This window comes from Streptomyces sp. NPDC047886, from assembly GCF_043204435.1.
Taxonomy (GTDB): Bacteria; Actinomycetota; Actinomycetes; order Streptomycetales; family Streptomycetaceae; genus Streptomyces.
Window position 1 is genome coordinate 230,141 of record NZ_JBIDCF010000003.1, and the last position, 454,409, is coordinate 684,549.

397 protein-coding genes, 8 tRNA genes, 11 pseudogenes and 2 riboswitches (2 of these 418 running past the window's edge) are annotated in these 454,409 nt (G+C 71.9%); of the genes and pseudogenes, 216 read left to right on the forward strand and 200 right to left on the reverse strand.

Annotation, left to right across the window (positions count from 1 at the left end):
• From ACGF5U_RS12580 to ACGF5U_RS12600, 5 genes are all read right to left on the reverse strand, one after another.
• Window positions 1-487, reverse strand: partial view of an ATP-binding protein gene (locus ACGF5U_RS12580; RefSeq protein ID WP_392710038.1) — the 5' portion only. It extends 941 nt beyond the left edge of the window; the window shows 487 of its 1,428 coding nt (coding positions 1-487); its start codon is at window positions 485-487; its stop codon lies beyond the left edge, outside the window.
• Window positions 488-492: 5 nt separating this feature from the next.
• A complete protein-coding gene (gene cseB / locus ACGF5U_RS12585) occupies window positions 493-1,176 on the reverse strand; it encodes a two-component system response regulator CseB (RefSeq protein ID WP_392710039.1) in 684 nt (227 codons plus the stop codon).
• 151 nt (window positions 1,177-1,327) lie between these two features.
• Window positions 1,328-1,510 carry a hypothetical protein gene (locus ACGF5U_RS12590; protein ID WP_392710040.1) on the reverse strand — a complete coding sequence of 61 codons (183 nt, stop codon included), beginning with the start codon at window positions 1,508-1,510 and terminating at the stop codon, window positions 1,328-1,330.
• Between the two features lie 105 nt (window positions 1,511-1,615).
• Window positions 1,616-2,536 carry an RNA polymerase sigma-70 factor gene (locus ACGF5U_RS12595; protein WP_392710041.1) on the reverse strand — a complete coding sequence of 307 codons (921 nt, stop codon included), beginning with the start codon at window positions 2,534-2,536 and terminating at the stop codon, window positions 1,616-1,618.
• Window positions 2,537-2,685: 149 nt separating this feature from the next.
• On the reverse strand, window positions 2,686-3,876 hold the full coding sequence (locus ACGF5U_RS12600; RefSeq protein ID WP_392710042.1) for an NAD(P)/FAD-dependent oxidoreductase: 1,191 nt from the start codon (window positions 3,874-3,876) through the stop codon (window positions 2,686-2,688).
• A gap of 230 nt (window positions 3,877-4,106) precedes the next feature.
• Here ACGF5U_RS12600 and ACGF5U_RS12605 point away from each other — a divergent pair, with 230 nt between their 5' ends.
• The 10 genes from ACGF5U_RS12605 to ACGF5U_RS12650 all read left to right on the forward strand — a co-directional run bounded on the left by ACGF5U_RS12605 (window position 4,107) and on the right by ACGF5U_RS12650 (window position 17,981).
• Window positions 4,107-5,168: a flavin-containing monooxygenase gene (locus ACGF5U_RS12605; protein ID WP_392710043.1), complete on the forward strand. Its 1,062-nt coding sequence runs from the start codon at window positions 4,107-4,109 to the stop codon at window positions 5,166-5,168.
• 157 nt (window positions 5,169-5,325) lie between these two features.
• Window positions 5,326-5,976 carry a choice-of-anchor M domain-containing protein gene (locus ACGF5U_RS12610; RefSeq protein WP_392710044.1) on the forward strand — a complete coding sequence of 217 codons (651 nt, stop codon included), beginning with the start codon at window positions 5,326-5,328 and terminating at the stop codon, window positions 5,974-5,976.
• A gap of 116 nt (window positions 5,977-6,092) precedes the next feature.
• Entirely contained in the window at window positions 6,093-7,250 is a 1,158-nt protein-coding gene (locus ACGF5U_RS12615) for a choice-of-anchor M domain-containing protein (protein WP_392710045.1), read from the forward strand.
• A complete protein-coding gene (locus ACGF5U_RS12620) occupies window positions 7,247-8,884 on the forward strand; it encodes a metal ABC transporter solute-binding protein, Zn/Mn family (RefSeq protein ID WP_392710047.1) in 1,638 nt (545 codons plus the stop codon). The genes ACGF5U_RS12615 and ACGF5U_RS12620 overlap by 4 nt, the downstream gene beginning before the upstream one ends.
• Before the next feature lie 5 nt (window positions 8,885-8,889).
• Window positions 8,890-10,611, forward strand: coding sequence for a choice-of-anchor M domain-containing protein (locus tag ACGF5U_RS12625; RefSeq protein WP_392710048.1), 1,722 nt, complete (start codon window positions 8,890-8,892; stop codon window positions 10,609-10,611).
• Window positions 10,608-11,336, forward strand: coding sequence for an anchored repeat-type ABC transporter ATP-binding subunit (locus tag ACGF5U_RS12630; RefSeq protein WP_392710050.1), 729 nt, complete (start codon window positions 10,608-10,610; stop codon window positions 11,334-11,336). The genes ACGF5U_RS12625 and ACGF5U_RS12630 overlap by 4 nt, the downstream gene beginning before the upstream one ends.
• A complete protein-coding gene (locus ACGF5U_RS12635) occupies window positions 11,333-12,283 on the forward strand; it encodes an anchored repeat-type ABC transporter permease subunit (RefSeq protein WP_392710051.1) in 951 nt (316 codons plus the stop codon). The genes ACGF5U_RS12630 and ACGF5U_RS12635 overlap by 4 nt, the downstream gene beginning before the upstream one ends.
• A 474-nt stretch (window positions 12,284-12,757) precedes the next feature.
• Entirely contained in the window at window positions 12,758-14,233 is a 1,476-nt protein-coding gene (locus ACGF5U_RS12640) for a rhodanese-like domain-containing protein (protein ID WP_392710053.1), read from the forward strand.
• Window positions 14,230-15,657, forward strand: a complete 1,428-nt coding sequence (locus tag ACGF5U_RS12645) for an MFS transporter (protein ID WP_392710054.1) — start codon at window positions 14,230-14,232, stop codon at window positions 15,655-15,657. The genes ACGF5U_RS12640 and ACGF5U_RS12645 overlap by 4 nt, the downstream gene beginning before the upstream one ends.
• Before the next feature lie 143 nt (window positions 15,658-15,800).
• A complete protein-coding gene (locus ACGF5U_RS12650; protein ID WP_392710055.1) occupies window positions 15,801-17,981 on the forward strand; it encodes a restriction endonuclease in 2,181 nt (726 codons plus the stop codon).
• A gap of 95 nt (window positions 17,982-18,076) precedes the next feature.
• On the opposite strand, the gene map is transcribed toward ACGF5U_RS12650, so the two are convergent.
• Window positions 18,077-18,844 (reverse strand): type I methionyl aminopeptidase, encoded by a 768-nt coding sequence (gene map, locus ACGF5U_RS12655; protein WP_392710057.1) that lies wholly within the window; start codon window positions 18,842-18,844, stop codon window positions 18,077-18,079.
• 194 nt (window positions 18,845-19,038) lie between these two features.
• On the opposite strand from map, the gene ACGF5U_RS12660 reads away from it, so the two are divergent.
• Window positions 19,039-19,323 (forward strand): helix-turn-helix domain-containing protein, encoded by a 285-nt coding sequence (locus tag ACGF5U_RS12660; protein ID WP_392710059.1) that lies wholly within the window; start codon window positions 19,039-19,041, stop codon window positions 19,321-19,323.
• Window positions 19,324-19,368: 45 nt separating this feature from the next.
• Here ACGF5U_RS12660 and ACGF5U_RS12665 read toward each other — a convergent pair whose 3' ends face one another.
• From ACGF5U_RS12665 to ACGF5U_RS12675, 3 genes are all read right to left on the reverse strand, one after another.
• Window positions 19,369-21,021 (reverse strand): FAD-dependent oxidoreductase, encoded by a 1,653-nt coding sequence (locus ACGF5U_RS12665; RefSeq protein ID WP_392710060.1) that lies wholly within the window; start codon window positions 21,019-21,021, stop codon window positions 19,369-19,371.
• A 345-nt stretch (window positions 21,022-21,366) separates the two neighbouring features.
• Window positions 21,367-22,110, reverse strand: coding sequence for an anti-sigma factor domain-containing protein (locus ACGF5U_RS12670; protein ID WP_392710062.1), 744 nt, complete (start codon window positions 22,108-22,110; stop codon window positions 21,367-21,369).
• Window positions 22,107-22,694 carry a sigma-70 family RNA polymerase sigma factor gene (locus ACGF5U_RS12675; protein ID WP_392710063.1) on the reverse strand — a complete coding sequence of 196 codons (588 nt, stop codon included), beginning with the start codon at window positions 22,692-22,694 and terminating at the stop codon, window positions 22,107-22,109. Before ACGF5U_RS12675 ends, ACGF5U_RS12670 begins: the two co-directional genes overlap by 4 nt.
• Before the next feature lie 241 nt (window positions 22,695-22,935).
• Here ACGF5U_RS12675 and ACGF5U_RS12680 point away from each other — a divergent pair, with 241 nt between their 5' ends.
• From ACGF5U_RS12680 to ACGF5U_RS12710, 7 genes and pseudogenes are all read left to right on the forward strand, one after another.
• The gene (locus tag ACGF5U_RS12680; RefSeq protein WP_392818381.1) at window positions 22,936-23,550 is read left to right on the forward strand and encodes an ATP-binding protein; all 615 of its coding nucleotides are present in this window, start codon (window positions 22,936-22,938) and stop codon (window positions 23,548-23,550) included.
• Between the two features lie 87 nt (window positions 23,551-23,637).
• Window positions 23,638-24,891, forward strand: coding sequence for an NAD(P)/FAD-dependent oxidoreductase (locus ACGF5U_RS12685; RefSeq protein WP_392710066.1), 1,254 nt, complete (start codon window positions 23,638-23,640; stop codon window positions 24,889-24,891).
• A 53-nt stretch (window positions 24,892-24,944) separates the two neighbouring features.
• Entirely contained in the window at window positions 24,945-25,835 is an 891-nt protein-coding gene (locus ACGF5U_RS12690; protein ID WP_392710640.1) for a DUF1365 domain-containing protein, read from the forward strand.
• A gap of 80 nt (window positions 25,836-25,915) precedes the next feature.
• Entirely contained in the window at window positions 25,916-27,475 is a 1,560-nt protein-coding gene (locus ACGF5U_RS12695) for a class I SAM-dependent methyltransferase (protein ID WP_392710643.1), read from the forward strand.
• Window positions 27,472-28,749 (forward strand): annotated as a pseudogene (locus ACGF5U_RS12700) (class I SAM-dependent methyltransferase); the annotation flags it as partial. The gene ACGF5U_RS12695 and the pseudogene ACGF5U_RS12700, both read left to right, overlap by 4 nt.
• Window positions 28,750-29,084: 335 nt before the next feature.
• Window positions 29,085-29,924 (forward strand): DUF1295 domain-containing protein, encoded by an 840-nt coding sequence (locus tag ACGF5U_RS12705; RefSeq protein ID WP_392710067.1) that lies wholly within the window; start codon window positions 29,085-29,087, stop codon window positions 29,922-29,924.
• 71 nt (window positions 29,925-29,995) lie between these two features.
• Window positions 29,996-30,607, forward strand: a complete 612-nt coding sequence (locus tag ACGF5U_RS12710; protein WP_392710645.1) for an alpha/beta hydrolase — start codon at window positions 29,996-29,998, stop codon at window positions 30,605-30,607.
• A 64-nt stretch (window positions 30,608-30,671) separates the two neighbouring features.
• Here the strand turns inward: ACGF5U_RS12710 and ACGF5U_RS12715 are convergent, their stop codons facing one another.
• From ACGF5U_RS12715 to ACGF5U_RS12725, 3 genes are read right to left on the reverse strand one after another with little or no spacing between them, the layout of a single operon-like run.
• A complete protein-coding gene (locus ACGF5U_RS12715) occupies window positions 30,672-31,046 on the reverse strand; it encodes a DUF6907 domain-containing protein (protein ID WP_392710069.1) in 375 nt (124 codons plus the stop codon).
• Complete coding sequence (locus ACGF5U_RS12720) at window positions 31,043-31,225, reverse strand: hypothetical protein (protein WP_392710071.1); 183 nt, start codon at window positions 31,223-31,225, stop codon at window positions 31,043-31,045. Before ACGF5U_RS12720 ends, ACGF5U_RS12715 begins: the two co-directional genes overlap by 4 nt.
• Entirely contained in the window at window positions 31,222-31,476 is a 255-nt protein-coding gene (locus tag ACGF5U_RS12725; protein ID WP_392710072.1) for a hypothetical protein, read from the reverse strand. The genes ACGF5U_RS12720 and ACGF5U_RS12725 overlap by 4 nt, the downstream gene beginning before the upstream one ends.
• Window positions 31,477-31,627: 151 nt before the next feature.
• Between ACGF5U_RS12725 and ACGF5U_RS12730 the strand changes: the two genes are divergently transcribed.
• Window positions 31,628-31,894 carry a GntR family transcriptional regulator gene (locus ACGF5U_RS12730; protein WP_392710074.1) on the forward strand — a complete coding sequence of 89 codons (267 nt, stop codon included), beginning with the start codon at window positions 31,628-31,630 and terminating at the stop codon, window positions 31,892-31,894.
• A 6-nt stretch (window positions 31,895-31,900) separates the two neighbouring features.
• Here the strand turns inward: ACGF5U_RS12730 and ACGF5U_RS12735 are convergent, their stop codons facing one another.
• Window positions 31,901-32,116, reverse strand: coding sequence for a hypothetical protein (locus ACGF5U_RS12735; protein WP_392710076.1), 216 nt, complete (start codon window positions 32,114-32,116; stop codon window positions 31,901-31,903).
• 181 nt (window positions 32,117-32,297) lie between these two features.
• On the opposite strand from ACGF5U_RS12735, the gene ACGF5U_RS12740 reads away from it, so the two are divergent.
• Together ACGF5U_RS12740 and ACGF5U_RS12745 are read left to right on the forward strand one after the other, a co-directional pair.
• Entirely contained in the window at window positions 32,298-33,626 is a 1,329-nt protein-coding gene (locus tag ACGF5U_RS12740) for a hypothetical protein (RefSeq protein ID WP_392710078.1), read from the forward strand.
• Window positions 33,627-33,876: 250 nt separating this feature from the next.
• Window positions 33,877-34,617: a hypothetical protein gene (locus ACGF5U_RS12745; RefSeq protein WP_392710079.1), complete on the forward strand. Its 741-nt coding sequence runs from the start codon at window positions 33,877-33,879 to the stop codon at window positions 34,615-34,617.
• Here the strand turns inward: ACGF5U_RS12745 and ACGF5U_RS12750 are convergent.
• Complete coding sequence (locus ACGF5U_RS12750) at window positions 34,595-35,005, reverse strand: hypothetical protein (RefSeq protein ID WP_392710080.1); 411 nt, start codon at window positions 35,003-35,005, stop codon at window positions 34,595-34,597. The genes ACGF5U_RS12745 and ACGF5U_RS12750 overlap by 23 nt on opposite strands.
• Window positions 35,006-35,115: 110 nt before the next feature.
• On the opposite strand from ACGF5U_RS12750, the gene ACGF5U_RS12755 reads away from it, so the two are divergent.
• Complete coding sequence (locus ACGF5U_RS12755; protein ID WP_392710081.1) at window positions 35,116-35,508, forward strand: hypothetical protein; 393 nt, start codon at window positions 35,116-35,118, stop codon at window positions 35,506-35,508.
• A 21-nt stretch (window positions 35,509-35,529) separates the two neighbouring features.
• Here the strand turns inward: ACGF5U_RS12755 and ACGF5U_RS12760 are convergent, their stop codons facing one another.
• The 16 genes and pseudogenes from ACGF5U_RS12760 to ACGF5U_RS12835 form a co-directional block, all read right to left on the reverse strand.
• On the reverse strand, window positions 35,530-35,751 hold the full coding sequence (locus tag ACGF5U_RS12760) for a hypothetical protein (protein WP_392710083.1): 222 nt from the start codon (window positions 35,749-35,751) through the stop codon (window positions 35,530-35,532).
• A 78-nt stretch (window positions 35,752-35,829) separates the two neighbouring features.
• Window positions 35,830-36,135 carry a hypothetical protein gene (locus tag ACGF5U_RS12765; RefSeq protein ID WP_392710085.1) on the reverse strand — a complete coding sequence of 102 codons (306 nt, stop codon included), beginning with the start codon at window positions 36,133-36,135 and terminating at the stop codon, window positions 35,830-35,832.
• Between the two features lie 138 nt (window positions 36,136-36,273).
• Window positions 36,274-36,531 carry an immunity 49 family protein gene (locus ACGF5U_RS12770; protein WP_392710087.1) on the reverse strand — a complete coding sequence of 86 codons (258 nt, stop codon included), beginning with the start codon at window positions 36,529-36,531 and terminating at the stop codon, window positions 36,274-36,276.
• Between the two features lie 37 nt (window positions 36,532-36,568).
• Window positions 36,569-37,087 (reverse strand): annotated as a pseudogene (locus tag ACGF5U_RS12775) (Imm49 family immunity protein); the annotation flags it as partial.
• Window positions 37,088-37,218: 131 nt separating this feature from the next.
• Entirely contained in the window at window positions 37,219-38,031 is an 813-nt protein-coding gene (locus ACGF5U_RS12780) for an immunity 49 family protein (RefSeq protein WP_392710089.1), read from the reverse strand.
• 72 nt (window positions 38,032-38,103) lie between these two features.
• On the reverse strand, window positions 38,104-38,244 hold the full coding sequence (locus ACGF5U_RS12785; RefSeq protein WP_392710090.1) for a hypothetical protein: 141 nt from the start codon (window positions 38,242-38,244) through the stop codon (window positions 38,104-38,106).
• Window positions 38,245-38,397: 153 nt separating this feature from the next.
• Window positions 38,398-39,255: an immunity 49 family protein gene (locus ACGF5U_RS12790; protein WP_392710092.1), complete on the reverse strand. Its 858-nt coding sequence runs from the start codon at window positions 39,253-39,255 to the stop codon at window positions 38,398-38,400.
• A gap of 16 nt (window positions 39,256-39,271) precedes the next feature.
• A complete protein-coding gene (locus ACGF5U_RS12795) occupies window positions 39,272-42,292 on the reverse strand; it encodes a hypothetical protein (RefSeq protein ID WP_392710094.1) in 3,021 nt (1,006 codons plus the stop codon).
• Window positions 42,289-42,714, reverse strand: a complete 426-nt coding sequence (locus ACGF5U_RS12800) for a DUF6507 family protein (protein WP_392710096.1) — start codon at window positions 42,712-42,714, stop codon at window positions 42,289-42,291. The genes ACGF5U_RS12795 and ACGF5U_RS12800 overlap by 4 nt, the downstream gene beginning before the upstream one ends.
• 165 nt (window positions 42,715-42,879) lie before the next feature.
• The gene (locus ACGF5U_RS12805) at window positions 42,880-43,191 is read right to left on the reverse strand and encodes a pore-forming ESAT-6 family protein (RefSeq protein ID WP_392710097.1); all 312 of its coding nucleotides are present in this window, start codon (window positions 43,189-43,191) and stop codon (window positions 42,880-42,882) included.
• 28 nt (window positions 43,192-43,219) lie between these two features.
• The gene (locus tag ACGF5U_RS12810) at window positions 43,220-43,552 is read right to left on the reverse strand and encodes a hypothetical protein (protein ID WP_392710099.1); all 333 of its coding nucleotides are present in this window, start codon (window positions 43,550-43,552) and stop codon (window positions 43,220-43,222) included.
• Window positions 43,553-43,669: 117 nt separating this feature from the next.
• Entirely contained in the window at window positions 43,670-45,112 is a 1,443-nt protein-coding gene (locus ACGF5U_RS12815) for a DUF6177 family protein (protein ID WP_392710100.1), read from the reverse strand.
• Window positions 45,113-45,465: 353 nt separating this feature from the next.
• Window positions 45,466-49,497, reverse strand: coding sequence for a type VII secretion protein EccCa (gene eccCa / locus ACGF5U_RS12820; protein WP_392710102.1), 4,032 nt, complete (start codon window positions 49,495-49,497; stop codon window positions 45,466-45,468).
• Between the two features lie 94 nt (window positions 49,498-49,591).
• Window positions 49,592-50,884, reverse strand: coding sequence for a MinD/ParA family protein (locus tag ACGF5U_RS12825; protein WP_392710103.1), 1,293 nt, complete (start codon window positions 50,882-50,884; stop codon window positions 49,592-49,594).
• 28 nt (window positions 50,885-50,912) lie between these two features.
• Window positions 50,913-52,268, reverse strand: a complete 1,356-nt coding sequence (gene eccD / locus ACGF5U_RS12830; protein WP_392710105.1) for a type VII secretion integral membrane protein EccD — start codon at window positions 52,266-52,268, stop codon at window positions 50,913-50,915.
• A 117-nt stretch (window positions 52,269-52,385) separates the two neighbouring features.
• Window positions 52,386-52,667 carry a hypothetical protein gene (locus tag ACGF5U_RS12835; RefSeq protein WP_392710107.1) on the reverse strand — a complete coding sequence of 94 codons (282 nt, stop codon included), beginning with the start codon at window positions 52,665-52,667 and terminating at the stop codon, window positions 52,386-52,388.
• Between the two features lie 468 nt (window positions 52,668-53,135).
• Between ACGF5U_RS12835 and ACGF5U_RS12840 the strand changes: the two genes are divergently transcribed.
• The 8 genes from ACGF5U_RS12840 to ACGF5U_RS12875 all read left to right on the forward strand — a co-directional run bounded on the left by ACGF5U_RS12840 (window position 53,136) and on the right by ACGF5U_RS12875 (window position 60,623).
• Window positions 53,136-54,215: a tetratricopeptide repeat protein gene (locus ACGF5U_RS12840; protein WP_392710646.1), complete on the forward strand. Its 1,080-nt coding sequence runs from the start codon at window positions 53,136-53,138 to the stop codon at window positions 54,213-54,215.
• Window positions 54,212-55,285 carry a polyprenyl synthetase family protein gene (locus ACGF5U_RS12845; RefSeq protein ID WP_392710108.1) on the forward strand — a complete coding sequence of 358 codons (1,074 nt, stop codon included), beginning with the start codon at window positions 54,212-54,214 and terminating at the stop codon, window positions 55,283-55,285. Before ACGF5U_RS12840 ends, ACGF5U_RS12845 begins: the two co-directional genes overlap by 4 nt.
• Before the next feature lie 85 nt (window positions 55,286-55,370).
• Window positions 55,371-55,688, forward strand: a complete 318-nt coding sequence (locus ACGF5U_RS12850) for a hypothetical protein (protein WP_392710110.1) — start codon at window positions 55,371-55,373, stop codon at window positions 55,686-55,688.
• Window positions 55,689-56,004: 316 nt separating this feature from the next.
• A complete protein-coding gene (locus tag ACGF5U_RS12855; protein WP_392710112.1) occupies window positions 56,005-56,376 on the forward strand; it encodes a luciferase family protein in 372 nt (123 codons plus the stop codon).
• A gap of 320 nt (window positions 56,377-56,696) precedes the next feature.
• Window positions 56,697-56,900, forward strand: a complete 204-nt coding sequence (locus ACGF5U_RS12860) for a cold-shock protein (protein ID WP_392710647.1) — start codon at window positions 56,697-56,699, stop codon at window positions 56,898-56,900.
• A gap of 211 nt (window positions 56,901-57,111) precedes the next feature.
• A complete protein-coding gene (locus ACGF5U_RS12865) occupies window positions 57,112-58,569 on the forward strand; it encodes a PucR family transcriptional regulator (protein WP_392710114.1) in 1,458 nt (485 codons plus the stop codon).
• Window positions 58,570-58,713: 144 nt separating this feature from the next.
• Window positions 58,714-58,941 (forward strand): DUF485 domain-containing protein, encoded by a 228-nt coding sequence (locus ACGF5U_RS12870; protein ID WP_392710115.1) that lies wholly within the window; start codon window positions 58,714-58,716, stop codon window positions 58,939-58,941.
• Window positions 58,938-60,623, forward strand: coding sequence for a cation acetate symporter (locus ACGF5U_RS12875; RefSeq protein WP_392710117.1), 1,686 nt, complete (start codon window positions 58,938-58,940; stop codon window positions 60,621-60,623). The genes ACGF5U_RS12870 and ACGF5U_RS12875 overlap by 4 nt, the downstream gene beginning before the upstream one ends.
• A 49-nt stretch (window positions 60,624-60,672) precedes the next feature.
• On the opposite strand, the gene ACGF5U_RS12880 is transcribed toward ACGF5U_RS12875, so the two are convergent.
• From ACGF5U_RS12880 to ACGF5U_RS12895, 4 genes are all read right to left on the reverse strand, one after another.
• On the reverse strand, window positions 60,673-62,208 hold the full coding sequence (locus tag ACGF5U_RS12880) for a DEAD/DEAH box helicase (protein ID WP_392710118.1): 1,536 nt from the start codon (window positions 62,206-62,208) through the stop codon (window positions 60,673-60,675).
• Window positions 62,209-62,353: 145 nt separating this feature from the next.
• Window positions 62,354-62,557: a cold-shock protein gene (locus tag ACGF5U_RS12885; RefSeq protein ID WP_015607926.1), complete on the reverse strand. Its 204-nt coding sequence runs from the start codon at window positions 62,555-62,557 to the stop codon at window positions 62,354-62,356.
• 295 nt (window positions 62,558-62,852) lie between these two features.
• Window positions 62,853-62,927, reverse strand: coding sequence for a 50S ribosomal protein bL37 (locus ACGF5U_RS12890; protein WP_099048249.1), 75 nt, complete (start codon window positions 62,925-62,927; stop codon window positions 62,853-62,855).
• Window positions 62,928-63,059: 132 nt separating this feature from the next.
• The gene (locus ACGF5U_RS12895) at window positions 63,060-64,562 is read right to left on the reverse strand and encodes a SulP family inorganic anion transporter (RefSeq protein ID WP_392710120.1); all 1,503 of its coding nucleotides are present in this window, start codon (window positions 64,560-64,562) and stop codon (window positions 63,060-63,062) included.
• A gap of 391 nt (window positions 64,563-64,953) precedes the next feature.
• Here ACGF5U_RS12895 and ACGF5U_RS12900 point away from each other — a divergent pair, with 391 nt between their 5' ends.
• Window positions 64,954-65,373 carry a MerR family transcriptional regulator gene (locus tag ACGF5U_RS12900; protein WP_392710122.1) on the forward strand — a complete coding sequence of 140 codons (420 nt, stop codon included), beginning with the start codon at window positions 64,954-64,956 and terminating at the stop codon, window positions 65,371-65,373.
• 192 nt (window positions 65,374-65,565) lie between these two features.
• Here ACGF5U_RS12900 and ACGF5U_RS12905 read toward each other — a convergent pair whose 3' ends face one another.
• Both ACGF5U_RS12905 and ACGF5U_RS12910 read right to left on the reverse strand, forming a co-directional pair.
• A complete protein-coding gene (locus ACGF5U_RS12905) occupies window positions 65,566-66,498 on the reverse strand; it encodes an RICIN domain-containing protein (protein WP_392710123.1) in 933 nt (310 codons plus the stop codon).
• Window positions 66,499-66,531: 33 nt separating this feature from the next.
• Complete coding sequence (locus tag ACGF5U_RS12910) at window positions 66,532-66,843, reverse strand: hypothetical protein (RefSeq protein ID WP_392710124.1); 312 nt, start codon at window positions 66,841-66,843, stop codon at window positions 66,532-66,534.
• Between the two features lie 131 nt (window positions 66,844-66,974).
• On the opposite strand from ACGF5U_RS12910, the gene ACGF5U_RS12915 reads away from it, so the two are divergent.
• The gene (locus ACGF5U_RS12915) at window positions 66,975-67,340 is read left to right on the forward strand and encodes a PH domain-containing protein (RefSeq protein ID WP_392710125.1); all 366 of its coding nucleotides are present in this window, start codon (window positions 66,975-66,977) and stop codon (window positions 67,338-67,340) included.
• A 52-nt stretch (window positions 67,341-67,392) separates the two neighbouring features.
• On the opposite strand, the gene ACGF5U_RS12920 is transcribed toward ACGF5U_RS12915, so the two are convergent.
• Window positions 67,393-68,739: a UDP-glucose dehydrogenase family protein gene (locus ACGF5U_RS12920; RefSeq protein ID WP_392710126.1), complete on the reverse strand. Its 1,347-nt coding sequence runs from the start codon at window positions 68,737-68,739 to the stop codon at window positions 67,393-67,395.
• Window positions 68,740-68,874: 135 nt separating this feature from the next.
• Entirely contained in the window at window positions 68,875-71,688 is a 2,814-nt protein-coding gene (locus ACGF5U_RS12925; RefSeq protein ID WP_392710128.1) for an AMP-binding protein, read from the reverse strand.
• Between the two features lie 240 nt (window positions 71,689-71,928).
• On the opposite strand from ACGF5U_RS12925, the gene ACGF5U_RS12930 reads away from it, so the two are divergent.
• From ACGF5U_RS12930 to ACGF5U_RS12940, 3 genes are read left to right on the forward strand one after another with little or no spacing between them, the layout of a single operon-like run.
• Entirely contained in the window at window positions 71,929-72,945 is a 1,017-nt protein-coding gene (locus ACGF5U_RS12930; RefSeq protein WP_392710129.1) for an iron ABC transporter substrate-binding protein, read from the forward strand.
• 35 nt (window positions 72,946-72,980) lie between these two features.
• A complete protein-coding gene (locus ACGF5U_RS12935) occupies window positions 72,981-74,612 on the forward strand; it encodes an ABC transporter permease (RefSeq protein ID WP_392710131.1) in 1,632 nt (543 codons plus the stop codon).
• Window positions 74,609-75,667, forward strand: a complete 1,059-nt coding sequence (locus ACGF5U_RS12940; RefSeq protein ID WP_392710133.1) for an ABC transporter ATP-binding protein — start codon at window positions 74,609-74,611, stop codon at window positions 75,665-75,667. The genes ACGF5U_RS12935 and ACGF5U_RS12940 overlap by 4 nt, the downstream gene beginning before the upstream one ends.
• 95 nt (window positions 75,668-75,762) lie before the next feature.
• Here the strand turns inward: ACGF5U_RS12940 and ACGF5U_RS12945 are convergent, their stop codons facing one another.
• From ACGF5U_RS12945 to ACGF5U_RS12970, 6 genes and pseudogenes are all read right to left on the reverse strand, one after another.
• Window positions 75,763-77,259: a vanadium-dependent haloperoxidase gene (locus ACGF5U_RS12945; protein ID WP_392710134.1), complete on the reverse strand. Its 1,497-nt coding sequence runs from the start codon at window positions 77,257-77,259 to the stop codon at window positions 75,763-75,765.
• A 629-nt stretch (window positions 77,260-77,888) separates the two neighbouring features.
• The gene (locus ACGF5U_RS12950) at window positions 77,889-78,188 is read right to left on the reverse strand and encodes a hypothetical protein (protein WP_392710684.1); all 300 of its coding nucleotides are present in this window, start codon (window positions 78,186-78,188) and stop codon (window positions 77,889-77,891) included.
• Between the two features lie 52 nt (window positions 78,189-78,240).
• Window positions 78,241-78,552 (reverse strand): annotated as a pseudogene (locus tag ACGF5U_RS12955) (divalent metal cation transporter); the annotation flags it as partial.
• Complete coding sequence (locus ACGF5U_RS12960) at window positions 78,549-78,692, reverse strand: hypothetical protein (protein ID WP_392710135.1); 144 nt, start codon at window positions 78,690-78,692, stop codon at window positions 78,549-78,551. The pseudogene ACGF5U_RS12955 and the gene ACGF5U_RS12960, both read right to left, overlap by 4 nt.
• Before the next feature lie 64 nt (window positions 78,693-78,756).
• Window positions 78,757-79,269: a flavodoxin domain-containing protein gene (locus ACGF5U_RS12965; protein ID WP_392710137.1), complete on the reverse strand. Its 513-nt coding sequence runs from the start codon at window positions 79,267-79,269 to the stop codon at window positions 78,757-78,759.
• Between the two features lie 154 nt (window positions 79,270-79,423).
• Complete coding sequence (locus ACGF5U_RS12970; protein ID WP_392710138.1) at window positions 79,424-80,047, reverse strand: TetR/AcrR family transcriptional regulator; 624 nt, start codon at window positions 80,045-80,047, stop codon at window positions 79,424-79,426.
• Between the two features lie 175 nt (window positions 80,048-80,222).
• Between ACGF5U_RS12970 and ACGF5U_RS12975 the strand changes: the two genes are divergently transcribed.
• Window positions 80,223-80,873 carry a peroxiredoxin-like family protein gene (locus ACGF5U_RS12975; RefSeq protein ID WP_392710139.1) on the forward strand — a complete coding sequence of 217 codons (651 nt, stop codon included), beginning with the start codon at window positions 80,223-80,225 and terminating at the stop codon, window positions 80,871-80,873.
• A 101-nt stretch (window positions 80,874-80,974) separates the two neighbouring features.
• Here ACGF5U_RS12975 and ACGF5U_RS12980 read toward each other — a convergent pair whose 3' ends face one another.
• The 6 genes from ACGF5U_RS12980 to htpX all read right to left on the reverse strand — a co-directional run bounded on the left by ACGF5U_RS12980 (window position 80,975) and on the right by htpX (window position 86,677).
• A complete protein-coding gene (locus tag ACGF5U_RS12980) occupies window positions 80,975-81,670 on the reverse strand; it encodes an ester cyclase (protein WP_392710141.1) in 696 nt (231 codons plus the stop codon).
• Between the two features lie 148 nt (window positions 81,671-81,818).
• Window positions 81,819-82,625: a VOC family protein gene (locus ACGF5U_RS12985; protein WP_392710142.1), complete on the reverse strand. Its 807-nt coding sequence runs from the start codon at window positions 82,623-82,625 to the stop codon at window positions 81,819-81,821.
• 133 nt (window positions 82,626-82,758) lie between these two features.
• The gene (locus tag ACGF5U_RS12990; RefSeq protein ID WP_392710143.1) at window positions 82,759-83,478 is read right to left on the reverse strand and encodes a potassium channel family protein; all 720 of its coding nucleotides are present in this window, start codon (window positions 83,476-83,478) and stop codon (window positions 82,759-82,761) included.
• A complete protein-coding gene (locus ACGF5U_RS12995; RefSeq protein WP_392710145.1) occupies window positions 83,471-84,844 on the reverse strand; it encodes a TrkH family potassium uptake protein in 1,374 nt (457 codons plus the stop codon). The genes ACGF5U_RS12990 and ACGF5U_RS12995 overlap by 8 nt, the downstream gene beginning before the upstream one ends.
• 239 nt (window positions 84,845-85,083) lie before the next feature.
• Complete coding sequence (locus ACGF5U_RS13000) at window positions 85,084-85,716, reverse strand: hypothetical protein (RefSeq protein WP_392710146.1); 633 nt, start codon at window positions 85,714-85,716, stop codon at window positions 85,084-85,086.
• Between the two features lie 34 nt (window positions 85,717-85,750).
• Window positions 85,751-86,677, reverse strand: coding sequence for a zinc metalloprotease HtpX (htpX, locus tag ACGF5U_RS13005; protein ID WP_392710148.1), 927 nt, complete (start codon window positions 86,675-86,677; stop codon window positions 85,751-85,753).
• A 508-nt stretch (window positions 86,678-87,185) separates the two neighbouring features.
• Here htpX and ACGF5U_RS13010 point away from each other — a divergent pair.
• The 4 genes from ACGF5U_RS13010 (at window position 87,186) to ACGF5U_RS13025 (ending at window position 90,309) form a co-directional block, all read left to right on the forward strand.
• Complete coding sequence (locus ACGF5U_RS13010) at window positions 87,186-87,632, forward strand: hypothetical protein (RefSeq protein WP_392710149.1); 447 nt, start codon at window positions 87,186-87,188, stop codon at window positions 87,630-87,632.
• A gap of 78 nt (window positions 87,633-87,710) precedes the next feature.
• Window positions 87,711-88,259 carry a toxin gene (locus tag ACGF5U_RS13015; RefSeq protein ID WP_392710649.1) on the forward strand — a complete coding sequence of 183 codons (549 nt, stop codon included), beginning with the start codon at window positions 87,711-87,713 and terminating at the stop codon, window positions 88,257-88,259.
• A 116-nt stretch (window positions 88,260-88,375) separates the two neighbouring features.
• Window positions 88,376-89,602: an MAB_1171c family putative transporter gene (locus ACGF5U_RS13020; protein ID WP_392710151.1), complete on the forward strand. Its 1,227-nt coding sequence runs from the start codon at window positions 88,376-88,378 to the stop codon at window positions 89,600-89,602.
• The gene (locus tag ACGF5U_RS13025; protein WP_392710153.1) at window positions 89,599-90,309 is read left to right on the forward strand and encodes a hypothetical protein; all 711 of its coding nucleotides are present in this window, start codon (window positions 89,599-89,601) and stop codon (window positions 90,307-90,309) included. Before ACGF5U_RS13020 ends, ACGF5U_RS13025 begins: the two co-directional genes overlap by 4 nt.
• Window positions 90,310-90,604: 295 nt before the next feature.
• Here the strand turns inward: ACGF5U_RS13025 and crcB (ACGF5U_RS13030) are convergent, their stop codons facing one another.
• Genes crcB (ACGF5U_RS13030) through crcB (ACGF5U_RS13040) form a run of 3 tightly spaced genes read right to left on the reverse strand, consistent with a single transcriptional unit; the run spans window position 90,605 to window position 91,730 of the window.
• Window positions 90,605-90,967 (reverse strand): fluoride efflux transporter CrcB, encoded by a 363-nt coding sequence (gene crcB / locus ACGF5U_RS13030; RefSeq protein WP_392710154.1) that lies wholly within the window; start codon window positions 90,965-90,967, stop codon window positions 90,605-90,607.
• Complete coding sequence (locus tag ACGF5U_RS13035) at window positions 90,964-91,320, reverse strand: DUF190 domain-containing protein (RefSeq protein ID WP_392710156.1); 357 nt, start codon at window positions 91,318-91,320, stop codon at window positions 90,964-90,966. Before ACGF5U_RS13035 ends, crcB (ACGF5U_RS13030) begins: the two co-directional genes overlap by 4 nt.
• The gene (gene crcB, locus ACGF5U_RS13040; protein WP_392710158.1) at window positions 91,317-91,730 is read right to left on the reverse strand and encodes a fluoride efflux transporter CrcB; all 414 of its coding nucleotides are present in this window, start codon (window positions 91,728-91,730) and stop codon (window positions 91,317-91,319) included. The genes ACGF5U_RS13035 and crcB (ACGF5U_RS13040) overlap by 4 nt, the downstream gene beginning before the upstream one ends.
• A gap of 158 nt (window positions 91,731-91,888) precedes the next feature.
• Between crcB (ACGF5U_RS13040) and ACGF5U_RS13045 the strand changes: the two genes are divergently transcribed.
• Window positions 91,889-92,293 (forward strand): four-helix bundle copper-binding protein, encoded by a 405-nt coding sequence (locus ACGF5U_RS13045; RefSeq protein ID WP_392710160.1) that lies wholly within the window; start codon window positions 91,889-91,891, stop codon window positions 92,291-92,293.
• Between the two features lie 108 nt (window positions 92,294-92,401).
• Here the strand turns inward: ACGF5U_RS13045 and ACGF5U_RS13050 are convergent, their stop codons facing one another.
• Entirely contained in the window at window positions 92,402-92,788 is a 387-nt protein-coding gene (locus tag ACGF5U_RS13050) for an SsgA family sporulation/cell division regulator (RefSeq protein ID WP_392710162.1), read from the reverse strand.
• Window positions 92,789-92,990: 202 nt separating this feature from the next.
• Here ACGF5U_RS13050 and ACGF5U_RS13055 point away from each other — a divergent pair, with 202 nt between their 5' ends.
• Complete coding sequence (locus ACGF5U_RS13055) at window positions 92,991-93,323, forward strand: DUF6401 family natural product biosynthesis protein (protein ID WP_392710164.1); 333 nt, start codon at window positions 92,991-92,993, stop codon at window positions 93,321-93,323.
• A gap of 55 nt (window positions 93,324-93,378) precedes the next feature.
• On the opposite strand, the gene ACGF5U_RS13060 is transcribed toward ACGF5U_RS13055, so the two are convergent.
• The gene (locus tag ACGF5U_RS13060; protein ID WP_392710166.1) at window positions 93,379-94,227 is read right to left on the reverse strand and encodes a hypothetical protein; all 849 of its coding nucleotides are present in this window, start codon (window positions 94,225-94,227) and stop codon (window positions 93,379-93,381) included.
• 594 nt (window positions 94,228-94,821) lie between these two features.
• Between ACGF5U_RS13060 and ACGF5U_RS13065 the strand changes: the two genes are divergently transcribed.
• Window positions 94,822-96,126, forward strand: coding sequence for a D-alanyl-D-alanine carboxypeptidase family protein (locus tag ACGF5U_RS13065; RefSeq protein ID WP_392710168.1), 1,305 nt, complete (start codon window positions 94,822-94,824; stop codon window positions 96,124-96,126).
• Between the two features lie 36 nt (window positions 96,127-96,162).
• Here the strand turns inward: ACGF5U_RS13065 and ACGF5U_RS13070 are convergent, their stop codons facing one another.
• Window positions 96,163-96,567 carry a VOC family protein gene (locus ACGF5U_RS13070; protein WP_392710170.1) on the reverse strand — a complete coding sequence of 135 codons (405 nt, stop codon included), beginning with the start codon at window positions 96,565-96,567 and terminating at the stop codon, window positions 96,163-96,165.
• 138 nt (window positions 96,568-96,705) lie between these two features.
• Here ACGF5U_RS13070 and ACGF5U_RS13075 point away from each other — a divergent pair, with 138 nt between their 5' ends.
• Window positions 96,706-97,662 (forward strand): nucleoside hydrolase, encoded by a 957-nt coding sequence (locus ACGF5U_RS13075; RefSeq protein WP_392710172.1) that lies wholly within the window; start codon window positions 96,706-96,708, stop codon window positions 97,660-97,662.
• A gap of 17 nt (window positions 97,663-97,679) precedes the next feature.
• On the opposite strand, the gene ACGF5U_RS13080 is transcribed toward ACGF5U_RS13075, so the two are convergent.
• Together ACGF5U_RS13080 and ACGF5U_RS13085 are read right to left on the reverse strand one after the other, a co-directional pair.
• Complete coding sequence (locus tag ACGF5U_RS13080) at window positions 97,680-98,864, reverse strand: DUF418 domain-containing protein (protein WP_392710651.1); 1,185 nt, start codon at window positions 98,862-98,864, stop codon at window positions 97,680-97,682.
• A gap of 107 nt (window positions 98,865-98,971) precedes the next feature.
• Window positions 98,972-100,741, reverse strand: coding sequence for an alpha/beta hydrolase (locus ACGF5U_RS13085; RefSeq protein ID WP_392710174.1), 1,770 nt, complete (start codon window positions 100,739-100,741; stop codon window positions 98,972-98,974).
• A 104-nt stretch (window positions 100,742-100,845) separates the two neighbouring features.
• Here ACGF5U_RS13085 and ACGF5U_RS13090 point away from each other — a divergent pair, with 104 nt between their 5' ends.
• The gene (locus ACGF5U_RS13090; RefSeq protein ID WP_392710176.1) at window positions 100,846-101,025 is read left to right on the forward strand and encodes a hypothetical protein; all 180 of its coding nucleotides are present in this window, start codon (window positions 100,846-100,848) and stop codon (window positions 101,023-101,025) included.
• A gap of 12 nt (window positions 101,026-101,037) precedes the next feature.
• Here ACGF5U_RS13090 and ACGF5U_RS13095 read toward each other — a convergent pair whose 3' ends face one another.
• Together ACGF5U_RS13095 and cobN are read right to left on the reverse strand one after the other, a co-directional pair.
• Window positions 101,038-101,913 (reverse strand): NAD(P)H-binding protein, encoded by an 876-nt coding sequence (locus tag ACGF5U_RS13095; protein ID WP_392710178.1) that lies wholly within the window; start codon window positions 101,911-101,913, stop codon window positions 101,038-101,040.
• A 422-nt stretch (window positions 101,914-102,335) separates the two neighbouring features.
• Complete coding sequence (cobN, locus tag ACGF5U_RS13100) at window positions 102,336-105,947, reverse strand: cobaltochelatase subunit CobN (RefSeq protein WP_392710180.1); 3,612 nt, start codon at window positions 105,945-105,947, stop codon at window positions 102,336-102,338.
• 38 nt (window positions 105,948-105,985) lie between these two features.
• A riboswitch (cobalamin riboswitch) is annotated at window positions 105,986-106,115 on the reverse strand.
• 129 nt (window positions 106,116-106,244) lie between these two features.
• Here cobN and ACGF5U_RS13105 point away from each other — a divergent pair.
• From ACGF5U_RS13105 to ACGF5U_RS13115, 3 genes are all read left to right on the forward strand, one after another.
• Entirely contained in the window at window positions 106,245-107,558 is a 1,314-nt protein-coding gene (locus tag ACGF5U_RS13105; RefSeq protein ID WP_392710182.1) for a cobalamin biosynthesis protein CobG, read from the forward strand.
• Between the two features lie 71 nt (window positions 107,559-107,629).
• A complete protein-coding gene (locus ACGF5U_RS13110; RefSeq protein WP_392710184.1) occupies window positions 107,630-108,271 on the forward strand; it encodes a precorrin-8X methylmutase in 642 nt (213 codons plus the stop codon).
• A complete protein-coding gene (locus ACGF5U_RS13115; protein WP_392710185.1) occupies window positions 108,268-109,782 on the forward strand; it encodes a precorrin-2 C(20)-methyltransferase in 1,515 nt (504 codons plus the stop codon). The genes ACGF5U_RS13110 and ACGF5U_RS13115 overlap by 4 nt, the downstream gene beginning before the upstream one ends.
• 87 nt (window positions 109,783-109,869) lie before the next feature.
• On the opposite strand, the gene ACGF5U_RS13120 is transcribed toward ACGF5U_RS13115, so the two are convergent.
• Window positions 109,870-110,550 (reverse strand): hypothetical protein, encoded by a 681-nt coding sequence (locus tag ACGF5U_RS13120; protein ID WP_392710187.1) that lies wholly within the window; start codon window positions 110,548-110,550, stop codon window positions 109,870-109,872.
• A 236-nt stretch (window positions 110,551-110,786) separates the two neighbouring features.
• Between ACGF5U_RS13120 and ACGF5U_RS13125 the strand changes: the two genes are divergently transcribed.
• The gene (locus ACGF5U_RS13125; protein WP_392710189.1) at window positions 110,787-111,320 is read left to right on the forward strand and encodes a GNAT family N-acetyltransferase; all 534 of its coding nucleotides are present in this window, start codon (window positions 110,787-110,789) and stop codon (window positions 111,318-111,320) included.
• A gap of 12 nt (window positions 111,321-111,332) precedes the next feature.
• Window positions 111,333-112,121: an aminotransferase class IV family protein gene (locus ACGF5U_RS13130; protein ID WP_392710190.1), complete on the forward strand. Its 789-nt coding sequence runs from the start codon at window positions 111,333-111,335 to the stop codon at window positions 112,119-112,121.
• Between the two features lie 24 nt (window positions 112,122-112,145).
• Here the strand turns inward: ACGF5U_RS13130 and ACGF5U_RS13135 are convergent, their stop codons facing one another.
• Entirely contained in the window at window positions 112,146-112,529 is a 384-nt protein-coding gene (locus tag ACGF5U_RS13135; protein ID WP_392710192.1) for a hypothetical protein, read from the reverse strand.
• A gap of 198 nt (window positions 112,530-112,727) precedes the next feature.
• Complete coding sequence (locus ACGF5U_RS13140) at window positions 112,728-113,474, reverse strand: cobalt-precorrin-6A reductase (protein WP_392710194.1); 747 nt, start codon at window positions 113,472-113,474, stop codon at window positions 112,728-112,730.
• A gap of 12 nt (window positions 113,475-113,486) precedes the next feature.
• On the opposite strand from ACGF5U_RS13140, the gene ACGF5U_RS13145 reads away from it, so the two are divergent.
• Window positions 113,487-114,728, forward strand: a complete 1,242-nt coding sequence (locus ACGF5U_RS13145) for a cobalt-precorrin-5B (C(1))-methyltransferase (protein WP_392710196.1) — start codon at window positions 113,487-113,489, stop codon at window positions 114,726-114,728.
• A gap of 96 nt (window positions 114,729-114,824) precedes the next feature.
• Here ACGF5U_RS13145 and ACGF5U_RS13150 read toward each other — a convergent pair whose 3' ends face one another.
• The gene (locus ACGF5U_RS13150) at window positions 114,825-115,304 is read right to left on the reverse strand and encodes a MarR family winged helix-turn-helix transcriptional regulator (protein WP_392710198.1); all 480 of its coding nucleotides are present in this window, start codon (window positions 115,302-115,304) and stop codon (window positions 114,825-114,827) included.
• A gap of 60 nt (window positions 115,305-115,364) precedes the next feature.
• Between ACGF5U_RS13150 and pip the strand changes: the two genes are divergently transcribed.
• The 5 genes and pseudogenes from pip (at window position 115,365) to ACGF5U_RS13175 (ending at window position 120,279) form a co-directional block, all read left to right on the forward strand.
• Window positions 115,365-116,327, forward strand: coding sequence for a prolyl aminopeptidase (pip, locus tag ACGF5U_RS13155; RefSeq protein ID WP_392710200.1), 963 nt, complete (start codon window positions 115,365-115,367; stop codon window positions 116,325-116,327).
• Between the two features lie 119 nt (window positions 116,328-116,446).
• Window positions 116,447-117,025 (forward strand): annotated as a pseudogene (locus ACGF5U_RS13160) (HhH-GPD-type base excision DNA repair protein); the annotation flags it as partial.
• 348 nt (window positions 117,026-117,373) lie between these two features.
• On the forward strand, window positions 117,374-118,912 hold the full coding sequence (locus tag ACGF5U_RS13165; RefSeq protein WP_392710652.1) for a M28 family metallopeptidase: 1,539 nt from the start codon (window positions 117,374-117,376) through the stop codon (window positions 118,910-118,912).
• A gap of 345 nt (window positions 118,913-119,257) precedes the next feature.
• Entirely contained in the window at window positions 119,258-119,554 is a 297-nt protein-coding gene (locus tag ACGF5U_RS13170) for a type II toxin-antitoxin system VapB family antitoxin (protein ID WP_003999914.1), read from the forward strand.
• An 86-nt stretch (window positions 119,555-119,640) separates the two neighbouring features.
• Window positions 119,641-120,279 (forward strand): LytR C-terminal domain-containing protein, encoded by a 639-nt coding sequence (locus ACGF5U_RS13175; protein WP_392710202.1) that lies wholly within the window; start codon window positions 119,641-119,643, stop codon window positions 120,277-120,279.
• A 271-nt stretch (window positions 120,280-120,550) separates the two neighbouring features.
• Here ACGF5U_RS13175 and upp read toward each other — a convergent pair whose 3' ends face one another.
• Window positions 120,551-121,186 carry a uracil phosphoribosyltransferase gene (upp, locus tag ACGF5U_RS13180; protein ID WP_392710204.1) on the reverse strand — a complete coding sequence of 212 codons (636 nt, stop codon included), beginning with the start codon at window positions 121,184-121,186 and terminating at the stop codon, window positions 120,551-120,553.
• A gap of 86 nt (window positions 121,187-121,272) precedes the next feature.
• Between upp and ACGF5U_RS13185 the strand changes: the two genes are divergently transcribed.
• From ACGF5U_RS13185 to ACGF5U_RS13225, 9 genes are all read left to right on the forward strand, one after another.
• A complete protein-coding gene (locus ACGF5U_RS13185; RefSeq protein WP_392710206.1) occupies window positions 121,273-121,524 on the forward strand; it encodes a hypothetical protein in 252 nt (83 codons plus the stop codon).
• 203 nt (window positions 121,525-121,727) lie between these two features.
• Window positions 121,728-122,255: a hypothetical protein gene (locus ACGF5U_RS13190; RefSeq protein ID WP_392710207.1), complete on the forward strand. Its 528-nt coding sequence runs from the start codon at window positions 121,728-121,730 to the stop codon at window positions 122,253-122,255.
• A gap of 203 nt (window positions 122,256-122,458) precedes the next feature.
• Window positions 122,459-122,887 carry a tRNA adenosine(34) deaminase TadA gene (tadA, locus tag ACGF5U_RS13195; RefSeq protein ID WP_392710653.1) on the forward strand — a complete coding sequence of 143 codons (429 nt, stop codon included), beginning with the start codon at window positions 122,459-122,461 and terminating at the stop codon, window positions 122,885-122,887.
• A 102-nt stretch (window positions 122,888-122,989) separates the two neighbouring features.
• Window positions 122,990-123,074: transfer RNA gene (locus ACGF5U_RS13200), tRNA-Ser, on the forward strand.
• 428 nt (window positions 123,075-123,502) lie between these two features.
• Window positions 123,503-123,667, forward strand: a complete 165-nt coding sequence (locus tag ACGF5U_RS13205) for a hypothetical protein (protein WP_392710209.1) — start codon at window positions 123,503-123,505, stop codon at window positions 123,665-123,667.
• Window positions 123,668-123,675: 8 nt separating this feature from the next.
• Window positions 123,676-123,969: a Dabb family protein gene (locus ACGF5U_RS13210; RefSeq protein WP_392710211.1), complete on the forward strand. Its 294-nt coding sequence runs from the start codon at window positions 123,676-123,678 to the stop codon at window positions 123,967-123,969.
• A gap of 651 nt (window positions 123,970-124,620) precedes the next feature.
• On the forward strand, window positions 124,621-125,421 hold the full coding sequence (locus ACGF5U_RS13215) for an RNA polymerase sigma factor SigF (protein ID WP_392710654.1): 801 nt from the start codon (window positions 124,621-124,623) through the stop codon (window positions 125,419-125,421).
• 234 nt (window positions 125,422-125,655) lie between these two features.
• Window positions 125,656-126,513 (forward strand): RNA polymerase sigma factor SigF, encoded by an 858-nt coding sequence (locus ACGF5U_RS13220; protein ID WP_392710212.1) that lies wholly within the window; start codon window positions 125,656-125,658, stop codon window positions 126,511-126,513.
• Between the two features lie 45 nt (window positions 126,514-126,558).
• Window positions 126,559-127,332 carry a hypothetical protein gene (locus tag ACGF5U_RS13225; protein WP_392710214.1) on the forward strand — a complete coding sequence of 258 codons (774 nt, stop codon included), beginning with the start codon at window positions 126,559-126,561 and terminating at the stop codon, window positions 127,330-127,332.
• 8 nt (window positions 127,333-127,340) lie between these two features.
• Here ACGF5U_RS13225 and ACGF5U_RS13230 read toward each other — a convergent pair whose 3' ends face one another.
• The gene (locus ACGF5U_RS13230; RefSeq protein ID WP_392710215.1) at window positions 127,341-127,562 is read right to left on the reverse strand and encodes a hypothetical protein; all 222 of its coding nucleotides are present in this window, start codon (window positions 127,560-127,562) and stop codon (window positions 127,341-127,343) included.
• 453 nt (window positions 127,563-128,015) lie between these two features.
• On the opposite strand from ACGF5U_RS13230, the gene ACGF5U_RS13235 reads away from it, so the two are divergent.
• From ACGF5U_RS13235 to ACGF5U_RS13245, 3 genes are all read left to right on the forward strand, one after another.
• The gene (locus ACGF5U_RS13235) at window positions 128,016-128,492 is read left to right on the forward strand and encodes a MarR family winged helix-turn-helix transcriptional regulator (RefSeq protein ID WP_392710217.1); all 477 of its coding nucleotides are present in this window, start codon (window positions 128,016-128,018) and stop codon (window positions 128,490-128,492) included.
• A 9-nt stretch (window positions 128,493-128,501) separates the two neighbouring features.
• A complete protein-coding gene (locus ACGF5U_RS13240) occupies window positions 128,502-130,100 on the forward strand; it encodes an MDR family MFS transporter (protein ID WP_392710218.1) in 1,599 nt (532 codons plus the stop codon).
• Between the two features lie 481 nt (window positions 130,101-130,581).
• On the forward strand, window positions 130,582-132,588 hold the full coding sequence (locus ACGF5U_RS13245; RefSeq protein ID WP_392710219.1) for a fibronectin type III domain-containing protein: 2,007 nt from the start codon (window positions 130,582-130,584) through the stop codon (window positions 132,586-132,588).
• Window positions 132,589-132,850: 262 nt separating this feature from the next.
• Here the strand turns inward: ACGF5U_RS13245 and ACGF5U_RS13250 are convergent, their stop codons facing one another.
• The 4 genes from ACGF5U_RS13250 to ACGF5U_RS13265 form a co-directional block, all read right to left on the reverse strand.
• A complete protein-coding gene (locus ACGF5U_RS13250) occupies window positions 132,851-133,624 on the reverse strand; it encodes a response regulator transcription factor (RefSeq protein ID WP_392710220.1) in 774 nt (257 codons plus the stop codon).
• A gap of 10 nt (window positions 133,625-133,634) precedes the next feature.
• Entirely contained in the window at window positions 133,635-134,666 is a 1,032-nt protein-coding gene (locus ACGF5U_RS13255; RefSeq protein ID WP_392710222.1) for an amidohydrolase family protein, read from the reverse strand.
• Entirely contained in the window at window positions 134,623-134,982 is a 360-nt protein-coding gene (locus ACGF5U_RS13260) for an antibiotic biosynthesis monooxygenase family protein (RefSeq protein WP_392710223.1), read from the reverse strand. The genes ACGF5U_RS13255 and ACGF5U_RS13260 overlap by 44 nt, the downstream gene beginning before the upstream one ends.
• A gap of 239 nt (window positions 134,983-135,221) precedes the next feature.
• Window positions 135,222-136,082, reverse strand: a complete 861-nt coding sequence (locus ACGF5U_RS13265) for a DUF2797 domain-containing protein (RefSeq protein ID WP_392710224.1) — start codon at window positions 136,080-136,082, stop codon at window positions 135,222-135,224.
• 490 nt (window positions 136,083-136,572) lie between these two features.
• Here ACGF5U_RS13265 and ACGF5U_RS13270 point away from each other — a divergent pair, with 490 nt between their 5' ends.
• The 3 genes and pseudogenes from ACGF5U_RS13270 to ACGF5U_RS13280 all read left to right on the forward strand — a co-directional run.
• The gene (locus ACGF5U_RS13270; RefSeq protein WP_392710226.1) at window positions 136,573-137,550 is read left to right on the forward strand and encodes an SGNH/GDSL hydrolase family protein; all 978 of its coding nucleotides are present in this window, start codon (window positions 136,573-136,575) and stop codon (window positions 137,548-137,550) included.
• A gap of 438 nt (window positions 137,551-137,988) precedes the next feature.
• Window positions 137,989-138,615: a hypothetical protein gene (locus tag ACGF5U_RS13275; protein WP_392710656.1), complete on the forward strand. Its 627-nt coding sequence runs from the start codon at window positions 137,989-137,991 to the stop codon at window positions 138,613-138,615.
• A 212-nt stretch (window positions 138,616-138,827) separates the two neighbouring features.
• A pseudogene (locus ACGF5U_RS13280) lies at window positions 138,828-139,001 on the forward strand (site-specific integrase); the annotation flags it as partial.
• A 153-nt stretch (window positions 139,002-139,154) separates the two neighbouring features.
• Here the strand turns inward: ACGF5U_RS13280 and ACGF5U_RS13285 are convergent.
• A tRNA-Arg gene (locus ACGF5U_RS13285) sits at window positions 139,155-139,227 on the reverse strand.
• A gap of 205 nt (window positions 139,228-139,432) precedes the next feature.
• Window positions 139,433-139,523, reverse strand: a tRNA-Ser gene (locus ACGF5U_RS13290).
• A 207-nt stretch (window positions 139,524-139,730) separates the two neighbouring features.
• On the opposite strand from ACGF5U_RS13290, the gene ACGF5U_RS13295 reads away from it, so the two are divergent.
• Both ACGF5U_RS13295 and ACGF5U_RS13300 read left to right on the forward strand, forming a co-directional pair.
• Window positions 139,731-140,174: an SSI family serine proteinase inhibitor gene (locus ACGF5U_RS13295; protein ID WP_392710228.1), complete on the forward strand. Its 444-nt coding sequence runs from the start codon at window positions 139,731-139,733 to the stop codon at window positions 140,172-140,174.
• Window positions 140,175-140,393: 219 nt separating this feature from the next.
• Window positions 140,394-144,704, forward strand: a complete 4,311-nt coding sequence (locus ACGF5U_RS13300; protein ID WP_392710230.1) for a PAS domain-containing protein — start codon at window positions 140,394-140,396, stop codon at window positions 144,702-144,704.
• 158 nt (window positions 144,705-144,862) lie between these two features.
• On the opposite strand, the gene ACGF5U_RS13305 is transcribed toward ACGF5U_RS13300, so the two are convergent.
• The 6 genes and pseudogenes from ACGF5U_RS13305 to ACGF5U_RS13330 all read right to left on the reverse strand — a co-directional run bounded on the left by ACGF5U_RS13305 (window position 144,863) and on the right by ACGF5U_RS13330 (window position 150,739).
• The gene (locus tag ACGF5U_RS13305; protein ID WP_392710231.1) at window positions 144,863-146,515 is read right to left on the reverse strand and encodes a long-chain fatty acid--CoA ligase; all 1,653 of its coding nucleotides are present in this window, start codon (window positions 146,513-146,515) and stop codon (window positions 144,863-144,865) included.
• 203 nt (window positions 146,516-146,718) lie between these two features.
• Window positions 146,719-147,273 (reverse strand): SigE family RNA polymerase sigma factor, encoded by a 555-nt coding sequence (locus ACGF5U_RS13310; protein ID WP_392710233.1) that lies wholly within the window; start codon window positions 147,271-147,273, stop codon window positions 146,719-146,721.
• A 300-nt stretch (window positions 147,274-147,573) separates the two neighbouring features.
• Window positions 147,574-148,743 carry a lipid-transfer protein gene (locus tag ACGF5U_RS13315; protein ID WP_392710235.1) on the reverse strand — a complete coding sequence of 390 codons (1,170 nt, stop codon included), beginning with the start codon at window positions 148,741-148,743 and terminating at the stop codon, window positions 147,574-147,576.
• Window positions 148,740-149,111 carry a MaoC/PaaZ C-terminal domain-containing protein gene (locus ACGF5U_RS13320; protein ID WP_392710657.1) on the reverse strand — a complete coding sequence of 124 codons (372 nt, stop codon included), beginning with the start codon at window positions 149,109-149,111 and terminating at the stop codon, window positions 148,740-148,742. Before ACGF5U_RS13320 ends, ACGF5U_RS13315 begins: the two co-directional genes overlap by 4 nt.
• A gap of 36 nt (window positions 149,112-149,147) precedes the next feature.
• A pseudogene (locus tag ACGF5U_RS13325) lies at window positions 149,148-150,242 on the reverse strand (bifunctional MaoC family dehydratase N-terminal/OB-fold nucleic acid binding domain-containing protein); the annotation flags it as partial.
• A gap of 191 nt (window positions 150,243-150,433) precedes the next feature.
• Entirely contained in the window at window positions 150,434-150,739 is a 306-nt protein-coding gene (locus ACGF5U_RS13330) for a hypothetical protein (RefSeq protein WP_392710236.1), read from the reverse strand.
• Window positions 150,740-151,182: 443 nt separating this feature from the next.
• Here ACGF5U_RS13330 and ACGF5U_RS13335 point away from each other — a divergent pair, with 443 nt between their 5' ends.
• Window positions 151,183-152,247 carry a bifunctional DNA primase/polymerase gene (locus tag ACGF5U_RS13335; protein ID WP_392710238.1) on the forward strand — a complete coding sequence of 355 codons (1,065 nt, stop codon included), beginning with the start codon at window positions 151,183-151,185 and terminating at the stop codon, window positions 152,245-152,247.
• On the opposite strand, the gene ACGF5U_RS13340 is transcribed toward ACGF5U_RS13335, so the two are convergent.
• Window positions 152,244-153,068, reverse strand: coding sequence for a DUF817 domain-containing protein (locus ACGF5U_RS13340; RefSeq protein ID WP_392710240.1), 825 nt, complete (start codon window positions 153,066-153,068; stop codon window positions 152,244-152,246). The two genes, ACGF5U_RS13335 and ACGF5U_RS13340, sit on opposite strands and share 4 nt — an antisense overlap.
• Before the next feature lie 410 nt (window positions 153,069-153,478).
• Here ACGF5U_RS13340 and ACGF5U_RS13345 point away from each other — a divergent pair, with 410 nt between their 5' ends.
• A complete protein-coding gene (locus ACGF5U_RS13345; protein WP_392710241.1) occupies window positions 153,479-153,931 on the forward strand; it encodes a hypothetical protein in 453 nt (150 codons plus the stop codon).
• Window positions 153,932-154,112: 181 nt separating this feature from the next.
• The gene (locus ACGF5U_RS13350; RefSeq protein WP_392710243.1) at window positions 154,113-155,069 is read left to right on the forward strand and encodes a hypothetical protein; all 957 of its coding nucleotides are present in this window, start codon (window positions 154,113-154,115) and stop codon (window positions 155,067-155,069) included.
• Window positions 155,070-155,129: 60 nt separating this feature from the next.
• Here the strand turns inward: ACGF5U_RS13350 and ACGF5U_RS13355 are convergent.
• Window positions 155,130-155,204, reverse strand: a tRNA-Trp gene (locus ACGF5U_RS13355).
• A gap of 282 nt (window positions 155,205-155,486) precedes the next feature.
• On the opposite strand from ACGF5U_RS13355, the gene ACGF5U_RS13360 reads away from it, so the two are divergent.
• Together ACGF5U_RS13360 and ACGF5U_RS13365 are read left to right on the forward strand one after the other, a co-directional pair.
• Complete coding sequence (locus tag ACGF5U_RS13360; RefSeq protein ID WP_392710245.1) at window positions 155,487-156,143, forward strand: RNA polymerase sigma factor; 657 nt, start codon at window positions 155,487-155,489, stop codon at window positions 156,141-156,143.
• Window positions 156,140-157,306: a CU044_5270 family protein gene (locus ACGF5U_RS13365; RefSeq protein WP_392710247.1), complete on the forward strand. Its 1,167-nt coding sequence runs from the start codon at window positions 156,140-156,142 to the stop codon at window positions 157,304-157,306. Before ACGF5U_RS13360 ends, ACGF5U_RS13365 begins: the two co-directional genes overlap by 4 nt.
• A 192-nt stretch (window positions 157,307-157,498) precedes the next feature.
• Here the strand turns inward: ACGF5U_RS13365 and ACGF5U_RS13370 are convergent, their stop codons facing one another.
• Window positions 157,499-158,485: a LysR substrate-binding domain-containing protein gene (locus tag ACGF5U_RS13370; protein WP_392710249.1), complete on the reverse strand. Its 987-nt coding sequence runs from the start codon at window positions 158,483-158,485 to the stop codon at window positions 157,499-157,501.
• A 71-nt stretch (window positions 158,486-158,556) separates the two neighbouring features.
• Here ACGF5U_RS13370 and ACGF5U_RS13375 point away from each other — a divergent pair, with 71 nt between their 5' ends.
• On the forward strand, window positions 158,557-159,537 hold the full coding sequence (locus ACGF5U_RS13375) for a dihydrodipicolinate synthase family protein (protein ID WP_392710251.1): 981 nt from the start codon (window positions 158,557-158,559) through the stop codon (window positions 159,535-159,537).
• A gap of 74 nt (window positions 159,538-159,611) precedes the next feature.
• Here ACGF5U_RS13375 and ACGF5U_RS13380 read toward each other — a convergent pair.
• Window positions 159,612-159,701, reverse strand: a tRNA-Ser gene (locus ACGF5U_RS13380).
• A gap of 107 nt (window positions 159,702-159,808) precedes the next feature.
• On the opposite strand from ACGF5U_RS13380, the gene ACGF5U_RS13385 reads away from it, so the two are divergent.
• The 3 genes from ACGF5U_RS13385 to ACGF5U_RS13395 all read left to right on the forward strand — a co-directional run bounded on the left by ACGF5U_RS13385 (window position 159,809) and on the right by ACGF5U_RS13395 (window position 163,456).
• Complete coding sequence (locus ACGF5U_RS13385) at window positions 159,809-161,533, forward strand: DUF3987 domain-containing protein (protein ID WP_392710253.1); 1,725 nt, start codon at window positions 159,809-159,811, stop codon at window positions 161,531-161,533.
• Window positions 161,534-161,849: 316 nt separating this feature from the next.
• Window positions 161,850-162,041, forward strand: a complete 192-nt coding sequence (locus ACGF5U_RS13390) for a helix-turn-helix transcriptional regulator (RefSeq protein WP_392710658.1) — start codon at window positions 161,850-161,852, stop codon at window positions 162,039-162,041.
• On the forward strand, window positions 162,035-163,456 hold the full coding sequence (locus tag ACGF5U_RS13395; protein ID WP_392710255.1) for a tyrosine-type recombinase/integrase: 1,422 nt from the start codon (window positions 162,035-162,037) through the stop codon (window positions 163,454-163,456). Before ACGF5U_RS13390 ends, ACGF5U_RS13395 begins: the two co-directional genes overlap by 7 nt.
• Before the next feature lie 1,537 nt (window positions 163,457-164,993).
• Here the strand turns inward: ACGF5U_RS13395 and ACGF5U_RS13400 are convergent.
• The 6 genes and pseudogenes from ACGF5U_RS13400 to ACGF5U_RS13425 form a co-directional block, all read right to left on the reverse strand.
• Window positions 164,994-171,177: pseudogene (locus ACGF5U_RS13400) on the reverse strand (DNRLRE domain-containing protein).
• 684 nt (window positions 171,178-171,861) lie between these two features.
• Window positions 171,862-173,166, reverse strand: a complete 1,305-nt coding sequence (locus ACGF5U_RS13405) for a DUF4241 domain-containing protein (protein ID WP_392710257.1) — start codon at window positions 173,164-173,166, stop codon at window positions 171,862-171,864.
• 554 nt (window positions 173,167-173,720) lie between these two features.
• The gene (locus ACGF5U_RS13410) at window positions 173,721-174,275 is read right to left on the reverse strand and encodes a transposase family protein (RefSeq protein ID WP_392710259.1); all 555 of its coding nucleotides are present in this window, start codon (window positions 174,273-174,275) and stop codon (window positions 173,721-173,723) included.
• Between the two features lie 309 nt (window positions 174,276-174,584).
• Entirely contained in the window at window positions 174,585-175,043 is a 459-nt protein-coding gene (locus ACGF5U_RS13415) for a hypothetical protein (protein ID WP_392710261.1), read from the reverse strand.
• Window positions 175,044-175,313: 270 nt separating this feature from the next.
• Window positions 175,314-175,895 (reverse strand): dihydrofolate reductase family protein, encoded by a 582-nt coding sequence (locus tag ACGF5U_RS13420; protein WP_392710263.1) that lies wholly within the window; start codon window positions 175,893-175,895, stop codon window positions 175,314-175,316.
• A 65-nt stretch (window positions 175,896-175,960) separates the two neighbouring features.
• On the reverse strand, window positions 175,961-176,824 hold the full coding sequence (locus ACGF5U_RS13425) for a helix-turn-helix domain-containing protein (RefSeq protein ID WP_392710660.1): 864 nt from the start codon (window positions 176,822-176,824) through the stop codon (window positions 175,961-175,963).
• Between the two features lie 39 nt (window positions 176,825-176,863).
• Between ACGF5U_RS13425 and ACGF5U_RS13430 the strand changes: the two genes are divergently transcribed.
• From ACGF5U_RS13430 to ACGF5U_RS13445, 4 genes are all read left to right on the forward strand, one after another.
• Complete coding sequence (locus ACGF5U_RS13430; RefSeq protein WP_392710685.1) at window positions 176,864-176,989, forward strand: hypothetical protein; 126 nt, start codon at window positions 176,864-176,866, stop codon at window positions 176,987-176,989.
• Window positions 176,990-177,050: 61 nt separating this feature from the next.
• Window positions 177,051-177,467 (forward strand): DUF4259 domain-containing protein, encoded by a 417-nt coding sequence (locus ACGF5U_RS13435; RefSeq protein ID WP_392710265.1) that lies wholly within the window; start codon window positions 177,051-177,053, stop codon window positions 177,465-177,467.
• Window positions 177,468-177,729: 262 nt separating this feature from the next.
• Window positions 177,730-178,545, forward strand: a complete 816-nt coding sequence (locus ACGF5U_RS13440; RefSeq protein WP_392710266.1) for an alpha/beta fold hydrolase — start codon at window positions 177,730-177,732, stop codon at window positions 178,543-178,545.
• A 174-nt stretch (window positions 178,546-178,719) separates the two neighbouring features.
• Window positions 178,720-179,349 (forward strand): hypothetical protein, encoded by a 630-nt coding sequence (locus tag ACGF5U_RS13445; RefSeq protein WP_392710268.1) that lies wholly within the window; start codon window positions 178,720-178,722, stop codon window positions 179,347-179,349.
• A 210-nt stretch (window positions 179,350-179,559) separates the two neighbouring features.
• Here the strand turns inward: ACGF5U_RS13445 and ACGF5U_RS13450 are convergent, their stop codons facing one another.
• The 3 genes from ACGF5U_RS13450 to ACGF5U_RS13460 form a co-directional block, all read right to left on the reverse strand.
• Window positions 179,560-180,636 carry a S1C family serine protease gene (locus tag ACGF5U_RS13450; protein WP_392710270.1) on the reverse strand — a complete coding sequence of 359 codons (1,077 nt, stop codon included), beginning with the start codon at window positions 180,634-180,636 and terminating at the stop codon, window positions 179,560-179,562.
• Window positions 180,637-180,886: 250 nt separating this feature from the next.
• Window positions 180,887-181,174 carry an SCO0607 family lipoprotein gene (locus ACGF5U_RS13455; protein ID WP_392710272.1) on the reverse strand — a complete coding sequence of 96 codons (288 nt, stop codon included), beginning with the start codon at window positions 181,172-181,174 and terminating at the stop codon, window positions 180,887-180,889.
• A 241-nt stretch (window positions 181,175-181,415) separates the two neighbouring features.
• Window positions 181,416-183,182, reverse strand: coding sequence for a trypsin-like peptidase domain-containing protein (locus tag ACGF5U_RS13460; RefSeq protein WP_392710274.1), 1,767 nt, complete (start codon window positions 183,180-183,182; stop codon window positions 181,416-181,418).
• Between the two features lie 208 nt (window positions 183,183-183,390).
• Between ACGF5U_RS13460 and ACGF5U_RS13465 the strand changes: the two genes are divergently transcribed.
• The 3 genes and pseudogenes from ACGF5U_RS13465 to ACGF5U_RS13475 all read left to right on the forward strand — a co-directional run bounded on the left by ACGF5U_RS13465 (window position 183,391) and on the right by ACGF5U_RS13475 (window position 186,309).
• Window positions 183,391-184,194: a glycerophosphodiester phosphodiesterase gene (locus ACGF5U_RS13465; protein ID WP_392710276.1), complete on the forward strand. Its 804-nt coding sequence runs from the start codon at window positions 183,391-183,393 to the stop codon at window positions 184,192-184,194.
• A gap of 59 nt (window positions 184,195-184,253) precedes the next feature.
• Window positions 184,254-184,796 (forward strand): annotated as a pseudogene (locus ACGF5U_RS13470) (ATP-binding protein); the annotation flags it as partial.
• Window positions 184,797-185,340: 544 nt separating this feature from the next.
• The gene (locus ACGF5U_RS13475; RefSeq protein ID WP_392710278.1) at window positions 185,341-186,309 is read left to right on the forward strand and encodes a DUF5926 family protein; all 969 of its coding nucleotides are present in this window, start codon (window positions 185,341-185,343) and stop codon (window positions 186,307-186,309) included.
• Window positions 186,310-186,671: 362 nt separating this feature from the next.
• Here ACGF5U_RS13475 and ACGF5U_RS13480 read toward each other — a convergent pair whose 3' ends face one another.
• Together ACGF5U_RS13480 and ACGF5U_RS13485 are read right to left on the reverse strand one after the other, a co-directional pair.
• The gene (locus tag ACGF5U_RS13480; RefSeq protein WP_392710279.1) at window positions 186,672-187,274 is read right to left on the reverse strand and encodes a hypothetical protein; all 603 of its coding nucleotides are present in this window, start codon (window positions 187,272-187,274) and stop codon (window positions 186,672-186,674) included.
• A 307-nt stretch (window positions 187,275-187,581) separates the two neighbouring features.
• Window positions 187,582-188,265, reverse strand: a complete 684-nt coding sequence (locus ACGF5U_RS13485) for a bifunctional DNA primase/polymerase (RefSeq protein ID WP_392710280.1) — start codon at window positions 188,263-188,265, stop codon at window positions 187,582-187,584.
• A 712-nt stretch (window positions 188,266-188,977) separates the two neighbouring features.
• Between ACGF5U_RS13485 and ACGF5U_RS13490 the strand changes: the two genes are divergently transcribed.
• Together ACGF5U_RS13490 and ACGF5U_RS13495 are read left to right on the forward strand one after the other, a co-directional pair.
• Window positions 188,978-190,531 carry a PP2C family protein-serine/threonine phosphatase gene (locus tag ACGF5U_RS13490; protein WP_392710281.1) on the forward strand — a complete coding sequence of 518 codons (1,554 nt, stop codon included), beginning with the start codon at window positions 188,978-188,980 and terminating at the stop codon, window positions 190,529-190,531.
• A 96-nt stretch (window positions 190,532-190,627) separates the two neighbouring features.
• On the forward strand, window positions 190,628-192,154 hold the full coding sequence (locus ACGF5U_RS13495; RefSeq protein ID WP_392710283.1) for an aminopeptidase P family protein: 1,527 nt from the start codon (window positions 190,628-190,630) through the stop codon (window positions 192,152-192,154).
• Window positions 192,155-192,225: 71 nt separating this feature from the next.
• On the opposite strand, the gene ACGF5U_RS13500 is transcribed toward ACGF5U_RS13495, so the two are convergent.
• Complete coding sequence (locus ACGF5U_RS13500) at window positions 192,226-192,690, reverse strand: ATP-binding protein (protein ID WP_392710285.1); 465 nt, start codon at window positions 192,688-192,690, stop codon at window positions 192,226-192,228.
• 215 nt (window positions 192,691-192,905) lie between these two features.
• Between ACGF5U_RS13500 and ACGF5U_RS13505 the strand changes: the two genes are divergently transcribed.
• From ACGF5U_RS13505 to ACGF5U_RS13545, 9 genes are all read left to right on the forward strand, one after another.
• On the forward strand, window positions 192,906-193,697 hold the full coding sequence (locus tag ACGF5U_RS13505; RefSeq protein WP_392710286.1) for a hypothetical protein: 792 nt from the start codon (window positions 192,906-192,908) through the stop codon (window positions 193,695-193,697).
• 190 nt (window positions 193,698-193,887) lie between these two features.
• Window positions 193,888-194,646: a YcnI family protein gene (locus tag ACGF5U_RS13510; RefSeq protein WP_392710288.1), complete on the forward strand. Its 759-nt coding sequence runs from the start codon at window positions 193,888-193,890 to the stop codon at window positions 194,644-194,646.
• A 51-nt stretch (window positions 194,647-194,697) separates the two neighbouring features.
• Window positions 194,698-195,396 carry an SCO family protein gene (locus tag ACGF5U_RS13515; RefSeq protein WP_392710290.1) on the forward strand — a complete coding sequence of 233 codons (699 nt, stop codon included), beginning with the start codon at window positions 194,698-194,700 and terminating at the stop codon, window positions 195,394-195,396.
• 107 nt (window positions 195,397-195,503) lie between these two features.
• A complete protein-coding gene (locus ACGF5U_RS13520) occupies window positions 195,504-195,950 on the forward strand; it encodes a copper chaperone PCu(A)C (protein WP_392710661.1) in 447 nt (148 codons plus the stop codon).
• A 29-nt stretch (window positions 195,951-195,979) separates the two neighbouring features.
• Window positions 195,980-197,995, forward strand: coding sequence for a copper resistance protein CopC (locus ACGF5U_RS13525; RefSeq protein ID WP_392710292.1), 2,016 nt, complete (start codon window positions 195,980-195,982; stop codon window positions 197,993-197,995).
• A gap of 5 nt (window positions 197,996-198,000) precedes the next feature.
• Complete coding sequence (gene efeB, locus ACGF5U_RS13530) at window positions 198,001-199,275, forward strand: iron uptake transporter deferrochelatase/peroxidase subunit (protein ID WP_392710294.1); 1,275 nt, start codon at window positions 198,001-198,003, stop codon at window positions 199,273-199,275.
• Window positions 199,276-199,343: 68 nt separating this feature from the next.
• Complete coding sequence (pheA, locus tag ACGF5U_RS13535) at window positions 199,344-200,279, forward strand: prephenate dehydratase (protein WP_392710296.1); 936 nt, start codon at window positions 199,344-199,346, stop codon at window positions 200,277-200,279.
• A gap of 793 nt (window positions 200,280-201,072) precedes the next feature.
• On the forward strand, window positions 201,073-202,350 hold the full coding sequence (gene serS / locus ACGF5U_RS13540) for a serine--tRNA ligase (protein ID WP_392710298.1): 1,278 nt from the start codon (window positions 201,073-201,075) through the stop codon (window positions 202,348-202,350).
• Entirely contained in the window at window positions 202,347-203,153 is an 807-nt protein-coding gene (locus tag ACGF5U_RS13545) for an HAD family hydrolase (protein ID WP_392710300.1), read from the forward strand. The genes serS and ACGF5U_RS13545 overlap by 4 nt, the downstream gene beginning before the upstream one ends.
• Window positions 203,154-203,634: 481 nt before the next feature.
• Here ACGF5U_RS13545 and lpdA read toward each other — a convergent pair whose 3' ends face one another.
• The 5 genes from lpdA to ACGF5U_RS13570 form a co-directional block, all read right to left on the reverse strand.
• Window positions 203,635-205,038, reverse strand: coding sequence for a dihydrolipoyl dehydrogenase (gene lpdA / locus ACGF5U_RS13550; RefSeq protein ID WP_392710301.1), 1,404 nt, complete (start codon window positions 205,036-205,038; stop codon window positions 203,635-203,637).
• Between the two features lie 115 nt (window positions 205,039-205,153).
• A complete protein-coding gene (locus ACGF5U_RS13555) occupies window positions 205,154-205,876 on the reverse strand; it encodes an ABC transporter permease (RefSeq protein ID WP_392710303.1) in 723 nt (240 codons plus the stop codon).
• Window positions 205,877-205,892: 16 nt separating this feature from the next.
• Window positions 205,893-206,804, reverse strand: a complete 912-nt coding sequence (locus ACGF5U_RS13560) for an ABC transporter ATP-binding protein (RefSeq protein WP_392710305.1) — start codon at window positions 206,802-206,804, stop codon at window positions 205,893-205,895.
• Window positions 206,801-207,727: an ABC transporter permease gene (locus tag ACGF5U_RS13565; protein WP_392710306.1), complete on the reverse strand. Its 927-nt coding sequence runs from the start codon at window positions 207,725-207,727 to the stop codon at window positions 206,801-206,803. Before ACGF5U_RS13565 ends, ACGF5U_RS13560 begins: the two co-directional genes overlap by 4 nt.
• On the reverse strand, window positions 207,724-208,677 hold the full coding sequence (locus ACGF5U_RS13570) for an ABC transporter ATP-binding protein (protein WP_392710663.1): 954 nt from the start codon (window positions 208,675-208,677) through the stop codon (window positions 207,724-207,726). Before ACGF5U_RS13570 ends, ACGF5U_RS13565 begins: the two co-directional genes overlap by 4 nt.
• 414 nt (window positions 208,678-209,091) lie before the next feature.
• Here ACGF5U_RS13570 and ACGF5U_RS13575 point away from each other — a divergent pair, with 414 nt between their 5' ends.
• The 3 genes from ACGF5U_RS13575 (at window position 209,092) to ACGF5U_RS13585 (ending at window position 212,896) form a co-directional block, all read left to right on the forward strand.
• Window positions 209,092-209,979: a M24 family metallopeptidase gene (locus ACGF5U_RS13575; RefSeq protein WP_392710307.1), complete on the forward strand. Its 888-nt coding sequence runs from the start codon at window positions 209,092-209,094 to the stop codon at window positions 209,977-209,979.
• Entirely contained in the window at window positions 209,979-211,754 is a 1,776-nt protein-coding gene (locus ACGF5U_RS13580; RefSeq protein WP_392710308.1) for an SDR family oxidoreductase, read from the forward strand. Before ACGF5U_RS13575 ends, ACGF5U_RS13580 begins: the two co-directional genes overlap by 1 nt.
• A gap of 158 nt (window positions 211,755-211,912) precedes the next feature.
• Window positions 211,913-212,896 (forward strand): MerR family transcriptional regulator, encoded by a 984-nt coding sequence (locus ACGF5U_RS13585; protein ID WP_392710310.1) that lies wholly within the window; start codon window positions 211,913-211,915, stop codon window positions 212,894-212,896.
• Between the two features lie 172 nt (window positions 212,897-213,068).
• Here ACGF5U_RS13585 and ACGF5U_RS13590 read toward each other — a convergent pair whose 3' ends face one another.
• The 4 genes from ACGF5U_RS13590 to ACGF5U_RS13605 all read right to left on the reverse strand — a co-directional run bounded on the left by ACGF5U_RS13590 (window position 213,069) and on the right by ACGF5U_RS13605 (window position 217,670).
• Entirely contained in the window at window positions 213,069-213,701 is a 633-nt protein-coding gene (locus ACGF5U_RS13590; RefSeq protein ID WP_392710312.1) for a CGNR zinc finger domain-containing protein, read from the reverse strand.
• 362 nt (window positions 213,702-214,063) lie between these two features.
• Entirely contained in the window at window positions 214,064-215,719 is a 1,656-nt protein-coding gene (locus ACGF5U_RS13595) for an AMP-binding protein (protein ID WP_392710313.1), read from the reverse strand.
• A complete protein-coding gene (locus ACGF5U_RS13600; RefSeq protein WP_392710314.1) occupies window positions 215,716-216,519 on the reverse strand; it encodes a class I SAM-dependent methyltransferase in 804 nt (267 codons plus the stop codon). Before ACGF5U_RS13600 ends, ACGF5U_RS13595 begins: the two co-directional genes overlap by 4 nt.
• 140 nt (window positions 216,520-216,659) lie before the next feature.
• Window positions 216,660-217,670 carry a helix-turn-helix domain-containing protein gene (locus ACGF5U_RS13605; protein WP_392710316.1) on the reverse strand — a complete coding sequence of 337 codons (1,011 nt, stop codon included), beginning with the start codon at window positions 217,668-217,670 and terminating at the stop codon, window positions 216,660-216,662.
• Between the two features lie 314 nt (window positions 217,671-217,984).
• Between ACGF5U_RS13605 and gap the strand changes: the two genes are divergently transcribed.
• The 3 genes from gap to hisC (ACGF5U_RS13620) are packed head-to-tail and all read left to right on the forward strand — an operon-like array spanning window position 217,985 to window position 220,997.
• The gene (gene gap / locus ACGF5U_RS13610) at window positions 217,985-218,995 is read left to right on the forward strand and encodes a type I glyceraldehyde-3-phosphate dehydrogenase (RefSeq protein WP_392710317.1); all 1,011 of its coding nucleotides are present in this window, start codon (window positions 217,985-217,987) and stop codon (window positions 218,993-218,995) included.
• Window positions 218,992-219,927 (forward strand): pyridoxamine 5'-phosphate oxidase family protein, encoded by a 936-nt coding sequence (locus ACGF5U_RS13615; protein WP_392710319.1) that lies wholly within the window; start codon window positions 218,992-218,994, stop codon window positions 219,925-219,927. The genes gap and ACGF5U_RS13615 overlap by 4 nt, the downstream gene beginning before the upstream one ends.
• Window positions 219,927-220,997 carry a histidinol-phosphate transaminase gene (gene hisC, locus ACGF5U_RS13620; RefSeq protein WP_392710320.1) on the forward strand — a complete coding sequence of 357 codons (1,071 nt, stop codon included), beginning with the start codon at window positions 219,927-219,929 and terminating at the stop codon, window positions 220,995-220,997. Before ACGF5U_RS13615 ends, hisC (ACGF5U_RS13620) begins: the two co-directional genes overlap by 1 nt.
• 245 nt (window positions 220,998-221,242) lie before the next feature.
• Here hisC (ACGF5U_RS13620) and aroA read toward each other — a convergent pair whose 3' ends face one another.
• The 17 genes from aroA to ACGF5U_RS13705 all read right to left on the reverse strand — a co-directional run bounded on the left by aroA (window position 221,243) and on the right by ACGF5U_RS13705 (window position 241,000).
• Window positions 221,243-222,541 carry a 3-phosphoshikimate 1-carboxyvinyltransferase gene (gene aroA, locus ACGF5U_RS13625; RefSeq protein ID WP_392710322.1) on the reverse strand — a complete coding sequence of 433 codons (1,299 nt, stop codon included), beginning with the start codon at window positions 222,539-222,541 and terminating at the stop codon, window positions 221,243-221,245.
• Complete coding sequence (gene tkt, locus ACGF5U_RS13630) at window positions 222,538-224,805, reverse strand: transketolase (RefSeq protein WP_392710323.1); 2,268 nt, start codon at window positions 224,803-224,805, stop codon at window positions 222,538-222,540. Before tkt ends, aroA begins: the two co-directional genes overlap by 4 nt.
• A 52-nt stretch (window positions 224,806-224,857) precedes the next feature.
• Complete coding sequence (locus ACGF5U_RS13635) at window positions 224,858-226,141, reverse strand: transposase (RefSeq protein WP_392710324.1); 1,284 nt, start codon at window positions 226,139-226,141, stop codon at window positions 224,858-224,860.
• Window positions 226,142-226,168: 27 nt separating this feature from the next.
• Window positions 226,169-227,305: a prephenate dehydrogenase gene (locus ACGF5U_RS13640; RefSeq protein ID WP_392710665.1), complete on the reverse strand. Its 1,137-nt coding sequence runs from the start codon at window positions 227,303-227,305 to the stop codon at window positions 226,169-226,171.
• The gene (gene aroH / locus ACGF5U_RS13645) at window positions 227,305-227,694 is read right to left on the reverse strand and encodes a chorismate mutase (RefSeq protein ID WP_392710326.1); all 390 of its coding nucleotides are present in this window, start codon (window positions 227,692-227,694) and stop codon (window positions 227,305-227,307) included. Before aroH ends, ACGF5U_RS13640 begins: the two co-directional genes overlap by 1 nt.
• Before the next feature lie 138 nt (window positions 227,695-227,832).
• A complete protein-coding gene (locus tag ACGF5U_RS13650; RefSeq protein WP_392710328.1) occupies window positions 227,833-229,230 on the reverse strand; it encodes a class II 3-deoxy-7-phosphoheptulonate synthase in 1,398 nt (465 codons plus the stop codon).
• 79 nt (window positions 229,231-229,309) lie between these two features.
• Window positions 229,310-230,596: a multidrug effflux MFS transporter gene (locus tag ACGF5U_RS13655; RefSeq protein ID WP_392710330.1), complete on the reverse strand. Its 1,287-nt coding sequence runs from the start codon at window positions 230,594-230,596 to the stop codon at window positions 229,310-229,312.
• 377 nt (window positions 230,597-230,973) lie between these two features.
• A complete protein-coding gene (locus ACGF5U_RS13660; RefSeq protein WP_392710331.1) occupies window positions 230,974-231,618 on the reverse strand; it encodes an NAD(P)-dependent oxidoreductase in 645 nt (214 codons plus the stop codon).
• 47 nt (window positions 231,619-231,665) lie between these two features.
• Window positions 231,666-232,478, reverse strand: coding sequence for a class II aldolase/adducin family protein (locus tag ACGF5U_RS13665; protein ID WP_392710333.1), 813 nt, complete (start codon window positions 232,476-232,478; stop codon window positions 231,666-231,668).
• A 37-nt stretch (window positions 232,479-232,515) separates the two neighbouring features.
• Complete coding sequence (locus ACGF5U_RS13670) at window positions 232,516-234,051, reverse strand: FAD/NAD(P)-binding protein (RefSeq protein WP_392710334.1); 1,536 nt, start codon at window positions 234,049-234,051, stop codon at window positions 232,516-232,518.
• A gap of 74 nt (window positions 234,052-234,125) precedes the next feature.
• Window positions 234,126-235,184 (reverse strand): hypothetical protein, encoded by a 1,059-nt coding sequence (locus tag ACGF5U_RS13675; RefSeq protein WP_392710335.1) that lies wholly within the window; start codon window positions 235,182-235,184, stop codon window positions 234,126-234,128.
• Window positions 235,185-235,186: 2 nt separating this feature from the next.
• Entirely contained in the window at window positions 235,187-235,684 is a 498-nt protein-coding gene (locus ACGF5U_RS13680) for a flavin reductase family protein (protein WP_392710336.1), read from the reverse strand.
• A 98-nt stretch (window positions 235,685-235,782) separates the two neighbouring features.
• Window positions 235,783-237,321: a 4-hydroxyphenylacetate 3-hydroxylase family protein gene (locus tag ACGF5U_RS13685; protein ID WP_392710337.1), complete on the reverse strand. Its 1,539-nt coding sequence runs from the start codon at window positions 237,319-237,321 to the stop codon at window positions 235,783-235,785.
• Between the two features lie 224 nt (window positions 237,322-237,545).
• Window positions 237,546-237,863 carry a LysR family transcriptional regulator gene (locus ACGF5U_RS13690; RefSeq protein ID WP_392710339.1) on the reverse strand — a complete coding sequence of 106 codons (318 nt, stop codon included), beginning with the start codon at window positions 237,861-237,863 and terminating at the stop codon, window positions 237,546-237,548.
• A 28-nt stretch (window positions 237,864-237,891) separates the two neighbouring features.
• Complete coding sequence (locus ACGF5U_RS13695; protein ID WP_392710340.1) at window positions 237,892-238,341, reverse strand: hypothetical protein; 450 nt, start codon at window positions 238,339-238,341, stop codon at window positions 237,892-237,894.
• Window positions 238,338-240,020: a class I adenylate-forming enzyme family protein gene (locus ACGF5U_RS13700; RefSeq protein ID WP_392710342.1), complete on the reverse strand. Its 1,683-nt coding sequence runs from the start codon at window positions 240,018-240,020 to the stop codon at window positions 238,338-238,340. The genes ACGF5U_RS13695 and ACGF5U_RS13700 overlap by 4 nt, the downstream gene beginning before the upstream one ends.
• Window positions 240,021-240,289: 269 nt before the next feature.
• On the reverse strand, window positions 240,290-241,000 hold the full coding sequence (locus ACGF5U_RS13705) for a ScbR family autoregulator-binding transcription factor (RefSeq protein ID WP_392710344.1): 711 nt from the start codon (window positions 240,998-241,000) through the stop codon (window positions 240,290-240,292).
• 261 nt (window positions 241,001-241,261) lie between these two features.
• Here ACGF5U_RS13705 and ACGF5U_RS13710 point away from each other — a divergent pair, with 261 nt between their 5' ends.
• The 6 genes from ACGF5U_RS13710 (at window position 241,262) to ACGF5U_RS13735 (ending at window position 247,391) form a co-directional block, all read left to right on the forward strand.
• Window positions 241,262-242,200, forward strand: a complete 939-nt coding sequence (locus ACGF5U_RS13710; RefSeq protein WP_392710345.1) for a ScbA/BarX family gamma-butyrolactone biosynthesis protein — start codon at window positions 241,262-241,264, stop codon at window positions 242,198-242,200.
• A 786-nt stretch (window positions 242,201-242,986) separates the two neighbouring features.
• A complete protein-coding gene (locus tag ACGF5U_RS13715) occupies window positions 242,987-244,144 on the forward strand; it encodes a cytochrome P450 (protein WP_392710347.1) in 1,158 nt (385 codons plus the stop codon).
• On the forward strand, window positions 244,141-245,226 hold the full coding sequence (locus ACGF5U_RS13720) for an NAD-dependent epimerase/dehydratase family protein (protein ID WP_392710348.1): 1,086 nt from the start codon (window positions 244,141-244,143) through the stop codon (window positions 245,224-245,226). Before ACGF5U_RS13715 ends, ACGF5U_RS13720 begins: the two co-directional genes overlap by 4 nt.
• Window positions 245,227-245,455: 229 nt before the next feature.
• Window positions 245,456-246,259, forward strand: a complete 804-nt coding sequence (locus tag ACGF5U_RS13725; RefSeq protein WP_392710350.1) for an SDR family NAD(P)-dependent oxidoreductase — start codon at window positions 245,456-245,458, stop codon at window positions 246,257-246,259.
• Window positions 246,260-246,335: 76 nt separating this feature from the next.
• Window positions 246,336-246,893, forward strand: a complete 558-nt coding sequence (locus tag ACGF5U_RS13730; protein ID WP_392710351.1) for an RNA 2'-phosphotransferase — start codon at window positions 246,336-246,338, stop codon at window positions 246,891-246,893.
• Between the two features lie 36 nt (window positions 246,894-246,929).
• Window positions 246,930-247,391 carry a hypothetical protein gene (locus ACGF5U_RS13735; protein ID WP_392710352.1) on the forward strand — a complete coding sequence of 154 codons (462 nt, stop codon included), beginning with the start codon at window positions 246,930-246,932 and terminating at the stop codon, window positions 247,389-247,391.
• A 124-nt stretch (window positions 247,392-247,515) separates the two neighbouring features.
• Here ACGF5U_RS13735 and ACGF5U_RS13740 read toward each other — a convergent pair whose 3' ends face one another.
• On the reverse strand, window positions 247,516-248,409 hold the full coding sequence (locus ACGF5U_RS13740) for an LLM class flavin-dependent oxidoreductase (RefSeq protein ID WP_392710354.1): 894 nt from the start codon (window positions 248,407-248,409) through the stop codon (window positions 247,516-247,518).
• Window positions 248,410-248,542: 133 nt separating this feature from the next.
• On the opposite strand from ACGF5U_RS13740, the gene ACGF5U_RS13745 reads away from it, so the two are divergent.
• The 3 genes from ACGF5U_RS13745 (at window position 248,543) to ACGF5U_RS13755 (ending at window position 250,446) form a co-directional block, all read left to right on the forward strand.
• Window positions 248,543-248,803: a hypothetical protein gene (locus tag ACGF5U_RS13745; protein WP_392710355.1), complete on the forward strand. Its 261-nt coding sequence runs from the start codon at window positions 248,543-248,545 to the stop codon at window positions 248,801-248,803.
• Between the two features lie 372 nt (window positions 248,804-249,175).
• Complete coding sequence (locus ACGF5U_RS13750) at window positions 249,176-250,057, forward strand: hypothetical protein (protein WP_392710357.1); 882 nt, start codon at window positions 249,176-249,178, stop codon at window positions 250,055-250,057.
• Window positions 250,054-250,446, forward strand: a complete 393-nt coding sequence (locus tag ACGF5U_RS13755; RefSeq protein WP_392710359.1) for a PIN domain-containing protein — start codon at window positions 250,054-250,056, stop codon at window positions 250,444-250,446. The genes ACGF5U_RS13750 and ACGF5U_RS13755 overlap by 4 nt, the downstream gene beginning before the upstream one ends.
• A 326-nt stretch (window positions 250,447-250,772) precedes the next feature.
• Here ACGF5U_RS13755 and ACGF5U_RS13760 read toward each other — a convergent pair.
• Window positions 250,773-250,961: pseudogene (locus ACGF5U_RS13760) on the reverse strand (LLM class flavin-dependent oxidoreductase); the annotation flags it as partial.
• Window positions 250,962-251,219: 258 nt separating this feature from the next.
• On the opposite strand from ACGF5U_RS13760, the gene ACGF5U_RS13765 reads away from it, so the two are divergent.
• Window positions 251,220-252,194: a Cof-type HAD-IIB family hydrolase gene (locus tag ACGF5U_RS13765; protein WP_392710360.1), complete on the forward strand. Its 975-nt coding sequence runs from the start codon at window positions 251,220-251,222 to the stop codon at window positions 252,192-252,194.
• Between the two features lie 169 nt (window positions 252,195-252,363).
• Here ACGF5U_RS13765 and ACGF5U_RS13770 read toward each other — a convergent pair whose 3' ends face one another.
• The 5 genes from ACGF5U_RS13770 to ACGF5U_RS13790 all read right to left on the reverse strand — a co-directional run bounded on the left by ACGF5U_RS13770 (window position 252,364) and on the right by ACGF5U_RS13790 (window position 261,651).
• Window positions 252,364-253,467 (reverse strand): peptidoglycan DD-metalloendopeptidase family protein, encoded by a 1,104-nt coding sequence (locus tag ACGF5U_RS13770; RefSeq protein ID WP_392710362.1) that lies wholly within the window; start codon window positions 253,465-253,467, stop codon window positions 252,364-252,366.
• Window positions 253,468-253,644: 177 nt separating this feature from the next.
• Entirely contained in the window at window positions 253,645-255,219 is a 1,575-nt protein-coding gene (locus ACGF5U_RS13775) for a GAF domain-containing sensor histidine kinase (protein ID WP_392710363.1), read from the reverse strand.
• A 78-nt stretch (window positions 255,220-255,297) separates the two neighbouring features.
• Window positions 255,298-259,062 carry a thiol reductant ABC exporter subunit CydD gene (cydD, locus tag ACGF5U_RS13780; protein WP_392710365.1) on the reverse strand — a complete coding sequence of 1,255 codons (3,765 nt, stop codon included), beginning with the start codon at window positions 259,060-259,062 and terminating at the stop codon, window positions 255,298-255,300.
• A 60-nt stretch (window positions 259,063-259,122) separates the two neighbouring features.
• Window positions 259,123-260,127, reverse strand: a complete 1,005-nt coding sequence (gene cydB, locus ACGF5U_RS13785; RefSeq protein WP_392710366.1) for a cytochrome d ubiquinol oxidase subunit II — start codon at window positions 260,125-260,127, stop codon at window positions 259,123-259,125.
• 18 nt (window positions 260,128-260,145) lie between these two features.
• Entirely contained in the window at window positions 260,146-261,651 is a 1,506-nt protein-coding gene (locus tag ACGF5U_RS13790) for a cytochrome ubiquinol oxidase subunit I (RefSeq protein ID WP_392710367.1), read from the reverse strand.
• 235 nt (window positions 261,652-261,886) lie between these two features.
• Here ACGF5U_RS13790 and ACGF5U_RS13795 point away from each other — a divergent pair, with 235 nt between their 5' ends.
• Window positions 261,887-262,261: a cyclophilin-like fold protein gene (locus tag ACGF5U_RS13795; protein ID WP_392710369.1), complete on the forward strand. Its 375-nt coding sequence runs from the start codon at window positions 261,887-261,889 to the stop codon at window positions 262,259-262,261.
• 182 nt (window positions 262,262-262,443) lie between these two features.
• On the opposite strand, the gene hisC (ACGF5U_RS13800) is transcribed toward ACGF5U_RS13795, so the two are convergent.
• On the reverse strand, window positions 262,444-263,526 hold the full coding sequence (gene hisC, locus ACGF5U_RS13800; protein ID WP_392710370.1) for a histidinol-phosphate transaminase: 1,083 nt from the start codon (window positions 263,524-263,526) through the stop codon (window positions 262,444-262,446).
• Window positions 263,527-264,019: 493 nt separating this feature from the next.
• On the opposite strand from hisC (ACGF5U_RS13800), the gene ACGF5U_RS13805 reads away from it, so the two are divergent.
• The 3 genes from ACGF5U_RS13805 (at window position 264,020) to ACGF5U_RS13815 (ending at window position 267,517) form a co-directional block, all read left to right on the forward strand.
• Window positions 264,020-265,135 (forward strand): LacI family DNA-binding transcriptional regulator, encoded by a 1,116-nt coding sequence (locus ACGF5U_RS13805; RefSeq protein WP_392710372.1) that lies wholly within the window; start codon window positions 264,020-264,022, stop codon window positions 265,133-265,135.
• A gap of 227 nt (window positions 265,136-265,362) precedes the next feature.
• The gene (locus ACGF5U_RS13810) at window positions 265,363-266,523 is read left to right on the forward strand and encodes a metallophosphoesterase (protein WP_392710374.1); all 1,161 of its coding nucleotides are present in this window, start codon (window positions 265,363-265,365) and stop codon (window positions 266,521-266,523) included.
• Between the two features lie 148 nt (window positions 266,524-266,671).
• On the forward strand, window positions 266,672-267,517 hold the full coding sequence (locus ACGF5U_RS13815) for a hypothetical protein (RefSeq protein WP_392710376.1): 846 nt from the start codon (window positions 266,672-266,674) through the stop codon (window positions 267,515-267,517).
• 78 nt (window positions 267,518-267,595) lie between these two features.
• Here the strand turns inward: ACGF5U_RS13815 and ACGF5U_RS13820 are convergent, their stop codons facing one another.
• The 3 genes from ACGF5U_RS13820 to thiC all read right to left on the reverse strand — a co-directional run bounded on the left by ACGF5U_RS13820 (window position 267,596) and on the right by thiC (window position 271,712).
• Window positions 267,596-267,952, reverse strand: coding sequence for a DUF805 domain-containing protein (locus ACGF5U_RS13820; RefSeq protein ID WP_392710377.1), 357 nt, complete (start codon window positions 267,950-267,952; stop codon window positions 267,596-267,598).
• Window positions 267,953-268,160: 208 nt separating this feature from the next.
• The gene (locus ACGF5U_RS13825) at window positions 268,161-269,582 is read right to left on the reverse strand and encodes a VWA domain-containing protein (RefSeq protein ID WP_392710379.1); all 1,422 of its coding nucleotides are present in this window, start codon (window positions 269,580-269,582) and stop codon (window positions 268,161-268,163) included.
• 321 nt (window positions 269,583-269,903) lie between these two features.
• A complete protein-coding gene (thiC, locus tag ACGF5U_RS13830) occupies window positions 269,904-271,712 on the reverse strand; it encodes a phosphomethylpyrimidine synthase ThiC (RefSeq protein WP_392710381.1) in 1,809 nt (602 codons plus the stop codon).
• A riboswitch (TPP riboswitch) is annotated at window positions 271,706-271,840 on the reverse strand. Its footprint overlaps the gene before it by 7 nt.
• A 71-nt stretch (window positions 271,841-271,911) precedes the next feature.
• Here thiC and ACGF5U_RS13835 point away from each other — a divergent pair.
• Window positions 271,912-273,291: a YibE/F family protein gene (locus ACGF5U_RS13835; protein ID WP_392710383.1), complete on the forward strand. Its 1,380-nt coding sequence runs from the start codon at window positions 271,912-271,914 to the stop codon at window positions 273,289-273,291.
• Between the two features lie 104 nt (window positions 273,292-273,395).
• On the opposite strand, the gene ACGF5U_RS13840 is transcribed toward ACGF5U_RS13835, so the two are convergent.
• The 4 genes from ACGF5U_RS13840 to ACGF5U_RS13855 form a co-directional block, all read right to left on the reverse strand.
• On the reverse strand, window positions 273,396-273,830 hold the full coding sequence (locus ACGF5U_RS13840; protein WP_392710666.1) for an SsgA family sporulation/cell division regulator: 435 nt from the start codon (window positions 273,828-273,830) through the stop codon (window positions 273,396-273,398).
• A 155-nt stretch (window positions 273,831-273,985) separates the two neighbouring features.
• A complete protein-coding gene (locus tag ACGF5U_RS13845; protein WP_392710667.1) occupies window positions 273,986-274,723 on the reverse strand; it encodes an IclR family transcriptional regulator in 738 nt (245 codons plus the stop codon).
• A 299-nt stretch (window positions 274,724-275,022) separates the two neighbouring features.
• Window positions 275,023-275,253, reverse strand: coding sequence for a DUF5326 family protein (locus ACGF5U_RS13850; protein ID WP_392710384.1), 231 nt, complete (start codon window positions 275,251-275,253; stop codon window positions 275,023-275,025).
• Window positions 275,254-275,397: 144 nt separating this feature from the next.
• Window positions 275,398-275,715, reverse strand: a complete 318-nt coding sequence (locus ACGF5U_RS13855; protein WP_392710386.1) for a cupin domain-containing protein — start codon at window positions 275,713-275,715, stop codon at window positions 275,398-275,400.
• Window positions 275,716-275,765: 50 nt separating this feature from the next.
• Between ACGF5U_RS13855 and ACGF5U_RS13860 the strand changes: the two genes are divergently transcribed.
• From ACGF5U_RS13860 to ACGF5U_RS13875, 4 genes are all read left to right on the forward strand, one after another.
• Window positions 275,766-276,146 carry a phage holin family protein gene (locus ACGF5U_RS13860; RefSeq protein WP_392710387.1) on the forward strand — a complete coding sequence of 127 codons (381 nt, stop codon included), beginning with the start codon at window positions 275,766-275,768 and terminating at the stop codon, window positions 276,144-276,146.
• The gene (locus ACGF5U_RS13865; RefSeq protein WP_392710389.1) at window positions 276,146-277,279 is read left to right on the forward strand and encodes a cystathionine gamma-lyase; all 1,134 of its coding nucleotides are present in this window, start codon (window positions 276,146-276,148) and stop codon (window positions 277,277-277,279) included. Before ACGF5U_RS13860 ends, ACGF5U_RS13865 begins: the two co-directional genes overlap by 1 nt.
• Before the next feature lie 291 nt (window positions 277,280-277,570).
• The gene (locus tag ACGF5U_RS13870) at window positions 277,571-278,467 is read left to right on the forward strand and encodes a LysR family transcriptional regulator (protein WP_392710391.1); all 897 of its coding nucleotides are present in this window, start codon (window positions 277,571-277,573) and stop codon (window positions 278,465-278,467) included.
• 61 nt (window positions 278,468-278,528) lie between these two features.
• Entirely contained in the window at window positions 278,529-279,008 is a 480-nt protein-coding gene (locus ACGF5U_RS13875) for an NUDIX domain-containing protein (RefSeq protein WP_392710393.1), read from the forward strand.
• Window positions 279,009-279,050: 42 nt separating this feature from the next.
• On the opposite strand, the gene ACGF5U_RS13880 is transcribed toward ACGF5U_RS13875, so the two are convergent.
• Both ACGF5U_RS13880 and ACGF5U_RS13885 read right to left on the reverse strand, forming a co-directional pair.
• Window positions 279,051-280,640 (reverse strand): globin domain-containing protein, encoded by a 1,590-nt coding sequence (locus tag ACGF5U_RS13880; protein ID WP_392710394.1) that lies wholly within the window; start codon window positions 280,638-280,640, stop codon window positions 279,051-279,053.
• 405 nt (window positions 280,641-281,045) lie between these two features.
• A pseudogene (locus tag ACGF5U_RS13885) lies at window positions 281,046-281,528 on the reverse strand (MFS transporter); the annotation flags it as partial.
• 128 nt (window positions 281,529-281,656) lie between these two features.
• Between ACGF5U_RS13885 and ACGF5U_RS13890 the strand changes: the two are divergent.
• Window positions 281,657-282,109 carry a GNAT family N-acetyltransferase gene (locus ACGF5U_RS13890; RefSeq protein ID WP_392710395.1) on the forward strand — a complete coding sequence of 151 codons (453 nt, stop codon included), beginning with the start codon at window positions 281,657-281,659 and terminating at the stop codon, window positions 282,107-282,109.
• An 18-nt stretch (window positions 282,110-282,127) separates the two neighbouring features.
• Here the strand turns inward: ACGF5U_RS13890 and ACGF5U_RS13895 are convergent, their stop codons facing one another.
• Entirely contained in the window at window positions 282,128-283,510 is a 1,383-nt protein-coding gene (locus ACGF5U_RS13895) for a serine hydrolase domain-containing protein (protein ID WP_392710397.1), read from the reverse strand.
• Between the two features lie 87 nt (window positions 283,511-283,597).
• Between ACGF5U_RS13895 and ACGF5U_RS13900 the strand changes: the two genes are divergently transcribed.
• The gene (locus tag ACGF5U_RS13900; RefSeq protein WP_392710398.1) at window positions 283,598-284,401 is read left to right on the forward strand and encodes an alpha/beta fold hydrolase; all 804 of its coding nucleotides are present in this window, start codon (window positions 283,598-283,600) and stop codon (window positions 284,399-284,401) included.
• A gap of 23 nt (window positions 284,402-284,424) precedes the next feature.
• Here ACGF5U_RS13900 and dnaB read toward each other — a convergent pair whose 3' ends face one another.
• Complete coding sequence (gene dnaB, locus ACGF5U_RS13905) at window positions 284,425-285,894, reverse strand: replicative DNA helicase (protein ID WP_392710669.1); 1,470 nt, start codon at window positions 285,892-285,894, stop codon at window positions 284,425-284,427.
• A gap of 442 nt (window positions 285,895-286,336) precedes the next feature.
• Here dnaB and ACGF5U_RS13910 point away from each other — a divergent pair, with 442 nt between their 5' ends.
• On the forward strand, window positions 286,337-287,674 hold the full coding sequence (locus ACGF5U_RS13910; protein ID WP_392710399.1) for an MATE family efflux transporter: 1,338 nt from the start codon (window positions 286,337-286,339) through the stop codon (window positions 287,672-287,674).
• A gap of 180 nt (window positions 287,675-287,854) precedes the next feature.
• On the opposite strand, the gene rplI is transcribed toward ACGF5U_RS13910, so the two are convergent.
• The 4 genes from rplI to rpsF form a co-directional block, all read right to left on the reverse strand.
• Window positions 287,855-288,301 (reverse strand): 50S ribosomal protein L9, encoded by a 447-nt coding sequence (gene rplI / locus ACGF5U_RS13915; RefSeq protein WP_392710401.1) that lies wholly within the window; start codon window positions 288,299-288,301, stop codon window positions 287,855-287,857.
• Window positions 288,302-288,319: 18 nt separating this feature from the next.
• Entirely contained in the window at window positions 288,320-288,556 is a 237-nt protein-coding gene (rpsR, locus tag ACGF5U_RS13920) for a 30S ribosomal protein S18 (RefSeq protein ID WP_005315025.1), read from the reverse strand.
• 70 nt (window positions 288,557-288,626) lie between these two features.
• The gene (locus tag ACGF5U_RS13925; protein WP_392710403.1) at window positions 288,627-289,208 is read right to left on the reverse strand and encodes a single-stranded DNA-binding protein; all 582 of its coding nucleotides are present in this window, start codon (window positions 289,206-289,208) and stop codon (window positions 288,627-288,629) included.
• Window positions 289,209-289,278: 70 nt separating this feature from the next.
• Window positions 289,279-289,569, reverse strand: coding sequence for a 30S ribosomal protein S6 (gene rpsF, locus ACGF5U_RS13930; RefSeq protein WP_004950685.1), 291 nt, complete (start codon window positions 289,567-289,569; stop codon window positions 289,279-289,281).
• Window positions 289,570-289,842: 273 nt separating this feature from the next.
• On the opposite strand from rpsF, the gene ACGF5U_RS13935 reads away from it, so the two are divergent.
• From ACGF5U_RS13935 to ACGF5U_RS13945, 3 genes are all read left to right on the forward strand, one after another.
• Window positions 289,843-290,157 (forward strand): hypothetical protein, encoded by a 315-nt coding sequence (locus ACGF5U_RS13935; RefSeq protein WP_392710404.1) that lies wholly within the window; start codon window positions 289,843-289,845, stop codon window positions 290,155-290,157.
• A gap of 110 nt (window positions 290,158-290,267) precedes the next feature.
• Complete coding sequence (locus ACGF5U_RS13940) at window positions 290,268-291,386, forward strand: lipid II:glycine glycyltransferase FemX (RefSeq protein ID WP_392710405.1); 1,119 nt, start codon at window positions 290,268-290,270, stop codon at window positions 291,384-291,386.
• 94 nt (window positions 291,387-291,480) lie between these two features.
• Complete coding sequence (locus ACGF5U_RS13945; RefSeq protein ID WP_392710407.1) at window positions 291,481-292,512, forward strand: alanine racemase; 1,032 nt, start codon at window positions 291,481-291,483, stop codon at window positions 292,510-292,512.
• A 37-nt stretch (window positions 292,513-292,549) separates the two neighbouring features.
• On the opposite strand, the gene ACGF5U_RS13950 is transcribed toward ACGF5U_RS13945, so the two are convergent.
• Window positions 292,550-294,040, reverse strand: a complete 1,491-nt coding sequence (locus ACGF5U_RS13950) for a glycosyltransferase family 87 protein (protein ID WP_392710409.1) — start codon at window positions 294,038-294,040, stop codon at window positions 292,550-292,552.
• A gap of 122 nt (window positions 294,041-294,162) precedes the next feature.
• Window positions 294,163-296,877, reverse strand: a complete 2,715-nt coding sequence (locus ACGF5U_RS13955) for a transglycosylase domain-containing protein (protein WP_392710410.1) — start codon at window positions 296,875-296,877, stop codon at window positions 294,163-294,165.
• Between the two features lie 385 nt (window positions 296,878-297,262).
• Here ACGF5U_RS13955 and ACGF5U_RS13960 point away from each other — a divergent pair, with 385 nt between their 5' ends.
• From ACGF5U_RS13960 to ACGF5U_RS13970, 3 genes are all read left to right on the forward strand, one after another.
• Window positions 297,263-297,955 (forward strand): helix-turn-helix transcriptional regulator, encoded by a 693-nt coding sequence (locus tag ACGF5U_RS13960; protein ID WP_392710412.1) that lies wholly within the window; start codon window positions 297,263-297,265, stop codon window positions 297,953-297,955.
• Between the two features lie 50 nt (window positions 297,956-298,005).
• Window positions 298,006-299,088, forward strand: a complete 1,083-nt coding sequence (locus tag ACGF5U_RS13965) for an inositol-3-phosphate synthase (protein ID WP_392710413.1) — start codon at window positions 298,006-298,008, stop codon at window positions 299,086-299,088.
• A gap of 70 nt (window positions 299,089-299,158) precedes the next feature.
• Window positions 299,159-300,427 (forward strand): MFS transporter, encoded by a 1,269-nt coding sequence (locus ACGF5U_RS13970; RefSeq protein WP_392710414.1) that lies wholly within the window; start codon window positions 299,159-299,161, stop codon window positions 300,425-300,427.
• Between the two features lie 88 nt (window positions 300,428-300,515).
• Here ACGF5U_RS13970 and ACGF5U_RS13975 read toward each other — a convergent pair whose 3' ends face one another.
• Window positions 300,516-301,982: a CCA tRNA nucleotidyltransferase gene (locus tag ACGF5U_RS13975; protein WP_392710415.1), complete on the reverse strand. Its 1,467-nt coding sequence runs from the start codon at window positions 301,980-301,982 to the stop codon at window positions 300,516-300,518.
• Window positions 301,983-302,229: 247 nt separating this feature from the next.
• Between ACGF5U_RS13975 and ACGF5U_RS13980 the strand changes: the two genes are divergently transcribed.
• The 7 genes from ACGF5U_RS13980 (at window position 302,230) to trxA (ending at window position 311,759) form a co-directional block, all read left to right on the forward strand.
• Window positions 302,230-304,527 carry a DUF6049 family protein gene (locus tag ACGF5U_RS13980; protein WP_392710416.1) on the forward strand — a complete coding sequence of 766 codons (2,298 nt, stop codon included), beginning with the start codon at window positions 302,230-302,232 and terminating at the stop codon, window positions 304,525-304,527.
• A gap of 45 nt (window positions 304,528-304,572) precedes the next feature.
• Window positions 304,573-306,774, forward strand: coding sequence for a murein biosynthesis integral membrane protein MurJ (murJ, locus tag ACGF5U_RS13985; RefSeq protein ID WP_392710418.1), 2,202 nt, complete (start codon window positions 304,573-304,575; stop codon window positions 306,772-306,774).
• Between the two features lie 118 nt (window positions 306,775-306,892).
• Window positions 306,893-308,596 carry a protein kinase family protein gene (locus tag ACGF5U_RS13990; protein ID WP_392710419.1) on the forward strand — a complete coding sequence of 568 codons (1,704 nt, stop codon included), beginning with the start codon at window positions 306,893-306,895 and terminating at the stop codon, window positions 308,594-308,596.
• Between the two features lie 11 nt (window positions 308,597-308,607).
• Window positions 308,608-309,330, forward strand: a complete 723-nt coding sequence (gene sigM / locus ACGF5U_RS13995; protein WP_392710421.1) for an RNA polymerase sigma factor SigM — start codon at window positions 308,608-308,610, stop codon at window positions 309,328-309,330.
• On the forward strand, window positions 309,327-310,259 hold the full coding sequence (locus tag ACGF5U_RS14000) for a hypothetical protein (protein WP_392710422.1): 933 nt from the start codon (window positions 309,327-309,329) through the stop codon (window positions 310,257-310,259). Before sigM ends, ACGF5U_RS14000 begins: the two co-directional genes overlap by 4 nt.
• A 136-nt stretch (window positions 310,260-310,395) precedes the next feature.
• Window positions 310,396-311,370: a thioredoxin-disulfide reductase gene (gene trxB / locus ACGF5U_RS14005; RefSeq protein WP_392710424.1), complete on the forward strand. Its 975-nt coding sequence runs from the start codon at window positions 310,396-310,398 to the stop codon at window positions 311,368-311,370.
• A gap of 41 nt (window positions 311,371-311,411) precedes the next feature.
• Window positions 311,412-311,759: a thioredoxin gene (gene trxA, locus ACGF5U_RS14010; RefSeq protein ID WP_392710426.1), complete on the forward strand. Its 348-nt coding sequence runs from the start codon at window positions 311,412-311,414 to the stop codon at window positions 311,757-311,759.
• Between the two features lie 174 nt (window positions 311,760-311,933).
• Here the strand turns inward: trxA and ACGF5U_RS14015 are convergent, their stop codons facing one another.
• The 9 genes from ACGF5U_RS14015 to rpmH form a co-directional block, all read right to left on the reverse strand.
• Window positions 311,934-312,551, reverse strand: coding sequence for a GNAT family N-acetyltransferase (locus tag ACGF5U_RS14015; protein ID WP_392710428.1), 618 nt, complete (start codon window positions 312,549-312,551; stop codon window positions 311,934-311,936).
• A 320-nt stretch (window positions 312,552-312,871) separates the two neighbouring features.
• On the reverse strand, window positions 312,872-313,972 hold the full coding sequence (locus ACGF5U_RS14020) for a ParB/RepB/Spo0J family partition protein (RefSeq protein WP_392710430.1): 1,101 nt from the start codon (window positions 313,970-313,972) through the stop codon (window positions 312,872-312,874).
• Window positions 313,969-315,045, reverse strand: coding sequence for a ParA family protein (locus tag ACGF5U_RS14025; RefSeq protein WP_392710432.1), 1,077 nt, complete (start codon window positions 315,043-315,045; stop codon window positions 313,969-313,971). Before ACGF5U_RS14025 ends, ACGF5U_RS14020 begins: the two co-directional genes overlap by 4 nt.
• A gap of 247 nt (window positions 315,046-315,292) precedes the next feature.
• Window positions 315,293-316,000: a 16S rRNA (guanine(527)-N(7))-methyltransferase RsmG gene (rsmG, locus tag ACGF5U_RS14030; RefSeq protein ID WP_392710433.1), complete on the reverse strand. Its 708-nt coding sequence runs from the start codon at window positions 315,998-316,000 to the stop codon at window positions 315,293-315,295.
• 100 nt (window positions 316,001-316,100) lie between these two features.
• The gene (locus ACGF5U_RS14035) at window positions 316,101-316,610 is read right to left on the reverse strand and encodes a protein jag (protein WP_392710435.1); all 510 of its coding nucleotides are present in this window, start codon (window positions 316,608-316,610) and stop codon (window positions 316,101-316,103) included.
• 14 nt (window positions 316,611-316,624) lie between these two features.
• Window positions 316,625-317,857, reverse strand: a complete 1,233-nt coding sequence (gene yidC / locus ACGF5U_RS14040; protein ID WP_392710436.1) for a membrane protein insertase YidC — start codon at window positions 317,855-317,857, stop codon at window positions 316,625-316,627.
• Between the two features lie 3 nt (window positions 317,858-317,860).
• Window positions 317,861-318,187: a membrane protein insertion efficiency factor YidD gene (gene yidD, locus ACGF5U_RS14045; RefSeq protein ID WP_392710437.1), complete on the reverse strand. Its 327-nt coding sequence runs from the start codon at window positions 318,185-318,187 to the stop codon at window positions 317,861-317,863.
• On the reverse strand, window positions 318,184-318,555 hold the full coding sequence (rnpA, locus tag ACGF5U_RS14050; RefSeq protein WP_392710439.1) for a ribonuclease P protein component: 372 nt from the start codon (window positions 318,553-318,555) through the stop codon (window positions 318,184-318,186). Before rnpA ends, yidD begins: the two co-directional genes overlap by 4 nt.
• A gap of 18 nt (window positions 318,556-318,573) precedes the next feature.
• Complete coding sequence (gene rpmH / locus ACGF5U_RS14055) at window positions 318,574-318,711, reverse strand: 50S ribosomal protein L34 (protein WP_018846094.1); 138 nt, start codon at window positions 318,709-318,711, stop codon at window positions 318,574-318,576.
• Between the two features lie 360 nt (window positions 318,712-319,071).
• On the opposite strand from rpmH, the gene dnaA reads away from it, so the two are divergent.
• The 11 genes from dnaA (at window position 319,072) to ACGF5U_RS14110 (ending at window position 334,274) form a co-directional block, all read left to right on the forward strand.
• A complete protein-coding gene (dnaA, locus tag ACGF5U_RS14060; RefSeq protein ID WP_392710441.1) occupies window positions 319,072-320,856 on the forward strand; it encodes a chromosomal replication initiator protein DnaA in 1,785 nt (594 codons plus the stop codon).
• Between the two features lie 982 nt (window positions 320,857-321,838).
• Entirely contained in the window at window positions 321,839-322,969 is a 1,131-nt protein-coding gene (gene dnaN, locus ACGF5U_RS14065) for a DNA polymerase III subunit beta (RefSeq protein WP_392710443.1), read from the forward strand.
• 238 nt (window positions 322,970-323,207) lie between these two features.
• Window positions 323,208-324,086 (forward strand): phosphogluconate dehydrogenase (NAD(+)-dependent, decarboxylating), encoded by an 879-nt coding sequence (gnd, locus tag ACGF5U_RS14070; RefSeq protein ID WP_392710444.1) that lies wholly within the window; start codon window positions 323,208-323,210, stop codon window positions 324,084-324,086.
• Between the two features lie 57 nt (window positions 324,087-324,143).
• Window positions 324,144-325,355 (forward strand): DNA replication/repair protein RecF, encoded by a 1,212-nt coding sequence (recF, locus tag ACGF5U_RS14075; RefSeq protein WP_392710445.1) that lies wholly within the window; start codon window positions 324,144-324,146, stop codon window positions 325,353-325,355.
• Window positions 325,352-325,900, forward strand: a complete 549-nt coding sequence (locus ACGF5U_RS14080) for a DUF721 domain-containing protein (protein WP_392710446.1) — start codon at window positions 325,352-325,354, stop codon at window positions 325,898-325,900. The genes recF and ACGF5U_RS14080 overlap by 4 nt, the downstream gene beginning before the upstream one ends.
• A gap of 600 nt (window positions 325,901-326,500) precedes the next feature.
• Window positions 326,501-328,591, forward strand: a complete 2,091-nt coding sequence (gene gyrB / locus ACGF5U_RS14085; protein ID WP_392710671.1) for a DNA topoisomerase (ATP-hydrolyzing) subunit B — start codon at window positions 326,501-326,503, stop codon at window positions 328,589-328,591.
• Window positions 328,592-328,632: 41 nt separating this feature from the next.
• Entirely contained in the window at window positions 328,633-331,266 is a 2,634-nt protein-coding gene (gene gyrA, locus ACGF5U_RS14090) for a DNA gyrase subunit A (protein WP_392710448.1), read from the forward strand.
• Between the two features lie 87 nt (window positions 331,267-331,353).
• Window positions 331,354-331,920: a DUF3566 domain-containing protein gene (locus ACGF5U_RS14095; protein WP_392710450.1), complete on the forward strand. Its 567-nt coding sequence runs from the start codon at window positions 331,354-331,356 to the stop codon at window positions 331,918-331,920.
• A gap of 59 nt (window positions 331,921-331,979) precedes the next feature.
• A tRNA-Ile gene (locus ACGF5U_RS14100) sits at window positions 331,980-332,053 on the forward strand.
• Window positions 332,054-332,244: 191 nt separating this feature from the next.
• Entirely contained in the window at window positions 332,245-332,379 is a 135-nt protein-coding gene (locus ACGF5U_RS14105) for a DLW-39 family protein (RefSeq protein ID WP_003958712.1), read from the forward strand.
• Window positions 332,380-332,894: 515 nt separating this feature from the next.
• Window positions 332,895-334,274, forward strand: a complete 1,380-nt coding sequence (locus ACGF5U_RS14110; protein ID WP_392710452.1) for a hypothetical protein — start codon at window positions 332,895-332,897, stop codon at window positions 334,272-334,274.
• Between the two features lie 74 nt (window positions 334,275-334,348).
• Here the strand turns inward: ACGF5U_RS14110 and ACGF5U_RS14115 are convergent, their stop codons facing one another.
• Together ACGF5U_RS14115 and ACGF5U_RS14120 are read right to left on the reverse strand one after the other, a co-directional pair.
• Window positions 334,349-335,902, reverse strand: coding sequence for a protein kinase (locus tag ACGF5U_RS14115; protein WP_392710453.1), 1,554 nt, complete (start codon window positions 335,900-335,902; stop codon window positions 334,349-334,351).
• A gap of 158 nt (window positions 335,903-336,060) precedes the next feature.
• Window positions 336,061-336,609, reverse strand: coding sequence for a helix-turn-helix domain-containing protein (locus ACGF5U_RS14120; protein ID WP_392710454.1), 549 nt, complete (start codon window positions 336,607-336,609; stop codon window positions 336,061-336,063).
• Between the two features lie 138 nt (window positions 336,610-336,747).
• Here ACGF5U_RS14120 and ACGF5U_RS14125 point away from each other — a divergent pair.
• The 4 genes from ACGF5U_RS14125 to ACGF5U_RS14140 all read left to right on the forward strand — a co-directional run bounded on the left by ACGF5U_RS14125 (window position 336,748) and on the right by ACGF5U_RS14140 (window position 341,409).
• Window positions 336,748-336,820 (forward strand) — tRNA-Ala (locus ACGF5U_RS14125).
• 689 nt (window positions 336,821-337,509) lie between these two features.
• Window positions 337,510-339,648: a glucose PTS transporter subunit IIA gene (locus ACGF5U_RS14130; RefSeq protein WP_392710455.1), complete on the forward strand. Its 2,139-nt coding sequence runs from the start codon at window positions 337,510-337,512 to the stop codon at window positions 339,646-339,648.
• A 284-nt stretch (window positions 339,649-339,932) separates the two neighbouring features.
• Window positions 339,933-340,784, forward strand: a complete 852-nt coding sequence (locus ACGF5U_RS14135; RefSeq protein WP_392710456.1) for a PRD domain-containing protein — start codon at window positions 339,933-339,935, stop codon at window positions 340,782-340,784.
• Window positions 340,785-341,022: 238 nt separating this feature from the next.
• The gene (locus ACGF5U_RS14140) at window positions 341,023-341,409 is read left to right on the forward strand and encodes a DUF6344 domain-containing protein (RefSeq protein ID WP_392710457.1); all 387 of its coding nucleotides are present in this window, start codon (window positions 341,023-341,025) and stop codon (window positions 341,407-341,409) included.
• Window positions 341,410-341,654: 245 nt separating this feature from the next.
• Here ACGF5U_RS14140 and ACGF5U_RS14145 read toward each other — a convergent pair whose 3' ends face one another.
• Window positions 341,655-342,359 (reverse strand): DUF5324 family protein, encoded by a 705-nt coding sequence (locus ACGF5U_RS14145; RefSeq protein WP_392710458.1) that lies wholly within the window; start codon window positions 342,357-342,359, stop codon window positions 341,655-341,657.
• A gap of 198 nt (window positions 342,360-342,557) precedes the next feature.
• Between ACGF5U_RS14145 and ACGF5U_RS14150 the strand changes: the two genes are divergently transcribed.
• Window positions 342,558-343,091: a peptidylprolyl isomerase gene (locus ACGF5U_RS14150; protein ID WP_392710459.1), complete on the forward strand. Its 534-nt coding sequence runs from the start codon at window positions 342,558-342,560 to the stop codon at window positions 343,089-343,091.
• Between the two features lie 140 nt (window positions 343,092-343,231).
• Window positions 343,232-344,137, forward strand: a complete 906-nt coding sequence (locus tag ACGF5U_RS14155; protein WP_392710460.1) for a rhomboid family intramembrane serine protease — start codon at window positions 343,232-343,234, stop codon at window positions 344,135-344,137.
• 325 nt (window positions 344,138-344,462) lie between these two features.
• On the opposite strand, the gene crgA is transcribed toward ACGF5U_RS14155, so the two are convergent.
• The gene (gene crgA, locus ACGF5U_RS14160) at window positions 344,463-344,720 is read right to left on the reverse strand and encodes a cell division protein CrgA (protein WP_392710461.1); all 258 of its coding nucleotides are present in this window, start codon (window positions 344,718-344,720) and stop codon (window positions 344,463-344,465) included.
• Window positions 344,721-344,861: 141 nt separating this feature from the next.
• Between crgA and ACGF5U_RS14165 the strand changes: the two genes are divergently transcribed.
• The 6 genes from ACGF5U_RS14165 (at window position 344,862) to ACGF5U_RS14190 (ending at window position 349,332) form a co-directional block, all read left to right on the forward strand.
• Entirely contained in the window at window positions 344,862-345,632 is a 771-nt protein-coding gene (locus ACGF5U_RS14165) for a DUF881 domain-containing protein (RefSeq protein ID WP_392710463.1), read from the forward strand.
• Window positions 345,633-345,659: 27 nt separating this feature from the next.
• Window positions 345,660-346,421: a class E sortase gene (locus ACGF5U_RS14170; RefSeq protein ID WP_392818383.1), complete on the forward strand. Its 762-nt coding sequence runs from the start codon at window positions 345,660-345,662 to the stop codon at window positions 346,419-346,421.
• A 76-nt stretch (window positions 346,422-346,497) separates the two neighbouring features.
• The gene (locus ACGF5U_RS14175) at window positions 346,498-346,659 is read left to right on the forward strand and encodes a hypothetical protein (protein ID WP_392710466.1); all 162 of its coding nucleotides are present in this window, start codon (window positions 346,498-346,500) and stop codon (window positions 346,657-346,659) included.
• A complete protein-coding gene (locus tag ACGF5U_RS14180; RefSeq protein WP_392710467.1) occupies window positions 346,656-347,294 on the forward strand; it encodes an aminodeoxychorismate/anthranilate synthase component II in 639 nt (212 codons plus the stop codon). Before ACGF5U_RS14175 ends, ACGF5U_RS14180 begins: the two co-directional genes overlap by 4 nt.
• Complete coding sequence (locus tag ACGF5U_RS14185) at window positions 347,291-348,628, forward strand: class E sortase (RefSeq protein ID WP_392710469.1); 1,338 nt, start codon at window positions 347,291-347,293, stop codon at window positions 348,626-348,628. Before ACGF5U_RS14180 ends, ACGF5U_RS14185 begins: the two co-directional genes overlap by 4 nt.
• Window positions 348,629-348,651: 23 nt before the next feature.
• Window positions 348,652-349,332, forward strand: a complete 681-nt coding sequence (locus ACGF5U_RS14190; protein WP_392710470.1) for a class E sortase — start codon at window positions 348,652-348,654, stop codon at window positions 349,330-349,332.
• Window positions 349,333-349,559: 227 nt separating this feature from the next.
• On the opposite strand, the gene pknB is transcribed toward ACGF5U_RS14190, so the two are convergent.
• From pknB to ACGF5U_RS14220, 6 genes are all read right to left on the reverse strand, one after another.
• Entirely contained in the window at window positions 349,560-351,590 is a 2,031-nt protein-coding gene (gene pknB, locus ACGF5U_RS14195) for a Stk1 family PASTA domain-containing Ser/Thr kinase (protein WP_392710471.1), read from the reverse strand.
• 166 nt (window positions 351,591-351,756) lie between these two features.
• Complete coding sequence (locus ACGF5U_RS14200) at window positions 351,757-353,217, reverse strand: peptidoglycan D,D-transpeptidase FtsI family protein (RefSeq protein ID WP_392710472.1); 1,461 nt, start codon at window positions 353,215-353,217, stop codon at window positions 351,757-351,759.
• Window positions 353,214-354,656: an FtsW/RodA/SpoVE family cell cycle protein gene (locus tag ACGF5U_RS14205; protein ID WP_392710473.1), complete on the reverse strand. Its 1,443-nt coding sequence runs from the start codon at window positions 354,654-354,656 to the stop codon at window positions 353,214-353,216. Before ACGF5U_RS14205 ends, ACGF5U_RS14200 begins: the two co-directional genes overlap by 4 nt.
• A 26-nt stretch (window positions 354,657-354,682) precedes the next feature.
• On the reverse strand, window positions 354,683-356,200 hold the full coding sequence (locus ACGF5U_RS14210; RefSeq protein WP_392710474.1) for a Stp1/IreP family PP2C-type Ser/Thr phosphatase: 1,518 nt from the start codon (window positions 356,198-356,200) through the stop codon (window positions 354,683-354,685).
• 137 nt (window positions 356,201-356,337) lie between these two features.
• Window positions 356,338-356,832 (reverse strand): FHA domain-containing protein, encoded by a 495-nt coding sequence (locus ACGF5U_RS14215; RefSeq protein ID WP_392710475.1) that lies wholly within the window; start codon window positions 356,830-356,832, stop codon window positions 356,338-356,340.
• 10 nt (window positions 356,833-356,842) lie between these two features.
• Window positions 356,843-357,742 carry an FhaA domain-containing protein gene (locus tag ACGF5U_RS14220; protein WP_392710476.1) on the reverse strand — a complete coding sequence of 300 codons (900 nt, stop codon included), beginning with the start codon at window positions 357,740-357,742 and terminating at the stop codon, window positions 356,843-356,845.
• A gap of 973 nt (window positions 357,743-358,715) precedes the next feature.
• Between ACGF5U_RS14220 and ACGF5U_RS14225 the strand changes: the two genes are divergently transcribed.
• From ACGF5U_RS14225 to ACGF5U_RS14250, 6 genes are all read left to right on the forward strand, one after another.
• Window positions 358,716-358,802 (forward strand) — tRNA-Leu (locus ACGF5U_RS14225).
• A gap of 210 nt (window positions 358,803-359,012) precedes the next feature.
• A complete protein-coding gene (locus ACGF5U_RS14230; protein WP_392710477.1) occupies window positions 359,013-360,968 on the forward strand; it encodes a sensor histidine kinase in 1,956 nt (651 codons plus the stop codon).
• A 35-nt stretch (window positions 360,969-361,003) separates the two neighbouring features.
• Window positions 361,004-361,675: a response regulator gene (locus tag ACGF5U_RS14235; protein ID WP_392710478.1), complete on the forward strand. Its 672-nt coding sequence runs from the start codon at window positions 361,004-361,006 to the stop codon at window positions 361,673-361,675.
• 230 nt (window positions 361,676-361,905) lie between these two features.
• Window positions 361,906-363,381 (forward strand): DUF2252 domain-containing protein, encoded by a 1,476-nt coding sequence (locus ACGF5U_RS14240; RefSeq protein WP_392710479.1) that lies wholly within the window; start codon window positions 361,906-361,908, stop codon window positions 363,379-363,381.
• 112 nt (window positions 363,382-363,493) lie between these two features.
• Entirely contained in the window at window positions 363,494-364,312 is an 819-nt protein-coding gene (locus ACGF5U_RS14245) for a J domain-containing protein (protein ID WP_392710673.1), read from the forward strand.
• A 211-nt stretch (window positions 364,313-364,523) separates the two neighbouring features.
• Entirely contained in the window at window positions 364,524-364,868 is a 345-nt protein-coding gene (locus ACGF5U_RS14250) for a rhodanese-like domain-containing protein (protein WP_392710480.1), read from the forward strand.
• A gap of 20 nt (window positions 364,869-364,888) precedes the next feature.
• Here ACGF5U_RS14250 and ACGF5U_RS14255 read toward each other — a convergent pair whose 3' ends face one another.
• The 6 genes from ACGF5U_RS14255 to paaA form a co-directional block, all read right to left on the reverse strand.
• Window positions 364,889-366,031, reverse strand: coding sequence for an acyl-CoA dehydrogenase family protein (locus ACGF5U_RS14255; RefSeq protein ID WP_392710482.1), 1,143 nt, complete (start codon window positions 366,029-366,031; stop codon window positions 364,889-364,891).
• An 82-nt stretch (window positions 366,032-366,113) separates the two neighbouring features.
• Window positions 366,114-367,175: a 2Fe-2S iron-sulfur cluster-binding protein gene (locus tag ACGF5U_RS14260; RefSeq protein WP_392710484.1), complete on the reverse strand. Its 1,062-nt coding sequence runs from the start codon at window positions 367,173-367,175 to the stop codon at window positions 366,114-366,116.
• The gene (gene paaD, locus ACGF5U_RS14265; protein WP_392710485.1) at window positions 367,176-367,670 is read right to left on the reverse strand and encodes a 1,2-phenylacetyl-CoA epoxidase subunit PaaD; all 495 of its coding nucleotides are present in this window, start codon (window positions 367,668-367,670) and stop codon (window positions 367,176-367,178) included.
• A complete protein-coding gene (gene paaC / locus ACGF5U_RS14270) occupies window positions 367,664-368,392 on the reverse strand; it encodes a 1,2-phenylacetyl-CoA epoxidase subunit PaaC (RefSeq protein ID WP_392710487.1) in 729 nt (242 codons plus the stop codon). The genes paaD and paaC overlap by 7 nt, the downstream gene beginning before the upstream one ends.
• Complete coding sequence (paaB, locus tag ACGF5U_RS14275) at window positions 368,389-368,676, reverse strand: 1,2-phenylacetyl-CoA epoxidase subunit PaaB (RefSeq protein ID WP_392710488.1); 288 nt, start codon at window positions 368,674-368,676, stop codon at window positions 368,389-368,391. Before paaB ends, paaC begins: the two co-directional genes overlap by 4 nt.
• Window positions 368,673-369,626 carry a 1,2-phenylacetyl-CoA epoxidase subunit PaaA gene (gene paaA / locus ACGF5U_RS14280; protein WP_392710490.1) on the reverse strand — a complete coding sequence of 318 codons (954 nt, stop codon included), beginning with the start codon at window positions 369,624-369,626 and terminating at the stop codon, window positions 368,673-368,675. Before paaA ends, paaB begins: the two co-directional genes overlap by 4 nt.
• A 113-nt stretch (window positions 369,627-369,739) precedes the next feature.
• Here paaA and ACGF5U_RS14285 point away from each other — a divergent pair, with 113 nt between their 5' ends.
• From ACGF5U_RS14285 to ACGF5U_RS14295, 3 genes are read left to right on the forward strand one after another with little or no spacing between them, the layout of a single operon-like run.
• Window positions 369,740-370,615, forward strand: a complete 876-nt coding sequence (locus ACGF5U_RS14285) for a DUF5819 family protein (RefSeq protein WP_392710491.1) — start codon at window positions 369,740-369,742, stop codon at window positions 370,613-370,615.
• Complete coding sequence (locus ACGF5U_RS14290) at window positions 370,612-372,003, forward strand: HTTM domain-containing protein (RefSeq protein WP_392710492.1); 1,392 nt, start codon at window positions 370,612-370,614, stop codon at window positions 372,001-372,003. Before ACGF5U_RS14285 ends, ACGF5U_RS14290 begins: the two co-directional genes overlap by 4 nt.
• A complete protein-coding gene (locus ACGF5U_RS14295) occupies window positions 372,000-372,683 on the forward strand; it encodes a TrmH family RNA methyltransferase (RefSeq protein WP_392710494.1) in 684 nt (227 codons plus the stop codon). Before ACGF5U_RS14290 ends, ACGF5U_RS14295 begins: the two co-directional genes overlap by 4 nt.
• A 104-nt stretch (window positions 372,684-372,787) precedes the next feature.
• On the opposite strand, the gene paaN is transcribed toward ACGF5U_RS14295, so the two are convergent.
• Complete coding sequence (gene paaN / locus ACGF5U_RS14300) at window positions 372,788-374,482, reverse strand: phenylacetic acid degradation protein PaaN (protein WP_392710495.1); 1,695 nt, start codon at window positions 374,480-374,482, stop codon at window positions 372,788-372,790.
• Between the two features lie 123 nt (window positions 374,483-374,605).
• On the opposite strand from paaN, the gene ACGF5U_RS14305 reads away from it, so the two are divergent.
• Complete coding sequence (locus tag ACGF5U_RS14305; protein WP_392710496.1) at window positions 374,606-376,168, forward strand: 3-hydroxyacyl-CoA dehydrogenase; 1,563 nt, start codon at window positions 374,606-374,608, stop codon at window positions 376,166-376,168.
• Complete coding sequence (locus tag ACGF5U_RS14310) at window positions 376,165-376,764, forward strand: TetR/AcrR family transcriptional regulator (RefSeq protein WP_392710498.1); 600 nt, start codon at window positions 376,165-376,167, stop codon at window positions 376,762-376,764. Before ACGF5U_RS14305 ends, ACGF5U_RS14310 begins: the two co-directional genes overlap by 4 nt.
• Before the next feature lie 203 nt (window positions 376,765-376,967).
• On the opposite strand, the gene ACGF5U_RS14315 is transcribed toward ACGF5U_RS14310, so the two are convergent.
• Window positions 376,968-377,495, reverse strand: a complete 528-nt coding sequence (locus ACGF5U_RS14315) for an Lrp/AsnC family transcriptional regulator (protein WP_392710499.1) — start codon at window positions 377,493-377,495, stop codon at window positions 376,968-376,970.
• 181 nt (window positions 377,496-377,676) lie between these two features.
• Here ACGF5U_RS14315 and pdhA (ACGF5U_RS14320) point away from each other — a divergent pair, with 181 nt between their 5' ends.
• From pdhA (ACGF5U_RS14320) to ACGF5U_RS14350, 7 genes are all read left to right on the forward strand, one after another.
• On the forward strand, window positions 377,677-378,819 hold the full coding sequence (gene pdhA / locus ACGF5U_RS14320; RefSeq protein WP_392710500.1) for a pyruvate dehydrogenase (acetyl-transferring) E1 component subunit alpha: 1,143 nt from the start codon (window positions 377,677-377,679) through the stop codon (window positions 378,817-378,819).
• Window positions 378,816-379,820 (forward strand): alpha-ketoacid dehydrogenase subunit beta, encoded by a 1,005-nt coding sequence (locus ACGF5U_RS14325; protein WP_392710501.1) that lies wholly within the window; start codon window positions 378,816-378,818, stop codon window positions 379,818-379,820. The genes pdhA (ACGF5U_RS14320) and ACGF5U_RS14325 overlap by 4 nt, the downstream gene beginning before the upstream one ends.
• Window positions 379,820-381,220 carry a dihydrolipoamide acetyltransferase family protein gene (locus ACGF5U_RS14330; RefSeq protein WP_392710502.1) on the forward strand — a complete coding sequence of 467 codons (1,401 nt, stop codon included), beginning with the start codon at window positions 379,820-379,822 and terminating at the stop codon, window positions 381,218-381,220. Before ACGF5U_RS14325 ends, ACGF5U_RS14330 begins: the two co-directional genes overlap by 1 nt.
• A gap of 252 nt (window positions 381,221-381,472) precedes the next feature.
• Window positions 381,473-382,372 (forward strand): NTP transferase domain-containing protein, encoded by a 900-nt coding sequence (locus tag ACGF5U_RS14335; protein WP_392710504.1) that lies wholly within the window; start codon window positions 381,473-381,475, stop codon window positions 382,370-382,372.
• Window positions 382,369-383,646, forward strand: coding sequence for a molybdopterin molybdotransferase MoeA (locus ACGF5U_RS14340; protein WP_392710505.1), 1,278 nt, complete (start codon window positions 382,369-382,371; stop codon window positions 383,644-383,646). The genes ACGF5U_RS14335 and ACGF5U_RS14340 overlap by 4 nt, the downstream gene beginning before the upstream one ends.
• A 20-nt stretch (window positions 383,647-383,666) precedes the next feature.
• Entirely contained in the window at window positions 383,667-384,755 is a 1,089-nt protein-coding gene (locus ACGF5U_RS14345; protein ID WP_392710674.1) for a potassium channel family protein, read from the forward strand.
• A 10-nt stretch (window positions 384,756-384,765) separates the two neighbouring features.
• A complete protein-coding gene (locus ACGF5U_RS14350) occupies window positions 384,766-385,755 on the forward strand; it encodes an NAD(P)H-quinone oxidoreductase (protein WP_392710507.1) in 990 nt (329 codons plus the stop codon).
• Window positions 385,756-386,022: 267 nt separating this feature from the next.
• Here the strand turns inward: ACGF5U_RS14350 and ACGF5U_RS14355 are convergent, their stop codons facing one another.
• The 6 genes from ACGF5U_RS14355 to ACGF5U_RS14380 all read right to left on the reverse strand — a co-directional run bounded on the left by ACGF5U_RS14355 (window position 386,023) and on the right by ACGF5U_RS14380 (window position 394,179).
• Complete coding sequence (locus tag ACGF5U_RS14355) at window positions 386,023-386,562, reverse strand: bacterial proteasome activator family protein (protein WP_392710508.1); 540 nt, start codon at window positions 386,560-386,562, stop codon at window positions 386,023-386,025.
• A gap of 126 nt (window positions 386,563-386,688) precedes the next feature.
• Entirely contained in the window at window positions 386,689-389,568 is a 2,880-nt protein-coding gene (locus ACGF5U_RS14360; RefSeq protein WP_392710510.1) for an FtsX-like permease family protein, read from the reverse strand.
• The gene (locus tag ACGF5U_RS14365) at window positions 389,568-390,326 is read right to left on the reverse strand and encodes an ABC transporter ATP-binding protein (protein WP_392710511.1); all 759 of its coding nucleotides are present in this window, start codon (window positions 390,324-390,326) and stop codon (window positions 389,568-389,570) included. Before ACGF5U_RS14365 ends, ACGF5U_RS14360 begins: the two co-directional genes overlap by 1 nt.
• Before the next feature lie 244 nt (window positions 390,327-390,570).
• Window positions 390,571-391,203, reverse strand: a complete 633-nt coding sequence (locus ACGF5U_RS14370) for a PadR family transcriptional regulator (protein ID WP_392710512.1) — start codon at window positions 391,201-391,203, stop codon at window positions 390,571-390,573.
• 86 nt (window positions 391,204-391,289) lie between these two features.
• A complete protein-coding gene (locus ACGF5U_RS14375) occupies window positions 391,290-392,117 on the reverse strand; it encodes a hypothetical protein (RefSeq protein ID WP_392710514.1) in 828 nt (275 codons plus the stop codon).
• Window positions 392,118-392,565: 448 nt separating this feature from the next.
• Window positions 392,566-394,179, reverse strand: coding sequence for a protein kinase (locus ACGF5U_RS14380; protein ID WP_392710515.1), 1,614 nt, complete (start codon window positions 394,177-394,179; stop codon window positions 392,566-392,568).
• A 331-nt stretch (window positions 394,180-394,510) separates the two neighbouring features.
• Here ACGF5U_RS14380 and ACGF5U_RS14385 point away from each other — a divergent pair, with 331 nt between their 5' ends.
• Complete coding sequence (locus ACGF5U_RS14385; protein WP_392710516.1) at window positions 394,511-396,244, forward strand: protein kinase; 1,734 nt, start codon at window positions 394,511-394,513, stop codon at window positions 396,242-396,244.
• 161 nt (window positions 396,245-396,405) lie between these two features.
• On the opposite strand, the gene ACGF5U_RS14390 is transcribed toward ACGF5U_RS14385, so the two are convergent.
• Window positions 396,406-397,470 (reverse strand): phosphotransferase, encoded by a 1,065-nt coding sequence (locus ACGF5U_RS14390; protein ID WP_392710517.1) that lies wholly within the window; start codon window positions 397,468-397,470, stop codon window positions 396,406-396,408.
• A 26-nt stretch (window positions 397,471-397,496) separates the two neighbouring features.
• Window positions 397,497-397,937 (reverse strand): pyridoxamine 5'-phosphate oxidase family protein, encoded by a 441-nt coding sequence (locus tag ACGF5U_RS14395; RefSeq protein ID WP_392710518.1) that lies wholly within the window; start codon window positions 397,935-397,937, stop codon window positions 397,497-397,499.
• A 600-nt stretch (window positions 397,938-398,537) separates the two neighbouring features.
• On the opposite strand from ACGF5U_RS14395, the gene pdhA (ACGF5U_RS14400) reads away from it, so the two are divergent.
• The 5 genes from pdhA (ACGF5U_RS14400) (at window position 398,538) to ACGF5U_RS14420 (ending at window position 404,495) form a co-directional block, all read left to right on the forward strand.
• The gene (gene pdhA / locus ACGF5U_RS14400; RefSeq protein WP_392710520.1) at window positions 398,538-399,749 is read left to right on the forward strand and encodes a pyruvate dehydrogenase (acetyl-transferring) E1 component subunit alpha; all 1,212 of its coding nucleotides are present in this window, start codon (window positions 398,538-398,540) and stop codon (window positions 399,747-399,749) included.
• Between the two features lie 2 nt (window positions 399,750-399,751).
• Window positions 399,752-400,732 (forward strand): alpha-ketoacid dehydrogenase subunit beta, encoded by a 981-nt coding sequence (locus ACGF5U_RS14405; protein ID WP_392710521.1) that lies wholly within the window; start codon window positions 399,752-399,754, stop codon window positions 400,730-400,732.
• Window positions 400,733-400,753: 21 nt separating this feature from the next.
• Window positions 400,754-402,271 (forward strand): dihydrolipoamide acetyltransferase family protein, encoded by a 1,518-nt coding sequence (locus ACGF5U_RS14410; RefSeq protein WP_392710675.1) that lies wholly within the window; start codon window positions 400,754-400,756, stop codon window positions 402,269-402,271.
• A 185-nt stretch (window positions 402,272-402,456) separates the two neighbouring features.
• Window positions 402,457-403,173 carry a GntR family transcriptional regulator gene (locus ACGF5U_RS14415; RefSeq protein WP_392710523.1) on the forward strand — a complete coding sequence of 239 codons (717 nt, stop codon included), beginning with the start codon at window positions 402,457-402,459 and terminating at the stop codon, window positions 403,171-403,173.
• A complete protein-coding gene (locus tag ACGF5U_RS14420; RefSeq protein ID WP_392710524.1) occupies window positions 403,170-404,495 on the forward strand; it encodes a nitrate/nitrite transporter in 1,326 nt (441 codons plus the stop codon). The genes ACGF5U_RS14415 and ACGF5U_RS14420 overlap by 4 nt, the downstream gene beginning before the upstream one ends.
• 64 nt (window positions 404,496-404,559) lie before the next feature.
• Here the strand turns inward: ACGF5U_RS14420 and ACGF5U_RS14425 are convergent, their stop codons facing one another.
• Complete coding sequence (locus ACGF5U_RS14425; protein WP_392710526.1) at window positions 404,560-405,384, reverse strand: maleylpyruvate isomerase family mycothiol-dependent enzyme; 825 nt, start codon at window positions 405,382-405,384, stop codon at window positions 404,560-404,562.
• Window positions 405,385-405,553: 169 nt separating this feature from the next.
• Here ACGF5U_RS14425 and ACGF5U_RS14430 point away from each other — a divergent pair, with 169 nt between their 5' ends.
• Complete coding sequence (locus ACGF5U_RS14430; protein WP_392710527.1) at window positions 405,554-406,357, forward strand: carbon-nitrogen family hydrolase; 804 nt, start codon at window positions 405,554-405,556, stop codon at window positions 406,355-406,357.
• Window positions 406,358-406,402: 45 nt separating this feature from the next.
• Here the strand turns inward: ACGF5U_RS14430 and ACGF5U_RS14435 are convergent, their stop codons facing one another.
• The 3 genes from ACGF5U_RS14435 to ACGF5U_RS14445 all read right to left on the reverse strand — a co-directional run bounded on the left by ACGF5U_RS14435 (window position 406,403) and on the right by ACGF5U_RS14445 (window position 408,019).
• On the reverse strand, window positions 406,403-406,657 hold the full coding sequence (locus tag ACGF5U_RS14435; RefSeq protein ID WP_392710528.1) for a Txe/YoeB family addiction module toxin: 255 nt from the start codon (window positions 406,655-406,657) through the stop codon (window positions 406,403-406,405).
• Window positions 406,654-406,929: a type II toxin-antitoxin system Phd/YefM family antitoxin gene (locus ACGF5U_RS14440; protein ID WP_392710530.1), complete on the reverse strand. Its 276-nt coding sequence runs from the start codon at window positions 406,927-406,929 to the stop codon at window positions 406,654-406,656. The genes ACGF5U_RS14435 and ACGF5U_RS14440 overlap by 4 nt, the downstream gene beginning before the upstream one ends.
• Before the next feature lie 310 nt (window positions 406,930-407,239).
• Window positions 407,240-408,019 carry a helix-turn-helix domain-containing protein gene (locus ACGF5U_RS14445; RefSeq protein ID WP_392710531.1) on the reverse strand — a complete coding sequence of 260 codons (780 nt, stop codon included), beginning with the start codon at window positions 408,017-408,019 and terminating at the stop codon, window positions 407,240-407,242.
• Between the two features lie 337 nt (window positions 408,020-408,356).
• On the opposite strand from ACGF5U_RS14445, the gene ACGF5U_RS14450 reads away from it, so the two are divergent.
• From ACGF5U_RS14450 to ACGF5U_RS14460, 3 genes are all read left to right on the forward strand, one after another.
• Window positions 408,357-408,815 carry a glycine-rich domain-containing protein gene (locus ACGF5U_RS14450; RefSeq protein WP_392710532.1) on the forward strand — a complete coding sequence of 153 codons (459 nt, stop codon included), beginning with the start codon at window positions 408,357-408,359 and terminating at the stop codon, window positions 408,813-408,815.
• A gap of 92 nt (window positions 408,816-408,907) precedes the next feature.
• Window positions 408,908-409,585, forward strand: coding sequence for a class I SAM-dependent methyltransferase (locus tag ACGF5U_RS14455; RefSeq protein ID WP_392710534.1), 678 nt, complete (start codon window positions 408,908-408,910; stop codon window positions 409,583-409,585).
• A 90-nt stretch (window positions 409,586-409,675) separates the two neighbouring features.
• Window positions 409,676-411,523, forward strand: coding sequence for an NHL domain-containing thioredoxin family protein (locus ACGF5U_RS14460; protein ID WP_392710535.1), 1,848 nt, complete (start codon window positions 409,676-409,678; stop codon window positions 411,521-411,523).
• 16 nt (window positions 411,524-411,539) lie between these two features.
• On the opposite strand, the gene ACGF5U_RS14465 is transcribed toward ACGF5U_RS14460, so the two are convergent.
• From ACGF5U_RS14465 to ACGF5U_RS14475, 3 genes are all read right to left on the reverse strand, one after another.
• Window positions 411,540-411,911 (reverse strand): hypothetical protein, encoded by a 372-nt coding sequence (locus tag ACGF5U_RS14465; protein WP_392710536.1) that lies wholly within the window; start codon window positions 411,909-411,911, stop codon window positions 411,540-411,542.
• 99 nt (window positions 411,912-412,010) lie between these two features.
• Entirely contained in the window at window positions 412,011-412,241 is a 231-nt protein-coding gene (locus ACGF5U_RS14470) for a DUF6458 family protein (protein ID WP_392710538.1), read from the reverse strand.
• A gap of 123 nt (window positions 412,242-412,364) precedes the next feature.
• Window positions 412,365-413,660: a M18 family aminopeptidase gene (locus ACGF5U_RS14475; protein WP_392710539.1), complete on the reverse strand. Its 1,296-nt coding sequence runs from the start codon at window positions 413,658-413,660 to the stop codon at window positions 412,365-412,367.
• A gap of 157 nt (window positions 413,661-413,817) precedes the next feature.
• Here ACGF5U_RS14475 and ACGF5U_RS14480 point away from each other — a divergent pair, with 157 nt between their 5' ends.
• Window positions 413,818-414,045, forward strand: a complete 228-nt coding sequence (locus ACGF5U_RS14480; RefSeq protein WP_392710541.1) for a hypothetical protein — start codon at window positions 413,818-413,820, stop codon at window positions 414,043-414,045.
• Window positions 414,046-414,142: 97 nt separating this feature from the next.
• Here ACGF5U_RS14480 and ACGF5U_RS14485 read toward each other — a convergent pair whose 3' ends face one another.
• On the reverse strand, window positions 414,143-415,969 hold the full coding sequence (locus ACGF5U_RS14485; protein ID WP_392710542.1) for an acyl-CoA dehydrogenase: 1,827 nt from the start codon (window positions 415,967-415,969) through the stop codon (window positions 414,143-414,145).
• 121 nt (window positions 415,970-416,090) lie between these two features.
• Complete coding sequence (locus ACGF5U_RS14490; protein WP_392710544.1) at window positions 416,091-416,330, reverse strand: hypothetical protein; 240 nt, start codon at window positions 416,328-416,330, stop codon at window positions 416,091-416,093.
• A 110-nt stretch (window positions 416,331-416,440) separates the two neighbouring features.
• On the opposite strand from ACGF5U_RS14490, the gene ACGF5U_RS14495 reads away from it, so the two are divergent.
• The 4 genes and pseudogenes from ACGF5U_RS14495 (at window position 416,441) to ACGF5U_RS14510 (ending at window position 418,139) form a co-directional block, all read left to right on the forward strand.
• The gene (locus ACGF5U_RS14495) at window positions 416,441-417,295 is read left to right on the forward strand and encodes a helix-turn-helix domain-containing protein (RefSeq protein WP_392710545.1); all 855 of its coding nucleotides are present in this window, start codon (window positions 416,441-416,443) and stop codon (window positions 417,293-417,295) included.
• Window positions 417,276-417,398 (forward strand): annotated as a pseudogene (locus tag ACGF5U_RS14500) (hypothetical protein); the annotation flags it as partial. The gene ACGF5U_RS14495 and the pseudogene ACGF5U_RS14500, both read left to right, overlap by 20 nt.
• A gap of 18 nt (window positions 417,399-417,416) precedes the next feature.
• A complete protein-coding gene (locus ACGF5U_RS14505; RefSeq protein WP_392818389.1) occupies window positions 417,417-417,608 on the forward strand; it encodes a DUF397 domain-containing protein in 192 nt (63 codons plus the stop codon).
• A gap of 75 nt (window positions 417,609-417,683) precedes the next feature.
• Complete coding sequence (locus ACGF5U_RS14510; protein ID WP_392710546.1) at window positions 417,684-418,139, forward strand: SseB family protein; 456 nt, start codon at window positions 417,684-417,686, stop codon at window positions 418,137-418,139.
• A 25-nt stretch (window positions 418,140-418,164) separates the two neighbouring features.
• On the opposite strand, the gene gcvH is transcribed toward ACGF5U_RS14510, so the two are convergent.
• Window positions 418,165-418,560, reverse strand: coding sequence for a glycine cleavage system protein GcvH (gene gcvH / locus ACGF5U_RS14515; protein WP_392710547.1), 396 nt, complete (start codon window positions 418,558-418,560; stop codon window positions 418,165-418,167).
• 263 nt (window positions 418,561-418,823) lie between these two features.
• On the opposite strand from gcvH, the gene ACGF5U_RS14520 reads away from it, so the two are divergent.
• A complete protein-coding gene (locus ACGF5U_RS14520; RefSeq protein ID WP_392710549.1) occupies window positions 418,824-419,798 on the forward strand; it encodes a pirin family protein in 975 nt (324 codons plus the stop codon).
• 89 nt (window positions 419,799-419,887) lie between these two features.
• Window positions 419,888-420,964 (forward strand): AI-2E family transporter, encoded by a 1,077-nt coding sequence (locus tag ACGF5U_RS14525; RefSeq protein ID WP_392710550.1) that lies wholly within the window; start codon window positions 419,888-419,890, stop codon window positions 420,962-420,964.
• Here ACGF5U_RS14525 and ACGF5U_RS14530 read toward each other — a convergent pair.
• Entirely contained in the window at window positions 420,910-423,033 is a 2,124-nt protein-coding gene (locus tag ACGF5U_RS14530) for a SpoIIE family protein phosphatase (RefSeq protein ID WP_392710551.1), read from the reverse strand. The two genes, ACGF5U_RS14525 and ACGF5U_RS14530, sit on opposite strands and share 55 nt — an antisense overlap.
• Window positions 423,034-423,182: 149 nt before the next feature.
• Here ACGF5U_RS14530 and aspS point away from each other — a divergent pair, with 149 nt between their 5' ends.
• Entirely contained in the window at window positions 423,183-424,949 is a 1,767-nt protein-coding gene (gene aspS, locus ACGF5U_RS14535; protein WP_392710552.1) for an aspartate--tRNA ligase, read from the forward strand.
• A 272-nt stretch (window positions 424,950-425,221) separates the two neighbouring features.
• Window positions 425,222-426,025 carry a L,D-transpeptidase family protein gene (locus tag ACGF5U_RS14540; protein WP_392710553.1) on the forward strand — a complete coding sequence of 268 codons (804 nt, stop codon included), beginning with the start codon at window positions 425,222-425,224 and terminating at the stop codon, window positions 426,023-426,025.
• A gap of 247 nt (window positions 426,026-426,272) precedes the next feature.
• Here ACGF5U_RS14540 and ACGF5U_RS14545 read toward each other — a convergent pair whose 3' ends face one another.
• Window positions 426,273-427,268, reverse strand: a complete 996-nt coding sequence (locus ACGF5U_RS14545) for a LuxR C-terminal-related transcriptional regulator (protein WP_392710554.1) — start codon at window positions 427,266-427,268, stop codon at window positions 426,273-426,275.
• A 393-nt stretch (window positions 427,269-427,661) separates the two neighbouring features.
• On the opposite strand from ACGF5U_RS14545, the gene ACGF5U_RS14550 reads away from it, so the two are divergent.
• The 6 genes from ACGF5U_RS14550 (at window position 427,662) to ACGF5U_RS14575 (ending at window position 435,489) form a co-directional block, all read left to right on the forward strand.
• Window positions 427,662-428,960, forward strand: a complete 1,299-nt coding sequence (locus tag ACGF5U_RS14550; protein ID WP_392710556.1) for a SidA/IucD/PvdA family monooxygenase — start codon at window positions 427,662-427,664, stop codon at window positions 428,958-428,960.
• A gap of 40 nt (window positions 428,961-429,000) precedes the next feature.
• Window positions 429,001-430,350, forward strand: coding sequence for an aspartate aminotransferase family protein (locus ACGF5U_RS14555; protein WP_392710558.1), 1,350 nt, complete (start codon window positions 429,001-429,003; stop codon window positions 430,348-430,350).
• A 189-nt stretch (window positions 430,351-430,539) separates the two neighbouring features.
• The gene (metA, locus tag ACGF5U_RS14560; RefSeq protein ID WP_392710559.1) at window positions 430,540-431,421 is read left to right on the forward strand and encodes a homoserine O-succinyltransferase; all 882 of its coding nucleotides are present in this window, start codon (window positions 430,540-430,542) and stop codon (window positions 431,419-431,421) included.
• 141 nt (window positions 431,422-431,562) lie between these two features.
• Window positions 431,563-432,831, forward strand: a complete 1,269-nt coding sequence (locus ACGF5U_RS14565) for an ATP-grasp domain-containing protein (RefSeq protein ID WP_392710560.1) — start codon at window positions 431,563-431,565, stop codon at window positions 432,829-432,831.
• A complete protein-coding gene (locus ACGF5U_RS14570) occupies window positions 432,828-434,123 on the forward strand; it encodes an MFS transporter (RefSeq protein ID WP_392710561.1) in 1,296 nt (431 codons plus the stop codon). The genes ACGF5U_RS14565 and ACGF5U_RS14570 overlap by 4 nt, the downstream gene beginning before the upstream one ends.
• A gap of 67 nt (window positions 434,124-434,190) precedes the next feature.
• Window positions 434,191-435,489, forward strand: coding sequence for an aspartate kinase (locus ACGF5U_RS14575; RefSeq protein ID WP_392710562.1), 1,299 nt, complete (start codon window positions 434,191-434,193; stop codon window positions 435,487-435,489).
• A 96-nt stretch (window positions 435,490-435,585) separates the two neighbouring features.
• Here the strand turns inward: ACGF5U_RS14575 and metG are convergent, their stop codons facing one another.
• On the reverse strand, window positions 435,586-437,202 hold the full coding sequence (gene metG, locus ACGF5U_RS14580; RefSeq protein ID WP_392710563.1) for a methionine--tRNA ligase: 1,617 nt from the start codon (window positions 437,200-437,202) through the stop codon (window positions 435,586-435,588).
• Window positions 437,203-437,368: 166 nt separating this feature from the next.
• On the opposite strand from metG, the gene ACGF5U_RS14585 reads away from it, so the two are divergent.
• Complete coding sequence (locus ACGF5U_RS14585; RefSeq protein ID WP_392710565.1) at window positions 437,369-438,025, forward strand: response regulator transcription factor; 657 nt, start codon at window positions 437,369-437,371, stop codon at window positions 438,023-438,025.
• Window positions 438,026-438,258: 233 nt separating this feature from the next.
• Window positions 438,259-439,404 (forward strand): ATP-binding protein, encoded by a 1,146-nt coding sequence (locus tag ACGF5U_RS14590; protein ID WP_392710677.1) that lies wholly within the window; start codon window positions 438,259-438,261, stop codon window positions 439,402-439,404.
• Here the strand turns inward: ACGF5U_RS14590 and ACGF5U_RS14595 are convergent.
• A complete protein-coding gene (locus tag ACGF5U_RS14595) occupies window positions 439,371-440,834 on the reverse strand; it encodes a VWA domain-containing protein (protein ID WP_392818386.1) in 1,464 nt (487 codons plus the stop codon). The two genes, ACGF5U_RS14590 and ACGF5U_RS14595, sit on opposite strands and share 34 nt — an antisense overlap.
• A 368-nt stretch (window positions 440,835-441,202) precedes the next feature.
• Here ACGF5U_RS14595 and ACGF5U_RS14600 point away from each other — a divergent pair, with 368 nt between their 5' ends.
• Window positions 441,203-443,263 (forward strand): PhoX family protein, encoded by a 2,061-nt coding sequence (locus tag ACGF5U_RS14600; RefSeq protein WP_392710567.1) that lies wholly within the window; start codon window positions 441,203-441,205, stop codon window positions 443,261-443,263.
• A 19-nt stretch (window positions 443,264-443,282) separates the two neighbouring features.
• Here ACGF5U_RS14600 and ACGF5U_RS14605 read toward each other — a convergent pair whose 3' ends face one another.
• From ACGF5U_RS14605 to ACGF5U_RS14615, 3 genes are all read right to left on the reverse strand, one after another.
• The gene (locus ACGF5U_RS14605; protein WP_392710569.1) at window positions 443,283-444,338 is read right to left on the reverse strand and encodes a hypothetical protein; all 1,056 of its coding nucleotides are present in this window, start codon (window positions 444,336-444,338) and stop codon (window positions 443,283-443,285) included.
• 35 nt (window positions 444,339-444,373) lie between these two features.
• Window positions 444,374-445,849 (reverse strand): APC family permease, encoded by a 1,476-nt coding sequence (locus ACGF5U_RS14610; protein ID WP_392710570.1) that lies wholly within the window; start codon window positions 445,847-445,849, stop codon window positions 444,374-444,376.
• Window positions 445,850-446,039: 190 nt separating this feature from the next.
• Window positions 446,040-447,068 carry an endonuclease/exonuclease/phosphatase family protein gene (locus tag ACGF5U_RS14615; protein WP_392710572.1) on the reverse strand — a complete coding sequence of 343 codons (1,029 nt, stop codon included), beginning with the start codon at window positions 447,066-447,068 and terminating at the stop codon, window positions 446,040-446,042.
• Window positions 447,069-447,312: 244 nt separating this feature from the next.
• On the opposite strand from ACGF5U_RS14615, the gene ACGF5U_RS14620 reads away from it, so the two are divergent.
• The 3 genes from ACGF5U_RS14620 to ACGF5U_RS14630 all read left to right on the forward strand — a co-directional run bounded on the left by ACGF5U_RS14620 (window position 447,313) and on the right by ACGF5U_RS14630 (window position 449,732).
• On the forward strand, window positions 447,313-447,726 hold the full coding sequence (locus ACGF5U_RS14620) for a hypothetical protein (RefSeq protein ID WP_392710574.1): 414 nt from the start codon (window positions 447,313-447,315) through the stop codon (window positions 447,724-447,726).
• A gap of 120 nt (window positions 447,727-447,846) precedes the next feature.
• The gene (locus tag ACGF5U_RS14625) at window positions 447,847-448,836 is read left to right on the forward strand and encodes an ATP-binding cassette domain-containing protein (protein ID WP_392710576.1); all 990 of its coding nucleotides are present in this window, start codon (window positions 447,847-447,849) and stop codon (window positions 448,834-448,836) included.
• A complete protein-coding gene (locus ACGF5U_RS14630) occupies window positions 448,833-449,732 on the forward strand; it encodes an ABC transporter permease (RefSeq protein WP_392710577.1) in 900 nt (299 codons plus the stop codon). Before ACGF5U_RS14625 ends, ACGF5U_RS14630 begins: the two co-directional genes overlap by 4 nt.
• A 118-nt stretch (window positions 449,733-449,850) precedes the next feature.
• Here ACGF5U_RS14630 and ACGF5U_RS14635 read toward each other — a convergent pair whose 3' ends face one another.
• Window positions 449,851-450,933, reverse strand: a complete 1,083-nt coding sequence (locus tag ACGF5U_RS14635) for an LLM class flavin-dependent oxidoreductase (protein WP_392710578.1) — start codon at window positions 450,931-450,933, stop codon at window positions 449,851-449,853.
• Window positions 450,934-451,168: 235 nt separating this feature from the next.
• On the opposite strand from ACGF5U_RS14635, the gene cbiE reads away from it, so the two are divergent.
• Genes cbiE through ACGF5U_RS14650 form a run of 3 tightly spaced genes read left to right on the forward strand, consistent with a single transcriptional unit; the run spans window position 451,169 to window position 453,866 of the window.
• On the forward strand, window positions 451,169-452,431 hold the full coding sequence (gene cbiE, locus ACGF5U_RS14640; protein WP_392710580.1) for a precorrin-6y C5,15-methyltransferase (decarboxylating) subunit CbiE: 1,263 nt from the start codon (window positions 451,169-451,171) through the stop codon (window positions 452,429-452,431).
• Window positions 452,428-453,177 (forward strand): precorrin-4 C(11)-methyltransferase, encoded by a 750-nt coding sequence (gene cobM / locus ACGF5U_RS14645; RefSeq protein WP_392710581.1) that lies wholly within the window; start codon window positions 452,428-452,430, stop codon window positions 453,175-453,177. Before cbiE ends, cobM begins: the two co-directional genes overlap by 4 nt.
• 59 nt (window positions 453,178-453,236) lie before the next feature.
• A complete protein-coding gene (locus ACGF5U_RS14650; protein WP_392710582.1) occupies window positions 453,237-453,866 on the forward strand; it encodes a MarC family protein in 630 nt (209 codons plus the stop codon).
• A gap of 48 nt (window positions 453,867-453,914) precedes the next feature.
• Here the strand turns inward: ACGF5U_RS14650 and ACGF5U_RS14655 are convergent, their stop codons facing one another.
• On the reverse strand, window positions 453,915-454,409 hold the 3' portion of the coding sequence (locus ACGF5U_RS14655) for a TetR/AcrR family transcriptional regulator (protein WP_392710583.1). 204 nt of this gene lie beyond the right edge of the window; the window shows 495 of its 699 coding nt (coding positions 205-699); its start codon lies beyond the right edge, outside the window; it ends in the stop codon at window positions 453,915-453,917.

Here is a 454,409-nt window from a genome sequence, read left to right on the forward strand (position 1 = left end):
CGGCCCCGTAGACCGCGACGGGCGCGGCCGCCGCGAGCGCGACCAGTGAGGCCACCGCCATCGTCACATCGAGCCGCCGCAGGTCGTGGAGTTCCGGGCCCATGTTGATCTGGACGGCGAGCACCGGGCTGCCCGGGCCGCCGGTCCGCTGAGCGGCCCAGACGCTCGGGCCGACGTTTCCGTCGACCCGGTCGTCGTACGCCGCGTGCCGGTCGCCGTCGGCAGGGCGCCGCAGCGCGGCGGGAAGCTCGGCCGGATCCAGCTCGGCACCGTCTGCCAGAGCTCCGGTACGCCGGTGGACGTCCATCGCCGAGTAGAGCGTGTTGAGGGCCTGCCTCTCGGCTCGGTCACGGATGTCCCGCGCGGTCCACAGGTGCACCAGCACGCCCACCGCCGCCACGACCAGGAAGGCCGTGACGGCCGCGAGCGCGGCGATCTTCCAGCGCAGGGAGGCTCGGACCGGCCATGGCCGGTGGGGCGTACGCACGCGCCTCAGCGCCGGAACTTGTAGCCGAAGCCCCGGACCGTCTCGATCCGGTCGCGGCCCAGCTTCCGCCGCAGCCGCTGCACGCACAGGTCAACGACCCGGCTGTCACCGTCCCAGCCGTACTCCCACACGTTGCGGAGCAGGGTGTGGCGCTCCAGTACGACGCCCGGATGCGCGGCGAACTCCAGCAGCAGCTTCAGCTCGGTCGGGGTCAGTGCCACCGGGCTTCCCGCCAGGGACACCTCCATGCCGGCGGTGTCGATGCTCAGGTCACCGAAGACCAGCACGTCACCCCGGGGCTCCGGGGCGGCCGTGTAGGTCGCCCGGCGCAGCAGCGAGCGGATACGTGCCACCAGGACGTACGTGTCCACCGGCTTGACCACGTAGTCGTCCGCCCCGGCCTCCAGACCGGCGACGACATCGAGCCCGTCACCGCGAGCGGACATCATCAGCACGGGCACCAGGCTGCTCTCCCTGACCCTGCGGCACAGGCCGATGCCGTCCAGGCCCGGCAGCATCACGTCCAGGATCAGCAGGTCGAAGCTGTCGTCGCGGAAGAGTTCCAGTCCTGTCAGCCCGTCGGCCGCGGCCTTCACCTCGTACCCGTAACGCTCCAGGGCGACGCCGAAGGACCGGCGCATCAGCGCGTCGTCCTCCACCAGCAGCACACGGACAGGACGGGAGGACACGGCGGGAGACCCTCCTTCGAAACGGTCCGGGGAGACAGCGGCCCCGATCCACTCGCGACGCGCTCGCGGTCGGCGACCCGAAGGGAACGATACGGCAGACACCGGACACGCCGACCGCGTCACGAGGCTGATGCCGTGGCCACCGGTGGGATCAGCCTCGGGCGCGGACGCCGGGGGCGGGGACGCCGAGTGCGCGCAGGTGGGCGGCGGCCTCCGCCTGCCGGGGGCTCTTCAGCGCGGCGACCAGGGTCCGCCTAGCCTCCCGGTCGCGGGCCAGCGCGCGCAGGACGATCCCGAGGTCGAGGCGGGCCGGCCGGACGCCCCGGACGTCCACAGGACGGCCAGGGCGCCTCCGGCGGAAGGAGCGAGTCCGGGTCGCCGCCGCCCCGGTGGCGCCCGCCCGCCGAGGCCCGCGTGGTGCCCCGGCCGGGCCGGCTGGTCACCGCAGGGTGAGCGGGGTCTCGGACTCGACGCGGGACAGCTTCTCCGGGTTGCGGACGTAGTAGATGCCGGTGATGCGGGCGTCCTCGGCGCGGATCGCCAGGATGCCGTCGATCTCGCCGTCCAGGCGGACGAGGAGTGCCGGGTTGCCGTTGACCGTGGTCGCTTCGGCGGTGATCGTGCCGTCGACCTTGCGCATCCCGCCGGTGAACATGCGGACCACCTTGTCGGCGCCGGTGACCGGCCGCAGCGCGGCCTGCTTCACGCCGCCGCCGTCGCCGACGAGGACGACATCGGGGGCGAGCACGTCGAGGAGGCCCTGCGGGTCGCCGGTCTCCATGGCGCGCCGGAACGCCTCCAGGGCCGCCCGGGTCGCCCTGGAGGAGACCGCCTGGCGGGGGCGGCGGGCGTCGACGTGCCGGCGGGCGCGGTGGGCGATCTGGCGGACGGCGTCGGGGCTCTTGTCGACGGCGGCCGCGATCTCGTCGTAGCCGACGTCGAAGACCTCGCGCAGCACGAAGACGGCCCGTTCGGTCGGCGTCAGCGTTTCGAGGACGAGCATCAGCGCCATCGACACGCTCTCGGCGAGCTCGACGTCCTCGGCCACGTCGGGGGCGGTGAGGAGCGGCTCGGGCAGCCAGGAGCCGACGTACGCCTCCCGGCGGCGCTTCATGGTGCGCAGCCGGTTGAGGGACTGCCGGGTCGTGATCCGGACCAGGTAGGCGCGCTGGTCGCGCACCTGCCCCAGGTCGACGTCGACCCACCGCAGCCAGGTCTCCTGGAGGACGTCCTCGGCGTCGGCGGCCGATCCGAGCATCTCGTAGGCGACGGTGAAGAGCAGGTTGCGGTGGGCGACGAACGTCTCGGTCGCCGGTTCGGCGGCGTGGCCGGTCATCTCCGGATCCTCTTCCCTCGCCATGTCCTGATCTTCTCCTTGTTCCCGGTGGGCGCGCCCGCGCTCCTGGCGGACGCGTCGGTTCGGCGGCTCGGCGCTCAGCGGCGCAGCGGCGCAGCGGCTCAGCGGCTCAGCGGTGGGCGACTCAGCGGCTCAGCGGCTCAGTCAGCGGCTCAGCGGTCAGCGGTCAGCGCGTCGCCGTGCCGGGCCCGCGTCACCTGCCGGCGCTTGGCGTCCTTGAACGCCCAGCTGTACGAGCCGGGCTTGCGCGCCTCGTCCGCCAGATGGCCGACCAGGTTCTTCAGCGCCGACTGCTTGATCATCGAGGCGAGCCGGCCGCCGATGTAGAACTTCTTCACGGTGTCGTCCCTGGAGGCCAGTTGCACGGTGGCGCCGCGACTGCCCACGGCGATGCACTGGCCGAAGAAGCCGATGTCGATGGTGGCGGGCCGCTCGCCCGAGATCCGGTTGACGACCGTGTCGGCGGCGTGCGCGCCCAGCGGGGTCGCGGACTGGCAGCTCATCCGCAGCGGCAGGTCGGACGGTGCCGCCGAGTCGCCGGCCGCGACGATCCGCGTGTCGTCCACGCTCGTCAGCGTCTCGTCCGTGAGCAGGCGGCCCGCGGCGTCGGTGGTCAGGCCGCTGCGCTTGGCGAGGTCCGGTACGCCGAACCCGGCGGTCCACACGGTGACCTCGCTCGGCAGCGCGCGGCCGTCGGCGAGCCGCACCGCGTCGCGGGTCACGGCCGTCACCTTCGTGTCGGGCCCTTCGAGCACGGTCACACCGAGCCGGGCCAGCTGCCTGGCGACGGAGCGCCGGCCTCGCGGGTGCAGATACGTGCCGAGCGCCCCGCCGCAGACGAGGCTCACGGTACGGCCCTCCTCCGCCAGCTCGGCGGCGATCTCGATGCCCGTCGCACCGCCTCCGACCACGGTCACCGGGGCTGTCGCGGGCGTGGCGGCGAGCGCCGACCGCAGCCGCCGCGCCTCCTCCAGGGTGGCGGCCGGGTAGGCGAACTCGGCCGCGCCGGGGACGCGCGGGTCGGCGCTGCCGCTGCCCACGGCGTAGATCAGGTAGTCGTAGTGGACCGTGCCGCCGGACGCGAGCGTCACCACGCGGTCGGCCGCGTCGATCCGTGTCGCGGTGTCGACCACCAGCCGGACGCTCCGGGCGAGGATCTCGCGGTACTCGACGACCGCGTCGTGGGAGCCGCGCACCACTTGGTGGAGCCGGATCCGGTGGACGAAGGACGGGCGCGGATTGATCAGCGTCACGGTCACGTCGTCGCGCCGCGTCAGACGGTTGGCGGCCATGACGCCGGCGTACCCGCCACCGATCACGACGACTTCGGTGCTCTCGGTCATGGTGTCTCCTCCGTTTCCAGGGGTTCGCCCTCAAGACACCGGGTCATCGACCGCTGTGACGCCCTGTGGCGCGGGTCACATCACGGGCGCGGGTCCGTGGGTGTGGATGGGTGGGCGTGGCCTCGGTCGCGGGCCCGACGACTTGCGCCGTCGGCACCCGACTTGCGCCGTCGGCACCCACCTGTTTCGATGAACATCGATATAGACATTCATCGAACTCAGGGGGACCCGTGCACCACTTCGACGTGGCAGTGATCGGCGGCGGCCAGTCCGGCCTCACCACCGCCCGCGCCCTGCTGCGGCAGGGCCTCCAGCCGGTGGTGCTGGAGGCGTCCGACCGCCCGGCGGGGTCGTGGCCGCGCTACTACGACAGCCTCACCCTCTTCTCCCCCGCCCGGTACAGCTCCCTGCCGGGGATGCCGTTCCCCGGGGCCGACCCGGGGCGGTACCCGCACCGGGACGAGGTCGTCGCCTACCTGACCGCCTACGCTGCCGCCCTGGACGCGGACATCCGCACGGGCAGCCGGGTGGCGGGCGTCCGCCGCGCCGACGGCGGGTTCACCCTGGAGCTGGAGGGCGGCGACCGGCTGTCGGCGCGGGCCGTGGTCGCCGCGTCCGGCACCTTCGGCCACCCGCACCGGCCGGAGCTGCCGGGCCTGGGCGCGTTCACCGGCACGGTCCTGCACGCCGCCGACTACCGCGCTCCCGGCCCGTTCGCGGGGCAGCGCGTCGTCGTGGTGGGCGCGGGCAACACCGCGGTGCAGACGGCGGCCGAACTCGCGAAGGTCGCCCGGGTGACGCTGGCCTGCCGCGGCCCGGTGCGGTTCGCCCGGCAGCGGATCCTCGGCCGCGACCTGCACGCCTGGCTGCGGCGCACGGGGCTGGACACCGCGCCGCTCGGGCGGTTCCTGCGGAAGCCCCCGACCCAGCTCGTCATCGACGACGGCCGCTACCGCGCCGCCGTCGCCCAGGGCGCGCCGGACCGGCGGCCGCTGTTCACCGGCGCCGACGGCGCCGAGGTGGCCTGGCCGGACGGCGGCCGGGAGAAGGTGGACACGATCCTGCTCGCCACCGGCTACCGCCCCGATCTCCCCTACCTCGCCGGGCTCGACGGCGCCCTGGACGCCGCCGGGCGCCCCCGGCACCGCGAGGGGGTCGCCGCGGGCGTGCCGGGCCTGGCGTTCGTCGGGCTGGAGTGGCAGCGCAGCCTGTCATCGAACTCCCTGCGGGGCGTCGGCCTGGACGCTGCCCGCGTCGCCCGCCACCTGGCCGCCCGCCTCGGGCGCGGATGACCTGCGCGGGGCGACCCCGGTACGGGAGGGGCGCCGCCGGGGGGCGCATTCCCTTCCGTTCACCCTCCGGTTCCCCTTTCCCTCTTGCCCTCCCTAGATGAAAATGATTATCGTCTTGGTGTTCGCGTACATTCAACGCTCACCAGGGGGGTTTCCTTTGCGTACCTTCGCGCGCACTCTGACCGTCACCGGCTCCATAGCCGCCGCCATCGCCGTCGGCGGGCTCACCGCCGCTCACGCGGCCGGGACCACGCTGTCCAAGGGGCATGTCGACGTCCTCGACGTCGAGTACGACGGCGTCGGCCTCGAACTGCACGTCCACGACGAGTCGGTCACCCCGGACGTCGAGTACGACCCCGCCGACGTGGTGATCCGGGCCCTGCCCGCCTCCGCCTACACCGTCCCGAGCGGCAGCTGCCACAGCCACCTCGGCGCCTCGGGCTCGACCGTCTACAGACTCCCGCAGGTGGAGAACACCAACCTGCTGTGGCCCGGCATCTCCGGCGAGCACATCGGCACGGGGGTGTTCCAGAACGACAAGGTGCAGGTCAAGCTCACCTCCGTGACCGGCCCCGGCAAGATCACCGTCTACAAGAACGGTCTCTGCCCGGTGAACAACCGGTACTTCGACAGCGGTGACGCCGCCCACACGAACACCAAGAACGTCACGGCGGGCGAGCACGACCACGCCAACTGGGTCTTCACCAAGGCCGGCACCTACACCGCCACCTTCCAGGTGAGCGGCGTACGGACGAACGGCACCAAGGTCGGCCCGACGACGGCGACCTTCACCTTCCAGGCCGGCTGATCCACCGGCGGCCCCGCCGCCTTCCGTATCCGCGCCGGGGGCGGGCCGATGGCAGCCGGCCCGCCCCCGGCCCGGCCGTGGTCCACCGTTGTCACGCTCGAAGGAGACGCCCCGTCATGCGGGCCTCACTACCGCGAAGTACGAGGAGAGCCGCCGTCACGACGGCCGTCCTCTCCCTGCTCCTCGCCGCACCCGTCGCACTCGCCGCCGACGAACCGCCCAGGGAGGCGCCCTCCGGAGAACGGGTCGTCCTCGACGGGGGGCATCTGGACCTGGCCGCCCGCCTCCAGGGCGACGGGCTCGAATACCGGATCAAGGACGGGACGGTTCCGGGTGCGCCCGTGTGGCGCGAACCCTCGGACGTACTGCTGCACTTCGATCCGCGGCACGAGATCGTCATCCCGCCGCGCGACGAGGTGCCGCAGTTCGAGGGATTCGGCGAACCCGGTGAAAGCCTCTGGGTCGACAAGGACTTCGAGGTGCGGGAAGGGCTGCTCTGGCCCGGCTGGAACACCCTGGAGATCCTGCCCGCCGCCGTGTCCGGGCCCGTGAAGGTCACCTTCCCGAAGATCGAGGGGCCGGGCCGTCTCGTCATCGGCCAGTTCGAGGACGACCCGGACCTGGGCGTACGCATCGGCGTCACGGTCGACAGCGCCGCGTCCGATCCGGGCTCGGTCGCCCTGCCCGCGTCCACGCACGCCCACCCCCTGTGGATCTTCAACGCCGAGGGCGTCTACCGGATCACGATGGAGATGAGCGCCACCCTGCCCTCCGGGAAGACGGTCACCGACCGGGAGACCCTCGCCGTGGCCGTCGGCGACGTGGACCCGTCCACCGTCGAGCCCGGTGACGGCACCCCGAAGCCGACACCGACACCGACTCCGACTCCGACACCCACTCCCACACCCCCACTCACACCTGCGCCGACCGCCACGGCCACCCCTACAGCCTCTGCCTCACCCACCGGCACCCCCACCGCGACGGCCGCTCCGCCGCCTTCCGGTACCGGCACGCCGGGCCCGGCCGGTCCGCCCGCCCAGACCACGGCGCCCGCCGACGCCCCGCCGACCGGAGGCGGCACGACCGGAAGCGGCACGGCCACGGGCGGGACCGCTACAGGTGGGACGGCTACAGGTCGGACCGCTGCGGGCGGCAGCCTGGCCAAGACCGGCGCGAGCGCGGCGCTGCCCGCCGGCATCGCCCTCGCCGCCGTACTCGCGGGAGGCGCCGCCGTCGTCTCCGTACGCCTGCGCCGGACGGCGGACGCACGGTGAGCCGGGCACGACACGTACGGACGACCGCCCTGGGCGTCGTCGCGGCCGCCCTGCTGGCGGGCGGCTGCGGCCCGGGAGGCGGCGGCGGCTCCGGGCGGGCCGAGCTGACGGTGTCCACGACCACCGGGATCATCGCCGACCTGGTACGCCAGGTCGGCGGCGACCGGGTGGACGTGACCTCGGTCGTACCGCACCACGGCGACCCGCACTCGTACGAGCCGAGCCCCGGCGACGCGGCCCGGGTCGCCGCGTCGGACATCGTCTTCAGCAACGGGCTGCTGCTGGAGGAGCCCGGCATCATGAAGATGATCCACACCAACAGCCGCGAGGGCACGCCCAAGATCGCGATCGGCGAGAAGCTGGAGCAGTACGGCGGCAAGGTCATCAAGCTGAAGGAGGACCTGGGTCTCGACGTGCTGTGGCTCGGCTGGGCCGTGGAGGGCGAGGTCGCGGGCGACGGCTCCCAGGTCCGCACCACGGCCACCGCGTTGGAGGGCCCCGGTGATCTGCACGTCTATCTCACGGACACACTCGGCACCCCGCAGATCCTCATCGACTCCACCGACGGCCTCGACGCCGAGGACTCCTTCACGCTGCCGCCCGAGGCCCACACCCACGTCAACTGGGTGTTCAGCGAGCCGGGCACATACCGGCTCACGGTGCGGGGGCAGACCGAGACCCTGACCGGCGGGACCACGCCGATCGGCGGCGGCACCGTCACCTTCGCCGTCGGCAAGGCGGCGGCTTCGGCAGCGGCCTCGGGCCCCGGTGCGGGTGCGAGCGCGGGCGCGGGTACGGGCGCGGGCGCGGGTACGGGCGCGGGCGCGGGTACGGGCGCGGGCGCGGGCGGGGGCGGGAAGAGGCTGCTCGACGGCGGACACGCGGACGTGGCCCTCAACGCGCGGACCCGGTCGGTGTACGTGCGCTCCGACGACCCGGCCACCGGCGGGCGGACGAACCACCCGGCCGACTCCGTGGTGCTGTCCGTACCGGACAGGGCCAAGGAGGCCGTGCCGAAGGAGGGCGCCTTCCGGTTCCTCGGCGAGCCGGGCGCGGACATCTGGGTGCTGCCGCAGGCGGTCGTCGGCAAGCACGTGCACGGCGACCTGGACCCGCACGCCTGGGCGGACGTCGCCAACGCCGAGGCGTACGTACGGCGCATCGAAGCCGAGCTGGTCGCGGCCGACCCGGACGGCGCGACCGAGTACCGGCGCAACGCCACGGCGTACCTCAAGCGACTGGCCGCGCTGGACCGGGACGTGGCCGCGACGCTCGCCACCGTGCCCGAGGCCCGTCGCAAGCTCATCACCACGCACGACGCCTTCGGCTACCTCGCGGAGGCGTACGGCATGGAGGTGGCCGGCTTCGTCGTACCCGTGCCGAACCGGGAACCCAGCGCGGCCGAGGTCGAGAGGCTCCGCGACACCATCCGGCGCAGGCAGGTGCCCGCCGTCTTCCTGGAGCCCAACCTCGCCGCGCGGGCGGACATCCTGCGCCGGGTGGCCGATGACGAGGGCGTGGCCGTCTGCACGATCTACGGCGACTCGTTCGACGACAAGGTCCACGACTACGTCGCGATGATGCGCCACAACGCGAAGGAACTGGCCCGCTGTCTGGGCCGGGAGGGGAGCTGAGCCCGATGAGGCTCGTACGGATACGCAACGGCAGGGTCGCCCTCGCGGCGGCCGGTGTCCTGGCGCTCGGCGGAACGGCGATGACCGTACCGCAGGCGCCGGAGGACGAGAGCGGTACGCCCGTCGCGGCGGCGCCCGTCGTGGCGGCGCCCGTCGTGGCGGCGCCCGTCGTGGCGGCCGTCACCCTGGCCGACGGGGTGCTCGGCCTCGGCGCGGGCGGTGTGCTGGACCTGGACGACACCCACCTCGTGACCGGGCCCGACGGCACGCGCGTCTGGACGCTGACGCCCGTCTGGGACACCACCGGACTGCCGGTCGGCGCCGTGCGCGGCGACGGGGTGCGCTGGTCGCTGACCGGCGTCGAAGGGCCGGGCGCGCTACGGGTGTACGAGACCGGCGGCGGCCGCCCGGACGGCGAGGAGCCCGTCGTACGGTTCGACAGCGCCGACGGCCTGCCGGACGGATACGACCTGCCGAGCGGGGCGCGCGGCGAGACGCGCTGGGCGTTCGACGCGCCGGGCACGTACCGGCTCACGCTCACGGCGCAGGCGGAGGCGGAGGCGGAGACCGGGGAAGAGACCGGGGCACGGGCCGGGGCCGGAAGGCCGCTGGCCGCGGAGACCCGGTTCACCGTGCGGGTGGGCGACGCGGCCGTGGCCACGCCGGTGGCGCCGCCACCCATCATGTCCCCGACCCCTCGGCCCGCCGCTCCCGAGCGCCCCGGCCGGCCCGACGCCCCGTCGTCGGCGGGCGCAGGTCCGCTCGCCGCCGCCCAGCGGCCCGGCGCGACGGCCGGACGCGTGGAGACGGCGAGGAAGGTGCTCGACGACGGACACGTCGACCTCGCCGCGCGCGTCGTCGACGGGAAAATGCAGCTCCACATCAAGGACGGCACGGTTCCGGGCAAGACCGTCTGGCGCGAGCCGTCGTCCGTCGTGCTGCACGTCAAGCCGCAGGCCAGGAAGGTCGTTCCGGCGGCCAGGGACTTCGCCTTCCTGGGGAAGGCGGGCGATCCGGTGTGGCTGCTCGACCAGGTGCAGCAGCCGGGGCTGCTGTGGCCGGGCTGGTCCACCGACAACATGGCGGCCGGCGCGACGACGGGCGCGGTGGAGTTCACGCTGGTCAAGGCCGAGGGGCCGGGGAACTTCGCGCTGTACAACTACGACGGCCTGTCGGGCGCGACGGTCCGCTTCAACAGCGCGGACGGCGTACCCGACTCCTTCGGCGTACCGCAGAACACGCACGCTCACGGCGGTTGGGCCTTCGGCAAGGAGGGCGTGTACCGGCTGACGTTCTCGATGGCGGGGACGCTGGCGAACGGCACGAAGGTGAGCGACACGGAGACGCTGGCGTTCGCCGTCGGAGCGGTCGACCCGAACACGGTCCCGGTGAACGGCTCGACGGGCGGCTCCGGCGCCGCTTCCGGGTCCACGGGCGGCTCCGGCGCCACGGGTGGCGGCTCGAGCGCCGGTACGAGCAGCGGCACGAACGGCGCCGACACGTCCGGCGGCAGCGGCACGAACGGCGGCGGAGCGTCCGTCGGCGGTACGAGCGGCGGGGGCACGAGCGGTGGTTCCGGCGGCGGCGGTACGAGCGGTGGTTCCGGCGGCGGGGGCGCCATGGCGTCCACCGGCGCCGGGTCCTCCCTCCTGCTAGGCGGCGCGGCCGCCGTGCTCGCCGCCGCGGGAGCCGGCTGCGTCCACCTCGCGCGAAGGCGCCGGGCATGACGGCCGGCGAGACCCTGCTCCGGGTCGATTCCGTCTCCGTCGCGCTCGGCGGCCGTACGGCACTGGAGGACGCGTCCCTGACGGTGTCGGGCGGCGAACTGGTCGGCCTGCTCGGCCCGAACGGGGCGGGAAAGACCACACTGCTCCGTGCCGTCCTGGGGCTCGCCGCCACATCGGCGGGGAGTGTCACGGCCACCGGGACGGTGGGCTACGTACCCCAACGGCACGAGTTCGCCTGGGACTTCCCGATCGATGTCGCGGGCGCCGTACTCAGCGGCCGTACCCGTTCCATCGGCTGGCTGCGGCGGGCGAAGGCGCACGACCGCGCGGCGGCCGACGAGGCGCTGGAGCTGGCCGGGCTGACCGGGCTGCGCCGCCGCCCGATCGGTGAACTGTCGGGCGGCCAGCGCCAGCGCGTCCTGGTGGCGCGGGCGCTGGCCGCCGAGCCGCGGCTGCTGCTCCTGGACGAGCCGTTCACCGGCGTCGACGTACCGACCCAGGACCTGCTCAACGACCTGTTCGGCCGGCTGGCCGGGGATGGCAGAGGACTGCTGATGACCACCCACGACCTGGCCGCCGCGGCCCGCACCTGCACGCGGGTCGTCCTGCTGAACCGCACGGTCGTCGCCGAGGGCGGCCCCGGGCTGCTGGCCGACCCCGGGCAGATGCTGCGGGCCTTCGGCCTCGACCGGGCGGTCGGCGCGGAAGCGGGAGCCGTCGCGTGACCGACCACCTCCTCTCCTCCCTCCCCTCCCTCTCGTCCCTCTCCTCGCTCTCGGCCCCCTCGTCTCTCTCGTTCCTCTCGTTCCTCACCGACCCGTGGGAACTGCCCTTCATGCGGCGCGCCTTCCTGGTCGCCGCGGTCATCGGCGTGGTCTGCGGCGTGGTGGGCGTGTACGTCGTCCTGCGCGGCATGGCCTTCATCGGGGACGCGGTGGCGCACTCGGCGTTCCCCGGCGTGGCGCTCGCGTACGCCTTCGAGGGCAACCTGCTGCTCGGCGGGGCGGCGGCCGGTGTGACGACGGCGGTGCTGATCGCCTTCGTGTCGCAGAACCGCCGGCTCAAGGAGGACACCGTCATCGGCGTGTTCTTCGCCTTCGCCTTCGGGCTCGGCATCGTCCTCGTCTCGACGCGCGACAGCTGGACGACCGACCTGTCGTCCTTCCTGTTCGGGCAGGTCCTCGCCGTCGACTGGTCCGACGTGTGGCGGGTGACCGGCGTCGGCGCGGTGCTCGTCGCCGTCGTCCTCGTGCTGCGCAAGGAACTGGTGGCCGTCACCCTCGACCGCGAGACGGCCCGCGCGGCCGGCCTGCCGGTCCTCCGCCTCGACCTGACGCTGTACGTCATCGTGACGGCCACCATCGTCATGGCCCTGGAAGCGGTCGGCAACATCCTCGTCCTGGCACTGCTCATCACTCCGGCGGCCACGGCGCGGCTGCTGACCGAACGGCTCTGGGCGATGACGCTGCTCGCGTCCCTCTTCGGCTGCGCGGGCAGCCTGGCCGGGCTGTACGTCAGCTACGCGTACGACCTGGCGGCGGGCGGCTCGATCGTCGTGGTCCTGACCGGGTTCTTCGCCCTGGCGTGGCTCCTGGCCCCCCGGCACGGACTGCTGTCCCGACTGCGCCCCACCCCGACCGGCGCCACCGCCGCCGACGGGACCGCCTCCTGAGGCCGGGGCGGTCAGGCAGCGTCGCCCAACGGCACCGGGAGGTCCGCCAGGCGCCACTCCGGCATGCCGTCGCTGAGGCGGACCGCCTCGCGTCCGCGCTCGCGCGGGAGCCGTACGGCGTCGTACGCGAGGACGCGGTACTCGCCCCGGCAGTAGACGACGACCTCGACGCCTTCGGGCAGCTCCGCGACGCGGTGGTCGGGTTGAGCCCGGCGGCTTTGGCGAGCGCGTCCACGGTGCGCTCCCCCTGGGCCGGCAGGTCGAGTAGCTCCAGGCGTTCTCCGCTGGCCAGGGCCTTGCCGGTGCGGGCGAAGGCGTCGAAGAGATCGGCTTTGCGCCCGGCGGTCCCGGTGTCCTCCATGGCATCCTCCATAAATCCATGGAATATTGTAGAGGAGAGGGTCGCACCGGGGCCTCCGGCCGTGCCGCGACCCCGGCCCCGACCGACCCCGACCTCTACTGCGGGAGGACCCCATGGGCTTTGCCGACGACCACCTGATACCGCTGGTCGACGAAGGGCTCGGCAACAGCGCCTATCTCGTCGACCTCGGCGACGGCCGGGCCCTCGCCGTGGACGCGAGCCGCGATCTGCGCGGCCTGCGCGGGGCGGCGGAACGGCGCGGGCTGGCCGTCGCCTTCGCCGCGGACACGCACCTGCACGCCGACTTCCTGTCCGGCGCCGTGCAGTTGGCCCATGACGAAGGCGCGGCCGTGCTCGCATCGGCGGCCGGCGGGCGCGCCTTCCCCCACACCCCGCTCGCCGACGGCGACGAGGTCGACCTCGGCGGGCTGACCCTCCGCGCGCTGGCCACACCCGGCCACACGGACGAGCACCTGTCGTTCCTGCTCCTGGACGGTGCGCGCGAGATCGGGGTGTTCACCGGCGGCTCGCTGATCGTCGGCGCGGCCGCGCGCACCGACCTGCTCGGCGCCGACCGGACGGAGGAGCTCGCCCGCGCCCAGTACCGGTCGCTGCGGCGACTCGCCCTGTTGCCCGACCCGGTGGCGGTGTGGCCCACGCACGGCGCGGGATCGTTCTGCTCGGCGCCACCCGGCGCCGAGCGCACCACGACCATCGGCGCCGAGCGGCGGGCCAATCCGCTGCTGGCCGCGCCGGACGAGGACGCCTTCGTCCGCGAGCTGACCGGCGCCCTCGGCTCGTACCCCGCGTACTTCGACCGGCTCGGCGAACGCAACCGGCGCGGCCCCGCGGTCCTCGGGTTCGCCGCCGGTCGCACCGCGCCCACCGGCGTCCCGGACGCGCCCGGCGTCCCCGACCTGCCCGTCAGCCCCGGCGTCGCCGTCGGCCCCGGGCTGCCCGGACTCACCGTGCCGGAGGTGCGGGACCTGCTCCGGTCGGGTGCGCTGGCCGTCGACGCCCGGCCCGTCCGCGACTTCGCCGCCGGTCACATCCCCGGGGCGATCTCCCTGCCGCTGCGCGGGCAGTTCGCCACCTGGCTGGGCTGGCTGGTGCCCGAGGACACCCCGCTCGTCTTCGTCACCTCACCGGGACAGGACCTGGCGGACCTGGTGTGGCAGGCGCTGAAGATCGGGTACGAGCGGCTCGCCGGGCGCGTGGGCATGAGCGCCTGGACCGCCACCGGTGGCGAGCGGGAGACCGTCGAACTCATCGGCGCCGACGGCGTCGGCGACCGGCCGGTGCTCGACGTACGGCAGCGCGCCGAGCACACCGCCGGGCACATCCCCGGCGCGGTCGGCATCGAACTCGGCGAACTGGCCGCCCGTACCGGCGAAGCACCCGCGGGTGCCGTGGTCGCCTGCGGTCACGGCGAGCGCGCCATGACCGCCGCCAGCCTGCTCCTGCGCGCCGGGCACCGGGGCCTGGCCGTACTCGAAGGCGGCCCCGCCGACTGGGCGAAGGCCACCGGACGGGCGCTGCGGCACGGCGAGTCCGGGGCCACCGACCGGCCCGTCCGGGAGGGCGCGTGAGCAGCCAGGGCCCCGAGCCCGTCCCCGGACGCGCACCCGCCTCCGGCCCCACACCCACGCCCACACCCGCACCCACGCCCACACCCACGCCCACGCCCACGCCCACCGCACCCGCCACAACCACCACACCCGCCGGTCCAGGCACCGGTCCGGGCGCCGCCCCCGTCCCCGGGCCGCGCACCGGACTGCGCGCCAACCTCGCGCAGTTCACGCTGCTCGTCGCCGTCAACGCCCTCGTCGGCGGCATGCTCGGCCAGGAACGGACCGTCCTGTCCCCCCTCGCCGACCGGGTCTTCGGCCTCGACGCGTACACCGCGGCGCTGACGTACATCGTGGCGTTCGGCGCGACCAAGGCGGTCACCAACTTCTTCGCCGGCACCCTCTCCGACCGGTACGGCCGCAAGCCCGTCCTCGTCGCCGGCTGGCTGCTCGCCCTGCCCGTGCCCGCCATGCTCGCGTGGGGGCCGGACTGGGGCTGGATCGTCGCCGCGAACGTCCTCCTCGGCGCCTCGCAGGGCCTGACCTGGTCCACCACCGTCATCATGAAGATCGACCTCGCAGGACCCGAGCGCCGCGGCCTGGCCATGGGCCTGAACGAGGCGGCGGGATACGTGGCGGTCGCCGCCACCGCCATGGCCACCGGCGCCATCGCCGGCCACTACGGGCTGCGCCCGGGGCCCTTCCTGCTCGGCGCCGCCTACGCCGCCCTCGGCCTGGGCCTGTCGGCCCTCCTCGTACGGGAGACCCGCGACCACGCCCGCGCGGAAGCCGCGCTCCACCCCGAACAGAGCCCGGCGGTCACCGGGCTGACGACCGGACAGATCGTCCGGCGGACCAGCCTCACCGACCGGTCCCTGTCGTCGGCCAGCCAGGCGGGCCTGGTCAACAACCTCAACGACGCCCTCGCCTGGGGCGTCTTCCCGCTGCTGTTCGCCGCGCACGGCCTGTCCATCGGCCGGATCGGCGTCCTGGCGGCCCTCTACCCGGCCGTGTGGGGCGCGGGCCAGCTCGTCACTGGCTGGTGGTCCGACCGCGTCGGCCGCAAGCACCTCATCACCGCCGGCATGCTGCTCCAGTCCTGCGCCATCGCCCTGGTCGCCATCGGCACGACCTTCGGGGTGTGGGCGACCGCCCAGATACTGCTCGGCCTGGGAACGGCCCTGGTCTACCCGACCCTGCTGGCCGTCATCGGCGATGTCGCCCACCCCGCCTGGCGGGCCCGTGCCGTCGGCGTCTACCGGCTGTGGCGGGACGGCGGCTTCGCGGTCGGCGCGCTGCTGGCCGGAGTCGTCGCCGACGCCTACGGGCTCACCGCGGCGGTCTGGGCGGTCGCCGCGCTCACGGCCGCGTCCGGCCTCCTCGTAGCGGCCCGCATGACCGAGACCCACCCCCGCCCGGCCCGCCGCCCCGCCACCACCGCGTGAAGGGGAACCGGACCGGTTCCGTTTCTCGCGCAAGTGGGGGAGATACCCGCCGGTTACGGACTAGAGTCGGCTCATTACCGCTGGTTGAGGACCAGTCGGCGGTCGTGGGGACTGGGGAGTCCCGGGGGAGGGCCTGTATCTCGATGAGTCGTCGCTCCAACGGTTTGATCGGCGTGTGGGCCGAAGCCCAGCGCCAGCAGCAGCGGCAGCATGAGGCGCAGCACCGCGCCCGAGCACAGCAGCAGCGGGAGCGGGAGCGACAACAGCGCGCGCACGAACGGGAACTGGCCCGGACGCAGCGCGAGCGGCAGGTCGCCTACCGCCGGCACCGGGAAGCGGACGCGAGTCGGCGCACCGAGGCGCTGGAAGCGCGGGTCGCCTCGTTGCGGGGGCTGCTGACCGCCGGGTGCCGCGCTCCCGCGTTCCGTGCTGCCGCCCTGTCGCGCCCGGAGGAGCTCGAACCGTTCTCCCCCGGGCAGCTCGCGGTTCCCGTCACCATGCCGGACCCCGGCCGGTACCAGCAGCCGCAGAACGGCTGGAGCCTCGGCGGAGGCCGGCGGGCGCAGGAGGAGGCACGGGCACGGTTCGAACACGACTGGCACGCGGCGCAGGCAGCGGAGGCCCAGCGCCTGCACCAGCTGGCCGCGTACCGGCAGCAGTACGACCAGTGGGCGCGGGCGCAGTTGTCGGAGATCCGCCGCCACAACGCCGGTGTGGCCGAGATGACGGCGGCGCTCCGCGGCGGCGACCCCGACGCGACCGTGGAGTACTTCTCCGCCGCCCTCTACTCCTCGTCCGCGTGGCCGGAGGAGTTGCCCCGGCAGTTGTCCGCCTCGTACGACGTCGCGGCACGCCAGCTGGTGATGGACTGGGAACTGCCGCGCTACGACGTCGTTCCGGAGACGAAGTCCGTCCGGTACGTGCCCAGCACCGATCAGGACAGGGAGACGGCCCGGCCGGTCGCGCAGCGCCGGGCGCTCTACCGTGACGTGCTGGCCCAGTGCATGCTGCTGGTGCTGCGCGACCTGTTCGCGGCGGACGAGTTCGGCACCCTGGAGTCCGTGGCGCTGAACGGGTTCGTGGACGACCACGACCCCGCGACGGGTCACCGGACGCGGATCCACCTCGCCACGGTCATGGCGTCGCGATCGGCCTTCGCCCAGCTGCACCTGGAGCAGGTGAACGCGGTGGACTGCCTGGTGGACGGCCTTCGCGGGCAGTTGTCCGCGCGCCCCGACCAGCGCACCGCGATCCGTCCTGGCCGACGGCCCGACGACGTGGGCCAGGAGGTCGTCTCCCATGGTGGCGACGGCGACCCGGACCTGTACGAGATGGACCCGATCGCCTTCGAGTCGCTCGTCGCGCGGCTGTTCCGCGCCATGGGCATGCAGGCGGTCATGACGCAGCGGTCGAACGACGGCGGTGTCGACGTGGACGCCCTGGATCCCACCCCCATCCGGGGCGGCAAGATCGTCGTCCAGGTCAAGCGGTACCGCAACACCGTCCCGCCGACCGCCGTCCGCGACCTCTACGGAACTGTGCAGGACGCCGGTGCCAACAAGGGGGTGCTGGTCACGACGTCCCGCTTCGGCCCCGGCTCGCACACCTTCGCCAACGGCAAGCCGCTGGAACTGGTGTCGGGCAGCGAGCTGGTCGATCTGCTGCACCGCCACGGCCTGCCCGGCCGCCTGGGCGACGGCGGGTCCGGGGCAACCGGCCGGCCCGGCGACAGCCGGCCCGACGACGACGGGGCCACGGCGCCGGGCGCGCTCGATCACGGCGGGGCGGCCGTGCCGGGCCCGCGCGCCGGGTCGCGTACGCCGGCCTCAGCGCCGGAGCCCGACCACAATGTGCTCGGCATGTCCTGGTCCGGCACGGTCGCCCTGGACGTCTGCGCCCTCGTGTGCCAGGGGAACCAGGTCCTCGGCGACGACCATTTCGTCTTCTACAACAACCCCCGGTCGCCCGAGGGTGCGGTCCGCGCCGTCTCCCCGTCCGGTGCGGACAGGGCGGCGCTGTACGTGGCGTTCGACGCCCTCCCGGCGCGGGCGGACCGGCTCGTCCTCGTCGCGGCGATCGACCCCGTCGTCAACCCCGACGCGGATCTCGCCGGTTTCACCGACGCGGCGGTCCGGCTCCTCGACCCCGCCGGTGCCGAACTCGACCGGCTGACCGTGTCCGAGGGACGCGCCGGTGAGACGGCGCTGGTTCTCGGCTCGTTCCGCCGGCGTGCCGGCGGTGACTGGGACTTCGTCATGGGCGGCAAGGGGTACCGGGGCGGGCTGGAGGCGCTGGTCCAGGACCACGGCATCGAGGTCGCCTGACCCCCGCCCCGGGCTCACGGCGGGGCGGACGCCAAGCGCCGGGGCGCCGGAGCGCCGGGTCAGGGTCAGAGTCAGAGTCAGAGTCAGAGTCAGAGTCAGGGCAGGGTCAGGATCCGGGGGCCGTGCTCGGTGACGGCGACGGTGTGTTCGATGTGGGCGGCCCGGCTGCCGTCGGCCGTGTGCAGGGTCCAGCCGTCGGGGCCGGTGCGGTAGTCGTCGCCGCCTCCCGCCATCAGCATGGGTTCGATGGCGAGGGTCAGGCCGGGGCGGAGGCGGAAGCCCCGGCCCGGACGGCCCCGGTTGGGCACATGCGGGTCCTCGTGCATGGTGCGGCCGATGCCGTGGCCGCCGAAGTCGGCGGGCATGCCGCAGCGTTCGGCGGCGGCGACGGCGCCGATGGCGTGGGAGATGTCGCCGATACGGTTCCCGGGCACGGCGGCCGCGATCCCTGCGTCGAGGGCCCGTCGGGTGGCGTCGATCAGCGCCACGTCGGCGGGGCGCGGGGTGCCGACGGTGAAGGTGACGGCGGCGTCGCCGGTCCAGCCGTCGAGTGTCGCGCCGCAGTCGACGCTGACCAGGTCGCCGTCCCGCAGCCGGTAGTCGGTGGGGATGCCGTGGACGACGGCGTCGTTGACGGAGGTGCAGATCACCGCCGGGAAGGGCGTGGGCGCGAAGGAGGGGCGGTAGCCCAGGAAGGGCGAGCCGGCCCCCGCCTCGTCCAGGACCGTACGGGCCGCCTCGTCCAGCTCCCGCAGGGACACCCCGACGCCCGCCGTATGCCGCGCGGCCGCGAGCGCGCGCGCCACGACGCGGCCCGCCTCGCGCATGGCGTCCAGCGCTGCACCTGTCTTGATCTCCACCATCGTGTGCCTACCCCCTGCGACCCGGAACCCGGCTCCTGGCCCCCCGGGCCCCCGGGCCCCCGGGCCCCGAATCCCCGCCCCCCGGAACGCCGGAACACGGGAACGCCGGAACGCGGGAACGCGGAAACGCCGGATCGCCGGGAGCCCCCGGGCCCCTCGGAACCAATTCTTATACCGGTATTAGTATCACGGTCATGGTGAGAACTCCTTTGACCCCGTGGGAGCGGCAGCGCGGCGAGCGGTTCGGCGCGCTGCTGCGCGAGGCGCGGGGCGACCGCAGCATGGTGGAGATCGCCGCGTCGGCGGGGGTGTCCGCGGAGACGCTCCGCAAGATCGAGACGGGCAGGGCGCCGACTCCGGCGTTCTTCACGGTGGCCGCGCTCGCCGCCGCGCTGGAGATCTCCCTGGACGACCTGGTGGCCGCCTGCGCGGCGGGCTCCGGCGGCGGGGCGGAGGAGGCGCGGGCCCTGTCGGCCTGAGCCGAGCGCCCGCGCCCCGCACCGGCTCCGGTCGGCGGCGGGTTCTCAGGCGTGGCCGGGTGCGGCGGTCGCCGCCTGCCCGGCGCGCCAGGTGAGCCAGCCGCCGTCGAGGTTGCGGACGTCCCGGCCGTGCTGGGCGAGGATCCGCGCGGCGGTGTGGCCGCGCAGTCCGGCCTGGCAGTACACGACGACGGGCCGGTCCGCGGGGATCTCGGCGAGGCGCTCGCGCAGGTCGTCCACGGGGATGTTCAGGGCTCCGGGGACCGCTCCGGACGCGTGCTCGGCGCGGGTGCGGACGTCGACGAGTACGGCTCCGTCGCGCACCGCGCGGTCGAGTTCGTGCCACTGGACGGTGGGGGTGGTGCCGTCGGCCTGGTTCTGGGCGACGTACCCGAGCAGGTTGACGGGGTCCTTGGCGGCGCCGTACGGCGGGGCGTAGGCGAGTTCGAGGTCGGCGAGTTCCGGTGCGGTCAGCCCGGTGGCGATGGCGGTGGCCAGGACGTCGACGCGCTTGTCGACGCCGTCGGCGCCGACGGCCTGGGCGCCGAGGATCCGGTCGTCGGCGGGGTCGACGAGGAGCTTGAGGGCGAGGGGCCGCGCACCGGGGTAGTAGCCCGCGTGGGACGTGGGGTGGATGTGCAGGACGCGGTGGGGCCGGCCGGCGGCGCGCAGGCGCTTCTCGTTCCAGCCGGTCGCGGCCGCCGTGAGGCCGAAGACCTTGACGATCGCGGTGCCCACGGCGGTCCGGCCGCGCACCGGGCGCCCGGCGATGACGTCGGCGACGAGCCGGCCGTGCCGGTTGGCGAGGTTCGCCAGGGGTACGAGCGTGCCCTCGCCGGTGAGGTGGTCGCGCTTCTCGGCCGCGTCGCCCACGGCGAAGACGTACGGGTCGCTGGTGCGCTGGCGGTCGTCCACGGCGATGCCGCCGCGCGGGCCGGTCTCGATACCCGCCGCGCGGGCGAGCGCGGTGTCGGGGCGCACGCCGATCGCGAAGACGACCAGATCGGCGGGCAGGGTGGTGCCGTCGGCGAGTTCGACGCTGTCGGGCAGTACCTTGGCCACCCGCGCCGACAGCCTCAGGTCGACGCCGGCCGCGACCAGTTCGCCGGCCAGGGGCGCGGCCATCTCGGGGTCGAGCGGCGGCAGCAGCTGGCCGGCGTACTCGACCAGGGCGACGGCGAGTCCGCGCTCGCGGAGGTTCTCGGCGAGTTCGACGCCGATGAAGCCGCCGCCGACGACGACCGCGCTCCGGGCTCCCGTACCCGTTCGCACGGCTTCCAGGACGCGGTCCGTGTCGGCGACGTCCCGCAGCGTCAGGCCGCGTTCGGCGCCCGGCAGCGGGGGTACGACCGGCTCGGCGCCCGGACTGAGCACCAGCCGGTCGTAGCGCTCTGTGTACGTGCGGCCCTCGCTCAGGTCGCGTACGCGTACGGTGCGGGCCGCGCGGTCGATGCCGAGGACCTCGTGCCGGGTGCGGACGTCGATGGCGAACCGGGCGCGCAGGGACTCGGGGGTCTGCAGCAGCAGGTCGGCGCGCTCGGGGATGGCTCCGCCGATGTGGTACGGCAGCCCGCAGTTGGCGTACGACACGTGCGGGCCGCGCTCCAGGACCACGATCTCCGCCCGCTCGTCCAGGCGGCGCAGCCTGGTCGCGGCGGACATGCCGCCCGCGACGCCTCCGACGACGATGACCTTCACGGTGTTCTCCTCGGGCAGCCGGTCCAGACCTTCTCCTTATACCCCCCAGGGTATTTCGGCGTCCTTGGCGACGGACCGGGACGAAGGGCCCCACTCAAGGGCCGACCGGCAAGCACCGCAGCCCCGCCAGCCGCCCGCCAGCGAGCCCCGCAGCCCCCGCCAGCCGCCCGCCAGCGAGCACCGCAGCCCCGCCAGCCGCCCGCCAGCGAGCACCGCAGCCCCGCCAGCCGCCCGGCCACGAACCCCACGAGCCCCACGAGCCCACGAGCCCCGCAACCGGCGAGCCCCCGCAGACGGGCGCGGCCCCGGCCGGGCGAGCCCGGCCGGGGCCGCCTCCCGCGCGGTTCAGGACGGCAGCTCCATGACCGCCAGGGGCGTGGTCGTCGGCTGCTCGGAGCCGCCCGCGGGCTCCACGGTGACGCCCATCCCGGTCGCCCCGCCGACCTTCCCCTCCATGACCCGTGCGCCGTCCGCCCCGACCAGTCCGGCCGGCCGCATCCGGCCGTCGTCCGCGAACCACAGCTGGTACGTCCGGCCCTCGGGCAGCTCCGGCAGGCCGGACGCCAGGAACACGGCACGGTCCTCGGCGCGGGAGACGACCACCGTGGCCCGCGCACCGCCCTGGAGCGCGCCCGTCACGGTGCGGGCGTCGGCGGCGGCCAGCACCCTCGCCATCTCCTCGGCCTGGCCCCGGGCCAGGTCGGCGCGCTCCTCGGCCTGCCGGGCCTCCTGGTACTGCCAGACCGCCACGCCCCCGAACGCGGCCGCCGCCGCCACGCAGGCCGCCAGCACGAAGCGGGGGACGGCGAGCCTGCGACGGGACACCGGAGCGGTGGTGGCGCCGGACGGTACGTGCGGCGGCAACTGCCGCACCGTGCGGATCCGGTCCAGGACCTGGCCCTTCATGGCGGCGGGAGGCGCGGCGGCGACGGCGGCCCCGAGCCGGGCGGCGGTGGCGGTCAGCTCCCGCACCTCCTGGGCGCAGGCAGGGCAGTCCCGCAGGTGGTGCTCGAACGCCTCGCGCTCGTCGTCCGGGAGGGCGTCCAGCGCGTAGGCCCCCGTGGGCGCGTGCAGGTGTTCCTCACTCATGCGTTCACTCCCATGCAGTCGCGCAGCCGGATCAGCCCGTCACGCAGCCGCGTCTTGACCGTGCCCAGCGGCGTCGAGAGGGAGGCGGCGACCTCTCGGTAGGTGTAGCCCTGGTAGTAGGCGAGCGTCACCGCCTGCCGCTGGAGTTCCGTCAGCGACCGGAGGCAGCGCCGTACCTGCTCGCTCTCGAGCCGGACCGCGACCTCCTCGCTGACCTGGTCGTACGCGGGCGTGCCCGCGTCGCGGCGCGCGCTGCGCCGCTCGCGTTCCGTCGCCGCCTGCTCCGACCGGACCCGGTCCACGGCACGGCGGTGGGCGATGGTCATCACCCAGGTCATGACGCCCCCCTGCTCGGGCCGGAAGCGGGTCGCGCCGCGCCACACCTCCAGCATGACCTCCTGCGCCACCTCCTCCGACTGGGCCGGGTCCCGCAGCACCCTGAGCACCAGGCCGTACACGGGCCCGGCGATCTCGTCGTACAGCGTGGCGAACGCCTGCTGGTCGCCGTCGGCGACGCGGGCGAGGGTCTCCGCCAGATCGGGACCGCGCCGCGCGGCGCCGCCGATGCGCGCGATGTCGTTCACACGGCACCTCCCGCCCGGCGACGCTCCACCAGGTGGGGTGGGATGTCATGACCGCCCATACGTAACCACGTGACCCTTCCGCGCGACGCCGACGGCACCGGCAGGCGGATGCCGGCCGTGCCCGGGACTCTTCTTCTCGCCGGGTGGTTCGGAGCCGACCGCCGCGCGGATGGGTACGTCCCGCTCCCCTGTACGACCCTGGGCGACCCATCTGTGGCACGACCGGCAACGAATCCCTCACATGAAGGGTGATACCTCCTTTTCCCTGATGTTCCCCGCCGAATCGGACGAGCCGGGAGAATCCGTCGAGTCGAGCCTGCCAGGTCGGCCGGGCCGGCCGGGCGAGCAGAGTCCGCCGGGCGAGCAGAGTCGGCCGGGCGAGCAGAGTCCGCCGGGCGAGCAGAGTCCGCCGGGCGAGCAGAGTCGGCCGGGCGAGCCGTCGGGGTTCGACCGGACGTCCGGGCTGCGCGCCGCGATCAGGCGCCGACTGGCCAGCGAACGGCTGGACGACCTCGCGGACGACGTGCTGCTCGTCGCCACGGAGCTGGTGTCCAACGCGTACCGCCACGGCTCCCCGCCCCTCACCGTCGGCCTGCGGCTCCACAAGGACCCGGGTCGGGTGCGGGTCCGGGTGGAGGTGGAGGACGCGGGTACCGGTCTCGACGTCGGCCGGATCCGGGCCCGCTGGCGCCACCCGTCGTTCTCGCTGGCCGACGGGGGGCGGGGCCTCTTCCTCGTGGACTCCGTCGCCCGCTCCTGGGGCGACACGCCGTCCGCGCACGGGCACACCGTCTGGGCCGAGTGGGAAGGCCGCGCCGAGAACAGACCCATCCGGCCGCCTCCGAACTCCGAATGACCTCCGAACGAACCAGAAGGCGCCCGCGCTGCGGCGGGCGCGACGACGGGAGAGCGGAGAGTCGTGAAACGGCGGAGGATAGCGGTCGTGGGCGGCGGCGTCGCGGGGCTGACGGCCGCCCACGTACTGCGGCGAGCGGCCGACGTGGTGCTGTACGAGGCCGACACCCGGCTCGGCGGCCACGCGCACACGCACGCCCTGACCCTGCCGGACGGCCGGCGGGTCCCGGTCGACTCCGGGTTCATCGTGCACAACGACCGCACCTACCCGCACCTCCTGCGGCTCTTCCGCGAACTGGGCGTCGCCACGCGCGGGTCGGAGATGAGCATGTCGGTGCGGTGCGACGGGTGCGGCCTGGAGTACGCGGGGGCGCGCGGCCCTGCGGGGCTGTTCACCGGCCGCCGCACCCTGAGCGGCCCGTACCTGAGGATGCTCGCCGAGGTGCCGCGCTTCCACCGGTCCGCCCGCCAGGTGCTGCACACGGGCGGTGCGGGCGACCCGCGGCGGGCGGACACGTACACGCTGGGCCGGTTCCTGGCGGACGGCGGCTTCTCCCCTTACTTCGTGGCGCACTTCATCGTGCCCCTCGTCTCCGCCGTGTGGTCGTGCCCCGGCGAGACGGCCATGTCGTATCCGGCCCGTCACCTCTTCCGTTTCCTGGCGCACCACGGGCTGCTGTCGATCGGCGGTTCACCCCGGTGGAAGACCGTGACGGGCGGCTCCGCCACGTATGTGGACCGGGTGGCCGAGGGGCTCGGGGACATCCGCCTCGGCACCCCCGTGCACCGGGTCCGGCGGCTGACCGACCGGGTACGGCTGACGACCTCGCACGGCGACACCGAGGAGTACGCGGCCGTCGTCATCGCCGCCCATCCCGACCAGGCGCTGCGGATGCTGGCCGACCCGACCGCCGACGAGACCGCCGTCCTCGGCGCGTTCCGCTACTCCCGCAACCCGACGGTCCTGCACACCGACACCTCGCTGCTGCCGCGCTCGGCCGGGGCCCGCGCCTCCTGGAACCACTACCTCCCCGCGTGCGCGGCGACCGCCGACGCCGTCCACGTCAGCTACGACATGAACCGCCTCCAAGGACTGCCGGACGGCGCCGAGTTCGTCGTCAGCCTCAACGCCGGCGACCGGGTGGCCCCGGACCGGGTCCTGGCCCGCATGGTGTACGAACACCCCGTCTACTCCCCCGAGTCGGTCGCCGCGCAGCGGCGGCTGCCCGGACTCGCCACCGACGTCACCGCCTTCGCCGGGGCCTACCACGGCTGGGGGTTCCACGAGGACGGCTGCCGTTCGGGCGTGCGGGCCGCCGCGGCGCTGGGGGTGACGTGGTGACGGCCCCGGTGGAAGGACCGGCGGACGCGTCGCCGGACGATCCCCTGGTGCCCGTGGCACCCGCGCTGTACGAGTGCGTCGTCGCCCACGCCCGTACGGCGCCCGTGCGCCACACGCTGCGCCACCGCACGTACCTGTGGTTCGCCGACCTCGACCACCTGCCGGGCTCCGCGCCACGGCCCCGCCCGCCGGACGGCACCCCTCCGCCGCACGGCACCCGTCCGCCGCACGGCACCCGCCCACCGGACCACGTCCACCCGCCGGACCGCGCCCGGCCACCACACCACGCCCACCCGCCGCGCCGCGCCCGCCCGCCGCTCGTGCTGCGCGCCCTCGCCCTGCGCGCCCTCGCGCGGTTCGATCCGCGCGACCACTTCGGCGGGACCGCCGCCACGCTCCGCGAGGGCCTGGACGCCTGGCTCGCGGCGCACGGTGTCGACCTGGGCGGCGGGCGGGTGCTGATGCTGGCCCACGCCCGGGTACTCGGCCACGTCTTCAACCCGCTCACCCTGTACTGGTGCCACGACCGCGCCGGCACCCTCGTGTGCGTGGTCGCCGAGGTCCACAACACGTACGGCGAGCGCCACTGCTACCTGCTGCGGCCCGACGCGTCGGGCCGGGCCGAGGTGCCCAAGGACTTCTACGTCTCGCCGTTCTTCCCCGTCGACGGTGTCTACGACATGCGCCTGCCCCTGCCGGGCGAGCGGCTGGCCCTCACCGTACGGCTGAGGTTCGGCGACACCGCACGGCCCCCCTTCACCGCCACGGTGCGCGGCCGCCGCACGGCCGCGACGACACGGAACCTGCTGCGGGCCGCGCTGCGGCACCCGTGGTCCACCGCGGCCGTGTCGGCCGCGATCCGGCGGCACGGCGTACGCCTGTTCCTGCGCCGCCTCCCCGTACAGCCCCGTCCCCCTCACCGTCCGCAGGAAGGCATGCGATGACCCTCTCCACACCGCGTGACACCCCCCGGCCGGCCCAGCGCACCGTGCCGACCGCGAGGACCATGCCGGCCTCGGAGACCATGCCCGCCCCGGACACCGTGCGCCGCCCGGAGGCCGCGCCCGCGCCGGACACCGTGTCCCGGTCGGGCGTCGACGCCACCCGCTGGCCCGACGTCGCCCGGCTGCCGGCCGTCTCCCCGATACGCACCGCCGTCGCACGGCTCCTGCTGGAACGGGCCCTGCGGGCACTGCCGTTGCGCGTACGGCTGGGCGACGCCGCCACCGCGACGGGCGGCGGCCTCGGCGGTCCCACCGGGCCGCTGCTGGACGTCCACGACCCCGACGCCTTCTTCCGGCGGATCGGCGACAGCGGCCTGATCGGCTTCGGCGAGTCGTACATGGCGGGCGAGTGGGACAGCGACGACCTGGTCGGCGCCCTGACCGTCCTGGCCGTCCACGTCGACGAGCTGGTACCCGGCCCCCTGCGGCGGCTGCGCCGGGTCTGGGCGCGGCGCAGGCCGGACACCCAGCGGAACACCCCCGACGGCGCCCGGGAGAACATCCACCACCACTACGACCTGTCCAACGACCTGTTCGCCACCTTCCTCGACCCGACCATGTCGTACTCGTCGGCCGTGTTCGAGCGGCTGCCCGCCGACGCGGACGCCGGCGCGGACGCCGACGAGGACGCCTTCGCGGCCTCCTTCGCGGCACCCTTCGCGGGCACGTTCGCCGCGGCACAGCACCGGAAGATCGACCGGCTCCTCGACCTCGCCCGGGTCGGCTCCGGCACCCGCCTGCTGGAGATCGGCACGGGCTGGGGCGAACTGGCGCTGCGGGCCGCCGCGCGCGGAGCCCGTGTCGTCACCGTCACCCTCTCCGACGAGCAGCGGAAGCTGGCCGAGCGACGCGTCGCCGAAGCCGGGCTCGCCCACCGGGTGTCGGTGCGGCTGTGCGACTACCGGCAGGTCGAGGGCCGGTACGACGCCGTGGTCAGCGTCGAGATGATCGAGGCGGTCGGCGCCGAGTACTGGCCCGTCTACTTCGCCGCGCTGAACCGGCTGTGCGCCCCGGGCGGCCGGGTCGCCCTGCAGGCCATCACCATGCCCCACGACCGCATGCTGCACACCCGGCGCACGCATACGTGGATCAGCAAGTACGTCTTCCCCGGCGGCCTCATCCCGTCCCGCGAGGCCATCGGCGGCACGGCGGCCGGGGCGGGCCTGCGCGTCGTGTCCGACACCGGGTACGGCGACCACTACGCGGAGACGCTGCGCCTGTGGCGCGAGCGTTTCCTCGCGCGTGCGGACCGCGTGGCGGCGCTCGGCTTCGACCCGGTGTTCCGCCGCATGTGGGAGCTGTACCTCGCGTACTCCGAGGCCGGCTTCCGGGCCCGCTACCTCGACGTCAGGCAACTGCTCCTGACGGCACACGCCCCCCACGGCCCCGACAGCCCCGACAGCCCCGACAGCCCCGACAACTCGGACGGCCCGCACGGCCCCCACGTGCCCCACGGCCCCGACGGCTCGCACGCCCCCGAAGGCGGCCCGCACGGCCCCGACGGCCCGCACGCAGCCGAAGGCGGCCCGCACCGCCCCCGCGCCCCCCGTACGTCCCACGCGCCCGAGGAGCTCCGATGACCGGCGTCGCCGAACGGCTCGCCACGCTGCTCGCCCGTCACGTACCCGGCCCGCCGCCCCTGCGGCTGCGCGCCTGGGACGGCAGCGAGGCCGGACCGCCGGGGGCGCCGGCCGTGCTGGTGCGCTCGCCGCGCGCCCTGCGCCGACTGCTGTGGCAGCCCGGCGAACTGGGCCTCGCCGAGGCGTACATCGCCGGGGACCTCGACGTCGACGGCGACCTCGCGGACGGTCTGAGCCGCGTGTTCCGTGCGGTCCGCGCCGCCGGGCCCGCCACCCGCCCCAGCGCCGCCGGCATCGCGGGGACGGTGGCCGACGCCGTACGGCTGGGAGCCGTCGGACCGCGCCCGCCCGCGCCCGGGGCCGCCAGGGCACGGCTGTCGGGCCGTCTCCACAGCACCTCCCGGGACCGGGCCGCGATCAGTCACCACTACGACCTGTCCAACGACTTCTACTCCCTGCTCCTGGACCCGTCGATGGCCTACTCGTGCGCCTACTGGGCACGGCCGGACGACCCCGGGTACGGCCTCGCCGACGCCCAGCGGGACAAACTGGAGCTGATCTGCCGCAAGCTCGGTCTCACCGCCGACGCCCGCCTCCTCGACATCGGCTGCGGCTGGGGGTCGCTCACCCTGCACGCCGCCCGCGAGCACAAGGCCCGGGTGACCGCCGTGACGCTGTCCGAGCGGCAGCGGGACTTCGTCGCCGCACGGGTCGCGGAGGAGGGGCTGACCGGCCGGGTCGAGGTGCTGCCCCTGCACTACCGGGACATCGAGGGCGGCGGGTACGACGCGATCAGCGCCGTCGAGATGGGCGAGCACGTCGGCGACGCCGAGTACCCGGCGTTCGCCGGCCGGCTGTACGGGCTGCTGCGCCCGCGCGGCCGCCTGCTGATCCAGCAGATGTCGCGCGGGGACGTCGCGCCCGGCGGGGGCGCCTTCATCGAGACGTACATCGCCCCCGACATGCACATGCGGCCGGTCGGCGCGACGCTCGGCATCCTGGAGGCGGCGGGCCTGGAGGTGCGTTCGGTGGAGTCGCTGCGCGAGCACTACGCGTACACGATCGCCGCCTGGCGCGACACCCTGGAAGAGCGCTGGGACGCCTTCGTGGCGCTGGTCGGCGAGCCCACCGCCCGGGTCTGGCGCCTCTATCTGGCGGGCAGCGGGCTGGCGTTCACCGAACGCCGGATGGGCGTCGACCAGATCCTCGCGGTCCGGCCCACCGGGGACGGCTCGTCCGGCATGCCCGGCACACCGTACGGCTGGTACGAGGACCTGACGGCGGCTGCGCACCCGCCCGCCGACGGGTCTCGCGGCGGCGACCGTGGAACCCGGCCGCCCGGCATCCCCACGGCCAGGCCCGCCGACGGCCCCGGACGCGGCCCCGGCGACCACGGCCCGCGGGACGACGACCCGAGAGACGCCGACCCGGGGGACGACGACCCGAGTGACGCCGACCCGGGGGACGACGCCACGGACGACACCGCCACGGACCACACCGGCACGGACCACACCGGCACGGACGACATCGCCACGGACGACATCGCCACGGGGGCCGACACCACGGGAGACGACGACGCCACGGACGGCCACGACGAGGGCGGTCGGCCGTGACCGGGCTGCCCTGGGCCGAGTGGGGCGTCAACCTCGCGGCGGCGGCCGTGGCCGCACTCGCCGTCATGCTCGCCGCGTTCGCCGTCGGCACGGTGAAGGGCGTCCACCGGGTCGCCGACATCGCGTGGGGGTTCGCGTTCACGGCGGTGGCCCTGGTGACGTACGCCCTGTCGGCGGGCCACGGCGACGACGGACGGCGTCTGCTGGTGACCCTGGCCACGGCCCTGTGGGGCCTGCGGCTCGGCGTCCACATCGCCCTGCGCGGCCGGGGCCACGGCGAGGACCCCCGTTACGAGCGGATGCTGGACAGGGCACCGGGCAGCCGCACCCTGTACGCGCTGCGCACCGTGTACCTCGCCCAGGGGGCGCTGGTGTGGCTGATCTCCCTGCCCGTACAGGCCGCCCAGTACATCTCCGTGCCCGCCGGTCCACTGGTGTGGGCCGGGCTGGCGGTGTGGGCGGTGGGGCTCGCCTTCGAGGCCGTGGGCGACACCCAGCTCGCCCGCTTCAAGGCGGACCCCGCCAACAGGGGCCGGATCATGGACCGGGGCCTGTGGGGCTGGACCCGGCACCCGAACTACTTCGGCGACTTCCTCGTCTGGTGGGGGCTGTTCCTGCTCGCGTGCGGTACGTGGCAGAGCGCGGCCGTGTCGCTGGTGTCGCCCCTGCTGATGACGTTCCTGCTGACACGGGGCAGCGGAAAACGGCTCCTGGAACGCCACATGGCCGACCGGCCGGGGTATGCCGCGTACACGGCACGCACCAGTGGCTTCTTCCCGCGTCCGCCCCGAAAGGCCCCGGCGGGCGCCCGGCGGCGGTCGGGAGCGTCCCGGTGACCGCGCACGGGGACGCCCGCCGGGACGTCGACACAGGCGGTGGCGGGGGCCTCGGGGCGGCCCTCCCGGCGCTGCGCGTACACGGCGGCTCCGCCCAGGGCACGCCCCGGGCGGCGGTGCTGCTGCTGCACGGCGGGCGTGCCGACGCGCTGACGCCCCCTCCGTTCCCGAACCTCCCGGCGCTGCGGATGGTCCCGTTCGCCACGGCCATCGGCCGGGCCACCCGGGGCGACGGCGTCGTGGTCGGCACGGTGCGCTACCGCCACCGGGGCTGGAACGGCTCCCGGGACGACGCCGCCCGGGACGCCGAACGGGCACTCGTCGAACTGGCCCGCACGGCCGGGCCCGTGCCCGTCGTGCTCGTCGGCCACTCCATGGGCGCCCGAGCGGCCCTGCGCGTGGCCGGACACCCCCGGGTACGGGGCGTCGTGGCGCTCGCCCCGTGGTGCCCGCCCGGCGAACCCGTGGCCCATCTGTCGGGCAAGCGGCTGTACCTCCTGCACGACGAGGCCGACCGGATCACCGACGCCCGCGCCACCTGGGCCTTCGCGGACCGGGCCACAGCCGCCGGCGCGGAGGCGCGGCGGATCGTCATGCCCCGGGGCGGCCACGGCATGCTGCGCGGCGCGCGCCTCTGGCACCGGACGGTCACGGACCTGGCGGCGGGCCTGCTGGAGCGGTGAGACGGCGGGCGGCCGGAACGGCCGCCCGGCCCCGGCGGACAGGGCGACGTGACGCGACCGCCTGTCATCCGGCCGCGCGGAGCGCCTCCAGGTCGTCCGCGAACCGGCGTACCCGTTCCAGCTGCGCGGCGAGGGCGTCGGCGAGGCGGCGCAACTCCTCCGGGCCGTACCGCTCGGATGAGCCGCCCATCTCGACCGCCGCGTGCACGCCCCGGCCCGCGCCCGGATCCCGGAACGGCGCCTCGTCCACGCGCGCGTACAGCCACTCGACGGGCCCGCACCGCGACGGCACGGTGAGCGCGAGCGCCGGCCCGTGGTGCACCACATGGTCGCGGAACCCGACCGGCTCCCCGTCATGGCCCCGGCACCACGAGGGCTCGGGCAGGGTGACGGGCCCGTGGTCCAGCGTGGCCACGGTCACCGTCCGGTCCTCCCTCACCGCCCCTCCTCCACGGCCGGCGGCTCCGGGAAGCCCGGCGCGCACGCGACGCAGGCGTACACCGTGAAGCCGGGGCCCGAACCGACGTGCACCTGGGACACGACGACCGGCTTGGCGGTGACCCGACCGCACCGTACGCACATCCGCACCGGCGGCCGTCCGCCCACCGGCCGGGTCACCACGCCACCACGCGCTGCGCGGCACGCCACTGCCGCCGCTCGTCCGCCACGAGGTACGGCCGCACCAGGGCGCTGGCCGCGCCGTCCAGCGGCCCGTCAAGCCCGTACGGCGAACGCGGCCCCGGCAGCCCCGACGGGGGCGTGAAGCACACCGGCGAGGGCGCGCGGCCGACGGCACGATGCCGCCCGCCGGGACGCGGTACGAGCACCCGCCGTCCCCACCGCACGAGGGTCCCGATAAGGTCGTTCATGTCGACGCTCCTTGTGCGCGTTGGCCACGCCCCGGGAGGTCTCGCCACCTCGCCGGGGTCTTCACTTCTCAGCCAGAAGGTACCTGTCTATGCCTAGGCATGCATGCCAATGTCTATGCCTGGACGGTACTGGCTACATACAGTCCTCGACGTGATCGAATTCGACCCCACACGTCCCAAGTGGGCGCAGATCGCCGAAGTCATCCGCGAGCGGATCGCCACCGGCGAGTACCCGCCCCGGCACCTGATCTCAGAGGTGCGGCTCGAACAGGAGTACGGCGTCGCCCGCATGACCGTCCGCAAGGCCACGGCGGCCCTGCGCGAGGAGGGCCTGATCATCACCACCCCCGGCATGGGCTCGTTCGTCGCGGAGCAGGCACCCGCCCAGGCGGCCGAGGACCCGGCCGCCACCGACTGACCCTGGTCAATCGACTCGATCGCCGCCGCGCGAGGAGCCGAGAGCCTGCCGCACGACCTCCGCGCGGACCACCCCGACCTCCACGTACGGCGTGCCAGACGCCGTGACCAGCGGCCGCACCCGGACCGATCCCGGCAACCCGAGCCCGCGCAGCGCATCCGCGAGGGCGTCGGCCGCGTCATCGGCGAGCAGCCAACTCGTACGCCACGTCCGCATGTCCACTCGTGCTCACTCCTCGATCGTCCGGCAGGGGGCACCCGGAACGGCACGACGGAGACGGCTGGGGGCTCGTGACGGGCCGATGACTCCAGGTGGCTGGTACCCATTCAACGGGGGTACATCGACCACGAGAACGGTCCATGCTGGTATGTCCGTTGAACGCGTTGAACGCCAGGGAGCTGGAATGGGACGCACACCGAACGCCTCGCTCGCCGCGCTCATGGCCGAAGCGGGCTGGGGGAACGGGCAGTTCGCGCGGGCGGTGAACCGTACGGCGGCCGAGGCCGGTGCTTCCCTGCACTACGGCGCCAGCACCGTGACGTACTGGCTCAAGGGCGCGCTCCCGAAGGAGGCGGCCCGGCCGTTCATCGTCGAGGCCCTCGCGCGACGCATCGGCCGTCCGGTGACGCGGACGGAGGCCGGTTTCCCCGGCGACAGCGCGAGCGAGGCCGACGATCTCGCCGACATCGCCAGAGGCGACATGGACCCGTCCCGGCGCGGGGTGCTCTCGGCCGGACTGTACTCGGCGGCGCTCATGATCCCGCAGTACAGCGACCTCGGCGACCACGTGGAATCCGCCGGCAAGGAGGTGCGGGCGGGCCGGACGGTCCGCGTCGGCGCGGCCGAAGTGGCGACCGTCCGCACGATGACCGACCATGTGGCGCACATCCTGGACGATCTCGGCGGCGGCCACGCCCGCCCCATGGCGGCGGCATTCCTGGCGAACACCGTCCTGACATGGCTGGACGCGGACGCCACATCCAAGGTCCGCGACGACATGATGGCCGCCGCCGCCGACTTCGTGTACCTGACCGGCTGGATGGCCATGTACGAACGGGCCCACGGCCTCGGCCAGCGCTACTTCGTCCAGGCCCTCGGCCTCGCCAAGGACGCCCGGGACCACGTCACGTACTGCCGGACCCTGCGCGGCATGGCTCTCCAGGCGTCGAATCTCGGCTACGGGCCGAGGGCGCTCGAATTCGCCGACTCAGCGGCCGAGGCGGCCCCTGTGGCCGGTCCCCGGCTGACCGCCTTCCTCCGGGGCCAGCAGGCACACGGCGCGGCGATGGTGAAGGACCGGCGCCAAGCCTTCGCGCGTCTCCGCGAGACCGAGCAGGCTCTGGCGAAGGCGGACGGCCGTAACGACGCGGCCGGCGGCTACGACCAGGCCGCCTACCACTTCCACGTATCCCATGTCCTGTACGAACTGGGCGACCTCCCCGGCTCGGTCAAGGCCATGGAGCAGTCCAATCGGACCCGTCCGGGCAACGAGCGCCAGGGCCGCCTGCACGCCCACGGCGTCCTCGCCTCCCGGCAGTGGCGACTCGGCCACATCGAAGCGGCCTGCGCGACCTGGGACCGCTTCCTGGACGACTACACGGCCCTGTCCACCGCACGCGGCGACGAGCACTTCACCACACTGCGGAAGAACATCGCGACCCAGCCCTCGGCCCGGTCCGTTCGGGAGCTGGCCGCGCGGGCGGACGCGGTGGCCCGTCGGAAGGCGGCCTGACAGCACGACACTCCCGTCCCACCGGCCCCTGAGGCGGTCCGCCCGCCGCTCGCACCGGCCATCGCACCCGCCGGTGGCCACTCCGGTCGCGTGGCGACGCGGCGGGCAGCCCGAACGCCTTGGCGCACACCATGCGGTGGTCTAGCGTGCCGCGGGGGTGGGGCAAGGGGAACTCGTGAGCGGGGGCAGGGCGTTGGGACGTCGGTACGACTCGCCGAAGGGTCCGGGGGGCTGGGGATGCCTGGCCGCCGTGCTCTTCATGCTGTGGGGGATCGTCGGGTACCTCCTCGCGCTGCCCGCCACGTTCGCGGCGATGCTGGAGGAGCAGAACCCGCCGCAGCACGTGGAGGGCTTCGCCCAGCACGCGGTGCTCTACGGCGTGGTGCTGGGCACGTCCCTGCTCGTCGCGGCCGTGGCCGGCAAGGGCCGTGCCTTCGTGTGGTGGCTGGTGGGCGCGCGGGCCCTCGTACTCGCGGCGGCCGCCACGCTCGCCGTGCTGTGGGTCGAGCCCCGGGTGGCTTCGGCGCCCTGGAACGCGCGGTCGTTGAGCGCGGCGCTCACCGCAGGGGCGGTGGGGCTGGTGTTCTCGCTCGCCGTGCGGTGGTGGGACCGGAACCGCCGCCACCGCCCCGTCGCCGGACAGATATGGCTGGCGCTGGTGCCGTTCCGCGAGTCCGGCGGCGCACTCCCGCACTACTGCGTGGTCATGCGGACGCGCCGGGGCCATGCCGAGGTGCTGCAGATCACCACGAAGAACAAGGACGGCCGGGACGATCACATACGGACGCGCTCTGACAGGCCACCGCACGCGGCGCGGTCCCGGGCTCCTCACCGAAAGGCGCCCGGGACCGCGCGTCACTCCGCCGGGCTCACCCAGCCCGACCCACCCTCCGACCGGCACACAGCCCGACTCACTCCGGCCGACCCGCCCTCGGCCGACTCACTCCTGTCGGCTCGCACCTGTCGGCTCACTCGGGCTGGGTCACCGTGAGCGCCCACCGGGTGGACTCCGTAGAGGTGTCGACGGCCACCGAGAAGGATCCCCGGACCGCACCGGCGTCCATGGTCATGGCGCCGACCCCGGCCGTACCGACCGGGCAGTCCACCGTGAACGCGGCCACCTCCACGCCCTGCGACTCCATCGTCACCCGCGCGCTGCCGCCGCCTTCGCACGCCACCGTGAGCACGGTCGGCAGCCTGTCCCAGGCACCGCCCGACACGACGCCGCCGTCCCCCGTACGCTCCGGGACCCACACCAGCCCGTCGGGGCCGGGATGCGGCAGCAGCACATCCGTGGCCGCCGCGGGTGCCGCCCCGGCACCGGCCACCGCAAGGGCGGTCAGCGCCGCCACAGCCAGAGCCTTGCTCGCACGCTTCACGTCTGCTCCTCCAGTTCCGTCGTGGACACCTCACACTCCCCCGACGGCACGGCCCGGTGCATGAGTACGCGTACTCATGGGGCGACCCGGCGCGGCCATAGGGTGGGCCCATGGGCGACCTCTACATAGTCGACCTGTCCCTCGACCTGCCGGCCTCCACACCGGCCTGGCTACTCGCCGACCTGCGAAGGCACTTGGGCGAACCGGCGACCGACGACACGACCGCCGACGAGTCCCCCGTCTGGGCACAGCGCGGCCCCGCCGTCCGTGTCGGCGGCGTGCTGACGGGACACCTGGCCGAGGGGCCGCGCGGCTGGTCCCTCACCGTGCGCCAAGAGGTGCACGGCGAACTGCTGCCCGACGCCGAAGCCCTCATCGAGCGCCTGGCCGACCACACGACCACCGAGGGCCTGATCGGTCAGATCCGCTTCTTCGAAGACGACGTCCCGGAGCTGTTCATCAACAGCTCGGGAACGTTGACGAGGATGTCACCGCGCGCCTAAGGCACTTCCTTCGGATTATTACTAGTCGGCGTCCTCGGACGTGAGCAGTCGACGTGCCGCCGTCACCAGCTCGCCAAGAGCGACATTGAGAGTCTCCGCCTGGTCCCGCCGCCGCTCGCGGAGGTGAAACCGATACGTGTCGTCGAGCAGGAGGAGCCGCTCTTCGTCACTGATGGGAGGCAACTCCTCCAGCGCCGTATGTGCCGCCGATCTGAATGCGGCGAACTCGCTCTGCCGGTGCACGGTCGTCTGCGAGTTCCACGCACCTCTCCGCCACCACGACGACGCGGCGAGCAAGCGCCACCAGACCCGCTGGAGCGATCAATTCAAGCTCTGCTTGTTCTGCGACAGCTCCAGGTACACGGTCCGGATGGCCGCCTGGTGATTTCCCTCGTGGTCCCGTTGGTACAGCGTCTCCGCACAGGACACCGTCTCTCGCGCCTTCTGTACGAATTGGGCTATCTCCCGCCTGCGGTCGTCACGCAGGGCTGCGAGCCGCTGTGCCTCTGCCGTGAGGCGAGCGGCGTCCCGAGCAGCGTCCGCTTGAGCACGGCCACCGCACAGCTGGATGCGCGCACCGATGAAGTTGCCGCGAATGCCCCCACCGACGATCCCGATGAACGCCACCACTGAAACGAAGACTTCGGGATTGCGTCACCGGGTTGCCGTCGGGGTCCTGGATGTGGGCGACGATCCACCGAACCCTCACGTACGCACCCTTCACCGGGGGCACCGCCGCTGCCCCGGTGCGGGAGGGGTTCACGCTCATGTCGGGACCTCGCCGCACCAGTTGCCGCTCAGCAAGGTGGCGGGCAGGTAGTCGGACTCGACCTCGATCGGGATGCCCGCGTCCTGGGCGAAGCAGGCCATGGCGAGTGGCGCGAGGGCGACGAGGCCCGAGATCCGGCCGCCCCGGTCCTCCTCGGTCCAGTACTCCCCGTGCCACTGCAGGGCGGCGGCGAGCGCGCGGTTGAAGCCCGCGTGGTCGCCGCGGACGACTGTCGAACTGCCAGTCGTTCTCACGGAGCAAGGACAGCGGCACCCGGCACAGGGCCGTGATCCGGTCCCGCTCCCGGCACACCACGGCCAGGTAGAAGGCGGTGAGCCAGGCGCCCGGGGTCACGTACTGCTGCGGACCGGTGGCTTCGAGCGTACGGACCTTGTGCGCGATCCGGCACTGGACGTGGCCTTCGGTCGTCGTCGCTGCGGTGAACAGGGCGGAGCCCACCTGCATCGCGGTCACCCAGGCACCCCAGGCCGGGAAGATCGATCCCCTCGGATTCGTCAGGCAGTGCACCTTGGCCACCATGAGCGTGGTGGCCAGGGCTTCACCCAGACCGGTGGAGTCCTCTTCCAGGCCTTCGATCCACCCCTCCGCACTCTCCTGGAGAGCTGCGAGGGCCGCTTCCGCGTTCTCCGTGGGAAACGGATGGCGGGGAATCGTCGCGACCAACGTATCCCTCCTAAAAGTGTGAGGTGGTTGAGCACTGCACCGGCATTCTGACCGGCATACTCTGTTGCTTGCCACGTGTGGCAGCGCAAAGTCCTGGCCTTGGTGTCTTGCCACCGGGGTGTCCATTGTTTCGGTGCCCCTCTGGAACCCCCAGGGGTGACCTGGACGTCTCCACGGCACGGGGAGGGCCCGCGTCCTCGGCGAACAGGCCGTGACGGATGACCGGCGAGAACCGAGATCCTAGGCACCTCAGCGGCTCAGGCGTCCACCTCGCCGGCCCAGCCGAACTCCAGCAGTTCCTTCGGAAGGTACTCGGAATCGACCTCGATCGGCATACCAGAGTCCCGAGCCATGCAGGCGATCGCGAGCGGCCCGAGGGCGACCAGCCCCTCCCCACTCAACGCCCGCGCCTCGTTCGCGGTCCAGTACTCCTTGTGCCAGGTGAGCGCCTCGATCAACGCCTGGTTGAACTGTTCGCTGTCGCGACTCACACAGCGGTAGAAGAGATTGAGCGGCGGATAAAGAATCTTGAGCATGAGCTCGCTGTCCGCGATCCGCACCCGCGCGGGATCGGTACCGTCGACAGCGCTGGTCAGCGTGTCCCAGGTCTCCTGCCGACCGAACCAGTGGTTCTGCAGCGTCTCCACCCACAGGTAGAGGTAAGCGTCGAACTCCGCACCGGACGCTCGAAGGAAAGAGAGCGGAACCTGTGCCAGTCGGTTCACCCGGTCGTTCTCACGGCAGATCACAGCGAGGTAGAAGGCAGTGAGCCAGTTGCCCGCGTGCAGGTACTCCCGTGGTCCGATCACGGGCAGGTGGCTGACCTCACTGTTGACACCTATGCGACACACCACCGGCCCCCGGTCCGCCGTGCCCGCGTCGAACAGGGCGGAACCGACCTGCATGGCTTTGACCCATGCCTCCCAGGTCGTGAACCTGTCCGCCGTAGAGTCCTCCGCACAATGCCACTTGGCCGCCGCCAGCAGGAGCTTCAACGCGTCGTAACGGTCATCGTCGGACGTCTCCAACCCCGCAAGCGCCTCCTCAGCCCCCTGGACGATCGGCGCCATGGCCTCGACCACGTTGTCCGTACGAAACGCGTGGCGTGCTATGCGCAAGACCGCACGCCCCCTCTCACTAGGTCACCGCAGGTCGCTCAGATCGGGACCGCATCCGTCGATGATGTCGGACACCTTGATCCCAGAGCCTTCGGCGACACCGAAGTAGAAGCCGAGCAGGAAGTCCTGCTCGGCAGTCACGGTGACCGGCTGGATGGTGGACATGGCACTCCTGTCGAGAACGGTCGCGTCGATGGGTGGACCGTCCGAGGATGGCGAACCCATCGGCACTCTCACCGACCAGCGCCAAGGGCTCGGTGGCCTGGGACGGCGATGGTGTGCTCAACGGAGTGGGCGCGGAGGAAGAGCCTCGTGGTGCTACGCGTCGAACTCGCCCCGCCAGCCGAAGTCGAGCAGTGCCTGAGGCAGGTAACCGGACTGGACATCGACCTGGAGGCCGTTGGCCTTCGCCAGACAGGCGATCGCCAGCGGAGCGAGGGCCACGATGCCCAGGATGTTCTCGGCACGGTCCTCGTCGGCGGTCCAGTACTCCTTGTGCCAGCGTACGGCGTCGGCCAGGGCGTCGTTGAAGCCGGCGACGTCGTTGCGCAGGTACCGGTAGAGCATCATGATCGGCGGATAACGGAGCTTGGTCATCTCCTCCGCGTCGATGACACGCGCGTGCTCGGCGGCGCTCAGGTCCACGGCCCGCACCAGATGCGTCCGCAGGTCGTCACGGCGGAGCCAGAAGCTCTGCAGCGTCTCCACCCAGGCGTAGGTGTACTCGTCCAGCACCCCGCCGAAATCACGCAGCAAAGACACCGGGATCTGAGCCAGCATGTCGAGGCGGGCCGCTTCACGGCAGATGATCGCCAGATAGAAGGCGTCGAGCCAGGCGTTCGCGTGGAGATAGGTCTGCGGCCCGGTGGTGGCGAGGTGACGTTCCTCCTGGCGGACCTTGCACGTGACCGTCGGCTGGTCGGGAGCAGCAGTGGCCGCGAACACGGCCGAGTGCACCTGCATGGCCAGCAGCCAGGACTCCCAGGTCTCCAGCATGACGGCATCAGGATCCCCGACACAGCGGACGAGGGCGACGTTCAGTGACCTCGTGACCGCGCCCGACCTGGCGTTGTGCGAGGTCTCGATCTCCTCCAGCGAATAGGACAGTGACTCCTCCATGACGGGAACCACCGCCGCCATCTCGTCCTTCGGATAGTCCTGGCGCGGCACGATCACGGGCACTGTCTCCTTGTCAGATCTTGAAGAATTCGATAACGGCCCCAGCGTACTTACCGCCGCCGTCCTTGGCCTTCACCATGGCGTACTCCACGTTCTTGCTGTCCAGAGCCTTCGTGAGCTCATCGGCGAGTTCCGCGTTCGTCCAGACCTTGCCCGAGGCGTCGGTCACCTTCAGCCTCGGTCGGAGTTCCATCTCGGCGATGATGGTCCGCAGGTACGGCTCGGTGCCCTGCTTCACCATGAAGCCTGCGGCCGGACCGACGCCCTTGCGCCAGATGAGGCTGGACGAGGGCGCCTTCGCCTCGATGATCATCAGCTTGCCGTCCGGGCGGCGGTACAGCTGGTCGAACATGTTGGCGCCGTTGGGCGTCTTCGGCAGCGGCTGCTCCACCGAGCCGGGGAACTTCTCCGGGATCACGTGCAGCCGCGCCGTGTCCTCGCCCAGGCGTTCCGAGAACGAGGTGTTGTTGGAGGTGTTCTCGCCCCACCGCGGGGTCATGCGCGTGTCGAAACGCTCCTGGGCCTTCGCAAGCTCGTCCAGCGTATCGGCCGAAGGAGACGTCTTGTGCGCACGCTCGGCGTTGGCGAGTTCCACTGAGACCTTGCGGTCCCTGGCGACGTCGTCGAGGTGGTCGATCTCGGGAAGGGTGTTCTTGCGGCCCAGTTCCTCGCGGCCGAACCTCGTCTCGGATCCGGCGGACGGAAGGCTGTTCTTGGAGATCCAGGCCCCGTCGCTGTCCTTCGCGAGAATCGGCAGCTCGACGCCGTCGATCTTTGTCTGGATGCTGTGACGGTGCCCGTCCGACCGGTAGTACTGGTTGAACCAGGTCTTGTCGGGATCGTTCGCCTTCGCCACGAACTCGTCTTGCTTGGCCTTGACCTGCTCGGGCGTCAGCTGCTGTCCGGCAGCCGGTTGCGTCGTCTGGCCGTCGTGTCCGCCCCCCGGAGTCGCCTCGTCGCCCGCGCGGGCGACGTCGTCACCGATGCCCGGGATGGCGTCGAAGCCACCGGGTCCGTGCCCGCCCAGCGGGGGGTGGGCGCCGCCGGTGCCTGGGGTGTCCCCGTGCGTGGTGGCTGCGCCGCGTGAGGACGGGGTGTCGGTGTGGCCCGCCGCGCCGGGCGGCGGCGGGGTGGTGTCGCCGCCGCGGGGCGTGCCGCCCGTGGCGTTGTCCAGGCTGTTCGTCGGGAGGTGGGTGCCCGCCGTGCCGCCGGGGGCGGTGCCGCCCGTTCGGGACGTCGGCGTGTTGTCGGCCAGGCCGCCCGGGGCGCCCGGGGTGGTGTCCGGGCGGGTGAGGCCCGAGAGGTCGTCCGGGACGCGGCCGACGTCGGCCAGGCTGTCGCCCAGGCGGATCGTTCCCGCCGCGTCGTCCGCCGCGTTCGCCGCGTTGTCCGCCACGTTCGCGCCCGCCATGGCCGGGACCTTCGTCGGGGCCTTCGCCGGGTCCGGGGCGTGCGTGGGCCCGTCCGCGTGCGCGTTCGCGTCGGGGTTCGGGTTCTCCTTGCGGGCTTCGTCGCCGCGCTGGAAGAGGCTGCCGTCCTCCTTGTAGAGGTTGCCCGCCTCGTCGATGTAGCGCGCCGGGGAGTCGCCGACGTCCGGGAGGGCGCTTGTGCCGGGCGGGAGCGCCGCGACGCCCTCCGGGGCCTTGACCGTGCCCTCGGGGACCGCCGTGGAGCCGGCCGGTGCCGGGGTGCCCTCGGGGAGCTTGACCATGCCGTCGCCCAGGTCCACCGCGCCCGCCGGGACCGGGGTGCCCTCAGGGAGCCGTACCGTGCCCTGCGGGACCTCGATCGCGCCCGCCGGGACCGGGGCCCCGTCGGGGAGGTGCAGCGTCCCGTCGGGGAGTTTGAGCGCGCCCTGCGGGAGTTCGATCGTGCCCACCGGGATGTCGGGCAGCTTGATGTCGCCCATGCCCTTCAGGCCCGCCATGACGTCGCCGATCTTCGACACGCTCGCGCCGGCGCCCTGGAAGAGGTACGTCGCGGGGTCGATCGCCCGGCCCGTCTTGCCCGCGAAGGACAGCGCCTTCGCGACGGCGCCCGCCTTCCCCGCGCCCGCCGCCGCGCCGCCCGCGCCGCCGGTGAAGACGGTCGTCAGCACGTTGAAGGTGACCGCGCCGGCCGCGCGGGCCGGGTTCTCGCCCCACTGGTCCCAGGCCAGCAGCGCCTTCCCGGTCTCCTTCACCGCCGTACGGGAGTCCCGCAGCCAGGACGGCAGCTTGTCCTCCGGCATCATCCAGTACGCCGCGCCCACACCGGGGATGGCGGTGATCGCCAGTCCGGTGGCGAGCTTGGCGAGACCGGTCCACGCCTGCTTCATGGCGTCCCAGCCCTCGAAGCCGACGAGGGTGCCCAGGCCCTTGATGGTGCCCCAGACACCGTCGACGATGACGCCCTTGCCGAAGTCCCAGGCGTGCTCCCACACCTGCCACCAGGGCGTGGACTCCTGGACGGCTTCGCCCCACGGAAGGCTCTTGGACTGCTTGAGGGCCTCGGCGTCGTAGCCGTACATGCCCTCTTGGTTGGAGCCGTCGTTGACCTTGAGGGGATCGCCGCCGACCAGGGCGACGATCTTGGCGTGCGCGGCGCGCTCGGCCTCCTGGAACGCGGACCACACCTCGGCGATCTTGTTCCGGCGTTCGAGGTTCTCGTCGATCAGATCGCCGTCCTCGCGCCACTTGTCATCGTCGGCGACCTTGGTGCGGAACGCCTCGGCCTCCCGCTTGAGCTCCTTCAGCCTCTCCACGAGCGGGCGGACGTCGTTCGCGTACGTGCCGAGCGCCCCCGCGATCACGCACATGTCCGAGCTGACGACCAGCGCCTTGTCCTTGACCGGCTGGGTCGTGGCGAAGAGCTGCTCCGCCTCGGGCGCCTGGTAGAACGCCCGGAGGCCGCCGAACGTGGTGTGGACGTCACCGGCCGCGGTGACGATCTTGGCGCCTTGGCCCGACAGGGCCTTCACCTTGGTGTCCAGGGTCTCCAGGTCACCCGTGAAGACCGGTATCTCCGCCGGATCGACCGGTGCGCCGCCGCTCACTTCTTACCCCCGAGGTTCTTCAGCACGTCCAGGTTCACCGCGCGCGCCGCGTCCTGCGCCTCCTTGGCCTGGTCCAGGTCGCCCTCGACGTACTCGGTGGTCGCCTTGGCCGCGCCCAGGACGGCCGCCTCGATGCGCTCGGCCATGGACATCCAGTCCTTCTGGCGCCCCTTGGCGTACTCCGCCAGCGCCGCCGCGACCGGTCCGGTCGCCTTCTGCGACAACGGCGCCTGGCCCACCGGGACCGGGCCCTGGAGCCGGGTCTCCGCCTGCGAGCCGGGCACCGCCGTGCCCGCCGCCTGGCCCGCCTCCGACAAGGTGGTCACCAGCGTCTGCAGAGCCGTGTGCAGCTCGCCCGCGCGCTTGCCGGTCAGCTGCAGCTGGCCCTGGACACGCTGCGGTTGGATGTCCCACGTCGACATGAACGCCCCCCGTGCGTACTGAAACCGTTGTCACACCGGCCCGTACCGACACCTGGAGGATCGTTTCTCCACCGGGTGTTCGGTACGCGGCCGGTCAGCCGACGCCGTCGGCCAGCGATCGCCGATGCCGTCGACCTTCGCTCAGCCGATCTCGTCGGCGCGCGCTCAGCCGATGTTGTCGACCGCCGCCTTCGCCCGCGCCAGCGTCTGCTGGGCCGTGGCGTCGTTCTTCTCCAGGGTCGTCTTCAGCAGCTGGATGATGTTCTTCACCTCGGCGGATGCGGTGTTCCAGCGCAGTTCCTTGCCGTGGTACTCGTCGGCGACACCGTCGGCGGTGAAGTCCGTCATCGCGGCCTTCACCTGGGCGTCGCGCGCCGTCATCACCTGCTCCAGACGGGCGATCACCGCCTGGATGTTGCCCTGTGCCTCAGACGACGCGCCCGTGTCGTACGCGCGACGGTCGGTTCCGCCGGCCATCAGCCATCACTCCCCGTGAAAAGTTCGGTCAGCGGCCCGAGAAACGGGCCGCGTCGAAGTTCGCCGCCGACATCTGCGTCCGCGCGTTGTCGCCCTGCTCGGTGTCGCCCGAGCCGAAGGCCGCGTCCATGCCGGCCTGGCCGCCCAGGATCGCCGCCAGCGAGCCGTTCAGCGCCTTCGAGATCTCGTCGGCCCGCATCTTGAACGAGTCGAACGCCACCTTGCCGGAGCCGTGGAACTTGCCCTCCAACGGCGCCGCCGCCTGCACGAGCTGATTGATCAGCACTCCCAGGTCCGTGCTCGACCCCTGCGACTGCGACCTCAGCGTCGAGAGGACCTGTGCTCCCATGTCGAACTTCATCGGACTCCCCCGCCGGGCTGAACGAACACTTGTCCCTCATGCCTATCAACAGCACCGTCACTGTTGCAATCGGCAATCACGGCAACAGACGGCACTGTGACGAAGATACGACAAATCTCACGTCTCCTTGAGATGCCGCATCAGCCGCTCGAACTCCCGCCAGCCCGACAGGTCCGAGGGATCGCCGGGCAGCGGGTAGTACAGCGCGGGGCGGGACTTGGGGCCCAGCGGTACGGGCGGATCGGCCAGCGGCGTACGGCGGGCCCGGTCGCCCGGCAGCCGCCTGACCTCCTCCGCGCCGAGCACGAACGCCACCGGAACGCCGGGCCCCTCGAACCGGGGCGGCACCGCCAGGTCACGACGGGCTTTGCGAAGCTGTACGAGCATCGACTGCAGGTGGTGACGGGTCGCGAGCGCCTCCGCCGTCCTCGTCAGGGCGTCCAGCGGCGGCTCCTCGCCGTCGCCGTACCCGAAGGCGAGGGTGACGTGCTCCTCCACGCCCGCCTTCGTACGCCGCACCCGGAACGTGGCGATACCGGGCCGGGCCCGGCCGCCGACCACCACGAACCAGGTCGGCTCGGGCGCCCGCTCGAACGCCACGTCGGTGAGCTGCCGCAACGACCAGGGGATGTTCGCCGGTTCGGCGGTGCCCCAGCCCGCCGGGGGCTCCCCGGTCAGCTCCCGCCACACCGTCTCCAGGGCGCCGCCGAGCACCAGCCGGTCGTCGGCGGGGTGCACGGTCCTGAAAGTGACGGCCAGTTGGCGTTCCCCGGTGTCCGTGACGCCTTCCTTGAAGGAGGCCGCCACCGGGGTGTCCCCGTCGCCCCAGCCGCCCGGGTCTCCCGACGCCTGCCGGGCCGCCGCGTCGACGGGCGCGAACATGCCCTCCTGCCAGCGCAGTACGGCCCCGGTGACCCCGTCGTAGTAACCGTCCCGCTCGTCCTGCACGACCCAGCGCGACGGCCAGCCGCCCAGGCTGTCGTGCACGGCCGGGGAGAGCGTCGTCCCGGCGGGGCTGACGATCTGGAGGCCGAGCCCCGCGTGCGCGGCCGCCCGGAACGCGTCGGACAGCCAGGCCGTCATGGCGACGACCGGCCGGTCGGCGATGACGACGGCCACCTTGTCGGTGAGGACGTCCACGGCGGGCTGCGCGGCGGCGGGCACCGGCACGGCGCTCACTCCGTCGGTCTCCACCACGGCCACCGACCGGGCGGCCTCCGGCGGCCACGCGGTGCCGCCCGCCAGGGACGCCACCCGGGCCGCGAACGTGCCCGCGAGCCGCTCGGCCTCGGCGACGCCCGTCGTGGCACGGGCCTCCGTCCACCAGAACGGCACCGGCGGCTCCGTGGCGCCGAGCAGCCGCTCCGCCTCCCCCGGCACCTGGACGAGCAGCGGCGCCTCGACCGAGACGAGCGGCCGGCCCTCCTGGTCGAGGAGCTGTACGACGGCGCCATCGCCCGCCGTACCCACCAGCTTGTCGGGGCCGCCGGACATGAGGCCCGCGAGCACGGTCCACGGGTCGGGCATGCGCCGTGTGAGCGCGATGACGTCCTTGGTCATGGGTCGTCGGGTCCTTCGTCTTCGGGAGATCGGGCAGTCGGGATGATCGGGAGGTCGGGGATGTCGGGAGGTCGGGGATGTCGGGAGGTCGGGGAGGTCGGGAGGTCGGGGGGGGTCGGGAGGTCGGGGGAGGTCGGGAGGTCGGGGATGTCGGGAGGTCGGGGAGGTCGGGAGGTCGGGGAGGGTCGGGAGGTTGGGGAGGTTGGGGGATCGGGAGATCGGGCGATGGGGAAACGGGCTTGCGGGCAAGCGGGTGGGCGGGTGAGCGGGCCGACTGGCGAGCGGGGCCGACTGGCGAGCGGGCCGGCAGAGGGGAGCAGAGGGGAGGCGGCGGGAGACGATCAGGGGGCGGGTCAGTCGGCCGTGTACACCGTCTGGATCAGCCGGTTCGACTGCCCCCTGCGGATCAGCACCCCGCGCCCCGGTGGCTGTTGCGTGGCGTACACGCCGGGGAAGAGCTGGCCCTCGCTGCGGTCGCCGGCCATCAGCACCGCCGACGCGCCGGATTCGCGCAGGCCCTGCACCAGCGGCTCGTACATGCCGCGTGAGGCGCCCGCGACGCGGCGCGTCAGGACGAAGTGGAGGCCGATGTCGACGGCCGACGGAATGTACGGCAGGAACGGGGCGAGCGGCGACTGCCCGGCCGTGGTCAGCACGTCGTAGTCGTCCACGAGCACCACGATGCGCGGCCCGCCGCCCCAGCTGCCGGGCTCCAGGTCCTCCAGGGGCGCGCTGTCGTCGGGGAGCCGCTTCTCCAGTTCGCCCGCGATCCCGGCGGCGAGGCCCCCGCACAGCTTGGCGTTGTAGGCGTAGCCGCCGAGGAACTCCTCGGGGACCACGCCGCGCAGGCCGCGCCTGGGGTCCATCACGGCGAGGACCAGCTCGTCCTCCGTGTACCGCTCGACCAGGCCCGCCGCGATGGTCTTCAGCAGGTTCGTCTTGCCGCACTCGCTGTCGCCCATCACCAGCAGGTGCTGGTCGTGGGCGAACAGGTCGAGCAGGACGGGCGCCAGCGCCGTCTGGTCCAGGCCGATCGGCACGCGCTTCGGCTCGGCGGCGGGTCCCGGCAGCAGGGCGGGCTCCAGGACCTGCGGCAGGACCCGTACGGGCTGGGCGACCTCGCCGCTCCAGGTGGCCCTGATGGTGCGTACCGTCCGCTCCAGCACCGTGCCGAGGTCGGACGCGTCGGCGCTGCCGTCCGTACGGGGCAGGGCGACCTGCGCGAACAGCTTGCCGTCGGTGAGGACGCGGCCGGGTTCGTCGGGCGACAGGGTCTCGGCGAGCTTCCGTTCGACGCTGGACTCGCTGGGGTCGTTGAGGCGGAGTTCGACGCGGGTGCCGAAGTAGGACTGGGTGGCGATGCGGACGTCGTTCCAGCGGAGCATGCCCGCGACGACGTGGATGCCGTAGCCGCCGCCGCGCTTGAGGATGTCGACCACGGCGTCGTCGAGTTCCTCGAAGTCGTCGCGGAGGGCGCCGAAGCCGTCGATGACGAGCAGGATCTCGGCGGAGGCCAGCTGGGGCAGCCGGCCCGCCGCGTGCAGGGTGCGGAGCTGCTCGACGGAGTCGATGCCGTGCTCGCGGAACAGGTCCTCGCGGGCCGCGAGCATGTTCCGCACCTCTTCGACGGTACGGGCGGCCCGCTCCCGGTCGGCGCGGCCCGCGACGCCGCCGACGTGCGGCAGTCCGGCGAGGGCCTGGAGTCCGCCGCCGACCAGGTCGAGCCCGTAGACGCCGACCTCCTGCGGGGTGTGGGTCAGCGCGAGCGACAGCACCAGGGTGCGGAGCAGTGTCGTCTTGCCTGACTGGGGGCCGCCGATGACGGCCGCGTGGCCGCCCGCCACCGTGAGGTCCAGGTACCACCGGCCCTGCCACTGCCTGGTCGGGTCGTCCAGGAGGCCCAGCGGCACCTGGAGCGGGCCCCGCCCGCCGGAGGGGGCGCGCGAAGCGCTGGACGCGGGGTGGTCGCCGGACGACGGGCGGGCCAGCTGCATGCCGCGCGGGCCGACGACGAGCGGCCCTGCGACCTTGTCCAGCGCGATGGCGTGCGGCAGCGGCGGCAGCCAGATCCGGCGGACCGTGTCCGCCCCGGCGTGCTCCAGCTGCTCGACCATGACGCCGAGTTCGGTGGGCCCGGTCTCGCGGCGCCGCACCGCCGGTTCCTGGGCCGCGCCTGAACTGTCCAGCTCCGAGAGGGTGTTGTACGCCTCGTACTCCAGGGCGAGCGGCCCGGTGTCCTCGTCATCGGCGCGCCGCACGGGTCCCCGGTAGGCGCCGGAGACGTAACTCGCCTTGAAGCGTTCGTAGTGGCTGGTGTCGACCTTGAGGTAGCCGAAGCCCGGCAGCGGCGGCAGGTGGAAGGCGTCGGTGGTGTCGAGGACGGTCCGGGACTCGTCGGCCGAGAAGGTGCGCAGACCGAGCCGGTACGACAGGTAGGTGTCGAGGCCGCGCAGCTTGCCGCCCTCGATGCGCTGGCTGGACAGCAGCAGGTGCACGCCGATGGAGCGGCCGATCCGGCCGATGGAGAGGAACAGGTCGATGAAGTCCGGCTTGGCGGTGAGGAGTTCGCCGAACTCGTCGATGACGATGAACAGGTGCGGCAGCGGCTCCAGGTCGGGCCGCCTGCCGGCGCGGAGTGCGGCGTAGTCGCCGATGTCGGCGACGTTGCCGGCGTCCTTGAGCACCTGCTGGCGGCGCTTGACCTCGCCGGCGAGGGAGGCGTGGACGCGTTCGACCAGGCCGGCCTGGTTCTCCAGGTTGGTGATGACACCGGCGACGTGCGGCAGGTCCGCGAACGGCGCGAACGTGGCACCGCCCTTGTAGTCGACCAGGACCAGGGCCAGGTCCTCGGGCGGGTGCGTGGCCACCAGGGCGAGGACGAGGGTGCGCAGCAGCTCGGACTTGCCGGAGCCGGTGGCGCCGACGCACAGCCCGTGCGGGCCCATGCCGAGTTCGGACGACTCCTTCAGGTCCAGCAGGACCGGCTCGTGGGAGTCGCTGATCCCGATGGGGACGCGCAGGAACGCGCGTTCGCCGCGCGGCGCCCACAGCCGTTCCAGGTCGAGCCGTGCCACGTCCTCGATGCCGAGCAGCTCGGCGAAGTCGACGGGTCCTGACAGCGGGGCGTCGGCCGTCGACTCGGCGGACAGCCGCAGCGGCGCCAGCATCCGGGCCAGGCCCTCCGCGAACGGGACACCGACCTCGTCCACGGTGCCGTGGGCGCTGATCGGCTCGGACGCGCGGAGGTCCTCGATGACGACCTGGTCGCCGTCGACGGTGATCCGTACGCCGACGTGCCCCGGTTCCTGGATCCGTTCCTGGAGCAGGTGCAGGACGGTGACGCCCATCTCGCGCAGACCGACCGCGTCGTCGGGGCGCGGCAGGTCGACGGCGTCCTCGCCGTGCCCGTCGGTGACGACGAGCAGCCGGGACGTCATGGACAGGGCGTCCTTGTCCGACAGGCCGCGGCGCACCTCGGCCGCGTACGAGGCACGGCGGCGCAGCTCGGGGCCGAGCTGCCGGGCGAGCTGCGGCGCGGACGGGGCGATGCGGCGGGCGGCGACGGGGCCGTCGAACTGCTCGGTGTCGAGCAGGTGCGGCATCCACTTGGCCCACTCCCAGTCGGTGAGCCGCTCCCCCGGTACGGCGAGGGCGATCGCCACGTCGTCCGGGGCGTGCAGGGCGGCGGTCTGGACGAGCAGGGCGCGGGCCACGCGGAGGCAGTCCTCGCGGGCGCCGACGACGCTGATGTCGCCGACGCGGTCGAGCGGGACGGTCAGCGGGAGTTCGGTGCCGGTACGGAACCGGGACTGGAGCGCCGACGCCTCGTTCAGCATGAACCGGTCGGGCGGTGTGAGGACCGACGAACCCTGCTCGGCGATCCTCAGATCCCGTACGGGCATCTGGCCGGTGCCGACCCGGACGCGCAGGAAGTCGCCGTCGAGCCTGCGGCGCTCCCACAGCCGGGCCGGGTCGCGCACGATGTCGTACAGGGCGTGCGGGGGCGGGTTGAGGACGTCGGCGCGCTCGCGCCGTGCGCGTTCCTCGGCGGCGAGCTCCTCGCGCAGGTCCTCCAGGTAGGCGAGGTACGCCTCGCGCTGGGTGCGGCGGGTGCGCTGGGCCTTGCCGCGCTGCGAGAAGACGAGCACGAGCGAGCCGACGATGGTGACGACGAGGATCAGCGCGCCGAGCGCGGCGAACTGGCTGTTGCGGACGACGGTCATCATCACGACGGACAACATGACGCCGGCGACCGGCAGCAGCGACATGGCGATGTTGCCGGCCTTGCCCTCCGGCAGGTTCGGCGGGGCCTCGATGGTGCGTGCCTCGGAGGCGGCGGGCGGCCGGGTGGTCCTGGCCGGGCGGTGGATCAGTCGGGTGGTCATGTCCGTACTCGTCCGTCCTCGTCCGTCTTCATCCCTCGTCGTCCCTCACCCGTCGTCCCTCACCCGTCGTCCGTCATCCGTTGTCCGTCGTCTCTCAGTGGCGCTTCTGCGAGAGCTGGAAGACGTCGGCGGCGATACGGGTGACCGCCTGCCGGGTCGGCTGGGCGAGCAGTTCGGTACGGATCGGGCCGCCGGCCGCCAGGTGCCGGTCGTACGGCAGGACGTGGACGCCCGCGCCGGTCGACCGGAGCTTCTCGGCGGCCGCGCCGACGTCGACCCCGGTGTGCGGCACGAGTTCGGTGAGTACGACGACCGTCCCGGCGATCACGTGCCGGGGCAGCCCCTGCATCCACTGGAGCACCGCGTACGTGCTGGTGATGCCCTCCAGTGTGGCGGGGGCCGTCAGCACCCGGGCCTGGGCGGCGGACAGCGCGACCCGGGCGACCTCGGCGGGCAGCGTCTCGCAGTCGACCACGGTCACGCCGAAGTAGCGGCGGAGCGCGACCATGGCCCGCTCGTACGCCCGGGTGTCCAGCATCGCGCCGATCTGGCCCTGGCTGCCGGGCAGCAGCCAGGCGTTGTCGGGGAGCTGGACGAGGTAGCCGGTGACGTCGAGCAGCGACATCTGGGGTTCCACGATGTCGGCGACGTCGCCGGTGGTCCAGCGCAGCGACTCCGCGCCGAGCCGCAGCGGCAGCGAGCCGAGCGCCGGGTCGGCCTCCACGAACAGGACGGGATCCTGCCGGTAGTGCGCGTACGTGGTGCCGAGCAGCGCCGCGACGGTGGACTTGCCCGCGCCGCCCCGGATGGACGTGACGGCGATCTGCCGGCCGGTCGTCACCGGCTGCTGGAGCACCTCGGCGGTACGGGTGGTCTCGGCGACCTCGCGGGCGGCCGACGACACGACGGTACGGCGTACGGCGCGCACGGCACGCGCCGCGAACGCCTCGCCCCGGCGGGGTTTCCGCCCCGCGTCGGCCAGGCCCCGGTCCACGACCGGGCGCGAGTCGGGGGTGCGGGGCGGGCGCGTGCCGCGGCCGGCCGGAGCCGCGGGCGCCGGGTGCGGCACGGCCTGCGGGGTGTGCGCCACGGGCGCGGACGGCTGCGGCGCGGGGGTGTGCGGCTGCGGCTGCGGTGCGGGGGCCTGCTGCGGCTGCGGCTGCGGCGGCTGCTGTGCCTGCGACTGTTGCGGCTGTTGTGCCTGTTGCTGCGGCTGTTGTGCCTGTTGCTGCGGCTGCTGGGCGTGTTGCTGCTGCGGCTGCTGGGCGTGCGCAGGATCGGCCGGGGCCGGTACGGGGCCCGGCGCCGGTATGGGGCCAGGGCCCGTGGGGGCGCCGCCCCGCAGGTCGCGCAGCAGGTCGCCCTGCCAGTTGTCTCCGTTCGGCATGTCAGCCCTTCCACACCCGCGCGTTGACTCAGAACTTGTTGAGGAGCTGTCCGTACACGCCGAACACGCCCACGGCGAGCGGGAAGAGCCCCACCATGCCGATCGATTCGACCAGGTCGGCCATCCGCCGCAGCCGCACCCGTACGTGCTCGGGCGGCTGCACCGCCAGCACGGCCAGCGGCAGCACCGCCGCCGCGCACAGGACGGCGAGCGGACCGACGCCCCCGGCGTGCTCCAGCCACAGCGTCACGAGGCGTACGACGAGGCAGCCGGCCGCGACGAACAGCGCCACGACCTCGGCGACCAGCGGGAACGCCCGCGCCCTGGATAGGAGCACCACCGCGACGACCGACGGCAGCGCCACGGTCCAGACGGTCGGCCGTGCGGCCAGGGTGAGCAGCCAGCCCGCGGCGACCGCCGAGACGGACGTGACGATCGTCGCGAGGGCGAGCCCCCGGTGCGTGGCGGCGAGCGCGTTGCCGACCTCGTGGCGGCTGACGGAGACCCCGCCCGAGCGGCGGTCGTCGAGCGCGGTGAGCCCCGACGCCATCATCGCGAGCCGGGGCAGCAGCCCGAGCAGTACCACGGACACGACGGCCATGACGGCACCGAGCCTGGCCGGGTCGTCCTGGAAGGCGGCGACGGCCTCCCAGCCGCCGGTGAGCGCGGCGGTGGCCCCGGCGCCGATGAGCCCGCCGCGGCCGAGTGGTGAGAAGTAGCCGAGCAGGAGCAGGGTCAGCACGAGCGCGGCCGCGACGGCGGCCAGCCGGACGGCGCCGGACCAGTCGTACGCGTCGGCGGCCGTCCACGCGGTGAGGACGCCGAGCCCGCCCGAGGCGAGCAGCAGCGCGGTCACGAGGCCCCGGTTGCCCTGTCCGACGCGGGCGGCGAGCGCACCGCCCGCCATTAGCAGGAACGTTACGGCAGCGAGTGCGCCCGCCAGCGAGCCGAGCGCGAACTCCCGGCGGGCCAGCAGCGCGGCGATCACCGCGAACGTGACGGTCGCCACCCCGGCACCCGCCCGGCGCGCGGCGGGACGCCAGCGCCACGCCTGGAGGTCGAGGTCGTCGGCGACCTGGTCGGTGACGTCGTGCACCACGGGTGCGGGCGGCGCGGAGTGGCTCCGGACGAGCCGGAGCACGGCGCCGTCGGCGATCCCGGACGACGCGAGCGTGCTGTCGTGCGGGAGCGCGGAGCCGTCGGAGGTGATCAGCTGCCGGGTCAGCGGCCGGGACGCGGCCCGGTCGTCCAGCAACCGCAGGATGTCCGGGAGCAGTTGACCGATAGGGGTGTCGGACGGCAGGACGATGTCGGCCCGGCGTCGCTCGCCGACCAGGGTCACCCGGCTCAGTTGCGCTCGGGAAGTCGTTGCTGTGCTCACCACTTGCGGGAACCTATCATCGCGCCGTCGGGAACCTTCGGGTCGAGGGAACGTGGCCGTACCACCGTGCGGCGCCGTGCCGCGCCGTACCGCGCCGTGCTGTCGTGCTCCTGGACGCCGCTACGGTTTCGCCGGTTTCGCCGGCGACTCGTACGGCTGCTCCAGCCGCTGCCGCTGCTGCTCCTGCTCGGCCTTCTGCTTCGCCAGGGTGTGCTGGAGGAAGGACCAGCCCACGCAGCCCGCGCAGAGGACGGCCGCGATGGCGATGCCCGCGAACACCTTCGCGAGCCGCTCGTCCGCCGTGCGCCGCGCCCGCTGTGCGCCGAAGAGCAGCGCGTCCCGCATCCTGCGCCGCCGGACCGCCACCGACTCCAGCAGCTGGCTGTCGTAGTCCCGTGCCATTCGTCGTCGTCCGTGTCCGTCGTCTCAGTCGTCCGTCGTCGGGCCGCCATTGTCCGCGAGATCGGCCGGTTTGACGAGCCGCCTTCCCCTGCGCCGCCCCCGCGCTTTGCCTCTGCAACATACAAGGTGCGATGGATGCGTACATCGCAGGTATGACCCGATAACCCGTACAGAGAGGGATTCGTACCACCCCCGCGCACTCGTACGTTCGTGATCGACATAAGCGAACAAGCGGACGAACGAACGGGTGCGACGGTGGAACGACCGACACGACCGACACGACCGACACCAGCGACACCAGCGACACGACCGACCCCAACGACCGTGACGACACCGACGACCCTGACGACACCGACGACACCGACGACACCGACGACACCGGCAGCACCGCCAGCACCAACGACACCTGCGACACCGGCACGGCGTGGCAGGGCCGTCGCCCCGGAGTACCAGGGCGCGCTCGGCTCGCTGTCGGTCAACGCGTCCCTCACCGACGTCCTGGCCAGGGGGATCGAGGAGTTGCGGGCGGCGGAAGCGGCCGGGGAGCCGGGCGGCATGGCGCGCTGCGGCCTCGCCGTCGCCGAGGCGTACCGGCGGCTGGGCCGGGTCGAGGAGGCCGACGGCGCGTGGAAGGCGAGCTACCGGGCCGCGCGTTCGGCGGGCGACGCCGGGGCGATGGCGTGGGCGCTGTGGAGCGGCGGCACGCTCGCCCGCCAGCGGGGCGCCTTACCGCTGGCGTACCGGCTGCTCCGGCTGGCGGCCGAACTCGGCGAGCGCGGCGGCGACATCGTCGTACGCGGCTACTCGCTCGCCGGGCTGGCGGAGACCGGCCGCATCCAGGGCGACTACCAGGCGGTCGGCGAGCTGCACGAACAGCTCCTCGCCGAGGCCCGCAGGCGCGGTGAGGCACGGCACACGGTGTGGGCGCTGGAGGGCATAGCCCAGATGCGCCGGAACACCGGGGCGTACGACTCGGCGCTCGCGCTCTTCGAGGAGGCGGCCGAGACGGCGGGGCGCGCCGACGACCGGCGGGGCCGCGCCTGGGCGCTGCGCGGCATCGCCGATGTGGTGTCGGTGCGGGACGGGGACGTCGACCGGGCGCTGGCGCTGCTCTCGGAGGCCGAACTCCTCTGCCGGGACATGCGGTTGTCGAGCGCCCTGGCGTACAACCACAAGATGCGCGGCAACGTGCTCTACCGGGCGGGCCGTTACGCGGAGGCGCGGGACACGTACGCGAAGGCGCTGGAGGAGTTCCGCGCGATGGACGAGCCGCGCGGGACCGCGCTCTCCCGGCTGGGCCTCGCCAAGTCCCTGGCCCGGCTGGGCCGGGACGCGTCGCGGACCGCCGCCGAGCTGGCGGAACTGCGCCACACCCTGGACCGGATCGGCCTGCGGCACGCCCGGGACATGGTCGACAAGGCGGCGGCCGAACTGGGCGTGGGCCCCCTCCCCGCGCCCGGCACGGAGGCGCCCGCCGACGAGGCCGTCGACGGTCACGCCTGCGGGGCCGCCGACGGCCCCGCCGCCGCGGAAGGGGCGGCACGATGACGGTTCCCACCGCGCCGCCCGCCCCGGCGGCCGGCATACTCGGCCGGTGCCGTGCGGTGGTGCGGCCCGCGCTGGCGGCCGCCGTCGGGCGGCTCCACCCGTGGACCGGCGAGATGGCCGCGTACGCGCTGGGCTGGAGCGACGTGGACGGCACCCCGGACCCGGGGGCCTCCGAGGGCAAGGGCGTCCGCCAGGCCCTCGCCGTCCTGGGCGCGGAGGCGGCGGGCGCGGACGCCGAGGCGGCCGTCGCCGGAGCGGTGGCCGTCGAACTGGTCCACGCCTTCTCGCTGTTGCACGACGACATCATGGACGGCGACGGCACGCGGCGGCGGCGCGAGACGGTCTGGAAGGCGTACGGCACCGGGCCCGCCGTCCTCGCGGGCGACGCGCTCTTCGCGCTCGCCGTGCGGACGCTGGCCGAGGCGCCGGTCACCGGGACAGCGCTCGCCGAGGCGCCCCTCGCCGCCGTACGGCGCCTCTGCGGGACGCTGGGCGATCTGGTGCGGGGCCAGGCGGACGACCTGCTGTTCGAGACGCGGCCCTGGACGGGTCCCGGGGCCGTCCGCCCGGACGAGTACCGGGCCATGGCGGAGAACAAGACCGGCGCCCTCCTCGGGTGTGCCGCCGCGCTCGGCGGCTCGCTCGGCGGCGCGCCCGCCGGGACCGTCACGGCGCTGGACCGGGCGGGGCGCCACCTCGGCGTGGCCTTCCAGGCGGTGGACGACCTCCTGGGCGTGTGGGGCGACCCGGCGGTGACCGGGAAGCCCGTCCACGGAGACCTGCGCCGGCGGAAGAAGACGTACCCGGTCATCGCCGCCCTCGCGGTGGACGGCCGCGCCGCCCGCGAACTCGGCGCGCTGCTGGACTCGCCGCTCCTGCCGGGCGACGACGCGGCCGTCGCGCACGCCGCCGCCCTGGTGGAGGAGGCCGGCGGGCGGGCCGCCACCCTGGACGAGGCCCGCCGCCACCTCGATGCCGCCCGTGCCTGTATCGACGGCGCCCCGCTCGCCCCGGGCGCCGCCCGGGACCTGCACACGCTGGTCGCCTTCCTGCTGCACCGCGCGGTGTGACCGCGGGCGGGCGCCGTGCCCCGGGGCCGGGTGCCGGCGTTGTCGGGGTATCGCGTTCCGTATCCCCGTATCGAGAAGGAAGCCCATGACCAGCACCACCGCCCGTACGGGCACCACCGCCCGCACCAGCACCACCGCCCGTACGGGCACCGGCACCCGCCGTACCGCCGTCCGCGCTCTCGCGACCGCCGCCGGCACCCTCGCGCTCGCCCTCGGCACGGCCGCCCCTTCGCAGGCCGTCGCTCCCGCGCCCGTCGCGGGCGGTGTCCCCGAGGCCCTGACCGGCGGCGCCTCCGGGGCGCTCGGCAGCACCTCCGCGCTCGGGCCCGCCGGCACCCAGGGGGTGGCGGGCGCGGCCATGCTCGCCGGGGCCGTGGCGGGCCACGCGACCGGGATGGGCTGAGCCGCAAGGATCGGAGGCAGGTGGGGCCGGTGGGGCCGGTGGCCCGTGGGGGCGGGTGCCATGTCCGGTTCTGCCTGTCCGGGTGGTGTCCCGGACAGGCAGAACCAGGTATGTCCCGGGTCCCGTGACGGCGCGGGCGGTGCGCCGTTCACCCGCGACTCGCGGCAGCTCTCCCCCGACGGTCGGTGAATCGGCTCCCTCGCGGGGACGACGGGTGGGGCGTGCGGTGCCGGGGAGGTGTCCGCGCGCCGTCGAACGGCCGGTTTCCGCCGTCCGAACCCTGTGCCAACCGTCCGGTAACGGGCAGGCTTGGCGCATGAACTTGGCCAGAGACGCACGGGATCGCCTCGCCGTGTGGCCGGCGCTCTCGCGCGGCCACGCCCGCTGCGGAGCACCGCACTGCCTGTGCGCGGCCGGCGGTACGGAGATCGTCCACTTCCACGGCGACCACGAGGCCGACGTCCATCTCACCCATCACATGATCGCCAAGCTGCGGCCGGTGCTGCGCGGCTCCAGCGCGCTGCGGCTGTCCCCCGCTTCCGGCTGGGTCACGGTACGGCTCGAGACCGGTTCCGACATCGACCTGCTGGCCACGCTCGTCAGCGCCGCGCTGCTGGCGACCGGTGACGGCCCCGCCGATCCCCTCCGGCCGGACCCCTGTACCCGGCACCTGGGACGACGGCGCTGAGGCACCGCGTGCGAGCATGTCCGCACCGCTGAGGGGGTGCGATGGCCGGCAAGGGCGGTCCTTCTGATGACCGGTTGTGGGACGCGCTCAGGGTCGTCTTCCTGTTCTGGACCGCCGCGAGCGACAGCTCGCCGGACTGGAGCCGGGTGGCGGCGGCCGTGGTGCTGGCGGTCTGGACCGGGATCTGGATCAGGGACGCGGTGCGGCGGCGGCGCGCCGCCCGCCCGAGGCCTTCGTCCGACGCCGGTGTGGAGTACGTGGCCGGAAAACGGTCACTCGGACGTCGGGGGTCTGTTCCCGCCCCCGTGAAGGAGATCCAGATGGCAACCGGCACAGTGAAGTGGTTCAACGCGGAGAAGGGCTTCGGCTTCATCGCGCAGGACGGCGGAGGTCCGGACGTCTTCGTCCACTATTCGGCCATCGCCAGCAGCGGGTACCGCGAGCTCAACGAGGGCCAGAAGGTCCAGTTCGACGTCGTGCAGGGCCCCAAGGGGCCGCAGGCCGAGCACGTCACCCCTGGCTGAACCCGTCCCACCTCCCACCGCGCCCCGCGTCCGTCAGGACCCGGGGCACGGATGCGTGCCCGGGTGGCGGGTTCATTACGGTTCGGCGCGAATGCATTACGGTTCGGCCGCGACCTCGCCCACCCATAAGCGACTGCTTAGCATGATGCCCTCCGGCAGGTCGTCCGCCGACCGCGTGGTGTTCCGCACGCCCCGTCCACCTGGAGGGTCCATGCACACCGGTTCCGTCCCCGCCGCCACCGCCGATCCCGCCGCCCCCGGGGTTCCCGCCGCCCCCGGGGTTCCCGCCGCCCCCGGGGGCCCCGACGTCACCAGGGTCCCCTCCGCGACCGCCGATCTCTCCGCCCCGGAGCTCTTCGACCGCGCGTGCCGGCGCCTGCTGCGGCGCGGCCCGGAGTTCGCCGACACCGTGGTGCGGCGGATCCGCACCGAGATCCCGTACTACGCCGACCCCGTCCTCGCACCGCCCGACGTGGTGTGCACCGTCTCCGCGGGCATCCGCCACGCCCTGGAGGCCGCCCTGGACCCCGGACGGATCGTGGACGTCGAGCGGTACACCCGGGAGCTCGGCAGGAGGCGCGCGGAGCAGGGCCGCCCACTCGACGAGGTGCTGCACGCCTTCCGGGTCGCCGGTTCCGAGGTGTGGAGCGGGATCATCCGGGTGGTGGAGAGGGACGGGCCCGCCGCCACCCGCCGGCTCGTGCACGTCGCCGAGCTGGTGTGGAAGAGCAACGACCGCGACGCCTTCCTCGTCGCGGACGCCTACCGGCAGGCCGCCGAGGGTGTCGCCAGCAGGCACGGGGAACGGGTCCGGCTGATACTCGCCGCGCTGCTGGAGAGCCGGGGCGACCCCGAGTTCACCCGCAGCGCGGCGGCCATGCTCGACCTGCCCCCGCACGGACGCTTCGCCGTCGCGGAGATCGCGGCGACACCCCCGTACGGCCGCGTCCCCGGCACCGCCCCCGAGGTACGGGGCGTCCGGATCCTGCGGCACACCTCGGGCCGCCGGGACGTGCTCGTCGCGCACCTGGGCGACCGGCCCCTGGACGCGCTGGTCGCCGCGCTGGACGCGGGTCCGGGGATACGGATCGGGGTCAGCCCGGTGGTGCGGGGCCTGGACGAGCTGGCCAGGGCCCGCGACATGGCCGGACTCGCCCTGCGCACCTGCGGGACCGACGGCGAGGTCGCCCGGCTCGACGCCCGCCTGCCCGACGGGCTCCTGGTCTCACGGCCCGACCTGTCCGCCGAACTCGCCCATGACGTGCTCCGCCCGCTGTACGACCTGGAACCCGCCGACCGCGACACGCTGCTCGACACCGTGGGCGTCTGGATCGAGAACGGCGGCTCGGCCGTCGGCGCCGCCCGGCACATGCTCTGCCACCGCAACACGGTGCTGAACCGGCTGCGCCGCTTCGAGCACATCACCGGCCTGGCCATGACCCGGCCGCGCGACCTGGTGCGCCTGACCCTCGCCCTCGACGCCCACCGGCTGCTCGGCCCGGCCGCCGCGCTCGGCCCCGCCGCGGCACTCGGCGCGGGCACGGGCGCGGGCGCTGGCACGGGCGCGGGTGCTGGCACGGGCGCGGGCGCTGGCACGGGCGCGGGTGCTGGCACGGGCGCGGGCGCTGGTACCGGGGACGGCCGCGGAGCCCTTCCCCCGGCCGGCTGACTGGGCATCATCACAGCCGCCGCAGCCGGTTCTTGGGCACGCACCACACCGTCGCGCCGGGGGCGTGGACGGGCCGGGGCGCGGGTGCTCTGGTGAGCCCTGCTCATCCACCCGCACCTGTACCCGCCCTGCCAGGAGACCTCCATGGCCCATCCGTACGTCCCTCGGTCGCCGCGCCCGGGACGGTCCTTCGCCGCGGTCAACGGCTCCGTCTTCGCCGTCCATCTGCTGCTCGCCTGCTGGGCCGAGGGATTCCTGGCCGCGAGGGTCTGGGGCGAGACCACCGTCGGCATGCTGGCGCTGCTGCTCCAGGCGGCGGTACTGCTGGCGACGGCCGCCCGCTACGACCGTCACGCGGACGGACCCCGATGAGCCCGGACCTCGCCCTGGGCCTCGCTCCTGACCTCGCTCCTCACCTCGCCCCTCGTCTCCTCGCCCCTCGCCTGCTCGCCGCCGCTCCCGGCGCCCTGGACCAGGACACCCGCGCCCTGGTGCTCGTCGGTTTCCTGGCGTTCATCGTCCCCGTGCTGCTCATCTGCGTGCTCAGCGCCCCCGAACGCGACCGGGTCGACGACTTCTACACGGCCGGCGCCGCTCTGCGTCCCGTACGCGGTGCCCTCGTCCTGTCGGGCGTGTACCTGTCCGCCGCCACCGTGCTCGGCACCACGGGCAGTGTCGCGGTGTTCGGCTACGACGGGATGTTCATCGCCCTGAGCACCGTGCTCTCCCTCGGCGTGCTCCTCCTGCTGGCCAGGCCCCTGCGCGAACGCGGCGGCTACACCCTGGGCGACACGTTCGCGCCGCGCGCCCCCGGCCCCGCCGTACGGATCGCGGTCGCCGTCGTGACGCTCACCGCGTGCGTGCCGTATCTGGTCGTGCAGCTCTCCGGGGCGGGGGTGACCACCACGACGCTGCTGGGCCTGTCGGGTCCTGGCGCCGAACAGACGGCCATCGTCATGATCGGCGTACTGGTCGTCTGCGCCACGGTGTTCGGCGGGATGCGCGGCACGATCGTGATCCAGGTGATCAAGACGGTGGTGCTGCTCGGCGCGGCGCTGGCGGTGACGGCCGTCCTGCTGCACCGCTTCCACTGGAGCACCGACGCGCTGATCTCCGCCGCCCGGCGGGGCAGCACCCGGCCCGACACCCTGCTGACGCCGGGCCTGCGGTTCGCCGCGAGTACCGAACCCGCCCGCACCCTCGACCAGTTCGGCCTGATGGTCACGATCGTGCTGGGCGTGGCCTGCCTGCCGCACGTCGCCCTGCAGCTCGGCACCGCCCCCGACGCGGCGACCGCGCGCCGTACCGTACGGCACACCCTCACCCTGGTCACCGGTTTCTGTCTCGCCACCGCGCTGCTGGGCCTGGGGGCCGCCGCGCTCGTCGGCGCGCCCGCGATCCTCGGCGCCGACCCGGGCGGCAGCACCGCCCTGCTGATGCTCACCGGTGAGCTGGCGGGTGGCCCTTCGACCCACACGGGCGGGGCGGTGCTCGTCGTCCTCGTCTCGTCGGCGGCGTTCCTCACGACCCTCGCGGTCGTCGCGAGCATCACCCTGGCGGCGGCGGGGGCGGTCGCCCACGACCTGTACACGCACGTCCTGCGCCGGGGCCGTACGACCGAGGGCCGGGAGGTGGCCGCCGCGCGCCTGGCGTCCGCCGGTGTCGGGGTCCTGAGCATCGCGCTCGCGGTGGGCGTGCAGGGCTGGAACGTCCTGTTCCTGTCGACGCTCTCGCTGGCCGTGGCGGCGTCCTGCCTGCTTCCGGCGCTGGTGTACTCCCTGTTCTGGCGCCGGTACACCCGTGCCGGGCTGCTGTGGACGCTGTACGGCGGGCTCGGCCTGACGGTCGGGCTGCAGGTCTCCAGCCCGGTCTTCTCGGGCACGCCCCTGTCGCTCTTCCCGGACTGGGGCGTGGACTGGTTCCCGTTCCAGACGGTGGTCCTGGTGACGGTGCCCGCCGCGTTCCTGCTCGGCCGGCTGGGCAGCGTCACGGGAAGGCGGGGCGCGGGCGGGCCGGGAAGGGCCGTGGGTACGGGCGCGGCCCGCGTCTCCTGAGGAGACGCGGGCCGACGGGTTCACGAGGCGGACGGCCGCCTGACGCGCGTCAGGCGCGGGGCGCCCTGGACCGGCCGCCGCCGCCACCGCCACCACGGCCGCCGGCACCGCCACCACCGCCGCCGCCACCGCCGCGCCGGCGACGGCGGGACGAGGACGCGGACGACGACTTGGCGGACTTGGACGGGGGGTTCTGGCGCTGCGCGGGCGGCGGTGTCACCACGACGGGCACGCCGGACGGCTTGCGGGCGCCGGTGATCCGGGTGAGCTCGGCCTCGCCGGAACGCACCGCCGTGGTCGTCGGTCTGATGCCCGCGTCGGCCATCAGACCGTCCACCGCCCGGCGCTGGTGGGGCAGGACGAGGGTGACCACGCTGCCGGACTCCCCGGCGCGCGCGGTGCGCCCGCCCCGGTGCAGGTAGTCCTTGTGGTCGGTCGGCGGGTCGACGTTCACGACCAGGTCGAGGTCGTCCACATGGATGCCCCGGGCCGCGACGTTGGTGGCCACGAGCACCGTGACGTGGCCGTCCTTGAACTGGGCCAGGGTGCGGGTGCGCTGCGGCTGGGACTTGCCGCCGTGCAGCGCGGAGGCGCGCACCCCGCTGCGCAGCAGGTGCTTGGTGAGCCGGTCGACGGCGTGCTTGGTGTCCAGGAACATGATCACGCGGCCGTCGCGCGCGGCGATCTCCGTCGTCGTGGCGGCCTTGTCGGCGTCGCCCACGTGCAGGACGTGATGCTCCATCGTGGTGACCGCGCCGGCCGACGGGTCCACCGAGTGGACGACCGGGTCGTGCAGGTAGCGGCGTACGAGTGCGTCGACGTTGCGGTCGAGGGTGGCGGAGAAGAGCAGCCGCTGGCCGTCCGGGCGTACCTGGTCGAGCAGGGCCGTGATCTGCGGCAGGAAGCCCATGTCGGTCATCTGGTCGGCCTCGTCCAGGACCGTGATGGCGACCTGGTCGAGCCGGCAGTCCCCGCGGTCCACGAGGTCCCTCAGCCGGCCGGGGGTGGCGACGACGACCTCGGCACCGCCGCGCAGGGCGTTGATCTGGCGCCGGATCGGCATGCCGCCGACGACCGTGGCGAGCCGCAGGTCGAGGGCGCGGGCGTACGGCGTGAGCGCGTCCGTCACCTGCTGGGCGAGCTCCCGGGTGGGGACGAACACGAGGGCGAGCGGCTGTCCGGGCTCGGCCCGGCGCCCGGCGGTGCGGGCGAGCAGGGCGAGACCGAACGCCAGGGTCTTGCCCGAGCCGGTGCGGCCGCGGCCCAGGACGTCACGACCGGCCAGCGAGTTCGGCAGGGTCGCGCCCTGGATGGGGAACGGCACGGTCACGTCCTGCGCGGCGAGGGTCGCCAGGACCGGCTGCGGCAGGGGGAGTTCGGCGAAGTCGGTGACGGCCGGCAGCGGCGGGGTCCCGCCGGTCGGCAGCCGGTACTCGGTGCTGCGTCCGCCGCCGGAACCCCCGGATCCGCCGGAGCCCTTGGCGCGGTTCGACGGGTTCGAACGGCCCCGGCCGCCGGCGGAGGAGCCGCCGCTCTTGCCGGCGTGGAAGGAACGGCTGTTCCTGCGTGTGGTGCTGCGGTTCATACGGAACCTTCCCCGAGAACGAAGTGACGGACAGGTGACGGACAGCGGAAAAAAGTCCGATCACATGGACGTCTCGGACGTTCCTGAGACAGCGCTGGGGCCCGCACCCAAGGTGCGGGCCCCAGCGTCGTCGCACGGGTCAGCTTCAGGCGGGAACGATGTTCTCCGCCTGAGGGCCCTTCTGGCCCTGCGTGACGTCGAAGCTCACCTTCTGGCCTTCCTGCAGCTCACGGAAGCCCTGGGTGGCGATGTTCGAGTAGTGGGCGAACACGTCGGCGCCGCCACCATCCTGCTCGATGAAGCCGAAGCCCTTTTCCGAGTTGAACCACTTCACGGTGCCAGTAGCCATAACGATTTCTCCTTAGGGGAAATACCTGGGCCCGCACTGCGCGGACCTCGCGTCGCCGCGATGATCATCCCATCCGGAGAAAAACCGGCAACACAAACGCGCTCTGCCCGTCAGAAAAAACAGGCGAAGCGCTGAAGGTTTCGGGAACCACAACTGCAACAGATATCGACACTAGCATGGCACCGCCAGCGCCGCCCAGAAATTTCCGCCGGACGTGGGCAGGCCCACAAAAATGTCGCGGAGAATTTTTCAGAAATTTCCCGGCGGCGTGGCGTGTCGGGTCGTCGTCGTCGGCTCAGGCGTTGGGGCGCTTGCCGTGGTTGGCCTTCTTGCCCTTGCGCGCACGCCGCTTGTTGCCTCGCTTCGACATATCGCCCATCTCCCTCGCCGTGGGTGACCACGGCCTCGTCCGGGTACCTGGGGGCACCTCATGCCGTCGCCAGTCTAGGTTCGGCCCCGCCCCGCCGCACGGCGGGAAACGCGTCGCGGGGCCGTCCCCGGCTCAGTGGCCCGCGGTCAGCTGCCCCGCGAGCTTGTCGTGCATCTCGGCGCTGGGCTCGTTCAGGCCGACGATGGTGACCTTCTTGCCGCGCTGGGCGTACTTGGTCTCTATGGCGTCGAGGGCGGCGACGGAGGAGGCGTCCCAGATGTGGGCGTCGGAGAGGTCGATGACGACGTCGTCCGGGTCGCCCTTGTAGTCGAACTGGTAGACGAGGTCGTTGGAGGAGGCGAAGAACAGCTCGCCGGTGACCGCGTAGACGACCTGGTTGCCGTCGGGGTCGACGACTCCGGTGACCTGGGCGAGGTGGGCGACCCGCTTGGCGAAGATCACCATGGCGGTGATCGAGCCGACGATCACGCCGATGGCGAGGTTGTGCGTGGCGACGACGACGGCGACGGTGACGGCCATGACGGCGGTCTCGCCGAGCGGCATCCGCTTCAGCGTCTTGGGGTGGACGGAGTGCCAGTCGAAGGTGGCGACCGACACCATGATCATGACGGCGACCAGGGCGGCCATCGGGATGTCGGAGACGACGGGTCCGAAGACCACGCACAGGACCATCAGGAAGGCACCGGCCAGGAAGGTCGACAGCCGGGTCCTGGCACCGGACACCTTCACGTTGATCATGGTCTGGCCGATCATCGCGCAGCCGCCCATGCCGCCGAAGAAGCCGGTGATGACGTTGGCGATGCCCTGCCCGAGGGACTCGCGGGTCTTGTTGGAGTGGGTGTCGGTGATGTCGTCGACCAGCTTGGCCGTCATCAGCGACTCCATCAGGCCGACCAGGGCGAACGCGAAGGCGTACGGGGCGATGGTGGTCAGCGTGTCCAGCGTGAACGGCACGTCGGGCAGCCCCGGCACCGGCAGGGATGAGGGCAGGTCGCCCTTGTCGCCCACGGTCGGCACCGCGATGCCGGCACCGATCGTGATGACGGTCAGGATGACGATGGAGACCAGCGGCGCCGGGATCACGGTCGTGATCTTCGGGAAGAACACCATGAGGGCCAGACCGCCGATGATCAGCGGATAGACCGGCCAGGGCACGTCCCGCATCTCGGGGACCTGGGCCATGAAGATCAGGATCGCGAGCGCGTTGACGAAGCCGACCATGACGCTGCGCGGGACGAACCGCATCAGCTTGGCGACACCCAGCGCGCCCAGGGCGATCTGCATCAGACCGCCGAGGATGACGGCGGCGATGAGGTAGCCGAGGCCGTACTCGCGGTTCAGCGGGGCGATGACCAGGGCGATGGCGCCCGTGGCGGCGGAGATCATCGCCTTGCGGCCGCCCACCACCGAGATCACCACGGCCATCGTGAACGAGGCGAACAGGCCGACGGCCGGGTCGACACCCGCGATGATCGAGAACGAGATCGCCTCGGGGATCAGGGCCAGGGCCACGACCAGGCCGGCCAGCACCTCGGTGCGGAAGACCTTCGGGGAGGCGAGCCAGTCGGGCTTCGACAGGCGCGGCTTCGGGGCAGCGGACAGCGGTGAGGACATGCGACCGTTTCTGTTCGGGCGCACGCGACCACGACCGCTGGACGCACGCGCGCTTCGTACACGACTCCGTCACGAGTCCGTGACCGAGGGAGTCCCGGCGGCCCGGCCACGACGGGGGCCCTGCCGGTGGGGAGTGACAGCCGGTGCGGCCGCCGGTCGGGCATCATTGCCCGGAAGCTGTGGGGCGCCGCTCCGGGCCTGCCCTGTCGGGGGCCGCACGGAACAGCGAACACGGTGACTCTACCCTGACGTGAGGGCAGAGTGCGAGTCCCGGCTTGCGGAACAGAGGCCGACAGGCCCAGCGACCTGTGATTCCAGATACGTAAGCTGGAGCACTTCGAACGTTCGATCGCCGTGCATGCGGTGGACCACTGAAGGAGAAGGCGCGGCGATGACGGACCAGCGGCGGCGGATGCAGATCGGCGAGGTGGCCGACAGGACCGGGCTGTCGCTGCGCACCATCCGCCACTACGAGGACGTCGGCCTCGTCACCCCCTCCGCCCGCAGCAAGGGGGGCTTCCGCCTCTACACGGAGGCGGACGTCGAACGCCTCATGGTCGTCCGCCGGATGAAGCCGCTGGACTTCTCCCTGGAGGAGATGCGGGACCTGCTGGACATCACCGACCGGATCGCCGACACGGAGGACCCGCCGTCGGACGACGAGCGCGTACGGCTCCGCGAGCGGCTGGACGCGTACCGGAAGGTCGCCGACGCGCGCTGCGAGACGCTGCGCGCCCAGCTCATGGCCGCCGAGGACTTCGCCGCGACACTGCGCCGCCGACTGGAGGCCGGCGCGGGCGGCCGCGCCTGACGCTCCGGGCCGCCGGCCCCCGGGGCCGCGCTCGCTCCGCCCTTCCCGAGCCGGGGAGGGGCTACGGATCCACCCCTGCCCGGGAACGACGAATGGAAGCAGGCCGACCGGGTCGGCGAGCACTCCTACTCTAACGCGACGGGAGAGTGTCGTGGCAAGTCCCGGGCGCGACCCGAACGCCGACTCCCGTCGTCACGCCACGGGTTGGAGCGTCCACGGCAGCGTGCCCGGCGCCCCCGGGTCCAGCAGGGCCAGCGCCTGCGTACCGTCGGGGGCGGCCGCGCCGACACCGAGGACGAGACCGGATCCGGGGAGCGCGAGGGCGTGCCCGCCGGTCGGCCCCGAAGTCGGCACCCACCGCTGCCCGTTGACGTCCGCGCACGCCAACTGCATGACGAGCCGGTCCTGTTCGCTGCCGTGCAGGCACTTGCCGGAGTGCACGGCCTCGATCCGTACGGAGCCGTCGCCCGCGTCGGCGATCCGCCACTGCTGGTTGGCCGCGCCGTGCTGCTGCCAGGCGATGACGGGCGCCCCGTCGTCCAGGGAGGCGGCCGCGACGTCGGCGGCCCTGCCCGTGCCGGGGTCGAGCAGCAGATACGTTCCGGCCGGGACGGGCGGCGGGACGACGGTCGGCGACGGCGAGGGGGACGGGGACACGGACGCCGACCGCGCGGCCGGGGCGGCTTCCGGCGAGGTGTCGCCGGCCGGCGGGGTGACCGGCGCCTGCGCCGACCCGGCCCCGTCGGCGGCGCCGTCGCCGCTCAGCACGGCGCCGATGGCCAGGCCCGCGGCCGCGCACACGACGATCAGCGCGCCCGCGATCACCATGCGGCCGGGGCCGCGGCGTGCGGGGCGACGGCGGCCCGCCGGGGCGGTGGCCCGCCTCGCGGGCGCCGGGTCGTCGACGTCGATACGGGGCAGGGGCCGGGTCGCCTCCACGGGCACGGGAACGCCCGGCGGCAGGGGCGCGCCAGGCGGCAGGGGAGCACTCGGCCGCAGGGGAGCACTGGGCCGCGGGGGCGCGCCGGATGGCAGGGGGGCGATGACCTCGGTCGCGTCCGGGTCGTAGGCCTGCGGCGGTGGCGGGGCCGCGGCAGGCTGGTACGGCTCGTACGGCTCGTTCACCGACGCTCCTCTGGCTGGATGGGCGCTACGAAGTCACGGGGGACAGTAGCCGGTTGCCCTGGGCGTCCGCCGCCGGGGCATCGGGCGCTCGCCGCCGTCCAAGTCCAGCGTGACCCTGGGCCGGCCGACTCCGAGCCTCGGCCCGCGCAGGCGGACGACGAACGGCCGCACCGGCTCGTCGGCCAGCTCACCCGCGACGGTGGCCGTGCCGCCCCGGCGCTCCGCGAGGTATCCGATCACCTTGCCGTCGACCAGCAGCTCGACCGCACCGTGTCGCCCGGGTGCGAGGTTCACGGTGATGGAGTGGCCCGAGACGTCGAGGTGGTAGTGGCTGCCGCCGTTCATGGCACACCTCCGGTCTCCAGCGTAGGGCCGTGCCCGCGACACCGGCCCGGGAGGCCCTATCGCCGACACACCCGCCGTATACAGTGCGAAGATCGCATCAATCGCATGAATTCGAGTGGGTGGGGGCTGTCATGGCACTGTTCGGGAACGCGCACACCGTCGACCCGGCGACGGCACAGCAGGACTACGCCAGGCTGCTGGGGCAGGACGAGCGGGTGCACGCCGCGTTCCTGCTGATCCGCGACACCATCCTCTTCACCGACCGCCGGCTGATCCTGGTGGACAAGCAGGGGATCACCGGCAAGAAGGTGGAGTACCACTCGGTTCCGTACCGGAGCATCACCCACTTCGCGGTGGAGACCGCGGGCACCTTCGACCTCGACGCCGAGCTCAAGATCTGGATCTCGGGCAACCCGGCCCCGATCCAGAAGACGTTCACCAAGGGCGTCGACATCTACGAGGTGCAGGCGATCCTGACGCAGTTCGTGGCCCGCTGACGAGGACGACTCGCACGACGGACACGACCTGGCAAGGCGCTACTGGGCGCTCCTAGGCGCTCGGCAGGGTGTGCGGGGCTTCGCCGGGGGCGACACCGGTCGGGTGGGTCACCCGGTTGCCGACGCTGCGGTAGGTGAGCGGGAGGCCCGCGAGCCGCTGCGGCAGCAGGCAGTTCTTGCCGTCGACCACGACGGCCGGGGGGACGAGCTCACCGGCCAGCCACACCCAGTCGGCCTCGATGATCTCCGGCCATTCCGTGATGACGACGGCGGCCCGCGCGCCCCGCACGGCGGTGGCCAGGTCCGTGCACGGGGTGGCGCCGGGGAACAGCGTGGCGAGCTGCCCGGCGTCCATGGACGGGTCCCACACGCGGACGCCCGCCGACTCGGCCAGCAGCTGCGGCACCACCGCCCGGCTCGGCGCGGCGCGCATGTCGTCGCTCCACGGTTCGTAGCGGGCGCCCAGGACGGCGACCTCGCTGCGGGCGAGGTCATCGCCGATCTCCTGGCGCAGGACGTCCCGGACCAGGCCCGGCTGTGCGCGGTTGGTGTCGATGGCCGCGTCCAGCAGCGGGGTCGGGATGCCCCGGGTGCGCGACCACCGCGCGAGGGCGGCGGTGTCCTTCGGCAGGCACGAGTCGCCGAAGCCCAGCCCCGGCTGGAGGAACGCGTGCCCGATCCGCGGGTCGTGGCCCACGGCCTGCATCACCTGGTCGGTGTTCAGGTCGGGCGCCGAGCAGAGCCGGGCGAACTCGTTGGCGAAGCTGATCTTCATGGCGAGGAAGGCGTTGCTGGCGTACTTGGTCATCTCGGCGGTCGCCGGGGTCGTCACGACCCAGGGGCAGGCGAGCGCCCCGTACAGCTCGCGCAGCACCAGCGCGACCGGCTGCGCCCACAGCCCGGCGACCACGCGGGACGGCGTCGTCCAGTCGTCCAGCGCGCTGCCCTGGTTGAGGAACTCGGGGTTGTAGGCGAACCGTTCCCGCAGTCCCGGATACGCCTCCACGAGCCGGTCGCTCGTGCCGGGCGGCACGGTGGACTTGAGCACCACGTGCGGCACGGGGACCAGCGCGGCCGCCTCCGCGAACGCGGCCGTCACCTGCGTCAGGTCGGCGGTGCCGTCGTCGGCGGGCGGTGAACCGACCGTGATCAGCACGACGTCGAAGGGCTCGTTCATGTGCGCGGGTGCCAGGTCGGGCGCGAACTGGAGCCGTCCGGTGCCCAGCGCCAGCGACAGCTCCTCCTGCAGCCCCGGCTCGGAGACCGGGGCGCGGCCCGCGACCAGCGCGTCCAGGCGTGCGACGTCCTTCTCGACACCGGTCACCCGGTGCCCCTGCCGGGCCAGGGCGACCGCACCGGTCACACCGACGTACCCCTGGCCGACCACGGCGACACGCATGCGCCACTCCCGTCGTTCGATGGCGGCAGCACGCTCCGGCGCCGCTTCTTTCGCGCTGTCGTCAGCCTGCCCGCGCGGCTCGGGACCGGCCACCGAGCCCGCGCAAACGGGCGACGGGCCCGGGAACAGCGCTGGTCAGGGCCGGCCGAGGCGCGGGCGGGCCGGCAGTGCGGGGAGTACGCGAGCGACGCGGCCGGCCAGTGCGGCGCAGCCGGCGCCGACGCGGCCGGCCAGTGCGGCGTAGCCCACGCCGACGGTGAGGGCGGCGGCGAAGGCCAGCCACCCCGATATGTGGTCGATGCGCGGGTAGATCTGCCAGTGCGTCAGATAGATGTACAGCGAGCTGCCCGCGAGGACGCCCGCCAGCCGGTTGACCGGGCCGAGGCTCGGCACGGTCGGCACCCACACCAGCAGCGCGAAGCCCGCCACGATCAGGGCGTCGCGGGCCGGCTCGCCGGGGAACAGCCCGGGGACGGTGAGCAGCGCGGCGGCGGTGACCAGCCACCGCTGTCCCGCCGTGGCCGCCTTCGCCGCGGCCCAGCCCAGGGCGAACAGCCACGGCACCACGACCGCCGCCGGCAGATGGGTGTGCTCCCGCAGGCCCAGGAGGTCGTAGCGGGTGAGCAGCCCGGCCGCCGCCAGGGCCATGGGCAGGCCGAACGGGAAGCGGCGCTCCAGCCGGTCGACGGCGGGCACGCTCAGCAGCGCGACCGCGGCGAGCAGCAGGAACACCAGGGTCTCGATGAACCAGAACGCCGGTACGTGGTCGGGGCGCGGCGGCAGGAAGGACTCGAACAGGAAGACCGTGGCCAGGCGGTAGTCCTCGGTGGCGAGGTACGCGAGGGTGATCCAGACGACGCTGGGGACGACGATCCGCCGGACGCTGGTCAGCATGTGCCGGACGCGGGCGGTGCGCCCGGCGGACGTGAGGTGGAACCGGGCGAGGTTGAACCCGGCGACCGCGAGCAGCAGATGGGCGCCGCCCTTGATGTGGAAGACGGGTATGTGCGAGCCGACGATGAAGACGATCGCCAGGGCGCGCAGCGCGATACCGGTCTCCAGCCGGCGCCCGCCGGAGGGTATCCGCAGGCGACGGGCGAGACCGGCGAGGCGGCCTGGCCCGGACGCCGCCCGGGGACCGGCGGGTCCGGTGCTGCCCGCACGGGGCCGGGTGGCCGCCTCGTGCAGAGCGCGGATCGGCAGCGTGTGCCAGTCGGCGGGGAGCCGGCCGAGCGCCTCCTCCAGGTTGAGCGACATCTCCACGTACGACAGGGAGTCACCGCCCAGGCCGGTGAAGCTGCTGTCCTCGGTGACGTCCGGCCGGTCCAGGACGGTCGCGTACAGCCGGCACAGCTCCGCCACCCCGGTCGCGGTCTCGCGCGCGTCGCCGGACACCCCGTCACCCGCAGCCCCGCCACCCGCCGGGTCATCGCCGGGCGGGTCGTCGGCGCGCGAGGCCGCCAGGGCGCGGACGGCCCGGTAGTCGGGCTTCCCGCTGGCCAGCCGGGGGAGTTCGGCGACCGTACGGACATGGACCGCGCTCGGCGGCAGCCCGCACATCGCGGTCACGAGGCGCCGCACACCGGCCTCGTCCACGGAGTCCACGGAGTCCACGGAGTCCACGGAGCTCACGCAGCCCACGGAGCTCACGGTGGCCGGGGCCTCCGGGCCCTCCGGGGCGGCGACCGCGGCGACCGCGACGACCAGGCCGTCGTCTGCGCCGGTGACGCACGCCGTGAGGCCCTCGTCCGCGAGCCTCGCCTCGATGCGCTCCGGGTCGATCCGCAGCCCCAGGATCTTCGCGAACCTGCTGACGCGGCCCACCACTTCGTACAGCTCGCCGTGCGCGTCGTCGTGGACGCGGCGGCCGATGTCGCCGGTGCGCAGCTCGTCGACGGTGCGGCCGAGCGCCAGGTCGGCGGGGGTCTCGGCGTAGCCGAGCATCACGTTGGGGCCCGAGTAGACGAGTTCGCCGGTGTCGGGCTCCGCCCACTCGGGGTGCGGCAGGAGCCGGAAGGAGCCGCCGGGGACCGGGACGCCGATGGCTTCCGGCCGCCGCGCCGCCGCCTCGGGCGGCAGGTACGCCATCCGGGCGGTCGCCTCGGTCTGGCCGTACATGACGAACAGCCGCCAGCCCCGGCTCTCGCCGAGCGCGGCGTAGCGGGCGACCCGGTCGGGCTCCAGTCGGCCGCCGGCCTGGGTGACGTACCGCAGGTGCGGGAGGTCCATGGCGGCGAAACCGATCCGGTCGAGCAGGTCGAACGTGTACGGGACGCCCGCGAACGTCGTGCCCCGGCCCGCGCGGAACCGGTCCCAGAAGCAGGAGTCCGACACGGACAGGTCGGTGAGGATGAGCCCCGCACCCCTGAGGAGGTGGCTGTTGACGACGGAGAGCCCGTAGCAGTAGTGCGTGGGCAGGGTGGTGGCCGCGCGGTCGTCGGGGCGGATGTCCAGGTACGCGGCGATGGACTCGGCGTTGGACTGGAGGTTCTCGCGGGAGAGCCGGACCAGTTTCGGTGAGCCGGTCGAGCCGGACGTGCTCAGCAGCAGCGCCAGATCGGGGTGGAGGGTGTGCGTGGTGCCGGGCCTCCGCTCCTCGACGGTCCAGCGGCCGTCGGCGTCGGGCCGGGCGACGACGTCCGGGTCGTACGCGTCGGTGAGGGCGCGCACCGCCTCGGGGTTGTCGCCGGGGACGAGCAGCACGGGGTGGCCGGCGGCGAGCGCGGCCAGGTAGCCGGCGAGGGCGTCGGGCGTCCGGTCGCCGGTGAGCAGCACCAGGCGCCGGACGGGACCGAGCAGCTCGGCGGCGCGCGTCACCCGTTCGGCGAGTTCGCGGTAGGTCAGCTCGCCGTCGTGGGTGAGCAGGGCGGTGCGCTCGCCGAACGCCGCGAGGCGGCGGGCGAAGGGCACCCCGGCTCGGACGTCCGGGAGCAGGTCGGGGAGGAGCACGGGCGAATCTTAGGAAAGCCTTACTTGGCTGAAAAGGCACGGAAGGGTCACGGAACCGCGTAGGGCGCAGCGGAGGGAAATCTGCGCTGATCCGTTATCCCACCGTTGTTGACGGTGAGGTTAGGTTTACCTTATTCATAGATCGTTCACAAACTTCGTACTGGCTTGATCTTTTCGTCCGGTCACGCGTCGCTCCCACCCGTCGCTCCCTCGCGTCGCGCCCTGTCAGGAAGGCCCCTCATGCGCCGCTTCTCGGCCCGCCGTCTCGCCGCCGTCACCGCGGCAGGTCTGCTCCTGCCCCTGCTCGGGGCGTGCTCCGGCGAACCGGCCGGCCTCGTGATCTACTCCGGCCGCAACGAGAACCTCGTCAAGCCGCTGATCGAGAAGCTGGAGAAGTCCCTCGGCACGACCGTCGAGGTCCGCTACGGCGACAGCGCCGAGCTCTCCGCGCAGATCCTGGAGGAGGGCGACAAGACCGAGGCCGGGCTGTTCCTCTCGCAGGACGCCGGCGCGCTCGGCGCGCTGTCCAACGAGGGCCGCCTGGCCGCGCTGCCCAAGGCCACGCTGGACAAGGTCTCCGCCGCCCACCGGGGAGCGGCCGGTGACTGGGCCGGCGTCAGCGGCCGCGTCCGCGTCCTCGCGTACCACCCGGACAAGGTGGCGACGCCGCCCGACAGCGTCCACGACCTGGTGAAGCCCGAGTGGAAGGGCAAGATCGGCTACGCCCCGGCCAACGCCTCCTTCCAGGCGTTCGTCACCGGCATGCGCGTCCTGGAGGGCGACGACGCCACCCGTACCTGGCTCAAGGGCCTGAAGGCCAACGACGCCAAGGCGTACGACAAGAACACCGACGTGCTGAACGCCGTCGACTCCGGCGAGGTCTCGCTCGGCCTGCTCAACCACTACTACTGGTACGAGAAGGTCGCCGAGGAGGGCGCGGACAAGGTCACCGCGAAGGTCCACTTCCTGCCGAACGGCGACCCGGGCGGCCTCGTCAACGTGGCGGGCGCCGGAGTGATCAAGGGTGCGGACGCCCAGCAGAGCGCGTACGCGCAGAAGGCCGTCGACTTCCTGCTCTCCGCCGAGGCGCAGACGTACTTCGCCGATGAGACCAAGGAGTACCCGCTGGCCGCGGGCGTCAAGGCCGCCGACGGGCTGCCGCCGCTGGCCTCGCTCCAGGCGCCCGAGATCGACCTCGGCAAGCTGGACTCGCTGAAGGAGACGCTGGCCATGCTCCAGGACGTCGGCCTCGTCTGAGGACCCGTACCGACGACGGACGACGAGGTGACAGGGTGACCACGCAGGGCGCCGTGGCGGATGCCGCACCCGACGGGCCCACCGGCCGCGACACCGGCGGCCGCGACACCGGCGGTCAGGGCAGCGGCGGCCGGGGTGCCGCGCGGCGGGGGCGGCGCGACGGGGGGCGGCCGCCCGCCGTCCTGCTCGCCACCGCCTGCCTGGCGGCCGCGCTCGCCCTGCTCCCCCTCGGCTACCTGGCCGTTCGGGCCCTGGAGCGCGGACCCGGCCACGCCTGGGACATCGTCGCCGACGAACGCACCGCCGTCCTGCTCGGCCGCAGCCTCGGCCTGGCCGCCGCCGTCGTCGCCGCGTGCCTGGTGCTCGGCGTCTCGCTGGCCTGGCTGACCACGCGGACGGCGCTGCCCGCCGCCCGCGCCTGGTCCGTGCTCGTGACGCTGCCGCTGGCCGTGCCCAGCTACGTCGCCGCGTTCGCCTGGCTGTCGGCCGCGCCCCGGCTCGCCGGGTTCACCGGCTCGGCGCTCGCCCTCACCCTGGTCAGCTTCCCGTACGTGTACCTGCCGGTCGCCGCCGCGCTGCGCGGCATCGACCCGGCACAGGAGGAGGTGTCCCGCTCGCTCGGGCACGGCCCGCTGCGCACCTTCCTGCGGGTCACCCTCCCCCAGCTGCGCCCCGCCGCCGCCGGAGGCGGACTCCTCGTCGCGCTGTACGTCCTGTCCGACTTCGGCGCCGTGTCGCTGATGCGGTACGACACGTTCACCCGCGGCATCTACACCTCCTACCGGGCCAGTTTCGACCGCACCCCGGCCGCCGCGCTCAGCGCCGTACTCGTCCTCATGACCATCGCCCTGGTCGCCGCCGAGGCCCGCACCCGGGGCCGCGCCGGCCACGCCAGGACCGGCCGGGGCACCGCGCGCCCCGCCGCCCCCGCACCGCTCGGGCGGCTGCGCGTCCCGGCGCTCGGCTGGTGCGCGGCCGTCACCGCGGCCGCCGTCCTCTTCCCGCTCGGCACCCTCGGCTACTGGCTGGCCGTGGGCAGCTCGGCGACCTGGGACCCGGCCACGCTCACCGACACCGCGCTCACCACCCTCGGGGTCGCCGCCGCCGGTGCCGCGCTCACCACCCTGCTCGCGCTGCCCGTCGGGGTGATCGCCGCCCGGTACCGGGGCCGCGCCGCCCATCTGCTGGAGCAGGCGGCGTACGCGGGACACGCGCTGCCCGGCATCACCGTCGCGCTCGCGCTCGTCTTCTTCGCTGTCCGCTACGCCCACCCCCTCTACCAGGAGGTGCCGTTGCTGGTCTGCGCGTACGCCGTGCTGTTCCTGCCGGTCGCGGTCGCCGCCACCCGGGCGGCCGTCCTCCAGGCGCCGCCCGTCCTGGAGGACGTCGCCCGGTCGCTGGGCCGTTCGCCCCTGCGGGCGCTGCGCGAGGTGACCGTGCCGCTCGCCGCGCCGGGGGTCGCCGCGGGCGCCGCCCTCACGTTCGTGGTCTGCATGAAGGAGCTGCCCGCGACGCTGCTGCTCCGCCCGACCGGCATGGACACCCTGGCCACCCGGCTGTGGACCGAGACGGGCGCCGGGTCGTACGCCGCCGCCGCTCCCTACGCCGCCGCGCTGATCCTCCTCGCGGCCGTCCCCTCCTACCTCCTCGGGAGGCACCGCTCATGACCCGGCGCACCGACGCCCCCAACGACCTGCGGATCGAGGGGCTCGTCAAGACGTACGGCCGGGACGGCAGCCCGGTCCTCGACGGGCTCGACCTGACCGTGCCCGCCGGCGCCCTGGCGGCCGTGCTCGGCCCCTCGGGCTGCGGCAAGACGACCCTGCTGCGGATCGTCGCCGGTTTCCTGCGCGCCGACGCCGGCACGGTCACCGTCGGCGGCCGGGTGCTGAGCGGGCCCGGCACGCATCTGCCGCCGGAGCGGCGCAGGGTCGGCATCGTCCCGCAGGAGGGCGCGCTGTTCCCGCACCTCAGCGTCGCCCGGAACATCGCGTTCGGGCTGACGGGCCGTGACCGGGCCGCGCGGGGGCGGCGGGTGGACGAGATGCTGGAGCTGGTCGGGCTCGCCGGGTACGGCGACCGGATGCCGCACGAACTGTCCGGCGGCCAGCAGCAGCGCGTCGCCCTGGCCCGCGCGCTGGCGCCCGAACCCGCGCTCGTCCTGCTGGACGAGCCGTTCAACGCACTGGACAGCGCCCTGCGTACGGGGGTGCGCGCCGATGTCCGCGCCGCGCTGCGCGCCACGGGCGCGACGGCCGTGCTCGTCACCCACGACCAGCAGGAGGCGCTGTCCACGGCGGACCTCGTCGCCGTCGTACGGAACGGCCGCACCGCCCAGTGCGACACGCCGCAGGAGGTCTACCGCCGGCCGGCCGACCCGTGGGTGGCCTCGTTCGTCGGCGACGCGGTCCTCCTGCCGGGCACGGTCGAGGACTCCACCGCCACCACGGCACTCGGCCGGGTCCGGCTGACCGCGCCGGGCGGGGCACGGCACGGCACGGTGCTCCTGCGCCCGGAACAGCTGCGGCTGGCCGACGCCGCCGGGGACCCGGCGGCTGGCAGGGTCGTCGACGTCCGCTTCTACGGCCACGACGCCATGGTGACGGTCGAGGTCGACGGCCTCGACGCCCCGGTCGACATCCGCACGGCGGGCCCGGTCACCGTCCGGCCGGGCGACCCGGTCGGCGTGCGGGTGACCGGCGAGGCCACCCTGCACGCGTAGGGCACCGCCGGTACGCGCGGGACCCCGGCCGCGGGCGACCGGGGTCCACAGACACGGCGGCAGGCCGGCGGCAGCACCGCCCGCCGGCCGCCCGATCAGACGGCGATGGTCGTGCCGTCGAACCGGTTGATGGTGAACTGCGCCTCCTCCAGGGTGGACTCCTTCGCCTCCCGCAGCAGGCCGATGGCGATCTCCTCACCCAGCCGGACGGACGCGCTGTAGTCGGACCGCCAGTGCACACCGGCCATGTTCCGGCCGGCGGAGATGTTGGCGGCGACCTTGTTCAGCTCGCCGCCGACCGTCAGCCGGTCGGCGTCCGCGCCGGCGTACGGCTCCAGGGCGGTGCCGTCCGTCGTCGGGACGACCGGGTCCGGCAGGACGTGCGACTCGTCGAACCACGCCTTGAGGATGGTCACGCAGGCACCCGCGACGGTGGCGTGTCCCGAGCCGTACGACGGATGCGTCGGGCTGCCCTCGGGGAACGCCTGCGGCAGCAGGTAGCTGCCGTGCTTCTCGAAGACCCGCTTGACGGCGGCGGAGTCCAGGATCCCGGCGTCGATCGGGTAGTCGCGCTGGCCGCGGAGCTGCTGGTGGACCCGGCCGCCGAACTCCTCCGGGCGCAGCCTGCGGTGCACGTACCACTTCTGGAACCACACGGCCTTCAGGGCCCGGGTGGCGACCTCGGTGACCAGCGACAGGATGTGCGGGCCGCCGTACGTCCCGAAGCCGATCTGGTTGCGGGAGAAGTTGTACGGGTTGCCCGGATCCACCGGCGCTTCCATGCCGAGCAGGATCAGCGCGGCGTTGAGGTACGCCTCGTACAGCGCGTCGAAGTGGACGTAGTGCGCCAGGTCGCGCGGGGTCTGGATGTACCGGCGGGTCGTGAGGTCCCGCTCGTCGGCCTCGGGCTCGGAGCCGTTCTGGACCTCCAGCCAGTCGCCCCACGTCGTCAGGTGGTCGACCGGGCGGACCAGCGTGTCCTGCAGCTGCGGGATGAGCAGCGTGCCGTACGGGATGTCCTTCAGCAGGAACTGCGACAGGTACGGGCCCGCCATGTCGCCCCGGGTGTCCCCGCGGAACAGCGTCTGCGGGGTGACCAGGCCGCCCTGCCGGGGCGCCCGGAAGGCGTCCATGCCGCTGAGTTCGGCCGCCGCCTCGGAGACGAGCTCGCTCTCCCCGAACCGGGTGAACAGCACGTCACGGCAGAGCGCCATCCAGTACAGCTCGACGGCCTCGGCGGAGTTCTCCGGACTGTCGACGCGCGGCGCGGGCGGGATCGACAGGGCCTGCGCGTCGGGGCCCTGCGGGTCGAACGCGAGACCGGCCTGCGGGTTGACCAGCTTGCGGGTGTCGCCGAGCGGGATCCGCTCGAAGTCCTCGAAGCTCCCGGTCGCCAGCGCCCGGCGCAGCAGGTGGTACGCGGCCGGGTCGACCTCGCCGAACTTGTCGTGCGGCAGCCCCTTGGAGTAGGAGGCGACGAACGGGTGGTCCGTCTCCTCCCCGTTGGCGCTGTGGACCGGGACGTGCCGCTGGAACTCGGCCTCGGCCGCCCGGACGCGGGCGTCACGCGCGGCAAAACGACGATCACTCATACGTATCCCCCGTATTCCCCCATGAACGAGTGGCGCTCCCTCACGCCACTCATCAAGTAAGACACCAGCCCCGCGCGCGTCGTTCCGCCGAGCCGGCAATCACCGGTATCTCCACATGTGCGGGGCGTGACTCCGTATCAACTACTCGTGGTCACCGGCCTTTTCGGCGCAGCAGGAGCCACGCGAGGACCCCGAGGAGCGCCAGGTACTCCAGCCACGCGAACAGGACGGCGAGCCCCTCGGTCATCGGCGCTCCCCCGGCCGCGCGTGCGGATCCGCCGCGGCCCGGACGGTGACGCGGCCGTCGGCGAAGGACACGACGTCCGACCCGTCGACGCGTCGGCTGCGCCGGGTCAGCAGCCGGGCCAGCAGCGCCAGCGGGGACGGCCCGACGACCTCCTTGTCGGCGTAGCCGAGCCGGTACGCGAGCGCGGAGGGGCCGAGGACCAGGGCGTCGATCCGCCAGCCGACCGCCGCCCCGGAGCCGCCGCCCTCGTCCCCTGGAGCGACCGCCCTCGTCCCCGGAGCCGCCGCCGTCCTGGCCTTCGCCGGTGTCCCGGACCAGGCGGATGTCGTGGACCTTGCCCAGGTGCCGTCCCCGGGTGTCCACGGCCTCGGCGGCGAGCAGGTCAGCCGCTCTCATGGCCCGCTCCCGGCAGCCGGCCGATCACGGTGCGGCGCAGCCGCCGCTCCAGGAGCCCGGACCGGGGGAGCTCCTCGGCACGGAGAGTGAGCACGACGGACGTGCCGAGCTCGCCGATCCGCTCCACCGGCACCGCCAGGCCCTCGCGGTGGCCGGTGAGGCGTACCGCCGCCTCCGCCCACCAGCGGCCGACGCGGCCGCCGAGACGCCGGCCGAACGCCTGCGGCCCGATGAGCAGGGCCGCGAGACGGGGCGGCCCGCCGTCGTCGGGGACGTCGAACCGCACCGACCGCAGGCACCCACAGCAGGTGGTGGACGTCCGTCAGCAGCTCGATCGCGAGGGCGACACCGCACAGTTCGGCGATCAGGGCGATGGCGTTGACCAGGTACGAGACCAGGACGGTGAGCAGCCCGAGCCGGGCGCCCATCCGCTCCCGGATCAGGTCGAAGACCGTACGGCCCGTCACCACGGCCACCCGGCCTGCCATCTCCGAGTACAGGGCGACCCCGATCACGGCGACCACGGTCACCCACACCAGGGCCAGCCCGAAGCGCGCGCCGATCAGCGCGTCCGTGACGAGGTCGCCGATGCCGATGAACCCGCCGATCGCGGTGAACACGCCCAGCGCGAGGGTGAGTACCTTCCTCACGTCGGAGTGCGTCCCTCGATCCCGCGCAGCCGTGCCGCCAGTGCGGGCAGCGGCCGGGCGATCTCGCGCAGCGCGGTCGTCGCCCCTCTGCGGGCGGCGATGCGCAGGTCGGCGAGGACGGTGCGGCACTTTGAGCACACCTTGCCGCACGCCGGTCCGGGCGCCCGCGCAACGCGCCGAGGCGCGCCCGGGTCCGGACCCGGGTCAGGAGGGGACGAGCTCCCCGGCGATCTCCTCAGCCCAGGCGTCGACGACGGGCCACTCGCGGTAGTCGCCGTAGCGCAGGCCCATGGCCTTCATCTTCATCCGCCCCGGGCGGGACAGGTGCTGGGGCTCGATGACCCCGGAGAACAGCCGGTGGCCGCGCGGCCGGAGCTGCTCCAGCAGTTCACCGGCGACCTTCTGCTCCTCCTTCGGGCCGATCGACTTCATCGGGCCGCGCAGCGCGGCCACCATCCCGACGCTGAAGATCCACAGCGGGCGGCCGGTCAGCTCGTCGCGGTGCCCCCGGGTGAAGTCCAGGGCCTCCGGGAGCCAGGCCATGTCATGGACGGCGCTGCCGATCACGAACGCGTCGTAGCCGTCCGTGCTCTTCACCGCGTCCAGCGCCTGGACGTCGGCCGTCACGCCGCGTTCCTCCAGGTCCACCGCGACGCGACGCGCGATGCTGCGCGTGGAGCCGTGGGCGGTCGCGTACCCCACGAGCACGGTCGTCATGGCCGCACCTCCATCCTCGGATGTCTTGATCCCGTACGGGTTCCAGCACCCGCACACCTTCCAGCGAACCCGGCCGCCCGGCCGGGCTGCCAGGACCGTTGGGCCCGGGGGCGGGCGCCGGCCGGCCCGGCTTCCGTGCGGGGCGGGTGACGGTTCAGCGGGGTGGCGCGGCCCCACCGGCGGGCGCGGCGGGCGTGGCGAAGGCGGCGAGCGCGGTGGCGACGGCCCGGTGTAGTTCGGCCGCGTCGGCACCGGCGCGGGAGCGCAGGTTCACGCCGAACGCGAGCAGGGCGAGGACCTCGGCGGTGGCGCCCGGGTCCGTGCCGGGGGCCAGCTGGCCCAGCGCGGCCGCCGTGCCGAGCGCGGCGCGCAGGGCCTCCCGGAGGGCACCGAACTGCCGGTCGACCAGCGCCCGGACGTCCGGGTCGCCGCTCTCCGCGCCCGTGTGGGCGTTGGCGACCATGCAGCCCCAGCGGGCGTACTCGCCCTCGCAGCGCACCGCGACGAGCCCGGCGAAGAAGTCGGCGACGGCGGGCAGGCCCCGCCCGTCCTCGGCCATGACCTGGAACGCGGCGCCCGCCCGCTCGTCGGCGTAGCGGCGCAGCGCGGCGAGGTACAGCTCGCGTTTGCCGCCGAAGGTGGCGTACAGGCTGGAGCGGTTGAGGCCGGTGACGTCCACGACGTCCTGGATGCCGGTCGATGCCATGCCCTGGCGCCAGAAGAGCCGCATGGCGGCCTCCAGGGCCGTGTCCGGGTCGAAGTGCTTGATGTCGGGCATGGGTGCGGCTCCGCCTCGCGGGCTCGGGACGACGCTTCATCGTGAAACGACTGTTTCAAGATAGCGCCGGATGTCCTGGCGCTCCAGCGTGGCCGCCGCTATCTTGAAACGGCCGTTCCAAGTTGTTCGCCGTACGAGTCCGAGCACCACCCAACTCCCGGGAGTGACAGCAAAGATGAGCCTCAACGCCGAACTGCGCGCCTTCTTCGAGACCCGGTACCCGCAGATCCCGGCCGCCGCCAGGGAGGTCATGGAGCGCTCCGGCCGGCACCTCGCCGAGTCGGGCCAGGCCGACCGCGCCCTCGCCGTCGGCGCCTCCGCGCCCCGCTTCACCCTGCCTTCCGCGACCGGCGCCACCGTGGCGCTGGACACCCTGCTCGCCGACGGCCCGGTCGTCCTCACCTTCTACCGCGGGTCCTGGTGCCCGTACTGCAACATCGCGCTGCGCTCGCTCCAGGAGCACCACGCCGGCATCACCGCGCGCGGGGCCCGGCTGGTCGCCGTGTCGCCGCAGATCCCCGACGAGTCGCTGACCCTCGCGCAGAAGCACGAGCTGACCTTCGACGTGCTCAGCGACATCGGCTCCGACACCGCCAAGCAGTACGGGCTCGCCTTCGACCTCTCCGACGAACTCGCCGAGGTCTACGCGTCGTTCGGCATCGAGCTCCAGCGGGCCAACGGCGGGCACCCGAGGACGCTGCCGCTGCCCGCCACGTACGTCGTCGACACCGACGGCCGCGTCCGCTGGGCGTTCGTGGACACCGACTACACCACCCGCGCCGAACCGGCCGACATCCTCGCCGCGCTCGACGCCCTGCGCCGGTAGGCCCGCGCCGGACCCGCCGCCGGACGCGAACCCGCCGCCGGACCGGCCGGCGGCGGGAGAGGGGACGCGAGAGGGCCGCGAGGGGGCGGCGCGGGCGGCGGTCAGCCCTCCAGCGCGCCGATCTGCTGCATCACGCCCATGTCGTCCCAGTTCCACCAGCCCTCGGCCAGCTTGCCGCCCTCGCAGCGGAACGTGGCGTGGCCGGTGCCCACGACATCGCGGCCGGTGGCCTCGATGCCCTGGTAGGAGGCCACGTGGCGGCCCTTGAAGGACATCCGCGCGCACACGATGTCACCCTCGGCCACGAGGCTCTCGATGGTGATCTGCGGCTGGAACGCGTCCGTGATCTCCTTGTTCTCCACCTTCGCCTCGGCCAGCGACAGGTCTCCGGAGGAGAGGGACGGGTCGTGCTCACGGTAGTCGGCGGTGCACAGGGCGTCCGCCGCGTCCGGGTTGTTCTTGTTGACGACCTCATCGAAGAACGCGCGGACCGCGGTCTTGTTGAGGTGCTCGTCCCGGACGACGTCGAGGTCCGTGAAGGACGGCTCGCCCTCGCAGAGCGACACCAGCTCACGGTAGATCCGGTCGGTCTCCGGCAGATGGGAGTTCTTCATCGCCTCCTCGTACGAGGGAAACTCCACGATCTCCACCACATGGGCGGAGTCGGAGCGGTCCTGGCCGACGATCGAGTGCGTGGCCGTCCGCTTGCCCCGGGTCGCTTCGACCCAGTTGTCCATCAGCTTGTTCACTGCGTCGACCTGCCTGGTGCGACAGTCGATGACCTGGACGAACGTCATGGCGCCCGCCTCCTGCGCTCGGGTTTAGGGGGGCGATTTCAGCCTAAGCCCGGCCGTTCGCGCTGTCCTTTCGGACGGCCGGACCCCAGGTCGCGCGCTCGCCCGCGCGCTCCGGTACCGGCGGATCGGGTGGACCGGGTGGACCGGGTCACGCCACGTCGGCCGTCCCCGGCTCCTCGCCCGTCGTGTTGCCGTCAACCACCGAGAACGACGCGCCCTGCGGATCGCTCAGCGCCGCCAGCCGGCCGTACGGCGTGTCCACCGGCCCGAAGCGCAGCACCCCGCCGCGCTCGGTGGCCCGCGCCACCGCCGCGTCGCAGTCGTCGACCATGAAGTACACGTTGATGTACGCCGGCACCTCGGGCGGGAAGTCGGCCCCCATCCGCATCCGCCCCAGCACGGTCTCCTCGCCGAGGTCGTACAGCCGGAAGTCCATGTCCGGGGGCTGTTCCCCGCCCACCAGCTCCTTGCCGCGATAGGAGAACACGGACTGGAAGAAGGTGTCCGCCTTCTCCGGCTCCCGGGTGTAGACCTCAGCCCACGCGTACGCGCCGGGCACGCCCATCACGTCGAAGCCCTCGTGGGTCCCCGACTGCCAGAGGCCGAACACGGTGCCGCTGGGCTCGCGGACCAGCGCCATCGCCCCGAAGTCGCCTACCCGCATCGGCTCAAGCAGCAGCTGCCCGCCGTGCTCGCGGACCCTGCGCGCCGTCTCCTCGACGTCGTCCGACGCCAGATAGAGGCACCACGCGGACGGCTGCTCCTGGCCCGGCATCGGCGGCACGATCGCCGCGACCGCCTTCCCGTCGGCGTACGCCTGGGTGTAGCCGCCGAACTGCGTCGACGCCTCACCGAACGTCCAGCCCAGCACGGAACCGTAGAAATCCCTGGCACCCTCCAGGTCGGTGAACATCGCGTCCGCCCAGCACGGTGTGCCCTCGGGTCGTACCGGCATGACCCCGCCTTCTCTCCCGCTCGACAGTCTGTCCGGTATGCCACGCTAACGAGCGATACGCCGGACCGCGCGCCGAGCGGGCGGCCGGCGACGCGGGCGCCTCGGAGGCCGGCGCGGTGGGCTTCAAGCGGGCTCAGCTGAGCTCGGCGAAGCTCTCCACCGCCCGGGTCTTGCCGGTGACGATGATGACGTCGCCCTTCTCGATCACGGTCTCGGCCGTCGCGTACGTGAAGTCCTGGCCCGAACGTTTGATGCCGACGACCGTCACGCCGTACCTGCTGCGCACCGAGCTCTGGCCCAGCGGGACCCCCGTGGCGACATCCGGGGCGACCGTCTTGACCAGCGCGTAGTCGTCGTCGAACTCGATGAAGTCCAGCATCCGGCCGGTCACCAGATGGGCGACGCGCTCGCCCATCTCGTGCTCGGGCAGCACCACGTGATGGACCCCGAGCCGCTCCAGGATCTGCCCGTGCTGGCGGCTGATGGCCTTCGCCCAGATGTTGGGCACACCCTCCTCCAGCAGGTTGGACGCGATCAGGATGCTGGCCTCGATGTCGCTGCCGATACCGACGACGGCGCTGGTGAACTCGTGCACGCCGAGTTGCTGGAGCACCTCGGGGTCGGTGCAGTCGGCGACCGCTGTGTGGGTGAGCGCGTCGCTGTGCCGCTGGACGAGCGCCGGGTCGGTGTCGATGCCGAGCACGTCCCAGCCGCGCCGGGTGAGCTCGTGGGCGAGCGAGCTGCCGAAGCGGCCGAGACCGATCACGGCGACCCGCTGGTCGCTGAGCTCCGGGTACTGGGCGGCCAGCCGCCGACGGCGTCGGCGGCGCAGGGAGTGCAGGTAGTTACCCAATGACAGGTCGCTCCTCGGGTAGCTGGTAGCGGCGGGTGCGCTCGCGCAGGGCGAGCGCCGATACCAGGGTGACCGGTCCGAGCCGGCCGACGAACATGAGCAGGATGAGGATCAATTCACCGGACGCCGGCAGGTCACCGGTGATCCCGGTGGACAGGCCGACCGTGCCGAAGGCGGACACCACTTCGAAGAGCACCGCCTCGAACGGCGCCTTCACCAGGGACAGCAGGGCGAGCGTGGCCACTATCACCAGGCCCACGCCGAGCAGGGCGACGGTGAGCGCCTGGCGCAGCGCGTGCGGGGCGAGCCGGCGCCGCATGATCGTGGTGTTGGGTTCACCGCGCACCTCGGCGACGATGGCGGCGGCCAGCACCGCGAAGGTGGTGACCTTGATACCGCCGGCCGTGCCCGCGCTGCCGCCGCCGATGAACATTAGCGTGCACGTCATCAGCAGCGTGGACGCCTCCAGGGCGCCGATGTCGATGGCGTTGAATCCGGCGGTGCGGCTCATCGCGGAGTGGAAGAAGCCGTTGAGGAGCTTCTCGCCCCAGTGGAGCGGGCCGAGCGTGCCCGGGTTGCCCCACTCCAGCAGACACGTCAGCACGGCGCCGCTGAGCAGCAGGGCGCCCGTGGTGACCAGAGTGAGCTTGGTGTGCAGGGACCAGCCGCGCCGCCCGGTCCTGCGCCGCCGGGCGCGGTGGCGGAGCAGTTCGAGCAGCACGGGGAAGCCGATGCCGCCGAGGATCACGGCGACGGCCACCGGCAGGGTCACCCAGGGGTCGGTGGCGTACGGGGTGAGGCTGTCGGCGTGCAGGCCGAAGCCCGCGTTGTTGAACGCGGACACGGCGTGGAACAGCCCGAAGTTCGCGGCGTCGGGGATGGACATGCCGTAGCCGAACCGGAACCGCAGCGCGAGCCACGCCCCGACCGCCAGCTCCACGGCGAGCGTGGTGCCGGCGACGCCGATCAGCACCCGGCGCACCTCGCCGATGCCCAGGCTCTTGGTCTCCGCCTGCGCGGTGATCTGCATGCGCAGCCGCAGTTTGCCGGAGACGAGCAGCGCGAGGAGGGAGGCCATGGTCATGATGCCGAAGCCGCCGACCTGGATCAGCGCGAGGATGACGCCCTCGCCGAAGCCGCTCCAGTACGTTCCGGTGTCCACGACCACCAGGCCCGTGACGCACACCGCCGACGTGGCGGTGAACAGGGCGGTGACGAAGCCGGTCGCCCCACCGTGCTCGGAGGCGACGGGCAGCGTCAGCAGGGCGGCGCCGGTCAGGATGACGGCCGCGAAGGCCATGACGACGGTACGGGCCGGATGGGTGGTGAACAGCGACTGCCACACCCTGGTCGCGCGTCCTGCCACTGTGCCCCGGCCCTTCCCCGTACGTACGTCGTTCCCTCCGGTGGTCCCACTCCGCGCGGCCCGCTCATGCCGGACCGGTCGTCGGCATCGGCGTTTCGGGGCGCGTCAATGCCCGGCGGCAGGTCACCCTACCCGGAGCGGCCGGATATCGCCGGGCGGTGGGTCCCCGTACGGCGGGGCGCGGGGCGGTGGGTCCCCGTACGGCGGGGCGCGGGGCGGTGGGGCGCCGCGCGGCCGTGTCAGACGCCCGTCTCCGTCTCCGGGCCCTCCAGGCCGAGCGGGCCCTCCAGGCCGGGCGCGCCCCACACCGGGAACCAGCGGCCCAGATCGTCCTCCATCCGCAGCTCGTCCGCGAGGAGCGCCCGCACCTGGAGCTCCAGGGCGTTGTCGCGCTTCTCGGCCACGCCCGGCACCGGGGCGAACGGGTAGAAGGAGCCCCGCTTGTAGAGGTAGACGAGCGCCAGGGCCCGCCCTGTCCCGGGGTCCCGGAAGCCGATCAGGGAGCAGAGGAGCTGCGGCCCGAACCCGGCGTCCTGGAGCAGCGTGTTCACCGCGTGCAGGTCGTTGACCAGCGCGGCGATGTCGTCCGCCGGGTGGCGGGCCAGCACCCAGGTGTAGCCGTACCCGTCCCGGCTGAACTCGACGGGCGTGCCGCCCCGGCCCGTGTCGGCGTCCAGCAGGTCGCGCACCTCGTCCTGGAGGCGGCCGAACGCCCCGCCCTCGACCCCGGCGAAGCACACGGAGCCCGCCCCGGTCGGCGCGTACCCGGTGCCCGCCTGGAGGCTGATCGCGGCGGACGGCAGCCCGAAGAGCCGGTCCAGATCGGGCCGTACGGGCTTGCTGCGGCCGAGGATCGCGTCGAGGAGTCCCATGCGGCACCGGGCCTTTCGGGTGCGGGAGGTACGGTCACGGGCGGCCGAGCTGGCCCGAGATCCGGGCCAGCTGGTTCAGCCGCTGTTCGAGGGTGGGGTGCGACGAGAACAGCCGGCCCAGGCTCTCCTTGGACGAGAACGCGGGCGCGAACCAGAAGGCGTTGTACGGCTCCGCCTTCCGCAGGTCGCGGGTGGGGATGCGGGCCATGTCGCCGGTCACCTTCGTCAGCGCGGAGGCCAGCGCGGACGGGCGGCCGGTCAGCAGGGCGGCGGCCCGGTCGGCGGACAGCTCGCGGTAGCGGGAGAGCAGCCGCGTCAGCAGATAGCCGAGCACGTACACCACGCCGCTGATCACCGGGATGAGCAGCACGGCGATCGCGGCGCCGCCGTCACGGCCGTGTCCGGAGCGCCCGAAGCCGCCCCAGAGGGCGACGCGGGCCATCATGCCCGCGAGGACGCCGAGGAACGCCGCGATCGTCATCACCACGACGTCGCGGTGGGCCACGTGCGACATCTCGTGCGCGAGGACGCCCTCCAGTTCCTCCGGCTCCAGCCGGCGCAGCAGTCCGGTCGTCGCGCACACCAGCGCGGTGTTCTGGCTGCGGCCGGTCGCGAAGGCGTTCGGCACGTCGGTTTCGGCGATGGCCACGCGCGGCTTCGGCATGTCGGCGAGCGCGCAGATCCGGTCGATGGCGCCGTGCAGCTCGGGCGCCTGCTCCGGGGTCACCTCGCGGGCGCCCATGCTGTACGCGGCGATACGGTCGCTGAACCAGAACTGCGCGATGAACAGGCCGCCGGCGATCAGCAGGATGACCGGCCACGAGCCGCGCAGGAAAGCCATCAGGACGCCGACGAACACGACGTAGAGCAGTCCGATGAGGAACATGGTCGTGACCATGCGGGTGGTGAGTCCCCGGTCCGGGACGTAGCGGGAGCCGGAGCCGGAACGCGATGCGGACATGGCGGCCCTCCCAGGGGTTCTCCCTCGATTGTGCCCCTTTTGCGTACCGACGGGTTTCGGCCGGGTTCCCCCTGTACGCCGCCCCTACCCTGTGGATCTCACCGAGCCCGGGAAGCCCGTGGATCTGACGGATCCCGTGGAACCTGGGGAACTCGTAGATCTTTACGCCATTCCACCCTGACAAAGTGTCATACTGTATGCGTAGCCCTTCGCGCATCCCCCGTCGTGAAGGGCTACACCCATATCCGGCCGCATCGCGCGCGGCCCGCCCCGCACGTCGCCCACACATCTCCCGCACATCGCCGACGCGTCGCGCTCGGGCGTCCGGGCAGAGTTCTCACACGGGCAAGGGACTCCCCTCGTGGCCCCCTGCCCGTGTTTTTTCGAGTTAACAGTGACGTAGAGTGTTTACGCAAGCCCGTTCCGATCCCCGGGCGTCCCGGAGGGGTCGGTACAGTACGAGCCCGTTGACCGCGCAGGAGCGGCGGACGCGAATGTGGGGACCGGGATGGACAACGGCGGAAAGCACGCGCCTGAGCTGAAGACGTTGCAGCAGAAGGTCGCGTACATGGTGGAGAAGACCTTTCCCGGCCAGAAGGTCTCGGGCCGGTTCTTCGCCGACCTCGTCAAGGAGCGCGGCGGCTCGCTGTCCCACAGCTACTTCTCCAACATCCTCGCGGGGAAGGTCACCCAGCCGTCCGAGGACATCCTCAAGGCGCTCGGCCTGGGCTTCGGAGTCGACTGGCGGTTCTTCAAGGAGGAGTCGGAGGTCGTCGACGACGTCGTCGCCGGCCTGCAATTCCTGGCGAAACGGCGGACCGGTGAAATCAGCGGATTGGCCGGTCGTGGTCTTGACGACGACGGCCTCCCGCCCGAACTGCTCGAATTCGCGCTGTCACTCCTGGAGGACAGCAAGGAGAAGAGGAACGACGCCACCGGAGAAGCGGACGAGTAGCGAACAGTCGTACGCACGCGTTGGCTAAACTCGCCGATCGTCCGTCACATACGCGTGACCACGATCGATGAGGTCTCCATGTCCCTGCGCGAGCTGCGGAAAGAGTGCGAAGCCGGACTGGCCGACCTTCCCATCCCCGCGCCCTTCAGCATCGAGGGACTCGTCGCCAACATGGAGGCGGCGCGCGGCCGCACCATCGTGCTCCGGGAACTCCCCGACCGGCTGGCCCGTGTCAACGCCGCCTGCGGGCTCCGGCTGAAATCCGGTGACACGAGTTTCGTGCTCTACCGCCGGCGCCCCACCACCTACCAGACGCAGCACGTCATCCTGCACGAGCTGTGCCACGAGTGGTTCGACCACGGCACCGGGCTGGACGCCGAGCAACTGCGCCGGCTGCTGCCCGTCTTCGACACCTCGCTGATCGACCGGGTCGTCGCGTCCGGCACGACGATCCAGGCCCGCGCCCAGTACGACACGCACGACGAACGCGTCGCGGAGTTCGGTGCCTCGCTCATCCCGCGGATGGCCCGCGAGGTGTCGAGCGACGACATGGTCGGCCGCCTGGCGAACTCCCTCTCCCGCCCGGTGGCGCACCGGCGCCGGGCGTTCTTCCGCCGCCGGCCGTAAGCCCATGAGCCCGTGAGCCCGTGAGCCCGTGAGTCCGTGAGCTCATGAGCCCATGAGCCCGTGGGCCCATGAGCCCCGGCCCGCCACCCCCACCAGCCCCCGACCCGAGGATTCCTGTGACCGCGCTGGACCTGGCCGGCTACCTCATAGCCGGTGTGATGACCGCCGTCGCGCTGTGGCGCATGCCGGCCGCGCTGTGGGGCGACGAGGAGGACAAGCGCCGCCGGGCCCTGTGGGGCTGCTACGCGGGCTTCGCCGCCGCCCTGTGGACCAAGACCCACGTCGTACGCATCGGGCTCAACAACAGCCCGGTCGTGGACCTCGCCGTCCTCATCAAGCACTACACGGCGACCATCGCGATCCTCGCCATCCTCAGCTACATCGTCGCGATCTACGGCGCCTACCCGGCGGACGGGGACGTACCGCGGCACGTACGGTTCGCCCGGATCATCCAGCAGGTCGCGGCGAAGGCGTCCGTGGCCACGATGATCCTGCTGACCGTGCTGTTCTTCACGGTCGTCGACCGGTCCGTGCCGTCGGACCGGTTCGTCTCCGACCACGCGGGCCAGTGGGGCGCCGCGCTCTACATGAGCGTGTTCTACCTGTACTTGGGCGCCGCGTCGGCCGTCTGCGCCTACCAGTGGGCGCTGGCCACCGCCAACGCCACGGTGCGGCACCTGCGGGTCGGCCTCGGCATGATGACGTTCGCGATGTTCATCGGCGTCGGCTACACGGTCAGCCGGACCCTCTTCCTGTGGATCAGCGTGGTCGAGGAACCGACGCGGACGTTCGCCCGGAACTTCGACAAGGCCACGGAGATCGCGCAGATCGTGCTGTTCGCGTTCTTCGCGCTCGGCGCCTCCATCCCCGCGTTCGGCAAGGGCTGGCGCCGGGTGCGGCTGTGGCGGGCGCAGATGGCGCTGCACCCGCTGTGGCGGGAGCTGATGACCGCGTTCCCCGACCAGCCGTTCGCGCCGCCCGAGTCGCTGCGCCGTGAGCTGACCCGCTTCGACACCCCCGCGGACCTGCGGGTCGACCGGTGGGCGGCGGACATCGCCGACGCGGTGGAGAAGCTCCGCCACTACGTGCCCGACGGGCTCCTCCCGGCCGCGAAGCGCGCCGCCGGCGGGGCCGGGCCGCTCGCCGACGCCTACTGGATCAAGGCGGCGCTCGTCGCGAAGGCGGACGGCGCCCCGGCCGGAGGGGCCGCGGCGATCGAGCCGAAGCACGCCGCCGACCAGGACGACGAGGTGGCGTGGCTGGTCCGGGTGGCCGCCGCCTACCGCACGGTCGGGGAGACACGGGCCCGGGAGCTCCTGGCATCGCTGGAGGCCGCCGCATGAGGACCGCGCGACGCACGCCAAGGGAACCGGCCACCGGCCCGGAGACCGCCACCGCCCCTGTCCCCGGCCCGGAGACCGCCACCGCACCCGGCCCCGGCCCGGAGCCTGCACCCGGCCCGGAGCCCGCACCCGGCCCGGTGCGGGCGCCCGTGGCGCGCGTGGTGACGGATGTCCTCCAGCCCCGGAACGTCCTCCTCGCCGGGATGCTCGCCGTCGGCGCGGCGGCGGCCGGCGACTGGACCGGGCTCCTGTGGGGCTTCCTCGGCGCCCTGTGCGCGGGGCTGATCCCGGCGGGCTACATCGAATGGGAACGCGGCCGCGGCAAGTGGGGCGACCGGCATGTGGTCGACCGGACGAAACGGGCCCCGATCTTCTTCGTGATCCTCGGCTCCATCGGCACCGGCTCCGTCGTCATGCGCCTGAGCGGCGCCCCGACGGGCATCCTCGTCGCGATGCTCGCCCTGTGGGCGATGACGGTGCTGCTGCTCGCCGTCAACACGGTGTGGAAGATCTCCGTCGACTCGGCGGTCGCCGCCGCCGTGGTCACCCTGCTCGGCATGGTCCACTCCCCGTGGTGGCTCTCGCTGTACGCCATGGCGGCGGCGGTCTGCTGGTCCCGCGTGGCCCTGCGGTACCACACGGTCGCCCAGACGGTGGCGGGCGCGGCGGCGGGCATGGCCACGGCGACGGCCTTTCTGTTCGTCTGACACCGGTCACCCCGCCCCGGGCCACTCCGGAGGGTGCAATTCCGCCGTAGCCCTGGACAACCCGCCCGCCACTGTGCGTGGATGAGGCCCATGCACCGGTCCCTTCTGTGGACGAGGTGGTGCATGCCCCCGCCCGGCCGCTTCCCGTCAGGGAAGAGACAGCCGGGCGGGGCATCGATCCCCGTCGGCTTCGGCCGCCGCCCCCGTCGCCGCCCGCCGCCTTCTCGGCGAGCCCTGGCGGCCGTGTCAGGGCCGTCGCCCCGGCACCAGGGCCGGCCCGGCGGCTAGCCCACGGCTAACCCCACAGCGCGCGGGCCGCCGCCACGCCCGCGAAGGCCGCGCCGATCGAGGCCGTCGCCGTCAGGGCGGTATTGGCCACGGCGTACCGCAGCGAGCCCGACCGGGCGAGGCGCAGCGTCTCGTACGAGAACGTCGAGTACGTGGTGAGCGCGCCGCACAGGCCCGTGCCGAGCAGCGCGTACGCGGAGGACGACACGGCCGCGCCGGTCAGGGTGCCGAGGATCAGGGAGCCGACGACGTTGACGGTGAGGGTGCCCCACGGGAAGACCGTGTCGTGCCGGGCTTGGACCGCACGGTCGGTGAGGTAGCGCAGGGGGGCGCCGAGGGCGCCGCCCACGACGACGAGCAGCCAGTTCACTCGGCGTCGCCGCCGCTCTCACGGCCCGCGTAGCGGATGACCTCGCAGTGGTCCAGGATCACCAGGCCCTCGCCGACCAGCTCGTCCAGCTGGGGCAGGAACGCGCGGATCCGCGTCTCCTCGTCGACGATGACGATCGCGACGGGCAGGTCCTCGCTCAGGGACAGCAGCCGTGACGTGTGGATGAGCGACGACGCCCCGAACCCCTCGACGCCCCGGAACACGCTGGCGCCCGCGAGGCCCGCCGCGTGCGCGCGGTGCACGATCTCCGAGTAGAGCGGGCGGTGCCGCCACTGGTCGCTCTCCCCGATGAAGATCGTCACCCGTAGTGCCGTGCCGGTCAGCCTCGTCATCGTCCCGTCCTCCACTCCAGCGCGCGGCGCGTCGCCCCGGCCGCCAGGGCCACCGCCGCCAGGGCCACCGCCAGGGTGCCCAGCAGGTACGACAGGGCGGTCACCGGCTCGCCCCGCTCCACCAGCCGGTGGACGTCCACCGCGTATGTGGAGAAGGTCGTGAACCCGCCGAGCACTCCCGTGCCGAAGAAGGGGCGCACCAGCCGGTGCGGGCGCCATGCCTCGTCCAGCGCCACCAGGAACACGCCGATCACCGCGCAGCCGACCGCGTTCGTCCACAGTGTCGCCCAGGGGAACGCGCCCGGCGCGGCGGGCCACAGCAGCGACGCCCCGTAGCGGGCCGAGGCCCCCACCGCGCCGCCCAGCGCCACCGCGCCGATGACCGGCCATTCCCTCCAGGACATGGTCATAGCGGGCAGCGTAGCCAGCCCCGTCCGCCCCGCCGCGTTTGCCCTGCCCCGTGGGGTGTACCCGGCGGAGCGGGAAAACCCCCGAAACGCATCGAATCCCACGCAATCGAACAGAACGCGCGGAAACGACAGCAGGAGGCGAAACCACCATGTCGACCATGGTTGTCGGAGACATGCTGCGCACCTACCCCGCGGACCTGGGACAGGTCGACCGCGAGAAGCTCATCCGCTGCATCGAGGAGTGCGTCTCCTGTGCCCAGGCGTGCAGCGCCTGCGCGGACGCGTGTCTGTCCGAGGAGCACATCAACGAGCTCGCGAAGTGCGTCCGCACCAACCTGGACTGCGCCGACATCTGTCAGGCCACCGCCGCGGTGCTCTCCCGCCACACCGGGTACGACGCGAATCTGACGCGCGCTGTTCTCCAGGCCTGTGCCGTCGCCTGTACGACCTGCGCGGACGAGTGCGGGCAGCACGCCGACGCGCACGAGCACTGCCGGGTGTGCGCCGAAGCCTGCCGCCGCTGCGAGCAGGCCTGCGACGAGCTCCTCACCGCGCTCGGATAGCGGCCAGCTCGGGTAGGGACCCGCTCGGGTAGGGACCACGGGCCGTGGGCGCGCCCCTCCCGTGCGCTCCTGCGGTCTCCCGTGCGTCCCCGCAGCCCCCGTGGGCGTTCAGCCGTCGGCGAGGAGCCGGTCCACCAGGCCGTCCAGGTCCAGCCGCTCCTCGCCCTCGGGCACCGCCTCGTACGTACGGTCGAGGAACCGCTTCAGCGACCGCTCCGAGACCCGGAACACCACCTCGCGGCACAGTTCGATGTGCAGCCCGGCGTCCGACGGATCGGATTCCGGCCACATCCGGACGTCGCCCACACCCACCGGACGCAGCATGCCGTCGCGCAGCATGCCCCGGTCGAGCCGCCACTCGGCGTAGACGCGGCCGCCGCTGGTGAAGGCCACCGTCACCGCGTACGGATCCCTGACGTCGTAGGTCATGTGCGCCAGTACCGGCAGGTCCTGGAGGCGCATGAAGAGCTTGTCGTGCACGACCGCGTGATTCACGGTTTCCTCCCGGGGCTGGGGGCGGTTGGGGTACGCCTCCCCCAGTGCCCCGCAGGCGCGCCGCCTACCCTGCCCGCATGAATCTGGCCGAACCCGCCGCGGCCCCCGGGTCGCGTCCACCGGCGGCGGACGCGCGTGAGATGCATCGCATTGTGCCCTTTGGGCCTCTTCAGGCCACCCGTCCTCCGCCTACCGTAGGCGGGTGCCATCGCCCCTGACCGAGATCGCCGCGACCTACGCGCCGCGCTTCGCCGAGTTCGCCTTCGAGCCCGGCTTCGTCGCCGCGGTGGACCAGCATGTCGCGGAGCTCCGGGAACGCACCGGGGCCGGGGGGCCCGGGCTGCTGCTCGGACCACCCGACCACGAGGTGCTCTCCGACTACGCGCTCGGCTTCCTCGACGCGCTCGCCGAGACCGACTGGCGCGAGCCCGTGGGGCACGACTACGCGGTCTGCCGGCTGACCGCCATCTGCTGGCTGGTCCGCGAACACGACCTGCTCGCCGCGCCCCACGACCGGGACGCCGACCGCTCCTGACCACCCGGACCTGAACGCGTCCGGAGTCGTCACCGCCGGAACGGGCGCCCAGCCGTCACATCGGGTCCGTGCCCCGGGGCGGCGGCTCCATGCCGGGGCGCGTCTGCCCCTGCTGCCCCTGCTGTCCCTGCTGCCGCTCCCGCTCCTGGGCCGGCTGGTTGGCCAGCGCGTCCTGGCGGCCCGCCATGTAGGCGCTGGCGCCCGTGCGGGCCTTCGCGGACTCCTGCTCCGCCTGGGCCATCCAGCGCTCCATCCGCTGCCGCATCGGCTGGATCATCCCGCCGCCGACACCGACGATGAGGATGCCCGCCGCCGCGGCGAGCACCGCGTACAGCACCGGCTGGGTGACGGCGGTGGCGATCCCGGCCTGGCCGAGCGCCGCGATCACACCGAGGCCGACGATGACGGCCCAGACGACGGTGGCGACGGTGTTGCCGTACGAGGTGCCGGACAGGACTCCCTGGACGATGCCGCGCACGGCGTTGGCGATGGCCATCGCGACGACCACCAGCACCAGGGCCACCACGGCCCTCGGCAGCCAGGCGACGATGCCGTCGATCATGCCGCTGATCGGGTTCGGACCGAACACGCCGAAGGCGAGCTGCAGCGTGATCAGCAGAAGTCCGTAGTACACGACCTTGGCGATGATGCCGGTCGCGTCGTACTTCGAGTTCCGCAGGTAGCGGTCCGAGCCCGCCCGCTCACTGAGCCGTTCGAAGCCGACCTTCCGCAGCACCTTGTCCAGGACCTTGGCGATCAGCTTCGACAGGAACCAGCCGATGACCAGGATGACGAGGAAAGCCACGAACTTCGGTACGAACTGGGCGACCTTCGACCAGGCGTCGGTTATGCCCTGCTGGAAATCCACCGCGAGGGTGGAGCTGTACGTGACGTGCTGGGACATGAGTGGCCCTCCACTCGACAAGCCCCCCGCGGACGTGTTGCTCCTTCGAGGGATATCAGCAGCGGCCGGACCCCGCCCCCTGGTCAGAACCGTTCGGGGTACCTACGGGCCAGTACGAGCCAGCCCACCAGGGCGGCGGCCACGATCACACCGACGACGTGCTCGGTCATGGGAACTCCTCGGGAGGGGACGGAAGCGGCAGGGAAGGGACGACGACAGGAGCCGGCGGCCAGGAGCCACCTCCGCAAGCCGACCGGAGCCGACGGAACCCGACGGAAGCCGACCGGAGCCGACGGAGGCCGACGGAGGCCGACGGAGGCCGACGGGACGAGCAAAGCGCCCGGCCGGGCGGCCCACTCCCCGTGCCGTCACCTGTTGACACCTCCATAACGATGCGGGGGCACGCCTTGGCGCATCTCGTACCGAGCCGTACGAGAGCCGTTCGGATGCCGTACGAGAGCCGTTCGGGGCGCGGTTCGGCGGCCGTACGGAGCCGTTCGGGGAAGCGGCACGGGAGCCGTTCGGGCGTGCCCGCGTAGGCCGGTCGGCGCACACCGGACTGCGGGCGGCCCGGCGCGTTCCTACGGTGGCTGAATGATCGTCAGTTCTTCTGGGCCCCTCGTGCGCGGCCCCGGCGCGGCCGGCGCCCTCCTCGTGCTGCTCCTGCTCCTGCTGCCGCTGCTCCTGCTGTCGACCGCCGCGTCGGCCGTCGCCGCCGGGCGGTTCACCGGGGCCCGGCCGGGCGAGCCGATGCCGCCGCGCCCGACGCCCCGCGTGGACCCGGCGTTCCTGCACCGGCCCGGCACCCAGGTGCGGCTCCCGCCCGGCGTCGCGGGCCCGCCCAGGGTGTCGGCGCGGTCCTGGCTGGTCGCCGACGCCGGTACGGGGGACGTGCTCGCCGCCCACGACGCCCATCTGCGGCTGCCTCCGGCGTCCACGCTGAAGGCCCTGTTCGCGCTGACCGTGCTGCCCGAACTGGCGCAGGAGGCCCGGCACAGGGTCAGCGGACGGGAGCTCGACGGCATCGGCTCGGGCAGCAGCCTCGTCGGGGTGAAGGAGGACGTCACCTACCGGGTCGCCGACCTGTGGCGGGGCGTCTTCCTGCACTCCGGCAATGACGCCGTGCACGTCCTCGCCGCGATGAACGGCGGCTGGAAGGCCACGGCCCGGCAGATGGAGGCCACGGCCAGGAAGCTGGGCGCCGTCGACACACGGGTGGTGTCACCGGACGGGTACGACGCGCCCGGCCAGGTCTCCTCCGCGTACGACCTGGCCGTCTTCGGGCGGGCCGGGCTCCAGAACCCGGACTTCGCCCGGTACTGCGCGCTGCCGTACGCCACGTTCCCCGCGGGCGGCTGGTCGTACGGCATCCGCAACACCAACCGGCTGATCACCGGCGCCGACGGGGTGGCCCGCTACCCGGGGATCCTCGGCGTGAAGAACGGCTACACGAGCCGGGCCGGGCACACCCTGATCGCCGCCGCCCGGCGCGGCTCCCGCACGCTCGTGGTGTCCGTGATGAACCCCCGCCAGGGCGGCGGGCGCGCCGTGTACGAGGAGGCGCGGGCGCTGCTCGACTGGGGCTTCGGGCCGGGCGCGAAGGTGCGGCCGGTGGGCTCGCTGCTGCCACCGGAGCCGGCACCCGCGCCGCTGTCGATGGCGTCGGCGGCCGCGGCGGGGCCGACCGCGGTCCCGGCGGCGAAGGCCGGGGCGAGCGCGGCACCCGCCGCAGGACCGGCGGCGCGGCCGGGGCCCCTCATGGCCCCGGTCGCGGGCGGTCCGGTCGGCCGGGACGGCGACGGGGAAGGACCGAGCGGTGTCCTGCCGGTCCTGTTCGTCGGCTCCGCGTGCCTGGCGGCCGCGGCGCTGTGGCTGGCCAGGCGCCGCGCCGTGCACTGAGGCGGGCGCGGACGCCGACCGGAGCGCGCGCCCCCGCTACGACTCCGACGGGTCGGGGTCGCCGCTGCCGTACGGGCGGGTGATGATCTCCATGCCGTGGCCCGCCGGATCCTTGAAGTAGACCCCTCGGCCACCGTCGTTGTGGTTGATCTCGCCGGGCTGCCTGCCGTGCGGATCGGCCCAGTACGTGATCCCCGCCTCCTGGATCCGCCGGAACGCCGTGTCGAACTCGGCCTCCGAGACGAGGAACGCGTAATGCTGCGTGGTGATCGACTCCGCCGGGATCGACGCGAAGTCGAGGGTGACGCCGTTGCTCGTCGCCACCGGCACGAACGGCCCCCACTCGGGGCCGACTTCGAGTCCGAGGATATGCGCCAGGAACGCGGCGGACTCATGGTTGTTCTTGGCGTGAACGATGGTGTGGTTCAGCTCTACCGACACTGTGGAATGCCTCCGTAAGGCAGACTCACGGGCACCTCCATGCCTCACCCGGTCGGTGACCGGCACGCGATGCCGTACGCACAAGCCTAGGAACCACGACCGGCACTGTCTAGATCGTTTTCAGCGGGGAGAGCGCCCATGGCCGTTCCGGTGATCCTCGACTGCGACCCGGGTCACGACGACGCCTTCGCCATCATGCTCGCGGCCGCCCACCCGGCCGTCGACCTCCTCGCGATCACCACCGTCGCAGGGAACCAGACGGTGGAGAAGACCACCCTCAACGCCCGCCGGGTGTGCACCGCCGCCGGGATCGACACGGTGCCCATCGCCGCCGGGCGGGCCCGCCCCCTGCACGGGCCCGGCATCGTGGCCGCCGACATCCACGGCACGTCCGGGCTCGACGGCCCCGGCTTCGGCGAACCGACCGTGCCGCTCGACCCGCGCGACGCGCAGACGCTGCTCCGCGAGACCCTGCTCGCCCATCCCGTCCCGGTGACGCTCGTGCCGACGGGGCCGCTGAGCAACATCGCCGCGTTCCTGCTGGCCCACCCGGAGCTGGCCGCCGAACGGGTCGAACGGATCGTGCTGATGGGCGGCTCCACCGAGCGCGGCAACCGGACGCCCGCCGCCGAGTTCAACATCGCCGCCGACCCGGAGGCCGCCGACATCGTCTTCTCCAGCGGACTGCCGGTGACCATGATCGGGCTGAACGTCAGCCACCGGGTGCCCGCCACCCCCGACGTGGTCGCCAGGATCGAGGCGCTGGGCACACCGCTGGCCCGGCTGTGCACCGACCTGCTGACGTTCTTCGGGGCGGCGTACCGCGAGGTCTTCGGCTTCGCCGCGCCCCCGCTGCACGATCCGCTGACCGTGGCCCATCTGATCGACCCGGACCTGATCAGGCTCGTCCACGCACCGGTCGCGGTGGAGCTGACCGGCACCCACACCCGGGGCGCGACCGTCGTGGACCTCGACGGGGTCTGGGGCCGGCCGCCCAACGCGCACGTCGGTGTGGACGTGGACGCGGCCGCGTTCTGGGACCTGGTCGTCGGCGCGGTGGCCACCCTGGGCGGCGCCGCCCCGCCCCGGACGTGACCCGCGGGTGAGCCGGGTCAGCGCCGCAGCGCCCACCGCTGCACCGACTCCAGCGGCCCGGCCCTGAACCGGCGCAGCCACAGCGTGGCACCCGCCATCAGCACCAGGGACACCGCCGCCCACAGCCCCATCACCCACCAGGGCCGCCAGCTGTCGCCGAGCCGGGCGGCGAGGCCGAGCCCGAACCCGTACGAGACGAGCACGCACAGCGCGTTCTGCAGGACGTAGCCCGACAGGGCCGCGCGCCCCAGGGACGTCAGGCCCGTCATGACGGGTCCCGGCCGCCGCACCCGGTCCACGAGCACGCCCACCAGCCCGAGGTAGCCGACCGCCACCAGCGGCGCCGCACCGTACCGGCCGAGCATGAACCAGTCGCCGCCCGCCACCGCCACGGCCGCGTTCAGCGGAACGCCGAGGCCCAGACCCCAGGCCAGCATCCGGGCGCGCAGCCGCCGCCCGGTGGCGTCCGCCCGGAACGCGCCCGCCCGCAGCAGCCGCACACCCAGCAGGAACAGGAACACCAGCAGCCCGAACGTGAGGACCGGTTCCATGCGCAGGGCGATCGCGTTCTGGAGCCGGAAGGCAATCTGCTCGGCCCAGCTGCCGTGCGCGTACAGGTCCACCACGTCCGGCGAGACCACGCCGCCCCCGCTACCGGAGTCCCCGTCCCCGCCGTCGTCGAGGGCGACGAGGGCGGCCGTCAGCAGCCCCGTCACCGTCAGGTGCAGTCCGGCCGCCCACCACATCACCCGGCGCCGCGCCCGCCCCGACCGGGTCAGCAGCCAGGCCACGAACAGCGCGGTCACCGCGTACCCCATCAGCACGTCCCACGCGAAGACGAACACGAAGTGGACGGTGCCCTCGGCGAACAGGAACAGCGCCCGCCACCGGTAGCGGCCGGGCCACGGCAGGCCGCGCCGCTCGGCCGCCCCGTACTGGATGGCGAGGCCCGCGCCGAACAGGATGGTCAGCATCGACAGGAACTTGCCGTCCGCCACCAGCCGGAACAGGCTCTCGGCGGCCTCCGGGACGGAGTCCAGGGACATCCGCCCCGTCCCCGACTGGAGGACGCCCCACTCGGCGCCCGGCCCGGTGAAGATCCACACGTTGGTCATGAGCGTGCCGAGGATCGCGACCCCGCGCGCCACGTCCAGCAGGGCCAGCCGCCGCCCGGTGGCGACGGCCTCCTCTGCGGTAGCCAGTTGTGTCATGTCCACCATGCTCGGCGGGGGCCGCGCGGCATTCGTCGTCGCCGAAGACGAACGGGCGCTGCATCGAAGGATGTACGCGGCCGGGCGGAACCCGTCCGTCAGTACGGGGTCTTCCGTGCCGCGATGTAGGCCCGCAGCCGCCGGGTGTCGTCGTCGGTCCAGCCCGCCGGCGGCACCACGGCGGCCCAGCCGTCCACCGGCCCGGCCCCGTAGCGGTGGCCGTGCGGTGCCTGCACGCCGTAGCTGACGGCCATGTCGACGGTCGTCTGCCAGAACGCCACGAACGGGAACCAGTTGATCTCGGGCGTGATGTCGGGGCCGAGCGGCTCGTCCATCCACTCCGGGCGCTGGAACATCAGGTCCGTGGACCACCAGACGACGGGATCGGAGGCGTTCTGCAGGTAGACGACGCGCGGTGTCCCCCAGGGGCGCCCCCCGGGGCGGCGCAGGTCCACGGCGGGGAACTGCGCGAACCGCACGTTCAGCCCCTCCTGGTACTGCGGCCGCCACACCGGGCTGCCGGGGTCGCGGCGGTCGCGCAACTGGCGTGACAGGGGCGAGAAGTTCGGCGTGCCCAGCAGCAGGGCGCCGTCGGTGGAGTCCAGCAGGTCGTCCATGTCCGCGAACGACGCCTCCACGGCGTACGCGCCGAGGCTCTCGCCCGTCACGACGAGCCGGGGCCGCCGGTCCGGCGCCAGGGTGGCCAGCTTCGCCCGGACGGCGTCCACGAGCGCGCTGGTCGCCTTGCCCGCCTTCTCCTTGTCGACCAGGAAGGACACCCAGGACGGCAGGTACGAGTACTGGACCGCGACGATCGCGGTGTCGCCGCCGTGCAGGTACTCCAGGGACTGGGCCACGTTCGAGTCGATCCAGCCGCTGCCGGTGGTGCCGGCGACGGCCAGGACCGCCCGGCCGAACGCGCCCGTACGCTCCAGTTCCCGCACCGCCAGCTCCGCCTGCGCGCGGAACCCGGCGTCGTCGGCGCCCGCCCCGGCGAACGCCCTCGGCGACTGCGAGCTGATGTAGATCCGTACCGGATCCCTGGCGGGCCGCCCCGTGAACGCGCCGATCTCCGCACGCGTCGGCACGGTCCCCGTGAAGTTGCGGCCCTGGAACCCGAGCTCGTCCCACCGGAGCAGCGAACCCGGCCCGCCCGAGACGTACGGCGACGAGGGCCGGGTGATCCCGTCCTTCGTACCGCCGTTGGTGGCCTCGGCGATCCGGTCGGCGACGTCGACGATGCCGCGCTCGAAGACGACGTCCCGTACCCCGACGGTCACCGCCATCGTGGTGAGCACCAGACCGGTGCCGACGGCGACCGGCCGGGGCAGCCAGCCGCCCAGCGCCCGGATGAGCCGCCGCGCGCCGAGCCGCACGAGCCGCGCCACCACCAGCAGCAGCCCGCACAGCGTGACGGTGATCAGCGCGATCATCACGGTGTGCCAGGTCAGCGCGGGCGCCAGCCCCTGTAACCGGCGCAGCCTGCGCTGCATGTCGGCGCTGTCGGATATGAGCCAGCCGGACAGGCCGGGCCCGAGCAGCCAGTACGCCTGCCAGCACCGGGCGCGGGCCCCCTCGCCCGGCCGCCAGGCCACGAGCGCGCGGAACACCCCGCCCGCGGCGGCGCCGACGGCGTACCCGATGGCGGCGGTGATCCCGCCGATGACGCCCTGGAGGAGCCAGGGCCGGGGTACGAGCGACGGGGTGAGCGACAGCCAGAAGAAGAGCGTCGCGGCGACGAGGGCGGTGAGATCGGGCCATCTCCGGACGACCCTGCGCGGATCGACGGGGTCGCGGTACGGGTGGGCGGCCGCGGCGGCGAGCCGCCGTACCGCCGACTGCCCGGCCGACGCCCCCTCGTCGCTCATGGTCTGCACGGTAGCGCAGCACGACGAGACGTGACGTCTCGAACGCCCGAATCCGGGCGGGAGCCTTGACGTTTGAAGTCCGGACGCCGGGTACTCGGCCCGGCATGAATACCAACACGGCCGCCGACAGCGGCGCGACGACGAAGACACGGACGGCGGAGAGCACGCCGCTCTCCCTGACGGGCGAGATCCAGGGCCGCATCCGCACCTGCAGACCCGCACGCACGGACAGAGAACCCGAGGATCCGGCGCAGGACTGGAACATCGTGCGGGGTGAGGACTGACCCGCGCGCGGCTCACACGAGATGGCTCCAACTGCGCGGATGAGCGGCCAGATAGGCCCGCAGGCTCATCGCCGGATGTCCCGTCAGCCTCGGCACGGTGTCGGACACGGTGGCGAGTTCGCCCCGTGCCATCGCCTCGTACGACGTGACCCATCCGGCGACCTGCCACTCCGGCGCACCGAACCCGGCCCGCGACGCGTACGCCTCGTCGCGGGTCTCCGGCAGATAGCGGCAGGTACGCCCGGTGGCGCGTGACATCTCATCGGCGGCCTCCGCGAGCGTGAAGGCGTCCCCGCCGGTCACGTCGTACGTGGCGCCGTCGTGCTCCGCCCCTCCCCGCAGGACCACCGCGGCGACGTCGGCGATGTCCTCGTGGGCGACGGCGGCGACACGCCCGTTCCCGGCCGGGCCACGGATCACGCCGTCCTTCCCGGTCATGGCCGCGATCCCCGCCAGGTACCAGCCGTCCCGCAGGAACGTGAACGCCATGCCGCCGTGCGCCCGGATGTACTGCTCCGTGTGCCAGTGGTCCCGCGCGAACGTGAACGTCGCCCCGGGCGCCGCCCCCTGGAACGACAGGTAGACGATCCGGCCGACGCCCGCCGCCACCGCCGCGTCGACGGCCGTACGGTGCTCGGCCACCCGGCCGGGCGCCTCGTGCGCGGAGACCAGGAACAGCGTGTCGGCCCCGTCCAGGGCCCGGCGCATCGCCTCCCCGTCCCCGTACGCGGCGGGCGCCGCCCTCACCGCACCGGGCAGCTCCGGCAGCCGCGCCGCGTCCCGCCCCAGCAGCCGCGTGGCCACCCCCGCGTCGGCCAGCCGCCGCGCGACCCGCCCCCCGACCCGCCCGCTCGCCCCGGTGACGGCGACGACCTCGACTCCGCTCATGCCCGCAGTCTCCGCCACCCGGCACCGCGCGTCACCCCGGAACCACCCGCCCGAGGCCGGCGGTCACCGACCGGGCCAGTGGTGGAACGTCAGACCGCCCGGATCGGTCAGACTCCCCCGCAGCCCGGCCGCCGGATAGGGAATCAGGGCGTCGGGCAGCGCGTCATCGGCGAACCAGGCGAGATCCAGGCACGGCGCGGACGACGGCGGGAAGGGGACGCGCGGGGTCGCCCACGCGGGATCGGCCGGTGCGGGAGGGCTTCCGGGACGGGGACCCGGGCCCGGACGGCCGGAGGAGGTGCGTCCGGAGCGGCACCGACCACACCCACCGGCGGAGCCACCCGGGCCGGTCGGACGCGCGATGCGGTTGCTGGTCCCCGACCGCCAGGCGCACCACGCGCCCGCCCCTCACTGGCCCGGCCTCACTCGTCGCCCTCCAAGTCGCCTTCCGTCTCCAGGAACGCCTGCTTCAGCGCTTCCAGGACCGCCGGGTCCGGCTTGGCCCACATGCCGCGCGACTCGGCCTCCAGGAGGCGTTCCGCGATGCCGTGCAGCGCCCACGGGTTGGCTTCCTGGAGGAACGCGCGGTTCTCGGGGTCCAGGACGTACGTCTCGGTGAGCTTGTCGTACATCCAGTCGGCGACGACCCCGGTCGTGGCGTCGTACCCGAAGAGGTAGTCGACGGTCGCGGCCAGTTCGAACGCGCCCTTGTAGCCGTGGCGGCGCATCGCCTCGATCCAGCGCGGGTTGACGACCCGGGCGCGGAAGACGCGGGACGTCTCTTCGACGAGGGTGCGCGTGCGCACGGTCTCGGGGCGGGTCGAGTCGCCGATGTACGCCTCGGGGGCGGTGCCCCGCAGCGCGCGCACGGTGGCGACCATGCCGCCGTGGTACTGGAAGTAGTCGTCCGAGTCGGCGATGTCGTGTTCGCGGGTGTCCGTGTTCTTCGCGGCGACGGCGATCCGCTTGTACGCGGTCTCCATCTCCTCCCGTGCCGGACGCCCGTCCAGCTCGCGCCCGTACGCGTAGCCGCCCCACACCGTGTACACCTCGGCGAGGTCGGCGTCGGTGCGCCAGTCGCGGGAGTCGATGAGCTGGAGGATGCCCGCGCCGTACGTGCCGGGCCGGGATCCGAAGATCCGGGTGGTGGCGCGGCGTTCGTCGCCGTGGGCCGCCAGGTCGGCCTGGGTGTGGGCGCGGACGTGGTTGGACTCGGCCGGCTCGTCCAGCGAGGCGGCCAGCCGCACCGCGTCGTCCAGCAGTCCGATGGTGTGCGGGAACGCGTCGCGGAAGAAGCCGGAGATGCGCAGGGTGACGTCGATGCGGGGGCGGCCCAGTTCCTCCAGCGGGATGGGCTCGAGGCCGTTGACGCGCCGCGACGCGTCGTCCCACACCGGGCGGATGCCGAGCAGGGCCAGCGCCTCGGCGACGTCGTCGCCGCTGGTGCGCATCGCGCTGGTGCCCCACAGGGACAGGCCGACCGACGTGGGCCACTCGCCGTTGTCCGCCTTGTACCGCTCGAGGAGCGAGTCGGCCAGCGCCTGGCCGGTCTCCCACGCGAGGCGGGAGGGCACGGCCTTGGGGTCGACGGAGTAGAAGTTGCGGCCGGTCGGCAGGACGTTGACCAGGCCGCGCAGGGGCGAGCCGGACGGGCCGGCCGGGACGAACCCGCCGTTGAGCGCGTGCACGGCGTGGTGCAGCTCGTCGGTGGTCGCGGCGAGGCGCGGTACGACCTGGCGGGCGGCGAAGTCGAGGATGTCGGCGACGGCCGGGCCGTACCCCTCCGCGACGGAGGAGACGGCGGCCGGGTCCCATTCCGCGGCCTCCATCGCCTCGACCAGCGCCCGCGCCGCGGCCTCGGCCTCGTCGGCCGTGGTGCGGGTGGCGGCGGACTCGTCGAGGCCGAGGGCCTCGCGGAGTCCGGGCAGGGCCTGCGTGCCGCCCCAGATCTGCCGGGCGCGCAGGATGGAGAGGACCAGGTTGATCCGCTCGGGGCCGGTCGGCGCCCCGCCGAGTACATGCAGACCGTCCCTGATCTGGGCGTCCTTGACCTCGCACAGCCAGCCGTCGACGTGCAGCAGGAAGTCGTCGAAGCCGTCGTCGTCGGGGCGGTCCTCCAGACCGAGGTCGTGGTCGAGCTTGGCGGCCTGGATGAGGGTCCAGATCTGCGCGCGGATCGCGGGCAGCTTCGCCGGGTCCATGGAGGAGATCGCCGCGTACTCGTCGAGGAGCTGTTCCAGGCGGGCGATGTCGCCGTACGACTCGGCGCGCGCCATCGGCGGCACCAGGTGGTCGACGAGCGTGGCGTGCACGCGCCGCTTGGCCTGGGTGCCCTCGCCGGGGTCGTTGACGAGGAACGGGTAGACGAGCGGCAGGTCGCCGAGCGCGGCGTCCGGGCCGCACGCGGCGGACAGACCGGCGTTCTTGCCGGGCAGCCACTCCAGGTTGCCGTGCTTGCCGAGGTGGACCATGGCGTCGGCGCCGAACCCGCCGTCCTCCGCGCGGGCGGCGATCCAGCGGTAGGCGGCCAGGTAGTGGTGGGACGGCGGCAGGTCCGGGTCGTGGTAGATCGCGATCGGGTTCTCGCCGAAGCCGCGCGGCGGCTGGATGAGGATCAGCAGGTTCCCGCGGCGCAGCGCCGCGAGCACGATGTCGCCTTCCGGGTCGCCTTCGGCGGTGCGGGACCGGTCGAGGAACATCTCGCCGGGCGCGGGCCCCCAGTGCTCCTCGACGTGTGCGCGGAGCTCCGCCGGGAGCGTGGCGTACCAGCGCTTGTAGTCGGCGGCGGGGATGCGGACGGGGTTGCGGGCGAGCTGTTCCTCGGTGAGCCAGTCCTGGTCGTGGCCGCCGACCTCGATGAGGGCGCGGATCAGCTCGTCGCCGTCGCCCGACACGAGACCCGGGATGTCCTCCACGGGCCCGAAGTCGTAGCCCTCCTCGCGGAGCCGCCGCAGCAGCGCCACGGCGGACGCGGGCGTGTCGAGGCCGACCGCGTTGCCGATGCGGGAGTGCTTGGTCGGGTACGCGGAGAGGACCAGGGCGAGGCGCTTGTCCGCGTTGGGGATGTGGCGGAGCCGGGCGTGGCGTACGGCGATCCCGGCGACGCGCGCGGCGCGTTCGGCGTCGGCGACGTAGGCGGGCAGCCCGTCCTCGTCGATCTCCTTGAAGGAGAACGGGACGGTGATGAGGCGGCCGTCGAACTCGGGGACGGCGACCTGGCTGGCCGCGTCGAGCGGGGACAGGCCCTCGTCGTTCTCCTCCCAGGCGCTGCGCGGCCCGGTCAGGCACAGGGCCTGCAGGACGGGCACGTCGAGCCGGGCGAGCGCGCCGGCGTCCCAGGCGTCCTCGTCGCCGCCGGCCTGGGCTGCGGCGGGCTTGGTGCCGCCGGCCGCGAGGACGGTGGTGACGATCGCGTCGGCGCCGCGCAGCCGGTCGAGGAGTTCGGGTTCGGGGGCGCGCAGGGATGCCACGTACAGGGGGAGGGCCCGGCCGCCCGCGTCCTCGACGGCGTCGCAGAGGGCGCCGACGAACGCGGTGTTGCCGCTCATGTGGTGGGCGCGGTAGTAGAGCACGGCGACGGTGGGGCCGTCGGTGTTCCTCGGCTCGCGCTCCAGCGGACCCCAGGTGGGGGCGGCGGCGGGCGGCTCGAAGCCGTGGCCGGTCAACAGGACCGTGTCGGACAGGAATCGGGCGAGCTGGGCCAGATTGTCCGGTCCGCCGTGCGCGAGGTAGGCGTGCGCCTCGGTGGCGACGCCGATGGGGACGGTGGAGGCCGCCATCAGCTGGGCGTCGGGGGCCTGTTCGCCGGTGAGCACGACGACGGGCCGGTCCTGCGCCAGCAGCAGGTCGAGGCCCTCCTCCCAGGCCCGCAGTCCGCCGAGGAGGCGTACGACGACGAGGTCGACGCCGTCGAGGAGGGTGGGCAGCTCGTCCGGGGAGAGCCGGGAGGGGTTGGCGAACCGGTAGGCGACGGGGCCGTCGGCCGCGCGGGCGCTCAGCAGGTCGGTGTCGGAGTGCGACAGGAGCAGGATCATGCGCGTGCCTGGCCTTCCTCGGGGTGTCCGCGCCCCGGGTGGTCGTGAGGACGGCGGGAGTTCCTGGCTCACCGGGCCGTGGGGTCCGGTTCACAGTGGCGGGACCGCGCCGGATTCTCACCGGGCTTCCTCCCTAGGGTCCTGGGACCCTGTGCCGTCTGCATAGTAGAGGCTGCGCGTATGCTCGCCGCCATGCCGCCCACACCGACAACACCCCCGGACGGGGGCGAATCCCGCATACCGGACGCCGTACGGACCCCAGCACAGGCTCCAGCACAGGCCCCCGCACAGGCCCCTGTGCGGACCTCCACGCGGGCACCGGAGCGGGCCGCCGGGCAGGACCACGTCCGGGGCCAAGTCCGGGACCAAGTCCGGGGCCAAGTCCGGGGCCTCGTCCGGGACCGAGTCCGGGGCCAAGTCCGGGAACGGGGTGACGCCTGCCCCGGCGCACTGCGGCTGCACAGCGCGGACGACGGCGGACTGGCCCGGCTCCGCCTGCCCACCGGCGTACTGACGGGACGTCAACTCTCCGTGCTGGCCGACGCGGCCGACCGGCTCGGCGACGGCGGCCTCGGCATCACCTCGCGCGGCAACATCGACCTGCGCGGGCTGCCCGACGACTGCGGCACCGCCCTCGCCGAACTCCTCGACGAGGCCGGTCTCCTGCCGTCGGCGGCACACGAGCGGATCCGGAACATGGTCGTCTCGCCGCTCGCCGGAATCGACGGACGGGCGTACGGGGACGCGCACGTGTGGGCGCGCGAGCTGGACGCGCTGCTGTGCGCCGAGGCGTGGACGACGGCGCTGTCAGGGCGCTTCCTGTTCGCCGTGGACGACGGGCGCGGTGACGTGGCCGGCCTGGGCGGCGATGTGACGTTGCTCGCAGAGCCGGACGGCCGCGCTCTGGTACGGATCGGGGGCGCGGACCGGGCCCGGTCGTGGCGGGTGTCCGGGGCCGACGCCCCGAGGGCCGCGCTCGCCGCCGCCGAGGCGTTCCTCGCGGCCGCCCGGGAGGCCGGAAACGGCGCCTGGCGGATGGCGGAGCTGCCGGCGGGGCAGTCCATCGAGGTGAACGTGACGGAGTACCTGGAGCGCGCGGGCGTGGCGGCCGAGGCCACCGCGCCGGGCACGCTTCCCGTGGGCGCCCCGCCCGAGCCCGGCGTCATCGCCGACCGGGCCGTGTCGGTCGTCGCGCCCCTGGGGCGGGTCACCACCGCCCAGGCGCGGGCGCTGCTGCCCGCGCCGGACGACGAGGTGCGGGTGACGCCCTGGCGCGGCTTCGTCCTGCCCGGGTTCGCGGACCGGGCGGCGGCCGGGGCACGGCTGGCCGAACTGGACGAGGCGGGTTTCCTCACCCGTACCGGCTCGCCGTGGCTCGGGGTCAGCGCCTGTACGGGGCGGCCGGGCTGCGGCAAGGCCCTGGCCGACGTACGGGAGGACGCGCGCCCGCTGGAGCACGGGCTGCCCGTCCACTGGTCGGGCTGCGCCCGCCGCTGCGGCCATCCGCAGGGCGACTGGGTGGACGTCCTGGCCACCGCCGACGGCACGTACGACATCACGGTACGCACCACCGGCAGCACTGGAAGCACCGGAAGCACCGCCACCGCATGACACACCCCCACTCCCACACAGGCACAGCCCACGCCACAGCCACAGCCACATGGGCAGGCACAGGCACAGAGATGAGCGGAAGCAGAGTGTTCGACTACGAGAAGGACGGCGCGGAGATCTACCGCCGCTCCTTTGCCACGATCCGCGCCGAGGCGGATCTCGCGGGACTGCCCGCCGACGTCAGCCAGGTCGCCGTGCGGATGATCCACGCGTGCGGCATGGTCGACCTGGTCCGCGACCTCGCCTACACCCCGCGGGTGGTGTCCCGTGCCCGCGCGGCGCTGCGGGCCGGTGCCCCGATCCTGTGCGACGCGCAGATGGTGGCGAGCGGTGTCACGCGCAAGCGGCTGCCCGCCGACAACGACGTGATCTGCACCCTGTCGGACCCGTCGGTCCCGGGTCTCGCGGCCGAGCTGGGCACGACCCGCAGCGCCGCCGCCCTGGAGCTGTGGCGGGACCGGCTGGAGGGCTCGGTCGTCGCCATCGGCAACGCGCCCACCGCGCTCTTCCATCTGCTGGAGATGATCGCCAAGGGCGCGCCCCGCCCGGCCGCCGTCCTCGGCATCCCAGTGGGCTTCATCGGCGCGGCCGAGTCGAAGGACGCCCTGGCGGACTCGGAGCTCAAGCTGGACCACATCGTCGTACGGGGCAGGCGCGGCGGCAGCGCGATGGCCGCCGCGGCGATCAACGCGATAGCGAGCGAGGCGGAATGAGCACGCGGGTTTCACGTGAAACAGCGGCCGGCAAGCTGTACGGCGTGGGGCTCGGCCCCGGCGACCCGTCGCTGATGACGGTCCGCGCGGTGGAGGTCATCGCGCAGGCGGACGTCGTGGCGTACCACTGCGCCCGGCACGGCCGTTCCATCGCGCGCTCCATCGCGGCGAAGCACATCCGTGACGACCACGTCGAAGAGCGCCTGATGTACCCGCTGACCGTGGAGACCACGGACCACCCGGGCGGGTACCGGGGCGCGCTGAACGACTTCTACGAGGAGGCGTCGGCGCGGCTGGCCGCGCACCTGGACGCGGGCCGGACGGTCGCGGTGCTCGCCGAGGGCGACCCGCTGTTCTACGGCTCGTACCAGCACATGCACAAGCGACTGGCCCACCGTTACGACACGGAGGTCGTCCCGGGCGTCACCTCGGTCAGCGCGGCGGCGGCGACGATCGGCAAGCCCCTGGTGGAGGCCGAGGAGATCCTGACGATCATCCCCGGCACGCTGCCCGAGGAGGAGCTGACGGCCCGTCTCGCGGCCACCGACTCGGCGGTGGTGATGAAGCTGGGCCGTACGTTCCCGACGGTGCGCCGCGCCCTGGACCGTACGGGCCGGCTGGCGGACGCGCACTACGTCGAGCGGGCCACCATGGAAGGCCAGCGCACGGCGCCGCTGTCGGGCGTGGACCCGGAATCGGTGCCGTACTTCTCGGTCGCGGTGCTCCCGTCCCGCATCGACACGCCGGTCGAGCCGTCCGGGCGGGGCGAGGTCCTGGTGGTCGGCACGGGTCCGGCGGGCGCGCGCTGGCTCACACCCGAGACACGGGGCGCGCTGGCGTCGGCGACGGACCTGGTCGGCTACACCACCTACCTCGACCGGGTGCCGGTGCGCCCGGGGCAGGAGCGGCACGGCTCCGACAACAAGGTGGAGTCGGAGCGGGCGGAGTTCGCGCTGGACCTGGCGCGGCGCGGGCGGCGCGTGGCGGTGGTGTCGGGCGGCGACCCGGGTGTCTTCGCCATGGCGACGGCGGTGCTGGAGGTCGCGTCGCAGGAGGAGTACGCGGACGTCCCGGTCCGCGTCCTCCCCGGGGTCACCGCGGCGAACGCGGCGGCGGCGAAGGCGGGTGCGCCGCTGGGCCACGACTACGCCACCATCTCCCTGTCGGACCGGCTCAAGCCGTGGGAGGTCATCGCGGAACGCCTCCGCGCGGCGGCGGCCGCCGATCTGGTGCTGGCGCTCTACAACCCCGGTTCACGCAGCCGTACGTGGCAGGTCGCCAAGGCGCGGGAACTGCTCCTGGAGCACCGGGCGCCCGGGACGCCGGTGGTCGTGGCGAGGGACGTGGGCGGCGCGGAGGAGTCGGTCCGGGTGATCACCCTGGCGGAGCTGGACCCGGCGGAGATCGACATGCGGACCCTGCTGCTGATCGGCTCGTCCCAGACACGGGCGGTGCGGCGGGGCGACGGCGGCACGGTGGCCTGGACGCCCCGCCGCTACCCGGAGGGCTGAGCGATGGTCCGGGGGCGGCACCGCACGGGCGGTGCCGCCACGGGGAGTGCCGCCACGGTGGGTGCCGCCCCCTTCCCCTCCCGGAACCTAGGCTCCGGAACGCAGGAAGGCCCTTCCCTGGCCGGACGCGGATCCGCACGACCGCTTCTCGGCGGCCGTCATCGCGCGGGTCTTCACGACCACGGCGTTGCTCTTCCCGTCCGTACCGTTCTTCGCGGGACCGGTGACGGTGTCGCCGAAGAACCAGTAGTAGTGCCCCCACTTGGGGCTGTCGTAGTGGGTCTGCCAGGTTCCGGTGACCCGCTGCATCACCTGGGCGCGGGAGATCCAGCCCACCTCCCCCGGCCGCACCGTCATGGTCAGCGAGCTGCTCTCCGAGTGGCTGCTCGACCAGCTGCGGCTGTAGTTCGCCGTCACGCTGAGGTCGATCAGACCCGCTATCTTGCCGCCCGCCGTGACGGACACCCCGAGGGAGTCCGTGGCGCCGACGGTGTCGTCCCAGCTCATCGTCTGCGTCACGGCCGACGAGCTGCAGTTGAACAGCGAGTCGGACACCTGCCGGAACTCGCCGAGATACGCCTCGCCGAGCTTCGGCGAGTTGAAGGTGCACTTGCCGAGGCCCGAGGCGCAGTCCGCCGTGAGCTCCTGGCGCGTCGGCTGCTCCGCCGCGGCCGCGGGCGACGCGGCCACCCCGAGGAGTCCACAGGCGGCCGCCGCCACCAGGGCCGCGGCACGCCGGGAGCGGCGCGGGCTCGTCTTCGTCGTCATTCGGTACCTCTCACACTGCGCTGGGGGGGTCGGTGTCCTGGAGCGTCCTGGGCGAACACCGTGCACACCGTGAACACCATGAACACCGTGAACACGTGAACACCGCGAGCACCTGAACACCGCCTGATGCGCGGGTGATTGTGCCGTGCACTCGCGGGGCCACCCCCGAGAACGGGCCACGGAGGCCGAATCAATTCGGTCGTCCCATCCCTCGCGGGCTCTCTAAGGTGCCGCGCATGACTCCTCCCTCCGCACCTGCCGTGTCGCGCCTCCGCCTGGAGAAGGTCACTCCCGACAACGTGCTGGCGGCCTGCCGCCTCACCGTCCGCCCCGAGCAGGAACGGTTCGTGGCCCCGGTGGCCAGGTCGCTGGCGGAGGCTTACGCGCAACCCGACGTCGCCTGGCCGAGGCTGGTCTTCGACGGTGAGCGGCTGGTCGGCTTCGTGATGGCCTTCTTCGACGTACGGTTCCACCCCGACGACCCGGACGACCGGCCCCGCTCGGGGCTGTGGCGGCTGGCCGTGGCGGCCGGCGAGCAGGGCCGGGGGTACGGCCGCTTCGCGGTGGGGGCGGTGTGCGAGGAGGTCCGGCGGCGCGGCGGCTCACGCGTGACGGTGAGCTGGGTGCCGGGCGAACACGGCCCCGAGCCGTTCTACCGCGCCCTCGGCTTCCGCCCCACGGGAGAGATGGACGAGGACGAGGTCGTAGCGGAGCTGGAGCTGAACCCGCAGCCGGGGCTGGATCTGGAGCCGGAGCCGCCGCGCCCCTGACACACTGGCGGCGTGACGCACGTGACGGAACTGAACGGCCGTCCGGCCACCCCGGAGGAGCTGAGGGCCCTCGCCCTCACGAACTACGGCCACTTCACCACCCTGCGCGTGGAGGACGGCCGGGTACGCGGCCTGGACCTGCACCTCCGGCGCCTGGCCCAGGACTGCGCGACGGTGTTCGGCGTACCCCTGGACACGGACCTGACCCGTACCCGCATCCGCCGGGCCGTGGGGGGACGCCCAGGACCGGTCATGGCCCGCGTGACGGTCTTCGACCCGGCACTGGACATCGGCCGCCCGGCCGCACCCGGCACACCGCACGTCCTCGTCACCACCCGCCCGGCCGGCGCGCTGCCGGCACCCCCACTGCGCCTGCGGTCCACCGCGTACGTCCGCGACCTCCCGGCCGTGAAACACACGGGCCTGTTCGGCGCCCTGCACGCCCGCCGCGCGGCCCAGCTCGCCGGCTACGACGACGCCCTGTTCCACGGCCCGGACGACCACGTGTCGGAGGGCCCGACCTGGAACATCGGCTTCGTCGACCACACGGGCACCGTCGTCTGGCCCGCCGCCCCGGTGCTGCCCGGCGTCACCATGACCCTGCTCCAGCGGCACCACGCCCACACCACCGCACCGATCCCCCTCCCCGCCGCCCACCGCATGCGCGCCGCGTTCGCCACCGGCACGGGCATCGGCGTCCGCGCCATCGCCGCCCTGGACGACAACCCGCTCGCCCCCGACGACCCCGCCCTCACCACTCTCCGCACCACCCACCACGCCATCCCCCAGGACCCCCTCTGACGACCGGCTCCGGGCCGCAGGGGCTCACCCGATCTTCGTCCAGGGCTTGCAGTCCGACGCCTCGAACGCTGCGTCAGCAGGGGCGATCTTGACGACGATCTGCCCCTTCGCATTGCCGTTGGCGATGATGTCGTCGGCCTCTCCGGTGGTGTCACTGAGCCGGGCCCAGTAGCACAAGGCGGTGTCGGCCCCGTCGCTGCGATAGGTGCCCGGCTGGATGTCCTCGCCGACAAGGAAGACGCCGTCGCCGGGGATGTCGCCTGCGGGGGGCGTCCTGTCCTTCGCGGTGGGGTCGGCGGAGCCTGTGGCCAGAGTGTGCCGAGTGGCCGTCACGGTCCGGGTGGGGCCGGGTTCCGCCGTGTTCTCGGCGTTGTCACCGGGAAGCCCGATCAGGACTCCGAAGATCATGCCTCCGAAAGCGGCCGCCGAGTGGGTCAGAACGGACCTGCGTCCGGACCTGGGCGGGGCCGGCGCACGCGGTGCCTGGCCCCAGGGGGCCCCGCGCAGTGGGCCGGACGGAGGTCCGCTTCCGCTCATGGAACCAGGGTGCGCCCGCCCGGCGCGCCCCGCACGGCCGGAGGCGAGGGGGACACCCGCCCGGCGCCTTCAGGCGGGGAGGCCGAGCGTCCAGGTGGTCGCCTCTTCGACGGTCCTGGCTACCGGGACGCCCGGGGGCGGCGGGGGGCGGCGGACGATGACGACCGGCAGGCCGGCCTCGCGGGCGGCGGTGAGTTTCGGGGCGGTCGCCGCGCCGCCGCTGTCCTTGGTGACGAGGACGTCGATCCCGTACGTACGGAGCACCTCGCGCTCGCCGGGCAGGGTGAACGGGCCCCGGTCGAGCAGGACGTCCAGGTGCGGGGGGTGCGGGGGCTCCGGCGGGTCCACCGAACGGACCAGGAACCAGGCGTCGGTGACCCCGGCGAAGGCGGCCAGGCCCATCCGCCCGGTCGTCAGGAAGATCCGGCGGCCCAGTGCGCGGGCCGTCTGCGCCGCCTCCTCCAGCGAGGCGACCGGATGCCAGGCGTCGCCGTCGACGGGGGTCCACCCGGGCCGCCGCAGCGCCAGCAGGGGAACATGGGACGCGGCGGCGGCCCGCGCCGCGTTGAAACTGATCGTCCCCGCGAAAGGGTGAGTGGCGTCGATGACCGCGTCCACCTGGTGCTCGCACAGCCACCGGGCCAGGCCCTCGGCCCCGCCGAACCCGCCGATCCGCACATCGCCCGGCGGCAGCCTCGGGGCGGCGACCCGGCCGGCGAGCGAACTCGTGACCCGTACCGTCCCGTGGTGGGCGCCGGTGAGGGTCTCCGCCAGGCGGCGGGCCTCGGTGGTGCCGCCGAGGATCAACACGTGCATCGGGAACCGTCCATGAGTACGAGCGGGGGGCGCAGCGCCCAACTCAAGCACACCGGCCTCCGGTCGGGCTGGACGACCGGCGCCTGTGCGACGGCGGCCGCGACCGCCGCGTACACGGCCCTGCTGACCGGGGACTTTCCCGACCCGGTCACCATCACCCTGCCCAAGGGACAGACGCCCGCGTTCGCACTGGCCGCCGAGGAGCTGACGTACGGCGCGGAGGCCGCGGAAGGCCCAGAGGACGCGGGGAAGCCGACGGGCACGGGAAAGCCGACGAGCACGGCGGACGCGGAAGGCCCAGAGGACGCGGGGATGCCGACGGGCACGGGGAAGCCGATGGGCGCCCGCGCCATGGCCGGGATCGTCAAGGATGCCGGTGACGATCCGGACGTGACCCATGGCGCGCTCGTCCGGGCCACGGTCCGGCTCCTGCCGCCCGGCTCCGGGGTGGTGTTCCGTGCCGGTCCCGGCGTCGGTACGGTCACCCGCCCCGGTCTGCCCCTCGCGGTCGGCGAGCCCGCCATCAACCCGGTGCCCCGGCAGCTGATCCGGGACCATGTGGCGAAGGTCGCCGCCGCGCACGGCGGCACCGGCGACGTCGAGGTGACCGTCTCCGTCGACCACGGCGAGGAGATCGCCCGCTCGACCTGGAACCCGCGCCTCGGCATCCTGGGCGGTCTCTCCATCCTCGGCACGACGGGGATCGTCGTCCCGTACTCCTGCTCCGCCTGGATCGACTCCATCCGCCGGGGCGTGGACGTGGCCCGCGCGGCGGGCCGTACGCATGTCGCCGGGTGCACCGGCTCGACGTCCGAGCGGACGGTGACGTCCCTGTACGACCTGCCGGAGGACGCCCTGCTGGACATGGGCGACTTCGCGGGCGCGGTGCTCAAGTACATCCGGCGGCACCCGGTCGACCGGCTCACCATCTGCGGCGGCTTCGCCAAGCTGTCCAAGCTGGCGGCCGGTCATCTGGACCTGCACTCGGCGCGCTCCCAGGTGGACAAGGCGTTCCTGGCGGAGCTGGCCCGCGCGGCCGGCGCCGACGAGGCCCTCGTCGCCGAGGTCGCCGCCGCGAACACGGGCCTGGCCGCCCTCCAGTCGTGCGCCGCGCGCGGGGTCCCGCTGGGCGACCGGGTCGCCGAGACCGCCCGCGACGAGGCCCTCGCGGTACTGCGGGGCGCCCCGGTCGTGGTCGACGTGGTGTGCATCGACCGCGCGGGCACGATCGTGGGCCGCAGCACCCCGGCCTGACGGCCCTGCCCGGCCGACTCCACATGGCGGCCCCGCCCCGCCCGCCCCGCCCGGCAAGGGGCGGCCCAGCGGCCAGCGGGCCCGGCAGCCCGTCGGTCACCCGGGTTCCCCGCGCCCCCGCGCGCCGAGGTGTTCCGTGATGCGCGCGCGCATCGGGCGCCGCGAAAGGGCCTGCAGCGTCTCGTCGACCAGCCGGTCCAGCGAGTAGGGGAGTTCGGCGTCCAGGGCCTCGGCCGCCCGCGCCGTCGCGGCCCATTCCGCGTCCAGGACCGGGAGCAGCGCCTCGGCCTTCGGGGTGAGGCGGGCGACGCGCCGGCGGGCGTCGGCCGGGTCGGGCGCGAGGCTGACCAGATCCTCCTTGACCAGTTGGGCGACGGTCTGGCTGGCGGCCGAGTGGGTGACGCCGACGAGGGCGGCGATGTCCCGGATGGCGCGCGGCCCCTCGGCGGCCAGGGCGCGGACGACGGGCGTGTAGCGGGGGCGGAAGCCGGCCAGGCCGAGGTCGGCGTAGACGGCCGCGACCTCGCCGTCGAGGAGTTCGATGAGATGGCGGAGCCGGGTGCCGAGCAGTTCCATGGACGGTAATGTAACAGCGCTGTTGTATTTCGTGGGAGCCGGAGTTGAGGGGTGGCACGGATGGTCCTGTATCCGGAGATCGAGCCGCACGAGCAGGGGATGCTCGACGTGGGCGACGGGAACCGCGTCCACTGGGAGGTCTGCGGCAACCCGGCGGGCAAGCCCGCGCTCGTCGTGCACGGCGGCCCCGGTTCTGGCCGGAACCCGAACGCGCGGCGCCTCTTCGACCCCGCCAGGTACCGGATCGTCCTCTTCGACCAGCGCGGCTGCGGCCGCAGCACCCCGCACGCCAGCGACCCCGCCGCCGACATGGGCGTCAACACCACGGTCCACCTCGTCGCCGACATGGAACGGCTGCGCGTCCACCTCGGTATCGACAGATGGCTGCTGTACGGCGGCTCCTGGGGCTCGACGCTGATCCTCGCGTACGCCGAGCGGCACCCCGAACGCGTCTCACAGATCGTCATCTCCGCCGTCACCACGACCCGCCGCTCGGAGATCGCCTGGCTGTACGAGGGCGTCGGCCGGTTCTTCCCCGAAGCCTGGCAGCGCTTCCGCGAGGGCTCGGGCACCGGCGCCCGCACCGCCGCCGAGCTCGTCGCCGCCTACGCCCGGCTCACCTGCCACCCGGACCCGGCCGTACGGGAGCGGGCCACGGCCGACTGGTGCGCCTGGGAGGACGCGGTCGTCTCCCTGGAGGGCGCCGGTGCCCCGTACGGCGACCGGCCGGACGCGGCACGACTCGCGCTCGTCCGCATCTGCGCCCACTACTTCGCGCACGGCGCCTGGCTCGCGGAAGGCGCTCTGCTGCATGACGCGCACCGCCTCGCGGGCATCCCGGGCGTCCTCGTCCACGGCCGCCTCGACCTGGGCGGACCACTCGCGACCGCGTGGGAACTCGCCCGCGCCTGGCCGGACGCGGAGCTGATCGTGGTGGACGACTCGGGCCACCTCGGTACGGAGTCGACACGGGCTCAGGTCGTCGCCGCCCTTGACCGGTTCGCCGCCGCACGCGCCGCGTAGGCCGTACGACCCAGGCCCGAACGGCCCGGATCACCCTGATGCCCCGTACGTGAGCGCCAGGTGACCCGACGGGCGGACGCCGCCGTGCACCCGGGCGTCTGGGGCACGATCATCGGTCCATGAGCACCCCCGCGATCCACCTCGCCCAACAGCCCGAGGCCGACGCCCTCCTGAGCCGCAGTCCGCTGGCCGCGCTCACCGGCATGCTCCTGGACCAGCAGATCCCCATGGAGTGGGCGTTCTCCGGGCCGTGGACCCTGGCGCAGCGCATGGGCGCCGACGACCTGGACGCGCACGAGATCGCCGCGTACGACCCCGAGGCGTTCGCGGCGCTCCTGTCGGCCAAACCGGCCGTGCACCGCTACCCGGGCTCGATGGCCCAGCGGATCCAGCAGCTGTGCCGGTACCTCGTCGACGAGTACGGCGGGGACGCGAGCGCCGTGTGGTCGGACGCCGCCACCGGCGACGAGCTGCTCGACAGGCTCCAGGCGCTGCCCGGGTTCGGCAGGCAGAAGGCACAGATCTTCCTGGCGCTGCTCGGCAAGCAGTACGGCGTACGGCCGACGGGCTGGCGTGAGGCGGCGGGCCCGTACGGCGAGGAGGGCGCCCACCGTTCCGCCGCGGACATCACGGGGCCGGAGTCCCTCGCCAAGGTGCGGGCGTACAAGCAGGAGACCAAGCGCGCGGCCAAGGAGGCCACCCCGGCCAAGGTGACCAAGGCCGACAAACCGTCCAAGTCCGCCAAACCGTCCAGGACCGCCACGACCACCACGACGGCCGAAGCGACCAAGGGAACCAAGGGAACCAAGGCCGCCAAGTCAGCCAACGCGGCCAAGTCGACCAACACGGCCAACACGGCCAACACGGCCAAAAGCACCAGGCCCACCGGAACTTCTTCGGCCGACTGACCTCGGATGATACGAAAACCATGAAACATGGCGTGAGTTGTGGCACACCTGTTCACAGAAGCCCGACGGGTCGCTAGCTTCCCTTCATCTCTCATCCCTCTGGGAAGGACCTCTGTGAACGCATCCTCTCGCAGAGCCGTGGCCACCCTGGCCGCAGCCGCACTCGCGACCCCGCTTCTGCTGGCCTCCGCCTCTCCCGCCTCCGCCGACCGGCACCCCGGGACAGCAGCGGCCGAGTCCGCCACGAAGCTGGCGGGGAAGCTGGTCGACTCGGCGTCCGCCGACAGCGCGTACAAGCACCTGGTGAAGTTGCAGAAGATAGCCGACTCGGCCGGCGGCAACCGCGCCGCGGGCACGCTCGGTTACGACGCCTCCGCCGCGTACGTCTACCAGCAGCTCAAGAAGGCCGGGTACGACGTCTCGTACCAGAACTTCGACTTCATCTACACCGAGACGCTGGCGCAGCGGCTCGCCGTCGTGTCGCCGGCGCCCCGCGACATCACCATCTCCGCGATGACGTACACCAAGTCGTCGCCGGTCGGCGGCACGAAGGCCGCCCTGGTCGCCGCACCCCTCGACGAGGACGGCTCGCACGGCTGCGAGCCGACGGACTTCGCGACCGACACCTTCAGCGGCAAGATCGCGCTCATCAAGCGCGGCGGCTGCACGTTCGCGGCGAAGCAGGCCAACGCCGCCGCCGCGGGCGCCATCGGTGCCATCGTCTACAACAACGTGGAAGGCAGCCTCGCCGGCACCCTCGGCTCGCCCGAGGCCGGCAAGATCCCCACGGGCGGCATCGGCAAGGCGGAGGGCGAGCGGCTCGCCGCCGACCTGGCCGCCGGCCCGGTGGAGGTCGACCTGGAGATCCGCCAGCTCCAGGAGAAGCGGACCACCCGGAACGTCATCGCCGAGACGCGGCGCGGCAACGCCGCCAACACCGTGATGCTCGGCTCGCACCTGGACTCGGTCGTCGCCGGCCCGGGCATCAACGACAACGGCTCCGGCTCGGCCGGGCTGCTCGATGTCGCGCTCAAGTTCGCCAAGTACAAGGACCAGACCACCAACAAGGTGCGGTTCGCCTGGTGGGGCGCGGAGGAGAACGGCCTCCTGGGGTCCGAGCACTACGTCGACAACCTCGACGACCTCGGCCGCAAGGAGATCAAGCTCTACCTCAACTTCGACATGATCGCCTCCCCGAACTACGGCCTGTTCGTGTACGACGGTGACAACTCCGACGGTGTCGGCGCCCCGGCGGGACCGACGGGCTCGGCGCAGCTGGAGCGCGACATCAACGAGTTCCTCGACAGCAAGGGCACGCCGCACGAGGGCACGGACTTCACCGGGCGCTCCGACTACGGCCCCTTCATCGCGGTGGGCATCCCGTCCGGTGGCACGTTCACCGGCGCGGAGGGCGTCAAGACCGTCAAGCAGGCGGAGAAGTTCGGCGGCACGGCCGGTGTCGCGTACGACCCCTGCTACCACGCGGCGTGCGACGACATCGACAACATCAACATGACGGCGTTCGACGTGAACATCGACGTCATCGCCAACGCGGTCGGCACCTACGCCCACGACCTGAGCTCGCTGCGCAAGCCGGTCGAGTTCGTCCCGACCGACGGTGACGCGGGCAGCGGTGGCGGCCTGCACGAGGACCACGACCACGAGGTCACCGAGTAACACCGTCCCTCTCACGTACGGACGCGCAGACGGACGGACGTACGTTCGGGGCGGCGCGCCGCCGCCGGTCTCACCGCCGGCGGCGGCGCGCCGTTCCACGCACCCACCGGACGGCTCCGCCGACCCCTCAACGACCCCCCAACGACCCCTCATCGACCCTTCATCGACGCTTCCCGCACGTCCTCAGCGAAGCCTTGGGGCTTCCTCGTGGCCGCCTCGCTTTCACTCAGAGCGGGCAGCCCTCCTCGATTGATGCGCTTTCGCCCCCTTTCGGTGGGTTTTCGGCAGCAGCGCGCTGCCGCCGCGTGGCTGCGCCGGGAGCCGCTCGCCCGGTAGGCTTTCCGTGTGATCTTCAAGCGCATCGGCAACGGGCGGCCGTATCCCGACCACGGCCGGGAAAGCACCCGACAGTGGGCGGATGTCGCGCCGCGTCCGGTCCGCCTCGATCAGCTCGTGACCACCAAGGGACAGCTGGACCTGGAAACCCTGCTCGCCGAGGACTCCACGTTCTACGGCGACCTCTTCGCGCACGTCGTGAAGTGGCAGGGCGACCTCTACCTGGAGGACGGGCTGCACCGCGCGGTACGCGCGGCACTCCAGCAGCGGCAGGTGCTGCACGCCCGGGTGCTCGAGCTCGACTGAGCCTTTCCGGGACGTTTCCCACCCATCCGGCCCCCTGCATTGATCGTTTAGTAGGCATAGTCGCGGGGCGGCATTACGCTGCGCCCATGAGCATGCTCACTCCCCCCGGTATGGGTGGAAAGTACCGCATCACGGGTAACGCCTACCCGCGGATGCGCCGCCCCCGTCGCCGACGCCGGATCGTGCTCGCGGCCCTCGCCGCGGCCGTCTCCCTCGGCCTGGCCGGCTGGGGAACACTCCAGCTCATCGATGTCTTCGGCGGCGGCAGCGGCGACAAGAAGCGCACGACGGCCGCCGGCTCCCGCTGCTCCCCCGCCAAGCCCGCCGCGCCCGCCGCGCCCCGGCAGGTGCTGCCCAAGCCCGGCGACATCACGGTGAACGTCTACAACGCGACCCCGCGCGGCGGGCTCGCCAAGACGACCGCCGACGAGCTGAAGAAGCGCGGCTTCGCCATCGGCAAGGTCGGCAACGCCACCGCCGCGTACGACAAGAAGGTCCCGGGCACCGGCATACTGCTCGGCGCCCCCGGCGCGACCAAGGGTGCCTTCCCCGTCCTCGGGACGCAGCTGAAGGGCGCCACGGTCAAGACGGACACCCGCGCGACGGCGGATGTGGACCTGATCATCGGCAGCGGGTTCAAGACCCTCGCGACGCCGGAGGACGCGACCGCGGCGATGACCGCGCTCACGCGCCCCGCGCCCGCACCCACCCCCAGCGGCTGCTGACCCCGGCAGCCGTCCGGGACCGTCCCCCGTCGACGCCGTCACCGTCCGCCAGCCGTCCGCGACCGCGACCGCGACCGCGACCGCACCCAGTCGACACCGTCACCGCCCGGCAGCCGACCGCGACCGTACCCGGGTGGCACCGTCCGTGCCGACCCGGGCGCCCGGTCGCGGGGCCGGCGATCACCTGGGCCGAACGGTCGCGGGGCCGGCGATCACCTGGGCCGAACGGTGTGTGCCGGCCCGCGTGCGGCGGCCCGCGTGCGGCGGCTCGCTACTCGGCGGCGCCGTACATGCGGTCGCCCGCGTCGCCCAGGCCCGGGACGATGTAGCCGTGCTCGTTGAGGCGCTCATCGATCGACGCCGTGACCACGGTGACCGGCGCTCCGGCCAGCTCCCGCTCCATCACCTCGACGCCCTCGGGCGCGGCCAGCAGCACCACGGCGGTCACGTCGTCGGCGCCGCGCTCGATCAGCTCCCGGATCGCCGCGACCAGCGTGCCGCCCGTGGCCAGCATCGGGTCCAGGACGTACACCTGGCGGCCCGAGAGGTCCTCCGGCATCCGCGTCGCGTAGGTCGACGCCTCCAGCGTCTCCTCGTTGCGGATCATGCCCAGGAAGCCCACCTCGGCGGTCGGCAGGAGCCGGACCATGCCGTCGAGCATGCCCAGGCCCGCCCGCAGGATCGGCACGACCAGCGGCCGCGGATGCGACAGCTTCACACCGGTCGTCGCGGTCACGGGGGTCTCGATGTCGACCCGCTCGGTGCGCACGTCCCGGGTCGCCTCGTACGCGAGCAGGGTGACCAGCTCGTCGGCGAGGCGCCGGAAGGTCGGGGAGTCGGTGCGCTTGTCGCGCAGAGTGGTGAGTTTGTGCGCCACCAACGGGTGGTCGACGACGTGGATCCGCATGCCCACAACAGTAGCTCTCACTGGCATCAACCCAGGCAACGGAGGGAAAGTGGAGTCGAAGGACCCAGCCTGGGGGTGGTGTGGCGATGCCGGACCCGAGAGAGCCTGAGCGGGGACAGGAGCGGGGACAGGAGCGGCGGAAGCGGCGTGAGCCGCGCGAACGGCCGCCGGAGCAGTCGCGGGAGCAGCAGGAGAGCGACGCGGACCGCCGCAGGCGCCGCGCCCAGTTCCTGCGTGAGCTGAACGAGGCGAAGGCCCTTCGCGAACGCGTCCAGCCGCGCCGGGCCAGGGCCGCGCGGATGCGCCAGGCGATGCGTATGCGCAGCTTCCGCTGGTGACAGCGGGTAACCGCGGGATGACACCGGAACCACTCCGGCAACCACCCGGGTGACACCGGCCGGGCCGCGGGCTCAGACTGGTGCACGACGCAAGAGCGGAACGGCTCTCCTCAGGCCCTCGCATCTGCCACGATGCCGAGTGGGCGGGGCATTCAGGAGCGTGCCGCCCGATCGTCACACCTCTGATCAGTGGGAGAGTCACGGTGTACTTCGCCGCACTGCTCGCGCGCACCGAAGACGGGTGGGAAGCGAGCGACACAGAGCTCGACGGTGTGGAGACCTTGTCGGATCTGACCGACTTGGCACGGGAAGCCTCGGTGGACGACGACACGGTCCTCGTCTACATCGAGCAGGAAGACGTGTGGTTCGGCATCGTCCGCGTCGAGGGCGAGGACGATCCCCGTATCTACGTCTCGGACGGCGCGGCCGCCGCCCGCTCCTCGTACGGGGAGATGCTCACCAAGGAACTGCTGGGCGACGACCAGGACGACGACGGCACCGACCTGGACGCGCTGGACCTCGACGGCACCGAGGACGGGGAGCCGGACGACGACGAGGAGGAGACGGACACGCCGGCCGGGGCCGTTCCCCCGGCCGAGCCGGTCGGCGACCGGCAGATCCTGGACGACCTGGGCCTGTCGGAGAAGGACCTGCTGGCGCTGGACACGGAGGCACTGGCCGAGATCGCGGACGCGCTGGGCGCGTCGGAGGTACTGGAGACCGTCCGCTAGTGCACGACCCCGCACCCGTTCCCGTACCCGACCCTCAACCCGACCCCCGACCCGACCCCCGACCCGACCCCCGACCCGACGCCCGACCGGACCCCCGACCGGCCCCTCGGTCAGGACCCCCGCCCGGCGCTCGGCCAGGGCCGCTGTCCGCTGCCCGGCCCGACCCGGTGCCGGACCCCGTACGCGACCCCTGGCGGGCGCCGATGCGCCTGGCGCTGGACGAGGCGGAACGGGCCGCGCGGGCCGGCGACGTGCCGGTCGGCGCGGTCGTGCTGTCGCCGGACGGCACGGTCGTCGGCGCCGGTCACAACGAGCGCGAGGTGACCGGCGATCCGACCGCGCACGCCGAGGTGCTGGCGTTGCGCAGGGCGGCCGACCGGCTCGGGGAGTGGCGGCTGTCCGGCTGCACCCTGGTCGTCACCCTGGAGCCGTGCGTCATGTGCGCGGGCGCGCTCGTCCAGTCCCGGGTGGACCGGCTGGTGTTCGGCGCGCTGGACGAGAAGGCGGGCGCGGTGGGCTCGTTGTGGGACCTCGTACGCGACCGGCGCCTCAACCACCGCCCGGAGGTGATCCACGGGGTAATGGCCCCGGAGTGCTCGGAACTCCTCACCCGGTTCTTCCGGAACCGGTGACACTCCCCGGGCGCAACCCCGCACAAGCCTCCGGACTCGCGCCCGGACGTGCCGCGACAATCGATTTCAGCGATGGGGCACCTTTGGGCTAAGCTCTCTCTCGGTAGCGTGTCCGAGCGGCCGAAGGAGCTCGCCTCGAAAGCGAGTGTGGCGCAAGTCACCGAGGGTTCAAATCCCTCCGCTACCGCTCTCTTCGAAGGGCCCCGGCGATCCGCCGGGGCCCTTCGCGTATGACCTGCCGGGTGTACGGGGGACTGCGACCTGCCGGGTGTACGGAGAACGAAAGAAGCCCCGATCGTGAGGGCGACCGGGGCTTCCTGTTCGGTCGGGGGAGCGGCATCGGGGGGACAAGCCGCTCCCCCGTTGAGAACCGGTCCACCAGCCCGCGCCGCAGTCAGGGGGAAAGCGTCGCGACTCGGGCCCCGCAGTGAGGGCCGGTTCCTGAGCTTGTGGATTCCTGCCAGATCCAGTGGGCTCGGGAACCATCCTGCGCGCCGCGCTCGTCTCCAGGCTGCGGCAAAGGGCCCCGATGGGCAGGGCCTTGGTCCCTAAAGGCTCGGTTAGACTCACCCGACCGCCCAGGGGATCGCAGGGGAGAGACGGGGAGCAGTACCGATGGTGCAGGCGAAGAAGATCACGCTGTACGTCCTGGCCGTCTTCGTGCTGTACACGATCATCACCTCCCCAGAGCGGGCCGCGGACCTGGTCCAGGTAGGGTTCGAGGGCATTTCGAGTGCCGCGCAGGGCGTCGGCCAGTTCATGACCGAGCTCATCAACTAGGAGTCCGCGTGATCCGCCACCTGGTCCTCTTCAAGCTCAACGACGGTGTGAAGCGCGACGAGCCGCGCGTCCAGGACGGTGTCCGGGCGTTCGAGGAGCTCGGCGGGGTCATCCCGGAGCTGGAGTTCTGGGAGTGCGCCTGGAACATCACCGACCGGCCCATCGCGTACGACTTCGCCATCAACTCGGCCGTCGCCGACAAGGACGCGCTGAAGCGGTACATCGAGCATCCGGCCCACCAGGCGGCCGCCGGACAGTGGCGTGAGTTCGCCACGTGGGTGATCGCCGACTACGAGTTCTGAGCCCGCCGGACTCCGGCGAGTCCGGCCCCGCCGCCTCCTGGCCCCGCACCGTTGTGGTGCGGGGCTTTTCGGTTTGTACGCCAACACGGCGTTATCGGGTGCTTGCACACAGTGGACATGTCTTGTGATGCTATGACCGCTTTTGACGGATGAGTTGACCGAAGTTGACGAAGTTGACCGCGAAGGGGTGGCGTGAACGTGCCGGCCAGTACCACGCCTCAGCAGGTACCACCCCAGAACGAGTCCAGCGAGTCGGGCACCCTCGCCCACCAGTCGTCGCCACAGTCGCCTTCGCAGTCGCCGTCGCAGTCGCAGTCATCCCCACAGCCCTCCCCGCACTCGCCTTCGCAGCCGTCTCGGCAGTCGTCCCCGCACTCGCCTTCGCAGTCGCCTTCGCAGTCGTCCCCTCAGTCGCCTCCACAGCAGCCCAGGAGCGCGCCGCAGACCGCGCCTCGGACCACCCCGGCGCCCGCCTCCCGGACCGGACCTCAGCCCGCGCCTGAGCCCACGCCCCAGCCCTCCCCCTCGCCCGCTTCCACGTCCACGTCCACGCCCGAGCACAAGCCCGCGTCCACGCCCGAGCCCGAGCACAAGCGCGAGCCCGCGCCCGAGGCCGCGCCCCAAGGTGACGCGCAGGCCCCGGGGCCGCCCATCGTCGCGGGTTCCGCCCCCTCCTCCGGCGGCGGCAGTCGCGCGGCGGACACCCGGGCGCTCACCCAGGTGCTGTTCGGCCGACTGAAGAACCTGGAGCCCGGCACCCCGGAGCACGACCGCGTCCGTGCGGCGCTCATCGAGGCGAACCTGCCGCTGGTGCGGTACGCGGCGGCCCGCTTCCGGTCCCGCAACGAGCCCATGGAGGACGTCGTCCAGGTCGGCACCATCGGCCTCATCAACGCGATCGACCGGTTCGACCCGGACCGGGGCGTGCAGTTCCCGACGTTCGCGATGCCGACCGTCGTCGGCGAGATCAAGCGGTACTTCCGGGACAACGTCAGGACCGTGCACGTCCCCCGGCGGCTGCACGAGCTGTGGGTCCAGGTCAACGGCGCCACCGAGGACCTGACGACCGCTCATGGCCGCTCCCCGACGACCGCCGAGATCGCCGAGCGGCTGAGGATCTCCGAGGAGGAGGTCATGGCCTGCATCGAGGCGGGCCGCTCGTACCACGCGACCTCACTGGAGGCGGCGCAGGAGGGCGACGGGATGCCGGGGCTCCTCGACCGGCTCGGCTACGAGGACCCGGCGCTGGCCGGCGTCGAACACCGGGACCTCGTACGGCACCTGCTCGTCCAGCTGCCCGAGCGGGAGCAGCGGATCCTGATGCTCCGCTACTACAGCAATCTGACGCAGTCGCAGATCAGCCAGGAGCTCGGCGTCTCGCAGATGCATGTGTCAAGGCTGTTGGCCCGGAGTTTCGCCCGATTGAGATCCGCAAACAGGATCGAGGCGTAGCCGGATCGGGTAGACCCGTTTGGTCCACAATCAGCCGTTCCAAAAGCCGCACACCCCCTGTTTCCAGCATGGATTCACCCCTATCTTGTCGACAAGTCACTACAGCGTGTTGCCGACATGTGACATTCTGCTGGAACCGCGTTTGCCGCAGTCTCGGCTCCGGTATTCAGGTGGAGGCTGCGTTCCTCCGATGGTCGCGGCTCACGCGACCGTCCGCGACCTCAAGGGGGTGGCATGTCCGTAGAACAGGGCAGCTCCAAGGTGCTCACGCTCACCAAGAGCGAACCGGCCGCCGCGCTTCCCGAGCCCTCGGGAGCCATCGACACGCGCACGCTCTCCCGCTCCCTGTTCCTGCGGCTCCGCGCCCTGGACACCGAGGGCGCGGCGGCGGACAGCCCGGAGCGCACCTACGTACGCGACACGCTCATCGAGCTCAACCTCCCCCTCGTGCGGTACGCGGCGGCGCGCTTCCGGTCGCGCAACGAACCGATGGAGGACATCGTCCAGGTCGGCACGATCGGCCTCATCAAGGCGATCGACCGGTTCGACTGCGAACGGGGCGTGGAGTTCCCGACGTTCGCGATGCCGACCGTCGTCGGCGAGATCAAACGCTTCTTCCGCGACACCTCGTGGTCCGTGCGCGTGCCGCGCCGCCTCCAGGAGCTGCGCCTGGCGCTCACCAAGGCCAGCGACGAGCTGGCGCAGAAGCTCGACCGGTCGCCTACCGTTCCCGAACTCGCCGCCGTGCTGGGGGTGTCGGAGGAGGACGTGGTGGACGGGCTCGCGGTGGGCAACGCCTACACCGCGTCGTCGCTCGACTCGCCGTCTCCCGAGGACGACGGCGGCGAGGGCTCGCTCGCGGACCGGCTCGGGTACGAGGACAGCGCGCTCGAAGGCGTCGAGTACCGCGAGTCGTTGAAGCCGCTGCTCGCCAAACTCCCGTCGCGTGAGCGGCAGATCATCATGCTGCGGTTCTTCGCGAACATGACCCAGTCGCAGATCGGCGAGGAGGTCGGCATCTCGCAGATGCACGTCTCGCGGCTGCTGACCCGGACGCTGGCACAGCTGCGCGAGGGACTCATCTCCGACTGACGCCGAGGGCTTCAGTTCTGACGGCGCGTCAGCCACACTGGCGCGATGCGACGACGGACCGTCCGGCGGATCGGGGCAGCGGCGGCGGGAGCGCTCTGCGTGGGCGCCGCGCTCGCCGCCTGCGCCGGTGACGGCGCGGGAGACGGGCACGCGGCGGTCGGAGCGGTCGCGGCGGGCCCGCAGGCCGCGCCCACCGGCCCGGTGCCACCGACGGGTGAGGTGGTGCTCGTGCCGCTGGCCCCGGAGGCCCCGCCCGCCCGCCGACCAGGAAGCCCCGGACCCCGTACGGGTACGGGTACGGGTACGGGCGGGCATACGGCTGCGGGGGCGCGTACGGACACGCGGGCGGGCGCGGGTTCCGTACCGCGCACCTCACCGGGCGCGCGCCCGGCACCCTCGGTGCCACCCGGCCGACCGGCGCCGGCACCGACGCCCCCACCGAGCCCGGCACCCACACCGCCACCACCGCCGACGCCCACGCCGCCACCACCCGAGCCCGGCCCGGCGCCCGGCCCGGCCGTGCTGACGGTCGGCACGCCGGAGCGCGCCGCCACCGACCGGCGCTGGTGCGAGGACGTGACCGTACCGTTCCGCAACACCGGTGGCTCACCGGTGCTTTCAGGCACCGTCACCTTCGGGACGCACATCATCGGGGCGCTCGGCGTCGACTGGGCGACCGTCGAGTCGACCCGGTCGCTGCCGACCCCGATCGCCGCCGGAGCGGCGCGGACCGAGACGTACCGGGTGTGCGTGGAGTCCTGGCGGGTGCCGCTGGGCATGCGGATCGAGACCCAGGACGTCACCGCCGCCTGGAAGTAGGCGCGGGGTCAGCCGAGGGCGAGCCAGGCGACCGCGGCGACGACCGCGATGACGGCGACGACGCCGACGATCAGGCCGACACGGGGGCCGGACGACTGGACAGCCGCCGCCGGCTGCTGCCGCTGCGGCGTGCCCTCGTCGACGAAGGCGCGGAACATCTGGGTGCTGCCCGCCGGGTCGTAGTTGCTGTTGCCCTCGGGGCCCTGCGGGGCGTGCGGGTTGTGTGCCATGGTCCAGGACCCTAGCGAATCCGAGGCCACCCGCTCACCCCGCCCCAGGATCACCCCCCGATCCACCCCGCATCACCCCCGTATCCACCCGGATCCACCCCGCATCCGCCCGGATCCGCCCCGCGACACCTCCGGATCCGCCCCGGATGCGGCCCCAGTCCGCCCGGATCACTCCGACCCTGACCCCCGCCGGATCGCCCCTGAGCCCCTGCCCCTGCCCCTCCCCCACCCGGATTCCCCCCGGTCCCGCCAGGGCGTCGCCGGAGTGCGGCGGGCGGGGGCGGCGTCGCACCCGGTACGGCCTCGCCCCCGGCACGGTCTCGCCCCCGGTACGGCGGGGAGATCACCTTCCTTTGCCAGGTCTTTAGTCGCGTTCGCCCGGTTTTCATTTGCCTGTAGCAACCATCGACTCTTATCGTTGCCCTAAGCAACAAACTAGGAGGGGGCGCGGCCATGGCGGCGCGGAGTCAGTACGAGGAACTCGCCCGGCAGCTCAGCGCGATCGGCGCCGTGAAGCGGGGCATCGCGCGGCTGCTGCCCGCCGAGTGCCCGCCCGGCTCCGCCGCCGTCCTGTCCCTGCTGGACCGGTACGGGGAGATGCGGATGAGCAGGCTCTCCGAGCTCATGGGCATCGACGCCTCCGTGACCAGCAGGCATGTGGCCCATGTGGTCGAGCGGGGCTGGGTCGAGCGGCTGCCCGACCCGGGCGACGGCCGCTCCCGCATCCTGCGTCCCACCCCTGCGGGCGAGGCCCTCGTCGACGACCTCGGCCGCCGGGCGGCCGACGCCTTCGCCCACCACCTGGCGGACTGGTCCGACACCGACGTCGGACAGCTGATCGCGCTGCTCACCCGGCTCCGCGCGTCCTTCGGCGACTGCCGCGCCCAGAGCGCGGGCCCGTACACCCGAACGCCACGCACCCACACGTAAAGGAACCCCATGGCTACGACCACACCCACCGGTGTGCGGGCCGGCCACGCCGATCCGGCCGACGGCGCGCCCATGACGCACCGCCAGATCATGGAGGCGCTCTCCGGGCTGCTGCTCGGGATGTTCGTCGCCATCCTGTCCTCGACCATCGTCTCCAACGCCCTTCCCGAGATCATCTCCGACCTCGGCGGCGGCCAGAGCGCCTACACCTGGGTGGTGACGGCCTCACTGCTGGCGATGACCGCGACCACCCCTCTGTGGGGCAAGCTCTCCGACCTCTTCTCCAAGAAGCTCCTGGTCCAGATAGCGCTGATCATCTACGTGCTGGGTTCGGCGGCCGCCGGTCTGTCGCAGAGCGCGGGCGCGCTGATCGCCTGCCGGGTCGTCCAGGGCATCGGCGTCGGCGGGCTGTCGGCGCTCGCGCAGATCGTGATGGCCGCGATGATCGCGCCGCGCGAGCGCGGCCGCTACAGCGGCTACCTGGGTGCCACGTTCGCCGTCGCCACGGTGGGCGGGCCGCTGCTCGGCGGCGTCATCACCGACACCGACTGGCTCGGCTGGCGCTGGTGCTTCTACGTCGGCGTGCCCTTCGCCGTCCTCGCCCTGATCGTGCTGCAGAAGACCCTGCGGCTGCCCGTGGTGAAGCGGCGGGTCAAGGTCGACTGGTCCGGCGCCTTCTTCATCAGCGCGGCGGTCTCGCTGCTGCTGATCTGGGTGACGTTCGCGGGCGACAAGTACGACTGGGTGTCCTGGCAGACGTATGGGATGGTCGGCGGCTCCGTGCTGCTGTGCGCCGTCTTCCTGTGGGTCGAGTCCCGGGCGGGCGACCCGATCATCCCGCTGCGGCTGTTCCGGAACCGGACGATCACGCTGGCGTCGCTGGCCTCGCTGTTCGTCGGTGTCGCGATGTTCGCGGGCACCGTGTTCTTCAGCCAGTACTTCCAGCTCGCGCGGGGCGAGTCGCCCACGATGTCCGGGGTCATGACCATTCCGATGATCGCCGGCCTGTTCGTCTCGTCCACCGTGTCCGGCCTCGTCATCACCCGGACGGGACGCTGGAAGGGCTGGCTGGTCACCGGCGGTGTGCTGGTCACGGCGGGGCTCGGACTGCTCGGCACGATCCGGTACGACACGGAGTACTGGCACGTCGCGGTCTTCATGGCCGTGCTCGGCCTCGGACTCGGCATGATGATGCAGAACCTGGTGCTGTGCACCCAGAACCAGGTCCCGCCCGAGGACCTCGGCGCCGCGTCGTCGGTCGTCACCTTCTTCCGGTCCCTGGGCGGCGCCGTCGGCGTCTCGGCCCTGGGCGCGGTCATGGGCAACCGGGTCACCCACTACGTCCAGGACGGGCTCGCCGCACTCGGCCCGCAGGGCGCCGCACTGGGCCACGGCGGCACGGGCGGCGGCGGCATCCCGGACCTGGCGGCCCTCCCCGCGCCGATCCGCACGGTGATGGAGAACGCGTACGGGCACGGCGTCGGCGACATCTTCCTCTACTCGGCGCCCTTCGCCCTGCTCGCCTTCCTGGTGACCCTGTTCATCAAGGAGGTCGCGTTGAAGACGACAGGCCCGGAAGCCCCGGCGGGCGAAGAGGCGCGCGCGTAACGCCGGGTGTCGCGGGCGATCGGACCCCCGGGCGCGCAGCTCCGAGCGGAGGCGGCGCCCCCGGTGCGGAGACGGGCCCCGGTGACGGGGTGCGGCAGGGCAGGGGACGCCCACCGCGCCCCGTCCCGGGCCCGGACGCGACGGACACACCTGACCCGGCCGGCCCGGCTGGCTGCCCCGGCTGACACGGCTGGCCCGGCTGGCGTTCCTGGCCCGGCTGGCCCGGTTGACACGGCTGGCGTTCCTGGCCCGGCTGACACGGCTGGCCGAGCTGGCGTTCCTGGCCCGGCTGCCCGGCTGCCCGGCTGGCCCGGCTGACACTGCTGACACTGCTGGCGTGGTGCCGGCCCGGCTGACACGTACGCGACACGCCTTCTCAGGCCAAGGGCTGACAGACCGTCACCGGCCATGCGATCATCGCGATCGGCGCTCCCCCCACATTCCCGGTGCCTTCCGACCGAACCGAGAGCGACCTTCACAGATGGCCAAGCGCCTTCGCGCCTCGCGCCTGCGGGCCCTTCGTCCGCGCGCCGTACGCACGGCCGCCGCCGTGATCGGCACGGCGACACTCACGAGCCTGGTCCTTCCCGTCACCTCCGCCAACGCCGCTGTCACCTGCGCGCCGAACGTGTGGCGGGTGCAGTTCTTCGCCAACACCACACTGTCCGGTACGCCCAGGCTGACCGGCTGCGACGCGGCGATCAACGAGAACTACGGCCTGGGCGACCCCGCGGGCGTCACCCTGCCCAAGGACAACTTCTCCGGCCGCTGGACGGTCTCCCGGGACTTCGGCTCCGGCGGCCCGTTCACGCTCAACGCCGCCGTGCAGGACGGCATCCGCGTCTACGTCGACGGCGTCCGCAAGATCGACATGTGGCGGAACGTCTCCACCACCCAGCGGAAGTCGGTGAACCTCACGATCCCGCGTGGCCGGCACACGATCCGCGTCGACTTCGTGGCGTACACCGGCGCCGCCAGCGTCGGGTTCACCTATGTCCCGAGGACCTCGGCCACCGTCGACAAGGTCGCGCCGCTCGCGCCCACCGGCGTGACCGCCGCGTACGACCGTACGGCGCTGAGGACGACCCTGCGCTGGCGGAAGAACGCCGAGATGGACCTCGGCGGTTACCGCGTCTACCGGCGTACGGGCTCCGCCGCCTACGCCCAGGTCGGTACGGCCACGGCCGCCGCGACCACGTTCCTGAACACGCCGCCCGCCACGGGAGCGGCGTACCAGTACGTCGTGCGCGCCGTCGACAAGGCCGGCAACCTGGGCCCCGCCTCCAGCGCGGTCTCCGTCACCAGCGAGGACCGCACCCCGCCGCCCGCCCCCGCGAACCCGACCGCCACGGTGGACACGGGCAGCGTGCGGGTGGCGTGGCAGGCGGCCGCCGGAGCCACCGGCTACCGCGTCCACCGGTCGGACGCGGCCACCGGCCCGTTCACCGCCGTCAGCCCGCTCGGCGCCACCCTCTCGGACACCGCCTACCGCGACCTCACCGCCGACATCAAGCAGCGCTGGTACTACCGGGTCACGGCGTTCGACGCCGCCGGCAACGAGTCGGCACCGTCCGTCACGACGGACACCGGCGAACCGGACACCACCCCGCCCGCTCAGGTCAGCGGGCTGACCGCGACCAGCAGCACAGCCGGCAACACCCTCAAGTGGACCCGCAACACCGACGACACCGTCCACTACGAGGTGTGGGCCGCGCCGCTCGGCGACGAGGACCCCGACGGTCCCTCCGTGACGACCGGCGACTCCTTCACGGACGCCGCCGCCTCCTCCGGCATCCAGTACGCGTACCGGGTCTTCGCCGTGGACGCGTACGGGAACACGTCGCCCATGACGGGCGTCCTCGCCATCCGCCCGGCCCCGGCGAACGTGCTGCCGCCCACGAACGTCACCGCCGCGGTCCACACCGATTCGACCGCCGTGTCCTGGACCAACCCGGCGGACCAGGGTGTGCGCGGCTACCGCGCGTACCGCCGTACCACCACCGACGGCGCCTGGACGGCCTACGCCTACACCATCGGCGGCTACGGCGCGGCCGACGTCGACGCGCCCGCCGGGTACGCGGAGTACTACGTGGTCTCCCTGGACCAGAACGGCCGGGAGTCCGCGCCCTCCGGCATCGCGAAGGCGGTACGGCAGGCCGCGGCCGTGCCCTACACGCCCAGGGCCCCGCAGGTGACGCTGCTGCCGCCGCACACCGTGTGCGTCCTCAGCTCCGACTGCGAGGCGCACAAGGGCCCGCTGACCTTCACGATGGCGCCCCACGCGGCCGAGCCGGACCGCCCCCTGACCGGCTACCGGTGGCGTATCGCCGGTTTCAACTTCTCCACCAGCTGGGTCACGACGACGGACACCACCGTCACCTGGGAGCCGCCGATGGGCTTCCTCAACGGCACGTACAGCCTGCTCGTCGAGGCCGTCGACGCGAACGGCTCCGGCGCCACCACCAACGTCTACGTCAAGTGGGGCTGACAGCACCGGACTGACCGGGCCGGGCCCGACCCGCCCGGTCCCGCGCACCACCGAGCCACCGAGCCACCGAGCCACCGAGCCGCCGGTCTGTTCCCGGGCCGGCGGCTCCATGTGTCACGACGCGGCTCCATCCACCAGTCCGCGCCCGAGCTCGTGTCCGGGAGCGTGACCTCGCCGATCGCCGTGTCGCTCGCCAGTAGTCAAGACCGGCGGCCCGCTCGGCCCGCTCGGCCCGCTCCCCGGCCCGCTCGGCGGGGCACCGTCACTCCGCCGGCTTGATGAGGTACCCGGCCCCGCGTCGGGTGTGGATCATCGGGGAGCGCCCGGCGTCGATCTTCCGTCGCAGGTACGAGATGTAGAGCTCGACCACGTTGGCCTGCCCGCCGAAGTCGTACGACCAGACCCGGTCGAGGATCTGCGCCTTGCTGAGCACCCGGCGCGGATTGCGCATCAGGAACCGCAGCAGCTCGAACTCCGTGGCCGTCAGATGGACGCCGACGCCGCCGCGGGTCACCTCATGGCTGTCCTCGTCCAGCGTGAGGTCCCCGACGACCAGCAAGGACCCGCCGCGCGCCGTCGCCGCGCCGGAGCGCCGGAGGAGGCCGCGCAGCCGCGCCACGACCTCCTCCAGGCTGAACGGCTTGGTGACGTAGTCGTCGCCGCCCGCGGTGAGCCCCGCGATCCGGTCCTCGACGGAGTCCTTGACGGAGTCCTTGGCGGAGTCCTCGACGGAGTCCTTGGCGGTGAGGAACAGGACGGGCACGTCCGGCAGCACCCGCCGCACCCGCCCCAGCAGGCTCAGCCCGTCCAGGTCGGGCAGCATCACGTCGAGCACGACGGCGTCCGGCCGGAACTCGCGGGCCGCGCGCACCGCGCCGGTGCCGTCCCCGGCGCTGCGCACCTGCCAGCCCTCGTAGCGCAGGGCCATGGCCAGCAGCTCGGCGAGCGACGCCTCGTCGTCCACGACGAGCACCCGCACGGGGCTGCCGTCGGGCCTGAGCAGTTCGGTACGCCCCTGGGGCGAGGTCGTGGTCATGCTGCCACGCTCACGTCCGGGACTGAGAGATCCCTTGCGGCTTCCTGTGAATCTCCTGAGAAAGCGCGGGCGCCGGGGGAAGCACGGGCGACCGGGGGAGCGCGGGCGCCCCGAACAGCCGGGCGCCGTTCCCGTAACAGACGCCGCGCAGCCAGTCGTCGCCGAGCCCGAGCCGCTCCAGCGACCGCAGCTGGTGGAGGTACCCGTACGGGATGTTCGGGAAGTCGCTCCCGAGCAGGATCCGGTCCCCGAGGTCCCGCAGCCGGGTCCGCTCGCTCCCGGGGAAGGGTGCGAGCCGTTCGCTGAATTCGGTGAAGGCCATCGTCGTGTCGAGCCGGACCTCGTCGTACCGCTCCGCCAGGTCGAGGAAGTCGGTGTACTCGGGCATGCCCATGTGTGCGACGACCAGCCGCAGGCGCGGGTGCCTGGCGAGCAGCCGCCCGACCGGTCCCGGCCCGGTGTACGTGCCGGGCGCGGGCCCGGAGCCGCAGTGGACGACGACGGGGACCGCGGCGTCCTCCAGTACGCCCCAGGCCCCGGCGAGCAGGGGATCGCACGGGTCGAAGTCGCCGACCTGCAGGTGCGCCTTGAAGATCCGCGCCCCGCCGTCCACGGCCTCCCTGACGTACTCCTCGACCCCCGGCTCCGGATACAGGGTGCCCGTCCGCAGGCAGGCGTCGACCCGCGCGGCGAACCCGGCGGCCCACTCGTTGAGCCAGGCCGCCATGCCCGGCTTGTGCGGATAGATCATCGAGGTGAAGCCGAGGACCCCGAACTCCCGCAGCAGTTCGACCCGCCGGTCCTCCTCCTCGCGGTACATGATGGGCCACTCGACTCCGGTCAGCGGCCCGACGGCGTCGAAGTAGGCCCAGACCTTGCGCAGCACGGACTCGGGCATGAAGTGGGTGTGCACGTCGAAGAGTCCGGGCAGGCCGAGCCGGTCCGCGAAGCCCCTGATCAGCGCCGCCTCGTCCGTGTTCTCGCGCTGGGACCGGGGCTCAGCCCCGGTCAAACCCGTAGCTCCGCTCGACCTTGGCGACATGGACGCTGTACCGCTCGTACCACCGCTCCCGGCCGTTCCGCATGGCCTCCTGGTGCTCCAGGTCGGCCCGCCAGACGGCGATGGCCTCCTCGTCGCGGAAGTAGCCGACGCTGATCCCGATCCCGCCGGGTGTGCGGGCCGTCTCGTAGCCGAGGAAGCCGGGGACGTCCCGGACCAGCTCCAGCATGCGGACGGCGGCGTCCGCGTACCCCTTGCCGTCGCCGTCGTCGGCGTCCTGCCCGTCGTCCCGGCGGACGCTGGTGAACACCACGGTGTAATAGGGCGGTTCGAGGCCGCCGACCAGTTCATGAGTCATGCACCCACCCTCGGCCGAGGGGCACGGGGGTGTCCAGATCGATCAGCGAACGGGATCCAAGTCTTTACCCGGGATCCGTCGCCCCGACCGCGAAGGCCCCACCACCACGAACCGCCCACCACCACGAACCGCCCACCACCTCGAACCGCCCCCACCACGCGAGACCCGTCGCCACGAACAACCCACCGCCGCGCACAACTCATCGCCGGGAACAGCCCACAGCCGGGACGAGCCGGCGGTCAGAACAGCCCGTCCTGCACGCCGGGGGCCGCCGCGACCACCGGGACGGTCACCGCGTCACCACTCCCGGCACGGTCCAGCGGCCAGCCCGCGACCAGCCGGGTGTCCAGCACCAGGCGGCGCCCGTCGGGCGCGACCAGATGCAGGTCGGGCCCGGCGGCGGCGGTCAGGGTGCCACGGACGCACCCGCCCACGACCAGCTCGCGCACCACCCCGTCGACCCGGTCGAGCGCCCCGAGCCGGAACACCCCGGTGTGGTCCCGCACCTGGAACGGCAGCGGCTCCAGCGTGTCCGCCCACCCGGGCACGGCGACGGCGGCCCGGTGCAGCCGCTCCACCTCGCCGGCCCGCGCGGGCCCGTCCGGCAGGCCGACCCGGGCGACCCGCTTCGCGGCGTACGGGATCCGGTCGGGTACGCCCAGGGCCGCGCCGAGCACCTCCTCGGTGCGCCGCGCCGCCATGAGCGGCCCGCGGCCGAGCCAGCCGAACGCCACGGCCCCCTGTTCGAGGAGTCGGGTGTCGCCGCGCTCCTCGGCGGTGATGCCGACCTTCACCATGCCGGGCCCGAACCAGGCCAGGTACACGCGGTAGACCCGCGGATCGTCGGCGACGGTGTCGGAGGCGACGGAGTGCATCCGGTCGAGCCGCGCGCACTCCGGGCACAGCCCCCCGGTGCTCCGCGCCGCGACGACGGCAGCGACCGGACAGGGATTGCCCCGCGCACCGGGACAGCGCCGTTCTCCGGCCGCCCGGAACGCGACCTCCTGCCCGTACGTGAGCCCGCTCACCCGGCCCCGCTCCCACAGCAGCTCGGGCGCGCCCCCCGCCCACCGCGCCCCTCGGCACGTCCACGCGCTCACCGCCCCGTCACCCCCGTCCGTCACGCCAGCGCCACCGCCACCCGCCACCAACCCCCTTGCGGGCGGCAGACGCGGGCCTCCTGCCTCGGTCGCCCAGGTTAGCCACCGTCCGTGTGTGGCGCCGTCGCCGTCAGAGTCGGTGCACCGGACCGGTTGCCGACCGGAGGCGAGCCGTCCAGGACCGACCAACCGACCGCCCGCCCGCACACGCGCAAGATCGCGAACGGGACACCCCGCTGGGGCGGTGGCGCCAACCGTGTTCGTACGACCGGCCGGAAACCTGTCTTCGCCACGCACGTTCCGTGCCGGATCCATCCGGTGTCAGTCAGATGCGGTCGGAATGTCGAACCCGTCGGGACAACCGCCTTCGCAGCCCCACCGTCCACCCCCGGACCCGCACGGACAGTGACTGTCCGCATTGGATCTAGTGCGCCGAGTAATCAGGCCCCTACGGTCGAAGTGCCACCGACACCGCATCCCTGGAGGATTCATGGCACGTTCGCGCACCGGATTGGCCATCCTCGGCTCAGCCGTCGCCCTCACCGCGGGCGCCCTCGCACCCGCACAGCTCACCGGGGCACAACCGGCCGCAGCGGCGGCGGCCTACAAATGGGTCGCCCTGGGCGACTCCTACACCGCCGGGGTCATCCCCGCCGCCGGCGACACGTTCGAAGTGCCCCGCGACGGCTGCGAACGCACCGACCGGTCCTACCCCCAGGTCATCGACCGCGACCTCGGCTCGCTCTTCGACCTGACCAACATCAGCTGCGGCGGCGCCACCGTCGAGAACGTCACCTTCAAGTCCCAGGAACCGATCGGCCGCCAACTGCCACCGTTCTCCCAGGACCCGGACTACCCCTTCCCGCCGGTGCCCGCCCAGTCCGAGGCGGTGGGCCCCGACACCGACGTGATCACGGTCGGCGCGGGCGGCAACACCCTCGGCTTCGCCGACATCCTCTTCCAGTGCCTGCGATGGGGCGGAGGCGGCGACGGCGCGGGCACCCCGTGCAAGGACGCTCTGGCGGACGACATCCCGAGCCGCCTGACCAAGGTGAGCGGGGACTACGACGAGATGCTCAAGGTGCTCCACGAGCGCGCCCCACGCGCGAAGATCCTGGCCGTCGGCTACCCCACGGTCATCCCCCAGGACACATCCACGTGCCGGTACAACAACCTGGAACAGTTCGGCTCGATCACCCGTGGCGATCTGGACTGGCTGCGCACCGACGTCCTGGAACCCCTCAACAAGGCCATCGAGAAGTCGGCGGGCTCCCAGGACGCCGCCAGCTTCGTCGACCTCTACGGCCCGTCCGCGAACCACAGCGTCTGCGACACCGACAAGTGGGTGGAAGGCGTCTTCACCCGCGTCCCCGATCAGCCGGCCTTCGTCCACCCCAACGCCCAGGGCCACCGCAACACCGCCGATCGCGTCACCACGGCGATGCTGGCGGCCATCAGCGCGCCCTGACCCCACCAGCCACCCCACCTCGAACACCCCACCCCGGCCACCCCACCTCGCACACCGCACCTCGAACACCCCACCGCGAGGCCGTTGCCGTCAGCACCACCGTCACGGCATACGACAGAGGCCCTCGGGATTTCTCCTGAGGGCCTCTGAACCGTTGTGCACTCGCCTACCGCTACCGCTGCTGGCCGGCATCGACAAGGAACGTCACGCTCGTCGGCCCGCGGCAAGACCGCATGCGCACGAGGCGGTTGCCACCGATGATCCCCTCAAGCTGATGCGGCCTTTCGGGATCAACGCGCAGACCACCATGCGCCATGTCGGCGCCGCCTGCCCGGAGCGCACCGCGAAACCGCCCGGACAGCGGGGCCGCTCCGAGCCCGATGCAGCAGCTGCAAGCCCGTGGCGGTGTAGCAGTGGGTCCGGCATCCTCCCCATGTGATGGTGATGCAACCCGTTCTGGAGATCTACGCTGCCGACGACTTCGCGCTCTGGCCGGTTGGCGAGCACGAGTCCTATGGCTACCTCGTGCTGAACGGGGAGCTGACTCCGGCGGAGGTCGGCACGGCGGTTATGCGGATCGCCGACTGCAACGACTTCGAGCCGGAGGAGGAGCACGGGCCGTGCCCGACCGACCCGCTCGGCACGTTCCTGCACGGGCTGCTCACCATGCCTGATCTGTTCGCCGCCGGAGGGTTCCGGGTGACCGACAGCACCACCGGCACCGTCTTCATCGAGCCGGGCTGCTGCAACGGCCTGGAGACCTGGCGAGACTGGCTGGAGGTGCTCGGCGGCACCGGCTGCTCCTCCTTCGGCCACGATCCGTCCTCGGTGGCCGAACGCGTGGGCGACATCGTCCGGCTGACGCTCGACGTCCATGGGACGGACGGCAGCCCGGTGATCGAGCTGTCGGTAGACCAGGTACGCAGGCTCGTCGCGGGCGCCCAGCAGGATCTGCAGGACTTCCTCAGCCTTGCCGGAAGCTGGGCTGAACAACACCTGCCGGAACACGCTGCCGCCGTCACTGCCGCCCTGGGACGGGCACTGGACCTGGCACCCACACTATGACCAGTTTCCTGACCCACCGAGCGCACGTGCACGACGCTCGCCTTTCCCCTCCGCCGCCGGCACGGCGCACCGCGGACCCGCATCACCCTCTTCGCGCCGTACGGTTCCGGGCGACGCACTACCACCTCACGCTGAGCGCCGCGACCCCCCGGCAGTCGTAGGCGGACCCGGACACCCTGGTGTGGGCGGTGGAGGAACTGCAAGAACGTCGCTCCTCCCTGGTGAAGGTCCCCACGCCGCGTCGCCGCCGGATCAAGCCCCGGCCCTTCGCTGAGGCCGGGCGGTTCCTCGCCGACGCCGCCGCCCGTGATGACCACCTCGTCGCGGCATGGGTGCTCGTGCTGTGCCTCGGGCTCCGCCGGGGTGAGGTCCTGGGCCTGACGTGGAACGAGCGACACGACGTACGCAATGCGCTCGGCAAGCTGCCCGACGCGATGGGCGGGACTGGCTGACAGCGATCAGCGCGGTTGCTGCACTTCGCTGCTGTACGGCCCGGCAACGCAAGAGGCCCCGGATCTCTCCGGGGCCTCTCATCTGTGTGCACTCGGCAGGATTCGAACCTGCAACCTTCTGATCCGTAGTCAGATGCTCTATCCGTTAAGCTACGAGTGCCTGCCAGTGATCTTACTCCCTGGCTTTCCTTCCGGGCTTTTCGGCCCGGTCGGCGTTGCGGGAACAACATTACATGACCTGCGCCGTCACGCGAAATCCATTACCCAAACCCTGCCTGACCTGGACAAACGCCCACCTGCACCGATCGCGGGACGGGCCGGGAACGGCCGAAGCCCCGGCCGTGGGGCCGGGGCTTCGGGTGGTGCGGAGGCGGAGGGATTTGAACCCTCGATGGGCTTTAAGACCCAAACCGCATTAGCAGTGCGGCGCCATAGACCGGACTAGGCGACGCCTCCAGCCCACCCGCGCGAGCGCGAGTGGTGCGTGCAGATGATGACACAGCCCAGGGGGCTGTCACCAATCGCTGTCCACGGTACAAGGCGGGCGGGGCGCAGGGCAAAGGGCTTCCGGTTGCGCAACGCCACGGCCGGTGCAGCGTTAGAGGGGTGAGGGGCGCCCGGCCGATCCGGCGTCCCCGCGGATTCGTACCCACTGGAGTTCGTATGCTGCGCCGTCTCGCCCTCACCACCGTCGCTTCCGCCCTCGCCCTCGGGGCCTCGTCGTCGGCCGCCGTGGCCGTCGGGCCACTCCCCCTGCCGCTGCTGTCGCCGTCCGACGCGCTGACCGTGACCGTCGCCGACTCCGGGAACCCGAGGGCCGACGGAACGTTTGAGCTGAGGTGCGACGGCGCGCGGGCCGGCGGCACCCACCCCGCCGCGAAGAAGGCGTGCGCCCGATTGGCCGAGCTGTCGAAGAACGGCCAGGACCCGTTCGCACCCGTGCCGCAGGACCGGATGTGCACCCAGCAGCACGGCGGCCCCGCGACCGCCCACGTCAAGGGCACCTGGCGCGGCCGCAGCGTGGACGCCCACTTCGCCAGGACCAACGGATGCGAGATCTCCCGCTGGGAGAACCTCCAGCCGGTCCTGCCGATGGCCCGGTCGTAGCGGAACCGGCCGCTGTCCATGCTGGTCAGGACAGACGCGTCGTAGCGGAACCTGGGACGAAGCGGAAATAGTGTGCCGGGGGCGTACGCCGCGCGCACACAACCTTGCTCGGAGCTCCCCCTCATCCGCCGTCCCACGCGCCTCCTCAGCCCTTAGACTCCCTTCAGTGGCGGTCGGCCGCCGGCAAGTGGCAGTAGGTCAGTGGGAGGAAGCGTCGTCGTGAGCAGCAGGCCATCCCGAGGCGCTGCTCGCCTCGCAGCCATACTCGACGCCCTGCCCGACGGGCTGGTGCTCGTCAATACGAACGGCACGGTCGTCAACGCCAACACGATCGCCCTGGAGATGTTCGAGACCCCGGGCACGGCGCTGGTCGGGCGGGGCCTGCTCGATCTGCTGCCGGTCTTCGACTCGCGCCTCATCCCCGGCTCGATGCGCCGCCCCGAGGCCGCCGACGCCCGGGGCCGCACCAAGCCGACCCGGATGATCGCCCGCCGTACGGACGGCAGCGAGTTCCCGGTCGAGGTCACCAGCGCCGGACTGGAGGACGGCCGCGAGGCGTACGACTCGTACGGCGGTGCGGGTTCCGGCATCGGGTCGGGCGCCGGCGGCTACAGCGGCGACGAGCTGCTGATGCTCGTCGTCCGCGACCTGTCGGGGACCGTCGACACCGAGGCCGAGCTGGCGCGCTCGCAGCGGCAGACCGAGATGATCCTGCGCGCGGCGGCCGAAGGCGTCGTGGGTACGGACACCGAGGGCCGTGTCGTCCTCGTCAACCCGGCGGCCGCCCAGATACTGGGCTGGCGCGCCAGCGACCTGGGCGGCAAGGAACTGCACACGCTGATGCTGCACTCCCGCCCGGACGGGGAGCCCTTCCCGTACGACGAGTCGCCGCTCGCCGACACGCTGCGGTCCGGGCGCAAGCACCGGGTGCGCGGACAGGTCGTGTGGGCCAAGGACGGTTCCCCGGTGCCCGTCGACCTGACGACGGCGCCCGTACGGGACGGCGACCAGCTCGTCGGCGCGGTCATGACGTTCACCGACCGGCGCCCGTACGAGACGCTGGTGGAACAGCACGCGAAGGAACTCGCCGAACTCACCGAGCGGCACGCCGCCGAGCTGGCCGACCGTGCCGAACGGCACGCCGTCGAGATCGAGCAGCGCGACGAGCGGTGCACCGCGTCCGAGGAGCGGTACGCCGCGCTGGCGGCCCGGCACGCGCAGCTGACCGCCGTGCTCGGCGGGGCTCTGCGCGGGCCGCTGGAGGAACTCCGCGGCGAGCTGGGCACACTGGCGGCGGACCCGGCCGGGCAGTTGTGGCCCGAGGCGAACCAGATCCTGCACCATCTGTCCGCCGGGTACGCCCGGATGACGACCCTCGTCGACAACGTGCTCGGCTACCAGCGGCTGGACTCCGGGCAGGAGGAGCTCGACAAGGACGTCGTCCTGCTGGACGCGGTCGTCGCGGCCGGCGTCGACGGCGCGGTGGAGCTGATCGGACCGGGCCGGGTGCAGTTCGCGGTGCACGCGCCGCCGATTGAGGCCGAGGTGGACGGTGTTCGGCTGGCGACGGCGCTCGCGCATCTCGTCGCGGATGTCGCCGGGGTCGACGCGACCGGCAAGGCCCGGGTCGTGCCGGGCGGCGGCGGGTTCGCCGACTCGACGATCGTGGTGGCCGCCGCCCAGCGCGGTGATGTCGTACGGATCGAGGTGCGCGGCCCGTACGCGGGCGGGGACCCGGTCCACGCGCCCATCGTCCGGGGCATCGTCCGGGCGCACGACGGTGTGCTCCAGACGCACGAGGTGCCGGGCATGAACGGCAGCGCGTACGTGCTGGAACTGCCTCTCGGCGCCGGTGCGGGCGCGGTCGCCGTCGCCCCCGCCACCCCCGCCGCCGATTCGGCGGCCGTCGCACTGCCCGCGCAGCAGTCGGGGTCGCGGACCGGCACGGGGGTCGGTGCGGGGGTCGGTTCGGGGGTCGGTGCGGGGGTCGGTGCTGGGGTCGGCGAGACCACGGGCGGCGGGCGGCGGCGGGCGCGGCGCGCCTCGACCGACGCGTTCCTGGAGAGCCCCGTACGGGCCGAGGACCCGGTGGCCGCCGCGCCGACCGGTCGACGCAGGGCCCGTTCGGCCGACCCGGACGGGACGACCGCCGGCGCGGGCGGTGCTCCCGACACAAGCGGTACGGGCGTTGCGGGTGTTACGGGCGTTGCGGGTGTTACGGGCGGTGCAGGCAGTACGGGTGAGGCGGGCACGTCGGCGGGCGCAGGGGCGGGCGCGGGCGCGAACGAGGCCGGGCAGCTGATTCCCGCGCAGGACTCCGGGGCCGTGGAGCCCACCGGCCGACGGCGCGGACGGCCCAGTCCGGCCGAGGGAACGGACGGCGCGGTGAGCGCCATGGGTTCGGTGGTGACCGCCGCCGAGGGGGCGCAGGGGCGTCCGGCGCTCGGTGACACCGTGCCGCCGCAGGGTGCCGCGCCGGCTCCGGGTTCCGGGCGGCGAGCCCGGCGGGGTCCGGGGGCGCGGGACGCGATGCCGGCGCTGCCGGCCGCACCGGCCACTCCCGCCGCCGATCAGGCGCAGGCACAGGCACAGGCACAGCAGCCGACCGGGCGGCGAGCCCGGCGGGCGCTCGCGGCCGCCCAGGAACGCAACACCCCGGCCGAGGGCGGCGCCCGCACCGCGTTCGCGCTGCCGCCCGCCGAGGCGGACCGCCGCCAGGAGCCGCCGCAGAGCACGGCGCACCCGGTCGCGGAACCGGCCGCGCGGGACGAGGGCCGCCACGACGCCGTACGCAGCGACCCCGGCGCCGACCACACTCCGCCGCAGCCGCACCCCATCCCGCCGCAGGGCACGCCGCCGTACCCGGCGCAGCGCCCGACGGGCCGCCGCCGCGCGGTCGCCGCGCCGGACGATATGGGCGCGGGCGCGGCCACGAGCACGGGCACCGGCTCCGTACCGCTGCAGGGGGCCACGCCCGGAGCTCCGGCGGACGACGCGCCGGACTCGACGCAGGGGCGGGCGTTCAGCGTGCGCACGCTGGGGCAGGGCGTGCCGTTCGCCCAGCAGATCGCCCAGCAGCAGAACCAGGCCGCCCCGGGCACCCCGGCGCACGGCACCCCCGGCCCGAGCCGGAGCGTCCCCGCGCCCGGCGCCCAGCAGCCCGCCGCCCCGGCCCCGGCCGCCCCGGTGCCGGGAGCGCAGGGAGCGCAGGGAGCGCCGGGGGCGCATTCGCAGGGCACCCCGCCCCTCGGAACTCCGCCCCACGGAACTCCGCCCGACGGCACCCCGCCTCAGGGCCCGCAGGCCGGTGGCCCGCAGGGCCAGGGAACGCCGGCACACGGCAACCCGGCACACCCCGGCACCCCCGCACACGGCACCGCCGCGCCCGTCGCACCGGCGCCCGGCACCCCCGCCCATGGCACCGCCGCGCCCGTCGCCCCGGGGGCTGTCCCGGTCGGCGGCGCAGGGGCCGTCGGCGGCGCAGGGGCCGTCGGTGGCACGGGGTCCGTGCCCCTGCCCGGCGGGCCGCTGCCCGGTTCGGGGTCCGGGCGGCGCCGCAAGCTGGCGACGCCCCCGGACGGTGACCGCCAGCCGCCCGCCGATGCCGCAGGCACGACGGCCCGGCCGCATCCGCAGCCGGCCCCGGCGCCCCAGCCGCTGCTGGCCGCGCCGGCCGCCGAGGGCCGCGCCTACGAGATAGGAGCACCGGACGAGGACGCCGCCGAGGGCCCTGAGCCGCTCGACGGTCCGGGTGGCGCCGTCGAGGTGGTCAACGCGCCGCACCCGCAGCCGGTGGACGACGAGCTGCCGCCCGAGCCGCTGGACAACCCGCGTCGGCTGCTGGTCTGGCCCGCTCCTGACGTCTCGACGCAGCAGGCGCTGAGCGACCGCGGCTACCGGCCCGTGATCGTGCACTCCCGCGAGGAGGTCGACGCGCAGATCGCGGCGTTCCCCGCGGCGCTGTTCGTGGACCCGCTGACCGGCCCCATCACCCGTACGGCACTCCAGTCGCTGCGCCAGGCGGCGGTCGCGGCCGAGGTGCCCGTCCTGCTGGCGGCAGGGCTCGGGCAGGCGACGCGCGAGGCCGCGTACGGCGCCGATCCCGCCGTACTCCTCAAGGCGCTGGCCCCTCGGGACAGCGAGCAGCACCCGTCGCGGGTCCTGCTGATCGAGGAACACGAGGAGATCGCCGGGGCGTTGACGGAGACGTTGGAGCGGCGCGGGATGCAGGTCGCGCGGGCGGCGACGGACACCGAGGCGGTGACGCTGGCGGCGCAGATCCGGCCGAACCTGGTGGTGATGGATCTGATGCAGGTCCGGCGCCGGCGCGCGGGGATCATCGACTGGCTGCGGGCGAACGGGCTGCTGAACCGTACGCCGCTGGTCGTCTACACGTCCGCGAGCCTCAACGAGGCGGAGCTCCCGCAGTTGGCGTCGGGCGAGACGGTGCTCTTCCTGGCCGAACGGTCGACGAGCGCCGAGGTCCAGTCACGGATCGTCGACCTGCTGGCGAAGATCGGTACGAACTGAGGCGTCGGCGGCAACCGGGGGGCCGGTGACAACCCGTAAGGGGAGGGGGAGGAACCGGGTCGGTTCCTCCCCCTCCCCTTACTGGACCTACGGGGCCTACGGGGCCTACGGGACCCAGGGGACCTACGGGACCCCGGGGGACCTACGGGCCGTACGGGCTACAGCTGGGTGACGTCCAGCTCGCCGTCCGCGTACTGCCGGCGGATGACCTTCTTGTCGAACTTGCCGACGCTCGTCTTCGGGACAGCGGGGACGATCGCCCAGCGCTCGGGGAGCTGCCACTTGGCGACGCCCGACTCGGCGAGGAACCCGCGCAGGTCGTCGTAACCGGCGGTGGCGCCGTCCTTGAGGACGACGGTCGCGAGCGGCCGCTCTCCCCACCTGTCGTCCGGTACGGCGACGACCGCCGCCTCCGCGACCTCCGGGTGGGCCATGAGCGCGTTCTCCAGCTCCACGGAGGAGATCCACTCGCCACCGGACTTGATGACGTCCTTCGCCCGGTCGGTGAGGGTGAGGAAGCCGTCGGGGCTGATCACGCCGACGTCACCGGTCTTCAGCCAGCCGTCCTCGCTGAACTTGTCCTCGGGGCGGAGGGGTTCGCCGGACGAGCCGCCGTAGTAGGCGCCCGCGATCCACGGGCCGCGTACCTCCAGCTCGCCCGCCGACTCGCCGTCCCAGGCCAGGACGTCGCCGCCGGGCCCGATGAGCCGGGCCTCGACACCGGCGGGGAAGCGGCCCTGCGTGATGCGGTACGGCCACTCCTCCTCGGCGGACAGTCCGGCCGGCGGGTTGGACATGGTGCCGAGCGGCGACGTCTCCGTCATGCCCCAGGCGTGGCAGAGGCGGACGCCGAGCTTGTCGTACGCCTCCATCAGCGACGGCGGGCAGGCGGCGCCGCCGATGGTGACGGTGGCCATGGAGGTGAGGTCGCGGGGGTTGGCGGTGACCTCGGCGAGCAGTCCCTGCCAGATGGTCGGGACGGCGGCGGCGTGCGAGGGCCGCTCGCGCTCGATCATGTCGGCGAGGGGCGCGGGCTGCAGGAAGCGGTCCGGCATCAGCATGTTGACGCCGGTCATGAACGTGGCGTGCGGCAGCCCCCACGCGTTGACGTGGAACTGCGGTACGACGACGAGGGTGGTGTCCTTGTCGGTCAGGCCCATCGACTCGGTCATGTTGACCTGCATGGAGTGCAGGTAGATGGAGCGGTGGGAGTAGACGACGCCCTTCGGGTCGCCCGTGGTGCCGGAGGTGTAGCACATGGCGGCGGCCGAGCGTTCGTCCAGCTCGGGCCAGTCGAACGCGGTCGGGCGGCCCGCGATCAGCTCCTCGTACTCGTGCACGCGCGGCGCCGCGCCGTCGAGGAGCGTACGGTCGCCGGCGCCCGCGACGACGACGTGCTCGATGGTCGGCAGGTGCGGGAGGAGCGGGGCGAGCAGCGGAAGCAGGGAGCCGTTGACGATGACGACGCGGTCGGCGGCGTGGTTGACGATCCAGATGAGCTGCTCGGCGGGCAGACGCAGGTTGAGCGTGTGCAGGACGGCGCCCATGGAGGGGATCGCCAGATACGCCTCGACGTGTTCCGCGTTGTTCCACATCAGCGTCGCGACGCGGTCGTCGCCGACCACGCCGAGCTCGTCGCGCAGGGCGTTGGCCAGCTGGGTCGCGCGAGCGCCCGTCTCGGCGAAGGTACGGCGGTGCGGCTGCTCCGGGTCCCCGGTCCAGGTGGTGATCCGCGACTGTCCGTGGATGGTCATCCCGTGATGGAGGATGCGGGTGACGGTCAGTGGTACGTCCTGCATGGTGCTCAGCACGGCGTCCTCCCGATGGGCGCTCGCTACGTGGCAGTAAGGGTGTGCAGATTCTGCGCACATACCGCTCGGTATGTCACTACCCGGGAGTACGAAAGCTTCAGGGATCTGGGTACGCGGCTTCTTCCGTACGGGTTTCTCCGTACGGGCGGGAGCGGGTCCCTACGGGTTTCACCGTACGGGGTCTCTCCGCTGCGGCACGGGCGTCACCGTACGGGGGAGAGCTCCGGGTCCTCTCGGAGTTTGCCGAGCGCCCGGGAGACGGCGCTCTTGACCGTGCCGACGGAGACGCCGAGCACCGCCGCCGTCTGCGCCTCGCTCAGGTCCTCGTAGTACCGCAGGACGACCATGGCGCGCTGGCGGTCCGGGAGCCGCATCACCGCACGCCACATCGCGTCGTGCAGCACCTGCTGCTCGGCCGGGTCGGGTGCGGGCACACCGACCGGCTCGGGCAGCTCCTCACAGGCGTACTCGTCGACCTTGCGCTTGCGCCACTGCGACGTGCGCGTGTTCACCAGCGCGCGGCGCACGTAGCCGTCGAGCGCCCGGTGGTCCTCGATGCGCTCCCAGGCGACGTAGGTCTTGGCGAGGGCGGTCTGCAGCAGGTCCTCGGCATCGCTCGGGTTCGCGGTCAGCGACCGGGCGGTGCGCAGCAGTACGGGCCCCCGTGCCCGCACGTACGCCGAGAACGACGGGTATCCGGTGGCAAGTCCGGCAGCCGTGGAGGCTCCGGTGCAGACGGGCCCAGTAGTCGCGGTCATAGGTCCACGCTATGAGCGGGGGCGCCGCCGGGGATCGGCCCCAGGTCCAGAACCGGGGTCCGCCTCAGGTTGTAGGGGTGGTGCTGGCTCCACCTCCTGAAGGTGGAGGCGACCCCGAGGCCGAAGGGGCCGACCGGAGGGGCCGGCCGGAGGAGCCGGCCGAAAGAACCGGCCCTCGCCGCGCCGTCGGTCTGCGGCTCGCGGGCAGTCCTGGCGCGGTGGCGGGCCGGCCGCGCGGCGGCGGAGGAGAAGAGGGAGGGGAAGGGGGAGGGGAAGGGGGGCCGCTGGAGGCTTGGGCGGTTACGCCGTGCCCAGAATCAGCCCCGACGTGGGGACCCCGGTTCCGGCCGTCACCAGGACCCTCGCCGCTCCCCGGACCTGGTTCACGGAGGTGCCGCGCAGTTGCCGGACGGCCTCCGCGATGCCGTTCATGCCGTGCAGGTACGCCTCGCCGAGCTGCCCGCCGTGCGTGTTCAGCGGCAGCGCGGCCGAGGCGACGAAGTCCGCCCCCTCGCCGGGCCCGCAGAACCCGAACTCCTCCAGCTGCGTCAGCACGAACGGGGTGAAGTGGTCGTACAGGATGCCGACGTCGATGTCGGCGGGCGCCAGACCCGACGTCCGCCAGAGCTGCCGGGCGACCACGCCCGCCTCCGGCAGTCCGGTCAGCTCGTCGCCGGGGCGGAGGAACCCGGTCATCGCCTCCTGTCCCCGCGCGGCGCCCTGCGCGGCGGCGACGACCACGGCGGGCGGGTGCCGCAGGTCGCGGGCGCGCTCGACGGACGTGACGACGACGGCCTGGCCGCCGTCGGTCTCCTGGCAGCAGTCCAGCAGCCGCAGCGGCTCCACGATCCAGCGGGACGCGGCGTGGTCGGCCAGGGTGATGGGCCGGCCGTGGAAGTGCGCGGCCGGGTTGCGGGCGGCGTGGCGGCGGGCGGTGACGGCGACATGGCCGAAGACGTCGGGCGACAGGCCGTACGTGTGGAGGTAGCGACGGGCGGCCATGGCCACCCAGGAGGCGGGCGTGAGCAGCCCGTACGGCATGTGCCAGCCGAGCGCGACGCCTTCGGCGGACGGCTCGCGGTGCTGGACGCCGGCGCCGAAGCGGCGCCCGGAGCGCTCGTTGAACGCCCGGTAGCAGACGACGACCTCCGCGACCCCGGCGGCGACGGCGAGGGCGGCCTGCTGCACGGTCGCGCACGCGGCGCCGCCGCCGTAGTGGACGCGGGAGAAGAAGGACAGCTCGCCGATGCCGACCGCGCGGGCGACGGCGATCTCGGGGCTGGTGTCCATGGTGAAGGTGACGAGCCCGTCCACGTCGGACGCGCGGAGCCCGGCGTCGGCGAGGGCGGCGCGTACGGCTTCGGCGGCGAGCGCGAGTTCGCTGCGCCCGGAGTCCTTGGAGAACGCGGTCGCGCCGATGCCGGCGACGGCCGCCCTGCCGCCGAGACCGTCGGCCCTGTGGAGGCTCATGCCTCCTCCCCCATGTGGACCGTCACGGTACCGGTGACATGACGTCCCAGGCCGTTGGTGCCGACGACCCGTACCTCCGCCGTGTCCCCGTCGGCGGCGGTGACGGTGCCGGTCAGGGTCATCGTGTCGCCCGGGTGGTTGGGCGCGCCCAGGCGGATGGCGACCTTGCGGAGACGGGCCGTGGGGCCGAAGTGGTCGGTGACGTACCGGCCGACGATGCCGTTCGTCGTGAGGATGTTCATGAAGATGTCGGGAGAGCCCTTCTCCCGGGCGGCCTCGGGGTCGTGGTGCACATCCTGGAAGTCCCGGGAGGCGACGGCCCCGGCGACGATGAGCGTGCGCGTGACGGGAACGCGCAGCGGGGGCAGTCGACGCTCGGGCGGGGCGCCGCGGCCTCCTTCGGCGTCCTCGTCGACCGCCCGGAAGACCGGCAGCACCAGGTCCTCGTCCACCCGCTGGAACTCCAGCCGTACCGGCATGCCGACGCGCACCCGGTCGTACGGCACGCCGACGATTCCGCTGGTCATCCGGACCCCCTCGGCGAGCTCGACCAGGACGACCGGGTACGGCGGGTCGAACGCGGGGAAGGGCGGATGGTGCATCACGACGTACGAGAAGACGGTGCCGTCCCCGCACGCCTCGACGGTGTCCCACTCCGCCGAGCCGCACGCCTCGCACCCCGGCAGCCAGGGGAAACGGATCCGCCGGCAGGCGGCGCACCGCTGGAGCAGCAGCCGGTGCGCGCGGACGCCGTCCCAGAAGCCGGCGTTGTCGCGGTTGACGACGGGCCGGGGCCGCCGCCGCTCGGTACGCGGCGGTGCGGACGCCGCCGCCCGCGCGGGCTCGGGCACGTATGTCGCGGGTGCGTACGTCGCGGGTGCGTACGTCGCGGGTGCGTACCTCGCTGGTGCGTACTTGAGGATGCTGAACCGGTGCGTCCCGGCGAGTAGCCCGTTCGCGCGGACGTCCATGCGGGTCGTGATGAAGTGACCGGCTCCCAGCCGCGTGGTCTTGCGCTCCGACACGGCCTCGATCACCGAATCGAAGGTGACGGCATCGCCGGGGCGCAGGTCCCGCAGGTACTCCTGCGTGCAGTCGGTGGCGACGACCGCCGTGAACCCGGCGCCGTCGAGACGGGAGAGCAGCGACTCGTACGCGTCGGAGCGCGCCCCCGTCCGCCCCCCGGCGGCCCCGCTCCAGGCTCCGCCCCGGACCCGGTCCTGGGTCTCTCCCCGCGCCTTGTCCCATGCCCCGTCCCGCGTCCGGCCCCGCGCCCCGCCGGGCCCGGCGCTCAGGCCGGCCATGGTCCACACCTGGAGCATCGTGGGCGGGGCGATCGCCTCGGGCCCCGTGTACGCGGGGTGGGTGTCCCCGATCGCCTCGCACCAATGCCTGATCATGGCGTCGTTGACGGGGTGCCTGCCGACGCCACCGGTGACGGCAGCTCGGCCGACGTACGAGACGAGCTCGGAGAAGAGATCCTCACCGACCGCCGCCATCCGCAGCCCCCTTCGCCCTCGCCATATGTGGACGCGCATCGCAGATCTGACTGTCCGTCAGATTACGAACCGCTGTCAAGACGCGGCGACACGACCAGGGGAGGACGGGGGACGGCCCGCACGCCGGTACCGGAGTACCACCGTGCGGGCCGCCGCTCACCCCGCCGCCATGACCCCCGTCGGGGCCGGCCTCACCACAGGTGCGTGAAGTTGACGGCGACGTCGTCCTGGTCGATGGCCGTGAACGCGGAGCCGTTCACGCTCGCGGTGTTGTTCTGGTTGGAGGCGCCGCTACCGGTGGCCACCTGCTGCGTGGTCGTGGAATTGCCGGAGTTGGTGCCGCCGATGCCGCTGCCGAGGATCGTGGCCACGGACGCGTTCGATCCGTCGTTCGCGAAACCACCGTTGTCGGCCTGTGCCACGCCCGTGAAGAGGGCGGCGGCCAGCGGCAGAGCGGCGACAGCGGCGATGACGCGAGCGGTACGGATGCTTGCCATGTCAATTCCTCCAGGAACTGAAGTGCAGAAGAGCGGAAGTACAGAGTGCGAGTTCGGAAGTACTGAAGTGCGGAAGTACTGAGGTTCGGAAGTACAGGCGTGCAGGAGTTCACCAGCGCGGCAGTGCAGAAGTACGGAAGTGCACGAGTGGAGCCCTGCTGAACTACGGCTTGTTCCAAGGCGGTTGGCCTGCCGCCCGGGACGAGTTCTCGACGTCGTGGTTCAAGAGTTGCCCACCGAATCCCCGGCGAACCAGCCCGGAGCACCCGATTACCCCTGAAGCGTGACGACAAGTAGATAAACCCCTTTCATGTTCCCAAAGCCGCAGCTCAGGGCGGAGGCGCCGGCGAAACCCGGGCCCGACAGGAGGGGAATCGTTCCGGCACCTTTTCGGCCAATCCCTCCCCCTTCCCATTTTCGAACGCGCGTACGACCATGGGGGCATGGCCACCCATGACCGGCGGACCGCCACCCTGGCCCTGGCCCATGCGCTCTCCGCCGCCGAGCGCGGGCTCCCCGTGATCCCGCTGTCCCCGAACAAGCTCCCGGCCCTGCCCTCACCGCACCGCGACGACCCGAACGGGCGGACGACCCCATGCCGCGGCGCGTGCGGCCGCCCCGGGCACGGCGTCCATGACGCGACCACCGACCCCGACGCCGTACGCGCGCTCTTCGCGGCGGCGCCCTGGGCGACCGGGTACGGCATCGCCTGCGGACGGCCACCGCACCATCTGATCGGCATCGACCTCGACACGAGACACCCAGCCCCCGGCACCTCGGACGCCCCCGCCCCCGCCCCCAGCCCCGCCCCCGCCTCCCCGGAAACCCCCGCCGCCGCCCCAGCCGCTCCCCCGGCCGCCGACCTCGCGGACCTCGCCGGCCTCGCGGACCTCGCCGGCCTCGCCGCCCACCCCCGGGCCGCCGGCCCGGCACCCCGTACCCCGGAGTCGCTCGCCACCCTGCACCTGCTCGCGCGACGGCACGGGTTCGCCGTCCCCGCGACCGTCACGGTTCTCACGCCCAGCGGCGGGCGCCACCTCTGGCTGACCGGCCCGCCCGATGTCGTCGTGCCGAACTCCGCGGGCCGTCTCGCCCCGGGCATCGACGTCCGGGGCGCCGGCGGCTACCTGGTCGGCCCCGGATCGGTCACCGCGCGCGGCGCCTACCGCCTCGCCCCCGATACGGCCGACCTCACGCCCGCCCCGTGCCCCGGCGCACTGCTCCGGCTGCTCCTGCCGCCCGCCGTTCCGGCCGCCCCGCATCCTCGTACGGGCGGGACGGGCGGGACGGCGGCGCACGGGGACGGCCTGATCCACTTCGTCCGGGCGGCACACGAGGGACAGCGCAACGCCCGGCTGTTCTGGGCGGCCTGCCGGGCGTACGAGAACGGCATCGGCGACCGGCTCGCGGAGCCGCTCACGGAGGCCGCCGTACGCACCGGGCTCACGGAGCACGAGGCGCGCGCGACGATCGCGTCGGCCGCGCGCTACACCGCCGCGACCCCTTAGGCCGCGCCAGGCGAGGCCACGCCAGGCGAGCCGGCACCAGGCGAGGCCGCGCCAGACACGGTCTCCCGTCGACGCGTCCGCTCGGCCAGCACGAACGTGACGCTGATCAGCAGCGCCCACGCGCCGAACTTGGCCACCGACACGGGCTGCCAGCCGTCGAGCTGGTGCGGATAGCTCCAGGCACCGACGTACGTCGCGGCGTTCTCGGCGACCCACAGGAAGAACCCGATCAGTACGAAGGCCAGGGCGAGCGGCATCCGGTACTGCCGCTCGCCCACCGTGTAGCCGACCCAGGTCCCCGCCGTGGCTGCCAGCATGGCGACCGCGAGCAGCCACCGCCCGTCCGGCAGCCAGTGGTGCGTGAAGAAGTTGATGTACACGCCCGCCGCGAGCACGGACATGACGGTCGCGCGGTATCCGGAGAGCCTCAGTCGCATCAGCCGCCAGGAGCGGCAGACGTAGCTGCCCACGGCCGCGTAGAGGAACCCGCCGTACAGTGGAACGCCGGCGACCTTGAGCACGGCGTCCTCCGGGTAGCTCCACGACCCGAGCTGGACCTTGACCAGTTCGAAGAGCAGTCCGACGAGATGGCACGAGGCGATCACGGCGGTGTCGCGGGCGCTGTCCCACCCCACCCACCGCGCGACGACGGCCAGCACCACGCCGTAGACGAACACCAGGTCGTACCGTGCCACCGGCAGTTCGGGCAGCAGCCCGGACACGGCGATACCCGCCACGAGTGCCACGGCGAACGCACAGCACCGCGCCTGCAACATCCCGAACCGCCAGAGCTGGCGTATCCCCCCACTGATCGCATCCATGGCCTCAAGGACGCACGTACGGCCCCAGCGGTTTTCGTGCCCGACACCCTCCGTTCCCGCGCGTCAACACGGCGCGCCGTAGGCGGCGGTCACCCGGTGGGGTGAACATCGAGGGCGAGATGCGACGTTCTGCCTGCGCTTGTCCGCCGCTCCCGGCCGGCGCCGCCGCCGACGCGTCACGCTTCGCACAGTGCACCCCTACGCTCGGGCCGTGCCCGGCACGACGACACAGAAGAGTCAGACGAGCCACGCGAGCCACAAGAGCCACCACACCGCCATACGAGCCGTACAAGCCGTACAAGCCACACGAGCCAGCCGCACGAGCCAGCCACACGAGTCACACGAGAACTGCCAGACAGACGCGACCTGCCAGACAGACGAGACACCCGAGTCACGCTTCGGAGGCTTCCATGACCGTTCCCGTGGCCCGCGCGGCCAAGCGGATGCCGAGTTCCGCCACCGCACTCCTGGCGGCGGATTCGCCCAGCGAGCAGGCGTTCTCCTTCTTCGCCGCCGGTTCCTGCGCGGTGCTGTCCGCCGTGGTGCACCTGGGCGCGCTGACGTACACGCTGGCGCACTACCGCCACTGGGACCCGGTCGCCGCGTTCTTCGTGTCCGCCGTCTTCGCGGCGGTGGCGTTGCTGTCGACCGTCCCGCATCTGGTGGCCGAGGCGGTGGTCACCACCAGTGCCCTGCCCCGCGTCATGATGTGGGGCACGAGCCTGACGCTGGCCGCTCTCCAGATCACCGCGGCGGTCCTCGGCGACGCCCACTTCACACTGTCGGCCCTCATCGGCACGATCACGATCCTGGCGGTCGCGTGCTTCGGTGAAATGGCCGGCCACGCCCTCGCCGAAGCCTGAACACCCGCCGACGACCGCGACGCACGCGACGCACGCGACGACCGCGACGCACTCGACGCACTCGATGCGCGCCACGGTGAGAAACCGGCCACCGGCCGGAACCCCGAGGGTCACCGCCCGCGTCATGGCCGGTGCACGGCCGCTTCGTGGGGGAACGCGGCCTGGGCCCAGGGGGGATCACATGCACCTCAGTACCGCTCGCCGCACTCTCGCGACCCGCACGGCCGCCTCGCACCGGATCAGGAGCCGAGCGGCGGTCGTCGTTCTGGCCGGAATCCTGACGGCGACGGGCGCGGCCTGTACCGCGCCTGCCACGAAGGCCGACCCGGCCGCCACACCCGCCACACCCACTCCGTCGGCGACACCCGCCACACCCACCAAGCCCGCCACACCCGCCAAGCCCGCCGCTCAGGGCAAGGAGAGCGACGCCGAGAAGGGGGCCGCCACGGCCGAAGCGCCTGAGAGCACACCCGACGGCGCAAGCTCGGACCTCGTCTCCCTGGCAGGCGACTACGGGCCGGACACGTGCCGGGAGGGCTATGTGTGGCGCGAGGCCCGGCGCGGCGACCATGTCTGCGTCGAGCCACGCGTCCGGGACCAGGCGCGCACCGACAACGCCCGTGCGGCGGCACGGCGTTCGCCCGGGACCAACGGCAACGGCCCCGACGCCTGCGCCGTCGGCTACGTGTGGCGCGAGGCGTACCCGGGGGACGTCGTGTGCGTCGTACCCGCCGTCCGGACCCAGGCACGCGCCGACAACGCCCAGGCCGACGACCGGCGCGTGTCCACCCGGCTGTGGAAGTCCCGGTGGTACCCGGCGCGGCAGTGCGAAGGCGACACCTGCGTGAGCAGGAGCGACGACGACATCCCGCGCATCCGGCTCAACGGCGACCACTACAACTTCGGCCAGGTCCGCCTCGTCATCCGCCGCACCAGCGACAACCGGCTGCTCTGGTCCGGCACGGTCACCGCCGCCAGGCACACCGGCTTCGCCGGCGGCAGCTTCGGCAAGAAGACCAGCCTCATCGACTGCTCCCCGTACGGCACTCCGGCCAACGGCTACGCCCAGGCGTACGACGTGATCTCGAACCGCTGGTCCGCCCGGCTCCCGGTCTCCGTAGGCTGCTCCACGCTCTGACGCACCGCGCGAAGGCCCGCCACGGATCAAGCCGGGAGGGCGGAACCGGGTGAAACCGGGCGGAACCGGCCGGATTCGAACCGGCGTCCTCGCGGTTTTGGAGACCGCGCGCGACGACCTCTGCGCTACGGCTCCGCCCGACCGCATCCTAGGATCCGTCGGCCCGAGGTCACAGCTCCACGGCTGTGACCTCGTCGGCGTGACCGTGGACCGACGGGCCACGGACAGGGCGGGCCATGGGCCGGGCGCGCTACGGACCGGGCGACGCGGGCGGGCCCCGAGGCCCCGAGCCGCTGAGACCCGGAGGCCCGGAGGCCCGGAGGCCCGGAGGCCCCGACAGCATCCGCCCATCAATGTGACACAGGTCACGGGAAGGCGGCGAGTGGTGCCGGACAGCTCAGGGATGTGAGCACTCTGATGCGTACTCGGGTACGGTCCGGCGATGCGAGCGCCTTCGCGGAGCTCTTCGACAGCTATGCCCGCGCGGTCTACAACCATGCCTTCCGGTTGACCGCCGACTGGTCGACGGCCGAGGACGTGATGGCCGCGACGTTCATGGAGGCGTGGCGGCTGCGCGACAAGGTCGATCCCGAGGGCGGTTCCCTGCGGCCGTGGTTGCTGGGCATCGCCACCAACACCGCGCGCAACCAGTACCGGAGCAACCGGCGGTACCGGGCGGCGGCGGCCGCTGCCGCGGCGGCCGAGCTGTCGGTTCCCGACCATGCCGAAGAGGTGGCCGCCCGCCTCGACGACCGGAGGCGGCTCGCGAAGGCGCTGAACGCCCTGGCGTCGCTGCGCAGAACCGAGCGCGAGGTGGTGGCGCTCTGCCTGGGCGAGGGCCTGGACTACGAGGCCGCGGCGGAGGCCCTCGGGATTGCGGTGGGCACCGTCGGCTCCCGTCTGTCGCGGGCCCGCAAGAAGCTGCGGGCGCTCGCCGATGACGAACCGGGTGCCCCGGCGGCCGGGACGACGGCGAGAAACGCGTACGGAGAACAGGAAGGCGGCCGTTCGGCCCGACAGACAAGAGGCGATCACGCGAATGTGGTCCGGCCCGCGCAGGGAGGAAACCGATGAACGCGAACACGTCCGAGCAGAGTCCGGCCGAGTGGGAAGAGGGCGTACAGCTGCTGTCCGGGACGGCGCGCGACCTGCCGGCGGGCCGTCACCAGTTTCACAAGGAGCTTCTGATGGCCCGAATTCGGCAGGAACAGCGCACGGAGACGGCAGCGCAGGCGAGTACGAAGGCGAGTACGTATACGAAGGCGAGGACGACGGCGAGTACGGCGGCGGGTACGAAGCCGCAGGCTGCTCCGGCGAAGGCACGGCGCTTCCGGCTGCCGCGCCCGGCGATCGCCCTGCCGGCCATGGCCGCCGCGCTGGCCGGGGTGGTCGTCGCCGCGGCGCTGCTGCCGGGCGGAGACGGAGACACCGGCAGCCTCGCCACAGGGCAGGCACTCACCACGACGGTCGGCGTCGCGACCACGAAGGGCGTGCCGCAACTGCTCGACCGGATCTCTCTGGCGACGACCGAGGCGTCGCACCCGAGCGTCAAGCCCGGCCAGTACATCTACATCGAGTCCAGGGTGGCCGGCAGCCACCTGAAGCACGTCGGCGACAGGACCACCCTGGTCGGCAACGAGCTGTACCGCCGCCAGATCTGGTCCTCTCCGGACGGCACCAAGGGCTGGCTGATCGACCCCGCCGTCAACGACAGCCCCGAGGGCGAGACGCTGAGCCTCCCCGACGAGCTGGGCAACACCCCGGTGGCGAGCCTGAACAGCCCCTCGTACGACTACCTGGCCAAGCTGACCACCGACCCCGACGACCTGCTGGCCAAGATCTACAAGGAGACGGAGGGCATGGGCAACTCCCGGGACCAGCAGGCGTTCACCACCATCGGCGACCTGCTCGGTGAGAGCTTTCCGCCCGTCGAGCTGCACGCGGCGCTCTTCAAGGCCGCCGCGAAGATCCCCGGTGTCGTCGTCGTGCCGGACGCCGTGGACGCGGTGGGCCGGCACGGAGTGGCGGTGGCCCGGCTCGACGAGCCGAGCGGTCAGCGGGAGGAGTGGATCTTCGACAAGAAGACCCATGTCTTCCTCGGCAAGCGAACGGTTCAGGTGAACAGGGCGCCGGAACACGCCGACCTGCTGAAGCCCGGCACCGTGCTGTCCACCAACGCCATCATGAAGCGGGCGATCGTCGACGGCATGAAGCAGACGCCCCCGAGCGGGAGCTGACACCTGCGCGGGGCGCCACACCCGCCACCCACGACGGCCGGACCTGGCCCCGGTTCCGGCCGTCGCTCCCCGCCTCCGTCCCGCGCCCGCATCCCTCCCACGCCCCCTCCGCGCCGTCGACCGTGATCGCCGACGACGGGCTGGTCGCCACCGACGACGGTTGCCCGTATTTGGCTCTGCTCCCGTCCCCGGCTAGGAGGCATCGCCCCTGGTGCCCACTGCGGTGCGCGCCGCCGCCACGAACGCCGCGATCGCCGGGTGCGTGCCGCCACCCGCGCGGAAGGCGACCTTCGAGCGCCGGAAGAGGGGCAGCCGGGTGAGGACCACGCCGTCGGGGGCGTGTGCGGTGGCCATCTCCGGTACGAATCCGGCGCCTTGTCCGGTCGCGGCCAGTGCCAGGACCGTACGGAAGTCGTTGACCTGATGGCGGATGCGCGGCTGGAAGCCGGCCGCCTGACAGGCCCGTACGGCCATCGCGTGGCCGGTCGTACCCTCCCGGGCGGTGATCCACGGGGACGTGGCCCACGGTCCGAGAAGCTCCCCCAGCGTGGCGCCGTGAGCGGCGGGAGCGGGAGCGGGAGCGGGAGCGGGAGCGGAAGCGGGACCGGGTACGGGTGCGGGTGCGGGGGCGGGAGCGCTGTCGGCGATGCCACCCGAGGCCAGGTACATCGGCTCCTCCAACAGGGGCACCTGGTCGACCGTGGTGTCCGGTGACGCGGGAACGAAGTCGTAGTCGTGGACGAGGGCCACGTCGAGTTCGCCGGCGCGCAGGCCGTCGGAGACCCGCGCCGAGTCGATCTCCCGCACCATCGGCTCCAGCGCGGGGTGCCGCAGGGCCAGTTCGGCCAGCGTGGCGGGCACGATCGCGGGGCCGCCGGAGGGAAACGTCCCGATCCGCAGCGGCCCGCCGATGCCCTCGCGGGCCCCGGCCAGCTCGGAGACCGCCAGTTCGAGACGTTCGAGTACGGCGTCGGCGTGGGTGACCAGGGTGCGGCCGGCGGGCGTGAGCACGACCCGTCTGCCAGTCCGTTCCAGCAGGGGCACCCCCGCCTCGCGCTCGAGGACAGCCAGCTGCTGCGAGACGGCCGATGCGGTGAACGTCAGCGCCTCGGCGACGGCCGCGATGGTGCCGCGTCGGTCCAGTTCGCGCAGCAGGTGGAGACGTCGGACATCGAGCATAAGGTGAGCTTACGTACAAGCGTAGAAACATGAACTGGATCTACCGGGTTCGGGTCGGCCAGGCTGAACGCATGAAGACCCAAGCGAACCTCACCGGCCTGTTCGTACCCTTGGTGACTCCGTTCACCGACGACCTGCGCCTCGCCCCTGACGCGCTGGCCCGCCTCGCCGACGAGGCGCTGTCGACCGGCGGCGCCCGTGGACTCGTCGCCCTGGGCACCACCGCGGAGGCGGCCACGCTGACCACCGAGGAGAAGCGGGCCGTGGTCCGCGTCTGCGCGGCCGCCTGCCGGGCCCACGGGGCTCCGCTGATCGTCGGCGTCGGCACCAACGACACCGCCGCCGCCATCACGACACTGCGAGAGCTCGCCCAGAGCGGTGACGTCGCCGCGGCGCTGGTTCCCGCGCCGCCCTACACCCGGCCCGGTGAGGCGGGAACGCTGGCGCACTTCACGGCACTCGCCGAACACGGGGGCCTGCCGCTGGTCGTCTACGACATCCCGTACCGCACCGGTCAGCCCCTCAGCACCAGCACGCTGCACGCGCTCGGACACCTGCCGGAGGTCGTCGGGGTCAAGTACGCGACCGGCGCGATCGACGCGGCAACGATGGAACTGCTCGGCTCGTCGGGACCTGGCTTCGCGGTGCTCGGCGGCGATGACGCCGTCATCTCGCCGCTGCTCGCGGCGGGCGCGCGCGGAGCCATCCTGGCGTCGGCCAACGTCCGCACCGCTGACTACGCCGAGCTGATCGCGCTGTGGCAGCGCGACGCCACTGGACCGGCCCGCAGGCTGGGGGCCGAACTGGCCCAGCTGTCGGCCGCGCTCTTCGCCGAACCGAACCCGACCGTGATCAAGGGCGTGTTGCACGCCCAGGGCCGCATCCCGAGCCCGGCCGTCCGGCTGCCGCTGCTGGCCGCCTCCGCCGATTCGGTCCGCCGGGCGACCACCCTGACCACCGCCCAGCCCCCGGTATCCCCCGTACCCCACGGGCACCATGAAGCCCACCAAGTCCACCAAGTCCACCAAGGCGACCCAGCGGCCGCAGCCTGAAAGGGACCCGTGACGAGCGGTGGCGAGCCCTCACATCCTGGGCCCGCCCCTGTGACCTGCTACTTCTCTGAAACTGGCGGTGGGTGTGGGATTTGAACCCACGGAGACATCGCTGCCTCGACGGTTTTCAAGACCGTTCCCTTAGGCCGCTCGGGCAACCCACCCATGCCCCGCCTCACCTGCTGCGGAAGCTGTTACAGGGTACCCGGACGAGGCGCTCGCCGGGGCTCTTGGTCCGTCCCTGGTCCGTGGAGTCCGGAACGGGCCCTCGGTGCCGGGCGCTCCGGCCGGGCGATCCGACCCTAGGCCGACGAGTCGCCCTCGCCCGACCGCGGCCAACGGTGCCTACTACGCCGAGTTCGTCGCCGGTCAGGCGCGGAAGCGGCGCCTCATCGAGACCGGAACGCGCCTGATCGCCGAAAGTCATCAGGGGCTCGCCGGCAGCGAGGAGATCGCGGCCCAGGCGTCCGCCGCGCTCGCCGGCATCCGTACGGCCGACCGCCGGCCGGACCCGGTGCCGCTCGGGTCCCATGCCGCACTGCCGCTGTTTCCCGTGTCGGCACTGACACCATGGATCGCCGAACACGTGGCGGCGGTGGCGGAGTTCACGCAGACGCCGCCCGATCTCGCCGCCACCATGGCGCTCGCCGCCCTCTCCACGGCCGCCGGCGGACGTGTGCACGTGGAGGTCCGACCCGGCTGGCGTGAGCAGGCGAACCTCTACCTGGTCTGCGCGATGCCGCCCGCTTCCCGCAAGTCCGACGTGTTCGCCGCGATGACCGAACCCGTCTACGACGTGGAGCGTGAGCTCCAGGCCGAGGCCCGCCCCCGCGTCATCGAGGCGGAGACGGCCAAAGAGGCCGCGCTCGCGGAAGCCGAGGGCCTGATGGCCAAGGCCCGGAAACCGGGCGACGGAGTCGACCGCGCCGCACTGGTCGCCGAGGCGTCCGCCGCCAAGCTGCTCGCCGAGGAGATCCACGTACCGCCGAGGCCGCGCCTCACCGTCTCGGGTGACATCACGCCCGAGCCGCTCGCACAGCAGCTGGCCATCCACCGTTGCCTGGCGGCGCTGTCGCCGGAGGGCGACCTGTTCGACATCATCGCGGGCCGGTACAGCGCCAAGCCGAACCTCGGCGTGTTCCTCCAGGCCCACAAGGGCGAGCGTCTCCAGACGGACCGGATCACCCGAGAGCAGCCGAGCGTCGACAAGCCCGCGCTCACCATCGGGATCACCCCGCAGCCGGCCGTCCTCCAGGACCTGGCGGGCGCCCACGGCGCCCGGGACCGGGGACTGCTCGCCCGGTTCCTGTACGCGCTTCCCGCGTCGAACCTGGGCTACCGCAGGACCCGGACCGCCCCGGTCCCCGAACCCGTGGCCCAGCGCTACCACGGCTCCCTGACCCGCCTCCTGCGCACGCTCTACGCGCTGCCTGAGCCGGTCACCGTCCCGCTCACACCGCAGGCGGACCGGGCGGTCGAAGCCCTGCAGGACCAGCTCGAACTGTCGCTCCGCCCCGAGCAACCCCTGTCCCACCTGCTCGACTGGGCGGGCAAACTGGTCGGCCACACCGCCCGCGTCGCGCTCCTCCTGCACCTCGCGGACCGCATCCACGGGGACACCTGGGGGCAGCCCGTCGAGCGGCAGGCCATCGACCGGGCCGCAGAGATCACCGCGTACTACACACAGCACGCCCTGGCGGTCTTCGACCTCATCGGCTCCGACCCGGCGACGGAGGCCGCTCAGACGATCCTCGACTGGCTGCGCCGCCCGAAGACCGACGGCACCTGGCGTACGACGATCAAGCGCCGTGACGCCGTCGCCGCCTCGCGCCGGTTCCGCACGGTCGCGCAGGTCGAACCGGCGCTCGCCCTCCTCGAAACGCACGGCTACCTCCACGCCGAGACCCCCACCCGCACGGGCCGCGCCGGCCAACCCGCCACCGCCACGTACCACGTCCACCCCTCGCTGCGAGAGGACGGCACGGATGCCCGCTGACCGTCAGCAGCGTCAGCGGAATCCGCTGACCAGCGAGAAAACCGGTGAGGGCCTCGTCCGCACCCGTCAGCACAGTCAGCAGACCCCCGACCAGCGGCTGGCGTCGCCGACATCGCCGACGTCGCCGACATCGCCGACGTCGCCGACGTCGCTGACGTCGCTGACGTCGCTGACATCGCTGACATCGCTGACGGCCGCTGACACCGGCCATCACAACGAAACCGCAGGTCACCGCATTCTGCTGACAGCGCTGACGACCTCCGCCGCCCCCCGCACCGCACGACGCCATCACCGCCACCGAGGAGGACTGATCCCCTTGCGCCGCGAACCCCACCTCAAGCTCGCCGACGTGCTCGCCGAACTCGGTCTGTCCCGCGCCGCCTTCTACCGCATGCGGGCTCGCGGCCAGGCTCCGAAGTGGATCCGCCTCCCCAACGGCCAGCTCAGGTTCCGCCGCTCGGACGTCGACCAGTGGCTGGTCGATCACGAAGAGGTGGTGGCGTGCTGACCTTCGATGTCGAGGTGTGGAACATCCGCACCCGCAAGAACCGTCCCAAGCCTCACATGCTCCGCTGGCGCGTGGGCTCGACAGAGCACTCGAAGAGTTACGCCACGAAGGGACAGGCAGAGGGCCGTCAGACGGAGCTGCGTGCCGCGCTCCGCAAGCGCGAACAGTTCGACACCGAGACCGGGCTGCCGGAGTCAGAGCTGCGTGCCCTCAACGCCCCGACGTGGTACGAGCACGCACGGCAGTACGTCCTCATGAAGTGGCCCCGCGTCGCCGCCAAGCACAGGGCGAGCATCGCGGAGTCGCTCGCCATCGTGACGGCCACGCTGGTCAGCGACTCCAGAGACACCGTCCCAGATGCGAGGCTCATCCGTCGCGCGCTCCAGGCATGGGTGTTCAGGCTCGTCAGGACCGGCGACGACGGCTCGATGGCGGCCCGGCTCGATACGGAAACGCCCCCGCCCGAAGTCGACGCCGTGCTGACGTGGGTGGCACAGCGGTCACTCAAGATGCAGGAGGCTGCCCGACCGATCCACATCCGCCGGGCGCTCGACGCCCTGTCGCGAAAGCTGAATGGCGAGCGGGCGGCCGAGAACACGATCAAACGGAAACGGGCCGTACTGAGCAACTGCCTCGCCTACGCGGTCGAACTGGAGCTGATTCCCACCCACCCGCTGCCCAAGGTGGACTGGGAACCCCCGCAGACCGACGACGAGATCGACTTCCGGTACGTCCCCGGGCCCAAGCTCTCCCAAGCCCTCATCGAGGCGGTCCGGGCACACGGACGACGGGGTGAACACCTGGAGGCGTTCTTCGGCTGCCTCTACTACGCGGGCATGCGCCCGGGTGAGATCTCTGCCCTCAAGAGAACGGACTGCTCGCTGCCCACGAACGACGCGGACTGGGGCGAACTCGTCCTGGAGGAGAGCCGCCCAGAAGTCGGCTCCGACTGGACGGACGACGGCAGTTCCTTCGAGACACGCGGACTCAAACGCCGCGCCCGCAGAGCGACCCGCTCCGTTCCCATCCCTCCCGTGCTCGTCCGGATGCTGCGTAACCACCTGCAGCACGAGGGCACCGCCCCCGACGGCCGCCTGTTCCGCGCCGCGCGCGGAGGTCAAGTCCGGTCCACCGAGTACTGCGACCTGTGGAAGGCGGCGCGAGAGAAGGTGCTGACCCCTGAGGAGGCGGCGACACCGCTCGCCGGCGTCCCGTACTCGCTGCGCCACGCCGGTATCTCGCTCTGGCTCAAGGCAGGCGTGGACCCGGTGGAAGTCGCCCGCCGGGCCGGGCACAGCCTGGCCGTGCTGTACCGCTTCTACGCCAAGGTTCTACGAGGCGTCCAACCGAGCTCCAACCGGCTCATCGACGCGGCGCTGGCGAGCGAGCACGACGAGGACCCGAACGGCACGTAGGCAACAGCCCTGTCGGGGCCCGTCGCGAACCGGCGCCGGGCCCCTACCGCTCGGCAGCGTCAGCGCCTGAGAGAAGTCCACGTCGGGGCCATGGCACCTGGGGCACCGACGAAACGCGCTGGCCAGGACCTATGCAGGTTCCCGGAGAGATCGTTTCCCACGCTGTCGTAGAACGCTTCCCACGCCGCTGGTCGGCTGCCCTGGCCCTGCTCAAACCGGCGGACAAAGGTTACTTGAAGGGCACGAGGCCAGGACGTTGTCATCCACCTTGCCGGGCACCGGAAAGCAGTCGCGCTGGCGTTCTAAGGTCCGTGAGGAGCAGGAGAGGGAGGTGCGGATGCTCGGGGCCGTGACCGATGCGTTCGACAGGACCGTGGACGTGCTTGTCGTGGTCTTGGGGTTGGGCTGTGCACGGCTGGGATGGCGGGCCGTGCTGCGGCCGCGTCGGCCGCCGGAGCCGATCCAGGGGCCTGTGTGGGTGGTCCCGTGCCTGGGGGGTCGGCTTCGTCCTACTCGGGGTCTCCCTCGCCGTCGAGACGGTGACCATGATGGCCGGCGGAGGGCCGGAGTGGCCGGCGAACGTGATGCGCTGGGTCGCCGGGCCGCTCGTGGTCGGCTCGATCGTGGCGGCCTACGCCGTCCGGTGGCGGCACCGCCGTCGGACCCGGGCCGTGAATGAGCGGCGGCGGTAGTGGACCGGGCCATTGTGTAGGAGGAGGTTCCGGCCTCGCCGCCTCGCTCCGGTTACCTGCCACCGTTTCGGCAAGCCGCTGTTTCACACCATGCTGATCATCTGTGCGGTCCTCGGGCTCGTGCACCCGGCTCGGCTTGCCGTGGTGGGGCGTCGTCACCGTCGACGTGCCAGCCGTGACGTACACGGCGCCTTCAGGTCCGCTGTCAGGTCGATCCGCCGCAGGGCTGCAGCCCGGAGCGGGACGTCTTGAGGAGCATGCCGTCACCGGCGGTGGCGGCGTTGCCCGCCTTTCCGTAGGGGAAGGTCCACGACAGCTCCCCCGCAGGGGTCAGACCGGTGACCCGGCCCGCTACGTCGTAGGAGTACTCGGTCTTCAGTGCCGGGCGGATCGCCAGCGCCGTTGGGGCGGCACGACGACGCCGAACGCTCCGACCGACTCGGCATCACGGCCACGCGAGAAGCCCTACCTGAAGTCCAGGTGTCCGGCCGTCAGGTCGCCCATGGGCCCTGAAGCGAGGCTCCTGGCACCCCAGCCGTGACGGTCCGCCGAAGAACTCGACGGACCGTCACGAAGACCGCATTGCCCTATGCCGCAAGGTCGGATCCCGAAGACCGAAGTCGCACAGAATCTTTCCCTGTAGGGATGAGCTACTCAGTCATTTCTCGACAGGCGATTTCTTCTGAATTCGCGCCGGTACATCTGGTAGGAGACGAGAATCCATACGACGGCTGCCCCAATTATGGGCCCGCTTTGACGGAGGCCCCAGAGGTAGAACGCAGTAATGCCAGTCAGGAGCATGAGTGCGCTCACAGAACTCACCACTACGAATGCGGTCTTGTGTCTCAGCACGGAGCCCTCCAAGGGTACACCCATCCATAGTAGTAATAGAAGTGGGTGAATCCGAACGTCTTACGGTAGACCATGGTCGACTGCGTGTTGAACTGGAGGCACTGGCCTCTGCGCCGGGCGTGGATTGCGATCACATGGATGGCGACGAAGGCGGCAGCGACCACTGCCGCGACGGTGAGCACAACTGGATGTGAGAGTTTCGACGCCACGATGCCGATGATCGAATACGGGACGAATCCATAGTCCGCAACCCATCCGGTCCAGTACCTGTTAAGCGTGTAGGTCACCTTGTAGGTGCGCTTCAGGTTGGCCTTGTCGGTCCACTTCTCGAGTGTTACCCGCCCCCAGGAGCGATAGATGGTTTGCTTTGAGTACCGATAAACCCTCCGGCCATCCAAGTCAAAGTTGTTGACGGGGTTGCCAGCAGCGTATTCGTACGCGTTCCTGCTTCCGCCCGGGACCGGGTCGACGGAGAGGAATCGCCCGGTCGACGGGTTGTACAGACGCACACCCATGAGAATGGCTCCGCCGGGTGTCTCGGCGGAACGCTGATGAGCTCCCAGCCACTGGTAGCGAGCCGAGCCAGTCGCCGAGCGCCGATTCCCGTACTCGTCGGCGCTCATTGCCACGGGCGCGGAACTGCCGTCCAGAGGTAGTGCGATATTGATATCGCCATGGAGGTTGGACAGCTGGAGGATGACGTTGCCTGAGGCGGTGGTTGTCGCGGCCAGGGATCCCGCCATGCTGGTGACCATGCGGGTCAGGGAACCCGAGCTGCCCTCTGTCACCCATCGCGGGCTGTCCGAGTCGTTGCCGTAGTGATTCGTCTTGGCAGCGATCTGAGTCCAGGTGCCGGTCGAGTTGGACTCGGTCGTCCACCCACGGACCCGGTTGGCAGCGTCCAGCGTCCACGTCTGACGGAGCCCCCCCCCCCACGACCTGCTGTCGCGCCAGGTCCGTGTTGAAGTAGCCGACGGTGGTGCCGTCCGACATCTTGCTGGTGCGACCGAAGGCGTCGTAGGTGTACCCGTTCTCGACGAGTCGATCTGCGGAGTCGTAGGCCGAGGTCTTGGCCGTGCCTCCCGTGGTTGGGCAGTCAGCGCCGGGGGCGGAGGCCGCTGTGGTGAGAGAGGTGCGGTTGGTGCGCTTGTCGAAGGTGTAGGTGCGGCGGGTGCAGACGTTCTCCACCGTGTCGGCCACCGCGACCAGGCGTCCGACGGCGTCGTAGGTGTATTCCTGATACTCGCCTTCCCCGGCACCGCCGGCGTGCGTGCTCCACTGTCCGTGGATCGTCATGGTCGCGGAGTCGGCCAGGAGGGTCGTGCCGTCGGAATTGCGGACGTACTTGCGTTCCAGCGGTGCCCCTGTCCTGCCCACCGACTGTGTCATGGTGTATCCGCCCGGAAGCGTCTCCTGGGCCAGGTTTCCGTCGACGTCGTACGCGGCGGTGAACGTGCCCGCGACGGAGTCGGTCATTCCTGTTGCCAGGCCTCTTGGATCCTTGGTGTGGTCGTAGGTGTATGTCACGACGGAAGGAGCGGAGTCAGAGACCTTGACTGGACGGTTGAAGCGGTCGTACTCCGTAGACGTGGTCCCACCGTCAGCGTCTCTGTAGGAGGTCTGCCGCCCCAGGGCGTCGTACTCCTTGGTGATCGTGCCGCCACCCGAGGAACTGATAGTGGTTATCGCTCCGGTAGTCGAGTGGTACTGGAAGGTGGTCGCCGGTACCACGGTTCCGACACCGCCGGTGACCGCCACACCTGTGGGGCGGCCGGCGCCGTCGTAGCTGGTCACTGTCATGCGTGTCACGCCGTTGGCTGTTTCGGTGAGCTTGGTCGTCTGACCGTAGAAGCCATATTCGTAAGTCTTGGTCACCAACTCGGCTGGGTTGGCCCCACCACCGCTGATGGCTCCGGCGGGAGTGTTGCGGCAGACCTGATCGACCCACTCGGGACGGCCACCGCAGATCCCGGTTCCGTCGGCGGTGTAGTACTCACTGATTGTCGCTGCCGCGTCCGTTCCGGTGGACCCCGGCTCCTGGGTCTTGACGACCCGGTTCTGGGCGTCGTAGGTGGTGGTCCGCTTGATCGCGATGCTGTCGGGGTCCTCGATGGTCGCCGTCGGGACACCCTTCACCCAGTCGAACTGGGTGGCCGTGACGCGCCGGTCGGCTTGCACTTCGGGATGGTCTCGTAGCTGGGCCCCAGCGGCAACCCTGGTGACCTGGTTCTTGACAGTCGCGGAGTTGTCCGTGGGCCTCCCCTCATCATAGTTCTTGATCGTCCAAGGACGGGCTGCGACCGTCTCGCCCTGCTTGACAACCACGGATCCGTTCGAGACGAGTGAGTTGGCCAGGGAGACCCGCTGCAAGGGTCCGAACGACTCGATCTCCCGGGCACCGTCCGCGCTGTAGACAGTCCGGTCCGACAGCAGTTCCGCCCGTTCACCGGTGGGAAGGCCGACGATTCCCAGGTTAGCCTGGCGTTCCTTATCCGCCGCGCTCGTCCCGAGCGCCAAGGCTCGGTGGCCGGCTGACAGCTGACTTAGCGTGTTTCCGAAAGCATCGTACTGAGTTGTCTCGATACCACCTGCCTCGTCGGCCGAGTTGACCTCCCGGCCTGAGGGATTCAGGTAGAGGATGATCGCCCGCTTGTAGTCTCCAGCCGACATATCCACGCCTCGATGGCTGCCTGGTGTCGCATCGGCGGGGAAAATGGCGGTGGCGTCGCTGGGGGCTTCAAGCTGACCCCATGTGCGCACATTTGTGGCGCTCATTGCGTACGGCGCCCGGGCCCCGGTGAGCGGCACACCGTAGACCAGAGAGGTGGTCGCTTCACCGTTGACCGTGGACGTGGATCCTTGTTGCAGTGTGGGGCGAGTGGCCTTGAGGAGCATTCCGTCGCCGGCTGCCGAGCCGCCGACGTTGCCGTAGGTGAATGTCCAGGGCAACTGGCCAGGCGGGGTCACTGTCGTAACCCGGCCGATGCTGTCGTAGCCGTACTCGGTCTTCAAGGACGGACTGATCTGTGGGTTCCAAGTCTGGCTAAGACGGCCAGCTTCGTCGTACTGGTAAGCCTGCACCGCCTTGGAGCTTGCCACCGACGCACCGGGCTCCGTTGACCAGAGGCGGATTTCCTTCAGCTGACCCGCGAAGTCACCGACGGCGCTGGCCGTCGCCGTGGTGGTGCTTGCATAAACGAACTGGATGGCACGGCATCCCTTGGTTGAAGGAGTGCTAGCGCAGGTGGCGTTGTCAACGGCGCCTCTGGGTGAGATGAGCAGCCTAGGCCTGGCCAACGTCTTGCCGTTCATGACGACGGCTTCAGAGACGACGTTGGTTGTGGAATTCGATACGCCGGTGAGCCCGGATGACGTGATCTGCCATGTTTCAGCGGCTGCCGCTACCTTGGAGAACTGAGCCTCTGTCCCATCAGCGTCCTTCAGTGTGAAGCTGCCAGAGAAGCTCCCTGTCAGTATCAGGTTCTCGGCGCCAGGTTCAGGCTGCCAGCTACTCCCGGACTTCGCCGTGAAATAGACGACGCTACCATCAGACATGACCAGGTCAAGTGAGCTACTGGACGTCTTGCGGATATGGGTGTAGCCCGCTTGGGTGATCTCGGCGACGGTGCCCGACACCCACTCCTTGCCGAAGATCGGAGCCTGGCCCTCCTGAACACCCCCGGCAGTCGGCTGTCGCGAGGACGCGGTGCGGCTCGCGGACACACCGAAGTAGGTTTCCTCGGTGCCGGCGAGCCGGAAGTCACCGGTGAGCAGATTCACGTGCCCAGGACCAACCTCAGTGGAGGCGGCACCGTTCGCGTTGCGGTCGATCACGGCTCTGATCGGTTCTGTGCTGCCGGATGCGGCATTGGGGCCAGTGAAGTCAGCCTTCAACTGGATGGCACCGTCCGGGTTGACCGTCGCTACGGCATCCCACGCGAGGGATGCGTTCTTTCCATTGACGAGAGGGACCGGCCAGGCATCGAGAGGGCTGCCGCCAGAGGAGACGTCTTTGGTGGGGATCTGAACCCACGGGTCGGTCTCAGAGCGGCGCCACGAGAACGAGACGGCGTTGTACTTTGCCCCATCGGCCTCGGCGACAAGAGGAAGTCGCCGGGCTGTCTGCTCTCCGTCAGCGGGCTGGACGAAGCCGCCGGGGCCGGCGTGGAAGGTGTAGTCGATGGCCTCGGACTTGTTGTCGGACTTGTCTACCGCGCGGACCTGGAGTGTGTGGGTGCCGTTCTTCGGCGGGGTGACGGAGATGGCCTTGGCTCCCGAGGCGCCTCCAGTAGGCACCTTGGTCCAGGTCACCTCGTCGAGCGACCACTCGAGCCAGTTATGATCGGCCGCAGGCGGAGTGACGTTGAAAGTTCCGGTCTGACCGGCGCCCTTGACCCACGCGTTCGACGGGTAGTCCGTCGACGATATCCCGGTGGGGGCGGAGGGGGCAGCGGTGTCGACCGTGAAGGTCTTCCACTCCGACCAGCCCAGGTTGTAGTGCGTGCCGTCGTACGGGCTGCTGCGGAACTTGTATGTCTTGCCGTTGACCAGCACCCCGGCCGGAACGGTCACCGGAGCCGACTGTCCGGACGGGACGAACGCCGACCGCAGCACAGCACCGACCTGCACATTGGTGGCGGAGTCGAAGATCTGGTATGCGCCCTGGATCTTGTCTCCGTCGGGGTCGACGAAGGTGTCACGTAGCGTGGGCGTCACAGTGTTGACGACATAGGCGCCGGAGTACGAGAAGTACGGCGGCCCGGCCTCCTGCTTCGTGCCGGTCCGCGGCCGGTAGTTGTAGGTGACGACCAGCTTGGGCGGGTTGGAGGCGGCGTTGGCGGAGTTGACGCGCTTCCACTGCCCCGTGATGCTCTCGTCAGTGGCGCGCAGGCCCATGTGGGACTTGGCGGCCTTGGCCGAGGCCCATTCCTGCACCATCGTGGTGACGTTGGCGTTGATCCAGCCGTCCGGCTGGGTGGAGCAGGAGGGGTTGCCTCTCGTCTCCGATGAGGTGGCCTTCTTGGCGATCCACGACGGCTGGGCCGTCCACCGCGACGACGTCGTCGCAGCGCCGGTGGACCACACCTCCCACGGCTGCGTGGGGCATGACGACCCGGTGTAGTTGGCGGAGTGGAAGTTCCACAGGCTGAGCTTCGCGTCCATCACCAGGGCGTCGGCGATCGGCGCGGTGTTCCACGAGATGAACGAGCGCGCGGTGCGGTAGGTGCCGTCGGCGTTCTTCGTGCCCGGGTTGCCCAGGTCCAGCTCGGTGTCCGTGGACCAGTCGACCGTCGTGCCCCGCTGGACGTAGGTGTCGAAGACGTTCGACAGGGACGAGGTGGACGGGTCGACCGTGACCGGGTACTTCGTCGCCGGGTCGGCGAGGAACTTCGCGTCCGGGGTGAGGACGAGGTCCACGCCGCCCTTGGTCTTGACGACCTTCATGCCGACGTTGACCTGGCGCGTGTGCTTGCCGGAGACCGGGTCGACATTCGCGTCCCACATCACCGGAGCGGGCATCACCGCGGTTTTCTTGTTCTTCCTGTCGGTGAACAGCACGCTGCCGTCGGCCTGCTGCTCTGCCTTCAGGCCCTTGGCCTTCAGCGGCAGCGTGTAGGTGTAGTCGTCGGTGGCAGGCTTCTGCTTGACCTCGACGAACTGTTCGAAACCGGTACGGGTCGCCTCGATCACCACGTCCGCGCCGGGCACGGCGTTGACGTACTCGGCACGCGTGCCCTCCAGCTTCGGGGCAGGCAGGCCGCCCTTCCACTGCAAAGTGATCTGCTCGTCGCCCTCGCCGAGGGTTACCAGATCGGTGGCCTTGGCCGCCTGCGCCGCCTTCAACGACCCGGCCGGGGCTCCGGTCTTGCCTGCCAATTTCAGGCCGCGGGGATGGGCCTTCGGCTCAACTCCGCCGTCGGCCACGCCGACGAGGTCCAGATCGACATCACGCCAGTCACCGGTGGCCTCGTCCTGGAACCGGACCGGACCGGCGGTCAGCTCGGTGGTCAGCGAACCGTCCTTGTTCGCCCACGTCGTCGATGTCTCGGTCCGCTCGGACAGGGCCTCCACCCGCTTGCCCGACAAGCGGGCGGCCACGCGCGCGGACGGAATGTCCGCAGCCTGCGTGACGGCCGCAGTCTCCGGTGCGGCAGGCGCCTGGCGTGGTGTGGCCATTGCGACGGTGCCGTCGAGCAACGTGACGGACAGGGCCAGGGCAAGACTCCCCGCTATGTAGCGCAGACTCCCCCCGGACCAAGGCCGCCCACGCTCTCTCAGCGCAGGTATATGAATCGTCATCATTCCTCGGTCTCGTATGTTCACATGTGCACCACCTCTGTGATGCCGATGTGAACGTATCGAGGAAGAAAAGATCCATAACTGCGATAAGTGGGACAAGATCGGCTCCGGAGTTCCCGGGGGTGAAGTGATCCGCGTCTCTCATGTGGCGGACGCGGTGAACGTTTACCTGTCGGCTGCATCCCGCGCCGGTGCAAGGGGCGCTTCAGCCTGCCACGGCCCTGCGTGAGGAGGACGTACGGCCGCGCTGCGGTCGAGCGGTGACGGTCGCAGCGCGTCGCTGAAGCAGGACGACGCGTCCGCGCCCCAGCCGGCCCGGGGCAGCTCTCGTGCGGCTTGCTCCTGGGGCTCGATGGCGCCCTTCTCGTCCACCAGCCGTGCGAGCAAGGGAGACAGGAACACGTTCATGCCACCAGGGCACGGCATAGTCCGAGGTCTGCTCGTGGGAGCCTGCACGATCGAAGACGCGACGCCCCTCCTCGGCAAGGGACACGGCGGTGGTGCGGTCGCCCCGGATAACTGCAACCAGGCTGGCGACTGCCGCCGCTGGCAGGACCCTGCCTACACAGCCGCATCGGTGGGGGTCCCATCCCGCTCCGGGAGCAGCTCGGGCATCGCCTCCACCAGCACCACGACGCCGACTACCTCACCGGCCTCGGAACGGCCGACCCACACCGGATAGGTACCGTCCCCGGTCGTCGCGAAGGACATGAGCTCACCGCCGGAAGCCTCATCCCAGGTGCGCTGCATGAACATGGAACCGTCGTCGATGTCCTCGTACCCGTCCAGGTCCGACTCCCCCCGGATCAGCCCCCGTTCGAAGAGCGCGATGAGCGGCTCCCAGGCACCGGCGTCGGCGAAGCAGCCGGTGGCGCCGTCGGTGTCGAAGCCGGCTATCTGCTGCTCGATGAACAGCCGGGGATCGTCGTCCGGACCGAGTGCCATCTCCCAAGTCGATGCGGGGGTCTCGCTGACGAGCAGGCGGACGGCTGTGGGTTCCGTGGTCGTGACCTCGGCGTCCCGCCACTCGCAGTGGTAGCTGAAGCGGACCAGCGCCTCGTCTAGTACGTACTCCCCGGGCGGAACGGGGACCGTGATGCGCGGCCCGTCGCCGTGGTCGATGTCTGGGCCGGACACGGCCAGCAGCCCGCCGGGAACGTGCAGGGTGCCGACCCGGCGCGGCTCCACGACGGTCATCTCGGGGTGGTACCCGTCGGTCACGCGTACCCCGGGCCGGAACAACTCGTTGATCGGCCCGGGCTGCGCGGGGCGCGGCGGACGCCAGCAGGTGGCGGGGGCGTCTCCGTCACCTGGCTCGGCTGCCTCGGCCACCTCAGCCGCCTCGAAGACCGGCGGCTCCATGAGCCCGTGTACCTGGGCCGAGAGCAGCGGCCACTCCCCGAAGGCAGGGCGGTCCATCCAGTACTCGTCGTCCCGGAGTCCGGGCGAGGTGGCGTAGGAGCCCCCGCCCTGCCCCTGCCGCTCCTCCGTCCGTCGGCCCCTCCCGTCCGGGAGGAGGTCCATGGTGATGCGTGGGCACGCCTTGTCGAACTCCGCCATCTCTGGGCCTGTGTAGTACCAGCCGACGGAGTACCGACGCAGCAGCCGCGACGGGTCGTCCAGCAGCCGCATGTCCAGGTCGTAGGTGCGGCGGCCTTGGGCGTCGTAGACCCACAGCCCGACGTAGTGGTCTCGCCAGGAGACAAGCCGGACTTCCAGCGGAGCCTCCCGGCCCGGCTCCCGGTACACCACCACGTACGGAAGCCCGGCGGTATCCCGCTCCCGGGCCTCCTCGGCGGATATCGGCCGCCAGGGCGCACAAGCCTCCAGGTCCCACGCCTGCGCGTACCCCACCTCGACGACCATTGCCGCTCCTCTTCCTGCACCCCTTGGTTCTGTGCTGAGCTGCAAGGAAGGTAGCCGCTGCCCGTGACAGCGGCCCTACTGGGCGAGGCGGCGGGGCGGCGGGCCAGCTCCGGCGCCCAGACGGTCGTGCCGGTGATCCGGTGCATGACCCGCTCAGCGAGTGGCTTGCCGGCGTGATCCGTTGAGCCGCCAGCGCCACTCTGCCATGGACAGCTAAGACGCAGGCACGCAGTGACTCCCGAACTCATCGACATTGATCGAGCGACAGGGTGACGCGGTGACTCCCGAAGCCGTCGACAAACGACTCCCGTTCTCGGGTTCTGGCGCAGGTTTTGTGGTAGGTGACGCTATGTCACTGCTCGACATTGAACAGCGCGATTGACGGTGGTGGCGGAGCAAGGACTGCACGAAGGCGGTTGAGGTTGGCTCGCCATTGCTTCCAGTCTTCTGGGTCGACCCAGTTCGAGGCTGGCCCGGCCTCGTCGCTGATGAGGCGAGCGAGGGCCTCGTCCGCGAGCGTCCGTAGATCGTCAGGGAAGGCGGGCATGGGTTCTTCAGGGCCGTAAGATGTCGACCAGGACGGTGCCGTAGTGGCGGCCTTTCCGGGTGGCGTACTCGTCGACGCCGACCACACGCGGGGCGGCCACCTCAGACTCGGGAAGAGCGTCCACCAGCCGGAGCACCGTGCTGCGGTTGACGGACCCCCCGAGAACGCGGGCGATGCGGGCCCCGGCCCGGCCCGCGAGGGCCAGACCGACCGCGGCCAGAGTCGATCGCAGCCGTTCGGTCCGCTGGCCGTGCCGCCGTGTCAGACCGGGTATCTGCTCAACGAAGGTACGGCGTGCGCAACCCGGGTTCCAGCAGACGAACCGACGGACCCGCAACTGGAGAACAACGCTTCGGCCACCGCTCGGCACATCAGTGGGAAACCGCAGGTAGGAACCGTGAACCCGGCCGGACCAGGCCCCGCAGATCGGGCACGCAGCCCCGTCCGCGATGCATTGCGCATCAACACGCACCATCTCGATGTCCACGTCCACCGACAGCACCGCGACGTCCGCGATCGACGGGAACAACAACTCCTTCAGCCGGAGCCCGACCTCTTCCACGGCACCGAACTGTCGACCCAGCTCCCGTACCCACGAACCGTTTTCGGGCGACTTCGCGTACAGCTCGAAGGGGCTCGGCTGTCACTCAGAGTGGCCGCGTCACAAAACCTGAGCCAGAACCGGAAGTTCGTGAACAAAGCCAGGCGGCTTCGGTGATGGCCGGCGTTGGCGCCTTCCGGGTGAGGGTCATCCTATGCGTGGTGAGCGCGGCTGCTGCGGTCCGACCACTGCAGGGTGGGCGAGGCGTGAAGCGGTGCGTATCGAGGCCGCGAAGCGGAACCCAACGCGGACCGGCGCCGGGGCCGGCTGTTACCAGATCCCACTGCGAACGTACGGGTTGACGGCCCGGAGAGTGCTGTCGTAGCTGGCCCTGAATACGTAGTTAGGGTCGGCCTGGGTGAGCCACCCGGACGTGTGCGCGTAGCCGGTGCCGTCCGACAGGTAGGTACCGTCGGCGAAGGACCAGGTTCTGCCACCGTCCCGGCTGATGTCCAGCCAGATCCAGCCACGCGGGTCCCATCCCGAGCCGACGAGCCGTCCCCAGCCGTACTGGTAGCCGTTGTAGTAGCCGGAGCGGAGTTCGATGCCGATGGTTCCGCGCTGGTTCGGGGCGTGGGTCACGCGATTGGTGGTGGCCATCACCTGGTCGGTGTTGATCGTTCCGGGTGCCGCGTGCGCGGGTGTGGCGAACGCCGTGACACCCAGCGCGCCCAGCGATCCCGCCACCGCCGCGGACCCGGCCGACCTCAGCAGCGTCCTTCGGTCCATGGAGCGACTCATGGGGTTCCCCCTCGTATCGAAAGTAAAGGCGTTGAGATACCGAGAGCGTCGTGGACAGACCATAGCCAGGGAGCCGGGTGCCGAGTCCCTGACAAATGTCAGGGCAGGAGAGCCCGCCGCAGGCCACCGGATTGCGAGGCCACCGGCCCCGGCGCTCGGGTGCGCGGGTAGCGCTTGACGGTGTCGAGGGACAGGTTCACGCGGTGGGCACATTCGAGCAGGCCGACGTGGACTTGTTCGCGGACCTGCTCACATCGGTCAACGGCGCACCCGATAGCGCAGGTGAAGTACCCGGTTGCCCTGAATCACCACGTCAGGATCCTCCAACAGGTGCTGCGCGTGGACCGAACCGAAGTAGCGCTTGCCAGACCCGAACACCACGGGTACGACGTCCATGCGCACCTCGTCGACCAGACCTGCGGCAAGTACCTGGCCACCGACGTCGCCAGCGGCGACCTCAACCATGCGGTCACCCGCAAGCCCTTGCGCCTTGGCCACGGCTGCCTCGACGCCGTCGACGAAGTGAAACGGCGCCTCGAGGTCCCAGCCCTCGGGCTCCGGCCGGTGCGTCACGACGACCACGTGGTCGATCCCGCTCGGAGGCTTCCCGTCCCAGCCGTCCGTCATGTCGAAGACGTGGCGGCCGACGACTGTCACCCCGATCTGGTCCCAGTACGGCCGGGTGTAGTCGTAGGACGTCTGCGATACCTTCACCTGGCCGCTCTCGTCCAACGGGACGTCACCGCTGGACAACCAGTCGAACAGCGGTCCGGGCTGGTCATTCTCGTCCGCGATGAAGCCGTCCACCGACACCGAGCTGTACATGACCACCTTGCCCACAGGGCTCTCCTCTGCTTCGGGGTGCCCCAAATTAGCGTGTCGTGAGCTGTCGCTCTTGTAGGAAATCAATCGGCCGGCAGCGGCCAGCCGTCCATCACGTGGCCGGGGTGTTCGCGCAGGAACCGCCGCCGGACTTCGACGTACCGGGTAGGCGTGAGCCCGGTGAACGCCCGGAATTCGTGGCCGAAGTGGGCCTGGTCGAAGTAGCCTGCGCCACCGGCGAGGTCGCCCCAGTCGATCGGTCCGGCGGGGTTGATCGCGAACACGGTGGCGGCGAAGCGGTAGGTGCGGGCAAGCCGCTTCGGCGTGACGCCGATGAGTTCCTTGAACCGCTGTGCCAGATGAGTGCTGCTGACACCGGCTGCCACGCTCAGGTCGCCGATCGCCACCGCCCCGCTGGTCGCCGCGATGACGCTGCTCGTATGACGGACCAGCCCCAGACCGGCGATCTCGCACAGCCGTCGCATTAGCTCTTCCTCGAGCAGCGTCAGCATCTCGTGCGGCTCAGCCGCCGTGGCCAGCCGGTCTCGCAGCTCAGCAATGGCGGGCCGGCCCCAAACCTGCTCCACTGTCACCGGCCGGTCACACAGCTCGGCCGCGGGCATTGGCAGGAACGGCGCCAGCCCCCACGGCTTGAAGTGCACGCCGACGGACCGGGTCCCCGGCGGATAGCCGAACTCGAAGGCGCGGGTGGGCATGGTGACCACGCAGCCGTCGGCGTACTCGGCCGTCTCGATGTCGGTGCCGGCGCGGATGCGGAAGGGCGCCCCGAGGTTGACGACGAGCAACGCCGCCGGCATCGGCGGCAGCGTCAGCCGGGCGTACGGCGGCGCACCCTCCAGGTAGTAAAGGTCGTCGATCAGCCCGTCCAGCGGCGGTCGCGGCACTCTGGACACGTACTCCACGCCCCACAGCATCGCAGACGCCATCAGCGTCACCGAAGACACTTTGCATGGTGAAGAGCCGTATTGACCCTGCCCTGGAACTCTGGAGTCGTCGAGGGACACGTCAACCGGATCAAGATGCTCAAGCGCCAGGTGTTCGGACGCGCCGGCTTCGCACTGCTCCGCAAGCGGGTCCTCCTCGCCCCGTGACCGATGTCAGTGGCTCCTGGAACCATGCCTTGGTCCGAGACAGCCGTATCAGGAGCCATGCATGGGAACGTGGGGAACCGGCCCGTTCGACAGCGACCTCGCCGCAGACTTCGTCGATGAGCTCGAAGGACTCACCCACCGGCAGGTCATCGACGTGCTGGAGCGGGCATTCCAGCGAGTCACCGACTCGGGAGAGCGCGTCGACGGCGGAGACGGGGCCGAAGCCGTTGCCGCCGCCGCTCTTGTCGCCAGCACCCTCCCCGACAGCCCCATCGTAATTGACCCCGATGACGGCCCCAGCCGACCGCTGCCCGAACTACCGGCCTCGCTTCGCGCGTCAGCGAGACTCGCACTGGACCGGGTTCTCCATGACGGATCAGAGATGGCAACCGGCTGGGTGGACAGCGCCGACGCCGATCAGTGGCGCCAGGAAGTGCGGCAGATCCTCCAAGCACTCAAAACACCCGCTGATCACTGATCGTGACCGCTTCACGGAACTCGTGCCAGAACCCGTTCTCGTGTACAGAGCCAGGCACTCCGACCACAGGCGCCACTCTCACCCCTTATCGGGGAGAGGGTGGCACCTTCTTGCTGTCCTGGGTATGGCCCACGCTTCGGACCGCGCCAGGGCCCGGCTGGACGTGTGTCGGGGCGGGGCGCCGGGCGGCGCGTGTGCGAGGGTGGCGCAGATGTGACCGTCGGTGGGAGGCCCGGTCGCCCGCATGCGAAGGAGTTCCGGCATGGCACACGTGCAGGCCGGTCCGGTGCTGCTGCACTACGAGGAAGTCGGCGAGGGTGAGCCCCTCGTGCTGGTGCACGGCTCGTGGGACGATCACCGCGTCTGGCAGTCAGCCGTTGAGGCCGACCTGAAAGGCAGCTTCCGCGTCATCGTGTACGACCGGCGGGGCCACGGCGGCAGCGAGCGGGTGTCCGGACAGGGCACCCGGCGGCAGGACGAGGACGACCTCGCGGCGCTGATCGAGGCACTGGACCTGGCGCCCGCACACGTCGCAGGCAACTCCTTCGGCGCTTCCATCACCGTGGGCCTGGTCGCCCGCCGCCCCGAACTCTTCCGCACCGTCGCCCTCCACGAACCGCCCTTGGCCGGGCTGGTCCTCGACGACCCCGCCGCCATGGCGGAGCTGGAACCGGTGATGCGGGGGATCGAGGAGGCCGTGGAGCTGCTGCGCAGGGGCGAGGACGCGGCCGGTGCGCAGTTGTTCGTCGATAAGATCGCGCTCGGCCCCGGCGCCTGGGAAGCGATGCCGGCGCCCGTGCGGGACACGTTGGTCACCTATGCGCAGACCTGGCTGGACGAGATACAGGACCCCGACTGGGCGGTCTTGGACGCCGCCGCGCTCCGCGCCTGCACGGCACCGGTGCTGCTGAGCCGAGGCACCGAAGGCCCGGCATGGTTCGGCACCGTCCTCGACCGCTTGGCCACCGTCCTGCCCCGAGCCCAGCACCACACCTTCCACGGCGCCGGCCACATCCCCCATGAGACCCACCCCCAGGATTACGCCGCCGCGGTGACCCGGTTCGTCCAGGGGTGGTGACCTGGCCCGTACCACCCGGCTGGGAGGGCGGCTGTGTCCTCAAGGCCCCAGTCACACGGACGTCATCAACGACAGCCTCGCGTGGCGGCGACTGGGGTTGCGCCGTCACTCATAGGGTGGACATGGCTGCCTGAATCGCTGCCCGCCGCAGTGGGGAGATCGACAATCCTCGGCATGACATCTACCCCCAGTCGCCGCCGCCTGTTCGGTCAGGCGGTGGCCGCCGTCGGCGGCGCGATCCTCATGGGCCGTGCCGGCCGTGCCTACGCCGTCCCGCGGTCTGCCACCCAGGCCCAGCACCTGCCCACGGTCGGGCAGACGTTCAGCCTGAGTGTGAAGGCCTTCGGCGCCAAGCTGGTCGCGGATCTGCCGCCGCCTCCGCCCATGCTGGACTTCAACGGCTCGCTGGTCCAGAAGGTCGTGGCCGGCGGCGATGACTTCGTACGTCTGCAGACCCTCCGTTTCACGATGGAGGCGTTCCACCCCATGTTCGGGAAGATCACTCTCGCCCAGCCGGACGACGACGTTCCTCCCGCCAGCACCCTCGCTCTCGGTTCGACCGGGTTTACCGAGACATGGGTCCAGCCCTTCAACACCACCTTCGAACGGAACGGTGAGATCGCCGGCCCGTTCGTTTTCCAGACCCTCGAACCCGCGAGGTGGGTCGCGAACCTCGCCCAGTACCCGCCGCCGTCAGACGCTCTGTTCGAGTCGCAGGCACCCATCCGCTTGGGAGCGGTGTCGTCCGACGGCGAGCAGTCCGTCTACGGCGAGCTCCAGGGAATGAACGTCAACCAAGGGTAGCTGTCGGCCCAGCCACAGTCGCGAGGCGGCGACGGGACCGGATTCCGTGGCCGAACTCCGCGCCTTCGCTTTGCTGTTGGGCGTACGGGCTGTCCTCGGCGCCGCATGCGACAGGGCCGCACAGCCCCGGCCGCTCGCTCCTTCATGGCAGGTTGTGGGCGGCCGGGTGCGCGGCGTGGGGGTGAGTCCGGCGTGCGGATGAGTCACCCGTCAGGGCTTGGCGGGCAGCTCCAGTTCGGTGGTCCAGGGGTCCCCGAACGTGGCTTCTTCGACCTCGGCGTTCACGGTGAGGATGCCGTCGATCGGAATCTTTTCGCCGGGCGCCGACGACTGGAGGACATCGCAGAGGTCGCCGACCGATGCCACGGGGGCGTCCTTCACATGGGTGATCACGTCGCCCAGCCCCAGACCGGCCTCGTATGCCGGAGAATTCGTCGCCGTTTCCCTGATGAAGAGCCCTGTCACTTTTTCCTTGATCAAGCGTTCCTGCGCCCCGCTGATGATCTTCTGATCCTCCGGGTCCGAGAAGTACTCACTCAGGAAAGGGTCCTCCACCGCACTGATCGCCCATCCCGGGTCGTTCTTCTTGTCGCCCTCGGCAAGCCCGTCCAGCAGTGGACGCGCGTGGTTGGCGCTGATCGCGTAATACTGCCCTTGCGCTTCCGGGTTGACGAGCGAGTTTATTCCGACGACCTTTCCCTCGCTGTCGAGCAGAGGCCCTCCGGAGTTTCCGGGATTCACCGTGGCGGAATGCTGGATGGTGGAGGGGTAGCGGGGGAGGGACGGGTCCGGCTCGGCTGCCACGTCCGGTGACTGCACTGAGCCGGAGGTGAAGACGGGCTTCTGGGCGGCGGGGTTCTCGAAGGAGGCCGGGTAGCCGATGGCTGTGACGGTGTCGGCTGCCTCGACCTTGTCGCTGTCGCCGAATTCGAGCTCCTTCAGGTTCTCCTGCGGTGAGGTGAACTCGACGACGGCCAGATCCTCACAGGGGTCACTGCCGAGCACTCGGACCGGTACCGGCTCTTTCTCCCCTATGCGCACCTTGAGAGCGGCTTGCCCTTCGATGACATGCGCGTTCGTGAGGACACGTCCCTCTTCGGAGTCGTAGACGAAGCCGCTTCCGAGGGCGACATCGCCCTCTCCTATCACGCTCACGGTGCCGGGAGCTGCGTTCTCGAATACCTCTGACGGGTCGTCCGCCGGCATTGCGCCCGCGGCGGCCGTACCGCTCAGGAAAAGCAGTGTGGCTGTGGCACTCGCGACGACGGATCTCTGTCTCGCGCCCATGAATCGCCGCCTCCCGGCGCGGGCGGCCCGCCCCCACCTCCGGACTCGGCCCGGAATGGATCACTGACAGTTCCAGCATAGGACCGTGCTGGTGGTCTGTCCTGATCAGGCAACCACAGCCCTGGTTCCCGGGCCGTCGCGACTTCGGGAGACCTGATGCCGGGCGCGGACGCTACGTCGGTGGCGGAGGCGGACGCCGTGGCAACGGTGGCGGAGGCGGAGGCGCGTGTCGGCGGCTGTGCCGGTGCCTCTACGGGGTCTCTATGAGGCGGCCCTTCTCGTCGAGGAGCTTGTCGCCCCAGTACACGTCCCACTTGTCGCCCACGTACTCGGGAACCTTGCCCTCCGGGTAGCGGACCCAGCCCTCCGGGGGTTCCTGGCCGTTGGCGACGCAGTCGCCGCCGGTGTCCCGCACCGCCTTGACGGGGTAGCTGTCGGACCCGCACATGCGGTCCTGGATCGAGCAGCCGGTGAGGAGCAGCGCCGTGGCCGCGCCCGCGAGGGCGAGGCACGGGAGGGAACGTCGGATGCGCGGCATGGGGCAGCCCTTTCTCGTTGGTGCTGCCAGTCTGTGCCGAGGGGGCCCGGGCGGGATGAGTAGGCGTACTCAACTCCGGTGCGGAGTGGCGCCCTTGTACGTACGGCTGTACGTACGGCTGTACGTACGGCTGTACGTACGGCGTACCGGCCCCACGTGGCGTGGTCCGTACGGGACCGTGGGGCCGCGTACTTCGACGGCTTCGCCGACAGGGACCGCGAGTCGGCCCGCCGGGTCGACCTCAGCTGTCGCCCGTGCGCGCATCCAGCACCACTTCCGCCGTGGCCTCCTTGCCGCCGCGCTCGTAGACGATGGTCACCTTGTCGCCCGGCTTGTGCGTCCAGATCTCGCTGATCAGGGTCGGGCCGCTGTCGATCGCCCGGTCGCCGAACCGGGTGATCACGTCACCGGGCTTCAGGCCCGCCTTCGCCGCCGGGCCGTTGGGGCTGACGGCGGGGGTGCCGCCGGCGCCCTGGTCGGCGATGGTGGCGCCCTCGCCCTTCTCGGTCATGTTCACCGTCGCGCCGATCACCGGGTAGACCGGCTCACCAGTCTTGATCAGCTGCTCGGCGACGTTCTTCGCCTGGTTGACCGGGATAGCGAAGCCGAGGCCCACGGAACCGGCCTGCGACTGGCCGAACCCGCCGGCGCCCGGAGACTGGATCGCCGAGTTGATGCCGATGACCGCGCCCCGCGCGTCCAGCAGCGGGCCGCCGGAGTTGCCCGGGTTGATCGACGCGTCGGTCTGCAGGGCGCTCATGTACGAGTTCTTGCCGCCGGAGCCGTCACCGGACGCGACCGGGCGGTTCTTGGCGCTGATGATGCCGGTGGTCACCGTGTTGGACAGGCCGAACGGCGCGCCGATCGCGATCGTCGCGTCGCCGACGGCCACCTGGTCCGAGTCGCCGAGCGCGAGCGGGCTCAGGCCCGCCGGGGCGTTCTTCAGCTTGAGGACCGCCACGTCGTAGCCCTGCGCCCGGCCGACGACCTCCGCGTCGTACGTCTTGCCGTCGGAGAAGGTGGCGGAGAGCGTGCCGCCGTCCGCCGCCGACGCGACCACGTGGTTGTTGGTGAGGATGTGGCCCTCACGGTCGTACACGAAGCCCGTGCCGGTGCCGCCCTCGCCCTGAGAGCCACCGGACTTGGCCTCGATGGTGACGACGCTCGGCAGGGCCTTGGCCGCGATGCCCGCGACCGTTCCGGGGTCGCGCTTGACCTCCGTGGGGCCTTCCCCGGCGGAGACGGTCGTCGACACGGTGGGGTCCGACTGGCGCTCGGCCGCCCAGTAGCCGACGCCGCCGCCGACGCCGCCCGCCACGAGCGCGGCCACCAGGACGGCGGCGATCAGGCCGCCGGAACGTTTGCGCGGCGTGGCGGGGAGGGGCGCCACCGGGGCTCCCGCACCCCACACCGGCCCGGCCGGAGGGGCGGCCGGAGGGACGGCCGCGGTGGCGTGGGGATCTCCGGGGGCGGGGTGGGCGGGAGCGGGGTGCCCCTGAGTCGGGTGACCGGGGGCCGCGTGACCGCCGTCCGTGTGGCCGGGGGCCGCGTGACGGGCGGTGGGTTCGGTGGGAGGCGTGGGGGCGGTGGGGTACGCCGCCGGGGCGCCCTCGAACGCCGACGGCGCGGGCTCGTACGCCGGCAGGGGCGTCGGCGGGTTCTGCGGCGGCGGGGGCGTCGCCGGGAGGGAGGCGGTGGGGGCCTCCGCCGGATGGGCCGGAGCACCACCCGGGGCGGCAGCCTGGGGCGCGGGGGCACCCGGGGACGCGGGAGCGGTCGGAGGCGGGGACGCGGAGGCTTCCGCCTCGGAGGCCTCGGAGGCCTCTGGCCGCTGGGGCGCCTCGGGCCGCTGAGGCGCCTCGGCTGCCCCGCGCGGCTCCGGCGTCTCGGAACGGGCACCCTCCTGGGCGGCCTGCGCGGGCGCGGCGGTGTCCTCGGGAGCGGTGGCCGGCACAGGGTGTGCGGACGGGGCGGACGGAACCGCGGTGCCCTCGTTCTCGGTGCTCACAGCTCGTTCTCCTCGGTTTCCACGTCTGGCGGAGTGACTCTCGGCCTGTGCGATCGGCCTGCGCAGTATCTGCGGTCAGCTTTTCCCACAGCCCGTCAGGCCACTGTAAGCCGGAGCTGTGCGTGCGCCACCCCTCCTTTATCTCCGGCATATCGGACGCCATCCGAAGGCGTGCCCCCGAGCGCGGGAACGGTGGCACCATGACGCGGTGACTCATGTACGACAGCACCCGATTCAAGTCGTCGCGCACCGAGGCGCCTCGGAGGACGCACCCGAGCACACCCTCGCCGCATACATGAAGGCGATCGACGACGGGGCGGACGCCCTCGAATGCGATGTGCGGCTCACCGCGGACGGCCATCTGGTCTGCGTGCACGACCGGCGGATCAACCGGACCTCCAACGGCCGGGGTGCCGTCTCCGCGCTGGAGCTCGCCGATCTCGCCGCCCTGGACTTCGGCTCCTGGAAGGACCCCGACGAGTCCCCGGACTGGGGCGACCGCGAGTTCACCTCCGTGCTGACCCTCGAACGCCTCCTGGGCCTGGTGGCCGACGCGGGCCGCCATATCGAGCTCGCGATCGAGACCAAGCACCCCACCCGCTGGCGGGGCCAGGTCGAGGAGCGGCTCGTGCAGCAGCTCAAGCGCTACGGGCTGGCCGACCCGGAGCCCGGCGCGTCTCCCGTACGGATCATGAGCTTCTCCGCCCGGTCGCTGCACCGGGTCGCCGCCGCCGTGCCGAACGTCCCGACCGTCTACCTCACCCAGTTCGTCTCGCCCCGGCTGCGCGACGGGCGGCTGCCCGCCGGCTCCCGGATCGCCGGCCCGTCCATCCGGATCGTCCGCAACAACCCCGCCCATGTCGCCCGGCTGCACCGCGCGGGGCACCGCGTCCATGTCTGGACGGTGAACGAGCCGGAGGACGTGGATCTCTGCGTACGGCTCGGGGTCGACGCGATCATCACAAACCGCCCCAAACAGGTTCTGTCACAACTGGGCCGTGCGTCACAGTAGTTACACGGTGTACTCCGGCGCATTCGCTCCGTAGAGACCTGTGTCTACTGCGTCACTGTATGCGGACTGGCCGGTTTCCGGTCCAGGCCATTGGGGCATCCACACGGTGGCGTGGGGCGAAGGAGGTCTCGGGGGTGGCGTTGGTGATGGCACAGGAAGTGCCGACGTCGTCGAGCATGGCCGTACCCCATGGCCCTGCGGGCGTGGGCGAGGCGCGACACCGGATGCGGCAGCAACTGCGCCGTAGCGGGGTCTCGGATTCCATGGTCGACGATGCCGTACTGGTCCTCTCCGAACTGCTCAGCAACTCCTGCCGGCACGGCAGACCGCTGGGCCGGTCGGAGGTCGGTGACGGCGACGTCCGCGCCGCCTGGCGCGTGGACACGGAGGGCACGCTGACCGTCGAGGTGACGGACGGGGGTGGTCCCACTCGCCCTGTTCCGTCGACGCCCTCGGTCACCGCGCGCGGCGGCCGTGGGCTGAACATCATCAGCGCACTCGCCCAGGAGTGGGGCGTACGGGACAGCGCGGCGGGCGAGGTCACCGTCTGGGTCGTCATGACGAAGGGGCCCCAGCGCGACGATTTCGCTACGCGCGTCACGGGCGGTGGCCCCGGTGCGTCGCGTACACGGGCCGTGAACGGATCCGTGGGCGGGGCGGCGGGCGCGTCCGCGAGCAGGGCGGCCAACGGCGCGGCACGCGCGGCGGTCGGCGGCACGGTCGGCGGCACGGTTCCCGGCGGGCTCGCCGACCCCGTGAGCGCCGCCGGTTCGGCGGCCGGCGCCGCTCCGGTCACAGGCCCAGGACCCGCCACCGAGTCTGTCACGGGCGCCGTCGCAGGTTCTGCCACAGGTTCCGTCGCCGGGTCTGCCACAGGTTCCGTCACGGGGTCTGTCACGGGTTCCGTCACGGGATCTGCCGCAGGGGCCGCCGCGGATCCCGTCGCGGGGGCCTTCGACTTCCTCGACGCGTACGACGATCTCGACTGACCCGACGCGGGGCCGGTGCTGACGTCGGCTCGGCCTCCGCCTCGGGCATCGGGCATCGGGCATCGGCGTCGGCGGCTCGGTGCGCGGCGCGAACGCCCCGGTGCGGCTAGGCTCGCGGCCGACACAGCACCGCCGTTGTTACGGGAGAAGCCACAGCATGGCCAAAAAGCGCCCCCACACCAAGGCCGCCGCACCTCGGGTGACGAACGGAGAGGTGCCGGTCGTCGGGGCCCGCGAGCCCTGCCCCTGCGGTTCGGGCCGCCGCTACAAGGCGTGCCACGGCCGCGCCGCCGCGCAGGCCGTGACCGAGCTGGTCCAGCGCCCGTTCGAGGGCCTGGCCGGCGAGTGCGACTGGGTCGCCCTGCGCGAGCTGGTCCCGGCCGCCACCGCGCCCCTGTCCCTGAAGGGTGGACTGCCCGATGGCGTACCGTCCGTGACGCTGGCGACCGTCCTGCCGATGGCCTGGCCCGCGCTGCGCCGCGACGACGGCTCCGTCCTGCTCGCCCTGCAGAACGACACGTCCTCCGGTGACCTGAGCCGCGACCTGGCGGACACGCTGCAGCGCGCGCTGGCCGCCCGGCCCGGCACGCCGGTCGCCGCGCAGCGGGTGTCCGCCGACGGCCCGCGTCTGCAGGACCTGCTGGACCCGGAGGCCCCGTTCGAGCCGGTCGTCCACACGGGCTTCGAGTTCTGGGTGCCGGACTCGACGGAGAACGCGACGCCCGAGGTGACCGCGTCCCTGGAGCGCGCCAACGCCGCGGCGATCCCGACGGTCAAGCTGTCGGGCGTGGACGCGGCGTACTGGTGTGAGACGCCGGAGAAGAACCACCTGCGCTGGGTGATGCCGCATCCGGAGGAGCGGCTGCTCGACGCGCTGGCCCGGCTGCACGCCGCCGGTACGTCCTCGCTGGGCGAAGGGACCCGCCTCGTGGGCTCGTTCCGGGCGCACGGTCTGGTGGTTCCGGTGTGGGACCTGCCGACCGGCATGGGCGCCGAGGAGTGCGAGAAGCCGGCCGCCGAGTTCGCCGAGCGGCTCGCCCAGGCCCTGCGGGTCGACGCTCAGCTGAGCGCGGAGGAGCGCCGTGCGCGGGGCGGGCTCACCAACCGCCAGGTGACGCTCAGCTGAACGCCGTGTGACATCCGGGGAGCCTCCGGGGAACGCCCCGGGGGCTGTCCGGGGAACGGCGGAGCTCCCGCGAAGGGGCGGCGAAGGCACGAGCGAAGCCGCCGCGAAGCTACCGAGGGGGTGCCTGGAGGGCGCCCGCGAAGGCGTCCCGCGCCGTCGGTGACGTCCGCCACAACTGCCCGTACCGACGGGTAAATCCCTGTCCGAATTACAGAGATCGAATTTGCGAACAGCCGATCTCTTGTTACGGTTCTGGAAGCCCGGTCGCTGGTGCATCCCCCGTCGCCAGCGACCGGGTCCTTCCATTTTCGCGGAATGCAACACTCCGCTCTTGGTGTGACGCCCCGGACCTCAGGTTCCGCTCAACGTGGCGTCGTCTCCGGCGAGTTGCTTCCCACTCGCAACAGCAGCGGAGCGTCCGGGTCGCCCGCCGCCGCGAACTCCGCCATCGCCGTGTAATCGCCGGACTTCCCGCGTGTCCGCTCTCTCGGAGTTTCACAGGCGCCCGGCTCGTCGCCGGCCGCCACGCGGCAATGCGTCCGTACGGTCCGGCTCTCGGGGCCCATCAGGGTGAGGACGGCGCTCAGCTCGGCGCCCGTGGCATTGCGGTAGTACGTCCGCGCCCATGTGTCGGACCCCTCCGTGAGGACACAGGTCTGTGCCTCGATGCCGTCGGGGGAGACAAGTTCGGGTCCGCACCGCGCCAGGTGCGCGTCGTGCTCGGCGGGCGCATCGCTTTCGGCCAGAAGTGCCGGCGCGTGCGCGATGCCGTCCCCGGGCTCCGGCGCGGATTCCGTGCCCGCCTCGGGTTTCGGCCCCGGTTCCTCCGGGGAAAGCGCGGCGAGTCCCGGCTTGGCGTCGGCGGTACCCGGTACGGGGCTGCCGGCCGGTCCGGCCGACGCCGCCAGCGGCAGCAGTGCCGTGAACACGGCGAGGGCGCCGAGCCCGATCATGCGGAGATTCACGCTCGTCCCACCTGCCCACTGCCCGGGGGTCGCCCGGGGTTTCCCGACGGTGGGCCGAAGATATCGGCGCACGGCGGCCCCGAAGACCGCCGCGCGCCCGATTCCCCTACACGTCGGCACCGCTCACACCCGTACGAGTGATACGCGCGTGACGAACGACGACGACGGCGACACCTGATCACGACGGCGGCACGTGATCACGATCGCGACGCGTGATGCCGACCGCGACACGTGATGCCGGGTGCTGCCGGCTGAGGACGCTGATGACGCTGATGACGCTGAATGACGGGTGATACGGCTCCGGCGGTCAGTACCGGAGCCGGCTGCCGCCCCCCGGGGTGCTCGTGCTCGCCTCGACCAGCGCGTCCACGACGGCTTCCACGTCCGGCAGCCACGGCTTCGCGGAGCCGGTGAGCGGCGCGCGCTCCCAGCGCACCCGCCCGGTGCCGGTCTCCGAGGGCGGCAGCACCAGATAGCCGCCGTCCCCGTGGAACCGCAGCGAGCTGGGCACGCTGTCCTTGACGTACAGGAGCTCGCCGAGTTGTTCGAGGGTGTACGGGGCGACCAGCAGCGACCAGCGGGTCGGGGTGGCCACGACGGGGCCGAGCCGCATGTCCCGCCGGTCCAGCGCGGCCAGCGCCCGCGCGCCCGCGACGGCGGGCAGGCTCACCGCGCACGGCGCACGGCCCCCGGTGGCGAGCACGATCGGGGCGTCCGGGCGGTTGGTCCACCACCAGCGCACCATCCGCTCGTCGGTGCTGGCCGCGAGGAGCCCGGGGTCGAAGGGGTGTGCGCCGGGTACGACGCACTCGGGGTCGGGACAGGCACAGCGGCGCTCGCGGTCGCTGCGGCGCCCCGCCGCTTCGAGCCCCGCGCCGGGGAGTACGGGCCAGTCCCACTCGGTGGCGCACAGGAGCGCCGCGTCGAGTTGCGCAGGCCCCCTCTTGCGCCGGAACCGGAGCCTGCGTCGCCTTCCGAGGATCTCGCGCATGAGCGCTCGTTCCTTTCCGTTGAACGCCGAGGTCCACATCACCGCACGTGATCACGCATACGCGGTCACGGACACACGATCACGAGACGTGTACAACAGGTGTGCCTTGCTTCACTGCGCGTACTTCACAGGGGGCCGAGCGTCGGCCGCACGGGACGGGCCGGACAGCCCGGGTCCATTAAACGCATGGCGAGGGGTGGCGCGCCCATGGCGCTTGGTGGCCCGCTACGTCCCGCCGGACTTCCCGCTCTCGTTCCGCCGAACCTGTCGCTTCGTTCCGCCGGACTTCTCCCCGCCGCTCGCCCCCGCCTCGCGGGGACGAGGCACGCCTTCGGCATCAAGGACGCCAGGGCTTCCCGCCGGGTTCCGGGCCTGCCCCAACTGCCCCTGGCCACTGCCTTCATACGTACCCCCGCTCGTCAGGGATGACGCTCGGACGGTGCTAGCACGACGCTCGGATGACGCTCGGATGATGCTCACCGAGGAGCCTCCCAGGCGTCCGTGAGGACGTCGTCCCGGGCGGTGCCCCGCTGTCGAACCCGCTCAGTCGACCGCAAAACCTCCCCATAGGGGCCATTTTTTGGCCAAGTTCAGCAGGAGTTCAGCATCGCACAGACACCACACGTCCCGCTGGGACAATGCTGGACATCCCCTTACGACTGCGTGTACATGTGGATGCAGTGATAGCGGCGCAGAATACATGCGGAATGACATGGGGGTTTGCGATGCTATTGAGCGAAACGAAGCAGCCGGAAAGCCGGCTGCCATGAGCGCCCCTCACCTGCCGAAAGTGGCCGGAATCGATCCAACGGTCCCTGCGCCCGCGCACACTGCCGATCCTTCTCCTCTTCCGGGCGTGCCCGCCCCGCCCCCGGCCCCCGGCGTGCTGATCCAGGACCGGCTGGCCGGCTGGGTCTCCGACCTCACCACCCTCCACGAACTCACCGAACGCCTCGCCAGGACCGGCACCCTCGACGACGCGCTGCACGAGCTGCTGCGGGCCGGTGCCGCGCTGGTCGGCGCCCGCCGCGGCATGGCCGTCCTCGAACCCGCCGACGGCCTCGGCCCCAGCTCCACCATCGGCCTCGGGCTCGCCCACGCCGACCTCGGCACCATCGAGACCGTGCCGCGCAGCGCCACCTCCTACGGCCGCATCCTCGACGGCCTGCCCGACACCGGCGCGGGCGCCCCGCGCCGGCGGAGCGCGGGGCGGCTGCCCGAGCCGGTCGCCAGCCCCGACCTGTTCGGCGACGAGCACCTCGACCCCCGCCACCGCGAGGTCGCCGCCCGGCTCGGCTTCGCCGCCAGCTACGCCGTACCGCTGGCCACCGAGACCGCCGGGAAACTGGGCGCCGCCGTCTGGCTGTACGACGAGCCCGCCGAACCGGACGAGCGCCGCCGCCATCTGGTCGGCCTCTACGGGGCGTACGCCTCCGAGCACCTGGCGCGGCTGCTGGAGCTGGAGCGCGGCCGGGCGACCCTCGCCACGATCGCCGATGAGCTGCTTCCGAGCCGGCTCCCCCGCGTGCCGGGCGTCCAGCTCGCCGCCCGCCTCCGCCCCGGCGCGCGCGGCGGAGGCGACTGGTACGACGCGCTGCCGCTGCCCGAGGGGGCCCTCGGGCTGGCCGTCGGCTCGGTCTCCGGCACGGGCCCGAGCGCCCTGGCCGCGATGGGCAGGCTGCGGGCGTCCCTGCGGGCGTACGCGGTGATGGAAGGGGAGGACCCGGTCGCCGTACTGTCCGATCTGGAGCTGCTGCTCCGCCTCACCGAACCCGCCCGGTCGGCCACCGCGCTCTTCGCGTACGCGGAACCCGCCCAGCGGAAGATCGTCCTGGCCGGGGCGGGGCACACGCCGCCGCTGATCGTCGGCGAGCGGCGCACGGAGTTCGTCGAGACGTCCCTCTCCGCGCCGCTCGGCATGCTCGCCTGCTGGGAGGCGCCGAGCGTGGAGATCGCTCCGGAGCCCGGGGAGACGGTCCTGCTGTACACCGACGGGCTGCTGCGGCGCACCGGGGACCCGATGGACCGGGCGTTCGCGCGGCTGCACGCGGCGGCGGCCGCCGTGCCGAAGGCGGACCGCGCGGACCCGGGCGCGATCGCGGACCACGTACTGCGGACGGTGCTCCCGGACGGCCTGGACGGCGCCCCGGTCCGCCCGGACGGCGCCGGAGCCGGCGGGGACGCCGGGGGTGCCGGGGGTGCGGGGGGTGCCGGGGGTGCCGGGGACGGCGAAGACATCGTGCTGCTGGCGGCCCGCTTCGAGTAGGCCGGGTGCCCGGCGGGCCCTGGGCCGCTTCCCGTACGACCGTACGATGGGAAGCGGCCCAGTGTCGTACCAGACGTACCCAGAGGAGGCGGACCCGTGGCTGAAGAGCTCACGCCGGAGAACCCGGAGACCCCGGAGACACCGGAGAACCCGGGCACCCCGGCAGCACCGGATTCTGCTGCTACCGCAGCGGGCCCGGAGACCGAAGAGCCCGTCAAGCAGCGCAAGAACGGTCTGTACCCGGACGTGTCCGACGAGCTCGCCGAGAACATGAAGTCCGGCTGGGCCGACACCGAGCTGCGGGACCTGGAGCCGATCGCCCAGGCCGAGCGGACCGCCGCCCGCCGCGCGGCCCTGTCGGCCCGCTTCCCCGGTGAGCGCCTGGTGATCCCCGCGGGCAACCTGAAGACCCGCTCCAACGACACCGAGTACGGCTTCCGGGCGTCCACGGAGTACGCGTACCTCACCGGCGACCAGACCGAGGACGGGGTACTCGTCCTGGAGCCGAAGTCCGAGGGCCACGAGTCGACGCTGTACCTGCTGCCCCGCTCCGACCGGGAGAACGGCGAGTTCTGGCTGTCCGGCCAGGGCGAGCTGTGGGTGGGCCGCCGCCACTCGCTGACCGAGGCGTCCGTCCTGTACGGCGTCCCGACCGGTGACGTGCGCCGGCTGGCCGGCCTGCTCGCCGAGGCCACGGGCCCGGTGCGGGTCGTGCGCGGCCACGACGCCGGGATCGAGAAGGCGCTCACCGACAAGGTGACCGGTGAGCGCGACGAGGAACTGCGGGTGTACCTGTCCGAGGCGCGCCTCGTGAAGGACGACTTCGAGATCGCCGAGCTGGAGAAGGCCTGCGCCTCCACGGCCCGCGGCTTCGAGGACGTCGTCAAGGTCCTCGACAAGGCCGAGGCCACCTCCGAGCGCTACATCGAGGGCACCTTCTTCCTCCGCGCCCGGGTCGAGGGCAACGACGTCGGCTACGGCTCGATCTGCGCCGCCGGGCCGCACGCCTGCACCCTGCACTGGGTCCGCAACGACGGCCCGGTCCGCTCCGGCGACCTGCTGCTCCTGGACGCCGGTGTGGAGACGACCGAGCTCTACACCGCCGACGTGACGCGGACGCTGCCGATCTCCGGCCGCTACACGGACATCCAGCGCAAGATCTACGACGCCGTGTACGAGGCGCAGGAGGCGGGTATCGCGGCGGTCAAGCCGGGCGCCAAGTACCGCGACTTCCATGACGCCGCGCAGCGCGTACTCGCCGAGAAGCTCGTCGAGTGGGGCCTCCTGGAGGGCCCCGTCGAGCGGGTGCTGGAGCTCGGTCTGCAGCGTCGCTGGACCCTGCACGGCACCGGTCACATGCTCGGCATGGACGTTCACGACTGCGCGGTCGCCCGGACCGAGACGTACGTCGGGGGCACCCTGGAGCCGGGTATGTGCCTGACGGTCGAGCCGGGCCTGTACTTCCAGTCCGACGACCTGACCGTGCCGGAGGAGTACCGGGGCATCGGTGTCCGGATCGAGGACGACATCCTCGTCACCGAGGACGGCAACCGGAACCTCTCGGACGCGCTGCCGCGCCGCTCCGACGAGGTCGAGGCGTGGATGGCCGCTCTGAAGGGCTGACCCGGGCCCGTCACGCGAACGTCCCCCACCGGTACGCCCGGTGGGGGACGTTTCACGTGAAACACCCAACGTCAGGTCACGGCCAACGGTGCGTCGGTCCGCCATTTCACGATCTTGTCGAAGCTCACCACCGCACCACCCCGGCCCGCTCTGTTGCCGAAGTGCACATGATCGGCAAGCTCTTCGATCAGACGCAGGCCACGCCCGCTCTCCGCGTCGAGATCCGCCCGGTGCACCACGCGTGCGGGCTCGGCCGGGAAACCCGGCCCTGAGTCCGCCACTTCGATACGGCACTTATCGCCGTCCAGGTACGCGGTCACCCGGAACTCGGTGGACGCCTCCCCCTGGCCGCCCGGCCCCCGGCCTCCACCGCCGTGCTCGACGGCGTTGGCACACGCTTCACCGAGCGCCAGGGACAGGTCGTAGGAGACATCCGGATCGACCCCCGCGGTCTCCATCGTGCCGAGGAGAAGGCGACGGGCGAGCGGAACGCTCGCAGCCTCGCGCCGCAAATGGAGTGACCACCAGATGCTCATGCTCCAGCCTCCTGGCTGCGGCTCGACATATCGGTACGTATTTCCGCACTTCGGGCTTGTAAGCACGAAGTTGACGCCGGGACCCTCATTCGGCGGATGCGCGTACCTCGTACGCCGGTGTATACGGCCACGCATGTGGGGCCTCTGATACCAAAGGGTGACCTTATGGACCTGCCGTGTGGCGGGCCCGAGGGCAGTGGGATGATGGCCCGGCCATGACTGCCCCCGCCGCTCCCCGGCTGCTGAGGGCCGCGGTGTTCACCGCGGTCTGCCTCGTGCTGTCCGCGCTCGGGCACGTCCTGGCCGCATGCGAGTCCGTCCCCTGGTGGACGCTCGCCGCCGGATTCCTCGGCGTCTTCGTCGTGGCCCTGCCGTTCACCGGGCGGGAGCGCTCGCTGCCGGTGATCGCGGCGGCTCTCGCAGGCGGACAGCTCGCCCTGCACACGCTGTTCGGGCTCGGACAGCAGCACGGGGCGGCGCAGGCCGCGCACGGCGGCCCCGCTGACGACGCGCTGATCCGGGCCGCCGCCCGGCTGGTGTGCGGCGCGGGCATGGCGGCGCTCAGCCCCGGCGACGCCCACCGGATCGTCACGGCCGCCGGTCTCGACCCGGCGGCGGCAGCGGCCGCCGCGACCCCCGCCGCCCCGCACGCCGCCGCCGACGCACAGGCGTTGCCCAGCCTCTCCATGGCGCTCGGCCATCTGCTGGCCGCCCTCGTGACGGGGTGGCTGCTCCGCCGGGGCGACCTCGCGCTCCTGCAACTGGCCCGGCTGGCCCAGGTGTCGGCGCGCGGCGCCGTCGAGGTCGCCGAGGAGACGCTCGTACGGTCCCTGCGCGGCGCGCTGGTTCTCGTACACGCGCTGATGGCCGGGCTGACGGTACCGACCGCGACCGGGCCGCGACCGCCGCGCCCGGACGACGACACCCCGGCGCCGAACCCGTCGGACGCGCTCCAGCACTCGGTGATCAGGCGCGGCCCCCCGGCCGTCCTCGCTCTCGCAGCCTGACGCGACCCGCTCGACAGGAGCGGTGTCGCGACGCCCGCGCGCGCCCACCGCCCGAACCGTCGTCACGGTCGCCCGCCGTCACGGACGCCCGTCTCGTCCGGCGTCACGATCGCCCGTCGTCACGGTAGGGCCGGTCTTTCCGCGCGTCGGCGCACCCACCCGTACCCGCACCTGTGGAGTGTGTTCTGCCATGAACGTCTCTCGTCGCCTCGCCGTCGTCGGCGGTGTCACCGTCTCCTCCGTCGCCCTGTTCTCCTCGGCCGCCTTCGCGCACGTCAGCGTGCAGCCGCAGGGCGAGGCCGCCAAGGGCGGCTACGCCACGGTCAACTTCAAGGTCCCCAACGAGCGGGACAGCGCCTCGACCGTGAAGGTCGAGGTCACCATGCCGGCCGGCCACCCGCTCTCCTCCGTCATGCCGCAGCCCGTGCCCGGCTGGAAGGCCGAGGTCACCAAGGCCAAGCTGGACCAGCCGCTGGAGGTGCACGGCAAGAAGATCACCGAGGCGGTCACCAAGGTCACCTGGACGGCGGACGGTTCGAAGATCGGCCCCGGCGAGTTCCAGCAGTTCCCCGTCTCGCTCGGCCGGCTGCCCGAGGACACCGACAGGCTCGTGTTCAAGGCTCTCCAGACGTACGACAACAAGGAGGTCGTCCGCTGGATCGAGGAGCCCCGGGAGGGCGCCGCCGAGCCGGCGACCCCCGCGCCCGTACTGACGCTGTCGGCCCCGGCCGACGGCCACCACGGTGGAACCGGCACCGGCACCGGCACCGGCACCGGCACCGACGCCAAGAGCGGCCACAAGGACGCGGCGGCGAAGACGTCCGGGACGGCCTCGGCCTCCGCCGACGTGAGCGACACCACGGCCCGTGTGCTCGGGGTCGTCGGCATCCTGGTGGGGGCCGCCGGTCTCGCGTTCGGTGTCCTCGCCGGGCGCCGCAGGTCCGCCTGACCCGCCCGCCGCACACCGCACCACACCGCTTCCGAGAGAGAAACCGACGACATGCGCAACCTCATCCGCGCCGTGCGGCCCCGCCGCGCGGCCCGGCGCACCCCACTGATCGCGGCGGCGTTCGTCGCCGCGTCGGCGCTGGCCCTGTCCGCCTGCGGCACCGAGACGAAGGCGGGCGGCAGCCCGGTCGCCGACGTGTCGCTGGCACCCGGCAGCTCCAAGCCCGGCACGGTCCTCGACCGGCCCTACACGAAGCCCGACCTCGTCCTCACGGACACCACCGGCAAGCCGTACGACCTCCGCGCCCGTACCAAGGGCAAGCCGACGCTGATCTACTTCGGCTACACGCACTGCCCCGACGTGTGCCCGCTCACGCTGAACAACATCGCCATGGCGATGCGGGAGCTCCCGAAGGAGGACCGCGACCTGCTCCAGGTCGTCTTCGTCACCACCGACCCCGAGCGGGACACCGCCGCCGAACTCGCCAAGTGGCTGCCCTCGGCCGGTGACCCCTCCTTCGTCGGCCTCACCGGCGACTTCGCGACCATCCAGGCCGCCGCTCGCCAGATCGGCATCGGCATCGACCCGCCGACGAAGGAGAAGGACGGCACGGTCGTCTCCATGCACGGCGCCCAGGTGATCGCCTTCTCGCCCAAGACCGACCAGGGGTACGTCCTGTACGGCGAGGACACCACCGACAAGGAGTACGCCAAGGACCTGCCGAAGCTCATCAAGGGGGAGAACCCGTGAACCGCCGCCTCCACCCTCGCTCCCTCCCCTCCGCGTCCGCCCTTCCCTCCGCGTCCGCTCTTCCCTCAGCGTCCGCCCTTCCCTCCGCGTCCCGCCTCACCGCCGCCATAGCCCTCGCCACCGGACTCGGGCTGACGGCGCTGACGGGCTGCTCCTCCCCCGCCGAGCCCGAGCTGAAGGTCGGTGGCGCGTTCATGCCGCAGCCCGTCGGCGACATGGCGGGCGGCTTCCTCACCGTCACCAACGGCGGCGACGCGGCCGACAAGCTCACCAAGGTCACCAGCCCGCTCTCGGACGACATCCAGATCCACGAGACGAAGGACCAGAAGATGCGGCGGGTGGAGTCGTTCGACATCCCCGCCAACGGTGAGCTGAAGCTCGAACGGGGCGGCAGCCACATCATGTTCATGAACATCAAGCAGAAGCCGAAGCAGGGCGACAAGATCAGCGTCGAGCTGCACTTCGAGAAGTCCGGCCCGATCACCGTGGAGCTGCCCGTGGAAGCGGCCAACCACAACCCGTCGGCCGGCGACCACGACGGAATGAAGCACTAGGACCGCACGAGGACCCTGGGGGATCCACCATGACGGCCACCGTCCCACGCTTCGGAGCCGCGGCGCTGCTGCGGCTGCTGCTGCTCACCACGGCCCTGCTCGCCACCGTGCTGTCCGGCACGGCGTCCGCGCACGCCGCGCTGACCGGCAGCGACCCGAAGGACGGGGCGGTGGTCGCCGAGGCGCCGCAGCGCGTGACGCTCACCTTCTCCGAGCAGATCGCCATGGGCGACGACTCCATCCGGGTCCTCGAACCCAGCGGCAAACGCGCGGACACCGGGGAGTTGCGCGATCTGTGCAGCGGCTCCGTCGTCCGGTACGGCGTCGATCTGCACGCCGGGCTGCCGGACGGCACCTACACCGTCGCCTGGCAGGCCGTGTCCGCCGACAGCCATCCCATCTCGGGCGCGTTCACCTTCTCCATCGGCGCCCCGTCCGAGACGTCGGTCGCCCTGCCGGAGCAGGAGGCGGGCGGCGGCCTCGTCGGCGCGCTCTACGACATCGTGCGGTACGTCTCGTACGGCGGCTTCGCGCTGCTCGTGGGCGGAGCCGCGTTCGTGCTCGCCTGCTGGCCGCGCGGCGCGGCGGTCCGGCCCGTGCAGCGGCTCGTCGTACGCGGCTGGCTGGCGATGACCGCGGCGACGCTCGCGCTGCTGCTGCTGCGCGCCCCGTACACCGGGTCCGGCGAGCTGAGCGACGCGTTCGACCTGGCGGGGCTGCGGGCCGTGCTGGAGACCAGGACCGGTACGGCGCTCATCTCGCGGCTGCTGCTCCTCGGCGCGGCCGCGCTGTTCGTGGCGGTGCTCTTCGGGGCGTACGCCCGGCGCGACGACGGCCCGGAGAAGAAGGACCTCACCTTCGGTCTGACGGTAGGCGGCAGCGTCGTCGCGGCCGGGATCGCCGGTACGTGGGCGCTGTCGGAGCACGCGTCGGCCGGACTCCAGCCCGGCATCGCCATGCCCGTGGACATCCTGCACCTGCTGGCCGTGGCCGCCTGGCTGGGCGGTCTCGCCGCGCTGCTGGTCGCGCTGTACCGGGCGCCGTCCATCGAACGGGACGCGGTCCTGCGGTTCTCGCGGATGGCGTTCGGGGCGGTGGTCGTCCTGGCGGCGACGGGGCTCTACCAGTCCTGGCGGCAGGTCGGCTCCTGGACGGCGCTGACCGGCACGGCGTACGGGCGGCTGCTGCTGCTCAAGGTGGGCCTGGTCGTCGTACTGCTGGCCGTCGCCCGGCTCTCGCGCCGCTGGACCGGTCTGCTGGCCGGTACGCCGCCGGCGCCCGGGGCCGGGAACGACGAGGCCGTACGGGACGAGGACACGACCGACCCGGCCGACGTGACCGGCCCGACCGGCCCGACCGACGCGGACGACGCGGACGACGCGGACGACGGTGTGGGGGACGTGCGGGACGTGCGGGACGACCAGGACGTGCGGGAGGAGCCTGCGGATGCCGGGGGTCCCGGCGACGATCCCGCGCGGGTCGCCCAACTCGCCCGGCAGCGGGCCGCCGTGGCCACCGCCCGCGCGCGGCGGGCCCGGGACGCGGACCCCGCGCGGGCCGGGCTGCGGCGCTCCGTCCTCGCCGAGGCGGCCGTCGCCGCGGTGCTGCTGGCCGTGACCACCGCGCTGACGACGACCGAGCCGGGCCGTACGCAGGAGGAGGCCGACCGTACGCAGGCGGCGTCCGCCACCGCCGTACCCGACCGCCCCATCGACCTGAGCCTGCCGTTCGACACCGGCGGCGCGAACGGCAAGGGCACCGTACGGCTCAGCCTGGACCCCGGCCGCTCCGGCGCGAACGCCCTGCACGTCTACGTGGACGGGGCGAACGGCCGGCCCCTGGACGCGCCCGAGCTGAAGGTGTCGTTCACGCTCGACGCGCAGCGGATCGGGCCGCTCCCGGTCGTGCCGGACCGGGTCGCTCCGGGCCACTGGAGCGCCGAGGGCGTCCAGATCCCGATGCCGGGCGAGTGGCGGATCCAGGTGACCGTCCGCACCTCCGACATCGACCAGACCACCATCGACAAGAACGTGAAGATCGGCTGACCGACATGCCAGACAACAACAACGACGACGGCGACGCCGTGGAGATCTCCAGACGGCGACTGCTCGGCACCGTCGGCGCGGCGGGCGCGACCGGACTGGTGCTGGGCGCGGCCGGCGGTGCCGCCGGGTACGCGGCCGCCGCGGGCCCGGACGGGGCGGAGGGTCCCGCGCTGGCGACGGTCGGCTCGACCGGGGTGCCGTTCCGGGGCGCCCACCAGGCCGGCATCGTGCAGCCGCTGCAGGCGCGCGGCCATGTCGTGGCGTTCGACCTGGCGCCCGGCGCGGGCCGCAAGGAGGCGGCCGCGCTGATGCGCCGCTGGTCGGCGGCGGCCGAACTGCTGATGGCGGGAGAACCGGTGGGCTCCGGCGACTCGGCCGACTCCGGGGTCGCGCGGGACGCGGGGCCGTGCTCGCTGACCGTCACCTTCGGGTTCGGGTCGTCATTCTTCGACCGTACGGGTCTGGTGGGGCGGCGGCCTGAGCAGCTGGAGCCGCTGCCGGCGTTCTCGTCGGACCAGCTGGACGCCAAGCGGTCGGACGGCGACCTGTGGGTGCAGATCGGCGCGGACGACGCGCTGGTCGCGTTCCACGCACTGCGCGTGATCCAGAAGGAGGCGGGCGCGGCGGCGCGGGTGCGGTGGCAGATGAACGGCTTCAACCGTTCGCCGGGGGCGACCGCGCGGCCGATGACGGCCCGGAACCTGATGGGCCAGGTCGACGGCACGAACAACCCGAAGCCGTCCGACCCGGACTTCGACGAGCGGATCTTCGTCGCGGCGGGCGGGGAGCAGCCGTGGATGACGGGCGGGTCGTACGCGGTGGTCCGCCGGATCCGGATGCTGCTGGACGACTGGGAGCGGCTCTCCCTGGCGAAGCAGGAGCAGGTCATCGGTCGGCGCAAGGCCGACGGCGCGCCGCTCACGGGCGGTACCGAGACCACCGCCCTGGATCTGGACAGGGCGGGTGCGGACGGCAGGCCGGTGATCCCGGCCAACGCGCACGCGCGGATCTCGGCGCCCGAGCAGAACGGAGGCGCGGCGATGCTGCGGCGCCCGTTCTCGTACCACGACGGCATCGGCCCCGACGGGACGCCGGACGCGGGGCTGCTGTTCATCTGCTGGCAGGCCGACCCCCGGAAGGGCTTCGTGCCGGTGCAGCGGAAGCTGGACCGGGGAGACGCGCTGTCGGTGTTCATCCGGCACGAGACGAGCGGGCTGTTCGCGGTGCCGGGCGGTCCGGCGGATGGCGAGTACGTGGGGCAGCGGCTGCTGGAGGGGTGAGGCGCCGGCACCGGCCGTCGCACCCGCCCCGGCACCACGCGGTCGCTTCGCGGACTAGGGTGACCGGTATGTCGGCCACGCGATTCACGTATCTCGGTCCCGAGGGCACCTTCACGGAGGCCGCCCTGCGTACGCTGCCGGAGGCCGCGACGCGGGAGCTCGTACCGATGGTGTCGGTGCCCGCCGCGCTGGACGCCGTACGGAACGGGGAGGCCGCCGCCGCGCTCGTACCGATCGAGAACTCGGTGGAGGGCGGGGTCACCGCGACGCTGGACGAACTGGCGTCGGGCGAGCCGCTGACGATCTACCGCGAGGTGCTGCTGCCGATCACGTTCGCGCTGCTGGTGCGGCCCGGGACGCAGCTGTCGGACGTGAAGACGGTGACCGGTCACCCGGTGGCGCAGCCGCAGGTGCGGAACTGGCTGCGGGCGCACCTGCCCGAGGCCGTGTGGGAGTCGGCCGCGTCGAACGCGGACGGGGCGCGGCTGGTGCAGGAGGGTCGGTACGACGCGGCGTTCGCGGGCGAGTTCGCGGCGGCGACGTACGGTCTGGAGCCGCTGGTCGGCGACATCCACGACGCGGAGAACGCGGAGACCCGCTTCGTGCTGGTGGGGCGGCCCGCCAGGCCGTCCGCGCCGACGGGCGCCGACAAGACGTCGATGGTGATCTGGCTGCGGGACGACCACCCGGGCGCGCTGCTCGAACTGCTCCAGGAGTTCGCGGTGCGGGGCGTCAACCTGATGCTGATCCAGTCGCGGCCCACGGGTGCCGGTATCGGCAACTACTGCTTCGCCGTGGACGCCGAGGGCCACATCTCGGACCGGCGTGTGGGTGAGGCGCTGATGGGGTTGAAGCGGATCTGCCCGAAGGTGCGGTTCCTGGGCTCGTATCCGAGGGCGGGCGTGACGGCGGAGGACCTGCGGCCGCTGCGGGCCGGCACGTCGGACGAGGACTTCACGGCCGCGTCGGACTGGCTGGCGCGCTGCCAGGACGGCCGGGCCTGAGCCCTCCGACGGCCGTTCGGGCAGGTCCTCGGTGACGGGGACGGGGACGGCGACGGGGACGGTGGCGATCGTGGTGGCGATCGTGGTGGCGGCGACGGTGGCGGTGGCGGACCGCGGCTTCCGGCGGCGTCGGTCGCCAGGGTCGTCCACAGGTGCGGGCATCCCGTCCTACCTGCGTACTTTTCCCGCGCACAGAAGTTATCCACAGGATCGCTTCTCGACCTGGGGACAAGTCGACATCGAAGGGGGTCGGCGTCCCGGTGAACGGCTTCACACACCCCGACATGGTCGACAAATCGGTTCAGTCACCCCACGCGCGTCCACAGGGCGCCACCTCGCCCATGTCGACCCCATTCCGTTGATCATGTCTCCGAAGTGAGGAATTCCCACCCGAATGAGTGTGGAGGGCAGGTTTGATCGGGGAATCCTGTGCCGCCTACAGCCATCTTCCGCAAGGATCGGAATGATCGACTCCGAAGTCCACAGATCTTTCGCACAGCCTGTGGATAACTATTCGGAGACCCTGCATATCTGTGGACAACCGGGCCACGCAGGGGCCGGACGCCCGCCCGGACACGGCCTCGCCGCCCGGGTCGGCGTCAAGCGACATACCCGCCACCTCCCCTTTCCAGGGAATGAACCGGCGTTTATTGACAGATACCAGAGCCCGGCGAAGCCTTTCACTCCGACCGCCCCCGCTTTATTAATTCCGGCAATTCGGGCAAAGCGACACGCAGGGCACGGAGGGCATATCGGGTGGGGCGGCACGAGTGCACACCGGTAGCCTGGTGGGGTGATTGACCTTCGCCTGCTCCGTGAGGACCCCGACCGTGTTCGCGCCTCCCAGCGCGCCCGTGGAGAGGACGTCGAGCTCGTCGACGCCCTGCTCTCCGCCGATGAGCGGCGCAGGTCGTCCGGCGTCCGCTTCGACGAGCTCCGCTCCGAGCAGAAGGCGCTCGGCAAGCTGATCCCCAAGGCCACCGGCGACGAGAAGGCCGAACTGCTGAAGACGGCCGGCCAGCTCGCGGCCGGCGTCAAGGCCGCCGACGCCGAGCAGAACGAGGCCGACGAGGAGACCCGGCGGCTGCTGCTCCAGCTCGGCAACATCGTCCACCCCGAGGTCCCGGTCGGCGGCGAGGAGGACTTCGTCGTCCTCGAAACGCACGGCACCATCCGCGACTTCGGCGCCGAGGGCTTCGAGCCCAAGGACCACCTGGAGCTCGGCGAGGCGCTGGGCGCCATCGACGTCGAGCGCGGCGCCAAGGTGTCCGGCTCCCGGTTCTACTACCTGACCGGCGTCGGCGCCCTGCTGGAACTCGCGCTCGTCAACGCCGCGATCGCCCAGGCGACGGAGGCCGGGTTCATCCCGATGCTCACGCCGACCCTGGTCCGGCCGCGCGCCATGGAGGGCACCGGCTTCCTCGGCCAGGCCGCCGAGAACGTGTACCACCTGGAGAAGGACGACTACTACCTGGTCGGCACCTCCGAGGTGCCGCTCGCCGCGTACCACATGGACGAGATCCTCGACGCGGACAAGCTGCCCCTGCGGTACGCGGGCTTCTCCCCCTGCTACCGCCGTGAGGCCGGTACGTACGGCAAGGACACCCGCGGCATCTTCCGCGTCCACCAGTTCGACAAGGTCGAGATGTTCTCGTACGTCGCGCCGGAGGAGGCCGAGGCCGAGCACAAGCGGCTGCTGGAGTGGGAGAAGCAGTGGCTGACCTCCCTGGAGCTGCCGTTCCAGGTGATCGACGTCGCCACCGGTGACCTCGGCGCCTCCGCCTCGCGCAAGTACGACTGCGAGGCGTGGATCCCGACGCAGGGCAAGTACCGCGAGCTGACGTCCGCGTCGAACTGCGACAGCTTCCAGGCGCGCCGGCTCTCCGTCCGCATGCGGGACGGCAAGAAGGTGCAGCCGCTGTCCACGCTGAACGGCACGCTGTGCGCCGTACCGCGCACGATCGTCGCCATCCTGGAGAACCACCAGCTCGCCGACGGTTCCGTGCGGGTGCCGGAGGTCCTCCGCCCGTACCTCGGAGGCAGGGAGATCCTGGAGCCGGTCTCCCGGTGAACCCCTTCCCCTTCAAGCTGGTCGCGACCGACCTCGACGGGACGCTGCTGCGCTCCGACGAGTCGGTCTCGCGGCGCACGCGCGACGCGCTCGCCGCCGTCACGGCGGCGGGCGCCGCGCACATCGTCGTCACGGGACGCTCCGTCCCGTGGACCCGGCACATCCTCGACGACCTCGGCTACGAGGGCCTCGCGGTGTGCGGACAGGGCGCGCAGGTCTACCACGCGGGCGAACACCGGCTGCTGACGTCCGTGACCCTGGACCGGCAGCTCGCCGGCCTCGCCCTGGCGAAGATCGAGGCCGAGGTGGGCCCGCTGGCGCTCGCCGCGAGCCGCGACGGCCTGGACGGCGAGGTCCTCGTCAGCCCCGGCTACCGGGTGCAGGACGGCCCCCTGCCGTACGTGCCGTTCACGGACCTGGCCGACGTGTGGTCCGCGCCGCTGAACAAGATGTACATCCAGCACCCGCACCTGGACGACGACGCCCTGGCGACGGCCGCGCGCACGGCCGTCGGCAACCTGGTGGACGTGGTGATGGCGGGCGCCGGGGTGGTGGAGATCCTGCCGCTCGGCCTGAGCAAGGCGACGGGTCTGTCCCTGGCGGCGCGGCGGCTGGGCGCCAGGTCGACGGACACGATCGCGTTCGGCGACATGCCGAACGACATACCGATGTTCGCGTGGGCGGCCCACGGTGTGGCGATGGCCAACGCGCACGACGACCTCAAGGCGGTCGCGCACGAGATCACCGCGTCCAACGAGGCGGACGGCATCGCGGTGGTGCTGGAGGAACTCCTGGCCCGCTGAGCCGGTACGGCTCGACGCGCCTCCAGGGACGCCATCCGGGGACGACGCCACCCGGGGCGGCTCGCCCGCGGGGCTTCACCAGGGGCTCACCGGCGGTGGTCCACCGGGGGAGGGGCGGCCCGCGCGGAACGCGCGCTCGAAGCGGCCGCCCCCGGGCAGCTGTGCGCGGCCGCGCCGCGGAGTGTCGGTGGCTACTCCGCCGGCTGCCGCGCGCTGCCCTGTGGGGAGCTCGACGGACCCGTACTCTCCACGGCGTCGGGCTCCTCCCCGGTCTCGGTGGTGGTCGGTCGGTACGTCCACCACTGTGCCGGGGAGCCGCCCACTCCTGCCAGCGAATTACCGGGCGGCCGACGCGGTACGGGCGGCCGACGCGGTACGGGCGGCCGACGCGGTACGGGCGGCCGACGCGGTACGGGCGGCCGGTGGGCCACCAGCTGGTGACCCCCGGCCGTCGAACCCTCAGCCGCCGACCCGCCGGCGCTCAGAAGTTGATCATGTGGCCCGCGAGGCCGTGCACGGCCTCCTTGACGGCCTCGCCCAGCGTCGGGTGGGCGTGGACGTTCCGCGCGACCTCGTGGACGGTGAGGTCCCACTGCTGAGCCAGCGTCAGCTCGGGCAGCAGCTCGGTGACGTCGGGGCCGATGAGGTGGGCGCCGATGATCTCACCGTACGTCGCGTCGCTGATGAGCTTCACGAAACCGGTGGCGTCCCCGAGGCCGTGCGCCTTGCCGTTCGCGGTGAAGGGGAACTTGGCGACCTTGACGTCGAAGCCCTTCTCCCGCGCCTGCTCCTCGGTCCAGCCGAAGCTGGCGATCTGCGGCTGGCAGTACGTGGCGCGCGGGATCATCGGGTAGTCGAGCTCCATCGTCTCGGCGCCCGCGATCGTCTCGGCGGCGACGACACCCATGGACTCGGCCGTGTGCGCGAGCATCAGCTTCGCGGTCACGTCACCGATGGCGTAGATGTGCGGCACCGAGGTGCGGCAGCGGCCGTCGACGTCGATCGCCCCGCGCTCGGTCAGCCGTACACCCGTCGCCTCCAGGCCGTACCCCGTGACGTTCGGCGCGAAGCCGATCGCCTGGAGGACCTTGTCGGCCTCCAGCACCCGCTGCGCGCCGTCCTTGCCGGTGACGGTGACCCGGACCTGGGGGCCCGACTCGTCGATCGACTCCACGCGGGTGGACGTCAGGACGTCGATCCCGAGCTTGCGGTACTGCTTGGCCAGTTCGGCGGAGACGTCCTTGTCCTCCAGCGGGGTGACCCGGTCGAGGAACTCGACGATGGTGACCTTCACGCCGTAGTTGTGCAGGACGTACGCGAACTCGATGCCGATCGCGCCGGCACCGGCGATCACGATCGAGCGCGGCAGGTCATCGGCGAGGATCTGCTCCTCGTACGTCCACACGCGGTCGCTGCGGCGCGTGCCGGGCAGCAGCCGGGGCGTGGCGCCGGTGGCGATGACACAGTTGTCGAACGTGATCGTGGAGGTGGTGCCGTCGGACTGGGCCACCTGGAGGGTGTGGGCGTCGAGGAACGTGCCCCGGCCGGTGAACTCCGTGATCCCGTTCTTCTTCATCAGGTAGTGCACGCCCTTGACGCGGCCGTCCGCGACCCGGCGGCTGCGGCGGAACGCCTCGCCGTAGTCGAAGGAGACCTCGCCTTCGGCCTTGATGCCGAAGGTCTTCGCCTCGTGCGTGAAGATATGGGCCAGTTCGGCGTTGCGCAGCAGGGCCTTGGTGGGGATACAGCCGACGTTCAGGCAGACACCGCCCCAGTACTTCTCCTCCACCACCGCGACCCGCTTGCCGAGCTGGGCGGCGCGGATCGCGGCGACGTAGCCGCCGGGGCCGGCTCCGAGTACGACGACGTCGAAGCGGTCTGACATGGCTTGCTCCCCAGGGTGTGAGTACGGGTCGTACGGGCCGTGCGGTCGCGCCCGGGCCCACAGTAATCCGGGTCCGGGCCGACCGCTGCGACGTCCGTCTCCCTGTGGATAACCCCTACTCCTCACCCGCCAGCGTCAGGGTGCGCAGCTTCTGCCCCGCGTACCAGGTCGCGGCGACCGTCACGCCCGCCAGCAGCGTCACGGCCAGCGGGAGACCGACGTCCGAGGCGATGAGCCCGTCCGCCGCGACCGCCCGTTCGGCGACGGCGAGCGCCCACTGCTGGACGCTCAGGGTGCGGGCGCCCTCGATCAGACTGCCGAACAGGGTCTCCCAGACCAGGGCGTAGACGAGGCCGATGACGACGGCGTGCCTGCTGACCGTGCCGAGGAGCAGGAACAGCGCGCTGTACGCGATGGAGGCGACGAGGGCCGCGACGGTGTACGCCACCGCCACCTGCTGCCCGTTGCCGTTGAGGATGAACCCGGCGATGAACGTGGGGACGGCGGAGAACACCATGGTGACGGCGATGGCGACGATCAGTTTGGTGAAGATGATCGACGGGCGCTTCACCGGCTTGGACAGCAGGTAGACGATCGAGCCGTCGTCGATCTCCGGGCCGATGGCACCCGTGCCGGCGATGACACCGATCAGCGGCACCATCGTGGCGAGCGCGAACCCGCCGAGCACGTCGGCGGCGACCTGGTCGTCGGCGCCGTTGAAGGCGCGGACGGCGGCCGCGATGAGCAGCAGCAGTCCGGGCAGCACGAAGAGGATCGCGGCTCGGCGGCGGCCGAGGAGGGCCCGGTAGGTGAGCCGGGCGACGGTGGGGTTGTACATGGGTCGGGGGCTCCCTTCAGGCCGCGACGAGGTACGAGAAGACCGACTCCAGGGACTCGTCCGAAGGCGAGACCGTGAGCAGCCGGATGGAGTGCGCGCGGGCGACCTTCGGGAGCAGTTCGGTGAACCGCCCGAAGTCGACGGCCTGGACCCGCAGGGCTCCTTCGGTGACGTCGACCTCGATACCGGACGTCGACGGGTCGGCGATGAGGGCGGCGGCCAGGGCGCGGTCGTCGCTGGAGCGGACCAGGTAGCGGTGCGGACGGTCCGTCATCAGACGGCGGATCTTGCGGAAGTCGCCGCTGGCCGCGTGGCGTCCGGCGACGATCACCTCGATGTGCGAGGCGAGCTGCTCGACCTCCTCCAGGATGTGCGAGGAGAACAGGACCGTACGGCCGTCCGCGCCCATACGCCGCAGCAGGTCCATCAGCTGCATGCGCTGACGCGGGTCCATGCCGTTGAACGGCTCGTCGAGGAGGAGCACGGACGGCTCGTGGACGAGGGCCGAGGCCATCTTCACGCGCTGCCGCATGCCCTTGCTGTACGTCGCGATCCTGCGGTCCTGGGCGTACTCCATCTCGACGGTGGCCAGGGCCCGTTGCGCCTCGGCGGCGCCGAGTCCGTGCAGTTCCGCGTTGGCGACGACGAACTCGCGGCCGGTGAGGAAGTCGTACATCGCCTCCCGTTCGGGCACGACACCGATCTGCCGGTAGACGGACTCGTTGCGCCAGATCGGCTGCCCGTCGAGGGTGACCGCGCCGGTGGAGGGGGCGAGGAAACCGCCCATCATGTTGATGAGGGTGGACTTTCCTGCGCCGTTGGGGCCGAGGAGCCCGGTAACGCCCGGTCCGACGGTCATGGTGATGTCGTTGACGGCCACGACATTGCCGAACCACCGCGACACATGGTCGATGTTGAGGGTTGTCACAGCCCGACCTTCCGGTAGCGGCGCATCAGGATGCCGTAGGAGCCGGCGATGAGCGCGAGGACGACGATGACGTACACCGCTCCGGTGGCGGCGTCCGGCCCCTGGGTGCCGGGGAACGAGGACGATGCCCCGAGGAACGCGGTCTGTACGCCGTCGATGAGCGTCACCGGCGAGAACAGGCCCAGCCACGGCACGGCGTCGGGCGAGTCGGTCTCGAACGCGATCGCCTGGAGAGTGGACACGGCGCCGTAGGAGATGGTGAGCGCCGCGATGACCGCGGCCACGCCGAAGCCCCGCCGGGGGGTCAGGGCGGCCATCACCAGGCCGATGCCGCCGAACAGGACCGACAGCAGCGCCACGGAGACCAACCCCTGTGCGAAACCCTTGGTCTGGTCGGCGAAGTCCATCTTCGCCAGCAGCGACCCGATGTACAGGACGAGCAGCGGCGACGCGGTCAGCAGGAACAGCGCCGACGCCATCGCGCCGTACTTGGCGAGGACGTAGTCGCCCCGCTCGATGGGGCGGGAGAAGTACAGCGGTACGGTCCGGAAACGCAGGTCGCGCGAGACGGACTGGGGCGCCTGGGACGCCAGGTACAGGGCGATGACGACCTGCATGAAGATGGCGTACCGCGTGTAGTCCACCGGTAGGTCCGTCATCTTCGTGGTGACGGCCACCGCCACCATGATCAGCGCCGGGACGCACATGATCCCGAAGAGGATCATCGGCAGCACCTTCGACTTGGCGCTCCGGCCCAGTCCGTACGCGCCGCGCAGCGACTGCGAGAACAGCGAGCGGCGCGCGTAGGCGCGGCCGAGGCGCGGGCCGTCGTAGCCCCGGTAGCCGATGTTGTGGATCTGGGTCTGGGTCTGGGTCTGCGGTGCCGCGCCGTCGGCGGGCTGCCGCGTGGTGTCCGTGTTCACCGGGCCGGTACCTCCTCGGCGGCGGGGCGGAAGACCTCGGCGATGTGGTGGCGGCGCTGCTCCATCCGCACGAGGCCGAGGCCGAGGTCCGTGACGGTGTCGCGCACGAGGTCGTACGTCTCGTCGCCGGTCGCTTCGAGCAGCAGAATGTGGCCCGCGCCGGGCAGGCCGTCCTCCACGCCCGCGTGCAGCGTGACTCCGGCGGCGGTCAGCGCGGCGCGGAGCGCCGCCGTGCCGTCGGGATGCGCGTCGGAGTCCGTCACCTCGACGGCGAGGGTGGCGGTGGTGCGCGTGAAGTCGCTGGTGGAGCTGGAGCGCAGGAGACGGCCGCCGTCGATGACGACGACATGGTCGCAGGTGCGTTCCAGTTCACCGAGAAGGTGCGAGGTGACCAGCACCGAGATGCCGAACTCCGTCCAGACCCGGCGGATCAGACCCAGCATCTCGTCCCGGCCGACCGGGTCGAGGCCGTTCGTCGGCTCGTCGAGGAGAACCAGCTGCGGGTCGTGGACCAGGGCCTGGGCCAGTTTGACGCGCTGCTTCATACCGGTCGAGTAGCCGCCGATGGGCCGGTAGCGCTCCTCGTACAGGCCGACGTGGCGCAGGGTGTCGGCGGTGCGCTCCCGGGCCGCGGTGGGCGGCAGGCCGGACATCCGCGCCATGTGGACGACGAGCTCGGTGGCCGAGACGTCGGGCGGCAGGCAGTCGTGTTCCGGCATGTACCCGACCCGCTCCCGGATGGCGGGGCCGTCGCTGGCGACGTCGAGTCCGAGGACCCGGGCCTTGCCCTCCGTGGCGGGAGCCAGACCCAGGAGAATCTTGATCATCGTGGACTTGCCGGCTCCGTTGGCACCCACCAGTCCGGTCACACCGGGCCCGATGTCCAGGGAGAGCCGGTCGAGAGCGGTCACCCGGGGGAACCGCTTGCTGAGGCTTTCGGTGGCGATCACAGTCACGTTTCGACGGTAGTGGCGCAGCCCACAGCGCACGTCAGCCCTGACGGCTGGTTCCGTCTCCGACTCCAGGAGTAGGGACCCGTACGGGAGGCGTCCCCGAGGGGTACGCGAACCGGCGGCGACGGCCGTGTCCACGGCCGCCGCCGCCCCCCTGCGGCCGCCTGCCTTCACGGACGCCGCCGCCGACACCTCCGCCTCCGCCGACACCTCCGCCTCCGCCGACGCCTCCGCCTCCGCCGACGCCCGTGAACGCCGCTCGTCCGGGAACGCAGCTGCCGTGGACGCCGCCGCCGGGGTTTTCCACAGGTCGTGCACGGCTCTTGACGTAGTCGCCAGGCATTGTCACATTCATTGATGTCAAGTTACGGACGCGTAGCGCATCGGGTCGCTTACGGACGGGCGGGTGGCATGACAGCAGCATCAGCGGGCACAGCAGCGGCGGGCACGGCGGCACGGGCGGGCACGGCGGCAGCGGCGGCGCACACCGAACTGGCCGGCTTCAGAGAGGTGCAGCGCCTGGCGTACGAGTGCGCCGAGGCGGTGGCCGCGCAGCTCAAGCCGGGGGTGACCGAGCGCGAGGCCGCGCGCATGCAGCGCGAATGGCTGCGCGAGCGCGGCGTACGGGACTGGTTCCATCTGCCGTTCGCCTGGTTCGGCGACCGAACGGCGTTCGTGAACTTCCGCGTCCCCCTCCAGTTCTTCCCGACGAACCGGAAGCTGGAACCGGGGATGCCGTTCATCCTCGACATGGCACCCGTGTACAAGGGGTACACCGCCGACATCGGCTACTCCGGCTGCCTCGGCCTGAACCCGGTCCACGACAAACTCCTCGCCGACCTGCGGGAACACCGGGAGCTGATCCTGCGGGAGGTCCGCGAGCGGCGCTCCCTGCGGGACATCTACGAGGACGTCGACCGGCTCATGGTCCGCCAGGGGTACGCGAACCGGCATCGCGCCTACCCGTTCGGCGTGATCGCCCACAAGGTCGACCGGGTGCGCGAGCGACGCTGGTCACCGACCCTCTTCGGGTTCGGCACCCAGTCGCTGAAGGGGCTCGCGAGCGACGCCCTGCACGGCCACCGCGACGGCTGGTCACCGCTGTGGTCCCCGTACACGTTCTCCGACCACCCCCCACGACCGGGGCTGTGGGCGGTCGAGCCGCACCTCGGCTTCCGGGGTACGGGCGCGAAGTTCGAGGAACTCCTGGTGGTCACGGACTCCAAGGACCCCGAACAGAGCGCGTTCTGGCTGGATGACGATCTGCCGCACGTGCGGCGCTGGGCGGAGGGCGTGTGATGGCGTCGGAACTGCTGAAGGGCGCGCGGGAGCGGTGGGTCCGCACCGGCGGTGTCGAACTCTGCGTCGCCGAACTCGGCGAGGAGGGCCGGCCGACAGTCGTGCTCGTGCACGGCTACCCGGACTCCAAGGAGGTGTGGTCGGAGGTCGCCCGGCGGCTCGCCGAACACTTCCACGTGGTGCTGTACGACGTGCGGGGCCACGGCCGGTCGACGGCGCCCGTGCCGCTGCGCGGCGGGTTCACGCTGGAGAAGCTCACGGACGACTTCCTGGCCGTCGCCGACGCGGTCAGCCCGGACCGGCCGGTCCACCTGGTCGGGCACGACTGGGGATCGGTGCAGTCCTGGGAGTTCGTCACGGTCGAGCGCACCCAGGGCCGCATCGCCTCCTTCACCTCCATGTCCGGGCCTTCCCTGGACCACTTCGGGCACTGGATCAAGCAGCGGACGACCCGCCCGACACCGCGCAGGGTGGGCCAGCTGCTCGGCCAGGGCGCCAAGTCCTGGTACGTGTACCTGCTGCACACGCCCGTGCTGCCGGAGCTCGCCTGGCGCGGCCCGCTCGGCAAGCGGTGGCCGGGGATCCTCCGCCGCGTCGAGAACGTCCCGGGCGAGGACTATCCGACGGCGTCGCTGCCGACGGACGCGGCACACGGCGCATGGCTCTACCGGGACAACGTCCGGGCGCGGCTGCTGCGCCCACGGCCGGACGCGTACGCACACGCGCCGGTTCAGCTGATCACCCCGACCGGTGACGCCTTCCTCTCGGAGCGGCTCTACGACGAACTCGACACCTGGGCGCCCGGACTGGTACGGCGTGCGCTGCCCGCCAAGCACTGGGTGCCGCGCACCCGACCGGACCAGGTCGCCTCCTGGATCGCCGAGTTCGTGACGGCGCACGAGGACGAGGGCGCCGAGCTGCCGGCCCCGGTCACCGCGGGCAGACAGCACGCCGACCGGTTCGGGGGGCGGCTGGTCCTGGTCACGGGAGCGGGCAGCGGCATCGGGCGGGCCACCGCGTTCGCGTTCGCCGAGGCGGGCGCGCGGGTGGTGGCCGTAGACCGGGACGCGGAGGCCGTGGCGCGTACGGCGGAGCTGGCACGGCTCATCGGGGCGCCGCGCACCTGGGCGGAGGTCGTCGACGTCAGCGACGAGCAGGCGATGGAGAAGCTCGCCGACCGGGTCCGCGCCGAGTGCGGTGTGGTGGACGTGCTGGTGAACAACGCCGGGATCGGAATGTCCGGGTCGTTCTTCGACACCACGAGCGACGACTGGAAGAAGGTCCTTGACGTCAATCTGTGGGGCGTCATCCACGGCTGCCGGGTCTTCGGCAGGCAGATGGCCGAGCGAGGCCAGGGCGGCCATATCGTCAACACCGCGTCGGCCGCCGCGTTCCAGCCGTCGAAGGCACTGCCCGCGTACAGCACGTCCAAGGCGGCCGTACTGATGCTCAGCGAGTGCCTGCGGGCCGAACTGGCCGGGCAGGGAATCGGGGTCACCGCGATATGCCCCGGCATCGTCAACACCAACATCACCGCGACGGCGCACTTCGCGGGGGTGTCGGCGGACGAGGAGAAGCGCCGGCAGAAGCGCACGGCACGGCTGTACGGGCTGCGGAACTACCCGCCGGAGAAGGTCGCCGACGCGATCCTGCGGGCCGTCGTGGAGAACCGGGCGGTGGTTCCGGTGACCCCGGAGGCACGCGGCGCCCATCTGCTGGCCCGGCTGGCCCCCGGGGCCCTGCGGGGCATAGCGCGGCTGGAGCCACCGCTGTGACCGGCGGCGCGGACGGGCCCCGGCGCCCGTGCCGGTGCGGGCTCCGGTCCGCGCGCCGGTCCGGGCTCCACTACCGGAACCGGCACGGGGCCTCGCGATCGCCGTACCATCCCTCGCACGAGGGTTCGGGGAAGTGGTTCGGGGTGTAGGGAGCGAGCGTGTCCGAGCAGCCGGCGGCCGAGAACCGGGCGTCCTCGTCCGGTCAACGGGGCTCCACGTCCGAGTACCGGATCGAAGACCTGGCGCACCACAGCGGCGCCACGGTGCGGACCATCCGGGCATACCAGGACCGGGGACTGCTCCCCCGGCCGGAGCGCCGCGGCCGGTCCAATGTGTACGGGGACGCGCACCTCGCCCGGCTGCGGCAGATCGCGGACCTCCTGGACCGGGGCTACACCCTGGCCTCCATCAAGGAGCTGCTGGAGGCGTGGGACGCGGGCCGGGGCCTCGGCGGCGTGCTCGGACTGGTCGCCGAGGTGAACGGTCCGTGGACGGACGAGAAGGCCGACCGGATCAGCCGCACCGAGCTGGACGCCACCTTCGGCGGCACCCCGGACGAGCGGGCCGTCGAGGAGGCGGTCGAGCTGGGAGTGCTGGAGCGGATCCCGGGCCGGGACGACGAGTTCCTCGTACCGAGCCCGCAGGAACTGGCCGTCGCGGCAGAGCTGTACGCGGCGGGGGTACCGCTCCTCGCCATCGCCGGGCACCTGCGGGAGCTGCGCGGGCAGGTCGAGCACATCGCCTCCCGGTTCCTGGAGTTCACCACGGAGCACGTGTTCGCCCGGTACCTCGGCCACCGGCCGCCGACGGACGCGGACGCGGCGGAGGCGGCGACGCTGGTGCGCCGACTGCGGCCGCTCGCACAGCAGACCGTCGACGCCGAACTGGCGCGGGCGATGCGCACGTTCGCGACCCGGCACCTCCAGCAGCATCTGTCGCCCGACGGTCCGCCGCCGACCAGCGGCGAACCGAGGACGGTGGTCCTGCCGGCCGCCACCCTCCAGGCCGTGCACGACCTGGTGGGCCCCGAGAACACGGCGGCGTTCGTCACCGCCGCCACCGAACGCGAGGTACAGGCGAGGACGTTGGACGCGTTGGCGGCGGGGCACCGACCGGCTGAGCCCCACATCGATGGGCCGTGAGGTGAGTCGCGGCGAGAGCTGCGGCGAGAGCTGCGAGGTGAGTCGCGAGGTGGGATCGAGGTGGGAGTGAGGTGAGCCGCGAGGAGGACCGTGCGGACAACCGCGCGCCGCTGCACACGCGTTGTCCACAGAATCAAGCAATTCCCCTGTGGATAAGCAAGGTTGTTGTGGATCAAACCTGAGAGCCGAGGCTTTCTTCGGCCAACGTCGGTGATCCCTGCCACGCCGAGCCACGGAGCGCCCTGCCCCGGGCGTGGTGGCGTGCGGCCCTGACGCGGTTGCCGCAGACGGCCCGCGAGCACCAGCGGCGGGTGCCGTTGCGGGACGTGTCATGAAAGTACAGCCCACAGCCGTTGGCGCAGGCCCGGACGCGGTGCGGGTTGTCGGCGATCAGGCCCAGGTAGTCGCTCACGGCCGTCCAGCCCAGCAACTGGGCGGGATCGTCCACCTCGACCTGGTCACGGGGGCCAAGGGGCGTCAGCTCGCGACGTATCCGGCCCCGCGCCAGGATCCCGTTGAGCGCCTCCGGGGCACGCGGGTCGGCCGGGTCGGCGACCGCCGCGGCGAGCGCGGCGCGGGCGAGGCGCACCGCCACCCAGGTGCGCGGATCCGGCCGGACGAGCCCGCCCCGCAGCGGCTCCACCGCCGGGGACACCGACAACCAGTGCGCGAGACCCGCGACCGTGTCGAGCAGATCGTGGCAGCCGTGCCGGTCGGTCCAGACCGTGTTGACGAGATCCAGGGGCAGGGGCTCCCCCAGGAGGGGCCGAGGGTCCCCCAGGAGCTCTCGGGCGGGATGCGGCATGTCCTCTCCTCGCACGGGCGGGTCGGGTGGGTGGGCTGGCGGGGGGGGGTGGGGCGGGGGGGGGCGGGCGGGGGGGGGCGGGGCGCCCCCCCCCGGGGGGCCGGGGGGGGCCCGTTCCGCCGCGCCACGTGACGGCGCCGCCGTCCCAGGCCCCGTTCAGCGGGCGGCCGGGCAGCGGGCAGCCGGGCCAGCGGGCCGCCGGGCAGCGGGCCGCCGAGGCCGCGGGCAACCCGGGCAGCGGGCCGCCGGGCGGGCCGCCGGGGCTGCCGGCAACCCGGGCAGCGGGCCGCCGGGCGGGCCGCCGGGGCTGCCGGCAACCCGGGCAGCGGGCCGCCGGGGCTGTGGGCCGGGGGCGTCGGGGGTCAGCGGCGGGCGGGTATCGGTTCCCGGCGGGCCGCCTCGGCCTCGAACCGCTGCCTGAGCTGGGCCCGGCGCAGCTTGCCGATACCGGTCTTGGGGACGTCCTCCTTGTCGGCGGGCAGGACGTGCCGCACCTCGACACCGAGGCGTGTGGCGACCTGCGCCCGGATCTCGGCCAGGTCCTCGTCGGTGGCATCGCCCCGGCGCGGGTGGAAGAAGACGGCGAGTTCCTCGGTGCCGTCCTCCGTCCCCGACACCAGGGTGGCCACCGTGTACGAGGGTTCCACCAGGTCGAGTTCCTCGACCGCCGCCTCGATCTCATGGCCGTGGTAGACGATGTCGCCGATCTCGATGACGTCGTCGACGCGGCCCGTCACCGTGAGGATGCCGTCCTCCACATAGGCCAGGTCACCGGTCTTGAACCAGCCGTCGGCGGTGAACGACTGCCGGTTCTGTTCGGCGTTGTCGTAGTACCCGGCCGTCACCGTCACCCCGGTGACCTGGAGCCGGCCGACCGTGCCGGGCGGGACGAGCTCGCCGTGCTCGTCCACCACCCGCACCTTGGTCCCGGGCTGCGGCCGCCCCACCGGCACGTACCGCTCGTCGCCGCCCGCCGCCTCGGTGAACCGGCAGTCGGCGACGCCCGCGGTGGTCTCGGACATGCCCCAGCCGGGATACATCGCGTTCCCGGGCAGACCGAAGGCGCCCAGCAGGTCGAGGAACCGGCGGACGACGCTGCTCCGGACGGCCTCACCGCCGTTCATGATGTACCGCAGGCAGGTCAGGTCCCAGGAGAACTCGGGCAGCCGCTCCGCCTGGTCGTTGATGAGTCCGAACGCGAAGTTCGGCGCCCATGTGGTGTCGGCGCGGTGCCGGTCGATCGCGGCCGGCCAGCGCAGCGGATCCTCCAGCACCCACTGGATGGGCGCGTGCACCTGGTGGCAGCCGAGGTAGACGTCCCGGGCGTGGAACATGACCAGACCGCCGACGTGGTCGAGCGGCATCCAGTTGAACGTCCGGTTCGCCCGTCCCAGCCGGTTGACCTGCGCGGTCGCGGCGCTGCGGCCGAGGATGTTGCGATGGCTGAGCATCACGGCCTTGGGTACGCCGGTGCTGCCGGAGGTGAGCAGGAGGACGGCGAGGTCGTCCGGGTCCGCCCGGTGCCAGTCGCGGTCGGGGGTGTGGGACAGCAGGCTCGCGGTGTCGCCGATCAGGGCGGCCGGCCAGTCGGGGTGGGTGGCGACCCCCGGCGCGAGCGGCTGGCCGGCTCCGGTGACGACGCGGGGCCTGCCGTATCCGGCCCAGACGCGTTCGAGGAGGCCGGGGCCGGTGTCGGCGGCGGCGCTCACCGGCATGGGGACGTATCCGCCGAGTACGCATGCCCAGAACGCGGCGATCAGCTGCGGGTCGTCGGCGATCTGCAGGATGATCTTCTCGCCCGGCCGGGCGCCGGACGCGCGCAGACCGGCCAGGATGCGGGCCGCCTCGTCGACGAGGTCGGGGTAGCCGCGGGTGACCTCGGAGCCGTCGGCGCGGATGTAGCAGATCCGCTCGGGCCCTGCCGTGTTCGCGGCGCGGAGCAGGGCGTCGCCGAGGGTCGCGACGTCGGTGAGCGGGGCGGGCCCGCCGTCGAGGTACGAGATGTCGGCGCCGGTCATGCCACGTTCCCCTTCGTGTGCGTGTCGCCCCGCGTGCCGTCGGCACCGGCGGCCGTGTCCGTGTCCGTGGCCGTGGCCACGAGGACCAGCGGGCCCCGGCCGTGGAACGGGGCGGGTTCCTTCCGGAAGCCGCCGTACTCGGCCGTGACGGTCAGCCCGGCCGCGGTGAGGAGGTCCCGGACCTCGGGCCCGGTCAGTACGGTCTGGTCGAAGAAGTTGTCGTACATGGCGACGCTGCCGTCGCTCTCCCGTACGTACAGCACCTCCTCGTTGCGCCAGATGGCCGCGTGCGGGTTGATGACCTGCCGGGCGAGCCGGCTGATGAGCACGCCGTCGCCCCGGTGGTGGGCGATGGTGTGCGGCTGGTAGGTGTCGACGAAGTTCAGCAGGTGGCCGAATTCGAGGACCACGTGGCCGCCGGGGCGCAGCAGGCTCCGTATCGTCCGCAGCACGGCGGGCAGTTCGGGCCGGGGCAGGTAGTTCAGGGTCATGAACAGGCTGTGGATCAGGTCGAACCGCTGGTCGGTCGTGAAGTTCTCGACCCGCTCGTGCGCATAGGTCAGTCCCTCGCCGCCCGCCTGGCGCGCGTACTCGATGAACTGGGCGCTCTGGTCCACGCCGGTGCCCCGGAAGCCGAGGGAGGCGAGTTCGCGCAGGTTGGTGCCGGTGCCGCAGCCGAGGTCGAGCACGTGGCCGCCCTCGGGCAGCAGGGAGGCGAGGAAACTCGTCTCGGCGGCGAGATCGCGGAAGCCCCTCCGCATGATCTCGTAGTACCTTCCGGGGAATTCGAAGCTGGACAACGCGTCACTCTCCTACGGGAACGGGCGGGTCTGGCGGTCGGGCATGGCGGGGGGGGTGCGGGCCCGGACAGGACGACAGGTCCGGACAGGGCGTACGGGACCGGTCAGGCGTACGGGATCGGACAGGCGTACGGGTCCGGTCAGGGCGAGCGGGCCGGGTGCCGCCGGCCCTTGCGGTAGTCACGGGGTGTGACCCCGAACCGGCCCCGGAACAGGCGGCTGAAGTGCGACGCCCCGTACAGCCCGGACCGTTCGCCGATCACCGCGACCGGGACGTGGTCGAGCCGGGGGTTGCCCAGTTCCGCGCGGCAGCGGGTCAGCCTCTCGTCACGGATCCAGCGCGCGGGGCTGGTCCCGTGCTCCTGGAAGATCTTCTGCAGGTAGCGCAGTGAGACGTTGTGGTGGTCGGCCACCGAAGCGGGGGTCAGGTCCGGGTCGGCGAGGTGTTCGCGTACGTATGTCTGGACGCGCAGCATCAGTGCCCGGCGCGCCGCCTCGGCCTCCTCGCCCTCGCCCTCGCCCGTCCGGTCGCGGTGCTCGTCGCGTTCGTCCCGGTGGCGTTCGGCGAGGAGCGCGGCGGTCAGGTCCGCAACGCCGCCGCCGAGCAGGACGAGCGCCGGGTCGCTCAGCGGCCGGTGGTCGGTGAGCCCGGCCAGCAGCGGGGACAGCAGCGCCCCGACGCCCTGCCGCCCGGACCAGCCGACGGCCGTCAGTCCACGTGTCCCGCCGGGCGGCAGCCCCGCCCGGCGGTGCGGTACGAGGAGTTCCACCATGCGGAACGGTCCGGGCAGGACGATCCGGTACGGACGGGTGCTGTCGACGCACACGAGCTGCGTGCCCGTGGCGGAGCCGTGGCGTCCGTCCTGGAGGACGCGGATCTCGCCCTCCAGCATGCGGTGGAGGCGGAGGCAGCCTGAACCGCCCGGCTGTGTGCGGGCGTTGCGGCTGATCGAGCGGGCGGTGCGGAGCACCTCGTGGTGCTCTCCCTCCACCACCGCGACCAGGACGTCGCCGATCGGGGTGAGCCGGGTGGTTCCCCGCAGGGCCTCGTCGTGACGGCGCACGACCTGGACGCCGGTCGCCACCTCGCTCACGGACGGGGCGATCACGGAGGACGGGGTACCCGGCGCGTCGAAGCGCAGTGACTCCATCGTTCTCCACACATTCCGTCGACAGCCGCCCACCGGTAGCCGTGTGCGACTGACCCCAGAAAAACATACCTGCATGAAGGTATCTACTTCGATCGAAGCCTTCGATACGACGTATCGCGTGCGCCTTTGCGCAACTTCGCGCCCACCGCCGCACCTACGGTGCTCGCGGTCCCGGAACACCCGAACGCCCGGAACACCCGAACGCCCGGATCACCCGAACGCCCGGAACGCCCGAAGGGGCCGAAGGGGCCGAAGGGGCCGAAGAACCGAAGCAGCGAACCGAAAGAACGAAGACCCAAAAGAGGGGTACCCCAGTGACGATCAAGGTCGGTATCAACGGATTCGGCCGGATCGGCCGCAGCTTCTTCCGCGCCGCCCTGGAACGCGGCGCCGAGCTGGAAGTGGTCGGCATCAACGACCTGACCGACGCCGCGACGCTCGCGCACCTGCTGCGCTACGACAGCACGCTCGGCCGGCTGAACCGCGAGGTCAAGGCCGCCGACGGCGAACTGTCCATCGACGGCCGCACCATCCGCGTCACCGCCGAGCGCGACCCGGCGAAGCTGCCGTGGGGCGAGCTCGGCGTGGACGTCGTCGTCGAGTCGACGGGCGTCTTCACGGACGCCGACAAGGCCAGGGCCCATCTCACCGCGGGCGCCAGGAAGGTCATCATCAGCGCGCCCGCCAAGAACGAGGACCTCACCCTCGCCTACGGCATCAACGACGGGCTGTACGACCCCGCCCGCCACGACATCGTCTCCAACGCGTCCTGCACCACCAACTGCCTGGCACCGCTCGCCAAGGTGCTGGATGACGCGTTCGGCATCGAACACGGCCTGATGACCACCGTGCACGCCTACACGCAGGACCAGAACCTGCAGGACGGACCGCACAAGGACCTGCGGCGGGCCCGTTCGGCCACCACCAACACCGTGCCCACGACGACGGGCGCCGCCAAGGCCATCGGGCTGGTCCTGCCGCGCCTCAACGGCAAGCTCGACGGGTACGCCCTGCGTGTCCCGATCCCGACCGGCTCGGCCACCGACCTGACGGTCCGGGTGGGCCGTACGACCACCGCCGAAGAGGTCAACGCGGTGTTCGCGGAGGCCGCCAGGGGGCCGCTCGCCGGCATCCTCAGCTACACCGAGGATCCCATCGTCTCCAGCGACATCGTCACCGACCCGGCGTCCTGCATCTTCGACGCCGGACTCACCAAGGTCATCGGCGACGGCCGCCAGGTGAAGGTCGTCGGCTGGTACGACAACGAGTGGGGCTTCTCCAACCGGGTCGTGGACACGGCCACGTTCCTCGGATCCCGGCTGTGATCAAGACACCTCACCACGAGGGTGAGCAGGCCGTACAGCGGCGCGCGAACGAGGGGCACGCGGGCTGGGGCTCCCCCATGTTCGGCGACGAGATCCTGCCGGGCTTCGACCAGTTCATGCTGCAGCAGCGCATGCTGATCATCGGCGGGGCCGACGGCGACGGCGCCGTCTGGGCCTCCGTCCTGCACGGCGAGCACGGCTTCATCCGCACCCTGGACCGCCACACCATCGGCATCGGCGCCGAACTGCCGCCGGGAGACCCCCTGTCCGGCGCGTTCGAGGCGACGCGCGACATCGGCATGCTGGTGATCGAACCGCAGACCGCCCGCCGGATCAGGATCAACGGCGTGGCGCGGCGTGACGGGTCCACGCTGCGGGTACGGACGGAACAGGTGCTCGGCAACTGCCCGAAGTACCTCCAGCTGCGGATGCCCGCCGAGGACGGCCCCGCGGCCGCGGCGCCCGTGCCCCGGACGTCGGACACGCTGGACGCCGGGCAGCGGAAGTGGATCGAGACCGCCGACACGTTCTTCATCGGCAGCCGCGCGCCCGAGCACGGCGCCGACGCCTCGCACCGGGGCGGCGAGCCGGGGTTCGTCGCCGTGACGGGGCCCCGGCAGCTGACGTGGCCGGACTACCTCGGCAACTCCTTCTACATGACCCTGGGCAACCTCCAGCTCGACCCGGCGTGCGGGCTGCTCTTCATCGACTGGGAGCGGGGCGACACGCTCCAGCTGACCGGCACCGCCCGGATCGACTGGGACGAGCGCGGCAAGGCCGCGTTCCCCGGCGCCCTGCGGACCGTCGTCTTCGACGTCGAACGGGTCGTGCACACGGCGGGGGTCCTGCCGCTGCGCTGGGAGTACGCGGCGCCGTCGCCGTACAACCCGCCCGCGCCGCCCGCACGGCCGGCCGGGACGGAGGGCCGGTGATGACGCGCTCCGCCGGGCCGCGGCTGCGCGCGGACGTCACCGGGCTGCCCCGTTACGTCCCGGGCCGGCCCGCGCCCCACGCCCTCGTGGACAAGCTGTCGTCCAACGAGAACCCCTACCCGCCGCTGCCGTCGGTCCTGGCCGCCGCCCGTGAGGACATCGGCGCCGTCAACCGCTACCCCGACCCCGCCTGCACCGAGCTCGTCGCGGCCCTCGCGGAGCGCCTCGGTGTGCCCGGCGAGCATGTGGTGCCGGGCACCGGGTCGGTCGGTGTCACCCACCACCTGGTCCGCGCGGCCGCCGGTGACGGCGACGAAGTCCTCTACGCCTGGCGGTCGTTCGAGGCGTATCCGCTGATCACCTGGGCCGCCGGGGCGACGCCCGTGCAGGTGCCGCTGCGGGACGAGCGGCACTGTCTCGACGCCATGGCGGACGCGGTCACCGACCGGACCCGGCTGGTCTTCCTCTGCAACCCCAACAACCCCACCGGCACCGTCGTCCGCCGGGACGAGCTGGAACGCTTCCTCGACCGGGTGCCCACCGACGTCCTGGTGGTCCTGGACGAGGCGTACCGGGAGTTCGTCCGCGACCCGGACGTCCCCGACGGGCTCGACCTGCACCGCGAGCGGCCCAACGTCGCCGTGCTGCGCACCTTCTCGAAGGCGTACGGACTCGCCCGGCTCCGCGTCGGCTACGCGGTCGCCCACCCGCCGGTCGCGGCCGCGCTGCGCGCCTGCGCCGTGCCGTTCGGGGTGAGCGGCCCCGCGCAGGCCGCCGCCGTCGCGTCGCTGCGGCCCGAGGCCGAGGCGGAACTGCGGGACCGGGTCGACGCGCTGGTGGCGGAACGCGGCCGGGTCACCGCCGGGCTGCGGGCCCTGGGCCTGACGGTGCCGGACAGCGAGGCCAACTTCGTGTGGCTGCGCCTGGGTGCGCGTACGGCGGGGTTCGCCGAGGCGTGCGAGGCGGAGGGCGTGATGGTACGGCCGTACGGCGACGAGGGCGTACGGATCACCATCGGCACGCCCGAGGAGAACGACCGGATGCTGAAGGCCGTCGGGGCGCGACCGTAGGGCCGGCCGCTGCCGCCGCACGACACACGAGAGGAGGGGCGGGCCCCGCACAGGGCCCGCCCCTCCTCTCACGTCCGCGCCCACGTTCGCGTCGCGCGTCAGGGTGCGCGTCGGCGTCGGCGTCGGCGTTCGCGTCGGGCGTCAGCGTCCGCGTCCGCGTTCGCGTCGCGCGTCAGGGTGCGCGTCGGCGTCAGCGTCAGCGTCAGGGTCCGCGTTCATGTCCGCGTCCGCGTCGGGCGTCGGCGTCAGCCGCGTCGCCCTTCGTCCGTCCCGGGGAACAGCCGCGCCAGCTCCGTGTGGAAGCCGGGGAACGTCTTGCTCACGCACGCCGGGTCGTCGAAGGTCAGGCCGGGCGCCCGCAGTCCGAGCACGGAGAACGACATCGCGATGCGGTGGTCGCGGCGGCAGGCGATCCGGGCGGGCGTGACCGGCCCGGGACGCACCGTGATCCGGTCGGGGCCCTCGTCGACCCGGACGCCCAGCGCCCGCAGGTTCCCCGCCACGGCGGCGATCCGGTCCGACTCCTTCAGCCGGGCGTGGGCGATACCGGTGATGGTGATCGGCCCGTCGGCCAGCGGCGCGATCGCCGCCAGCGTCATGAAGGTGTCGGAGACGTCGCCCATGTCGACGCTGAAGCCGCCGCGCAGGACGTCGGGCCCGGTGACCTCCCGGCCCTCGGGGGTGTCCCGCACCCGGGCGCCGGTCAGCCGCAGCACGTCGGTGAAGCCCAGGTCGCCCTGGAGGCTGTCGGGGCCGAGCCCCGGCACCAGGACGGTGCTCCCGGTGACGGCCGCCGCCGCGTAGAAGTACGAGGCGGTCGACGCGTCCGGCTCGACGGCCAGGTCGGTCGCGCGGTAGCCGCCGGGCCGTACCCGCAGGGCGGACGGCCCGGCCGTCTCCACACCGGCGCCGAAGCGCCGCATCAGGGACCGGGTCATCGCGATGTACGGGGTGCTGACCAGGCCCCGGACGGTCACCGTCAGCGGGGTGCGCATCAGCGGGGCCGCCATCAGGAGCCCGGTGAGGTACTGGCTGCTGGTGGAGGAGTCCAGGACGAGCTCCCCGCCGGCCAGGCCGCCGTCGGTCGCCCGCACGGTCAAGGGCAGGTCGCCCCCGGTGAGACCTGGGGCGGGGGCAGGACCGGTGTCGGTGGTACGGATGTCGGCGCCGAGCCTGGTCAGCGCGTCCACCAGCGGCCGCAGCGGGCGCGCCCGCAACTGCTCCGATCCGTCGAAGACGACCGTGCCGTCTCCGCAGGCGGCGAACGGCGGCAGGAACCGGGCTGCCGTCCCGGCGTCCGCGCACCAGACCGGGCCGGTCGCGCGCGGCGCCCCGCCGAGCCCGGTGACCAGCCAGTCGTCCCCGTCGTCGGTCACGTCGACGCCCAGGGCGGCCAGCGCGGCCCGGAAGGCGACGGTGTCGTCGCTGACCAGGGGCGCGCCGACGCGGCTGCGGCCCTGAGCGGCGGCGGCGAGCAGCAGCACCCGGTTGGTGATGCTCTTGGAACCCGGGACGCGCGCCCGCAGCACCGTGCGCGTGGTCATGCCGCCGCTCCCGTCCCGGACGCGCCCGCCCCGGTGCCCGCCGCGGGGCGGACGGTGTTCTTCGCGACGCGGTGGCGGCTCGCGCGGGCGGCGGCCGCGACGCGCTGCGCGGTCAGGCCGAACTGCTCGTACAGGGCCTGGTACGGGGCGGATGCGCCGAAGCCGTCGAGGCTGACCGCCTGCCCGGCCGGGCCCAGCAGCGCGTACCAGCCGAGCGCGGTGCCGGCCTCGACGGAGACCCTGGCCCCGCCGTCGGGCGGCAGCACCCGGTCCCGGTACTCCTGGTCCTGCTCCTGGAACCACTCCAGGCACGGCATCGACACGACCCGGGTCGGGATGCCCTCGCCCTGGAGGATCGCGCGGGCGTCGAGCGCGATGGGGACCTCGCTGCCGGTGGCGATGAGGATCACCTCGGGCCGGTCGGCGCCGTCCGCGTCCGCCAGCACGTAACCGCCCCGGGACACCTCGTCCGTGGTGGCGATGCCGCTGCCGGGCGAGCGGTCGAGAACGGGCAGGTTCTGCCGGGTCAGGCACAGTCCGGCGGGCCGGTCGCCGCGTTCGAGGATGGCCCGCCAGGCGGCGACCGTCTCGTTGGCGTCGGCCGGGCGGACCACGTCGAGGCCGGGTATGCCGCGCAGCGACCACAGGTGTTCCACCGGCTGGTGGGTGGGCCCGTCCTCGCCGAGGCCGATCGAGTCGTGCGTCCAGACGTAGGTGACGGGCAGCCGCATCATCGCGGCGAGCCGTACGGCCGGGCGCATGTAGTCCGAGAAGACCAGGAACGTGCCGCCGTAGGGGCGGGTGCCGCCGTGCAGGGCGATGCCGTTGAGGATCGCGCCCATGCCGTGTTCGCGGATGCCGAAGTGGAGGGTGCGGCCGTAGCGGTGCCCGGGGAACGCGTCGGTGGCGAACTCCTCGGGTACGAAGGACGGTTCGCCCTTCATCGTCGTGTTGTTGCTCTCGGCGAGGTCGGCGGAGCCGCCCCACAGTTCGGGCAGGACGGAGGCCAGGGCGGACAGCACCTCGCCCGACGCCTTGCGGGTCGCCATGGAGCCGCCCGGAGCGAACGAGGGCAGCGCCCGTTCCCAGCCCGCCGGCAGCCGGCGCGCGGCGATCCGGTCGAACTCGGCGGCGCGATCCGGGTGGGCGGCCCGCCAGTCCAGGTAGCGCTTGTCCCAGGCGCGGTGGGCGGCGCGGCCCCGGTCGGCGACCTCGCGGGCGTGGGCGAGGACGGCGTCCGGTACGTGGAAGCTGAGCGCGGGGTCGAGGCCCATCGCCGCCTTGGTCGCCGCGGCCTCCTCCGCGCCGAGTGCGGCGCCGTGGATCGCGCCGGTGTCGCGCTTGCCCGGCGACGGCCAGCCGATGACGGTGCGCAGCGCCACCAGCGACGGCCGGTCGGTGGTGTCACGGGCGGCGGTGAGCGCGGCGTACAGCGCGTCGACGTCCTCCTCGTACCGGCCGGAGACCGTCCAGTCGACCTGCCGTACGTCCCAGCCGTAGGCGCGGTAGCGGGCGATGACGTCCTCGGAGTGGGCGATGCGCCGGTCGTCCTCGATGGAGATCCGGTTGTCGTCCCAGAGCATGACGAGGTTGCCCAGCCGCTGGTGGCCGGCGAGCGAACTCGCCTCGTGGCACACGCCCTCCTCCAGGTCGCCGTCGGAGGCGATCACCCAGATGGTGTGGTCGAACGGCGACGTCCCGGGCGCGGCGTCCGGGTCGAAGAGCCCTCGCTCGCGTCGGGCGGCCATCGCCATGCCGACCGCGTTGGCCACGCCCTGGCCCAGCGGCCCGGTGGTGGTCTCCACGCCGGGGGTGTGGCCGTACTCGGGGTGGGCGGGGGTGAGGCTGCCGGCGGTGCGGAGGGCCTTGAGGTCGTCGAGTTCGAGTCCGTACCCGGACAGGTACAGCTGTGTGTAGAGGGTGAGGCTGGCGTGGCCGCAGGAGAGGACGAACCGGTCGCGGCCGGCCCACTCCGGGTCTGCGGGGTCGTGCCGCAGCAGCCGCTGGAACAGCAGGTACGCGGCCGGGGCCAGGCTCATCGCGGTTCCGGGGTGCCCGTGTCCCGCGGCCTCCACGGCGTCCACGGCGAGCGCCCGCGCCACTTCGACGGCCTGCCGGTCGGCGTCGGTCCACCGCAGGGCACCCGTGGTCGGTGTCGGTGTCGGTGTGGGGGTGGGGGTGGAGGTGGAGGTGGAGGTGGGGGTCTGCGGCCGGGCCGTCGTCTGCCGGGCGTGCTCGTGTTCGTGCTGCTGCTGCGCGGTCATGGCTCCTTCTCTCGGACTCTCGGGCTCTCAGGCTCTCGGGCTCTCGGATGCGTCATGCGGCGGTGTGCCGCTGCCGGGCGTGGTGCGGGAACAGCAGGGCGGCCGCGCGGGCGAGCGACGCCAGCGTGGTGTGGCGGTGCCAGGCGGCGAACGAGCGCCCCGCGTAGGCGTGGAGGCCGAAGTCCGGTACGGGATCGGCGGTTCGCGCGGGGGCGCTGTGCCGTGCGGCGATGCGCCCCAGCGCCTTGGTGGCCGGGCCCGCCATGCCGGTCAGCCAGTAGGCGGGCCCGCCTCCGGCGCGCGGGTCGCGTACGACGAGCAGGACGTGGGGCCGCCCGGTGGGGTCGGCGGCCGTGCGGCACGGCACGCGCAGCACCTTCGGGCCCGGCTCCGCCGCCGCGCCGGCCAGCTGGCGGGCGGTGCTGAGCCGTCGGGGCGGGCCCTGCCGCGCGCGGGGCGGCGCGACCGCCGGACCGGCGAGGAGTTCCGAGCCGCTGACCCGTACCAGGTAGGGGACGCCCAGGGACGTCAGCTCCCGCAGGACGGACCGCAGATCGGTGCGCCGGCAGTCCAGGATGAGCGGGGCGGTGCGCACACCGGCTCCGTCGGCCATCTCCCGTACGCAGTCGAGGGCGCTGCGGACCGGTCCGGCGGGGACGACGTCGTCGGGGATCGCGGCGCGGGCGCGCAGCACGGGGTCGGCGAGCCAGCGGGCCGTGAGCGTCAGCCGCCAGGTGACCGGGAACTCTCCCCGGTCGGTCACCAGCCACAACCCCACGGCCCGCTGGCCCCGTACGGTCCTGCCGGTGGCGTAGTCGGCGAAGTTGTCCACGCCGACGCACTGGAAGGTGCTGCGGCCGACCGTGCTGGAGCGCACGGCCCACGCCACGGGGCCGGTACCGGCGTCGACCCGGGCGGCCAGGGCGCGGCGGACGGGCCGCCAGTCCCAGGGCGAGTCGTTGACGAAGTGGTGCAGCCGCTGGGCGAGCGCGGGTTCGTACCCGGCTCCGGGGCCGTACCCGGCCGCCGGTCCTTCGCCGGTCACGGGCCCCGCGCCGGTCACGAGTCCCGCGCCGGGGACGGGGCTCTGGCCGGGCACGGGTCCGTGCCGTCCGGTCGCCGTCAGCAGGCTCCGCACGTACAGCTCGCCCGTACGGCGCTGATCGCTGCGCGGCAGGGACGCCAGCACCTCCCGGCACAGCGCCCCCACCGGGTCGGCTCCACCCGCCTGACCACCCGCCTGACCGCCCACCGGCCCGTCCGCCCGGCCGTCCGCCCGGCCGCCCACCGGGCCGATCGCGGGAACGCGTGCCGGAACGCCGCTGAAGGGGAACATGCTGCCTTCCGGGGTCGAGGGCGCGGGTCAGCGCGCGGCGAGCGGTTCGTGGGAGGCGCCCGGCAGTGGCGGCGGCGCGATGCGCTGGACCTTCCAGCCGGTGTCGGTGAGCCGGCGCGCCATGTCCTCCGCCGCGCCCGCCTCGACCATCAGCTCCACCAGGCCGCTGGGCTCGCCCGGCGAGTGGTCGATCGTCATGTCCTCGACGTTGACGCCGAGTTCCGCCGCGGCCGCCAGCAGGCGGGCCAGCTCGCCCGGCTGGTCGCCCAGCAGGACGCGCACCGGTACGCAGACCGGGCCCGGCGTGCCGTGCTTGCCGGGGATGCGCCGCAGCCCGGCCACCCCGCGGCCGAGGAGGTCGGCCAGGACCGCCGTGCCCCGGTCCCGTTCGTCGGCCTTCTCCGTGGCCAGACCGCGCAGCGCCGCCACGGCCGTCGCGAGGTCGTCGGACAGGTCGGCCAGGACGTCGGCGACCTCCGTCGCGTTGGCCTCCAGGATGTCGCCCCACAGCCGGGGGTCGCCCCCGGCGATCCGGGTGACGTCCCGCAGGCCCTGCCCGACGAGCCGGGCGGCCTCCTCCGGGATGTGCTGGAGCCGCGCCGCCACCAGGGACGCCACGACGTGCGGGGCGTGCGACACCAGCGCCACCGCCCGGTCGTGGGCGCGGCTCTCCATCACCACCGGCACCGCCCCGCACAGCGCCACCGTCTCCAAGGCGTGGTTGAACGTGTCGGTGGTGGTCCGGTCGGACGGCGTGAGCACCCAGGAACGCCCCTCGAAGAGCGTGGCGCAGGCGGCGAGCGGACCGGACCGTTCCCGGCCCGCCATCGGGTGGCCGCCGATGAAGCTCGCCGGGTCGCCGCCGCCGTCCCGGACACTGCGGTGCGGCTCCACCTTGACGCTGGCGACGTCCGTGTAGCTGCGGGCGAGCCCGCGCGCCTGGTACTCGGCGAGGACGCCGCCCACATGGGCCGGGGGCACGGCGAGTACCGCCATGTCGACCTGGCCCGACGGCGGCCCTGCCAGGCCGGCGCCGAGCGAGGCCGCCGTACGGACCGCCGACTCGTCCGCGTCCATCAGATGGACCCGGACGCCCCGGCGGCTGAGGGCCAGGGCCACCGAGGTGCCGATCAGCCCCGTCCCGACGACGGCGGCGGAGCCGATCATTCGCGTGCCCCGGCCCCGGCCGCCGCCGGCGCCAGATCGGTGCGCAGCGCCGCCGCGCCGCCCTGGTAGACGTGGCGGATCTCCCGTTTGGACAGTTCGGTCTCCGCCAGGGCCAGGATCCGTACGACCCGGGGCAGGGAACCGGCGATGTCCAGCTCCTGCGCGCACATCAGCGGCACGTCCCCCATGCCGAGTTCACGGGCCGCGACGGCCGGGAACTCGCTGCGCAGGTCGGGTGTCGCGGTGAAGATGAGCCCGACCAGATCGTCCTGGTCCAGGGCGTTCGCGTCGAGCATCTCCTTGACGAGCGTCTTGACGTTGTCCAGCAGATGGCCCCGGTCGTCGAAGTCGAGCTGCGTCGCTCCGCGCACGGCTCGTATCGTCATCACTTACCTCCACTAGGAACGTGCCGCCGGGAACGTGCGGGGCGGGGACGGTGCGGGTGGGTGGTGTACGGGTGGGTGGTGTACGGCTTCGTCGTACGGTTCGGTCGTACGGCTTCGTCGTACGGTTCGGTCGTACGGTCAGGCGGCGGTGGCGACGGCCGTCGGGCGCAGGGCCGGGGAGTCGTCCCGGTCCCGGTCCCGGTACAGCTCGGCGACCCGGAACGCCAGGTCGAGCGCCTGCGAACGGTTGAGCCGGGGGTCGCAGGCCGATTCGTAGCGGTGCTGGAGGTCGTTGAGGGTGACCTCGTACCCTCCGCCGACGCACTCGGTGACGTCGTCGCCGGTCAGTTCGACATGGATGCCGCCCGGGTGGGTGCCCAGCGCCGCGTGCACGTCGAAGAAGCCCTTCAGCTCGTCCAGCACGTCGTCGAAACGGCGGGTCTTGTGCCCGCTGGGCGCCTCGAACGTGTTGCCGTGCATCGGGTCGCAGATCCACGCGACCTGGGCACCCGCCGCCGACACCTTCTCCACCAGGTACGGAAGGACGTCCCGGACCTTGTCGGCGCCCATGCGGGTGATGAACGACAGCCGGCCGGGCTCGCGGTCCGGGTCCAGCCGGTCGATCAGCGCCAGCGCCTCGTCGGGCGTCGTCGTGGGCCCCAGCTTCACCCCGATGGGGTTGCGGACGCGGGCGGCGAACTCGACGTGCGCGCCGTCGAGCTGCCGGGTCCGCTCACCGATCCAGATCATGTGCCCCGACACGTCGTACGGCTGTCCCGTACGGGCGTCGGTACGGGTCAGCGCCGCCTCGTAGTCCAGGAGCAGCGCCTCGTGGCTCGCGTACACCTCCGCGGAGTGGATCTCGCGCGGGTCGGCGCCGCACGCCTGGAGGAACGCCAGCGCGTCGTCGATGTCCTGGGCGAGGCGCTCGTAGCGCTCCCCGGCCGGGGACGCGGCGACGAAGTCCTGGTTCCATTCGTGGATCCGGCGCAGGTCGGCGTAGCCGCCGGTGACGAACGCGCGGATCAGGTTCAGCGTCGCGGCGGACGAGTGGTACATCCGCTTCAGCCGCTCCGGGTCCGGGGTCCGGGCCTCCGGCGTGAACGCCAGCCCGTTGACGGCGTCGCCCCGGTACACCGGGAGTTCGACGCCGTCGCGTACCTCGGTCGGCTTGGAGCGCGGCTTGGAGTACTGGCCGGCGATCCTGCCCACCTTCACCACCGGCACCGACGTCGCGTACGTGAGCACGGCGGCCATCTGGAGCAGCGTACGGACCTTGGAGCGGACCTGTTCGGCGGTGATGGCGTCGAACGTCTCGGCGCAGTCGCCGCCCTGGAGGAGGAACGCCTCCCCCTGGGCGACGGCGGCGAGCCGGTCGCGGAGCTGGTCGCACTCGCCGGCGAAGACCAGCGGCGGATAGGCGGACAGTTCACCGACGACACTCTGCAGGGCTTCCGGGTCCGGCCAGTCGGGCTGCTGGGCCGCAGGTCGCCGTCTCCAGGAGTCCACTGCGGCGAGGGACGTGTCATGGATCATGGTTGCGGTTACCTCGATCGGTTGGTGTGGGAGCGCTCGGCGGATGGCCGCCGGGCGCTCGGCGGGAGGCCGGCGGGCCTCAGCGGGAAGCCGGCTGGGCCGCGTCGGCGGAAGACGGGGCCGGGGCCGGGGTGGAGCCGTGCTGGCCGGACTCGCCGGAGCGGGCCCGGGTGAACAGGGCGAACGAGCCGAGCGCGGCCACGCCGAGCACGGCGATCACGACGCCCATGGGCACGGCGGTGCCCTCGCCCGCGAGGCCCACCAGCGGGACCACGGCGGCGCCGATCAGATGCTGGGACAGGCCCAGGAGCGCCGCCGCGGAACCCGCGACGTCGCCGTGGTCCTGGAGCGCCAGGGCCGTCGCGTTCGGCATGACCAGACCCACGCTGGCGACCACCACGAACAGGGCGGCCAGCAGCGGCACCAGGCCGGCGTCCGTGAGGACCACGGCCAGCAGGGCGAGGCCGCCGAGCGCGGACCCGGACACGCCGGTGGCGAGCAGCCTGCGCGGCCCAACCCGGTGCACGACCCGTCCACTGACCTGCGCGGCGACGACCAGGCCGAGCGCGTTGACGGCGAAGACGACGCTGAACTGCTGCGGCGACAGGCCGTGGATGGCCTGCAGCACGAACGTCGAGCCCGAGATGTACGCGAACATCGCGGCGAACGCGAAACCGCAGGCCAGGTTGTAGCCGACGAACACCCGGTCGGCGAGCAGCCGGCGGAACACCGGGCCCGTCGCCGCCAGGCCGCCGGACTGGCGGCGCTCGGCCGGGTGCGTCTCGGGCAGCGCCGTGACGACGGCGGCGAGCATCAGCGCGCCGGCCACGGCGAGCGCGACGAAGATGCCCTTCCAGGAGGAGACCAGCAGCAGCTGGCCGCCCAGCACGGGGGCGAGGATCGGGGCGATGCCGGTGATCAGCATCAGCATCGAGAAGAACCGGGCGGCCGCCGCGCCGGAGTCGCGGTCGCGGACGATCGCCGAGGCGATGACGATGCCGGTGGCGCCGCCGAGGCCCTGAAGGGCGCGCAGGGCGACGAGGACCCAGACGTTCGGCGCGAACGCGCACAGCAGGCCCGTGACGGCGAACAGGGCCAGACCGGCCATGAGCGGCCGGCGGCGGCCGAGGGCGTCGCTGACCGGGCCCGCGATCATCTGGCCGATGCCGAGGCCCAGCAGACAGGCGGTCAGGCTGAGCTGCGCCGCCGACGCGCTGGCCTCCAGGTCGCGGGAGATCTGGGGCAGACCGGGCAGGTAGGCGTCGTTGGCGAGCGGCCCGAGCGCGGTGAGCGCGCCGAGGATGACGACGAAGCGAGCCCGCCCGCCGGAGCGTGCGGTCGGTGTCGGGGTGTCCGACGAGGACATGAGAGGTCCCTCCGATGTGGCCGGGGCCCGCCCCCACCGGCGAACCGGCGGGCACGGGGCATTGAGGTGGGGGGTGGCGGGGTGCGGTGGGGTGGGATGGGTGCGGTGGGGTGGGATGGGTGGTGCGGATCTGGGTGGGGTGGGTGGTGCGGTGGGTCTGTGCGGTGGGGTGGGTGGTGCGGGTTTCGGTGCGGGCGGTGGGTGGTGCGGTGGGGGGGTGGTGCGGGTTTCTTCGCGGTGGTTGCGGTCTGCCGTCCGGGGCGGGGACGCTCCGGGCTCGCCTCCTCGGCGTCGGAGGGTTCGGGTGCCGGTCTTCGTGCCGTTTCCGGTCCTCCGACGCCTGCGGGGGCGACCCTGCGCGGCCCCTCCGGCCGGGGTCAGTACGCGACGGTGATGCGCTGCTTGACGGCCTCGCCGCGCTCCAGCTCGTCCACGAACGCGACGGCGTAGTCCGGGATGGTGATCCGGCTCTTGCCGTCGGCGTCCACGAGGAGCTGGTCGCCGCCCCTGCGGTACGTGCCGGTGCGCTCGCCCGGCTCGATCAGCGCGGCCGGTGAGATGAACGTCCAGTCGAGGTCGTCGACCTCGCGGTAGAGGCCGAGCGCCTCGCTCTGCGCGAGCGCGTTGGCCTTCCACATCGCCGGGAAGTTCGGGTTGTCGATGACGCGGACGCCCGGCGACACCTCCAGGCTGCCCGCGCCGCCGAGGACGACCAGGCGGGTGACGTCGCCGCGGCGCAGGCCCTCGATCAGCGCCTGGGTGGCGCCCACGAGGATCTTGCGGTCGTCGTCCACGCCGAGCCGGGGGCCGACGGCGGAGGCCACCGCGTCGTGGCCGGGGGCGAGCTCGGCGACGGTCGCGGCGTCCGTGACGTCGCCGGCGGCGACGGTGAGGCCCTCGCGGTCGCCGCCGCGCAGCTCCCCGGTGCGGGTGACACCGGTGACGGTGTGGCCGCGGGACAGCAGCTCGTCGGCGATGGCGCTGCCGATGTTGCCGCTCGCGCCGAACAGCAGAACCTTCATGTGGGTACTCCTCGATGGGTGGGTGGGTGCGGAGGGGGCGGGGGCGCCTACTCCTCCAGCAGGTCGGGCTGTTCGTGGGTGATCTCGTCCCAGAGCAGCTGGAAGCTGAACCAGCCGAGCTGCTCGTTGCCGAAGCCGTCACCGGCGGCGACCGCCTGCTCGTGGGTGAAGCTCTTCGGGGTGCCGGCGGCGTGGGCGAGCAGCTGGACCTGGGCGCAGCTGTCGTAGGTGAAGAACCAGTGGACGGCCTCGTCCAGGGAGCCGCCGACGGTGATGAGGCCGTGGTGGCGCAGCAGGATGGCCCGGTTGCCGCCGAGCTTCTCGGCGATGTCGCGGCCCTGTTCCAGCGACACGGACGGCCCCTCGTACTCCTCGTACAGGACCTGCCGGCCGTAGAAGGCGGCGGATTCCTGGTCGATGGGTTCGAGCAGTCGGCCGAGTGCGCCGAGGGCGCGGGAGTGGGCGGTGTGGCCGTGGGCGGCGGCGGTGGCGCCGGGCTGGAGTTCGTGGATCTGGGAGTGGATGACGAAGGCGCTGGGGTTGACGCGGTGCCTGCCTTCGACGACCCGTCCGGCGGAGTCGACGCAGATCAGGTCGGCGACCCTGACCCGGTTGAAGGAGACGCCGAACGGGTTGACCCAGAAGCGGTCCGGGTACTCCGGGTCGCGGACCGATATGTGGCCCGATATGCCTTCGCCGAAGCCGTACTTGCCGAACAGGCGCAGGGCGGCGGCCAGGCGCTGCTTGCGGTGGCGCCGGGTCTCCTCGTGGGTGGCGAACTCGGGCTCGCCCGGGATGGGCAGTCCGGTGTGGGTGTCCGCCAGGTAGTCGGGGCGAGGCTCGGTTGCCGTGGTGGTCATGGCTTTCCTTTCTTCGCGGGACGCGGGTGCGTGGCGCTCAGGCCGTGAGCAGCACGTCCGCGTGGGCGGGCAGCACCGTCTCGGCGTGCTGTCGGATCGCGGTGACGATGTCCTGGCTGCGGTCGACCAGGGACGGGATGCCGAAGGTGAAGAACAGGGCGCCGGCGGCGATGTTGCCGAGGGCGTACAGCCGTGGATCGGGTCGGCCGCCCGCGGTGAGCTGGCTGGTGGAGCGTTCGAGGTGCAGTCCGCCGTGCGGGTGCCGGCTGGCGGCGCGGGTGCGCATCAGTGAGGTGACCAGCGGTTGGGCGCTGGTGGGTATGCGTCCCTCCGAGGCGTTGACCGCGTTGATGACCACGTCGGCGGAGAAGGCGGTGCCGTCGGCGGCGACGATGTCGAAGCCGTCGCCGTCGCGGGCGGTGATGTCCTGGAGTCCGGCCTGGATGGCGAGTTGGCCGGCCTCGACCAGGTCCAGCAGGACGGCCGCGCTGCTCGGTGGCATCGGGCAGCACAGGCTCATGATGGTGCGGTAGTGGGCGCGCAGCAGCCGTACCTTGTCCTCCTCGCGGAGTGGCGGCCAGATGTCGGGTCCGGTCTCGGGTACGGCGCGTTGCAGGATCCGCAGTCCCATGTGGGGCGAGTTGACCTCGCCGAGCTGCCGGCGCAGCCGGTCCACGGGGTCCTCCAGGTCGACACGGATGATCTCCGAGACGACCGCGTCGAGGTCGGCACCCGCGTCCCGGAACTCGGCGCGGAGGACGGCCGCGATGTCGTCGACCGAGATCTCGGGCCGTTCGGCGGCCAGCGCCCGCATCCGCTCGGGGGTGATGTGGCGCAGTTCGAACGGGACGGGCCGCTGGCGCACTCCGGGGAGGACGCCCCGCCGGGACAGCAGGCTGATCCGGCCCTGGTGGCCCTGGGCGGCGAGGGACAGGATGATGTCGACGGCGGTCAGGCCGCTGCCGATGACCGCCACATGCTCCTGTTCGGCGACGCCTTTGAGGGTGTGCGCGATGGGGTACGGGTCGGGGACGAATCCGGGTGCGCCGGTCAGTCCGTACACGTCCTTGGGGCTGTCGCCGCCGACGCAGAGCACGGCGTAGTCGAAGGCGCGGGCGCGTCCGTTGCCGGTGCGGAGCAGGACCCGGTTGGCGGCGCGGCTGGCGGAGGTGACGCCTTCGCCGACGAGGTCGATGCGCCAGCCCTGCCGGCGCAGTTCGCCGAGTGAGGCGTAGGCGGTCTGCTCCAGGTAGTCGCCATAGACGGTGCGGGGTGCGAACCGGGCTCCTGACCGCTGGTCGACGCCGGTGGGGACGCCGGTGACGCGGTCGCGGGTGTCGAGCCAGCGTTCGAAGTGGGCGAGGTCGCCGGCCCGTACCGACATGTCGTCGGGTGTGGCGTTGACTTTGAGGGTCTCGGTGTCGACCTGGTACGCGCGGCCCCGCCACAGGTGCGGTGAGGGCTCGAAGACCGTAAGGCTGCCCGGTTCGCTGCCCGTCCGGGCCAACGCGTCGATCAGGCAAACTGCAGCCGCGCCTCCTCCGACGACGCCTATCGAGAATCCACGGGACATATGTCAGTCACCTATCAATATGCGGAAGGCGCAGGAGCGTGCACCGGCCGGCACGGGCCGGCCGGTCAGCGGTGTCAGGTGGTGCTGCTGTGCTTGAAGTTCTCCATCGAGACCGTGAAGTCGTCCCGGTTGGCCCGGTAGCGGATGCAGTACTCCTGCGGGTACCAGCCGTCGACCTGCCACTGGCGGGGCTGCTTGATCGGGAAGCAGCCGCTGGGGTTGTCGCCGCGGGCGAGCCCGTCGAACCACGCCTTGCTGATCATCGGCTCCAGGAAGGTGATCTTCGCGTCGTAGGAGCCGTAGATGAAGGTGTGGGTGAACGCCTGGTTGTGCCACTCCGGTGACGAGTCGTCGATCAGGTGGTTGCCCATGGCCGCTTCGGCGACGCCGTTGTCCCGGTAGCCCTGCGGCATGTACTGCGGGGGGACCGGCTTGGTGGCGGTGGCGTAGTCGTCGCAGTCGATGGCGAGGCCGCACGGCCCGGTGCGGATCGCGTCTCGCTCGGCCTTCGGCTGGATGTAGAAGTGGAAGTCGAAGTGCGGCGAGTCGTAGATGTGCTCCGGCCCGTGGCCCATCGGGTTGTAGTTGACCAGCGCCCAGGTCAGCGGCTTGCCGGCGAGTCCCGCCAGTTTCGGCGGCAGGTCCAGGGGGCGTTCGTGGCCGCCGACGCACTCGGTGTGCTCGTCGACCTTGCCGTCGCCGTTCATGTCGTAGCAGTGCTTGCCGTCGGTCATGGCGGTCGGCAGGTTGCGGAGTGTGGCGCGCGGGAAGACGATGCCGACGGTCTGCGGGCGGTCGCCGGACAGCTGGGCGTAGGTGCGCACCGATCCGTCGCCGAGCGCGCTGGGTTTGCCGTAGGAGGCGCAGGGGCCGGGGTACGACAGGGTCCAGCGGTAGAGGAGTTCCGCGGTGGCCGCGGTGACCTGGACGGTCCACTCGCGGTCGGGTGCGCTCCGGTCGGCGACGCAGACGGTGGTCGGTGTCGTCGCGGCGGTCTTCGGTGCCGGGGCGGCGGCCGGTTCGGTCGCGTTCGCCGTGGGCCACACCAGGACGGACAGTCCCGCCAGGGTGAGGACCGCGGCGCCCAGGCCCTGCAGACGCCACCGGGTGGATCTCTTGGCTTTGGCTCTCATGGTCACACCTGTTCGAGTTCGAATCGATGGAACCCGCCCTGCAGGAAGATCAGGGGGGTCCGGTCCTCTCGGGAGCCGAGGCCGACGACCTCGCCGATGACCATCACGTGGTCGCCGGCCGTGACACGGTCCCGGTAGCGGCACTCCATCCAGCCGGCGGCGTCGAAGAGCCGGGTGCCGGTGTGGGCGCCGATCTCGCTCGGCAGGTCGCGCAGCGCCTGGTCGCGCTCCTCGCGGGAGCGGGCGAACAGCCGCGCGGTGTCCTCGCCCTCAGCGCCGAGGATGGAGATCCCCCAGACCTCCGACCGGAGCAGATCGGCGAGGAACCCCGATTCCCGGCGGAAGCTCAGGGACACCAGCGGCGGCTCCAGCGAGACCGACGTGAGGGAGTTGACGGTGATGGCGTTGTGCCTGCGTCCGGAGCTGTCGTCCGCGTAGGTGCTGACGACGCAGACCCCGGTCGCGAAGTTGCGCATGACGGTGCGCAAGTCGTTGTTCATGGACAGCCTCTCTGGAGCTTGACGGAGTCCTGAGCGTGTGGAGGGCGGGCGGGCGCGGGGGGAAGGGCGCCCGCCCGCCGGGTCCTGGACCGGAGCGGTCAGACGTCCTCGGCCCAGCGGCCGGTGCGCCAGCCGTCGAGGTCGTAGTCGTCCATGCACTTCTGGACGAGGTCGCCGTAGCTGTCGAGCAGTCCGGCGCCGCGCGACCAGTTGAGGGTGTCGAGCCGCACCTGGTCGGGGCCGCCCGCGTAGTTGAGCTCGTACAGCTCGTGGCGGCCGCCGAACTCGGAACCGAGCGCGTCCCAGGCCAGCTTGAACAGCTTGGCGCGCTCCTCGGCGGTGCCGCCGGAGCCCCGGTAGTAGCGGTCGAGCAGCGGGCGCAGCTCGGGGTTCTGGAGGTCCTTGTTGCTGGACGGCGTCATCAGCAGCGCGCCGGCGAGGTGCTCCTCGAAGAAGCGGTGCGTACGCTCCCAGCTGACCGGCGCGAGCGCGCGGTAGCCGGCGGTGTAGTCCATGCGGGGCAGGACCGTGCCGGCCGGGCCGGCCTCGGGGTCGTGCGCCATGGCCGTGGTGACGGCCCAGGTCATGTGGCGCCAGGCGAGGAGCTCGCCCAGGCCGGCCTGGACGCCGCGGAACTGGTCGGTGCCGTTGAGGCGGGTGCCCCGGTCGAGGATGCCCGCCATGAACTCCAGCTTCACGGCCATGCGGATGGCGCCCTGGAAGAAGCCGCGGCTGAGGAGGCCCGAGCGCGGGAAGTACTGGTGGATCTTCTCGGTGTCGCGGTAGATGAGGACGTTCTCCCAGGGGATGAACGCCTTGTCGAAGACCAGGACCGCGTCGTTCTCGTCGAACCGGCTGGAGAGCGGGTTGTCGAACGGGCTGGTGGCCTTCTTCTCGTACGACGGCCGGCAGACCACCTTCATGCCGGGCGTGTTCAGCGGCGCCAGGAACGCCAGCGCCATGTCGTCGGCCTTGCCGGCCTCCAGGTTGGCCAGGTGGATCTGGCCGACGAAGGCGACGTTGGTGAGGGCGGACGCGGTGGCCATCAGCTTGGCACCCTCGACGACGATGCCGTCGTCGCGCTCCTCGACGACCTTGAGGTAGACGTCGCGGATCGCGTGGGCCGGCTTGTTGCGGTCCACCGGCGGGTTGACGATCGCATGGCTGATGGACAGGCCCTGGCGGGCGTACTTCTCGTACCAGAGGCGGGCGTTCTCGCCGAACGGCTCGTAGAAGTCGTGGGTCACCGCGAGCCCGGCCATGAAGGAGGCCTTGTAGTCGGGGGTGCGGTTCATGAAGCCGTAGCTCAGCCGGGCCCAGTGCTCGATGGCGTCCCTGGCCTGCAGGAGTTCCTCGGCGGAGTGGGCCGGCGTGAAGAACCGGTGGACGCGGGCGCCGGTGTACCGGTCGACCGTCGTCATCAGGTCCTTGGTGGCCGGGTCGTGCAGTGCGTCGTACAGGTGGGCGGTGGACTTCGCCGCGTTGGCGAACGCCGGGTGCTGCGTGACGTCCTTGACGAGTTCCCCGTCCATGAAGACCTGCCGGCCGTCACGCAGGCTCTCGAGGAAGGAGTCACCCGTCATCAGGTCGTTCGGAGCCTGGTCGGCCGACTGATCCTCAGCTGGGATCTGACCCATTTCTGATCCTTTCCAGGACATGCTGCGAGTCGTGGGTTATCCGATGCGATGACCACGACTTTATGCACCATCCCGGAGCGGCACTTATCCCCCAGCGCACGGCACTTTGCTCATTCACGCCCGCTTTCACGACGGAGGATTAGGGATGGATGGCACGCATGACGGCAGGCCCGTCCGCCGAAGCGGCACGGGCCCCCGTAAAACTGCCTCTACCTGGGACTATGTCAGGAAGCCGAGGCGCGACCGAAAGAATTCAGTGACAGCATGGCAGCCATTTCCCGTGGCGTTTCCTGCGCCACTTCGCGGCGCGCCCTGTCCACCATTCGAATAATTTCATCGGCATACGGAAGCAGTCTTATACCGGCCTCCGTCAGCGATACCTGCCGATGCGTCCTGTCGAACAGGACCGCACCGATCGACTCCTCCAGATTCTTGATCTGCGTCGTCACGCTCGACTGCGCGTAATGCAGATTCCGCGCGGCCCTGGTGAAGCTCCGCTCGGTCGCCACCTCACGGAACGTCCTCAACTGCTGGAGCAGCATGGCCGTCGGCCCCCCTTCTTCCCCCGGTTCAGTCCGACATCGCCACGGGCGACATCAGGTCGCGGGCGATCTGTGGCAGCAGCCGGTCCACGAGCAGGTCACCGCGGACCGAACCGTCAGCGGTACGCGGGATCGAGTCCACCGCGACGGCGTGGGCCGGCACCCAGGGCAGCCGTCGCTCCGCCGCGCCGAGCACGGCCCGCCGGCCGCCCGCCTCCTGCTCGGGCGAGAGCGGTACGTACGCCAGGACGAGCGCGTCCCCCTCGTCGGCCAGGTCCGTGCGGACCAGCGCGGTCTCCCGTACGCACGGCAGCTCCAGGAGCTCCAGCTCCAGCGCGAAGAACCCGGCCGTGAAGGCGGCGTCGCCGTCCTCCGTGCCCTGTGCGCCCTGTGCGCCCTCCAGATCCTGGCCGGCGCCCATGGCCGTGGACACGGACAGGGGCACGGACACGGGCGGCGGCGTCTCGGGCCCGGTCATGCGCTCATCTCCTGTTGCATCGTCTGCTCCAGCTGGTGGTTCAGGGTGATGATCGGCAGGACCGACTCCAGCAGCTCCGTGTCCCGGATCCGGCCCGTGGGGCTGTACGGAATGGTGTCGACGGCGATGACATGGGCGGGCAGCGACGGGACGCGGCGCTTGCAGACCGAGCTGAGCGCCTGGTAGCCGGTGGCCTCGCGGCCCACGGCGACGGCGATGAACGGAACGACGAGCGCGTCGCCCAGCGCGGGGACGTTCACCCGCATCACCGCCGTGTCCCGCAGGCACGGCAGGTTCAGCAGGTCCGACTCCAGCCGGAACAGCGCCTTGTCGACCGCCGAGTCGCGGGCCACCGACGGGACACCGCCGGTCCGTCCGGTGAGGCAGAGCCGCCCGGTGTCGTCCAGACGCCCCACCTCGCCCGTGAGCAGCCAGCGCCGCTCCCCGGTGCCGAGGTCGAGCGTGACGAACTCCGCATCGTCGTCCAGGTATCCGTCCATCACCTGGTAGCCGGTCACCGCGACCCGGCCGGCGGCGCCCACGGGCACCGGCCTGTCGTCGTCGCCGAGCAGCGCGACGGTGCTGCCGAGCGTCACCCGGCCGGACCGTACCCGCGCCGCGTGGACCTCGTCGGCCGGCAGGATGGCGGTGAGCCCCGTCTCGGCGGACCCCTGCGCCAGGTGCAGCACCGGGCCGAGCCGCTCCCACGCCGTGTTCACGACCCAGCGGCCCAGCTGCCTGCCGGGCGTGGCCAGGAACTCCAGGCCCGCCCTTGCCGCCAGCCCGTCCGACGCGGGGTCGGCGAGCAGCCGGGCCAGCGTCGAGGGCGAGACGACACCGGTCGTCACCCGCTCGTCGACCAGCAGCCGCGCCAGGGTGTCCGGCTCGGGCCGGGCCGTCATCACCGTGGTCGCGCCGATCCCGAGCATGGCCCGGGTCAGAGCGAGCGCCGTGGGCTCGGCGAGCGGTGCGGCCGCCAGGTGGACGTCACGCGCCGCGAACCCGAACTCGTCGACCAGGTCGGCCCGGTGGCGGGCCTCGGCCGATGTGCGGCGCACCGCGATCCGGACACCGCCGTCCACGCCGCGGGCCACGGCGAGGTGCTCGTACGGGAGCGGCGGCGGCAGTTCGCCGTGCGGCTCGCTCTCCAGGAGCCGGCCGAAGGACAGCGGCCGGTGGGACGGCCGCGCGGGCCGCGCCACGCCCCCGTCGGCGCCGGGGCCGGTACCGGGGCCGGCGGCCGTGCCGGTGCCCGTGGTCGTGGCGGTGGCCGCGCCCGCGCCTCGGCCGTCCAGCACGATGTGCACGGCCCGCGGCCCGTCGGGCCAGACACAGCGGTCGAGTACGGGGCGCAGGGCGGTGCCTACGAACACCACCGCCGGCCGCAGCCGGGTGAGCGCCTGGGTAAGCGCGTCCGGGCCGTGGTCGGGGTCCAGCCCGGTGCACGGGACGCCGAGGGTGGCGCAGGCCGCCGTGGCGACGGCCAGCTCCCAGCCGTTGTCGGCGAGGAAGACCGCTCGGGCGGGCCGGTCGGACGGCAGGTGCGGCGCCAGCGCGGACGCCGCCCTCTCCACGGCGTCCGCGTACTGACTCCACGTCAGCCGTGTGTCGCCGTCCACGACGGCGACATGCTCCGGGCGGACGGCCGCATGTCGGCGAATGTCATCGAGCTTGATCATGTGGCCTCTCCGTGGTCGGTGTGCGTCAGGCCAGGGGGCACGAAGACCCTCCCTACGATGGAAACAAACATCCATGCAGGTATGCAATCGCCATCGAAATCACTGATGGGTACCGAATGCATACCGAGTGGCACGTGGAGCGACAGCGCGAGGAGCGGTGGTGAACAGCGGGCGAAGACGGGCTGCGGCGGGGGCTGCGAAGACGGGGCTGCGGCGGGGGGCCGGGCCGGGCCGAGGCGGCACCACGGCGGGGCGGGGCCGGACGCCCCCTAGGAGGCCGCGGCCTCCTGCCGCCCCACCGGCAGCCGAGCGCCGTCCAGCCGCTCGAGATCCGCCAGTTCCTCCAGCTCGCGCAGCACCCGGGCCCCCCGGTCCGCGCCCAGGTCCAGCTTCGCCAGGATGCTCGGGACGGCGAGGCTGGGCATCACGTACTGGAGCATGATCGAGATGCGGCGCTCCAGGTCGACCCGGCCGGCCATCACCTCGGACAGCAGCTGGACGCCGCTGAACGCGCCGACGAACAGCATGGCGACGTCGGCGGGCTCCACATGGGGCTGGAGCTCGCCGTGCGCCTTCGCGTCGACGAGTGCCTGGCGGTCGTGGTCGAGCCAGGCCGCGAACGGCTTGCGGCGGCACGCCTCGTCCAGCCCGTGCTCGATCGACAGGCGGATGCCGCCCTGCACCATCGGGTCGCGGCGGATGCGGTGGGCGAAGACCATCCCGGCGTCCACCAGCTCCTGCAGCCTGCTGTCCCGGGGGACGAGCGGGTAGTTGCCGTCCTCGTAGAGCTGGCTGTCCACGACGGCCTGGGCCAGCATCTCCTTGGAGTCGAAGTAGTAGTAGAAGGCACCCTTGGTCAGTCCCAGGCGGGTGTACACATCGGCGATCGTGGCGCCGTTGAAGCCCTTCTCGGCGAAGATCGCGCCGGCCGCCTCGACGATCGCCCGGCGCGTGCGCACCGACCTTTCCTGCTGAGTCACGCGGCCTCTCCTCCCGACGCGCCTTGCGCACCTTGTGCTCTGAAGATTTCCGTTGTCCGGGTTTCGGGATCCCATTGCAGATTATACCTACGCGCACGTATCTTGCTGCCGGAGCGGCTTCGGATGGGGAGAAGTCGCGCCAAAGCTGTGATGCGTCCCAGAGGGGGGAACATGTCTCAGAGCCTGTCTGTCGGGAGATTCAGCAGACCCGTCCCACGTTCGACCTCATTGATTCGGCCAGATTCAACGATCTCGACGCCCTTGGGGGAAGGGCGTCCCACGACCTCGGTACTTCCCACGGCCCCGGCCGCGTATCTGCGCCGTTCCGACGCCTCCGACGTCCTGCCGACCGGATGGCGACGCCACGACGACACGGAGACCACCGGCGCCGAGGCGGCGAGCACCCGGTTCACCGTAGGTGTCCGGTGGGCTCGGGACCACCGCTTCTACACGCCCGTCCACGGCCGCTACGCGCCGTCGCTCATCGCGGAGTCGATGCGCCAGGCGGCCAAGGTCCTGATCCACGCCGAGTACGGCGTACCGCTCGACCATCCCCTGCTGATGTGGGACCTGCACTACACGGCACAGCCCGAGGGGCTCCTGGTCCAGCGCACCGACCTGCGCCTGGACCTGGAGGTGACCTGCTCCCGGGTGCAGCGCCGGGGCGCCCGGTTCGCCGGGATGGACGTCCACGTCGTGTTCGTACGGGACGGTGAGCCGATCGCCGCCGGCGGCGGACGCCTGACCTGCGTCAGCCCGACGGCGTACCGGCGACTGCGCGGCGACCGCGCGGAGGCGACCGGCGACCGGGCCCTGACCATCCCGGTCCCGCCGGCCGACGTGCACAGGACGGGCACGGCGGACGTCCTGCTGTCCCCCACGCCGAACCGCAGGCGCTGGCAGCTCCGCGCCGACCCGGGCAACTCGTCGCTGTTCCACCGCCCGAACGACCACATCCCCGGGATGGTCCTCCTGGAGGCCGCCTACCAGGCCGCCTACACCGTCGCCGCGCCGGAGAGGTTCTATCCGACGTCGGTCGACATCTCGTTCAGCCGGTACGCGGAGTTCGACCCGCCGTGCTGGCTGGAAGCGCACACCATGCCCACGCCCCTGCCCGGCGGCATCGGTGTGCAGATCGCCGGGGATCAGGACGCCAACCGCGTGTTCCTCGCCCTGCTGGAGGGCGTCGCGGTCGACTGACGTCCGGGGACGCCGAACGCGGAGCTCAGGGCCCTGAGCTCCGGCACGTCGACACATCGATACATCGGGGGACCGGGGGCCCGGCGGACCGGGGGACCGGCGGACCGGCGGGCCCGTGGGGAGTGACGCGTCGGCGTCCGAGGCGTCGTCGCCTCCGGCCGCCGTCCGCCCACCGTGGTCCGTGGTCCACGTGGTCCGTGATCCGTGATCCGTGGTCCGTGGTCCTCGCCCTGTCCCGTGTCCCGTGTCCCGTGTCCCGTGTTCGGCGTTCCGCGTCCCTCGCCGTCACCGCGTTGCCGCGCTACCGCGTCTCCGCGTCGTCGCGCGGGAGCCGTCATCGCCCCCGCCTCCGCTCCGTTCCGGCCCCGCAGCCGGTGCGCGAGCCTCTTCGCCGGACGACCGACGACCGACCCGCCTTCACCGTGGCCATCCGCAGACGAGCGGCCACGGTTCTCCGGGCCCCACCGGGTCGGTCGACCGGTTCTCACCCGCCGCACGCGGGCCTCCCGCGCGTTCGTCGCCGAAGCCGCCGACGATCCTCCGCTGGAACGCGCCCGCACGCCGCCCGCGTGCGCTGCCGCCACGCGGCGCCCGCAGCGCCGCTCATCGCGTCGCGTTCGCGCCGCCCCCGCCGCGCTTCCGCCGCGCCGTCCATCGCGTATCCGCCGCGCCGATTCTGACCGTTCTTTGGGGGAACCAGTGGAATCCTGCCCGTATGCCGTCGCCATCGACCCGCTCGGTGCCGACATTCACGAAGAGAACGCACGCATACGCACCGCGGGCCCCGTGGCCCGCGTCGAACTGCCCGGCGGCGTGCCCGCCTGGTGCGCCACCGGCCAAGAGGTGATCAAGAGGCTGCTGACCGACCCCCGCGTCTCCAAGGACGCCTACCGGCACTGGCCGGCCTGGATCGACGGCCGGGTCACACCGCAGTGGTCGCTGGCCATCTGGGTGTCGGTGCAGAACATGTTCACCTCGTACGGGGAGGAGCACGCGCGTCTGCGCAAGCCGGTCACCCGGGAGTTCACCGCACGGCGGGTGTCGGCGCTGATGCCGCGCGTCGAGCGGATCACCGAGACCCTGCTCGACCGACTGGAGGAGCTGTCCGCCGGCGGCGGGGTCGTCGATCTGCGCACCGAGTTCGCCGAGCCGCTCCCGCACCGGGTCGTCTGCGAACTGTTCGGCATTCCCGAGCGCTACCAGGACGAGCTGCACGAGATCGTCAAGGGCTTCTTCCGCACCGGCGCCTCCATGGCCGAGGCACAGGCCAATGCCCAGGCCCTCTACGCCACCATGACCGACTTCGTGTCCTTCAAGCGCCGCTCGCCGGGCGACGACCTGACCGGCAGCCTCATGACGGCGTTCGCCGAGGGAGCCACGCCGCTCAGCGAGAAGGAGGTCATCGACAACCTGATCATGCTGTTCACGGCGGGCTACGAACCGACCGTCAACCTCCTCGACAACGCCGTGACCGCGCTCCTCACCCACCCCGAGCAGCTCGACCTCATCCGCTCGGGCCGGGCCGGCTGGGACGACGCCGTCGAGGAGACCCTGCGCGCCGAGGCCCCGGGCGCCGTCTCGCTGCTGCGGTACGCGCTGGAGGACATCCCCGTCGGGGACACCGTGATCCCGCGCGGGGACGCCATCGTCGTGTCGTTCGCGGCGGCCGGGCGGGACCCCGAGGTGCACGGCGAGGACGCCGACCGCTTCGACGTCACCCGGCCGGGCCGGCGCGGGCATCTGTCCTTCGGGTACGGGGTGCACCACTGCCCGGGGGCCCCGCTCGCCCGGCGGACGGCCGCCACGGTGCTCCCTGCCCTGTTCGCCCGGTTCCCGGACCTGGCCCTCGCCGAACCGGCCGCGCGGCTGCGCCCGCTGGGCTCGTTCATCGCCAACGGCCACCGGGAGCTGCCCGTGGTGCTGGGGAAGCGGGCGGAGGGATGAGTGTCGCGCCACCGGCGCCCGGCGTACTGATCACCGGGGCGAGCGGCTTCATCGGCGGCCATGTGGCGGCCGAGGCACGGCGGGTGTCCACGGAACGTCTGGCGCTGCTCTCCCACCGCACGGCCGTCGCCCTGCCCTACGGGAACGGGGACGTGGGAGACGGCAGGTCCGGCAGGGATGACAGACCCGGCAGAGACGACAGGACCGGCCTGGACGACAGGACCGGCCGGGACGACAGGACCGGCGGGGGCAGCGGGGGGTGCGGGGACCGCCGGGAAGTCCTGAGGTCCGCCGATCTGTCCGCGCCCGCGTCCCTGCGGGGCGTGTGCGAAGGCGTCCATACGCTGGTCCACTGCGCCTCTCTGATCGGCGACAGGGCCGAGGACTGCGACGCCGTCAACGACCGGGGCACCCGGGCACTCGTACAGGAGGCGGTGCGCTGCGGCGTACGGCGCATCGTGTACGTGAGCACGGCCGCCGTCCACGGTCGCGGCGCCTTCCGGGGCGCCTCGGGCGACCGGCCGCCGCCCGTGGCGCCGGTGTCGGCCGTCAGCCGGTCCCGGGCGGCCGCCGAGCGGCACGTCCTCGACGCGGGCGGGACCGTACTGCGACCGCATCTGGTGTACGGGGCGGGGGACCGCTGGGTCGTCCCGTCCCTCGCCGCGCTCGACCGGCTGCTGGGGGCCCGGCTGACCGGGATCACCGCCGCGCAGTCGCTGGTCGACGTGGCGGACCTGGCGCGCGCGGTCGTCGCGGCCGCGCTCACGCCGAGGCCGCTCGCGGCCGTCTACTACGTCGGCCACCCGGAACCGGTCGACGGTACGCGGCTGATGGACGCCGTACGCGAGGTCCTGGGCCGCGCCCCGCACGCCGCGACCACCGGCCTGGGCGCGGTCCGGGCCCGGCTGGCCGGTCAGCCCCGGGTCCTTGAGCATGTGGAGCGGCTCGCCGCCGACCACTGGTTCGCGGACGACCGGATCTGGGGGGAGCTGGACTGCCCGCCGGGGCCGGGGTTCGCGGCGCGCCTGCCCCGGTACGCGGACTGGTACCGCGAGTTCCTGAACGTGCGGCACACCGGCTGACCGTGCGGCACACCGGCTGACCCCGCGCGAGGGCCTGCCGGGGCGGGTACCGATGGGAATCGGCCACCCATGTCAACTCGCCCCGGCCGTGCTCCGGTCACCGCACGGCCCCGCCGTGCGGTGACCGGGGACCCGCCCCGCGTCTCCGTCACGGTGGACCTGCCCGAGTATCAAGCCACCTTGCATGCAGGGGGCAAGCTTCGCGTCCTCGCTGCGTACCGTGGTTTTCATGACCCAAAGCAACGGACTCCTCACCGGAAAGACAGCCCTCATCACCGGGGCGAGCAGTGGGATCGGGGCCGCCGCGGCACGGGTGTTCTGCCGCGAGGGCGCCGCCGTCGTGCTCGTCGCCCGGCGCGAGCGGGAGTTGAGCGCGCTCACGGACGAACTGCGCCGCGCGGGACACGACGCGCTGTACGCGGTCGCGGACGTCGCCCGGCCCGACGACGTCGCCCGCGCGGTCGACCTGGCCGTGGAGCGCTTCGGCTCCCTGGACGTGGCCTTCAACAACGCGGGCACCAGCGTCGAACCGGCGCTCCTGCACGAGCTGGACGACAAGGCGTACGACACGATCATGGACACCAACGTGCGCGGTGTCTGGAACTGCATGCGCCAGGAGCTCCGCGTCATGCTCGGCGACGGCGACGGCGACGCCAAGGGCGGGAAGGGCGGCACGGGCGGCACCATCGTGAACAACAGCAGCGTCGCCGGTCTGGTCGCCACTCCCGCACCCGCCGCGTACGTCGCCGCCAAGCACGCCGTCCTGGGCCTGACGAAGGCCGCCGCCGCCGAGTACGCGGCGCTGGGCGTCCGTGTGAACGCGATCGCTCCCGGCACCACCCGCAGCGAGATGATGCAGCAGTGGTTCGAGCTGAACCCGGGCATCGAGGAGGCGCTCCACCGGCAGGCGCCCCTGCCGCGTACCGCCGAGCCGGAGGAGATCGCCGAGGCGGCGGCCTGGCTGTGCAGCGACCGGTCGTCGTTCGTGGTCGGGGCGACCGTGCCGGTGGACGGCGGCTGGACGGTCCGCTGAGCCGCGCCGCGCCGCGCCGCCCGCGAGGGGCGATTCTCCGTGGCGTACGGCGCGGGCCGCTGTCACCCTGGCCACCATGGACGACCGTACGGTTGACGACCGTCGCACCGTGAAGGTGTCGAAGTACCTCTCCAGGCATCTGCGCCACCAGCCCGAGCGGATCGGGCTCGTCCTGGACGCGCACGGCTGGGTCGCCGTCGACGACCTGCTGCGGGCGACGGCCGCGCACGGCGTACGGATCAGCCGTGCCGAGCTGGAGCATGTCGTGGCCGTCAACGACAAGCGGCGGTTCACCATCGAGGGAGACCGGATCCGCGCCAACCAGGGCCACACCGTCGACGTGGACCTGGACCTGCCGGAGGCCGCCCCGCCCGCGTACCTCTACCACGGCACCGTGGCCCGCGCTCTGGCGGCGATCCGGACCGAGGGACTGCGCCCGATGGCCCGCCACCATGTGCACCTGTCACCGGACCGGGAGACGGCCACCCGGGTCGGGGCCCGGCGCGGCCGCCCGGTCGTGCTGTCGGTGGACGCGGGCGCGATGCACCGGGACGGCCATGTGTTCCGCGTCAGCGCCAACGGGGTGTGGCTGACCGACGCCGTACCGCCGTCCTACCTCCGGTTCCCCGGGTAGTTCACCGGCCGGCCGCCGTCAGGCATGATCAGTGGTATGGACCACTCGTCGCAGCCGCATCTGCCCACCACCGAGTCCGCCGTCGCCGCGATCCGCGAGATCGCCCGGGAGTACAACCTGGAGATGCGGGTCACGGACGACATCGGCGCCGACCGGACGTCCCGCCGCACCTCCGCGGGGGCGTTCACGGTGCTCGACCCGGACGGCTCGCTGCCCCACGAGGCGCTCGTCGAGCTCGGCGGCACACCGGAGTTGTCGGTACGGCTCTTCCCGGAGGGCGACGCCCTGGTCGACGTCGAGGGCGTCCCGTGCCACGACATCCCCCGCGACCTGGTGCCGGCCTTCCTGCGTTCCGTCCTCGGCGGTCTCGCGTACGTCAAGGGCCGGTTCTTCCCGCCCGGCTACCGGCTGATCGTCCCGCTGCCGGGCGACCGGGTGCACAAGGAGTACCTGCCGATGATCAACCTCTCGCCCTGGCTGAGCGGCAAGGTGCGCTGACCCCGCGCCGGGGTCCGGGGGTCGGCGCGGGAGCCCGGGGCTCGGCAGCGGGGCTTGAAGCCCGGCGCGGGGCCTGAAAGCGCGGCGCGGGGGCTTGAAGCCCGGCGCGGTCGGCCTCGGGCGCTCAGCCGCCGAGCTGCGCGATGCCCTCCGTGGCGATCCGCTCGAAGACCTCCGGATCGGCGGCGAACACCGAGTCCGGGATGGGCGCGTGGATCACGATCTCGGTGAAGCCCAGCGCGAAGTGGCGGCCCGCGAAGTCCACGAACGCGTCCAGCGACTCCAGCGGCCGGTCGGGGGTGAACCCGGTCAGCAGGATCCTGTCCAGTCCGGCGGCGTCCCGGCCCTCGTCCGCGCACGCCTTGCCGAGCTTCTCCAGCTGGCCGGCGAGCGCCTCGTACGACTGTCGCGGCGTGCCCGTCTCGCTCAGCTTCGGGTCGCCGGTGGTCACCCACGCCTGCCCGTACCGCGCCGCCAGCCGCAGCCCGCGCGGTCCGGTGGCGGCGACCGCGAACGGCAGACGCGGCCGCTGCGCGCAGCCGGGGATGTTGCGGGCCTCGTCCGCCGAGTAGAACCGCCCCTCGTACGTCACCGCGTCCTCGGTCAGCAGCCGGTCGAGCACCTCCACGAACTCGCCGAACCGGTCCGCCCGCTCCCGTGGCGTCCACGGCTCCTGGCCGAGCGCGGTCGCGTCGAACCCGGAGCCGCCCGCCCCGATGCCCAGGGTGACCCGGCCGCCGGAGATGTCGTCCAGCGAGATGAGCTCCTTGGCGAGCGTGACCGGGTGCCGGAAGTTCGGCGAGGTGACCAGCGTGCCGATCCGCAGCCGCTCGGTGGCGGCGGCCGCCGCCGTGAGCGTCGGGATCGCGCCGAACCACGGACCGTCCCGGAAGGACCGCCACGACAGGTGGTCGTAGCTGTACCCGGCGTGGAAGCCGAGCTGCTCGGCACGCTGCCATTCGGCGCGGCCACCGGCATGCCAGGGACGGACGGGGAGGATCACGGTGCTCAGGCGCATGACCCCGACGATACGCGGGCCTGCCGCCGCCACGGCATGGCGGCGGAGCGGAGCGGGGAGGGCCACACCGACACCACGATGGGGCCGCTTCCGTGGCGTCAGGGGTACGCCGCGCAGGGCCGGGCTCGACGCCGTGACCGAGGAAGCGGCGGTGCCGCCTTACGGCGAGGACGAGCAGCGGACCGGTCTGTTCACCATGCTTGAGGATCATCTCGATGTGCCCTTCACCACCGCGCTTCTCGGCGTCGAGGTCACGGTGCGCGGCGTCGACCTCACGCCCGACGGCAGGCTCGTCGCCCTGTGCGCTCGGATCACCGACCATTTCATCCTGCGGTACCGGCTGCCGGACGGTTCGACGTGGTGGACCGGTTCGTCGCCGGACGAAAGGACTTGACCGTGGCGACCGGGAGGTGCCGCTCCGCTGGTGTGACCCGGTCGAGGGCATCTTCGAGGTCCGGCGCAAGGACGGGGATGCCGTCGTCCTGCTGACCCTGGTCGACGACCTGGAGTACCGCACGTACTCGAATGTCGGGCGAGCGGCGTTCCGCGGAGTGTCCAAGGGGCGGTTCCTCCACACCTGCCTGGTGCCCCTCCACTCGGCCGACGGGGCATGGCTGGTGTCCGGGGCGATGTCGTACTACCCCAGGTCCAGTGCCACCGACATCGCACGGGCAACGCTCGAACTGGCCACCAACCGGCCCGAACTGGTCTTCCGCAACCCCAGAAGATCGAGCAGGGATGGCAGCGGATGCGGGAGGACCCGGCCGTGTTCATCGAGTTCTGCGGCAGCGACGAGTTGGTCCTTCCGCCGGCCGAAGCCGAGGACCTCCTCCACGCCTACTACCGCCACCGCCAGAAGGCCGCAGTCGCCGCGCAGCCCGGCCGTGCCCGGCGTAGTCGGCTTCCCGGCCTGGACCTAACGTCCTTCGAGCGGGCGGGAGAGTTCGCGGACTCGGACACCATCGGTGTCATCTACGACCAGGTCGACGGGCTCAACTTCTACGCCGACTACGGGATGCTGCGGGATCTCTTCGCGAACCCCGCCCGCACGGGCTGCGGGCGGCACCAGGATCTGCTGCGCACGTACCCGCGTGAGGAGTCGATCGCGCCATTGCCAATCCGCCGTCTGGCCGCCGCTTACCCGGAGACCGCCGACGAGGTGTTCCGGAAGCTGCTGCGGAAACCCGGATTCACCTGGAGCGAGCACGGTGAGACACTCTGCGCCGACGCAAGCCCTGGTACTTCGAGAACGAGCCCCGTCCGGGCGTCTCGTCATCGGCGACCGCCTCAGCGGGCTCGCCGCCGGCCGCCGGTAGCCACCGCGGAGCGCCAGCAAGGTAGTAGGTCATGTACTACACTTCCGTTTATGGACACGCCCCGCCCCGGCAAGACCCGAGTCACCAGCGTCTCCCTGCGCGCCGAGACCCTGGAGGCGATCCGCGCACGCGCCGGCAAGCAAGGCGTCTCCTCCTATATCGAGGAGGCCGTTCAGCGGCAGCTCCAGCGCGAGGCCATCGACGAATACATCGCCGCCGCTGAAGCGGAACACGGCCCTGTCGACCCTGCCGAAGTGTCGGACAAGGCCGAGCGCATCCGCGCCCACCACGCCGCCCACCGCGGTGAGTCCGCTCCGGCGGACGCCGCATGAGCGGGACTCTCGTTCTCGACAGCGAGGCCCTCTCCAAGCTCTCCCGTCGCCACCGTGACATGACCGTATGGCTGGACGTCGCCCGCAGGCTGGACCTGCTCGTCGTGACGAGCACCGCCACGCTGGTAGAGGCACGCGACCCGAAGGTGCCGCAGGCGGCGTTCGACCATGCCGTGTCCTTGGCCAAGGTGCGCCCAGTCACGGAGGAGATCGCACGTGCGGCAAGCAGACTGCTCGCCGCAGAAGGCCTGCACGGTCACAAGTACGCCATCGATGCGATGCTCGCGGCCACGGCCCACATGGAGCACGGCGGCGTCACCGTGATTACGAGCGACACGGACGACCTCCGCCGACTGTGCCTCCCCCGCATCGCCGTCGAGCCGATCTGAGCGCCGACGTCAGTCCCTCCCGATCCCTTGCCCTGTTTGCGCAGGTCAGCGCGTGATAGGTGAGCCAGGCGTGACTGAGGTCTTCAGAGCGGTCGCCGTGGCGGTGTCTGCCAGGGCTCCGGAGTCCGGCACACCCCCGACTGCCTCCAGCGGTCCGCCTGCCGTTCACGGTGGCGGCGACCGGCCCGCGCGGAGGCCGGCCTCGGCGTGGCCACACTCGACCGGATCCTGCTCTACCGCTTCGCTCCGGACCGAGGCTGCCTGTGACCGGCTTGTGACCTGGCATAGACCAAGGTCCGAAGTGCGTCTGTGCAGTTCAGGTCGTTAGGCGAACGAGGCTTGACTGAGGTGACCAGCATGCCGATCCGCAGCCGCTCGGTGGCGGCGGCCGCCGCCGTGAGCGTCGGGATCGCGCCGAACCACGGACCGTCCCGGAAGGACCGCCACGACAGGTGGTCGTAGCTGTACCCGGCGTGGAAGCCGAGCTGCTCGGCACGATACGCGGGCCTGCCGCCGCCACGGCATGGCGGCGGAGCGGAGCGGGGAGGGCCACACCGACACCACGATGGGGCCGCTTCCGTGGCGTCAGGGGTACGCCGCGCAGGGCCGGGCTCGACGCCGTGACCGAGGAAGCGGCGGTACTCGCCTCACGGCGAGGACGAGCCGCTGCGGGACGGCGCTCAGGCCCTGGCGTACGCCATCGGAAGAACCACGGGGCGCAGGAGCACCCATCGGCCATTCGGCGTCCCAGCGGTACGCACTGACCGGCTCAAATGCGCACCCTTTCGCACGTCCGTGCACATGGGGTACTCCGTGTGCCGGACAATGAACAGGTGACCTCACCGACCCCCTCGCCTCGACCACGGCCGGCGGACCGTCCCGGTCCCAGCGCCCCTCCCCTTCCCCGTTCGGGGGCCGGGACCGGGACCCGACCCCGTCCCCGGCTGATCGCCACGGATCTGGACGGCACCCTGCTGCGGGACGACAAGACCGTGTCGGACCGCACGGTCGAGGCGCTGGCCGCCGCCGAGGAGGCGGGCATCGAGGTCTTCTTCGTCACCGGCCGGCCGGCCCGCTGGATGGACATGGTCGCCGAGCACGTCCACGGCCACGGCCTGGCGATCTGCGCCAACGGGGCCGCCGTGGTCGACCTGCACGCGGGCGGCGAGCTGCTGGAGGTGCGGGCCCTGGGGCGGGAGGTCGCCCTGGAGGTCGTCCACACACTGCGGCGCGAGGCACCCGGGACGACCTTCGCCGTCGATCTGACGACGGGCGTCCACTACGAGCCCGACTACCCGCCGTTCTACCTGGACGTCGCCGCGACCGTGGCCGCCGCCGAGAAGCTGCTGCACGAGGACCGGCCCGGCAGCGGCGATCCGGTACTGAAGCTGCTCGCCCTGCACCCGGAGCTCACCCCGGACGGCTTCCTCGCCCTGGCGCGGACGGCGGCCGGCCATCGCGCCACGATCACCCGGTCCAGCCCGACCGCGCTGCTGGAGGTCAGCGGCCTGGGCGTGTCCAAGGCGAGCACGCTCGCCCTGTGCTGCGCCGAGCGCGGCATCTCCGCCGACGAGGTCGTCGCGTTCGGCGACATGCCCAACGACATCGAGATGCTGTCCTGGGCGGGCCGGTCGTACGCGATGGGCAACGCCCACCCGGACGTCGTCGCGGCCGCGTCGGGCCGTACCGTCGCCAACAACGAGGACGGCGTCGCGGCGGTCATCGAGGCGATCCTCGCGGACGGCTGACCTCGCGGGAAGGCGCCTCGCGGACCGTCGCCCTCGCGGGAAGGCGCCTCGTAGACGGTCGCCCTCGCGGAAAAGCGCCTCGCGGACGGTCGCCCTCGCGGAAAGGCGCCTCGCGGACGGTCGCCCTCGCGAGGAGGTCCCGAAGCCCCCCGCGGCGCCCCGGCCCACCTCACGAGGCCCCCAGCGGCACCCCGTGCTCGCGCAGCCAGCGCACGGGGTCCACGCCCGAACCCAGGTGCGGGGTGACCCGCACCTCGAAGTGCAGGTGCGGGCCCGTGGAGTTGCCGGTCGTCCCGGCCAGGCCGATCCACCGCCCGGTCGTCACCGTCTCCCCCCGGTCCACGGCCGCCGACGCGAGATGCGCGTACTGGGAGTGCCAGCCGCCCGCGTGCCGGACCACCACCTCGATGCCAAACGGGCCCCCGCACGACACCGACACCACACGCCCCGCCCCGATGGAGCGCACGGGCGTGCCGATGGCGACCGCGAAGTCCTGGCCGGTGTGCCGGTGCGCCCAGCGGCGGCCCACCCGGTCGAATCCGGCCGACAGCGTGTACGCGCCCTCCTCGACGGGCGCCACCCAGGGCGGCCCCGCCGTCGGGCCGCCCGGCCGGTCGAGACGTACCGCGCCCCGGCAACCGCCCGCCGCCACACTGCGGTCCGCCTCGGCCTGGAGCCGCCACGCGGCCCGTTCCAGCCGTGCCTCCAGGTCCCGTTTCAGGGCGGCGAGCCGCGTCCGGCTCCGCTCCAGCGCGTGCCAGGCCGCCCGGGCCGTAGCCTCGGCCCGTACGAGTCGCCGCTCCGCACCGCTGGTGCGCTCCATCAGCCGGTTCACGGCCAGGTCCGCCTGGCGCGCCACCCGCTGGGCGCGCAGGACCGCCTCCGGGTCGTCGGCGAGCAGCAGCCGCGCCGTCAGGGCCAGCGAGCCGCCGCCCCGGTACTGGGCCCTCGCCACCTCGCCCATCCGGTCCTGGAGCACGGCGAGTTCTCGCCGTTTCAGGTCCAGGACCTCCTGCAGCCGGGCGGCCCGCTGCCGCTCCACCGCGGCGGCCCGCGTGCCCCGCTCGTACGCCTCGGTGATCCGGCCCGCCTCCTCGTACAGCCGTGCCACCTCGGCGCTCGGCTCGGGCCCGTCGGACCGGGCGGGGCCGGCGGCGGCAGCGGCCGGATGCGGGGCAAGCGCCACGGCGAGCAAGGAGACGAGCAGGGCGAGCAGCGCGGACAGCACCGGCAGGAGCACGAGCAGCGGCCGCCGTTCGTGGGGAGGGCACATCCTGGAATGGTGGCCCCTGGGCCGGGCGTTCGCCGGGACCCGGCGGCCCGGGCACGGAGCCGACCGCCGACGGTCTACACGGGTTCGGCCATCCGGCCTACGACGCGACGTGGGCCCGGCGGAACCCTCGGAGGCAGGCAGAAGCGGCGAGGCGGCGCGGCCACCGCCCCCCTGCCGCTACAGCGGTGCCTCCCACATCACCGTGGTGCCGCCGCCGTCCGCGCCGATGCCGGGACCGCAGCGGCTGGAGCCGCCCAGGGACTCGGCGCGCCGTGCCAGGTTCCGCAGTCCGCTGCGGCGGCCGCCCTCGGGGATTCCGACGCCGTCGTCGGCGACCGTCAGCCGGACCGCCGTCGTCCCCGCGTCGTCGGTGAGCGTGGCGGTGGCGTCGACGACCACCTCGATGCGGTGCGCGTGCGCGTGCCGGAAGGCGTTGGAGAGGGCCTCGCGCAGCGCCGCGATCAGGTTCCTGCCGGTCTGCTCGCCGACCGCCGTGTCGATGGGGCCGACGAACCGGTGGGCGGGTGTGAAGCCGAGCGGTACGGCCGCCATGCCGATCTCCCGCAGGACGCGGATGCTCAGTTCGGACGGCGCGTCGGCGGAGCTCTGCCGCAGCGCGAAGATGGCGGTGCGGATCTCCTGGATGGTGACGTCCAGTTCGTTCACGGCCCGGCCGACGCCCTCCCGTACGGCGGGCACGATGGAGCCGCGCTGGGCGCGTTCCAGCATCATCCCGGTGGCGAAAAGCCGTTGGATGACGAGGTCGTGCAGATCGCGCGCGATCCGGTCGCGGTCCTCGTACACGGCCAGGCGTTCCCGGTCGCGCTGGGCCTCCGCCATCACCAGGGCCAGGGCCGCCTGTGCGGCGAAGCGGGCCGCCAGGGCGCGTTCCGCCGGTTCGAACGGGCAGGCACCCCGGACGCGGGGTGTGACGAGCGCGCCGAGCACCCGGCCGCCGCTCTCCAACGGCAGCAGCATGGCGGGGCCGTACGGCTCCGACAGCGGCGACGCCGTGCGGGGGTCGCTCGCCGCGTCGGCGACGAACACGGCCTCTCCGGCCAGCAGCCGCTCGACGATCGGGTTCTCGCGCGGGACGACGAGGCCCAGCGGCGGGCCGGCCGGTGACACGGCGACGACCTCCAGGCCGTGGACGTGCCCGGACCGCCCGGCCGCCCCCGCAACGGCCGCCCCCGCCCCGGTCGGCTGTGCCCCTGCCGACGTTCCGGCCGGCACCGCCCCGGCCCCGGCCGCGCCGGGCCCGGTCGTGGCGGGCAGCAGGACGATCCCGGCCGCCGCGTCCGCGAGCCGGCGGGCCTGCTCGGCGACCACCGACAGCGCCTCGTCGGCGTCGCCGCCGGACAGCAGCGCCGTCGTGACGGCGACCGAGCCGTCGATCCACCGCTCCCGTCGGCGGGCGGTCTCGTACAACCGGGCGTTGGCGACGGCCATGCCCGCCTCCGTCGCGAGGACCCGCACCAGGTGCCGGTCCGCGTCGGTGAACGTGGCCCCGCCGTCCTTCTCCGTCAGCCGGAGGCTGCCGCAGACCTCGTCCTCGACCCGGACCGGGACATCGAGGACGGTGCTGTTCGCCCCGTCGTCCGGCGGCCCGTACGTCACGAGGGCGTCGAGCCCGTGGCCCTCCTCGTCGAGGACACCGAGGGTCGCGCGGCGGGCGCCGGTGAGCCGGGCGGCCGTCTCGCAGATGCGGTCGAGGGCGGAGTACGGGTCGGGGCCGGATCCTGTGGATCGCATGGCCTCCAGGAGAGGGGCGTCTTCGGTGTCGGGCACGGTCATGACCTTGCGAGGAGGGCGACGGGGGGCGATGGGGTCCTAGGGGGTGTCCGCGGGTGTGGAGGTGTGCGCCGCGGCACGTAGACCGTCGGCCGCGCGTTCCCGGTCCAGCATCCGGCGCAGGGGGCCGTCGGCGGCGGCGAGTTCGGCGTACGGGCCGCGCTGCACCGTTCTGCCGTCGGCGAGGATGAGCACCTCGTCCACCGCGTCGAGCCCCTGGAGCCGGTGCGTGATCAGCACGGTCGTACGGCCCTCCGTCGCCCGGAGCAGGTCATCGGTGAGCGCGTCGGCCGTCGCGAGGTCGAGGTGCTCGGCCGGCTCGTCCAGGACGAGCACCGGGAAGTCGGCGAGGAGCGCGCGGGCGAGGGCGAGCCGCCGACGCTGGCCGCCGGAGAGCCGCGCACCGTGCTCGCCGACCAGCGTGTCCAGCCCGTCGGGCAGGCTCTCGACCCAGTCCAGCAGCCGCGCCCCGGCCAGCGCGCGGCGCAGCGCGTCGTCGTCGGCCGCGGGCCGGGCGAGGCGCAGGTTCTCGCGGAGCGAGCTGTCGAAGGTGTGGGCGTCCTGGGCGCAGAGCCCGACGAGGCGCCGTACGTCGTCGCCGTCGAGGGAGGCCGCGTCGACGCCGCCGATCCGGTACGTGCCGGCGTCGGCGTCCATGAACCGCAGCAGCGCCTGGGCGAGGGTGGTCTTGCCGGAGCCGGATGCTCCGACGACGGCGACCCGTCGGCCGGGCGTCAGCTCCAGGTCGAGGTCCACGAGCGCGTCCCGGTCCTGGCCGGGGTACCGGGCGGTGAGCCCGCGCACCTGGAGCGGGAACGCGGTCGTCGGCGCCGGGGCGGGCAGGGCCGGCTCGTGCACGGGAACGGGGGCGTCGAGCACGTCGTACACGCGCTGGGCGCTGCGCTTGACGCGCTGGCGGTACTGGACGGCCAGCGGCAGCGCGGTGACCGCCTCGAACGCGGCGAGCGGTGTGAGGACGACCACGGCGAGCGCCACGCCGCCGAGGCGCCCGTCGCGCACCGCCTGGACTCCTACGAGGGCGGCGGCAGCGACCGTGGCGCCGCAGACCAGCGCCGAGAGGCCGCCGCCGAGGGCGGTGGCGGTGGCCTGCCGCGCGGCGATCCGGGTCAGCGTGCCGTCGGCCTCGCGTACCCGGTCCGTACGGCTCCGCAGCGCGCCCGCCACGGTCAGTTCGGCGCAGCCGCGCAGCAGGTCGACCACGCGCCCGGCCAGGACGCCCCGGGCGGGCGCGAGCCGCTGTTCGGCGCGGCGGGCCACGGCGCCGCTGAGCAGCGGGACGGCGAGTCCGGCCGCGAGGAGGCCCAGCGCGAGGACGGCACCGGCCTCGGGCAGCAGCCAGGCGGTGAAGCCGACGGCGCCGGTGCCGACGATCACGGCCGTCCCGGCGGGCAGCAGCCAGCGCAGCCAGTAGTCCTGGAGGGCGTCCACGTCGGAGACGAGCCGGGTGAGGAGGTCGCCGCGCCCGGTCCTGCGCAGCCCGGCGGGTGCGATGCGCTCCAGTCCCCGGTACACGGCGACGCGGAGTTCGGCGAGCATGCGCAGTACGGCGTCGTGCGACACGAGCCGCTCGGCGTACCGGAAGACGGCCCGCCCGATGCCGAACGCCCGGGTGGCCGTGACGGCGACCATCAGGTGCAGGACGGGGGGCTGTTCGGAGGCGCGCGAGATGAGCCAGCCGGACACGGCCATGAGGCCGACGGCGGAGCCGAGGGCCAGGCTGCCCAGCAGCAGCGCGAGGCCGATCCGCCCGCGCAGTTCGCCGGCCATGCCCCGTACGCGTGTGAGGACGCCGCCGCGGGTCCGGGCCCCGCCGGAGGCCGGCCCGTCCAGGCCGTCAGGCCCGTCCGCCGAGTTCGACGTGTTCGCCGCGTCCGTGGCGTCCGTGGCGTCCTTGGCGTCCTTGGCGTACGTCGCGTCCGGCGCGGGCTCCAGGGCAGCGCCCGTGACCACCGCCCCCGCGCCCGGGGTCGCCGGGTGCGTGCCGGGCGCAGGGTGGAGACCGCCCACGACCCCGAAGGCGTCGTCCACCATGTCGAGCGCGACCGACGGCCGCTCCCCCGCAGCGCCACCGACACCGCCAGCGACACCGACGCCACCGCCACCGCCACCTGTTGCCTCGGCCGCGCCCGCCGGTCGCAGTTCGACCACCCGGTCCGCCACCGCCAGCAGCGCGGGGCGGTGGACGACCAGCAGAACCGTCCGTCCCCGGGCGAGCCGGCGGACCGCCTCCACCACGGCGGCCTCGGTCTCCCCGTCCAGCGCCGCCGTCGGTTCGTCCAGCAGCAGCACCGGCCGGTCCGCCAGGAACGCGCGGGCGAGCGCGAGCCGCTGGCGCTGGCCCGCCGACAGTCCGGCGCCGTCCTCGCCGAGCACCGTCCCGGTGCCCTCGGGCAGGGCGTCCACGAAGTCGGCGCCCGCGTCCCGCAGCGCCGCCCGCACGGCGTCGTCGTCGGCGTCCGGCCGGGCCAGCCGTACGTTCTCCGCGATGGTCCCGGCGAACAGATAGGGCCGCTGCGGCACCCAGGCGATGTGCTCGCGCCACCGCTGGAGGTCCAGTGCCGCGAGGTCCGCCGGGGGAGTGCCGTCGTGCCCGCCGATCCGTATCCGGCCGCCGTCGTCCTCCGGTGCGGTGAAGCCCAGCACCACATCGAGCAGCGTCGACTTGCCGACCCCGCTCGGGCCGACCAGGGCGACCGTCTCGCCGGGTTCCACGACGAGTGACGCCCGGTCCAGGGACGGCTCACCGCGCCCGGCGTGGCGGACGGTCACCGTGTCGAGCGCGATCCGTACGGGCCCTTCGGGAACGGCACCCTCTCCGGCGTCCCGTACCGGGGTCTCCAGGACCGTGAAGATCTCCTCGGCGGCCGACAGCCCCTCCGCCGCCGCGTGGTACTGCGCGCCCACCTGCCGGAGCGGCAGATACGCCTCGGGCGCGAGGACGAGGATGACGAGCCCCGTGTACAGATCCAGGTCTCCGTGGACGAGCCGCATGCCGATACCGACGGCGACGAGCGCCACCGAAAGCGTCGAGAGCAGCTCCAGCGCGAACGACGACAGGAAGGCGATGCGCAGGGTCCGCAGGGTGGCCTGGCGGTAGGCGGAGGTGATGGCACGGATCGACTCGGCCTGCGCCTTGGCCCGGCCGAAGATCTTCAGCGTGGGAAGTCCGGCGACGACGTCCAGGAAGTGGCCGGAGAGCCGGGACAGCAGCTTCCACTGGCGGTCCATCCGGGCCTGGGTGGCCCATCCGATGAGGACCATGAAGATCGGGATGAGCGGCAGTGTGACGACGATGATCGCCGCCGACACCCAGTCCTCGGTGACGATCCTCGCGAGGACCGCCACCGGGACCACGACCGCGAGGCCCAGTTGCGGCAGATAGCGGGAGAAGTAGTCGTCGAGCGCGTCCACTCCTCGGATGGCCAGCGCCACCAGGGACCCGGCCCGCTGCCCGCTCAGCCAGCCGGGGCCCAGTGCGGCGGCCCGTTCCAGGAGCCTGCCGCGCAGCTCGGACTTCACCGCCGCGCTGGCCCGGTGCGCGGCGAGTTCGGTCAGCCAGGAGACGGCTCCCCGGCCGACCGCGACCGCCGCCAGCAGCATCAGCGGCGTACTCAGGTCACCGACGGTCTGCCCACGCTGGAACGCCCCGACCACGACCTCGGCGATGAGCATCGCCTGGGCGATGACCAGCGCCGCTCCGGCCAGACCGAGGCCCACCACCGCCGCGAGGAAGAGGCGGGTGGTCCGGGCGTACCGGAGCAGGCGCGGGTCGATCGGTTTCACGTGAAACATCCCCTACCGTGGACGCGGCTGATGTCGGCGAGCTGATCCACAAGGCCGTCCCTAGTGGGCGGCGTCGGCGATGTGCTGGGTACCGATGCGCTTGCGGAACACCCAGTAGGTCCAGCCCTGGTAGAGCAGCACCAGCGGGGTGGCGATCCCCGCGCACCAGGTCATGATCTTCAGGGTGTACGGGCTGGACGACGCGTTGGTGACGGTCAGGCTCCAGTCCGGGTTCAGCGAGGACGGCATGACGTTCGGGAAGAGCGTCAGGAAGAGCATCGCAACAGCGGCGGCGATCGTCACACCGGACAGGGCGAACGACCATCCCTCGCGTCCCGCCTTGATGGCACCGACCGCGCCCACGAGCGCCACGACGGCGATGCCCATCGCGACCAGGCTGCTTCCGTCTCCCTTCGAGACCTGGGTCCAGGTCAGGAAGGCGAGCGCCAGGACGGCGGTGACCAGTCCGAGCGTGAGCGCCAGCTTCCGCGCACGCTCCCGGATGTCCCCGACCGTCTTCAGCGCGGTGAACACCGCCCCGTGGAAGGTGAACAGGGTCAGCGTGACCAGTCCGCCGAGCAGGGAGTACGGGTTGAGCAGATCGAAGAAGGTACCCACGTACTCCTTCGACGCGTCGATCTTCACACCGCGGACGATGTTGCCGAAGGCGACGCCCCACAGCAGCGCGGGGATGAGCGAGGTCCAGAAGATGGCCTGCTCCCAGTTGTGCTGCCAGCGCGGCTCGGGCCGCTTGGCCCGGTACTCGAACGCGACTCCGCGCACGATCAGGCAGAGCAGGATGAGCAGCAGCGGCAGGTAGAAGCCGGAGAACAGGGTGGCGTACCACTCGGGGAAGGCGGCGAAGGTAGCGCCGCCGGCCGTGAGCAGCCACACCTCGTTGCCGTCCCAGACGGGGCCGATGGTGTTGATGAGCACCCGCTTCTCGGCCCGGTCCCGGGCGAGCAGCTTGGTGAGGACTCCCACCCCGAAGTCGAATCCTTCGAGGAAGAAGTAGCCGATCCAGAGGACGGCGATGAGCACGAACCAGACGTCGGGAAGTTCCATGCCTCGGCTCTCCTTTCCTCAGTACGAGAAGGCCATGGGCCGGTCGGCGTCGCGGTCGTCGCCACCGATCCTGGTGGGCGGGTTGAGGTCGGACTCGGTGAGCTCGGGCGGTCCGGCCTTGACGTACTTCACGAGCAGCTTGACCTCGATCACGGCGAGCACCGCGTAGAGCAGGGTGAAGGCGATCATCGACGTGAGGACCTCGCCCTGGGAGACTCCGGGGGAGACCGCGTCGCGGGTGCGGAGGACGCCGTAGACGACCCAGGGCTGACGGCCCATCTCGGTGAAGATCCAGCCCCAGGAGTTGGCGACCAGCGGGAAGAGCAGGGTCCACAGGGCGGTCAGCCAGTACAGCCGGGTGAGCTTGTGGCTGAGCGGCTTGCCGAAGAGCACCAGCCGCGGCACCTCGTCGTCGCCCACGCGCAGCGTGGACGGCAGCAGGAACTTCTTGCGGGTCAGCCAGAGCCCCAGGAGGCCGAGCCCGAAGGAGGCCATGCCGAAGCCGATCATCCAGCGGAACGACCAGTAGGCCACGGGGATGTTCGGCCGGTAGTCGCCGGGCCCGTACTTCTCCTGTTCGGCCTTGTTGGTGTCGTTGATGCCGGGGACGTGGGAGTCGAAGTCGCCGTTGGCGAGGAAGGACAGCAGGCCGGGGATCTCGATGGCGACCTTGTTGTGGCCCTCGTCCACATCGCCGTAGGCGAAGATCGAGAACGGGGCCGGGCCCTCGCCGTCCCAGAGTGCCTCTGCGGCGGCCATCTTCATGGGCTGCTGCTTGAACATGACCTTGGCGAGCAGGTCGCCGCTGACCGCGGTGAGCATGCCCGCGACGACCACGGTGACGAGCCCGAGCCGCAGCGAGGTCTTCATCACGGGGATGTGCTTCCTGCGGGCGAGATGGAAGGCGGCGATGCCCACCATGAAGGCGCCGCCGGTGAGGAAGGCCGCGGACATGGTGTGGAAGACCTGGGTGAGGGTCGTGTTCTGGCTGAGCACGGCCCAGAAGTCGGTCAGCTCGGCTCGTCCGGTCGCCTCGTTGATCCGGTAGCCGACAGGGTGCTGCATCCAGGAGTTGGCCGCGAGGATGAAGTACGCGGACAGGACGGTGCCGATCGACACCATCCATATGCAGGCGAGGTGGATCCGCGGGGGCAGCTTGTCCCAGCCGAAGATCCAGAGGCCGATGAAGGTGGACTCGAAGAAGAACGCGATCAGCGCCTCGAAGGCGAGCGGCGCGCCGAAGACGTCACCGACGAATCGTGAGTAGTCCGACCAGTTCATCCCGAACTGGAACTCCTGCACGATGCCGGTGACGACACCCATGGCGATATTGATCAGGAAGAGCTTGCCCCAGAACTTGGTCGCCCTGAGGTACTTCTCCTTGTTCGTCCGCACCCAGGCCGTCTGCAGACCGGCGGTGAGTGCGGCGAGTGAGATGGTCAGAGGGACGAAGAGGAAGTGGTAGACGGTGGTGATACCGAACTGCCACCGCGCCAGCGTCTCTGGCGCCAGAGCCAGGTCCACGACGATCTTCTCCTTACTGCCGTGCAGCCTTACGGCCTTCCGTCTCCCGCCAGGGCTCCGTTGGACCCTCGATCTCCGGCCCCGAATCCGGGGTCCGATTCCGGTTGATCTCTGGAGGAACCAGGCGCGCTTGTGAATGCGTTCACAATCACAAACATTATGGCCTAAACGAAATCCGCACCAGGAGGCGGGGGTCCCCTTCCGGGAAACTTCAACATCTTGTTGAATCTGGCGGGTGCAGATACGAATCTCCTGGCCCGCCGGCCACACGACCGCGACCATCGAGGAGACCCCCACGAGCAAGGCGCTCGCAGGGGTCCTCCCGCTCACCTCCACCGCCCGCACCTGGGGCGAAGAGGTCTACTTCGACACACCCGTGTCCACCGCCCCCGAGCCGGACGCCCGCCAGGTGGTGGAGCCGGGCACGGTGGCGTTCTGGACCGAGGGCGACGCACTCGCCCTGCCCTACGGCCCGACACCGATCTCACGGGGCGACGAGTGCCGGCTCGCGAGCCCGTGCAACATCCTCGGCAGCCTGGACGGCGACCCGCGCGTCCTGGCCACCGTCCGCGACGGCGACCCCGTCCGCGTCGAACACGTCACGGACTGACACGTCACGGACTGACCCGCCCGGCGAAACCACGCCGGATCCGCTTCTCGGGAACCGCTCCCGGGTAGCCGCTCGTCAGGCGACCGATCCACGGAACGGAACCGCCCCGGAACCGACTCCCGGAACGCCCCCGGATCCGTCCCTCAGAACCGCCCCTCAGAACCGTCCCTCAGAACCGCCCCTCAGAACCGCTCCTTGCGGAACGCCTCCGCCGTCCGCAGGAAGATGTCGTTCGCCTCGGTCTCGCCGATCGTGACCCGCACACCCTCGCCGGGGAACGGCCGCACCACCACACCCGCCTGCTCACAGGCGGCGGCGAACGGCACGGTGCGCTCGCCAAGCCGCAGCCACACGAAGTTGGCCTGCGTCTCGGGCACCGTCCAGCCCTGGGCCACCAGCCCCTCGTAGACCCGCGTGCGCTCGCACACCAGCGAGCCGACGCGGCCGAGCAGCTCGTCCTCCGCACGCAGCGAGGCCACCGCCGCGTCCTGCGCGAGCTGGCTCACCCCGAACGGGACCGCGGTCTTGCGCAGGGCCGCGGCCACCGGCTCATGGGCGATCGCGAAACCGACGCGCAGCCCGGCCAGGCCGTACGCCTTGGAGAACGTCCGCAGCACGGCCACGTTCGGCCGGTCGCGGTAGATCTCGACGCCGTCCGGCACCTCGCTGTCCCGGATGAACTCCCGGTACGCCTCGTCCAGCACCACCAGGACATCGGACGGCACCCGGTCCAGGAACCGCTCCAGCTCCGCCCGCCGCACCACCGTGCCGGTCGGGTTGTTGGGGTTGCAGACGAAGACCAGCCGCGTGCGGTCGGTGATCGCGTCCGCCATCGCGTCGAGGTCGTGTACATCGCCCGAGGTCAGCGGTACCGGCACCGAGGTCGCGCCGCTGATCTGGGTGATGATCGGGTACGCCTCGAAGGACCGCCAGGCGTAGACGACCTCGTCCCCGGGGCCCGACGTGGCCTGCAGCAGCGACTGCGCGACCCCGACCGATCCGGTTCCGGCGGCCAGGTGCGACACCGGCACCCCGAACCGCTCGGCCAGCTCGTTCAACAGTCCCGTGCAGGCCATGTCCGGGTACCGGTTGAAACCGGCCGCGGCGGCGAGCGCGGTCTCCAGGACACCGGGCAGCGGCGGGTACGGGTTCTCGTTGGAGGACAGCTTGTACGCGACCGGGCCGTCCGCGGCGGCCGGCTTGCCCGGCTTGTACGTCGGAATGCCGTCCAGCACGGCGCGCAGCTTGGGGCTCGTCTCGCTCACTGTGGTCCTCCTCGACCGTCCGTCCCACCAATACTGCTCACCATATGAGGATTCCGCCCCGCTGCGAATGGCGGAAAGGCAACGACTCGTCTCCTTCCGCCCCGCACCGGCCCGCCACCGCCCCGCTACCGACCCCCTACCGGCCCGGCCCGCCGCCGGCCCGCCACCGGCGCCGTGGAGCGCTGACGCGCGTGTTCGGGTCCGACCCGCGCGCCGACGGCGCGGGGCGAGGGGGGAGCGCTCCACGGGGTGGCGCGCGCCGGTGGCTCGCGCCGTGGCGCGCATCCCCCGTAGAGGTGAGTTGAACGCTCACCGGAACTTCGGCCAGGGGTAGAACTCGAACGCATCAACAAGCTGCGATTCACCCTACAGTCGGTCAACTACCTTGGAATGCAAGGCAGTTGACCCCGAACGACCTTGCAGAAACGTGCCTGTCAACGAGTGAATATGCGACCGGCCCAACCGTCCGTCGTCGCCCTACTATCGGCTCGCCATGACAGCAGCAGGGAAGCACCAGGTGAGCCGGGCACAGACCCGGGGAAGCCGGCAGAGTCGAGCGGGCATCCGGGACGTGGCCGCCGCAGCCGGAGTCTCCATCACGACTGTCTCCGACGCGCTCAACGGCAAGGGCCGGCTCCCGGACGCCACCCGCCGCCATGTCCGCGAGGTCGCCGACCGGCTGGGCTACCGCCCTTCCGCCGCGGCCCGAACGCTCCGTACCGGCAAGTCCGGCCTCATCGGCCTGACGGTGACGACCTACGGGGATGAACCTTTCACCTTCACCGAGTTCGCGTACTTCGCGGAGATGGCGAGAGCCGCCACCTCCGCCGCGCTCGCCCGCGGGTACGCCCTTGTCATTCTGCCCGCCACCTCACGCCGCAGCCCCGCGGACGTCTGGTCGAACGTCGCTCTCGACGGCACCGTCGTCATCGATCCGTCCGACCACGACCCGGTCGTCACCGAGCTGGTCCGCCAGGGGCTGCCGGTCGTGTCCGACGGCCGCCCGGCCGGCACTCTCCCGGTCACGGCCTGGGTCGACAACGATCACGAGGCGGCCGTCATCGATCTGCTGGACCACCTCGCGGCGGCCGGCGCCCGGCGCATCGGCCTGCTCACGGGCACCACCACCGACACGTACACCCGACTGTCCACGACCGCGTACCTCAACTGGTGCGAGCGCGTGGGCCAGGACCCGGTGTACGAGTCGTACCCCGCCCACGATCCGTGCGCCGGCGCGGTCGCCGCCGACCGGCTGCTGGCCCGCCCCGACCGGCCGGACGCCGTCTACGGTCTCTTCGACCCCAACGGCACCGACCTGCTGGCCGCGGCACGGAGGTACGGACTGCGCGTCCCGGACGATCTGCTCCTGGTCTGCTGCAGCGAGTCCACCGTCTACGCCACCACCGAGCCGCCGATCACCACCCTGTCGCTCAAGCCCCGGCGGATCGGCACCGCGGTCGTCCAGCTGCTCATCGACGCCATCGAGGGCATCGACACCGACCGGCCGGTCCAGCAGGTGATACCGACGGAGCTGATCGTCCGCACGTCGTCGCAGCGACGGTCGCCGCGGACCACCGTCAGCCCGCCCCGGTCACGCCCCCAGGAGTGACCGCCGGCTGCCCGGCCCCCGGCAGCTCGTACGGATGGAGAGGAAAGGACCGGCGGAGGCCGGTCCAGACCTTAACAATTGGGGCGAAACAGCCGGTGAACCGGGGGTGCACTCCGATTCACCACCCCTGGTGCGTCACACAGCACAGGCCTCATTCCTATGATGGGCGCACGACACCGCGGGCCACCCCGACCAGGCCGGTCCGCGAGGTGTAGGGCGTCGCGACGGTGGTGGAGGGGTCGATGACTCAGGGGGCCGGTCAAGGACCCGTGGTGCGGACGGCGACGTTGCGCGACTTCCGCGTACCGCCGTACGCCAAGGTGCCCGTGCAGGGCAACTCCGCGCAGCCCCACCCGCAGCCCGTGCCACCGCGGCAGGAGCCCCCGCAGGCGCCGGCCCGTGCGGTGCACCCCGGCAACGCGTTCCCGGAGGGCGAGCCGCCCGAGGGCTACACGCCCACCGCACGCGACCTGCCGGTGATCAACCGGGGCGACACCGTCCAGGTCGACGTCACGGCGGCGGAGGCCGAGCCGGCGACGGCTCCGGTGGCCGCGGCGAACGGCGGACCCGGACCGCTGTACGTCGTCGGCGACGTCCACGGCTACCTGGACGAGCTCCTGGTCGCCCTCCGCGCGCAGGGCCTCATCGACGCCGAAGGACACTGGGCGGCGGGCAACGCCAGGCTGTGGTTCCTCGGCGACTTCACCGACCGGGGCCCCGACGGCATCGGCGTCATCGACCTCGTCATGCGGCTGTCCGCCGAGGCGGCGGCGGCCGGCGGCTACTGCAAGGCCCTGATGGGCAATCACGAACTGCTGCTGCTCGGCGCGAAGCGGTTCGGCGACACCCCGGTCAACTCGGGCGCGGGCACCGCCACCTTCCAGGCGGCGTGGCTGCTCAACGGCGGCCAGAAGAGCGACATGGACCGCCTCCAGGAGGTCCACCTCCAGTGGATGGCCCGGCTCGACGCGGTAGTCGAGCAGGACGGCCATCTGCTGCTGCACTCCGACACCACCGCGTACCTCGACTACGGCACCACCATCGAGGACGTCAACGACACCGTCCACGAGATCCTCACCCGCAACGACGCCGACGAGTGCTGGGACCTGTTCCGCAAGTTCACCAAGCGCTTCGCGTTCCGTGACGAGGGCGGGGCCACGGCCGTACGCGAACTGCTCGCGGCGTACGGCGGACAGCGCGTCGTGCACGGGCACAGCCCGATCCCGTACCTGCTCGGCGAGGTCGGCACCGAGGACGCCGACGGCGAGACCACGGGCCCGACGGTCCAAGGCCCCCACGTGTACGCGGACGGACTCGCCATCGCCATGGACGGCGGGGTGACCATGGCCGGAAAGCTGCTGGTCGTCCAACTCCCCTTGCACAACTGAGAGCGACCGGGGCAGGCGAATTCCGGAAACCCTCTGTCACCCCCCTGCGTACCCGCTCTACCATCGGTGCATCCGTAGCAGGCTCTCCTCCGTCTGTGCCCAACTGCCCGTTCTACGCGGGCGGACAGGCGCCACGGAGTATCGGGGGATGCACATGAGAAGCGCTCCGCACCTGCTGAACGAGGACCGCGCCGCGTACGAGCGCCTCCTCGACGACGCGCTGCGCACCGCGCACGACCGCCCGGATCTCGCCGCGGTCGGGGAACGGCTCAACGCCGAACAGCTGCGCACCATGGCACTCAACGCGACAGCGCTGATCACCGAGGCGGCCTCGACCGAGTACGACCACTTCGTGAAGGTCCGCGAGGAGCACCGCCGGCCCACCGGTATGTCCATGATGAGCTCGGTGCTCGGCCCAGCGGGCGACGAGACGACCACCGGCGCGGGTTTCGGTGTCGTCGTGACCGTGCTCGCCCCGGTGCTCGCCGGCACGGCAGCGGTCATCTTCCTGCTCGTGGGGTACGTCCTGAAGATGCTCGATCCGGCCCCGTCGTTCGCCGACCCCCTGCTCACGGCCGGCTGGTTCTTCGGCGCCGTGACGGCGGCGAGCATCCTGGCCGCCGCGATCGGGCTGCTGGTCGCCGCCGTACGGAACAGCTCGACCCAGGTGTCCGCGCACGAACCGGGCGGTGACCTGCCCGACGAGATCTCCCGCGCCCGGGAGGCGTGGCTGCACGCGCTGCTGGAGCGGGGCATCCTGCCGTTCCTGCGCGCCGCGCTCGCCGAGCCCGGCGCTCCGCCCGAAGCGGCGGACGCCCGGCGGCAGGCGGGGCGGATCCCGAAGGTCGGCTACAGCGGACCCGACTTCAGCAGCCCGGCGGAGGGCGGCACGGCGCCGCGCGCGGGGTTCACCAGCCCGGACTTCACCAGTCCCGACTTCACGGGCCCGGCGGCCCCGGCGTCCGAACGCCTCCCGGACCACCAGCCCGACTGACATCTCCCGTCCCACCGGACATGCCGGAGCCCGGCGCCGCTGACGGCACCGGGCTCCGGGTCACGCGTGGGCGACGCCTCAGGCGGCGGGGACGAACTTCGGGTTGGCGCCCCACTTGTTCGCCTCGGCCTTGCCGTCGGAGGCGAGGAAGACCAGCAGGATGATGCCGCCGACCAGCGGCACGAACGAGATGAGCAGCCACCAGCCGGACCGGCCGGTGTCGTGCAGACGGCGGATCGAGACGGCGAGCGCAGGCAGCAGCACCGCGAGGATGTACAGGACGTAGAGGACCCCGTTCGTACCGGCGGCGTAGTCCACACCCATCAGCACCAGCGCGATAACGGAGTGGATGAGGGTGAACATCCAGTACTCCTTGCGGCGCGCGCGCCCGCCGAAGCCCACGTAGTTCTTGAGTACTGCCAGGTACCAGCTCACTGAGGTTCCCTCCACCGCCCTTGTCAGGGACGAATCGTTTTTTCGCCAAACACGGGGAAGGTAAAGGACACATAAGTACACGTCAAGCCAATTGCGGTCGGCGGCGAAACGTACATCGACCTGCCGCTCTACCGTGTCCGTTCCGACGCCTGGCCGTGGGGATGATCACGACACAAGGCGACACACCGTCATGAACAAGCCAGATACGTCAGAGGATGCCGAGCCGTCGTGCGGCGGCGATCCACGAGGGGAACTCGGACAGCAGCCGATCGTAGAGTTCGGCGTCGGGAACGACCGCGATGTCGTCCACCGCGAAGAACCCCACGTTGTCGACACGACGCCCCGGCATGGTGTCGAACCGCTCCAGTACGCCGTAGTTCGACCGCCCGAGCCCCACGAACTGCCAGAAGACCGGTTCGTCGACCGCTTCCCGCAACTCCCGCTCGATCTCGGCGTTCCGGTACACGCCGCCGTCGGAGAAGAACAGCACCAGGGTGGGCGCGGCGGTCGGGTTGGCCCGGACGTAGGCCCGTACCTCGGCGATGGCCTTCTGCTCCTCGTTCTGGATGCCCACCGCCCGCATGTCCACCTGACCGGGGTGAAGTCCCTTCCTGGGCTTCCGCGACCGGCCGAACAGACTCAGCTCGCCCACCCGCACATGGAGCCGCAGCCACTCGGGCAGTTCACCCAGCCGTAGATCCGGCAGCCGGGCGGGATGCGAGGCGAAGGTCCACGCCTGCATCTCGCCGTCGTCGTCCAACTGCGCGGCCACGGCGGCCATGCGCTCGACCACGTCGGCGACGACGCCCCGGGAGTAGAGGAACGACATCGACCCGGAAGCGTCGAGTACCAGGATCACGCGGGCCGTCGTCCCCTCGGCGCCGTGCTTGCGCAGGCTGACCGCGACCTGCTCCTTGCGCAGCGAGAGGCGCTTGCGCATGTCGACGGGCAGCCGCTCCTCCCCCGCGCCGGCCCGGCGCGCGGCAGCCGGATTCGCGGTGGTGGTCGGCGCGGGAGGGCTCGGGGCGGCAGGACTCGGCACGGGACGTGTCGGCGCGGGACGTGTCGGCGCTGGAGAGCTCGGCGCGGCGGCTGGTTCCTCGTCCACGCTGATACCGAAGTCGGTGGCGAGCCCCGCGAGACCGGAGTCGTACCCCTGCCCCACGGCACGGAACTTCCACCGGCCGTCACGCAGGTACAGCTCGCCGCAGACGAACGCCGTCTCCGTCCCCGCCGTCATCTCGAAGCGCACGAGCTCGGCCCCGCTCCCGGCGTCCAGCAGCCGCAGCGTCAGGCCCGCCATCGCGCCGAACGTCCCGCCGTCGGCCGACGCGCACAGCAGGATCCGTTCGATCCCGGTCTCGACCCGGCGCAGCTCCACCCCGACGGTGTCGGTGACGACGCCCCCCGCCGTCCGCTTGCCCAGATGGCGTACGGCGTCCGAGGCGTGCCGCGGCTGGTTGTAGAAGACGAAGTCGTGGTCGTCGCGCACGCGGCCGGCCCCGGTGAGGAGCAGCGCCGACGCGTCGGCGTCCGGCACCCCGGGGTGCTCCCGCCAGGAGAGCTCGGCATGAACGGCGGCGGCCGGGACGGGAAGGTTGGCGCCCTTGCTCAGGGAAGTCGCAGTCACCCCGCCAGTGTGCCGACGCACGGCCGCACCGGAACCCCCACGACCGAAGCCGCTCCCGCCCACGCCCGCCACCACGGACGGCGGTCCGGGCCATGGGCGGTGGACGGGCATGGACACCGGACGGCGGACAGCGCGTCGCACGGGGGCGGGGCGCACGCCGGACCAGGCGCACGGCAGACCGGACGCACGGCGGGCGGCAGACCGGGCGCACGCCGCATGGGGCGCACGGGGCGCACGGCAGACCGGGCGCACGGCGGGCGGGGCGGGCCCGCGACTCCCCCCTCGGATCGCGGGCCCGCCCGGTCGTCCCCGTTCTCCGGGTCAGTCGGCCAGCGGCAGGTAGACGCGGTTGCCGGCCGCCGCGAACTCCTTCGACTTCGCCGCCATGCCGTCCTCGATCTCCTGCTGCGAGCCGCCGTGTTCCCGGCGGATGTCCTGCGAGATCTTCATCGAACAGAACTTCGGCCCGCACATCGAGCAGAAGTGCGCCGTCTTCGCGGGCTCGGCGGGCAGCGTCTCGTCGTGGAACTCGCGGGCCGTGTCCGGGTCGAGGGCCAGGTTGAACTGGTCCTCCCAGCGGAACTCGAACCGTGCGTCCGAGAGCGCGTCGTCCCACTCCTGCGCGCCCGGGTGCCCCTTGGCGAGGTCGGCCGCGTGCGCGGCGATCTTGTAGGTGATGACGCCGGTCTTCACATCGTCGCGGTTGGGCAGGCCCAGGTGCTCCTTGGGCGTGACGTAGCAGAGCATGGCCGTGCCCCACCAGGCGATCATCGCCGCGCCGATGCCCGAGGTGATGTGGTCGTACGCCGGGGCGACGTCGGTGGTCAGCGGGCCGAGCGTGTAGAACGGCGCCTCCTCGCAGATCTCCTGCTGGAGGTCGATGTTCTCCTTGATCTTGTGCATCGGGACATGGCCCGGTCCCTCGATCATGGTCTGTACGTTGTGCCGCTTGGCGATCGTGTTGAGTTCGCCGAGCGTGCGCAGCTCCGCGAACTGCGCCTCGTCGTTGGCGTCGGCGATCGAGCCGGGCCGCAGGCCGTCACCGAGCGAGTACGTCACGTCGTACGCGGCGAGGATCTCGCAGAGCTCCTCGAAGTTCTCGTACAGGAAGCTCTCCTTGTGGTGCGCGAGGCACCACGCGGCCATGATCGAGCCGCCGCGCGAGACGATGCCGGTCTTTCGGCGGGCGGTCAGCGGCACGTACCGGAGCAGTACGCCGGCGTGGACCGTCATGTAGTCGACGCCCTGTTCGGCCTGCTCGATGACCGTGTCCTTGTAGATGTCCCAGGTCAGCTCCTCGGCCCTGCCGTCGACCTTCTCCAGGGCCTGGTAGAGCGGCACGGTGCCGATGGGCACGGGGGAGTTGCGCAGCACCCACTCGCGGGTGGTGTGGATGTTGCGGCCGGTGGACAGGTCCATGACCGTGTCGGCGCCCCAGCGGGTCGCCCAGGTCATCTTCTCGACCTCCTCCTCGATGGAGGAGGTGACGGCCGAGTTGCCGATGTTGGCGTTGACCTTCACCAGGAACCGCTTGCCGATGATCATCGGCTCGATCTCCGGGTGGTTGACGTTCGCCGGGAGCACCGCGCGGCCGGCCGCGATCTCCTCGCGTACGACCTCGGGCGAGACGTTCTCGCGGACCGCGACGTACTCCATCTCCGGGGTGATCTCGCCCCGGCGCGCGTACGCGAGCTGGGTCACCGCCTGGCCGTCGCGGCCCCGCCGGGGCTGGCGCGGACGGCCGGGGAACACCGCGTCCAGGTTGCGCAGGCCGCCGCGCGGCGACGTGTGCTTGATGCCGTCGTCCTCGGGGCGGACCGGGCGTCCCGCGTACTCCTCGGTGTCGCCGCGGCCGATGATCCAGTTCTCGCGCAACGGTGGTAGCCCGCGGCGTACATCGGTCTCGACGTTCGGATCGGTGTACGGACCGGACGTGTCGTACAGCGTCACGTCCTTGCCGTTGGTGAGGTGCACCTGCCGGACCGGCACCCGGATGTCGGGGCGCGAACCCTCGACGTATCCCTTGTGCCAGCCGATGGACCTCCCGCTCTCCCCGGCCCCGTCCGGGGCCCCCTCGGGGTGGGACCCCTCAGGGCTGGAGGCAGGCGTGCGTGCGTCCTGAACGGTCATGATGACCTACTCCCTACGCCGGCATTACCCGGTAACAGGTTCGGCGGTCGGCGCAGCTGCTTCCCGTACGGATGTACGAAGGTCAGCGCCCTCTCAGCCCGGTGCTCCGAGCTCCCGCGTGTGCAAAGGTGCCACCACGCTAGCGTCATTCCGGCCGCGCTGAACAGAGGGCCCCCCTCGTTCTTGCGATGATCGGTCGGTGACTTCCTCGCATCAGCCCCCGGAACAGCGCCCGGAACACGGCACCGCCCACGACGGGCTCGGCCATGTCCACGCGCACACTCACGGGCCTGCCGCGCCCGTCTCGAAGCATCTGCGGAAGGTGATCGCCGCAGTGCTGATTCCTTTCGCCACCGCGGTGCTGGTCGGTCTGGCCGTGCTGTGGCCGGGCGGAGCACCGGCGCACGAGCGCACCGGTGTCGGCTTCGACCGGCAGACCGAGCAGGGCAAGGTCGTCCGCGTCGACAGGGTGAACTGTGCGGATGTGAACGCCGCGCAGGTCCCGCCGACCGGCGACACGACGACGCCCCAGGGGCGTGAGGCGATCAACGCCCAGCAGGGCGACTGCGAGAAGGCGACCATCGAGGTCACCACCGGCAAGGACAAGGGCCGTACGTTCACCGAGATCGTGCAGCCGGACGCGCCCCGCCGCCTCGACCAGGGCCAGGAGGTCGTGGTCGCGTACGCGCCCGACGCCCCACGGGATCTGCAGTACTCGGTTACCGATGTGAACCGCAAATTCCCGCTGGCGCTTCTCGGTGTCGTCTTCGCCCTGGCGGTGGTGGCGGTCGGTCGGCTGCGGGGCGTGATGGCGCTGGTCGCCCTCGGGACCAGTTTCCTGACCCTGACGTTCTTCATCCTCCCCGCCATCCTGCAGGGCTCGAACCCGCTGGTGGTGGCCGTCGTGGGGGCCAGCGCGATCATGCTGGTCGCGCTGTACCTGAGCCATGGGCTGAGCGCGCGGACCTCGGTCGCCGTGCTCGGCACGCTCATCTCGCTGCTGCTGATCGGACTGCTGGGCTCGCTGTTCATCGGCTGGGCGTCGCTGACCGGCAACACCGACGACTACACGGGTCTGATCCACGGCCTGTATCCGAACATCGACATGTCCGGTCTGCTGCTGGCCGGCGTCATCATCGGTTCGCTCGGTGTGCTGGACGATGTGACGGTCACTCAGACGTCGGCGGTGTGGGAACTGCACCAGGCGGACCCGAGGATGGGTCCCCGGGCCTTGTACCGGGCGGGTATCCGGATCGGCCGGGACCACATCGCGTCGGTGGTGAACACGCTGGTGCTGGCGTACGCGGGTGCGGCGCTTCCCCTGCTGCTGCTGTTCTCGATCGCGCAGAGCAGTGTGGGGACGGTGGCCAACAGCGAGATCGTGGCGCAGGAGATCGTGCGGACGCTGGTCGGCTCGATCGGCCTGGTCGCTTCGGTGCCGGTGACCACGGCGCTGGCCGCGCTGGTCGTGTCGGCGGACCGGCGGTCGGCGCTCGCGCACGGCGCCGCGGGGACCGGTGAACCGGGCGGGCCCGCGCCTGCGGTACGCACCGGCCGGGGCCGCCGCCGCAAACGCTGAGCCGCCGGTACGAGGCGGGCGCGGGGCCTGCCGTCGCGGACCGGAGGCGGGGCGCGGGCATGAGAGGCCGGGCCCGGGGCCCGAGTCCCGCCCGCGCCCGGGGCTCAGCCGGCGTTCTCCTCGGCGAGGATGCGCCCGAGCGCCTCCTCCAGACCGACCTCGAAGTCACCCAGCGTGTGCTCCTGGCCCATCGGCACCAGCTTGTCCGTGCGGTCGAGGAACGCCACGAGCGGCGGGGCGCTCGCCCGGAACACCGCCTGGTCCGCGCCCACACGCAGGCGGATCATGACGTCCGACAGCTCATCGCGGTCCGTCGGCGCGATGCGCACATCCCCGTCCCCGCTCGGCAGATTGATGCCGTCCAGCAGCAGTTCCCGGCTGAACGCCCAGGTCACCGGGGCATCGCCGGGCAGGTGGAACGTCATCCGGACCGCGAACGGGTCCCGCATCTCGTAACCGAGCTCGACCGGGATCCGGAAGGAGAGCTCCTCCGAGACGATGAAGCTCATCAGGACCTCGGCCTGAACCGATTCGCGCATCATGTACCCCGCTGTAGATGAAGCAGTGACGAAGGTGAAGCAGTGACGGACAGCAGCCGACGAAGAACGACGGCGAAAACGGCCAGGATTGATCCCCCCTGACCCTCTTGACGCCATCGTCCTGCACGCGCTACAGGATCACAAGGAGTGATTTTTCAGATACTGATAGAGAACGCCAGGGAGCTGAGGAGCGTTCCGATTTCACTCCGTAGTCGGGTGACAGCGGGGAGCAACCGTTCTTCCTGGTGGAGGGGTACAGAAATGGCCATCGTGGCGGCCGTCGAGCCGACGGTGATGGGAATCGCCGCGCAGACAGTGCCGAGCGCGTACTCCTGGCGCTCGATGAGCGGTTGCATGGGACGCGCACGGTCCAGCCGGTCCAGGAGGGTCCGCCGGTCACGCACCGTGTACGGGGTGATGGCCGTGACGGGATGGCGGTCCAGATGGTCCTGGCGGGCTTGGGCGTCGAGCTGGCTGAGCAGACACTGGCCGATCGCATGGGCGTGGCCGGTGCGGCGGAAGTCGGCCCACTCGTCGACGGCGGGGGCGGTGGGCGTGTCGGACACCGCGACGAGCTCGATCTCACCGTCGCGGTAGACGGCGAAGTACACGGGAACGCCGATCTCGTCGCGCCACTGCGCCAGCGAGTCCTCGATCTTGGTGCGACGATTCTGCACAGCTCCGGCACCGGCGAGCCTCCGGGAGGCGGCGCCCAGCGCGAACAGGCCGTTCTCCCTGCGGAGATAGCCCTCGTGAGTCAGCGTGCGCAACAGGTGGTACGTCGTCGGAAGCGGCAGTCCGGTCTCACGGGCGAGCTGCTTGGCGGGAGCGCCGTCGGTATGGGAGCCCACGGCCTCCAACAGTCTCAGCGCCCGCTGAACCGAGCCGATCAGGGTAGGGGCAGCGGAATGTGGAGCCGTGGCCAAAGGTCACCCCCAGGCAATTCGCCCCGCTGCAGTCGTAACAGTCGTACAAACCGCTGGTAGGGCGTTCGTCGGCCCTTGATTTCCAAGGGCTGCGGAGCTCTGCCACTCTAATGGCAGCCTCCGTTCGGGGGTGCGTTTCGCCCCGGCCGTTCCCCCTCCTGGGCTAACGGCCGTTCTGGTGCGCGGCCGGACGCCGAGGCCGCGCGCTTCTCGTCACCGTGGCCCGCGTCGGCGCCCGTACCGGAGCACCGTCACCGACCGCGCCGTCACCAGGAATCGTGCGACGAGGACGAGGTGGAGGAAGAGCCCTTGACCTTCCGTACGACGTACACCAGTCCGCTGACGAGGGCGACGAATATCAGCACCTTGAAGAGCAGGCCGATCAGAAAGAACAGCGCGTGCGTGATGAGTCCGCCGAAGACGAACAGAGCGATGAGCGGTATCGCCACCCACTTCACCCACCAGGGCATCCCCGCGAGCATTTCCCGTACCGCCATCGTCACTACCTCGTCTCGTGAGTCATCGAACCGACCGAACCCTGAACACCTTCGATGCTAGGGCCGGTCAGGGGCATCGCGGGGCACTCGTACCCCTTGAACTCCCCTGAACCGACCCCTAGGGAAAGCAAGGGAAATCGAAGGTCAGCTCTCAGGGGGCGAGAAGACGACCATCACCCGCAGATCCTCGGTGATGTGGTGGAACTTGTGCGGCACCCCCGCCGGCACGTACACGACACTGCCCCGGCCCACCTGCGTCGTCTCGGTCCCGACCGTGATCGACGCCCGGCCGCTGACCACGAAGTACACCTCGTCCTCCGAGTGCGGCTGCTGCGGGTCCAGCTCGCCCGCGTCGAGCGCGTACAGCCCCACCGACATGTTCCGTTCACGCAGGAATTGCAGATACGCGCCCTTGTTCGCGGCGCGCTCCGCGTCCAGTTCGTCCAGCCGGAATGCCTTCATCGCCCGTTCGCCCCTGCCTTGGTCCGATCACGTCTGTCACGATCAGACACATGAAGAATTTCGTAGTCAAGACGATCGCGAACGCCGGAGCCCTGGCCGTGGCGATCTGGCTGATCGACAAGATCACGCTGACCGGCGACAGCACCGGCAACAAGGTCCTCACCCTGATCCTGGTGGCTCTGGTCTTCGGCGTGGTCAACTTCCTCGTCAAGCCGGTCGTGAGCCTGCTCACGCTGCCGCTGTTCATCCTCACCCTCGGCCTGTTCACCCTGGTCGTGAACGCGCTGATGCTGCTGCTCACGTCGTGGCTGGCCGACAAGCTGGACCTGAGCTTCCACGTCGAGGGCTTCTGGACCGCCGTGCTCGGCGCGCTGATCATCTCGGTCGTGTCCTGGGCGCTGAACGTCATCCTCCCCGACGGCAGGGACTGATGGGGGCGCAGGCCCCGGGCGACGGCACGAGGGCGGTACGGGCCGGACTTCCCGAACCCCGGAAGTACGAACCCACCCTGCCCGGACCGGTGTTCGCCGCGCACTACCACCTGCCCGGCGAGCCGACCGGCCCGTACACGTACGGGCGCGACGAGAACCCGACCTGGACCCACCTGGAGCGGGCCATCGGCGAGCTGGAGGCGCCGGACGATCCGGACGTGCGGACCGTGACGTTCGCCTCCGGCATGGCCGCCATCTCGGCGGTGCTGTTCTCCCACCTGAGGACCGGTGACGTGGCCGTACTCCCGGCCGACGGCTACCAGGCGCTGGCGCTGGTGCGGGAGCAGCTGGAGGCATACGGCGTCGAGGTGCGGACCGCCCCGACGGGCGGTGACGCGCAGCTGTCCGTCCTGGACGGCGCACGGCTGCTGTGGATCGAGACGCCGTCCAACCCCGGTCTCGACGTCTGCGACATCCGCCGGCTCGTCGCGGCGGCGCACGACGCCGGTGCCCTCGTGGCGGTCGACAACACCCTCGCCACGCCGCTCGGGCAGCGGCCGCTGGAACTCGGCGCGGACTTCTCGGTCGCCAGCGACACCAAGGGCATGACCGGGCACGGTGACATCCTGCTCGGCCATGTGACCTGCCGGGACCCGGAACGTGCGGCGGCGGTACGGCGCTGGCGCAAGATCGCCGGGGCGATCCCGGGGCCGATGGAGGCCTGGCTCGCCCACCGGTCCCTCGCCACGCTGCATCTGCGCGTCGACCGGCAGTGCGCCAACGCCCTGGCGCTCGCGGAAGCCCTCGCGGGGCGCGACGAGGTGACGGGGCTGCGTCACCCCGGGCTTCCCGGCGACCCCTCGCACAAGGTGGCGGCGGGCCAGATGCGGCGCTTCGGCTCGGTCGTGTCGTTCGTCCTGCCCGATCGGGCCTGGGCGGAACGGTTCCTGGACGGGCTGCGTCTTGTGGACGACGCGACGAGTTTCGGCGGGGTGCGCTCCACGGCGGAGCGGCGCGCCCGATGGGGCGGCGACGCCGTGCCTGAGGGTTTCATCCGCTTCTCGGCCGGCGCGGAGGACGCCGACGACCTGCTCGCCGATGTCCTGGGGGCGCTGGACGCGGCCACGCCCTGACGGCTCCGGACGCGCCTCGCCCTGGCGGCGCCGGACGCACCTCGTCCTGACGGCGGACGTCGCCGACAGCGAGCCCGGCAGCGAGCCGGACAGTGGGCCCCCTACGCACAACGGACGGTCCGAGCCTCCCCCCTCATGGCTCGGACCGTCCTGCTTGTGTGCGCCGAACTCCGCCTGAACCAGGCTAGTTGACTCTACGTCAGTGTCCAATCACGCTAGCGACAGCGACCTATCGACTTATTTATAGTTGTACGGCTCTGGGGGAGGCGTCGATGCGGAGGAGGGAGGGGCATGGATCTGAGCCTGCTGCGCACGTTCGTGACCGTGCACAGAGCCGGCTCCTTCACCCGCGCCGCCGCACTCCTCGGCCTCTCCCAGCCCGCCGTCACCAGCCAGATACGCACGCTTGAGCGTCAGTTGGGCCGGCCGTTGTTCCTCCGGCAGGCCCGTGGCGTCACGCCCACGACGGTCGGGGACGAGCTCGCGCATCGCGCCGCGCCGCATCTGGACGCCCTGGTCGAGATCACCGAGAGCGGGCTCGCCGCCGAGACCGGTGTCCGCACGCTCCATCTCGCCGGTCCGCCCGAGTTCACCTCGGTCCGTGCCCTGCCCGCCCTGACCCCGCTCGTCTCGCAGGGACTCACCCTGCGCGTCTCCCTGGTCGGTGCCGCCGAGGAGGCCCTGGACGGGCTGGCCGCCGGCCACCACGACCTGGCCATCGCCACGGCCCGTCCGCGCGGCGGGCTGCTCACCGCGACACCGCTGTGCGACGAGGAGCACGTCCTGGTCGCGTCGCCCCGCTGGGCCGCCCGGCTCTCGCCCGGCGTCCTGCTCAGCGACGGCGCGGTCGTTCTGGACCAGTTGCCGGTGGTCGAGGTGCACGAGTCCTTGCCGTTCGTGGCGCGCTACTGGGCGGCCGTCTTCGAGTCGAAGCCGGCCGCCTCCGCCACGGTCATCGCACCCGACCTGCGCGCCGTCCTGGAGTCCTCCGCCTCCGGTGCCGGGCTCGCCGTGCTGCCCCGCTACCTGTGCGACGCCGCGCTCGCCGACGGTCGGCTGGTGGCGCTGCTGGACCCACCGGTTCCGCCGCTGCGGACGTACTTCCTTGTCGTACGGACCGGCACACTCTCCCTGCCACACATCGCGCGGGCCCACGAGTCCCTGTTGCGGGCCGCGACCGACTGGTGACGGCGGGTGCCAGAACACCCCGGGGAGTTTCAGAACGGGCGCCGCGGGCCATTTTCTTGCCATGACCGAACGTCCAGTGGTCAAGCGCACCGCACGCGCCATCCTGCTCGACGGGGACGATCTCGTCCTCATCAAGCGGACCAAGCCCGGCATGGACCCGTACTGGCTCACCCCGGGCGGCGGTGTGGAGCCGAGCGACGCGACCGTGGTCGACGCCCTCCACCGTGAGGTGGACGAGGAACTCGGCGCCAAGATCACCGATGTGGTGCCGTGCTTCGTCGACACCGTCGAGCACATCGTGGACGGTGGTGTCTCGGGCGTGAAGGTCCAGCACTTCTTCGTCTGCCGGCTCGAGTCCATGGACCCGTCGCGACGGCACGGCCCGGAGATCGACGAGCCACAGGGCGAATACGAGATCGTACGGGTGCCGTTCAGCCGGGTCGGGATCGCCGCCGTCCACCTCGTGCCGCTGTCGCTGCGCCACTACCTGGACGGCAATATCGAGGGCGTACGGGCGATGCACGCACCGGACCTGGGCTGACGCCCGGCGCCCGAAGCGGCAGGGAACCGCCTCGCCGTCGGCTCAGTCGGCCGCGGCCACCAGTTCGTCGAGCGAGTCGTGGCGGATGCGCTCGGACGGGACACCGACACCCACAAGGGCGTCCACACCGCTGCGGATCAGGCCGGGCGGGCCGGAGAGATACGCGTCGTACTCGTTCCACGGGCCGTACTCGCGCACCAGGTTCGGCAGCCGCGTCCTGGTGTCGATGACGGCGCGGACCTCCAGCCAGGGGTGTGCCTGCTGAAGCCGCAGCATCGTGTCGATGTCGTACAGGTCGTGATCGGTCCTGGCACCGTAGAACACCTCGACCGGTCGCCGCTCCCCATGGACCGCGACGTCCTCCACCAGCGCCTTGATCGGTGCGATACCGGTGCCCCCGCCGACACACAGCAGACCGCTGTCGGTGGTGTGGTCGACGGTCATCGAGCCGGTGGGCGGGCCGAGGCGCAGGACGTCGCCCGGGCGGGCGCGGTGCACGAGGGCGTTGGACACCCAGCCGGCCGGGACCGCCTTGACATGGAACGTCAGCAGCCCGTCGGAGCGGGGCGCGGACGCGAACGAGTAGTGCCGCCAGACCCGTGGCCACCAGGGCGTCTCCAGGCTGGTGTACTGCCCGGCCAGGAAGGGGTACGGCTGGTCGGGGCGGACCGTGACGACCGCGATGTCCGCCGTCCTGAGGTCGTGCGAGACGACTTCGGCCTGCCACCAGGCGGGCGCTCGCCGCTCGCTCTCGGCTGCCGCGTCGATCATGATCTGGGAGATGGACGTGTACGTACGGATCCAGGCGGCCTCGGTCGCCTCGTCCCACGTGTGCGTGGCGTAGCGGGTGAGCGCCCCGATGAGGGCCTCGCCGACGGCAGGGTAATGCCCCGCCTCGGTGCCGTACTTGCGGTGGCCCCGCCCAAGGTGCCGGAGGTAGTCCGTCAGCACCTCCGGATCGTCCATGTGCTCGGCGGCGGTCAACAGCGCCTTGAGGAGCCGGTCGCGCTGGACGTCCATCGCGGCGGGGAACAGCCCGCGCAGTTCAGGGTGCCGGATGAAGAGCAGGGCGTAGAAGTACGAGGTGACCTTGTCGGCGACGGGGGCGATCTCGCCGAGGGTGCGTCGTACGAGAACCGCGTCGGGCGACGGGGCCAACTCCGTGCCCCTCGCCGCGGCGAGGGCGACCCGCTCGGGTACGTCGGGTGCGGCGGGCGCAGCCGCGGGTGCCGCCGCGGCGGGCGGGGAGACGGGTGCGGGCGCGGGCGTCGGCGGCTCGGATTCAGGTCCGGATGCGGGTCCGGGTGCAGCTCCGGATGCGGGTCCTGATGCGGGTCCAGAGGCGGACGCGGGTCCGGGTCCCGATGCGGGTCCGGGTGTGGATGGGCCGAGGCTCAGGTACGCGGGCTGATGGAGGGAGGCTTCCGGAGCGGTCCCGGAGGCACCGGTGCCACGGACCGGGCGTATGGGGCTGACCCGTCGCCGTGCGGCGGCTATTCGGTCCGGGTCGCCCTCCGATGCCTCCGATGTCGGCGAGGGCGCGGCGGGCTTGCGCGGGGTGAACCAGCCGCCGCCACCGCCGTTGTCGCCCGGAGCGCCGTTGTCGGCGGACGTCGTGGTCGCAGCTTCCATAGAGTGCCTCGCCTCGAACTCGTCTTTCGGTCGTTCTCCGCGCTTCCGCCGGCCATGACCACGGCCGCCGTGGGTCGCATCATGGCAGGCGTCGGCGGGCTGTCGAAGGGAGAGCGGAAACCCCCGGTTTTCTTCCCCGTTTTCCCGTTAGGCTGCAATGCCTCCCTGTCCATGGCCCAGTGCCGGCGGCTCCCGAGTCCCAGATCTTCCGGAACCGTCAAAGGATCTCCGCGTCGGACATGGAATCACCGGATGGAACACGGTCGTCCAGCTCCACCGCGAACCCTGCACACACCCGGTGCCTGATCTTCACTTTCCTCGCTCGCACCATGGGCAGGACCGAACCGCATGGGCTCGCCGTCGCGGGCGGCCCTGTGTTTCACGTGAAACCACCCGCCCGACCCGTCAGCACCCGGCCGTCGCGACGGCGGCCCGCGCCACCTCCGGGTGTGCGCCGCTGACGACCTGGCTCGCACGCCGGGCGCTACGGCGCTCCAGGGCGCTGGAGAGGACGGCCAGGGCGAGCGCGGAAGCCGCGAGGACGGCTCCCACCCAGTTCGGGGCGGTGATGCCGAGCCCGGCGGCGATGACGAGGCCGCCGAGCCAGGCCGTGAGCGCGTTGCCCAGGTTGAAGGCACCGATGTTCACCGCGGAGGCCAGTGTGGGCGCGGCGGCCGCCTGGTCGAGCACCCGCTTCTGCAGCGGCGGGACGGTCGCGAAGCCCAGGGCGCCGATCAGTGTGATCGTCACCGCTGCGCCGATCTCGTGATGGGCGGTGACGGTGAACACGGCGAGAACCAGGGCGAGGGCGCCCAGCGACGCGTAGAGCATCGGCATCAGGGCCCGGTCGGCTCACCGGCCGCCGACGAGGTTTCTGCCCGTCAGGCCGGTGAACCATCGCGATGGCGCCGGCCTACTTCTGCGGTGCGACCAGGTCCGCCGCGGCCACGGAGCCGATCCCGAAGAACGCGCCGTGCGCGAGGGAGGCGACGACCCGGCGGGTAGCCTGCGGAGTCATGAACGATCTTGAGATACGCCCCGCCGGTCCCGCCGATATCCCGGCGATCGTGGCGATGCTCGCCGACGACCCCTTGGGCGCACAGCGGGAGTCGCCGGACGACCTCGCGCCGTACACCGCCGCCTTCGCAGAGCTCGCGGACGATCCTCGTCACCACCTGGTCGTCGCCGTGCGGAACGAGCAGGTGATCGGCACCCTGCACCTCACGATCCTGCCCGGACTCTCCCGGCGCGGCACGACCCGCTCGCTCATCGAGGCCGTACGGGTCCATGCCGACGCCCGGGGCAGCGGTCTCGGCACCGAGCTGATCACCTGGGCCATCGAGGAGTCACGCCGCCAAGGCAGTCGGCTGGTCCAGCTGACCTCGGATGCCGGCCGAACCGACGCCCACCGCTTCTACGAACGGCTCGGCTTCACGGCGTCACATGTGGGGTTCAAGCTGGCACTCTGACCTGTTTCACGTGAAACATCAGCGAAGGCCCCTCCAACCGGCCTCGTCCACACCGCCCGGCACGGCATCGCCCTGCTCATACGGTTCACGGGTAAAGACGAAAGACCCGAGATCCAGATGGCTCACGGACCCGTCCGCACGCCGCACGACCCGCAGGGTCTCGCCCGCGTAGTAGCCGTTGAGCCCCACCCACGTGCCGTCCGCCCGTGCCCGGAACCGCGACCCGCGTCCGGGGCCACGCAGAGGCTGAAGCTCCACGCCGCCTTCGGCACGGACGTGCAGCCCGAAGGCGTACGTCCCCCAGTACCACGGGCCGGTCAACTCCAGGACGGACGGCTCCACTTCAGGCAGCGGGCGCCACGGGTCCGGAAGGCGCGGCTCGGCGTCGGCGACGATCCGTACGAGGTCGGCGGCGACCGCCCCGGGCAGCGGACCGGACGTCGCGTTGGCCAGGGCAACCGCCACGACATCGTCCTCGGCGCTCAGCCACAGCGCGGCCACGAACCCGGGCAGTGAGCCGGAGTGCCCCACCATGGCGCGCCCGGCCCGGCGTATCACCTGCATACCCAGCCCATAGCCGCAGTCCCAGTCACCGTCCTCCGGCGGTACGGCCGGCGCCCGCATCTCGCGCACGGACTCCGCGTCCAGCACCCGATCGTCACCCCTGGCGAGGAACGAGCCGAACCGGCACAAGTCGGCAGCCGCGGACCAGAGTTGCCCGGCAGGAGCCATCAGCCCCAAGTCCTCCGAGGGCTCGGGCATCATCACGTCCGCCCACGGGTGCACCGCCCAACCACCGGCGTGCGGAGCGACAGGGTGATACGTCGTACGCCGCATTCCCAACGGCTCCAGGATCTCGGCGTGCAGCGCCTCCTCCCAGGACACCCCGCGCACGGCTGCCACCAGTGAACCCAGCAGTGTGTAGCCGGGGTTGGAGTAATGATGGCGCCGCCCGGCCGGATGCAGCCGCGGCTGCTCCCCCAGCACATCGGCGAGCTCGGGCCGCAGCGAGCCGGGAGTGCGCTCCCACCAGGGCGAAGGGCTCTCGGCGGCGATACCCGAGCTGTGCCCGAGGAGTTGAACCACCGTCACCTCGCCCACTCGCGTTCCGGGCAGATGCTTCTCCAGCGGGTCGTCCAGGGCGAGCAGCCCCTCGTTCCGCAGCCGCATCACCAGAACGGCGGTGAAGGTCTTGGTGATGGAGCCGATCCGGTACTGCGTATCCGCGTCCGGATCGTGCCCGTCGACACCACCGCGGGCTCCCGCCCACACCACCTCGCCCTCCCGGGCGACGGCCCCGACCAGCGAGGGTGCCCGCCCTTCGGCCTGCGCCACGGCGATCCGATGCGACAGAGCCCGTTCCGTGCCGGGAAGAAGCGATGCCGGAGAAGAGTGCGTCATACCCCTAGATCTACCTCATCACCGAGCCGGCCTCCGCTGTCGGCGTAACGTCGTGAGTTGTCGGCCGAACGGCGCAGACTTGTGCGCATGGCCGAGCTTCTCGCGAGATCCGCCGACGGCGCGCCCATCACCGCTCTCGACGACGGCAACGGGCCCACCCTGCTGTTCGTTCACTGGGGCGGTGGGGCCGCCACGTCCTGGGACGGCGTCACGCGGTCGCTGATCGACGACTTCCGGGTCGTGAGGGTCGCGCGCCGTATCTACGTCCCCGGGGCGAGCGTCCCGCCGGGCTACTCGATGGCCCGGGAAGCGGAGGACGTTCTGGCGATCGCCGGGCTTCTGGACCCGCCTGTGCTCCTGGTCGGACACTCCTCGGGCGCGGTCGCCGCGTTGGAAGCGGCTGTGCGAGCGCCCACGATGTGGGCAGGTCTGTGCCTCTACGATCCGCCGGTGCCCACCAGGACGCTGGTCGGAGCGGAGGCGGCCCGGCGGGCCCGCGAGGCTCTCGCCGCAGGCGATCCTCGTGAGGCGATGCGGATCCATCTGCGTGACATCGCCCGGGAACCCGCCGAACTGGTCGATCGGCTCATCGGGAACCCGCAGACCCTGGCCGCGCTCTCTCGCAAGGCGGCAGCGGGGTTCGCGGACATCGCCGCGATCGACGCGCTGGGAGTCGGCGTCGACCGATTCAGGCAGCTCGACGTGCCGACCACCCTGGTGGAGGGTGAGAGAAGCCCGGCCCACCTGCGGGAGCGACTGGCCGACCTCGCGGTCACCCTGCCCAACGCCCGAGTCGTCACCCTCGTCGGGCAAGGACACTCTGCCCACCTCTCAGCCCCCGACGCCCTGGCGGACGCGGTCCGGAAGGCGGCCGAGTGGGCCTTCGGCTGACGCCCCCACGGGACGCTGTCCGCTCAGGTCTGGGCCATGTCGACGAAGCGTGAGTAGTGGCCCTGGAAAGCCACCGTGATCGTGGCCGTCGGGCCGTTACGGTGCTTGGCGACGATCAGGTCGGCCTCACCGGCGCGGGGGGACTCCTTCTCGTAGGCGTCCTCGCGGTGCAGCAGGATCACCATGTCCGCGTCCTGCTCGATCGAGCCGGACTCTCGCAGGTCGGACACCATCGGCTTCTTGTCCGTACGCTGCTCGGGACCTCGGTTGAGCTGCGACAGGGCGATCACCGGGATCTCCAGCTCCTTCGCCAGGAGCTTCAGGTTTCGCGACATGTCGGAGACTTCCTGCTGGCGGCTCTCGGCGCGCTTGGAGCCACCCGACTGCATCAGCTGGAGATAGTCGATGACCACCAGCTTGAGGTTGTTGCGCTGCTTCAACCGTCGGCACTTCGCCCGGATCTCCATCATCGACAGGTTCGGCGAGTCGTCGATGTAGAGGGGCGCCTGCGATACATCGGGCATACGGCGTGCGAGCCGCGTCCAGTCCTCGTCCGTCATCGTGCCCGAGCGCATATGGTGCAGCGCCACCCGTGCCTCGGCCGACAGCAGACGCATCGCGATCTCGTTGCGGCCCATTTCAAGCGAGAAGATCACGCTGGGCAGGTTGTGCTTGATCGAGCACGCGCGGGCGAAGTCCAGTGCCAGCGTGGACTTACCCATGGCGGGACGCGCCGCGATCACGATCATCTGGCCGGGGTGCAGGCCGTTCGTCAGCGAATCGAAGTCCGTGAAGCCGGTCGGTACACCGGTCATCTCACCGCTGCGGGAGCCGATCGCCTCGATCTCGTCGAGCGCGCCTTCCATGATGTCGCCGAGCGGCAGGTAGTCCTCGCTCGTGCGCTGCTCGGTGACCGCGTAGATCTCGGCCTGCGCGGAGTTGACGATCTCGTCGACGTCTCCGTCGGCCGCGTATCCCATCTGCGTGATCTTGGTGCCGGCCTCCACGAGCCTGCGCAGCACCGCACGCTCGTGGACGATCTCCGCGTAGTAGGAGGCGTTGGCCGCGGTGGGCACCGACTGGACCAGGGTGTGCAGATAGGAGGCGCCGCCGACCCGGTTGATCTCGCCGCGCTTGGTGAGCTCGGCACCGACGGTGATCGGGTCTGCCGGCTCCCCCTTGGCGTAGAGGTCGAGGATCGCCTGGTAGATCGTTTCGTGCGCCGGCCGGTAGAAGTCATGGCCCTTGATGATCTCCACGACGTCCGCGATGGCGTCCTTGGAGAGGAGCATGCCGCCGAGCACGGACTGTTCGGCGTCGAGGTCCTGCGGAGGCACCCGCTCGAACCCGGCCGATCCGCTGTCCCACGGGCCGCTTTCGCTGCCCCGCTCGTGCTGCTCATCGCGGCCTCTGCCACGACCACGGCCCTCACCGCCGCGGCGGGAGACGGGCAGACGGTCGCCTGGGCCGCTGTCGGTCCACGGATCGTCCAAGGGCTCGGGAATGCTCACCGGCCCACCTCCTCCCGTCCGCTGTCGCGGACATCGCCGTGCCACTCTTTCTTACGCCACGGCTCTGACAAACAAGAGGCTGAACTCCGCTTCCGGCACGTCGGGCGCCGGACCACGTTAGGCCCGCGGGCACCGTCAGCCAATCTGGTTATCCACAGGGCCTGTGGGTGAAGACCCAGATGCTGTGGAGAACCCGCCGGAACCTGTGCACGGAACGGGGGACAGCCGTGTGGACAAACTCATAACCCCCTAGCCACAACCCGCCTGACCTGCTCTTTTTCCGTCCACCGGCTGTGGGGGAGAAAAACTTTCCCGACTGGATCAAGATCAGAACAAACGGCGCACACCCCGGGCCGGAAAGCTGACCACGGTAAGGACTGAAGGGGCCTTGCATCTCTTACCTGTGGACGATTAGATTGAGCGCATGACACAGGCCCCCATGGCATCGAAGAGCCTCCGCCGCCGACACGACCGCGAGATCGTCGCACTCGCCGTGCCGGCCTTCGGCGCCCTCGTCGCGGAGCCGCTCTTCGTGCTGGCCGACAGCGCCATCGTCGGTCACCTCGGGACCCCTCAGCTCGCCGGGCTGGGCATCGCCGCCACCCTGCTCGCCACCGCCGTGAGCGTCTTCGTGTTCCTCGCCTACGCCACGACCGCAGCCGTCGCACGCCGCGTCGGAGCGGGCGATCTGCCGGCCGCCATTCGCCAGGGCATGGACGGCATCTGGCTCGCCCTCCTCATCGGCGCCACCGTCATCGCCCTCACCCTCCCCACAGCACCATGGCTGGTACAGGTGTTCGGGGCCTCCGACACCGCCGCCCCGTACGCCACGACCTATCTGCGGATCTCCAGTCTGGGCATCCCCGCGATGCTCATCGTGCTGGCGGCCACCGGCGTCCTGCGCGGGCTACAGAACACCAGGACCCCGCTGTACGTCGCCATCGCCGGTTTCACCGCCAACGCGGCGCTCAACGTGCTGCTCGTCTACGGCGTCGGCCTCGGTATCGCCGGATCCGCCTGGGGCACGGTCATCGCCCAGTGCGGCATGGCCGCCGCCTACCTCGTCGTCGTGATCCGCGGAGCACGCCGCCACGGCGCGTCACTGCGACCCGACGCGGCGGGGATCCGGGCCAGCGCCCAGGCCGGGGCGCCCCTGCTGGTACGGACACTCTCACTCCGGGCCATCCTGCTGATCGCCACCGCCGTCGCCGCACGCCTCGGAGACACCGAGGTGGCAGGTCACCAGATCATCCTGTCCCTGTGGAGCCTCATGGCCTTCGCCCTGGACGCGATCGCCATCGCCGGTCAGGCCATCATCGGCCGCTACCTGGGCGCCGGAGACGCGGACGGCGCCCGGCAGGTCTGCCGCCGCATGGTGCAGTGGGGCATCCTCTCCGGTGTGGTGCTCGGCGCGCTCCTCATCCTGGCTCGGCCCCTCTTGCTCCCGGTCTTCACCAGCGACGGAACGGTGCACGACACCCTGCTGCCCGCGCTCCTGGTGGTGGCGCTCTCCCAGCCCATCGCCGGTGTCGTCTTCGTCCTGGACGGCGTACTGATGGGTGCCGGAGACGGGCCGTACCTCGCCTGGGCGATGGTGCTGACCCTGGCCGCGTTCACTCCGGTCGCGCTGCTCGTACCGCTCACCGGCGGCGGCCTGACCGCGCTGTGGTGGTCGATGACCTTGATGATGGTCGTGCGCATGCTGACCCTCTGGCTGCGGATGCGCTCCGGCCGCTGGATCGTCACCGGAGCCACCCGCTGAGCCCCGGTCCACGGTCGGCCACGTGCGGTCTGCGCCTGTTTCACGTGAAACAGTCCCTATGTCGTTTCACATGAAACATCAGGCTGTTTCACGTGAAACACGCCACGAGGGCCGCACCCGGAACGGGTGCGGCCCTCGCGTGCTGCTCTGCTGTACTGCTCTGCCTTGAGAACGCAGCGCTTAGGCGGCGACGACCTCGACGCCCAGCTTCGCGGCGACCTCGGGGTGCAGACGCACGGACACCTGGTGCGAGCCCAGGGTCTTGATCGGCGAACCGAGCTCGACACGGCGCTTGTCGACGTCCGGGCCACCCGCGGTCTTGATCGCCGAGGCGATGTCGGCCGGGGTCACGGAGCCGAAGAGACGACCGGCGTCGCCGGAGCGAACAGCCAGACGCACCTTGACGGCCTCGAGCTTGGCCTTGACCTCGTTGGCCTGCTCGATCGTCGCGATCTCGTGGATCTTGCGGGCGCGGCGGATCTGCGCCACGTCCTTCTCGCCACCCTTGGTCCAGCGGATCGCGAAACCACGCGGGACCAGGTAGTTGCGAGCGTAGCCGTCCTTGACCTCGACGACATCGCCAGCGGCACCGAGGCCGGAGACTTCCTGGGTGAGGATGATCTTCATGTGTCGGTCACCCTTCCCTTATCGCGCGGTGGACGTGTAGGGCAGCAGCGCCATCTCACGGCTGTTCTTGACGGCCGTGGCGACGTCACGCTGGTGCTGCGTGCAGTTGCCGGTCACGCGGCGGGCACGGATCTTGCCGCGGTCGGAAATGAACTTCCGCAGCATGTTCGTGTCCTTGTAGTCCACGTACGCGGTCTTGTCCTTGCAGAATGCGCAGACCTTCTTCTTCGGCTTGCGCACAGGCGGCTTCGCCATGGTGTATCTCCTGTGTGATCAAGAAGTGGGGTTACGAGCTCGCCCCGTGGGGTCCCGGAGGTCCGGGGCCCTAGAAGGGGGGCTCGTCCGAGTAGCCGCCGCCGCTGGAGCCGCCGCCCCAGCCGCCGCTTCCGCTGCCCTGCTGCTGGCCGCCGCTGGCCGGCGCGCTGGTCGCCCAGGGGTCGTCGGCGGGAGCGCCGCCACCCTGCTGGCCACCGCCCGGGGCTCCGCCCCAGTTGCTGCTGCCCTGCTGCTGGCCACCGCCGTAGCCACCCTGGCCGCCGCGACCGGTGGTCTTGGTGACCTTGGCCGTGGCGTTCTTGAGGCTGGGGCCGACTTCCTCGACGTCCAGCTCGTAGACCGTGCGCTTGACGCCCTCACGGTCCTCGTAGGACCGCTGCTTCAGCCGGCCCTGCACGACGACGCGCATGCCTCGCTGGAGCGACTCGGCGACGTTCTCCGCCGCCTGACGCCAGACCGAGCAGGTGAGGAAGAGGCTCTCGCCGTCCTTCCACTCATTGGTCTGGCGATCGAAGGTGCGGGGGGTGGACGCGACACGGAACTTCGCGACCGCCGCACCGGACGGGGTGAAGCGCAGCTCGGGGTCGTCGACAAGATTGCCGACGACCGTGATGACGGTCTCGCCTGCCATGGGGAACCTCTCGGCGGGATTGCTTCTGGCTGCTTGTGCTACTCGAACCCGATGACCTGTGAGCCGTGGCTCAGTGGGTCTCGGGGCGGAGGACCTTGGTCCGGAGGACCGACTCGTTCAGGTTCATCTGGCGGTCGAGCTCCTTGACGACCGCAGGCTCGGCCTGCAGGTCGATGACCGAGTAGATGCCCTCGGGCTTCTTCTTGATCTCGTAAGCGAGACGACGACGGCCCCAGGTGTCGACCTTCTCGACCTTTCCGTTGCCCTCACGGACGACGGAGAGGAAGTTCTCGATCAGCGGGGAGACAGCGCGCTCCTCGAGATCGGGGTCGAGGATGACCATCACCTCGTAGTGACGCATGTGGAACCCACCTCCTTTGGACTCAGCGGCCACGGTCGTTCCGTGGCAGGAGGGTCGTGATGCGTGCGCAACGGTATCCACGACCACTGACATTCACCCTCGTGGTGAGAGGGGTCCTGTTCTGGGCATGGGCAGACACCGGTGCAGACCGTACAGAGTACCCGCACAGCGGCTTCCGGTTGAAATCCGGTGGCCAGGGGACGCAATCTGTACACATCGGGTGCATGCGGCGCTACGATGCGCCGCCTTTCCGGCACAGCCAGGAGGTGCCTCATGGCTCAGGCATTCCAGCGTCATCCCTCCTCGTCCCTGTTCGCGACGGACGGCAAGCCCCATCCCCTCCAGGACACGCTGATGGCCGTGACCCTGGTCCTGGGGCTGCTCGCCTTCATCACGGCCCAGTTCCACAGCCTTCACCTGATCAGCTCCTGGTCGGGTCTGATCGGCATCATCACCGGCGCCTACGGCCAGTTCATCTCCGTGACGACCCGGGAGCGGACCCTGCTGATCATCGGTCTTGGCGCGGCCGCGATCGGCTTCTTCCTCGGAATGGCGCGCGGCGGGCTGTTCGGCGGCGTGCTGGGCTAGCCACTCCGGCCGTACGGGCAAGTCGGGGCGCTCCACGGTGCCAGTAGGCTTCGGCGCGAGAGCCGGAACCCCTGAACCGATGGGGACATACCTGCCGAGGAGCGCCCCGAATGAGCCTGACCCTGAGGACCATTACCCGTGAGCAGCATCTGGCGTACATCCAGAGCCTGCCCTCGGCGAGTCACTGCCAGGTTCCGGCATGGGCGGACGTGAAGACGGAGTGGCGCTCGGAGAACCTGGGCTGGTTCGACAAGGACGGTGAGCTGGTCGGTGTGGGCCTGGTGCTGTACCGCCAGCTGCCCAAGATCAAGCGCTACCTGGCGTATCTGCCCGAGGGCCCGGTGATCAACTGGTACGCGCCGAACCTGGACGACTGGCTGCAGCCGATGCTCCAGCACCTGAAGAACCAGGGTGCGTTCTCGGTGAAGATGGGCCCGCCGGTCGTCATCCGCCGCTGGGACGCCCCCTCCATCAAGTCCGGCATCCAGGACCCGGAGGTCAAGCGGCTGCGGGACGTCCAGGCCACGCACATCGAGCCGCGGGCCTTCGAGGTGTCGGACCGGCTGCGGAAGATGGGCTGGCAGCAGGGCGAGGACGGCGGTGCCGGCTTCGGCGACGTCCAGCCGCGCTACGTCTACCAGGTGCCGCTGGCGAACCGTTCCCTGGACGAGGTCCTCAAGGGCTTCAACCAGCTGTGGCGGCGCAACATCAAGAAGGCGGAGAAGGCGGGTGTCGAGGTCGTCCAGGGCGGCTACGACGACCTGGCCGAGTGGCAGCGGCTGTACGAGATCACCGCCGTCCGCGACCGTTTCCGGCCGCGCCCGCTGTCGTACTTCCAGCGCATGTGGACGGTCCTCAACCAGGAGGACCCGAACCGGATGCGGCTGTACTTCGCGCGTCACAACGGCGTGAACCTGTCGGCCGCGACGATGCTCGTCGTCGGCGGACACGTCTGGTACTCGTACGGGGCGTCCGACAACATCGGCCGTGAGGTCCGCCCGTCGAACGCGATGCAGTGGCGGATGCTCCGCGATGCCTACGCCATGGGCGCGACCGTGTACGACCTGCGCGGCATCTCGGACTCCCTCGACGAGACCGACCACCTGTTCGGCTTGATCCAGTTCAAGGTGGGCACCGGCGGCGAGGCCGTCGAGTACATCGGCGAATGGGACTTCCCGCTGAACAAACTGCTGCACAAGGCTCTGGACATCTACATGTCCCGGCGCTGACGGTTCCGTAACCTCGTACACACGTCCTCGTACACGTCTTCGCTCTCCGCGGTAGCCGCTTCTGCCGCGGCCACAGAAAGGTTCCGGACCGGCCATGGCGCTCTCCCTGTATGTCGACACCGCTCGCTGGCGGGCGCACCAGAAGTCCGTGATCGACCAGTTCCCGGGTCTGGTGCCGGTCTGCAAGGGCAACGGCTACGGCTTCGGCCATGAGCGTCTGGCGGAGGAGGTGGCCCGCTTCGGTGCCGACATGCTGGCCGTGGGCACCACCTACGAGGCCGCGAAGATCAAGGACTGGTTCGGCGCCGACCTGCTCGTCCTGACCCCGTTCCGGCGGGGCGAGGAACCGGTTCCGCTGCCGGACCGGGTCATCCGGTCCGTGTCCTCGGTGGACGGCGTGCACGCCCTGGTCGGCGCGCGGGTGGTCATCGAGTGCATGAGCTCGATGAAGCGGCACGGCATCGCCGAGCACGAGCTGAGCCAGCTGCACTCGGCCATCGAGGACGTACGCCTGGAGGGCTTCGCCCTGCATCTGCCGCTGGACCGCACGGACGGCTCCGACGCCGTCGAGGAGGTCATCGGCTGGATGGACCGGCTGCGCGCCGCCCGGCTGCCGCTGCACACGATGTTCGTCAGCCATCTGCGGGCCGAGGAACTGGCCCGGCTCCAGCAGCAGTTCCCGCAGACGCGCTTCCGGGCGCGGATCGGTACGCGGCTGTGGCTCGGCGACCACGAGGCGACCGAGTACCGGGGCTCGGTCCTGGACGTCACCCGGGTGGCCAAGGGTGACCGGTTCGGCTACCGGCAGCAGCGGGCCGCCTCGGACGGCTGGCTGGTCGTCGTGGCCGGCGGTACGTCGCACGGTGTGGGCCTGGAGGCGCCGAAGGCGATGCACGGCGTGATGCCGCGCGCCAAGGGTGTCGCACGGGCGGGCCTGGCGACGGTCAACCGCAACCTGTCGCCGTTCGTGTGGGCGGGCAAGCAGCGCTGGTTCGCCGAGCCCCCGCACATGCAGGTGTCGATCCTGTTCGTCCCGGCCGACGCGCAGGAGCCGAAGGTCGGCGACGAACTGGTCGCGCATCTGCGGCACACCACGACCCAGTTCGACCGGCTCGTCGACCGGTAGGTCGCCACTCCGGCGGGCGGCGCCCCCGGCGGCGCCGTCAGTCGCGTGCGGTGCCCCACTCCACGCGCGCCCGGCCGGCCTCGGCCGCTTCCCGGGCGTCGTCCTCGGGCCGCTGGGCCGCCCTGCCGACGGCGAAGACGTCCTCAGCGCCGTCCAGGACGCCTCCGGAGGGGTCGTCCGCCCCGTCCCGGCGTACAGGGTCCCGTTCGGGCAGCAGAGCGTCGCGTACGACCATCGCGCACAGGTAGAGCGTTCCGGCCAGGTGCAGGGCGATCGCGACCTGGTAGCCCTCGGGCGGCAGCCCCTGCTTGTGGTCGGAGGTGATGTACAGCAGGTACATCCAGATGCCGAGGAAGTACATGACCTCGCAGGCCTGCCACACCAGGAAGTCCCGCCAGCGCGGCCGGGCGAGTGCGGCCAGCGGGATCAGCCACAGGACGTACTGCGGCGAGTACACCTTGTTGGTGAGGATGAACGCGGCGACCACGAGGAAGGCGAGCTGTGCGAAGCGCGGACGGCGCGGTGCGGCCAGCGCCAGCGCGGCGATCCCGGCGCAGGCGGCGACCATGAGCAGGCTCGCCCAGGTGTTGACCACCTCGACCTTGATGCCCTCGCCGGTGCGCTGCGTGATGATCAGCCAGAAGGAGCCGAAGTCGACGTTGCGTTCCTGGCTGAAGGTGTAGAACTTCTTCCAGCCCTCCGGCGCCACCAGCATCACGGGCAGGTTCACCAGGAGCCACGAGCCCGCCGTGCCCAGCAGCGCCGTGCCGAACTCGCGCCACTTCCAGGCCCGCCAGCACAGCACGAGCAGCGGGCCGAGCAGGAGCACCGGGTAGAGCTTGGCGGCCGTGGCGAGGCCCAGGAGGATCCCGAAGGCGAGGGAGCGGCCCCTGGACCACATCAGCATGGCGGCCGCCGTCAGGGCGATGGCGAGCAGGTCCCAGTTGATCGTGGCGGTGAGGACGAAGGCGGGCGCGAGGGCGACCAGCAGGGCGTCCCAGGGGCGGTTCCGGTGGGTGCGGGCGACGCAGACGGCGATGACCGCGGTGCAGATCATCAGCATGCCCGCGTTGACGAGCCAGTAGATCTGCTCCCGGTACTGCAGATCGCCGCCGCCCGGTGTCAGCCAGGCCGCCACCTGCATGAACAGTCCGGTGAGCACCGGGTACTCCAGGTACTGCATATCGCCGCCGAGCCGGTCGACGTAGGGCACCAGCCCCTCGGCGAAGCCCCGTCCGACGAACAGGTGCGGGATGTCGGAGTAGCAGGCGTGGGTGTACTGCGAGCTGGCGCCGCGGAACCACGCCCAGTTGTAGCAGGGCAGCTTCTGCACCATGCCCAGGGCGAACATCCCGATCGCCGTGAGCGCGACCACCCGTACGGGGGTCAGCGGGCCCCTGCCGAGCCGTGCCCAGCGGCCGATGGGGCCGCCGATGAGCTCGCTGCCGGCGGCCGCGACCTCGTCCCGCCGGGTGGGCTGCACGACCGGCCGGTCCTGGGGGGCACTTGTCTTCTGTGGGCTCGGCATGGGGGACATCCTGCCGTACGGGTCTGTGGATACGGCGAGGGCCGCCGCACCTCGTACGCACGTGATGTACGTACGGGGTGCGGCGGCCCTGGGCGGCGAGCGCGCCCGGTGGCGGTGCGGCGCTAGCCGTCCATTCCGCCGAACCAGCCCGCGCCGCCGTCGCCGCCGTTGCCGTTCCCGTTGCCGTTGCCGCCGGTGGGCGGTGTCGGGCTGCTGGTGACGTCGCCGGTCGTCCCGCCGGTATCGGTACCTCCGGTGTCCGTGCCACCGGTATCGGTGCCACCCGAGTCGGTGCCGCCGGTGCTGTCGCAGTCCCAGTCGAACGCGCCGCAGGACTTGTCCGGCTTCGGCGTCTTGCCCGGCGGGGTCCGCGACGGGGTGCCCGACGGCGTCTGCGAGGGCGACTCGGACGGCGAGTCCGAGGGCGTCGGCTCCGGGCTCTTCGCACCGCCGCCGTACACGGGCTCGGCGTCCAGGGACTCGGGCTCGGGGAAGGACTTGACCGGCTCGTCCTTGAGCGCGTCCGACATGTACTTCTGCCAGATCTCGGACGGGAACGACGCTCCGTGGATCTTCTTCTGACCGCCGGTGCCGAACATCTCCAGGAACTTGCGGTCCTTGTTGTTGGCGTCGTCGTCCAGCCGGTACATGTCGATGGCCGTCGACAGCTGCGGGGTGTAGCCCACGAACCAGGCGGACTTGTTGCCGTCGGTGGTACCGGTCTTGCCGGCCACGTCACGGCCCGGGATGCGGGCGTTCTTGCCGGTGCCCTTCTCCACGACGTCCTTCAGCACATCCGTGATGTTGCTCGAGATGGCGCTGGAGAACGGCCGCTTCGTCTTGACCTTGTGCTCGAAGACGACCGTCCCCTTCTTGAGGACCTTGGTGACCGAGTACGGGTCGTGCTGCTCGCCGTTGGCGGCGAAGGTCGCGTACGAGGCGGCCATGCGGATCGCGCTCGGGTCAGAGATACCGATCGAGAACGACGGGACGTTGCCCTTGGCCAGGCTGCTCTCCAGCAGTCCGGCGTCCACGGCGGCCTGCCGCACCTGCGGGATGCCGACGTCCATGCCCAGCTGCACGAACGGCGAGTTCGCGGAGTGGATCATCGCCTCGCGGAGGTCGATGTCCTTGTAGTTGTAGTCGCCGTCGTTGACCTGGAGCCACTCCTTGCCGTTCTCGTCCTTCCAGACACTGCCGTCGTACTTACGGATCTTCAGCTTGTTCTTGCCGCTGTAGATGGCGGTGTCGGGGTCGATGAGCGTCCGGGACTCGGGCCCCTGCTCCTCGCCCTTGCCCGGGTCGCGGACCCCGTCCCGCATCGCCGCGGCCAGCACGAACGGCTTGAACGTCGAACCGACCTGGGCACCGGTCTGGTCGGCGTTGTTCGTGAAGTGCTTGGTGGCGTCGGAGCCGCCGTAGATGGCGACGATCTTGCCGTCCGCCGGATCGATCGAGGCGCCGCCGAACTGGACGTGGGTGTCCTTGTCGGGCCGTTCCTTGGGGTCGATGTTCCTGTCGTAGATCTCCTTCACGGCCTTTTCGAGCTTCTGGACCTTCTTCTTGTCGAAGGTCGTGTGAATCTCGAAGCCGCCCTTGGAGAGCTGCTCCGCCGTGATTCCACGGTCGTTGTTGTTGATGAAGAACGCCTTGGCCAGGTCGACCAGGTAACCGACCTGGCCGCTCAGCTGCGCCTGCTTCTTCGGCGGCTGGATCTTCGGCAGGGCGGTGTACTTGGCCCGCTCGTCGGCCGGGAGGTGGCCGTCGTTGACCATCTCGTCGAGGATCCACTTCCACCGCTTGGTGGCCGCCGCTGTGTTGGCCTTCGCCGTGGCGCGGGGGTCGATCTCGGTGGCGCCTGCCGGGTCGAAGTAGGTGGCGCCCTTCAGCAGTGTCGCGAGGAACGCGCACTCGTCCGGCTTGAGGTCCTTGGCGTCCTTCGAGAAGTACGTCCGCGCCGCGGCCTGGATGCCGTAGGCCCCGCGCCCGTAGTAGGAGGTGTTCAGGTAGCCCGACATGATCTCGTGCTTCTCCAGGTCGTTGTTGACCCTGATGGAGATGAACAGCTCCTTGAACTTGCGGCTCAGCGTCTGGCGCTGGTCGTCGAGGCGCGCGTTCTTCACGTACTGCTGGGTGATGGTGGAGCCGCCCTGGGTCTGCTGACCCATCGCCATGTTGAACAGGGCGCGCCCGATGCCCATCGGGTCGATGCCGGAGTCCTCGCGGAACGTCTTGTTCTCCGCCGAGATCACCGCGTTCTGCATCGCCATCGGGATGTTCTCGAACGAGATGATCTGGCGGTTGACCTCACCGCCGGTCGCGGCCATCTGGGAGCCGTCGGCCCAGTAGTAGACGTTGTTCTCGGCCGTGGCGGTCTTGGCCGGGTCGGGGACCTCCACCATCGCGTACGCGAGGGTGGCCCCACCCATGAGCGCGGCCATGAAGGCGACGAAGAGGCCCGTGACGAGCTTCCAGGAGGGCACCCAGCGGCGCCAGCCGTACTTGTCGTGACGCGGATAGTCGATCAGGCGCTTCTTACCGGGCCGGTCGCCGCGGCCGCCGTCGTAGCCGCCTCCGCCGGCGCGGCGTCCGCCGCCGTGACCGCCGGCACCTCCCGCGCCGTCGGCGGCGCGGCGACGGCCGCCCCGCTGGGCGGCTCGACGGGCCTCGGCCCTGCCGCCGTACGGGCGCTCGTCGCCGTACGACTCCGAAGGGGACCCTGTACTGACTGCCCGGCCCTGGGCCGACCGGCGCCCCGGGGGCTGCTGGGCGGCTCGCCTGGCCGCGGCACGTCCGCCGCCTTGCGGCTGCGGCGGTTTGCGACGGTGCTCGCTCATCGAACGACTACTCCTCGGGCAGGCGAGAACGCCTGGAAGCGGCAGCTGAGTTCCGGTCCCCCCGAAATCGATACGGATGTGCCCTCCGGAAGGCTCATCCGCCATGCACCCGAGACGATGACGCTCACTGGCGTCACGCGGTTCCCGGTGGTCTGCATGCCGCACAGACTACGCACGCTCAAACCCCCCCTAGGACCGAAGTTCACCCCAAATCGGGCAACTCGCCTACTGCGAATTGGGGATGTGACGCCGGTCACCATCCCTCCACTTGTCGCGACTGACAGGCCGTTCTATCGTCGGGATGTATCGAGTCGATACATCAGTACGGCATAAGGTCGACGCGTCGGCACGGCGCACGGTACGGACACGGTGAGGGAGGCAGCCCATGAGCAGGCGCTCCGGCATCCTCGAATTCGCCGTACTCGGCCTGCTCCGCGAAGCCCCCATGCACGGGTACGAGCTGCGCAAACGGCTCAACACGTCCCTCGGGATCTTCCGTGCTTTCAGCTACGGCACCCTCTATCCGTGTCTGAAGACGCTGGTCGCCAACGGCTGGCTGATCGAGGAACCGGGCAGCGCGCCGGAGGACGCCATCGCGGCGTCGCTCTCCGGCCGCCGAGCCAAGATCGTCTACCGGTTGACGGCGGAGGGTAAGGAGCACTTCGAGGAGCTCCTCTCCCACACCGGCCCGGACACCTGGGAGGACGAGCACTTCGCGGCCCGCTTCGCCTTCTTCGGACAGACGGAGCGAGAGGTGCGGATGCGCGTGCTGGAGGGCCGCCGCAGCCGGCTGGAGGAGCGTCTGGAGAAGATGCGTGCCTCCCTGGCCCGTACCCGCGAGCGCCTGGACGACTACACGCTTGAGCTGCAGCGGCACGGAATGGAGTCCGTGGAGCGCGAAGTGCGCTGGCTGAACGAGCTCATCGAGAGCGAGCGGGCGGGGCGGGATCAGCGACGATCCGGCTCCGAGGCCCCTGAGGGGCCCGCTCAGCAGGACAACACATCTGGAGAAACGGGCGGCCTGCCCCGGCACGGGGGCAGTACCCGGCCGGATCCGTCCGACGACACCACCAAGTGAAACCCTGCCAACCGCAGGGCTTCGTCGAGAACACACAGGGAGCAACCGGAATGGGTTCGGTTCGCGTAGCCATCGTCGGCGTGGGCAACTGCGCCGCCTCGCTGGTGCAGGGCGTCGAGTACTACAAGGACGCCGACCCGGCGGCCAAGGTGCCGGGTCTGATGCACGTGCAGTTCGGCGAGTACCACGTCCGGGACGTCGAGTTCGTCGCCGCCTTCGACGTCGACGCGAAGAAGGTCGGCCTCGACCTCGCGGACGCCATCGGCGCGAGCGAGAACAACACCATCAAGATCTGCGACGTGCCGAACACCGGTGTGACGGTCCAGCGCGGTCACACCCTCGACGGTCTGGGCAAGTACTACCGCCAGACCATCGAGGAGTCCGCCGAGGCCCCGGTCGACATCGTCCAGGTCCTCAAGGACAAGCAGGTCGACGTTCTCGTCTGCTATCTGCCGGTGGGCTCCGAGGAGGCGGCGAAGTTCTACGCCCAGTGCGCCATCGACGCCAAGGTCGCCTTCGTCAACGCCCTCCCGGTCTTCATCGCCGGCACCAAGGAGTGGGCGGACAAGTTCACCGAGGCCGGCGTCCCGATCGTCGGTGACGACATCAAGTCGCAGGTGGGTGCCACCATCACGCACCGCGTCATGGCGAAGCTCTTCGAGGACCGGGGTGTCATCCTCGACCGCACGATGCAGCTCAACGTCGGCGGCAACATGGACTTCAAGAACATGCTCGAGCGTGAGCGCCTGGAGTCCAAGAAGATCTCCAAGACGCAGGCCGTCACCTCCCAGATCCCCGACCGGGACCTGGGTGAGAACAACGTCCACATCGGCCCGTCCGACTACGTGGCCTGGCTGGACGACCGCAAGTGGGCGTACGTCCGCCTGGAGGGCCGCGCCTTCGGTGACGTCCCGCTGAACCTCGAGTACAAGCTCGAGGTGTGGGACTCCCCGAACTCGGCGGGTGTCATCATCGACGCCCTGCGCGCAGCGAAGATCGCCAAGGACCGCGGTATCGGCGGCCCGATCCTCTCCGCGTCCTCGTACTTCATGAAGTCCCCGCCGGTCCAGTACTTCGACGACCAGGCCCGTGAGAACGTCGAGAAGTTCATCAAGGGCGAGGTCGAGCGCTAGTCGCTCCGGCTCACCGAGGGTCCCCGTGGCAGCCGCCCGGGGACCCTCGCCGTATGTGACGCTTGCTCCCATGCCTGTCGTACGTGATCTGCGCGTACTCCTGCGCCTGAGGAACTTCCGCCGTCTGCTCGCCGTACGGCTGCTGTCGCAGGGCGCCGACGGTGTCTACCAGGTCGCGCTGGCCACCTATGTCGTCTTCTCACCCGAGAGGCAGACCAGCCCGGCGGCGATCGCCTCCGCGATGGCCGTGCTGCTGCTGCCGTACTCCCTCATCGGACCGTTCGCGGGCGTTCTGCTCGACCGCTGGCAGCGCCGACAGGTCTTCCTGTACGGCAATGTGCTGCGTGCCGTGCTGGCCGCCGGCACGGCGCTGCTCATCCTCGCGTCCGTACCGGACTGGCTCTTCTACGCGTCGGCCCTCTCCGTCACGGCCGTCAACCGCTTCATCCTCGCCGGGCTCTCCGCATCGCTTCCCCGTGTCGTCGACGCCGACCGCCTCGTCATGGCGAACTCGGTGTCGCCCACCGCCGGCACCCTCGCCGCCACAGCGGGGGGTGGGGCGGCCTTCGGTGTGCGTCTGGTGGCCTCCGACTCGGACGCCGTCGTCGTGCTGGTCGGTGCGGGTCTGTATCTCTGCTCCGCGCTGGCCGCACTGCGCATGGACCGAGGACTGCTGGGCCCGGACCCGGAGCAGGTGCAGCCCCGGCTGGGTGCCGCCCTCGCTTCGACGGCCCGTGGGCTTCGCAGCGGGCTCCGGCATCTCGCGGAGCGGCGGGCAGCCGCGCGTGCCCTGGCCGCCATGACGCTGACGCGCTTCTGCTACGGCGCCCTCACGGTGATGGTGCTGATGCTGAGCCGGTACGCCTGGACGTCCACGCCCTCGGAGGGCTTGGCCCTGCTCGGGCTGGCCGTCGGCGTCTCGGGCGCCGGATTCTTCGCCGCCGCCGTGCTGTCGCCGTGGGGGGTGGGACGGTTCGGCCCCTACGGCTGGATGGCGGTCTGCACCGGATCGGCAGCGGTACTGGAACCCGCACTCGGCCTTCCCTTCACGCCGGGCACCATCCTGGTCGCCGCGTTCCTGCTGGGCCTCATCACCCAGGGCACGAAGATCGCCACGGATACGGCAGTGCAGATCGCGGTGGACGACGCCTATCGCGGTCGGGTGTTCTCCCTCTACGACGTGCTGTTCAACGTCGCCTTCGTCGCCGCGGCGGGCGTAGCCGCGCTGATGCTGCCACCGGACGGCCGGTCGGTGCCCCTGGTCCTCATGGTCGCCACGCTCTACGCCACGGCCTCTCTGGCCCTCTTCTCCTGGAGGCGGCGGGACGCTCTGCCGTAGCGACGCGAGGGGGGCGGTGTTTCACGTGAAACACCGCCCCCGTCGTTCACCGGTCGATGTTTCACGTGAAACACCGGTCCGACGCACCTCAGCCCTGTGACGCCCACCATTCCTTGAGCGCGGCCACAGCGGCGTCATGCTCCATCGGACCGTTCTCCAGGCGCAGCTCCAGCAGGAACTTGTATGCCTGGCCCACCGCCGGGCCCGGGCGGATGCCCAGGATCTCCTGGATCTGGTTGCCGTCCAGGTCCGGCCGGATGGCGTCCAGCTCCTCCTGCTCCTTGAGCTGGGCGATACGCGCCTCAAGCCCGTCATAGGTACGGGAGAGGGTGGCGGCCTTGCGCTTGTTCCGGGTCGTGCAGTCGGAGCGGGTCAGCTTGTGCAGCCGACTGAGCAGGGGTCCCGCATCGCGTACATAGCGCCGTACCGCGGAGTCGGTCCACTCGCCGGCCCCGTAGCCGTGGAACCGCAGGTGCAGCTCCACAAGCCGCGAGACGTCCTTGATCAGGTCGTTGGAGTACTTCAGCGCGGTCATGCGCTTCTTGGTCATCTTCGCGCCCACCACCTCGTGGTGATGGAAGGAGACCCGCCCGTCGGGCTCGAAGCGCCGGGTGCGCGGCTTGCCGATGTCATGGAGCAGCGCGGCCAGCCGCAGAGTCAGATCGGGACCGTCCTCTTCGAGGTCGATGGCCTGCTCCAGCACGATCAGGGAGTGCTCGTAGACGTCCTTGTGCCGGTGGTGCTCATCGCTCTCCAGTCGCAGCGCCGGCAGCTCTGGCAGCACGCGGTCCGCGAGACCGGTGTCGACGAGCAGACCCAGGCCCTTGCGCGGGTGCGCGGAGATGATCAGCTTGTTGAGTTCGTCCCGCACGCGTTCGGCGGAGACGATGTCGATCCGGTCGGCCATCTCCTTCATCGCCGAGACGACCTCGGGCGCCACCTCGAAGTCCAGCTGCGCGGCGAACCTGGCGGCCCTCATCATGCGGAGCGGATCGTCGGAGAAGGACTCCTCGGGGGTGCCGGGGGTGCGCAGCACACGCTCCGCGAGGTCCTCGAGGCCGCCGTGCGGGTCGATGAACTCCTTCTCCGGCAGCGCGACGGCCATCGCGTTGACGGTGAAGTCCCGGCGTACGAGGTCCTCCTCGATGGAGTCGCCGTAGGACACCTCGGGCTTGCGCGACGTCCGGTCGTACGCCTCGGAGCGGTAGGTCGTGATCTCGATCTGGAAGGACTGCTCGACGTCCCCGACGCGGGCCTGCTTCTGCGACCCGACGGTGCCGAAGGCGATTCCGACGTCCCACACGGAGTCCGCCCACGGCCGGACGATCTTCAGCACGTCCTCGGGCCTGGCGTCGGTGGTGAAGTCCAGATCATTGCCGAGCCGGCCGAGCAGCGCGTCGCGTACCGATCCGCCGACCAGGGCGAGGGTGAATCCCGCCTCCTGGAAACGGCGCGCGAGATCGTCGGCGACGGGGGAGACGCGCAGCAGCTCGCTGACCGCGCGGCGCTGCACCTGGCTCAGTGCTGTCGGGGTGTCTTCGTTGGCGTTCGGCACAACAGAACAGGGTACGTGCCCCGGCCGCGGGGAGCGTCCCCGATTTTCGCGGTCTGCGCCACGCTCCATCCGATCCCGCGGCACGTTCCATCCGATCCCGCGGCACGCTTCGACCGGTTTCGCGGCACACTTCTCCGATCTTGTGAAGCACTCCGCAGCACTTAGCCACGGCGCATCTCGTTACCATGCGTGGACGCAGGACCCGAGCACCACCAACGGCAACAGACGACGAGGGACGGACGAACGCGTGGCCGAGGCGGCAGAATTCCAGGGCACCCGTCCCGCTCCTGCCCACCGGTGGCTGCGTCGTACAGCCTCCGCCCTCGTGGGCCTGCCGCTCCTGGCCGGTCTGCTGCACGGGCCACTCGCCCCTGCCGCCTACGCGGACGACAAGCCGACCGGTTCCCGCACCGTCGATGTGTCGCTGAACACGCTCAGCCCCAGCGCTCCGGTGGAGGGCGACACCCTCAGGGTCACCGGCACGGTGACCAATGAGGGCGAGGAATCCGTCACCGAGGCGCAGGTGGACGTACGCCTGGGCGGCCGCCTGCCCAATCGGCACGCCATCGACAGGGCCGCCGAGCGCTCGGGCTTCTCCCAGGGCGCGGACGGCAGGGCACTCGGCGGCACGTACACGGTGAAGATCCCGAAGATCCCGGCCGGTGCCACCAAGGAGTTCACCCTCGCCGTGCCGGTCGACAAGCTGGGCCTCGACGACGAGGGCGTCTACCAGTTCGGTGTCTCCCTGTCGGGCCGGACGCCGAGCGCCCCGCACCAGGTGCTGGGCATCGAGCGGACCTTCCTGCCCTGGCAGCCCGAGGCCACCGCGAAGAAGACGCAGCTCACGATCGTGTGGCCGTTGATCTCGACGGCGCATCTCTCCGCCCAGACCGGTTCGGACGATCAGCAGACGCCCGTCTTCGAGAGCGACGCGCTGGCGGCCGAGCTCGCCCCGGGCGGTCGGCTGGAGCGGATGGTGTCCCTCGGCGCGGAGCTGCCTGTCACCTGGGTGATCGACCCCGATCTGCTGGCCACGGTCGACGCGATGACGCGCAGCTACAGCGTCAAGGAGGGAACGGGGACCGTTCCCGGCCGGAACCAGGCCGTCGCCAAGCAGTGGCTCAGCACGCTGGACAAGGCGGTCCAGGGCGGCAAGGTGGTCGCGCTGCCGTACGCCGATCCCGACCTGGCGTCCCTCGCCCATCGCGGCCGGGCGGTCTCCGGTTCGCTCAGCCACCTCCAGCGGGCCACCGAGGTCGCCGAGTCCACCGTGGAGACCATCCTGCATGTGAAGCCGTCGACGGACTTCGCCTGGCCCGTGAACGGCGCGGTCGACCCGTCGATCATCGATGTGGCCACCTCGGCGGGTGCCGACAAGGTGATCGCCCGCGCTGACAGCATGAAGGACGGCCTGCCCTACACGCCCACTGCCGCCCGGCCCATCGGCGGCGGCACGACCGCCGTCGTCACCGACACGGCGCTCTCCACCGTCTTCGAGAACGACATGATCGGCGCGGGTGCCTCCACGCTGGCCGTGCAGCGGTTCCTCGCCCACGCACTGGCCGTCACCCAGGAGCAGCCCGGCAACCAGCGCAGCGTCGTCGTCGCGCCGCAGCGGATGCCCACGGCGGCCCAGGCTCAGTCCATGGCGACCGCGTTCGGTACGCCGGCCCTCCAGCGCTGGACGCAGCCCCTCGACCTGATCGCCGCGGCGGCGGCCGAGCCTGACAGCCGGGCCACGAACACCGTCCCGCGCGGCAGCCGCTACCCGAAGGAGCTGCGCCGGCAGGAGCTGCCCGTCGAGGTGTTCCGCGAGGTCGGCACCACCCAGGGCACGCTCGACAACTTCAAGGTGATCCTCACCGCCGCCTACCGCGTGGTGACGCCGTTCGGCAACGCGATCAACCGGGAGATGTCGACCTCCTGGCGTGGCCGGCCCGAGCAGGCCCTCGCCTACCGGGAGGACGTGCTCGGCCATCTGAAGAGCCTCACCGGCGAGGTGCAGCTCATCGACAAGTCGGACCTGACCCTCTCCGGACGCAGCGCGACCATCCCGGTGACCGTGCAGAACAAGCTGCTGCAGGGGGTCGACCGACTGGTGCTCCGGCTCACCTCGACGAAGCCGACCCGTCTGAAGCTCAACGGCGGTGACGCCGTCGCCGAGCTGCCCATCAAGATCGACGGCGGGCACAGCCAGTCGGTGAAGTTCACCGCGTCCGCCAACGCCAACGGCCCGGTCCCGATGACGGCACAGCTGTTCACCACGGACGGCAGGCCGTACGGGAAGCCCATGAGCTTCACTGTGAAGGTCTCGGAGATCACCTCGACGGTGATGCTGGTCATCGCCGGCGGTGTGCTGCTTCTCGTCCTCGCGGGCGTCAGGATGTACACCCAGCGGAAGCGCGCGGCGGCGCGTGAGGCGGCCGGCGAGGAGTCGGCACCGACTGCGGACAGCGACGGGCCGGACCAGCCGAGTGACCCTGTGCCACACACCGGACCGCAAAGCACGGACCCGTCCGGCCCGGGTGAGAAAGTGGACCGTTGAGCGATGTCGTGGCCGGTCGGCCGGGGACGATGAGGTGGGGTAACCATGAACGCGCCGTACGACGGTGACCGCGGCCAGGCCGCGGGCGGCGGCCACGCGCCTTCCGGCGGGACGCCCCAGGCAGACCCCGTGCCGGGGCAGACGCCCCCTCCCGGGACGACGCCCGCCCCTGACCCGTACGTCCAGGACCCGTACGTCCAGGACGCCTACCAGCAGGACCCCTACCAGGCGCGGGATCTCTCCGCCCAGGACCCGGTGGGCGAGGCGCTCTACGACCGGGCGGCCCACCCGCCGCCACCGCCCGGCACGTACGAGGAGCTGCGGCCGCTGTACCAGCAGCCCGCCTCCCCTCAGTACGGGCCGGATCCGCGTGTGTGGGCCCAGACCCCTCCACCCGAGCCCGACGGGCCGTCCCGGCACCTCCCCTACGGTGACGACGCCAGGACCGTGCAGTTCACCGGCGTCGACGACCTGGTGACGCGGGCGGGTGAGGAACAGCCCGGCCCGGACGCCTTCGCCCATCTCTACCGGGACCAGCAGATGCAGGGGCAGGCTCCGGCCCCCGCTCCCGAGCCGGTCGCCGCACCGGTGCCGCCGCCCCCGCCGAAGAAGTCGGGCGGCCGTGCCTCCGGTCTGCTGAAGTCCAGCGCCGTGATGGCGGCGGGCACCCTCGTCTCCCGGCTCACGGGCTTCCTGCGGAGCCTGGTCATCACCGGCGCGCTCGGTGCGGCGCTGCTCGGTGACGCCTACACCGTCGCCTACACGCTGCCGACGATGATCTACATCCTGACCATCGGCGGCGGCCTGAACTCGGTGTTCGTTCCGCAGCTGGTCCGCTCGATGAAGAACGACGCGGACGGTGGCGAGGCCTACGCCAACCGGCTGCTGACGCTCGTGATGGTCGCCCTGGGGTTGATCGTCGGGATCGCGGTGCTCGCGGCTCCGCTGCTGGTGCGCGCCATGTCGCCGACCATCGCGGACGACGCGGCCGCCAACAGCGTCGCCGTCACCTTCGCCCGCTACTGCCTGCCCACGATCTTCTTCATGGGTGTGCACGTGGTGATGGGTCAGATCCTCAACGCCCGTGAGCGGTTCGGCGCGATGATGTGGACCCCGGTCCTCAACAACATCGTCATGATCGTCACGTTCGGCCTCTTCATCTGGGTCTACGGCACCTCCGCCGAATCGCAGATGGGCGTGCAGACCATCCCGGACGAGGGCATCCGCCTCCTGGGCGTCGGTACGCTGCTCGGTCTGGTCGTGCAGGCGCTGGCGATGATCCCGTACCTCCGCGAGGCCGGTTTCCGCTTCCGTCCCCGCTTCGACTGGAAGGGCCACGGGCTCGGCAAGACGGTCAAACTCGCCAAGTGGACCGTCCTGTTCGTGCTCGCGAACCAGGCGGGTGTCGTCGTGGTCACGCAGCTCGCCACGGCGGCGGGCAAGGCGTCGGGCAAGGACGGCGCGGGCATCCTGGCGTACTCCAACGCGCAGCTCATCTGGGGCATGCCTCAGGCCATCATCACCGTCTCCGTGATGGCCGCACTGCTGCCGCGCATCTCCCGGGCCGCCCACGACAACGACCCCGGCGCGGTCCGCGACGACATCTCGCAGGGCCTGCGGAACTCCGCCGTCGCCATCGTCCCCGTCGCCTTCACGTTCCTGGCGCTCGGGGTGCCGATGTGCACGCTGCTCTACGCGTCCAGCGGCACCGAGGCCGCCCGCAGCATGGGCTTCATCCTGATGGCGTTCGGACTCGGTCTGATCCCGTACTCGGTGCAGTACGTGGTCCTGCGCGGCTTCTACGCCTACGAGGACACCCGGACGCCGTTCTACAACACCGTGATCGTGGCCGCCGTCAACGCGGCGGGGTCCGCGGTCTGTTACGTCGTCCTGCCCGCCCGGTGGGCCGTCGTCGGCATGGCGGGCGCCTACGGTCTCGCCTACGTCGTCGGTGTCGGTGTCGCCTGGCGCCGGCTGCGCAACCGGCTGGGCGGCGACCTGGACGGCTCCCATGTCCTGCGTACGTACGCCAGGCTCTCCATGGCGTCCCTGCCCGCCGCTGTCGTCGCCGGCGCCGTCGGCTTCGGCCTGCTGTCGCTGCTCGGTGACAGCGCTTTCGGCTCTCTGGTGGCCCTGTTCGCCGGGGCGGTCGTCCTGCTCGGTCTGTTCTTCGTCGCTGCGAAGAAGATGCGTATCGAGGAGCTGAACGCCTTGGTCGGCATGGTCCGCGGGCGCCTCGGCCGCTAGAAACAGGGCTGTCGCACAACCATCACCGGCCACCGCGTGTCGTGCATAGCGGCGGACTGTGGGCACAATTGGCATGGCGTTCGGATACGGCGCAACGGATGGGGAGGCAGGAACGACGGTGGCGGAACGTAGCACGGCTGCCGTCGACGTGGCCGACAACAGTGGCGATGAGCCGCTGGCCGCCAAGGCGGACAAGGCCGCGACCGACGGGGTGGCGGAAGCGCAGGACACGGCGGACACGTCCGCCCAGGACACCGACGACGAACGGGGAGCCGGCGAGCAGCCCGCCATCACCACGCCCGAGCTCCACAGCGGACACAAACTGGCCCGGCGGTACCGGCTCGAGGAGTGCGTCACCCGTCTGGACGGTTTCAGCAGCTGGCGTGCCGTCGACGAGAAGCTCCGCCGTGCCGTCGGCGTGCACGTGCTGCCCGCCGACCATCCGAGGGCGCGCTCGGTCCTCGCCGCCGCCCGGTCGTCGGCCCTGCTGGGCGACCCCCGGTTCGTCCAGGTCCTCGACGCCGTCGAGGAGAACGACCTCGTCTACGTCGTGCACGAGTGGCTGCCCGACGCCACGGAACTCACCGCTCTGCTGGCGGCGGGCCCGTTGGAGCCGCACGACGCCTACCAGCTCGTCACCCAGGTCTCCCAGGCCATGGCCGCCGCGCATCGCGAGGGCCTGTCCCATCTGAGGCTCACGCCGAGCGCCGTCCTGCGCACCTCCACCGGCCAGTACCGCATCCGCGGCCTCGCCGTGAACGCCGCACTGCGCGGTATCAGCGCCGAGCGCCCGCAGCGCACCGACACCGAGGCGATCGGCGCCCTGCTGTACGCGGCGTTGACGCAGCGCTGGCCGTACGAGAACGACGCGCACGGCCTGTCCGGGCTGCCGAAGGGGGTCGGCCTGATCGCACCCGATCAGGTACGGGCCGGAGTGCACCGCGGGCTGTCCGAGCTCGCCATGCGCGCGCTCGCCAACGACGGCGCGACGGCCTCCCGGCAGGAGCCCGCCTGCACCACCCCCGAGGAACTGGTCAAGGCCGTCGCGGCCATGCCCCGTATCCGCCCGCCGGAGCCGGAGTTCCCGACACCGCCGGACTACCAGCGCACGACGTACCAGCAGGGCACGTACGGCCGTCAGCAGCAGCGCCCGAGCACCGCGGCCACCCAGCCGGTGCCGGCCCCGCCCGCGCCCCTGCAGAGCCGCACGGGCAAGGCCCTCAAGTGGGCCGTGTCGGCGCTCCTCATCGCGGCGCTGGGCCTGGGCAGCTGGCAGATCGCCGACAAGCTGCTCGACCGCGACAGTCCGCAGGACGACCCCGGCACGAGCCAGACGCCCCCGGACACCACGGACGACGAGAAGCCGCAGGCGACGGGCAAGCCGGTCGCCATCGTCGACGCCCATGACTTCGACCCGCTGGGCGACGGTTCGGAGAAGCCTCGCGACATAGAGAAGGCGTACGACGGCGACCCCGCCTCCTTCTGGCAGACGGACGGTTATCTGCGCGAGGATCTCGGAGGGCTGAAGTCCGGCGTGGGCATGGTCCTGGACCTCGGCCAGGCTCAGCAGGTCGGCGCCGTCGAGATCACGTTCAAGGGCGACACATCGGTGGAGCTGAGGGCGGCGGCCGAGGGGGCCGACACGGCACCGACCGGGGACGGCGACTTCCAGAAGGTCGCGTCCGCTTCGGGAACGACGGTGACCCTGAAGCCCGGCGAACCGGTCAAGACGCGCTACCTCCTGGTCTGGCTCACCAAGCTGCCGGACGCCCACGACGGGTACTTCCGGGGCAAGATCACCAACATCGAGATCACCGGCTGATCGGCAGCGCCATGGGAAGAAGGTCACCGTTGAACGACGCCGCGTTCGGCGACGTGAGCGACCAGGACCTGCTCTCCCGCCATGTCGCCGGTGATCCGGACGCCTTCAGCGAGCTCGTGCGCCGCCATCGGGACCGGCTGTGGGCCGTTGCCCTGCGGACGCTGGGGGACCGCGAGGAGGCCGCTGACGCCGTCCAGGACGCCCTTGTGTCGGCGTTCCGGGCGGCCCACAGCTTCCGGGGTCAGTCGGCCGTCACGACGTGGCTGCACCGCATCACGGTGAACGCCTGTCTGGACCGGGCCCGCAAGGCGGCCTCCCGCAGGACCGCCCCCGTGGACGACACGGAACGGCTGGAACAGCTCCTCGAACCGCACGAGTCGGCCGAGGCCCCTGCGGAACGGAGCGATCTGCACCGCGAGCTGCTGGCCGCACTCGCCCAGCTGCCGGCCGACCAGCGGGCCGCGCTGGTGCTGGTGGACATGCAGGGCTACCCGGTGGCGGAGGCGGCGCGGATCCTCGACGTGCCGACCGGAACGGTCAAGAGCCGCTGCGCACGAGGGCGGGCACGGCTGCTGCCCATGCTCACTCATCTGCGCGGTGACACGGTGGATAACGTCGGTGCCGACCGGGGAAGGAACCGGACGCCGGGGACATCCGTCCCACCGGCATCGGAGCCAAGAGACACCGGACAGATCGATCCTGCTGCTGTGAAGGGCGGAGGTGGGCGCGCGTGAACTCCACGACCGACACGACGCAGCACCCGGACGTCTCGGAGATCTCCGACCTGACCGAAGGGCTTCTCCCGCCGTCCCGCACAGCCCACCTGCGGCAGCACCTGGACGAGTGCTCCCTGTGCGCGGACGTCCGCAGCTCGCTCGAAGAGATCCGGGGCATGCTGGGCACCCTGCCGGGCCCTCCCCGGATGCCTGGGGACATCGCGGGCCGGATCGACGCCGCGCTCGCCGCCGAAGCTCTGCTCTCCGCCACGGCCCCTGTCGACGGCACGCATGTTTCACGTGAAACAAGGCCCGCCGACCTCGCCGCCGAGCCCGCTCCCGCCCTGACCCGACCGGTGAAGCCCGTCGACGGGCCCGTCGACCGTCCCGCAGGCCGGGCAGCGGCTGCCGGGGGGCCCGGCCGGGGCAAGCCGAACCGGCGCCGTCGCCGAGTGGCCCTCGGGGCCGTCGTCGGCATCGCCGCCGTGAGCGTCGGTGTGCTGCTCATGCAGGTCGTCCGCCCTGCCGGGGGCGAGAGCGACGCCATGAAGGCCGACACCGCCATGAGCTCTGCCGAGAACGAGACCTTCTCCGGTGTCCCCCTGGAGAGCCGTGTCGCCACCCTGCTCTCCGCCGACGAGGGAGCGCCGTCTCCACGGAACCGGAGCCAGGGCGGCGCCACCGAACCCGAGAACGGCCCCCGGGAGCTGCTGGGCACCCTGGACGTACCGGTTCCGGCCTGTGTCAGTGAAGGGATCGGGCGCACCGAGCCCGCTCTCGCCGCGGAGAAGGGCACCTACCAAGGGCTCCCCGCCTACCTCGTGGTGCTGCCAGACCGCACCGACGCCGCTCAAGTGCGGGCCTATGTGGTCGACGCGGCCTGTACGACCTCACGGAACGCCGCCAAGGCGGACGTCCTGCTCCAGCACGCCTACCCTCGTCCCTGAACAACGCCTCAGGGCCGGGCCGACGCCTCGGGAATGCACGCCCCGTAGGATCCGTTGGGTGGGGTGAGACCTTGACCCAGCCCCGTAGGCAGTAGGCAGTAGGCAGTAGCAGTCTGCAGAGACGAGGAAGAAACCCGTGAGCGACGTCCGTAACGTGATCATCATCGGATCCGGGCCCGCCGGCTACACGGCTGCCCTCTACACGGCGCGTGCGTCGCTGAAGCCGCTGGTCTTCGAGGGCGCTGTCACCGCTGGTGGCGCCCTGATGAACACGACCGACGTGGAGAACTTCCCCGGTTTCCGTGACGGGATCATGGGCCCCGACCTGATGGACAACATGCGGGCCCAGGCCGAGCGCTTCGGAGCCGAACTCGTCCCGGACGATGTCGTCGCCGTCGACCTCAGCGGCGACATCAAGACCGTGACGGACACGGCCGGCACCGTCCACCGCGCCAAGGCCGTGATCGTCACGACCGGCTCCCAGCACCGCAAGCTCGGTCTGCCGAACGAGGACGCACTCTCCGGCCGTGGTGTCTCCTGGTGTGCCACCTGCGACGGCTTCTTCTTCAAGGACCAGGACATCGCCGTGATCGGCGGCGGCGACACCGCGATGGAGGAGGCCACCTTCCTCTCCCGGTTCGCCAAGTCGGTCACCATCGTCCACCGCCGTGACACCCTGCGCGCCTCCAAGGCCATGCAGGACCGGGCCTTCGCCGACCCGAAGATCAAGTTCGCCTGGGACAGCGAGGTCGCGGAGATCCACGGCGACCAGAAGCTCAGCGGTCTGACCCTGCGGAACACCAAGTCGGGGGAGACCTCCGAGCTGCCCGTGACCGGCCTGTTCATCGCCGTGGGCCACGACCCCCGGACCGAGCTGTTCAAGGGCCAGCTGGAGCTGGACGACGAGGGCTACCTGAAGGTCGACGCGCCCTCCACCCGTACCAACGTGACGGGCGTCTTCGGCGCCGGAGATGTCGTGGACCACACCTACCGGCAGGCGATCACCGCCGCCGGTACCGGCTGCTCCGCCGCTCTGGACGCCGAGCGTTTCCTGGCTGCTCTGGCCGACGGCGAGAAGGTCGCCGAGCCGGAGAAGACCCCTGCGGTCTGACCACAATCCCCACCCACACCCGCGAAGTGAAGGAGGCCGCCGTGGCCGGCGACCTGAAGAGCGTGACCGACGCCTCTTTCGAGGAGGACGTCCTCAAGAGCGACAAGCCCGTACTGGTGGACTTCTGGGCCGCCTGGTGCGGTCCGTGCCGCCAGATCGCGCCGTCGCTGAAGGCGATCGCCGAGGAGTACGGCGACCAGATCGAGGTCGTGAAGCTCAACATCGATGAGAACCCCGCCACGGCTGCCAAGTACGGCGTCATGTCGATCCCGACGCTGAACGTCTACCAGGGTGGCCAGGTCGCCAAGACGATCGTCGGCGCGAAGCCGAAGGCCGCGATCGTCCGCGACCTGACGGACTTCATCGGCAGCGAGGCCACCAAGGCCTGAAGCGCTGAGGCCTGAAGCCGCTGCGGCGAGGCCTTGTTTCACGTGAAACACGAACGGCCCGTCCCGGAAGGGGCGGGCCGTTCGGTGTGAGGTCTGCGAGAGCCCGATCGGCATAAGCGCCGCGGGTCACGGTCGCGGTGATTCCAGCGGCCACAGCGGGCGCGGTGCCAGCCATCACAGCGGGCGCAGCGCGGGTTCTTTCTGCACCGCCCCCAGCAACCGGTCCAGAGCGAGCTCGACGTCTTCCTTCCACGACAGCGTGGAGCGCAGTTCCAGGCGGAGCCGTGGGAACGCCGGGTGCGGGCGGACGGTCTTGAAGCCGACGGCCAGGAGATGGTCGGCGGGCAGGACGCACGCCGGCTCCTTCCACCGGGCGTCGCCGAACGCCTCTATCGCCCTGAATCCACGCCGCAGCAGATCTTTCGCCACGGTCTGCACCATCACTCGGCCCAGCCCCTGCCCCTGATAGCCCGGCATGATCCAGGCCGTCATCAGCTGAACGGCATCCGCCGACACCGGGCTCGTCGGGAACGCGGTGGAGCGGGGCACATAGGCGGGCGGAGCGTAGAGCACATAGCCGACCGGTACCTCGTCCACATAGACGACGCGGCCGCACGATCCCCAGTCCAGGAGGACAGCCGAAATCCAGGCCTCCTTCTCCAGCTCGGGCGTGCCCGCCTTTACCGCGGCTTCTCCGCTGACGGGGTCAAGCTCCCAGAAGACACACGTCCGACACCGCTTGGGGAGGTCCGGAAGGTTGTCCAGCGTGAGTGGTACGAGCCGACGCCCCATGAAAGCTGTTCCTCGCTTCCTTCGCCTGCCACGCCACGAGCGGCGGTCAACGCGCTGCGTTCCTGGAGCAGGCTGCCGATGAACCCACCGACCACACCGAGTCCCAGGCCGGCTGTCATCAGCTGGCCGCGGCTCACCTCGCGCATGGCGTGGCTCTCCCTCCGCAAGGGATCCCGTCAAGGATCCGGCAGATGCACATACCAGAACGCATCGTATCGATCGGGTGATGACACGCATACGGGAAGAGGCCAAAGGGCGGACCGTGTTCCGGTGAACACCGGCCACGATCCGCCCTTCGCGCTGCTCTGGCCCCGAGAGGCTCAGGCCTCGTCGTCCTCCGCCGCCTGGTCCGAGAGACCCTTCTCCAGAACCCGTCCCTCGCCAGGAGCGAGCGTGCCCAGAATCCGGTTCAGATCCTCCATCGACGCGAACTCGACGACGATCTTCCCCTTCTTCTGCCCGAGGTCCACCTTCACCCGGGTTTCGAAGCGATCGGAGAGCCGGGAGGCGAGATCACTGAGCGCCGGTGACACCCGAGCGCCGGCACGCGGCCCCCTGGGCTTGGGCGCACTGGTGGACTCGGAGCCCATGAGCGTGACGATCTCCTCGACCGCACGCACCGACAGTCCCTCGGCCACGATCCGGTAGGCCAGCTTGTCCTGGGCTTCCGGGTCGTCCACCGACAGCAGAGCGCGGGCGTGACCAGCCGACAGCACCCCGGCGGCGACCCGACGCTGAACCGGCGGCGACAGCCGGAGGAGCCGCAGAGTATTGGAGACCTGCGGGCGCGAACGCCCGATCCGGTCGGCCAGCTGGTCGTGGGTGCAGTTGAAGTCCTTGAGCAGCTGGTCGTAGGCGGCTGCCTCTTCCAGCGGGTTCAGCTGCGCGCGATGCAGGTTCTCCAGCAGCGCGTCCAGCAGAAGCTTCTCGTCGTCGGTGGCGCGGACGATCGCCGGGATCTGCTCGAGGCCGGCCTCACGGCAGGCCCTCCAGCGGCGCTCACCCATGATGAGTTCATACCGCTCGGGCGCCACCTGGCGTACGACGACCGGCTGGAGCAGTCCCACCTCCTTGATGGAGGTGATCAGCTCGGCGAGCGCGTCCTCGTCGAACACCTCGCGCGGCTGGCGCGGGTTCGGCGTGATCGCGTCCAGCGGCAGTTCGGCGAAGTGCGCCCCGGCGGGTGCCTGGGCGTCCATCGCCGGCTCCGGCTCCGGCGCGGGGAGCCCGGACTCGACGGTGACAGGGTTCTGCGGCAGCGTGGCCACCTTCGCCGCCGCCACGCCCCGGTCCGCCGGCAGAGCGGGAATCGCGCCGGGGGACGTGGAGCCCGTCCCGATGGAAGCCGCGTTCCGCTCTTGGGGAGCAGCGGGGATCAGCGCACCGAGCCCACGCCCCAGTCCCCTACGTCGCTCGCTCACTGGATCCCCTCCGACATGCTGTGCTGGTTGTTCTGGTTGCCCATGTGGGCGTGCTTGGCCTCGTAGTGGACGCCCACCCCCCGCAGGGCGATCTCCCGGGCGGCTTCCAGGTACGACAGTGCGCCGCTGGAGCCCGGGTCGTAGGTGAGCACGGTCTGGCCGTAGCTCGGTGCCTCCGAGATGCGGACGGAACGGGGGATGCTGGTCCGCAGCACTTCGTCACCGAAGTGGCTGCGCACCTCGTCGGCCACCTGCGAGGCGAGCCGGGTCCGGCCGTCGTACATGGTGAGGAGGATGGTCGACACATGCAGCGCGGGGTTGAGGTGGCCGCGCACCAGGTCGACGTTGCGCAGCAACTGACCCAGGCCCTCCAGCGCGTAGTACTCGCACTGGATCGGGATGAGCACCTCGGCCCCGGCGACCAGGGCGTTGACGGTCAGCAGTCCCAGGGAAGGCGGACAGTCGATCAGGATGTAGTCGAGGGGCTGTTCATATGCCTGGATGGCGCGCTGGAGTCGACTCTCCCGCGCCACCAGCGACACCAGCTCGATCTCCGCACCGGCGAGATCGATGGTGGCCGGGGCGCAGAAGAGGCCTTCGACGTCCGGGACCGGCTGCACCACATCGGAGAGCGGCTTGCTGTCCACCAGGACGTCATAGATCGAGGGCACTTCGGCGTGGTGGTCGATACCGAGCGCGGTAGAGGCGTTGCCCTGCGGGTCGAGATCGACGACCAGCACGCGTGCGCCATGCAGTGCCAGGGAAGCGGCAAGGTTGACCGTTGTGGTCGTCTTGCCGACTCCGCCCTTCTGGTTGGCGACCACCATGACACGGGTCTGCTCCGGACGGGGAAGACCTTCACCGGCCCAGCCCAGTGCCTCAACCGCCAGTTGGGCGGCGCGACCAATGGGGGTGTCGTCCATCGGGGGCGGTGTTTCACGTGAAACATCCTCCCCCGCCGCTTCGGTACGGGGACCGGGGACCGGGTCGGTCATCGGTCCCGCGATGTTGGCGTCGGACCGCAAGGATTCACTCTCCTCGGCTTCAGACTCGCGATGGACAGAGCCTGCCATGCTTTCGGGGTCGTGAACCAGCGAGGCCCGTGGTTCTGTGGAGGAATCCACTTCTGTGGACAACTCTGTAGCACTCAGGGGTGCCTTGCGGTTGCGTGGTGTGGCAGCCGCACGGCCGCGGCTGATGATTCCCTGCAGCAGTGAGCGACGTTTCACGTGAAACACGATGCACGCGCCGCAGGGTCAGCACCTCACGACACTCCGAAATGCGTACGTATGAGGATCAAACGAGAGACGGGCGATCGGGTCAGCGCCGACGCCGCGTCCTCTCCGCCTTGGCCCGCTTGGCGGCGAACCTCACACCGCCCGGGCTCTCCCCGACCTCGACGCGCACCACGGTCGACATCGGATCCACGATCCCCTCACCGACCTGCAGCACCGAGGTGCTCACCACGCCGAGCTTGCTGAGCGCGGCACGGGCTCCCAGGATCTCCTCCTCGGCGGTGTCGCCCTTGAGCGCGAGCATCTCCCCGTAGGGGCGAAGCAGGGGAACGCCCCAGCCGGCCAGGCGGTCCAGCGGTGCCACGGCCCGCGCGGTCACCACATGGACGGGCGGAAGCTTGCCGAGCATCTCCTCGGCACGTCCTCTGACCACGGTGACATGGTCGAGCCCCAGCAGGTCGACCACTTCTTCGAGGAAGTTCGTCCTGCGGAGCAGGGGCTCCAGCAGTGTGATCCTGAGATCCGGGCGGACGAGCGCCAACGGAATGCCGGGCAGGCCGGCGCCGGACCCCACGTCGCACACGGTGACGCCTTCGGGTACGACCTCGGAGAGCACAGCACAGTTCAGCAGGTGCCGCTCCCACAGCCGGGGTACCTCGCGGGGACCGATCAGGCCACGCTTCACTCCCGCGTCAGCGAGAAGCTCCGCGTACCTGATCGCCTCCGGGAGGAACTCACCGAAGACGGTCCGCGCCTCGTCGGGCGCGGGGGGAAGCTCTTCTGCTTCCGTCACGAGGTCCGTCCTTCCGTACCGCTCACCGCACTGGGTGACTATCAGGCTGACAAAGATCGGCCCCGCCTGCGAACAGACGGGGCCGACACGACGAAGGGAATCAGGCGGGGAGTACGACGACGAAGCGCTGCGGCTCCTCGCCCTCGGACTCGCTGCGCAGACCGGCCGCGGCGACGGCGTCGTGCACGACCTTGCGCTCGAACGGGGTCATCGGGTCGAGCTTCACCGGCTCACCGGTGCTCTTCACCTCGTCCGCGGCCTTGGCGCCGAGTTCGGCGAGCTCGGTGCGCTTCTTGGCGCGGAACCCGGCGATGTCCAGCATCAGCCGGCTGCGGTCCCCGGTCTCCCGGTGCACCGCGAGGCGCGTGAGTTCCTGAAGCGCCTCCAGCACCTCACCGTCGCGACCCACCAGCTTCTGCAGGTCGCGGCTGCCGGAGTCGCTGACGATCGAGACCGCGGCGCGGTCGGCCTCGACGTCCATGTCGATGTCACCGTCGAGGTCGGCGATGTCGAGCAGGCCTTCGAGGTAGTCCGCCGCGATCTCACCCTCCTGCTCCAGGCGGGTCAGGGTGTCGCCACCCTCGGCGGCGGAGGTGGTGCCTTCCGTCACGGATGGTCTCCTTCTTACTTCTTGGACGACGGGTGCTTGGGACGCTGCTGGCCCTTGCGCTGCCCGGACTTGGCCTGACGGGGTGAGGCGGCCTTGCCGGGCTGCTTCGGCTGGGCGGCTTCCGGCTCCTCGGCCTTCTTCTCCAGGGACGTCTTGGCCGCCGGCTGCTGCGTCGCGGACTGACGCCGCGACTTGCTCTGGCGCTTGGGCTGCTGGCGGCGGGCGGCGGCGCCGCTCTCCGCCTCGGCGGTGGCGGGGTCGGCCTGCTGCACCGTGCCGTCGGCCTGCGCGGAGAAGCCCGCCTTGGCGAGGGAGGAGATGAAGCGGCGCTCGTTCTCGTTACGGTCCGGCCCCTTGGCGACGATCACCTGGACGACGTTGCGCTTGCGGCGGCCGCGTACCTCACCGTGGGACGTGATGCTCTTCAGCAGTCGCTGGAGGTAGTGGTCCTGCGCCTTGCTGCCCGGAGTCGGGTTCTGGTTGATCACGTACATCTGCTGGCCCATGGTCCACACGTTGGTGGTCAGCCAGTAGACGAGGACACCGACGGGGAAGTTGATGCCCATGACGGCGAAGATGACCGGGAAGATGTACATCAGCATCTTCTGCTGCTGCATGTACGGGGTCTTCACCGTCAGGTCGACGTTCTTCTGCATCAGCTGACGCTGGGTGTAGAACTGCGACGCCGACATCATGATGATCATGACTGCGGTGACGATCCGCACATCCATCAGGGAAGCGCTGAGCGCCTGGACCTTGTCCGGGTCGTCCATGAACTTCGCGGCGATGGGGGCACCGAAGATATGGGCCTCACGGGCGCTGTCCACGAGGCTCTGGTTGAGAACGCCGATCTCCTTGCCATCGGCGATCTTGCTGAGCACGTGGTACAGGGCGAAGAAGAACGGGGACTGCGCCAGGATGGGCAGGCACGAGGAGAGCGGGTTGGTACCCGTCTCCTTGTACAGCTTCATCATCTCTTCGGACTGACGCTGTCGGTCGTTCTTGTAGCGCTCCTGGATCGCCTTCATCTTCGGCTGGAGCGCCTGCATGTTCCGCATCGACTTGATCTGCTTCACGAAGAGCGGGATCAAGCAGATACGGATGACGACCACCAGGGACACGATGGACAGACCCCAGGCCCAGCCCGTGTCGGGACCGAAGATCGCCCCGTACATCTTGTGGAACTGAACGATGATCCACGAGACGGGTGTGGTGATGAAGCTGAACAGACTGGCAATCGTGTCCACTAATCAGGCTCCTTGAGCATTGGGCGAGGTCTCTGCGGCCGGGCTTGTCTCGGCGGAGGGCCCGCCCTTGCCGCCACGCAGCTTGTCGCGCAGCAGCTCGTGCCAGCGGGGGCGCTTACGCGGCGGGACATGGTCCACACCGCCCGGCGACCACGGGTTGCACCGCAGAATGCGCCAGGCGGTCAGGGCCGTGCCCTTCACGGCGCCGTGCCGGTCGATGGCCGTGTACCCGTAGTGGGAGCACGACGGGTAGTACCTGCACACAGGGCCCAGCAGCGGACTGATCGTCCACTGGTACAGCTTGATCAGGGCCAGCAGCGGGTACTTCATCGCGCGCCCCCTCCCAGCAGCCGCTGGATCGCGGCGTCCAGGTCTCGGGCCAGCTGTGCATGGTCGGCGTCACCCGCGTCGGGCAGCGCCCGTACAACCACCAGGCTACCGGGGGGCAGCGCGGCCAGCCGCTCTCGCATCAGGTGCCGCAGTCTCCGCTTCACCTGGTTACGGACGACCGCACCGCCCACTGCCTTGCTGACGACGAAACCCGCACGCGTCGGGGGAGCGCTCTCCCCTGGCGCGTGCGGGTCCGTTGCACCGCTGCGTAGATGGACGACGAGGCACGGGCGGCCGGCCCGGCGACCTCGCCGTACCGCGTTCGCGAAGTCCTCGCGCCGCCTCAGCCGATTCTCGGAAGGCAGCACGTCATGACCTGTTGGTGATCAGGCGGACAGGTTGGCGCGACCCTTGCTGCGGCGGTTCGCCAGGATGGCGCGGCCGGCGCGGGTACGCATGCGCAGGCGGAAACCGTGGGTCTTCGCGCGACGACGGTTGTTCGGCTGGAAGGTGCGCTTGCTCACTCGGGGGCTCCAGAAATGATTCGTTGGTGGCGGGACATCGCCTGGCTGTCACCGTGCGCCCACGAGTAGCTCGCAATACGCCCGAGTGCACCGCTTCACGATCACTGACCGTGATCTTTGCCCATCGGAGGCAGGCGGCAGCAGCCATCGACAACTCGACCTGGTTACGGTACGCGCGGCTACGCCATCCGGTCAAACCAGGACCGCGCCGGGGTCCACTATGCACAGGCTGTGGACAACAACTTGAACCGTGCGAGCCGCCGCGACTACCGTGGCTGAACTCGGATTCCTTTCCTGCCTGTCCTTCCCATCCCGTCCCAAGAAGCACACATTCGTGGGACCTGTGAGAGAGCGTGCCCTGTGGCTGACGTACCTGCTGATCTTGCCGCAGTGTGGCCGCGAGTGCTGGAACAGCTCCTCGGAGAGGGCCAGCAAGGCATCGAGCCGAAGGACGAACAGTGGATCGAGCGCTGCCAGCCGCTCGCCCTGGTGGCCGACACCGCACTCCTGGCCGTACCCAACGAATGGGGCAAGCGTGTCCTGGAGGGGCGGCTCGCGCCGCTGATCAGCGACACGCTCAGCCGTGAATGCGGCCGGCCCATCCGGATCGCGATCACCGTGGACGACTCGGCGGGCGACCCGCCGCCGGCGCCGGTCCAGCAGCCGCAGCAGCCCCGTTACGACGAGCGTGGGCAGGGCGAGCCGTACGACACGTACGGCCACCGGCCGATGCCCGACGACGGGCTGCCGACCGTGCGCCCCGCCTACCCCGAGTACCAGCAGCAGCGCCCCGACCCGGGTGTCTGGCCGCGCGCCCAGGAGGACCTGTCCTGGCAGCAGCAGCGCCTCGGCGGTTTCCAGGACCGCGACCCGTACGCGACGGCCCGCCCGCAGCAGCCGCACCACGACTACCGCGGCCCGCAGGGGCCCGAGCCCACGGCGTACGACCAGTCCCGGCACGACCGGCACGAGCTGCCGGACTCGCAGGGCCAGCGTCGACCCGGCGGTCCTGGAGGCCCCGGGATGCCGGGAGCAGCCGGCATGGGCTCCGGTCCCGGCCCCGGCGGCGGCCCGGGCGGTGGACCCGGCGGGGCCGGCGGCCCCGGTGAGCCGCACGCCCGGCTGAATCCGAAGTACCTCTTCGACACGTTCGTCATCGGCTCGTCCAACCGGTTCGCGCACGCGGCCGCCGTCGCCGTTGCCGAGGCGCCGGCCAAGGCGTACAACCCCCTGTTCATCTACGGGGAGTCGGGCCTCGGCAAGACGCATCTGCTGCATGCCATCGGCCACTACGCGCGCAGCCTCTACCCCGGCACCCGCGTGCGGTACGTGAGCTCGGAGGAGTTCACCAACGAGTTCATCAACTCGATCCGCGACGGCAAGGGCGACACCTTCCGCAAGCGGTACCGCGATGTGGACATCCTGCTCGTCGACGACATCCAGTTCCTGGCGAGCAAGGAGTCGACGCAGGAAGAGTTCTTCCACACCTTCAACACCCTCCACAACGCCAACAAGCAGATCGTGCTGTCCTCGGACCGGCCGCCCAAGCAGCTGATGACGCTGGAGGACCGGCTGCGCAACCGCTTCGAGTGGGGCCTGACCACCGACGTGCAGCCGCCGGAGCTGGAGACGCGTATCGCGATCCTCCGCAAGAAGGCGGTGCAGGAGCAGCTGAACGCCCCGCCGGAGGTGCTGGAGTTCATCGCCTCCCGTATCTCGCGCAACATCCGCGAGCTGGAGGGCGCGCTGATCCGGGTGACGGCGTTCGCGAGCCTCAACCGGCAGCCGGTGGACCTGGGTCTCACCGAGATCGTGCTCAAGGACCTGATCCCGGGCGGTGAGGACACGGCTCCCGAGATCACCGCCGGCGCCATCATGGCGGCCACCGCCGACTACTTCGGGCTGACGGTGGAGGACCTGTGCGGCTCTTCGCGCAGCCGGGTCCTGGTGACGGCCCGCCAGATCGCGATGTACCTGTGCCGTGAGCTGACGGATCTGTCCCTGCCGAAGATCGGTGCGCAGTTCGGCGGCCGCGACCACACGACGGTGATGCACGCGGACCGGAAGATCCGGGCGCTGATGGCGGAGCGACGGTCCATCTACAACCAGGTCACCGAGCTGACCAACCGCATCAAGAACGGCTGACGGGGCCTGAAGGGCCCGCCCGACGCGTCGCAGGGCGCTCCGGACACGTTCCGGGGCGCCCTGCGCGCGTTCCCGGGCGCCCTGCGCGCGTTCCGGGGGTCTCCGCGCGCACGGTCGCCGCATGGTCGGCGCGGGGTCGGCGCGGGGTCGGCGCGGGGTCGGCGCGGGGTCGGCGGGCGGCGGACGGCGGACGGCGGGGCACGGTCGGGGCACGGTCGATGTTCGAATAGTGCGCCTGGTCGCGGGGTTCTCCACAGAAGTGGGGGCGATCTTCCTTCCACAGCCTGGGGACCATGAAGTTATCCGAAAACCATCCACAAGCTCCCGGGGTCCCGTAGCGTCGCCGCAGGTCAGAGCCTTGTGGATTTGTGGCCAAGCGCGCTCCACAGGCTGTGGACACAGAAACCGTCCACAGGCCTCGATCTGCGTTGTCCACCGGCAGCCCACAGGGGGCGGCCTCCGGTCCACAGCTTCTCCACACTGCTGTCCACTGTTCGGCAACGAAACACCCGGCATCACCGCGCCGAGTGAAAGCGGTCACACCAAGGCGCGTGGTTGGGCTGTGGGGAACCGGGGTAAAGCTGGGGACGGGACTGGGGAGAAGTCCCTGTGGTCTGTGCATCGGGTGTGCAGAACTTTCGCGCGTCCACAGACACGGCCACTTGTCCACGGGCCCCGCCCACAGGCGCAGTGGACAAAAAACCGGCTGTGACCTGCGTGGATGGCGTTATCCACGGTTTCCACAAGCCCTACTACTACTCCCACTCATAGTTACCGGGGAATCCGCTTCGAAGAAGGCCCTGTGCACAACTCGGCCCGGAGCGCGACACGGCTCCCGACGCGATTTGACCCAGAGCCGCAGTGGACTGTCGGTGGCGTACGTCAGACTGGTCCCCGGCATCCCTTCTGCTGCGGCAGAGGCACCGGGTGCCGGATGAGGAAGGCCAGCAGGGCGAGCCAGCAACAGCAGGAGGCGGTTCCGGTGAAGATCCGGGTGGAGCGCGATGTACTCGCGGAGGCGGTGGCCTGGGTGGCCCGCAGCCTCCCGGCCCGTCCGCCGGCGCCCGTACTCGCGGGTCTTCTTCTGAAGGCCGAGGACGGCGCGCTCAGCTTCTCCAGCTTCGACTACGAGGTCTCCGCGCGGGTCTCGGTCGAGGCCGAGGTGGAGGAGGACGGCACCGTCCTCGTCTCCGGCCGGCTCCTCGCCGACATCTGCCGCGCCCTTCCCAACCGGCCGGTGGAGATCTCCACAGACGGTGTGCGGGCGACCGTGGTCTGCGGCTCCTCCCGCTTCACCCTGCACACACTGCCTGTGGAGGAGTACCCGTCGCTGCCGCAGATGCCGAGCGCGACCGGCACCGTGCCCGGTGAGGTCTTCGCCTCCGCCGCCGCCCAGGTGGCCATCGCGGCCGGGCGTGACGACACGCTGCCCGTGCTGACCGGCGTACGGATCGAGATCGAGGGCGACACCGTCACCCTCGCCTCCACCGACCGGTACCGCTTCGCGGTGCGCGAGTTCCTGTGGAAGCCGGAGTCCCCGGACGCCTCCGCGGTCGCCCTGGTGCCCGCCAAGACGCTGCTCGACACCGCGAAGAGCCTCACCAGCGGCGACACCGTCACGTTGGCGCTGTCCGGCTCCGGTGCCGGTGAGGGCCTGATCGGTTTCGAGGGCGCCGGGCGCCGTACCACCACGCGGCTCCTCGAGGGCGACCTGCCGAAGTACCGGACGCTGTTCCCGACGGAGTTCAACTCGGTCGCGGTCGTCGAGACGGCGCCGTTCGTGGAGGCCGTCAAGCGTGTGGCCCTGGTCGCCGAGCGGAACACCCCGGTGCGGCTCAGCTTCGAGCAGGGCGTGCTGATCCTGGAGGCCGGCTCCAGCGACGACGCACAGGCTGTGGAGCGCGTCGACGCCCAGCTCGACGGCGACGACATCTCGATCGCCTTCAACCCGACGTTCCTGCTGGACGGGCTCAGCGCGATCGACGCCCCGGTCGCCCAGCTGTCCTTCACCACGTCCACGAAGCCCGCTCTGCTGAGCGGCAAGCCGGACGTCAAGGCGGAGGCGGACGACGCGTACAAGTACCTGATCATGCCGGTCCGGCTCAGCGGCTGACGTGCCGCCGCAGTAGGCCTGGTGAGGTCTGCCGGGGGTTCGGGGGTCGCCCCCCGAGGACCGCGGCATGCCGGTCCGGCCCAGCGGCTGAGGCCCGTACGGGCCCGGCTGACGAGGCTGGTACGGGCCGGTGGATCGGGCCTTGCGCCTGAGCGGCCGACCCCACAGGTGTGCACCCGCGTCCGGGCGTAGTCTCGGACGCGGGTACGAACTCGCACACAACGATGAGGAAAATCTGATGGAGCTCGGTCTCGTCGGTCTCGGCAAGATGGGCGGCAACATGCGCGAGCGCATCCGCCGCGCAGGACACACCGTCGTCGGATACGACCGCAACCCGGACCTCGCCGATGTCCACAGCCTCGAGGAGCTTGTGGGCAAGCTCAAGGGCCCGCGCGTCGTATGGGTCATGGTTCCGGCCGGTGCCGCCACCCAGTCCACGATCGACGAGCTGGCCCAGCTGCTGTCCCCCGGCGACGTCGTGGTCGACGGCGGGAACTCCCGCTGGACGGACGACGAGAAGCACGCCGAGGAGCTCGCGGCCAAGGGCATCGGCTTCGTCGACTGCGGCGTCTCCGGTGGTGTGTGGGGCCTGGAGAACGGCTACGCGCTGATGTACGGCGGCGACGCCGAGAACGTCGCGAAGGTCCAGCCGGTCTTCGACGCGCTGAAGCCGGAGGGCGAGTTCGGCGCCGTGCACGCGGGCAAGGTCGGCGCCGGCCACTTCGCGAAGATGGTCCACAACGGCATCGAGTACGCGATGATGCAGGCGTTCGCCGAGGGCTGGGAGCTCCTGGAGAAGGTCGACTCCGTCACCGACGTGCGCGAGATCTTCCGTTCCTGGCAGGAGGGCACGGTCATCCGCTCCTGGCTGCTCGACCTCGCGGTGAACGCGCTGGACGAGGACGAGCACCTGGACAAGCTGCGCGGTTACGCCCAGGACTCCGGCGAGGGCCGGTGGACGGTCGAGGCGGCCATCGACAACGCCGTGCCGCTGCCGGCGATCACGGCGTCGCTGTTCGCGCGGTTCGCGTCCCGGCAGGACGACTCCCCGCAGATGAAGATGATCGCCGCGCTGCGCAACCAGTTCGGTGGCCACGCGGTCGAGTCCACGAAGTAATCCACAGGCTGTGCACCACGGGGTGCACGCCATGCCGGGGGAAGGTCGGCGCACACCATGCATGTCACGCATCTGTCGCTGGCCGACTTCCGCTCGTACGCCCGGGTCGAGGTTCCGCTCGATCCGGGCGTCAGCGTGTTCGTGGGAGCCAACGGGCAGGGCAAGACCAACCTGGTCGAGGCCGTCGGCTATCTGGCGACGCTCGGCAGCCACCGTGTGTCGTCGGACGCGCCGCTCGTCCGCATGGGCGCCGATCGGGCCGTCATCCGAGCCGCCGTCCGGCAGGGCGAGCGGCAGCAGCTGGTGGAGCTCGAACTCAACCCGGGCCGCGCCAACCGGGCCCGGGTCAACCGGTCGTCGCAGGTCAGGCCGCGTGACGTGCTGGGCATCGTACGGACCGTACTGTTCGCGCCCGAGGACCTGGCCCTGGTGAAGGGCGACCCTGGAGAGCGGCGGCGGTTCCTCGACGAACTGATCACCGCACGGTCGCCGCGCATGGCGGGCGTACGGTCGGACTACGACCGGGTCCTGCGCCAGCGGAACACGCTGCTGAAGTCCGCCGCCATGGCCCGCCGGCACGGCGGCCGTTCCATGGACCTGTCCACCCTGGACGTGTGGGACCAGCACCTGGCGCGGGCCGGCGCGGAACTGCTCGCCCAGCGCCTCGACCTGATCGCGACCCTCCAGCCACTGGCCGACAAGGCGTACGAGCAGCTCGCGCCGGGCGGCGGGCCGATCACGCTGGAGTACCGAGGCTCGGCCGACGGCCCCGGCGACGGCCCTGCTGCCGGGCTCGGCGGCCAGGGCGCCGACGGCACGGGCCCCGCCGACGGCACGAGCCCAGGCGACGGCGGGGGGATCGGGGCGACGCGGGAGGAGTCGTACGAACGGCTGCTCGCGGCGCTCGCCGGCGTACGCAGGCAGGAGATCGAGCGGGGCGTCACGCTGGTGGGCCCGCACCGCGACGAACTGGTGCTGAAGCTGGGCCGGCTCCCCGCGAAGGGGTACGCCAGCCATGGGGAGTCCTGGTCCTACGCGCTGGCGCTGCGGCTCGCCTCGTACGAGCTGCTGCGCGCGGAGGGCAACGAGCCGGTGCTCGTCCTCGACGACGTCTTCGCCGAGCTCGACGCCCGGCGCAGGGAACGGCTGGCGGAGCTGGTGGCACCCGGGGAGCAGGTGCTCGTCACGGCGGCGGTGGACGACGACGTGCCCGCGGTGCTGGCGGGGGCGCGGTACCTGGTGGCGGAGGGGTCGGTGGAGCGCGTATGACCTCGGAGACATCGCCGCGCACGTCGGCGCCGGAGCCGTCCGGTGTGGACCTGGCCCGGGTCGCCCTGCGAGCGGCGAAGGAACAGGCCAAGGCGCGCGGTGCGGCCGCGCAGCAGAAGAAGCAGGCCAGACGCGGCGGGGGGCTGCGTTCCGGCGCCCGCGCCGACGGGCGGGACCCGCTGCCGCTGGGCGCCGCGATCAACCGGCTGATCACGGAGCGCGGCTGGGAGACGCCCGCGGCCGTCGGCGGCGTCATGGGGCGCTGGCCGCAGATCGTCGGCGAGGACCTGGCCAAGCACTGCGTCCCGCTGCGGTACGACGAGGACCCGGACGAGCGGGTGCTGACCGTCCAGTGCGACTCAACGGCCTGGGCGACGCAGCTCCGGCTGCTGGCCCCGCGCCTCGTGGCCCGGCTCAACGAGGACCTCGGGCACGGAACGGTACGGGTCATCAAGGTGCTGGGCCCGGGCGGCGGCGGTCCCCGCCGCGGCTACGGCCCCTGGCGGGCCCCGGGCAGCACGGGCCCCGGCGACACCTACGGCTGACGGGCCCGCCGCCCGTCAGCCGCCCGTCCGCCGGGCGACCGACCCGTACGGTCCGCCCCTACCGCTGCCCCCGGCCGTCATCCCGCCCGGCCGGCGCGCGGCGCCCGTCGTCCCGCCCGGCCGGCGCGCGGCCGCAGGACGTTCCCCTGTCGCACGGCCTCCCCCTGTAGTACGGCCTCACGTACGGCCTCACGTACGGCCTCACGTACGGCCTCATGGGGCCGCGCCGCCCCCCTCGGTCCGCACGTACCCGCGCGCGCCGCCGCCCCCCTCGCCGCCGTCCCGTCACCGCGCTCCGGGCGGGCGTCGTCGCGCGCCGCGACGGGCCGCGAGCCGGGTGCGAAACGTGGGGTGGGTGAGGTGTCCCTCACCGTAGCGGGCGGTTGACAGCCCGAAGCGCTGGGTGCCCGTGTGAGCCTCTTGGAGCCCCTGCCCGGATATGGGGAGTCGTTCCGCGCCGGTTCAGGGCGCCACATGCGTACTCAGGTACCGGCAAACCCCCATGAGTGTCAGCGCTACCGGTAGACTGGTAGGTAATCCCGCCCACTGCGGAACATGTCGAACGACGCAGCCGCTCCCGCCTGCCCGGAGAGTTGGCCTGTGCTGTGCCAGAAAGGGCGCTTCGTGGCCGATTCCGGCAACCCCAACGAGAACATTCCGTCCACTGCCGCCGGTGAGAACGCCGAGGTCACCCAGGGGGTCGCCCCGGGCTCCCCGGCGTACGACGCCAGCGCGATCACCGTCCTCGAGGGTCTGGACGCGGTCCGCAAGCGGCCCGGCATGTACATCGGCTCGACCGGTGAGCGTGGACTCCACCACCTCGTGTACGAGGTCGTCGACAACTCCGTCGACGAGGCCCTGGCCGGGCACGCCGACACCATCGATGTGACGATCCTGGCCGACGGCGGCGTACGGGTGGTGGACAACGGGCGCGGCATCCCCGTGGACATCCACCCGGTCGAGAAGAAGCCGGCCGTCGAGGTCGTGCTCACCGTCCTCCACGCGGGCGGCAAGTTCGGCGGTGGCGGCTACGCCGTCTCCGGTGGTCTGCACGGTGTCGGTGTCTCCGTCGTCAACGCGCTGTCGACGCGCGTCTCCGTCGACATCAGGCGGGACGGCTACCGCTGGACCCAGGACTACAAGCTGGGTGTGCCCACGGCGCCCCTCGCCAAGCACGAGGCCGTCGAGGACTCCGGCACGTCCGTGACGTTCTGGGCCGACCCGGACATCTTCGAGACGACCGAGTACTCCTTCGAGACGCTGTCGCGCCGCTTCCAGGAGATGGCCTTCCTCAACAAGGGCCTCACCCTGACGCTGACGGACGAGCGCGAGTCCGCGAGGGCGACGATGAACGCGGACGACCCCGACGCCGAGGCGGCGGAGGAGCAGCCCGCGCGGACCGTGAAGTACCACTACGAGGGCGGCATCGTCGACTTCGTGAAGTACCTCAACTCGCGCAAGGGCGAGCTGGTGCACCCCACGGTCATCGCGGTCGAGTCCGAGGACAGGGAGCGGATGCTCTCGGTCGAGATCGCCATGCAGTGGAACTCCCAGTACACCGAGGGCGTTTACTCCTTTGCGAACACCATCCACACGCATGAGGGGGGTACGCATGAGGAGGGGTTCAGGGCCGCGCTCACGGGTCTCGTCAACCGGTACGCGCGGGACAAGAAGCTGCTGCGCGAGAAGGACGACAACCTCACCGGTGAGGATATCCGCGAGGGTCTGACCGCGATCATCTCGGTCAAGCTCGGTGAGCCGCAGTTCGAGGGTCAGACGAAGACCAAGCTGGGCAACACGGAGGCGAAGACCTTCGTGCAGAAGGTCGTGCACGAGCACCTCAACGACTGGTTCGACCGCAACCCCAACGAGGCCGCGGACATCATCCGCAAGTCGATCCAGGCCGCCACGGCCCGGGTCGCGGCCCGCAAGGCGCGCGACCTGACCCGTCGCAAGGGGCTGCTGGAGTCGGCGTCGCTGCCCGGCAAGCTGTCCGACTGCCAGTCGAACGACCCGACCAAGTGCGAGATCTTCATCGTCGAGGGTGACTCCGCCGGCGGCTCGGCCAAGTCCGGCCGCAACCCCGAGTACCAGGCCATCCTGCCCATCCGAGGCAAGATCCTGAACGTCGAGAAGGCGCGGATCGACAAGATCCTGCAGAACACCGAGGTCCAGGCGCTGATCTCGGCCTTCGGCACCGGTGTGCACGAGGACTTCGACATCGAGAAGCTCCGCTATCACAAGATCATCCTGATGGCGGACGCCGACGTCGACGGCCAGCACATCAACACGCTGCTGCTGACGTTCCTGTTCCGCTTCATGCGGCCGCTGGTCGAGGCCGGGCACGTCTACCTGTCGCGCCCGCCGCTGTACAAGATCAAGTGGGGCCGGGACGACTTCGAGTACGCGTACTCGGACCGTGAGCGCGACGCGCTCATCGAGCTCGGCAAGCAGAACGGCAAGCGCGTCCGCGAGGACTCGATCCAGCGCTTCAAGGGTCTGGGCGAGATGAACGCCGAGGAGCTGCGCATCACGACCATGGACCAGGACCACCGGGTGCTCGGCCAGGTCACGCTGGACGACGCGGCCCAGGCCGACGACCTGTTCTCGGTGCTGATGGGTGAGGACGTGGAGGCGCGGCGCTCGTTCATCCAGCGCAACGCCAAGGACGTTCGCTTCCTCGACATCTGAGTCGGTCTCAGCTGACCGCACGAAAGGACTGAAGACCAGCAATGGCCGACGAGAACACCACTGTGATGCCCGAAGAGGAGCCCATCGTTCCGGGTGTGGGCATGCGCGTCGAGCCCGTCGGGCTCGAGACGGAGATGCAGCGCTCCTACCTCGACTACGCGATGTCCGTCATCGTGTCGCGTGCGCTGCCCGACGTACGGGACGGCCTCAAGCCCGTCCACCGGCGCGTGCTGTACGCCATGTACGACGGCGGGTACCGGCCCGAGAAGGGCTTCTACAAGTGCGCCCGCGTCGTCGGTGACGTCATGGGTACGTACCACCCGCACGGCGACTCGTCCATCTACGACGCCCTGGTCCGCCTGGCCCAGCCGTGGTCGATGCGTCTGCCGCTGGTCGACTCCAACGGCAACTTCGGTTCCCCGGGCAACGACCCGGCCGCCGCCATGCGGTACACCGAGTGCAAGATGACGCCGCTGTCGATGGAGATGCTCCGCGACATCGACGAGGAGACCGTCGACTTCCAGGACAACTACGACGGCCGGAACCAGGAACCGACGGTTCTGCCGTCGCGTTTCCCGAACCTCCTGGTCAACGGCTCGGCGGGCATCGCGGTCGGTATGGCGACCAACATTCCGCCGCACAACCTCCGCGAGGTCGCGGCCGGTGCCCAGTGGGCGCTGGAGCACCCCGAGGCCACGCACGAGGAGCTGCTGGACGCGCTCATCGAGCGGATCAAGGGCCCGGACTTCCCGACCGGCGCGCTGGTCGTCGGCCGCAAGGGCATCGAGGAGGCGTACCGCACGGGCCGTGGCTCCATCACGATGCGCGCGGTGGTCGAGGTCGAGGAGATCCAGAACCGCCAGTGCCTGGTGGTCACGGAGCTGCCGTACCAGGTGAACCCGGACAACCTCGCGCAGAAGATCGCCGACCTGGTGAAGGACGGCAAGATCGGCGGGATCGCCGACGTACGGGACGAGACGTCCTCCCGTACGGGTCAGCGGCTCGTCATCGTCCTCAAGCGGGACGCGGTCGCCAAGGTCGTCCTCAACAACCTCTACAAGCACACCGACCTCCAGACGAACTTCGGCGCGAACATGCTCGCGCTGGTGGACGGGGTGCCGCGCACGCTCTCGCTGGACGCGTTCATCCGCCACTGGGTGACGCACCAGATCGAGGTCATCGTCCGGCGGACGAAGTTCCGGCTGCGCAAGGCGGAGGAGCGGGCGCACATCCTGCGCGGTCTGCTCAAGGCGCTGGACGCCATCGACGAGGTCATCGCGCTGATCCGGCGCAGCGACACCGTCGAGATCGCGCGCGAGGGCCTGATGGGCCTGCTGGAGATCGACGAGATCCAGGCCAACGCCATCCTGGAGATGCAGCTGCGCCGGCTCGCCGCGCTGGAGCGCCAGAAGATCGTCGCCGAGCACGACGAACTCCAGGCGAAGATCAACGACTACAACGCGATCCTGGCGTCCGAGTCCCGCCAGCGGCAGATCGTCAGCGAGGAGCTGGCCGCGCTCGTCGAGAAGTTCGGCGACGACCGCCGTTCCAAGCTGGTGCCCTTCGACGGTGACATGTCCATCGAGGACCTGATCGCCGAGGAGGACATCGTCGTCACCATCACGCGTGGCGGCTATGTGAAGCGCACGAAGACCGACGACTACCGCTCGCAGAAGCGCGGCGGCAAGGGCGTGCGCGGCGCGAAGCTGAAGGAAGACGACATCGTCGACCACTTCTTCGTCTCCACCACGCACCACTGGCTGCTGTTCTTCACCAACAAGGGCCGTGTCTACCGGGCGAAGGCGTACGAACTGCCGGATGCCGGCCGGGACGCGCGCGGCCAGCACGTCGCCAACCTGCTGGCCTTCCAGCCGGACGAGCAGATCGCCGAGATCCTGGCGATCCGCGACTACGAGGCCGCCCCGTACCTGGTGCTCGCCACCAAGGCCGGCCTGGTGAAGAAGACCCCGCTGAAGGACTACGACTCGCCCCGCTCGGGCGGCGTCATCGCGATCAACCTCCGGGAGACGGAGAGCGGTGCCGACGACGAGCTGATCGGCGCCGAGCTGGTGTCCGCCGATGACGATCTGCTGCTCATCAGCAAGAAGGCGCAGTCGATCCGGTTCACGGCGACGGACGACGCGCTGCGCCCGATGGGCCGGGCCACGTCCGGTGTGAAGGGCATGAGCTTCCGCGAGGGAGACGAACTGCTGTCGATGAACGTCGTCCGGACCGGTACGTTCGTGTTCACCGCGACGGACGGCGGGTACGCGAAGCGGACCGCTGTCGACGAGTACCGCGTCCAGGGACGTGGCGGCCTCGGTATCAAGGCTGCCAAGATCGTGGAGGACCGCGGGTCTCTGGTCGGCGCGCTGGTGGTGGAGGAGACGGATGAGATCCTCGCCATCACGCTGTCCGGTGGTGTGATTCGCACGCGAGTCAACGAAGTCAGGGAGACGGGCCGTGACACCATGGGCGTCCAACTGATCAACCTGGGCAAGCGGGATGCCGTCGTCGGTATCGCCCGTAACGCCGAGGCGGGTGCCGAGGCCGAGGAGGTCGAAGGCACCGAAGCGGTCGAGGGGATCACAGGGACCGAGGTCGCCGCCGAGAGTGGCGCCGCGGCCGAGGCAGCCGAGGGCACGCAGCCCGAGGCCGGGGAGCACGAGGAGTAGAGCGTGAGTGGAGTCACGGGCGCCGGATCGGCCGCTTCCGGAGCGAACGGTGCCCGTGGCCCAGCCACGGACTCCCAGGGGGTTACGGTGACCGACACCCGCGGGGGGAAGCCCCCGTATGAGACGTTCGACAACGGGCCGCTGCCCGGCGAGCGGGCGTCTACCGGACAGCAGGCCGCACAGCCGTACCACCCGCCGCAGGCGTACGGTCCGCAGGGCGGTACGGGCGGCGGCGGTACGGGCACGGTGCGCAAGCCGCGTACGGGCGCGACCACGACGCCCCGCACGCGCAAGGCGCGGCTCCGGGTGGCCAAGGCCGACCCGTGGTCCGTGATGAAGGTGAGCTTCCTGCTCTCCATCGCGCTGGGCATCTGCACGGTGGTGGCGGCGGCCGTGCTGTGGATGGTCATGGACGCCATGGGCGTCTTCTCGACCGTCGGCGGCACGATCAGCGAGGCCACCGGCTCCAACGAGAGCAACGGCTTCGACCTTCAGGCGTTCCTGTCGCTGCCGCGCGTGCTCATCTTCACGTCGGTGATCGCGGTCATCGACGTGGTGCTGGCCACCGCTCTGGCGACGCTCGGCGCGTTCATCTACAACCTCTCCGCGGGCTTCGTGGGCGGCGTGGAGCTCACGCTGGCGGAGGACGAGTAACGGATTTTGGTACTCGACGCCCTGTGCGCTAATCTTCAGAGGTCAGCGCGCAGCGCGGAGGGGCTATAGCTCAGTTGGTTAGAGCGCATCCCTGATAAGGATGAGGCCACAGGTTCAAATCCTGTTAGCCCCACAGTGACGATCGGCCCGGACGGAGATTCTCCGCCCGGGCCGATCGCTTTTTCCGGGGGCGCCGGTGAGCGTCCATCCGCCGACGGCACGGGCCCGGTCGGGGGAGGGGCGTAGGTCACCGATCGATATCGATCGGTGTGTATAGTCGGGCGCCAGAAGGTCCCCTACGTCAACGAAAGACGAGGTCGCGCGGTGAAGAAGCTTCTCCTGGTCGCACTGGCCGCCATCGGCGGGCTCCTCGTGTACCGCCAGATCCAGGCGGACCGCGCCGAGCAGGATCTGTGGACGGAGGCGACCGACTCCGTGCCCGCAGGTTCCGGTGTGTGAGGCGCACGCAGGTTCGCGCACGAGCCCCGGCCGCTGACAGGCGGCCGGGGCTCTGTGCTGTCCGGCGCCCGTCGCGTTCCGGCGCCGGTTCGGCGCCGCGGCCCGGTAGCTCGCCCGGCGCCCCGGCCCGGCCAAGGCCCGGTTGCTGGTCCGGCACTCTGGCCCGGCCCCGTCCGGCGGCTGTGCGGCCTCTCCGGGCGTCTGTGCGGTGCGCTGGGCCGTGGCTGTTCGGCCGCACCGCTCCATTGGTGTTCGCTTGAGTGAATGAAATGGTTGCGTTCGCGATGCCGGGGTGGGGCAAGGCGGGTCAATCGGGCGGCGGAGCGGACAGCGCGGCGATGCCCGGGGCAGGATGGACCGGACCCGCCGGGCGGGCGTCGGCCGCGGAGACGACCGAGGCGACCGGAGCCACCGAGACGACCGAGGTGACCGGAGTCACGGGCGGGGGCCACGGGGCGAGGGCCACGGACGCGGCCACGGAGAGACGGGTCGCGGCGAACGACAAGGGGACACGCGTGAACAGGCGGCGGGGCGGCAGGGCCGGCCGGGTGGCGACGGCCGCGACGGCGGCGATGTGCGTGATGGCGGCCGGGCCCGCGCAGCAGGCGTGGGCGGCCGGTGAGCCCGCACCGTACGCCTTCCCCGACGGCGTGAAGACCGTCAAGGGCGCGACGACCACGAGCGACGCGCCGTCCCTGACCGCCGGCACGCCCTACCGGGACTCCATCGAGAAGGACGAGAAGCTCGTCTACCGGGTCGACCTCGACGCGGACACCCACGCGTACGTCTCGGCCGTCGCCATTCCGAAGGCGGGCACCAAAGTCGCGTACGCCGACGAGCTCAAGGTGACCCTCCAGGACCGCGACGGCAGCGACTGCGACTCCAGCACCACCCGGTTCGGGACGGCGGAGTTCGCCCGGCCGATGGCCGCCTACGCGCACCGGACGCTCAAGGAGGGCCGCTCGCTCTGCCAGAAGGCCGGCACGTACTACGTGGTCGTGCAGCGTACGAGCAAGGACGGTTCCAGCCCCGGCCCCTGGGACCTGGAGATCCGGCACGTGCTGGAGCCCGGGCTGAAGACGGCCGGGCCGACCGCCGCCCCCCGGGACTGGCCGAGCCGATCCCCCGAGGCCGCCCAGGGCGGCGCGCCACGCGAACGGGCGGGCGGCAGCAGCTTCTTCGACGCCCCCGGGCTCACCGACGGCGAGTGGACGGACCGGATCGAACCCGGTCAGAGCCGTTTCTACCGGGTGCCCGTGGACTGGGGCCAGCAGCTCTTCGTCTCCGCCGACATCGGCAGCGCTTCGGGCAGCGGGTTCGTGGCGGGCGCGTTGCCGGTCTCGCTGTACAACCCCGCGCTGGGCCTCGTCGACAGCGCCGACTCCCTCTTCTACGACGGCAAGCAGAAGTCCACGTCCCTGGACCCGCTGCCGCCCGTGGCGTACGAGAACCGCTTCGACTCCGACTCGTCGGTGGAGAACACACGGTTCGCGGGCTGGTACTACCTCCGGGTCAGCCTCAACCCGCAGGTCGGTGAGAAGTTCGGCGAGAAGGCGTACGGGCTGACGCTGCGGATCCATGTGCGGGGCACCCCCGAGGCGGCGCCGCCCTATGCCGGGCCCGCCGGGATCTTCGCCGTCACCCAGGACGACAAGGACGCGGCGGCCAGCGGGCAGAGCGGCCCGCAGGCGGGGCGCGGCGACACGATGCGGCTGGTCGGGGTGGCCGGGATCGGTACCGGGACGGTGCTCGTGCTCGGGCTCGGTGCGTGGACGCTGCTGGGCCGACGCCGCGCGGCCGCGGCAGCAACGGCGGCAGCGGGGCAGCCGGGCCGGCCTGAGCAGTCTGCGGGGTCGGCGCAGTCGTCCGGGTACGGGCCGCCCGCCGCCTGGTAGCGGCCCCCCGCGCCGTCCCCGCGCCGTCCCCGCGTGGCCCTCGCGGCCCGGTCGCCCGGTCGCCCGGTCGGTGGTCAGGCCTGGGTCAGTGCCCAGATCCCGACGCCGAAGCAGACCAGCGCCAGCAGCAGAACCGGGATCGCCACCGCACGGGGCGGTCCCGTTCGCGTTCGCGTCGCGGGGGTGGCGGCGGACGCGGACACGGCGACCTGGCCGGTTGCCGGGGCCGCCGCGTACGGGGCATGACCGGTGTACTGGCGGGTGGGCGTCTGCGGCTGGGGCTGAACCACCGGGCCGGGCTGCCCGCCGTACGGCTGCGGGGCGTACGGCTGCGGGGCGTACGGCTGTGGCGTGACGTGGGCCCCCGCTGTCGGCGCCTGGGCGTGATCCCGCGCCGGGTCACCCGCCCGTCCGGGGGCTGGGGCGGGAGCGGGGTACGGGGCGGTGTGCGGCTGCGGCGGCGGGGCCAGATGGAAGCTGCCAGTCTCTGACGGCGATGGCGTTGTAGACGGAGACGGAGACGGAGACGGGCTCGGAGACGGTGCCGTTGACGGAGACGGAGACGGAGACGGTGTCGCCTGGTCCGGTACGGGAAGGGGAGCGGAGGCGGACGTACCGGTGGCAGCCGAGGGCGACGCGGGCGGGACGGCTCCGGCAGGTGCGACGGCTGCGGCGGGTGCGGCATGTGCGGCCGGTGAGGTGGGTGCGGCCGGTGAGGTGGCTGAGGTGGGTGAGGCGGGTGGCGCGGTGACCGGGCCTTGAGGGCCGAAGCCGTCCGGCAGCGGGCCCAGTTGGTCGAAGACCTCGACGGGCTCCTCGTCCTGCGTGGGCTCGGGCAGCATCTCGACCGCCGACGTCAGCGCCTTGCGGGCGCCCGTGGCCGTACGGAACCTGGCCTGTGGATCCGGCTGCAGGAGGCCCGCGAGCACCTGCCACAGCGGCTCCGGGATGCCGTCCGGCGCGCCCGGCGTCCCGTGCGCCGTGAAGTACTCCACCAGCGCCTGTGAATCGGGTTTCTGACCCTGCAGCAGGTACAGGGCGACCAGGCCGACCGCGAACAGGTCGGCGGGGAAGTCGGGTTCGGCGCCCATGAGCTGCTCGGGCGCGAAGTAGCCGGGCGTACCGACCACGTAGTTCGTCTCGGTCAGCCGTGGCTCTCCCTTGCGCATGGAGATGCCGAAGTCGGACAGCCGCAGATGGGGCCGTCCGGTCCCGGTCGCCTCCAGCAGGATGTTGGCCGGCTTGATGTCGCGGTGCACGACCCCCTCCGCGTGCACGGCGGCCAGTCCGGCCAGCAGCTGGTCGAGCAGTGTGCAGACGAACCGGGGCGGCAGCGGGCCGTAGTCCCCGATGACATGGGCCAGCGACCCGCCGCTCACCAGATCCATGGTGAACAGCACCTTGTCGTCGTCCGCCGCCCAGCTCGCCGGGGCGAGGACATGCGGGTGGTCGATCCGCAGGGCCTGCTCCCGCACGAAGCGCAGCAGGGTGTGCGCGTCGCTCTGCTGGAGCACCTTGGCCGCTACGTACCGGCGGCGGCGGTGGTCCCAGGACCGCCATACGGCGCCCACGCCACCGCGCCCGATCGGGTCGATCAACTCGTACCGACCAGCGAAGACCTCACCCATCGCGCTGCGCCCGCTCCCCGTCCGTCCGTTCGTCCGTCCGTTCTCGCCGCCGTCACGGCCCACCACCACCGCGCGGCTGCCTTCACGGCCCTTCCTGCCGCAGCCGTTGCCGCAGCCGTTGCCGCAGCTGCCGTTCTCCGGCCGCTTTCCGGCTGTCGTCAGTTCTGGTGCGACTCGTAGTGCGCGACCGCGTCCGCGGTGCGCCCGGCGCCGTACACCCGGAGGAACTCTGCCAGCTCCGGGTGCGTCGGGGCGAGCGTGTCCGCCGCGTCGATGATGTCGCCCGCGGCCGCCACCGAGCGCAGCAGCGACTGGATCTCCCTGACCACCCGGCGCACCGTCGGCGCCCCCGAGCTGGCGGTCGTCTGGCTGGACGCGGTGAGGACGGAGCCGCCCTGGGACTTCTTGATCTCGTCCATGCGGTCGGTGGCCTCGGCCGCGCTGACGCTGCCGTCGGCCACCTGTACCGCCAGCTCCTGGAGCGCCTGGACGCGCTGCACCACGGCAGGGTTGCCGATCTTGGCCCGCTGACCGCTCATCAGCTGCGAGAGCATGGGCGCGGACAGCCCGAGCACGGCGGCGAGCCGGGCCTGGTTGAGCCCCAGATCGTCGATGAGCCTGCGGAAGAGCGCCCCCAACGGCTCTCCGTACCAACTGCGCTGGAGCTCTCTGGCTCTCGCGGTCGCTTCCTGCTGTGCTGCGTCCATTGCGTCTCCCCATCGCTTCGGTTCGCTGCTGCGAACCTCGCGGAGCATCTTACGGAGAGCGGTTCCCGACCGGGAGCCCCAATCCTTTTGCGGGATACCCCCGGTCACCCGGTACTCTGGTCTGCGACCACGCGTCCCGGGGCCTTAGCTCAGTTGGTAGAGCGCTGTCTTTGCATGGCAGATGTCAGGGGTTCGACTCCCCTAGGCTCCACTCGGATAGACCCCTCTGGCATGCGGAAACGCAGTCAGGGGGGTCTTTTGTCCTTCTTCTCCGTGCTGATGTGCCGGCAGGGAGAAGCCGACGCGGGCCTGTGGTGGCCCCGCGACGGCCCGCGACGGCCCGTGGGTCTCCCCGATGGCCCGTGGTGCCCCGTGGCGGTCTGTGGCGGTCTGTGGCGGTCCGGGGTGGTCCGGGGTCGCGGGGCTCGCTGCGGCCTCCGCTCCTCCACTCGACCCTCTGACGCCGTGACCACGCCTCATGCGGATTTGCTTTCGCGAGAGCGGCAGAGGTGATGGGTCTGGCGGTTGTCCGGGGCATAGCGGGGCATGGACGTCCGAGAATTCGCACGAGCAAGGCAGTGGGCGTGGTGGTCTCCGTCGGGTCAGGCCGCAGGGGGGGCCGGGAGGGCCGGTGGTCCCGGAGGTGGCGTCCAGCGGGGCCAGAGACGGCGGGGACCTGGGGCACCTCCGACAGGACCTTTCGCGGTGCTACAGTGACGCCCGATTGATCCCAATCACAGGGTTGTTACTCCCCCGACGGCGTCACCGTCGTCGTGAGGCGAGGCAAGGCCTGGGTAGCGCCGTTCGGCGCTCCCCGGGCCTTTTTTGTTGCCCGGAGCGGGCGGGAGAGATCGCGGACCCATGCAAGACGGCGAGAACCCGAGGATGCGAGGAAGCATCATGAGTAGAACCGCACCGGGGCCAGACGCGCTGGCGGAGCAGATCCTCCGTGGCGTCGGCGGCCCCGAGAACATCGAGAGCCTCACGCACTGCGCGACGCGGCTGCGCTTTCAGCTCCATGACGGGGCGAAGGTCGACCAGGCCGCGCTCGACGCCCTCGACGGCGTCATGGGCACCGTGCCGCAGTCCGGCGATCGCTTCCAGATCGTCGTCGGCGGAGCCGTCGCGCGGCTCTACGCGGAGATCATGAACCTGCCGTCGATGAGCGGCGGCGGTACGGCGCGGCCGAAGTCGGACGCCGAGGTCAAGGCCTCGATCCGGGCCAAGGGACGCGGCCGCTTCGCCTGGCTCGACAACTTCTTCGAGTACCTCTCCGACTCGTTCCGCCCGCTCATGGGCGTGCTGCTCGGCTCCTCGCTGATCATCGCGATCGCCTCCGTACTCGACGCCCTCGGAGTGGTCGACTTCCGGGCTGCGGACAAGTCCGCCACCTGGGTGTTCGTCGACGCCATGTGGCGCTCGGTGCTGTACTTCCTGCCGATCTTCGTCGCGTACAACGCGGCCAAGAAGCTGAAGGTCGACCCGTGGGTGGGCGCCGCCGTGATGGCCGCGGTGATGACACCGAACTTCACGGGCATGATCAACTCCAAGATCCCCGGGGTCACCACGACGACCAATGAGACGCTGGGCACCACGGAGTCCGTGGCACACGTCTTCGGTATGTCGATGCAGCTCAATGACTACGGTGGCCAGGTCTTCGTACCTCTGCTGATGGTCGCCCTGCTCGCCGTGGTCTACAAGAACCTGCAGCGGATCTTCCCCGAGAGCGTGCACATGGTCTTCGTGCCGTTCTTCAGCATGCTGATCATGATCCCGGTGACCGCCTTCCTCATCGGCCCGCTGGGCATCTGGGCCGGCAACGGCCTCGGCGAGGGTCTGTCCTGGCTGAACAACAACGCGCCGATCGTCTTCGCGATCATCATTCCGCTGCTGTACCCGTTCCTGGTGCCGCTGGGCCTGCACTGGCCGCTGAACGCGCTCATGCTGCAGAACATCAACACCCTCGGCTACGACTTCATCCAGGGCCCGATGGGCGCGTGGAACTTCGCCTGCTTCGGCGCCACCGCCGGTGTGCTGCTGCTCTCGATGCGCCACCGCGAGAAGGAGATGCGCCAGACCGCCACCGGCGCCCTGGCGGCGGGCCTGTTCGGCGGCATCTCCGAGCCCTCGCTGTACGGCATCCACCTGCGCTTCAAGCGGATCTACCCGCGCATGCTCGTGGGCTGCCTCGTGGGCGGCGTGATCGTGGGTGTCCTCGGCGGTGTGGACACCAACGCCTTCGCCTTCACCTCTCTGCTGACCATCCCGGTCTTCGACCCGATGATCGTCTACGTCATCGCGATCGCGGCGGCCTTCGTCACCGCGATGGCGCTCGTGTACTTCTCCGACTTCCGCACCGCGGAGGAGCGCTCCGAGTTCAACGCCCAGCGTGACGCGGCCGAGGCCGCCGAGCGTGGCGACGGCGCACCGGCCGGTGAGCGTGAGCTCGTCACCGTCGGCGCCGCCGCTGCCGGTGAGCGTGAGCTCGTCGCCGTCGGAGCCGTGGCGGCCGGTGCCGCCGATGCCGCCGCCGGCGTGTCCGTCACGGAGCCGGGCTCCGCCGCCGGTGCCGCCGCTTCCGGACCCGGCGTCCAGCTCGCGGCGCCGGTCGCCGGCCGTGTGGTCGGCCTCGACGAGGTCGGGGACCCGGTCTTCGCCTCCCGCGCGCTCGGCGAGGGCGTGGGCATCGAGCCGGCCGACGGTCACGTCGTCTCACCGGTCGACGGAGAGCTGGTCACCGTCGTCGACACCGGCCACGCCTTCGGCATCCGCACCGTGGACGGCATCGAGGTGCTCATCCACGTCGGCATCGACACGGTGCAGATGAAGGGCGAGGGCTTCGACGTGCGCGTCCAGTCAGGCCAGCGGGTCTCCGCCGGCGACCTGCTCGTGGAGGTCGACCTCGACGCCGTGCGCGCCGCGGAGCACCCGACCGTCACGCTCATGACCGTCACCAACACCGCGGAACTCGCCTCGGTCGAGCCGCACACCGGGCGGGAAGTCGCCGTCGGCGAACCCGTGGTGACCGTACGGCGGTAAGGTCCGCATCGGTCCGGCGCGCACCCTTCGCGGGGTGCGCGCCTCCCGCCTCGGTCACGGGGCCCGCCTCGGTCACGGGCCGTATCGGTCACGGGTCGTATCGGTCACGGTGGCCGCCTCGGTCACGGGCCACCTCGGTCACTGGGCCACCTCGGCCAGGGGCCGTATCGGTCACGGGGCCACCTCGGTCACGGGGTCGTATCGGTCACGGCGAGGCTGGCACGGACGGCGGGCGATACGGGATCATCTGAGAGGAATCGGACCCCGGACGGGAAGGAGGACCGGTGGAGGCGCTTCGCATCCTCAACAACAACGTGGTCCTCGCGCGTGACGAGAAGGGCCAGGAGGTCATCCTCACCGGGCGTGGCATCGGCTTCAGCTCCCGCCAGGGCAAGCCCATCGACCCCGCCCTGATCGTGCGCGTCTTCGTCCCGGCCGATGGCCGCGATCCCGACCATCTGGCCGAGGCCCTCGCCCTCATCGGCGAAGAGGTCCTGCGGGCCGTCGTGATCGCCCTCGACGAGGTCGGTATCGAAGGGCGCGAGTCCACCCGCCCCACCCTGGCCATCGCCATCGCCGACCATGTCGCGGGCGCGATGGACCGGGCTGCCCGAGGCATCGTCGTCGAGTACCCGCTGCGCGCGGAGACCCAGACCCTCTACGCCGCCGAGTACGCCCAGGCGCAGCGCCTGCTGGCGGCCATCAACGAGCGCGTGGACCCGCGGCTGGACGACTCCGAAGCGATCGCGCTCGCCCTGCACCTGGTCAACGCGGGCTTCGCCTCGGGTGACCTGTCCTTCACGTACACGATGACCGGCGTCATCCAGCAGATGCTCACCGTCGTGGCGGAGCAGTACGGGCTGGACGTCTCCCAGGATTCCGTGAGCGCGGCGCGGTTCATCACCCACGTGCGCTACCTGTTCGTGCGGATCCAGCAGCACCGGCAGCTGAAGGGCCATGAGTCCACGATCGGCAAGGGCATCCGCCAGCACTACCCGGAGGCGACCCACACCGCGCAGAAGCTGGCGACGATCGTCGAGCTGCGGCTGGGGCAGCAGCTGAGCGAGGACGAGGTCTCCTACCTGGCGCTTCACGTGGCGCGTATGACCATGGAGACCGACGGCACCGCCGCGTGACACCGGGACCCGTACGCGGGATCCGTACGCGGGACCGGCGCGGCCGGCGCCACGGTGGGACCGAGGGGCTTCGACCTGATGATCAGGGTGGGGCGCCTCTTTTGTTGCTCCGGACGGGTGGTGTTCATCTGAAGATCTGCGCGGACGCGGCGTCGCTCCCGGGGATCCCGAGATGCGTACACATCATGAGGAAGGTATGCAGATCGCCTCAGATGACCCGTACCGAAAGCGAGGGGCCATGGCCGCCGTGAAGGTCACGCAGTTCTGGACCGCATTCGTCTCTGTCGTGTCTGTCGTGTTCGCGTTCCTGCGGGCGCTGGCCCTGCCGAAGACGGCCACGAGGACGGCTCCGAAGACGGCCCCGAAGACGGCTTCGCGCACGCCGTCGCAGGCGCCGTCGGCGGCGGTACGGGCGGGTCAGGCGCTGCGGGTGGTGCAGACCGCGCAGGCGGTCGGCGGGGCCGTACGGGAACGGGCCCTGCCGCCCACGATCAAGCAGCGCATCCGGGCGGAGGCGCACGGCGCCTCACCCTCCGTGCGCCACATGCCGACCCTCGCCGCACCCGTGGACACCCCGGCCGACCGGGAGCCCGCCGCCATCGGCGCCCTGGCGCTCGCGGCGTAGCCCGCCTCCGGACGCAGACCTCGCCGACCGCGGCCTCCGGCCGACCCTCGCCGACCGCAGACCTCGCCGACCGCGGCCTCCGGCCGACCCTCGCCGACCGCAGACCCTCGCCGACCGCGGCCTCCGGCCGACCCTCGCCGACCGCAGCCTCCGGCCGAACGTCGCGACCGCAGACCCTCCCGGGCCGCGTACGTCCGTCCTCCAGCCGCAGACCCTCCGGGCCGCAGACCTGTGCCGCCTGCGCTCTAACGCTCGTCGCGGCGCTCCGAGCCCTCGGACTCGGCTTCCGGCCTGGCTTCCGTCTCCAGGTCCCTCGCCTCGACCTCGGCGTCGAGCGAACCGGGACCGCTGCCGTCCACCGAGGCCAGCGGGGCGGCGTCGGAAACCTCCGTGGGGGCAGGCGGCTCGACCAGCCAGTCGGGGTTGGCCTGCTTGTCCCACCACTTCCAGACGGCCACGGCACCGCCGAACAGCACACCCAGGACCGCCAGGCCCTTGGCGGCGCGTCCGGCGTTGGCGCGGCGCTCGTGCTTCCTGACGATCTTCTCGATGTCCTTCGCCGTCACCTGACCGCGCAGCGCGGCGACAGCGGCGGCCGAACGGGCCATGGCCTCCTGCCGTACGGGCTGGGCCACGGCCATGGCGTGCTCCATCCGGGGCGCGGTGTACTCCGCGGCCTGCTGGGCGGCCTTGCGGGTCCGCACCATGGCGCGATGCGCGGCATCGTCGACCTTGGGCGGCACGTGGGGTGCGACGTACGCGTCGTACTGGCAACGGGCCTGATGCGCGGCCTTCGCGACCGTCGGCGCGACCCTGACGCGTGCCTCGTGCGCGTAGTGCACGGCCGCGTCCCTTGCCGTTTCGGCGTACGGCGCCACCACTTCGGCGGCGTGCCGCACATTGTCCTTCGCCGTGGCGGTCGCGGCGCGCACGCTGTCCTTGCGGGTCACGGGAATCCTCCTCATCGGTGGCGGTCGTTATTTCGCCTTTCCGCCCTTTTCGAAATCATGCCCCCGGGCCTCCGGGTCGGCATGCGCGGAGCGGCATCCGGGGCAACGCGGTGCTCGCGGCCCGCCCTCCTTTGCCTCCGGCAGGGCCATCCGTGCGAGGATCGGTGGACGTCAGAGCAGACTTCAGGAAGGCACATCGTGGCCGAGCAGCTTTACGCCACCCTCAAGACCAACAAGGGCGACATCGAGATCCGGCTTCTGCCGAACCACGCCCCGAAGACGGTCAAGAACTTCGTCGAACTCGCCAGCGGCGAGCGGGAGTGGACGCACCCGGCCACCGGCAAGCGCTCCACCGACCGGCTCTACGACGGCACCGTCTTCCACCGGGTCATCAGCGGCTTCATGATCCAGGGCGGTGACCCGCTGGGCAACGGCACCGGCGGCCCGGGCTACGAGTTCGGTGACGAGTTCCACCCGGACCTGTCGTTCAGCAAGCCGTACCTGCTGGCCATGGCGAACGCGGGCCCGGGCACCAACGGCTCGCAGTTCTTCATCACGGTCGCGCCGACCACCTGGCTGACCGGCAAGCACACCATCTTCGGTGAGGTCGTCGGCAAGGCCAGCACGGCCGTCGTGGACGCGATCGCCGGCGCCCGGACCAACCCGCGCACCGACCGCCCGGTCGAGGACGTGGTCATCGAGTCCGTGCAGATCGAGTCCCGCGAGGGCTGAGCCCACGGGCCGCGCTCGCTGGGCGGGCCCGCCCAGGAACCCGGCAGGGTCTGCGAAAGATCCCCGAAGGGAACCTTTCCGCCCCGTCCGTCCGTAAGGATGGACGGGGCGTTGGTACGCACGACGACGAGGGGATCCCCATGGAGCAGGAGCAGGCGCCGAACGGGCTGTCGAGCTGCTACCGCCACCCCGGGGTGGAGACCGGTATCCGCTGCACGCGCTGCGAGCGGCCGATCTGCCCGGACTGCATGGTGGAGGCCTCCGTCGGATTCCAGTGCCCGGAGTGTGTACGGGGCGGGTCCGGCTCCGGGGGCCGCGCGGCGGCGAACGCCTCACGGCCGAGGACGATCGCGGGCGGTGCGATCACCGCCGGTGACCCCCAGCTGATCACCAAGATCATCATCGCGCTCAACGCGCTGGTGTTCGTGCTCGTGCTCACCGACCGGGACCGGTTCGTGAGTGATCTGGCGCTGGTCGGCGCCTGGCCGCCGGCGAGCCTCTTCCCGCCGGGCGTGCCGTACGTCCCGACGGAAGGCGTGGCGGCGGGCGAGCTGTACCGGCTGGTCACGTCGGTGTTCCTGCACGAGCAGGTCTGGCACATCGCCTTCAACATGCTGGGCGTGTGGTGGCTGGGCGGCCCGCTGGAGGCGGCGCTCGGCCGGGCGCGGTACGTGGCGCTGTACCTGCTGTCGGGCCTCGCGGGCAGCGCCTTCACCTATCTGATCGCCCCGGCCGCGCAGGGCTCGCTGGGCGCGTCCGGCGCGGTGTTCGGGCTGCTGGGCGCCACCGTGGTGCTGATGCGCCGACTCAACCAGGATCTGCGGCCGGTCGTCGCCCTGCTGGTGCTGAACCTGGCGCTGACGTTCCTGTGGGAGGGCATCGCCTGGCAGGCGCACATCGGCGGTCTCATCGCCGGTGCGGTCATCGCGTACGGCATGGTCCACGCACCGCGCGACCGCCGGGCACTGACGCAGTGGGGAACCTGTGGGCTCGTGCTGCTGCTCACCGTGGTGACCGTGATTCTGAGGACCCTGGCGCTCACGTGAGCGCTGATTTCCCCAAAGTTGTCCACAGTAGGTGGCGCTTCCGGTGCGCCGCGTGGGGAACACCTGTGCCCCTCGTCGCTGACCTGGGCTTTTCCGGTGAGGACACGAGGCGGGCCCGAGGACGTCGGTGCACGGCCGCAGTCACATCGGCGTCAACACGATGCAAGTTATCCACAGATCGTCTGACCTTTTCCACGGCTGTGCACAACGCTGTGGATAACCTTAGGGCAGGGCTTGACCGGAGGGTCGTCCCGGCTCTACGCGCACCATGTCGATGCCGCGGCGGCGCGTTCCACCGTGACGCGCCGCAGGTCACCGCGGCGCGTCACTTCCACTGCGTGGAAACGCCGAAGCCGCCCGCGATGAAGCCGAAGCCCACGACGATGTTCCAGTTGCGCAGCGACTTCACGGGCAGCGTGCCGTCCGTGACGTAGAAGACGACGATCCAGGCCAGCCCGATGGCGAACAGGGCGAGCATCACGGGAGCGACCCAGCTGCGGTTGGTCAGCTTGATCGCGGTCGCCTGCTTGGCGGCCGGCGGCGGCGTGAAGTCGGACTTCTTGCGGATACGTGACTTCGGCACGAGGGACTCTCCTGTCGATGCGCTGCGTTACCGCGCAGGGAACTGTGGCTGGTACCGGGGCTGAGAACGAGGGGGACCACCGCCTCGCCCGGGCGTCCGTTAGCGTAGTGCTTCCGCGGCGTCGAAGGAGATAAGGGTACGTTGAGCAATTCCGGCGACTCTCCCGCAGAGCCGGTCCGGCACGGAAAAGGGTGGCCGGCCCGGCTGCTCACCGGTGCCGTCTTCGCACTCGCGGGCCTGATCTTCGTCACCAGCTTCAACACGGCCAAGGGCACCAACATCCGTACGGACGACTCCCTGCTGAAGCTCTCCGACCTCATCCAGGAGCGCAGCCACAAGAACGCCCAGCTGGAGGAGGTCACGTCCGCCGTACGGGACGAGGTCGGCGCGCTCGCCCGGCGCGACGACGGCTCCACCCGGGCCGAGGACGAGGAGCTCGGCGCCCTGGAGAAGGCCGCGGGCACCACCGAGGTGGCCGGCGAGGGCCTCACCGTCACCCTGAACGACGCCCCGCCGAACGCCCGGGCCGCGCCCGGCTACCCCGAGCCGCAGGCCAACGACCTGGTCATCCACCAGCAGGACCTCCAGGCCGTGGTGAACGCCCTGTGGGAGGGCGGCGCCAAGGGCATCCGGGTCATGGACCAGCGGCTGATCTCCACCAGCGCGGTGCGCTGCGTCGGCAACACCCTGATCCTCCAGGGCCGTGTCTACTCCCCGCCGTACAAGGTCACGGCCGTCGGCGACACCGACAGGCTCAGGCGGGCCCTCACCGACGCGCCCGCGATCCAGAACTACCAGCTGTACGTGAAGGCGTACGGGCTCGGCTGGAAAGTGGACGAGCACGACGCGGTGACTCTGCCGGGCTACTCGGGCACAGTGGATCTCCACTACGCGAACCCTGTGAATCCATGACCCCCTGATCCCGCCCGCCGTCGCCCGGTGAGCACCCGATCGGGGGCGGTGGCGGGAGGTCCCGTGCGGCTGGTCGTCAGGATCCTCAGCGAACTCTGTCTGACGGTGGGCGCGGGCATCGTGCTCTTCGTCGTGTACGTCGTGTTCTGGACCGGCGTGACGGCCCAGAGCGCGGCCGGCGACCAGATCACCGCCCTCCAGGAGCGCTGGACGCGGTCCCAGGCCCCGGCCCCCGCCCCGGCCTCGTCCTCTGCCCCCGACCCCACCCCCGCCCCCACACCCACCCCCGCCCCGGGCAACGGGGCGCCGGAGCCGTACCGGGACGGGCGACCGTTCGCCGTGATGTACGTCCCCCGGTTCGGCGCCGACTGGGACTGGCCCGTGCTGGAGGGGACGGCCGCCGCCACCCTCAGGAAGGGCCTCGGCCACTACGCGCGCACCGCCCCGCTCGGCGCCACCGGCAACTTCGCCGTCGCGGGCCACCGCCGCACGTACGGCGACCCGTTCAAGGACTTCCCCCGGCTGCGATCCGGCGACGCGGTGATCCTCAACGACGGGACGACCTGGTTCACGTACCGCGTCACCGCCGAGCCGTACCGGACCGTGCCCACCGACACCGGAGTGGTCGACCCTGTCCCGGAGAAGTCCGGGTTCGGCCGGCCCGGCCGCTATCTGACCCTCACCACCTGCGACCCCGAGTGGGGCAGCAGCCACCGGCTCGTCGCCTGGGCCCGACTGGAGTCCACGCGCGCTGTGACCCAGGGCAAGCCGCCGGCTTTCCACAGGTGACCCACCCCGAGGGCATCGCCCCGTACTCTGGTTGCCGTATCGAAGGCACATCGGACGGGAAGGACCAGCAGACGTCATGTACGGCTGGATCTGGCGGCATCTGCCGGGCAACGCGTGGGTGCGGGCGTTCATTTCGCTCGCGCTCGTCCTCGCGGTCGTCTATGTGCTCTTCCAGTACGTGTTCCCCTGGGCGGAGCCGCTGCTTCCGTTCAACGATGTGACGGTGGACGGTCAGTGAGCGCGCGCATCCTCGTCGTCGACAACTACGACAGCTTCGTCTTCAACCTGGTCCAGTACCTCTACCAGCTCGGCGCCGAGTGCGAGGTCCGGCGCAACGACGAGGTGGAGCTGAGCCACGCGCAGGACGGCTTCAACGGTGTCCTGCTCTCGCCGGGACCGGGTACGCCCGAGCAGGCCGGGGTCTGCGTGGACATGGTGCGGCACTGCGCCGACACCGGCGTCCCGGTCTTCGGCGTCTGCCTCGGCATGCAGTCGATGGCCGTGGCGTACGGCGGTGTGGTCGACCGCGCGCCCGAGCTGCTGCACGGCAAGACCTCACGGGTGCTGCACGAGGGCCGGGGCGTGTTCGCCGGGCTGCCGTCGCCGTTCACCGCGACCCGGTACCACTCGCTGGCCGCCGAGCCCGCCGACCTCCCGGACGTGCTGGAAGTCACGGCACGGACCGAGGACGGCATCATCATGGGGCTCCGCCACCGTGAACGGGCCGTCGAGGGCGTGCAGTTCCACCCCGAGTCGGTGCTCACGGAACACGGGCACCTGATGCTCGCGAACTGGCTGGAGCAGTGCGGGGACACCGGGGCGGTCGGCCGGTCGGCGGGCCTGGCGCCGGTGGTGGGCAAGGCCGTCGCGTGACGTCCGTGCGCCCGGACCACGATCACGACGCCGCAGGGGCGGGACAGGGGTCGCCATGGTTCCGGGCGGCGACACCCCCGCAGGCACCCCCGCAGGCGGAGCCCGAGCCGATGCGGCAGGAGCCCGTCCAGCCGGTCGCGCAGGAGTGGTACGGGGAGCAGCCGGCCCCCGACGCCTACCCGTCCGCCACCGCCCCGGGACCCGCGCCCGACGCCTACCCGTCCGCCACCGCCCCGGGACCCGCGCCCGACGCCTACCCGTCCGCGCCCGTGGACGGTTCGGGCCCCGGCGTCGGGGGGTCTCGGCCCGCGTTCGTCCGCCATGACACGACGATGCCGCTGCCCACCGCCGAGACGCTGCGAATAACCGGCAGCGAGCAGGACGGAACGGAGGGGCTCGGCGGGTCCGGCGTGCCGGACGCGTCGGCCGTGTCGGGCGTGCCGGAGCGGCCCACCGGGGGCCGCGCGGAGCGGCGTAAGGCCGCCAAGTCCCGTGGCCGCCGCCGTGCCGGGGCCCACGCGCACGGCCCGGCGACCGCGGCGACCGGATCCGCGGCGGCCGGAACCGCCACCGCCACCGCCTCCTCCGCCACCGGCGCGACGGCGGCCGGCGGGGCGCCCATGTCACGCGTGGAGGCCCGGCGGGCCGCCCGTGCCGCCAAGGACAGCCTCGGCGTGGTCGCGAGCCGTGTGGTCGGCGAGCTCTTCATCACCTTCGGCGTCGTGATGCTGCTCTTCGTCACCTACCAGCTGTGGTGGACGAACGTCCAGGCGGGCCTGGAGGTCGACAAGGCGAAGAGCCGGATCACGGAGGAGTGGGCGTCGACGGACCGGACGCCGGATGCGTTCGAGCCGGGTCAGGGCTTCGCCATCATGTACATCCCCAAGCTGGACGTCGTCGTGCCCATCGCCGAGGGCATCGACAAGGAGAAGGTCCTCGACCGCGGCATGGCCGGGCACTACGCCGAGGGCGCGCTGAAGACCGCGATGCCCTCCGACAAGCAGGGCAACTTCGCGGTCGCGGGCCACCGCAACACGCACGGCGAGCCGTTCCGGTACATCAACCAGCTGCGGCCGGGTGACCCGATCGTCGTGGAGACCCGGGACACGTACTACACGTACGAGATGGCGAGCATCCTGCCGCAGACGCCGCCGTCGAACATCTCCGTGCTCAAGCCCATCCCGGACGGGTCCGGCTTCGACGCGCCGGGCCGGTACATCACGCTGACGACGTGCACGCCCGAGTTCACCAGTACCTACCGCATGATCGTGTGGGGCAAGATGGTTGAGGAACGGCCGCGCAGCAAGGGCAAACCGGACGCGCTCGTGGGCTGAGATCTCAAGACGGGACAGGTGTAGTGGCACGTGCGCGCAGCCGGATCGCCGGCGCCATCAGTGTGTTCGGTGAACTGCTGATCACCGCAGGCGTACTGATGGGCCTCTTCGTCGTCTACTCGCTGTGGTGGACGAACGTCCTGGCGGACCGGGCGGCCGACAAGGAAGGCGACGAGGTACGCGACCGCTGGGCGGCGGACGCGGGCCCTGGCGCGCTCGACACCAAGGGCGGGCTCGGCTTCCTCCACGTACCGGCGATGAAGAACGGCGAGGTGCTGGTCAAGAAGGGCACCGCTCCGGACATCCTCAACAACGGGGTCGCCGGGTACTACACCGACCCGATCAAGTCGGCGCTGCCGACGGACAAGCAGGGCAACTTCACGCTCGCCGCGCACCGCGACGGCCACGGGGCGAAGTTCCACAACATCCACAAGCTGAAGAACGGCGACTCCATCGTCTTCGAGACCAGGGACACCTGGTTCGTCTACAAGGTCTACAAGACGCTCCCCGAGACGTCGAAGTACAACGTGGACGTGCTCCAGCCGGTCCCCAAGGAGTCGGGCAAGGCGAAGCCGGGCCGCTACATCACCCTCACGACCTGCACGCCGATCTACACGTCGGACTACCGCTACATCGTGTGGGGCGAGCTGGAGCGCACGGAGAAGGTCGACGCGGCCCGTACGCCGCCGGCGGAGCTCCGCTAGCCCCCGGAACCCCACGGGGCCCGCGCCGAGCCCCTCCAGGGCCTGCCACGGGCCGTGGGCGGTGTCGCGGGCCCGTGCGTGGGTCACGTGGGCGGGCGCGTACGCGAGAGCCCCGGCTCCCCTTCACGGGGAGCCGGGGCTCTCGTCCTTCGTGGCCGGTGCCGACCGCGACCGGCGTCAACCGTCAACCGTCAACCCTCAACCGTCAGCCGGGTGTCGGCCGGGCGTCACTGCTGGCGGAAGACGACGCCCGTGACGCCGCCGAACCAGCCGATGCCGTCGTTGTCGTCGCCGTTGCCGCCGTCCTGGCCGCCGCCCCCGCCGAACGTCTCCACGTTCACCAGGGTGCCCGTGTCGACCTTCTTGCCGGGCTTGGGGTCCTGCTTGGAGACCCGGGCGTTCTCGTCGTTCGGGCCGTTCACGACCGCCCCGAGCTGGAGGCCCACCGCCGCGAGCGACTGCCGGGCCTGGGCGATGGTCTGGCCGAACAGCTGAGGCACGTCCACCTGCTGGACCTGCGGCCCCTTGGAGACCTTCAGCGTGACCTGGGATCCCTTGGGGGCCTTCTCGTTCCCCTTCGGGTTCTGTTCGATGACCGTGCCCGCCGGCTGGTCCGAATCCACGTCCTGCCGTGCCACCTGGAACTCCAGGGTCTCCAGCTGGGACTTGGCGTCGTCGAACAGGTTGCCGGTCACCGGCGGGACGTTCACCTGCTCCTGCTTGGACACCGTGATCGTGACGGTGGAGCCCTTCTCCTGCTCCGAACCGCCCGGCGGGTTCTGCGAGAGCACCGTGCCCGGGTTCTCGCCGGACTCCTGCTGCTTCACCTCGACCTTGAAGCCCTTGTCCTCCAGCGCCTTGATGGCGTTCTCCTGGGACTTCTCGGTGACGTCGGGCACCTCGACCTTCGGGGCGCCCTCGGAGACCTTCACCGTGACCGTGTCGCCCACGTTCATGGTGGCGTCCGCCTCGGCGGCCGGGGTCTGGCTGCAGATCGCGCCCTTGGGCTGATCACAGCGCTCCGTACCTGCCTGCTGGACCTTGACGCGCGCGTTCTGCGCGAGCCCCTCGGCCTGTTCGAGCGTCTTGCCGACCAGCTGCGGCACCGGCACCGTCTCGGGGCCTTCGTCGTCGCCGAAGACGGCCTGGCCGATCAGGATGGCGCCGATCAGCACCAGGACACCGGCCAGAGCCAGCAGGATCGTGGAGAGGTTGGACTTCTTCTGCGGCTGGCGCCGCCGCCCCGCGCCCCGGTCGTCGTAGCCGTACCCGCCGTCGTCCGGGTTCATCGGCGGCAGCATCGACGTCTGCGCGGCCGGGTCCGCCGGGTGCAGCGCGGTCGTCGGCTGGTCGTTGTGCGGATAGCCGTAACCGCCGGGAGCCCCCATCATGCCCATCGCGGCGGCTGCGGCGACCGGCTGGCCGTCGAGGCACGCCTCGATGTCGGCGCGCATCTCGTCGGCGGACTGGTACCGGTAGTCGGGGTCCTTGACGAGCGCCTTCAGCACGATCGCGTCCATCTCGGGCGTGATCTCGGGGTCGAAGTTGCTGGGCGGCTGCGGTTCCTCCCGTACGTGCTGGTAGGCGACCGCGACCGGGGAGTCGCCCACGAACGGCGGGCGGACGGTCAGCAGCTCGTACAGCAGGCAGCCCGTGGAGTACAGGTCGGAGCGGGCGTCCACCTGCTCGCCCTTGGCCTGCTCGGGGGAGAGGTACTGGGCGGTGCCGATCACCGCGGCCGTCTGCGTCATGGTCATGCCGGCGTCACCCATGGCGCGGGCGATGCCGAAGTCCATGACCTTGACCTGACCGGTGCGGGTCAGCATGACGTTGGCGGGCTTGATGTCGCGGTGGACGATGCCGGCGCGGTGCGAGTACTCCAGCGCCTGGAGGATGCCCACGGTCATCTCCAGGGTGCGCTCGGGCAGCAGCTTGCGGCCCGAGTGCAGCAGCTCACGCAGGGTGGACCCGTCGACGTACTCCATCACGATGTACGGGATGGAGATGTTGTCGACGTAGTCCTCGCCGGTGTCGTAGACAGCGACGATCGCCGGGTGATTGAGCGAGGCGGCGGATTGGGCCTCACGGCGGAACCGGGCCTGGAAGGACGGGTCGCGGGCGAGGTCGGCCCGCAGCGTCTTCACGGCGACGGTGCGGCCGAGCCGGGTGTCGTGGGCGAGGTAGACCTCCGCCATGCCACCACGGCCGAGCACCGAGCCCAGCTCGTACCGGCCGCCGAGGCGACGCGGCTCTTCCATAACTGTTCCAGCCCTCTCCGTCAGTCCCGACCGCACCCGACTGTGTGGTCCGGCGGTGTGCTGTTCGCGCATACGCTACCGGGCACGGGAAGCTGATCAGACCGCGACCGCCACCCTGATACCCGACCGGTACACGAGACACACGCCCACTCCACGGGCCCGGTGGTCACTGCCTGCCGTCGAGTACCGCCTTCATCACAGCGCGTGCGATCGGGGCGGCGAGACCGCCACCGCTGATGTCGTCACGGGTGGCGCTGGAGTCCTCGACGACCACGGCGACGGCGACCGGGGAGCCGCTGTCGGTCTTGGCGTACGAGATGAACCAGGCGTAGGGCCGGGCCTTGTTCTTCTCGCCGTGCTGCGCCGTACCGGTCTTGCCACCGACGGTGACGCCGCGGATCCGGGCGTTCGTGCCCGTGCCGTTCTCGACGACGTTCTCCATCATCCGCTGGACGAGCTGCGCGGTTTTCTGCGACATCGGGCGGCTCATCTCCTCGGGCTCGTTCTTCTGGAGCACGTCGAGGTTGGGAGCGACCAGCTGGTCGACCATGTACGGCTTCATCAGCTTGCCGTCGTTGGCGATCGCCGCGGTGACCATGGCCATCTGGAGCGGGGTCGTCGCGGTGTTGAACTGGCCGATGGAGGAGAGGGCGTTGCCGCCCCGGTCCATGTTCTTGTCGTAGACGGACCCGGCCGCCCGGACCGGAGTGTCGATCTCCGCGTTGTTGAAGCCGAACTTCTCGGCCATCTCCAGCATCTTGTCGCGGCCGACCTCGTCACCGAGCTTCGCGAACACCGAGTTGCAGGACCACTGCATCGCGTAGTTCAGGGTGGCGTTCTCGCAACCCTTGGCGTGGTTGATCATCGGCTGGGTCGACAGCGGGATCAGATACGGATCGGGGGTGTCCGTCGCCGCGTCGATGTCGGTGACCTTGCCGTTCTCCAGAGCGGCGGCGGCCGTGAGGACCTTGAACGTCGAGCCGGGCGGGTAGATCTCGCGCAGCGCCCGGTTGAGCTTCGGCTTGTCCTTGCTCTTCTCCAGCGCGACCCATGCCTTCTCGTCCTTCGCCGAGTAGCCGGCGAAGGTGGACGGGTCGTACGACGGGGTGGACGCCAGCGCGAGGATCTTGCCGGTCTGCGGGTCGATGGCCGCGACGGCGCCCTTCTTGTCGCCGAGCCCCTCGAAGGCCGCCTTCTGCGCGGCACCGCTGAGCGTGGTGACCACGTTGCCGCCCTTCTTCTGCTCCCCGGTGAACATCGACAGGGTGCGGTCGAAGAAGAGCCGGTCGTCGTTGCCGGTGAGGATGCCGTCCTCGAGCTTCTCGATCTGGTTGGCGTCGTACGCCTGCGACGCGTAGCCCGTGACCGGCGCCCACATGGGGCCGTCGACGTAGGTGCGCTTGTACTTGTAGAGCGGGTCCTTGGAGTCGACGGAGCCGGTGATCGGCTTGCCGTCCACGATGATGTCGCCGCGCACGTGCTGGTACCGCTCGATGGTGACCCGCTTGTTGCGCGGGTGCGAGTTGAGCTCGTCGGCCCTGACGTACTGGATCCAGTTGTCGCGGATGAGCAGGGCGAGGACCAGCAGGCCGCAGAAGATCGCGATATGGCGCAGGGGCTTGTTCACGGGCGGACCACCTGGGTCATCTCGGCGTCGGGGTTGGGGGCGGGGGACGGCGCGGGACGGCGCGCGGTGTCGCTGATCCGGAGCAGGATCGCGATCAGCGCCCAGTTGGCGATCACGGAGGAACCGCCGTACGCCAGGAACGGCATGGTCATACCGGTCAGCGGGATGAGTCCCATCACACCGCCGGCGACGACGAAGACCTGGAGGGCGAACGCCCCCGACAGGCCCATCGCGAGCAGCTTGCCGAACGGGTCGCGGGCGGCGAGCGCGGTACGGATGCCCCGCTCGACGATCAGGCCGTAGAGCAGGATGAAGGCCATGACACCGGCCAGGCCCAGCTCCTCGCCGACGGTGGCGAAGATGAAGTCCGAGTTCGCGGCGAAGCCGATGAGGTCGGAGTTGCCCTGGCCGAGACCGGTGCCGAGCGTCCCGCCGGAGCCGAACGACATCAGCACCTGGGTCATCTGGTCACAGGCGTAAGCCATGTTGGTGCCCTCGGGAGCCGTCTTCAGGCACTCGAAGGGGTCGAGCCACGCGGCGACACGGGACTGCACGTGGCTGGCGAACGAACCGACGACGACCGCGCCGCCGACGGCCATCAGCAGACCCATCACGATCCAGCTGGTCCGCTCGGTGGCCACGTACAGCATGATCACGAACATGCCGAAGAACAGCAGCGACGTGCCCAGGTCGTTCTCGAAGACCAGGATGATCAGGCTGAGCGCCCAGATGGTGAGGATCGGGCCGAGGTCGCGGCCGCGCGGCAGGTACAGGCCCATGAACCGGCGGCTGGCCAGGGCCAGCGCGTCCCGCTTCACCATCAGGTAGCCGGAGAAGAAGACCGCGAGGACCAGCTTGGCGAACTCACCGGGCTGGATGGAGAACGGACCGACGCGGATCCAGATCTTGGCGCCGAAGACGTCCGCGCCGAGGCCGGGGACGAGTGGCAGGAGCAGCAGCACGATCGCCGCGACCATCGAGATGTACGTGTAGCGCTGCAGGACCCGGTGGTCCTTGAGGAACAGCAGCACCAGCAGGAACAGGGCGACACCGATCGCCGAGTACATGAGCTGCTTGGGCGCGTCCGGGCTGTAGCTGCCGAACTGGGCCATCGACTTCGCGATCACTCGCGGCGACTGGTCCAGGCGCCAGATCAGCACCAGCCCGAGTCCGTTGAGCAGGGTCGCGATCGGCAGCAGGAGCGGGTCGGCGTACTTCGCGAACCTCCGCACCAGCAGATGCGCGATGCCGGCCAGCAGGCCGAGGCCGATGCCGTATCCGAGCATGCCGGCCGGCACCTTGCCGTCGATGGCCAGGCCGACGTTCAGATACGCGAAGACCGGGATGGCGACGGCGAAGCCGAGCAGCAACAGCTCGGTGTTGCGGCGGCTCGGCAGGTCGATCGCGCCGATGGTGGTCGTGTTGGTGACAACGCTCATGGTGGTGAAAGGCCCCCTACGGGTGCTTAACTCTTGCCGCAGTTCGAGGCCAGCTTCTGCTCCTCCTCCGAGAGGCTGGGGCCCGGAGAGGGAGCGGCTGCGTCGGGCTTGGTGTCGGTCGTGGCGCCGGTGCCGTCGGTCGTGGCTTCGTTCGAGCCGCTCGCGGGCGTCTCGCCGTCTCCGGCGGGCGGCGTGGGGCTGACCCGGTCGGCCGCCTCACGGGCCTCCTCCTGCTTGCGGCAGGCGCGCGCCTGGGCCTCCAGCTCCTTGACCTTCGCCTGCGCCTTGCCGAGGCTGCCGCCGGCGATGGTCGCCTCGACCTGCTTGCGCTGGTAGTCCGGGAGGTACTTGAGTTCGATGTCGGGGTGGTCCTTCTCGACCTTCGACAGCGAGATCCAGGCCAGCTGCTGGCTGATGCCCCGGTACAGCGCGACGTGCCCGTCCTTGGCGCCGACGTAGAACTGCGTCTGCGTCCAGCGCCAGCCGCCGTACAGTCCGCCGCCGATGACGGCCAGCGCGAGGATGATGTAGAACGTCCGCTTGAGCCACCTGCGGCCCGTGCGCGGCTTGTCGAAGTCGTCGTCGGTGTACGCGCCGAACGCGCCCTCCGGGGGCATCCCGCCGTAGCCGATGTCGTCGCCGCTGCCGGGCGGGCCGAAGCCGCCGCCGGGCGGCTGGTGCGACGCCGGACGGCCCAGGCCCGACGCGCGGCCGGCCGGGGTCTCCATGGCGCCGCCGTCGTTCAGCTGCTGCTGGTTCTCGGCGACCGCGCCGACGACGACCGGGGTGTCGCTGAGCTGGCCGGCCAGGGTGTCACCGCCGTCGACGTCGAGGACGTCGGCGACGATCACGGTGATGTTGTCGGGGCCGCCGCCGCGCAGGGCGAGCTGGATCAGCTCCTGCACGGTCTCCTGGGGGCCGTGGTAGCTGGCGAGCGTGTCCTCCATGGTCTGGTGGGACACGACACCGGAGAGGCCGTCGGAGCAGATCAGATACCGGTCGCCGGCCCTGACCTCGCGGATCGACAGATCCGGCTCGACATGGTCGCCGCTGCCCAGCGCGCGCATGAGGAGCGACCGCTGCGGGTGGGTGGTGGCCTCCTCCTCGGTGATGCGCCCCTCGTCCACGAGCCGCTGCACCCACGTGTGGTCCTGGGTGATCTGCGTCAGGACGCCGTCCCGCAGGAGGTACGCGCGGGAGTCGCCGACATGCACGAGACCGAGCCGCTGACCGGTCCACAGGAGCGCGGTCAGGGTGGTCCCCATGCCCTCCAGCTGGGGGTCCTCCTCGACCATCATGCGGAGCTGGTCGTTGGCGCGCTGCACCGCCGTACCGAGCGAGGTGAGGATGTCGGAGCCGGGAACGTCGTCGTCGAGGGTCACGAGCGTGGAGATCACCTCGGACGAGGCGACTTCGCCGGCGGCCTGACCGCCCATGCCGTCGGCGATCGCGAGCAGGCGCGGGCCGGCGTAACCGGAGTCCTCGTTGCCCTCGCGGATCATGCCCTTGTGCGACCCGGCGGCGAAGCGCAGTGACAGACTCATGCGCACCTCGCCCGTCGGATCGGGGTACAGCCGGTCTCGAGCCACACTGCCCACCCTCCGGTCGGGAGCCCTTCCCGGTCCGCCGCGGGGACCGCTGCGGCTCGCTCGCTCCGCTCGCGCCTCTTCATGATGTAGCACTACTTCCGCAGCTCGATGACGGTCTTGCCGATGCGGATCGGCGCGCCCAGCGGAATGGGTGTCGGGGTGGTGAGTCGGGTCCGGTCGAGATACGTGCCGTTGGTGGACCCGAGATCCTCGACGATCCACTGGCCGTCACGGTCCGGGTAGATCCTGGCATGCCTGCTGGAGGCGTAGTCGTCGTCCAGCACGATCGTGGAGTCGTGGGCGCGGCCCAGCGTGATGGTCTGCCCCTGGAGGGCGACCGTCGTGCCGGTGAGGGTGCCCTCGGACACGACCAGTTTGGTCGGGGCACCGCGCCGCTGCCGCTGCTGCGGCGGGGCCGCGTTCTGTCGCGCGTTCGCCTGCGGCCGCGCCGCCTCGCGGCGCGATCCGCGCTGCGTGACGCGCGTACCGAAGAGGTCGCTGCGGATGACCTGAACGGCCACGATGACGAACAGCCACAGTACGGCGAGGAAACCCAACCGCATGACCGTGAGGGTCAGCTCTGACATTGCCCCCGCTTCACCCTTCGGCTTGCCGGTAAACGATGGTGGTGCTGCCCACGACGATCCGCGAGCCGTCGCGGAGCGTAGCGCGGGTGGTGTGCTGCCCGTCCACCACGATGCCGTTGGTGGATCCGAGATCCTGGATCGTCGAGGGCGTTCCGGTCCGGATCTCGCAGTGTCGGCGGGAGACGCCGGGGTCGTCGATCCGCACGTCGGCGTCGGTGCTGCGACCCAGCACGAGCGTCGGGCGGGAGATCTGATGGCGGGTGCCGTTGATCTCGATCCAGCGGCGCACGGATGCGCCGGACATCTGTCCCGCCGCGCCCGGCGGGCGGTGCGCCGGGGAGCCGGGACGGTTCATGGAGCCGGGCGCGCCGGTGCCGCCGGGCACGCCGGGCGGCGGCGCGGCGGGCATCGGCGGGGCCGCCGCCGGCGGATACCCGTACCCACCGGGGCGGGCGCCGCCCTGCGGGGGGCCACCGTGCGTGGGGCCGCCGTGCGCGGGGCCGCCGACGGGCGGCTGCCCCTGCGGCTGCGACGTGCTCGACGCGAGGGTGCGGCTGCGCACCCGGTACAGGCCCGTGTCGAGGTCGTCGGCCTTCTCCAGGTGGACCTTGATGGGGCCCATGAACGTGTAGCGCTGCTGCTTGGCGTAGTCCCGGACGAGCCCGGACAGCTCGTCGCCGAGCTGTCCCGAGTACGGGCTGAGGCGCTCGTAGTCCGGCGTGCTCAGCTCGACGATGAAGTCGTTCGGGACGACGGTCCGCTCGCGGTTCCAGATCGTCGCGTTGTTGTCGCATTCGCGCTGGAGGGCGCCCGCGATCTCGACGGGTTGGACCTCGGACTTGAACACCTTGGCGAAGGTGCCGTTGACCAGACCTTCGAGACGCTGCTCGAACCGCTTCAGGACTCCCATGGGGCACCTCCTCCGTCGTCGCTGTCCTGGTACTGCTTACTGATCGTATCCACGCGTCGGGAAATCGGCTGGTTCCCCTTCTCTGCCCTGTGGACGAGTGTCACCTCTCACATCTCCCAGAGGGATCGTAGAGGCGCCCTGTGGACAGTGTCCCGCACCCTGGGCACACCCAGGAGGAGTGGGTACGGGGCGATGGCGTTCCCGGCGAGGTGAAGCAGTGACGTGGGGCGGCGGGTATGCGGCATCTGTCCGTTCTGTGGCATCGTTCCGGCGGGGTCGTTCTGGCGGCGTCGGTCTGGTGGGGTCTCTGGTGGGGTCGGTCTGGCGGGGTCGGTCCGGCAGGGGCGGTCCGGCAGGGTCTCGTGCGGGGTTGTTCCGCGAGGCGGTTCGGCGGGCGGCTCGGCGGGGCGGTTCGGCGGGGTGGTGGGTGGCTGGGGCGGTGGGTCGCCGGGGAGGCGGCGGACGCGGGGGCGGCGCCGCCGTAGGGGCTGCGTCGTGCCCGTGCGTCCGTGGAGCGTGGCGTACGAGGGCCGGCGTACGCGGCGGTCCGGTCGCGCTCGACCCCGGTGGCGCGCGGGCTCGGATGGCGCGCGGGCTTCGGTGGTGCGCTCGCCGGGTGGCGCGCGGGCTTCGGTGGTGCGCTCGCCGGGTGGCGCGCGGGCTTCGGTGGTGCGCTCGCCGGGTGGCGCGCGGGGTGGGACGGCGCGCTCCCCTCGTTCGCCTCCCGCTCCCCGTCCGTCTCGCGCCCGTCGTCCGCCTCGCGCCCCTCGTTCCTCTGCGGTCTCGTGGTGGCCCCCTCCTCCTCGTCCGGTTGTCCGGGTCTTCCCGTCCGGGCCCCTCCCCCTCTCTCTGTTCGCCGTCCCGGTGCCCGAAACAAACGGATGTGAATCCACCCTTGGCGACGTGCTAATCTTCTGATGTCGCCAGGCGCTCCCGCCGAAAAGCAGGGAGAAGACGGTGGCAACACCCAAATGCGCGGGTGGCGGAATAGGCAGACGCGCTGGATTCAGGTTCCAGTGCCCGCAAGGGCGTGGGGGTTCAACTCCCCCCTCGCGCACCAGACGAGACGGTCGTCATCGTGAAAACGATGGCGGCCGTCTCGCTTTGTCGCGTTCCAGTTGTCGCGTTCCAGTCGTCCGGGCGGCGCGACGGGCGGGGCTACGGCGACGTGCGTCGTGGCGACGACGTTCCTCGTGGCGACGACGTTCGTCGTGGCGCGCCGCGACGAAAGAGGACAGCCGGGCCCGACTGTCGTGTCTAGGGTGCGGGCGTGGACGCGTCTTCGAAGATCAGCACGAGGGGCACGGAGGGCACGAGGGGCGGGAAGAGCCCGGCGGGCGCCATGGCGGACCGCCCGGCCGCCGACTCCCGTACGTCGGCCGGGGCGCGGTTGCGGGCCGGGTGGCGGTGGCTGGCGGCGCCCGAGCTGTGGCCGCGCCGGCGCACCGCGGGCGAGGCCGTGCTCGCCGTCGTCATGGGCCTGCTGGCCGCCGGGATCGAGGAGGTGCTCGGCGGCAGCGGCTTGCGGACGGCCGGGGTGGGTGTCGCCGTGGCCGTGCTGGCGCTGCTGCGGCGCAGGCTCCCGGCGGGTGTGCTGGTGGTCACCGGTGCGCTGACGTCGCAGCTCAGCGGTTTCCTGCTGCTGCTGATCCTGGTCGGCTGGTCGGCGGGCCGCCGGATCGAGGCGCCGGGCAGGGCACTGGGCGCGTTCACGCTCTCGTACGCCCTTTTCGTCGGCCTCTCGCTCTTCGACGGCACGGCGCGCCAGGCGCCCCTGGCCATCGTGCTGCTCACCACGTTGTACTACCTCGCGACCACGGTCATGCCCGGCCTCGCCAGCCGCTACTGGACGCAGCGCAGGACCCTGCTCCACGCCCTGCAGGAACGCAACGCCCAACTGCTGCGCGAGCGGGCCATGGTGGCCGGACAGGCGCGGCTGCGCGAGCGGCAGCGGATCGCCCAGGACATGCACGACAGCCTCGGCCACCAGCTCGCGCTGATCTCCGTGCACACGGGTGCGCTGGAGGTCGACCGCGAGCTCACCGCACGGCAGCGGGAGGCGGTGGGCGTGCTGCGGGACGCGTCGGTGAACGCGATGCGCGAGCTGAGGGAGGTCGTCGGCATCCTGCGTGACGGGGTCGAGGCGCCGACCGCCGACGACACCGGGCGCGTCACGCGCGGCACGGCCGGTGTCGACGAGCTCGTCGAGGCGTCCAGGGCGGCCGGCAACCAGGTGGAGCTGTGGCGCAGCGGCGAAGCACGCCCGCTCGCCCCGGCCGCCGACCACGCGGCGTACCGCATCGTGCAGGAGGCGCTGACGAACGCGTACAAGCACGCGCCGGGCGCCGCGATCACCGTCGAACTGCGCTACGAGCCGGACTCCCTGGTCGTGGAGGTCGTCAACGCGGCGGGCGGCAGGGCGCCGGACGACGTGGTGAGCGGCGGCCAGGGGCTGACCGGGCTGCACGAGCGGGCGCGACTGGTGGGCGGCATCGTGCACGCCGGACCGGTGGAGGGCGACGGGTTCCGGGTGGCCGCGATGCTGCCGTACGGGGCGCCGGGCACACCGGGAACTCCTGCCGTTGCGGGGACTTCCGGGGCATCCGGCGGGTTCGGGGCTGGCGGGGGTTCCGGGGCGGCCGGGGGTTCCGGGGCGGTGCCGTCCGGGGCGTGGAGTGGTCCTTTGGTCGATGCGACCGACGACTTCCGGCAGCAGTCCACGGGGCCCTTCTCCGGAAAGGGTGGGTCGACCGATGAGCGGTTCGTCGGATCCGTTCTGTCGGATCGGCCGGTCTCGGTTCCGGAGAGGGAGTGGGCGATGAGCGGCGCGGACGGCGTGCGGGCCGGCAGGGGCATGAGCAGGACCGGCGGGGTCGCTCTCGGCTGCGGCATCGCCGCCGCGGTGGTGCTGGTGCTCATGGTGGCTGCCGGCTTCGGGCTGTTCTACCTGGTGGGGGCCGTGGACGACGCGATGATCAGCAAGAGCGACTACGACGCCGTGGAGATCGGCATGTCCGAGCGGGACGTACGGGACCGGCTCCCGAGCGGGGACACCATCGCGACCGAGGGCATGCACGGGAAGGGCCCGGCCGAGCCGGACGGTGCAAGCTGTCTGCTCCTGCTGTCGTCGGAGGTCAGCGACAGCCTCGAGAGGGAGCCGGTTTTCCGGTTCTGCTTCAAGGACGGCAAGCTGATCGAGAAGAAGTCGTACGAGGTGGCGCGGTAACCACGCGCGATGACCGGAGGGGCACGTTCGTGGTCATGACGGAGTCCGGGGCACCGCCCCGCGTCAGGGTCGTCGTCGCCGACGACGAACCGCTCATCAGGGCGGGCATCCGCATGATCCTTACGTCCGATCCCGGGATCGAGGTCGTCGCCGAGGCGTCGAACGGGCGTGAGGCCGTCGAACTGGCCCGGTCGCACGCCGCTGACGTCGTGTTGCTCGACATCCAGATGCCCGTACTGGACGGGCTCGCCGCGCTCCCGGAGCTGCGCCGGGCGGCGCCCCGCGCCCGGGTGATTGTGCTGACCACGTTCGGCGAGCGGGAGAACGTGCTGCGGGCGCTGGAGCACGGCGGCGCGGGGTTCCTCCTGAAGGACACGGCGCCCACCGAGCTGATCCGCGCGGTGCGGGCGGCGGCGGCGGGCGACGCGTACCTGTCGCCGGGGGCCACCCGGCACGTCGTGGAGCAGCTGGCATCGGGACGCGCGGCGGCGCGCGCGGAGGAGGCGCGGACCCGGGTGTCGGCGCTCAGCGAGCGGGAGCGCGAGGTGCTGGCGCTGCTCGGCGAGGGACTGTCGAACGCCGACGCGGGGAGGCGGCTCCACATGAGCGAGGCCACGGTCAAGACGTATGTGAGCCGCATCCTCGCGAAGCTGGGGTGCGAGAACCGGGTGCAGGCGGCTCTGCTGGCCCGCGACGCCGGTCTGTGACATCGCCCGGCCCGGGGACTGCGGGCGCGGGCTGCGGGCGTTGCGCGCGGGCTCCTGCGGGCGCTGGGGGCCGGGACTGTGCGGGCGTTGCGCGGGGCGGGCTGTCGGCCGGGGCTGGGCGGGGGGCGTCGTCCAAGGGTTGTCCACAGGGCGTTGTCCACAGGGGGAGACGGGCGTCGGACGCCGGGGGTACGGTCGTCGCGGCTGAGTGAGGAACGAGCGGGGGGCTGATGGACGAGACGATGCGGGCTGCCGTGCCGGCACAGCGGAGGGTGCCCGGGGGGAACCCGCGCATACCGGTGGTGCCGGGGTTCGCGCCTCGCCGTCCGGGTGCGCGTACCGGTGGCGCGGCGGGTGGGGACGGGGCGGGTTCGCCCAAGGAGCAGGGCAAGGCGCTGCGGCTGCGGACGCCCAGGTCGGCGCATGAAGCGCTGGTGTCGGCTGCCGGCCGGCCGGACGCGGTGCGGGCCGTCGAGGAGTCGAGCCGCGGGCGGGTGGCGGGGCTGGCGCCGATCCGGGTGGGCCGGATGGCCGCGACCCCGTTCGCGTTCCTGCGCGGTGCCGCCGGACTGATGGCCCACGACCTGGCCGGGACGCCCGTGACCGGGATCGGGGCACAGATATGCGGCGACGCGCACGCGGCGAACTTCGGTCTCTACGGCGACGCGCGCGGCCGGCTGGTCATCGACCTGAACGACTTCGACGAGACCGCGGTCGGCCCCTGGGAATGGGACCTCAAGCGGCTCGCCACGTCGCTGGTGCTGGCCGGGCGGGAGGCGGGCGCCGACGAGGACACCTGCCGGGCGGCGGCGTTCGACGCGGTGGGCGCCTACCGGCGGACCATGCGGCTGCTGGCCAGACTGCCGGTCCTCGACGCGTGGAACGCCATCGCCGACGAGGAGCTCGTGTCGCACACGGACGCGCGGGATCTGCTCGGAACGCTGGAGCGGGTCTCGGAGAAGGCCCGCAGGAACACCAGTGCCCGTTTCGCGGCCAGGTCCACGGAGGCCGACGAGGACGGCGGGCTGAGGTTCGTGGACGCGCCGCCCGTACTGCGCCGGGTGCCCGACGCCGAGGCCGCCGCGGTCGCCGCGTCGCTCGGCGCGTACCTGGAGACGCTGCCCGAGGACCGCCTGCCGCTGCTCGCGCGGTACGCCGTCCAGGACGTCGCGTTCCGGGTGGTGGGCACAGGGAGCGTCGGCACCCGCTCGTACGTGGTGCTGCTCACCGACCACCGGGGGGAGCCGCTGGTGCTCCAGGTGAAGGAGGCGCGTCCGTCGGCGCTGGAGCCGTATCTGCCGGCGGCGGGGTTCCCCGTGCCGGACGTGGCGCACGAGGGACGGCGCGTGGTGCTCGGACAGAAGCGGATGCAGGTCGTCAGCGACAATCTGCTCGGCTGGACGACCGTGGACGGCAGGCCCTACCAGGTGCGCCAGTTCCGCAACCGGAAGGGAAGCGTCGACCCGTCCGCGCTGGCCGCCGACCAGGTGGACGACTACGGCCGGATGACGGGGGCGCTGCTCGCCCGGGCGCACGCCCACAGCGCCGACCCGCGGCTGATAGCCGCCTACTGCGGCAAGAACGACGAACTGGACTCGGCGATGGCACGGTTCGCCGTGGCGTACGCGGACCGCACCGAGGCCGACCACGCCGACCTGGTCGCGGCCGTTCGCACCGGTCGCATCGCCGCCGAACTGGGGGTCTGACTCCTGGTGCGGCCGGGCGGTCGCCCCGTGGCGGTGGCCGTCCGGGCGGGGGTGTGGTGGATGTGGGCGCCGGCGCCCGTACGCTGGTCGGGTGACGACCCCGAGCGACGACGTGACCGGTGCACCGCATACCGGTGAGGCCGCCGATGCCGAGGACCAGCGGCCCGAGGCGCGGCTGGAGAAGGCCGTGCGCGCCGCCGAGCAGGCGCTGATCGAGTTCGAGATCGCGGTGGAGACGTTCCGGGTGGAGGTGGAGAACTTCTCCCGGCTGCACCACCAGAGGCTCGGACCGATGTACGCGCGCCTGGACGAGCTGGACGCGCTGATCGCCGAGGCCCGTGCCGAGCGCACCGGTGACCCGGAGGATCTGCGCAAGGCGCGCGAGGCGCGGGCGATGGTCCTGCCGATGCCGGGCGTCGACGAGCTGTTCCACAGCTGGATCGACTCCGACGGTCTGTCCCCCGAGGCCGCGGCGATGCTCACCGAGCAGCCGGTGCAGCCGCCGAAGCGGGTCCGGCCGACGGACGAGGTGCGCAAGCTCTACCGGGAGCTGGCCCGTAAGGCGCATCCGGACCTGGCGCGGGACGAGTCCGAGCGGCAGCGGCGCGAGGAGTTCATCACCCGCGTCAACGCCGCCTATGGGCGGGGCGACGAGGCCATGCTGCGGGAGCTGTCCGACGAGTGGGCGGCGGGCCCGGCGCCGAAGGCCCCGGAGCTGAGCGAGAGCGAGGAGCTCTACGCCCGGCTTGAGTGGCTGGCGCGACGGAAGGAACTGCTGAGCGTGGTCGCCCAGGATCTGGAGGAGAGCGCTATCGGCGCGATGCTGCGGATGGCGCCGGACGATCCGGACCGGCTGCTGGAGGAGATCGCCGAGCAGTTGCTCGCCCAGGTCTCCGAGCGGGAGGCGGAACTCGCGCAGCTGACGCGGTAGCGCGGGTACCCTCGGTCGGGTCTATCTGTTTGGGTTGATATGTCCTGTGGGTGGGACCCGATGCCTCGGGACAGGATCCTCCGGGGCCCGGTGCCGGGGCGTGGTCCTTCGGGTCTGGTCCTTCGGGTCTGCTGCCTCGGGGCCTGATCCTTCGGCGCTCGGCCCTTCCGGTTTTCTCCTAGTTCTCCTGCCACGAGAGAAGGCTTGATTCATGAACTTCGGTCCGCTGCCCATGGTGGATGCCGCCGCCGTGCCCGCCGATGCCCTGGTCCTGGATGTCCGTGAGGACGACGAGTGGGCTGCCGGGCATGTCGAGGGTGCCGTGCACGTGCCGATGAGCGAGTTCGTGGCCCGCTTCGGCGAGGTGACGGAGGCGGTGGCCGACGGGCGGCGCGCCTATGTGATGTGCCGTGTCGGGGGCCGGTCGGCGCAGGTGACGCAGTACCTGGTGCAACAGGGCATCGACGCGGTGAACATCGACGGCGGCATGCTCGCCTGGCAGCGCGCCGGCCGTCCGATGGTCGCCGAGCACGGCGCGGCGGCGGTCGTTTTGTAGGGCGCCGCCGTTCCGGCACGTCAGTTCGGCGGGTGGACGGCCAGGAGCTCGCCGAGGGCCTCCTCGTACGCGGCGGCGGGGCCCAGGGAGAGCTCAAGCTGCTTGGCCCAGGCGTGGTAGCGGTGCAGCGGGTAGTCGGTGTCCGCGCCGAATCCGCCGTGCAGGTGCTGCGCCGTCTGCGCCACGCGCCGTACGCCCTCGGCCGCCCAGATCTTGGCGACGGCGACGTCCGCCGACGCGGGCAGGCTTCCGGTCGCACCCGTGCCGACGCGCCAGGCCGCCTGCCACAGGGTGGCCTCCATGGCGCGCAGATCGATGTACCGGTCGGCGGCCTGGACGGCGACGGCCTGGAAGGTCGCCAGCGGGTAGCCGAACTGCTCCCGTTTCCCGGTGTACGCGCTGGTCATCGCGAGTACCGCCTCCCCGACCCCCAGGGCGAGGGCGCATGTGCCGGTGGCGAGGAGGGCGTGCAGCCGCTCCCAGGCTCCCTCGGAGTCGATCATGGCGTGCGGGGGGACGCGGGCGGCGTCGAGCCGTATCTCGGCGTACAGCTCGCCGTTCGTGGAGTACTGGTCGGTGAGTGACACCCCTTGCTGGTCGCGGGGGACGAGGGCGAGTACGGTGCGGCCGTTCTCCGTGTGGGCGGGTACGGCGATGAGGTCGGCGCTGTGTGCCCAGGGGACACCGGTCTGCGTACCGTCGAGGGTCCAGCCGTCGGTGCCGGGTGGAGTGCGGCGTGCCGTGACGGCCCGCTCGGCCGGGTCGTGGCCCGTGCGGCCGTTCGCGGCGGCGGTGAGTACCAGGGCGCCTCGGCCGACGCGCGGGAGGATCTCGTCGGCGAGTTTCTTACCGCCGTGGTGCCGCACGGTCATGGCGACGGCGCTGGTCTCCAGCAGCGGAACCCGGGCCAGCACCTTGGCGGACTCGCGCAGCACCAGGCAGACGGCGATGGGGTCCAGGTCCGCGCCGCCGTGCTCGGGTGCGAGTGCCAGGCTCAGCAGGTCGGCGCGGGCCAGCCGGGCCCACAGCGGCCGGTCGAAGTCCTCGGCGACGGCTCCGGGCGTACGCGCCGGGCTGGGCACGCCGTCGGGGGAGATGTCAGCGAAGACCGCCCGTGCCGCCTCGGCGGCCGCCTGCTGCTCCTCGGTGAAGGTGAAGTCCACAACCCTGCCCTCCCGCGCACCGTTTCCTGACGGACCGTCAAGATAGAACAGGTTCTAGGGGAAGGGAATGGCCGGTGGCCGTTCAGCGGTCGAAGTCGAGCCGCACCTCCGGTGTCATCGCGTGCGACTGGCAGGCCAGGACGTAACCGGCTTCCGTCTCGTCCTCCTCCAGCGCGTAATTGCGGCCCATCCGGACCTCGCCGGACACCAGGAACGCCCGGCAGGTCCCGCAGACGCCGCCCTTGCAGGCGTACGGGGCGTCCGCCCGGCTGCGCAGCACCGTCTCCAGGAGCGACTCGCCCTCCCGCACCGGCCAGGTGCCGGAGCGGCCGTCGAGCGTCGCGGTCAGCGTGGCGTGCGGGGCCTCACCGGCCGCCCTGCCGGCCGCCGGGGCCGAGCCGTCGTCCACATGGAAGATCTCCTGGTGGATACGGCTGCGGTCCACTCCGAGGCCGCGCAGTGCGTCCTCGGCGCCGAGGACGAGCCCGAACGGTCCGCACAGGAACCAGCCGTCCACGTCGCCGACGGGGAGCAGCGCGGGCAGCAGCGCCGTCAGCCGCTCCTTGTCCAGCCGCCCGGACGGCAGCCCCGCCTGCTGCTCCTCCCGGGACAGCACGGTGATCAGCTGGAACCGGTCCGGATGGCGGTCCTTCAGATCGGCGACCTCGTCCAGGAACATCGTGGAGGCGGCGGTGCGGTCGCTCCGTATCAGGCAGAACCGGGCGTCCGGCTCCTGAGCCAGCAGCGTGGCCGCGATGGACAGGACCGGTGTGATGCCGCTGCCGCCGACGATCCCCGCGAAGTGCCCCGGCCGCGGCGCCAGGACGAACCGGCCCATCGGCTCCATGACCTCGACCGTGTCCCCGACCGCGAGCTCCTTCAACGCGTACGTCGAGAACTCGCCGCCGTCCACCAGCCGGATGCCCACCCGCAGCACCGGGATCTCGCCCGCGGGGGCGGCCGGCGCGCAGATCGAGTACGTCCGGCGGACCTCCTCGCCGTGCGGGCCGCCACGGCGCAGGGTGACATGTTGGCCGGGGGTGTGGCGGAAGGCCTCGCGGAGCTCCGGCGGCACGGCGAACGTCACCGCCACCGAGTCGTCCGTGAGCCGCTCGACCTCGCTCACCCGGAGCGGATGGAACATCTACAACTCCTTGAAGTGGTCGAAGGGTTCACGGCAGGAGGCGCAGCGGCGCAGCGCCTTGCACGCGGTCGAGGAGAACCGGCTCAGCAGCTCGGTGTCGGTCGAGCCGCAGTGCGGGCAGCGGATGGCGAGCGTGACCGGCACGGGCCCGGACGTGTCCTGCGGGCGGGGCGGAGCTATGCCGAACTCGGCGAGCTTGCGCCGGCCTTCCTCGCTGATGTCGTCGGTGGACCACGCCGGGGAGAGGACGGTGACCACCGACACCTCGGGTATGCCGTGGTCGTGGAGCACCCGCTCGATGTCGGAGGACATGGCCTCGATCGCGGGGCAGCCGGTGTAGGTCGGGGTGAGCCGGACCCGCACCTTGCCGGGGCCCTGCACGTCGACGCCGCGCAGGACGCCGAGGTCCTCCAGGGTCAGGACGGGCAGCTCGGGGTCGGGTACCGAACCGGCGAGCCGGCTCAGCTCCTCCTCCAGCGGGGTCGTGGTCACCATGACGCCCCCGGGTGGCTGCGGTGCAGATGCTGCATCTCGGCGAGCATCCGGCCGAAGGGTTCGGTGTGGAGACCCTGGCGGCCGGCCCCCGCGCTCCAGGCGTCGGCGCGCGGCCGGTCGGGGACGGTGAGCGTGGCCCGGCCGAGCACCGCCGTCACCGAGGCGAGCCAGTCGGTCTCCAGCTCCCGCCAGTCGATGTCGAGTCCTTCGACGGGCTGGAACAGCTCGCCGGTGAAGCGCCAGAGCGTCTCGCAGGCGCGCTGCATCCGCTCATGGCTCTCGGCGGTGCCGTCACCGAGCCGCAGCGTCCACTGTTCGGCGTGGTCCTGGTGGTAGGCGACCTCCTTGACGGCCTTGGCGGCCAGCGCGGTCAGGTCGCCGTGCGCCGCGGGTCCGTCGGCCGCCAGCCGGCCGTACAGCAGTCCCTGATAGGTGGAGAAGTACAGCTGGCGGGCGATGGTGTGCGCGAAGTCGCCGTTGGGCTGCTCGACGAGCTGGACGTTGCGGAAGGCGCGCTCCTCGCGGAGGTAGGCGAGCTCGTCCTCGTCACCGACGAGGGAGAGCAGCACGCGGGCCTGGCCGAGCAGGTCCAGCGCGATGTTGGCGAGCGCCACCTCCTCCTCGAGGACGGGTGCGTGGCCCGCCCATTCCCCCAGCCGATGCGACAGCACCAGCGCGTCGTCGCCGAGGGCGAGAGCCGCGGCGTTCACCGTGGTGGTCACAGGTGCTGCACCCCCTCGGGGATCTCGTAGAAGGTCGGGTGCCGGTAGGGCTTGTCGGCGGACGGCTCGAAGAACGGGTCCTTCTCGTCGGGCGAGGACGCGGTGATCGCCGCGGACGGCACCACCCAGATGGACACGCCCTCGTTGCGCCGGGTGTACAGGTCGCGGGCGTTGCGCAGCGCCATGTCGGCGTCGGGAGCGTGCAGGCTGCCGGCATGGGTGTGGGACAGCCCGCGGCGCGAGCGCACGAACACCTCCCACAGCGGCCAGTCGCTGGTCGTCATGCCGTCGCCTCCCCGTGCTTCGCGGCGTACGCGGCCGCCGCCTCTCTGACCCAGGCACCCTCTTCGTGGGCCTGCCGGCGCTGGGTGATCCGCTGTTCGTTGCAGGGCCCGTTGCCCTTGAGGACCTCGTAGAACTCGGTCCAGTCGATGGCGCCGAAGTCGTAGTGCCCCCGCTCCTCGTTCCACCGCAGGTCGGGGTCGGGGAGGGTGAGGCCCAGGGATTCGGCCTGCGGGACACAGATGTCCACGAAGCGCTGGCGCAGCTCGTCGTTGGAGTGCCGCTTGATCTTCCAGGCCATGGACTGGGCGGAGTGCGACGAGTCGGCGTCCGGGGGGCCGAACATCATCAGCGACGGCCACCACCAGCGATTCACCGCGTCCTGCGCCATGGCGTGCTGCTCGGGCGTGCCGCGTGACAGGGCGAGCAGCGACTCGTACCCCTGGCGCTGGTGGAAGGACTCCTCCTTGCAGACGCGGACCATCGCGCGGGCGTACGGCCCGTAGGAGCAGCGGCACAGCGGCACCTGGTTGGTGATCGCCGCACCGTCCACGAGCCAGCCGATGGCGCCGACGTCGGCCCAGGTCAGTGTCGGGTAGTTGAAGATCGAGGAGTACTTCTGGCGACCCGAGTGGAGCTTGTCGAGCAGCTCGTCCCGGCTGACGCCGAGCGTCTCCGCGGCGCTGTACAGATACAGGCCGTGCCCGGCCTCGTCCTGGACCTTGGCCATCAGGATCGCCTTGCGTCGCAGGGAGGGCGCCCGGGTGATCCAGTTGGCCTCCGGCTGCATGCCGATGATCTCGGAGTGCGCGTGCTGCGCGATCTGCCGGACGAGCGTGGCGCGGTACGCCTCGGGCATCCAGTCGCGAGGCTCGATCCGCTCGTCGGCGGCCACGGCGGCGTCGAAGACCGCCTCGTACGCCTCTTGCGTGTCCGCGCTCACTGTCGTCATCGGACCCCCTACCCGACCGATCGTTCGGTTGAATGACTTCAATGGTGAGTCGGTGGCCCGTATGGTGTCAACCCTGTGGACAACTGCGGTGGAGCGAAGCGGAACGGGGCGGGATGGACTCGTACGACGAGGAGACCGGGCGCGCCGGGCGCGTCACGGGCGCCGGGGGAGGCGTTCACGGGGCTCCGAAAGCACAGGTCGAACCGGGTTCCGAGTCCATATCGGCGGACGGGGACGCGGACGCCGGCGCTCCTCCCGCAGGCCGTGACGCCGAGGTGTCGGGGCGTGACGGCGCACCGGCCGGCGCGCATGCTCCGAACGGGGCAACCGGTGGCGGCATAGCGGCTCTGTCCCTGCCGTACCAGGTGGTGGCGGCCGTCGCCCTCGCTGTGGTCGGTGTCCTGGGCTGTCTCCACCTCGGCATGGTCTTCCTGCACGTCGCACCCTCGAACACCCTGACCAAGCAGCACGGCAAGGCCGTCGACGACTGGGTCTTCCCCGAGTTCGAACAGAACTGGAAGCTCTTCGCCCCCAACCCGCTGCAGCAGAACATCGCCGTCCACGTCCGCGCCGAGGTCACCACGGGCGGCACGCGCAGGACCACCGACTGGATCGACCTCACCGCCGACGACGCGAAGGCGATCCGCAGCAACCCCCTCCCCAGCCACATCAACCAGAACGAGCTGCGCAGGGGCTGGGACTTCTTCGTGAACTCGCACACCAGCGACAACCGGCCCAACGGGACACGCGGCCGCCTCTCCGAGCAGTACGTCCGGCGCATCGCGATGCTCCGCCTGGAACAGCACGACCTGGGCGGACGGATCGAACGGATACAGCTGCGGTCCTCGACCCAAGGAGTCCCGGCGCCGGTGTGGAGTGACGAGAAGACCGACACCCGGCCGTATTACAGGGTCCTGCCGTGGTGGACGGTGACCGCCGCCGACCTGCCCGCCGGTGTCGACGGCGGGCGGACGGAGGCCGGCGAATGAGCGGCACCGACCCGACCGGGCACGGCACGACCGGGGACCACCCGACCGGGTACGGCGCGACCGGCGACGGCACCTCCGGTACCGAAGGCGGTCCCCGCGCGGATGGCGGTCCCCGCACGGACGGCGGCCTCCGCACCGACGGCGGCCTCCGCACCGGTGGGGGTACTCCCGGCACCGGTGGTATTCCCGGCGGTGTCGCGCGTCGCGGGCGTGACACCCTGGACCGCCGCCTCGCCCGGGCGATTCAGCGGGTCACGAGCACCGCGCTCGGCCCGTACCAGGCCGCCGTCGTCCGTATCGGGTTCTCCGCCACCTGGCTGCTGTTCCTGCTGCGCGAGTTCCCGCACCGGCGCGAGCTGTACGGTCCCGACGGGCCCTGGTCCTGGGACATGGCTCGGGAACTGATCTCCAACAACCACTCCTTCACGGCGCTGCTGTGGTCCGACTCCACGGTGTGGTTCGAGATCGTCTACGCGGTCGGTGTGCTGTCCAGCCTGCTGCTGCTGCTCGGCTGGCGCACCCGCACCATGTCGGTCGTCTTCATGGCCGGAGTGCTGTCGCTGCAGAATCGCTCCATCTTCATGGGCGACGGCGGTGACAACGTCGTCCACCTCATGGCCCTCTACCTCGTGCTGACCCGCTGCGGCCAGGTCTGGTCCCTGGACGCGCGCCGCGCCCGCCGGACACCCGCCGCCGACCGTGTCGGCCCCGTGCTGTGGGTGGTCCTGGGCGCCGGGCTCGTGGCGGCGACGCTCTTCAGCGACCGGACCGGCGAGATTTGGCTCCTGGCGCTGATGTGGCTGCTGTGGGCCGCGCAGGCCCTGTGGTGGCTGGTCGTCCGGTACGCCCCGGGCGAGCCGCGCACCCTCCTCGACGTCATGGCCAACCTCGCGCACAACGCGACCCTGGCGATCATCATGGCGGAGGTGTGCCTGATCTACGCCACCGCCGGCTGGTACAAGATCCAGGGCTCGCGCTGGCAGGACGGCACCGCGCTCTACTTCCCGCTCAAGCTGGACTACTTCACCCCCTGGCCCGCCGTTTCGGACGTGCTCGCGGCCAGCGGCGTGATGGTCATGCTGATCACCTACGGAACGGTCCTCGTCCAGGTCGCGTTCCCCTTCACGCTCTTCAACCGGCGGGTCAAGAACGTGCTGCTGGTGGCGATGATCCTGGAGCACGCGGGCATCGCCGTGCTGCTCGGGCTGCCGTTCTTCTCGATGGCGATGATCGCGGCGGACGCCGTGTTCCTGCCGACGGTGTTCCTGCTCTGGGTGGAGCGCCGGGTGCGGGGCGGCCGGCAGCGGCTGCTGCCACGCACGAAGGCGGTGGTCCCCGAACAGCGGCACGCCCCGGAGGAGCGGGCTCCCCGTACCCTCGTCGGGTGAGCAGTGAGACCCCCGTCCCCGTCATCGGGGACGATCCGATCCAGTACGACGACGGCTACGGGCAGCAGATAGGCGTCGGGCCGCACCCCCTGCCCTGGCCGGAGGGCGAGCGGTACGACCCCGAACTGCTCGCCGACGGCGACCGGCGCAACGTCGTCGACCGCTACCGCTACTGGACGCGCGAGGCGATCGTCGCCGACCTCGACGCACGCCGCCACGACTTCCATGTGGCCGTGGAGAACTGGGGACACGACTTCAACATCGGCTCCGTCGTACGCACCGCCAACGCCTTCCTGGCCAAGGAGATCCATATCGTCGGGCGGCGGCGGTGGAACCGGCGCGGCGCCATGGTCACCGACCGCTACCAGCATGTACGGCACCACCCCGACACGGCGTCGCTGACGGCGTGGGCGGCGGCCGAGGACATCCCCGTCATCGGCATCGACAACCTGCCGGGCGCGGTGCCGCTGGAACGGACGGTGCTGCCGCGCCGCTGTGTGCTGCTGTTCGGCCAGGAGGGGCCCGGCCTCACCGAGGAGGCGCGCGAGCACGCGGCGATGGTGTGTTCCATCGCCCAGTTCGGCTCGACCCGCTCGATCAACGCGGGAGCGGCCGCGGCGATCGCCATGCACGCCTGGGTGCAGCGGTACGCGGACATCGCCGAGCCGCCAGCCCTCTAGGTCCCTGAACCGCCCCGCGTGGCCGTCCGCCGGTGGCCACCGCCGGGTGGAGCCCGCCTGGTGGAGCCCGCCGCCGCGCGGGCGGGCTCCGTGGCGGGGCGCGGTCAGGCCGGGCGGCGTACCTCGACCACCCGGAAGCGGTTGGAGACGAAGGCGCTGTCGCACAGCGCCGCGTTCGCCGCCGGGTTGCCGCCGGAGCCGTGGAAGTCGGAGAACGCGGCCGTCTGGTTGACGTACACACCGCCCGTCAGGTTCAGCGACAGCTGCGCCGACTCCTCCAGGCAGACCTCCTCGATCGCGCGCTCGGTGTCCGGCGATGTGGTGTACGCGCCGACCGTCATCGCACCCTTCTCGCGCACCGTGCGCCGCAGCAGCTCCAGCGCGTCGGCGGTCGAGTCGACGGAGACGGCGAAGGCGACCGGGCCGAAGCACTCCGACATGTACGCCGCTTCCTCGTCGGGCTTGGACCCGTCGAGCTTGACGATGAGGGGCGTCCGCACGACGGCGTCCGGGAAGTCGGGGTTGGCCACCTCGCGGGAGTTCAGCGCGACCTCGCCGAGACCGGTCGCCGCCTCCAGCCTGGCCTTCACGTCGGGGTTGACCAGGGCGCCCAGCAGCGCGTTCGCGCGGGCGTCGTCCCCGAGCAGTCCGTCCACGGCGGCCGACAGGTCGGCGACCACCTCGTCGTAGGACTTCGGGCCCGCGTCCGTCGAGATGCCGCCGCGGGGGATGAGCAGGTTCTGCGGGGTGGTGCACATCTGGCCGCTGTACAGGGAGAGCGAGAACGCCAGGTTGGACAGCATGCCCTTGTAGTCGTCGGTGGAGTCGATGACGACCGTGTTGACGCCGGCCTTCTCCGTGTAGACCTGCGCCTGGCGGGCGTTGGCCTCCAGCCAGTCGCCGAAGGACGTGGAGCCCGTGTAGTCGATGATCCGGATCTCGGGGCGGACGGCCAGGGACTTGGCGATGCCCTCGCCGGGGCGCTCCACGGCCAGCGTCACCAGGTTCGGGTCGAAGCCCGTCTCGGCGAGCACCTCGCGGGCGATCCGCACCGTGAGGGCGAGCGGCAGAACGGCGCGCGGATGCGGCTTCACCATCACCGGGTTGCCGGTCGCCAGGGACGCGAAGAGACCGGGGTAGCCGTTCCACGTCGGGAAGGTGTTGCAGCCGATCAGCAGGGCGACACCCCGCCCGACCGGGGTGAACTCCTTGCGGAGCTCCAGCGGGTCCCGCTTGCCCTGGGGCTTGGACCACTCGGCGTCCGCCGGGGTGCGGACCTGCTCCGCGTACGCGTACGCCACAGCCTCCAGGCCGCGGTCCTGGGCGTGGGGGCCGCCGGCCTGGAACGCCATCATGAAGGCCTGGCCGCTGGTGTGCATCACGGCGTGCGCGAACTCGTGCGTACGGGCGCTGATGCGGGACAGGATCTCCAGACAGACCAGGGCGCGGGTCTCGGGACCGGCGTCCCGCCAGGCGGCCATGCCGACGCGCATGGCGTCCAGCAGGACCTCGACGTCGGGGTGCGGGTACTCGACGTCCAGCCGCACGCCGTACGGCGAGACCTCACGGCCGGTCCAGTCGTCGGTGCCCGGCTGGTCCAGGTCGAAGCGGGAGCCGAGCACGGCCTTGTGGGCGGCGAGGCCGTCGGCGGCGCTCTGCGTGCCGTTCTCCCCGTACGCCTTCGGATGCTCGGGGTGGGGAGACCAGTAGGCCCGTGTTCGGATCGCTTCCAGGGCCTGGTCGAGAGTGGGCCGGTGCCTCTCGGCCAGGTGGTCGATGGTGAGCTGCGCGGCGGCCATGACGGACCAACTCCTCGTCGAGCTGGGCAGGGACAGGCGGACAGAGCTAGAGTAACCGAACGATCGGTCGGTACAAGGGGGTCTGTCGAACCTGTGGACAACGCATCGGGGAGGATCACTGGTATGACCGACACAGAGGCCACTGAGGTCGCACAGACCCGTACCGTCGCCGTGGTCGGCACGGGCACCATGGGCCAGGGAATCGCGCAGGTCGCGCTGGTCGCCGGGCATCCCGTACGCCTCTACGACAGCGACGCCGCACGTGCCGACCAGGCCGTAGGCGCCGTGCTCGGGCGGCTCGACCGGCTGGTCGAGAAGGGGCGCATGGCCCCCGAAGAGCGGGTGGCCGCCGCCGCCCGGCTGCACCGGGCGGACACGCTCGGCGACCTGGCCGACGCCGCGCTGGTCGTCGAGGCGATCGTGGAGCGGCTCGACGTCAAGCGGGAGCTGTTCGCCGCCCTGGAGAAGATCGTCGGTGACGACTGCCTGCTCGCCACCAACACCTCGTCTCTGTCCGTCACGGCGATCGCCGGGGCGCTGCGTCTGCCGGGCCGCTTCGTCGGCATGCACTTCTTCAACCCGGCGCCGCTGCTGCCGCTGGTCGAGATCGTCAGCGGCTTCGCCACCGACGAAACCTCCGCCACGCGCGCGTACGCCACGGCCAAGGCCTGGGGGAAGACGCCCGTGCGGTGCGCGGACACCCCCGGTTTCATCGTCAACCGCATCGCCCGGCCCTTCTACGCCGAGGCGCTGCGCGTGTACGAGGAGCGCGGCGCCGACCCCGCCACCGTCGACGCCGTCCTGCGCGAGTCCGGCGGCTTCCGGATGGGGCCCTTCGAACTGACCGACCTGATCGGCCAGGACGTCAACGAGGCCGTCACCCGTTCCGTCTGGGAGGCGTTCCACCACGACCCGAAGTTCACTCCGTCGCTGGCCCAGCGCCGACTGGTCGAGTCCGGCCGTCTCGGCCGCAAGACGGGCCACGGCTGGTTCCCGTACGGGGACGGCGCCGAGGGGCCACGCGCGCGTACGGAGCCGCCCGCTCCCGCGCCGGAGTCGGTCATCCTCCACGGCGACCTCGGGCACGCGCAGCCCCTGGTCGCGCTGATCGAGCACGCGGGCGTCAAGGTCCGCCGCAAGAAGCAGGGCAGCCATCTCACCCTGCCCGGTGGCGGGCAGCTGTCGCTCGCGGACGGTGAGACGTCCTTCGAGTACACGGACGAGGAGATCGTCTACTTCGACCTCGCCCTCGACTACACGACGGCGGGCCGGATCGCGCTGTCCACCGCCGCGACCACATCGCCGGAGACGCTGCGGGAGGCCGTCGGCCTGTTCCAGGCCATCGGCAAGGAGGTCTCGGTCATCGGGGACGTCCCCGGGATGATCGTCGCCCGGACCGTCGCCCTCATGGTCGACCTCGCCGTGGACGCCGTCGAACGCGGTGTGGCAACGGCGGAGGACATCGACACGGCCATGCGGCTCGGGGTCAACTACCCGGCCGGGCCGACGGAATGGGCCGCGAAACTGGGCTACCAGTGGGTGGCAGGCGTCCTGGGCGCCCTGCATGAGCGCTACCCCACGGGCCGTTACGCGCGCTGCCCCGGCGTCGTCCGCAGGAGCTACGAGGAAGAGACGGCCGCCGCGGCCAGGACCGGCAGGGCCGTCAAGGACAAGGACAGCCGATGACCACCGTCAAGCGCGACACGTACACGCCCGAGACACTGCTGTCCGTCGCCGTCCGTGTCTTCAACGAGCGAGGCTACGACGGCACCTCCATGGAGCACCTCTCCAAGGCCGCCGGAATCTCCAAGTCCTCGATCTACCACCATGTCACCGGCAAGGAGGAGCTGCTGCGGCGCGCCGTCAGCCGCGCCCTGGACGGGCTGTTCGCGGTGCTGGACGAGCCGGGGGCCGCGCGCGGCCGGCCCGTCGAGCGGGTCGAGTACGTGACGCGGCGCACCGTCGAGGTGCTGCTGGACGAGCTGCCCTATGTGACGCTGCTGCTGAGGGTCCGGGGCAACACGAAGACCGAGCGCTGGGCCATGGAGCGGCGCCGCGAGTTCGACCAGCGGGTCGCCGACCTGATGAAGGCGGCGGCCGCTGACGGCGACCTCCGCGCCGACGTGGACATACGGCTCGCGACCCGGCTGCTGTTCGGCATGGTCAACTCCGTCGTGGAGTGGTACCGGCCGCAGCAGCCCGGCGGGACCGAGCGCGATCAGCTCGCGGAGACCGTTGTACGGCTCGCTTTCGACGGGCTGCGCACCACCACCGGCGACTGACGCCGCCGTCGGCACGGGCGAGACCGGGAGTCCCCGGCCTCGCCCGTCGTCGTTTCCCCGGCCGCCTCGATGATGCGGTCGCCCCGGTGAAGCGGCGCGGCCCCCGTGTCGCGGTCGCCCTGACGATGGGGGGGGCGCCTCCCGTGTCGCGGGCGCCCCGACGATGGGGGCGCCCCCCGTGTCGCGGGCGCCCTGCCGCATCCTCAGAGTTCGTCGGGAACGATCTTCCGGTTGAGATCGGTCTCCTCGAAGACCAGCAGGGTCCGTGTGGACAGCACCTCCGGAATGGCCTGGAGCTTGGTCAGGACCAGTTCCCGCAGGGTCCGGTTGTCCGGTGTGTGCACCAGCAGCAGGACGTCGAAGTCGCCGCTGACCAGGGCGATGTGCGCGGCGCCCGGCAACGCCTGGAGCTTCTCCCGGACCGTCCGCCACGAGTTCTGGACGATCTTCAGCGTGATGTAGGCGGACGCGCCCTGTCCGGCCCGCTCGTGGTTGACGCGGGCGCCGAAGCCACGGATCACGCCGTCGTCGATGAGCCGGTTGATCCGCGCGTAGGCGTTGGCGCGCGACACATGGACCCGCTCGGCCACCGAGCGTATCGACGCACGGCCATCCGTTTGGAGGATCCGCAGGATGTCACGGTCGATGGGGTCCAGCGGGCGCGGCGCCGGGCCGAGCTCGTCGCCGTGCGGCTCCTCGTCCCGGCCGTCGGCCATTTGTTCAGCTGCCATGTCCCCCCGCCTCTCTCTGATGGACGACCTGCCTCTATCCCAGGCTGTGGAGAACCGTTTGTCCACAGGCTGAAGGTGCCTGTAGCCAAAATGGCTCCACGACCGAACAATCGGTAGGTGAGGCGCGCCACATTCGCGCCCCCCTCGGGTCTTATGCCCACTCCCACGAGGAGGTGCAGTCATGACGGTCCAAGAGCTGCCCGGTGCGGCCTCCTACCGGCCCACGCCGCCCCCGGCGTGGAAGCCGCGCACCGACGCCGCGCCGCTGCTCCCGGACCCCGAGCCCTACCGGGTGCTCGGCACGGACGCCGCAGCCGGATTCGCCCCCGCGCTGCTCCGCCGGCTCTACGCCGAGCTGGTGCGCGGCCGCCGGTACAACGCGCAGGCCACCGCGCTCACCAAGCAGGGAAGGCTCGCCGTGTACCCGTCCAGCACCGGTCAGGAGGCCTGCGAGGTCGCGGCCGCCCTGGTGCTTGAGGAGCGGGACTGGCTCTTCCCGTCGTACCGGGACACGCTCGCCGCCGTGGCCCGGGGGCTCGACCCCGTCCAGGCGCTCACCCTGCTGCGGGGCGACTGGCACACCGGCTACGACCCGCGGGAGCACCGCGTCGCCCCGCTGTGCACCCCGCTCGCCACGCAGCTCCCCCACGCGGTGGGCCTGGCGCACGCCGCCCGGCTCAAGGGCGACGACGTCGTCGCCCTGGCCATGGTCGGCGACGGCGGCACCAGCGAGGGCGACTTCCACGAGGCGCTGAACTTCGCCGCCGTGTGGCAGGCCCCGGTCGTCTTCCTGGTGCAGAACAACGGCTTCGCGATCTCCGTCCCGCTGGCCAAGCAGACCGCCGCGCCGTCCCTGGCCCACAAGGCCGTCGGGTACGGAATGCCCGGACGGCTGGTCGACGGGAACGACGCCGCCGCCGTGCACCAGGTGCTGTCCGAGGCGGTGGCCCGGGCCCGGCGCGGCGGCGGGCCGACCCTCGTCGAGGCCGTCACCTACCGGATCGAGGCCCACACCAACGCCGACGACGCGACCCGCTACCGGGGAGACAGCGAGGTCGAGGCCTGGCGGGAACATGACCCGATCCGGCTGCTGGAGCGGGAGCTGACCGAGCGCGGTCTGCTGGACGAGGACGCCATACGGCAGGCCGCCGATGACGCCGAGACGATGGCCGCGCGACTGCGCGAGCGGATGAACGCGGAACCGGTACTCGACCCGATGGACCTCTTCGCGCACGTCTACTCCGAGCAGACGGCGCAGCTCCGGGAGCAGGCCGCGCAGCTGCGTGCCGAGCTGGCCGCGGAAGCGGAAGGTGACGTGAGATGACGACCGTGGCAGTCAAGCCCGCCACCATGGCGCAGGCCCTGCAGCGCGCCATGCGCGACGCGATGGCCGAGGACCCGACCGTCCATGTGATGGGCGAGGACGTCGGCACGCTGGGCGGCGTCTTCCGCATCACCGACGGGCTCGCCAAGGAGTTCGGCGAAGACCGGTGCACGGACACGCCGCTCGCCGAGGCGGGCATCCTGGGCACGGCCGTCGGTATGGCGATGTACGGGCTGAGGCCCGTGGTCGAGATGCAGTTCGACGCCTTCGCCTACCCCGCGTTCGAGCAGCTCATCAGCCATGTCGCGCGGATGCGCAACCGGACGCGCGGCGCGATGCCGATGCCGCTGGTCGTGCGTGTGCCGTACGGCGGAGGAATCGGCGGCGTCGAGCACCACAGCGACTCGTCCGAGGCGTACTACATGGCGACTCCGGGGCTCCATGTGGTCACACCGGCGACGGTCGACGACGCCTACGGCCTGCTGCGGGCGGCGATCGCCTCCGACGACCCGGTGGTCTTCCTGGAACCGAAGCGGCTGTACTGGTCGAAGGCGGCCTGGTCGCCCGACGCGCCCGCCGCCGTGGAGCCGATCGGCCGCGCCGTGGTGCGGCGGACGGGCCGCAGCGCCACCCTGATCACCTACGGCCCGTCCGTGCCGGTCTGCCTGGAGGCGGCCGAGGCCGCCCAGGCGGAGGGCTGGGACCTGGAGGTCGTGGACCTGCGGTCGCTGGTGCCGTTCGACGACGAGACGGTCTGCGCGTCGGTACGGCGCACGGGCCGCGCGATCGTCGTCCATGAGTCCACCGGCTTCGCCGGGCCGGGCGCCGAGATAGCCGCGCGCGTCACCGAGCGGTGCTTCCACCACCTGGAGGCGCCGGTGCTGAGAGTGGCCGGGTTCGACATCCCGTATCCGCCGCCGATGCTGGAGCGGCACCACCTGCCCGGCGTCGACCGGGTGCTGGACGCCGTCGCGCGGCTGCAGTGGGAGGCGGAGAGCTGATGGCCCAGGTCCTGGAGTTCAAGCTGCCGGATCTCGGTGAGGGCCTCACCGAGGCCGAGATCGTGCGCTGGCTGGTCGCCGTCGGGGACGTCGTCGCCATCGACCAGCCGGTGGTCGAGGTCGAGACGGCCAAGGCCATGGTGGAGGTGCCGTGCCCCTACGGCGGCGTGGTCACCGCGCGATTCGGCGAGGAGGGCGCGGAACTGCCGGTCGGCGCGCCCCTGTTGACGGTGGCGGTCGGAGCGACGTCGATATCGGATGGGGTCGGCGCGGACAGCTCGGCTGCCGGCGCCTCCACCGGCGCTTCCCAGCAGTCCGGTGCCGGTGCCGGTGCCGGTGTCGCGGAGGAGCGGTCCGGGAACGTCCTCGTCGGCTATGGCACGGGGGCGCCTGCGGCGCGCCGGAAGCGGATCCGGGCCGGGCTGCCCGGGGCGGCACCCGCCGCCCGGCCCGCGCCCCCGGCCGAGCCCGAGCCGGAGCCGCAGCCCGAGCCGAAGCCGGGGCCGAAGGGCGCTCCGGGGCCGGTACCGGTGATCTCGCCGCTCGTGCGGAAGCTGGCCAGGGAACGGGGCATCGACCTGCGACAGGTGCGGGGCTCCGGCCCCGACGGGCTGATCCTGCGCGCGGACGTCGAGCGGGCGTCGGCGGCTCCCGCGCCGACCGCCGTACCGTCCGTCCCGCCGGTGGCTGCCCCATCGGCGGGACCGGTCGTCGGCGAGCGGGTGCCGTTGCGCGGCATCCGGGGAGCCGTCGCCGACAAGCTGTCCCGCAGCCGGCACGAGATTCCCGACGCCACCTGCTGGGTCGACGCCGACGCGACGGAGCTGATGGCCGCGCGCGCCGCGATGAACGCCGCCGGGGGCCCCAAGGTCTCGCTGCTGGCGCTGCTCGCCCGGATCTGCACGGCCGCGCTCGCCCGGCACCCCGAGCTGAACTCCACGGTGGACACGGCCGCGCGGGAGATCGTCCGGCTGCCGCACGTCCACCTCGGGTTCGCGGCCCAGACGGAACGCGGCCTGGTCGTGCCCGTCGTCCGCGACGCGCACGGCCGGACGGCGGAGTCGCTGTCGGCGGAGTTCGCCCGGCTGACGGAGGCCGCGCGACAGGGCACGCTGACCCCGGCGGATCTCACGGGCGGCACCTTCACCCTGAACAACTACGGGGTGTTCGGGGTCGACGGCTCGACGCCGATCATCAACCACCCCGAGGCGGCCATGCTCGGCGTCGGGCGGATCGTGCCCAAGCCGTGGGTGCACCAGGGTGAGCTGGCGGTCCGGCAGGTCGTCCAGCTGTCGCTGACCTTCGACCACCGGGTGTGCGACGGCGGCACGGCGGGAGGCTTCCTGCGGTACGTCGCGGACTGCGTGGAGCAGCCGGCGGTACTGCTGCGGACGCTGTAGCCGGGCCCGGGCCCAAGGGTGCTGGGGCGCCCAAGAGGTCCCGGGTACCGAGGGCGCTCCGGCGCCCAAGGGGGGCCCGGGTGCTCAAGGATGCTCAGGCGCCGAGGGTGCTCGGGCCGAAGGGGGCTCGGGCGCCCAAGAGGGCTCGGGTGCCGAAGGGTGCTCGGGCCCGGGTGGGCAAGGGGACGGAGGGCCCTGTCGGAGGCCCACCTGGGTTCAGGTCGGGCCGGGCCGGGCGGACATACTGGGGGCGTGACCCGTTTTGACGTCGTCGTGCTCGCCGGTGGTGCCGCCAAGCGGCTCGGCGGGGCGGACAAGCCCGGGGTGAGTGTCGGCGGGCGTGCCCTGCTCGACCGCGTGCTGGCCGCCTGCCGTGCGGCGGGACGCGCCGTGGTCGTCGGCGGGCGCAGGCCCACCGTACGGCCGGTCGTGTGGGCCCGGGAGGAGCCGCCGGGTGGCGGGCCCCTCGCCGGGCTGGCGGCCGGGCTGCGGCACGTGGAGGCCGACACCGTCCTCGTGCTCAGCGGCGACCTGCCGTTCCTGGAGGACGCGACCGTACGGCGGCTGGCCGCCACGCTGGCGGGCGGAAGCGCCGAGGGTGTGCTGTCCGTGGACGCGGACGGGCATGACCAGCCGTTGGTGGCGGCGTACCGTACCGAGCCGCTGCGCCGGGAGGTCGCCCTCCTCGCGACCGAGTACGGCAGTCTGTCCGGGCTGCCGCTGAAACTGCTCACCCAGGAACTCGACCTCGCCCGGCTGCCCACGGCACCGCTGTCCTCCTTCGACTGCGACACCTGGGAGGACATCGCCATGGCCCGGGCCCGTATCAGGGAGCATGGGAACGTGCTGGACGAATGGATCACCGCAGTCAAGGACGAACTCGGCATCGAACTCGACGTCGACACCGACGTCCTGCTCGACCTCGCCCGTGACGCCGCCCACGGCGTCGCCCGGCCCGCCGCGCCGCTCACGACCTTCCTGGTCGGGTACGCGGCGGCGCAGGCGGGCGGGGCGGGCCCGGAGGCCGTCGCCGCGGCCGCCCGCAAGGCCGCCGCGCTCGCCGGCCGCTGGGCGGACGAGGCAGAGGCACCCGGACAGGCGCCGAGGACCGACCAGCTCGGCGGACTGAGCGGCGGGGCCGACGCCGGATGACGGACCGGGAGGTCGACGGCGTCGACGAAGCGCTCGCCCTGGTGGGACCCCCGGCACGGAAACCCGTGCCGCACCGGGACACACCCTGGGGCGAGGCGCGCGCCGTGGCGGGCCGGGCCGGGCGGAGCGTCCCGGCGCGCTCCGCGCGCGTCGGCCTGGACGCGGCGCTCGGCCGGGTGCTCGCCGAGCCGCTGGCCGCGCTCACCGATCTGCCCTCCTTCGACACCTCGGCCATGGACGGCTGGGCCGTCGCCGGGCCCGGCCCGTGGCGGGTGCGCGACGACGGGTCCGTCCTGGCCGGTCAAGGCGCGGCGGCTCCACTGCCCGACGGAGAGGCCGTACGGATCGCGACCGGTGCGCGCGTCCCGTCGGACACCACCGCCGTCCTTCGCAGCGAGCACTCCCGTACGGACGCGGGCGGGCATCTGTACGCCCGGCGTGAGGTGGTCCCCGGACAGGACATCCGCCTCCGGGGCCAGGAGTGCCGTGCCGGTGACGAACTGCTGCGCGCGGGCACGCCGGTCACGCCCGCCGTACTCGGGCTGGCCGCGGCGGCCGGGTACGACGAACTGCTCACCGTCGTACGGCCCCGGGTCGAGGTGCTGGTCCTCGGCGACGAGCTGCTCACCGCCGGGCTCCCGCACGACGGCCTCATCCGGGACGCCCTCGGCCCCATGCTCGGCCCCTGGCTCCGCGCGCTCGGGGCGGACGTCCTGGCGACCCGGCGGATCGGTGACGACGCGGAGGCGCTGCACGCTGCGGTGACCGGCTCGGAGGCGGACGTGGTGATCACGACCGGAGGTACGGCCGCCGGGCCCGTGGACCATGTGCATCCGGTGCTCCACAAGGCGGGCGCCGAGCTGCTCGTGGACGGAGTGAAGGTGCGGCCGGGCCATCCGATGCTGCTGGCGCGGCTGGACGGCCGACGGCACCTCGTGGGGCTGCCCGGCAATCCGCTCGCCGCCGTGTCCGGGCTGCTCACGCTGGCCGAACCGCTGCTGCGCGGGCCCATGCGGCGGCGTGACCAGGAGCCGTACCGGCTTCCGGTGCGTGACGAGGTACACGGCCACCCCCAGGACACCCGGCTCGTACCGGTGGTGCACCGGGCCGGGCAGGCCGTCCCGCTGCACTACAACGGCCCGGCGATGCTGCGCGGCGTCGCGGCGGCGGACGCGCTCGCCGTCGTACCGCCCGGAGGCGCCCGCGCCGGCGATGAGCTGGAGACCCTCGCACTTCCCTGGGCCGGGTCGGCTGCCGGAGACTGTTTCACGTGAAACTTCCCGGACATGACGCGATGGCCCGTCAGGCCGATGAGCGAGTCACCGGCGCCCGCATCCATCTGCCGCGCCGCGTCGTCGAACGCCCCCTGCGCCAAGTGGGCAAGCGCCTGCTGCTGGCGCTGCTGGTGCTCACCGTGACGATCCTGATCGTCCTGATGCACCGGGACGGCTACAAGGACGGCGCCGACGACCATCTCAGCGTGCTGGACGCCGTCTACTACGCGACCGTCACGCTCTCCACGACCGGCTACGGCGACATCGTCCCCGTCAGCGACACCGCGCGGTTCATCAACGTGGCGCTGGTGACGCCCCTGCGCGTGCTGTTCCTGATCATCCTCGTCGGCACCACTCTCGAGGTCCTCACCGAGCGCACCCGGGAGGAGTGGCGACTCAACCGCTGGAGGTCCACCTTGCGCGACCACACTGTCGTCGTCGGCTTCGGGACGAAGGGCCGGTCGGCGATCGAGACGCTGGCCGCGACCGGTCTGAAGAAGACACAGATCGTCGTCGTGGACCCCAGCGACAAGGTGATCGAGGCGGCCACGGCGGACGGCTTCACCGCGGTGCTCGGTGACGCCACCCGCAGCGAGGTGCTGCTCCGTGCCGAACTCCAGCGGGCCCGCCGGATCATCATCGCGACCCAGCGCGACGACACCGCCGTGCTGGTCGCGCTGACGGCCCGGCAGCTCAACCGGGGCGCCAAGATCGTTGCCGCGGTCCGTGAGGAGGAGAACGCGCCGCTGCTCCGGCAGTCCGGCGCCGACGCCGTGATCACCAGCGCGAGCGCGGCGGGTCGGCTGCTCGCCCTGTCCATGCTGAGCCCCAGCGCGGGGACGGTGCTGGAGAACCTGATCCAGCAGGGCACCGGGCTGGACCTGATCGAGCGGCCGGTGACCAAGGCCGAGGCCGGCCGAGGCGTCCGTGAGACCGAGGACCTGGTGGTCAGCGTTCTGCGCGGCCATCGCCTCCTCGGCTACGACGACCCGGCGGCGAGCCCGCTGCAGCTGACCGACCGGGTCATCACCATCGTGCGGGCGAACGGCGCGCCCGCGCCGGGCGCCGCCGCGAGGAGCGACGGTTTCCCGGGCAGGCAGCCGGAGTAGCCTCGCCGCCATGCATGCGATCACGATTCCGGAACCCGGTGGCCCCGAGGCGCTCGTCTGGGCCGACGTACCCGATCCCGTCCCCGGCGAGGGAGAGGTCCTGGTCGAGGTGGCGGCCGGCGCGGTCAACCGCGCCGATCTGCTCCAGCGGCAAGGCTTCTACGACCCGCCGCCCGGGGCTTCCCCGTACCCGGGCCTGGAGTGCTCGGGGCGGATCGCCGCGCTGGGACCCGGGGTCTCCGGCTGGGCGGTCGGCGACGAGGTGTGCGCGCTGCTGTCCGGCGGCGGTTACGCGGAGAAGGTGGCCGTTCCGGCGGGGCAGTTGCTGCCGGTCCCGGACGGCGTGGACCTGGTGACGGCGGCGGCCCTGCCCGAGGTGGCCGCGACGGTCTGGTCGAACGTGTTCATGGTGGCCCATCTGCGGCCCGGCGAGACCCTGTTGGTCCACGGCGGGGCGAGTGGCATCGGCACGATGGCCATCCAACTCGGCAAGGCCGTGGGCGCGAGGGTCGCCGTGACGGCGGGCGGACCGGAGAAGCTGGCGCGCTGCGCCGAGTTGGGCGCGGACATCCTGATCGACTACCGCGAGCAGGACTTCGTGGAGGAGCTGCACAAGGCCACTGACGGGGCGGGCGCGGACGTCATCCTCGACATCATCGGCGCCAAGTACCTGGAGCGGAACGTGAAGGCGCTCGCCGTGAACGGGCGTCTCGCGGTCATCGGCCTCCAGGGCGGGGTGAAGGCCGAGTTGAACCTCGGAGCGCTGCTGAGGAAGCGCGCCGCCGTCACGGCGACGTCGCTGCGGGGGCGTCCACTGGGCGAGAAGGCCACGATCGTCGCCGCGGTGCGCGAGCACGTCTGGCCGCTGATAGGCGCGGGGCGGGTACGGCCGGTCGTGGACCGTACGTATCCGATGCGGGACGCAGCACAGGCCCACCGGAGGCTGGAAGAGGGCACGCACGTCGGCAAGGTGCTGCTCGTGACCCACCCGGTCCTCTGATCACCCGGTCCTCTGATCACCCGGCCCCCTGATCACCCGGCCCTCTGATCACCCGGTCCCTGACCACGCGGTCCCTGACCACCCGGTCCCTGACCACCCGGCCGCCCGGCGGCCCAGGCGGGGCCGGCGGAGTCCATGGCGTGACATGGGTGAGACCCGGCACGCGTTCCCGGTGCCGGGCCTCACCTTCAAGAGGTCCCAGGTAGGAGCCGCCAACGGATCCCGGCTAGAGGCCGCCAAGGGCCCCCGACAGGGGCCGCCACGGGGTCACAGGTAGGGGCCACCCGAGCGGGGCGGTCCCGCGTCGTGGTCGTCGTCGTGCGAGATGCCCGGCGGCAGGGCACGGCGCATCTGCTCCAACTGGGCGCGGGCCGCCATCTGCTGGGCGAACAGCGCCGTCTGGATGCCGTGGAAGAGGCCCTCCAGCCACCCCACCAACTGGGCCTGTGCGATGCGCAGTTCCGCCTCGGACGGCACCGCCTCGTCGGTGAACGGGAGGGAGAGCCGTTCGAGCTCCTCCACCAGCTCCGGAGCGAGGCCGTCCTCCAGCTCCTTCACCGAGCTGGCGTGAATCTCCTTCAGCCGGACGCGACTCGCCTCGTCGAGAGGCGCCGCCCGCACCTCCTCCAGAAGCTGCTTGATCATGCTGCCGATTCGCATGACCTTGGCAGGCTGCTCGACCATCTCCGTCACCGGGACCTCGCGAGGCTCGTCGTCACCGTGACCGCCGCCGAGCGCCATTCCGTCCTGTCCCACGACGAGGACCTGGGGACTCTCCTGCGACCGTTCATTTCTCGGCATCTCCATGCCGCCATTCTCTCGTACCGCTGCGTCACCACACGGTGTGCCCCCGTACGAAGGTGATCCACCCTCGTACGGGGGCACAACCCGTCCGGTCAGGTCACGACCCGATCACGTCACGTCGCGACCCGGTCACGTGGCCGCACGGCGTGCGACCGCTCCGCGCGAGCGGGTCACCAGGGCGGCGAGGAGCGCCGCGCCCAGCGGGACGGCGATCAGCAGGGCCGCCAAGGTCTCCCAGGGCACGATGATCGGCACGTGCGGCGGCGCCCCGGCACCGGCCCAGCCCTCGTCCAGGGCCCGCTGGTACCACTTCAGCTGCTCCCGCTGTTCGGTGAGACGCAGCCCGACCGCCGGAAGGATGCCCGCGGCCGAGCCGAGCACCACACCCATGACGGCGACCACACCGCACTGGAAGCCGCTCAGCGTGCGCCGGACCCGCGGTGCCGCACCGACCGCGGCGAGCGTCTTCAGGTCCGCCTCGGCGTCCGCCTGGGCGAGCCCGGTGGCGATGCCGGCCGCGCCGATGGTGATCAGGCCGGCGAACACGGTGAGGGCCAGCAGCACGATGCTCGCCTCACTGACGAAACCTTCCTCCACATGGAGGTTGACCTCGCTGCCGGTGCGGGCCAGCTCCTCGTCCAGCTTCTGCCGTTGCTCGCTGCTGGGCAGGCTGTCGGTGGAGTAGTACCCGCCGAACGGGACCGTCGTCAGTCCGGCCGCCTTGGCAGCGGCGGGGGACAGAAGGCCCTGGACGCCGTACGACTGGGTGCCGTCGGGCGCCTGGTAGGCGGCGAACGACTTGACCTCGCCGGGCGGCTCCTTGCCCTTCTCCGCGGCCTCGTCGGCCGCGCGGGTGTCGGTGATCAGCCGGATGCGGACCTTGCCGTCCTTGTCGACCTGGTTCTTCGCGAAGGAGACGAACCTGCCGTCCGCGAGGGCCTTCCCGACCCCCGGGTCCTCGATGCCGAGCACGGCGAGCAGCTTGGCGTCGGCGACCAGGACGCCGGTCTCGGAGTAGGCGACATGTCCCCCCGACATGGTGCAGCGCCAGTCGGAGGCGAGCTTGCGCCGCTCTTCCTTGCTGTACTTCTCGGCGGGGTCGGAGCCGTCCGGCGTACTCACCCACAGCGGGCATTCGTTGGCCGGAGGGATGATGACCTCGTGGCGGCCGCAGCCCTCGCCCTCCCCGTAGGCGCCGCAGCTGGTCTTCCCGGCGATGATCCGGTCCACTTCGGCCCGGACGTCGACGGGCAGGTTCTTCTGTACCGCCTCGCGCACCGCGGGGACGTCGCGCCCGCCGGCCTCGGCGAGCAGGACGGACACCGCCCCGTACGGGAGCTGCGCCCGGTACTCCGCCTCGGACTGGGCGTCGCGGCTCGCCGCGTACGTGGCGACGGCGACCGTCCCCGCGACGGCGGCCAGTACGGCGGCGACGGCCGGAGCCGTACGCCCCCGGTTGCGGACGGCGTCCCGCAGGGCGAGGCGGGGCGACAGCGGCAGCCAGCGGCCGGTGCGGCCGAACAGGCCCACCAGGGCGGGCGTCAGGGCGACGACACCGAGCTCGGCCAGCGCGCTGCCGCCCGCGACGATGATGAACTGGTCGGAGAAGACCGACCCGTACAGCGCGATCGAGGCGCCGAGCGCGACGGCGATCAGTCCCACGACGGGCAGGACCCGGCTGCTGCGGCGCACCCCGCGCCGTCCGGTGAGCGACGCCAGTACGGTCTGCCGGGAGGCGGTGACGGCCGGGACGATCGCGGCCAGGAGACCGGTCAGCACGGCGATCAGTCCGATGCCCAGCAGTTCCAGCGGCCGGATGTCGAAGGCGCCGAACCGCTCGCCCATGTAGTCCTCGAGCACCGGTTGCAGCACGAACGTGAGGACGAGTCCCAGGACGGTGCCGACCACGGCGGCGGCGAAGCCGATCACCAGGCCGCCGGCCAGGACGATCGCCCGGATGTGGCGGCGGTCGCCGCCGTTGGCGCCGACCAGTCCGAGCTGTCGGTGGGAGCGGCGGGCGCCGACGGCGAACGCGGGCCCGGCCAGCAGACAGATCTCCAGCATGGCGAGACCGACGATGGTGCCGGCCGCCGCCAGCGCCGCGGCCTCGGCGCCCGAGCTCATCTCGAACGAGCCCCAGCCCTCCTGCTGGTAGAGCGGCACATCGGACCGGGCGGGCGGGTCGATGGCGACCGTCCGTGAGACCACCTGGACGCCCTTGGTGTTGGTCTCCTTGACCATGTTCCACGTGAAACCAGCGGTCCCGGAGCGGCCGTCGTCGGCCAGCTTCAGCAGGTACGAGGTGTTCCTGCCGGGACCGGGCAGGTCGGCCGCTTCGAGGGCCTTGGCCAGCGGGGCGAGCAGGGCGCCCGGCAGGGCGTTGACCTGGTCGACCTTCAGCTCGTCGGGCAGCTCGTAGGAGCCGACGATCCGGTACGAGCGGTCGAAGCCGCGCGCGGTGAGGGTCGAGCCGACCTTCAGGCCGCTGCTCTCCAGGAAGTGCGCGTTCGCGGCGACCTCGTCGGGCTTCTCGGGGAACCGGCCGTCGAGCAGGGTCATGATGCCCCGGGCCAGCGGGTCGGCCGCTTTCAGCTCACGGATCTCCGCGTGCAGCAGCCCGTGCTCGGTGCGCAGCTTCGCCGAACCGGTGGAGTCCTCCAGGACCTTGGCGTTCAGCGGGAACGCCTTCGTGATGTCCGTCTTGCCCTCGGGCCACGGCCGGTTCTCGAAGTCACCGGCTGGGATGGCCATCTGACCGTCCGGCGACTGGAGGATGGGCACGCCACCCGACTGGGGGTCGACGAACCGCGCGTCGGCGGCGCCGAGCTTGCGGTCCATCGCCTCCTGCGGGGAGAGTTCGGCGCTGCGCAGCGTCAGGTCCGCGGCGCTCACCCCGAGGATCGGCAGGGCGATCATGGCCAGGACGAGGAAGCTGCGACCCTTGTAGCGCCAGGCGTCACGGCGGGCGATGCGCACCGCGGCGCGCCAGGAATGGAACCAGTTGTTCACTACTCGGCCGCCCGGCTCGTCAGGAGCGAGTCGGCCTCGCTGCGTACGGTCTGGTCGACCACCGCGCCGTCGCGGAGGAAGACCACGCGGTCCGCCCAGGCGGCGAATCTCGGCTCGTGGGTGACGAGCACGCCGGCCGCGCCCGCGTCGCAGCGCGAACGCAGCAGGGCGAGCACGGACTCACCGGTCTCCGAGTCCAGGGCGCCGGTCGGTTCGTCGGCCAGGACGAGGCGCCGGTCGCCGACCAGGGCGCGCGCGATCGCCACGCGCTGCTGCTGGCCACCGGACATCTCGTCGGGGAACCGGTCGGCGAGGTGGCCGAGCCCCATCTCCTCCAGCGCCGCGAGGGCCTCGCGGCGCGCCTTGCGCGCGGAGGTGCCGTCGAGTTCACGCGGCAGGGCGATGTTCTCGGCGGCGGTGAGCGCCGGGATGAGGTTGTAGTCCTGGAAGACATAGCCGATGCTGCGCCGGCGCAGCGCGGCGAGCGTCTTGCGGTCGGCGCTGGTGATGTCGGTGTTCTCCACGATGACCCGGCCGGAGCTGGGGGTATCGAGGCCGCCCGCGATGGTGAGCAGGGTCGACTTCCCGGAGCCGGACGGCCCCATGACGGCGACGAGCTCACCGGGGAACACGTCGAGGTCGATGCCGCGCAGGGCGTGCACCTCGGTGGCGCCCGTGCCGTGGACGCGGGTGAGCTGCTCCAGCCGCAGCACGGGCTGCGGCGGTATCGCGGAGGGTGTGTTCGGGGACGAGGACATGGAGAGGGGTACCCCCTAGGACGTGCGCGCGCAACGCGAGTCGGGCGATGAGCGCGGAGGTTGCGGAGTGTGCGGAGTGTGCGGAGTCTGCGAGTTCTCGGTGCGAGCGCTGAGCGCCGGGTGCTCGGTAACGGGTGACCGGTGTTGAGTGCTCGGTGCCGGGTGCCGGATGCCGGGTGCCGGATGCCGGGTGCCGGGTGCCGGGTGCCGGGTGCCGGGCGGTGCGGTCGGTGGGTGCCGTCCGTCAGCGCTGTGGCGCCGTGCCGATGCTCGGCCTGCCGGGGAGCGCCTCGGCCGATGGTCGGCCGAGCGGGGGTGCGGCTGCCCCGGAGGCGTCGGAGAGCCGGATGAGCCGGGCCTCGCAGTGGTCGAGCCAGCGGGCCTCCGCCTCGTTCTGGAAGATCAGCTGTTCCAGTACGAGCAACCAGGCGACGTCGTCGCGTTCCCGCGACGCCCCGCTCTCCAGAGCGGTGAGCGCCTGTGCCTTGAGGCGGGTGTAGTCCTGCATCGCCTTCACGGTGTGCCGGCGTTGCGCCTGGATGACGGCGCGGATGTCGACACCGGGAGCGCCGACCGCCATGGCCAGCTTGATGGCGAGCTCGTCGCGGGCCGGGCTGGTGCGGTCGACGGGCTTCTCGAACCAGGTGCGGAGTTCATCGCGGCCCGTGTCCGTGATGACGTAGAGCGGATGACCGGCGTCGTCCGCGCCGTCCTGCGCCACCATGCCGTCGCGCTCCAGACGGCTCAGCGTCGTATAGACCTGGCCGACGTTCAGGGGCCAGGTGGCGCCGGTGCGGGACTCGAACTCCGTACGGAGCTGAGAGCCGTAACGAGGGCCGTGTTCGAGGAGGGCGAGTAGCCCGTGGCGGATGGACATACTCAGTATGTATACCGAGTATGCCGAGCGCGACAACCGACGTGAGAGGGACGCGCGGGGTCCGTCGTAAGGGGGAGGGACCCGGGTCAGCGGCGCCGGATGCGGAGGCCGAGAAAACCGATCCCGAGGCCCACCAGGGCCAGGCCCACGCCGAGCGTCAGCACGGGAATCTGCCGCTCAACAGCGGTTTCCGACGCCTGCGCGGCGGGCCCGTACGCATCGGATGTGGCCGTGCGGGCCGGCAGGACGACTGCGGGGGACTCCGCCTCGGGTACCGCTTCCGCGACGCCGGGCGGCTCCTCGCCCGGGGGGACGGCTGTTGCCGTTTTGGTACGTGACGGGTCGTCCGGGGCGTCGGGCGGCGGCGCGGACGGGGACGCCGATGGCGCTTCGGGCACGCTGCTCGGGTCGGCGGACGGCAGGTCGGTGGGCCGCCCGGGGCGCGGCCGTCCCTCGCCGGCGGGGCGCCCGGCGAGAGACGGCCCGGCCGATGGGCGGCCGGGGCGGGACGGTGACGCCGACGCGGGCGTGCCCGCCCCCGAGGCCGCGCCCGCCCCCGTGGTCGCGCCCGGACCGGTGGCGGCGCCGGAGGAACCTGTGCCGGACCCGGGATCACCCCCGGTCGAACCGCCCGGCCGGGTGCCGCTGGGCCGCGTGCCGTCGGGGCGGGTGCCGTCGGGCCCCGTGTCCCCGGCGCCCGAACCCGTCGCGGAGCCCGCCCCCGACCCCGTACCGGAGCCCGTAGCGGCACCGGAGCCCGTACCGGCCGGGCGCGTGCTGCTGTGGGCGCCCGGTTCCGGTGAGCGGCCCTCGTGCGCGTGCGCGAGTGGCGTCCCGTACGCGGACACGGCCGCGAGCAGCAGTGACGCGAGCGTGAGCGTGAGCGGACGCCGCGAGCCGAGTCCTGGAGTCACGAGGTGACCCCCTCCCGTACCGAGCCAGCCGGAACACCGGAACACCGGAACAATGGACTCAGCGTCACACGAGGGGTGAAACAGGGCATCCCGGGCGGCCGGGTCACCACCCGGAGGGATGACCGCGCACCCGGAGGGGTGACCGTTCCCGGTGAGGTGACCGCGTGGCGGAGGGTGACCGCCCCCGATAGGACGACCGGCTACTCAGGGGATCGGTCCGCCTCCCTCGAAGGACGACCGGCTACCCGGAGGGGTGCCTTACCGGAGGGACGAGCCGCCGCCTCGTAGGGCAACCGGCACCCGGGAAACGTGACGTCACCCGCCGGGACGAGCCACCCACGGTGAAGGAACCGGCTACCCGCCGGGACGAGCCATCCACCGTGAAGGACGACCGGCGACCCGCCCAGATGACTCCCCGCCCGGGAGGGCGGCCGCCCGTCCGCGGGGGTCACTCGCCGGGGTACCCCGAGGCGACCTCCAGCTCGAAGGTCTGGTTGCCGGGGACGACCGCGCTGCCCTCCGTCGGGAACTGCGAGACGACCTGGTCCTCGACGAACTGCGGGTTGTCCACCTCGGTGATCTTGAACTGCCACCCGGCGGCCTGGATGCAGCTCTTCACCGAGATGATGTCCTTGTAGACGAAGCTCGGCGCCATCACCTTCTGCGGGTCCTTGCTGTCCTCCGGGGCGTCGGAGCACTTCTCCGGGTCGATCTTCCGGTTGCGCTCCGGCGGCTTGTGGCCGGCCTGGGCCGACTCGCTCGCACCGCTCGAAGCCTTGTTCCCTTCGGTGCCGTCGTCCTTGTTGAGCGCGACGGCCGTGATCACGCCGCCGATCGCGATGAGTGCCACGACGATCGCGCCCACGATCACCGGCATGTTCCGCCTGCCTCCGCCGCCGCCCGTCTGCATGGACGCCGTGTAGGGGGACGAGGCGGGGCCCGGCGCGGGGGTCTGGTACGCCGGGACCGGGGCGGGCGTCGGCGCCTGCTGCGGATAGCCGTACGAGGGCGCGGGCGTGGGAGCGGGGGTCGGCGTGCCGTAGGGGCCCGGCTGGTACGGCGCGTGGACGCCGTGCGGGCCGGGCGCCGGGGTCGTGTGGTCGACCGGCGGGAACACGGCGGAGCCCACGCCGGCGCCGCTGTTCGTGGGTGCGCCCTGCACGATGACGGGGGCGCCCGTCTGGCCGGCCGACAGCACCCGCAGGCACTCGTCGCGCATGGCGGCGGCGCTCGGGAAGCGCTCGTTCGGGTTCTTCTTCAGCGCACGGGCGACGAGCGCGTCCATCGCCGGGGTCACGGACCGGTTGATGGAGGACGGCGCGACGGGCTCCTCCTGCACATGCGCGTACGCGATGGCCAGCGGCGAGTCCGCGTCGAAGGGGATACGGCCGGTCAGCAGCTGGAACAGCATGATGCCGACCGAGTACAGGTCGGAGCGGGCGTCGACGCCGCGCCCGAGGGCCTGCTCCGGCGACAGGTACTGCGGGGTGCCGACGACCATGCCGGTCTGCGTCATGGAGGTGACGCCGGACTGCATGGCGCGCGCGATGCCGAAGTCCATGACCTTGACCACACCGCGCTTGGTCATCATCACGTTGCCCGGCTTGATGTCCCGGTGGACGAGGCCCATCTCGTGGCTGGTCTCCAGCGCGGCCAGCACGTCGGCCGTCACCTTGAGCGCCTTCTCGGCGGGCATCGCGCCGTACTGCTGGACGTCGGAGTGGAGGACCGAGCCGAGCGGCTGCCCCTCGACGTACTCCATGACGATGTACGGCATCAGCGCGCCGTCCAGCTCGTCCTCACCGGTGTCGAAGACCGACACGATGTTGGTGTGCTGGAGTTTGGCGACGGCCTGCGCCTCGCGCCGGAACCGCTCGCGGAACGACTGCTCGCGGCCGAGCTCCGTGTGGAGGGTCTTGATGGCCACCTGACGGTCCAGCGCGGTGTCGTACGCGAGGTACACGGACGCCATGCCGCCCTCGCCCAGCAGGTCGCGAAGCTGGTACCGGCCGCCTGCTACCGAACCGCCCGCGTAGCGGCCCCGTGCGCCGTCGTGGCTCATTGTTGCTTCCCCCTACGCGCGCGCGTTGTGGCCGCGGTGATCCGGATTTACGGGCCAAGTCTGCCCCAGGGCAGTGACACGTCAAGCCGGGTGCCCGTTCCGTGACCGTACGCACAAGAAGCGTCTCGTAAGCGTTACCTGGCTCGTAGGGAATTTGCACAGGTGTACATGGAACCGGTTGGATGTCCGGTCCATCCCGAACCGGCCAGGCGCGTGAAGGCTGTAGCGTGACGTGGCGTAGGACCTCAGGCAGGACCCTTAAGACACGGCGGCACACCGCACGCGCGGACCACGCGGACGCGGACGCGGACAGAAACGACGGCGAGGACTGATGGCACCCGAATCCGAAGCAGGCGGCGGCGGATTGTCGGATGGCGGAGCGTCGGCGTCGGACGCCGCGGAGTTCGGCGTCGGCGGTCTCGTCGGCGACGGCCGCTACCGGCTGACCCACCGTCTGGGCCGGGGCGGCATGGCCGAGGTGTTCGCGGCCGAGGACGTACGGCTCGGACGCACCGTGGCGGTCAAGCTGTTGCGCCCCGATCTCGCCGAGGACCCCGTCTCCAAGGCCCGGTTCACCCGCGAGGCGCAGTCCGTCGCCGGGCTCAACCACCACGCCATCGTGGCCGTGTACGACTCGGGCGAGGATGCCGTCAACGGCCAGTCCGTGCCGTACATCGTTATGGAGCTGGTCGAGGGCCGGACCATCCGCGACCTGCTGATGAGCGCCGAGGCGCCGGGTCCCGAGCAGGCCCTCATCATCGTGTCCGGCGTCCTGGAGGCGCTGGCCTACTCGCACCAGCACGGCATCGTGCACCGTGACATCAAGCCCGCGAACGTCATCATCACGCACAGCGGCGCGGTGAAGGTGATGGACTTCGGCATCGCCCGCGCCCTGCACGGGGCGTCCACGACGATGACGCAGACCGGCATGGTGATGGGCACCCCGCAGTACCTGTCGCCCGAACAGGCCCTCGGCAAGGCCGTCGACCACCGGTCCGACCTGTACGCCACCGGCTGTCTGCTCTACGAACTGCTCGCCTCGCGCCCGCCGTTCACCGGTGAGACCCCGCTGTCGGTGGTGTACCAGCACGTGCAGGACATGCCGGTGCCGCCGTCCGAGGCCGCCGATGTCGCGCCGCCGGAGCTCGACGGGCTCGCCATGCGCGCGCTCGCCAAGGACCCGGACGACCGGTTCCAGAGCGCCGAGGAGATGCGGGGCCTGATCCAGTACGCGCTGCAGATGCTCCAGGAGCAGGGCAGCCACACCGGTACGTGGAGCACGGGCCCGGTCGACATGGGCGACGGCGGCCACCCGGCGCACGGCGGGCCCGTCGCCGCCACCGCCGTGATGGGCCAGGTGCCCGGCGGCCACCAGGGGCACGGCGGTCACCTGGGATCCACCGCCCACGCGGGGCGGCCCGGCCACCTCATGCACGGGGACACCTCGCAGAACCCGATCCTGCCGCCCCCGAACCCCGACGACGGCGCCTACGACGGGTACGGCGGGCAGGGCCGGCGTCCCGGGTCGGGCCGCGGCAAGGTGCTGCTGTTCGTCGCGTTCGCACTCGTGGCGATGGTCGCGGGCGTGGTGTACGCGCTCGGCCCCGGCAGCGGCACGAAGGAGGGCACGAAGACGCCTGCGCCGGCCTCCGGTTCGCCGAGCCCGTCGGACAGCTCAAGCCCCTCCCCTTCGGCGTCCCGGTCCGAGGAGAACGAGGACCCGGACGACTCGACCGGCGGCAACCAGGACTGGAACCGTCCGCCGTACACGCCGCCGCAGCGGACGTGGAGCCATGACCCGTCGCCGTCCGGCAGCGGCTCGTCCGACCCCGGCACCACCGACGGGGGCACCGACGGGGGCACCGACGAGGGCACGACCGAGGGCGGCACCGAGGGTTCCACCGAGGGCGGCAGCCAGGGCACCACCGAGGGCGGCGCCAACAGCGGTACGACCGACGGCGGCAGCGGCGACACCAACGGCGGTACCACCACCAGCGGTACGACGTCGGGCCAGCAGGCCGGCACCACCACCGGCACCTCCACGGGCGTCACCGGCGGCAGCTGACGGACCGACAGGCCCGGGGTGCGCCGCCGGACCCGGCCTACCGGCGAGGCCGGCCACGGGCAGGCAGAGGGTACGGGCGGGCCCGGTGTACGCGCGGGTGCGCCACACGGGCAGGCAGAGGGGCCCGGTGTACGCGCGGGTCCGGGGTGCCGCGGGGCCCGTCAGCCCGCGAACGCGTCGCAGACCGCCTCGTACTCGCGCGTCCACCACACCGCCAGGGCCGATGCCGCGGGAAACTGCGGGTCGGCCCTGCCGTCGTTCAGCTGGTAGCGCCAGCGCAGGATCCAGAAGTCGTTCAGCCGCTCCCACCACACCCGGTGGGCCGCGACGGCCAGTTCGGCCGCGTCGGCGCCGGCCGCCCGCCGGTACGCGCGCGCGTACGCGCGCACCTTCGGCAGGTCCAGCCCACCGGTCGGCTGGACGAAGAAGATGACGGCCGCCCGGACCGCCTCCTCGGCCCTCGGCTGCACCCCGAGCCGGTCCCAGTCCACGATGGCGGCGGGCTCCGCGCCCTGGTACAGCAGGTTCAGCGGGTGGAAGTCCCCGTGCACCCAGCCGCCCGCGGCGGCGGGCGCGGGGCGCCGGTGCGCGTGCTCCGCCAGCATGCGGCGACGTTCCATGAGCCGGTGCTCGGCCAGCTCGTCGAAGGAGTCGCGGCGGCGCCGCCCGCGCGCCAGGGCGAGCAGCCCGTCGATGAGCCGGAACGTGTCCTCCGGGTCGGCGCTGCGGTACCCGGGCGCGTGGCCGGGCGTGTGGTCCTGGGGCGGGCCGTCGCCCTGGCCCTCCATGACCCGCTCCAGGCAGGTGTGGACGAGGCCGAGGAGGGCGCCCAGCCGACGGGACCCGGCGGTGGTGAGCTGCGCGCCGCCCCGGTGGCGGCCCTCGACCCAGGGGTGCAGGGCGTAGCAGTGGCCGCCGATCACCGCGACGGTGCGGCCCTCGGTGTCGGGCAGCGGTGGGGCGACGGGCACGCCGAGGTCGTGCAGCCGCTGGGTGGCGCGGTGCTGGCGGACGATGGTGTCCCGGTCGGCGGTGGGGGCGTCGACGTGCTGTTTGAGGAAGTAGGCGCCGCGCGTGGTGGAGAGCCGGTAGCCGCGGTTGAGCAGACCCTGTGTGACCGGCACGCACGAGAGGGGCTCACCCGTGTCGGCGTAGCGGCGCAGGAGGGCGCTCACGGGTGGGGGATCGGTCGTGACGGTGGCGGCGGTGACAGATGAGCGCGGCACGCGACAGATGTTAGATCAACGGGAGATCACTTCGCGGTGGAGTTGACAGAGGGCCGCTCGGTGTAGTCGAGGGTGTGGACGGTGACGAAATGCGGCTCGATCCGCAGGTAGACCGGATCGAAGTCGGCGCCGTCCACATGGTGGGGGCCAGGTCCGAACAGGACGAGTTCGCGTTCCGTGGGCTCGATCAGGCGCGCGGTGCCGACGAACTGCACCGACCAGACGATCTCGGCGCCCGAGTTGAAGTTGTCCGCCCCGTACGCGACGACGTTGCCGTCGCAGGCCCGGTGATAGCCGAGACCGTTGTGCATCCGCAGCAGGACGCGGCCGTCGACCAGGACGTGGCGGGCGGGCGCGACGAACGGCATCGCGCGCATGCTGGTCGCCACCCGGCCGTACGCGACCCTGCCGAGCAGCTCGATGGGATCCGTGGCGTTGGTGCGAGGCGCCTCGGTGGAGGTGGACATGCCTCCACTCTCCGGCAGGGGCGGGGACCGGAACAGGGGCGGCGGCCCCGCATCACTCAGGACGTAAGTCCTGTTTCGCTTCGTTTCACGTGAAACACGCGGACCGATCGGGCCCTCCGGCGCCGGCCCGGCCGGACACATTCTTCTTGATCGCCTTCCCGGCGGGAGCCGACTTCATGATCATCGAGTAGGGAAACGGTGTTTTCTCCCTCTTCGCGCACGACCGCGGTCTCGCACACCGAACTCTTCCCGAGCCCGGGGTGCGCGGGATAACGTGCCCGTGTTCCGGCGGCCTGCCAGGCTGTTACCAGCGCTGTCCCCAGCGCTGTGACCAGTGGTTGTTCCCCTTTTCCTCGATTTACTTGGAAATCCAAGCAAAATCGCAGGTCAAATGGGGTTTCGCAGTAATGCGGCGCACTGGGTAACGTGCCTATGACAGGGTGCTCGCCGGGGCACCTGTCACGCCTGTTCCCGGCCGAGGGCACCCACCCCGTGCACGCGTACGGAACCAGGCGAGCCGCTCCCCCACGCTCAAACGAGTACGGGGGAACCCCAGCGCCCGGCGGACCCCGGGGGCCGGACAGACGGAGGAGCACGCACGTGACCGTGGAAGGCACTGCCGCGCGCAAGCCGCGCCGCAGCAGCGGCACCAGCAGCAACAGCGGGAACACCGGCACCAAGCGCGCCGCCGGCGCCAAGAAGGCGCAGGCGACGCAGGGGAAGCCGCAGAACCCGGCTTCCGAGCACCCGCTCGTACAGCTGCTGACGCCCGAGGGTGAACGCGTTCAGCACCCGGAGTACGACATCGACCTCAGCCCGGAGGAGCTGCGCGGCCTGTACCGGGACATGGTGCTGACCCGCCGCTTCGACGCCGAGGCCACCGCGCTGCAGCGGCAGGGCGAGCTGGGCCTGTGGGCCTCGCTCCTCGGCCAGGAGGCCGCGCAGATTGGCTCCGGCCGTGCCCTGCGCGACGACGACTACGTCTTCCCGACGTACCGCGAGCACGGCGTCGCCTGGTGTCGCGGCGTCGACCCGACGAATCTGCTCGGCATGTTCCGTGGTGTGAACCACGGCGGCTGGGACCCCAACAGCAACAATTTCCACCTGTACACGATCGTGATCGGCTCGCAGACGCTGCACGCCACCGGCTACGCCATGGGCGTCGCCAAGGACGGGGCCGACAGCGCGGTCATCGCCTACTTCGGCGACGGCGCGTCCAGCCAGGGCGATGTCGCCGAATCGTTCACGTTCTCGGCGGTCTACAACGCGCCGGTCGTGTTCTTCTGCCAGAACAACCAGTGGGCGATCTCGGAGCCGACCGAGCGCCAGACCCGCGTCCCGCTCTACCAGCGCGCGCAGGGCTACGGCTTCCCCGGTGTCCGTGTCGACGGCAACGACGTCCTCGCCTGCCTCGCCGTGACCCGGTGGGCGCTGGAGCGGGCGCGCCGCGGCGAGGGCCCGACCCTGGTCGAGGCGTTCACGTACCGCATGGGCGCGCACACCACATCCGACGACCCGACGAAGTACCGGCGGGACGAGGAGCGGGAGGCGTGGGAGGCCAAGGACCCGATCCTGCGGCTCCGCAGGTACCTGGAGCAGCAGGGTCACGCCGACGCCGGCTGGTTCGACGAGCTGGAGACGGAGAGCGAGGCGCTCGGCAAGCGCGTCCGCGAGGCCGTCCGGGCCATGCCCGACCCCGACCACATGGCGATCTTCGAGAATGTGTACGCCGACGGGCACGCGCTCGTCGACGAGGAGCGCGCGCAGTTCGCCGCGTACCAGGCGTCGTTCGCGGATGGCGAGGTCAAGTGATCATGGGTGTTCAGAAGCTTCCCCTCGCGAAGGCGCTCAACGAGTCCCTCCGCACCGCCCTGGAGACCGACCCCAAGGTCGTCATCATGGGCGAGGACGTCGGCAAGCTCGGCGGTGTGTTCCGGGTGACCGACGGTCTGCAGAAGGACTTCGGCGAGGACCGGGTGATCGACACCCCGCTCGCCGAGTCCGGCATCGTCGGCACGGCGATCGGCCTGGCCCTGCGCGGCTACCGCCCGGTCGTGGAGATCCAGTTCGACGGCTTCGTCTTCCCCGCGTACGACCAGATCGTCACGCAGCTCGCGAAGATGCACGCCCGGTCGCTGGGCAAGGTCAAGCTGCCGGTCGTCGTCCGGATCCCTTACGGCGGCGGCATCGGCGCGGTCGAGCACCACAGCGAGTCGCCCGAGTCGCTGTTCGCCCATGTGGCGGGCCTGAAGATCGTCTCGCCGTCCAACTCGTCCGACGCGTACTGGATGCTCCAGCAGGCCATCCAGAGCGACGACCCGGTGATCTTCTTCGAGCCGAAGCGGCGCTACTGGGACAAGGGCGAGGTCGACACCGAGGCCATCCCCGGCGAGCTGCACAAGGCCCGCACCGTCCGCACGGGCACCGACCTCACCCTGGCCGCCTACGGGCCGATGGTGAAGGTGTGCCTGGAGGCCGCGGCGGTCGCCGCCGAGGAGGGCCGTTCGGTCGAGGTGCTCGACCTGCGGTCGGTCTCGCCGATCGACTTCGACGCCGTCCAGAAGTCCGTCGAGAAGACGGGCCGGCTCGTCGTCGTGCACGAGGCGCCGGTGTTCTTCGGCTCGGGCGCGGAGATCGCCGCCCGCATCACGGAGCGCTGCTTCTACCACCTGGAGGCCCCCGTCCTGCGGGTCGGCGGCTACCACGCGCCGTACCCGCCGGCGCGGCTGGAGGAGGAGTACCTGCCGGGCCTCGACCGGGTGCTCGACGCCGTCGACCGCTCGCTGGCGTACTGAGGAAAGGGCGTGACGACGAACATGACGAACGCGTCCATCCGCGAGTTCAAGATGCCCGACGTGGGCGAGGGACTCACCGAGGCCGAGATCCTCAAGTGGTACGTCCAGCCGGGCGACACCGTCACCGACGGCCAGGTCGTCTGTGAGGTCGAGACCGCGAAGGCGGCCGTCGAGCTGCCGATCCCGTTCGACGGGGTGGTGCACGACCTGCGCTTCTCCGAGGGCACGACGGTCGACGTCGGCCAGGTGATCATCTCGGTGAACGTGGCACCCGGCGGCGCCGCCCCCGAGGCCGCGCCCGCCGAAGCCGCCGCCCCCGCCCAGGAGACCGTCCAGGAGACGGGAACGGGAGCGGGAACGGAGACGGGCACGGGCACGGAGCCCGAGGCCGAGGAGCCCGCGGGCCGGCAGCCGGTGCTCGTGGGCTACGGCGTGGCGGCGACGTCCACCAAGCGCCGCCCGCGCAAGCAGGCCCCGACCGCCGGGGCGCCCGCCGCCCAGGCGCCCGCTCCCGCCCAGGCCCCCGCTCCCGTGGAGGCACCGGCCGCCGCCCAGGCGGCCGTGCAGGGCGAGCTGAACGGCCACGCCGGTACGGCCACGGGGCAGCGTCCCCTGGCCAAGCCGCCCGTGCGGAAGCTCGCCAAGGACCTCGGGGTCGACCTGGCGACGGTCACGCCGACCGGCCCGGACGGCGTCATCACCCGCGAGGACGTGCACAAGGCGGCCGCGCCCGCCCCCGCCGCCGTACCGGCCCAGGCACCGCAGCCGGCGGCCCAGGCCGCGGCTCCCGTCGCCGCCCCGGCGGCCGAGGCCCCGGCTGCGCAGGCCGCGGCCGGCGCGCGGGAGACCCGTATCCCGATCAAGGGCGTACGGAAGGTCACCGCGCAGGCCATGGTCGGGTCGGCCTTCACGGCGCCGCACGTCACCGAGTTCGTGACGGTCGACGTCACGCGCACGATGAAGCTCGTCGAGGAGCTGAAGGCCGACAAGGACATGGCCGGGCTCCGGGTGAACCCGCTGCTGCTGATCGCGAAGGCGCTGCTCGTCGCGATCCGCCGCAACCCGGAGATCAACGCCTCCTGGGACGAGGCGGCCCAGGAGATCGTGGTCAAGCACTACGTGAACCTGGGCATCGCCGCGGCCACCCCGCGCGGTCTGATCGTGCCGAACATCAAGGACGCGCACGCCAAGACCCTGCCGGAGCTGTCGGAGGCGCTCTCCGACCTGGTCGCCACGGCCCGCGACGGCAAGACCACGCCCGCCGCCATGCAGGGTGGCACGGTGACCATCACCAACGTGGGCGTCTTCGGGGTGGACACGGGTACGCCGATCCTGAACCCCGGCGAGTCCGCGATCCTGGCGGTCGGCGCCATCAAGCCGCAGCCGTGGGTCCACAAGGGGAAGGTGAAGCCCCGTCAGGTGACCACGCTCGCCCTGTCCTTCGACCACCGGCTGGTGGACGGCGAACTCGGCTCCAAGGTGCTGGCGGATGTCGCCGCGATCCTGGAACGGCCGAAGCGGCTGATCACCTGGTCCTGACGGACCTTACGGCAGGCGGCCGGTGAAGGGCCCGGGCGCGACGGTGCGCCCGGGCCCTTCCCGTGCCCGGCCCTTCCCATGTCCGGCCCCTCCCGCGCCCGTACGCGGTGCGGCCCCGACTCCTCCCGGGGTCCGTCATATGGACAGGCCCACTGATGCACCCCTGTTGTATCTATCCTGTGCGCATGCCCGCCGCCGCGCTCCCCTCCGCCGTGCCGTCCCCCGCCGTGCCGTCCCCCGCCGTGCCGTCCCCGACCCCCGCCGCCCCTGCCCCGCCCGCCGCCGAGCGCGTCTACGCTCACGTCAAACAGGCCGTCCTGGACCGCCGTTACGAAGGCGGCACGCTGCTCACCGAGGGCGAGGTCGCCCAGGCCGTCGGCGTCTCCCGCACCCCCGTGCGCGAGGCGCTGCTCAAGCTGGAGATGGAAGGGCTGCTCAAGCTCTACCCCAAGAAGGGCGCGCTGGTGCTGGCCGTCTCCGCGCAGGAGATCGCCGATGTGGTCGAGACCCGGCTGCTGGTCGAGGAGTTCGCCGTACGCAAGGCCGTCCCCGCACCGGCGCGGCTCGTCGCGCGGCTGCAGGAACTGCTGGAGGAGCAGCGGCAGCACGCCGAGGCGGGCGACCTGCGGGCCGTCGCCGTCACCGACCGCCGCTTCCACGCCGAGCTCGTCCGCAACGCGGGCAACGAGATCCTGTCCCGGCTGTACGACCAGATGCGCGACCGGCAGCTCCGCATGGGCGTCGCCGTGATGGAGGCCCACCCCGACCGCGTCGCCAAGAACATCGCCGAGCACGCGGAGATCCTCGCCGCCGTGCGCGCCGGTGACGCCGAGGCGGCCGCGCAGGTCGTCCTGCGTCACATCAGCCGGGTGAAGGTGCTGGTCCGGGGCGAGGACCGATGAGCCAGGCCTCGTCCGACGCCGCCCGGCCCCCGGGGGCGGCGCCCTCCGGTCCACCGGGCGGACGGGTGGCCGTGCTGGTCTGGGGCGTCGGCGTCTGCGTCTACCTCGTCGCCGTCGTCTTCCGTACGTCCCTGGGCGTCGCCGGACTGGACGCGGCCGACCGGTTCCACGTCAACGCCTCCGCACTCTCGACGTTCTCCATACTCCAGCTGCTCGTCTACACGGGCATGCAGATACCCGTCGGCCTGCTGGTCGACCGGCTGGGCACCAAGAAGGTCCTGACGCTCGGCGCGGTCCTGTTCACGGCGGGCCAGCTCGGGTTCGCGCTGTCCCCGTCGTACGGGATGGCGCTCGCCGCCCGCGCGCTGCTGGGCTGCGGCGACGCCATGACCTTCATCTCCGTGCTGCGGCTCGGCAACCGCTGGTTCCCGGTCCGGCGCGGGCCGCTGGTCGCCCAGGTCGCCGCGTTGTTCGGGGTGCTCGGCAACATGGTGTCGACGATCGTCATCGCGCGGCTGCTGGACGGCGTCGGCTGGACGGCGACGTTCGTGGGCAGCTCGGCGGCCGGAGTGCTGGTCCTCGTGCTGGTCGTGCTGTTCCTGCGGGACCACCCGGAGGGGTACGAGCCGGAGCCCGCGCCGCACGCGGGCGCCGCCTACGTCCGCCGCCAGATCGCGGCGGCCTGGCGTGAACCGGGCACCCGGCTCGGGATGTGGGTGCACTTCACGACCCAGTTCCCGGCGATGGTGTTCCTGCTGCTGTGGGGCATGCCGTTCCTGGTCGAGTCGCAGGGCATGAGCCGGGGCGAAGCCGGTGACCTGCTGACGCTGGTGGTGATCGCCAACATGGTCTTCGGCCTCGCCTTCGGACAGCTCATCGCCCGCCATCACGGCGCGCGGGCGCCACTGGCGCTCGGCACGGCCGGTATGACGGCGGCCGTCTGGGCGGCCACCCTCCTCACCGCCGGCGACCGGACGCCGATGTGGCTGCTGGCCACCCTGTGCGTGGTGCTCGGCGCCTGCGGCCCCGCGTCGATGATCGGGTTCGACTTCGCCCGTCCCGCCAACCCGCCGGAGCGGCAGGGCACCGCGTCCGGCATCGTCAACATGGGCGGCTTCACCGCGTCCATGACGACGCTGCTGGCCATCGGTGTCCTGCTGGACGCGACCGGCGGCGACTACCGGATCGCCTTCGCGTCGGTGTTCGCGCTGGAGGCGCTGGGCGTCGTCCAGATGCTCCGGCTCCGGGGACGCACGGCCAGGCGCGAGCGGGAACGCCTCGTGGCGAGCCGCGTGGAGGCCGTGCACGTCCCCGTACCGTGAGCGGCGGGGGCGGTGGCGCGGCGCGCCGCGCCCTTACGGTGCGGTGGCGCGGTGCGCCGCGCCGTTACGGCGTGATGGCGAACGCGCCGAGGATCGCCGCCGCGAGGTCCTCGTCGCCCTCGATCTTGACGCGGTCGGCGACGGCGGCCGGCCGCACCCGTCCGCAGGCGAGCCGTACGTACGTCTCCCAGTCCAGCGCGAACGTCACGGCGGGGCCCAGGGAGGGCGAGCCGTCGACGCTGCCCCGGCCGTTCGCGTCGACGCGGACCGTGCGGAGGAACTCCACCGGGCCGCTGACGTCGAAGACGACGGCCGAGTTCGGCGGGGCCCCCGCGTCCTTGGCGACGACCTTCGGCAGCACGGTGAGGAACATGTCACGGGCGACGTAGGCGCCGGGGGAGTCGAGGTTCCCCGGCTTGTTGAGCGCGACGCGCAGATCCTGTTCGTGCACCCACACGTCGAACGCGCGGGTCCGGTAGGCGACTTCGAGGCTCTGCTCGGCCCCCAGCGGCGCGCGGACCAGCGTGTCGGGCGAGCGGCTCTCGTTGCGCAGCATGCGGGCGCGGCGGATCAGGACGTACTCGAGCTCGGAGGTCATCTCCGGCGCGGTGTGGTGCCGCCGTACGTCGACCTGCATCTCCATGTAGCGGGCGAAGTCGCTGCGCACGTGGTACAGATCGCGCGGCAGCGAGTGAATCGGCCGCGGGTCGCCCAGCATTTCGCACTCCATGCCGATCACATGGGAGACGATGTCCCGGACCGACCAGGAGGGACACGGCGTGGCGCGATTCCACTCCCCCTCGACGAGCGGCTGCACCAGCTCGGCTATCGCTTCGATGGAGTGGGTCCAGGCGTCGGCGTAGGTCTGGAGGCTGGGATGGACGGTCACGGGACCCCTCGTGCGGATTGGTACGCGGGCTGGGTGCTGTGGCAACTGCCGGGGGTCCGGGGGTGGCCCCCCGGAGAGAACAGTACGCTGCCCCCGGTCACCCCGGCAGTGCTTTCGTGTGACGATCGTAGGCCCGTATTGACGGCTCGAATGCCAGGACGGTGGTAGTGTGCGCGCCTCGCTGATCCAGATCGCAGTAGACCCGGATGAATCGGTTGACGTACGGAGGCGGCGGGTCGCCTCCCTCGTGGGTGAGCAGCGGGAAGCGGACATTGTCGTCCTCCCGGAGCTGTGGCCGGTCGGGGCGTTCGCGTACGAGTCGTTCGCGACCGAGGCCGAGCCGCTGCGGGGACCGACCTGCGCGGCGATGGCGGCGGCGGCGGTGGAGGCGCGCGTCTGGCTGCACGCCGGGTCCGTCGTCGAACGCGCCCCCGACGGGCGCCTCTACAACACGTCGCTGGTCTTCGCGCCGGACGGCGAACTCGTCCGCACCTACCGCAAGATCCACCGCTTCGGGTTCGACACGGGTGAGGCCGTCCTGATGGCGGCGGGCGACGAACTGGTCACCGTGCCGCTGCCGGAGCTGCCGTTCGGCGTGGCCACCTGCTACGACCTCCGCTTCCCCGAACTGTTCCGGGGCCTGGTCGACGCCGGTGCGCGCGCGTTCGTCGTCCCGGCCGGCTGGCCGGCCAGGCGCCGCGAGCACTGGACGCTGCTGGCCCGCGCGCGGGCGGTCGAGAACCAGTCGTACGTCCTGGCCTGCGGCACCGGCGGTACCCACGCGGGCGTGGAACAGGCCGGGCACAGCGTCGTCGTGGACCCGTGGGGCGAGGTCCTGGCGGAAGCGGGCACGGGCGAGGAGGTCCTGACGGTCGATCTGGACCCGGCGGAGGTCACCGCGACCCGCGACCGCTTCCCGGCGCTCAAGGACCGGGTGCTGGGCGTCCCGGCCCCGAAGCCCCCACCGCACTGACCGCGCCCCGGCCGCGGCGCACATGTGCGGACGCCGCCGGTGGGGTCAGTAGTGGTAGCGGGCCTGGGCGATCTCCACCGCCCCGTCCGTGACGCGGTACACGAGCCGGTGTTCGTCCGTGATCCTGCGAGACCACCAGCCCGACAGACTCTCTTTGAGGGGTTCGGGCTTTCCGGCGCCCTCGAACGGGGTCCGCTGGATCTCCTTGATCAGTCGGTTGATCCGCTTGAGGATCTTCGGATCGGCCGTGGCCCAGTAGGTGTACTGGTCCCACGCCCGCCCGGAGAACACGACCTTCACGCGGCGGATCCGGCTTCGTGGTCCGCGTCGATCAGGTCGCGGGCCTGCCCGTGGCCCGCGTCGAGTTCCGCGATGGACTCCATGAGGATCTGGGCGTTGCGCGGCGAGCGCAGGAGGTAGACGGTTTCCTGCCAGGACCGGAAGTCCTCCGCGGACATGATCACGACGTCCCCGTGCTCGCGGGACACGACCTCTATCGGCACGTGATCCTCGTTGACCTGCCGGATCAGCGGGTAGAAGCGCTGCCGGGCCTCGTTCGCCGAGATGGACATGCGCTGACCTCCGAGTACGTGTGAACGGCGTCACCGGCCGCGCGGAGTCGTACGGTAAAACCGTACCAGTGTGCCGGTGCGGTGAACCTGTCGTAGCGCGAATGGCAAGCTTGAACCATGAACGATGCCGGCCAGGCGCCCACCCCCGCGCCCGCACCCCGCAAGCGTGCCCGTGTCCGTGCTCATCGTGGGCTCTGACCAGCGCATATCGACCGCCGAAGGCGCGAGAGCGGCACAGTTAACGCCCTGCAAAGCCCGCCGAAGGCCCCACCCCGTGGGGTCTTCGCCCCATCAGGTGCCCCGTCGGATGTCACTCCGGCGGCTGGCTGTACCTCTCCAGCGTCGCCTTGCTCGTGGACCGGTCCACCAGCCGCAGTTCCCAGGGGCCGGTATTCACGTCGAAGTCCTTGCCGAAGCCGACCCACTTTCCGGCCATGCGCCGTCCGGTCGGCTCGACCAGGAGTTGGATGGCCCCGTGGTAGCGGGCCCCGTTGTAGTAGCCGTCTGCGGCAGTCTGCTCGACCCACGTACCCGTGACCACGTTGCGATCGACCGTGAGATCCAGCGTGAGCGGGCTGTCCGGGTTGCTGCTCGCCCCGGGCAGACTCTGAACGGTCAGCCGGTTCCCGTGCTGGACGATCACTACGTAGTGCTTGCCCTCGTACGAGTCGCCCCGGCTCGAAGAGAAGAACTCGTAGCGACTGAGCCACACTCCCGAAAACGTCTCCTCACCTGTCTGCGCGGTGGGCTGCGCGCCTACAGAGGCAGACGCGACACCGGTTGTGCCGGTCTCCATGTCATGCCCTCCCTTCCCGTCTGCGTGGACTCGTGCCGTCGGCACCGGCAGGGCGAACCCCAGTGCCTCGACCGGACGCCCAGTGACCCGTTCTAAGGCCCTGGCGTACACGCCCCGAGGCGTCTTGCTCGTGCCGGACTCCCAGCGCTGCACCAGCCGCTTGGAAGCCTCGTTCGGCTCCCCCAGTTCCGTACCTGCCCGGCGGAGCGCCTTGGCGAAGTCGTCTTGGCTTAAGCGCAGGCCGATACGCACGGCCCGCAGCACATCATTCGGCACCACGGCGGTCGTCGTCATGACGTCAAAGCTAGACCGAACAGCCATGCAGTGACACCGCTTTGACGCCCTGGAGGGCGTCATTGACACCCCACTGAGTGACGCCCAGGCGACGCCCGAAGCGTCGTCGTTCCGACCGACCGGCGGCGGGAACATCGCTTCACCAAGCCGACCGGGCAAGCGGAAGGCCAACGATGACCACGACCCTGCGGGTGTCTCGCGACTCCGGCCAGACGTTCGGCTCTGAGGTGATCTACCCCAGCAGCAGTGCCGAGAAGCCGTTGACCCCCATGGCCTCCGCCGCCTGGCCCCCCTGCAAGTGCCCCCGAAGTTCCTCACAGACCAGGAAGGCACAGACGTGACGATCACCGACACGACGAAGACCGTGTACGACCTCATCACCCCGGAGCTGAGGGCCGACCTCATCACCATGGTCCGCGAGGACTCCTGGCCGGAGATGACCGACGACCAGGGCCAGCGCGGCGTCAACCAGGTGGCGGCCTTCCTCGCCGTCGCCGCGAACACCACGGAGAGGGCCACGCCCAGCCTTCGCGTGGACCTCTTCTGGCACGCACTCGTGCTCCACACCAAGGACTACGCCAGGGTCTGCGACGCGCTCGGCGGCGGATTCATCCACCACGTCCCCGACCGCAACAACGGCCACGACCCCGCCGAGGGCCGGGCCGCGATGCGTCGGACGGCCGAGGTGATCCGATCGGCCGGCTTCGACGTGGACCCGGAGTTCTGGCCGATCAACGGCGCAGCCGACTGCACCCAGAGCTACGCGGGCTGCTCCGACAGCCCCGTTGCCACATAGCTCCGACTCAAGCGGAGCGACTGACCCACGAGAGCTTCAGCCGCCCGGTATCGTGCCGGGCGGCTGTCGCCGTGAACGAGAACGGACAGGTAGTGACTGACGCTCGCAGCACCGCATGGGACACCTACTCGCAGAGCAAGCCCCAGCGGCGGAAGACCAACGCCAAGGGCGAGACCACATGGTTCAACTGGACCCAGTACCCGGACCACGGCCCCAGGGCCGACGTGCTCAACCTCAACCCGGGAGACCGCGTGCTCGATCTCGGGTGCGGGTCTGGAGGGAACGCCGCTCATCTCGCAACGCTCGGCATGAAGTCCGTCGGGATCGACCTCTCCGCCAAGCAGCTCGACAAGGCACGCGAGCGGTGGCCGGGCGTGGACGGGATGGAACTCCACCAGGCCGACGCGCTCACCTATCTCGGAGACACGTTCACGATCTTCGATGCGGTCTACAGCGTGTTCGGCGCTGCCTGGTTCACCGACCCCGGTCTTCTGCTGCCGATGGTTCACGTGAACCTCAAGCCGGGTGGCGTCTTCGCCTTCTCCCAGCGTCCCCCGGTTGAAGGGTGCTACGGCTGCCAGGCGTCATACATCCCGCGCGGGCCCGAAGAAGACCCCGCTGTCGTCAAGCGGTGGGACTACGAACCCGATGTGTGGGCGCTGATTCTCAAGGAACACGGCTTCGTGGACGTGTCAGCGTCCGTGCTTGCCCCACCCGCCGGGAGTCGGCGCACAGGAACCCTGTTCGTCCGGGGCGTCCAAGGAGGCTAGTCCGTGGTGGAGCGGATCCCGTAGCTGCGCAGGACAACGGCGTCGTACGGTCGTGATCCGGTGTTCATGGGCCAATGGCAAGCTTGAAGGATGAACGATGCTGCCCCGGCGCCCACCCCCGCGCCCGCACCCCGCAAGCGTGCCCGTGTCCGTGCTCCCGAGCTGATCGGCAAAGGTGGGTGGCTGAACACCGGCGGCAAAGAGCTCACCCTCGCCGACCTGCGAGGTAAGTGCGTTGTTGTGGATTTCTGGACCTTCTGCTGCATCAACTGCCTGCACGTCCTGGACGAGCTGCGGGAGCTGGAGGAGAAGCACCGCGACACCGTGGTGATCGTCGGGGTGCACTCGCCGAAGTTCGTGCACGAGGCGGAGCACCAGGCCGTCGTGGACGCCGTCGAGCGGTACGGCGTCCACCACCCCGTACTGGACGACCCGGAGCTCGCGACCTGGAAGCAGTACGCCGTGCGGGCCTGGCCGACGCTCGTCGTGATCGACCCCGAGGGGTACGTCGTGGCGCAGCACGCGGGCGAGGGGCATGCCACGGCGCTTGCCAGGCTCGTCGCCGAGCTGGAGGCCGAGCACGAGGCGAAGGGCACCCTGCGGCGCGGCGACGGCCCGTACGTGCCGCCCGAGCCGGTCGCCACACACCTCCGCTTCCCCGGCAAGGCGCTGCTCCTGGAGTCGGGGAACCTGCTGGTCTCGGACACGACCCGGCACCAGCTGGTGGAGCTCGCGGCGGACGGCGAGACCGTCGTACGGCGCATCGGCGCCGGTGAGCGGGGTCTCGCCGACGGCGGTCCCGGTGACGCCCGGTTCAGTGAGCCGCAGGGCATGTGCCTGCTCCCGGACGGGCGGGTCGTGGTCGCCGACACCGTCAACCACGCGCTGCGGGTCCTGGACCTGGCAACGGGCGAGGTCGGCACGCTCGCCGGGACCGGCGCGCAGTGGATGCAGGGCTCCCCGACGTCGGGGGCGGCCCGCGAGGTGGCCCTCTCGTCGCCGTGGGACGTGGCGTGGTGGCAGGGCCGGGTCTGGATCGCCATGGCGGGTGTCCACCAGCTGTGGGCGTACGACCCGGAGGCGGGCACCGTGGGGGTCGCGGCGGGAACCACGAACGAGGGCCTGGTCGACGGGCCCGCCGCCGAGGCGTGGTTCGCGCAGCCGTCCGGTCTGGCCGCCGCCGCCGACCGGCTGTGGGTGGCCGACTCCGAGACGAGTTCGCTGCGCTGGGTCGACCCGGAGGGGGCCGTGCACACCGCTGTCGGCACGGGCCTGTTCGACTTCGGCCACCGCGACGGTGCCGCCGGCCAGGCCCTGTTCCAGCATCCGCTGGGTGTCACGGTCCTCCCCGACGGTTCGGTCGCCGTCTCGGACACGTACAACCACGCCCTGCGCCGCTTCGACCCGGCGAGCGGCGAGGTCACCACGCTGGCCACGGATCTGCGCGAGCCCAGCGACGCGGTCCTCGTCGGTGACGACATCGTGGTCGTGGAGTCGGCACGGCACCGGCTCACGCGGCTGCGCCTGCCGGAGGAGGCCGTGCGGGTGGAGGCCGTCGCGCACCGGACCCGGCGTGAGGCGACCGAGATCGCGCCCGGCAGGCTGAAGCTGGACGTCGTCTTCCGGGCGCCGACCGGTCAGAAGCTGGACGACCGGTACGGTCCGTCGACGCGGCTGCTGGTCTCGGCCACCCCGCCGGAGCTCCTCGCCGGCGGTGAGGGGACCGGCACCGACCTGTCCCGGGAGCTGGCGCTGAACCCGGAGGTCGCGGAAGGCGTGCTGCACGTCTCGGCGATGGCCGCGTCCTGCGACGACGACCCGGCCAACGAGTACCCGGCCTGTCACGTCCACCAGCAGGACTGGGGCGTCCCGGTGCGGATCACGGCGGACGGCGCGGACCGGCTGCCGCTGATCCTGGCGGGCCTCGACACGCCGTAGCGGGGGGTGGGGGCCCTCACATGAGCCCCTGGTGGCGGGACGGGCGTCCGGCCGCCCCGTCCAGGCAGCCCTCGACCCACCGGCCGGGGTTGTGGGCGGCCTTCGGGCCGCCCACACCCTGGTCCCGCATCCGTGCGCAGCCGCCGTCGAGCAGGTCGCGCGTGAGGTGCCCGTCCCGGTCGTGGTGGCGGATGCGGTTGCCGGTGACGAAACCGGCCTCGTACGCGATGTCGTCGCCCCATGGCGGTCGTTCGCCGTACGTGTGGATCGCCGCGCCGCCCGCGGCCACGACGACCGCGACGGCGGCGGCGCACGCGGCGAGCGTCTTGCCGCGTGCGGGGCCGCGGTGACGGAACGCGTCCGTCGTCTCCTGTCCGAGCAGAACCATGCCGGACACGGTGTCAGGCGGGCCCTTTCGCGGATGTTTCGCGCGCCGCCGCGACGGTGGCCGTCGTCTCGGGTACCGCAGGTACCGGTCGGATGTCCGCTAGTACCGGGGGTCGTCGTCGCGCGGGTCGACCACCGTCGTCGGCGCGACCGGCGGGACGACGGCCCTGCGCCGCCTGGCGATGCTGGTGAAGGTCGCGACGCCGATCAGCCCGACCGCCATGAGGATCACCCCGACCATGTCCAGGTCGACGCCTTTGGCCTCCCAGTCCGTCGCGAAGGTGAGGATCGCACCCGCAGCGATCAGAAGAATGCAGCCACCCAGGCCCATTGTCGTTCGCCTCCTCGTCCGCGTGAGGTGTCGCGAGTACCCCGAACGGGCCCCGCGACGCCTGTACGGGGCCGGTTGGGCGCTGATCCCGCGAACCGTCCGCGAACCGCCCGCCGTAGGGGGCTACTTGAGGAAGGCGACGAGCGCGTTGGCGAGGAGGTACGGGTCGTCCGCGCCGCACAGCTCGCGCGCGCTGTGCATCGACAGGCAGGCGACGCCGATGTCGACGGTCCGGATGCCGTGCCGGGCGGCGGTGATCGGGCCGATCGTCGTGCCGCACGGCATGTCGTTGTGGGAGACGAACGACTGCCACGGCACGCCCGCCTCCTCGCACGCGGCCGCGAACACGGCCCGGCCGCTGCCGTCCGTGGCGTACCGCTGGTTGACGTTGACCTTGAGGATCGGGCCGCCGTTGGCGCGCGGCTGGTGCGTGGGGTCGTGGCGCTCGGCGTAGTTGGGGTGCACGGCGTGGCCGACGTCGGACGAGAGGCAGACGGTCCCGGCGTAGGCGCGGGCGCGGTCCTCGAAGGTGCCGCCGCGCGCGAGGACGGATCGTTCCAGCACGGTGCCGAGCAGCGGTCCCTGGGCGCCGGTGTCGGACTCGGAGCCGGTCTCCTCGTGGTCGAACGCGGCCAGTACGGGGATGAAGGCGGGCTGTTCGTCGGCGGTGGCGACGGCGGCGAGCGCGGCCGTCCCCGCGTGTACGGAGAGCAGGTTGTCCAGGCGGGGCGCGGCGACGAGTTCGCGGTCCCGGCCGAGGTAGGCGGGCGGCTCGATGGAGTGGACCATCAGGTCCCAGCCGGTGACGTCCTCGGGGTCGAGGTCCGCCTCGTGGGCGACGAAGCGGATGAGGTCGCCCTCGTGGATGTCGTCGCCGAGGCCCCAGATGGGCTGCATATGGCGCTGGCGGTCCAGCTTCAGCCCCTCGTTGGCCTTGCGGTCGAGGTGGATGGCGAGTTGCGGTACGCGCAGCAGCGCCCGGTCCACGTTGACGAGCCGGTGCGTGCCGTCGCGGAGGCTGAGGCGGCCGGCGAGGCCGAGGTCCCGGTCGAGCCAGGAGTTGAGCAGGGGGCCGCCGTACACCTCGACGGCGACCTGGCGCCAGCCGTGCGTTCCCGCGTCCGGCTGCGGCTTGACGCGCAGGTTGGGCGAGTCGGTGTGGGCGCCCACGATCCGGAACGGGGTGTGCGGGGCGGCACCCTCCGGCACGTACCAGGCGATGATGGCGCCGCCGCGGATGACGTACCTGCCGCCGGCCGTCCCGTCCCACGCGTCGGTCTCCGCGACCTGCCGGAAGCCGGCCTTGTCGAGCCGCTCGCCGGCGTTCGCCACGGCGTGGTAGGGCGAGGGCGAGGCCGCGAGGAAGGTCATCATGTCGTCGGTGTGGCCGCGGTCGAAGCGGGTGGGTGAGCTGCTCATGCCCACACCATACGGGCGGGGGCAGGCCGGATCGCAGGGGTTTCGGCGGCCCCGTCGCCGTGCCGCGGGCGCCCGTCACGGGGCCGTTGTCAGTGGTGGCTGCGAGTATCGATGGCAGGTGACCGATCGATGACCGCACGTGACCGGAGGTGCCCTGGTGAAGACGATGCGCGCGACCACCCCGACCACCCCGACGACTTTGCCGAACGCGCCCGCCTGTGCCGAGTGTGAGGCACCGGGCGCCGCGTGGAGCCTGCTGTACGGCATGCCGCTCTGCCCGTCCTGTACGAGGGCGGCGGCCGGCCCCCCGGACCGCGAGCCGGTCCGGCTGGGCGACCTCCTCCCGCCACCGGTACGGGTGCCGGTACCGCGCATAGCCGCCTGACGCGCGGACGGCCCGCTTCCCCGGACCGGACCGTCCGGGGAAGCGGGCCGTCGGGCCGCGCTCGGTGTCTCTCAGGTGGTGCGGCGGGTGAGGCGGCTCAGAAGGCCGCCTCGTCCAGCTCCATCAGGGAGTTGTCGACCGCGTCGGCGATGACGCGCTCGGTGGCGACGCCCGGCAGGACGTTGGCCGCGAAGAACTTCGCCGCCGCGATCTTGCCGGTGTAGAAGGCGCGGTCCTTGGCGGACGCGGTCTCCAGCTTCTCGGCGGCCACGGCGGCGCCGCGCAGCAGCAGGTAGCCGACGACGACGTCGCCCGAGGCCATCAGCAGGCGGGTGGTGTTGAGGCCCACCTTGTAGATGTTCTTGACGTCCTCGCCGGTGGCGGCCAGGTCGGTCAGCATCTTGCCGACGATGGCCTCCAGCTCGACGGCGGCCTTGGCGAGCGCGTCGCGGGCGCCGGCCAGCTCGTCGCCGCCGGTGCCGACCGCGAGGAACTTCTTGATCTCCTCGGAGAGGGCGTTCAGCGAGGCACCCTGGTCGCGGACGATCTTCCGGAAGAAGAAGTCCTGGCCCTGGATGGCCGTGGTGCCCTCGTACAGGGTGTCGATCTTGGCGTCACGGATGTACTGCTCGATCGGGTACTCCTGGAGGTACCCGGAGCCGCCGAAGGTCTGGAGCGACTGGGCGAGCTGCTCGTAGGACTTCTCGGAGCCGTAGCCCTTCACGATCGGCAGGAGCAGGTCGTTCAGGCCGTTGAGCGCCTTGGCGTCCTCGCCGGCCGCCTCCTTGACCTGGATCGCGTCCTGGACGGCGGCGGTGTACATGACCAGGGCGCGCATGCCCTCGGCGTACGCCTTCTGCGTCATCAGCGAGCGGCGCACGTCCGGGTGGTGCGTGATGGTGACCTTCGGCGCGGTCTTGTCCATGAACTGCGCCAGGTCGGGGCCCTGGACGCGCTCCTTGGCGTACTCCAGCGCGTTGAGGTAGCCGGTGGACAGCGTGGCGATCGCCTTCGTGCCGACCATCATGCGGGCGAACTCGATGATGCGGAACATCTGGCGGATGCCGTCGTGCTTGTCGCCGATCAGCCAGCCCTTGGCGGGGTGCTTGTCGCCGAACGTCATCTCGCACGTGTTGGACGCCTTCAGGCCCATCTTGTGCTCGACGTTCGTCGCGTACACGCCGTTGCGGGCGCCCAGCTCGCCGGTCTCCCAGTCGAACTCGTACTTCGGCACGAGGAAGAGGGACAGGCCCTTCGTGCCGGGGCCGTGACCCTCGGGGCGGGCGAGGACGTAGTGGAGGATGTTCTCCTCCATGTCGTGCTCACCGGACGTGATGAACCGCTTCACGCCCTCGATGTGCCACGAGCCGTCCGCCTGCTGCACCGCCTTCGTGCGGCCCGCGCCCACGTCCGAGCCGGCGTCCGGCTCGGTGAGGACCATCGTGGAGCCCCAGCGCTTCTCGACGGCGATCTCGGCGACCTTCTTCTGCGCCTCGGTGCCCTCCTCGAAGAGGATGCCGGCGAAGGCCGGACCCGAGGAGTACATCCAGATCGCCGGGTTCGAGCCGAGGATCAGCTCCGCGTACGCCCAGATCAGCGAGCGCGGCGAGGTGGTGCCGCCGATCTCCTCCGGCAGGCCCAGGCGCCAGTACTCGGAGTCCATGAACGCCTTGTAGGACTTCTTGAACGTGTCCGGTACCGGCGCGGTGTTCGTCTCGGGGTCGAAGACGGGCGGGTTGCGGTCCGTGTCGGCGAAGGACTCGGCGAACTCGTTCTCCGCGAGACGGCAGAGCTCCTCCAGGACGCTCTTGGCCGTGTCGACGTCCATCTCCTCGAACGGACCGGTGCCGTACACCTTGTCGCGCCCGAGAACCTCGAAGAGGTTGAACTCGATGTCGCGGAGATTCGACTTGTAGTGCCCCATGGCGACGGCTCCGTAAGGGATCGGGAGGCAGGTTCCTCGTGCATCTACCAGTTAGTAGCTACGATGATGCTACCCGTCGGTAATAAGGGCAACCCCTGCCGCCCGAACTGTGACGCGGTTCCTACCGCCGAACCGCGTCGGCCCCCGCCCCCGCCTCCGCCTCCACCTCCGCCTTCCGCAGGACGGTGATCAGCGACCGCGCCGTCGCCAGGTTGCAGTTGCCGAGCGTGATCAACGGCGGCGTGCCGTAGTCACGCCCGAGCGACGGCAACTTGATCCCGTGCGAGCCGAGGATCACGCGCAGCTCGTTGACGCAGGCCCGCGCCTCTCGGTCCAGCTCCGGTTCCAGCTCCAGACTCATGGGTGCGCCTCCTGCGCTTTCTGTGACGGTCGCGTCACACAGTGGCGTCATGCCGCGTACGGTGGAAGGGTTTCGGGTTCCACGGCGCGAGGTGTGGAGGGCTGCTGGCTGTGGCGGGGCGGCGGAAGGATATCGACGGTTCCCTGAGCGTGCCGTGCTTCTACGGCAAGGAGCTGCGCTTCCAGCGGGAGAAGGCAGGGCTCACGCTGGAGCAGGCCGTGAGGGGCAGTTTCTACGCGGCGACGTACCTGAGCGAGATCGAGCGCGGTCAGCGGCGGATGCCCGAGGATCTGGCCCGCCACATGGACCAGGTGCTGAAGACGGACGGCTACTTCGGGCGATGCTGCGACGATGTGCGCAAGGCGCGCAAGGCCGGTCACGCGGGGTACTTCATGGCCGTCGTGGAACTGGAGGGCCGGGCGCGGGACATCGATCAGTGGGAGCCGTACTACATTCCCGGGCCGCTCCAACTGGAGCCCTATATCCGGGCGACGATCAAGGCGGACCACCCGCGCATCACGGATGAGCTGCTCACCGCCAGGGTGGCGGCTCGGCGGGAGCGCGCTTGGCTCCATGAGGACCCCAAGGCGCCGGAGTCCTGGGCGGTTCTTCACGAGGCGGTTCTGCGGCGGCCCGTCCTGGAGGACAACGAGATGGCCGAACAGCTGGCGCATATCGCCGAGGTCGCCAGGCTCGGTCGGCTCGTGCCACAGGTTCTTCCGTGGAACACCCCGACGCATCCGTTCGCCATGGGCTCGACACGGTTCATGTCCTTCAAGGACGCGCCGCCCGTCATGTATACGGAGGGCATGTACAGCGGCCAACTCATCGACGACCCCGATGCGGTGAGGCAGTATCAGAAAGCGTACGAGCGGCTGAGGGCCACCGCGCTCTCGCCGGAGGAATCGCTGAAGATGATCGAGAGCGCTGCGGAGGCCTACCGGAATGGCAAGCGGACCATCTGACGTGGCTTCCTCGCCGACCCGAGCGCGCCGCGCCACGGTGACGACGCCAGGCGCACCGGGCGGACTCTCGGCCCGCTGGCGTAGGAGCACGTACAGCAGCGGCGGCGGCGACTGCGTCGAAGTGGCCGAGGGGTTCCCGGGTGCCGCCCGCTGGCGGAAGAGCAGCTACAGCAGCGGCGGCGGCGAGTGCGTCGAGGTCGCCGACAACCTTCCCGGGGTCGTGCCCGTCCGGGACTCGAAGGTGCCCGACGGCCCCGCCGTGATCGTCGGGGCCCGCGCGTGGGCGGTGTTCGTCGCGGGGCTCGGGGCGTAGACGGGGCGCCGGGGCCCGGCCCCGCGCGGCCATACCCCGCCCGGGGCGGGCGGGGTTCTCGGTACCCTTGTGCGCATGTACGGCTACGAGCAGAATCCGGGTGCCCAGCAGCAGTACGCTCCGCCGCCCCACCAGGGGTACGCGCAGCAGCCGCCGCTGTACCCCGAGCCGTCTCCGCCGTCGCTGGCGGACGCCGTGCGGGCGTTCACCACGGGTTCGCTGTCCGCCGAGGACTTCCAGCAGATCTTCGCGACCTCCAAGGTCTACTGCCCCCGGGGTGACAACCCCGGCTTCCTCGCGCTGCACAACACGCAGCAGCCGGTCATTCCGATGTTCACGTCGCTGAAGCAGCTGCGCCGGTACGCCGGCAAGGAGTCCAAGTACTTCGTGATCACCGGCGCCGAGGTGATCGACCTCCTGCCCACGGGGTACGGGTTCGTCCTGGACATGGAGGGCGAGCACCGGATCGTCTTCGACGCGAAGGCGGTCGAGGAGATGGTCGACTTCGCGATGCGGCGGATGTACGGCTGACCCGCTGTGCGGCTGGTCAGCCCGCTCAGCCGGTGGGCTCCGCGAGCCGCGACTCGTACTGCGCCGCGCTCATCAGGGCGTCGAGCTGCGCGCGGTTCGCGGGCTTGACCTGTGCGATCCAGCCTTCGCCGTAGGGGTCCTGGTTGATCAGCTCGGGGTCCCCGTCGAGCGCGGGGTTCACGGTGGTGACCTGACCGTCGACGGGCATGTAGATCTCGGTCACGGCCTTCACCGACTCCAGGGTGCCGATCGCGTCTCCGGCTTCCAGCGCGGTGGCCCGGCTGGGGACGTCTACGAAGACGATGTCGCCCAGTTGCCGCTGGGCGTATGCGGTGATGCCGACGCGGACGGTTCCGTCGCCGTCGACCCGTACCCACTCGTGGTCCGTGGTGTAGAGCAGGTCGGTCGGGTTGGTCGCCAAGGGGGCTCCTTCGGGGTGGGGCGGGGTGCGCTGTGGGCGCCGGACGGGCTGTACGGCCCGGTGAGGGCTGCCCCGTCGGGGCCCGGGTATGCCCCGTGTCACCCGCATCGGTGATCGGTTTCCGGTCATGCCGCGCCGGGGGCGGACCGGGCCGGGGGCGGGGCGGGCCGTCCGGGAATGCGTCCGGCGCCGGCCGTGTTCCAGTGGCAGAAAGTTCAGAATTCAACTAACCTGATCGTGTCGCCCCGCCCTGGAGGACCGCCATGCCTGCCGTGACCGTCGAGAACCCGTTGACCCTGCCCCGTGTCACCGCGCCCGCCGGTGTCGCCGCGCGGCCCGTGCTGGCCGTGACGACCGCACCGAGCGGGTTCGAGGGGGAGGGCTTCCCCGTCCGGCGCGCGTTCGCCGGGATCAACTACCGGTACCTCGACCCGTTCATCATGATGGACCAGATGGGTGAGGTGGAGTATCAGCCCGGGGAGCCGAAGGGCACCCCCTGGCACCCGCACCGGGGCTTCGAGACCGTGACGTACCTGATCGACGGAACGTTTGTGCACCAGGACTCCAACGGCGGGGGCGGCACCATCACCAACGGGGACACCCAGTGGATGACCGCCGGGTCCGGGCTGCTGCACATCGAGGCGCCGCCGGAGGCGCTGGTCATGTCCGGCGGGCTGTTCCACGGCCTCCAGCTCTGGGTCAACCTGCCCGCCAGGGACAAGATGAAGGACCCCCGCTACCAGGACATCCGGGGCGGTCAGGTCCGGCTGCTCACCTCGGGCGACGGCGGCGCGCTGCTCCGCGTCATCGCGGGCGAGCTGGACGGGCACGAGGGGCCGGGCATCACGCACACGCCCATCACCATGGTCCACGCCACCCTGCGGGCGGGGGCGGAGGTCACCCTGCCGTGGCGCTCCGACTTCAACGGCCTCGCGTACGTGCTCGCCGGGCGCGGCTCCGTCGGTGCCGAGCGGCGGCCCGTGCGCATGGGGCAGACCGTCGTCTTCGGCGACGGAGGAGCGGTCACCGTACGGGCCGACGACACCCAGGACGGGCACACCCCCGACCTGGAGGTCGTGCTCCTCGGCGGGCGGCCCATCCGGGAGCCCATGGCGCACTACGGGCCGTTCGTCATGAACAGCCAGGACGAACTGCGCCAGGCCTTCGAGGACTTCCAGGCCGGCCGGCTCGGCCGCATCCCGGCCGTGCACGGGATGGGCGAACCGCTCGGCGGCTGAACCGACGGCCGCCTGACGGGGCATCACGGGCCGTGACGGGGCGGAACCGCCGGGAGGCGGACTCCGCCCCGCCGTGTTCCCCTGGAAGAATGCCGACGCCCCTCCTGCCCGAGCCCGTCCGGTGTACCGCCGCCTGGTGCGTCGTCATCCTGCTCGTCAGCGCGGTGGTGGCGGTGGCCGTCTGGCTGGCCGTCACCTTCCGCACGGCGGTCACGGCGGTGCTGCTGGCGCTGCTCGGAGCCGCCCTGCTCGGACCGCTCTACCGGCGGCTCGTCGCCCTGCACGTCAACCGGTCCGTCGCGGCCGGGCTCACCTGCGCGGCCATCGTCGCCGTGTTCGGCGGCGCCGGGTACATCGTCGTCTCCGCCCTGATCGACACCGGCGACCAGATCGTCGCCTCGCTGCGGCGGGCCGTACGCGACCTGTCGGCCACCCTCGGCGCACCGGGCACCACCCTCGACGACCTGATCACCCACGCGCAGGAGCTGCTGGGCGGCATCGGCGGCGGCACCGCGTCGCGCGTGATCAGCGGCATCGGGGTGGTCGGCCAGGTGATCACCGTGGCCCTGCTCGCCCTGCTGCTCGTCTTCTTCTTCCTGCGGGACTCCGGCCGGGCCGTCGACGCCCTGCGCTCCCTCGGGCCCGCCTCCACCGGCGACACCGTGGAGGCGATGGCGCGGCGCGCCTTCGCGGCCGTCGAGGGCTTCATGCGCGGTACCACGTTGATCGCGCTGATCGACGCCGCGTTCATCACCGTCGGACTCGTCATCCTGAAGGTCCCCGGGTACGTCGGACTCGGCGCGCTCGTCTTCATCGGCGCCTACATCCCGTACCTCGGCGCGTTCATCTCCGGCGCCGTGGCCGTGCTCGTCGCCCTCGCCGACCGGGGGTTCGCCATCGCGCTGTGGGCGCTCGGCATCGTCCTCGCCGTCCAGGTGCTGGAGGGGAACATCCTGCAGCCGATGATCCAGAGCAGGACCGTGCACATCCACCCGGCCGTCGTGCTGGTGGCCCTCACCATGGGGGCGTCCGTCGCCGGCATCGTCGGCATGCTGCTGGCCGTCCCGCTCACGGCCGCCGCGTTCGGCGTCGTCGGCGAGCTCCGCAGGACCTACGAGGGCAGGCCGTCCACGGGCCCCGGGGCCTCGTCCACGTCCGGGACGTAGGGGCCGCCCTCGTGGATCTCGAACCAGATCGACTTGCCCTCGCCGCGCGGATCGACGCCCCACGTGTGGGCGAGCATCTCCATCAGGACCAGACCGCGCCCTGACGACGCCATCTCGCCGGGCCGCCTGCGGTGCGGCAGCTCGTCGCTGGTGTCCGCGACCTCGACCCGCAGCCGCCGCTTGCCGTGCTCGCCGGTCGCCTCCGCCACCAGCAGCGCGTCCCCGTCGGTGTGCACGAGCACGTTCGTGACCATCTCGGACACCATCAGGACCGCCGAGTCGACCTGCTCCTCGTCCGCCCAGTCGTGCAGCAGGTCCCGCAGCTGGCGGCGGGCCTCCGCGATCCGCTCGGGTTCGGCCTGCGCGACGCTCAGCGCGGTACGGCGGGCCGGCGCGAGCTGCCGGGCCGGGGCGCCCGTACGGGACAGCAGCAGGATCGCTATGTCGTCCTCGCGGCGGTCGGCGAGCGGCCCCGTGGTGTGGTGGGAGCCGGGCCCGTGCACGGCCTGCACCAGGGTGTCGGCCAGCGTCTCCAGCGCCTCGGCCTCGCCGTCGTACCGCTCCAGCAGCGCCCGGACCCGCTCCCAGCCGGTGTCGAGGTCGTGACCGCCGGTCTCCAGGAGCCCGTCCGTGCAGATCATCAGCGTCTCGCCGGGTTCCAGCGTGAGCCGGGTCGTCGGGTAGTCCGTGTCCGGCACGATGCCCAGCGGCAGCCCGCCCGCGGTGGGTCTCAGCATGACCGTGCCGTCGGCCATCCGGATCGCCGGCTCGGGGTGCCCCGCCCGCGCGATGTCGAGCGTGCCCGTCGCCGGGTCGACCTCCAGGTACAGGCAGGTCGCGAACCGCGCCCCGCCCCCGTGGTCGTCCTCGGTGATCCCGTACAGGAACCTGGACGCCCGTGACAGCACCGCGTCCGGGCGGTGGCCCTCGGAGGCGTACGCGCGCAGGGCGATCCGCAGCTGGCCCATCAGCCCCGCGGCCCGCACGTCATGGCCCTGGACGTCGCCGATGACGAACGCGATCCGCCCGCCCGGCAACTGGATCATGTCGTACCAGTCGCCGCCGACCTGGAGCCCGCCGCCCGTCGGCACGTACCTGGCCGCCACCTCCATGCCCGGGATCGCCGGCCCGAGCACCGGCATCATGGCCCGCTGGAGGCCCAGGGACAGCTCCCGCTCCGACTCGGCGACCCCCGCCCGCGCCAGCGCCTGCGCCAGCATCCGCGCCACCGTCGTCAGCACCGACCGCTCGTCGGGCGTGAACCCGACCGGGTACTTGAACGCGGCCATCCAGGCGCCCATCGTGCGCCCCGCGACGATCAGCGGCAGGAACGACCACGACTCACGGCCGAACCGCTGTGCCAGCGGCCAGCTCGCCGGGTACCGCTCGCGGTACTCCTCGGGGCTCGGCAGATAGATCGCCCGGCCCGTGCGCACCACCTCGGCGGCCGGATAGTCGGTGTCGAGCGACATCTCGGCGAAGGGCCCCTCGTCGCCCGGGTCGTGCCCGTGGTGGCCGATGATCGTCAGCCGGTCGCCGGCGACCCCGAACACGGCCAGCCCGTCCGGTGAGAACCCGGGCATCGACAGCGACGCCGCCACCCGCAGCACCTCGGCCGTCGACCTGGCCTCCGCCAGCGCCCGCCCCGCGTCCAGCAGGAACGCCTCCCGCGAGCGGCGCCAGTCACCGGTGACGGGCGTGCGCGCCGCCGTGCCGGGCTGCGGCTCGGCGACCTCCTGGAGGGTGCCGACGAGCTGGTAGTCGTCCCCCTGGACCAGCGGCTTGGACCGGCTCCGTACGGTACGGATCACCCGGCCCCGCTCGTCCATGATCCGCAGCCGGGCCTCGGCGAGGGTGCCCTCGGCGACCGCCAGGTTCACGATGCCGTCGATCTCGTTCCAGTCGACGGGGTGGAACCGGGACCGCACGGCGGCCTCGCTCAGCCGCACCGGCTCGGCGGGCAGACCGAGCAGCCGGGCGGCCTCCGCGTCCAGCGTGACCATTCCGGAGGCGTTGTCCCAGCGCCACAGGCCGGTGAGAATCGCGGCCAGGACGTCCTCGGTGCGCATTGCCCCACTTTAAGAAGATGGACCGATGAGACGCCACTGTGCGGATGATGTGAGCTGCGGCTCAGTAATGCAGCTAATGGGTCGTGGGGCGGACGGTAACCTTGACTGGTCGAGCCCTACCCATCACCCCGAAGACTGGATGAACGACGATGCATCGGTACAGGTCCCACACCTGCGGCGAGCTCCGCGCCTCTGACGTCTCCACCGACGTCCGGCTGAGCGGCTGGCTGCACAATCGGCGCGACCTGGGCGGCATCCTCTTCATCGATCTCCGCGACCACTACGGCATCACGCAGCTGGTCGCCAGGCCCGGCACCCCCGCGTACGAGGCGCTGGACAAGCAGACCAAGGAGTCGGTCGTCCGGGTCGACGGCAGGGTCGTCTCGCGCGGCGCCGAGAACGTCAACCCGGACCTGCCGACCGGCGAGATCGAGATCGAGGTCTCGGACGTCGAGGTGCTCGGCGCGGCCGGCCCGCTGCCGTTCACGATCAACGCGGACGACGGTGTCAACGAGGAGCGGCGCCTCGAGTACCGCTTCCTCGACCTGCGCCGTGAGCGCATGCACCGCAACATCATGCTGCGCACGGCGGTCATCTCCGCCATGCGCGAGAAGATGACCGCGCTCGGCTTCAACGAGATGGCGACGCCGATCCTCACCGCGACCTCCCCCGAGGGCGCCCGTGACTTCGTCGTCCCGTCCCGGCTGAACCCGGGCAGGTTCTACGCGCTGCCGCAGGCCCCGCAGCAGTTCAAGCAGCTGCTGATGATCTCCGGCTTCGACCGGTACTTCCAGATCGCGCCCTGCTTCCGTGACGAGGACGCCCGCGCCGACCGCTCGCCGGGCGAGTTCTACCAGCTCGACGTCGAGATGTCGTTCGTGGAGCAGGAGGACGTCTTCCAGCCGATCGAGAAGCTCATGACCGAGCTCTTCGAGGAGTTCGGCAACGGCCGCCACGTCACGTCGCCGTTCCCGCGCATCCCGTTCCGCGAGTCGATGCTGAAGTACGGCAACGACAAGCCGGACCTGCGGGCCACGCTGGAGCTGGTCGACATCACGGACGTCTTCGCCGACTCCGAGTTCAAGGCGTTCGCCGGCAAGCACGTGCGCGCCCTGCCGGTGCCGGACGTCTCGGGCCAGCCCCGCAAGTTCTTCGACGGGCTCGGCGACTTCGCGGTCGAGCACGGCGCCAAGGGCCTGGCCTGGATCCGCGTCGCCGACGACATGGCGTTCAGCGGCCCCATCGCCAAGTTCCTCACCGAGGAGAACGTCAAGACGCTGGTCGACCGCCTCGGCCTGAAGCCCGGCCACGCCGTGTTCTTCGGCGCGGGCGACTTCGACGAGGTCTCCAAGATCATGGGCGCGGTCCGGGTCGAGGCCGCCAAGCGCGCCGGCCACTTCGAGGAGGACGTGTTCCGGTTCTGCTGGATCGTGGACTTCCCGATGTACGAGAAGGACGAGGAGACCGGCAGGATCGACTTCTCGCACAACCCCTTCTCGATGCCGCAGGGCGGCCTGGAGGCCCTGGAGACGCAGGACCCGCTGGACATCCTCGGCTGGCAGTACGACATCGTCTGCAACGGCATCGAGCTGTCCTCCGGCGCGATCCGCAACCACGAGCCCGACATCATGTTCAAGGCGTTCGAGATCGCCGGGTACTCGCGGGAGACCGTCGAGACCGAGTTCGCGGGCATGCTCCGCGCCTTCCAGTACGGCGCCCCGCCGCACGGCGGCATCGCCCCGGGCGTCGACCGGATCGTCATGCTCCTCGCCGACGAGCCGAACATCCGCGAGACCATCGCCTTCCCGCTCAACGGCAACGCCCAGGACCTGATGATGGGCGCGCCGACGGTGCTGGAGGAGGCGCGGCTGCGGGAGCTGAACATCGCGCTGCGGAAGCCGCCGACGGAGAAGTGACCCGTCGTCGGCGGTGAAGCGACCCGTCGTCGGCGGCGCGGGCCGTCGTCCGCGTGAAGGCCCCGGGAACCGGACGGTTCCCGGGGCCTTCACGCGTTCCGGCCGCCACTTCTCCGCACGAGGCAACCCGAACGCGAGGCCAAGGCGTTGACAGGGTGTGATGCGCCACCGAGACGACGACGGACGGCCGAGGCCCAGCGCATCCTGGACGGCGCCATGTTCGCCGCCGACGCGTCCCCCGTACCCAGCAGCTCCGAAAGGCCCTGACACCCATGCGTGCCCCTCGTCACCGCCTCGTCCCGGCCACGACGCTCCTGCTCCTGCCCCTGACGCTCAGCGCCTGCGCGGACCCCGGCGGCGTACGGGAGGACCCGGCGCGGCCCGACCGCGCGACGCGGGCGGCGTCGGCCGACCCCGTACGGGAGGGCTCCGTACAGGACGACCGCGGCGGGGACGACCGCGGCGCCGCCCGCGCCGCCGCGCCCCGCGAGATCCCGGGCCTCGGCCCGCGCACCCGGGCGGGCGTCCCGGCCGCCAGCCGGCAGGCCGTCGTGGTCAGGGGCGACGCCCCGGACGCGAACACGTCCACGGTGACCCTCTACGAACGCGACCCCGGGGAGGGCTGGAAGCCCGTGTCGGACCCGTGGCCCGCGCACAACGCGCTGAAGGGCTGGACCGACCACCACACGCAGGGCGACCTGCGCTCCCCGATCGGTGTCTTCACGCTCTCGGACGCGGGCGGTCTCCTCGACGACCCGGGCACGAAGCTCCCGTACGACCAGGGCCGTGCCTTCACCGCCACCGGGACGGGCGTGCTCGGCGAACCCCTGGCGGGATCCTTCGACTACGTCGTCGCCATCGACTACAACCGCGAGCCCGGCACGACGCCCCTCGACTGGACGCGTCCCCTCGGCGATGAGCGCGGCGGCGGCATCTGGCTGCACGTGGACCACGACGGGCCCACGCAGGGGTGCGTCTCCGTGGAGAAGCCCCGCATGCGCGAACTGCTGCGCTGGCTGGACCCGGCGAAGAAGCCGGTGGTGGTGATGGGAGACGTGACGAGCCTCGGTCGGTGACGCGGCCGGGGCGGGGATGAGTGTCGGGCGAGGCGCCCCGGGAGGTGACGCGTCCCGGGCGACGGGCCCCGGGAGGTGACGCGTCGGGCGGTGACGTGCCCCGGGCGGTGAACGGTTCCGGGCGACGGGTCCCGGCGGTGACGCGTCCGGGCGGTGACGTGCCCCGAGCGGTGAACGGTTCCGGGCGACGGGCCCCGGCGGTGACGCGTCCCGGCCGGTGGGGCCGGGCGCGTCGGCCGGTGAGCCGTCAGTCGGAGTCCGGCACCGGCTCCGGGCCCAGGAGCCCCTTCGTCGCGATGAGGAAGCCCAGTTGGGCGCGGCTGCTGCTGCCGAGCATGGTCGAGATGCGGCTCACGTGGCCCGCGACCGTTCTCCGGCTCATGCCCAGACGGCGGGCGATCGAGTCGTCGGTGTGGCCCGAGACGAGCAGCCGCAGTATGGCCTGCTGGATCTCCTCGCTCACCGCGGGGCCGGCCTCCTTCGCCTGCGTCGACCGTACGGGCAGCGCCCGGTCCCAGGAGTTCTCGAAGCTCTTGACGAGGAACTGGATGACCGCCGGATGCTTGATCTCCAGGGCGGAGACGCGCCGTTCACCCACCCCCGGGACGTAGGCGACCCGGCGGTCGCAGATGATGAGCCGGTCGATGAGCTGGTCCAGGGTGCGGACCTCGGCGCCCATGGTGGTGACCCTCTCGACGTAGCGCAGCGTCGGCGGATGCGCCCGGATCGAGTGCTGGTACAGGGTCCGCTGCCGGACGCCTCCGCTCAGGATGACCAGATCACGGCGGAGCGCCTCGTCCAGCAGCTCCGGCTCCCGGCCGCCGCCCGGCTGCATGGTGAGCAGCTCCTCGCGGCAGGAGCGCACCGCGTGGTCGAGGGTGGCGCTGATCAGCTCGTCGCCGGTGATGGTGGTCAGCGAGCCGCGCTGCTCGTGCTTGGCGGCGGTGTACGCGGCCTGGATGGGCACGAACAGGCTGATGAGCGACTGGAGTCTCGACTGCTGGTCGCGGAGGGACTCCTCCAGCGGCCGGGTCAGTTCGGCCAGCGCGACATCCGCGCTCACCGGCACCAGCGACGCCGGGTCGGACGGGGAGGGCGCCAGCAGGCCCAGCCGGTGCAGGCAGTCCGGTGCCGTCTCGGCCGGTACGGACCCGTGGATCACGGCGTCCCGGTAGCAGCTCAGACCCTCGGCGCAGAGGATTTTTGTACTGGTATGGAGTATTTCACTGCAGTCCTTGCTCATGACCCTCCCTGCATATTTGTGCAAGCGGTGATTGTGCAGGGAGGAACCGTCGATTCCCCGGCGGGGTGGCGGCAGAATTTCTGTGGTGGCGGCAACACCTGCCGCTCGCACATGGAGGTCTGTAAGTGCCGGGTACCCTGCCGCTCTTCGGTTTTCGCGCGTTTCTGTCTGTCCACATCATCGCCGTTTTCTGTTTACTCGCGCTTTCGCTTTCGCTCTCGGTTACGGGCGGTGAGCGGGCCCTCAACGGGCTCGCGGACGATTCGGCGTGGGGCAAGAGGACCAGTCAGCTCGCCGACTCCGCCTGGGGGAAGTCCCCCGTGGCGCCGATCGGGCGCCCCTGATCGGCAAGCGGCCCACCAGGAACGTCGTACCTAGCGGAAGGCATTACGCATGACTGTCCACGACATCGTCGGAATCGGCTTCGGGCCGGCCAATCTGGCTCTTGCCATCGCACTGGAAGAGCAGGAGGCCGGACTCGACGCCCGATTCCTGGAGGCGCGTGCGGAGCCCGCCTGGCAGCCCGGAATGCTGCTGGACGGCTCGGACATCCAGAACCATCCGTCGCGTGATCTGGTCTCCCTGCGTAACCCCCGTAGTCGCTACTCTTTTCTCAACTACCTTTTCGAAAACGGCAGGCTGCTTGAGCACCTCAACCTGCCGATCGAATTCCCGCTCCGAAAGGAGTACGCCCGATACATTACCTGGGTCGCCCGGCACTTCGACCAGGTCGTCGACTACGGTCGCCGTGCCGCCGACGTCCAGGTGGTCGAGCGCGACGGCGAGCGGCTCTACTCCGTCACCGCCCAGACCGGTGAGACCTACCTGGGCCGGTCCCTGGTGGTCGGTCCGGGCCGTACGCCCTACGTACCCGCGCCCTTCGACACCGCGGGCAGCCGGCGGATCTTCCACCTCACCGACTACCTGTTCCGGCTGGAGGAGTTCACCGCCGACCGTGCCCCCGCATCGGTGGCCGTCATCGGCGGCAGCCAGAGCGCCGCGGAACTCACCCTGGACCTCGCCCACCGCTTCCCGAAGGCACGGGTACGGAACCTGGTCCGCTCCTTCAGCCTGCGCCTGAAGGACACCAGCCCGTTCAGCGAAGAGGGCTACTTCCCCGCGTTCACCGACTACTACCACCAGGTGTCCCCCGAGGCCCGGCGCCGGCTGGACTCCTACATGCACGCCACCAACTACTCCTCCGTGGACGGCGACGTCCTCAAGGAGCTGTACCTGCTCATCTACGAGCAGCGGCTGGACGGCGACCAGCGGGTGTCCGTCGACGGCAACCTCCAGGCCGTCGCCGCCCACGAGGAGAACGGCAAGGCGGTGCTGAAGCTCCGCGAGGTCAACACCGGGGCGGAGGAGACCGACTCCTTCGACCTCGTCGTCGTCGCCACCGGCTTCCGCGACCTGGGCCCCGGTGAGCACCAGGAGCTCTGCCCGAGCGTCATCTCCGACGTGGCCGACCGGTTCAGGACCGAGGAGACCGGCGCCCTGTTCGTGAACGCCGACTACGCCCTGGAGGCCCGGGACGAGCACGCGGACACCCCGCCGCTCTTCCTCAACGGCCTGTGCGAGTCCTCGCACGGCATCGGCGACGCCGGTTCGTTCAGCCTGCTGTCGCTGCGCGCCCAGACGCTGCTGGACGGCGTCGTCAAGCGCACGCGCATGCCCCACGCGTCCGTCTGAACGACGGCCCGCTCCCGACTCGACGACCTTTCGAGAGGCCATGCCTTCGCTCACCCAGCCACGCGTCTCCACGGAGATCCCCGGCCCGCGCAGCAACGAACTGCTCAAACGCCAGGCCGACCGTGAGTCCAACGCCCGCAGCTACCCCAGGCGCCTGCCCATCGCGGTGGCCCGCGCCGAGGGCAGCCTCATCGAGGACCTGGACGGCAACGTCTTCCTCGACTGCCTCGCCGGAGCCGGCGTCCTGTCCCTGGGACACGGCCACCCCGATCTGGTGGCCGCCGCCGAGCGCCAGCTGAAGACCTTCGTCCACGGCCTCGACCTGCCGACGGAGCCCAAGGACGACTTCGCCGAGGAACAGCTCGGCATGCTCCCCGAGTCGATGCGGCAGTCCACGCGCATCCAGTTCTGCGGCCCCACCGGCGCCAACGCCGTGGACGCGGCGCTCAAGCTCTGCAAGACCTACACCGGCCGCGGTGACATCGTCTCCTTCCAGGGCGGGTTCCACGGCAGCACGCACGCGGCGATGGCGCTCACCGGACTCGTCGAGCAGAAGAGCCCGATCGCCAACGGCCTGCCGGGCGTCCACTTCTTCCCGTACTCCTCGTGCCACCGCTGCCCGCTGGGCCTGCGGCGGGACACCTGCGACACCAACTGCGCGACCTACCTGGAGCGTTCGCTCGAGGACCCGAACGGCGGCATCGCCAAGCCGGCCGCCGTCATTCTCGAACTCGTCCAGGGCGAGGGCGGTGTGATCCCCGCCGACGCGGACTTCGTCCGCCGCGTACGGCAGGTCACCCGGGAGCTCGACATCCCGCTCATCGTGGACGAGGTGCAGACCGGCTGCGGCCGCACCGGCACCTGGTTCGCCTTCGAGCAGTACGGCATCGAGCCCGATGTCATCGTCGCCTCCAAGGCGCTCAGCGGCATGGGCCTGCCGGCCGCCGTGATCATGTACCACGAGCGGCTCGACACCTGGGCCCCCGGCGCCCACTCGGGAACGTTCCGCGGCAACCAGATGGCGTTCGCCACGGGCGCCGAGGCGATCCGGGTCATCCGCAGGGACAACATCCTCGACAACGTGCGGGCCCGCGGCGAGCAGCTGACGAACCGGCTGAACGCGCTGGCCGAGCGCTGCGCCTGGATCAGCGACGTCCGGGGCCGGGGCCTGATGCTGGGCATCGAACTGGCGGACCCGCACACCGGCGAGCGCGCCTCCGACCTGGCCAGGTCGGTCCAGTCCGAGGCGCTGCGCGAGGGCCTGATCCTGGAGCTCGGCGGCCGGGACGACTGTGTCGTCCGGCTGCTGCCGCCGCTCGTCATCACCGAGGCCGAGGCCGACTTCGCGGCGGACGTCCTCGACCGTGTACTGGCGCGCCTGACCGCCTGACACCCCCGACCGGTGCGGGGCCGGACGTCTCGGAGCCAACCGGCGTCCGGCCCCCACCTCTCCCGGCCCTCACCCTCTGCCCGGCCCACCCGCCGCCGCCCGTCCCGGCCACCCGCCGCCCGCCCGGTCACGACCGCGCGGCCGCACGGCGGCGGCCCGGGCCCGCGCCCGAGCCCCGGAGCTTCGACCATGCCTCTGATCCTGCCCGCAGCCATACCCGCCAAGGCCGAGCTGGCCAAGGAGAACATCCCGATCGTGGACGCGGTCGCCCCCGGGACCGCCGTCATCGACGTGGCCGTCCTCAACATCATGCCGAACAAGCCGGTCACGGAGACCCAGTTGCTCCGGCTCCTGTCGGTCGCCCCGCTGCCCGTGCGCGTCACCTGGCTGCGCCCGGCCGACCACGTCTCCAAGAGCACCCCGCAGTCCTACCTGGACGAGCACTACCAGGTCCACGCGGACATCGCCGACCGCCGGTTCGACGCGCTGATCGTGACCGGCGCCCCGGTCGAGGAGCTGGAGTTCGAGGAGGTGACGTACTGGGACGAGCTCTGCCGGATCATGGACTGGGCCCGGGAGAACGTCACCTCGACCATGTACATCTGCTGGGGCGCGCAGGCGGCGCTCCGCCACCACTACGGCATCCCCAAGCACCACCTCGGGGGGAAGCTGTTCGGCAACTACGCCACCCGCGCCGTGGACCCGGCCGCCCCGCTGCTGGCCGGCTTCGACGACGAGTTCCGCGTCCCCCACTCCCGTTACACCGGCACGGCCACGGAGGACCTGCTGGCGGAGCCGGAGATCGAGGTGCTGGCGCAGGCCCCGGAGACCGGCTTCTACGTCGCGGGGCGCCGCGACGGGCGGGAGTTCTACGTCACCGGCCACCCCGAGTACGACCGGAACACCCTGCGGGACCAGTACGAGCGGGACGTCGCCAAGGGACTGCCCATGCACGTGCCGCCCGGCTACTACCCGGGCGACGACCCGACGGCGGAGCCGGTACGCGACTGGCAGGCCCACGGCCGTCTCCTCTACGCCAACTGGCTGCGGCACCACGTACTCGGCGGCTGAGCCCCGGTTCGGCCCCCGCGCCCGTTCCTCCTCGTCCACCCCGTTCCCGCTCGTCCGCCCGTTCCGCCCCGTTCCTTCTCGTTCCCTTCTCGTTCCTTCTCGTTCCTTCTCGCAAGCACCAAGCCAAGGAGTCTGAGCCCCGTGCGCGACACCACCACCCCCGACGACGGAATCCTGCTGGTCATCGGCATCGGCAGCCAGAAGGACCGGGACAGCCGTCCCTACCGCGAGTACCTGCTCTCCGCCGCCGCGCAGCGGTTCAAGCTGTGGCTCTTCGACTCCGGCGAGCCCACCTGGCAGAAGGAGTACGTGGTCGGCGCCACCGCGCTGAACTGCTACGACCCGCAGGCGGTGGTCGACGCGGCCCGCGAGGTCGCCGAGGAGCACCGGGTGATCGGCATGTTCTGCCCCGACGAGGGCACCCTGCTGGCCGCCGCGCACGCCACCGAGGCGCTGGGCGTCACGGGCATGTCCGTCGACACCGTGCTGGGCTGCCGGGACAAGAAGCTGAGCCGGGCGCGACTGACCGAGGCCGGTGTCCGCCAGCCGCAGTTCACCACCGTCCGCAGCGCCGACGAGGCCCTGGAGGCGGCGGAACGCCTGGAGTACCCCGTCGTCATCAAGCCGCGCACGCTGGGCTCCAGCCTCGGCGTCGTCAAGGTGTCGGGGCCCGACGAGATGGCCGATGCCTTCGCCGTCAGCACCGCGGCCGCCTACCCGGGCGTCCACGTCCCGGACGACTACATCGTGGAGCAGTACCTGGACGGCCCCGAGGTCAGCATCGACGGCGCCGTCTTCGACGGCGAGTACACGCCGCTGTTCGTCGGCCGCAAGCAGCTGGGCGGCGAGCCCTACTTCGTGGAGACCGGCCACTACGTCTCCGCCGACGACCCGCTGCTGCGCGACGAGGAGATCCGCGCCATGCTCCAGCAGGCGCACGCGGCCCTCGGCATCACCCACGGAACCACACACACCGAGGTCAAGCTGACCTCCCGGGGGCCGGTGATCGTGGAGGTCAACGGGCGGCTCGGCGGCGACCTCATCCCCTACCTGGGCAAGCTCGCCACCGGCATCGACCCCGGTCTGATCGCCGTGGACGTCATCACCGGGCGCCGCCCGGTCGTCGAGCAGACGCACGCCAAGACGCTCGGCATCCGCTTCCTCGGCCCGTCCGAGGACCTGCGGGTGCGGGAGATCACCATCGACGAGCCCGGCGACGTGGACGGCGTCGTGCAGGTCACCGCCGCCGTGCCGGCCGGTGCGGAACTCCGCACCCCGCCCGGCGACTTCGTCGCGCGGTACGCGTTCGTCATCGCCGAGGGCGCCGACGAGGCCGAGTGCGGCAAGCGCCTCGACGCGGGCGAGAGCCTCGTCCACCTCTCCTACGAGCCCCTCGGGCAGCAGCGATGACGGTGCCCGGCCGACAGGACGAGCGGCAGCCCGCGAAGGCCCCCTCGGGGGGCCGCGCGGGCCTCCGCTCGCTCCTCGCCGTCCCGCGTCCGATCGCCGTCGTGTCGCTGGGCGTCTTCCTGAACCGGGTGGGCGGCTTCTTCTCGATCTTCCTGACGCTGGTCCTCGCCGACCGGGGCTACGGCCCCGGCCAGATCACCGTCGGCCTGGCGCTGGTGGCCGTGTCGGGCATGGCGGGAGCCGGGTTCTCCGGCTGGATCGCCGACCGGATCGGACGGCGCACCACGCTGCTGTCGGCGACCTCCCTGACGGCGGTGTTCTCCCTGGCGCTGGTGCAGGTCACCGGGTACTGGGGGACCCTCGCGCTCGCCTGCCTCATGGGCGCCGCGGTGCAGGCGTACGGACCGGTGGCGCAGGCGGTGGTGGGCGAGGCAGCCTCCCCCGAGCGGAGGGTGACGCTCTTCGCCGTCTACCGGATGGCCCTCAACACCGGTGCGGCGATCGGCCCGCTGCTCGGCGGTTTCTGGGCGACCAACCACATGGGCTCGCTGCTCGTCGGCAACGCCGTCGTGTCGATGGCGGCCACGCTGATGCTCCTGTTGCTGCCCAGGGACGGGGCACGCGAACCGGAGGGCCCGGCGGAGCCGACCGCCGCCCCGACCGCCGCCCCGGCCGGGGAGACGCTGCCCGGCGGCCTCTTCGGCGACCTCCGCTTCGTCGGGGTGAGCGTGCTGCTCGGCGTCATCGCGCTGTTCTACGCCCAGCACACGGGGCCGCTGCCGCTCGCCATGAAGGACAGCGGATTCAGCACCAGCGCCTTCGGGGCGCTGCTCACCATGAACGCCGTGGTGGTCATCCTCTGCGAGGTGCCCCTGTCGACGGTGCTCGGGAGGCTGCCCGTCCAGGTGCCCATCGGCCTGGGGGCGCTCTGCGTCTTCGGCGGCTTCTTCGTCAACTCCTTCGGCATCACCTGGCCGGTCCTCATCGGCGGCGTCCTGCTGTGGACGCTGGGCGAGATGCTGATCTCGCCGGTCGCGGCGGCGGCCGCCACCGAGGCCGCCCCGCCCGGAGCGGGCGCCCGCTACCAGTCCTTCCTCGGCTTCTGCCAGTCGACCGGGATGTCCATGGGCCCGGCCTTCGGCGTGTTCCTGTACGGCATGGGGCCGCTGTGGCCGTGGATCGTCAGCGGCGTCGCCGGCCTGGTCGCCACACCGGTCCTGTACCGGCTGCTGCGGGCGCGGGCGGACCGGTCAGGGACCGGCACCGGGACCGGGATGGTCCGCGTGCCCTGAGAGGACCGACCGGAACCGCCCCGACCACCAACCGCCCCAATGACCCGTGGATCAACAAGGAGCACACGTGGGCCTTGTCGTGCAGAAGTACGGAGGCTCCTCCGTCGGTGATGCCGAGGGCATCAAGCGCGTCGCCAGGCGTGTCGTGGAAGCGAAGCAGAACGGCCACCAGGTGGTCGTCGTCGTTTCCGCGATGGGCGACACGACGGACGAGCTGATCGATCTCGCCGAGCTGGTGTCCCCGATGCCTTCGGGGCGTGAGTTCGACATGCTGCTGACCGCCGGAGAGCGGATCTCCATGGCCCTGCTGGCCATGGCGATCAAGAACCTGGGCCACGAGGCCCAGTCGTTCACGGGCAGCCAGGCGGGCGTCATCACCGACTCCGTCCACAACGAGGCGCGGATCATCGATGTCACGCCGGGCCGGATCCGCGCGGCGCTGGACGAGGGCAACATCGCCATCGTCGCCGGATTCCAGGGCGTGTCCCAGGACAAGAAGGACATCACCACGCTCGGGCGCGGCGGCTCGGACACGACAGCCGTGGCCCTGGCGGCGGCACTCGACGCCGAGGTGTGCGAGATCTACACCGATGTCGACGGCGTGTTCACCGCCGACCCCCGGGTCGTGAAGAAGGCCCGGAAGATCGACTGGATCTCTTTCGAGGACATGCTGGAGCTCTCGGTCTCCGGGTCCAAGGTGCTGCTGCACCGGTGCGTCGAGTACGCGCGTCGCTACGACATCCCGATCCACGTCCGGTCGTCCTTCAGCGGATCCCGGGGCACGTGGATCAGCAGTGATCCGGCCGACGACCATCGGCAGGGGGAACCGAAGGGGGAACAGAACGTGGAGCAGGCCATCATCTCCGGTGTCGCGCACGACATCTCCGCCGCGCAGGTCACCGTCGTCGGGGTGCCCGACAAGCCGCAGGACACGGCCAGGCTGTTCCGGGCGATCGCGGACGCCGGGCTGAACATCGACATGGTGACCGCGACGGTCTCCGCGCACTCGCCCGAACTGGCGGACATCTCCTTCCTCCTGCCGAGGAGCGAGGTGGGCCGGGCGGTCGAGGCGCTGCGGGAGGTACGACCCGGCGTGGGGTACGAGTCGCTGAACTACGACGAGGACATCGCCAAGATCTCCCTGGTCGGCGTGGGCGTGCGCACCACGCCCGGTATCGCGGCGACGTTCGTGGAGGCCCTGTCGGCCGAGGGCGTCGACGTACGCCTCGTGACGTCGGCGGGCGCCCATGTCTCCGCCGTCGTCCACCAGGACCAGATCGACACGGCCGTACGGGCCGTGCACACCTCCTTCGACCTCGACCGGGCCGAAGGAGAGGCACGGGTCTACGCCGGGACCGGCCGCTAGGCGGCGTCCGGCGGCCCGGTCCGCCGGCGGGACGCGAAACCCCCTGGTCCGCGCGGACGCGGACCAGGGGGCCGGGGCCTGCCGTGGGGCGGCCCGTTACGCCTTCTTCGGCTCCTCGAGGCGCGGGAAGAGCACCGCGCCCTTCGTGACCGTCGCGCCCGGGGAGAGCCGGCCCCAGGTGGCGGCGGAGCCGAGCGGCTGGGCGGCGAGGGCGCCCAGCCCGGGTTCGGCGCCGAGGGACTCCCACAGCTTCTGGGACGTCTCCGGCATGACCGGGTTCAGCAGGACCGCGACCGCGCGCAGCGACTCGGCGGCCGTGTAGAGGATCGTCGCCAGGCGGGCCCGGCCGGTCTCCGAGTCGTCCTTGGCGACCTTCCACGGCTCCTGCTCCGTGATGTAGCCGTTGACCTGCTTCACGAAGTCGAAGATCGCCAGGATGCCGCCCTGGAAGTCCAGCTCGTCACCGATCTTCCGGTCCGCCTCCGCGACCGCCTTCGCCAGGCCGTCCCGGACGGCCTGCTCGGCCTCACCGGCGGCCGTGGCCTCGGGGAGGGCGCCGTCGAAGTACTTGCCGACCATCGCGGCGACCCGCGAGGCCAGGTTGCCGTAGTCGTTGGCCAGCTCGGAGGTGTAGCGGGCGGTGAAGTCCTCCCACGAGAACGACCCGTCCTGGCCGAACGCGATCGCCCGCAGGAAGTACCAGCGGTAGGCGTCCACACCGAAGTGCGAGGTCAGGTCCTGCGGCTTGATGCCCGTCAGGTTCGACTTCGACATCTTCTCGCCGCCGACCATCAGCCAGCCGTTCGCGGCGACCCTCCCCGGCACCGGCAGACCCTGCGCCATCAGCATCGCGGGCCAGATGATCGCGTGGAAGCGCAGGATGTCCTTGCCGACCAGGTGCACGTTCGCCGGGAACGTCGCCTCGAACTTCGCCTGGTCCGCGCCGTAGCCGACCGCCGTCGCGTAGTTCAGCAGCGCGTCCACCCAGACGTAGATGACGTGCTTCTCGTCCCACGGGATCGGGATGCCCCAGTCGAAGGTGGAGCGCGAGATGGACAGGTCCTGCAGGCCCTGCTTGACGAAGTTCAGCACCTCGTTGCGGGCCGACTCGGGCTGGATGAAGCCCGGGTTCGCCTCGTAGAACTCCAGCAGCTTCGGGCCGTACTCGGAGAGCTTGAAGAAGTAGTTCTCCTCCTTGAGGATCTCCACCGGCTTCTTGTGGATCGGGCAGAGCTTCGTGCCCTGCTCGTCCTCGATCAGGTCGCCGGGGAGCTTGTACTCCTCGCAGCCCACGCAGTACGGGCCCTCGTAGCCGCCCTTGTAGATCTCGCCCTTGTCGTACAGGTCCTGCACGAACTCCTGGACGCGGTCCGTGTGCCGCTTCTCCGTCGTACGGATGAAGTCGTCGTTCGCGATGTCCAGGTGCTCCCAGAGGGGCTTCCACGCCTCCTCGACGAGCTTGTCGCACCACTCCTGCGGGGAGACCCCGTTCGCCTCGGCCGTGCGCATGATCTTCTGACCGTGCTCGTCCGTGCCGGTGAGGTACCACACCTTCTCGCCGCGCTGACGGTGCCAGCGCGTGAGCACGTCGCCTGCGACGGTCGTGTAGGCGTGGCCCAGGTGAGGAGCGTCGTTGACGTAGTAGATGGGGGTCGATACGTAGAAAGCCTTCACGCTTTCGTCCCCCTGCTTCTCGGATCCAGTGGCCGCCATGGTCGAAATCCTATCGGGCCGCAGATCCTCTCCTCACCTTCGTTCCAGGTGGTGGAAGGGGCGGAGACCTTCCGGAAACACGTGGAGGAGTAGACAGGAGGCGCACGAGCGGTGGACAGGCGGCGGGGAGCCGCCCGCCGCGCGGAGCAGGGAGGGGTGCGCCCTTATGCGGGTACTGGTCGCCGAGGACGAGGAGGTCCTCGCCGAGTTCGTCGCCACCGGGCTGCGGCGGGCCGGCTTCGCCGTCGACACGGTGCACAGCGGCGACGCCGCCCTCGACCGCCTCGGCCTGCACGCCTACGACGTCGTGGTCCTCGACCGGGACCTGCCGCGCGTCCACGGCGACGAGGTCGCGCGACGGCTGGTCGACGCAGGGTCCGCGACCCGCATCCTCATGCTGACGGCGGCGGCCGGTGTCGACGACCGGGTCGCCGGGCTCGACCTGGGAGCCGACGACTACCTGGGCAAGCCGTTCGAGTTCCCGGAGCTGGTGTCCCGGGTGCGCGCGCTGCGGCGGCGCGCCGCCCGGCCGCCCGTACCGCCGGTGCTGGAGCGGCACGGGCTGCGGGTGGACACCGTCCGCAGGACCGCCGAGCGGGACGGGCGGGACCTCGGGCTCTCGCCGAAGGAGTTCGCCGTCCTGCAGATCCTGCTGGAGGCGGACGGCGGGTTCGTCCCGGCGGAGGAGCTGCTGGAACGGGCGTGGGACGCCCACGCGGATCCCTTCACCGGAGCGGTACGGGTGTGTATGAGCAAGCTGCGCGGGAAGCTCGGCGCGCCGCCGCTCATCCGGACCGCGCAGGGAGCGGGGTACGCGCTGTGAACGAGATGGGGGCGACGACGGGTTCGTGGCCGGGGCCGGGTTCGGGCACCGGGCGGGGGCCGGGAGCAGGGACGGGTCCGGGGCCGGTGCCGGGGGCAGGGCCGGGTTCGGGGGCCGGGCGGGGGCCGGGAGCAGGGACGGGTCCGGGGCCGGTGCCGGGGGCAGGGCCGGGTTCGGGGGCCGGGCTGGTGCCGGGGGCCGGGCGGGGTCCGGGGACCGGTGCCGGTGCCGGGATCGGTATCGGGAGCGGGTCCACCATCCGTACGCGGATCGCGTTCGTCTACGGGGGTGTCTTCCTCGTTCTCGGCGCGTGCCTCCTCGGTGTCGTGAACCTGCTGGCGCGGGCCGGTACGCGCGGCGAGGCCGAGGCCATCGCGGCCCGGGTCGTGGTGCTGCCGCCGGACGGGCCGCGGCCGGACTTCGCGTACGCGGAGCTGACGGACGAGGTGAGCCGGGCCGCCTCCGAGCAGATGCTGGTCTGGTCCGGGTTCGCGCTGCTGATCACGGCGGTATGCGCGGTGTGCGTGGGCTGGTGGACGGCCGGGCGGGTGCTGCGGCCCGTGCACGTCATGACCGCGCGGGCCCGTCGGCTCTCCGAGCGGAACCTGCGCGAGCGGATGGCCGTCGTCGGGCCCGACGACGAGCTCAAGGAGCTCGGCGACACCATCGACGCGCTGCTCACACGGCTGGAGAGGGCCTTCGACAGCCAGCGGCGGTTCATCGCGAACGCCTCGCACGAACTGCGCACCCCGCTGGCCACGCAGCGCACGGCGATCCAGGTCGGCCTGGACGAGGACGAGCCGCTGGCGGCCGAGCAGCTCGCCGCGCTGAAGAGGGTGCTGCTGGACAGCAACCGGCGCAGTGAGCGGCTGATCGACGGCCTGCTGTCGCTGGCGCGGAGCGAGCGGGGCCTCGACGAGCGGGAGGACGTGGACCTCGGGGACGTCGTGGCGGAGGAGTGCGCGCGGTACGACGTGCGGGCCGGGGGCGCGGGGGGTGTCGTACGGGGCAACCGCGCGCTGCTCGGGCAGCTCGTCGGGAACCTGCTGGCCAACGCGGTGGCGTACAACGTGCCGGACGGATCGGTCGACGTACGGGTCGACGGCGGGGTGCTGACGGTCGCGAACACCGGGCCCCGCGTGCCCGCCGCCGAGGTCCCCGCGCTGTTCGAGCCGTTCCGGCGGGGGAGGGGGCGGGACCGTACGGGGCCGGGCGCGGGGCTCGGCCTGTCGATCGTGCGGTCCGTCGCGGAGGCGCACGGGGGCACGGTGAGCGCCGTGCCCGGCGGGGCCGGCGGGGGCCTGGTCGTCACGGTCGACCTGGCCCCCGCGCTGGCGGTGCCGCCTCAGACGGACCAGGAGGCGAGGACCTCCCGGTAGAACCGGGCGTGCGGGACCTCGCGGGGGGCGGGACCCGCGTGGAAGAACGCGGTGCGGTCGACGGTGAGGCGCCGGAGGTAGTCGAACGCCTTGCTGTCCTCGTCGCCGAACGCCACGAACTGCCAGAACACCGGCCGCCCGGACGCCGCCGCGTCCGTGAGGGCCTGCGTGGCGGCCGTCCTGGACTCGGGGGCGCCGTCCGTCTGGAACAGCACGAACGCGGGCCGCCGGGGGTCGCCGCTCTTCTCGTGGTGGGCGAGGACCTCGTGGACGGCCCGGTCGTAGTAGGTGCGCCCCATGCGGCCGAGGCCGCTGTGCAGCTCGTCGATCCGGCCCTCGACGTCGTCGAGACCGATCTCGGCGGTGCCGTCGACCTCGGTGGAGAAGAACACCACCGGGACGGTCGCGTCCTCGTCCAGGTGCGCGGCGAGCGCGAGCGCCTGCTCGGCGAGGTGCTGGGCGCTGCCGTCCTTGTAGTACGGGCGCATGGACGCCGACCGGTCCAGGACCAGGTACACGGTGGCCCGCGTCCCGGCGAGGCCGCGCTTGCGCAGGGCGGCCCCGGCCGCCTTGTACGCCTCGGTCACGGACTGCGGCGCCCGCGCCTTCACCCGGGCGAGCGACACCGCCGGCTTACCGGCGACGGCCGCCCCGGGCTCAGGGGCGGTCTCGGTCCCGGTGTCGGCCTCGGTGCCGGTCTCGGTGTCGGCCTCGGGGGCTTCCGCTTCGGGCGCTTCGGCGGCGGGTGCTTCGGCGGCGGCCGCGGCCGGCTCGGGTGCGGGCTCCGGGGTGGCCTGGGGCTCGGGCTCCGGGGTGGGCTCGGGGGCGGTCGCCCTGGGCTCGGCCTCGGCGGCGGGGGCCTCGGCGGCAGGGGTCTCGGGGGTGGCTGCCTCGGGCTCGGCCTCGGCGGCGGCTTCGGGGGTGGCCTCCGGCTCGGTCTCGCTCTTGGCGGCGGGCTCGGGGGTGGTGTCCGGCTCGGTCTCGCTCTTGGCCTGTTCGGCCTCGGGGGCCGGGGCTTCGGCGGCGGGCTCGGGCTCGGCCTCGGCGGTGGCGGGCTCGGGCTCGGCCTCGGCGGTGGCGGGCTCGGGCTCGGCCTCGGCGGTGGCGGGCTCGGGCTCGGGCTTCGGGGTCTCGGCCTGGCGCGGCTCCGCCGGTGGCGGGGTCTCGCGGGTGGGCGGCTCGGCGTCGCGGGCCGCGGGGACCGTGGCGCGGCGGGGCGGCGGGTTGTCGAACGACGCGGCCACCAGGTCCGCCGCCGTCGGCTCCGGCCTGTCGGTCCTGTCGGTCCTGTCGGTCCTGTCGGTCTTGTCGGTCCGGTTCGTGCGGTCCGTTCGGGGCGCCCGGTCGGTCCGCTCCGATCCGTCCGCTCGTTCGGCGGCGGTCGGGGCCGACGGGGACGGGACCGTCGCCGTGGGCTCCTCCTGGGGCACAGTGCGTTCCGCCTGGGGCGGGACGGAGGCGGTCGTCGACTCGTTTCGCTCCGCACGGTCGCGTCCAAACACCTTGCGCAGCAAGCTCCGAATGCCCATGGGCGAGGCCTTTCGCATGTTGGGTGCCGTGTATGTCCGTACTGCTGGGATTCACTAGGAATCATCCCTGGCCAGGGCGGACACGTAAGGTTAGCCGCCCCGAGTGGCGTGGAAAGGCAAGGGCCATTCGCGTCAACCCCGGCCCGGTCGCACCCTCTTCACCCGGCGTTCACTCTCGCGCCTCCGGTGTGCACATATGCCCGCCTAACGTCGCCGCCGGACGAGAATTCCGACACCATGTCGGCGCGGGTGCGCCGGAGGAGGACAACGTGCGCAAGCTGCTGCCGTTGCTGAGCGTCAACTCGCACGCGGGCGGCCGTTCGGCCCTGACCTGCCGCTACCGCTGCGGTGACGCGTGTTTCCACGAGGTGCCCAACACCAGTGACAACGAGTACGTCGGCGACGTGATAGCGGGCGCTCTGTCGCGCCGTTCCATGCTGCGGGCCGCCGCCGTGGTGACCGTGGCGACCGCGGCGGGCGGTGCCGTCGTCGGCGCGGCGGCCGGTGACGCGCAGGCCGCGCCCGCCGCGGGCCACAAGCCCGGGAAGCCCGGCCCCGCCCACGGCGCCCGGGGCCTGCGGTTCGCCGCCGTGGCGCCCAACAAGGCGGACCGGGTCACCGTCCCGGCGGGCTACGCCCAGAACGTGGTCATCCGCTGGGGCGACCCCATCCTGCGCGGCGCGCCCGCGTTCGACGCGGACAGGCAGACCGCCAAGGCGCAGGCCGGGCAGTTCGGGTACAACAACGACTTCCTCTCGCTGCTGCCGCTGCGCGGCGAGCGGGGCCGCCAGGTGCTCGTGGCGAACCACGAGTACTCGGACGAGGTGCTGATGTTCAAGGGGTACGACCCGGAGAACCCGACGCGCGAGCAGGTCGAGATCGCCTGGGCCGCGCACGGCATGTCGGTCGTCGTCGTCCAGGAGGAGCACCGCAGCGGCAGGCTGACGCCGGTGACCCGCCACCCGCTCAACCGGCGTCTCACCGCGACCAGCGTGTTCGAGCTGACCGGCCCCGCGGCGGGCGGCGACCTGCTGAAGACGTCCGCCGACCCCACCGGCCGCAAGGTCCTCGGCACGCTGAACAACTGCGCGGGCGGCACCACCCCGTGGGGCACGGTCCTGTCCGGCGAGGAGAACTTCAACCAGTACTTCGCGAACGGCTCCAGCGCCACCGACAAGCGGTACGGCATCGGGTCCGGCGCCACCGAGCGCAAGTGGGAGCGGTTCGACAAGCGGTTCGACCTCGCGCGGGAGCCGCACGAGGCGCACCGCCACGGCTGGGTCGTGGAGCTCGACCCGTATGACCCGGACTCCACGCCCCGCAAGCGGACCGCGCTCGGCCGGTTCAAGCACGAGGCCGCGCAGCCGCGTCTGACGGACGACGGCCGTCCCGTCGTCTACATGGGCGACGACGAGCGCTTCGACTACTTCTACAAGTTCGTCTCCAGCCGGCGGATGAAGAAGGGCGGCGGCCGGGCCGCGCACGCCCACAACCTGACGCTGCTGGACGAGGGCACGCTGTACGTCGCCAAGCTGACCGGCGACAGCCCGGCGGCCGAGATCGACGGCTCGGGCAGGCTCCCGGACGACGGCGAGTTCGACGGCTCCGGTGTCTGGATCCCGCTGGCCACCGGTGACGTCTCGCACGTCCCCGGCATGACCGCCGAGGAGGTGTACGTCTTCACGCGCCTCGCCGCCGACAAGGTCGGCGCCACCAAGATGGACCGCCCGGAGGACGTCGAGCCGTCGCCGCGCACCGGCCGCGTGTACGTGGCGCTGACCAACAACTCGCGGCGCGGCACCGCGGGCCACCCGGGCGCCGACGAGGCCAACCCGCGCATCGGCAACAAGCACGGTCAGGTGCTGGAGCTGGCCGAGCACTGGGACGACCCGGCGTCCGACGCCTTCGCCTGGCGGCTGTTCCTGGTGGCGGGCGACCCGAACGACCCGGCGACGTACTTCGCGGGCTACCCCAAGGAGAAGGTGTCGCCGATCTCCTGCCCCGACAACCTGGCCTTCGACCCGCACGGCAACCTGTGGATCTCCACCGACGGCAACCAGCTCGGCTCCAACGACGGCCTGTTCGGTGTCGCGACGCACGGCGAGCGGCGCGGTGAGCTGAAGCAGTTCCTGACCGTGCCGGTCGGCGCCGAGACCTGCGGGCCGATCATCCAGGAGCGCCGCGTCCTCGTCGCCGTCCAGCACCCGGGCGAGGTCGACGGCGCCAGCGCCGACAAGCCGGCCTCGGCCTGGCCCGACGGACCGGGCCGGGCGGTCCGCCCGGCGGTCGTCGCCGTCTACCGCGAGGACGGTCGCGGCATCGGCCGGTAACCCCGGTTCTCCCCGTTCTTCACGAGGTGGCGTGGGCCTGTGCACGCCACCTCGTGAACTGTTCCGCCGGGTCGCCCGTGTACGACCAGGGGACCCGGGACGCGCGGGCGCCCAGCAGGCCGAACAGCTCCCCCGCGACCTCGGGCAGGCCCGCGTGGCAGGCGGCGTGGACCAGGTAGTTCAGCGGTTCGACCTCCTCGGGGCGTACCGGGCCCGGCGTACGGCCGCCGATCCAGCGCTGCCAGGTGCGCCGTACCTCCGTCACCGCCAGTTCGTGCTTCCAGTGCTGGTCGAAGCCGCGCACCGGGCCGCGCCCGAGCGCCCCGTCCACGATGTGGCGGTACTCCTCCACCCGCGCGATCTGCACCAGCAGCGGCAGCGGCGACCCGGGCGGCGCCGCGCCCGCCGCGTCCCGCGCGACGTCGTACATGGCGCCGTGCGTCCCGTGCCACCGCGCCGACCAGTAGCGCAGCAGCTGCACGTGGCCCTCCAGGTTGTCCGGGTCGCGCTTGCGCAATTCGTCGCGCCAGGAGCGCAGTTCGCGGCGCCCGACGCCGCCCTCGTACAGTCGCGCGACCGTCAGCAGCGACACCCAGGGCATCGGGTCGGCGGGCCGGGCGTCGGCGGCGGTCAGGCAGACCAGGACGGTGGCGTCGAGCCGGGCCCGGTCCACGGCGGCGCCCCGCCCGGCCGCGATGGCCGCGTTGAAGACCCGTACGACCTCGGTGGCGGCCCGCAGCACCGCCGCGTCCCGGCTGTCGGGTTCGGCGGCCCGCCATGCCTCGACCGCCGTGCTGCCTGCCGCGGCGTGGGCGAGGAGCCGCATCCTGTGCGTGCGCAGCGGCCAGTGGTCGCCGGTGGCCCGCAGCAGGTCCCGCACCCCCTGCCAGCGGCCGATAACGATGTCGTGCCGGGCTTCGGTCAGGGCCCGGTCGCCGACATCGGGGTCGAGGTCGGGGACGAACCGGGCGGCGCGGGCGGCGCGCGCGGCCCGTACGGACCGGACGGTACGGGATGGCGGGGTGTCGTCCCCCGTGTGCGCGGTGTGGCGTGTGGAGCGGTGGCGTGCGGCCATTCCTTCTCCCCCCATCGGACGTCGGGTCGGTGACGTCAGAAGTCGGTCGCGAACGTCTCGTCGGCGCGGTCGTGGTCACGCTGGCGCGGCACGGTGTACGGGTCGGCGGCAGCCAGGACCCGCGCCGCGTCCAGTCGCGCCGGACGGTAGTACGAACTCCCCTTTCGCCAATACCAGATCATCGGAACAACGCCTACCCCGAGACCGCCCAGTCCGATCGCGACCGACGTACCGGAAAGTTCTCCGAGCGATTCGAAGAAGATCCAGAACATGAACGCGGCGCCCAGCAGCGGCCACACGCCGCCGAGGACGAAGTCCCGTACGGACGTCAGCAGCAGTCCCCGGTACGCGACCACCGCCGCGAGACCCGCGAGGCCGTAGTAGAACGTGATCTGGAGGCCCATCGCGCTGACCGCGCTGCCCAGGATGTCGGCGACCGACCCGAGCGCGTTCGCCGCGACGAACAGGAGCAGCGCCACCGCGCCGACCACGGCGACCGCCACATACGGGGTGTTCCAGCGGCGGTGCACGGCGCCGAGCGCCGCCGGCATCGTCCGGTCGCGGCCCATCGCGAAGAGCGACCGCGTGACCTGGATCAGAGTGGTCTCCAGGGTGGCGACCGTCGACAGCATCACCGCAACGACCAGCAGCTTGCCGCCGATGCCGGGCCAGATCGCCTCGCCGAGCAGGGCCAGGACGTCCGCCCCGCCCGCCGTGATCTCACCGGCCGGCAGGATGACGTTGACCGCGATCGTGAACGCCTCGAAGAGCAGGAACACCACGCCCATGCCGACGAGCGCCGCCAGCCCCGCGGTACGGCGGCTGTCCCGGGTCTCCTCGCTGAGGTTGCCGGTGACGTCCCAGCCCCAGTAGTAGAAGGCGGCGATCAGCGCGCCGGACGCGAACCCGGCCGCGCCGTCGAAGTGCCCGAAGCCGAACCACGACCAGTCGAACGCCGCGCCCGCCCCCCGGTGCAGCAGCGCGCCGAGCACGAACAGCAGCAGTATCGCCAACTCGACGCCGGTCATGATGAGTTGGGCGCGCGCGGTGAGCCGGGCGCCGCCCAGCACCACCAGCAGCATCACCAGGAACCAGCCCGCGCCGACGGCGGTGGCGAGCGCCGTGTTCCCGGCCAGCTCCGGATCGAACAGCGCGAGCGTCAGCTGACCGGCCGGCAGCGATCCCGCCACCATGAACAGGGTCGTCGACACGACGAGCGCCCAGCCGGAGAGGAAGCCCAGGAACGGGTGGAGCGTGCGGCCCACCCACGAGTACGCGGCGCCCGCGTTGACGTCGATCCGGCCGAGGCGGCTGAACGCCAGCACGATGCCCAGCATGGGCAGCGCGCAGTAGAGCAGCGCCGCCGGGGCGGCGAGCCCGACGGTGGCGACGAGGACGGCGGTCGTGGCGGCGAGCGAGTACGCGGGCGCGCTGCCCGCGACGGCCATCACGATCGTGTCGACCGTCCCGAGGACATTGGGCCTGAGCCCTCTGCCGAAAGAGCTGCGCATGGCGAATGTCCTTGCGAGGCACGCCCTATGAGGCCATGGGGATGCCATGCCGGCACAGGGGCGAAGGCGGAGGTGGAGACGTCAGGAGCGCATCGTAGTAGGGCGGCGGACGGACGGTGACGGGCACCCGGAAGGATGCGCTCCACCGCTGGTCGGCTCAGCGCTCACCCGGTGCGCTCACCCGGTGCCGTCACCTCGGTGCGCGCAGCTCCAGGTCGGCGAGGACCGCCCGGTGGTCGGTGTGCGGCAGGTCCAGGAACCGGACGCCGCGCACCGTGAAGTGGTCGCTGACGAGCACGTGGTCGATCTGCGTCCACGCGGGCAGCGCGCCGCCCCGGGGCCAGGTCGGGGTACGGGCCCGGCCGGCGAGCCGGGCGGCGTCGTGCAGGCCGCCCGCGTCGAGGAGGGCGCGGAACGCGGCATGGTCCTGCGAGGCGTTGAAGTCACCGGCGACCACGAGCGGGCCGCCGCCACCGGCCCGGTGCGCCGCCGCGTCGTCCCGCAGCCGGCCGAGTTCCCGCCGCCACACGTCGACCTGGCCGGGCAACGGCGGCAGCGGGTGGGCCAGTCGCAGCCGGACGTCCCGCCCCGCGACCCGTGCCGTCGCCCCCGGCATGCCGAGGGTGCCGGGGAGCGTCGGCCCGGGGGACAGCGGGAACACGCCGAGGATCAGGGAGCCGGCCGACGGCCCGCCCGTCCCGGCCCGCACCCGGTACGGGTACGTGTCGCCGAGCCCGGCGGTCAGCACCTCCGCGCAGCGCGCGTCGCACTCCGGGACGAACAGCAGCTGCGGCCGCTCGCGGCGGGCCGCCGCCACCAACTCGGGCGCGGCGGCCCCGAACTCCAGGTTCGCCGTCAGCACCCGCACCGGCGCGGCGACCACCCCCCGGGAGTCCGCCGTGTCGCCCGTGGTGTCGGGACCGTACGGCTGCGTGAACCATCCGGTGACGGCGAGCGCGGCGGCGGCCCAGCCGGTGAGCAGCCGGCGCCGCGCCGACGCCGCGACGACCAGGGCGATCCCGGCGGGCACGGTCAGCCACGGCAGGAACGACAGCAGCTGCGGCAGGGGCGTCACCCCGTCGACGCCGATGAGGCGGCCGCCGCCGGCGACGGTGGGCGGCGCGAGCAGCAGCGCGGCGGCCCAACCGGCGGCGGTCCGCCGCCGGGTGACTCCGTCGGCGGCGGGCCGTTCGTGCTCCGTACGCTCCCCGTCGTTCACGGCTCCCCCGGTCCAGATCCGCCCGATCCCTCTGCTCCCCGTGTCCCCATGTTCCCCGTGTCCCCTCGTGTCCCACGCGTCCCCCGTGTTCCGCCTGTTCTCTTCGTGCCGCCCGTACCGCCAGTACCGCCCGTACCGCGTGTTCCGCCTGCTCTGCCCGTTCCTACTGTTCCGTCTGATCCACTTGCCGAGCGCCGGTGGCGGGTGTGCCCTGGGAGGGGGGTCCGTGGGAAGGAGTTCCACCATGGCCGCACACGCAGCCCCGAGCACGCGGCGCCGCCGCTCATCGGTACGACTCCCGGAGGGTGCCGCGGAACGCCACACCCTCCGCTGGGCGCTGCCCGCCGCACTCGGCTTCGTCTACGGCCTGTACGCGGCGTTCATCAAGCGCGGCGACGGCCCGACCACCTGGGGACAGGTGTGGTTCGGCCTCGTCTGCGCGATCGTGTTCGGCGGACTGTGCTACCTGCTGGGCCGTACCCAGCGGGCGCTGCCCCGGGAGCTGCGCGGCATCGCGTACGGGGCGCTCACCGGCGTCGGTATCGGGTTCCTGTACAGCCTGACCGGCGGGAGCGTCCTGAGCGGTGTGGTGCTGGGCCTGATCGTCGGCGCGGCCATGTTCTGCGCGGCGTTCTACGTCTTCTACACGCGCGAGTGACCGTGACCGTCCCGACCGCATGCGCCCACGGTAGCGGCGGGCGCGGGACCGGTACCCGGTGCGGGACCGGCATCCGGTAATGGGGTGGCGCCGTCCGGGTGACGGCCGGAGACTGGGGGAGTGAAGACGACGCGCGCCGCGAGCGCCACCGACCTCGCTGTCGAGACGAACGGACTGGTGAAGGTCTTCGGTACGAACAGGGCCGTCGACGGCATCGATCTGCGGGTGCCGGCGGGCACCGTCTACGGAGTGCTCGGACCGAACGGCGCGGGCAAGACGACCGCCGTGAAGGTGCTGGCGACGCTGCTGCGCCCGGACGCCGGGGAGGCCCGGGTCTTCGGCAGGGACGTGGTCAAGGAGGCCGACGCGGTCCGGGGGCGGGTGAGCCTCACCGGGCAGTACGCCTCCGTGGACGAGGACCTGACCGGTACGGAGAACCTGGTCCTCCTCGCCCGTCTCCTGGGCCACTCCAAGGCGGCGGCCCGCCGGCGGTCCGGGCAGCTGCTGGAGGCGTTCGGGCTGTCCGACGCGGCGAGCAGGCAGGTGAAGAACTACTCGGGCGGCATGCGGCGCCGTATCGACATCGCGGCGTCCATCCTGAACACGCCCGACCTGCTGTTCCTGGACGAGCCGACGACGGGGCTCGACCCCCGGTCGCGCAACCAGGTGTGGGACATCGTCCGGGCGGTCGTCGCGCAGGGCACGACGGTGCTGCTGACGACGCAGTACCTGGACGAGGCGGACCAGTTGGCGTCCCGTATCGCGGTCATCGACCGCGGCAAGGTGATCGCGGAGGGCACGAAGGGCGAGCTGAAGGCGTCGGTCGGGTCGGGTTCGGTGCACGTACGGCTGCGCGACCCCGAGCAGCGGGGCGAGGCCGAGCGGCTGCTGACGACGGCCCTGAACGCGACGGTGCAGCTCGACCCCGACCCGGTGGCGCTGACCGCGACGGTCGACGGCGGGCGTACGGAGCTGGGCGCGGCCGAGCAGGCGGCGCGGGCCCTGTCGGAGCTGACCCGCGCGGGCATCACGGTGGACAACTTCGCGCTGGGCCAGCCCAGCCTGGACGAGGTGTTCCTGGCACTGACCGGCAAGGAGGGCACGGCATGACCACCACCACGTCCCCGTCCGACTCCCCGTCGCCGAGCGAGGCGCGGGAGCGGGCGCAGACGGACGAGCTCGCGTTCGTCGCGCCCCGGGCGGACGAGCTGGCGGCGCTGCTGGTCGCCGGGGCGGATGAGCGGCCGCCGAGACCGAGCGCGCTGTCGGCGTCGCTGACGTTCGGCTGGCGGGCCATGCTGAAGATCAAGCATGTGCCGGAGCAGCTGTTCGACGTGACGGCGTTCCCGATCATGATGGTGCTGATGTACACGTACCTCTTCGGAGGGGCGCTGGCCGGGTCGGTCTCGGCGTACATCCAGTTCCTGCTGCCCGGCATCCTCACCATGAGCGTCGTGATGATCACGATGTACACGGGGGTCGCGGTCAACACGGACATCGCGAAGGGCGTCTTCGACCGGTTCCGTACGCTGCCGATCTGGCGGCCCGCGCCGATGGTCGGCTACCTCCTCGGCGATGTGCTGCGGTACCTGATCGCGTCGGCCGTGATGCTGTCGGTCGGCCTGATCATCGGCTACCGGCCGGCGGGCGGGGTGCCCGGGGTGCTGGCCGGGGTGGCGCTGCTGATGGTCTTCTCGTTCGCGTTCTCGTGGATCTGGACGATGTTCGGTCTGCTGCTGCGCAGCGAGAAGTCCGTGATGGGCGTCTCGATGATGGTGATCTTCCCGCTGACGTTCCTCAGCAACGTGTTCGTGGACCCGAGGACCATGCCGGGCTGGCTCCAGGCATTCGTCAACAACAGCCCGGTGACCCATCTGGCGACCTCGGTGCGCGAGCTGATGGCCGGTGACTGGCCGGCGGCCGACATCGCCTGGTCGCTGGGGTGGTCGGCGCTGTTCGTCGTCGTCTTCGGCGCGGTGACGATGCGGCTCTACAACCGCAAGTAGCCGCCGCAGGCGAGGCGCGGCTCATGACCGGGAGCGGCCACGGGCTGACGACCGGGAGCGGCCACGGGCTGACGACCGGAAGCGGTCGCGCGTGCTACGGCCGTGAGCAGTTCTCGGGCTACGGCCGGGAGCGGTCGCGTGCCAGGGCGGGGTGACGGGGGGCCGTCGCCGGTACGCCGGGGGGCCGGAGCGCGGCGAACTCCTCGCGGAGGACCGGGACGACCTCCTCACCGAGGATGTCGAGCTGCTCCAGGACGGTCTTGAGCGGCAGCCCCGCGTGGTCCATCAGGAACAGCTGGCGCTGGTAGTCGCCGACGGAGTCGCGGAAGCCCAGCGTCCGTTCGATCACCTGCTGCGGGGAGCCCACCGTCAGCGGCGTCTGCTCGGTGAACTCCTCCAGCGACGGCCCGTGCCCGTAGACCGGCGCGTTGTCGAAGTACGGCCGGAACTCCCGTACCGCCCGCTGGGATTCGCGCCGCATGAACACCTGGCCGCCGAGGCCGACGATCGCCTGTTCCGGACCGCCGTGGCCGTAGTGCGCGTACCGCTCCCGGTAGTGGCGGACCATCCTCCGTGTGTGTTCCATGGGCCAGAAGATGTTGTTGTGGAAGAAGCCGTCGCCGTAGTACGCGGCCTGCTCGGCGATCTCGGGTGACCGGATGGAGCCGTGCCAGACGAACGGGGGGACACCGTCCAGCGGCCTGGGCGTGGCGGTGAAGCCCTCCAGCGGCGTCCGGAAGTGGCCCTCCCAGTCGACCGCCTCCTGCCGCCACAGGAGGTGGAGGAGCCCGTAGTTCTCGATGGCCAGCGGGATGCCCTGGTGGATGTCCTGACCGAACCAGGGGTACACCGGGGCGGTGTTGCCGCGCCCCAGCATCAGATCGACGCGTCCGTCCGCGAGGTGCTGGAGCATCGCGTAGTCCTCGGCGATCTTCACCGGGTCGTTGGTGGTGATCAGCGTGGTGGAGGTGGAGAGGATCAGCCGCCCGGTGCGGCCGGCGACATGGCCGAGCAGGGTCGTCGGCGACGACGGAACGAAGGGCGGGTTGTGGTGCTCGCCGGTCGCGAAGACGTCGAGGCCGACCTCCTCCGCCTTGAGCGCGATCGCCACCATGGACTTGATCCGCTCGTGCTCGGTCGGTGTCCGGCCGTCGGTCGGGTCGGGCGTCACATCGCCGACGGTGAAGATCCCGAACTCCATCGCACTCACCCGTCTCAGGTCGAACCCATGAGGTTGAAGGTTTCACTTCCGGCGCGGGACGACCGCACGCCCGATCCCTTCCCCCGCCTGGCGCGTACCCTGACGGCGGCCGGCCACGGTCACCCGACCGAGAAGACCCGGCCCGAGGCCCCGAGCGGCCGGACTCCGCAGGCGGGCACGCGAACAAGCAGCCCGGCCGGTGACCGCCGGTGACCGGCCGGTAGGGTTCCGGCCCGTGAGCAGCCCACGCCCCGGCCCCGAGAACCCCCGGCCCGTCACCGTCGTCGGTATCGGCGCGGACGGCTGGGCCGGGCTCACCGACCCCGCCCGTGCCGCCCTCCGCGCGGCCGACATCGTCATCGGCGGCGGCGAACGCCAGCTCGGGCTCCTCCCGGCCGGTGAGGTCACCGCCGAACGCGTCGCCTGGCCGTCGCCGCTGCGTCCCGCCGTCCCCCGGCTGCTGGCTGCCCACGCCGACCGCGACGTGGCGGTCCTGGCCAGCGGCGACCCCATGTTCCACGGCATCGGCCGCGCCCTCGCCGAGACGCTCGGCCCCGGGCGGCTGCGCGTGCTGCCGCACCCGTCGTCCGTGGCGTACGCCTGCGCCCGGCTCGGCTGGCCGCAGGAGGACACCGACACCGTCACGCTCGTCGGGCGGCCCCTCGACACCCTGGCCGCCGCGCTCCACGACGGGCGCCGGCTGCTCGTGCTCAGCGCGGGCGCCGCGACCCCCGGTGAGGTGGCGGGCCTGCTGCGGGACCGGGGCTTCGGGCCGAGCCGGCTCCACGTCCTGGAACAGCTCGGGTCCCCGCGCGAACGGGTCGTCGACGCGGGCACCGCCGACGGCTGGGCGCTGCCGCCCGGCGACCCGCTGAACGTCGTCGCCGTGGCGTGCGTCCGCGAGCGGGGCGCCCTGCGGATCGGCGCCGTACCGGGGCTGCCCGACGCGGCGTACGAGCACGACGGGCAGCTCACCAAGCGCCATGTGCGCGCCGCGACCCTCGCCGCGCTCGCGCCCGCGCCCGGCGAACTGCTCTGGGACATCGGCGGCGGCTCCGGCTCCATCGGCGTCGAGTGGATGCGCGCGCACCGCTCCTGCCGGGCCGTCACCGTGGAACGCGACCCCGTAAGGGCCGGGCGGATCGCCCGGAACGCGGCCGCGCTCGGCGTGCCGGGACTCCGGGTCGTCACCGCCGCCGCCCCGGCGGGGCTCGCCGGCCTGGACGCCCCCGACGCGGTGTTCATCGGCGGCGGGCTGACCGCGCCCGGCCTCATCGACGCCTGCTGGGACGCGCTCGCGCCGGGCGGCCGGCTGGTCGCCAACACCGTGACGCTGGAGTCCGAGGCGCTGCTCGCCGACCGGTACCGGCGCCACGGCGGCGAACTGGTGCGGCTCGCGGTCGCGCACGCCGTGCCCGTGGGCGGCTTCACCGGCTGGCGCCAGGCCATGCCCGTCACGCAGTGGTCCGTAACGAAAACGGGAGCAGAGCAGACATGACCGTGTACTTCATCGGCGCGGGCCCCGGCGCCGCCGACCTGATCACCGTGCGCGGCGCGCGCACCCTCGCGTCCTGCGGGGTGTGCCTGTACGCGGGTTCGCTGGTCCCGCGCGAGCTGCTCGCCGAGTGCCCGCCGGACGCGCGGCTGATCGACACCGCCCGGATGGACCTGGACGCGATCGTCGCCGAGATCGTCCGCGCGCACGAGGAGGGCCACGACGTGGCCCGGCTGCACTCCGGCGACCCGTCGGTGTTCAGCGCCGTCGCCGAGCAGATGCGCCGGCTCGACACCGCCGGGATCCCGTACGAGGTCGTGCCGGGCGTTCCGGCCTTCGCGGCGGCGGCGGCCTCGCTCAAGCGGGAGCTGACCGTGCCGACCGTGGGCCAGACCGTCATCCTGACCCGGATCGCCCAGGACGCCACGCCCATGCCGGAGGGCGAGGACCTGGCGACCCTCGGCCGCTCGGGGGCCCTGCTGGTGCTCCACCTCGCCGCCAGGTACGTCGACCGGGTCGTCGGCGAACTCGTCCCGCACTACGGCGAGGACTGTCCGGCAGCCGTCGTCGCGATGGCCAGCCGCCCCGACGAGGTGGTCCTGCGCGGCACCCTCGCCGACATCGCCGACGCGACGAAGGCGGCGGGCATCACGCGCACGGCCGTGATCCTGGTGGGCCGCACCCTCGCGGCGACCCAGTTCCGCGACAGCCACCTGTACTCGCCGGAGCGCGACCGCCACACCTGCTGACGCCCCGCCGGGTCCCGGCCTCCCCGCTCCGTGGAGGCCGCGCCGCGATGATGCGGCGGGTGAACGCTCTGAGCTTCTCCGCCGCCTTCATCACGTTCTTCTCGGTCGTCGGCCCGCCCAAGGTGATGCTCTCCTTCGCGGGGCTCGCCCAGCTCCACCCGCGGCGTCAGCTGCGCACCATCGCGCTGATCTCGACCGCCGCCGCGCTCTTCGTGGGACTGGTCACCGGCTTCACCGCGCCGTGGCTGCTCGACCTGTTCCACATCACCACGCCCGCGCTGAAGCTGGCCGGCGGCCTGATCTTCTTCCTGTACGCCGTGGGGCTCGTCGTCGGTGTGCACGTCGGCTCCGACCGGCCGGGCCAAGACGCCCCCGACCTGGTCAGCGGCGTGCGCGAGTTGCTCATGCCGTACGTCGTCAGCCCGCTCGCCATGACCGGCCTGCTCGTCGAGGCGGCCGCCCGCGACTCGTGGACCTGGCGCTCCACGGTCGTCGGCGCGTACGTCGCGGTGATCGTGCTCGACCTGCTCTGCGTCCTCGTGCTGGCCAGGCTCCTGGAGCGCACGCACCACGCCACCATCGAGCTCCTCGGCCGGCTGCTGGGCCTGCTCCTGGCGGCGGTCGGTGTGGACCTCGTCCTGGACGGCCTCTCCGACCTGGGCGTCCCCGGCCTGCACCGGGCGGACTAGCGCAGGTGCCGGACGTCCCCCGACGGAGGCGCCGGTACCAGACGTCCCCTAGGGCGACGCGTACCGGGCGAGGAACACGTCGACGCCGCTCGTGACCAGCCGGTCGGTCAGGTCGTCGTCCAGGTCGGCGCCGTACTGGCCGAAGACCATGTGCGGGAAGACCAGCAGCGCGTACAGCTGGATGATCGCGACCTCCAGGTCGGGGACGTGGAGGCGGCCCAGGTCGGCCAGGGTGCGCAGGGCGTCGGCGACGGCCGGGTGGTGGGCCGCCGGGCCGTGCGACCGCCACGCGTCGCCGAGCTGCGGGAAGCGGTGGAGCTCGGTGGTGACGAGGGCGCGCAGGGCGGCCACGTCCTGGTTGGCGCGTACGGCGTCGACCCAGGCGCGGGCGGCCGCCACGAATGCGGTACGCAGGTCGTCGGCGTCCGCGGCGTCGGTGAGGCGGGCGAGCGCGGCGGCCGAGTCCTCGCCGAGTGTCTCGTCGAGCGCGCCGGTGATGACGGCGGTGAACAGGGCTTCCTTGCCGCCGAAGTGGTTGTAGAC

Excerpts from the sequence above, each read along its gene's own strand:
- ACGF5U_RS12595 (WP_392710041.1), bottom strand. The coding sequence starts at position 2,536 with ATGGCGAGGGAAGAGGATCCGGAGATGACCGGCCACGCCGCCGAACCG.
- ACGF5U_RS12600 (WP_392710042.1), bottom strand. The coding sequence starts at position 3,876 with ATGACCGAGAGCACCGAAGTCGTCGTGATCGGTGGCGGGTACGCCGGC.
- ACGF5U_RS12615 (WP_392710045.1), top strand. The coding sequence starts at position 6,093 with ATGCGGGCCTCACTACCGCGAAGTACGAGGAGAGCCGCCGTCACGACG.
- ACGF5U_RS12625 (WP_392710048.1), top strand. The coding sequence starts at position 8,890 with ATGAGGCTCGTACGGATACGCAACGGCAGGGTCGCCCTCGCGGCGGCC.
- ACGF5U_RS12630 (WP_392710050.1), top strand. The coding sequence starts at position 10,608 with ATGACGGCCGGCGAGACCCTGCTCCGGGTCGATTCCGTCTCCGTCGCG.
- ACGF5U_RS12640 (WP_392710053.1), top strand. The coding sequence starts at position 12,758 with ATGGGCTTTGCCGACGACCACCTGATACCGCTGGTCGACGAAGGGCTC.
- ACGF5U_RS12650 (WP_392710055.1), top strand. The coding sequence starts at position 15,801 with ATGAGTCGTCGCTCCAACGGTTTGATCGGCGTGTGGGCCGAAGCCCAG.
- map (WP_392710057.1), bottom strand. The coding sequence starts at position 18,844 with ATGGTGGAGATCAAGACAGGTGCAGCGCTGGACGCCATGCGCGAGGCG.
- ACGF5U_RS12660 (WP_392710059.1), top strand. The coding sequence starts at position 19,039 with ATGGTGAGAACTCCTTTGACCCCGTGGGAGCGGCAGCGCGGCGAGCGG.
- ACGF5U_RS12670 (WP_392710062.1), bottom strand. The coding sequence starts at position 22,110 with ATGAGTGAGGAACACCTGCACGCGCCCACGGGGGCCTACGCGCTGGAC.
- ACGF5U_RS12680 (WP_392818381.1), top strand. The coding sequence starts at position 22,936 with ATGAAGGGTGATACCTCCTTTTCCCTGATGTTCCCCGCCGAATCGGAC.
- ACGF5U_RS12695 (WP_392710643.1), top strand. The coding sequence starts at position 25,916 with ATGCCCGCCCCGGACACCGTGCGCCGCCCGGAGGCCGCGCCCGCGCCG.
- ACGF5U_RS12725 (WP_392710072.1), bottom strand. The coding sequence starts at position 31,476 with ATGAACGACCTTATCGGGACCCTCGTGCGGTGGGGACGGCGGGTGCTC.
- ACGF5U_RS12740 (WP_392710078.1), top strand. The coding sequence starts at position 32,298 with ATGGGACGCACACCGAACGCCTCGCTCGCCGCGCTCATGGCCGAAGCG.
- ACGF5U_RS12755 (WP_392710081.1), top strand. The coding sequence starts at position 35,116 with ATGGGCGACCTCTACATAGTCGACCTGTCCCTCGACCTGCCGGCCTCC.
- ACGF5U_RS12780 (WP_392710089.1), bottom strand. The coding sequence starts at position 38,031 with ATGGCGCCGATCGTCCAGGGGGCTGAGGAGGCGCTTGCGGGGTTGGAG.
- ACGF5U_RS12785 (WP_392710090.1), bottom strand. The coding sequence starts at position 38,244 with ATGTCCACCATCCAGCCGGTCACCGTGACTGCCGAGCAGGACTTCCTG.
- ACGF5U_RS12800 (WP_392710096.1), bottom strand. The coding sequence starts at position 42,714 with ATGTCGACGTGGGACATCCAACCGCAGCGTGTCCAGGGCCAGCTGCAG.
- ACGF5U_RS12805 (WP_392710097.1), bottom strand. The coding sequence starts at position 43,191 with ATGGCCGGCGGAACCGACCGTCGCGCGTACGACACGGGCGCGTCGTCT.
- ACGF5U_RS12810 (WP_392710099.1), bottom strand. The coding sequence starts at position 43,552 with ATGAAGTTCGACATGGGAGCACAGGTCCTCTCGACGCTGAGGTCGCAG.
- ACGF5U_RS12815 (WP_392710100.1), bottom strand. The coding sequence starts at position 45,112 with ATGACCAAGGACGTCATCGCGCTCACACGGCGCATGCCCGACCCGTGG.
- eccCa (WP_392710102.1), bottom strand. The coding sequence starts at position 49,497 with ATGACCACCCGACTGATCCACCGCCCGGCCAGGACCACCCGGCCGCCC.
- ACGF5U_RS12825 (WP_392710103.1), bottom strand. The coding sequence starts at position 50,884 with ATGCCGAACGGAGACAACTGGCAGGGCGACCTGCTGCGCGACCTGCGG.
- ACGF5U_RS12835 (WP_392710107.1), bottom strand. The coding sequence starts at position 52,667 with ATGGCACGGGACTACGACAGCCAGCTGCTGGAGTCGGTGGCGGTCCGG.
- ACGF5U_RS12845 (WP_392710108.1), top strand. The coding sequence starts at position 54,212 with ATGACGGTTCCCACCGCGCCGCCCGCCCCGGCGGCCGGCATACTCGGC.
- ACGF5U_RS12850 (WP_392710110.1), top strand. The coding sequence starts at position 55,371 with ATGACCAGCACCACCGCCCGTACGGGCACCACCGCCCGCACCAGCACC.
- ACGF5U_RS12855 (WP_392710112.1), top strand. The coding sequence starts at position 56,005 with ATGAACTTGGCCAGAGACGCACGGGATCGCCTCGCCGTGTGGCCGGCG.
- ACGF5U_RS12860 (WP_392710647.1), top strand. The coding sequence starts at position 56,697 with ATGGCAACCGGCACAGTGAAGTGGTTCAACGCGGAGAAGGGCTTCGGC.
- ACGF5U_RS12865 (WP_392710114.1), top strand. The coding sequence starts at position 57,112 with ATGCACACCGGTTCCGTCCCCGCCGCCACCGCCGATCCCGCCGCCCCC.
- ACGF5U_RS12870 (WP_392710115.1), top strand. The coding sequence starts at position 58,714 with ATGGCCCATCCGTACGTCCCTCGGTCGCCGCGCCCGGGACGGTCCTTC.
- ACGF5U_RS12875 (WP_392710117.1), top strand. The coding sequence starts at position 58,938 with ATGAGCCCGGACCTCGCCCTGGGCCTCGCTCCTGACCTCGCTCCTCAC.
- ACGF5U_RS12880 (WP_392710118.1), bottom strand. The coding sequence starts at position 62,208 with ATGAACCGCAGCACCACACGCAGGAACAGCCGTTCCTTCCACGCCGGC.
- ACGF5U_RS12885 (WP_015607926.1), bottom strand. The coding sequence starts at position 62,557 with ATGGCTACTGGCACCGTGAAGTGGTTCAACTCGGAAAAGGGCTTCGGC.
- ACGF5U_RS12895 (WP_392710120.1), bottom strand. The coding sequence starts at position 64,562 with ATGTCCTCACCGCTGTCCGCTGCCCCGAAGCCGCGCCTGTCGAAGCCC.
- ACGF5U_RS12900 (WP_392710122.1), top strand. The coding sequence starts at position 64,954 with ATGACGGACCAGCGGCGGCGGATGCAGATCGGCGAGGTGGCCGACAGG.
- ACGF5U_RS12910 (WP_392710124.1), bottom strand. The coding sequence starts at position 66,843 with ATGAACGGCGGCAGCCACTACCACCTCGACGTCTCGGGCCACTCCATC.
- ACGF5U_RS12915 (WP_392710125.1), top strand. The coding sequence starts at position 66,975 with ATGGCACTGTTCGGGAACGCGCACACCGTCGACCCGGCGACGGCACAG.
- ACGF5U_RS12920 (WP_392710126.1), bottom strand. The coding sequence starts at position 68,739 with ATGCGTGTCGCCGTGGTCGGCCAGGGGTACGTCGGTGTGACCGGTGCG.
- ACGF5U_RS12930 (WP_392710129.1), top strand. The coding sequence starts at position 71,929 with ATGCGCCGCTTCTCGGCCCGCCGTCTCGCCGCCGTCACCGCGGCAGGT.
- ACGF5U_RS12940 (WP_392710133.1), top strand. The coding sequence starts at position 74,609 with ATGACCCGGCGCACCGACGCCCCCAACGACCTGCGGATCGAGGGGCTC.
- ACGF5U_RS12945 (WP_392710134.1), bottom strand. The coding sequence starts at position 77,259 with ATGAGTGATCGTCGTTTTGCCGCGCGTGACGCCCGCGTCCGGGCGGCC.
- ACGF5U_RS12965 (WP_392710137.1), bottom strand. The coding sequence starts at position 79,269 with ATGACGACCGTGCTCGTGGGGTACGCGACCGCCCACGGCTCCACGCGC.
- ACGF5U_RS12970 (WP_392710138.1), bottom strand. The coding sequence starts at position 80,047 with ATGCCCGACATCAAGCACTTCGACCCGGACACGGCCCTGGAGGCCGCC.
- ACGF5U_RS12975 (WP_392710139.1), top strand. The coding sequence starts at position 80,223 with ATGAGCCTCAACGCCGAACTGCGCGCCTTCTTCGAGACCCGGTACCCG.
- ACGF5U_RS12980 (WP_392710141.1), bottom strand. The coding sequence starts at position 81,670 with ATGACGTTCGTCCAGGTCATCGACTGTCGCACCAGGCAGGTCGACGCA.
- ACGF5U_RS12985 (WP_392710142.1), bottom strand. The coding sequence starts at position 82,625 with ATGCCGGTACGACCCGAGGGCACACCGTGCTGGGCGGACGCGATGTTC.
- ACGF5U_RS13000 (WP_392710146.1), bottom strand. The coding sequence starts at position 85,716 with ATGGGACTCCTCGACGCGATCCTCGGCCGCAGCAAGCCCGTACGGCCC.
- htpX (WP_392710148.1), bottom strand. The coding sequence starts at position 86,677 with ATGTCCGCATCGCGTTCCGGCTCCGGCTCCCGCTACGTCCCGGACCGG.
- ACGF5U_RS13010 (WP_392710149.1), top strand. The coding sequence starts at position 87,186 with ATGGACAACGGCGGAAAGCACGCGCCTGAGCTGAAGACGTTGCAGCAG.
- ACGF5U_RS13015 (WP_392710649.1), top strand. The coding sequence starts at position 87,711 with ATGTCCCTGCGCGAGCTGCGGAAAGAGTGCGAAGCCGGACTGGCCGAC.
- ACGF5U_RS13025 (WP_392710153.1), top strand. The coding sequence starts at position 89,599 with ATGAGGACCGCGCGACGCACGCCAAGGGAACCGGCCACCGGCCCGGAG.
- ACGF5U_RS13035 (WP_392710156.1), bottom strand. The coding sequence starts at position 91,320 with ATGACGAGGCTGACCGGCACGGCACTACGGGTGACGATCTTCATCGGG.
- crcB (WP_392710158.1), bottom strand. The coding sequence starts at position 91,730 with ATGACCATGTCCTGGAGGGAATGGCCGGTCATCGGCGCGGTGGCGCTG.
- ACGF5U_RS13045 (WP_392710160.1), top strand. The coding sequence starts at position 91,889 with ATGGTTGTCGGAGACATGCTGCGCACCTACCCCGCGGACCTGGGACAG.
- ACGF5U_RS13060 (WP_392710166.1), bottom strand. The coding sequence starts at position 94,227 with ATGTCCCAGCACGTCACGTACAGCTCCACCCTCGCGGTGGATTTCCAG.
- ACGF5U_RS13065 (WP_392710168.1), top strand. The coding sequence starts at position 94,822 with ATGATCGTCAGTTCTTCTGGGCCCCTCGTGCGCGGCCCCGGCGCGGCC.
- ACGF5U_RS13075 (WP_392710172.1), top strand. The coding sequence starts at position 96,706 with ATGGCCGTTCCGGTGATCCTCGACTGCGACCCGGGTCACGACGACGCC.
- ACGF5U_RS13085 (WP_392710174.1), bottom strand. The coding sequence starts at position 100,741 with ATGAGCGACGAGGGGGCGTCGGCCGGGCAGTCGGCGGTACGGCGGCTC.
- ACGF5U_RS13090 (WP_392710176.1), top strand. The coding sequence starts at position 100,846 with ATGAATACCAACACGGCCGCCGACAGCGGCGCGACGACGAAGACACGG.
- ACGF5U_RS13095 (WP_392710178.1), bottom strand. The coding sequence starts at position 101,913 with ATGAGCGGAGTCGAGGTCGTCGCCGTCACCGGGGCGAGCGGGCGGGTC.
- cobN (WP_392710180.1), bottom strand. The coding sequence starts at position 105,947 with ATGATCCTGCTCCTGTCGCACTCCGACACCGACCTGCTGAGCGCCCGC.
- ACGF5U_RS13110 (WP_392710184.1), top strand. The coding sequence starts at position 107,630 with ATGAGCGGAAGCAGAGTGTTCGACTACGAGAAGGACGGCGCGGAGATC.
- ACGF5U_RS13115 (WP_392710185.1), top strand. The coding sequence starts at position 108,268 with ATGAGCACGCGGGTTTCACGTGAAACAGCGGCCGGCAAGCTGTACGGC.
- ACGF5U_RS13120 (WP_392710187.1), bottom strand. The coding sequence starts at position 110,550 with ATGACGACGAAGACGAGCCCGCGCCGCTCCCGGCGTGCCGCGGCCCTG.
- ACGF5U_RS13125 (WP_392710189.1), top strand. The coding sequence starts at position 110,787 with ATGACTCCTCCCTCCGCACCTGCCGTGTCGCGCCTCCGCCTGGAGAAG.
- ACGF5U_RS13135 (WP_392710192.1), bottom strand. The coding sequence starts at position 112,529 with ATGATCTTCGGAGTCCTGATCGGGCTTCCCGGTGACAACGCCGAGAAC.
- ACGF5U_RS13140 (WP_392710194.1), bottom strand. The coding sequence starts at position 113,474 with ATGCACGTGTTGATCCTCGGCGGCACCACCGAGGCCCGCCGCCTGGCG.
- ACGF5U_RS13145 (WP_392710196.1), top strand. The coding sequence starts at position 113,487 with ATGAGTACGAGCGGGGGGCGCAGCGCCCAACTCAAGCACACCGGCCTC.
- ACGF5U_RS13150 (WP_392710198.1), bottom strand. The coding sequence starts at position 115,304 with ATGGAACTGCTCGGCACCCGGCTCCGCCATCTCATCGAACTCCTCGAC.
- pip (WP_392710200.1), top strand. The coding sequence starts at position 115,365 with ATGGTCCTGTATCCGGAGATCGAGCCGCACGAGCAGGGGATGCTCGAC.
- ACGF5U_RS13175 (WP_392710202.1), top strand. The coding sequence starts at position 119,641 with ATGAGCATGCTCACTCCCCCCGGTATGGGTGGAAAGTACCGCATCACG.
- upp (WP_392710204.1), bottom strand. The coding sequence starts at position 121,186 with ATGCGGATCCACGTCGTCGACCACCCGTTGGTGGCGCACAAACTCACC.
- ACGF5U_RS13185 (WP_392710206.1), top strand. The coding sequence starts at position 121,273 with ATGCCGGACCCGAGAGAGCCTGAGCGGGGACAGGAGCGGGGACAGGAG.
- tadA (WP_392710653.1), top strand. The coding sequence starts at position 122,459 with ATGCGCCTGGCGCTGGACGAGGCGGAACGGGCCGCGCGGGCCGGCGAC.
- ACGF5U_RS13205 (WP_392710209.1), top strand. The coding sequence starts at position 123,503 with ATGGTGCAGGCGAAGAAGATCACGCTGTACGTCCTGGCCGTCTTCGTG.
- ACGF5U_RS13220 (WP_392710212.1), top strand. The coding sequence starts at position 125,656 with ATGTCCGTAGAACAGGGCAGCTCCAAGGTGCTCACGCTCACCAAGAGC.
- ACGF5U_RS13225 (WP_392710214.1), top strand. The coding sequence starts at position 126,559 with ATGCGACGACGGACCGTCCGGCGGATCGGGGCAGCGGCGGCGGGAGCG.
- ACGF5U_RS13230 (WP_392710215.1), bottom strand. The coding sequence starts at position 127,562 with ATGGCACACAACCCGCACGCCCCGCAGGGCCCCGAGGGCAACAGCAAC.
- ACGF5U_RS13235 (WP_392710217.1), top strand. The coding sequence starts at position 128,016 with ATGGCGGCGCGGAGTCAGTACGAGGAACTCGCCCGGCAGCTCAGCGCG.
- ACGF5U_RS13240 (WP_392710218.1), top strand. The coding sequence starts at position 128,502 with ATGGCTACGACCACACCCACCGGTGTGCGGGCCGGCCACGCCGATCCG.
- ACGF5U_RS13245 (WP_392710219.1), top strand. The coding sequence starts at position 130,582 with ATGGCCAAGCGCCTTCGCGCCTCGCGCCTGCGGGCCCTTCGTCCGCGC.
- ACGF5U_RS13250 (WP_392710220.1), bottom strand. The coding sequence starts at position 133,624 with ATGACCACGACCTCGCCCCAGGGGCGTACCGAACTGCTCAGGCCCGAC.
- ACGF5U_RS13255 (WP_392710222.1), bottom strand. The coding sequence starts at position 134,666 with ATGTCGCCAAGGTCGAGCGGAGCTACGGGTTTGACCGGGGCTGAGCCC.
- ACGF5U_RS13260 (WP_392710223.1), bottom strand. The coding sequence starts at position 134,982 with ATGACTCATGAACTGGTCGGCGGCCTCGAACCGCCCTATTACACCGTG.
- ACGF5U_RS13270 (WP_392710226.1), top strand. The coding sequence starts at position 136,573 with ATGGCACGTTCGCGCACCGGATTGGCCATCCTCGGCTCAGCCGTCGCC.
- ACGF5U_RS13275 (WP_392710656.1), top strand. The coding sequence starts at position 137,989 with ATGGTGATGCAACCCGTTCTGGAGATCTACGCTGCCGACGACTTCGCG.
- ACGF5U_RS13295 (WP_392710228.1), top strand. The coding sequence starts at position 139,731 with ATGCTGCGCCGTCTCGCCCTCACCACCGTCGCTTCCGCCCTCGCCCTC.
- ACGF5U_RS13310 (WP_392710233.1), bottom strand. The coding sequence starts at position 147,273 with ATGACCGCGACTACTGGGCCCGTCTGCACCGGAGCCTCCACGGCTGCC.
- ACGF5U_RS13315 (WP_392710235.1), bottom strand. The coding sequence starts at position 148,743 with ATGAGCCTCCACAGGGCCGACGGTCTCGGCGGCAGGGCGGCCGTCGCC.
- ACGF5U_RS13330 (WP_392710236.1), bottom strand. The coding sequence starts at position 150,739 with ATGGCAAGCATCCGTACCGCTCGCGTCATCGCCGCTGTCGCCGCTCTG.
- ACGF5U_RS13335 (WP_392710238.1), top strand. The coding sequence starts at position 151,183 with ATGGCCACCCATGACCGGCGGACCGCCACCCTGGCCCTGGCCCATGCG.
- ACGF5U_RS13340 (WP_392710240.1), bottom strand. The coding sequence starts at position 153,068 with ATGGATGCGATCAGTGGGGGGATACGCCAGCTCTGGCGGTTCGGGATG.
- ACGF5U_RS13345 (WP_392710241.1), top strand. The coding sequence starts at position 153,479 with ATGACCGTTCCCGTGGCCCGCGCGGCCAAGCGGATGCCGAGTTCCGCC.
- ACGF5U_RS13350 (WP_392710243.1), top strand. The coding sequence starts at position 154,113 with ATGCACCTCAGTACCGCTCGCCGCACTCTCGCGACCCGCACGGCCGCC.
- ACGF5U_RS13360 (WP_392710245.1), top strand. The coding sequence starts at position 155,487 with ATGCGTACTCGGGTACGGTCCGGCGATGCGAGCGCCTTCGCGGAGCTC.
- ACGF5U_RS13365 (WP_392710247.1), top strand. The coding sequence starts at position 156,140 with ATGAACGCGAACACGTCCGAGCAGAGTCCGGCCGAGTGGGAAGAGGGC.
- ACGF5U_RS13370 (WP_392710249.1), bottom strand. The coding sequence starts at position 158,485 with ATGCTCGATGTCCGACGTCTCCACCTGCTGCGCGAACTGGACCGACGC.
- ACGF5U_RS13375 (WP_392710251.1), top strand. The coding sequence starts at position 158,557 with ATGAAGACCCAAGCGAACCTCACCGGCCTGTTCGTACCCTTGGTGACT.
- ACGF5U_RS13405 (WP_392710257.1), bottom strand. The coding sequence starts at position 173,166 with ATGGTCGTCGAGGTGGGGTACGCGCAGGCGTGGGACCTGGAGGCTTGT.
- ACGF5U_RS13415 (WP_392710261.1), bottom strand. The coding sequence starts at position 175,043 with ATGGACCGAAGGACGCTGCTGAGGTCGGCCGGGTCCGCGGCGGTGGCG.
- ACGF5U_RS13425 (WP_392710660.1), bottom strand. The coding sequence starts at position 176,824 with ATGGCGTCTGCGATGCTGTGGGGCGTGGAGTACGTGTCCAGAGTGCCG.
- ACGF5U_RS13435 (WP_392710265.1), top strand. The coding sequence starts at position 177,051 with ATGGGAACGTGGGGAACCGGCCCGTTCGACAGCGACCTCGCCGCAGAC.
- ACGF5U_RS13440 (WP_392710266.1), top strand. The coding sequence starts at position 177,730 with ATGGCACACGTGCAGGCCGGTCCGGTGCTGCTGCACTACGAGGAAGTC.
- ACGF5U_RS13445 (WP_392710268.1), top strand. The coding sequence starts at position 178,720 with ATGACATCTACCCCCAGTCGCCGCCGCCTGTTCGGTCAGGCGGTGGCC.
- ACGF5U_RS13450 (WP_392710270.1), bottom strand. The coding sequence starts at position 180,636 with ATGGGCGCGAGACAGAGATCCGTCGTCGCGAGTGCCACAGCCACACTG.
- ACGF5U_RS13455 (WP_392710272.1), bottom strand. The coding sequence starts at position 181,174 with ATGCCGCGCATCCGACGTTCCCTCCCGTGCCTCGCCCTCGCGGGCGCG.
- ACGF5U_RS13475 (WP_392710278.1), top strand. The coding sequence starts at position 185,341 with ATGGCCAAAAAGCGCCCCCACACCAAGGCCGCCGCACCTCGGGTGACG.
- ACGF5U_RS13485 (WP_392710280.1), bottom strand. The coding sequence starts at position 188,265 with ATGCGCGAGATCCTCGGAAGGCGACGCAGGCTCCGGTTCCGGCGCAAG.
- ACGF5U_RS13490 (WP_392710281.1), top strand. The coding sequence starts at position 188,978 with ATGGGGGTTTGCGATGCTATTGAGCGAAACGAAGCAGCCGGAAAGCCG.
- ACGF5U_RS13500 (WP_392710285.1), bottom strand. The coding sequence starts at position 192,690 with ATGAGCATCTGGTGGTCACTCCATTTGCGGCGCGAGGCTGCGAGCGTT.
- ACGF5U_RS13505 (WP_392710286.1), top strand. The coding sequence starts at position 192,906 with ATGACTGCCCCCGCCGCTCCCCGGCTGCTGAGGGCCGCGGTGTTCACC.
- ACGF5U_RS13510 (WP_392710288.1), top strand. The coding sequence starts at position 193,888 with ATGAACGTCTCTCGTCGCCTCGCCGTCGTCGGCGGTGTCACCGTCTCC.
- ACGF5U_RS13515 (WP_392710290.1), top strand. The coding sequence starts at position 194,698 with ATGCGCAACCTCATCCGCGCCGTGCGGCCCCGCCGCGCGGCCCGGCGC.
- ACGF5U_RS13525 (WP_392710292.1), top strand. The coding sequence starts at position 195,980 with ATGACGGCCACCGTCCCACGCTTCGGAGCCGCGGCGCTGCTGCGGCTG.
- efeB (WP_392710294.1), top strand. The coding sequence starts at position 198,001 with ATGCCAGACAACAACAACGACGACGGCGACGCCGTGGAGATCTCCAGA.
- pheA (WP_392710296.1), top strand. The coding sequence starts at position 199,344 with ATGTCGGCCACGCGATTCACGTATCTCGGTCCCGAGGGCACCTTCACG.
- lpdA (WP_392710301.1), bottom strand. The coding sequence starts at position 205,038 with ATGTCAGACCGCTTCGACGTCGTCGTACTCGGAGCCGGCCCCGGCGGC.
- ACGF5U_RS13555 (WP_392710303.1), bottom strand. The coding sequence starts at position 205,876 with ATGTACAACCCCACCGTCGCCCGGCTCACCTACCGGGCCCTCCTCGGC.
- ACGF5U_RS13575 (WP_392710307.1), top strand. The coding sequence starts at position 209,092 with ATGACAGCAGCATCAGCGGGCACAGCAGCGGCGGGCACGGCGGCACGG.
- ACGF5U_RS13580 (WP_392710308.1), top strand. The coding sequence starts at position 209,979 with ATGGCGTCGGAACTGCTGAAGGGCGCGCGGGAGCGGTGGGTCCGCACC.
- ACGF5U_RS13590 (WP_392710312.1), bottom strand. The coding sequence starts at position 213,701 with ATGCCGCATCCCGCCCGAGAGCTCCTGGGGGACCCTCGGCCCCTCCTG.
- ACGF5U_RS13595 (WP_392710313.1), bottom strand. The coding sequence starts at position 215,719 with ATGACCGGCGCCGACATCTCGTACCTCGACGGCGGGCCCGCCCCGCTC.
- ACGF5U_RS13605 (WP_392710316.1), bottom strand. The coding sequence starts at position 217,670 with ATGGAGTCACTGCGCTTCGACGCGCCGGGTACCCCGTCCTCCGTGATC.
- hisC (WP_392710320.1), top strand. The coding sequence starts at position 219,927 with ATGACGCGCTCCGCCGGGCCGCGGCTGCGCGCGGACGTCACCGGGCTG.
- aroA (WP_392710322.1), bottom strand. The coding sequence starts at position 222,541 with ATGACCACGCGCACGGTGCTGCGGGCGCGCGTCCCGGGTTCCAAGAGC.
- tkt (WP_392710323.1), bottom strand. The coding sequence starts at position 224,805 with ATGACCGCGCAGCAGCAGCACGAACACGAGCACGCCCGGCAGACGACG.
- ACGF5U_RS13635 (WP_392710324.1), bottom strand. The coding sequence starts at position 226,141 with ATGTTCCCCTTCAGCGGCGTTCCGGCACGCGTTCCCGCGATCGGCCCG.
- aroH (WP_392710326.1), bottom strand. The coding sequence starts at position 227,694 with ATGACGATACGAGCCGTGCGCGGAGCGACGCAGCTCGACTTCGACGAC.
- ACGF5U_RS13650 (WP_392710328.1), bottom strand. The coding sequence starts at position 229,230 with ATGATCCATGACACGTCCCTCGCCGCAGTGGACTCCTGGAGACGGCGA.
- ACGF5U_RS13655 (WP_392710330.1), bottom strand. The coding sequence starts at position 230,596 with ATGTCCTCGTCGGACACCCCGACACCGACCGCACGCTCCGGCGGGCGG.
- ACGF5U_RS13660 (WP_392710331.1), bottom strand. The coding sequence starts at position 231,618 with ATGAAGGTTCTGCTGTTCGGCGCGAGCGGCAACATCGGCAGCGCCATC.
- ACGF5U_RS13665 (WP_392710333.1), bottom strand. The coding sequence starts at position 232,478 with ATGACCACCACGGCAACCGAGCCTCGCCCCGACTACCTGGCGGACACC.
- ACGF5U_RS13670 (WP_392710334.1), bottom strand. The coding sequence starts at position 234,051 with ATGTCCCGTGGATTCTCGATAGGCGTCGTCGGAGGAGGCGCGGCTGCA.
- ACGF5U_RS13675 (WP_392710335.1), bottom strand. The coding sequence starts at position 235,184 with ATGAGAGCCAAAGCCAAGAGATCCACCCGGTGGCGTCTGCAGGGCCTG.
- ACGF5U_RS13680 (WP_392710336.1), bottom strand. The coding sequence starts at position 235,684 with ATGAACAACGACTTGCGCACCGTCATGCGCAACTTCGCGACCGGGGTC.
- ACGF5U_RS13685 (WP_392710337.1), bottom strand. The coding sequence starts at position 237,321 with ATGGGTCAGATCCCAGCTGAGGATCAGTCGGCCGACCAGGCTCCGAAC.
- ACGF5U_RS13690 (WP_392710339.1), bottom strand. The coding sequence starts at position 237,863 with ATGCTGCTCCAGCAGTTGAGGACGTTCCGTGAGGTGGCGACCGAGCGG.
- ACGF5U_RS13695 (WP_392710340.1), bottom strand. The coding sequence starts at position 238,341 with ATGACCGGGCCCGAGACGCCGCCGCCCGTGTCCGTGCCCCTGTCCGTG.
- ACGF5U_RS13700 (WP_392710342.1), bottom strand. The coding sequence starts at position 240,020 with ATGATCAAGCTCGATGACATTCGCCGACATGCGGCCGTCCGCCCGGAG.
- ACGF5U_RS13720 (WP_392710348.1), top strand. The coding sequence starts at position 244,141 with ATGAGTGTCGCGCCACCGGCGCCCGGCGTACTGATCACCGGGGCGAGC.
- ACGF5U_RS13725 (WP_392710350.1), top strand. The coding sequence starts at position 245,456 with ATGACCCAAAGCAACGGACTCCTCACCGGAAAGACAGCCCTCATCACC.
- ACGF5U_RS13730 (WP_392710351.1), top strand. The coding sequence starts at position 246,336 with ATGGACGACCGTACGGTTGACGACCGTCGCACCGTGAAGGTGTCGAAG.
- ACGF5U_RS13735 (WP_392710352.1), top strand. The coding sequence starts at position 246,930 with ATGGACCACTCGTCGCAGCCGCATCTGCCCACCACCGAGTCCGCCGTC.
- ACGF5U_RS13740 (WP_392710354.1), bottom strand. The coding sequence starts at position 248,409 with ATGCGCCTGAGCACCGTGATCCTCCCCGTCCGTCCCTGGCATGCCGGT.
- ACGF5U_RS13755 (WP_392710359.1), top strand. The coding sequence starts at position 250,054 with ATGAGCGGGACTCTCGTTCTCGACAGCGAGGCCCTCTCCAAGCTCTCC.
- ACGF5U_RS13765 (WP_392710360.1), top strand. The coding sequence starts at position 251,220 with ATGCGCACCCTTTCGCACGTCCGTGCACATGGGGTACTCCGTGTGCCG.
- ACGF5U_RS13770 (WP_392710362.1), bottom strand. The coding sequence starts at position 253,467 with ATGTGCCCTCCCCACGAACGGCGGCCGCTGCTCGTGCTCCTGCCGGTG.
- ACGF5U_RS13775 (WP_392710363.1), bottom strand. The coding sequence starts at position 255,219 with ATGCGATCCACAGGATCCGGCCCCGACCCGTACTCCGCCCTCGACCGC.
- cydB (WP_392710366.1), bottom strand. The coding sequence starts at position 260,127 with ATGGAACTTCCCGACGTCTGGTTCGTGCTCATCGCCGTCCTCTGGATC.
- ACGF5U_RS13805 (WP_392710372.1), top strand. The coding sequence starts at position 264,020 with ATGACAGCAGCAGGGAAGCACCAGGTGAGCCGGGCACAGACCCGGGGA.
- ACGF5U_RS13815 (WP_392710376.1), top strand. The coding sequence starts at position 266,672 with ATGCACATGAGAAGCGCTCCGCACCTGCTGAACGAGGACCGCGCCGCG.
- thiC (WP_392710381.1), bottom strand. The coding sequence starts at position 271,712 with ATGACCGTTCAGGACGCACGCACGCCTGCCTCCAGCCCTGAGGGGTCC.
- ACGF5U_RS13840 (WP_392710666.1), bottom strand. The coding sequence starts at position 273,830 with ATGCGCGAATCGGTTCAGGCCGAGGTCCTGATGAGCTTCATCGTCTCG.
- ACGF5U_RS13850 (WP_392710384.1), bottom strand. The coding sequence starts at position 275,253 with ATGGCGGTACGGGAAATGCTCGCGGGGATGCCCTGGTGGGTGAAGTGG.
- ACGF5U_RS13855 (WP_392710386.1), bottom strand. The coding sequence starts at position 275,715 with ATGAAGGCATTCCGGCTGGACGAACTGGACGCGGAGCGCGCCGCGAAC.
- ACGF5U_RS13860 (WP_392710387.1), top strand. The coding sequence starts at position 275,766 with ATGAAGAATTTCGTAGTCAAGACGATCGCGAACGCCGGAGCCCTGGCC.
- ACGF5U_RS13865 (WP_392710389.1), top strand. The coding sequence starts at position 276,146 with ATGGGGGCGCAGGCCCCGGGCGACGGCACGAGGGCGGTACGGGCCGGA.
- ACGF5U_RS13870 (WP_392710391.1), top strand. The coding sequence starts at position 277,571 with ATGGATCTGAGCCTGCTGCGCACGTTCGTGACCGTGCACAGAGCCGGC.
- ACGF5U_RS13875 (WP_392710393.1), top strand. The coding sequence starts at position 278,529 with ATGACCGAACGTCCAGTGGTCAAGCGCACCGCACGCGCCATCCTGCTC.
- ACGF5U_RS13880 (WP_392710394.1), bottom strand. The coding sequence starts at position 280,640 with ATGGAAGCTGCGACCACGACGTCCGCCGACAACGGCGCTCCGGGCGAC.
- ACGF5U_RS13890 (WP_392710395.1), top strand. The coding sequence starts at position 281,657 with ATGAACGATCTTGAGATACGCCCCGCCGGTCCCGCCGATATCCCGGCG.
- ACGF5U_RS13895 (WP_392710397.1), bottom strand. The coding sequence starts at position 283,510 with ATGACGCACTCTTCTCCGGCATCGCTTCTTCCCGGCACGGAACGGGCT.
- ACGF5U_RS13900 (WP_392710398.1), top strand. The coding sequence starts at position 283,598 with ATGGCCGAGCTTCTCGCGAGATCCGCCGACGGCGCGCCCATCACCGCT.
- ACGF5U_RS13910 (WP_392710399.1), top strand. The coding sequence starts at position 286,337 with ATGACACAGGCCCCCATGGCATCGAAGAGCCTCCGCCGCCGACACGAC.
- rplI (WP_392710401.1), bottom strand. The coding sequence starts at position 288,301 with ATGAAGATCATCCTCACCCAGGAAGTCTCCGGCCTCGGTGCCGCTGGC.
- rpsR (WP_005315025.1), bottom strand. The coding sequence starts at position 288,556 with ATGGCGAAGCCGCCTGTGCGCAAGCCGAAGAAGAAGGTCTGCGCATTC.
- ACGF5U_RS13925 (WP_392710403.1), bottom strand. The coding sequence starts at position 289,208 with ATGGCAGGCGAGACCGTCATCACGGTCGTCGGCAATCTTGTCGACGAC.
- rpsF (WP_004950685.1), bottom strand. The coding sequence starts at position 289,569 with ATGCGTCACTACGAGGTGATGGTCATCCTCGACCCCGATCTCGAGGAG.
- ACGF5U_RS13935 (WP_392710404.1), top strand. The coding sequence starts at position 289,843 with ATGGCTCAGGCATTCCAGCGTCATCCCTCCTCGTCCCTGTTCGCGACG.
- ACGF5U_RS13940 (WP_392710405.1), top strand. The coding sequence starts at position 290,268 with ATGAGCCTGACCCTGAGGACCATTACCCGTGAGCAGCATCTGGCGTAC.
- ACGF5U_RS13945 (WP_392710407.1), top strand. The coding sequence starts at position 291,481 with ATGGCGCTCTCCCTGTATGTCGACACCGCTCGCTGGCGGGCGCACCAG.
- ACGF5U_RS13950 (WP_392710409.1), bottom strand. The coding sequence starts at position 294,040 with ATGCCGAGCCCACAGAAGACAAGTGCCCCCCAGGACCGGCCGGTCGTG.
- ACGF5U_RS13955 (WP_392710410.1), bottom strand. The coding sequence starts at position 296,877 with ATGAGCGAGCACCGTCGCAAACCGCCGCAGCCGCAAGGCGGCGGACGT.
- ACGF5U_RS13960 (WP_392710412.1), top strand. The coding sequence starts at position 297,263 with ATGAGCAGGCGCTCCGGCATCCTCGAATTCGCCGTACTCGGCCTGCTC.
- ACGF5U_RS13965 (WP_392710413.1), top strand. The coding sequence starts at position 298,006 with ATGGGTTCGGTTCGCGTAGCCATCGTCGGCGTGGGCAACTGCGCCGCC.
- ACGF5U_RS13970 (WP_392710414.1), top strand. The coding sequence starts at position 299,159 with ATGCCTGTCGTACGTGATCTGCGCGTACTCCTGCGCCTGAGGAACTTC.
- murJ (WP_392710418.1), top strand. The coding sequence starts at position 304,573 with ATGAACGCGCCGTACGACGGTGACCGCGGCCAGGCCGCGGGCGGCGGC.
- sigM (WP_392710421.1), top strand. The coding sequence starts at position 308,608 with ATGGGAAGAAGGTCACCGTTGAACGACGCCGCGTTCGGCGACGTGAGC.
- ACGF5U_RS14015 (WP_392710428.1), bottom strand. The coding sequence starts at position 312,551 with ATGGGGCGTCGGCTCGTACCACTCACGCTGGACAACCTTCCGGACCTC.
- ACGF5U_RS14025 (WP_392710432.1), bottom strand. The coding sequence starts at position 315,045 with ATGGCAGGCTCTGTCCATCGCGAGTCTGAAGCCGAGGAGAGTGAATCC.
- yidD (WP_392710437.1), bottom strand. The coding sequence starts at position 318,187 with ATGAAGTACCCGCTGCTGGCCCTGATCAAGCTGTACCAGTGGACGATC.
- gnd (WP_392710444.1), top strand. The coding sequence starts at position 323,208 with ATGGAGCTCGGTCTCGTCGGTCTCGGCAAGATGGGCGGCAACATGCGC.
- recF (WP_392710445.1), top strand. The coding sequence starts at position 324,144 with ATGCATGTCACGCATCTGTCGCTGGCCGACTTCCGCTCGTACGCCCGG.
- ACGF5U_RS14080 (WP_392710446.1), top strand. The coding sequence starts at position 325,352 with ATGACCTCGGAGACATCGCCGCGCACGTCGGCGCCGGAGCCGTCCGGT.
- gyrA (WP_392710448.1), top strand. The coding sequence starts at position 328,633 with ATGGCCGACGAGAACACCACTGTGATGCCCGAAGAGGAGCCCATCGTT.
- ACGF5U_RS14115 (WP_392710453.1), bottom strand. The coding sequence starts at position 335,902 with ATGGGTGAGGTCTTCGCTGGTCGGTACGAGTTGATCGACCCGATCGGG.
- ACGF5U_RS14120 (WP_392710454.1), bottom strand. The coding sequence starts at position 336,609 with ATGGACGCAGCACAGCAGGAAGCGACCGCGAGAGCCAGAGAGCTCCAG.
- ACGF5U_RS14130 (WP_392710455.1), top strand. The coding sequence starts at position 337,510 with ATGAGTAGAACCGCACCGGGGCCAGACGCGCTGGCGGAGCAGATCCTC.
- ACGF5U_RS14140 (WP_392710457.1), top strand. The coding sequence starts at position 341,023 with ATGGCCGCCGTGAAGGTCACGCAGTTCTGGACCGCATTCGTCTCTGTC.
- ACGF5U_RS14155 (WP_392710460.1), top strand. The coding sequence starts at position 343,232 with ATGGAGCAGGAGCAGGCGCCGAACGGGCTGTCGAGCTGCTACCGCCAC.
- ACGF5U_RS14175 (WP_392710466.1), top strand. The coding sequence starts at position 346,498 with ATGTACGGCTGGATCTGGCGGCATCTGCCGGGCAACGCGTGGGTGCGG.
- pknB (WP_392710471.1), bottom strand. The coding sequence starts at position 351,590 with ATGGAAGAGCCGCGTCGCCTCGGCGGCCGGTACGAGCTGGGCTCGGTG.
- ACGF5U_RS14205 (WP_392710473.1), bottom strand. The coding sequence starts at position 354,656 with ATGAGCGTTGTCACCAACACGACCACCATCGGCGCGATCGACCTGCCG.
- ACGF5U_RS14210 (WP_392710474.1), bottom strand. The coding sequence starts at position 356,200 with ATGAGTCTGTCACTGCGCTTCGCCGCCGGGTCGCACAAGGGCATGATC.
- ACGF5U_RS14215 (WP_392710475.1), bottom strand. The coding sequence starts at position 356,832 with ATGTCAGAGCTGACCCTCACGGTCATGCGGTTGGGTTTCCTCGCCGTA.
- ACGF5U_RS14220 (WP_392710476.1), bottom strand. The coding sequence starts at position 357,742 with ATGGGAGTCCTGAAGCGGTTCGAGCAGCGTCTCGAAGGTCTGGTCAAC.
- ACGF5U_RS14235 (WP_392710478.1), top strand. The coding sequence starts at position 361,004 with ATGACGGAGTCCGGGGCACCGCCCCGCGTCAGGGTCGTCGTCGCCGAC.
- ACGF5U_RS14240 (WP_392710479.1), top strand. The coding sequence starts at position 361,906 with ATGGACGAGACGATGCGGGCTGCCGTGCCGGCACAGCGGAGGGTGCCC.
- ACGF5U_RS14250 (WP_392710480.1), top strand. The coding sequence starts at position 364,524 with ATGAACTTCGGTCCGCTGCCCATGGTGGATGCCGCCGCCGTGCCCGCC.
- ACGF5U_RS14260 (WP_392710484.1), bottom strand. The coding sequence starts at position 367,175 with ATGTTCCATCCGCTCCGGGTGAGCGAGGTCGAGCGGCTCACGGACGAC.
- paaD (WP_392710485.1), bottom strand. The coding sequence starts at position 367,670 with ATGGTGACCACGACCCCGCTGGAGGAGGAGCTGAGCCGGCTCGCCGGT.
- paaB (WP_392710488.1), bottom strand. The coding sequence starts at position 368,676 with ATGACGACCAGCGACTGGCCGCTGTGGGAGGTGTTCGTGCGCTCGCGC.
- paaA (WP_392710490.1), bottom strand. The coding sequence starts at position 369,626 with ATGACGACAGTGAGCGCGGACACGCAAGAGGCGTACGAGGCGGTCTTC.
- ACGF5U_RS14285 (WP_392710491.1), top strand. The coding sequence starts at position 369,740 with ATGGACTCGTACGACGAGGAGACCGGGCGCGCCGGGCGCGTCACGGGC.
- ACGF5U_RS14290 (WP_392710492.1), top strand. The coding sequence starts at position 370,612 with ATGAGCGGCACCGACCCGACCGGGCACGGCACGACCGGGGACCACCCG.
- paaN (WP_392710495.1), bottom strand. The coding sequence starts at position 374,482 with ATGGCCGCCGCGCAGCTCACCATCGACCACCTGGCCGAGAGGCACCGG.
- ACGF5U_RS14305 (WP_392710496.1), top strand. The coding sequence starts at position 374,606 with ATGACCGACACAGAGGCCACTGAGGTCGCACAGACCCGTACCGTCGCC.
- ACGF5U_RS14310 (WP_392710498.1), top strand. The coding sequence starts at position 376,165 with ATGACCACCGTCAAGCGCGACACGTACACGCCCGAGACACTGCTGTCC.
- ACGF5U_RS14315 (WP_392710499.1), bottom strand. The coding sequence starts at position 377,495 with ATGGCAGCTGAACAAATGGCCGACGGCCGGGACGAGGAGCCGCACGGC.
- pdhA (WP_392710500.1), top strand. The coding sequence starts at position 377,677 with ATGACGGTCCAAGAGCTGCCCGGTGCGGCCTCCTACCGGCCCACGCCG.
- ACGF5U_RS14325 (WP_392710501.1), top strand. The coding sequence starts at position 378,816 with ATGACGACCGTGGCAGTCAAGCCCGCCACCATGGCGCAGGCCCTGCAG.
- ACGF5U_RS14330 (WP_392710502.1), top strand. The coding sequence starts at position 379,820 with ATGGCCCAGGTCCTGGAGTTCAAGCTGCCGGATCTCGGTGAGGGCCTC.
- ACGF5U_RS14340 (WP_392710505.1), top strand. The coding sequence starts at position 382,369 with ATGACGGACCGGGAGGTCGACGGCGTCGACGAAGCGCTCGCCCTGGTG.
- ACGF5U_RS14345 (WP_392710674.1), top strand. The coding sequence starts at position 383,667 with ATGGCCCGTCAGGCCGATGAGCGAGTCACCGGCGCCCGCATCCATCTG.
- ACGF5U_RS14350 (WP_392710507.1), top strand. The coding sequence starts at position 384,766 with ATGCATGCGATCACGATTCCGGAACCCGGTGGCCCCGAGGCGCTCGTC.
- ACGF5U_RS14355 (WP_392710508.1), bottom strand. The coding sequence starts at position 386,562 with ATGGAGATGCCGAGAAATGAACGGTCGCAGGAGAGTCCCCAGGTCCTC.
- ACGF5U_RS14365 (WP_392710511.1), bottom strand. The coding sequence starts at position 390,326 with ATGTCCTCGTCCCCGAACACACCCTCCGCGATACCGCCGCAGCCCGTG.
- ACGF5U_RS14370 (WP_392710512.1), bottom strand. The coding sequence starts at position 391,203 with ATGTCCATCCGCCACGGGCTACTCGCCCTCCTCGAACACGGCCCTCGT.
- ACGF5U_RS14380 (WP_392710515.1), bottom strand. The coding sequence starts at position 394,179 with ATGAGCCACGACGGCGCACGGGGCCGCTACGCGGGCGGTTCGGTAGCA.
- ACGF5U_RS14385 (WP_392710516.1), top strand. The coding sequence starts at position 394,511 with ATGGCACCCGAATCCGAAGCAGGCGGCGGCGGATTGTCGGATGGCGGA.
- ACGF5U_RS14395 (WP_392710518.1), bottom strand. The coding sequence starts at position 397,937 with ATGTCCACCTCCACCGAGGCGCCTCGCACCAACGCCACGGATCCCATC.
- ACGF5U_RS14405 (WP_392710521.1), top strand. The coding sequence starts at position 399,752 with ATGGGTGTTCAGAAGCTTCCCCTCGCGAAGGCGCTCAACGAGTCCCTC.
- ACGF5U_RS14410 (WP_392710675.1), top strand. The coding sequence starts at position 400,754 with ATGACGAACGCGTCCATCCGCGAGTTCAAGATGCCCGACGTGGGCGAG.
- ACGF5U_RS14415 (WP_392710523.1), top strand. The coding sequence starts at position 402,457 with ATGCCCGCCGCCGCGCTCCCCTCCGCCGTGCCGTCCCCCGCCGTGCCG.
- ACGF5U_RS14420 (WP_392710524.1), top strand. The coding sequence starts at position 403,170 with ATGAGCCAGGCCTCGTCCGACGCCGCCCGGCCCCCGGGGGCGGCGCCC.
- ACGF5U_RS14440 (WP_392710530.1), bottom strand. The coding sequence starts at position 406,929 with ATGTCCATCTCGGCGAACGAGGCCCGGCAGCGCTTCTACCCGCTGATC.
- ACGF5U_RS14445 (WP_392710531.1), bottom strand. The coding sequence starts at position 408,019 with ATGACGACGACCGCCGTGGTGCCGAATGATGTGCTGCGGGCCGTGCGT.
- ACGF5U_RS14460 (WP_392710535.1), top strand. The coding sequence starts at position 409,676 with ATGAACGATGCTGCCCCGGCGCCCACCCCCGCGCCCGCACCCCGCAAG.
- ACGF5U_RS14465 (WP_392710536.1), bottom strand. The coding sequence starts at position 411,911 with ATGGTTCTGCTCGGACAGGAGACGACGGACGCGTTCCGTCACCGCGGC.
- ACGF5U_RS14470 (WP_392710538.1), bottom strand. The coding sequence starts at position 412,241 with ATGGGCCTGGGTGGCTGCATTCTTCTGATCGCTGCGGGTGCGATCCTC.
- ACGF5U_RS14475 (WP_392710539.1), bottom strand. The coding sequence starts at position 413,660 with ATGAGCAGCTCACCCACCCGCTTCGACCGCGGCCACACCGACGACATG.
- ACGF5U_RS14485 (WP_392710542.1), bottom strand. The coding sequence starts at position 415,969 with ATGGGGCACTACAAGTCGAATCTCCGCGACATCGAGTTCAACCTCTTC.
- ACGF5U_RS14490 (WP_392710544.1), bottom strand. The coding sequence starts at position 416,330 with ATGAGTCTGGAGCTGGAACCGGAGCTGGACCGAGAGGCGCGGGCCTGC.
- ACGF5U_RS14510 (WP_392710546.1), top strand. The coding sequence starts at position 417,684 with ATGTACGGCTACGAGCAGAATCCGGGTGCCCAGCAGCAGTACGCTCCG.
- ACGF5U_RS14520 (WP_392710549.1), top strand. The coding sequence starts at position 418,824 with ATGCCTGCCGTGACCGTCGAGAACCCGTTGACCCTGCCCCGTGTCACC.
- ACGF5U_RS14525 (WP_392710550.1), top strand. The coding sequence starts at position 419,888 with ATGCCGACGCCCCTCCTGCCCGAGCCCGTCCGGTGTACCGCCGCCTGG.
- ACGF5U_RS14530 (WP_392710551.1), bottom strand. The coding sequence starts at position 423,033 with ATGCGCACCGAGGACGTCCTGGCCGCGATTCTCACCGGCCTGTGGCGC.
- aspS (WP_392710552.1), top strand. The coding sequence starts at position 423,183 with ATGCATCGGTACAGGTCCCACACCTGCGGCGAGCTCCGCGCCTCTGAC.
- ACGF5U_RS14540 (WP_392710553.1), top strand. The coding sequence starts at position 425,222 with ATGCGTGCCCCTCGTCACCGCCTCGTCCCGGCCACGACGCTCCTGCTC.
- ACGF5U_RS14545 (WP_392710554.1), bottom strand. The coding sequence starts at position 427,268 with ATGAGCAAGGACTGCAGTGAAATACTCCATACCAGTACAAAAATCCTC.
- ACGF5U_RS14550 (WP_392710556.1), top strand. The coding sequence starts at position 427,662 with ATGACTGTCCACGACATCGTCGGAATCGGCTTCGGGCCGGCCAATCTG.
- ACGF5U_RS14555 (WP_392710558.1), top strand. The coding sequence starts at position 429,001 with ATGCCTTCGCTCACCCAGCCACGCGTCTCCACGGAGATCCCCGGCCCG.
- metA (WP_392710559.1), top strand. The coding sequence starts at position 430,540 with ATGCCTCTGATCCTGCCCGCAGCCATACCCGCCAAGGCCGAGCTGGCC.
- ACGF5U_RS14570 (WP_392710561.1), top strand. The coding sequence starts at position 432,828 with ATGACGGTGCCCGGCCGACAGGACGAGCGGCAGCCCGCGAAGGCCCCC.
- metG (WP_392710563.1), bottom strand. The coding sequence starts at position 437,202 with ATGGCGGCCACTGGATCCGAGAAGCAGGGGGACGAAAGCGTGAAGGCT.
- ACGF5U_RS14585 (WP_392710565.1), top strand. The coding sequence starts at position 437,369 with ATGCGGGTACTGGTCGCCGAGGACGAGGAGGTCCTCGCCGAGTTCGTC.
- ACGF5U_RS14605 (WP_392710569.1), bottom strand. The coding sequence starts at position 444,338 with ATGGCCGCACGCCACCGCTCCACACGCCACACCGCGCACACGGGGGAC.
- ACGF5U_RS14610 (WP_392710570.1), bottom strand. The coding sequence starts at position 445,849 with ATGCGCAGCTCTTTCGGCAGAGGGCTCAGGCCCAATGTCCTCGGGACG.
- ACGF5U_RS14620 (WP_392710574.1), top strand. The coding sequence starts at position 447,313 with ATGGCCGCACACGCAGCCCCGAGCACGCGGCGCCGCCGCTCATCGGTA.
- ACGF5U_RS14630 (WP_392710577.1), top strand. The coding sequence starts at position 448,833 with ATGACCACCACCACGTCCCCGTCCGACTCCCCGTCGCCGAGCGAGGCG.
- ACGF5U_RS14635 (WP_392710578.1), bottom strand. The coding sequence starts at position 450,933 with ATGGAGTTCGGGATCTTCACCGTCGGCGATGTGACGCCCGACCCGACC.
- cobM (WP_392710581.1), top strand. The coding sequence starts at position 452,428 with ATGACCGTGTACTTCATCGGCGCGGGCCCCGGCGCCGCCGACCTGATC.